Origin of the sequence: Halalkalicoccus sp. CG83, assembly GCF_037081715.1 — an archaeon.
GTDB classification, from domain to species: Archaea; Halobacteriota; Halobacteria; order Halobacteriales; family Halalkalicoccaceae; genus Halalkalicoccus; species Halalkalicoccus ordinarius.
In genome coordinates this window covers 1,214,741-1,662,450 of the sequence record NZ_JAZDDH010000001.1, presented here as the reverse complement: position 1 = coordinate 1,662,450, position 447,710 = coordinate 1,214,741, and the positions used below count along the sequence as shown (strand labels likewise).

Sequence of the window (447,710 nt, the reverse complement as noted above, 5' to 3'; positions counted from 1 at the left end):
ACGCTTTGCGATCACGTCGCTCATCGAGTCGTGGGTCCCTACGGGCCCGCAGTAGTGGACCGTCTTCTCGACGTCGGTCGCCCCGTGGGTTGCGTAGCTCGCACTGACGCCGTCCCCGGACTCCCAGTTCTCGACGTCCCACCCGTCGAGACGTAGCTCGCGGGGGATCACCTGCTCGGTGAAGTAGCCCTCGCTGACGAACAGCGGGACGACGTAGACGGTGTCGCTCTCGAGGGTACGAAGCACCTCCCTGAACGAGGGCTCCTCCTTCCAGAACGCCTCCCGTACCTCGTCGAACGCCCCCGCCTCGCGGACCGTGTCCGCGTGGGCGAACGTCGGGGTCGACGAACCGGGGTTGAGATGCGACCCGTGGCCGACGATGACGAGCGCCTGCATGGACGGAGCTAGCGATGGCGTGGACATAGAACTGTCGTCTTCGAGCCCCCGCGATCCTCCGTGCCGTTCGTCACCGGCGTTCGCGGAGGTCGCGAAAGATCGCCTGGACCAGTCGTCGCCCGTCGAGCTCGACCGGACCGGCGCTGATCTCGACGGGAATACGGTGGCCGTCGTCGTGGACGACGAACAGGTCGCGGTCGTCGTGGATCACGCCGCGCGATTCGGCGTGCTCGGCGAAGATCCGCTCGTAGCGGTCGCGATCCTCCGGCGGGTGGAGTTCGGTCTGGTGGAGGCCACGAAGCTCCTCGCGCGGTCGTCCCAGCAGCTCGCTGGCGGCCTCGTTGACCTCGAGCAGCGTCCCCTCCTCGGCGTCGACGACGAAGATCGCGTTCGGCGCCGTCTCGAGGAGGGTGTCGTCTCTGACCCGCGTCTCCGCGAGCACCCGCTCGGTTCGGCGCTGCTCGACCGCTCCCCGGATCCGGTTCGCCAGCAGCTCGAACTGCTCGATGCCGCCGTCCTTCGAGACGTAGTCGGTAACGCCGACGGAGATCGCTTCGCTCGCGACCGTCTCGTTACCCTGGCCGGTGAAGAGGATGAACGGTAGGCCGTCGTACTTCTCCCGGACGCGAGCCAGGAGATCGAGGCCGTCGATCTCCGGCATCTGATAGTCACTCACCACGCATTCTATCTTCCTCGACGCCAGCCGATCGAGCACCGCGGCCGGGTCGTTCTCGGAGCGGAGTTCGATGTCGTCGTCGAGTTCCTTGAGGGTGGCTCGGGTCAGTCGCGTGAACGTCCGGTCATCATCGACGTGTAACACCCGGACGGGTTCCTCCAACGATCGCACCGACGTCATCGATCGAGGATCCGCATCCCGACGGCATAGTTGTTTGTGTCGGTCCTCCATACGGGTACCGACGGGTTGAAAGGCTCGCCGGGGCGAGTTCAGGGGGATGAGCCTGCACGTGACGAACACGCTCTCGGGCGAGCGCGAACCGTTCGAGCCACACGACCCCGACTCGGTGCTCCTCTACTACTGTGGCCTGACGGTGTACGATCCAGCCCACCTGGGCCACGCTCGCGCCTGGGTGCACGTCGACGTCATGCACCGGTGGCTCGAACACCTCGGCTACGACGTGCGCCACGTCGAGAACTTCACCGACGTCAACGAGAAGATCGTCGCCGAGATCGGCGAGAAGGGCGACTCGGAGGCCGCGATCGCCCGCGAGATGATCGGCGCCACCCTGCGGGACATGCGCTCGCTGAACCTGAAGCGCGCGGAGGTCTACCCGCGGGTCTCGGAGCACGTCCCCGAGATCGTCGACCTGATCGAGCGGCTGATCGACCGGGGCTACGCCTACGAGTCGAACGGCTCGGTCTACTTCGACGTCGGCGAGTTCGAGGAGTACGGGAAGCTCTCGAACCAGCGACTCGACGAGATCGAGTCCCAGGGCGATCCCGACGAGCGAGGCGAGAAGCGAAACCCCGCGGACTTCGCGCTCTGGAAGGCCGGCGAGGCCCACCCCGAGGAGGTCTCCGAGCAGGGCTCGGAGGACAGCGAGACGGCCTCTCACGCTGGAGAGCCCGGCGGCCAGACCTGGGAGTCGCCCTGGAGCGAGGGCCGGCCGGGCTGGCACATCGAGTGTTCGGCGATGAGCATGACCCACCTCGACGAGTCGATCGATATCCACGTCGGCGGCCAGGACCTCGTCTTTCCCCACCACGAGAACGAGATCGCCCAGAGCGAGGCCGCGACGGGCGAGCAGTTCGCGAGGTACTGGCTCCACGTCCGACTGCTCGAGACCGGCGGCGAGAAGATGTCCTCGAGCCTGGGCAACTACTTCTACGTCGAGGACGTCGTGGACGCGGTCGGCGCCGACGTCGTCCGGATGTTCCTGCTCTCGAGCGCCTACAACAGCCGACAGGCCTACGGCGAGGACGCGATCGAGGAGGCCGAGGAGCGCTGGGAACGGCTCGAACGCACCTACGAGCGGGCGAGTGGGGCCGTCGATGGTCCCGACGCCCGGACGAAGGTCAAGGACGCCGACCTCCGTGAAACGATCGACGAGGCCCGCGAGGCGTTCGTCGAGGGGATGAACGACGACTTCAACACCCGCGAGGCGCTCGCGGCGCTGCTCTCGATCGCCACCGCCGTCAACCGCCACCTCGACGCTCGCGAGGAGTTCGACTACCGCGGGCTCCGTCGCGCTCTGGAGACGTTCGACGAACTCGGGAGCGACGTGCTCGGGTTCACGCTCGGCGACACGGGCGACGACGGTCGGGTCGAACTCGCCGGCGACCTGGTCGAACTGCTCCTCGAGATGCGCGAGGCGGAGCGCGAGGCGGGCAACTACGAGCGGGCGGACGCGCTGCGTGACGACCTCGAGGCGCTCGGCGTCACCGTCGAGGACGACGCCGACGGGAGCTCCTATCGCCTGTAACGCCCCGGCGTTCCGCAGTCTCCCACTACCCTACAAGCTTATTACATTTGAAATAATATGTTTTATGCATGAGAGTTACGCGCCGCGCGTTCGGCACCGGGCTGCTCGCCGGGGTAGTCGGCACGACCGGCTGTCTCGGGTTCGTCCGCAACGAGGAGCCGCTCACCTTCGAGGCGGTCGGCGCCCGTCCGACCGACGAGGCACTGGCCGAGACGGGCTATCGCCACCACGAGACCCGTTCGGAGACGATTCGGGAGGCGTTCGAGATCGCCGGCCAATCACGGGAGGTCGAACTGGTGAACGTCCTCGTCGAGTGTGACAGAGCGGTCGATCTGGGGACGGCCGGCCGCCTACGGGCGGCCGCGTTCATCGCGTTCGCCACCCCTCAGTTCGAGGCGTTCGGCCGTCGGTTCCACCCCGGCGATCGGATCAGCACGCGACGGCTCGCGACGGAGCTGAGTTCGAACTTCGACGAGCTCTCGATCGGCGAGGAGGTCGACGAGCGGACGCTCACCGTCTTCGGCGAGGCGGTCGACGTCTCGACGTTCGAGGGGCGGGCGGTGCTCGGCCCGACGACCCTCGAAGTCTACGTTCACCTGGGGGCGGCGACGAACGATGACGACTTCGTCGTCCTCGTCGGCGTCCATCCCCGATGGCTCGACGGGGAGTACGAGAACGTCGCGGCGCTCGCGGAGTCGCTATCGCCGACGACGGAGTGACCCGGACGCTTACTACCGGCCGACCCTAGTTCACCGTCACACATGCGTCTGGGACGCCGAGAACTGGGTGCGCTCGTCGCTTGCTCGTTCCTCGGCGCCGGCTGTCTCGAGGTGGTCCGTGGCGGGGAGTTCGCCGCCCGGCCGGCGACGGTCGACGAGCGGGTTCTCGCCGAGACCGACTACGAGCACTACCGAACCGTCGAGATCGAGGAGACCCGCACCGTCGGGACCGGCGCCGCCTCCCGCGAGATCGACGTCGTGAACGTCCGAACGGAGTACGACCGACCGATCGACCTCAGCCCGCTGGGAGAGACACGAGCGGCGGTGTTCGCGACGTTCGCCACGCCGAAGATCGAGGTGCTCGGACGGCCCTTCAACCCGGTCGAGGAGATGGGCAACCGGGAGATCGCGAGCGAGCTCCAGTCGCGCTACGAGGAGGTCTCGATCGATGCGGAGATCGACCGGCGGACGGTCACCATCCTCGACGAGGCGATCGAGGTCTCGAAGTTCGAGGGGCGGGCGACGCTCATGGGGGTGAGCTTCGGCGTCTTCGTCCACGTTGGCGTCGCCGAGACCGACGACGACCACGTCCTCGTGCTGGCGATCTACCCGCGCCCCCTGAGCGGCGAGGAGGAGACGGTCGTCACCCTCGCGGGGGGGATCACCGCCGCGGACCGATAGCACCGACGCTTTTGACGACGCGGCCGCTACTCGTAGCGATGACGACACGTCGGTCGGTACTGCTGGGCGCCGTGGCCGGACTGACGGCGACCGCCGGCTGTCTCGAGTTCGCGCTCGGCACGGCACCGCTCGAGACCGAGGCCACGACGGTCACGGTCGCCGACGGCGCGCTCGCCGAGACCGAATACGAGGTGAGCCGGTCCGACCGAACGGAGCGGAGCTACACGGTGACGGTCGCCGGCCAGCCGCGGGAGATCGAGGCGACGTGTCACGTCTCGGAGTACCGGAAACGCCTCTCGGTCGGCCCGCTCGAGGACGAGTACCTCGGGACGTTCGGCGTGATCAGCGCGCCGCGAACGGAGCTGTTCGGACGGACGTCCCATCCGCTGGAGGGGCTGGACGATCGGCGGCTGGTCGCGGATCTCCAGTCCGAGTACGATCGTTTCGAGACCTTCGAGCGGGTCGGGACCGACGCCGTCCGGGTTCTGGGCGATCGGCGAGAGGTCGCCGTCCACCGCGCGGAGGCCGTACACTCGGGCGAGTCGATCGACGTGAGCCTCCACGTGCTGTCGCTCGATCACGGCGAGGATCGCATCGACGGCGTCGGCGTCCATCCGACCAGCCTGAGCGGCGAGAGACAGCGGATACTCAGCCTGTTCGAACGAATCCAACACGGCTGAGACGCGCCGTCCTCGCGCGCCGACTGGTCGGCGACTCCGAGACGATGGTCGGGCCGATCACGATCGGGGCCGACCGACGGACTCTCGCTCGGCGTCGATCCGGAAAACGGAGGGACGGACGGACACTCGGTCGAACGCCACGAAAGCCACCCGGGGGAGGGAGCTTTTCCGTGCCAGAGCTGCTGACTATTAGTCAGCAATCAATGGTATGTTCGTTGATAAATATACCTAACGGCTTCGATCGCGCGCCAGTTATATAGGATCGTGGACAGGAACCGTGTCCGACGACCGACCGTTCACCGTCGAGATGGGCCCCCGTTCGAGAGGAGAAATGCCCATGGTCGTCGGGCACGGAGCTACCGAGGTCGAGGTACGAGGGAATGGACCCATCACAGAACGAACCCGCAGTCACGACCGAGGAAGCCGATGGACGCCGGCGACGTGAGGGCGGTTCGGCGGGAATCGACCTCCGGCGGAGACGCCTCCTGCTGGGCGGTGCGGCGGCCACCGTCTCGGCCGGCTGTCTGGGGTTCGGAACCGACGATCCCGCCGGCGAGAACGACGGCGGGAGCGAGAGCGAGAACGAAAACGCGAACGAGGGGACGAACCGGACGGCTTCGGATCCCTCGGTCACGGTGACGGACGCCACGGTCAGCGAGACGGAGATCACGGTCGAGGACTCGATCGAGGTGACGGGGACGCTCGAGAACCGGGGCGAACGGGAGGGGACGTTCCACGCGGAGCTTCGTATCGACGGGGCGATCGTCGATACCGAGGAGGTGACGGTCGAGGCGGGCGCGACCGAGTCGGTAACGTTCTCGGGCTCCTTCGCCGAGCCCGGCGAGTACGAGGTGAGCGTCAACGACGTGGAGGCGGGGACGGTGGTCGTCGAGCTGCCGCCGCCGGAGTTCGACCTCGTAGGTGCCTCGGTGAGTAGGACGACGGTCGCACCCGGCGAGACCATCGAGGTGGCGGCACGGATCACGAACGTGGGCGGCCAGGAGGGGACGTTCGGTGCGGAGCTCCGGATCGACGGGACGACCGTCGAGACGCGGGACGTGGTGATCGGCGCCGGGGAGACCTCCTCGGTGCGGTTCGAGTACGCCTTCGACGAACCCGGCACGTACGAGGTCGGCGTCGGCGAGGTGAACGTCGACACCGTGGTCGTCGCGCCGCCGCCGGAGTTCGAGATCACCGCCACCACGATCGACCGGACGTTCGTCACCGTCGGCGAGACCGTCGAGGTGGCGGCACGGATCGCGAACGTGGGCGGTCAGAAGGGAGGGTTCGTCGCCGAACTCGAGCGCGACGGCGACGTCATCGAGACGCGAGAGCTGTCGATCGCGGCAGGAGAGACGGCGACGGCGCGCTTCTCGGTGCGTTTCGACGAGCGGGGCGCCTACGCGCTGAGCGTCAGCGGCGCGGACGTCGACACCCTCTACGTCGCGGAGTGCTACGTCCCCGTCGAGGAGACGATCACCGTGGACGACCGCTCGTCGCACACCTACTCGTTCGATCTGAAGGAGAACGTCGAGGTGACGATCGGCTCCGAGACGCGCGAGGGCGTCGATCCGACGATCTCCGTCACCGGTCCGTCCGGCGGGTCGCTGGTCGAGGGGGTGAGCGACGACTCCGTGGACGGCTCGTTCACTACCGACGACGCGGGCACCCACCGGATCGTGTTCGAGAACGACGCCATCCTCCCGTGGCGCAACGGGACCTGGGACGTCAGGATCGAGATCTGCACCTGGTGAAGGCCGCCGCCCGATCTGCCAGTGTGGCGCGGGTCGCGTCGACGTTCGGCGGCCGAACGTACGCGCTCCTCTCTCGCTTCCCTCCTCGGAAGTCGTCTAGCCGGACCGCCGACTTCGTGACTGAACGCCGAGGAGGGAATCCGCGGAGGGGAAGGCCGGTACGCTTCGGTAAGGACGCGAGGAGCGCCACAGTGTCAGCCGACTAGTATTATGTGTGAAATGGTATATAGCGGAAAAATCAGCGAACGGGGTTTATCCGTATTTGTCGATAGCGTGTACTTGACCATGAGCGCAGATCCGATCAGCGGCTCGACGGGTACCGCCGGCCGGCCGGGATCGACGGCCCGCGGCGGACGAGACGGAGTGGAGACCTCCCCGGGGAAACCGAGGGGCTGCGAGCGAGGAGCGGAGAGGGGGAGATGATCCCAACGCTCGACCCGGGGACGCCGGCGCTCCGTGGCGTGCTGGTGGCGGCACTGATGCTCCTCGTGGGAGCGCCGCCGACCTTTCGGTTCGTCGTCTTCCCCGAACTGGAGCGCCAGGGTCTCGACACGGCGCGAGTGCATCACGCGGCTCTGACCCTCGTCGGGGCGGCGCTCGTCGCGGCGGTCCTGGCCGGCACCGCGCTGGCGGTCGGGAACGCACCGTCGGTCGACGTCGACTCGTTCGTCGCGTGGGCGGGCTCGACCGCGTCGGGTCGAATGTGGACGGCCTCGATCGTCGCCGCGGCCGTCGTAGGTCTGTCGACCGTGGCGCGCCACGCGATCCCCGATCGTACGTCCCGGAGTCTCTGGCTCGGAACGGTGTTCGTCGGCGCGCTCGCCATGCTCCTCGCGTTCTGCTGTACGCGCTACTCGGCGGCGGTCGAGAGCTCCAGCCTGGCCATACTCGCGAAGGTGGGGCACATGACGGGCGCCGCACTGTGGGCCGGCGGCCTCGCCGTCCTCGCAGTGCTCCCCGGACTGGTGTCGAGCGACTCCGAGACGGAGACGGCGGAGTTCCTCCTCTCGGCCACCCGCCGGTTCTCGATGATCGCCGTCGCGGGCGTCACCGTCGCCTTCGCCACCGGCACCGTCATCGCCGCGTGGCACGTGCCGACGCTCGCCGCGCTCGTCACGACCCCCTACGGCGTCCTCCTCTCGTTGAAGGTGGTGCTGGTCACGATCGCGGCCGGGATCGGCGGATTCAATCGATTCGTCCTCCACGAACGGATCGCCTACTCGGTGCGCGAGACGAACGACGCGGCGGTTCTGCCGGGAATGCTGACGATCGTCGGTCCGCGGATCGAACCGGCGGACGCCGTATCGACGTTCACCCGGTCGATCCGACTGGAACTGGCGGTGTTGGTCCTCGCGATCGGGCTCTCGGTGGCGATCACCACCGCCGTGGCGCCGTACGAAGTCCTCGAGCCCGCGGCGGCGGCCTCCGACGGGATCGTCGCGACCGTCACGTTCGTCGACTTCGGGCGGCTCCTCGAACTCGGTGCCGTCGCCATCGCCCTGTTCGGCTCGCTCACGCTCGGCTACGAACTGGGCGAGTTCGGCTCCGACGAGTAGGCGATGCTCACAGGGCTCGGACGAGCGACGGACTCGGCGGGATCGCGGGCGATCCGTGCTGGTCGGGACCTCGACCTCTCTCGGTGCTTGACAGGTGTCTGACGAACGTTCATAACGAACGAACACACAGAACGAACAGAACACCAGTGAGTCGTTGGCAGATACCGGATCGACCACCGCGGAGACGCGAACGATCGACGCGGAGACGGCTACCGGCAGTGCTGCTGGTCGTGGGGATCGCGCTGACCGTCCTCGGTCTGCTCGCGACGGTCGGGCCGCTCGCGCTCGATCTCGGGGGTACCGACGCATCTCCGTCCGACGGCTCGACGGACGATCGCACCGACACCGATGCCGGCGCCGACGAGAGCGATACGAGCGGCGACGGGACGATCGAAGACGGCGAGACCGACGGAGACGGAGGCGGGTCGTGGGAGACGATCGGCGGACCGATCTCGGAGGACGACCAACAGCGGCTCGGCGAGGACGCGAACCCGGTGAAGTGCCTCATCGAGTAGGTCGCCGTCGGTCGACCGTCCCGTTCGATCGGTGGAGGGAAATCGCAGTCGCGTCCGTTGGACGTATCGTGTAGTGGAGCCCCTCCGCGTGTCCCGTCCGCTCTCGCGGAATCCGGGTACAGCGTTTTACGCGCGCGATTCGTACCGACAGCCATCACATGCAGTACGGCGACCTCGTCGAGATCTATCGGCGGATCGAGTCCACCTCGTCGACCGACGAGAAGACGGCTATCCTCGCGTCGGCGCTGGAGGACGCGGCCACCGACGAGCTTCCGACGTTGCTCCCGCTGTTCCGCGGGAGGGTGGCGCCCGCGTACGAGCGGGTCGATCTCGGGATCTCCTCGAGCCTCACCACCCGGGCGATCGCCAAGGCGACCGGCGTCGACACGGAGGAGATCGAGGCCACCTGGCGCGAGACCGGCGACCTGGGTGCGGCCGCCGCCACAGCGGTCGAGAACCAGACCCAACAGACGCTGTTCACGACGGAGCTCACGGTAACGGACGTCTTCGAGACGCTCCGCGATCTCGTCTCGTACGAGGGCGAGGGAAGCCGCCAGCGGCGGATCGACGCCGTCGCGAAGCTCCTCTCGAGCGCCGACCCCGACGAGGCTCGCTACGTCGTCCGAACGGTGCTCGGACATCTACGGATCGGCGTCGGGGAGGGCACGGTTCGCGACGCGATCGCCCAGGCGTATCTCGACGGGAGCGAAGGGGCGACCGAGAGCGTCGAGTACGCCTACCAGGTGACCAACGACTACCCGCTCGTCGCGCGTACCGCCCGGGAGGCCGGCGAGCAGGGCCTCCGGGACCTGGAGATCGAGCTCTTCCGCCCGCTCCAGGTGATGCTCGCGAACGCCGCCGACTCCGTCGAGGACGGCATCGACTCGATCACCGACGACGACCGGACCGTGTTGGCGAGTACAAGTACGACGGCGTCAGGATCCAGATCCACAAGGACGGCGGGACGGTGCGCGCGTACACCCGGCGTCTCGATGAGGTCACCGAGCAGTTCCCGGACGTCGTCGAGAGCGTCCGTACGCACGTCACGGCCGACGCCTGCATCCTCGAGGGGGAGATCGTCGGCTACGATCCCGAAACGGGCGAGCTCACGCCGTTCCAGGACCTCTCGACGCGGATCAAGCGGAAACACGACGTCGAGGCGGCCGTCGAACGGACGCCCGTGATCGTCTACCTCTTCGATCTGCTCTACCTCGACGGCGAGTCGCTGCTCGAGCGCTCGCTCGACGAGCGTCTGGACCGACTGACGACGGTGCTCGATCCCGAACCGTGGGAGATCGAGCCGGCCCAGCATACACGCTTCGATCCAAACGATCCGGCCGCGGCCCGCGAGCTCTACGAGGACGCGCTCGCCGCGGGCCACGAGGGGCTGATGCTGAAGAACCTCGACGTTCCGTACCAGCCGGGTCGACGCGTCGGCTACATGCTGAAGGTCAAGCCGACGATGGAGCCGCTCGACGTCGTCGTCACCCGCGCGAAGTACAGCGAGGGACGGCGGCGGAACCAGCTCGGACGGCTGTATCTGGCGTGTCGTGACGCGGGGGCCGACGAGCTACGCGAGGTCGGCCGCCTGGCGACGGGCTACACCGACGAACAGCTCGCGGCGCTCACCGACCGACTCGAGCCGCTGATCACGGAGACCGACGGCCGGGACGTCGCCGTTCGTCCGGAGGTCGTCCTCGAGGTCGAGTACGAGGAGATCCAGTCCTCGCCGACGTACGACTCGGGGTACGCGCTTCGGTTCCCGCGGTTCGTCCGTCGCCGGGAGGACCTCTCGGTCGCCGACGCGGACACGCTCGATCGGATCACGACGCTCTACGAGAACCAATGACTCAGATGGAACCCCCTGCGAACGGTTCGGCGTCCCGCCGGATCGAAACGACGACGAGGGTCGACTGATGCGCCGGGTTCGTCTCGGCGACGGCGTCCGGTTCGACCTCACGAACGGCAAGACCGTCGTCTGTGACGGCGAACGTACCGGCGACGGGGTTCGCGTCCTGAGCCACGCACACGGCGATCACCTCTACCGGGACGACCCCGGCGCCGTGATCTGTTCCGACCTGACGGCGGCGCTCGCCCGCGCCCGGCGCGAGGAGACGCCGCTCGAGCGCCGGACGCACCCCGCAGTGGAGCTCTTCGACGCCGGACACGTCCCCGGGTCGAGCGCCACGCGGATCACGGACCCCGACGGGACCCGGTATCTCTACACCGGCGACCTCTCGATCCGCGATCGCTTCTACCTCGAGGGATTCGAGCCGGTCGACGCGGACGTGCTCGTGATCGAGGCGACCTACGGCGAGCCGGCGTACGTGCTTCCGCCCCAGGAGACGGTCGAACGGGAGATCGTCGAGTGGCTGGACGGGACGTACGACCGGCCGGTGCTCGCCTTCGGCTACACGCTGGGTCGAGCCCAGGAGCTCCAGTTGCTCGCGAACCGGTCCTCACGGGAACGGCTGTTCGTGACGCAGGCGACCGCCAGGATCAACGCGGTGATCGAGGAGCACTGCGACGTCGAGTTCGGAGCCCGGCGGTATCGCGAGGGGACGGAGCTCGGCGCCGGAGACGTCCTCGTCCTACCGACGCAGACGAACAAGCTCTCGTTCGTCGACGCGCTCGTCCGCGAACGGGAGGCGATCAAGGCGGGGTTCTCGGGGTGGGCGATCGACGACGCGTTCAAATACCGTGGGGACTACCACGCGACGTTCCCCCTCTCGGACCACTGCGATTTCGCCGAACTGCTGGAGGTGGTTCGCACCGTCGACCCCGAGGTCGTCTACACCCAGCACGGCTCCGCCGAGGCGCTCGCGACGCATCTCACGCGCGAGGAGGGCTACGAGGCCTACCCCCTGGTTCGCAACCAGCGCTCGCTCGGCGACTTCTGAGAGACCCGAAGCGGCAAATCAGACGACTAGCGTTCAGACGGAGCCTTCAGCGACCGCTACCGGTGACTCCCGACCCCTCTTCCACTCGCCGTCGGAGGTCGTCCACGTCGGGTGGCGATTCGGCCGAAAACCCCCTCAACTATAATAGTCATCAATACGCTCATACCATCATGCCAAGCGTTAGCAGAGGACACTTGACCCGGATGTACGAGGACATGGTGACCGCGCGGTACTACGAGGAGCGCCTCCAGGAGGAGTACCTCGAGGGCAAACAGCCCGCGTTCGACATCTCGGCGGGGCCGATTCCCGGAGAGCTCCACCTCGCCGCGGGGCAGGAGGCCGCCGCCGTCGGCGTCTGCCATCATCTCGAGGACGAGGACACCGTCACCGCACCGCATCGACCACACCACGTCGCCATCGCGAAAGGGATCGATCTGAAACGAACGACAGCGGAGATCTTCGGCCGCGAGACCGGTCTGAGCAAGGGGAAGGGAGGCCACATGCACCTGTTCGACCCGGAGATCAACTTCGCCGGGAGCGGCATCATCGCCCAGGGGTGTCCGCCCGCCGCCGGCGCCGGTCTCGCCGCCAAGAAACGCAACGAGGACAGCGTCGCCGTCGCGTTCCTCGGCGAGGGCGCCATCAGCCAGGGCGCGTTCCTGGAGTCGCTGAACTTCGCCGCCGTCCACGACCTGCCGGTCGTGTTCGTCATCGAGGACAACGACTGGGCGATCAGCATGCCCAAAGAGCGGGTGAGCGACGTTCGGGACGGTTCGAAGCGGGCCGGCGGGTTCGACATGCCCGGCGTCCGCGTCGACTACGACGACGCCGTGGCCATCTACGAGGCCGCCGGGGACGCGATCGGCCGCGCCCGCGATCAGAACGGCCCGACGCTCATGGAGGTGCAAGTCCACCGGCGGATGGGCCACTTCATGGGCGATCCGGAGGCGTATCGACCCACGGAGAACCAGGAGGCGGCGGCGGCGCGCGATTCGATCGAACGCCTCGTCGAGGACATGGAGGCGTACGGTATCGAAGGGGAGACGCTCGACGAACTCCGGACGAAGGCCCAGGAGCGCGTCGACGAGGCCATCGAGTGGGCCAAGGACCAGCCACGGCCCGATCCGGAGGACGCGTACGAGGACGTGTTCGTGAACCCGCCGTCGGGCGCGACGGACAGCGAACCGGAGTTCGAACTCGCGGGAGGTGACGACTGATGGCACAAGAGGAACGGGACCGACGGGTGGTCGAGCGTGAACTGACGATGAGCCGGGCGATGGTCGAGGCGATCGCCCACGAGATGCGCGAGGACGAGGAGGTGTTCTACATGGGCGAGGACGTCGCCGACTACGGCGGCATCTTCGACAGCACCGAGGGACTGCTCGACGAGTTCGGCTACGATCGGGTGATGGACGTCCCGATCAGCGAGACCGCGTACCTCGGCGCGGCCGTCGGCGCCGCACAGGCGGGGATGCGCCCCATCGCGGAGCTGATGTTCGTCGACTTCTTCGGCGTCGCGATGGACCAGATCTACAACAACATGGCGAAGAACACCTACATGAGCGGGGGATCGGTGAACGTCCCGATGGTGCTCACCGCCGCCGTCGGCGGCACGTACAACGACGCCGGCCAGCACTCACAGACCCTCTACGGAACCTTCGCCCACCTCCCCGGCATGAAGGTCGTCGTCCCGTCGACGGCCTACGACGCCAAGGGACTGATGCACAACGCCATCCGCGACGACGACCCCGTCGTCTATCTGTTCCACAAGCGCCTGATGGGCATCGGCTGGATGCCCGCACCCGGCGGACCGAAAACGCCGGTTCCCAAAACGGACTACACGATCCCGTTCGGGAGCGCCGACGTCAAGCGAGAGGGTTCCGACGTCACCGTCGTCACGCTCGGGCTTCACGTCCACCGGGCGCTCGAGGCCGCCGAGTCGTTGGCCGACGACGGCGTCGACGCCGAGGTGATCGATCTGCGTACGCTCGTACCGTTGGACACGGAGACGGTCGTCGACTCGGTCCGGAAGACCGGCAATCTGGTCGTCGTGGACGAGGACTACCGGTCGTTCGGCGTCACGGGCGAGATCGTCGCCAGCGTCGCCGACGAAGCGCTCGAGAATCTGGACGCCGTCGAGCGGGTCGCCCTTCCCGACGTCCCGATCCCGTACGCCCGGTCCATGGAGAACGAGGTCATCCCGGACGTTCAGGACATCGAGGACGCCATCCAGGCCACTCGATAGATGAGCGAGAACACCGACCGCGTCGCCATCGCCGCCGACGGGGACTGGACGGCCGACGTCGACGCCGAGGAGGGAGTCGTCGTGAACTGGTTCGTCGGCGAAGGTAGCGCCGTCGAAGAGGGTGACAGCCTCTGTGAGATACAGGTCGAGAAGGTCAGCGTCGACATGGAGGCACCTACCGACGGCACGCTGGACGAGATCGCTCACGACGAGGGTGACGAGTTCACGATCGGTGATACGCTCGCGTGGATCGAGCCGGGGTGATTTCCGTGCCGGAGAACAGCGACGACGATGGCCCTGCGCCACGGACGGTCGTCGACGAGCGATCCCTGAGTCCGATGCGCAGGACCATCGCGAACCGCCTCCAGGAGAGCTATCAGAACGCGGTCCACGTGACGGTGAGTCGCGAGGTGGACGCGGAAGCAGTGGTGACCGTGGCCGATACCACCGACGACGTCTCGGTCATGGACGTCCTGCTCGCTGCGCTCTCGGAGACGCTCGAGACCCACCCGTCGTTCAACGCGACGTTCGAGGACGGTACACACCGGTTGTACGAGGAACACAACGTCGGCGTCGCCGTCGACATCGATGCCGGCCTCGTCGCACCCGTGATCGCGGACATCGGCTCGAAATCACTGAACGAGATCGCGACCGAGCGCCGTCGTCTGACCGACCGCGTCCAGCGTGGCGAGTACGAGATGCGCGATCTCCGAGGCGGCACGATCACCGTCTCGAACCTGGGTCCCCTCGGCGTCGACTCGTTCACCCCGGTCATCAACCCGCCCGAGGTGGCGATCCTCGGGGTCGGCCGGATCGTCGAACGTGCCCGACCCGACGACGGCGACGTCGAGTTTCGTCGACGACTGACGCTCGACCTGAGCTTCGATCATCGGGTCGTCGACGGGGCCGACGCCGCCCGTTTCCTCGGGACCCTCGCCGACCACGTCGAGAGTGCCGACCAGTCCGTCGGCGATGACGCGTGAGTCCTGGGTTTGCCCGCGTGGACCGACGGCCTCGATGGCCGCTGTGGCGCTCTCGTCCGTCGTCTCACCGTCGCCGCTTCGCCTTGGTCAGCGGTAGTCACTGCGGAAGACGCCATCGAACTCACTGCCATGTGGGATTGAACGGCGTATCGACCGGCCGTTGTACGTGAAACGTATCCCGAGGGTAAGAAGCCAGAGGAGGGATTTGAACCCCCGAACTCCCGATTACAAGTCGGGTGCTTGAACCACCCAAGCTCCTCTGGCGAACGTTCACACGCTCTCGTTACGTCGTGTTATCCGTTTCGGCTCGTTTCTCGAACTCGATCCGGTGGGGTGTGTAGCCCTGCGCCTCGTAGAAGCGACGCGCCTCGTCGTTGCCGACCAGCGCCTCGAGGCTGATCCGTTCGGCGCCGCGCCCGGCGAGTTCGCTCTCGGCTGCCGAGAGCAGCTCGGAGCCGATCCCCTCGCCGCGGCGCTCGGGGACCACGTAGAGGTTGTGGACGATTCCTCGAGTCGTCGAGACGGCGTAGAGGCGCTGTTCGATCGAGAACATGACGAAGCCGACGATCTCCGACTCGCTCTCGCTCGCCCGCTCGTCTCCGTCGCGATCCCCGCCCTCATCGACGTCCGCCCACGCGACCAACAGCGTTCCCTCCGCGACGTGGTGGGCGATCGAGTCGAGGATCCGCTCGCGGTTCGCCGCCGCGGCCAGATGTGAGCCGTGGGTGCGCTGGTCGCTCGCGAGCGCCACCCAGCAGTCCGCGATCGTCGAGACCTCCTCGAGCGTCGCCGGTTCGATCGCCGTCTCGGGGTCCATTCCGTCTCGACCGACGGGATCCGGACGGATGGGTCGATCGGTCAGACCGCACGACAGTCGCTGCAGACGGCCTGTCCGTCGACCGTCTCGAGTTCGGGCATCAGCGACCCACACACCTCACAGACGCTCTGGGTCGTGTACTCGGGTCGTTCGGGTCGTTCGTCCATCGCCATCGGCGTCGTCTCGGGCTCGGGATCGGGCGAGGAGAACGAGGAGGCGGCGGCGGCGATGACGTCCTGTGCGGTCAGGATACCGACCAGCCCGTCGCCGTCCCCGTTCGTGACGAGCAGCTGTCGTTCGTTCTCCGTCGAGAGCGTGCTCGCGGCCTCCGCGAGCGGCGTCTCGACGTCGATGCTCGGACCCGGTCCCGACATCACGGAGGCGATCCCCGCCTCGAGCGGGAGCGCTCCCGTCGCGGCCGCCCGCAGCAGGTCGCGCTCGGTGACGGTGCCGACGGGGTTCTGTCCACGGAGAACGACCACCCCCGCGACCCCGTCGTCGAACATGACGTCGACCACGTCACCGATCGTATCCGATTCGCTCACTCCCACGTATGCCGTGGTCATCGCTTCCCTCACTGTGCGATCCTCGACCATGCTATCCATTTCCACGGCGGACGGCTAAAGCGTACCCCCAGTAGACTTATTCCCACGGACGATCTACTTTAGCGATCGCGGATCCGAACCCGGAATCGGGACGTTAAAGCGCTCGGCACCGCCACCCTCGACGATGACCATTCCCTCGTTCGTGATCGGGATCGCCGGGGGTACCGGCGCGGGGAAGACCACCGTCGCCCACGAGGTGACCGACGGCTTCGACGGGGCCGTTACCCACGTCCCGCTCGACAACTACTACGAGGACACGGACCTCTCGTTCGAGGAACGCGAGTCGATCAACTACGACCACCCCTCGGCGTTCGAGTGGGGACTGATCCGGACCCAGCTCGAAGGTCTGCTCGAGGGTCGGGCGGTCGAGATGCCCCAGTACGACTTCGCCGAGCACGCCCGGACCGACGAGCGGGTCCGCGTCGAGCCGACCGACGTGATCGTCGTCGAGGGGATCTTCGCGCTGTACGACGAGGTGATAAACGAGATGCTCGATCTCAAGCTCTACGTCGAGACCGACGCCGACGTACGGATCCTCCGGCGGATCCGCCGCGACGTGCTCGAACGCGGGCGCAGCCTCGAGGGAGTGATGGAGCAGTACCTCTCGACGGTCAAACCGATGCACGAGCAGTTCGTCGAGCCGACGAAGAAGCACGCCGACCTCGTGATCCCGGAGGGGGCGAACGCGGTCGCGATCGAACTGCTCGAGTCGGCCATCGACGACGCCCGCCGCGGACGTCGTGAACCCGGATCGTTCGACGCGGACGCCCGATCGCCGTCGCTTCTCGAGTACGACGGTGATTAAGCCGACTTCCGCTCGGGGCTCGCGCCGACCGGGTGGTAGTCCCAGAAGCCGCCCTCGCGCATCGCCTTGCCGACCGCCCGGTGGAACTCGACGATGTCCTCGACCTCCTCGACCGCGACCGATTCGAGGATCTCGCGAGCGGGGACGACCGTCCGGTAGTTGATCCGGATCGGGTCCTCGCCGTACTCGGCTGCGAACTCCTCGAACGAGAGGGGGAAGTCCTCCTCCTCGTCGAGCTTCTTCGCGAGAATCGCCATGCCGTACTTGCGCATTCCCTCGCTGCCCTCCTCGCCGTCCGGGTCGTGCGGCCAGTCCATACTCCCGCTGTGTTCGAGGGCCGCAAAAGGGTTACTGTGCGTAGCGGGCAAACGACAGGCCAAAGACGGCCCGATCCCAACGGCGGCCAATGGCCTCTCCAACCACGGGCGCCGGCCCGGTCGCACACGCCAAGACGCTCGCGGTCGTGCTGCTGATCGGGGTCGCCGGCTTCACCGTCGGTTCGCTGTTCACCGCCATCGGGATCGGCGTCCTCTCGGCGGTCGGCATCGCGGTCACCGAGCGTCCGACCGTGCTGATCGCCGTCAGCGTCGTCACGGTCCAGGGACTCGGCTTCGGCTCGGTCGCGCTGTTCTACCTCTCGACGCGCGAGGAGGGACTCGGACTGCTGATGGTCGACCTACCGGATCTGCGCGACCTGATCTGGATCGTTTCGGGGCTGATCGGGCTGTTCGTCGCGCTCATCGGAATCAGCCTCCTGCAGACGACGTTCGGCATCGAGTCCGCACAGCACACGCTGCTCGAGCGCGGCGTGCAGACTCCCGAGCTCCTGTTGGTGATGGTGCCGCTCTCGATCCTGCTGGTCGGTCCCGGCGAGGAGCTGCTCTTCCGGGGCATCATCCAGCAGCTCCTCCGACTCCGCTTCGGCGTACCGATCGGCATCACCATCGCCAGCGTCATTTTCGCCGTCGCCCACGTCGGCTCGCTCACCGGCGAGGGGCTGGTCGCGACGATCGCGACGTACGTCGTTCTCAGCCTCATCCTCGGGGTGAGCTACGAGTACAGCGAGAACCTCGTCGTCCCGGCGACCATCCACGGACTGTTCAACGCCATCCAGTTCCTCGCGCTCTACTGGTCGATCACGTCAGGAAACGTCCCGATCGTGCTCGTGTTCTAGAGCCAGCCCGCCTCGACGTCCGAGACGAGCTTCGAACCCGCTTTGCGCCAGTCCTCGCTCGCACGCCCGAAGAGGGCCCGGGCGCGCTCGTTCGCCTCCTCGAGGATCGCCCGGCCGTCGAGGGCGGTGAACTTCCCGTCGAGAAACACCGGCTGGCCGTCGACGAGGACGGTCTCGGCGCGCGCACCGCCGTAGACGAGGTTCGGGACGGCCGTGTGAAGCGGCTCGCCGACGGCGGATGCGACCGACGGCGTATCGAGCGGGAACACCGCGAGATTCGCGCGTTTTCCGACCTCGATCGTTCCCACTCGGTCGGCGAGCCCGAGCGCCCGCGCCCCGCCGACGGTGCCGAGATCGAGCGCCTTCCACGCCGGCAGGCTCGTCGGATCGCCGCGGTCGGTCTTCGAGAGCAGGCTCGCGGTCCGAAGCTCGCGGAGCATCTCGTGGCCGCCGGATCCCGGCGCCTGATCGGTGCCCAGTCCGACCGTCGTTCCCTCCTCGAGGAACTCCGTAATTGGGCCGACGATCCCGTCGATCGCCGCGATCGAGCTCGGACAGCCGATCACCCGTGCACCGCGGTCGGCGATCCGCGCTCGCTCCTCGGGGGTCGCGCCATGACAGTGGACGGCGATCAGCCGTTCGTCGAGCAGCCCGCGGTCGTCGAGGACCCCGACCGTCGAAGCCTCGGAACCGTAGCGGGCTCGGATTCGACGAGTCCCGGGAGGACCGCCGCGCCGGTGGCATCGATCACCCGATCGGCGCTCGTCCCGTCGAGTTCAGTGGTCGGACCGACGAACGCGATCTCGCCGCGAGTCACGCCGACCGCGCCGTCGTCGATGATGCCGAGCCCTCGTCGGCTCTCGTCGAGCGTCAACACGAGCGCGTTCGTGATCGCGAGGTCCACCTACGTCGCCTCCTCGCGGACCATCGCCTCGATCCCGTCGAAGCCCGCCTCGAGCCGGTCGAGCCCGTTCGCGAAGCTCACGCGGAGGTAGCCCGCGCCGGGATCGCCGAACCCGTTCCCGGGCGCGGTGACGACGCCGTGCTCGCGGAGCAGGCGTTTCGCGATCGAGAGGGTGTCGCCCGGCAGGGCCCGGACGTCGAGAAACGCGTAGAACGCCCCCTCCGGCGGGGCCGATGAGACGACCGGCATGGCGTCGATCCGCTCGACGACGTACTCGCGGCGTTCCGCGAACGCCTCGTACATCGCCCTCGTCCGCTCCTGTGGGCCGGTGATGGCGGCGATCGCGGCGTGCTGGGCGACGCTCGAGGCACAGGCGGTCGTGCTCTCGTGGATCTTGTTCACCTCGCTTATCAGGTCGGGGTGGCCGGCGAGCCAGCCGACCCGCCAGCCGGTCATCGCGTAGCGCTTCGAACAGGAGTCGACCGTGAGGACGGAGTCGGGGTCATCGACGTAGCTCGCGATCGCGCGATCCGCTCCCTCGTAGACCAGCCCGCGATAGACCTCGTCCGCGATCACGTAGGCGCCGTGCTCCGTTGCCGCCGCGGCCACCTCGCGGATCGCCTCGGGGTCGAACACTCTACCAGTGGGATTCGAGGGGTTCGTCAGGACGACCGCCGCGGTGTCCCCGCCCATCGCCTCGATCATCGGGTCGGGATCGAGCGCGAACCCTCGTTCCTCGGGCAGCGGGACCTCAACCGGCACGCCGTCCGCGAGCCGCGTCTGGGTCCGGTAGTTGGGCCAGGCGGGCGCGGGGATCACCACCTCCGAGCCGGGATCGACGACGGTCAGCATCGCGAGGTGGAGTGCCTCCATCCCGCCGGTCGTGACCGTCACTCCGTCGGGAACGACCGCCTCGTCCGCGTCGGCGATCGCCTCGCGAAGCGCCGGCAGCCCCGCGTTCGAGGTGTAGTGCGTCTCGCCCGCGCGGGCGGCCTCGAACGCCGCCCTGACGACGTGCTCGGGCGTGTCGAAGTCCGGTTCGCCTACCTCGAGCCTGACGAGGTCGCCGTCGTGGGCCTCCGCCATGTCGAACATCACGCGGATCGCCGATCGTTCCGAGGCGGCGACACGCTCGGTGATCCGCGGCCGTCCAGTGGTCATGCAGAGTCGGCGGGAGGCGCGAACTAATACGTTCGTGAGCACGGCGTCGTTGCCGGAAAAAGCGGTAGGAATGGAATTCGAACCCCCGAACGTCGCTCACGTCCGCTCGCCCGTTCCATGACCCCAATCGCTCGTCAGCGCTTTCCGCTCGCCGCAAACGGCTTGCAGCCAATTCCGGCACTAATAGAATCACTCAAGTATGATTTATTATATGATATATAATATAAACAAATATATGGTCTTCTGTACGAAACACACTGAGGGAGTGAATACCACTCATGGTAATCGATCCAACACCGAGTCGACGAACGGTACTCAAAGTACTGGGCGCCACCGGAGCGCTCGGAAGCATCGGGACGGTAAGCGCACGACCGCCACAGCAGGACCCCGACGAGCTCCGGCTGTTCAGCGAGCAGGCGGTGGATGGCGCGATGGAGGTCGTCGCACAGGAGACCCACGCCTACGTGGCGACCGGTGACGGGATGGGGATCGTCGACTGGCGTAATCCGAATCGACCGGAACTGGTCGCGGATATCGAGGCGTCGGAGCCTGATGAGATCGGCGGCGACGACGAGGGCGAGGTCGGCGGCGTTCTCGATGTGAAGGTCGAGGACGACCTCGCCGTGATGGCCCACAACGGCGGAACGGGGATCACGACCGTCGACGTAAGCGACCCCACGGATCCCGAAGAGCTGGCCTTCCACGACGCCCATCATGTCCACAACGCCTTCCTGAAGGACGGATATGCCTACCTCACGATCAACGAGTCGGATGAGAACACGTTCAGCGAGGCGCGCACGGATATCGTCGACGTGAGTGACCCGACGGACCCCGAGAAGATCGGCGAGTACCGACTCGCGGACGATTTCCCCGAATTTGCGGCCGGGGGGGTCAGCCCGAATCACGACGTCTACGTCCAAGACGACCTCCTCTATCAGGTGTACTGGGATGCAGGCGTCGTCGTCGCGGACGTGAGCGACCCGACTGATCCCGAGCTGGTCGCTCAGTTCGGCGACGCACCCGAGGCGGACACGCCGCAGCCGGATCCCTTCCCACTAGAACGGTACTATGCCGGCGATGGGAACGCCCACTACGTCCAGCCGTCGCCCGACGGCGGTCTCACGTTCGTCGGCGACGAGAAGTTCCCGAACCGCCTGGAGGCGGATCCCGACACCGAGCAGTACGGCGGCATCCGGATCTTCGACACGAGCGACTGGGACGACGTAGAGCAGGTCGGGTTCATCTCGCCACCGGACGTCAACGTCGGCCTTCGGACGTCACACAACTTCGACGTGACGCAGAACCGGATCCACACGTCGTGGTACAACGGTGGCGTCCGGGTGTACGACGTTACCGACGAGACGGACCCCGAGGAGTTGTACTTCTACAACCCCGACGGGTACTCGTTCTGGACCGCCGTCCGTGAACGCGGATTCACGCTCGGGGGTATCTACGGAGCCCGTTCGGACGATCATGCAGGCGGCATCTCGTTCCTCCATGCCGACCGCGGACGAAGTCGATCGCCGTCGTTCGAGGGAAGCGCACCGCCAGAGCGCCCCGGCCTGGGTCCCGAGCCCGACAAGTAGCCGGTATCCGGGGTCGGGAGGCTGGAATCCGATACGTCCCGGCTCCTGGAATGCCGTTCCGCTCGGAACGCCGACGAGACGAGCGGTTCCGTGATCCGCGGTTGGACAGCGATCACGCGGAGTCGGCGGGGCGCGCGGACTACTACGGTCGTGAGTACGTCGCCGTTGCCGAAAAGCGGCGGGCATGGGATCCGAATCACACGAAGACGGACCTGCTCGCTTCGCTTGGGAGCCTGTGCTCTCCCTGCTTCAAATCCAACCGTCACGAAATCGCGCGCCGCGTGAGTGCGGCGCGCTCTTACGGTGGGGATGGGATTTGAACCCATGAGGCCTCTCGGCCACCTGCTCTCAAGGCAGGCGCAATGGTCCGCTCTGCCACCCCACCTCGTCGGTCCTTCTCCCGCGCCGCTCTAAGGCCTGTCGGTTACCCCATCACTAGTTCGTCGTCCTCGACGCGCAGGTCCCGATCGTCGATCCAGGTCGCGGTATGTACGGGGATGATCCGCTCTGCAGCAGCACGTGCACGGATCAGCGGGACGAGCGTCGCCAGGTCGTCGGGCGTCTCGACGGTCGGCAGCATCGGCAGGAAGTCGACGTCGTGACCGGCGTCGCGGCCGCGCCAGGTGAGCGTCTCCACCGCGGGCGGCTCGTAGGCCCCCTCGAAGTCGATCGGTTCGGTGAACCCCGCGTAGTGGACCCGTCCGTCGCTCGCGGGCCCGAGCACCACCGGGCTGTGTCGGAGCTTCATCGCGGCGCTGTCGATGTGCGTCCGCGAGAGCAGCGCCGCGGTGGGCTCGACGATCGCGACCGAGTCGACCTCCTCCCGTTCGAGCAGGTGGGTCGTGGTGTTTCCCGCCCGCGCAGCGAACGTCGAGCCGACCTGGGGCTTCGTTCGCAGCGGCTCCTCGAGGATGCCCTCGAGCGTCGATCGGACCGCCGCCTCGCTCTCGACGTCCGCGTGCTCGTCCGGAAGCAGCTCCGCCGGCCGGTAGTTGACGAGCAGTTCGCCGCCGCTTCGCTCGATCGCGAGACAGACGTCGGCGAGCATCGCCGCGTAGAGGTCGGCCGCCTCGGACGGCGACAGCGGCCCTGACTCGCTCAGTTCGGGCAGGACCAGTCCCTCGCGCGGCGGGTCGGCGAGTACGCAAACGGTAGTCACGGCCGGGAGTCGGGTCGGCCCGGCCTTCAACCCGCCGGTTCGGCGGGTTCCTCACGTGGTCGTACAGAAGTTCTGGGTGGCGTCGATCCGGCCGTCCTCGATGTAGACGCCGATCCCCTCGGAGTCCCAGTCCTCGCGAAGCAGGTTCTCGCGGTGACCGTCGGAGTCCATCCAGCCCTGAACGATCCGGTCTGCGATCTCCTCCGCCGAACCGTAACCGCCGGCGCCGGTCTGGATGTACGCGAGGTTCTCACCTACCGCCCGACACTCCGCAGGGTAGAGATCGCCGAAGCGGTCTGCCGGCGTCTCGCCCTCCGGGTTGGTGTGGCTGAAGTAATCGCGCTCGTTCATGTCCTGGCTGTGGATCCGGGCGACCGACGCGATCTCGTCGTCGTGCTCGAGCTCTGAGAGGCCGCGTTCGGCACGGATCTCGTTGACCTGGTCGTGGATCTCGGCTTCGACCTCGTCGGAGGTCACGCCGCCGTCGGTGCTCGTCGTCCCGGGATCACCTTCGGGCGGCGAGGAGCCCTCCGGTGCCTCGGGCGTCTCCTGTGGGCCTCCGGTCTGCTCGCCCGCCGGGACCTCCCAAACCAGCGGCGAGTCGACGAACCACTGCGGTGGCTCGACGACGTCCTCGACTACGGGCGAGTCGACCTCGCCGGTGTCGACCAGCCCCATCAGGGAGGCGGTCCAGAGCAGGCTCAACAGCACGCCGACGAGCAGCGCCGCACCCAGGACCGTCGTGATCGCCCGCCAGAGCGTCCGGAGGATCACGTCGATCGGAGGACTGCGGTTCCTCGACGGTGCGATTCCTCCCCTCTCGTATCGCGGGGTACCATTACCACCGATACGGGCCCGAAGACTATAAGCGACCGGACACGTTTATGACGTCGGCACGCGATCACCCGGTATGCGCTCGGACTCGCTCGTCGTCGCGCTGGTGCTCGTCGCCGTCGCTCTCCTGACGCTCGGATCGTTCGTCACGCTCGCCACGGAGACGGTCGTCGGAGCCCGACCGCTCGTCGTCGTCGTCCTGCTCGTCGCCGCCCTCCTCGGATCCATCGCACTCGGAGTTCGCTCGCGCCGGCGACTTTCGAACCCCTACTGGTAGCGATTGCGAGAATCCGATGAACCCGACCGTTTTTTCTCCGGCCGTCGCCGACCGATAGGCATGACGGCGATCGCTGTTTCGCGCCCGACTCGCGCGGTCGACGACCACGGACGATCGTTCGAGAACGCGTGTCGACGTCCGCCGGCCCGGACGGGATCGTTCGAGGACCGCACGCCCCGCGAGGAGGACCATGTTCGGCAGGCTTAGCGAGGACGTTGCCGCCGTCAAGCGTCGCGATCCGGCCGCTCGAGGCACCTGGGACGTGCTGCTCTGCTACCCAGGGATGCACGCGCTGTGGCTCTACCGGCCGACTCACGCCCTCTGGAACCGCGGCTTCCGACTGACCGCGCGGGTGCTCTCGACGCTCGTTCGGCTGATCACCGGCGTCGAGATCCACCCGGGTGCCGAGATCGGCCGTCGGTGCGTCATCGACCACGGCGCCGGGGTCGTGATCGGCGAGACCGCTGAGATCGGCGACGACGTGCTGATGTATCACGGCTGTACGCTCGGCGGGGACGCGAACCACCCGGGAAAGCGCCACCCCACAGTCGGGGACGACGTCGTCCTCGGGGCGAACGCCACGCTGATCGGCGCGATCACCGTCGGGGACGGGGCGAGCGTCGGCGCCGGCTCGGTCGTCGTCTCCTCCGTTCCGGAGGGGACGACCGTCGCCGGAAACCCCGCGACGCCGATCGACTCCGGCGCCTGAGTCACCCGAGCGGTTCGCGAGCGATGACGTTCTTCCGGATCTGACTCCTACCGCTCGAAAGCCCTCGGCACGCCCCGGCGTGCCTCGACCGTTGTATTTCCGCCGGGGCCCCCTCAGTCCAAGAGCTCGCGGGCGATCACGTTCTTCTGGATCTGGCTGGTACCCTCGTAGATCGTCGTGATGCGTGCGTCGCGGTAGTACCGCTCGACGTCGAAGTCGGTTGTGTAGCCGTAGCCGCCGTGGATCTGAAGCGCCTCGTTGGTGATCTCCATCGCCGCCTCGCTCGCGAAGAGCTTCGCGATGCTCGCGTCGAGCCGCGGGTCCTCGCCCGCGTCCTCCCGGCGGGCGGCCTCGCGGGTGAGCAGTCGTGCCGCCCGGAGCCGCGTTTCCATCTCCGCAAGCTTGTGCTGGACCGTCTGAACGTCGGCGATCGGACCGCCGAACTGCTCGCGTTCCTTCGAGTAGGCGAGCGCGTCGTCCATCGCCGCCTGCGAGAGCCCGACCGCCTGGCTCGCGATCCCGATCCGGCCGCCGGTCAGAATCGAGAGCGCGGCGCTCAGTCCGCGGCCCTCCTCGGTGAGACGGTTCTCCGCGGAGATCCGGACCTCGTCGAACAGTAGCGCGGTCGTATCGCTCGCTCGCAGTCCGAGCTTCTCCTCCTTCTTCCCGATCTCGAGCCCCTCGGCGTTCGCAGGGACGAGGAACTGCGTGATCTCGTCCTCCCCGGTCTTCGCGAAGAGGACGATCACGCCCGCCCGCGCGCCGTTCGTGATCCACTGCTTCTTGCCGTCGATGACGTACTCGTCGCCGTCGCGCTCGGCGTGGGTGCTCATCTCGGCAGGGTTCGACCCCGCCTCGGGCTCAGAGAGCGCGAACGCGCCGACGGGCCTCCCCGAGACCATCTCGGGCAGCCATCGTTCCTTCAGATCCTCGGAGCCGAACTCCGCGATGCACGAGGTGGCGAGACAGTGGACCGAGAGGGCGGTCGCGACCGAGAGGTGGCCGTAGGCGAGTTCCTCGTTGACGACGCTGTAAGTGAGACGATCGGCGTCGTAGCCGCCGTACTCCTCGGGGGTCGTCAGCCCCGTCAGGTCGAGGTCGGCCAGCCCGTCCCAGACCTCCTCCGGAAACGACTGGGTGCGATCGGCCTCGGCGGCCCTCGGTTCGAGCTCCTCGACGGCGAACTCCCGGACTACGTCACGGATCGCCTGCTGTTCCGCGGTGAGCTCCATGCCACCCGTTCGATCACCGGCGAGAAAAAGCCGTTCCCCCGTGAGATCGACTCGCGACGGCCACGGCAACGGTGACGGCGCGGATCTCGTCCGCCTCACGTTCCATCGGCGGTAGGCGAGGATCGATACCGTCAGGCCTCGAGCGCCACGTCGAGGTAGAGCATCACGATCAGACCGGCCATTATCCCGAGCGTAGCGAGACGTTCGTTCCCGTTGGAGTGGGTCTCGGGGATGATCTCGTCGCTGATCACGAACAGCATCCCTCCGGCGGCGAAGCCCATCGCGTAGGGGAGAAGTGGCTGGGCGACGGTGACGGCCCAGGCGCCGAAGACTGCGAGCGGGATCTCGACGAGTCCGGCGCGAATCCCGGTGAGCACCGCGTAGAACGTCCGGTGAAACCCCGCGTTGATGGCCGCGACCGAGACGGCGAGCCCCTCCGGGACGTTCTGTATTCCGATCGCCACCATCAGCGAGATCGCATCGTCGAGGTTTCCCGACCCGAATCCGACGCCGACGGCCAACCCTTCGGGCATGTTGTGGAGCGTTATCGCCACGATGAACAGGAGGACGGCGGCGACTCGCGACTCGTCGACCCCCTCCGCGACGGCGGCCGTCGAATCGCGGTCCTCCCTGATCTGCCCCGTGATGAGGACGTGGATGTGTGGCACCCAGGCGTCCGCCTGATCGAGCACCACGACTCCGAGGACGAGACCGACGATCACGGGGAGGACCCCGCCGGCCTCGATACCGGGGAGGATGAGACTGGTGAAACTGGCGGCGAGCATGATGCCGGCCGCGGCCCCGAGCGTCACGTCCATGGAGCGTTGCGACGGATCGCGCCAGACGAACACCAGGACCGCGCCGATCAGGTTGAGCGTGGCGATCACGATCCCCCCGACGAGCCCTTGAACCACGGGATCCGTTCCAGCGATGGAGACGAAGAGGTCCTGTGCGGCGCTCATATCGATCGTTCCGCCGCGGGCAGCGGGGGAGAGGCGACGGTACTACGACGACTCGAGGAGGCTGTTTCCATTGAGATTATTCGACGGAGCTAAAGTAAGTATTTTGGCATTGAAACTACGGATTCGGTCTCCACTGAACGGGACGGACGTCTATCCGGACGATACGAGATCCACCGGCGAGCGTTCGGAACGGCGGGGTTCCGACCGAACGGCCGATCCTCGGTTCGCTTCGCTTTCTCCGATCGAACGGTCCCCTCGGTCGAACCGGGAGGCGGTTTCCTGATTCGTGGTCGGCCGGATCAGTTTCGGAGAAACTCGACGATCCGTTCGGGCTCCTCGCCGATCCCGCCTCCCTGAGCGAACTCGTGGCCGCCGCCACCGCCGCCGCCGAACTCGTCGGTGAGGTCGTCGACGATCGCGCCCGCGTCGGTCCCGCTTTCGGAGGCGACGGCGACCGTCGGCGGTCGCTCGTCGCTCACGAGCGCGACCACCTCGTACTCCTCGCCGGCCAATCTGCGCGCCCGATCCGAAAGCGTGTCGCCGTCGGCGTCCGGCACCGAGCCGACGAGCCAGCGCTCGCCGGCACGCTCGACGACCTCCTCGCGCAGTGCCTCGATCCGGGCGTCGACCACCCGATCGAGCAGCGCGTCGCGTTCGTCCTCGAGCTCCTCGATCCGGTCGTTACGCCGCTCGACCGCCGCGGGGAGGTCCGCGACCCCGATCCCGAGCTCACGGGCCGCCGACAGCGCCGCCGTCCGGGTCGCGGTGCGGTGTTCGATGGCGGCGGGACCGACCGCCAGCTCCACTCGGGTGAGTCCCTCGCCGGGGTTCGAACGCTCGAGCACGCTTACGGGACCGATCTCGCGGGTGTTCGAGACGTGCGTCCCGCCGCAGGCGGCGACGTCCCACGTCCCCTCGGAGGGGCCGATCGGGTCGCCGGCGTCGGCCTCGCCGACCGTGACGATCCGCACCCCCTCACCGTCGCCGAAGACCCCCTCCTCGGTCTTCGTGTTGAACGCGACTTCCTCGCGACTCGTCGCCTCCTCGGCGGGGACCGTCTCCCAGCTCACGGCTCGGCTCTCCCAGACCGTCCGGTTCGTGAGCCGTTCGAGCTCCACCAACACGTCGTCGTCGATCTCGGTGGAGGTCTCGAAGTCGATGCGGACCTTCTCCTCGCCGATGTCGAACCCGCCGTAGCCGAGGTCGTCGAGCAGCCGTCGTCCGGCCCCGTAGAGGACGTGGCTCGCGGTGTGTGCCCGCATGCAGTAGGTGCGGAACGCCGGATCGACCGCGCAGTCGACCCGATCGCCGGCCTCGAGGTCGGACTCCTCCTCGAGGACGTGGATCGTCTCCCCGTCGTGGGCCCGGACGTCCGAGATTCCGATCCCGCTGATCTCTCCCTTGTCGGCCGGCTGGCCGCCACTCTCGGGGTAGAAGTAGCTCCGATCGAGGACGAGCTCCCGGCCGTCGATTCGCTCGACGGTCGCCTCGAACTCCCTCACGTACGGCTCGGCGGGCGCGCGGGTGAGCGTCATCGACGGTCGTTCCCCGCGCAGGTAGTTATACTGTCGGTCGTCACTCCTCGACGCGGGCTCGCCGGCGGACGTCGCCGACCGGACGCCCGCCGACGAACGACGCCGGAACCGATCACTCGGCGAGTTCGACGTCGAGCTCGGACTCGATCTCCGCGATCAGCGAGCCGCCGACGCCCGCGCGGGCGGCCCGGCCCTGCTCGACCGCCATCAGCTGCTCCTCGGGGACGCCGAGCTCGTCGGCGAGCTCCGAGAGCTGGAGGCCGGCCTCCTGGCGCGCCTCGCTCATCCGGTCGCCGTAGCCCGAGAGGAGGTAGGGGAGCGGGTCGTCGTCGTAGTTCGTCCCCTCGCGCTCCCAGTGTGAGGAGTCGGCCTGCTGGCCGTCGCGCACCGCGGCCACGTTGCGCGCGGCACGCTGCTTCCGATCGCGCTCGTCGTTCCCGCCGCCTCCGCCGTCCTCGTTTCCGCCTCGCCTCCGCTTCGACTTCTTCTTGGCGTCGTCGTGTGGCGCACAGTCGGCACAGACCTGGAGGGTCGCGCCAGCGATCGAGGCGGTGCGAAGCGAGTCGGTGTCGGCTCCGCAGAGCTCGCACGCATCGCCGCCGTCGCCGCCGCCCGAACCGCCGGTGGAGTACTTCGCCATGCAGGCGGTAGGGCGGCTGCTCATTTGAATACCCGGTCTCGACGGGTGGCTCCCGTCTCGAACGGGCCCTTCGGAACGTGCCGAGGCCCACGGGAGGCGTCGAACGCGGAGTCTCGGCGGCGAACCGACCGAAAGGGAAGCCCTTTTATTCGACCCCGGGATACTACAGGACGCGAAAAGAGACAGCGAGCGTGGGTAGCCAAGCCAGGCCAACGGCGCAGCGTTGAGGGCGCTGTCCCGTAGGGGTCCGCCGGTTCAAATCCGGTCCCACGCATCGCACGGCGGCACACCCGCCGAAGATGCCAGGTGATTCCGTCGGAAACGCGGTCTCCGGCGGCCAGTCGGGCGACGCCCGACGTGGTCCCTCCGTGGACATCACCCACGCACAATCCTCGTGGCGCGAACCCCGACTTCCGGGGAACGGAGCCGTTCCGTATCGCGCCCGTTGCGCTCACGTTCTCCAGCTTCAGCACCGCCCACGGCGGTGGCGACACGAACGCCGAGCACGTTCCGACTGTTCGTCTTCGCCCCCGAGATCAGTGAGTTCGTATCCCGATCGGTGGCAGGGACGTTCCGTCCGCCGTCGTCGGTTCCGTCAGCGGGGACGTTCGACGCCTGGGCGATCGACCCCTCCACCCGGCGGGATCGACGGCGTCGATCGGTTCCTACTCGTCGACCAGCTTCACCGTACCGAATGTCCCGAGATCATCCGCTTCGGCCCGTCGTACGGCCTCGTATCCGTCGACGAACCCGGCACCGATGTTCGCGGGCGTATAGCCGTCGTGGACGTCCCGTGCCTCGGTCTCTACCGTGTTGAGCACGTCGATGGAGTCGGGCGTTCCGTGGCCGTTCTGGCGGTACGCGTCGATGACCAGCGTCGCCACGCCCGCGGTGATCGGACAGGACATGCTGGTGCCGCTGATACGACCGTACCACACCTCGGTGTCGTCGTCGTACGCCTGTAGCGGGTCCTCGGGTGCGAGCGTACTCATCACGAGGTTGCCGTTGGCACCGACGCCGTTACGGTAGATCCCCAGGGGATCGACGTTCCGGTTGAGACCCTCGTAGGCCGTGAACTCGACGTCGTACTCCGCGGCGACGTTGAGGAACGGTCTGATCTCGAAGTAGTACGTCTCGCCGCCCTCGATCGATCCGGAGAGCTCCTCTGGCTCGTCGAGCGTCGCGCTGCTGGCGACGATCTCGCCGTTCTCGCCGCCCTTGCGGAGGTAGAAGTCGACGTCCTCGGCGTCGGGGTCCCACGAGAGCGTCGCCTCGACGTACCCGGCCTTCGAGGGGGCGTCCCATTCGTGGAACTCGCTGCTGTCGGGTCCCACCGTCCCCGCATACGAGCCGGAATCGACCTCGGTCTCGGTTCTGTCGGCGGCGTGGTAGGCCTCGAGGTTGTCGAGTGCCTTTCGTCGATCGTAGTTCGTTTCACCGTCGTAGTCCGGCGAGCGACCGCGTGAGGAGAAGTCGGTTACGGTCTCGTCGTCGTTGGTCGCCGCCACGCCCAGAACGTGGGGTGCCTTGGCGTAGTCGTTGAGAGTGTTCGTCTCCGACCCGCTGTTGCCCGCCGAGAACAGCGGCAGGACGTTCGCGTCGAACGCCTCCCAGGAGGCGACGTTCAGCGCGTCGTCGGGGTTGAAATCGGCACCTCCCGAGGAGCCGTAGGAGTTCGAGACGAGTTGTACGTCGGTGTCACCGGCCCGTTTGCGGGCGATCATGTGATCGAACGCGGCGACCGCCTTGACCAGAAGCAGGGTCAGACCCGCGGAGTAGACGGTGAGGTCGGCGTCGGGGGCCATGCCACGAAACTCGCCGTCGCTTTGGGTCCCGTCGGCAGCGACGCTTCCGCTGGCATGGGTTCCGTGACCGTTGTCGTCGGTATCGAGGTCGCCGGCCTCCTTCCAGACCGTGTCGTCCGAGTCGCTGAGGGGATCGACGTAGCGCCAGTTGCCAACGAGGTTGCCGTCGAGGTCCGGGTGGTCACCGTCGATGCCCGTATCGATCACGACCGAGTGAACGCTTCCTCCGGTATAGCCGAGGTCGGTCTGGACCGATCCGACGCGAGTGCTGTCGCGGCCGTCGTCGTTGTAGTACTCCAGTTCGGCGTTTCGTTGTACGTATCTCACGTTCGGCCAACCCGCGACCGTCTCGATCTGGCTGCCGGTGAGCTCGGTATAGCCGATCGGAAGGACCTCGAACGCGTGGTAACCGGAATCGAGATCGAGATGTCTGAGACGGTCGACGTCCGCGTTCGTATCGAAGACCACGAGGACCTCCTGGGACGCATCGCTCGTGGTATCGAGTGCGTCGTCGATCGTGGAGGTATCGGCGGCGGCTCGGCTGGCCGGGAACAACGAGGCCACGCCGACCGCGCCTGCCGTTTTCAGTATCGTCCGTCGACGGTGTGATCTGACCATCCGCTACCGCCAACGGTCTCTTCGCCGGTAAAACTACCTATATTAATAATTTGACTTTAGATATCAAGTAACTGAATGATACGGTGACGCGTCACGGATCAGCTCCCGATTCCGGTCAGCCGGGCCTCGAACAGGTCCTCAGTTACCGGTGCTGACCGTCTCGTTGCCGACGGGGAAGTCGTCGTGGTGGACGGCGTGGACGCCCTGGTTGATGTCCGAGAGGAACGTGACCCCGTTCATCTCGACGGCCGCCCATACGTCCGGCGTTACGCCGCTGAGTCCCTCCAGACCGGACTCCGATTCGAGATCCTCCTCGACCGGTCGGGAGAAGCCCTCCTCGGTGATCGACCAGTCGGTGGCGTCGTGGTCCCTGGCGAGCCCGCCGGTCGTCCCGTCGTCCTCGCCGGCACGGATCCGGAGGAACTGAACCCCCGCGTGGTAGTGTCCTTGATGGATCCAGAACTGCTCGTCGATCTTGCCGCCGGGTTTGACGACGTGCTTCGAGACGTCACAGTTGTGCGGGCTGAGTTCGAAGTCGTCGAACTCGATGGCGGGATCGTCGTACCACGTCCAGTTCGCGAGTTCGCCCATCTCGGTGACGCCGTCGGTCTCGTGGACGCCGTCGGCGTCGATCAGGAAGACGGTACCGGTGCTATCGGGGTTGGTCTTCCCCTCGTCACCGTCGTCGTAGTCGCTCGAGGGCTCCTCGTGGCTGGCGACGACGACGCGTTTCTCCACGCTGTCGCCGTTCTCGTCCTCGACGACGTTGCCGTCCTCGTCGCGAAGCGGGACGAGCTCGGGCGCGGGCGTCACGAAGTGTCCCTGTTTCATGTCGAACTGTCCGATCTTCTCGATGTCGGACGGGTCCGAGACGTCGAGTGCGTGGATGCCTCGATCCCAGTAGGCGAGGTACAGCGTCGGTGTGCCGGTTCGCGGGTCGTCGATGACTTCGTTGTCGTGGCAGTAGTGGTCGCCGCCGGGGACGGGTACGGGCGCCGCGGCCTGCTCGCGGCCGTGGTCACCGTTGACGTTGTAGTAGTTGACCGGTTCGAGCGTCGGTTCGGCCAGCGACCGATCGAGCCTGTAGACGTACAGTCCGGCGATGCTGTCCTGGTCGATGTCCTTGTTCGCGAAGACGTAGTCCTCGCCGTCGATCCGATGCGAGAAGAGGTTGTGGATCCCCGTTGTGAAGACCTCGTTGGAGAGGGAGGCGACGGCCTCCGGGTTCTCGGGATCGGAGACGTCGACCGCGATGAGGCCACCAGTGTTTGCGCCGGTTCCGGGGTCGTCCTCGGGCTCCGACGTGCTCACGTCGCCGTAAAGCAACGTGATGGGCTGTGTACCGAGGAACACGAAATCACCGCTCTCGTTGGGTTTGACGTCCATTATCGCGGTGCCCGTGTTGTTGTTCGGGAGGAAGGAGACGACCTCCATCTCGGCGTCGTCGAGGTCTCCGGATCCGTCCGCTCGAGTGTAGTCCGTGACGTCGATGATCGCCATGCCCCGGTTCCCCGACTCGTCCTCCGAGGAGAAGACCCCGACGTAGGCGAAGTCGCGGTCGAGAGCCTCGTTCGTCCGAACCCGGATCTCGGTGATACCACCCCGATGGGGGTCCTCGGGCTGACCGCCCTCGGTCTCGGTGCCCACGTCGCCGAGGCTGTGATAGCCGACCCGGGTCGCGTTTTCGCTCGTACCCCTGGTCTCGGGTTCGGGATCATCGCCGCTCGCACGGTCGTCGTGGTCGCTCACGGCGAACTTGCTGTTGGCGCCACCGTCGCTCCGATCGTGAGCGCTCCCGACGCCGACGGCTGTGGTGACGCCGAGCGCGGCCGCCGCGCCGCGCAGAACCGTACGGCGGGTTCGCGCGCCGAGTCCGGTATCCTCTCCATCACCGCTGTCGTTCTGAACGTCGCTCGAAATGCGCATCGTGCCTGATCGTCAATGGGATAGCGACAAAAGTGATTTTCGTCGTTCGATTGAATGAACGTCCGTTTGTCATTCATCGAGCGGTACGTTCGCGTGAGCGATTCTCGGTGATCGAAGGGTGACGCCGCCAGCACCCGTTCGTGATCGCCCTCCGTCGCGTCGACGTTCAGGGTTCGGAACGACGGCCGGCGGCGTCGCGGTCCCGTCAGATCGTCGGACTCCGTTCGCAGGCCATCGGACGCTCCCTTCGATCGTCGTCTCGGCCGAGGACCTAGTGGACCGGCGCCGCTCACGCCCACGATCGGCCGATCGAGCAAGCAGTGGACGCCGTCAGGTCCTCCCGAGACATCGTAGCGCACCGCCGAGGATCGGTCGTGTCGTGCCGGTCCGCCGTCAGCGGAACGGACCCGATCGGCCAGGTCCTGCTGGCGTCGTGCTACGGTCCGTAGCCCGTCGTCGCCGTCGACCGCTACCGGGGCGCCCGCCGAGGACTGCGAGACGTTCGGAACCCGCCGTCGAGCGCACTTACGCGGCCGTCAGTCGAACGAGAACGTCGTCCTCGTCCCGTGGGTCCTCGTCGGCCAGTCCGTCGCGGTTCGAGGAGGACGCCAGTACGGTTCCGTCCGGGGCCTGGGCTACGTTACGCAGTCGGCCGAACTCGTCCTCGAGGACGTGGTGGGCCGTCGCCGTGTACGTCTCGTCGAGCCACTCCATGTCGTACCGGGTCGACTCGCCGTCCAACGGGGGCTGATCGGCGTCGGGCGGGCGAAGCGTGACGATCGCGAGATCCCTCCCCTGGAGGGTCGCTACGAGCAGACGGCTTCGCCACTCCGGAACGGCGTCGCCGGTGTAGAGGACGCAACCCGAGGGCGCCCAGGTTTCGTCCGGCCCGGTGTTGAGCAGCGGACGATCGTACTCCGGCCGGTCGACGTACCCGCTCTCGTCCTGTGCGCGTGGCCAACCGTAGTTGGCTCCCGGGGAGAGACGGTTGATCTCGTCCCGGCCGGTCGGCCCGTGGTCGGTGACCAGCGGAACGCCGTTCGGTAGCCAGTCGATGCCCTGTGGATTTCGATGGCCGTAGGTGAACGTCCGCGGATCGGCGTCCGCACCGAGCGACGGGTTCGCCGCCGCCGGAGTACCGTCCGGGGCGAGTCGCAGGACGTTTCCACCGAGTACGGCGGGGTCCTGAGCTACGTCCTCCGTCTTCGTTCCGATCGGAACCCAGAGGTCGCCCTCCGGGCCGAACTCGAGTCGGCCGCCGATCGTGTAATCACCCTCGAGACGGTCGACGAGGACCTCGATCGTCGCTTCGGGCTCCTCGGCACGAGGATCGTATCGCAGGACCCGGTTGTACGACTCCTCGCCGTGGGTGATCGTACCGTAGACGTACAGGAGGGACGGGTCCGGGAAGTCCGGATGCGGTGTGACGCCGAGGAGGTGGTCGCCGAGCCCGCGGTATCGGTCCGTTTCGGGAACGGACGTCGCATCGAGCGGGCCGACCTCGTCGTCGGCGACGGCCAGTACGTCCTCCGTCTCGAATCGCAGCAGCGTCCCGGTCCGCTCGGTGACGAAGAGTTCGCCCGTCGACGTGAACGCGAGGTCCCACGGAACGTCGAGGTTCACGACGAGTTCGGTCGACGCGATGTCCGCCTCGAGCGGTGATTTCGCCGTCGGCAGCCAGTCCTCCTGGATCGCCGACTCCGACGAGTTCGTAGCGTTCGTGGCGTTCGGGGAACTGCGGTTACTCGCCGAGTCGTTCGAGGACCCATCCGCCGGTTCCCGGGTGGTACAGCCACCACCGAGAAGCCCCCCCACTACAGCGAGCACCCGCCGTCGTGTCGACGACGTCCGATCCGGTTCCATTGCCCGAGAGAAACGACCGCACTCACGTAACCTCCTCGATGAGGTTTCCTCCTCGCGTCTCCCGTATCGTCCACGGCGTTCGTTCGTCGAAGGCGTCTCCAGGATTGCCGTGACTACGGGGACCGGAAGCCGTGACGAGATCCGACCGACGGATCGAACGACCCGAGTGCGATTCGTCGGGACGGCACCCAAACCACCCGAACCGGCCGTGCCGTCGCTTCCTCGCGGCTGACGGGTCCGGTTTCAGTAGTACTCGAGCAGCTCTGACGGCGTGATGGGGACCAGTCCGCTGCCGTAGCTGTTGTCCTCGATCCGATCGAGCTGGGCCTCGAAGTCCTCGACGGCCATCCCTTCCTCGCCGACCTCCTCGAAGTAGGGGACGACCACCTGGTTGTGGATGTCCGCCCGGAGGATCGCCGCACGGCTGCTGTCGTAGTCGCCGCCGTTGATCGCGGAGACGGTGTGGCGGCCCGTCGGGGGGATGCCGCTCGAGTTCCCGCCGAAGAGGAAACCCAGCTCGTGTGTATCGCGGAGGACGTTCAGCGTGTCCGTGTTCATCGTGTTGTACGGCGCGAAGAAGTGCCGCGAACCGTCCTCGAAGCCGCGGTTCGCGAGATAGTCGCGGTTGTTCTCGATGACGCGGCGCTGTTCCTCGGCGTCGAGCTGCGGGAGCCGGCCGGCGTGCTGGGGGAACGAACAGACCTCCCAGCCGGCGTCGCGCATCTCGCGGAGCTGATCGATCGAGAGCCGGCCGGAACGATTGAGCAGATCCTGTGAGACCGCCGCGACGCCGGTCCAGCCGCGCTCCTCGAGCAGCGGGAAGACGGTCTCGTAGTGGGACTCGAGTCCGCCGTAGAACGCCATGATGACGTTGCTCTCGTCGCGCGCGGGCGTCGCGCGGAAGTCGTCGACCCAGTACTGGATCGGACCGCCGTCGGGGGCGACCATCTCGAGGCGGACCTCCTGGACCCGTTCGAAGTTCGGGCTCCCGATCCCGCGGGTGTAGCCGAAGTCCACGCGGAACCAGTCGTCGACCCCGGGTGGGAGGTGACGGGTGCTCACGACCCGATCGCTGCTCCCGGGAGCCCGGACGTCGAGCTGTAGCCGTCCGCCGACCGGAGCGGCGACCTTCACCGCCATCGAGAGGTACTGATCCGAGAAGTCGAGCGGCGAGGCGGCCGCCCAGGCGATCGTCGCGACGTCGCTCTCGCTCTCGACGCGCAGCGAGTGTTCGCCTACCACGGCCTCGCTGTCGTCGGGGGTGATCTGGACGTCGCCGCCGGCGAACCAGCCGCCGCCGTCCTGGAAGTCGTCGATCAGCTCCCCGTAGTCGATCGCCGCCGCTGCTGCGCTGCTCTCGTTCTCCTCGCCGCCGTCGCTCTCGTTCCCGCTCTCGTTTCCGGTACCGTTGCTCTCGTTTCCGGTACCGTTCCCGTTTCCGGTGCCGTCGCTCTCGTCTCCGTTCCCGTCCGAGCCGTCATTCATACAGCCTGCCAGGGCTACGGAGGCCGCGCCGACGGTCCCCAGAAACGCCCGCCGGGAAAACGGTCCCCGTCCGTCATCGTTGCCTCGATGGCCCCTCGTATTTCTCGTCGGTTCCATGAATACTATCGACTCGATAGAGCGGTCTGATCGATGTAGTTCTGTCGGCCGAATCTCGTTACGTGTGAGAACGCCTATACTGGTGACTACCCTCTATGCGCGTATGCAACAGCAGGTCCGAGGCCACGTGCCGGCGCTCACCGGCGTCCTGACCGCCGTCTCGCTCGCGCTCGTCTTCGGAGCCGCCCTCGGGTACGTCCCCGCCACCGTCGTTCCCGAGGCGCCCGGCTGGCTCGTCGACGCGATCCCGACCGTCAACGCCGCCATCAGCGCGAGCGCCATCCTCACGATCAGCCTCGGCTGGCACTGGATCCGCACGGGGCGAGTCGAACGTCACCGCGTCGCGATGATCGTCTCGACCGTCCTGTTCGTCGGTTTCCTCGGGCTCTACCTCTACCGCCTAACGCTGCTGGGTGGCCCGGAGCCGTTTCCTGGTCCCGAGACGGTCTATCGGTTCGTCTACCTCCCGCTGCTGGGAGTCCACATCCTGCTCGCGGTGGTCTGCATCCCGCTGCTCTACTACGTGTTGCTGCTCGCGGCCACTCGATCGGTTCGGGAGCTACGCCGAACGTCGCACGCGCGGGTCGGTCGCGTCGCCGCCTCGCTGTGGCTGATCTCCTTCTCCCTCGGCATCGCGGTGTACGCCCTCCTCCACGGCGTCTACTGACGTCCGGAACGCCGCGGGAACGGGCGGATCACACGTCCACCGATCGAGGCCCCATCGAACGCCGTCGGGACGAATTCGGATCGGCGCCGAAGTCGTTCGATCCGCACCTCAGTACCCCTCGAGCGCCTCGATCAGCGTCGCGTGGTCGACGCGATCGGTTCGGCGCTCGTACTCGCATGCCACCGCGAGCACCGTCGTCTCCTCCCAGGCGCGGCCGACGAACTCGACCGCCGTCGGGAGGCCGCGTTCGCCGAACCCGTTCGGCGTCGTGACGCCCGGGAGGCCGGTCACGTTCGCGGCAGCGTTCACCGGCGGCGACGCGAACTGGCCGAAGTACTCGGTCAGCGACTCCTCGATCGGATTCGCCACGGATCCGCGCGCCGGCGCCACGAGCGCGTCGTACTCGGCGAGCAGGGCGTCGAGTTCGCGTTGGGCCCTCGTTCGGACGCGATTGGCGTTGACGTAGTCCCTCGCGAGGACGACCGTCGCGCGGTAGCTCCCGAGCTGGTGGGTCCCGTCATCGAGTTCGTGGACCGCGCCGCTCTCGATCAGGTCCTCGAACGCCGCGGCGGCCTCGGCGTCGATGATCGTCCCCGCCATGGCGGCGAACGGGAGGTCGGGAAGCGAGACGCGCTCGACCGTCGCGAACTCCTCGAGCGTCCCGAGCGTGCGCTCGAAGTTCTCCCGGACGGCCGCCTGTTCGTCCTCGCCCGCCCCCTCGGGGACCGCGACGCGAAAACCGCTCCGTCGGTCGGTCCCGCCGAGACCCCGTTTCGACGACGGCGCCGATCGTCCTCGTCCGGTCTCGCCGGGTTCGGCCATCGCCCGCAGCACGTGCTCACAGCCGCCCACGGCCCGGCACATCGGCCCGACCTTGTCCATCGTCCACGACAGCGCCATCACGCCGTCGCGGCTCACCCGATCGTAGGTCGGCCGAACCGCGTTGACCCCCGAGAACGCCGCGGGCGTGTTGAGCGACCCCCACGTCTCCGTACCGATCGCGAAGCCGACGAGACCGGCCGCCACCGCGGCGGCGGAGCCGCTCGAGGAGCCGCCGCTCCAGGCGTCGACGTTCCAGGGGTTCCGCCCGGGACCGGTGAACGAGGCGTTCGCGCTGTCGTAGCCGAACCCGCCGGCGAGTTCGACCATGGCGAGCTTTCCGACCAACACGGCGCCGGCCTCCTCGAGCCGCGTCACGACGGCTGCGTCCTCGTCGATCTCCTGATCGCGATACGGTTCGGCGCCCCACGTCGTCGGGTACCCCTCGGTCGCGACGAGGTCCTTCACCCCGTACGGGATCCCGTGGAGCGGGCCGCGGTCGTCGCCGGCCTCGAGTTCGTCGTCGAGTCGATCGGCCGTCTCGAGCGCCCGTTCACGCGTGACCGTCACGACGGCGTTCAGCTCGGGTCCGATCCGTTCGAGGCGATCCAGGTACGCCTCGGTGAGCTCCCTGACGGTGAACTCGCCCTCCCGAAGCCGCCGACCCAGATCGTCGACCGAGCCAACGAGGATCTCGTCGGCGATCACCGGTCGTCACCTCGGGCCCGATACGCGCTGAACCCGTAGGCCGGCTCGTCCGCGTTCTCGAGGCCGACCTCCCGGAAGGCGGCCGCCGAGTCGAGCGACCCCTCGATCCCCTCGCGGATCACGTCGAGGTCCTCGTCCTCGAACCGATCGCCGTAGTTCGCGACGACGTACGCGAGCAGCGCCTCCGCGGGGTCGAGCTCCGCCGTGGCCCCTGGTTCGGTCGGTCGTTCCTCGGACTCGTCCGCCGCGTCGGCGTTCGTCGCGCTCGCGACCGCCGTCGCGCCCAGCAGCGCGAGAAAGGTCCGCCGTCGGGTCATCGCGACTTCCTCGTCGATACGGTGGCTCGTGGTATCATGCGACGAGCCTCGGGTTCGTCGGTGACCCCGATAAACGTTGCCACGATAGGGGCCCGCTCGGTGAAACGGATGCGGGATTCGACCGTCGTGTCCGTCAGTCGTCGGCGGGCAGCGACGACTCCGAGATCGACGGTCGCTCGACCTCGCGGTCGGACGCCTCGCCCTCGATGTCGTAGGGGTACTCGCCGGTGACACAGCCCAGACAGAGGTCCTCCCGGACCTCGCCGAGCGCGTCGGCGACGGCGTCGACCGAGAGGTACGCTAGGCTGTCCGCGCCGATCTCCTCGCGGATCTCCTCGGTCGATCGGTCGGCGGCGATGAGCTCCTCGCGCGAGGCCATATCGATCCCCATGTAGCAGGGGGCGACGATCTGCGGGGCGCCGATCCGCATGTGGACCTCCTCGGCGCCGGCCTCCCGGAGCAACGCCACGAGCTGGTTCGACGTCGTCCCGCGAACGATGCTGTCGTCGATCAGCGTCACCGTCCGGCCCTCGACGGTGCTCTTGATCGGGTTGAGCTTCAACCGAACGGCGCGCTCGCGTTCGTCCTGGGTCGGCATGATGAACGTCCGGCCGACGTACCGGTTCTTCATCAGGCCCTCGGCGAACTCGACGCCCTCCGACGCCTCGGCGTAGCCGCTCGCGAACGCCCGTCCCGAGTCCGGAACCGGCATCACCACGTCGGTGTCGACGCTGCTCTCCTCCCAGAGCCGTCGACCGAGCTCGCGGCGGGCCTCGTAGACGAGGGTACCGTCGATCACGGAGTCCGGTCGGGCGAAGTAGACGTGCTCGAAGAAGCAGTGGGCGGTGTTCTCCCGGTCGACGAGCCGGTGGGAGTCGAACCCCTCGCCGTCCTCGTGGAGGACGACCAGTTCGCCGGGACGGACGTCACGCACCAGCTCGCCGTCGAGCGTGTCGATCGCGGCGGACTCGCTCGCCAGCACGTAGCCGTCCTCGAGCTTTCCGATGCAGAGCGGCCGGTTCCCCTCGGGGTCGCGCACGCCCAACACGGTCTCGTCGTGCATGATCGTCAGCGAGTACGAGCCGTGGACCCGCCCCATCGTCCGCTTCACCGCGCGGATGAGATCCTCCTCCAGTAGGTTCCGTGCCAGGTCGTGGGCGATCACCTCGGTGTCGCCGTCGCTCGTGAAGGCGTGACCGAGGTTCTCCAGTTCCTCGCGGAGCTCGTCGGCGTTGACGAGGTTGCCGTTGTGGCTGAGCCCCAGCGACCCGCTCTTGAACGAGACCGAAAACGGCTGGGCACAGGAGCGGTCGAGCCCGCCCGAGGTGGGGTAGCGGACGTGACCGATCCCCGCCGATCCGTTCAGCGCGTCGAGGTCCTCCTGGGAGAAGGCGTCACCGACCAGTCCCCGCTCGACGTGGCCGTGCTGCTGGAACCCGTCGTGAGTGACGATGCCTGCCGATTCCTGTCCGCGGTGCTGGAGCGCGTACAGCGAGTAGTACAGCGGCAGTGCTGCACCGCGCTCGGCGAAGGAGACGCCGACGACCCCGCATTTCTCCGTCGGACCGCCCGCGTCGAACGTTCGCCCGGTGTCCATATCAACGACTCGTCGTCCATCGGTAAAAATCTCGCGTAGCTGGATTCCCGTTCCGTGACCGTGGCGAATCTATACACGGTCGTGCATATTTCGTCGGCAAACGCGCGGCCGTCGCTACGCCGAAGAGAGCGGAGAGAGGAGAGGCGGTCAGTGCTCAGTTGTCGCCGGTCTTCGACTGCCAGGCGTAGCCGCGTTGCTTCTTCGACTTGCCGAACCCGCACGACGAACACTCCTTCTTCTTGGAGTGATACGACTTCTCGCCACAGCGTCGGCACTTGACGTGCGTCGTGATGTTCTTCTTCCCTTGGCTCGGGGTTCCTGCGCCAGTCATGGAGTTATCGAGACCACGTTATCGCCGCGTATAATGGTTGTGTTGTCCTCGTCCTCGATGACGACGTTCATGTGCTGGTCGTACCCGGTGAGCGTGCCGTCGAACTCCTCGCCGTCCTTCAGGCGGACCGTCACGGGATCGCCGATCGCGGCCTCGAGCACGTCAAGCGGTCGTCCACTCATACCCCTACGCGCACCCGATTCTCACTTAAACGTACCGAAAGGAGCGGTCCCGCTCGGCACGGGAACGACCCGGCTCCGGCGTCCAAAACGGCTAAGTGTTCGGTCGGTCCATTCGTGACCATGGGAGAGAAGAAGACTACGGTTTTCGAGATCAACGTCGAGAACCTCGAGTTCAGTCCTAGCGCCAGCGGCCTCGATCGGATGCTCGGTGCCACGGGTAACGAGAACGACGAGGAATCGACCGGTCCCTCGCTCGGCCTGTTCGGCTCCGAGGACGACGGAGTCGATGAGGACGTCGAGATCGACGACGAGGCAGCGACCGAGGTCGACGTCGAGGACGCCGAGGACGCCGAGGACGCCGAGGACGCCGACGTCGAGGACGGAGGCGGCGGGATCGGTATGGTCATCGGTCTGCTTTTCCTGCTGGTCGTCGCCGTGGTCGCGAAGAAGTTCGTCCTCGACTCCGAGACCGAGGAGTACGAGGAGGTCGAACTCTCCGACTACGAGAGCTAGTCTCCGAGAGTCCGAAGCATTTTCTCCGCGCGAATCGAACGTCGGGTCGTGAATCTCCTTCGAACTCTCCGGACGATCTCGGGGGCTTCTGGCGAGGGGCCGGTCGACTGGGACGCCGTCGCGGCGGCGGCGAAGAACGCGACGCCGCCCGGTTCGGTCGATCTCACCCCGACGGAGATCGAGGGGTATCGCGCCGACGTGCGGGCCGCCCGCTCGGCGATCCGTGAGGTCGCGGTCGTCTCGTTCGACCTGCCGCGGACGATCGAGATCCAGAACCGTCACCACTGGATCGACGCCAACGTCTCGACGTTTCGGCGGGTGATGGCCCCCCTCGAGAGCCGCACCGACGCGATCTTTCCGGGCGCCGCTCGCGTGCTCAACACCGCCTCGACGACGCTGATGCTCTCGTTTCTCGGCAAGAACGTCCTCGGCCAGTACGACCCTCTCCTGCTGGCCGACGGCGACCAGGAGCACGCGCTCTACTTCGTCCACCCGAACATCCGCCAGGTCGCTCGCGAACTCGACGTCGACGAGGCGCGCTTTCGCCGGTGGATCGCCTTCCACGAGGTGACCCACGCCGCGGAGTTCGGCGCCGCTCCGTGGCTCCCCTCGTACCTCGAGTCTCAGATGGAACGCGGCGTCGAGTCGCTCGCGGGGGGCGCGTTCGACCGGACGGCGTTTCGCGAGCTCGACGCCGCGATGACGGCCGTCGAGGGGTACGCCGAACTCCTCATGGACCGGGCGTTCGACGACGAGTACGAGGACCTCCGCGAGAAGGTCGAGGCCCGACGTCGGGGTCGGGGCCCGATCGCACGACTCGTCCGTCGGCTGCTCGGCCTCGGGTTGAAGCGTCGCCAGTACGAGCGCGGCAAGGCCTTCTTCGAGGCGGTCGCGGACGCCCGCGGCATCGAGGGCGCGAGCGTCGTCTGGGAGTCCCCAGACCACCTGCCGACGAACGACGAACTCGACCACCCGGAGAGATGGCTCGCGCGCGTCGATTAACGCCCCATCCGGAGCAGGTACCACATCAGACCGGCCCCGACGACGAGGCCCCCTAACACCACGACCGCGGTCTGGAGGAGGGTGGCCCCGCCCGAGATCGCCATCAGGCCGGCCGAGGCGCCGACGAGGGCGACGAACCCGGCGTACAGCCGCTGGGTGCCGGCGCGTCGCTCCTCGTCGCTCATCGGTCCGACCATCACAGTCCCCGAGCGACGCTGACGTGCATCGAGACGAACCGCCAGTCGGCGTCGCCTCCGTCCCCGCGACGCTCGAGACAGCCGCTCCAGCGGGTGTCGAAGTCGTGCCGATCGCCGTCGGCGGTCGTCCAGGCCATCCGGACGTCGTCGCCGAACCAGGCGGTCCGCTCGCGTTCGGTCACGACGAGGTCGCGGCTCTCGACCGTCCAGTCGTCGGTCGTCTCCGTCTGCTCGCGAAGGCCGTCCTCGATCTCCTCGTAGCCGTCGAGGCGCTCGGAGATGCCGAACTTCAGCGCACCCTCCTCCTCGGCGAAGTACGGGTGGAGGGGCTCGCCGGCGCGGAGCGCGTCGTAGTACTCGAGAAGCGTGCTCTCGGCGTCCATGTCGGATCGTCGGCCCGCGCGGACTTAACCTACTGGAACCCGCGGTCGACCTCGTCGCTCTCGATCAACTCGTCAAGTTCGGCGTCGAGCAGCGACTCGGCCTCCTCGAAGCTTTCCGCGAGACGGTCGAGGCTCTCGGGGCGGCCGTAGCCGTCGTACTCCATCGGGCCGAACGCGGGGCTCTCGACCGCATCCATCACGTCCTCGAACAGCGCGTCGGGCGTCGTCGGCGCGTCGGCGTGGGCCCTGATTGTCTCCTCGAGGCGTCTCGCACGTACCTTCGCCTCCTCCTCGTCGCCGGGTGCGGACCGGACGGCGAAGCGACCCTCGCCCTCGGTCGGTAGGAACGAACCGATCTCGTCGTCGAGGCGGCGTGCCACCCGCGTGCCGACGCCCTCGACCGAGAAGGGGTTTCTCGCGTACGTCTTGATCTGGTAGACGCCGGCTCGCGGGTGGCCGAGATAGAGGTCCGTGCCGAGCCCATCCGCGCGTTTCCCGCCGGCCGCCCGCCAGCCGTCGGGGTCCTCGCCCGACTCGACGACGTCCTGCACGATGCTAGGTCACTCGCGAATCCGCATGCCGGCCGTTCTCCGCCGACCGGCAAGCGGGTGTCGGCCAGGCTCCGCACTCGCTCGGGTCGACATCTGCAGCCGAAACGGTTTATTCGCTGTACGAATAACGTGAGGGGTATGTCAGGTCTGGGATCGGCCTACTCGCAGAAGGCCTACGCGTACGTCACGAGACGGACCGACGAGGAGGGAGACCAGCTACTGGTGTTCCGCGAGCGCGCCGATCCGGACGCCGGCGTCCAGGTTCCGAAGGGCGGCATCGACCGCCACGAGACCCCCGAGGTCGCCGTCCGGCGTGAGCTTCGTGAGGAGTCGGGGATCGCCCACGACTCGCCGGTGTTCCACCTCGCCTCCGACCGGTGGCGCCGCCCGGACGGGAAACGCGTCGCGCGGCACTTCTTTCACATGCACGTCGAGGAGTCGCGCGACGAGTGGGCCCACGAGGTGAGCAGCGGCGACGAGGACGACGGGCTGATCTACGACCTCTCCTGGCGACCGCTGCCGCTCTCGAACGGCCTGGCGAAGGGGATGCACGCCTACGTCCCGCTGTTAGGGCGGTAACCGACAGCGTTTTTCGCGGCGCCGGCCTGGTTCGACCGTGCAGATACGCGGAACCGTCATCGACCCCGGCGAGCGACGGAGCGTTTCGACGCAGTACGGTGAACGGGAACTCGCCGAGCCGCTCGTCCGGATCGATGACGTGAAGGGACGCGACACCACGCAGGGGGCCGAGGATCGACGGAAATCCTCCGGAAGTGAGCGGCGTGGAGCTTCGCGATCCTCGTCGGATCCGGAATCCGACGGCGGAGTGGAACGCCTCGAAGGCGAGCGATCGGAGGTCATCGGCAGGGAGTTCACGGTCACGCTCTGGGGAAAGTGGGTCGAGACGGCCGAGCTGCTGGAGCCGGGGATGGAGCTGCTGGTCACCGACGTCGAGGAGACGGAGTTCCGTGGCGAGCGCGGTTATGCCACGTCGAAAGGGTCGTACGTCGTCCTCGAGCCGGACTTCCTCGTCAACGTCACCGACGTCCGCTCGTGGGTGCAGTGTCCCCGGATGTACTACCTGAACAAGCTCTCGGGCGTGCCGCTCAACTACCCCGTCGTGAAGGGGACCATCGTCCACGAGGTGTTCGGCGACCTGCTCCGTGGCCGGGAGTTCGACGCCGCGGTCGAGGACCGGGTCGCCGAGGCGGGTCTCGAACTCGGGCTGCTGGAGAAGTCGGCCGCGGAGGTCGAGGCCGACGTCCGCGCGAACGCCCGCGCGATCGACGGCTGGCTCTCGCAGGGGACCTTGGGGGAGGAGGACGACTGGCGGAGCGAGTACACGCTGATCAGCGAGCGCTTCGGCATCAAGGGCCGGGCTGACGCGCTCCGGCGGGGGATGCCCGTCGAGCTGAAGACGGGGAAGAACACCAATCGCGATCCGCGCTTCCAGGACAAGATCCAGGCCGCCTGCTACGCGCTGTTGCTCGAGGAGCGCGGCGGCGTGGACAGCGAGACGTCTTCGACGTCTCGGGCAGCCGGAGCCAACGGCTCCGGCGATAGCGCGGGACGAGGTCCCGCTGGCAGCCGGACGGCGTCCGGCGACACGGAGCCGCCAGACACCGGTACGCTTCTGTATACGAAGAACTCCGCACTCGACCGGAACGAGGCGACGGGCGACCTCTCGCCGGCCAAGGAGTTCTCGATCGGACACGGGCTGCTCGAGTTCGTCGTTCGGACGCGAAACGAGATCGCCGCCATGGAGCACGGCTTCGGCGTGCCGACGGGCTACGAGGCCGACGCCAAATGCGAGTACTGCTTCGAGCAGGACACCTGCATGGTGGTCTCCGGACGCCTCGACCAGGAGTCGAAGGCCGGGAAGATCGCGAGTGCCCTCCCCGAGCACGAGCGCGAGTACTTCGATCGGACCTACCGCCTGATCGAGGAGGAACGCCGCGAGACCCACCGCGAGTACGCGAAGCTCTGGGAACAGACCCCCCAGGAGCGCGCCGACGACGACCGCGCGCTGATCGGCCTCGAGCCCGTCAGCGAGACGATGCGCGAGGACGGCCGCTGGGAGCTTCGCGCCCGCGGCTCCGGTGCCGTCTCGAAGCTCCGCGAGGGCGACGTGGCGCTCGCGAGCGACGGCGATCCCATCCGAGGCCACGCGGAGCTCGCGCGAATCGAGCGCCTGGGCGAGGAGGTCGTCGTCGCGACCGACGAGCCGGTTCCGCTGAGACGGCTCGACGTCTATCCCTCGGACATGAGTTCTGACGGGATGCTCACGGCGCTCCACGACGCGCTGTTGAAGGGCGACCCCCGCAGGAAGGCGGTGCTGTTCGGCGAGGAGGCGCCCGAGTTCGGCGAGAGCGAGGAGACGTTCATCGGGAACAACGCCTCCCAGGACGAGGCCGTCAGACAAGCCGTCGCCGCCGAGGACTTCGCGCTGATCCACGGCCCGCCGGGAACCGGGAAGACCTACACCATCGCCCGGACGATCCGCGCGCTGGTCGAGCGCGGCGACCGAGTGCTGCTGTCGGCCTTTACGAACCGCGCGGTCGACAACGCGCTGGAGGCGCTTCGCGACCAGGGCTTCACGGAGTTCGTCCGCTTCGGCACCGAACACGGGGTGCGCCCGGACATGCAGCCGTTCCTGCTCGAGCGTCGGGGCGATCCCGAGGAGCGAGCACGGGAGCTGCGCGAGGCGTCCGTCGTGGCCGCGACGACCGCGAGCTGTGGCTCGCGGATCATGCGCGAGCAGGAGTTCGACGTCGCGCTGGTCGACGAGGCCTCCCAGCTCACGGAGCCCGCGACGCTCGCGGCGATCAATCGAGCGAAACGGTTCGTCCTCGTCGGCGACCATCACCAGCTCCCGCCCGTGGTCCGCACGGAGAACGAGCTCTCGCGGTCGCTGTTCGAGCGGTTGATCGAAACCCACCCCGAGGCGGGTGTGATGCTCGATCGCCAGTACCGCATGGCCCAGCGGATCCAGTCCTTTTCCTCGCGTGAGTTCTACGACGGGAAGCTCCGGCCGGCGACGGGAGCAGTCGCCCGCCAGCGGATCGACGACCTCGAGAGCGTCTCGTTCGAGGCGCTCCCCGAAGCCCTCAGAGAGCGAGCGTCGTTCGTCGACGTCGAGGGCGACGACGGGAGACACACCGACGAACGGGAAGCGGGGCGGATCGCCGAACTCGTCGAGCGGTTCGCCGAAGCGGGCGTCGACCCGGCCGACATCGGCGTCATCGCACCCTTCCGCGCGCAGGTGACGACGATCGACGGACGGGTACCCGAGGCGGTGACGGTCGACACCGTCGATCGGTTTCAGGGATCGAGCAAGGAGGTCGTGATCGTCTCGCTGGTCGCGAGCGATTCCGCCGACATGGAGGGACCGATCTTCGACGACTACCGCCGGGTGAACGTCGCACTGACCCGGGCGAAGAAGTCGCTCGTCCTCGTCGGAACGGGCGACGCGCTCCGGTCTGACGACCTCTACGGGCGGATCGTCGACTGGGCAGAGCGATGATCGACCCACCAGTTCGGTCCACCCGACACGAGACACGGCTCCGTCTCTAGCTTATCACGACCGGTGACGTACGTACAGCCGTAGTGAACGGCAATGGAAAGTAGAGCAACTGGAGTGAACCCGGCGCGGATAGCGGAGCTCAGTGACGACGCGGACGCCTTTCTCCTCGACGTCCGGCGCGAGCGCGACTACGAGAAGTGGCACATCGACGGGGCGTACAACGTCCCGCTCTACGACCAGCTCCTCGCAAAGGACTACGACGGGCTCGAGGCAGCGATCGAGACGGGCGAGATCCCCGCGGACGTGCCGGTGTACGTCGTCTGCGTGGCGGGGGTGACCTCCGCCCGCGCGGCCGACTTCCTCCGCGAACGGGGCTACGACGCCGCCTCGATGACCGACGGGATGCGGGGCTGGGGACGGGTCCACCAGTCCTACGAGATCGGGAGTGTCGACGGCGTGGTACAGGTCGTCCGTCCGGGGACGGGCTGTCTCTCGTACGTCGTCCACGACGACGGCGAGGCGGTCGTAGTCGATCCCAGCCTCTACGTCCAGGAGTACGTCGACATCGCGCGCGAGCGTGACCTCGAGATCGTCGGCGTCGTCGATACTCACGCCCACGCGGATCACGTCAGCGGCGGCCGCAGACTCGCCGCCGAACTGACCGTTCCCTACCTCCTCCACGAGGCCGACGGCGGGCATCTCGACTGGTACGTCTCGATCGAGGGCGGCGACCGGATCGCCGTCGGCGAACGTGCTCTCGAGGTGGTCCACACGCCCGGCCACACGCCGGGCAGCGTCTCGCTGCGTTTCGGAAACGCGCTCCTCTCGGGTGATACGCTGTTCGTCCGGAGCGTCGGTCGGCCCGACCTCGAGGACGATGACGAGGCCGCGGTTCGGCGGGCCGCGGCGCGGCTGTTCGCCACTCTGCGAGAGATAGCCGCTATGCCCGAGGAAACCCTCGTCCTCCCGGGCCACTTCGGCAGCGAGACCGACCGTCCGTTGGCGACGACGCTCGGCGAGCTCCGCACGACGAACGATTTACTGGCTATCGATAGCGAGGCGGCGTTCGTCGAGCGCGTCGTCGAGGGTCTCGGAGAGACGCCGGCGAACTACCGACGCATCAAGCGGGTCAACTGGGGACTGGAACCGCTCGGCGAGGAGACCGCACGGCTCGAACTCGGGCCGAACAACTGCGCTGCGAACTAACGCTCGTCTCGAACCGGTCGTCGGAACCTCTCGGATTCGTCGACCGAACGACCGTCGATCGCTCGATCAGTTACCGAGGACGGCCGCGTCCTCGCCGATCGTCTCGAGCACCCGGTCGTGGAACTCCTTGAGCACGGCGCTCTCGTCCTCCGCGAGGACGACGTCGCTCGCCGACAGCGTTGCCAGGCCGAAGGAGAGCGGCGACGGCGAGTCGACGCGCTCGCGTTCGATCGTTAGTTCGCCGTCGCGAATCGACCGCAGAACGTCTCCGATCGCCGAGACGGAGAGTTTGTCCTCGAGGATCTCGCGGTAGGTCTCCTCAAGGACGGCGAACTCCTCGAGGTCGCCCGCGAACCCCAGCAGCATCTCGCTCGAGACCTGCTGTTGGCTCGCCGATTTCTCGTAGCCCTTGTAGCGTTTCAGGATCATCAGCGACCGGGTGGCGTTGATTCGGAAGTACCGCTGGAGGAGGTCGGTTCCCGCGAGGCTCTCGCGGAGCAGCCCCCGGACGTTCTCGGGATCGAGTCCCTCGATCAGTCCTACGAGATCGACCTTCCGGTTGAGCGGCATCGACAGCGCGAAGCCGTTGTCCGCGACGGCGACGTTGACGTTCGCGTTCGCCGACTGGGCACACCGATAGGCCAGCAGCCTGGAGAACCCCTCGTTGAACCGTCGGCCGTAGTTCGAGCGGACGTAGTAGCGGCGTTTGTACTCGTCGCGGTCGTGCTCCTCCTCGATCGCCAGCCGCTCGTCGGTGCTCACGCTCTCGAGGCCGGCGTAACGCACCTGCTCGTCGAACATCCGGGTGATCGCGCGGACGCTGTGGTCGTCGATCGGGAACTCCCGGAGCCAGTTTCGCACCGCCGGCGGCCCGCCGGCCCCGTAGTGCTCCGTCAGTTCGCGATTGAACCCGAGGATCTCGCAGGCGAGGTCGTACGAGAGCGGCAGGCGTTCGGAGAACCAGGAGGGGACCGTCGGCCGTGCGTTCGTCCGGTCGACGTACACTTTCGACCCCCTCCTGTACCGGAACTCGAAGTGCTGGCCGCCCAGAACGAACACGTCGCCGGGATCGAGCGTGTCGAGGTAGCTCTCGTCGAGATCGCCGACCCGCTCGTTCTCTCCGCGGGTGAGGACGGTGCACGTGAAGCTGTCGGGGATCGTCCCGATGTTCGTCATGTAGATCACGCGGGCGAGCCGGCCGCGCTTGCCGATCAGCGGCTCGCCGACGGGATGTTCGGGGTAATGGTGCTGGCCGTCGGGCGGGTCGTTCTCGTCGCGCCAGATCTTCGCGTAGACGTTCCTCTCCTCGAGTCCCTCGTACTCCGCCGTCAGATAGCGCATCAGCGACTCGTACTGTCGATCGGGGAAGTCGCGGTAGGGGTAGGCCCGCTTCAGCGTGGCCTTCACCTCGCGCTCGGGGCGTATTTGGGCGATCGCCATGCCGTAGACGTGCTGGGCGGCGACGTCCGTGGCGTTCTCGGGGACGAACACCCGGTCGACGAACCCCTCCTCGGCCTTCCGGAGCATCACCGCACACTCGATCAGCTCGTCGCGATCCAGCGCGATCACCCGCCCCGTGACGGTTCGGCCCAGCCGGTGTCCCGCCCGGCCCACACGCTGGAGCAGCGAGGCCACCGACTTGGGCGAGCCGACCTGTACGACGAGGTCGACGTGGGGCATGTCGATGCCGAGCTCGAGGCTCGTGGAGGTGGTCACCACGTCCAGTTCGCCCGCTTTCAGCCCCTCCTCGACGCGCTGGCGCGACTCCCGCGAGAGGCTACCGTGGTGACAGCCCGAGTTCGACTCGTCGTAGCCGGGACGCTCGCGGAGGTTCTGGAGGACGCGCTCGGCGCCCGAGCGTGTGTTCGTGAAGACGATGGTGTTGGTGTGCTCGCCGATCAGCCCGTCGAGTTCGTCGTAGAACCGCTCCTGGACGAGTTCCCTGGGCGTGTGAATCAGGTCGTCCGTCGGACAGGCGAGCTCGACGTCGTACTCGCGGACGAACCGGGTGTCGACGATCTCGTACTCGCGCGGCTCCATCTCCCCCGATTCTCCCTCCTCGCAGCCGACGAGGAACTCCGCCATCGTCTCCAACGGCTCGACCGTCGCCGAGCAGCCGATCCGTGTCGGCGAGCGTTCCGCGAGGTTCTCGAGGCGTTCGAGGCTCACCGAGAGGTGCGTACCGCGCTTGTTCTCCGCGAGGCTGTGGATCTCGTCGACGATCACGTACTCGACGGTTCGGAGCTTCTCGCGGAACTTCGGGGAGTTGAGCAGGATGGCGAGCGTTTCGGGGGTGGTGTTCAGGATGTGTGGCGTCTCCTCGAGCATCCGCTGGCGCTCGCTCGATGGGGTGTCGCCGTGGCGGATCGCGTGGCGGATCTCCGTCGACTCGCCGCGCTCCTCGAGGATCTCCGCGACGCCGCTGAGCGGCTCGTCGAGGTTGCGCCCGATGTCGTTCGCGAGCGACTTCAGCGGCGAGACGTACAGACAGTAGACCGAGTTCTCGAGCCCGCCGCCGTTCTCGTCGTTGTCGTCCTCGTCGCCATCGGTTCCGCTCTCGTCGTTACCTTCGTCCGGAGTGGCGTCCTCGTTCGCTCGCTCTCCGGATCGTTCGCGGACGAACAGCTCGTTGATGATCGCGGCGAAGCTCGCGAGCGTCTTGCCGCTGCCGGTCGGCGAACAGATGAGGACGTTCTCGCGTCCGTGGATCGCCGGGATCGCCTCCTTCTGTGGTGGCGTGAAGAACCCCCCGTTCTCCGGGACGAACGCGCCGAACTCGCGGAGCCACCACTCTCGAACCGCGGGTTCGAACAGTTCGAGGACCTCCCGGTCGTCGACCTCGACCGCGTCGGGGTCGAACGGGAGGCCGTCGACGCCCGCCGGCGTCTCGTCCCCGTCCATCGGCTCTCCCTCGGGGTCGGACGGGTAAGTGGGTTGGGTGAGCAGGGTGGAAGTGAACGGGCGATCGCGCTCGGGACGAACGGTACGTGGCGGCCCCGAAGGCGTTAACCGTCGGCTCGTCGCAGACGTTCGCATGCGCATCACCTTCCTCGGAACGGGCAGCGCGATGCCCACCGGCGAGCGTTCACAGACCGGGCTGCTGTTGAGCGACGGCGGTCGGCGACTGCTCGTCGACTGCGGCAGCGGCGTCCTCCACGGTCTCGCGCGAACGGACGTCGGCTACGAGGGCGTCTCCTCGCTGCTGTTGACCCACCACCACCTCGATCACGTCGCCGACCTCATGCCGCTGATGAAGGCCCGCTGGCTCGCCGGCGAGGAGCACCTCGAGATCGTCGGCCCGGAGGGGACGGAGTCGCTCATCGACGGCCTGCTGGACGTCCACGAGTACATGCAGGACCGCCTCGACCTCACGGTTCGGGAGGTCGGCCCGCACGACTTCGAGGTCGCCGGCTTCGAGGTCGAGGGCTACGAGACGCGCCACTCGATGTACTGTCTGGCCTATCGGTTCGACGACCTGTTCACGTTCAGCGGCGACAGCGAGGCGTTCGAGGGGCTCGCGAGCTTCGCCGAGGACTCCGCCGTCCTGGTCCACGACTGTTCGTTCCCCGACGACGTCGACGTCTCGGGCCACCCGACGCCCGCCGAGCTCGGCGAGACCCTCGCCGGCCACGAGATCGGTCGGGTCTACATCACGCACCTCTACCCGCACACGGAGGGACGACACGAGGAGATGCTGGAGTCGGTCGGAGAGCACTACGACGGCGACGTCCGGATCGCGGACGACGGACTGAGCGTGACGATCAGCTGAGCGTCTCGGGACGTGATCAGCCGAGCTTCGACTTCCCCGGCGGCTTGTCGTACTCGGCACGGTGTTCGAGCATCTCTCGGTGCTGGTGGGAGCGGATCCGTAGATCCGAACGAGGTTTGGCGGTACAGATGAGGGTCATGTCCTCGTCGTCGTCGACCTCGTAGTACCGTTTGGCGTCGGACTGGTCGACCTCGCCCTCCAGCAGCTCCGCGGCACAGGTGGTACACCAGCCCTGCTGGCAGTCCGCGGGCAGCCACAGCCCCTCGTTTCGTGCGGCCGCGAGCACGTACTCCTCCTCTCCGACCTCGATCTCGACGACCTCTCCGGCGCGTTCCGAGTCGGCGTCCTCGGGTACGACGATCTCCACGCTGTACGTCGTTTCTCCCATCGACGAGGGTTGGGATCGGCGTGCGAAAAAGGGTGGGAAAGCGGGCGCGGTGAGCCGCGTGAATTCGAACGCTTAGGCGCTCTCGTTGAAGGGGTTGTTCTTGGAGTAGGGCGCGTCGCCGGGCTCGCCGCGGACGAAGTGGCCCGCGGGGTTGACCTCGCCGTCGCGCTCCATGCTGAGCAGCTCGATGAACCACGCCTCGTGGTCCATCTCCTCCTGGAGGATGCGCTGGGCCATGTCGTAGGTGCGGGGGTCGCACTCGCGGGTCATGTCACAGACCTCGCTCCAGGTGCGGATCGCACATCGCTCGGCCTCCAGTAGCACCTCGAGGATGTTCTCGGGCGTCGGATCCTCGGGCAGGTTGGCGTCGGGACACGACGCGCGGTCCGCGAAGTCGCGGATGTCGTTGGGGATCATGCCGTCGAGCTCGTAGACCCGCGGCATCACGAGCTCGAAGTGCGCGCGGTCCTCGAGGCGCGCGTCCTCAGTGATCTCCTTGTAGTCCTCGTTTCCGGCGAGGTGGGTTCGGAGGTTGGTGTAGTAGTAGTAGGTGGTGAACTCCGCGCCGATGGCGTCGATCAGCTTCTCGCGGATCTCCTCGGGGTCGCCCCCGCGCTCGCGGATGACCTCCATCCCGACGCGCTGGCTCGTATCGCCCGGTTCGACGCTGCCGCTGCCGTGTTGTTTCTCTTCGGATGCCATAGCGTATTACCATGGGTACGAATCGGCTTAGTAATTTGCTAAGAAAAGGTATGTATCGGTCCACTAGATCTTCCGATGTCGGTATCAGTTGAGCCGGTAGCGAAGCAACGCGGCGACGCCGCCGAGGTTTCTGAGCTGCTCGGCGGGGGCGAACTCGCTCGAGAACACGGTTACCTCGCCGCCCTTCTGCTCGACGGTGGTGATCAGGTCGTTGACGTCGAGCTCCCAGTCGCCCGAACCGCCGCGCTCCTCGCGGAGTCGCTCGTCGAGGATCAACAGCCGTTCGACCGCGCCGAACTCGGCGGCCTCGGCGGTCTCCTCGACCCCGTAGGTCGCCTTCGCGCCCTCGCCGATCCGCCGGGTGAGCTCGTCGATGAGCTCGGCCTCGCGGGCGATGCGGGTCTCGGCCTGGACGTCCTCGACCGCACCTCGCTTCAACACCTCGTGAACCCCGCGATCGCCGACGCCCGAGGTGTCGACCAGCGTGATCCGCTCGACCAGGTCGGCGGCGTTCTCCTCGATGTAGTCGTAGGCGTCCTGCTTGGTGAACCCCGGCCCCGCGAGGATGATCGCGTCGACGTCCATCCGCGAGAGGGCGGCCGCGATCTCCTCGAACAGCTCCGAACGCGCGCGGGCGTACTCGCCCTTGCCGGTCGGCCCGGTGATCGAGGCGCGCTCCTCGGTGCCGTACTGGGCGACGGTGTGGACGTACGCCTCGCCCTCCTCGACGGTGACGATCGCCACGTCGGGGTTCTCCGCGGCCTCCTCGGCCTCCTCGAGGCGCTCTCGCTGGTCGGCCTTCAGCACCTTCTCGACCTCGAGTTCGTCGTGCTCCTCGACGTTGAGCGTGTGGTGGTGGCCCAGTTGGTCCTCACGGGAGGCCCAGGTGATCTCGCCGCCCACCCTGAGGCGGTTCGCGAACTTGTGGAACTCGACGTCCTCGACCGAGATCGTCACCCGCATGGGTTCGCGCTCGCCGCCGGTGTCGCGCATCTGGTCGTCGTTGCGCTGGATTCGCCGGGTCGTGTCCGCGGAGACCAGATCACCGGGCTCGAGCACGTAGGTGAGATGCCACAGATCGTCGAGATGCTCGGGGACGAGCGTGAGCCGCTCCGCGGCACCCTCGGCGGGCTGTCTGCTCTTGATCTGCATGCTCGTGACTTGGACGGCCGTGGAGTAAGTGGCTGCTGATTGTGCTCACCAGGTCGCCGCGTACGCGAGACCGATCCGACGCGCACAGACGAGCGGGACGTACCACCACCAGAGCGCCACGAGGACGGGTCCGAGAACCGGCAGCGAGACGATCGCCTCGCCGAGCAGCCAGCCGATTGCGAGGCCGACCAACGAGGCCGTCCAGCCGACGAAGTAGGCGCCGTGGCCGGCGATCCTCGTGAACCTCCAACCCGGAAGTGCTCCGCCGATCCCCTCGCGGGCGTAGCCACAGAGCGCGATCGGGATGACGTAGAGGAAACCCAGCAGCACGAACAGCGTCACGGTCGACCCGGCCAGGAAGAACAGCGAGTCGCCGGCCTCCGGATCGAGCGTCGCGCTCCCCGCGAGTTCGAGCGTGATCGCGCCGACGACGACCGGGACCAGGCCGTAGCCGGTCAGGAGGAGCGAGCCGACCGCACCTCGCCGAACGATCGCCCACGGCACGGCGGGCGGGGTCGCCTCGCCGTCGAGGGTCGAGCGCAGTATCAGGACCAGATAACCGATCGCGGGAACCAGCGGGAGCACCGGGAGGAACTGGGAGTGGGCGAACAGACAGATCCAGCCGACCAGCAGCGCCTCCTCGGCGTGCTCACCCCGGGTCGGATAGCGAAGGAGTTCGCGCATCGGCGTTCAGTCCCGTCGGTCGGTTTCCCAGTCGGTCCACCCTCGTTCGTGGTCGACCGAGCGGGTCCGGGCGGCGAACGTCTCCGGTTCCTCGAGCTCGGGAAGCACCGTACGGGAAACGGGCCGGCGAGCCGGTCCCGCCGGTTCGTCCTCCGCCGGCGTCGGATCGGCCCCGTCGAGCGCCGTCCGGAGTCCGCGCGCGTAGAGGTAGTACCTGACTACGTCGGCGTAGAAGCCGACGAAGAAGCCCACCAGTACGAACGAGAACGTCCCCTCGAGGGCGCCCCCGACGAACCAGACGGGCACTGCCAGCAGCCAGGCGAGCGCGTACGCCCTCGAGAGCCCGGCGGCTCGGAGCGTTTCGAGGTCGAACGCCGCCCTCAGCCGACCCTCGCGGGCGAAGTTCGCGAGCGCGAGCGGGCGGACGTACGCGAACGCGAGCAGGTAACAGACCGTGAGCCCGCCGACGACGACGGCGGCGAGCGAGACGGCGACCTCGGCGGCGTCGCTGCTCGCCGCTCCGCCCGCGGCGACGACTCCGAGGAACAGCCCGAGCAGGAGAACGAGGGGGACCGCGTAGACGACGGTGATCGCGAGATGCCGGAGGCCGTCGAGCAGCAGGCGTCGCCACCCGCGAAAGCGCGGCGGGTTGCCCTCGCCGTCGCCGACCGCGCGGAGGACGGCGACGTAGTAACCGAGCAGGACGATCCCGGGCACGGCCGCGAGCGGGAGCAGTACGAGTCCGACCAGCAGGACCGAGAGCAGCAGGCCGACGACCCCGATCAGGACCGCGAACAGCGGCAACAGCCCGCCGACGAGGACGGTCGTGGGTGCGTCCTCGCCACGGGTCGGATACTCGAGGGCGTCGCCTAGCATGGCTCTCGCCCGTCGTGCGGCCGCGGGGACGCGCCCGCGCTCATTCGTCGACCATGCGGCTGCCGCCGGGCGCCAGGAACTCCTGGATCAGGTCCGGGCTCGCCACCTTGCGGACGAACGTGGTGTCGTCGAAGCGCTCCCGAAAGACGCGGTAGATCCGTTTGGCCATGTCGTTCTGGGCGTAGCGACCGGGTTCGACCTCGACGGCGGTCTCCGCGCGCGGGAGGATCGCGGAGGGCGGTCCTCCGATCACCCGCGTGGTCGGCTCGCAGGTGATCCCCACCGCGATGCCCACCTCGACGTCGCGGTGGTAGGTTCGATCGCCGCGGATCACGAACCCGCCCTTCTCGATGAACTCGCCGCTCTCGGGCGTCTTCGAGACCTGATCCGGATCGACGGAGTAGGCGTCGTCGGCGAACCGCCCCTCCTTCCAGACCGACGAGTACGACACCGCGAACTGCGCGGCCTCCCGGATGCTCGATTCGGGAAAGTCGACCTCCTTTGCGGGCTCGCTCGGTCCCGTCGCCTTCAGCACCGTAACGGGACCGCCGTGGGCCTGTGTGTGGAAGAAGCGATCGCCACGATCGAGGTACTTCTTCACCAGCGCCTCGTTCTCGTCGGCGTTTCGCCCCCCGATGACGAGGAAGTCGTCGCTCGTGTGGAACCACCGGAACTGTTCGTACCACTGCTCGTTCTTTCGGACCGGGATCGACGAGCGCGAGAGCCAGTCGACCTCCTCGGGCTCCTCGTCGTCCTCGACGTCCTCCGCGCTCCACTGTGCCTTTCGCTCCCGTACCGCCTCGAGTTCCTCGCGGGTCTCCGCGATCGCCTCCTCGGCGCCCTCCTTCTTGCCCTCGATCCGCTTGGCCTCGGTGTAGAGGCGATCCGCGTTCTTCTCGACGCCGCTTCGGACCTCGAGGTCGACGCTCTTCTCGCCCAGATCGACCGTCACCATGCCGTTTTCCGGGTCGACGCCGGTGACGGCTTCCGCGGCGTCGATCCCCCGCTCGGCACCCTCCTCGAAGGTCGCCTCGATCTCGTCCCAGCTCCGCCCCTCCTTGAGGGCGTTCCTGACCGTCGTGAGGATCTCGTCGACCAACTCGTAGTTGGCGTAGACGAGTTCGGCGCGTTCTCGCTCCTCCTGAGCCTGCCGTTCGAACCCCTCGATCGCGCCCTCCTGTTGCTCGATGATTCGCTGTTTCTTCGCGATCTCCTCGTCGAACTCGGGGCTCTCGTCGGTCTCCTCGTCCTCGGCGGTCTCGAGACGGTAGAAGTAGTCGTCGAGCGCGTCGTTGAACCGGTCGTAGGCCTCGCTCTCGAGATCGGCGCGTTCCTCGAGGGGGAACGGCGTCACGTCGACCGGTTCGCCCTCGTCGTTCAGGTAGATCCGCGGATCGAAGCGCCGCTCGCGGACCTCGCGCGCGAGCCGATCGAGCGCGTCGTAGAGCCGGCTCAGCTGCTCGTCGGTCGCGTCCTCGACCGGAACGGTCTTCTCGACGCCCGCACGGGTGCAGAGCTCCTCGGCGTAGAGCCCGCCGAGGTTGAGCTGGGTGGCGAGCGTACGCACGAGGTCGGTGTCGGACTCGCGCATCCGCGCGGCGAACGGCTCGAACTCCACGGCGAGGGGGTTGATCCGGGAGTCGGGGAACTCGTAGCGCGAACCCGGCGCGACGGTCCGGGACTTCAGCCGGACGGTGTCGAGCGAGTCGACGACGTGGCGCGTCTCGTCACAGACGGCGATGTTACCCTGGCCGAACAGCTCCGCGACGATCGTGGTGTTCGCGTCCTCGCGCTCGAACTCGAAGCTGAGGATGCGGTCGAACTCGTACTGGGAGACGCCCGCGAAGTCGGCGCCCGAGAGCCGGTTTCGCATCATCTTCGCGAAGTCCGGCGGCCGCCCCGGCGCGTCGGGGACGTGTTCGGGGACGGCGACGTGGGCGCGTTTGGTCTCGCCGACCTCGATCAGGAGCTCGACTCGCCCGCGGTCGAAGTCCCGCAGCTTCAGGCGGAGGAGATCGTCGCCGTAGAGGTAGGCCTTGTCGACCTTCGCCCCCTCGTAATCGTTGAGCTCGCCGACCAGCGCCGCGAGATCGATGCTGGTCAGCTCCCGTTTCCGGTCCATGTGGGTACTCGCGGGCCGCGAGGAAAAGGCGTGTCGTTGTCGTCTCAGCGCGCACGTTCGCGTTCGAGCCGGCGGTCCTCGACGGCCTCGAGCGTCTCGGTCTCGAGCAGCTTCTCCAGCTTGCGTTCGAACTGTTCGTCGGTGAGCTCCCCTCGGGCGTACCGATCGCGGAGCGTCTCGAGCGCGTCGCGCTCGGCTCGCGGATCGGCGCGCTGGCGTTGGTGTTCGCGTTCGTTCGCGTCCGAACCGTTGCCAACCCAGTCGTCCCACCACTCGCGCCGGTCGTCCTCGTCGCCGTACAGCACCGCGACGACCGGGACGACGACCACGTAACCGAGGATCAGCGCTCCGAGCCACCAGCCCTGCCCGGTCAGCAGCGCCGCGAGCCAGACCCCCGTCACGACGGTCGAGGCGACGGCCGTCGCGTTCTCCCGGAGGCGTTCGCGGGGCCCGTCCTCGTCCATAGCGAGAATAGCTCGTTTCGGGAGAAAAAGCTACCTCCCGTCAGTCCAGCTCCTCGATCCCCGCGCCGGGGGCGTTGTGCTGGACGCCTCGCAACCCCCTGATCGCGTTGCGTTTCGATGCGTAGCCCTCGCCGCCGTCGGCGATGATGTTGCCGTTGCGGTGGACGAGCCGCCACCGCCACTGGCCCGCGCGGTCCTCGTAGACCTCGAAGTGGCCCTGGCTCGGCTCGGGACGGTCGTCGCTCTCGGCCGCGAACTCGATCCCGACTTCGGGTTCAGGGGGTTCCTCGAGACGCTCGGCGCTCGTCTCCTCTCCCTCCTCCCACTCGATCTCGAGTTCGATCTGGAGCTCGCTTCCGTCGTCCCCGTGCTCGCGTTCGACCTCGACGTCGAACGTCGCGGTCTCGGGCGGGGTGACCCTGGCGACGTACTCGCCGTCGCGGAAGGTCACGGGCCCGTCGCCGTCGAACTCCCCGGCCAGCGCTCGGAGGTAGGCGGCGATCTCGACGCGCGTTCGGGACGACTCGAACTCGAAGACGGTGTCCTCGCTCATGGCTGGATGCACGTCCCCGACTCACATCAATGGTCGTTCGGAGAACGAACGGCTCGAACGGTCGCCACGAGAGCAATCGGTCGAAAAATCACGGATTCGGGGCGATTACGCCCCGTTCAGATCTGGACCTGTCCTACGGGTTCGGGCTGTTCCCGAACGGGGGCGTGTTCGATCTGGCCCCAGGTGTGGCCGATGACGTAGTAGGCCGTCACCGCGACGTAGAAGCCCACGAACGCGCTGGCGATGAACCCGAGGATCGGGATCACGTTGAGCAGGCTCGAGACGACACCGCCGACGATGATGACGAGGAGCGCCGTCAGCCAGCCGGTCGCGTAGGTCTTATCGACCAGCACGCGTCGCATGGTCTCGACCTCGAAGCCGGCGGCGAGGGTCCGCTTCTCGGCGAAGTTCGCGAGCGCCGCGGGAGCGGCGTAGACTGCGGCCAGGCTCAGTCCGAGCCAGAGCAGCATGCCGACGAAGACGCCGATCCCGCCGATCGCGCCGAGAGCGTTGCTGCCGGTCGAGCCGAGCACCATACCGCTCAGGCCGGCGGCGAACAGCACGGCCATCGGGACGAGCGCGTAGACGAACGCGATTGCGGTCGCCTTCGCACCCTCCACGATCAACTCGCCCCAGTCCTCGAAGACCGGGGCCTCGTCGTCACCGCTCGCGGTCCGATCGAGGACGCGAACCAGATAGCCCGCGACCGCGAACAGCGGCACGATGAGGAACCCGAACAGCGTGAGGATCCCGCCGATGATCACCGTTCTCGAGGCGTCCTCGCTCTCCTTGAGATAGCCGACGGCCTCGCTGATCATCGCCAGCCTCCGTCGGTGTTCGTCCCGCTACACCGTACACTGTGGATTACGTTTGACATTGATTATCCTCGCTGACCGCTCACGAAGTGAGTGTTCAGTACCCCTCTAATAGGCCGCTGAGAGCTTAACCGTTTCTACGACCGACAGGTCATATCACGGACCAGTGAGCCGGTGGATCGATCCCTGTGTCGGCCGCCCACGGTCGCCGAACGTCGATCGACGGACGTTCTACAGCCGTTTCGAGACGTACGGGCCGTCCTGGTGGTAGCCGAGCTTGTTCCGATAGTACTCGCGCGCGCCGATCCCGCTGATGACGCTCACCTTCTCGAAGCCCGCCTCGCGAGCGAGCTCCTCCGCGGTCTCCATCAGCCGGCCGCCGTAGCCCTTGTGCTGCCAGTCGGCACGTTCGCCCTCGCCGCCGACGCCGACCTCGTTACCGTAGACGTGGAGCTCCCGGACGAGGGCGGCGTTCTCGAGTTCGTGCCGTACCGGCTCACCGTCGGACGAGTCCGACGAGTCTCCCCTCGCTTCGCTCGGGGAGATGCCCGGAAACCGGAGCCGACAGAAGCCGATCAGGAGGTCGTTCTCGGGGTCCTCGAAGCTGATGAACTTCTCGGTGCCGCCCGCGGCCTCGTACTCGAGGACGTCGAGCTCGACCGACTCGGGCTCGGCGTCGTTCATGCCGACCTCCCGACAGCGGATGCAGTCACACGTCCAGCCGTGTTCCTCCATCCGCTGGCGTGCGAGCTGTCGGAGGTTCGACTTCCAGACGCCCGCGTCGATGAAGTCCGCGGGGATGTCGCGCTGCACCCGCTGGAGGCGGACGTATTTGGGGATCATCGACTTGATCTCGGCGACCAGCTCCGCGGCCTGCTCGTTCGTGAGCGGCTCGAACTCGTTGCGGCGCCACATGTCGTAGGTCCGGGTTCCGCGGACGATCAGGTTCGGGTAGATCTTGAGGTAGTCGGGACGCCAGTTCGGGTCCGAGAACAGTTGACGGAAGTCCTCCCGGCACATGTCGAGGCTCATGCCCGGCTGACCGGGCATCATGTGAAAGCCCACCTTGAACGCGGCGTCGCGCAGCCGGCGGTTGGCGTCGATCGACGCGCCCGCGCCGTGGCCGCGGTGCATCTCCCGGTTGATCCGTTCGTAGGTGGTCTGGACGCCCACCTCGACCTTCGTCCCGCCGAGTCGGAGCATCCGGTCGATCTGCTCCGGATCGCACCAGTCGGGCTTGGTCTCGAAGGTGGTGCCGATGTTGCGGATCTCGCCCGTCTCGTTCTCGGCGATCACGTCCTCTAGGTACCGAAACTCGTAGTCCTCGGGGTCCTGAGCGAAGCTCTCGCCCTCCGCGGGCTCTGGAGGATCCTCGCGATCGAAGTCGTTCATCGCCTCGAGCGCCCGCTTGACGAAGTGCTCCTGATAGTCGTGAGAACGGGCGGTCATCGTCCCGCCCATCAGGATCAGTTCGACCTTGTCGACGGGATGGCCGATCTCGCGTAGCTGTGCGAGCCGCAGGGTGACCTGCCCGTAGGGGTCGTAGTCGTTCTGCTCGCCGCGCGCGGCGGCGGGCTCGTGGCCGGTGTAGCTCTGGGAGCTGTCGAACTCGCTCGCGGGCCCGCCGGGACAGTAGAGACACTTCCCGTGGGGACACATATGCGGCGAGGTCATGATCGCTACCGGCGAGACCCCCGATGCGGTGCGGACGGGCTTCCGTCTGAGCACCGCTTCGGCCTCCTCGCGTCGCTCCTGGGGCGCGTGCGAGAGGACGTCCGCGTTCGTCGGCACCTTCGGCGAGGAGAACTCCGAGCAGACCTCGAGCTTGGCGGACTCGACGTCCTCGCGCTCGACGTCGCCGGAGAGCACGCGGGAGACGAGCTCCTCGCAGGTCCGCTCGAACGCCTCCGTCTCGGTGGGGTCGTCCTCGGCGTCGGTGCTCATTGGGTCGTCGAACCTCCGTGACTGTACGGAATAAGGATGTCGGCCTCCGTCTACGCCGCCAGTTCGGCGGCGACCTCGATCGCCGCCTCGCCGACCGCGTCGCGCTCGCCGATCAGGAAGGCGAGCCGACCGCGGCGCACGCCCGCGGTGACGACGCCGGCCTCCGGAACGCGTTCGCCGACGCGCTCGCCCAGTTCGCGCACGTCGATCGCCTCGGTGCTCCGGATCTGGAGCTCCGCCTCGTCGACGCCGATCGTCACGAGCCGGTCGTGCTCGTCCCGAAGATCGCGGTGGAGCGCGTCGAGCAGCAGCGCCGTCGGCGGGAAGTCGAAGCGGTGGGTGAAGGCGTCGGTGTCGAGGACGGCGACGTCCACGCCGTCGTGCTCGCGGACGTCGATGTGGGTCCGGACCGTCTCGATCTCCTCGTCGAGCTTCGCGCGGAACTGCTCGCTGACGTGGGAGGCGAGGCTCCGGACGTCGTCGTCACCGGCGAACAGCAGGTCTGCGATCAGCTCGCGCTTGTCCTCGTAGGACTGGTAGTACGCCTCCAGCGCGACCGCCTCGCGCAGCTCGCGGACCGTCTCGGCGTCGTAGCCGGCCTCGGCTGCGAGCTCGAGGTACGCCTCCGGCGCCTCCTCCCAGTAGCTCACCGCCGGCAGGTGGGAGATCTCCTCGCGCGCCGGTTCGTGGACGCCGGCGGCGACGTTCGCGGCGAGCGTCGTGGTGGTCGCCGCCGAGGGCTCCTCGGGAACGACGCCGGTCTCGACGAGGTCGCGGGTCTCGAAGGCGGCCTCGTCGTCGATCACCAGCCGTTCGACGTCGTAGACGTCGAGCAGCTCGATGCCGTCGGCGGACTCCGCGGTGCTCCCCGCGTCGACGAGCACGACCAGCGGCAGCTTCTCGCCGTGGCGCGCCCGGTTGTCGAGCATCCGGGTGACGTCGCTGGTCGCGGCGGCCATGTCGTAGTCCTCGCCGTCGAGCGGCTGGCGGTCGAAGTAGTGGTACTCGGCGTCCGAGCGGTCGTGCTCCTCGCGGATCAACGGCAGCACGGCCCGTTCGATCGCCACGCCGGCGACGTAGCCGTCGGCGGTGGCCGTGTGTCGGAGCACGATCGGGCGCGACTCGATCACCGCTCGTCGGATCGCTCCCGCGGCGCCGGCGACTGCGTCTCGAAGCGGCGCGACGGCCGAGTCGTCGGTCAGAAGCTCGATCTCGCCGGGGTGTGCCTGTGCGGCCAGCGCGTCGTCGAGCCGCTCGGTAACCGTCTCGGCATCCGCCTCGGTCAGCACGTCGAGCGACTCGGTCTCGATCTGCAGGCCGTCGTACCGTTTCTCGACCTCGCCCGTCAGTCGGACTAGATCGCCGACGTCTACCTCGGGATACGCGCGGACGCCGGCCTCCTCGAACGCCGCGCACTCGGCGACGCCGGTCTCGTCGCGGACCTCGAAGATCGTCGGCCCGCCGGTCTGTCGGACGTCGACCACGCGCCCCTCGATGCGAACCCGCTCGCCGACCGAGTCGGCCATCCCTTCGACGGTGATCCGTTCGGGCGGACCCGACTCGATCGGATCGGCACTGACGACCCCGGTGGGTGAGCCGCCGTTCGTCGAGGCGGTCTCGGATTCGGGCTCGGGCTCGGTGGTGGTCTCCGACTCGGCCTCGGTCTCGGACTCCGGCTCCGGTTCAGGTTCGGGCTCGGGCTCGGACTCGCTCTCGGTGGCGACCGTCGAGGACTCGGGTTCGGGACCGTCGTCGGCCGATGACTCGGAGTCGTCCTGCGGGAGTTCCTCGTCCTCGGGGAGGCGATCTCCCTCGGGGTCGTCGATCGCCTCGCCGCGGAACTCCGCGACGGACTGGCGGATCGACCACGCCAGATCGACGTTGCCGTTGTCCTGGACGCCGGTCACCTGGACGAAGACGGTATCGCCCGCGTCCCAGTCGAGGCTCTCGAGGCGCGTGTCGAGTTCGCTTCGATGTAGCAGGCCGGTGACGGAGTCGCCGACGTCGACGAACACGCCGAAGTCGGCGAAGCCGTCGACGGTTCCCTCGTAGAATCGGCCGGTGGTGAGCTGTTCCGGACGGTCGCCGGCGAACTGAAACGCGACGTCCTCTTCGTGCGAACGACAGACCACTCCGTCGACCGGAGTGCCACAGATGATACACGTACCCATTTGCACGATGAGAGTGGTCCCGCACTAAAACGGTTGTCGAAACGCTCTCAGTCGAACGCTCGACCCTCGACCTCGAGCGCCTCGATCCCCTCGCGGAGCTCTCGGGCCTGTTCGGGGAACAACGCGATCTGGAGCTCGTTGCCCTCGCCGTCCTCGAAGACGCACTTGACTCGTTTGTCGCCGAACTCGCGGGCCTCGCACTCCTCGACGTCGAACAGCTTCGCGGTCGCGCTCTTGTTCGCGGGACCGACGTTCTTGATCGCGCCCTCCTTGAGTTCGAAGTCGAACGAGTCGAGTTGGAGCGTGAGCATGCCCGTCCTTCGGCCCCCGCGACTAAATCCCCCGGGTCCACAGGAGGGTCTCGAGCGCGTCGAACCCGCCGAAGCCGAGCCCGAAGACGATCGCCGCCGGGATCGCGCTCAACGCCGCCGCACGGACGAGCGAGAGCCGGTGGATCTCGGCGGTTCCGATCGCCAGCAGCGCCGTTCCGTATCCCGCGGCGAGGGCCACCACGAACGGCGAGGGCACGCCGACGAACACGCAGGGTGCGGTCGCGTAACCGATCACCTGCACGGTCTCGCTCACGCCCGCGCGATCGGGAGCGAACGCCAGTAGGAGAAGGGTCTGGACGGCCGCGACGAGGTGTAGAACCAGCGGGGCGACGAGCGAGGCCAGCAGCGCGAGCACGAGCACCACCGAGAGAACTCGCCGGCCGCCGAAGGTCGGATAGGGGGTCCCGAAGACCGTCTCGCCGGCGAGCGCGAGCCGCAGCAGCGAGGCGACCAGCACGACCCCGACCGCGAACACCAGTCCGGGCGCCTGATCGCCCGGCGCGACCCCGACCGGGAAGAAGCGTCGCGGTCGGACGACCGCCTCGAGCCACGCTCGAACGATCGCGCGCGGTCCACGGTCGCGTCCGCCGGTCGGGTTCTCGACCCACTGTGTCACGGTCGGAGTAGGCCCCACAGTAGGTATGACGGTTGCGACACGTCTCGGAGCGCTAGTCGTCCGTGTTCGCTCTCGCCTTCGCGCCGACGTTCTGGGTGCTCTCGAAGCACGCCGGATCGGGTTCGATGTTGGCGTACCGGACCGCGCGCTCGCCGAGGGTCCTGACGCGTTCGCGGGTGCCCTCGTCCTTCAAGCCCTCGTCGTCGAACGCGCCGTGTGCACGCGGGACGGCGGCCTGGTGGGGGAGCACCCATGCGTTGAGCGCCCGGCAGACCGACCGGAGGTGTTCGAGGGCGGTGATCGGGAACGCCCCACCCGAGACCGCGAGCAGTCCCACCGTCTTGCTCTCGAACTCGTCGAACCCGCAGTAGTCGAGCGCGTTCTTCAGCACGCCCGAGTACGAGCCGTGGTACATCGGCGTTCCCAGGAGGACGGCGTCGGCTGCGCGGATTCGGGTGGTGAACGCCTCCGCGTCCTCGCCGGGCTCCTCGTCGGGGTTCAACGCCGGCAGGTCGTACTCGCGCAGGTCGATCAGTTCGCCCGACCCGCCGGCCTCCTCGACGCCGGCGAGCGCCTCCTCGAGCGCCCGTCGGGTGTTGCTCCGCTCGCGGAGGCTGCCGGCGATCGCCACGACGTGTGGTCGCTGCATGCGTGAGACGTCGCCTCCCGGTGCTAAAACCCCTTCTGCCGTAACTGGATCGTCTTCCGGCTCAGTCGTCATCTCCGTCGCGTTCGGCCGGTCGCCGGAGCCGTCGAACTGAACGACGGCCACCACGGAACCCTCTCGAGCGACGGATCCGATCCCCCAACGCCGGTCAGATTCCCCGCACGGTCTCGATGGCGCCGATCGATTCGAGCGTCATCCAGAGGAGGAACAGCCCGTACAGCCCCAGAAAGCCGTACGCCTCGCGGTCGGTGAGTTCGAGGTGGGTCCGCGTAAAGACGATGAACACGAGCGTCGCGAACGCGAGAAAGCCCATCGTCGGGATCGCCGCGAGGAAGCTGATGGTCGCCGACCCTGCCAGGAGGACGCCGACGGGGATCGCGACCAGCAGGTTGAACGTGTTGCTCCCGAGGACGTTGGTGAGGCTGGTGACGCTGTCGTCGTTTTGGGCGGCACGAACGCTGACGAACGCGTCGGGCAGACTCGTTCCGGCCGCGATGACGGTCAGTCCCCACAGGAAACTCGGCGTGCCGAAGATCGTTCCGAGCGAGAGGGCGGCGCGGACGATGCCCTCGACGCCGGCAGCAATGACGAGCAGCGCCACCGCGAGTGTTCCCCACTCTCGAACCGGATTCACGTCGAGAGAGTCGTCAGCGACGTGTTCGCTGGCGTCCTGCTGATGGAGAAAGACGTAGATTCCGTACGTGGCAAGCGGAAGGAGCACCAGCGTCGGTGTCAGGATGGCGGCGCTGTTCGTTCCCCCCGGAACGTAGGTCGCACCGAGTGCGAACGTTATGAACAGAACGAGGACGCTGATGACGTAGAACTGCGCGTCTTTGTGGATGATATCGCGGGTCGCTTCGAGGTTCTCGCTGGACAGCGCCGAGAGAGCCGGGATAACGAGCAGGTTGAAGATCGCGCTCCCGACGATGGCTCCGACACCCAGGGAGAACTCGTCGTGGAGGACCGTACTGATGACGATGGAACTGATCTCTGGAAAGCTCGATCCGACGGCGACAACGATGGCACCGTGGACGGCGATCGGTAAGCCGTAATGCTTACTGAGGCGCTCGGCGGATCGCTCGAAGCGTTCGCTTCCCTTCCAGATGACGAGTACCGCGACGATCACGAGAACGAGAGAGACGAGCAGTCCTGGCATCGCTCATCGGTTGTCGACATGCAGTGAAAGGTGTGTTTCATTGGGAACCCCGGTGAGAAAACGGGGAGTGACGGACCTCGCCGTAGTTCCCGGACGAGTGGTGGACGAGAGCCATTCGGGGCCTTGATAACGTCTCACAACTATCCTTTTCCGATTCCGGAGGGCTAATAGGTAGACACGAGTACCACAGTGGAATGAAAATTTCCGCATTCTGGATCGGATATGACGAGACCCGTTCCATCCCGTCCTCAGTAGGACGACCGACTAGTGACGGAGACGCGTGATAGTGTCGTCTTCGTGTTCTTCGATTTCGATCAGCCCCTCGTCGGACAGGTCGGCGAGCAACCCCCTGAGCCACTCGCGTCCGTACTCGCCGGCGGGAGCGTAATCGACGCGGATCCGCGGGCCGAGCTCGTCGAGGGGGGTCGGCCCGTGTTCGCCCAGAGTGCGGACGATCCGTCCCCGGAACTGGCGGCGACTCCCCTCGAAGCTCGGCTGCGTGGGGACGTCGGGCGCGGTGAAGTCGCCGGTCTCGTAGGCATGACAGTGCTCGCGCCACGGACACGGCTCCTCGTCACAGCGGGGCGTCTTCCGGCAGACCACGCCGCCTAGTTCCATGATCGCGTTGTTCCAGATGCGCGACTCGCCCTCGGGCATGAGCTCGTTCGCCGCCTCCTCGAAGGCCGCATCGTCGTCGGGGACGTCGAACGCCCGATGGAGGACGCGTTTGACGTTGGTGTCGACCACGGCGTCGCCGGCGTTGAACGCGAAGCTCGCGACGGCGTTCGCGGTGTAGGGGCCGACGCCCTGGAGCTCCTGGAGTTCGTCGGGCGTCCGCGGGAACTCGCCGTCGAACTCCTCCTCTATCTGCCGGGCGGCCTCGTGGAGGTACTTCGCGCGGTTGTTGTAACCGAGCCGGTGGTCGCTCCAGAAGCCGACCACCTCCGAGCGGTCGGCCGCCGCGAGTTTCTCAGTGGTTGGCCAGCGCTCGAGAAACGCCCCCCAGGCCTCCTCGACGCGTTCGAGCTGGGTCTGCTGGCTCATCACCTCGCTGACGAGGATCTCGTAGGGATCGTCGGTCCGTCTCCAGGGAAACTCGCGATGGCCCTCCTCGTACCAGTCGGTCAGCGTCTCGCGGGCGGCGTCGAGGTCGGTGGACGGCGCTCGCTCCGGCTCGCTCATCGTCCGGGGTTGGGAGCCGAGCGGTTTAGCGACCACGGTGTTCGACGACCCGTCCGTAGGAGGCGATACGGGGCCGTTTCGGGCGTGTCTGCGTATTTATCGCTCAATAATAAGAAAAATTTAATAATGGAAGTGAACATCACCGACTCGAAGTGCCATGACAGACATCATCACGCGAAGGTGGCTGCTGAAACTGATGGGCGGTGGGACGGTCGGGGTGGTCGCCGGGCGGCCAGCTGGTGCACAGCCGCGGGGTCCGCTCGATCGGTACATCGTCGGGATCGAACCTGGGCGGGCAGACGTCGCTCGCGACGCCGCGGACGAGGTTTATCGCGTCCTGGACTTCGGCCCCGTCGGTCAGGCCGTCTCGGGGTGGTTCCCCGAGGAGGCGCTTGAGGGGCTGAGGAACAACCCGAACGTACGGTACGTCGAGGCCGAAGGGGAGGTCGAAGCGATCGGTCACGCGACCGACGAGGACGGCGGCGATCCCAGCGAGGAGCAGGTGCTCCCCTGGGGCATCGACCGGGTCGATGCCGACGTCGCACATCACGAGGACGAGACCGGCGGCGGCGCGAGCGTCTCGATCATCGACACCGGGATCGACCAGGAACACGAGACGCTCGACGAGAACGTGGTCGGCGGGCGAAACTTCGTCGACTGCCCCGACGGTGACGCCGACTGCGCGGACGAGTGGGGCGACGACAACGGACATGGCACTCACTGTGCGGGGACCGCAAACGCGCTCGACAACGGGGTCGGCGTCGTCGGCACCAGCGTCGAGGCCGATCTCTATGCGGTGAAGGTACTCGACGAGGACGGAAGCGGCACGTGGTCCGACGTCGCGGCCGGTATCGAGTGGACGGCGGACGAGGAGATCGACGTCGGAAGCCTCAGCCTCGGCGGCGGCGATTCGTCCGTCGTCCGGGACGCCTGCGAGTACGCCTACGGGAGCGGTACCCTCCTCGTCGCAGCGGCCGGTAACGACGGCCCGCGGCCGGGTAGTGTCGGATACCCGGCCGCCTACGAGGAGTGCATCGCCGTGAGCGCCACCGACGAGAACGACGACGTCGCGAGTTTCTCCTCGCGCGGCGAGGAGGTCGAACTCGCGGCACCCGGCGTGAACGTGCTCTCCTCACTCCCGGGCGACGGCTACGATCGCTACGACGGCACGTCGATGGCCTGTCCACACGTCTCGGGTGCCGGCGCACAGCTCATGGGGGAGGACTACACCCACGAGGGGGCGCGGGACCGACTGAACGCGACCGCCGAGGACGTCGGGCTCGACGACACCGAACAGGGCAACGGACTGGTCGACGTGGCGGCGGCGATCGGAATCGAGAACGACGGAGGCGAGGAGACGTCCGCGCCCGCGATCGATCGGTTCGAACTGACCGACGCCAGTAACCCGCGTTGGGCGCGCGTCGAGGTCGACTGGGCGGTCTCGGACGACGCACTCGAGACGGTCGAATCGGTGCTGGAACTCGACGGCGATGAGGTGGACTCGGAAACCTCGTCGGTAAGCGGAGACGGGGCCGAGGGCGAACACGAACTTCGCGAGCGCGACGGCCGCGGCGAGACCTACGACGTCACACTCACGGTCACCGACGCCGACGGCAACAGCACCTCCGAGACCGACCGGATCGAACTCTAGGCGTTCACGCGGATCGCCTTCCACTCTCGACCGATCGAGGAAACGACCGAACGAGCGCTCGTCAGCGCCCCACGTTCACACACCCGTAGGGGAGAGGGTTTCCCCGAGCCGGGGTCTTTTTCCCGTCACGACGATAGGGAGATCGATGGCATCCGTTACTGACGGTCGACTCGACGGTAGCGTCGCGCTCGTCACCGGTGCGTCCTCCGGTATCGGGGAGGCAACCGCAGAACTACTCGCGGAGGAGGGCGCGTCGGTCGCGCTCGCCGCGCGCCGGGAGAACCGCCTCGAGTCGCTCGCCGACCGCATCCAGACCGAGGGCGGGGAGGCAATCACGATCCCGACCGACGTCACCGACGAGTCGGCGGTGCGCGAGATGGTCGAGACGACCGTCGACGAGTTCGGCCGGCTCGACGTGCTCGTGAACAACGCCGGCGTGATGCTGCTCGAACCCGTCGCGGAGGCCGACCCCGACAACTGGCGCCAGATGCTCGAGGTGAACGTCCTCGGGCTGATGACCGCGAGCCAGTCCGCCGCCGACGTGATGGAGGAGCAGGGCTCGGGCGACATCGTGAACGTCTCGTCGGTGGCCGGTCGGAAGGCCTACGCCGGCTCGAGCGGCTACAACGCCTCGAAGTTCGGCGTCAACGGCTTCTCGGAGTCGCTCCGCGAGGAGCTCGTCGATACCGACGTCCGCGTGACGATGATCGAGCCGGGCGTCGTCGACACCGAGCTCCCCGAACACATCCCCGACGAGGACCAGAAGGAGATGGTCGAGCAGATGACCGAAGGGATGGAGCCGCTTCAGGCCGAGGACATCGCGCGTGCGATCCGCTATGCGGTGAGTCAGCCGACACACGTCGACGTCAACGAGCTGCTGATCCGGCCGACCCGACAGGAGCTGTAGCCGCGGTCCAGTCGAAAGCGGTATTCCCACGGCTGGCGATCCTTCGGGCATGAGCCTCGACGAGCTCTCTTCGGACGTGGAGTCGGCGTACGCCGAGCTGGGCGACGAACACCCCGTCTCGCTCGACGGCCAGACCAGAACCGAACTCGCGCTGTTGAGTGCGGCGCTCGACCCCGAAGAGACGGACGAGCTCGTCCGCCGGGCGATCCACCTGTTCTTCCAGTCGACCACCGACTCCGGAGCGCTCGACCTCCACCTCCGCCGGGGCTACGACGTCACCTACGACGAGTACCTCTCGGGGATGACCTACGAGGATATGTCCGGCGGGAGCGTCGCCCAGTCCTCGTCCGACGGCAACGAGCGGCGCTACCAGTTCTGATCGCCGAATCCGACGTCGCTCTCCGTCCTGAGTTGCACTGATGAACCGCCGACGAGTCGTAAATCCCGCCGATGAAAACGTTGAAACGGGTCGGTGCTGCAGTGGGCCATATGGAGCTAGACGACGTCAACACCATCACGGTTCTCGGTGCGGGGAACATGGGCCACGGGATCGCCGAGGTCGCCGCGATCGCGGGCTACGACGTCTACATGCGCGACATCAAGGAGGAGTTCGTGCAGAACGGCTACGACCAGATCGAGTGGAGCCTCGGGAAGCTCGCGGAACAGGACCAACTCTCCGAGGAGGAGGCCGACGCCGCCCTCGATCGCGTGACGCCCGTCGTCGACATGGAGGAGGCCTGCTCGGGAACGGACTTCCTCATCGAGGCGGTCCCCGAGCAGATGGACATCAAGAAGGACGTCTACGAGGAGGTCTCGGAGTACGCGCCCGAACACGCGATGTTCACGACCAACACCTCGAGCCTCTCGATCACCGAGCTCTCGGAGGTGACCGAGCGTCCCGAGCGCTTCTGTGGGATGCATTTCTTCAACCCGCCCGTACGCATGCCGCTCGTCGAGGTCATCTCCGGCGCCCACACCGCCGATGAGACCCTCGAGCTGACCGAGGAGCTCGCCGAGGACCTCGATAAGACCCCTGTTCGCGTTCACAAGGACAGCCCCGGGTTCATCGTCAACCGGATCCTCGTGCCCCTGATGAACGAGGCGACCTGGCTGGTCCACGACGACGTGGCCACCGTCGCCGAGGTCGATTCGACCGCGAAGTTCGACATCGGGCTGCCGATGGGTACCTTCGAGCTCGCCGATCAGGTGGGCGTCGACGTCAGCTACCACGTGCTCGACTACATGCACGAGACGCTAGGCGAGGCCTACGAGCCCTGCCCGCTGCTCGTCGAGAAGGTCGAGAACGAAGAGCTCGGGAAGAAGACCGGGAAGGGGTTCTACGACTACGAGGATGGCGGCGTCGACATCCCCACCGACGCCGGCAGCGAGGAGGTCGAACGACGGCTGCTCGCTGTGATGGCGAACGAAGCCGCCAAGCTCATCGGTAACGACGTCGCCGAGGCCAACGCCATCGACGAGGCGGTCATGCTCGGCGGCGGGTTCCCGGACGGGCCCGTGAAGATGGCCGACGACTTCGGCATCGAGGCGCTGTACGAGACCCTCGAGGAGCTCCACCAGGAGTCGGGCGAGGCACGCTACGAGCCCGTGGACTATCTGCGGGATCGCGCGGAGGAGGGCGGCTTCCACGAACAGGACACCGGTAGCGGAGTGGAAGAGGGATACGACTACGACGCCATCGAGGTCGAGATCGACGACCGGGTCGCCCGCATCGTCATCGATCGTCCCCATCGCATGAACACCATCACGACCGCCATGCTCGAGGAGCTCGAGGACGCCCTCGACCGGCTCACCGAGGGTGGCGAGGCGCGGGCGATCCTCCTCACGGGCGCCGGCGACCGTGCGTTCTCTACCGGCTTCGACGCGTCGTCGGCGTCGGCCGAGGACGGCATCGAGGCCGCGGAGGTATCGCGGTTCGGCCAGCACGTGTTCGGCCGGCTCGAGGAGGTCCCGATGCCCGTCCTCGCCGCGATCGACGGCTACTGTCTCGGCGGCGGAATGGAACTCGCAGCCTGTGCGGACCTGCGCATCGCCAGCGAGCGCGCCCGGTTCGGCCAACCGGAGCACAACCTCGGGCTGATGCCCGGATGGGGTGGCACCCAGCGTCTCCCACGAATCGTCGGCGAGGGTCGAGCGAAGGAGATCATCTTCACCGCACGCAACGACTACGACCCGGAGACGATGCGCGACTACGGCTTCGTGAACGAGGTCGTCGACGCCGACGGGTTCGAGGAGCGCGCCCGGGAGCTCGTCAAGGAACTCGCCTCGGGTCCGCCGATCGCCCAGCGGTACACGAAGCGTGCCGTGCTCGCCGGCCGCGACGACATCGACGCCGGCCTCGAGTTCGAGGCGAGCTCGTTCGGTCACCTGTTCACGACGGACGACTTCATGGAGGGGTTGTCGGCCTTCCAGGGCGACCGGGAGCCCGAGTTCGAGGGCGAGTAGGGCGAAACGGAACGTTTAAACGAATCTGACGGGAACCGTAGGATGCAGCGCTCGGTTGGTGTAGTCCGGCCAATCATATTGGCCTTTCGAGCCGATGACCGGGGTTCAAATCCCCGACCGAGCATGTTTTCAAGCGAACGAAGTGAGCGCGAAAACACGCACAGCGAGGGATTTGAGCAGACGGAGGTTCCGGCCGCAGGCCGGGTTCTCGGACGAGTTCAAATCCCCGACCGAGCATTTCCCTTCTGCAGTTTTCTGCCATGGATAACCAGAAGTAAATCCGCCATGGCACCATCCGATTCGACTCGACGGAACGACCTTCCGAACAGCATCCCCGTCCTGAGGCAGCGGTTGTTCCATGGGCCAGGATGGGCTACGGCCGATCGAGGAAGAGGGTGAGGTGGCTGACGATGGTCCGGCTCTCCAGTCCGCCTGCCAGTGCGCCAGAGAGGACGCCGATGGTACTGATGAACGCGCCCGTCCGGACGAGATCAACGAATCCCACCGCTGGATCTTCTAAGCTCGGCCAGTTGGACATTAGATTCGGCGGGAAGACGACCATCTCGATGACGAGAATGATCACCCACACGAGCATGAACAGGCCGAGCATCGCCAAAACGAGGACGAGAAAGACCGTAACATTGACCAGAGCCGTGTGCTCGGTGACGATCTGGTGTTGCTTTCGTGGGAAGGAAAGGTTCTGAGCGAACAGGAGGTAGACGGCAGCAATGAGGATACTCATAGCCGCGAACAGTCCCGCAGTCACGTTATCCATATGAAAGCCGACGTCCCAGGACTCGGCACTAAAGACGATGACGAGCGTCGGTGCCACCGCCGCCGTCGACAGTTTCGGTAAGGAGAGCGGCAGCAAGGGTGCCCGACTGTTGATGAGCGCCTGCAGAATTCGCCCAGGGTTCTGGACGGCACTTCTCGCGTGGAAGGCAAGCCGCGCTAGCGATCCTCGAGGGTGGGTCTCGACCGCAGGAATCTCTCTAGCGATTCGATGGAGGACTGTCTCGACGTCTGCGTCGATCGGTGGGACATCTCGCCGTTCCGAAACGAACTGGAACGGTTCCATGACGCCACTATCGGCGTCGCGGTGACGAGCGCCGAGCACGTGTCCGACGAGGTGGACTAGTAGTGTCGCTGCGTTCCAGCGGACAGCCTCGTGATCGAGCGAGCGTCGTGGCTCGCCGCGGGGCGCGCTCCGCAGGTTTCGCGTCGAGAGAACAGTGACACGCGAGAGCGGTGATGCTAGACCGGGGACGAATCGCTCCCTGCTCGATACGAGGGGGACATCCGTCACCACAACGACCAGATCGTACGGGCCCTCGACCATCCGGTGGGTGGCCCGATCGAGGAACTCCGATGGCCGGCGCCGGTCGTGGTCAGGGAGCCGCGCAGGATCTTCGAGATAGAACCGCCACGTAACGTCGGTGGCCGATGCCAGTTCATCGACTGCGTCCTCGGCCGCCCGCGCAGCAAATGACTGGAGTCGATCCGGGTCCGTCCCTGGAGCGTGCGCGATGAACACCCCAACATCGACCTGCAGGTCACTCGACCCCTCGCATTCGGCCGCCACCAGTGCGCGACCCTCGCGTTGGCCCGATCGGGAAGTGCTCATCACGGTCGCAGTCCATTGCGAACGACCTTAATGGCGGGGAAGACCACATCCCGTGCCGACGCCAGGTTCGATAGTCGGGATAGCGGCATGGACGACATCCGCTCCAGCGATGTCCGTAACCAGCTATCGTAGCTCTACATTCGGTTGCTACTTGCGGTATCGTCTTTCACCTGCTTCCGTTCATGGGCGGCACGGACCTCATCGATCGACTCGCTCGCGACGAGCCGATCGACTTTGCGTTCGAACTCTGCTTCAGTGATCTCCCCATCCACATACTGTTGCTTCAGATCAGCGAGTGCCTGCTCAGCCTGCTCGTCCGCCGACGGTTTCGGCGGTGAGAGGAAATCCGACAGTCCGAGAATTCGAAATGGAGGATACGTCTGTTCGACCCGCTCTACGAGCGTTGCGATCCGTTCGATTCGCAGGATTGACACATTCTGGACGATGATCCAGAGCAGGCTAATACCGGAGAGTGTCAGCAGGACGACTGAGAAAACGACGCTCACGAGAACGGGGACGGCGACATCGAATAGGATTGCTACGAGTGGCGTCCCATTCGTTAACCCCGAGTGTACGATCCCTCCGTGGTTACGGACTCGAGAGAACGAACGTCTAAGGCCGAGTCTGCGCTACGAAGAGCGTCCTAAGCGAACTCCCGTCTAACTGCTTCCGCTGCGATCTCGGGATCTCCACCCAGCTCGTTGATGGATAGCCAGCCTCACGCGTGTGACTCTCGTATAGCAGCGTACTGAATGGTCACGAGTGGCAGCCCGAGAACGTAGATGCGCTGGTTCGCGAGGACATCGGCCCCGTTTCGAGCATCGGTACGAGTCGAGACTGCGGAATCCCGGACCGGTGAAACGCGAAACTCCTGGCCAGCCGGGAGTTTGAACGCCCCCAGACTGGTATGAAGATACAGCCCACCGGTAGGAGAGTCGGTCGTGAGGGAGACGCCCTCGCCATAGTGATCCATTCGGAGGACGGTAGCGAGATTCGTGCTCGGCAACGGGACCGCGATATTGACGAATCGCTCGTCGTCTTCGACGTAACTGGCGTAGATCGCGACGAACACACCCTCTCCAGTCTCGGTGTCCGTGCGAATCCACACCCGTGGTTCATCTCGTGGATCGGTCGACGCTGCCGACTCGGCCAGTGTAAACAGATCGCTAGAAACACGCTTCGAGTCGCCACCGGGACCTGGGAGGTTCAGTTGCTCGATCCGACCGGTCCACCGACTAGCTAAGCCCGCGCCGAGCGAGTAGGGGAAGTGCCACGTTGCGGTGATCGTCATCTCGAAGGTAGCCGTCTGCTCGTAGAGGGCGCGTACATCAGGATGAACGGCATCTGGATCAAATCCGGGGCGGGCGTAGTCCTCCAGAGAACTCATTTCACCGGAGACTCGATCGCCACGAACACCGGTGCGTTCTGGCCACGTTGGATCGATATGACGATCGCCGTGAAGAGAGGAGAGAGGGATATCACGCGTGCTACGGCGGGCCCATCCGAGAGCGCTGCCAGCAGCTATACCGAGAGCGCTAAGGCCTACTGTCACCGCACGAACCGACGTCTTCCACACGAGTAGCGTAACGATCCCTCCGAAGTTAAACCTCCTCGGTATCGAACTCCGTTGGACGGAGGTACTGGTCGATCTCCAGGTACGACTGGGACGGCTGAAGCTACTGCTCCACGTTACGACGTCGTTCACCGCCCGGCCTCACTTCGGCTGCACTTCGTTGGTTATCTAGCAACTACCACGAGTTACCGACTACGGCCGTTCGTACGCTGCTCACTGATCTAATCGAGCGATAGAAACGGACGTCACTTCATCTCGAAGTCCAAACTCACCATGGCGGTCAGCTCGGGAGTACAAACGGTGTGAGCCATTCACGTCTCGAACTCACTTCAAGACCTCAAGAGCTACGGCGTCGTCCGATCAGTTACATCAACGTCGTGAAGCAACCCAGAGAGTAACTTCATCCGTTTCGTATACTGGGCTATGACGGCAGAAACAGACGAGGTTCGGGTATGGCTAGTTGAGCGTGGTTACAACGACCGTGATCTAATCATTCTCAAATACGCGACGCCCAGCGGAGAGAAAGTCTTCCAGAAAGAGGTCGCCTCACAAGCGCTCGATACGGTGACTGCCGCGAAGACCGTTGCTCCCGACAATCTCGCGTCCGTTGATGACCCGGACGTGCGGGAACGATACGCTACTGAAGTCGAGCGAATGAAAGAGAAACACGAACCAGACGATCCGGTATGATCACGGTTATCGAACGCCGAGGTCAGTAGCATTCTACCCGATCTCCCGGTGAGCGAACGGTTCTCGAGAACGCTTCCCGAACAAGCCGGAGTGAGCCGTTTCTAGAACACGAGACAGCCTGATCGGGATCGGTGGGTCCCATTCTGGCCAACGCCCGGCACGCCTCTCCGACATCTCGGGTTGAACGCGGAACGATACTTGTGGAGATTCCCCGTGGCAACGATCGTTTTGCACTGTCGATGGTCTGAATAGTGGGTGTCTTGAACAGCGAGGGGCCGACGGTCGATGTTCTCGGCAGTGTAGCCACTGCACCTAGGCCGATCCCGGTGCTCTAACGATTACGGTATCATCGACTGACCTCACGCTGCTGGTCAGGTGTTCTCATGCACCAACGCTTTTCCGTTAAACGTAGATTGCTGTGTTGGACGTTACCATGAGAATACAGATCCTTAACGACGATCGACTGTACGAACGAACCCTCGATCGACTGTTATCGATGAACAGTATCGAAAACGCTCAGAAAGATTTTTACGAAGGTGTTACCTAATTGAATGGAGTGATTGGATGATTCGCCACGGTTTTCCTCGCCCGCAACACCGGTCACAAGTCCGGTCCTTAGCCGTCATTGCTCGACCGGATGATCGTTCGTTTGCCGTCGCCAAACGTGTGCATCGACATGCCGTACTCTCGTCTACCAGCCGGAGTCGGTGACGAATGGCCGAGTACGAAGCTATCACAGACGTGGGTGGGACGCTCGTCACGATGCTCCGCGATCGGATGGGCGACTTGATATCGCGGGAGAAGGAGATCGCACTCGTTTCGCCGGGTGACGTCGGGTCGGGTGACGACATTCGACTCAGCCTTTTCCTATTCCGAGTTGCCGAGGACGGCCACCGCAAGAACGTCGAGCGACGTATGGTCAGTCCAGAGAGAGTCCGTAACTCGCCGCTTGAACTGGATCTCCACTACCTGCTCACCGCTCATCCCTCGAAGGGGAGCGGTGATCCGACCTCGACGACGAAGGAACAGCACAGCGTCCTGGGGCGGGCGATGCAGGTCCTCCACGATACCCCCGTCCTACGTGGATCGGATCTCACGGGCAGTCTCGCCGGCAGCCAGGAGTTCCGCGTACTGCAGGACCCAAAACCGACGGATGAGATCCTGAATATCTGGAATACGTTCGCCGAGAAACCGTACCAACCGTCGGTCTCGTATCTCGTCACGCCTATCACCATTGAATCCACCCGTGAGCGGACTACCGCCCGCGTCCGAGAACGAACTGTCGAGGAGTACACGCGTACCGGTCGGGGAAACCCGCATGAGTGATCGAGTCGATTTTCTAAAGGTCGGCAGTACCACTACACGGTTGACCGTTGCCGTGGAACTCATCGATACGTTCACCGGAGAGCAACCGGAAGAGAGACTCTCGGTCAGTGCAGCGGACGTCGACACGGTGCCGGCAAGGAATCCAAGCGGGTTTCATCTCTTCTTGGATCTCCCGAACGATCCGCTAACCGTCGTCGTCGACGGTGGGGACGGATATTTCGACCTGAAGGAGACGATCGATCCGACGGAACTCGACCCGCCCGCAGTCCAGCTCGACGTGACGCCGTCGCCGGGCTATCGCTTCCCCTCGGGGGCAACTCTCCTCCGTGGGTTCGTCGTTGACGACTCCGAGGACCAGGTCGAGAGTGCTACCGTCTCGATTCGCGACACCGACGAAGAGACCGTGACGGACGAGAACGGTGAGTTTGTTCTATTCATCAAAAACATAACTCCAGCAGATGTCCACCGGACTGACGATGGAACCAGATTGATCCGGATCGACGGCGACGATCCGGAAATTCACGTGGCTCACCCGAACCACGGGAGCACGACGGTACGCCAGCCTCTGGAAGAAGGATCGATTACTAGATATAATATTGTACTTGGGTGATTTTAATATAATATCTAGTTGACCGTTACAGGAATTGTTATATAGATAACCATTGTGAACTAGTACCATGACCGGACCGACCGGTTGGGAGAGGCACATATGCCGGAATATCATGCGCCGGGCGTATACGTAGAGGAAGTCGAACGGGGGCCAAAACCCATCGAGGGTGTCAGCACCAGTACGGCTGGATTCCTTGGAGAGACGGAGCGAGGTCGTACCGGCGCACGGCTCGTCACCAGTTTCCCGGAGTTCAGACGGAAGTACGGCGGCTTCGTAGAGAATCGGTATCTCGCGTACGCCGTCGAGGGGTTCTTCAGCAACGGCGGCGGGAGGTGTTACGTCGGTCGCGTCACCGCAGCGACCGATGTCGCCACAGCGACCCTCCTCGACGCCGAGGACGAGAACGTACTCGAGGTTACCGCAGTCGGCCCCGGGTCGTGGGGTGGCAACGTCGCCGTGATCGTCGAGGACGCGACGCTGTTCAAACAAGACGAAAACCAGCTCTTCAAGCTCACCGTCCAGTACTGGACCGAGATGGAGGATGCACCGGATGACGCTACTGATGCAGAGATCGTCGCCCTGCAAGACGATCCCGACCACGAGAAAGTGTACGACAACCTCTCGCCTGACGAGTCCTCCAGTGACTACTACGAAACACGGCTCAACGATATCTCCGATTACGTTACGGTCGGTAGAAAGGGGCTTGGTCGACCAGTCAACGAGACCTCACTGCTGACCGTCTCTGACGACGACGGCACCGTTACCGTCGATCACTACAAAGGTGTTGACACGCCGGGGGAACGAACGGGGCTCGCAGCCTTCGAGGCGATAGACGGAATCTCCATTGTCTGTGCTCCGGACCAAGCCATTCCCGCACTGTTTGATCTGACCGAGGAACTCATCACGCACTGTGAGAACCTGACCGACCGATTCGCAGTCATCCAAGCCAAGCAGAACGCCGGTCCGACCGGAAGTCTCGCCCCTCCTCACGACAGCTCGTATGCCGCGTTCTACTATCCCTGGATCAGGATCCGGGATCCCGTAACGAACAATCCGAAGCTCGTTCCTGCCGGGGGTCACATCACCGGTATCTACGCACGGAGCGACGTACGGAAAGGAGTTCACAAGGCGCCGGCGAACGAGGTCGTCCGCGGCGCCCAGGAGCTCCAACTGTCGATCACCAAGGAGGAACAGGCCGTCCTCAATCCGAAGGGCGTCAACTGTATCCGGAGCTTCCCCGGTCGAGGGATCCGTCTCTGGGGCGCTCGAACCATGTCCAGTGACCCTGAGTGGAAGTACGTGAACGTCCGCCGGCTCTTCATCTACCTTAGGGGCTCCATCGATAGGGGTACCCAGTGGGTGGTGTTCGAAAACAACGACGAGCGGCTCTGGGCTCGAGTGCGCCAGACGATCACTAACTTCCTGACTCGCGTCTGGGAGGACGGTGCGCTCATGGGAACCACGCCGGAGGAAGCGTTCTTCGTGAAGTGTGATCGGTCGACCATGACCCAAGACGACATCGACAACGGTCGTCTGATCTGTGAGATCGGGGTCGCCCCCGTCAAACCTGCGGAGTTCGTCATCTTCCGGATCTCACAGTCGACCGGTGGTGCGGAGGCCTAACAGAGGACACCAATGCCAGACAGACACGGCCCATATCGGAACGTCAGGTACCTGCTCGAGATCGACGGCATCGCCATAGCGGGGTTCAGTCAGTGTACGCTCCCCGAAAACTCGACAGAGGCCGTCGAATACAGGGAGGGAACCGACCCACCGACAGTTCGGAAGCTGTGGAGTCTCAACTCCTACGGTACCTTGACGCTTGAGCGCGGTACCAGCGAGGACTCTATAGCGCTGTTCGAGTGGCGCCGGCTCGTAGAACAGGGGAACGTCGACGCCGCTCGACGGAACATCGCTGTCGTGGTCCTCGACGAGGAGGGCGAACCCGGTCCGCGCTGGGAGTTCAGAGCGGCCTGGCCCACCCAGTACGACGGCCCGGACCTGGACGCCTCCGGTAACGAGATCGCCATCGAATCCCTGGAAATCGACCACGAAGGCATGGAGCGAACCGCGTGACGGGCGAGCAGCGACCCCCGAGCGACGGCATGCGATTGCCGGACGAACACTCCTCGACAGCGCAGACGGTACAGTCAACGCTGCAGACCGAGTTCGAGTTTATCCTGCCGCGGGGATACGTGGACGACGAGGGGACATGCCATACGGAGGGCCGGATGCGGCTCGCGTCCGCGGCCGACGAGATCAAGCCCCTCACCGATCCACGCGTTCAGTCCAACGAGTCGTACCTCACCGTCATCCTGCTGTCACGAGTCGTGACGAGCCTGGGGTCGCTGCCGGAGGTCACTCCGGCGATCGTCGAGGACTTGTTCGTTTCCGACCTAGCGTACCTTCAGGACCTCTACGAGCGGATCAACGCGCGGACCGCGAACGCGGTTGACGCGGTCTGCCCGGAGTGCGGCGAGAACTTCGCGGTTGCGGTGGGCCCGGAGACGGGTTCGCCCGCCGACTCAACGGCGACCCCGGAGCTGAAGACGGGAAACTCGACGGAATGACGGGTGGCTATCCAATCGGTCGGCTCTACCGGGAGGTCGCGTTCGTCGCCTATCACTTCAACTGGGGACACGACGACGTGCTCGCGATGCCACACTGGGAGCGGCAACGCTGGTGTGAGGAGATCAGCAGGATCAACGAACGGATGGACGAGGAGCATCGCTGATGGCAGCCGGCGAACGGACGGATCCGTACCTCGGGTTCAGGTTCCTCGTCGAACTCGACTCGCTCGTTGTCGCGGGGTTCGCGTCGGTGTCCGGTCTCGAGGTCGGCCTGTCGACCGAGGACTACGAGGAGGGCGGGGTGAACACTCACACGCACACGCTCCCGAAGCGTTTCGAGTACCCCGACATCGTCCTAGAACGTGGCCTGACGGACTCCTCGGAGCTGCTCGAATGGGTTCAGGAGGTGCGGGACGGGACGGTCCGGCGGCGGAGCGGCCGGATCGTACTGCTCGATGCCGCCGGTGCCGAGTCGTGGGGGTGGGAGTTCTTGGACGCCTACCCCGTGGCGTGGAGCGGACCGGAACTCGACGCTGACCAGTCCGACGTCGCGATCGAGCGTCTCGAACTCACCCACCGCGGCCTCTCGAAAATGGAGGGGCTGCCGTAGATGTCGCCCTCGACCGACGTGGACGGCCGGCCGACCGCGAGGCCATACGCCGACGCCCTCGAGCACCTCGAGGACGAACTCGGTCGGCTCGACGTCCTGTTGCGGATGCACCTCGAGTCGTTATGGGGTGATGACGGAGCCACCCCCGACGGGATGCGGAAAATGTTCGTCTCCGACGAGGAAGTGGCGAGCCTCCTCGCAGTGCTCATTCGAGACGATCAGCGTGACTCCGTGACCGCCGGACCCGGCGAACCCGATGGGGGTCTCGAGGGTCATCGCGGTCAACCCGTGACAAGCGAGCGCGGGCGTCTCGACCGTGGCCGCGATCCTCATCCCGGGCTCGTGCAGGCGCTCGACGAGCGTACCGATGCGATCAACGCCCGGCAGGCTACGACCGCGCGGGCCGGCTCGGAACTCCGACTGCGGACGCTCGTCGACCGGTTCGATCTCGAGGCGCGACACGTCGACGCACTGCTCGTTGCGCTCGCACCCGAGTTCGACCGGAAATACGAGCGGATCTACGGCTACCTCGAGGACGACGTTACCCAGACACGGCCGACCATCGGGCTGGCACTCGCCGTCCTCGAGTATACCGAGACGGACCGTCTGGCCGCCCGCGAGGTCTTCTCGCGGCACTCGCCGCTGCGTCGTCATCGGCTTGTCCGGCTCGCCGGCGACGAGCGTGCGCCCTACGCCGCCCGGACCGTCGCCGTCGAAGAGCGCGTCGTGGCGTTCCTGCTCGGTACCGACGTCGTGGCAACCGAACTCTCCAACACGGCCGACGTCCGGACCCCGTCGGCGTCGATCGACGACCTACTCGTCGACGAGTCGGCGGCCGCGAGGCTCGCCGAACTGGAACGCGCCCAGGCGGTAACCGCCACCGAGGACGGCTCGCCGCCCCACCAGCTATCGGACGCCGACGAATCTGAGTGCGGCCGACGGCTCCTGATCGCGTCCCTTCACGGACCGCCCGGCGTCGGAAAGTCGACGGCGGCCGGGGCGCTGGCGGCAGCCGCCGGGCGGTCGATCCTTCGGATCGACGCGAGCATGCTCGCCAAACCGGACTACTGGGAGACGGTTCGGCTGCTCGAGCGCGAAGCGATGTTGCAAGCGGCCGCATTGCAGGTCGAAGACGTCAACTCGCTTTGCGATCGCGACGACGTCGACCTCGGAGCGCTCGTTCGCACCCTCGACGGTTTCTCGGGCGACGTCTTCTTGCTCGGGGTGGGCCCGCTCTCGCTCGACCCATCGCTACGACTCGCCCGTCACGAGTTCGAGTCGATCCACCTCCCGATGCCGTCCTACGAACTCCGGCGCTCACGGTGGCGCGAGGTGACCGAGCTCTCCTCGGACGTGGACCCGGACGCACTCGCGGCTACGTTCCGGCTCACCAGCGGTCAGATCGACGACGCCGTCGCGGCGGCCAAGACGCTCTCGGATGGTTCGGCTCTCGACGCAGCGGCCATCCACGAGGGCTGCCGGCGCCAGACGACGAAGGAGCTGGGATCGCTGGCCCGGAAGATCGAGACCGGCTACGGCTGGGACGACATCGTCCTCCCTCCGGAGACGATGCGGCAGTTGCGCGACGTCGCGGCCCACGTCACCAGGCGGGGCCGGGTGTACGTCGACTGGGGATTCGCCGAGAAGTTCTCCCGCGGAAACGGGCTCAACGTCCTGTTCAGCGGTCCGTCCGGGACGGGAAAGACGATGGCCGCCGAGATCATCGCGGCGGAGACCGGACTCGACCTCTACAAAGTCGACCTCGCGAACGTGGTGAGCAAGTACATCGGCGAGACCGAGAAGAACCTCGGCCGGATCTTCGACGAGGCGACCGACAGCAATGCCATCTTACTGTTCGACGAGGCGGACGCTCTCTTCGGTGAGCGCTCGGAGGTCTCCGACGCTCACGACCGGTATGCGAACATCGAGGTGAACTACCTCCTTCAACGCGTGGAGGAACACGAGGGACTGGTCGTTCTCACGACGAACTTCGATCAGAACATCGACGACGCGTTCCGCAGGCGGATCCACGTCTGCATCGACTTCCCGCTCCCCGATAAGCGGTCGCGAGCGGCGATCTGGCGGAACGTGTTCCCGAACGCTACGCCGCTCGGCGACCTGGACTACGAGTTTCTCTCCACGCTCGAAATCGCCGGGGGTAGCATCAGGAACGTCGCACTGACCGCCGCATTCCTCGCGGCCAACGGCGACGACCGCGTCGAGATGGAACACATCGTTACGGCGGCGAAACGCGAGTTCGAGAAGACCGGGAAGCTCTCGCCTCCGGAACGGTTCGGCGAGTACAGTAGGTGTGTGGGTGAATCGCGATGAACGACGGCGCCGAACCGAGGGCATCCACCCTCGAACACGAAATCGACGCGGTGGTCCGCCGTATCGGCGTGCTCCGATCGATGTCGGGACCAGATGCGGTCTGGCGAACGATCGACCCGTCGTGGATCCACCGCGTGGTCCACGACGAGACCGTTCAGCCGGGTGTCCGTCGCTCGTTCTCCGGGGTGTTGCAGTCGCTGGTCGGCACCCGAGTCGCAGCGTTCCCGAGGCTGACGCTTCCAGCCGTTCGCGCGGCGCTCGGTGCGCCGGTAGCGTCCGACTCCAAAGCCAGCCTCCATGCGCGAGGGAGCGCTAGACCGAGTCCAGCATCGGAATCGGATACACGCGCCGGAGACCGGCGCTCCCCGCTCGAGACGCGAACGGTACTAACGGACGTCCCCGATCCACGGACGCAGGACGACTCAAGCGGTGACGACGGTCGTCTGGAGGTCACAGGGTCGCAGAGCGGCGATCCCGACTTGTCCGGTCGGCGATCCGGTGGTCCGGCCAGTTCGACGGAGGCGAGCGATCGGCCCTGGGACGGCAAGCCCTCGTTGTCGGTCTTGCGGCCGACCGGCGCCAACGCGGAACGCGCAGTCGATTCCGTCAGTCGGGTTTCCGAGCTGGCAGCTTCGACCTCGTTCGACGAACCCCTCGCCGACGAGGCGGTTCGGGACCGATCGAAGTCCGACACCGGTTCGACCGCACTGGCGCGAGGCGACAATCGAACCCGGGGTCGAGGGTCGGCGTCGCCCTTTACCGTCCTCGAGCCGCCGAAGACGACGGTAGCCGCCGTCTCTCGGTCGGCCCGGCCGATCGACTCGCGCCAGCGCGGTCGGCGTTCAACCGCCGACCCTCGCGGACGTAACGGGGCAACGGCGCCAGCCTCGAACGCTGTCCGCTCGGTGCCGGTACGGGTGCGGAGGCCACGATCGTCCACCGAACCAGGCACCGATCGCGACGGGCAGCGAGATCGCACCCCACTTCCGGGAGCATCGAAGCCCCCCCGTGAGTCCGAATCCAATGGCGCTCCCAGTGGTCGGCACGATTCGACTACCGGTTCGGACGCGGGGGAGGGGAGGTTGCCTGCGTTGACCGTCCGTCGGACCGGTTCCGGTGCTGGCGCGGACGGATCGGCGCGCAGCCGTCGGGGCGCCCAGGACACGGCCTCGAGAACGGCAGCGACGACTCGAGACGCCCCTCTAGGACGAGATGCTGGGCACGGACGCGCCGAGTTGGTGACCCGCCCCGACGCCGGTGCCCGCGCGGAGTCCTCTGCTCGACGACGAGGAGACGACGCCGCGATCCTACAGGGGTCACCGACCGAGCGCGCCAGGCTCGTTGACCGCCTCTACCGCGAGCTGGAGCGAAAGTTCCGGATCGAGGACGAACGGAGGGGACGCTGAGATGGTCGGTCGGGCGACGGAGTCGACCTTGAAGAAAGCCCTGATTCAGGTTCTCGACGAACGGGAGTCGACGACCGCCGAGATACCGGTGCTGTTCAATCCCACCGAGTACAGCATCGACAAACAGGTGACGTACAGCGACCAGAGCCTCCCTGGGCTGGGGTCGCCGATCACCCAATTCGTCAGCGGCGACGCCGAGACCCTCTCGATGGAGCTGTTCTTCGACACCTACGAGGCGGGCACGGACGTCAGAGACCATACCGATCGAATCGACGGGTTGCTCCGGGTCGACGAGGAGCGCCACGCGCCGCCCGTGTGCCGATTCGCGTGGGGGAGCCTGGTGTTCACGGCCGTCCTCGAGAGCGCCTCGACGACGTTCACGATGTTCCTCCCCGAGGGGACGCCGGTTCGCGCCCGGATCGACGTCACGTTCAAAGCGTACACGAGGCCGGGTGAGGAGACGACCGCTGCACCGCGCCAGTCCGCCGACCGGACGAAGGTCTGGGAGGTGACGGGCGACGACACGCTTTGGACGATCGCTGCCGCGGTGTACGGCGACCCGACGCGGTGGCGGTCGATCGCGACCGCCAACGACATCGAGAACCCCCGGTCGCTGCCCAGCGACCGTGAGCTGATCGTGCCGCCGCTGGAAGGGACGCGATGACTCCGGAGGTGGCTCCATGAGCCTCGCGGCGTTCCGGCAGAAGTACGACGATTTCTACGCGCCGCGGTTCCGCGTTCGGGTCGGCGACGACGAGATCAGGGAGTCGGACGGCGTGATCTCGGACCTGTCAGTAGACTCGATCCTCGACGGTGCCGACCGGTTCACGTTCGTCGAGACGGGTGGGTTCGACCGCGCGGCACGCCGGTTCACGAGCGTCGACTGGGATCGGTTGCGTCCGGAGACGCCGATCCGGATCCGACTCGGCTACGGGAACGTACAGGAGCCGGTCTTCGCGGGACGCATACAGTCTATCCGCCCGGAGTTCCCAGCTAACGGCGAGCCGACCGTCGAGGTGAGCGGCTACGGCATGCTCCACGATCTGACTCGGGGGACGAACTCCCGATCCTGGGACGAGTCGAGTGATGCCGACATCGCCCGCGAGATCGCCTCGGAGTACGCGTTCGACCGCGTCGTCGTCGACGAGACGGGCCGGCCGCGACCAAAGGTCATTCAGGACGACCAAAGCGACTACGAGTTCCTACGCGAGCTCGCCGATCGGAACGGGTTCGAACTCTTCGCCGACCGGGAGACGCTGTACTTCCGGGCACCGAAGCGAGAGCAATCCCCCGAGCTCACGCTGGAGTACGGCGACTCGCTGGTCTCGTTCTCGCCAGAGTTCAACGAGGCCGATCAGGTTGGTACCGTCGAGGTGCGCCACTGGGACCCGAGCGCGAAGCGGGAGATCGTCGGGTCGGCCGATCGCGACGGGGGGACCGGGACGAGGGTCGTCCGCGTTCCGGTGGCCTCACGCGACGAGGCGGAGGCGGCCGCGGCCGCGGCACTCGAGCGGCTGTCGGCCGAACTGATCGAGGGAAGCGGCGACACCGTGGGGCTGCCGGAGCTCCGCGCGGGAACGACGGTTCGACTCGAGGGACTCGGCGAGATGTTCACCAGGACCTACTACGTGATACGATCGACGCACAGGATCGGCACTTCCGGCTACGAGACGGGATTCGAAGTCACGGAGCGTGTGCTATGAGCTTCTCGAACGGTAGCCCCGGAGAAGCCGGTCAAACGATCCCCGGCGTCGTCGCCGGGATCGTCACCGACAATCGGGACCCCCAGGGAATGGGCCGGGTGAAGCTACGGTTCCCGTGGCGGACGGCTAACGACGAGAGCGACTGGGCGCGGATCGCGGTCCCGATGGCCGGCCCGGATAGGGGGACGTTCTTCCTGCCGGAGGTCGGCGACGAGGTCCTCGTCGCCTTCGAGGACGGCGATATCCACCACCCCTACGTCGTCGGCGCGCTGTGGAACGGCGAGGATACACCTCCGGCCGATAACGCCGACGGGAACAACGACGTCCGGACGATCCGCTCGCGACGCGGCCACGAGGTCGTCCTCGATGATGGCGAGAACGGGGGTCGGCTCGAACTCGCGACGGCGGGCGGCCGAACGATCGTCCTCGACGACTCGTCGGGGGGCGAGAAGATCACCGTCGACGACGGTAAGAGTACCATCGAACTGGACGGGACGTCGGGGACCGTGTCTGTGTCGGGCGGGACGAAGGTCGCCATTGAGGCGACGACGCTCGAACTGAGCGGCACGTCGATCTCGATCGACGCCGACGGTCCCCTTTCCCTTCAGGGATCGATAGTGAACATCAACTGACACAGACAATGCCACCAGCAGCCAGAGTCACAGACCAGACCGCGCACGGAACGCCACTCGGCCCGGGCCCCGGGAGTCCGAACGTCCTCATCGGCGGCCTTCCGGCCTGGCGAGCCAGCATCGACTTCCACGCCTGCCCACTGTCGTCGGGTCCGGCGCCGCACGCCGGCGGCCCGACTCAGCCGGGCAGCCCGACAGTCCTGATCAACGGCCTGCCGGCTGCACGGACGGGCGACACCATCGCGGAAGCCGGCCCGCCGAACTCCATCGTCGGGGGTACGCCGACGGTCATCATCGGGTGAGTATCGTGGAACGAGACTACCTCGGAACCGGCTGGCAGTTCCCGGTGCGGCCGAACCGACGGGGCGAGATCGAACAGTCGAGCGGCGTCGACGACATCGAGGGGGCAATACGGATCGTCCTCGGTACCGCAAAGGGCGAACGCATCATGCGCCCGGAGTTCGGCTGCGGTATCCACGAGTACGTGTTCACGTCGATGAACGCGACGGTGCGCACCCTCATCGAGACGGCCGTCGAGGACGCGCTCGTCAAGTGGGAGCCCCGAATCGAGGTGTCGAACGTCGAGGCCCCGCAAACGGTTCGGGACGACGGAGTGCTCCCGATACGCCTCGATTACCGAGTGCGACAGAGCAACACTGAGCACAACCTCGTGTATCCGTTCTACCTCACGGAGGGGCGGCGTGAGTGACTCGAATCCGGAGGGTGTCCGTGTCTGAGGATCCGGTCGTCGACGGCCGGCGCCGCGAGCAACTCCGGACGCACGCCGAGTCGCTGGCTCCGTACTACACCGAGTCGTGGGACCCGAACTCCGACGATTTCGGGGCGGCGATGATAGCCCTGTTCGCCGACCTCGCATCGGAGGTAACCGAGCGACTGAACCGGGTGCCCGAGAAACACCGTGTTGGGTTCTTCGACTCGCTGGGATTCACCCGGCGGCCCCCGCAGTCGGCGAGGCTTCCGCTCACCTTTGCGGTGGATAACGACCTCGGGGAGAACGTACCGATCCCAGCGAAGACCCGGGCCGTCGCGTCCGCGATGGACGCCAGGCCGGAGCAGACCTTCCAAATCCCGGCCGACGGCGGGTTCGAGGCGACGCCGGCGGCCGTCGATCTAGCGTACTCCGTCGACCCGCTCGGCGACCGGATCTTCGACGCCCGGTCGGCAGCCGTCGACCACGAGGACGCCGTGATCTTTGGCGGCGAAGACCACCAGCGACACGAACTGTACATCGGGGACTCCGACGGGCTACGGGTCGATCCGGGATCGACGATCGGCGTCGCGATCGAGACGGTGGCGGCCGTCGACGTCTTGAAGGACCGGCTGGTCTGGGAGTACTACGGCGAGAAGGCCCGCGACGGCGAGACGACCGAGGATTGGCACGCCTTCGAGGGGCGCTTTATCGGAGACGACCGAGGTAACGCCGTGCGGATTGACCTCCGGCTCCCGGCGAGCGGGACGCTCACGGAAACCGAGGTCGACGGCGTCGAGACCCACTGGATCCGGTGTCGACTTCCCGGCGGCGTCCCGCCGACCAGCCCGTTCGATCTCACGGTTGCCTCGATTGCGGTTGGGCCGATCCAGTCCCCGGCAGGGTCGCCGCCGAAGGCGATGCGGTACAACGACGTTCCGCTCCCGGTCGAGATCAACGGTGAGGGAGTGCTCCCGTTCGGCGAGTCCCCACAACGGCTCGACGCGTTCTACGTCGCATCCTCCGAGGCGTTCAGCAAGCGCGACGAGCGAGTCGAACTCCGTTTCGATGCCGTGGCCGACATCGATACGAGCGTGACTGATCCACGGCTCTCCTGGGAGTACTGGAACGGCGCCAGCTGGACGCGGATCGCCGGAGTCGGTGATACGACGAACCGGCTTCGGACCGACGGCGCAGTTGCCTTCCCCATCCCTTCCGACCTCTCGCCGACGACGGTCGCCGGCCAGGAGAGTCACTGGATCCGCGTTCGGCTCGTCGGCGGTCACTACGGAACGCCGAAGTTCGAACCCAACGACGACGGGACTTGGTCGCAAGTCGACGACGTAACGCCGCCGCGCTTCAACTCGGTGACCATCTCATTCGACCCGGCGGCGCCGCCGCTGGGCCGCCCGGAGCGGCTCATAGCGCACAACAATCTCGCATTCGGCGAGAACCTCACTAAGCGCGGTTCCGGATCGTTCCGACCGTTCACTGGGCTTCCCGACACGTCCCAGACGTTCTATCTCGGTTTCGACGGGCCGCTCCGCGACGGGCCGATCAACCTGCTGTTCGAGCTCGCCGACGTCGAATACCCGTCAGCGTTTTACCCGCGGATCAGATGGGAATACTGTCGTTCCCCCGACCGCGACGAGTGGGCCCGACTGGACGCCACCGATGAGACTGAGAGCCTGACCCGTCGAGGGATCGTCGGCATCGGCTTTCCCGAGGAGACCATCGCCTTCGAGCGGTTCGGTCGGACTCGGCACTGGATCCGCGCTCGGGTAACCGGCGACGAGTTCACCCCCGCCCCCGTGCGGGCGTCGACCGAGACGGAAGCCATCGTCGTCAGCGAGATCTACCCGGTCCGCGAGCTCGTCGAGGTCACGAACCGCAGCGACGCTGCGATCGACCTCACGGGATATCGAATCGACTTCGAGTACAACCAGCCGACGGTACAGATCAGAGCGTTCCCCGAGGGGACGACGCTCCAGGCCGGCGAGTCGCTCCTCGTCGCGACCGGAACGAAATCGATCGGTCCCGCCGACCTGCGCTTCGACTACCGGCGGCATGTCCTCAACCGCGGCGATCCCGACGTGGTCGCGATCCTGGCGCCGGACGACGGACCGATCGCCAGACAAACGTATCGCCCGCGAACGGAGACAGCGCCGATACGCCCCGGGTCGGTGCTGGCCGACCGACTTGAAGCCGGACGGGAGGCCGAGCGACGAGGGACGATCCCCTCCGTCTCGTCGATGACCCCCTTCGTCGACGAACTGGAGGCGACGCGCGGCCAAGCGCCGTGTCCGCCCGCCTGTCTAGAGACGCTCACTACCGTCCCCCCGACGGGTCGGCCGGAGCGCACCGCACCCCGCCTCTACGGGCTCTACCCGAATGCGGGCTGGTCGTACAACGTTCGTCCGATCGAAGACGAGATCGTCGGCTCCAGCGACGGTGCTCCCGGCCAGACGTTCACCGTGTCATCGCCACCGTTCATCGAGGGTGAAGTCTGGATCGACGAACGTACCGCGCTCTCTGAGGGGGCCCGTGAACGTCTCGAGGGGGACCCGACCGACGAGACCGAGCGAGTGAACGGTCGCGGTGACGAACTGGAGGCCTTCTGGGTCCGGTGGCGCCGGATCGATAACTTCCTCGAGACCGGGGACGATGACCGGGTGTACGCACTCGACCCGACCGTTGGCGAGCTCACGTTCGGGGACGGCGTCGGCGGCCGAATCCCACCGCGTGGTCGGGACAACGTCGCGGTGACCTACCGGACTGGCGGCGGCGAGGCGGGTAACGTCGAACGTGGGACGGTGACCGATCTGTCCAGTTCGATCCCGTTCGTCGACGAGGTGTCCAACCCGTTGCCGGGAGACGGCGGTACCGACGCGGAGTCGATGAACGACGTCCTCTCGCGTGCGCCCAGGGAACTCAGAGACCGTGGCCGCGCGGTGACAGTGGCCGACGTCGAGCGAGTCGCGTCGGCGTCGTCACGGAAGCTCGCGCGGACGAAGTGCATCTCCGGTATGGACGAGGACGGCGGGCGGGCTCCGGGGTGGGTCACGCTCGTGATCGTCCCCCGCGAACAGCAGCGACGCCCCGTTCCGTCGACGGAGACGAAACAGCAGGTGCGGGCAGCGATGCGGAAGCGGGCGCCAGCGACGCTGTTCGAACCTGATCGCCTGGTGGTCCGGGGACCAAGCTACGTCGAAGTGACGGTCAACACGACGCTCGCGGCCGGCGTCGTTGAGAGCATCGCAGTGCTCGAGGCCCGTGTGACCGCCGCGCTTGAGGGGTTCCTCCACCCCTTGACCGGTCGGACCAGCGGCGAGGGTTGGGCGTTCGGTACGGTGCCGTGTCTCTCGGACGTTTACGCACTGCTCGAAGGGATCGACGGCGTCGACCACGTCGAGGATCTCTCGGTGACGCTCGCCGGCAACGACACCGACGTCTCACTGACGGCGGGACAGCCGGCGCCGACCGTTTCGCCCGACACCCTCGTGTTCAGTGGAACCCACGAGGTTGCGGCGCGAGGAGGGCGCTAGATGGGCCTGGACGTCCCCAACCTCGACGACCGGAACTTCGACTCGCTCGTTGAGGACTCCACGAAACGGATCCCGGTGTACTCAGAGGAGTGGACCAACCACAACGCCCACGACCCCGGAATCACCATCCTAGAGCTGCTCGCGTGGATCACCGAGTCGGACATCTATCGGCTGAACCGCCTCGGTGATGCCCACGTCAGGAAGTACCTGCAGCTAATGGGGGCCGAGGCTACCCCGGTGCCGCCGACGCCGGCGTCAACGCGCCTGCTGCTCGACCCTCCGGATGTGCTTGACGGCACCCGGATCTCGGTCGGAGAGTCGCTCGTGGTCGACGACGGGTCGGCATCGCCCAAGCGCTTCGAGACGACGGCGCCGATCACACTGACGACCGCGCAGATCGCGACGATCATGACGGAACACAGCCGTGGGCGCGTCGACAACACGAACGCCAACCGAACCGAGGGGATCTACTTCCACCCGTTCGGTGAGGAAGCGCGGCGAGGAAGCACTACCTACCTCGGGTTCGACGGTGACCCGTTTGGCGCGGCCGACGTCCTACAGATCGCGGTCGAGTACCACGAGGACGACCTGCCGGCGCCGGCGTCCCACGGGGACGAGGCATCGACGTTCGAGCCGTCCGTCTCGGTCACCTGGGAGCACTGCACCAACTACGACGAGTGGTACCGCAACGACGTCTGGATCGAGGTCCACATTTCCGAGGACGGCACGAACGACACCGAGGACACCACTGACGACCTCTACCGCGGCGGATCGATCACCCTGGAACGGCCGTCGGAGTGGATCGAGGAGCCGGCGGCGATCCTTGATGAGGACCGAGCGCTGTTCTGGCTGCGCGCGACCGTGGAGGAGCCAGGGTACGAGGTACCTCCACAACTCGACACGATCGCTCTGAACGTCGTCGAAGCCGAACACAGGGCTCGGGTCGTCGAGTTGACTCCTCTCGAGCGGGCCGACGGCGCCACCGCGACATCAGCCCGACCCGGGCAGACGTTCGTCTTCGATGAGCAACCGATCCTCTCAGCTCGGCTCCTCGTCGGGGGCACGAAGTGGCAGCAAGTCGAACACTTCGACGCTTCGGGTCCCGACGACCGTCACTACGTCCTCGATCGCTCGCGCGGCGAGGTCCGGTTCGGCGACAACGTGCGGGGGTCGGTGCCGGCGGCGGGCCAGTCGGTCGTCGCCGAAGCGTACACTTGCGGCGGCGGGACGGCGGGGAACGTCCAGCCGTCGGCGTCCTGGCGGTTCGAACGTCCCGAACTCGGCGGTCCCAACGGCTCCGCTGGTCTCGGCGTCGAGCCACTCGTCCCGCCCGCCGGCGGCACCGACGCAGAGTCCGTCGAGGCTGCACTGATCCGATTGCAGCGCGACCGACGGACGCCGTATCGCGCGGTCGCTCCCGCGGATTACCGCGCAGTGGCGACGAGTACGCCCGGCCTCCGGTTCGGGCGTGCGGCGACGGTGGTCGACCGCGAGGACCCCCTCGAGGACTGCGAACCGCACAACACGGTCCGCGTGGTGGTTGTCCCGTTCAGCAAACTCGACCGACCGATCCCGAGTCGGGGGTTTCTGAGAGCGGTCGAACGCCACCTGGAGGAACACCGCCTCCTCACGGACCGAATAGCGGTCGAACCGCCGACGTACGTCGGGATCAGCGTCTCGGCGGAGATCGAGCTCCGGTCGGGATACTCCGAGCAGGGGCGATCGAGCGCCGTCACATCAGCTCTCAACGAGTTCTTACACCCCTTGCGCGGCTTCGACGGCGACGGGTGGCCCTTCGGTCGACCGGTGTACCCCTCGGAGCTGTACGAGACGATCGAGGGCGTTGAGGGCGTCGAGTGCGCTCGCGCGCTCTCCATCGCCGCCAGCGGTACGTTCGAGACCGACCCGGACGGCACCGTCCTGATCGGTGACGGATCCGAGGGACGGCCGCTCAGCCTCGTGTACCCGAAGTCCCACCAGATCGCCGTCGCGCCAGATCGGACGGACTGCGGAGGTACCTGAGATGGCGTTCGCGTTCCTCGGCGCGCAGTCGCCCGACGCCTGGTACGAGTGGACGGGATCCAACCACGAGGTGACCGCAGAGGGAGTCGCGGTCGCCAGGATGCCAGCGCCGACGTACGTCTCGCCCGAAACCGTGATCGATGGCCTCGCCGGTGAGACGACCGTCGTCGACGTCGCCCTCGATGAGTGCGGCGTCCTCTATCTCCTGGGGTCGGACGGGGCCGTGTATACGTACGATCGGCGAGCGGATCGAACGACGCACCTCGAGTGTCTCTGGCATGCAGCTCGGTGCGATGAGACCGTTGACGACGACGCAAGCGAGGGTCAGACTGTCGACCCGAACGCCATCGCCGTCACGCCAGAGATCATCTACCTAACGGACAGTGACGAGGGTCACGTCCGCGCGGTTTCGCAGCGACTGCTGCAGACACTTTGGATCATCGGCGAACCGTTTGAGACCCCCGTGGGGCTCGCCTCGCACCAGGGAACGGCCTACGTCCTCGACAGGGGCGACGTCTCCGGTGAGGGCTTCGTCGCTAGGCTCGCCGCCAACGGGACGGCCGAGCGGATCGTCACCGGGTTGGATGCGCCGGAAGCGCTCGTCGCCGACGCCGACGGAAACCTCTACGTCCTCGATCGGCGCGGCAACGGCGACGGGCCGCTGGTCGTCCGGAAGTTCGACGACGAGCGCGAGGAGATCGTCGACGACGTGTACCCGATCGAGACGTTCGCGGTGGCGCGGTCCTCAACGGGCTTCGAGCCGTCCTGCCTCGAGGTCGGCGACGAGGACGAACTCCTCGCCGGCATCGATCCGGAGGGACCGGCCGAGCGGACGCTGTTTCGCTTCTTGCCGGATGAGGGAACCTTCGAGCGACTCCCCACGTTCAAGCGCGGCTCGGTTGCACTCCAGCTGGACCGGACCGATGGCACCGTCCAGGACGGTGGATTGTACGTCGTCGACGATTCGAAACGGGTCGTCGACTTCCTCGCAGAGACCCGCCGCTACAGCCGAAACCCGGCGACCGACCGGTATGACGCGCAGGTGCGGACCCGTCTCGACAGCGGTGAACTCGAGACGGCCTGGCACCGCGTGACCGCGTCGTTCGACGTCCACGGCGCCGGCTCGCAGGTTCGGCTGCGGTATGCCGCCACGGACGACGACACGAAGACCGAAGACCTCGAGGAGATCACGGGAATCGGGCCGACGTACGCCGATCGCCTTCGATCAGCGAAAGTCAGATGGGTTTCGGAGCTGGTCGAGCTCACCGCCGAAGAGATCAGCGACGTCACCGGCACCGCGGTCTCGACGAGCGACGACTGGCTCGCCGAGGCCAGACGCCGGGCGGTCGACTGGACCTCGTTGCCGCTACCCGACCCCGGCGACGCGCTGCTGGACGACCCGGTTGGGCGGTACCTCTGGGTCGAGCTGACGCTGCTCGGCACCGAGTCGCGGACGCCGCGTGTGGCGTCGTTTCGCGCGTACTTCCCGCGGGAGTCGTACCTGCGATACCTGCCGGCGATATACCGGGAAGACCCCGCGAGCGCGGCGTTCCTGGAACGGTACCTGTCCATCTTTGAGAGCGTTTTCGTCGACGTCGAGGCGGAGATCGACGCCGTCACGAGATACCTCGACCCGCAGGGCGTCCCGTCGGAGTACCTCTCGTGGCTCCGCCGCTGGCTCGCGCTCGAGGCGGGCGAGACCTGGTCCGAGGAAGCCGAACGTCGCCTCCTCGAGCGGGGCCCGGAGCTGTTCAAACGGCGAGGAACCAGAGCGGGCCTCCTCGAGATGGTCCGGCTCTTCCTCGAGGAACCGGTCGAATCCGACGAATCAGCCGACGTCGAGGGAGCCGACGACTCGACGCGAGCGTGGGCGAACGCCCATCGCCACGAGCGGGCAGTTCTCCGGCGGCTGGCGGCGAAAAGCCAGCTGACGGACGCCGAAGTCGAGGCGGCGCTGCGAGTCCACGAGACCCTCCCGGCGGTGTACGACCGCGCCGAACGCCTCTTTCTCCTAGAGTACGCCGCCTTCAACTGTATCGACTCCGAGGAGACGCTCGCGGCTTACCGCGCGCTGCTGGGCTGTCCGCAGTGTTTCCTCCTCATGGTGACTCCACCCGTGAGCGACGAACAACTGCGGACGATCCGCCGGATCGTCGATGACCAGCGGCCGGCCCACGCCGCGGGGCGCGCGATCGAGCTTCGACCCTGGATCCGACTCGGAAGCAACGCCTACCTTGGGGTCAACAGCACGCTCCCGGAGCGTGACTTCGTGCTCGAAGAGACCGAACTCGGCGCGAACGCGGTGCTCTCCGAGCGCGAATCGGGTTTCCAACTCGGCCGCCGCTCACGACTGGACGAGGACGACGCTCCGCTATCGTGACCCGAACACAGATCAACAGACCATGAACCGAGATACCCACAACGGCACAACCGACGGCTGCAGACTGCACCGCTTCGAGAAGAACCGCTACTTCCACGGGAAACTGATGACCGCCCGCGATATGGAGGCCGAACAGCGGTACAACATCGGTCAGCAACGGTCGCTCTCGCGGCAGGTGAGCGGCGAGGGACTCCTCTGTGGGCTCTCGGTGACCAACGTCCAAGAGACGGGCGACAACCTCGAGGTTACGGTCGGCCCCGGGTTCGCGCTGGACTGCTGTGGAAACCCGATCGTCGTCACGAGCGCGTCGACGGGGGAACTCGATCCGCCGCAGGGCGACGACATCTACGTCTACCTCCGGTACGCTGAGTGCTCAAAGGAGACCGTCCCAATCCCCGGCTCGGAGAACGCCTGCGAGCAGGAGTGTGCGTACAACCGCATCCTCGAGATCTCAGAGATCACCTACGAGGAGACCGAACCGGACTACAAGCACGTCCCGGCCGCCGTCGTCGACTATCCGACGCCAGACGACGACCCGGCGGACGCGCTCGCGATGATGGCCCGGTCGTACTACGACGCGGAACGCGACGACTGCGAGACGTGCGAGGACCCCTCGGTGTTCGTCGGGGCGTTCACTCGATCGGAGGGGGAGGACGGCGACGTGTGGAGCGAATCGTCGGGCTCGGAGCGGCGGCCGTTCGTCTACACCAATGACATGCTGTACGCCGTCATTGCGGGCCACGCGACCGATTTCGGAAACCCCCACGACGTGATTACGACGCTCAACGACGTCCTCCACGACGGCGGGAACGTCGACCTGATCTCGACGGACGACTCGGTTAGTATCGATCCGGATCCGGATGCGAGCGAGGTCGATCTGGCCGCCTCGGCCGAGTCCGTTGGCGCGCTGGTCAGCGTCGACGGCGTCAGCAATCCCGGCGGCGACGTCGACCTAGAATCAGGGGATGGACTGATCGACATCACGCCGGACGACGGCGCGAACTCGATCGACCTCTCCGTCCCCGAACTGGGCACGCTCACGACCGAATTTGAGAACCACCGCTCGGATACTGACAACCCACACGAGGTGACCGCCACACAGGTCGGAGCGCTCGCGAGTCTCGAGGGGGTCTCGGGGGACGCCGACGGGAACGTCGACCTGACCTCGCCTGATGATACCGTCACCATCACCACGGATTCCGATGCCGTCGGCGAGAACGCCGTCGGACTCTCCGTGAGCGACCTCCCCGATCTCGGGGCGCTCACCGAGCGGATGGGTCGCCTTGAGGAGCGCCACGAGCGGGATATAGAGCGCCTAATGCAGCGAGTGACCCGCCTCGAACACCACGTGATGGAGCGCTCCGTGCTCTGCATCTGCCGCTCCTTCGGCGGCCTCGCCGAGCGACTCGACTTCCACTTTCCGGAGGAGATCGCGAAATTCGCGAACGAGTTCCTCAGTGGCTTCGATACCCAGGAGCGCATCGAGCCCGAGGCGTACTACGAGTTCATCGAGGAGTACCTCGATATGCTCGACGACCTCACTCACCGCCTCGAGGACTCGCGAGTCAGCGAGACGCCGCAGTTCGAGCGATTCCTGCGGTACGTCGAGGAACTGCGGATCGCGTTCGAGGACCGCGAGGAGGACGACGTCCTCCCGGTCGCGACGGCCCAGGAGCGGGTGTGTTCGACGGTCGACTGCCTGGGAATGCAGTAGCGTAACGTCTCCTGCCAATAGCTCCTCAGCCGCGAAGTTGCTGCAGCTAGATGCGATTCATCCGAACCGCCAGATGATCTGGACGTCGACCCCGGCCTTCCGTGCCTGACGCAGTTCGGCATCTAGCTGTTCTTTCGCCTCGGCTGTCGGCCGCATCGGCGCGCGGATCGTATAGATGATCGGAACGTCGGGATAGCGCTGAGCGATCGCGAAAACCGTGGACGCGACCTGAACCCGCTTGTGCGACGGCGAACCCTGCGTTCCCTCTGGGATGCTGAACCCGGCGTCGAGCGTCACCTCGAACACCTCGATCTGAGGGGCACCGGCTGGGGAAAGGAGGACGAAGTCGGGCCGCCTGAAAAGGTCATCTGCTCGCGCGACGCCCCCCAGATTAGTCTTCGGCTCCGCGAGGAGTGTCGGCTCTGAGGGGAGCCCTGTGGACGTTCTGGTTCTGCGAGGCCAGCGGCTCTTGGTACCGGGCGGAATCGGTGACAGCCCCTGTGACTCCGCGAGGCTGCGTCCGACGTCCCGTTCGAACACTGTCGAAGCGAGTTTATCACCCGGCACAGCCGCGAGAACGTCCGGAGATGTGGGGGCTAGCTCTCCTACGACGCTACGTCCAGGTGGTTTTGAACTGGCGACGGTGACTTCTAGAACTTCGTCCTCCTCTTCTTTTTCCGCACCTCGGTGTGTACCTTCGCTGGCAACGTAGCGATAGTCCCACCGTCGGTCGCTGTCGACGACGGTGATCGACTGGAACACCGGATGTCGCTGCTGGACGGTCTCCGCGACTTGCTCTGCTTCCTGTCGAGAGATTCTGTCCTGCTCCACGTACCGCTGCTCTTCCTGCTCGAGGTCCGCCAGTCCGGCCTCCACCTTCGCGTCGTGCTTGGGGTCGTCCGTCTCGGTGCGCCCCTCCGCGGACCCTTCTCTCCCGAATCCTAGCACACCGCCCAGCCGCTTCGCCGCGTCTCTGGCCTGCTCGATGACCCACTGGATTCCCCTGTCGATGGGCTGACGGACGGACTCGATGACGCTTCTGACCTTCGTCGGCAGCCCGCGCAGGCCGATCAGGTTCGCGAGGAACCCGATGAGTACCGAGATACTGCCCGCGAGGGCGTTCTCGACGTAACTCGCGACGGCACCGAGGTTCCCCTGCGCGATCGCCAGGATCGAATCGAGGACCGACTCGACCAGCGCTGCCACCTGTCGGGCGCGCTGGACGAAGAACGTGACCACGTCGTAGATGGCCATGCACGCCTTGACGAATGCACCGACGGGGCCCAGCAGTCCGACGATCCACTTGATGCCCGCCTGGACGACCTGTGTGACGACGAGCTCTCGGATTCTGTCAAGCACCATCGCCTGGAGATCACCGATCTTCGCCTGGACGTACGTCCAGAGACCGGCGACTCCCTCGGTGAGGAGGGTCCGGAAGATCTCGAACGTTCCCTCGAGGGCAGCGACGGTCCGTTCGCCGAGCACCGACACCGCCCGTGCGCGGACGTTCTCGTAGGTCAGTCCCAGGACCTGGGTCACGAGGCTGAAGGTCCCCGCGAGATCGAACCGCTCCGGGAGCTGTATCCCAGCCTCGGCGACCGTACCCATCAACCAGTCGATGAGACCCGTCTGCAGGTGCGTCCAGACGTTCGCGACGAAGTTCTCGAGTCCCCGCGTAACGCCGGCGACGAGGTTGCCAAGGACGCCGATCGGATCGCCGATGATCGTCCCGATGGCGGCCGTCGCTTTGCTGAGGACGCCCAGCAGGAGGCGTTTGAGCTGGAGGATGGTCTGGACGACGCTCCCCATCGCGTCGAGCGCTCTGTCAACGAGACCGCGGTTTTCCGCTCGGAGCGCCTCGATCCGAGCGTCCATTGCCTGGCGGTGCTCGGTGTACGTCTGTGCGAGCGAGTCGATCAGCTGGTCTTTCGTACCGTGGACGCGCTGTTCTAGCTCGTCGAACCGCGAACTGACGTCGCTGGCCGCCGCTTCGCCGACCTCTCGAAGTGACTCGGGGAGATCAGCGACGTACGTAGCGATCTCTCGTTTGCCCTCGGCGATCGTCTCCTGGGCCTCGAGGAGCCCCGTCGCCAGTGTGTCGACGACGCGGTTGATCGTCTCGTCCATTGCCGCGAGGTAGCGTCGCTGGCCCTCCGCGTAGAACTGCTCGACTTCGTCCGGCAGCCCGAGCAGCTTGTCCTTACCCCACCGGGCCCAGCCGGCGGCACCGCTGTAGCGTGCCTCCTTGTAGGCGCGCAACCGTTCCTCGACGTAAGCCTCGAAGGCGACCCTGGCCGCCTCGGCCCCGGCGTCGAACTCGGCGGTCACCTCCTCGTCGAGGGTGTCCAGGCGTTCGGTGACCCGTTGGGTGGTCTCCTCGTAGACACCCAGGATGTGTGTCGCTACCTCTGTGCGCTTCTGTTCGTCTTCTCCTTTCGTCCGCTCTTGGAGAGTGCCGACCTGATCCAGTAGCGTTCCTCGGGTGCCGTGCATCGACTGGAGCTGCGACTGCGCGGCGTCCACCGCCTCCGTCTCAGCCGTCGAGAGCGTACCTTCCTCGTGTTCTCGGTAGGCGTCCGGCGCCTCGGCTGCATGCGTTTCAGCCTCGTGTTTGGCCGACAGCGCCGCCGAGAACGCCGGCTCGTTAGCGTTCTCGAGCTGTTCTTCCGTGACTTCGACCGATTCGAGTTGGCGATCGAGCGTCCGCCGACGCTCCTCGAAGGGCGTCGAGACTTCGGTTTCGGGCTTCGGCTTCGGTGCGGCTCTCGCGGCACCGACGTCCGGTGGCGGCGATCCAACGTCCGGCGACTGCAGCGGCTCTGTCGGTTTCGGCTCCACTGACGACGTGTCGGGTGTCTCCCTGGCAGTCTCCTCGATCGGGGCCTGCACGCTCGATGCCTCGGTCTCGACCGTGTCGACGGCGTCGCGCTTTACCGACGCGAGCGCCTCGCTCTCTGCGAACTCGTCGGCGTCTTCTAACGTCCTCGGCGCCGTCGTCTCGAGGCGACGGAGCAGTGTCTCCTTCAGCGCCGCCCGGTCGAATGGCCGTGGTTCCTGTCGGTCCATCTCGTCGACCTGTTCGGCCGCTGCCTTGCCCGTCACCTCGCTGTCGGGGCTCTCCGACGCCCGCTGTGCTTGCACCGCCGGAACCTCGGACGGCGGATGCGACCGCTCCCGTGCCGCTACGCTCCCGATCTCTTGGATCACCTCCTGGAACTCCGGGTCCTTGTCCGGTACATCGGGCATTGAGCCGCCCTCATCTACCGTAGGTTGGGAATGCGCCGTCGACTCCTCTGTCGACTCCGGCCCGTCGTGTCCGGACTCAGATCCTACATCTGGTGCGGTTTCGGCGAGCGCGTCCGAACCGGCCCCGTCAGTTGCGCTGGAATCCTCTGTTCCTCCGTACTCCGATTCGTTCGAAACTGCTGTACCGTCCATCGGCGTATCGGGCTCGTCTCTGCCAGTACGATCCAGTTGGGGGTCGTCCGAGAGAGATCCGTCTAGTTCACCGCGTCTGTAGAGTTCCTGTACCGCTTGATTACCGAACGACTGCTGGAGCGTTCGAAGGGAGCGGTTCCGATCGTGGCCTGTTGCGGCCTGGTCCCGTCTCGACCGTCCGGTAATGGAGGCTTTCTGATCATCCGCTTCTACCTGAGATCTGAATCGCTTCATGGAGTTTGCTGTGCCGTAGCGACGACCGTCATCTCCCGGTCCTCACCGTTGTTCTCACGTTCCACCCGGTGACTTCCTCGTTACGTCGACGGCTGCTGCATATATCGAACCCAGGTTCTCCGTGCCGATCAACGAGCCGAGTCCGATCGTCGCTTTCACGACACGACCTCCCCCCAGAACTACGGTGATTAGCCTGCATCATCGTGGTTCACGATCGCACGACTCGTTCTGAGTTGTATGATAACACACCTCGCCCCCCTTTGAAGGGTGATCTATCTGGGCCGCTACTGCAAAAGCCTTCCTCCCACGCCAAGTGCAGTACTCCTTACTCCCGGTCCAGAGAGCAACGTGGCACAAAACCCGATCGACAGCTCCCTCGTACGACGACGGTAATGGAACGATCCGTCGTAGAAGGCTACGACCCGACCAAGAACTCGGTCGTCGTCGACCTCGAGCACCGCCAGCCGTACGTTCTCGTTCGCCTCTTGAGTCCCAGGCCACCCAGCCGTGTCTATCGATACACTTCTCGAAATAGAACGACCGGACTACGAAAACTCGTTTCCAGTGATTACCACGACCCGAAGACGTCCTCGAGCTCGCTCATACTGGTCGTCTCTTCGAGAGCTAGCAGGAGTTTGATCCGTGCTTTGTGCGCCGGTAGATCCTCACCACTCAGTGCACCATACCCTTGGAGCGTCTCGCCACCCCCGTTCCCATAGATCGCAGCGAGTGTCCCAGCGTGCGTTCGAGAGGTTACAACGACGGGAATTCCACCGTTGATCGCGTCTCGAACGGCAATACTCAGCGTTTCACTCGTGTTCCCGAGTCCAAACGCATCGAGAACGATCCCATCGTCATTCTGTTCGATGGCAAATCGAATCTGCCGATCGTCCATCCCCTGACCAGAGGAAACGATCGTGACAGTCTTATCAGTACGCAGAGACGAGAGCTCAACGGATTTACTACCCGGCTCCCGATGCAGCTGTACTTCATCTCGAGTGAAGATAGCAACCGGTCCTTTTCCACCAGGGGACTCGAACGTCTCTAGTTTACTGGAGTGACTTTTGGTCACGTCACGTGCTGCATGCAGTTCTTCGTTGAACGCGATATAGACGCCAGTACGGATGTCGTCGTGTGTGGCCGCACGGAACGCGGTGACGAGATTTGCGGGCCCGTCCGAACTCACTTCATCAGGACGTCGCTGTGCCCCCGTAAACACGATCGGAATATCGAGATCGAGCGCTAAATCGAGATGGTATGCCGATTCCTCCATCGTATCCGTACCATGGGTAACGACGATGCCGTCTGCGACGTCTTCTACTTCGCGAGCGGCATCACCGAGATCGGCCACGTCGTCATGATCGAGATTAAAACTGCCGAGTTGGGTGACCTGATCAACGAGGATTTCGTCGGCATGGTCTTCTAATTCAGGAACTGACTCGATCAGTGCCTCACCGCTTTGAGACGGCGATGCACCACCTTCTCCCGGTGTACTCGCGATCGTCCCACCCATACTCAATACCTGTACGACGGTCCCGGAACGTTGCGATGAGTCCTTCGTTTGATCTCCTTTGGTTGAAGCCGGAGTGCCAACAGCAGTGCTACTGGCGAGTCCTGTTCCACCAGCAACGCCCATTATCTGCATGAACGACCGTCTGGGGAAATCGTGAGGTGCCATCCACGTTTTGCGTGACCACACCACATGATAAGCCTATGGAAAGCTCACGATTATGAGAGCTAACGTCGGCTCACTGTCGTGACTCCGTGATGGGAGCGAGTTCTAGCAACCGAGAACCCGTTCCTATGTTCTCCCCGCTATCACAGGGATGAGCAAATGTGGTCCGGGTAATCTAGTAGATGTTCGAGCGGAACTCGTCCTCCGATTCGCTTCCCGCTAGGATTTATTACGGTTGGGGAATCCACCCATAGAGAGATCATGTCTGAATACGGCCTCCTCGCGCTTGCGCCGCCTCTCGTGGCCATTGTCTTGGCGATGGCCACCAGACAGACCCTCGTTTCCCTGTTCGCAGGGGTCTGGATCGGTGCAGTAATGGTCGCAGACTGGAACCCGATCGCCGCGACGGCCCTCGCAACCGACTGGATCGTCGAAGTCATCATGACGCCCTTCAACGCGAGATTTCTCGTGTTGATCATGTTCATGGGGGCCGGTGCAGCGTTCATCTACAAATCGGGGGGGATCCTCGCGCTCGAACGTTGGATCGGACACCGAATCGAGACTGCACGCGATTCACAGGTCCTCACGTGGTTGATCGGGATCTTCATCTTCTTCGACTCCTATACGAGTACGATCGTCACCGGCAATGCGACACGCGAACTGTCCGAGGAGAACGATAGCTCCCGGGAGATGCACTCCTATGTGCTCGACTCGACGACCTCACCCGTGACGACGTTCGGTCCCGTCTCCAACTGGATCGGATTTCAGGTCTCGATGATCATCGTCGGATTCGAGGCACTTGACGTTACGACCGATGAGCTCGGCGTCACTGCCTTCGGCATCTTCCTGCAGAGCATTCCGTGGAACATCTACTGTTTCATGGCGTTTTTCATGGTCGGACTGATCGCGATCACACAGCGGTTCTACGGTCCGATGCTCGATGCCGAATGGCGTGCCCGAACCACGGGCCAAACGATCCGTGAGGACGCAACCCCCTTATCGGATATCACGACCGATGTGGGTGAGCCGAGTCGGAAGAACCCGAAACTCATCAACTTCTTTCTCCCGATCATCGTCCTGCTCGTCGTCGGAATCGTCTCGATGTGGTGGCTCGGAGGCGGATATCAGCCCGGTGTCGATATCGCAACCGCGTTCCAGGAGACGGACGTCGCTCTCGGGTTGCTCTATGCGGCGTTTGCATTCATGGTCGTCGGAATGATTGGCGCCCTCGGTTATGGGACGTTGGACCTCGACGAAGCCAGTGACACGATCATCAACGGCTTCAAGACGATGATGATCGCTGCAGCGATCATCGTTCTGGCCTGGACGATCGGCTTCGCTGCCGAAGAAGTCGGAACCGCCGAATACATCGTCAACGCGATGGTGAGCGGTGGCGTTCCGGGCTCGTTCCTCCCCCTCATTATCTTCGTTGCCGCGATGTTCATCGCGTTCACCACTGGAACGTCATGGGGAACGATGGGTATTTTGACTCCGCTGGCCGTCCCGCTTGGATACGAACTGGTCGGTATCGGAATCCTGCCGGTACTTATGGGCGTTCTGTTCGGCGGCGCGATCTGGGGTGATCACTGCTCCCCGATCAGCGATACAACGGTCATGTCCTCGATATTCGCCGGTGCTGACCACATCGATCACGTCAACACTCAGATCCCGTTCGCGATGACTGCCGCGGGAGTAACCGTCCTTATTCTACTGCTGTACGCCGTTGGCCTCCAACAGGTGTTTATCGCTCTGCCGCTGGCGTTCGTCCTTACGACTATCGCCGTGTTTGCGCTCAACAAGTGGGATACACGACGAAAGAACCTCCCCGAGGTGATGCCGACGAGAGAGGAGATCGAGAGCCATGAACTGCATCGCGAGTCGAGCGATCAGCAGAAGCGGACGACCAACGGAGACTACGATCTACTCGATACGATACCGTTGGTCGCCCTCGGGGTCGTCTTCACCTATCTCGCACTCGTATTCGCATTCGCAACGCTGGGAGGATAACGGTTCGTCTCCCGATCAGTAGAGAGTATCGTACCGACGAGTACGCTAACCCCCATTGAATGGCACGTTCGATCCGTCAGTGACGCCGTTCTTCGAGGAGTCGACCTGCCGAATGGCATCCTGCCCCTCACCCACCCATCGAAGAGAACCCGAGCGATGGGCAACGACAGGACCCGGGCTTCGCGCTCTGATGGGGCGCAGGTCAGTACTTTTCTCCTTCGCGTATTTGTCGGTGTTCTAACGTCTGTCATGCTGGTTTAAGACGCGGGAGTCGGTGGTGTGCTATGGCATGTCTGACGGGCCAAGAGCAACCACGAACCGACGCACCGTTCTCAAAGCAGGCGGCACCCTCGCCCTCGCCGGCCTCATCACTCCGGCAGCGACGGTCGCCCAAACGGATCTCCCCATCGAGATCGAACAGAACGCCAAAGAGGAGTACGTCGTACTCCGGAACGTCGGTGACGACGACGTCGATCTCACCGGCTACTCGATCAATTTCGAGGCTGAAGACGAGGACTACGATCAAGTCCGCCAACTCTCCGGGGATGTCACGCTCGCATCCGGCGAAGAGGTCACTGTCGCCACGGGCGATGAAACCACGGACAGCACCGACGTCACGCTGGTCGATCCCTACGATGGCCACGTGCTGCGCAACGATGGGAGTGACGAGATCGCGCTGCTCGATCCCGATGGGAACACGGTCGTTTCGACCGCTGGCTCCGGTGAATCCGACCCGGGCGATGGCGGAGACGAGTCGGAGCGGACGCTGACCATCACCGTCGTCGACGAGAACGACGAGTCCGTTGAGGGCGCGAACGTGAGCGTCGTCACGTCCGACGGCGGCGAAGAAGTCGCGAGCGGCGAAACGGATAGCGACGGCACGGTCACGTTCGACGTCGAGAGCGGCGAGTATGACGTCATCGTCGAGCACGACGACGTCACCGGCCCAGCGGCCACTCCGGCAACTGTCGACGATACCGATCCGGAAGTCAGCGTGACGCTCGACATGAGCGACGACACGGCGACCGGGATCGTCCGCGTGGTCGATCAGAACGACGACCCGGTCGAGGGTGAGCCCGTAACGCTCTGGCCGCCCGGCACCGTCGACGAAGAGGCAACGGAGACCCGTGAGACGAACGCCGATGGTGAAGTCGTGATCGAACTCCTCGCTGGCGAGCCCGAGGACGTCGTCATGTTCGAGACCGTCGTGCGCAACCAGTCAAAGACGCTCGGAATCATGAGTGACGAGCACGCCGGCGTTCAGGAGGTCGTCTTCGAAGTCGACACGTCGGACGACTCTGACGATGAGGACGGCCAAACGCAAGAACTCGACAGGGATGATGGAGACGACGAGGACATGGACGAGAAGTCCGGTGACGACGACGAGGATGTGACGGACGCGGACGGGGACGGTGTCGCTGCGACGGACGACGCTGACGACGACTGCCCGAAAGAGAGCTAAGCGGTTCGTTCAAGGGGGAGACCTCTGTTTCCCCGTTCTCCGGCCGCGGGTGGGTTGTGATCGATTAGATCGTTCCTCGTCCCGGCGGTGAGCGTGACGAGGAGGAATCTCCTCCGCCAAGGAGCGAGGGGCGTCGTCTGAGCCGGGGAAGGAACCGTCGAGCCGACGTGAGTTACGGGGAGATCGAACCGAGTTGCTGTCAGGACGTCACTTATCGCGGCCGTTCGAAGCGATCGACGGTTCGCAAGCGGTGTCTTCGATTCTCCTCCCGGACGGCGACTCGTTTCGATGTCAGGTGGGGGCTTTTAGGAACTGCAGTGTGATGGGTTCGCATGAGCAACGTCCAACAGTACCAGTACCAGCTTCCGGAGACGCTGAACACGGCCGGCTCCAAACTCGTCTACCTCTATCTGAAGATCGAGAACGAAGCGACGATCAACGAACTCCACATGGCGCTCGGCATGAAGAAGATCACGCTGTACTCGTTGCTCCAGACGCTCACGGCGACTGAACTCGTCGATCAGGAAGGAGCCATGTACGTCTGCACCGAGTAGACGTCGCGGACGCCTAGCCGTAGCCGTCGATCATCCGTCCGAACACGATCGACGCCGTCCGCGGGTCTCCCGCGAGACGATCCGGAGCGAGGGGACGTTCGACAAGCGGGTTTGGGCTCGTCGACGCGGGCGATTCGACCTCAGCGATCCAGCAACGATCGCACGGTGGCGATACCGAAAGCGGATCGGTCGTTCGGTACCGTAATGCACTGGTCTGCGGTCTCGGTGCGGAACTCCGTGGCGAGGTACGGCTCGAACAGGGCGGTCAGCGCGGTCGGTCGAATGATCCCGCGCGACTGGTTGTACTCGATGACGCCGTAGTCGTCGAGTTTGGGGAGATGAGACTGGTAGAGCGCGATGTACACCCGCTGGCGCTGGTCGGAGTCCAATTGCTGGACCGGGATCCCGTTCTCCCACGCGGCGATCTCTTCCGCGAGCGTTCGCATGTCGAACTCCTCGCGCTCGGGTTGAGCGGCGAAATAGCGGAGCGCCGCGCGGCGGCGGCCGTTCTGAAGGAGGTGAAAGAGGTCATCCTTGGCGATGGAGAGCGAGCCGTCGCTGGTCTCCGTGGACGCGTCGTCGACCGTCGTTCTGGTACTCATGATGCCAATCGTACATTTCCGGGAAGTATAATAAATACAGAATATAGTTCATCGAATTTCGCACACCATAACTACCGTTATTCGACATGTAAGGTAGTTTAGGGTATGGGTAGAGGACGGATCGTACGCCACGGACCCGACCCGCATCCTCGACGTACGGATCGTATCGTGGTCGAAGAGCGACCTCCAACCGCGGGAACGGAGACGGCGACCGACGGAACGTTCGACCCTACTGGTCCCAGGCTTGATAGCTGGCCAGCAGTATGATCACGATGAACACCGGAAGCGTCGCGAGTCCACCGTCGATGCCCACGACCGTCGCTCCGACGGAGAGCAGTGCGCCGAGCGTCCCCAGGCCGACGTACAGTTCCGGCCACCGATCGTCCCCGTTCGGCGATCTCGTGTACTCCTCGATCTGAGACGCCCGGTCCCGGAGCGTGACGTCCTTGCTGTCGGTGTCGTACTCGACGATTCCGAGCGCCTCGAGTTTCGGTAGATGGGTCTGGTGCAACGAGACGTACACGCTCTGGCGAACGTTCTGTGGCGGCGGATCCTCCCCGCTTTCGAGTCGTGCGATGTGTTCCGAGAGCTCCTGGATCGTCGCGTAGCCGTCGTGTCGACCGAGAAAGGAGATCAGCTCCCGCCGTCGGGCGTTTCGCAGGACGTCGTGTATATCCCCTTCGTCGATCGCCGTCGACTCCTCACTCATGGCGGTGACCTCGGCGTTCACCGCCCCTCCAGTCCCTCTCCATCGCGTAACACGTCAGATCGAACTGTTATGATTGTAACGTATTCTTGCAGCGAACCGTTTGAGGACATTAACATCCCCGTGGGGACGGTAACGGTTCGTTACCGGTCGGTCGGATCGGTCGGACAGCGAACGGTTCAGGCGAGCCACTCATCGGGCTTCGTGTCGTAGTCGATATCGCTCGCCTCGATGGCTTCGACCTGCTCGGGCTCGAGATCGGTGGTCTCGAACTCGCTTCCGTCGTATCGGATCATCACCCCTCGCTCCTCGGGTTCGGGCTCGCGGTTACGCCGACGGGCGACCTCGACGGCCTTCTCCGAGACTTCCTTGCGGATCGTCATGAGGTTGACCGGCCGGCCCCACAGCTCGAAGACGCGAACCAGCGTCTGTTTCGCTTGGCCCACGTCGAGGGCGATCCCGTTGTATCGGTGGCCGAGCAGCAGTTCGTTACGGTTCGCGTAGTTGCCGTCGTGGACCTCGATCGTCGGCTTGCCGAAGTTGGTGAACTGCAACAGCAGCTTCTTCTTCACGTCCTCGGCGTCGGTGCTGGTCGCCCGGTAGTCGCCGGTAGCGTAGGCGTACTCGTAGGTGAAGTACTCGTGGCGGTCGACGAACTCCTGGGTGAGGAACTCGTCGATGAAGGTGACGTCGTTGTGGCTCTCGCGGATCTCGCGCATCCGATCCCAACCGGCGGTCCGATCGACGGCGGCGATCGCCTCCTCGACGCTCGCATAGAGGGCGTCGTCGAGGACGTACCGTCCGATCCGTTCGAGGTTGCTCTGCCCGATCCGCCGGAGATAGCCGCGGTTCTGCGGTTTGACCAGCGAGTAATGGCGCTCTGCGAGTCCCTCGAACGTCAGTACCTTCCACGGATAGCGATCGACGTCGATCTCGCCGTCTCGAGCGCGCTCGATGGCCTCCCGATCGACCAGCCGGTCGTCGAGGCCGGAAAGCGCGTTAAGCCGATCGCTGCCGATGTGTGCGAGCGGCGCACGCGCTTCGAGGAGTTCCTGAACGCGATCGAAGTCGACTACGTCGTGGAAGTTTCGCCACGTCACCCCCTCGGTCCGCAGGAGCTTGTCGATGACCTCTCGCCGGTTCGTCGTGTTCTCGACGTACTCCCAGAGCTCCTTTCCGAGCTTGTAGGGGTTGAGCCCCGGCGATCCCAGCACCCGGGCCTGGTGGTCGGCGTAGTCGATGAACTCGTCGGCCTCCGCGAACCCCTCCTCGCCCATCATCATCGACTCCCAGTAGGCGGCCCACCCCTCGTTCATCACCTTCGTCATCCGCTGAGGCGCGAAGTAGTACGACTCCGTTCGGAGCATCTCGAGGATCTCGCGCTGCCAGGGATCCATCTCCCGGGCACGGTCGGCCTCCCCGTCGTAGCGCTTCCCGTGTTCTCGCAGGAACGCGAGTAGGTCCGGCTCCGGCGTCTCGGGGAACGACCCCGAACGGCCCTCGCCCGCGTGGCGTTCGAGCCAGGCCTCGTCGAAGACCTCCCGCCTGACCTCCTCGCTCAGCCCGAGTCCCTCGAGCGCCGCCTCGATGTCCTCGTCCTCGTCGATCGACTCCTCGACGCGCTCCCGGGAGAACGCGCGGTGCTGATCGATCACGTCCTCGACACAGAGCACGTTGTCGATCCACCGTTCGACCTCGCTGCGGTCGATCTCGGGGTCCGCCATCGCCGACTCGACCGTTCTGGCGTGACGCGAGAGCAGGGCGGCGGCGGCGGGGCTTCGGGCCGCTTCGTCGCCGGTGAACAGCCCGAACCACCGGTTGTTCGCGAAGAAGTCGGCGTGGGCCTCGACGTGGGTGATGACCGCCTTCTGGTCGGCCAGCGAGTTCGACTCCTGGAGGAAGGCGTTCGAGGGATCGTCGTTGTTGACGAGTTCGAACGCCTTCCCGCCGACGTACTGGTTGGTCTTCCGCTGGCGGTCGTACTTCATCCCCCAGCGCCAGTGGGGATAGCGCTCCTGGAACCCGTCGTAGGCGATCAGCTCGTTCATCTCGTCGTTGTCGACGATCCAGTAGTTCACCGGGTACGGCTCGAGTCCGAGCTTTCGGGCGAGTTCGTTCGCCTCCCGGACCGGTTCCTCCAGTTCGTCCGCCACGCGTTGGGCGTGGTATCTGTTGAGACTCATGATTCGTCCTCCGTGCTCAGTATCTCGTAGATCGCGTCGGTCACGTCGTCGGGTCCGGAGACGTACGCGACGGCGACGTTGTCCCGGTCGCCCAGACGACGTTCGACCTCCTCGGCGTGGGTAGCGTTGATCGCGCTGCCGCTCGGCTGGGTCTCGACGTAGGCGTGGAGGTTCGCGTCGATCTCCTCCATCAGCGGGACCACCCGCTCCTCGGTGTCGTTCGAGGAGTTCTCCGAGTCGCCCGCGGCGAAGACGTACCGGTTCCACTCGCTCCAGGGATAGTGCTCCTCGAGCAGTTCCGCAGCGAGTTCGTAGGCGCTCGAGATCTTGGTGCCGCCGCCCGACCGAATGCCGAAGAACTCCTCGCGTTCGACCTCCCAGGCGGTAGCGTCGTGGGCGATGTAGACGAACTCGGCGGTGTCGTACTTCCCGGTCAGATACCAGTCGAGCGGCGTGAACGTCCGCTCGACGAGTTCGCGCTTGTCCTCGCGCATCGAGCCCGAGACGTCGCGGATGTTCACCACGACGACGTTGTGCTGGGGCTTCTTGACGACCTCCGGGTAGCGATAGCGCTCGTCCTCACGGCGGAACGGAACGTGACCGATCCCCTCGCGGCGGATGCGTTGGGAGAGCGGCTCGCGCTCGACCCGCTCCTGCATCTCCTCGATCGAGCGCCAGCGCCCGCGCTCCTCGTCGGGGATCGACTCGAACGCGTCGTCGATCCAGGCCCGCGAGACGGGGATGTGGTTCTCACGGGCCCACCGGAACGCCTCCTGAGCGGTCATCCCCTCGACGCGGAGCAGTTCCCGGACATACTTCTCGTCGAACTCCGTGGCGAGCTTTCGCTTCAACCCCTCCTTGAACAGGCGTTCAACGTCGAGCGTGCTATCCGGCCCCGTCCGGGTGCGATCGGTGTACTCGCCCTCCTCCTCGGTCTCGACCTTCTTACCTTTGGGCTCGAGGTCGAGCCCAAGACGCTCGTCGAGCTCCTGGGCGAACTCCTCGGGGTCCATCTCGTAGTACTCGTGATCGCCGCCCTCCTCACCGGCCTCGCCCTCGTCGCCCTCGCCGGGTTGTGGTTGGGGCTGGCCGACCTGGTCGCCGGGCTCGGGCGTGCCGCCGTCGCCCTGGCCCACGCCGCCCGTATCGAGCTGGTCGTAGGCGAACTCCGGCAGCGAGACGATCTTAATCGGGATCCGGATGTCGCCGCGTTCGCCCCCGAGGTCGCCGTACTGGATGAACTCCGCGAGGTCCTGGCGACGCTTCTCGCCCACCTCGCGGTACCGCTCGAGGTCGTCCCTCAGTCCCATTGGTAGCTCACCTGTCCCATGACGTGGCGGCTGGTCAGCTCGGCCGACGCCGACGAGTAGCCGAACTGTTCGACCATGGTTTCGACCGTGCGCTCCTTGATCGCCGCCGTCTCGGTGTTCGCCGGCGGGTCGTCCCACTGGCGCGGGTCGAGGTCGTCGTAGACCCGGGCGACGTCCTCCCAGTCGTGGCTCTCGAGGACGTCCCGGATCACGGGGATGTCGAGCAGGTTCACCTCGTCGATCGAGAAGTCCTCGTCGCGGTTGCGCCACGCGTGGCGGTTCAACGCAGTGATGATCCGGTCGCGGCGGAACTTCGTCACCAGCGGGTTCGAGGTCGTCCCCTCGTAGTCGTCCTCGCCGAACCGTCCGAGGTGTTCGATCTCGAACACCTTCATCTTCAACGGGTCGGGTTCGACCCGCTGGCCGCGCGCGTTCGTCACCGTCTCCTCGGTGGCCCAGGCGTAGACGTGCTCGACGTACTCCTCGACGGTCCGCTCGTCGACGCGTTTCTCGTGCATGATCGCGCCGACGACATCCGCCTCCTGGCGCTCGAAGACGTGGTTCTTCACGGGAACCAGCCGGTCCTCGAACTCGCGGCGTTCGGCCCGCGAGAACATCGGCGCGGCGTGGAGCTCGTCGGCCATCTCGTTGAGCACGTCCCGCGGCATGAGGACGTTCTCGACGGGGAGGTCTGGATGAGTGCGGTCGCGCTCGCCGTTGAGTAGATCCGCGATCACGTCGCGGGTGAACGTGACGGGTACCCCGTGGGTGCCGTCGTCGCCGGTCGCCTCGAGCCCGATGTCGTCGGCGTCGAGGCGCTCGTCCTCCTCCTGGAGATACCCCCGATCGAACAGCAGCGCCTTCTCGACGAGGCTGAGTCCCTCGGGAAGGTCCTCCGAATCGAGACGCGTGACGACGCTGTAGAGCGCCGCCGCCTCGACGGTGTGGGGGGCGAGCTCGCGCTCGACGACGTGACCCTCGCCCTCGCTGATCGGGACCACGAGCGACGCCTCGACGCGCTCGCGGAGCTCGTCGCCGTCGACGCCCTCCCAGATCGCGGTTTCGCCGGTGAGCTCGCGGTGGATCAGCTCCGACTCGAGTCGGAGGTTCGTCAGATACCGGAACTCGTGTTTATCGAGACGGCGTTTCAGCGCCTTCAGCGGGTCGGTGCCGTTGCGGTCCGCGTGCTGGTTGAGCTGTGCCTCCAGATCCGGGTTCGAGATGATCAGCAGCTGGGTGTCGACGTCCATGCCGATCCCCTTATCGAGCTTCACGTGGCGCTCGTCGGGGACGTTGAGCAGCTTCTGGAGCAGGTCCGCGTGCTGGGTGGCGTCCTCGACGATCGTGAGCAGGCCGTTGCCCTGCGAGAGCACGCCGTCGTAACTGAACGCCTGGGGGTTCTTTCGTCCCCTGGAGTCGAGCTTCTGGAGCATCCCCGCCATCCAGCTTCCGACGAGCCGTTCCTTGGGCCGGCCCTCGTCCTCCGAGTGGAGGACGCCGATCCCCTGGCCGACGCCGACGACGTAGTTGCTCACCCGGAGGTGACGCTCGTCCGTCACCGCCGAGAACAGGTCGGGGACGTCCTCGCGCCGGTAACGTTTCTCGAGGTAGTCGTAGGCCTCCCGGCAGAACGGATCCAGGTCCGTCTCCACGCGGATCGGCGACTGATCATCGGTCTCGGCGTTGAGGTCGTCGACCAGCTTCTCGCGGACGGGCTCCGGAAACACCGAGAGCGGATGCGACTGGACCGGACTCTGATACCAGCTGTCCTCGTCGACACGAGGGGCGTCGCCGTAGGTCAACCCCGGCGAGTCCTCGGCGCTCGCGACGTTCCACTCGAGGGTGTAGCGTCGTCCCTCGGGCGTCTTCGAGTACTCGCGTAGCCCGTTTATCAGACAGCGCTTGAGTTCGGACTTCCCCGTCGCCGTGGGGCCGTCGAACCAGATGATCTTCTCGTCCTTTCCCCGGCCCGCGGCGATCGATCGCAGGTCGTCGACGAACGCGTTGAGCACCTCGGTGTTGCCGAGGATGGCGTGCTCGCCGTCGTTGTACGGGTCGTCGAAGAAGCGGTAGCGTTCGCGCTCCTCGCCCTCCTCGACGACGATCCGGGTACCGGCGGCCTCGATCGCCGAGACGAGGTACTTCGAGGCGTGTGCGCCGATCGAGGGCCGTTCGAACAGCCGATCGACGTACTCGTCGAGACCCATCGGCTCCTCGTAGGCCTCGTCGAGCTCCCGGTCGGCCGCGTGGACGTAGTCGGTGCCGATCATGCGCCCTCGAGCTCGCTTTTGGCGACCTCGGCGCCGGCGAACTCGAGTACCTCCATTGCGCCCTCGCGCGAGTAGCCCTGGTCGATCAGCGCGTCGACCCAGGCGTTTCGGTCGTCGTCGTCGAGCTCGTTCGCGCTCACCAGCGCCGAGAAGTTGATGTTGTGTTTCTTGTCCTCCCAGAGCTTGCGCTCGAGCGCGCGGCGCAGCCGGTCGTTGTCCTCGGGGCTGAACGCCTCGCCCTCGCGGGCTCTCCTGGAGACCCAGTTCGAGACCTCCTGACGGAAGTCGTCCTTGCGGTCCTCGGGGATGTCGAGCTTCTGCTCGACGGCCCTGAGGAACGTCTCGTCGGGCTCCTGTTCGCGACCCGTGAGTTCGTCGGGGACGGTGTCGTCGTCGATGTAGGCCATCACGTGATCCATGTACTTCTCGCCCTGGCGGCGGATCTCGTCGAGGTCGTACGCGAGCGCGTGGCGGACGTCCTCGATCGCGCGCTCGCGGTACTCCTCGCGCACGAGTTCGAGGTAACGGTGGTAGCGCTCGAAGTTCTCCTCGGGGATCGAACCGTGGTTCTCGAGGTTCTCCTCGAAGTGGGTGAACACCGACAGCGGGCTCAGATACGTGCGCCCGCGGTGCATCGAGTTCATGATCGCTTCCGCGATCTCGTCGCCGATGAACCGTGGTGAGACCCCCACCATCGCCTCGGCGATCTCGGCCTTCTGTTCGCCCTCCTCGCGGAGCTTGGTCACGTCGACGTCGTCGCCGTCGCTCGACTCGCCGTTGTACGCCTTGGCCTTCTGTAGCAGGTCGACCGTCTCGGTGTCGGGCTCCTCGATCCGCGTGAGAACGCCGAACATCCCGGCCATCTCCAGTGCGTGGGGTTCGACGTGGATGTCGGGAACGTCGGCGTTCCGAAGCAGCTTGCGGTAGATCTCCGCCTCCGCCTCGTACTCGAGCACGTAGGGGAAGTCGATGCGCTTGGTGCGGTCGTTGAACGCCTCCATCGACTCGTCGCCCTTCTTCTCGCGGTACTCGGGCATGTTGGTGCGTCCGACGATCACCTGGTCGATGTCGATCCGGGGGTTGCTCTTCGGCTTGATCGTCTGTTCCTGGGTCGCGTGCAGGAAGTCGTAGAGGAACTCCTTCTGGAGCTTCAACAGCTCCTCGCCCGAGAAGATGCCGCGGTTCGCGTTGCAGAACGCTCCCGAGTAATCGAACGCCCTCGGATCGCTCTCGCCGTAGACGGCGATCTTCGAGTAGTTGACGTCGCCCGTGAGTTCGGTCTCGTCCTGGTTCTTCTTGTCCTTGGGCTCGAACGTCTCGATCGACTGGCGCTTGTTCTCGTCGGCGAGCAGGCGGATCACCTCGACGTGGTTCTCCACGACGGCCTGGAGGTCGTCGTCGTAGTAGGCGAGCAGCCGATCCATGTAGAAGCTCGAGGCGGGGTCGAGCGACTGCTCGTTTCGAATGGTGTAGGGCGCGTCGAGTCGGTCGTTTAGCGTCTCGATCACCCCCTCGCGCTGTTCGAGGGGAAGCAACACGAGCGGGTCCTGGTTCATCGGCGACTGGACCACGTCGTCCGCGGGGTCCTGATCGGGGATCACGTCACAGAGGTTGGTCCACCGGAAGGTGTACATCCGGCCCGCGTCGCTCGCGGTGTAGTCCTCGAAGTAGGCGCGGATCCGCGCGTCGAACGCCGATTTCCCGGAGCCGACCGGGCCCAACAGGAGCTTGATCCGGCGATCCGGGCCGAGCCCGCGGGCACCGCTTTTCACCTTGTTGACGAACTCGTGGATCGAGCGGTGGACCACCTCGCCGTAGAAGGTGTTCTCGCCGTCGCCCAGCGGGTCCTCGCTCGCGAGGAGGTACTCGACGGTGCCGCTCTCCTCGTCGTAGCGCGTACCGTAGTGGTCGAACATGTCCGCGACGCGCTGGTGGGCGTTACGGGCGATCCGCGGGTCCTCCTGGACCGCCTCCAGATACCAATCGAAGCTCTTGGCATCGCGGAGGTCGCTGGGAACCGTCTCTCTGTACTGCTGACTGATCGTCTCGAGGGTGTTGATGTCGCCGTTCATGGTTCGTGGGGGGCCGAGAGGCGCGTAGAGGGAGACCGACCGGACTGCATCACCGACGATCCGGTGTCGACGCCGAGACCCTCCCGCCACGACTGATTCGACGCGGGCCGACGCGGAGATCGTGGGCGGGTTTCGGTCATCATGTCTGGACTTCGTAACGCTGGAACGCCCCCGTGGGGACTCGCCGGAAGGGGAACGCGTACAGCGCGGGTCGTTCGGCGGGCGGACACCGATACTGTTTAGTGATGGTGTGCCACGTTAGCATAAGCCTTTCTCCGATATGGGGGTTCGCGCCGATCGAAGACCCGCCGCCCGGTCGGGCGAACCCGGGGGGAAGCCGTCGAAGGTCGAACCCGAGCGCCCTTGTCCGTGGCCGCCGTCGATCGGACATGGAGGAGCTGCCGGAGGGGTGGCGGCGGTGGAGCGACGAGCCCGACCGGACGGTGTTCGTCTACCGGCCGGACGTCTTCGACTCGCAGGCGTTTCCCGCCGCCTGTATCCCGACGCTCTACCTGAGCAACGGTCCACAGCGGAACCGCCGGCCCGAACAGCGGCGGCCTGACTACCGACCCCGACAGTGGCACGCCACCCTGTATCTCGAACCCGACGTCGTGCTCGCGGAGGAGCGCTACGACGACCGCGAGGGCGCCCTCGAGGGCAGTGCCGTACTGGCCCGGCGGTTCGCGGCGGGGGAACTCGACTATCGCTCGGCCTACCAGGTCCCCCGCGAGGCGTACCTCGATCGGCTCGACGAACTGACCGGGCGAGACGCTTAACCGCCGCGTACACCTACCGTCGACCATGACCACGATCTCGCTCATCGGCACGCGGCTGGCGGAGGTGGGCCGGGAGTTCGTCTACCACGGCGAGGCCGACGCCTGTGAGGGCTGTCCCTACCGTGCGCAGTGTCTCAACCTGGCCGAGGGCCGTAAGTATCGCGTGACGGACGTCCGTGAGAAGGCACAGACGCTCGAGTGCGGCGTCCACGACACCGGCGTCCAGGCGGTCGAGGTCGAACCCGCCTCGGTGAAGGCCAACGTCCCCGAACGCCGGGCCTACGCCGGCAGCAAGGGCGCGCTCGCGGGCGACTGTCCGTACACCGAGTGTCCGAGCCACGAGTTCTGCGTGCCCGACGGCGCGGAGTTCGACCAGGAGTACAAGATCCGGGAGGTGCTCGGCGATCCGCCACACGACTACTGTATGCTGGATCGCGATCTGACCCTCGTGGAGTTCGCCCCGCCCGACGAGTGAACGGCGATGTCGATCGAGGGACGGTTTCCGACGGTCGCGTACGTATCGGTACGGTTAGGACTAAGCGGTCGGCGCGGAATTCACGGACGTGTTTTCCTACAAGTCGTCGATGGCGACGCCGATCCGGCTCCTCCCCCGCGAGCAGCGCGAGGGACGCCTCCGCGAGGCGGGCTACAACGTCTTCGACCTCGGCGCGGATGACGTGTTCGTCGACCTGCTGACCGACAGCGGCACCGGTACGATGAGCGACGCCCAGTGGGCCGCCATGGTTCGGGGCGACGAGGCGTACGCGGGCAGCCGGAGCTTCGAGCGCCTTCGGGCCGCCGTCTCCGAGGTGATGGGGTTCGATCGAGTGGTACCGACCCACCAGGGACGGGGTGCCGAGAACGTCCTCTACGGTCTCCTGGTCGGGGAGGGCGACGTCGTTCCGAACAACACCCACTTCGACACCACGCGCGCACACGTCGCCGAGAACGGCGGCGATCCCGTCGACTGTCCGGTCGAGGGCGCCGATGATCCCGACGCTGAGGGCGCGTTCAAGGGGAACCTCGACGTCGAGACGGTCCGAACGCTCGCCGAGGACGTCGACGCCGAGCGAATCCCCGCAATCGTCCTCACGATGACGAACAACTCCATGGCCGGCCAGCCCGTGAGCGTGGCGAACGTCGAGGAGACCCGCGCGCTCGCAAACGAGCTCGACGCGACCTTCGTGATCGACGCCTGTCGGTTCGCCGAGAACGCGCACTTCGTTCGCCGGCGCGAGGACGGCTACGCCGATCGGCCGCTCGCGGAGATCGCCCATGAACAGCTCTCGCACGCCGACGCGCTCGTGATGAGCGGCAAGAAGGACGGGCTGGCGAACGTCGGCGGGTTCGTCGCGGTGCGCGATTCCGATCTGTTCGATCGCGCGAAACAGCGGGCGATCCTCTACGAGGGCTTTCCCACCTACGGCGGGATGGCCGGCCGGGACATGGCCGCGATGGCGGTCGGGCTCCGCGAGGCGGTCACCGAGGAGTATCTCGAGGCACGCGTCGGCCAGGTCGAGCGCCTCGGCGAGCGCCTCTACGAGGCGGGCGTGCCGATCTACACGCCCGTCGGCGGCCATGCGGTCTACCTCGACGCCGAACGGGCGCTGCCCGACGTACCTCCGAAAGCGTTTCCCGGCCAGACGCTCGTCTGCGAGCTCTACCGGGAGGGCGGCGTCCGGGGCGTCGAACTCGGGAGCTTCGCCTTCCCCGGCGCAGATCGGCCCGAACTGGTCCGCCTCGCGCTACCGCGTCGAACCTACCACGACGAGCATCTCGAGCACGTCGTCGAAACGGCCGCGGCCGTCCTCGAACGTCGGGAGGGGATCGACGGGCTGGAGATCGTCTCCGAGCCCGAGAACGAGTCGCTGCGTCACTTCAGTGCCGAGCTCCGGCCACGATAGGCCCGGACCGTCCGTCCCGCGCTACGGCCCCTCCTCGAGCGTCTCGGCGAAGGCGTAGTCCTCCTCGTCGGCCTCCGGATGGCGGCCGTCGAGTCGGATCCGCCATCCCTCGATCGCGGTCGGATCGTCGAGGGCGTCGCCGAGTCGCGTCCGGACGTCGATCACGTCCACGCCGTAGAAGTCGTGCGGGACGCCGTGGAGGTACTGGAGTGCGGTCTCGAACAGCGAGCGCATCCCGTCGTCGTCCTCGAAGTCGGCGTGCTTGTACGTTCCCGCGGCGACCTGTACCATCCCGTGGAGGAACTTGCTCTCGACGGAGCCGCTCGCGTAGTTGTACCACTCGTGCTCGAAGCAGTCGTGGGACTCGTGGTACTCCTCGGAGTTGAACAGCCGCACGCCGTGGACGGTCGCCCGACGAAGCGTGGCGTGCTCCCAGTAGCCGTTGGCGGGACCCTTGATCCGATCGTCGCCATCGATCACCCCGCCCTGGTGCCAGCCCGTCGGGTCGCCGTCGGGCGCCGGAACGGAAGGATCGCGGGTGTGCTCGTCCATACCGTCGCTTGGATGCGGATCCGCCTAACCGTTGGGTTCACGCTACCCCCTTCACTGCTCGGTCGCTCAGTAGACCGCCTCCCGGATCCCCTCGCGAAGCGTCTCGAACCCCGCTAAGTACTCCCGGCGTTCCTCGCGAAGCTCGGCAAGTTGGGTTTCGTAGTCCTCGCAGTGATCCGCAAGCCTAAACTCCTCGATCGGCATTCCGGGGACGCGTCTGGGGACGTCGAGCCCGAGCGTCGACTCGTGGGTCCAGTCGATCTCGCCACGTGCGGCGGCCATGAGGATCGAGATCGTGTGCTCGACCTCGATCGGTTTCTCCGCATCGCCGACGTAACCGGTGTTGAGCACGTAACACTCGGCGTCGGTCTGCTCGATCAGGTCGACAAAGCGGTTCCCTTCCTGGCCCTCCGGGCCCATGATGAACGGGTTCGTCCCGACGACCCGGATCGACTCACCTGCCCGCTCGGGGTCGCCCGCGCTCGTCTCGATCGACTCGCCGAGCATGAACGCGGCCGCTGCCTGGTCGGTAGACAGCCGCGAGATCGGTGGCATCAGCGGGTTGCGAGTGATGAAGAAGACCTGATCGGCGCGGTCACAGTCGATCCCGGCGGCGGCGCTTCGGAGGTCCTCCCGGCGGATCACCGCGCGGCCGTTGGTCGTGAGCGAACCGTCGTCGAAATCCACAGTGCCGTCATCGTCGACGGCGACGTTCTCCAGCACGGCCTCGGGACGGGTCGCGGCGTGATACAGCGCCGGCTGTTCGTCGCCATCGAGCTCCATCGTTTTGATGTAGAGTCCGCCGCCCTCGCTACCCGCAACGGTGCCGTCGGGAAAGAGCGCACAGACGTCGTCCTGAAGCATGACCGCCTCCTCGGGGTCCGAGAGCCAGCAACCGTGACCGGTGAGCGTCGACTTCCCGGTGCCGCTCAGCCCGAGGAACAGCTGGGTGACGTCCTCGAGTTCCCCGTCGGCCTCGATACGCACGCGTTTGGTACCGGCGTGCAACCCCAGCCCACCGCATCGTTTGGCGTAGTACATGAACAGCCGGAGGAACGACTTCTTGGCCTCGCCGGTGTAGTCGCTACCGACCACGACCGTCACGCCCGACTCGGGCAGCACCCGTATCGCCGTCTCCTCCCAGTCGGGCAGCTGGACCGTATAGAAATCGGGTTCGCGACCCTCGGACACCGGATCGAGGAGCTTCGCCCACGCGAGCGCGATCCGGCCGTACTTCTTCGGAACGAACAGCCGACAGCAGTAGGCGTGCTCGCGACCGACCATCCGATCGACACAGACGAGCTCCGTCTCGCTCATTCGATCGATCGCACCCTGGATGAGTCGCCAGTCCTCCTCCGTGAACGGATCGTCGACCGTGTTCTTCGTTCGGTCGGCGCTCCGGGACCGAAACTCGCTGACGTACGCGGGGCTGGCGTATTCGGTGGTCGTCTCGAGCGGCCTCGAGAACTCTCGAAGCCGTTCGAGGCTCGGGTCGTACGTGACGGTCTCGGCGTCCGGATCGGGGAAGTCCGTTTCGGGCGTGACCGATCGGCGTACGCTGATCGGCTCGCCCGGGGTGGCATCGCCTGACATCTGACCGAACGTACGACGTGCACGGTTGTTAACTATGCCGTGCTTACGGCCATGCGGCCGTACTCTGGCGGAAAACGACTCGAACCGTAGCTCTGTCTCGGTGGTTCGGATGGTTCTCGATCGGGACGTGGTCGTGCGATCCGGAATCTTTTAGCACGCGCGCGGCCGACCTCGGGATGCGTGCGAGGGTAGCCAAGCCCGGAAACGGCGGCGGACTCAAGATCCGCTCCTGTAGAGGTCCGTGGGTTCAAATCCCTCCCCTCGCACTCGCGAGAGTGCGGGAAGACGCTCGAGGAGCGCTCTTCCCTCGCAACAATTCTCCCGCTCCCGGTCGATCAGCGACGATCACGGACGTGTACGTCACCGGTCGACGGCACAAAAAGGGGGGACGGATCGGTCTAGGAACCCGTTTCGCCGAGTGCCGAGAGCCGGCGACAGTTGAGACACGGCCGAATGCGAAGCGGTTTCCCACACGTTTGACAGTTCCCTTCCGGATGGCGTCTGGTCATCGGACTACTCCATGTGATCGTTTATCACGATTAGGTATATCCCTTCCGATTCGATCGGCCACGACCGGGGACAGCCGAATGAGCCTCGGGACCCTAGGGGAGTCGAATGCCCACGCCAGCCGACGTCCGCCTCCTGCTCGATGTGATGCTCGGTAAGCTCGCGACCTACCTTCGGATGTGTGGGTACGACGCCGCCTACGCGCTCGATCGCGGCGTGGAGGACGACGCGGTCCTGTGCTCGGCCGCGGACCGGGAGGGACGCACGCTACTCACGCGCGACGTCGAACTCGCGACGAACGCGTCGGACGGACTCCTGCTCGAGTCGCATGACGTCCGAGGACAGCTCCTGGAGCTCTCACGTCGCGGGTATGCGCTCTCGCTCGACGCTCCGTCCCGGTGTTCGCGCTGCAACGGTCGACTGGACCGACTCGGCCCGGAGGAGGCCACCCCGCCGTTCGCTCCCGATCCCGACGGAACGCCGGTCTGGCGGTGTCGCGATTGTGGACAGCCGTTCTGGCAGGGCAGCCACTGGGAGGACGTCGCCGATACCCTCGAAGGGATCCGTCGAGCCGCCGAGGGCGGTCGGTCGACCGCCCTCGACGGATCGGAACCCTGAAACGGTCACCGATCACCCTCATGGACATGAACGACGCGTTCGACCGGATCGATCCCGTCCGAGCGTGGGCGGCGACGCTGGCGGGAGCGATCATCGCCCTCGTCGTCGGCTCGCTCGCCTTCCCTCGGCGGGTGTACGACGGGTTCGTCTGGAAGTACTTCTGGGGTCCGGTCGTCGCCGACGGCACCGGCTCGACCTGCGCACGGCGGGTCGACGGCGAGACCGTGCTGCTCGACGGTGCGAGCGAATGCCAGCGGGCTGCCGGCGTCGTCGCCGAGCCCGGCTACACGACGATCTCGACGGTCAGCTACGCGCTGATTCTCGTCTTCGCCCTGGTCGGCGTCGTGTTCCTGCTGCAGCGACTCGATATCGGGAGCGGACACGGTTTCTTCTTCGCGCTGTTCCCGTTCATGCTGTTCGGCGGCGCGCTCAGGACCGTCGAGGACGCGAGCATCGCGCTGCTGCGGGCGGGCGATCCCGCGATCCCGTTCCCGTGGAGCGGCCTGCTCATCAGTCCCCTGATCTACTTCACGGTCTTCTTCGTCACGCTCGCCGCGGTGCTTCTCAGCGTCGCCGCCGCCCGCCGAGGGCCCGTCGATCGGTACGAGTACCCCCTCGCCGGGATCGGAACGGCCGCGCTCGTCGTGACCGTCGGTTACCTCGGCTGGCTCGCGAACACGACCGGACTCCTCGGCTTCCATCCGATCGTCTCGATCGTCACCCTCGGCGGCGCGACGCTGATAGCCGCACTCGCCTGGGTCGGGACCGAACGTTACGCCCCCGAAGTCAACGCCGGTACGGGCTACATGGGCGTGCTCGTCGTCTGGGGCCACACCGTCGACGGGATCGCGAACGTGCTCAGCCTCGACTGGGCGTCGGCGCTCGGACTGCCGACGTACACGCCCAAACACGTGGTGAACAGCGCGATCGTCGACGTGACCGGGGCGCTCCAACCCGAGTCGGTATCGAGCGCGATCGGCACCGCGTGGCCGTTCCTGTTCGTGAAGGTCGGCGCCGCCCTGTTCGTCGTCTGGGTGTTCAACGAGGAGATCTTCGAGGAGAGTCCCCGCTACTCGATGCTGCTCCTGGTCGCCGTCACCGCCGTCGGTCTCGGTCCCGGCACGCGCGACTTCCTCCGGGCGACGTTCGGAATCTAACTGATATATCTAGTATTATTAGTGTATCTATATTCTTAACTATATTGAGAGAGTAGACTGATCAATGATAGGTCAACGCGGACCGGACGGGAAGCGTCACCTCCCCGAGCATCGACCTGGCTGTTACTACGGCCGCATGGAGGACTGCTGTGCGCTGTGTATGTGGCGGCTAGTCAAGGAAGCGCTGCCGCGGATCGGACCGGATCGGTCCCACCACGACGAACCCGTCGGTACGCAGGTGGTGGTACCGACGCTTCGTGGGAGAGAGGACCGCGATGCCGTCGACCTCGTCTCCGGAGAGGTAACGGAGATCCACGAGGCGGAGCGGTCCCGCGACTCGTTCGCCGTTCGACTGGACGACGGAGAGACGCTCGCAATCACGGTCGAACGGGTCGATTGAGGCCGGTCAGGGGTACGGATGGGGCTGTCGGTCCGGGCGGGGTTCGAACCCCAGGCTTCGTGGCACGGTTCTCGCGCGCTCGGCGAAGACCGGCTCTCGGGTGAACAGCGGTTGGGCCTCCGGAACCAGCACGCGCGCGACCTCGAACCCGAGGTCGCGAACGTCCCGCGGGGTGAGCCACGCGGCGTACGGCGTCAGACCGGCGTCCGTGATCCGCTCGAGCACCGTGTCGAGTTCGTTCGCCGAGGAGACGTCGACGCCGACCGCCGACGCGTCGACCCGGCCGTCGACGTCGATGAACTCCCGAGCGGGGGCGGGGAACGAGCCGTATCGCCCGATCCACCCCGATGACGATTCGGCTCCTTCGGGACCCATCGATCGCAGCTCCATCCAGTTCTGTAGCGCCTCACAGAGCGCCGATCGAGCGGCGGCGTTCGTATCGAGGTTCGCGTCCGAACCGACGGCGAACCGCGGCCAGCCGGCCTCGCCGTCCGGTTCGTTCCCCTCGCGGTGGACCGCCACCGCCACGACGGGAACGTCGACGTCCTGGGTCACCAGCAGTGGCGTCACTGACAGCCCCTCGCTCGCCGCCCGCCGCGAGAGCGTCTCGAAACCCCCGTCCTCGACGTCGAGTTCGAGCGGCTCGAACGTCGAGTACCACGCCAGCATCGTCGCGTCGCGCTCGACGGTCTCGTAGAGCCCCGAGAGCAGCGCCGCGTCGGGCGAGCTACCCAGTCCGAGACCCGTCGTGATCGCCGACCCGAAGCGCTTCTCCGGCGGCGGAAAGTGGACGAACTCGGCGGGCAGCGAGACGGACTCACCGCTATCGAGGCGCTCACCGTCGACCCACGGGATCTCCGCGTCGGTGTCCTCGACGCCGGCGAAGACCGCGGGCGGGACGGCGTCGGGTCGATCCGCGGGCCGATCGTGATCGAGATTCGCGTTCCGGTAGACGCCCGCCCCGTAGCGTTCGAGCGCCTCGCCGAGCGCGCGCATGTACGCCGTGTTCCAGTCGACGGCGACGCCCGCGGCCTTCGTCGCGGCGCTCACGTCGCTGAACCCGCTCGTCTCCGCCCCCGTCGCCAGGTAGTACGGTGCGGGGAACGACGCTACCTCGCCGACCTCGCGGACGATCCCGAGTCGTTCGTCGACGGCGACCTCCGCACGGGCGATCGCGTCCTCGAGCGGTCGATCTACGCGTTCGCCGCGCTCGGGTGCCTGCGTCCGTTCGCCACAGGAACAGGTCGGTACCGGAAGCAGCCGTCGCTGCGTGTACGGGAGTTCGATGACGCCGCCCAGAAGCGAGGTCTCATCGCCGCCGAGTGCGGCGACGAGTTCGTAGCCGGCGATCGCGCCCGCGAACCGGGCGGATCGAGGATCGGTCTCGACGCTGTCGACGGCGGGATCGCCGGCCGCGACCCGCGTTCGAAGACACGTATAACAGCCCGTCTCGGGCGTGAAGCCGGCGACCGAGGCCACGACGTCCTCGAGGGCGTATCCTCCCACGCCTCCCAGCTCGACCGCGATCCAGGGGCCCTCGATGGCATCGTTCGCACGCGCGAAGCGGTCGTCCCCGGTCCGCGCGATCACGACGCCGACTCGAGTGCTCGGAAGGTCGTCGACGTCGACCCGCGCCGCGTCGATCCCCGCGTCCGCGAGCGCTGCCTCGATCGCCTCAGTCGCGGGGCCCGACCCCGCGATACCGACGGTACTCATGGCGTCGGATCGGTCGCGGGGAGGAATAAAACCGACCGACTCAGGTCAGGAGGTTCTGTGCGACGCTCGCGAGCTGGTCGGTGTTGGCCTCGTAGAGGCGCTCGTCGCCGAACTTCAGTCGGAGCCGGGGTCGGCCGACGTCGATCGGGACCTTCTCGGTGTCGATGAGGCCCATGTCCTCGAGACGGGTCTTCGTCCGCGAGAACGTTGCCTTGCTCGCGATGCCGACGTCCTCGCCCCACTTGCTGATGTCGTAGAGCAGCACCTCGTTCTTCGCGGCGACGAGCAGGCTGATCGTCACCTCGTCGAGCCCGTTGCCATCGCCACGGGCGGTCTGGAGCGAGCTGAGGACGCCTGTGAAGTCGTTCTCGACGCCGTCGCCGATGTCGGCCGAGAGCGTCGAGCGGACCTGCGAGAGCGGCGGCGTCCGGAGGTTGAACTCCGAGGCCCCCTCCCACGTGGTCGTGTACTCGTCGTACGCGACGTCGACGAACTCCGCATCGTCAGTCGTCAGTCCGGCGACGGTGTCGCCGACGTTGATGAGCGCGACGACCTGATCGGGACTGATCAGCAGCGAGTTCTCGTTCTCGTCCTCGAGCACTCTGAGCCGCAGCGCGTCCTCGTGGACGAGGTCGGCGGCGTTGCTCGCGAGGATGAAGTCGCCCATTACGTCCTTCAGCGTCGACTCATCGCCGAGGAGTCGGATCTCCGGTAGGTCGGAGAGCCCACCGGCGACGTCGACCAGCTCCTCGATCGCGGTCGCGGACGGGTTGACGACGAGCAGGGTCTCGTCGGTGTCTTCGAGGACGGTTCGAAGGATATCTTCGATGTCGTCGTCCAGTAAATTTGAGGCCATAGTTGTGAGTGCACAATATATTCACAGGTATTTAATTATAACGGCTTGACGGACCCGACAGACCTCCCGAGAGCCGGTTCTCGGCGTTTTCGTCCCTCGATCGGGAGCCGGCGTACGCCCCCCCGCTCCGACGGCCTCGCTCACTCGACCCGGACGCGAAGCTGCGTGGCGAGTTCCTCCGGCCAGAAGAACTGACCGTCGTAGACGACCGGTGCGTCGATCGACTCCAGCATCTCGAGGAACGACGACCGATCCAGCGTCGACTCGGTCGTCGTTCCGAGGAGGTGGGGTCGGTCGGTGCCCATCCCCTCGGGGTAGTACCAACTGCCCGCCGTCCAGTTGGGGAGGACGTCGTAGGTGATCGCGAACCTGTCCTCGTCGGTCCTGTCGGCGACGACGGTGCCCGGATGACGATCGCGCCGACCGCCGAGCACGTGGGTTCCGTCCCCGACGACGGCGTAGTTCTTCCCCATCATGATCTGGCGCCGGGCTAGCTGCATCGCGCGGTCGATGCTGAACCCCGCGAGCAGCAGCCGCGCGAAGGTCGTTCCGACGGTCGCGGCCTGCTCGTTGAGCACCTTCGAGAACGTCACGCCGCCGGCGACGCTCCCGCGTTCGATCAGTGACCGTCCCTCGTAGTAACTCCCGCAGGCGTTCAGGAAGAACGTCTGGGCGTTGCTCTCCGGGATCGATTCGGTTGCGAGATTTCCGTCGGTACACCGCAGCCCGTCGACGTCACAGTGACCGATGTAGTGGACGAACGCGCTGCGTCGCTGGAACACCTGTGAGAGCTCCTCGCGGGTGAGCCCGTGATGGACGGTCACGTCGATGGGGAGGCGTGCCGTGCGTTCCTCGTAGATCCGGGCGACCTCGCGACACTCCTCGGCCATCTCCGGGTCGTTGCCGACGACGATGAAGGGGAGTCGACCGTCCGTATCGAGCCCGGCGAGCGCGTTCTCGAACGCCCGCGTGCTCGGACTGAAGACGTCGATCGGCGTCGTGTCGTCGATCCAGGCGTGTGAACGCCCCGGGGTAGACTGGGGTCTGACGACGTCGACCGACACCGCCGGACGTGCCTCGGGTCGGCGATAGAAGTCGGTCAACGACCGTTTGAGCAGTTCCTTTCCGTCGAGCGACCGCGTCCGCGGACGGTGGATCAGACTGAGTCGATCGAGCAGATAGGGCAGCGCCAGCGCGGTCTCCGGCTCCATCGAGAGCGACGTCGAGAGGTGCCAGTCGGGAACCTCGTCGTCGACGCCGTCGTCACAGCCCTCGAGATACGCATGCAGCCGCTCGGCGGGACTCGCGTGTTCGAGCGCGACGGGGTCGAGACCCAGATCGCTCGGATCGGGTAGACCCGCCAACAGCGGGCCCGCTCGCCGACAACAACAGTCGAGGTAGAACGTTCGTCGCAGCAGCGATTCGACCGCCGCCTCGACGTCCTCTAGTTCGCGTTCGAGACCGACGGCGGGCGCTCGAAGGGTCGGGGTCGCTCCCGGCTCGACCGTGACCGCCGCCTGGAGGTAGTACGCGAGCGGCGCGGTGACGAGGACGGACTCGTGATCGTCGGGGACGACGATCTCGATCCCGGTGTCCGCCGTCGCGTCGCGGACCCTCTCGGGGATCGAGGTCTCGCCGTACTCGATCCGGGGCGGATGCCCGCGGAGGGCGGGGATCGACCGTTCGGGACCCGTCGTCTCGAAGCCGGCGTGGAGGTGCGAGACCGCGCGGGCGAGACCGGCCGGATCGTCCGGAACCGTCACCGTGGCCTCCGGTCGGCGGAGCTGGCTTCGGAAGCCGAGCGTGACCGTCTGACGATCGTCGAGCGTCACCTCCAGCGACTGATCGGGGGCCGAGAGGGTCGCCGGCCCGTCGAACCGGACCGCCGTCTCGATCGGGGTGTCGATGCTGAGGAGGTACCGATCCGACGAGAGTTCGGTTCGGCCGCGCGCCAGCGACCCGTAGCTCTCGTCGTCGTTCAGGCTCGTCACCGTCGCGCGCGCGGTCCCGAATGCCAGTTTGGAGACCTGTCCGGAAACGGTCGTATCGACCGGGCGCGGGAGCGTTCCGCCGGCGTAGAACTCCCCCCAATCGGGGGCGGAAATCTCGACGGCGGCGCTACGATCGGACACGCGCAACCCCGCCGTCGTCACCTCCCAGTCGATCATATTACGATATGATGTGATGTCACCAGTAGATAATAGGTCTGTCGGCGTCGGCAGATATATTCCCGGGATGTCAGGTTCGACGACGGACGAGCGAAGCCATCGCGTCGGACGACATGAGGTAGACTTTAGACCGGCGCGGCGAACGTCCAGCCATGGACATGGAGTACGACACCGTCCGCGAGATCGATCCCGCGGTCGCCGACGCGCTGACGTCGGAGGTCGATCGCCAGCGCTCCGGCCTCCAGATGATCGCGAGCGAGAACCACGTCTCGTCCGCGGTGCTCGAGGCACAGAGCAGCGCACTGACCAACAAGTACGCCGAGGGCTACCCCGGAAAGCGATACTACGCCGGCTGCGAGCACGCCGACCGCGTCGAGGAACTCGCCGTTTCACGCGCGAAGGAGCTCTGGGGAGCCGACCACGTCAACGTCCAGCCCCACTCGGGAACGCAGGCGAACATGGGCGTCTACCTGGCGATGCTCGAGCCCGGCGATAAGATCCTCTCGCTCGATCTGACCCACGGCGGCCACCTCAGCCACGGCCATCCCGCGAACTTCGCGGGTCAGCTGTTCGAGGTCGAACAGTACGAGGTCGACCCCGAGACGGGCTACATCGACTACGAGGGACTCGCCGCGCAGGCGGCGGAGTTCGAACCCGACGTGATCGTCTCGGGCTACTCCGCCTACCCGCGCGAGGTCGAGTGGGAGCGGATCCAAACGGTCGCCGAGGACGTCGGTGCCTACCACCTCGCCGACATCGCCCACATCACGGGGCTCGTCGCGGCGGACGTCCACGCCTCGCCGGTCGGCATCGCGGACTTCGTCACCGGTTCGACGCACAAGACGATCCGCTCGGGTCGCGGCGGGATCATCATGTGCGAGGAGGAGTTCGCGGGCGATATCGACTCGGCCGTCTTCCCCGGCGCCCAGGGCGGGCCGCTGATGCACAACGTCGCCGGGAAGGCCGTCGGCTTCCAGGAGGCACTCCAGCCGGAGTTCGAGGCGTATGCGGAACAGGTCGTCGAGAACGCGCGCACGCTGGGCGAGACCCTCCAGGAGAACGGCCTCTCGCTGGTGTCGGGCGGGACCGACACCCACCTCGTGCTCGTCGATCTGCGCGACTCGCACCCCGAGACGACCGGGGGCGACGCCGAGGACGCCCTGGAGGAGGCGGGGATCGTCCTGAACGCCAACACCGTCCCCGGCGAGACCCGCAGCGCGTTCAACCCGAGCGGGATTCGGGCGGGGACGCCCGCGATCACCACCCGCGGGTTCGAGGAGGAGGAGATGCGGACCGTCGGTGACTGCATCGCACGCGTGGTCGACGCGGCCGCCACCGACGACGAGAGCGCGATCGAGGAGGTCGGCCGGGAGGTCGACGCGCTGTGTGAGGCCCACCCGCTCTACGAGGACTGAACGGTCCGGGACGGCCCGCGAGGCCGAACCGGGAGCGCTAGTTCTCTCTTCACGACGCCTCGTCTTCGTCATGGCAAACCATCAGCGAAGCGACCGGTATCGGTGACCGACTCGTCGAGACCGTCTCCGCGTGGCCCGGCGTCGAGGTCGGCCCCCACCGCTTCGGCGCCGTGGAGTTCACGATCGGTGAGCGAGAGATCGGCCACGTCCACGGCAGTCGGGTGCTCGACGTCGACTTCCCGAGGCGCGTGAAGGACGCCCTGATCGCCGAGGGAAACACGAACGACCACCGCTTCGCGGGCGGCTGGACGAGCTTCTCCCTCGACTCGGAGGCGGTCTCGAACGGGCGGTTCGACTGCTGTGGAGCTCCTCGCTCTACACCGCGCTGACGCTGCGACGCAAACCAGTAGGTCAGGAGACCCTCACGGAGGTGGATCTCGAGGACCAACTCGACTCGCTCGACCCCGACGAGGAACTCCGATCGGTCTTCGATCGGATGTGCCCCTGAGAACCGAACCGAACCGAACCGACGAGGGTTACTCGGTGTAGGAGCTCTCGCCCACGACCGCGACGAACTCGCCGCGACCGATCGAGTCGTCGGGCTCGAACTCCCTGACGGCGACGCGGATCCGCTTTTCCACGTGCTCCGGCTCGGCGTTCTTCACGTAGAGCCGGGTGTCGCCGATGAACGCGACCCCTCGATCCTCCCCGGGATCGTACTCCGCGAGGAAGACGTTGACCTCCGAACCGGGCTGCAGCGTCGGGTGGGTGGTGCGGAACTTCCAGCCGCGCAGGTACTTCGAGAGGAAGCTCATAGTCGGGCCACCTCCTCGCTCTCGCGGTCGGTGAGATACTCGCGGCCGAAGCCGGTGATCGCCGCGAGCACGAAGACGGTGACGAGCAGCCAGCCGTGGAAGACGAACGGTACGACCTGCACGGGGTTGACGACCATCCCGGCAGTGAACCAGTCGAACTGGCCCGGCAGCTCCGCCATCGCCGTGTAGCCGACGAGGACGCCGCCGGACCAGGGGAAGATGTACCCCAGCGCGGACGTCTGGGCGTCGAGGATGTTCGCCCGGCGGTAGCCGTTGATGTTGAACCGCTCGCCGACCTTCGAGATGAACGGACCGATCGCGACCTCGGCGGCGGTGTTGATCGTGATCACCGCGTTGATCAGCGCCGAGGAGCCGACCATCGTGAGCTCGGCGTTTCGCACGTTGGTCGCGAGGCGATCGAGCGACCAGTCGAGGATCGCCTGGAACGCCCCCCCGCGGATCATGATCTGGGCGGCGGCGATGATCAACAGGACGAGGATCGACAGCGCGAAGAATCCTACCGCGCCCTCGAGGATGCTGCCGCCGACGCCGACGGCCTCGGGGTCCTCGACGATCTCGAGGATCGGCAGGAACGCGAGTGGCTCCGCGAGCGGCGCGTCCGCCGGCGCGCGGAAGACGACGATCTCCGCGGCCGTCGAGAGCCCGAGCACGACGTTCAGGACGACCGCGGTGATGATCCCCCAGGAGATCGCCTCGACGATGTGACGGCCGGCGACGGCGGTGCCGATCACCATCGCCATCGAGAGCAGGTGGACGAGCCCGATCGGCCGGCTCTGATCGAGGAGGATCTGCTGGGCGTCGCCCGAAACGTCGACGCCCGGCATCACCGCGCCCGCCAGGATGTACGCCCCGAAGGCGATCGCCGCGGCGATGATCGCGTACTTGAACCGCGAGGCGACGACGCCACCGATGTCCGAGTCCTGGGTGACGGCGCTCACGATCGTCGTGTCGCTGACGGGCGCGAGGTTGTCGCCGAAGATCGCCCCCGAGAGGATCGCGCCGAACAGCAATACGGGGTTCGCCCCGAGCAACACGCCGGCCGGGAAGAACAGCGTGACGAACGCGATCGTCGTCCCGTAGCCGGTGCCGATGCCGGTCGCGAGCACCGCCGCGAGCACGAACGTCATCGCGGGAAAGAGCACCGCGCCGACGCCGGTGGCGTCCGCGAGCCAGACCAGTCCCTCGACGAATCCGCCGACCTGGAGCGTCTCGGCGAACATGCCCGCCCAGAGCCAGGCGACGATCGCCGTCACGGCGACCGGCTGGGTCATCCCCTCGAAGATGGTGTTCGCGTACGTCTTCCAGTTGCCCTTCGCGAACAGCATCCCGACGATCAGTCCGATCAGCATGCCCGCGACCAGGCCCTCGGTGTCGGAGATGCGCCAGAGCGCGGTCTGGGCGATCGCCCACACGATGAAGAAGACGATCGGGACCGCGCTCATGCCGCGTCCACCGTAGAACTCGATGTGCGGCCGCTCCTGTTCCTCTCGGCCGAACCCGCTCATGACGTCCGTGTCTGTCGAATCGCTCATATCATTCGTCTCATTCCTCCCAACCGGAGGTGATAAACGTGACGTCTATCGGCGTCGACGTTCTCCGGGGTGGCGTACGTGCCCAGCGGCGCGCTCGGAGTCCGATCCGTGGGGTCTTCCCATCCGCTACGCCAAGATACACCCGCGGCGAGACCGAACCGGAGAGCATGCAGGCACGCGTGATCGACGGTTTCGGCGATGGGGACGTCTTCGAGACGCGCGAGGTCGAGACGCCCGAACCCGGGCCCGGCGAGGTCCGGATCTCGGTCGCGGCCTCGAGCGTCAACCCGGTCGACTACAAGATCCGGCGGGGCGACCTGCCCGACTTCGCCCCGGCGTTCCCCGCGATCCTGGGCTGTGACGTCGCCGGCACGGTCGACGCCGTCGGCGAAGGTGTCTCCGAGTTCGAGCCAGGCGACGAGGTCTACGGCATGCCCGGCGGCGTTGCGGGCAGCCCCGGTGCACTGGCCGAGTACACGATCGCCGACGCCGACGTGATCGCGTCCGCACCCGAGTCGCTCTCGCTCCCGGAGGCCGCCGCGCTTCCCGTGGTCGCGCTCACCGCCTGGGAGATGCTGATCGACAAGGCGGACGTCGGTCCCGAGGACGTCGTGCTCGTCTACGGCGGCTCGGGCGGCGTCGGCCACGTCGGCGTCCAGATCGCGAACGCGGTCGGCGCCCGGGTGATCGCGACCGGTTCCACCGAGGAGAAACGCGCCATCAGCGAGGAACTCGGCGCGGACGCCACCGTCGACTACACCGAGCAGTCGGTCGAGGAGTACGTCGACGCCCACACCGACGGCACGGGCTTCGACGTCGTCTTCGACCCGATCGGCGACGCCCACCTCCAGACCGCGTTCGAGGCAGTTCGTCCCTACGGCCGGGTCGCCACCACCGAGTCGAGTTCGACCCAGGACCTGAGCGCGATGCACGCGAACGCCCTCTCGCTCGACGTCGTGCTCGCGATCCTACCGATCCTGCAGGACGAACGACAGGCCCGCCTCGGCGACGAACTGCGCGAGATCGCCGCTCTAGTCGACGACGGGGATCTCGAGCCGCTGCTCGACGAGCGACGGTACGGCTTCAGCGAGGTCGGCGAGGCCCACCAACGGCTCGAGGCCGGCGAGGGCGTCGGCAAGATCGTCCTCGAGAACGACCTCTGAGCTACGAGAACCCGCTGGTGAAGATGACGACCCACTGGCCGTAGTCGTAGCGTTCGTGGACCTCGACCGACTCCACCCACTTCACCCACTGGAAGCCGCGCCGGCCGGGCGTGACGACGCGGAGGGGAAAGCCGTGGCCGTGGCTGATCGGTTCGTCGCCGACGTGGGTGGCAAGCAGGGCGTCGCGGGCCTCCTCGATCGGCAGACTCCAGCGATAACCCGTCACCGATCGGAACCGCACGTAGCGCGCCCGTTCGTCGGGCTCGACCGCGTCGAGCAGGTCGCCGATCCGGACGCCGGTCCAGTCCTGTACCGAGTACCAGCCGCTCGTACAGTCGAGCGTCGTCCGCTTGCGCTCGGCGGGCGCGAGGTCGTCGTACGCGAGGTCCAGTTCCGTAGCGGTGGCGCCGCCGACCGTCAACGACCAGTCGTCGGGATCGACCGGGTCGGGATCGTCAGCGACCCAGCTGGTGGTGGGAAAGGCGTTGCCCGCGAGGCTCCCCCGTTCGCGCGATCCGGTGAACCGTCTGTCGGCCCCGGGCGTGTCGAGCAGCCGGCTGATCGCGCTCTGGGCGCGCCAGGCGAGCGTTCCCGTCGCGGCGAGGGCGAGATACGTCAGTGCGGTGCGCCGGCCCTCGAAGTCCGTCCGTTCGGGCGGGCGATACCGCCCGGCGAGATGGACCAGCGCGAGCGGCAACAGGAGCAGGCCGAGCGCCATGTGGAGCATGAGGAACTCCCAGTAGCCGACTCGCCAGTGGAAGCCGAACGCCCAGAGAACCCCGGTGGCGAGCGCGGCGACGGCGACCAGCGCGGCGAGGATCGAGACGGGCGTGGTCCGGTCCCAGCGCGAGCGGTCCGTGATCCGCCGGCGCACCCGTCGGAGCTTCCAGAACAGCAGGACGACGAGCGTCAGCCCGGCGATCCCGTGAACGTAGAACAGCCAGCGGTGTTCGGGCCGGCCGACGGTGAGGCTCGCCACTCCGGAGGCGACCTCGAAGCAGACCAGCGCGAACAGCGTCCAGTCGACGAGCCGCGCTGGCAGCGAGAACCGGCCCATGGTTCGGGTAGGGACTCGAAGGGATAGGCTCTGTCGCTACTGGCTGTGTTCGTACTCCTCGTAGTCGGGGTCGGGGTCGATCCGCGAACCGACCCAGGCGCCGAGCGCGATGCCGTAGACGGCGTGGGAGGCGTGGAAGATCGTCTCCGCGTCCGCCTCGAGATCCATATCGAGCATCCGCTGGAGCATCACGCGCTCGCCGAACGCCGAGAGCGCGAGCCCGAAGATCGCCCCCCAGACGACGCCCTCGGTCTCGGTCGCCGACCGCGGGAGGTTCATCCGCGGATAGAGCAGGCCGAACAGCGCGCCGAAGCTCACCCCGTAGAGGACGTGAAGGACGGCCCCCATCCCCGTGTACTCCTCGGGGTGGCCGCTTCCGACGTACTTCGCCCAGAAGTTCGCGGAGGGCGGCAGCGACCGGAGGATCGGCAGCCGGAACGCGGTCATCACGAACGTCGCGAACAGCCCGCCCTGGACGGCCCGGATCAACGACCGGGCGGTGAAGACCGGCGTCGATTCGGCTGCCTTCACCGCATCGCTCTCCGAGGACGGTACCTCTCCGCCTTCGTCCTCGTTCGAACCTAACAGTGCCATTGTCTACCGACTCATCGACCCTCGGGCCTATAACTCCGGTCCCTGACTCGGCCGGCACTTCGACGTGCCCGGCGAGTGTATACACGAATATGCATATTAGAAGGAGATAATGGCCCCAGATGAACACGGATCCGAGCGTTGAAGGCGGTGGATCGCCCACGGTCGGCCATGACGACGATCATCGACGGGGAGAGGGTCGCGAGCGAGATCCGCGACGCGCTCGGGGGATCGATCGAGACGCTCGCCGACGCGGGCGTCCGACCGGGGCTCGCGACGGTGCTCATGGGCGACGATCCCGCGAGCGAGACCTACGTGAACATGAAACAGCGCGACTGCGAGGAGGTCGGCATCGAGGGCGTCCACGTCGACGTCGACGGCGACGCACCCGCCGAGGAGCTCTACGAGACGATCGATGAGCTCAACGCCGATCCCGCGATCCACGGCTACCTCGTCCAGGCCCCGGTCCCCGACCACATCGACTACCGCGAGGTACTGCGGCGGATCGACCCGACGAAGGACCTCGACGGCTTCCACCCCGAGAACGTCGGTCGGCTGGTCGCCGGCGACGCGCGTTTCAAGCCGTGTACCCCCCACGGGATACAGAAGCTGTTCGAGGCGTACGACGTCGAGACCGAGGGTGCTGACGTGACGATCGTGGGCCGATCCGAGATCGTCGGCAAGCCGATGGCGAACCTGCTGATGCAGAAGGCTGACGGCGGAAACGCCACCGTCACCGTCTGTCACTCCCGGACGCGGAACCTCGAGGAGAAGACCCGCGATGCGGACGTCGTCATCGCCGCCTCCGGGGTGACGGAGCTGATCGACGGCTCGATGCTCTCGGAGGGCGCCGTGGTGATCGACGTCGGCATCAGCCGCGTCGAGGCGGACAACGAGAGGGGCTACGAGCTCGTCGGCGACGTCGAGTTCGAGAGCGCGCGCGAGAAGGCGAGCGCGATCACGCCCGTCCCGGGCGGGGTAGGTCCGATGACCCGCGCGATGTTGCTCTACAACGCCGTCATGGCCGCCTCGGAGCGCGAGGGCGTAGCGGTCGAGCTACCCTAACGAGTCGAGCCGGTCCTGTGCGCGCGCGAGCGCGAGTTCGCCCTCGCGGAGATACCGGCCGATCTCGCGTGCCACCTCCACCAGCCGTTCGGCCGTCGTCGGGTCGACGGCCCCGTCGAGCGCCTCGACGCGACGACGGTGGTCCTCGAGCCGCTCGAGCGCGGAGCGGACGGCGGGCTCGGTCGCATCGGTCGCGTCGAGCCACTCCAGGACGTCCGTCCGATACTCCTCGACCGCCCGCGCGTAGGCGAGCCCGCGGGCGGACTCGAACGTCCGCGGGACCCGATCGGCCGGCGGCCGGTCGATCTCGAGCAGCGAGAGGAGGTAGAGCTGCTCCTCGTCGTCGGTCGCGGCGTCGAGCGCCCCCGAGGAGAGCGTTCGATCGTACTCGCCGATCGCAACCTCGAGTTCGCTCGCCACCAGATACGTCTCGTCGAGGTCGAGCAGCTCGCCCTCCCGGACGAAACCGCGTCGGCGTCGGTAGCGCCGACACTGCTCGCGGACGTCGTCGGCCGTTTCGACGAGCGGGCGGTCGGCGAGCGCCTCCCTGGCGGACGAGAGATCGAACGTGGCGGGACCGTCGGTGTGCAGCCGGCGTTCGTCGTCGCGACCGACGCTGCGAAGCGAGCCACAGTCGGGACAGGTGACCTCACCCGTCTCGTAGTACGACCAGCGCGTCCCGCAGTCGGCGCACTCGCGATTGCCGCGGATCTCCATGCGTCGGCTACCCCCTCCGAGGGGAAAACCTCCACGACCGACCGATGCCCGAGGACGTAACTTGATGAGAGCGGGGCTCCCAGTAGCCGTATGCGCTCGGAAGAGGAGGTCCGCGAGCAGTACGAGTTTCTCAAAGAACAGCTCGAGAGCGAGGAACTGCGCCACGAGAGCATCCGGGAGATGTTCACGTACTACAAACGCTCGCTCGGCTGGGTGCTCGAGGAGGAACACATCTAAGTCATCCGACCGGTTGCGGTAGGTTTATACCATCGTAGCGTGATTGAACATGTGACGCTTCGCTTTGGAGGGCCGAAGCGTCAGCGGGGACCAATTCAGGGCGGCAAGCAGTCACGCGGGGTTTTCCCGCGTGAATTGCTTCCATTCTACGGACCACGACCGTCGCGAGTCACGACGCCGTCCACCGATCATCGTCCGACCGCCGGTTCCGAACGGCCGTTTGAGATATTAATACGAACACATGTTTGATAGTATATCGTAATAGTTCGAAATCTGCTGATCGAAGCCCGATTTCCCACACGTTTATGAAATCGTGGATCGAACTGTCACCGAGAGCGATACATGCATGATCTGACGGGATTTCAACGGGATCTGCTCTATACCATCGCCGGGGAGGAGGAGCCCCACGGACTGGCGATCAAGGAGGTACTCGAGGCGTACTACGGGAAGGAGATCCACCACGGACGGCTCTACCCGAACCTCGATACGCTGGTCGATAAGGGGCTGGTGGAGAAGGGCGAGCGCGACCGGCGGACGAACTACTACGCCCTGACCCGCAGGGGCCGCCAGGAGATCGAAGCCCGGCGAGAGTGGGAGGCGCAGTACGTCGAGCCGTAGAGCGGAGTCGTTAACTCTCGGGACGGCGAGAGGACCGTCGTGACAAGTGCCGAGTCGGTGTTCACCGTCGCGCTCGACGGTCCGCTCGTCCGGATCCTGCTGGCGGCGGCGCTCGGACTGTTCCTCGGGCTCGAACGCGAGTGGTCGCATAAGTCCGCCGGGATCCGCACGTTCTCGTTGATCGGCCTGCTCGGTGCGGTCTTCACCATCCTCGAGGAGCCGCTGTTGCTCGTGGTCGGCGGTCTGCTCGTCTCCGCGCAGGGGCTGTTGCTCGCGGTGCGGGGGTTGCTCGACGAGGACCGGGGGCTCTCGCTGACCACCGGCGTCTCGATGCTCGTCGCCTACGGCGTGGGGGTGCTCGTCGGCACGGGGCTGTTCATCGAAGGAGTGACGGTGGCGATCCTCTCCTCGATGCTCCTGGTGTTGAAACGCGAACTCCACAGCTTCGCGTGGGGGATGAGCCGCGCGGAGCTCCGTTCGAGCGCGGAGTTCGCCGTGCTCGCGTTCGTGATCTACCCGCTGTTGCCGCCCGGGTCGGTCGACGTCGGCGCCGGCGGGTTCTCGGTCGCGGTCGAACCGCGCGTGATCTGGCTGATGGTCGTCACCGTCGCGGGGATCGGCATCGTCAACTACGCGATCGTTCGCTCCTACGGCGGGCGCGGCATCGCGGTCACCGGCTTCTTCGGCGGGCTCGCCTCCTCGACCGCCGTCGTCGGAACGATGCTCGATCACGTCCGTCAGCACCCCGCGGCGGCCTCCTACGCGGCGGCAGCGATCCTGCTCGCCGACGCGGCGATGGCGTTTCGCAACCTGGCGATCGCGGTGGCGTTCACCATCGATGCGCCCCTCTATGGCGTGATCGTCCCGCTCGGAGCGGTGGTGGTCGGTAGCGTCGCCATCGCCGCCGCGATCGCCGACTGGGGCGAGGAGATCGAGATGAAACTCGAGAGCCCGTTCTCGCTTCGAAACGCCCTCGGGTTCGGGGCGATCTTCCTGCTGATCGTCGTCTCGGGGGCGTTCGCGGAGGCGTATCTCGGCACCGCCGGCTTCTACGCGACCGCGGCGCTCTCGGGGCTGGTCTCGAGCGCCGGCGCAGCGACCTCGGCGGTCGTGCTCTATCGGACCGGCGCGCTCGCATACGATGTGACGGTGGTCGCCATCCTGCTCGCGACGGCCTCGAGCATCATGGTGAAGGCGATGCTCGCCGCGACGAGCTCCGACCGAGCGTTCACGCGACAGGTCGCGATCTGGAGCGGCGCCCTGTTGGTCGTGACGGCCGTCTCGGCCGCGCTCGTGGCGCTGTAGTCCGGTCGAACCGTTTAACCTGTCACTCTTCGTAGCCGGCCCATGCCGATCGACAGGGACACCGCGGAGCCGGTCGTCGAGACGATGCCGGGCGAGCGCGCCCGGCGGTGGGCCGCCCACCACCGACGGACGGCCGCGAACAGCACCTACGTCTACGACTTCGTCTGGGACGTCACCGCCGACGCCGAGGGGCCGTTCTGTACCGACGTCGACGGCAACGTCCTGCTCGACTTCACGAGCCACGTCGCCGCCGCCCCGCTCGGCTACAACAACCCGTTGCTGATGGAGCGCTTCGAGGAGTTCGATCTCGTCGATCCGACGAAGATCGCCGGCCAGGACTTCTACGTCGGCTCGCCAGGGACGCCGGCGGACCCCGAGTTTCCGGGTCCGACCCAGCTGATGGACCGGCTGCGCGAGCTGACGAGTCACCTCGGGATGGATCGGGTCTTCCTCTCGAACTCGGGGGCCGAGGCGGTCGAGAACGCGATCAAGATCTGCTACGACGCGTCGGGCGGGAGCCGAGGCGTCGTCTTCGAGGGCGGCTTTCACGGGCGCACGCTCGGCGCGCTCAGCCTCAACCGCTCGAAGTCCGTCCAACGGAAGGGCTACCCCGAGCTATCAGGGATCGCGGACGTGCCGTTCTGTCGCGATCGGCACTGTAGTCCCGAGAGCTGTGACTGTGGCTTCTTCCGCGACGGGAGCTCCGCGCTCCGCGAGAAGCTCGATCCCGAGACCGGCCACCTGCCGCTCGAGGACCTCGCCTACGTGATCGTCGAACCCGTCCAGGGCGAGGGTGGCTACCGGATCCCCAGCGAGCCGTTCATGGAGGAGCTCGCGGCGGTCAGTTCGGAACACGGCGTGCTACTGATCGCCGACGAGATCCAGACGGGACTGGGCAGGACGGGCGAGATGTGGGGATCGGATCACTTCGCGATCGAACCCGACGTGATCACGTGCGCGAAGGGGCTCCGCGTCGGCGCGACGGTCTCGAACGACGCGGTGTTCCCCGAGGAGAACGCGCGGATCTCCTCGACGTGGGGAGCCGGCGACGTCGTCGCGTCGATGCAGGGCGCGCTGACGATCGACGCGATCCGCGAGGCGGACCTGCTCGAGAACGCCCGCGTCCGGGGCCGGGAACTGGTCGAGAGGCTCTCGGACGCCGGGGGCGAGGGCGTCGTCGACGTCCGCGGGCTCGGACTGATGATCGCCGTCGAGTTCGACTCGAAGGATCGACGCGAGGCGGTCATCGAGGCCGCCCTGAGGCGGGGGCTGTTGACGCTCGGCTGCGGGCACCGAAGCATCCGGTTGTTGCCGCCGCTCGACGTCACCGAGCGCGAGATCGAACTCGGTGCCGAACTGCTGTGCGCTGCGATCGACGACGTCGCATCGGAATCCACCGGGACGGGGCGCTGAAACCCGAGGAAGCGAATCGGGTTCGCTATCGTCCGCTCGTCCCGCTCGTCCCGCTCACGTCGGTGTCGGCTGCGGGGTCGTCGTCCGTATCGACGTCCCCGGTGTGCTCCAGAACGACGCTGTCGTCGGTCACCTCGTCGACCAGGTCGACGTCGATCGTCCTGTCGTCGTCGCGGTCGCCCCAGCCGAGGCTCGCCGAGATGCGGTCGGTGAGCCCGGGATCGGGCTCGACGTAGAGCGTCTCGCCCTCGACCTCGTCGACGAGGCCGACCGTGTTGCCCTCGTGGTCGACGACCGTCTTTCCCTCGGCGTCAGCCAGGGTCGGTCCCGTCGCGTCGGCCCCCGCGCCCGGACTGGTCCCGGCGCCCCGTTCGCCCCGGCGTCCCTCGCCGGTGACGTCGCTCGTGGTGTCCGCGTCGGCGGCGGATCGGTTCTCGGGGTCATCGCCTCGGTTCGGATCCTCTGTCATGGTCGATCGTTAGTGATCCGCCCACTTAACGCTGTGACAGGCAGGTGCAACCAGTCCCGAGGGGCGGTGGACGTGACCGCCACGGGCGACGAAGGGGACCGGCGGCGGGACGAGTACGTGGACGAGTCGAGATCGGAGACGAACGCCACACTCAGGGTCGTCGATGCCGTACTGCGGCCATGGACGACGACGCGAAAAGCGTCCTCCGGCGCGACCCCGTGATGGCGCGGATCATCGACGAACGGGAGCCGTACGTCGAACCCGAGTGGGACGACGGGTTCGAGCGACTGGTCGTCTCGATCATCAACCAACAGCTCTCCACGGCGAGCGCCGCCGCCGTCAAGGAACGCGTCTTCGCGCTGTTCGACGGGCCGGTGACGCCCGAGGCCGTGCTCGCCGCCGACGAGGAGGCGCTTCGCGAGGCCGGACTCAGCTACACGAAGGTCGAGTACGCGAGGAACGCGGCCGAGGCGTTCCTCGAGCGCGACCTCACGCCGGAGGGGCTCGCGGACCACACCGACGAGGAGGTGATCGCGGAACTGACCCGCATCAAGGGCGTCGGCGAGTGGACCGCCCGGATGTACCTGCTGTTCGTCCTCGAACGTGAAGACGTCCTCCCGCTCGGCGATCTCGCGGTGCGACGCGGTATCGAGCGCCTCTACGGCGACGGCGAGGAGCTCACGCGCGAGGAGATGCGCGAGATCGCAGAAGCGTGGCGTCCCCATCGGTCGGCCGCGACGAAGTACATCTGGGCCGACTACGAGGCCGACGACTGACGCCGCGTCGCTACTGCGCCGTCTCCTCTTCCTCCTCCTCTTCCTCCTCGCGATCGGGGTCGTAGTCCTCCGCCTCCGCACGGCGGCGGACGTTGACCTGGTAGTTCTCGAGGATGTCACGGCCGAGCAGGAGCGCGTAGTCCATGTGGCTGCGGTCCTCGATGCTCGCGGTGACGGTGTGCTGGTTGCCGCCGACCCCGACGACGAGGTCCACGACGGGCCGTGACCGACTGGACTTCGAGCTGCCCGAGCGAACCCGCGTGATCGACTTGATCGGCCCGGCGCCGATCTCCGCGGCGAGGCCGGTGTCGATGCTCGTCCGGGAGGCGCCGGTGTCGGACTTCGCGATCACGACCTCGCTCCCGCTGGTCCCGCTGACGATGACCTCCTCGGTGTAGCCGATGCTCGCGACCTCGCCGCGGCCGGTGTCGGCCGCCGGGGGCATGGCCGCGGGCCGCGAGTCGTCGAGCGTCGCCGAGAGGTCGCGCACGCGCTCCTCGTCGACGCTGCCGCCGCCGCGTTCGATCGCGAGCTGGGCGATGTAGGGGGCGGGGCTGACGTTCGACGCCTTGTAGAGCCCCCGGAAACCGGCGGTGGGGTTGACCTCGAGGACGAACCAGCCGTCCTCGCCCTCGATGAGGTCGACGCCCGCGTAGTCGAGTCCGACCACGTCGGCCGCGCGGGTCGCCATCTCGACGGCCTCGTCGGGGAGGCGGTCGCTCGCGTCCTCGACGTCGCCGCCGAGCGCGACGTTCGTCCGCCAGTCGTTCTCCGGCGCATAGCGGTTCATCGCGCCGATGATCCGGTCGCCGACGACGTAGACGCGGAGGTCGCGGTGTTGCTCGCCGTCGCGCTCGATGAGCTCCTGGAGGAACGCCTGTCGGTTGCCGACGCGGGGGTTGACCGTCTCCTCCGGTCCGATCTTCCAGGTGCCGCCGCCGTGGGTGCCGATGGCGGTCTTGTAGACGACCTCCTCGCCGAACTCGCCGCGACCCTCGTTGAGCCGGCGGTTGTCGAGCGCGAGCAGCGCGTCCGGCACCGAGACGCCGGCGTCGGCGAGCTTCACGCCGGTCGCGAACTTGTGCAGCGCGGTGAGCGTCGCCTGGGGCCGGTTGAGCATCGGGCGCAGCGAGTCGTAGGTCGTCGCGAGCCCCAGTTCCTCGCTCGGATGGCCGGTGTTCGAGAGCAGGAGGCGGTTCGCGATCACGTCGACGTCCGGCTCGAGGTGCACTCCCTCGGAGTCGATCTCGATCGCGGTGTTCTCCTGTCTCAGCCACTCGGTCTCGTGGCCCAAGTCCTCGACGGCGTTCAGGATGGCTTTCGTCTCCTTGCTGCTGTGCAGACTGAGGACACCCACGCGTACGCTCTCTGGCATGGTCCGAACCTCTCGGGGAACCTCCTAAAGCGTTATCGAACGCCGACGGCGATCGTGGTAGGCTTTTATACGTGGCGCCCGGAGGCCCCCTCATGGCAGCCGACCCCTCCCCGTTTACGTACGGCGGTGGCACCGTCGCGCCCGGGGAGACCGCGAACGTCCGCTACACCGTCAGCGAGACCTACCTCGGCGATCCGGTTCGGATCCCCGTGACGATCATCAACACCGAGCGGCCGGGCCCGACCGTCGGGCTGGTCGCTGCCGCCCACGGCGACGAGCTCAACGGAATCGAGGTGGTCAGGGCGGTCGCCCACGAGTGGAACCACACCGGCCTCCACGGCACCATCGTCTGTCTGCCCGTGCTCAACATCCCGGGCTTTCTCGCCCAGCAGCGCTACCTCCCGATCCTCGATCGCGACCTGAACCGCTCGTTTCCCGGCTCCGACTCCGGGACGAGCGCGAAACGGATGGCCGACCGAATCTACCGCAACTTCATCGCGCCCTGTGACTTCGTGCTCGACTTCCACACCTCGACGCGCGGTCGGAACAACATGCTCCACATCCGGGCGAACATGGAGAACTCGGACACGAGACGGCTCGCCAAGGCGTTCGCGTCGAACGTCATCATCGCGGGTCAGGGGCCGCCCGGATCGCTCCGACGCGAGGCGACCGACGACGGCGTCGCGACGGTCACGATCGAGATGGGCGAGGCCCACCGCTTCCAGCGCGCGCTGATCGACCAGGCGCTCGACGGCGTCGCGAGCGTCTTCGCGGAGTACGGCGTCAAACCCGCCGAGACCGTCCGGTGGCCCGGCTGGCGGACCGTCATCCACGACGACCTCGAGAAGACGTGGATCCGGGCGGACTCGGGCGGGATCGTCGACATGTACCACGACCGGGGGGCGCTGGTCCACGAGGGCGACACCATCTGCAAGATCACCAACCCGTTCATGACCGAGGACGACACCGTCGAGGCGCCCTTCACCGGCGTGCTCGTCGGAATCCTCGAGAACCCCGTCGTCTACCCGGGCAACCCGCTCTGTCACCTGGTCGAACTCGAACACGAGACCCGTCGGGTCGTCGAGTCGCTCCAGTCGACCGGCCAGCGAAACGGCGAGACCTGAGGTAGTAACCTCTTTACCACCTGAGGTCAAGGCCCAAACGAGAAATGAGTCAGTCGTACAACCGCGGCCTCGTCGAGGACTTCGGCCGGTGGCGCGAGTTCACCGCCGGCATGTGGGCGTGGATCTTCCACAAGTTCACCGGCTGGGTCCTCATCGGCTATCTGTTCACCCACATCGCCGTGCTCAGCACGGCCACCGTCGGCACGGGAGCGTACACCGAGACGATCCAGAGCCTCGAGAGCCTCGTGATCGTGCGCGTTCTGGAGGTCGGACTGCTCGCGGTCGCCGTCTTTCACATCCTCAACGGCGTTCGCCTGCTGATGGTCGACCTCGGTGTGGGGCTCGACGCCCAGGACAAGAGCTTCTACGCGTCGCTGATCCTCACCGGCGTGATCGCCGTCGCGAGCGTGCCGACGTTCCTCGAGGGGGCGTTCTGAGATGGCGGAACGCTACTCCTCGTTCAACTCGAACGGCAGCCTCTGGCTGCTCCAACGAATCACCGCGGCGTTCCTCGTCGTGATACTCGCCTTCCACTTCTTCCTGCTGCACTTCGTCAACCACGCCTCGGAGATCACGTTCGCGGGCAGCCAGTACCGGATGGGCGACATCAGCTACTACTCGCTGATGGTGCTGTTCCTGATCACCGCGACGTTCCACGGCGTCAACGGCGTCTACAACGGCCTGACCAACCAGGGACTGACGGGCACCCAGAAGACGGTCGTGAAGGCGGTGTTGATCGTCGCAAGCGTCGCACTCATCGTTCAGGGGATCCGAACCGCAAACGCATTCGCAGGCATTCCACTGTACTGAAATGAGCACACAACTCGAGGAGAGAGAGACGGAGGCGGAGGTCGACGCGGGTCACTCGGAGCCACGCTCGGCCTACCAGGAGCGTCGATTGGACGACAAGGAGAAGCGCCGCGAACAGCGCGAACGCGAGCGACAGGACGAGGAGCGCGCCGAGGAGGCGGAGAACACCGTCCACATCAAGGTGTTCCGCTACGACCCCGAGGTCGCGGAGAAACAGGAGCCGCGCTTCGACGACTTCCACGTTCCCTTCGAGAAGGGGATGACCGTCCTCGACGCGGTGATGTACGCGCGCGATCACCACGACTCGTCGCTCACGTTCCGCCACTCGTGTCGACAGGCGATCTGTGGTTCGGACGCCTTCTTCATCAACGGCCGCCAGCGGCTGGGCTGTCAGACCCAGATCGCGGACCTCGAAACGCCGGTTCGGGTCGAGCCGCTCCCCCACAAGGAGGTCGTGAAGGACCTGGTCGTCGACATGGACCACTTCTTCGACCAGATGGAGGCGGTCGAGCCCTACTTCCAGACGAACGAGGCTCCCGACAGCGATCTGGACGAACAGCGCCAGAGCCGGGAGAACCGCGAGAAGATCAAGATGGGAACGCGCTGTATCTGGTGTGCGTGCTGTCAGTCCTCGTGTAACATCGCGGCGGGCGACAACGAGTTCCTCGGCCCGGCGGCGATCAGCATGGCCTACCGGTTCGCGATGGACGAACGCGAGGGCGGGGACATGAAGGAACACCGCCTGCGGATCGTCGAGCAGGAACACGGCGTCTGGCGGTGTCAGACGCAGTTCTCCTGTACGAACGTCTGTCCGAAGGACATCCCGCTGACCGAGCACATCCAGGAACTGAAGCGCGAAGCGGTCAAGAAGAACCTCAAGTTCTGGTAACGGAACCCACAGCCTCAAACCACCCCACTCCTAACACACGATCATGCACGAACACGACGTACTCGTCGTCGGCGCGGGCGGTGCCGGACTCCGGGCGGCGATCGCCGCCCACGAGGAGGGCGCGGACGTGGCTCTCGTCACGAAGCTCCATCCCGTCAGGAGCCACACCGGCGCGGCCGAGGGCGGCATCAACGCCGTGCTGCGCGAGGGCGACTCCTGGGAGGACCACGCGTACGACACGATGAAGGGCTCCGACTACCTCGGAGACGCGCCCGCCGTCGAGACGCTCTGTCAGGACAGCCCGGAGGAGACCATCCAGCTCGAACACTGGGGGATGCCGTTCTCACGCGAGGAGGACGGTCGCGTCTCCCAGCGGCCGTTCGGCGGCCTCTCGTTCCCCCGAACCACCTACGCCGGCGCCGAGACCGGCCACCACCTGCTGCACACGCTCTACCAGCAGGTCGTCAAACGCGGCATCGAGGTCTACGACGAGTGGTACGTCACCCGGCTCGCGGTGACCGACCACGAGGAGCCCGAGGACCGAAAGTGCCACGGCGTCGTCGCCTTCGACGTGATGAGCGGCGAGGTCAGGGGCTTTCGTGCGCGAAACGGCGTCATTCTCGCGACGGGCGGCCCTGGACAGGTGTTCGACCACACCACGAACGCCGTCTCCAACACCGGCGACGGCCCCGCGATGGCCTACCGCGCCGGCGTGCCGATGGAGGACATGGAGTTCATCCAGTTCCACCCGACCACGCTGCCGTCGACGGGCGTCCTCATCAGCGAGGGCGTTCGTGGGGAGGGCGGCATCCTCTACAACGAGCTCGGCGAGCGCTTCATGTTCGAACACGGCTACGCGTCGAACGCCGGCGAACTCGCCAGCCGCGACGTCGTCTCGCGGGCCGAACTCACCGAGGTCAACGAGGGCCGCGGGATCGAGGACGAGTACGTCCACCTCGACATGCGCCACCTCGGCGAGGAGCGCATCATCGATCGACTGGAGAACATCCTGCATCTCGCCTCGGACTTCGAGGGCGTCGACGGCCTCGTCGAACCGATGCCGGTCAAGCCCGGCCAGCACTACGCGATGGGCGGGATCGAGACCGACGAGAACGGCGAGACCTGCATCGACGGGCTGTACGCGGCGGGCGAGTGTGCGTGCGTCTCGGTCCACGGCGCCAACAGGCTGGGCGGGAACGCGCTGCCCGAGCTCATCGTCTTCGGCGCACGCGCGGGTCGCCACGCCGCCGGCACCGACCTCGGCGAGACGCTCATCGAGACCGGCCGCACCGAGGACAGCGAGACCGGCGAGATCGATACCCCGGTCGTACCCGGCTCGATCCACGCCGACGAGGACGCCGTCGCCGACGGTGGTCCGGACGTCGGCGACTCCGAGTCCCGTCGGGCGGAGTCCGACGGCGGCTCGCGAGAGGGCGGCGCGAGCGTCGTCCCCGAAGCCACCGAGATCGTCGAGCGCGCGGTCGAGGCGGAGAACCGCCGCATCGACCACCTGATGGAGAAGGACGAGGGGGTCCAGCAGGCCGAACTCCGCGAGAAGCTCCAGAAGTCGATGACGCGGAACGTCAACGTCTTCCGCACCGAGGAGGGGCTCAAGCAGGCGCTGCGGGACATCCGCGAGGTGCGCGAGCAGTACGAGGACGTCTACGTCGACGACCCCTCGCGGACGTTCAACACCGACCTCCAGCAGACGATCGAGATGCGAAACCTGATCGACACCGCCGAGGCGATCACGCTCGGCGCGCTCGCGCGCGACGAGTTCCGCGGCGCACACTGGCGTGCCGAGTTCCAGGAACGGCGCGACGAGGAGTGGCTCAAACACACGCTGCTGTCGTGGAACGACGGCACCCCCGAGCTCTGGTTCAAGCCGGTGATCCTCGAGGGCGAGGAGAAGACCTACGAGCCGAAGATCCGCAGCTACTGACTACCGAACCACCGTTCTCGCGAGCTCGTTCGCTCGCTCCCTGACGTCGGGCGCGTCGACCGTCGACACCTCCCCGTCATCGTAGAGCACGCGTCCGTCGACCATCGTGAAGCGCACGTCGTCGCCGTGGGCCGCGAAGACGAGATGCGAGAGGACGTCGTGGATCGGCGTCGCACGCGTCAGGTCGGTCGTCAGCCCGACGACGTCGGCGCGCCAGCCCTCCCGGAGTTCGCCGACGCGCTCGAAGCCGGCAGCGCGCGCGCCGTTGACCGTCGCCATCTCGAGGATGGTCCGCGCGGGGAGGGCGGTCGGATCGAGGTCGTCGACCTTACCCAGGAGACTCGCCTGGCGCATCTCGGTGTAGGGATCGAGCGTGTTGTTACACGGCGGACCGTCGTTGCCGAGCGCGACGCTGATCCCGCGATCGAGGTACTCTCGGACCGGAGCGACCCCGCTCGCGAGCTTCATGTTCGAGGAGGGACAGTGAACGACGTGCGTTCCGGTCTCGGCGAGCAAGGCACGTTCGCGATCGCTCGTGTGGACGCAGTGGGCGAGCACGCAGTCCTCTCCCGTGAGTCCGACCTCGTCGAGCCACTCGATGTTTCCCATTCCCGTCTCCTCGCGCACGCGAGCGACCTCGTCGCGGTTCTCGCTGGCGTGGACGTGGATCCGGACGCCGTACTCGTCGGCGAGCGCACGCGCACCGCGCAGACAGTCCTCGGTGCAGGAGACGGCGAACCGCGGCGTGACGGCGTAGCGAAGCCTGCCGTCTCGCGTGTCGTGATGCTCCCGTATGAGGCGCTCGCTCTCGGCGAGCGCCTCGTCAGCCTCCTCGCGAAGTCCCTCGGGAGCGTCGCGGTCCATGAGCACCTTTCCGAGCAGGCCCCGGATCCCCACCTCGCCGGCGGCCTCGAACGCTCGGTCGGCGTGGGCGACCGAGAGGTGATCGATGCAGGCGGTAACGCCGCTCTCGATCAGTTCGAGGTAGCCCAGCGTTGCGGCGATCTCCATCGCCTCCGGCCCCATCGCGGCCTCCATCGGGAGGACGTGCTCGTAGAGCCACTCCAACAGCGCGGTGTCGTCGGCGATGCCGCGTCCGAGGCTCTGGATCGAGTGGACGTGTGCGCCGACCATCCCCGGCATCACCACGTCGTAGCGGCGACGCTGGTGATCGGGATACCGCTCGAGCAGGTCGGCGGCGTCGCCGACCGCGACGATTCGAGGCCCGTCGGTGACGACCGCGCCGTCGGGAACGACCGTCGTCGAGTCGACGACGACGGTTCCACGAACCAACATGCCCGTAGCTCCGGTGCCGTCGCGTAAATACGGTCCGACCCGGACGAGCGCTGGATTCTTGTGGACCGTTCGCCTACCAACGGCCGCGGAAGGGTGGCTCAGTGGTAGAGCGTCGGCGTACTTTCGGTACGATCGGCTTCGCGTGGTTCGAATCCCGCCCCTTCCGCTTTGCTGCGAGCAATTCCGCGAGCAACGAACGGTATCGCGGGATTCGAGCAGACCGGACGCCGTTCGTGAGCGCGAGCGAACGAAGCCGTCCGGACGAGTTCGAATCCCGCCCCTTCCGTTCGAACCCGTTCCGGACCGTTCTCGCCGAACCCCCGCTTCCGAGTCGCGTCGGGGACAAAGCCTATTATAGATTATATTTCTGATACTTATGGAGGTGAATGAATGGATCTCATGTTCGTGACGCTGGCAGTACCCCTCGCGGTCGGACTGTTTCTGACGGAGTGGCTCCTCTCAGGTCGGACACCCAGGCAGTCTCGACCCGGCCGAAGACGATAGACCGTTCGACCGAAACGGGCGAGGAGCGGGGGGACGTCGTCGCGTCCCCGGAGCGATCCGGGCGGAGCGGGCATCGAGTACCGACCCCCTCCCCGCCGCCGCTGGCGCGGTGCCAGCAACAGGTAGTTATCGATTCGTCGTCATAACTATACGGACGCTAACCGGCCGAGGGGGCCGATCGCCTGCACGGCCCGTGAACACGAGTCGATGCGGGATCGACGTCCGTCCTCCGTCACGCAGCAGGGTTACCGTCGCCGGGGCGGGTAGTCGTGGCCGTAAAATCGATCCGAACCGGGGTCGAACCCTCGTTCGATGTGACGATCGGTACCGAATAGCTAACTACTGGAGGGCCGAACGGCCCGCATGGAGGACGCCGTCGAGATGGCCCAACGGGTCCTAGATCCGTCGATGCAGGCGGAGTTCGATCGGCGCGTCGAGGAACAGGCGGAGCTACTGATCGAGGAGCTTCGACGAGGGGCCCTCGATAGCCGCGAGTTCGCGACCGGGCTCGAGGTCGAACTGTACGCCGTCGACGAGGACGGACGGCTTGCGCGCGTGCCTCATGAGGTGTTCGAGGAGGCCGACTGTAGCCGGGAGTTCGGCCGCCACAACGTCGAACTCAACACGCCGCCCTCGACGTTCGACGCGGACGGCATCGGAACGCAGGCGGCGACGGTCCGGCGGAAGCTCGAGGGAGCGGCGGCGGTGATGGACCGTCATGGTCTGCGACTCGTGCTCGACGGGATGTGGACGATCCCGCCCGCGGAGGGGAGCCTCGCGTACCTCTCGGCGGTGAGCGAGGTCGACGGGATCACGATCGCCGAGAACATGTCCTCGAACCCGCGCTACTACGCGATCGACAACCACGTGCTCGAACGCGGCGGCGGCGACGTGAGCATCGAGGTGCCGGGTGCCCACCACGCGTTCCCGTCGATACTCGCCGAGTCGCTGACCTCGTCGATACAGCCACACCTCCAGGTGCCGTCGACTGGGGAGTTTCCGACGTACTACAACGTCGCGCTCCGAACGCTCGGTCCCGTGCTCGCGTTGGCGACGAACTCCCCGTTCCTCCCTTCCGACGCGTACGATGCCGTCGACGACGAACGGCAGCTGGTCGAGGAGACGTTTCACGAGCTCCGGATCCCGGTGTTCGAGCGGACGGTGAACGCCGGACCCTGGGAGAAGGCGTGCGTCCCTCGGGACCTCGAGACGGCCGAGGACGTCGTCGACCGGCTGGTCGACGACTCGACGTGCGCGCCGTTCCTGCTCGAGTGGGAGCGGGAGGGCGACGACGACCTCGAGAACGAGTCCTGCTGGGAGCTGATCCACAAGTACGGGACGTACTGGCGGTGGGTCCGGAGCGTCATCGGGGGCGAGGCGGGCGGGGACGGCGAGGGACGCTCGCTCCGGATCGAGTACCGGCCGCTACCGACCCAGCCGAGCGTCGAGGACGTGATCTCGCTTCACTGTCTGACGATCGGACTGATCCGCGGGCTCGTCGCTGCGGAGCATCCGATCGTCGAACTCTCCTGGGCTGACGCCCGAGCGGGGTTCTACGGCGCCGTCCACGACGGACTGGAAGCCGAACTTCACTGGATCACCGCTGACGGCGAGCCGACGACGGACCCGGAGCGGATCTACCCGGAGGTGTTCTCGTTCGCCCGCCGCGGACTTCGGACACAGGGCATGTCGGACGCGAAGGCGGCGGCACGCCTCGAGCCCCTGGCGGCGCGCTGGGAGCGGCGGACGACCCCGAGTCGGTGGAAGAAGCGGCGGGTCGCGGCACGGATCGACGCGGGGGAGTCGCTCGCGGATGCCATCGAGGCGATGCAGCGGGAGTACCTCCGGCGAAGTCAGGCCGGCGAGCCGTTCGTCGAGTGGGAGTGATCGACCCGGGAACGAAGAACGAACCGCTCGGACGGCGTGTCGTGTCTCATGGAGAAATCCGAGAGGCGAGAACTATGACGAGAGGATCGCACCCGGAACCGAGAGGACCGACCGTCGGACCCCTCGTTAGCCGGAGAGGCCGTCGGGCTGCGGTCCCTTGTCGGGCCACTCGATCGCTCCGGCTTTGATCGCCCGACGAACGTACCCGTCGAACGTCTCGAGAGCGTCGGCCGCACAGACGAGTTGGCTCTCGACGTCGTACTCGACGACGTCGCCGTCGGCCAGTGCCGGGAGATCCGCGTATCGGAGCGTCGTGCGAATCTCGTCGGACGCCTCGCCCAGCTGAATGGCGATGTGCTCGCCGATCTCCTCGACCGTGGCGGGGTACCGACATCGGTAGAGGTAGTCGAGCATGTGCCATCGTCGCTCGCTCGTACGCCGGTCGGCCGCCGTCACGGCACCACCCTCGGCGTCGTCCCTGGAGCGCTCGTTAGGCATGCAAGCGGTTCTCAGGATCGCGGATGGTATATGGCCCTCACTTGCACTCGCCACGAAGTCATACCCCCTCGGACGTTGACGTCCGACGCCGCGATCCCGATTGTATGACGCTCCCTCGAACCGAGGCGCTATCCGTCCTCCTTCGCGCCGATCCTGACGAGGACGTCGACGATCGAGACGCCGGTCCCGTCGACCAGGACGGGATTGAGGTCGAGTTCCTCGAGACGGGGATGGGAAACGGCCAGATCGCCGATCCGGACGACGAGTTCCGCCAGCGCGTCGGCGTCGCCGCCGTGGCGGTCCCGGTGTCCCTCCAGAAGCGGCCCCAGGTGCGTCCGCTCGATCGCCGCCCTGGCCTCCTCCTTCGAAACCGGGGGGACGAGCACCTCGCCGTCGTCGAACAGTTCGACGAACTCGCCGCCGGACGCGACCGTGACGAGCGGGCCGAACGTCTCGTCGGTCGTGACGCCGACGAGCGCCTCGACGCCGTCGGCGGCCATCGACTGGATCAGGACTCCCTCGATCTCCGCCGCGGGATCGTACTCGGCGGCGTTCCGGACGATCCGGTCGTAAGCCTCCCGGGCCGCCTCCGTCGAGTCGACGTCGACCTCGACCGCGCCCGCGTCGGTCCGGTGGGGGAGGTCGGCCGAATCGACCTTCATCGCGACCGGGAGGCCGACCGCCTCCGCGAGCGTCGCGGCCTCCTCGGCGGAGGTCGCGAGCCGGGTCTCGACCGGTTCGATCCCGTGTGACTCGAGGAGCGAGGCGGCCTCCGTCCACGTCAACGTCCCCCCGGACGGATCCGGTCCGGACGAAGTTCGCGCGGCCGGTTCGGGGCCGTCTCCCGCCTCGCTTCCGGATCGTCGTTCGAGCGCTCGCCGCCGTCGGCCGGCGCCCACGAGCGAGGACAGCGCGTCCATCGCCCGCGAGGGATCGTAGTACAGCGGGACCTCCTCGCGAACGCGTTCGTACGGCAGGGGGCGTTCCTGACCCTCCATCGCCTCCTTGCGTCCGGTCCAGAGAAAGAGCGTCGGCGCGTCGGCGACCTCGGCGACACGGAGCACGTCGTCGGCGATCGATTCGGCGCGCTCGTCGACCGCCGGAAGCCCGATGGCGAACAGATAGGCGTCGAAGCGCTCGTCCGCGAACAGGGCTTCCGCGATTTCGGGGAGGACGTCGGCGCCGTAGCCGCGGACGTCGGCGGGGTTGTGCAGCTCCCCGAACGTGAGCAGGTCCTCCATCCCCAAGAGGGTCTCCTGCGTCTCGCCCGCGATGTCGGGCAGCTCCAGGTCCCGTTCGTCGGCCATGTCCGCGAGCAGACTCGCCAGTCCGCCGCTGGTCGAGGCGATGCAGACGTTCGGCGACGCCGCGGGTTCGTAGGCGGCGTGGGCGGCCGCCCGCCCGAGAAGATCCGGGACGTCCGGGACCCGTTCGACGCCGGCCCGTCGGAAGGCGGCGTCCCACGCGGCCGTGTTCCCGGTCAGTGAGCCCGTATGCGACATCGTCGCCTGCTCCGCGACGTCCGAACGGCCGATCTTGACCGTCAGGACCGGCGTCCCGCCCTCGACCGCCGCCCGTGAGACCTCCATGAACCGTCGAGGGTCCTCGACCCCCTCGAGGTAGGTACAGATCACGTCGACGCGCGGGTCCGCGGCCATGAACTCGACGTAGTCCGAGGCGGAGAGTCCCACCTCGTTTCCGGTGGCGACGACGTAGGCGAAGCCGACGTCCTCGTCGGCCGCCCGCTCGAAGAAGGTCGTAAAGGCGAGCGCGCCCGACTGGCTGACCAGCCCGATCGACCCTTTCTCGGGTTTCCGCGAGCACGTCGAGGTCACCACGGTCTCGTCGTGCGTGTTCGCGAAGCCGATGGTGTTCGGCCCGCAGACCGCGATCCCGTGCTCCTCGGCGACCGCCGCCAGTTCCCCTTCCAGGTTGCGTCCCTCCTCGTCGGCCTCGCCGAATCCGGCGGTGATCACGACTGCTGCGGGCGTCCCGCGTTCGGCGGCGTCGCGAACCGTCTCGACGACGGACTGGCGGGGGACGCTTACGACCACGAGATCGACGACCTCCGGAACGGCATCGATCGAGTCGTGACAGGTCTCGCCCCAGACCGTCTCTCGGCTCGGGTTCACGAAGTGGACGTCACCGTCGAACCCGTACTCCAGCAGGTTGTCGATCAGCTGTGAGGAGTACCACGAGTCCGGGCTGGCGCCGACGACGGCGATCGACTCCGGAGCGAACAGCGCGTCCATTCTCCCGCGTTGCATGGTCCGACATCCGTAGCGCTCCGAATAAGTGCGTTGATCACGACGGTACCCTCGGGCGGCGAAGGCTACGGCGAACGCGGACCACCGCTACGTTCATGGGGGACGCCGGAAGAACGAGTTCCCGATCGCTTCAGGAGTTCCGGGGTGGTCGTTCGATGATCTCCGCAACCGAGATGATGGCGTTGAACTCGGGTGGCGTCCCGGTGACTTCTACCTCCTCGCGCTCGGGATGGTACTCGACGTACTCCGCCTCGGACGCCTTCGGGAGGTGGTTGTGCTGTAGTTCGATCTCGACACGTTCGAACCGCTCCTCCGGAATGGAAACCGCCGCAGGATCCGTCTCCCACTCGACCACACGTTCCGCCAACTCCGCTATGGAGACCGGCCCGTCCTGTTGTTCGAGGTAGTAGAGCGCGTATCGTCGTCGTTCCTTTCTCAGGAGGTCGAAGATCCGATTCAGGGAGTCCATTGCTCTTCTTACCGTACCCACAACTATAACAATTATGTCACGGCCGTTGAACCGTCTATCCGTCCGAGAGTCGCCGCTCGTAGCGAGTGAGTCGCTGCCTTCCGCGACGAGGGTCCCGATCAGCGCCGCGAGCGACTCAGAGAAACACGATCAGCATCACCAACGAGAACAGTCCCATTACTGTGAGGAGTATCCATGCTAACAGTTCTATCACCAATCCGGTCCGTGGAGTTCGTCGCTGTGATACGGTTTTCATACGTTAGGTTACGACCGTGAGCATCCTTCATCGCGATCTCGACCGAGGGTTTACTGGCGATCCCAGTCGCGCGGTGGTAGATCCGCGAAGGACTGTTGTTTCTGTGCGTGTGCCATGACGCGGAACCGATAGAGTTCGAGCGCGAACTGGTCGATGTTCTGGATGCCCTCTACCTCGGAGGCCTCGACGACGTCGTAGGCGTCCTGGATCGAGCGTCGCATCAGCTCTCGATAGATGTCCTTCATGGGTGACTCCGACGTGACGTAGACCACGTGCGGTCACTCGCGGTCGTCCTCCGCTCCTCGTGCTGCGTCGCGCTCCCGGCCTGATAGGGGTGCTCGTCCTCGGTCACTACCCCTCGTTGGCCGGCGTTCGAAATAGTCCTTCTGCAACCGTTCGATCGGTCCTCTGGTCGTGGACGGTGGCTGCGCCCGAGCGTTCCGCGAACTGTTTCGATGCGTCTCGATAGACATCTGTCTCGAGATAGGGGTACTCCAGGTCCGGTACTACTTGGGAGATATTCGATGAGGTCTGAGAAGCCGGTGGAGGGATTTGAACCCTCGGCCTATTCCTTACGAAGGAATCGCTCTGCCAGCTGAGCTACACCGGCGGACTCGTTTCACTCGTCCGCCGAGGATCGCAGTTTCTTCGGAACTGCTCACCACCGGCACACGGTGTACCCGAAGATAGGCGGGATAAGCGGCATAAGGGTTGTGGATCGCTACCGCGAGAGACGTACGTCGAGACAGACGTTCAACTCGTGAGGGGCGTACGAGCGAACGACCGTCCGTTCCTCGACGCTCACCTCGTACTCCGGCTCCGCAGCCTCGCGGATCGCCCGCTCACCGGGGCCGAACGGGTCGTCCTCGTGCTGGATGTCGTAGTAGTGGAGCACACAGGTATCGCCCGCGAGCGCGACCGCCGTCTCGAGGAAGGCGTCCGCGCTGTGCGGGAGGTTCATCACGATCCGGTCCGCCCAGTCCTCGTACCCATCGTCGGGGCCGTTGGGCTCGGAGCCCGATGCGCTCGCGCTGAGGTCGCCGATGCCGTTGGACGGCTGGCGTCCGCCCGACGAACCGGCGACTACGTTGCGAACGTCGCCCCGGATCGCGGTCACGCGGTCGGCGACGCCGTTCCGACGGGCGTTCTCCTCCAGATACTCGATCGCGTGTTCGTTGAGGTCGACGCCGACGGCCTCCGCGCTGCGGGCGGCCGCCGGGATCACGAACGGACCGACCCCGGCGAACATGTCGAGGACCCGTTCGCCCTCGTGGACCTGCTCGACGACGCGGTGGCGCTCGGTCGCGAGCCGTGGCGAGAAGTAGACCGCCGCGAGGTCCAGCGCGTACTCGAAGCCGTACTCGCGGTGGACCGTCTCGGTGCCGTCACCCGCGAGCACGTCCCAATCGCGTACCCGTAGCTCCCCCCTGATCTTCGACGCCCGGTTGAGCACCGTCCTCGCGGGAAGCGCCGAGTCCATCACCGCCTGGGCGATCTCCGCGGCCCGCTCGGGGTCGTCCTCGTCGAGGATGACTATCTCGCCGAGGCGCTCGTAGCTCGGCTCGTAACCCAGGAGGTCGGCGGGCATCTCCGGACGCTCGCGGGCGGGTGGCGCCCGTTCGACGACCTCGTATTCCTCCGGCACCGCGTCTGGATCGTCCACGGGGATGTAGAGCCAGCCGTCCTCGACGGTGATCTCGAAGTCGTTCGCGAGGACGTCACGCTCGGCGAGCCTTCGACGGGCGGTCTCTCCCTCCTCGCGTTCGACCCGGACGCACGGCACCTCCATGTCCCTCTCGACGCCCGCGGAGGGGTTATCGCTGGCGTTTCCCTCCCGTCGAACGCGCCCCTTAACCCGCCGGCCCGAGGAGGGAGAGCATGCTCACGTTCATCGGACTCGGCCTCTACGACGAGCGCTCGATCACGATCGAGGGTCGTGACGCGCTCCGCGGGGCCGACCGGGCGTTCATGGAGCGCTACACCAGCCGGCTCTCGGGTGCCGACCGCGAGACGCTCGAGGCCGAACACGGGATCGAGATCGAGACCCGCGACCGCGCGGGCGTCGAGCGCGATCCCGAGGCGATCCTCGCCGCCGCCGAGCGCGAGGACGTCGCCTTCCTGACCGCGGGCGACCCGATGATCTCGACGACTCACGTCGATCTCCGGCTGCGGGCCGCCGATCGCGGGATCGAGACGCGGATCGTCCACGGCACGACCGCCGAGGCCGCAGCGAGTTCGCTGACGGGCCTGCAGAACTACCGGTTCGGGCCGGCGACGACGCTCCCGTTCCCCTACGCCCACCGGGCCGACGGCCTGCCCGCGAGCGTCTCGAACACCCTCGACGACAACCGCGACCGGGGACTGCACACGCTGGTCTACCTCGACATCAAGGTCGGCGAGGGACCGACCGGCGAGGAGCCTAATAACGAGGAGTACATGACCGCCGACGTCGCCGCCGAACTGCTCTCGGCGGAGTACGACCGTCTGGGAGTCGTCGTCGCCCGCGCCGGCAGCCCCGATCCCCGCGTGGAGGCGGACTCCCTCTCGGCGCTCGCGAATCGGGAGTTCGGCGACCCCCTCCATCTGTTGGTGGTTCCCGGCGAACTCCACCAGCTCGAGAGCGAGGCGCTTCGTGAGTTCGCGGACGCCCCCGCGGAGCTAACCGAACCGGTCTGATGCGATCCGCGTTCGACGATCGACCGGCCTCCGTCCGCACGCGCTGGCTCGCGGTCGCCCTCCTGGCGGGCGTGATACTCGTCGTCTCGGTGATCCCGATTCCAGGATCGGTGCCCGAGGAGGGCGGCGGGATCCCGACGAACGTCCTCTTTCACTTCCTCGGCTACGCCGCGCTCACGGCCGCACTGGCGATCGCGCTGGGATCCCGACGGCTCCGGTCGTCGATCGGCGGGTCCTTCGCCGGCGCGAGCGGCTACGGCGTTCTGATGGAGTTCATCCAGTCGGGCCTGCCGTACCGAACGTTCAGCACCCTCGACATGGCGGTCAACGCGTCGGGTGCGCTCCTCGCGACGACCGTAGCGCTGGTCGTCGCGTTGCTGCGCCGCTCAGAGTAACACGGTCGCGCCGCCGCCGACGACGGCGAGCCCGCCGAGAACGACGCAGACGATCCAGAACTCGATCTCGTGGACGACCCGCATGACGGCGTCGATCATGGCGTAGCCGACGATCGCGCTCACGACGAGTGCGATGAGCGCCTCGGGGCCGGTCGTCGGCAGCCCGTCGTCGAGGAGGATCAGGACGCCCGCGCCGATGCCTGCTGGGATGCTCAACAGAAACGAGAGCCGAAACGCCGAGGGACCGACGTGGCCGCGAAACAGCAGCATGCCCGCGGTGGTGCCGGAGCGCGAGACGCCGGGGAGGATCGAGAGCCCCTGGATCGCGCCGACGAGAACGGCATCGAGCAGGTCGGGCTGTTCCTTCCCCCCGAGTCCGATCGACTCGGTCGCCTTCTCTAGCACGCCCGTGAGAACCAGCAGCACGCCGATCAGCGCGACGAACCCGCCGCCCGCGAGCTCCTGTGCGAAGTCGATGATCACCAGGTAGACCGGGATCCCGACCAGCCCGGTCACCAGACAGGCGACGACGACGAACGTCGTCTCGGCGTTCGCCCCCTCGAACGCCGACTCCGGTCGCCAGCCCGGCATGGACCGGACGGCCTCCTGGATGGTATCGCGGTAGTAGACGGCCGCGGAGACCGTCGTCCCCATCTGTAGAAACAGCGCGAGCTGGAGCGCGACGTCGGGCGAGACGCCGACGAGCGTGAGAAACAACGAGAGGTTCCCGCTGCTCGAGATCGGCAGCCACTCGACGATCCCCTGAACGACGCCCGCGGCGATCGCCACGAGGATCTCTCGAAGGGACATTACACGAACACAGATTCAACGCGATGAAAAACGTGCCGTTCCCTCCGTGATCCCCGTCGGCGAAACGCGCCGTCGGCGACCGTATCGACTCCGCAGCCGTCGCGGGTTCTCGAAGACGACCTGCCGAATGGCGTCCACGTCGATCCCCATCCGATACACCTCGAGAATCGTCCGCTTGACCGCGAAGACGTCGCTACGGAGCACCCCCGCGCTGTCGGTCTCGAGCAGGATCCGATCGGGACCGTACTCGGCGGCGACCTCGAGCCGGCGCCGAGTCACCTCCTGTTGGTCCTCCAGGTCCCAACCGGCGACGTGCCGGATCTCCGTAATGGCCGATCTCGCCGACGACAGCCACCTCGTCGAGCGCACGATACTCCGGGAGAAGGTCGAGCAGCTCCTCGTCGTTCCCGATCCCGACTCCGCTCGTCGTCCCGTCCGCTGCGTGTCGTGCTGGTTTATACCGCCGGGAAATGCAGGCCTAACACGGTATACGCGACCTTGTTTACTGGATGATGGACGCTAAATCCCACGCTACCGAGCGTGAAAGCGTCCGTCAGTGGAGCGCGGAGTCCCCACTGACGACCCGCTGGGCCGAACGCTTCGGATGCGTCTCTGCGCTCATGGTCCGCGCAGACCGGCCCAGTCGTAGGGTTCTCCGATACCGCCGTACCTCGATCAGGGCTTCGTGAGAGTGAAAGCGGTCGAGTGACCGTCCGTTATCGTCCTCGGTCGAGGATCTCGATCCCGCACCGTTCCGCGCTCGCTCTCTCCGTTCGCTCGCGCGAAAACCTGACCGGAAACGGCAGCTATTCCGGAAACAGCGACTCCGCGTTCGGATCGCGCTCGAGGATCTCGATCTCGTGGCCGTCCATGTCCTTCGTGAAGGCGTACTCGTCCCCGCAGGACTCCGGATCGCGATAGTCGGGTGCGTCGCGCTCCATCAGCGTCTCCCAGAACTCCTCGAGGTCGTCGGCGCGGACACAGAGGTGGCCCCAGGCGTCGCCCAGGTCGTACGTGTTGTCGCCGTAGTTGTAGGTGATCTCGAGGGCCATCTCCTCGGCGGCGGCCCCGTCGGGCTTCATGAAGTAGTTCGCGAACGAGTCGGCCTCCCAGCGACCGGGGACCTCCGTATACTCGAACTTTCGGGTGTACCAGCCGAGCGTCTCGTCGGCGTCCTCGACGCGGATCATCGTGTGGTCGATCGACCAGAGCGCGCCCTGGTCGGGGTCGCGCTGGACGATCTCGACCTCGTGGCCGTCGGGGTCCTTGACGAACGCGTACCGCCCGCCACACGACTCGGGATCGCGGTAGTCCTCGACGCCCTCGTCCATCAACTGCTGGTAGTAGTCCTCGAGTTCGCCCTCGGGGACGCGCACGGCGATGTGGCCCCAGGCGTCGCCCATCTCCTCGGGCCCGCCGTCGTGGTTGTGCGTGAGTTCGAGCATCGCGCCGTCCTCGTGCATGTCCTCGGGACCGAGGTAGACGTTGGTGAACGAGTCGGCCTCCCAGCGGTCCTTCTCCTCGTAACCGAGGTGCTCGCCGTACCACTCCAGCGAGCGTTCGAGGTCCTCTACGCGCATCATCACGTGATCGAGCGTGCCCTCCATGGACGGGGCGACGCGAGCCTGGACGAAAACAGTACCGACGGCCCACGGTCTTGCCGTCTGTCGCGGACCTGGCGGCCGGATCAGGCGGTGGTCGACCACGGCCGGTCGAACGAAAGCGAGAGCCCGAAGAACGCGACCGAGACGACGAACAGCGCGAGGGCGTCGACGTGAGCCCCGCTCGCGACGACGCTCACGAACGCGAGTCCGACCGCGAGTCCCAGCGCCGCGGTCCGTTGCTCACCGGGGGTGCGATAGCGAGACAGGAATCGAAACGCGACCGCCAGGAACGCGACGCTCAGTCCGATCCCGGCGAGGACGTCGACGAGGTAGTGGACGCCGAGCGCGACCCGTGAGAGGCCAACGACGGCGATGATCGACGCCGCGACGGCGTAGCGCCGTCGTCGGGTGCTCGCCGGCAGCACCTCGGCCAGCGAGAGGTACGCCGCCGTCGTCACGACCGCGTGTCCGCTCGGAAAGCCGTAGCCGCTCGCGTGCGCCGTCAGTTCGTAGACGGGTCGGATCAGCGACGGGAGCGTCTCCAGCTCGACCAGCGGCCGGTCGGGTCGGGGGAGCGCGAAGGCGTACTTCAACGCGATCACCAGCGCGATCGCGCCCATCGTCAGTCCGACGACGGTGACGATCCGATCCCGGTCGAACCGGACGAACGCCGCCGCGAGCAGGAGCGCTACGAACCAGACGTCGCCCAGCTGCGTGAGAAGCGCGACGACCACCGCGAGTGAGTCGGGGATCGATCCCTGGACGAGCTCGAACTCGCCGACACCGCGTGACATGATCGGCGGTTCGTCCCGAGCGAGGATAGGCGTCCCGGTCGCGCTCCGGAGGACGGGTCGTTCGTCTCCGCCGTCGCGTGCGAGTGTGGCGACGCGACCGACGGGATGACCGAACCGGCGGTCCGACGGGTCTTTGCTCCGGGTTCGTAAGCGAGGGACGATTGACGAGTCCGCCGAGGCGAGAGGGTCGCGTCACTCGGGGGCGTCGGCGTCGCGTGGACCCGAGGAGGGGATCGGCCCGACGCCCTTGCGACGGGCGTCGAGTTCCGAGAACCCGTAGATCAGGGCGACGAGCAACACGAGCCCGATCGGGAGGAAGACGACCGGCGGGGCACCGAGATAGCCGTAGAGCAGGTAACAGACCGTCGCCACGAGCACGACCGTCCCGGCGTAGTACATCTGGGTCCGGACGTGATCGATCAGGTCCGCACCGGTGAAGGTCGCCGAGAGTACGGTCGTATCGGAGATGGGCGAGGTGTGGTCGCCGAAGATCGCCCCCGAGAAGACCGCACCGACGATCACGGGCATGATCCCGTAGCCGCCGGTGAGCTCCCACGCGACCGAGATGGCGATCGGCGTGAGAACGCCCATCGTCGCCCACGACGACCCCATCGAGAAGGCGATGAAGGCCGCGGTGAACAGCACGACCACCGGCAGCAGTGCGGGTGAGACGACGCCCTCGGCGACGCCGGCGACGTACTCGCCGGTGCCCAGTTCCTCCGCGACCGTGCTGATCGCCCACGCGAGCACGAGGATCGTCACCGCGGTGAGCATGATCGAGAAACCGTCGATGACGGCGCCGATTCCCGACTCGAGGTCGAACAGCCGGTAGTAGAACCCGACGGCGAGCGCCGACAGCACCATGGCGAACGCCCCCCACAGCAGCGCGGCGGCCCAGTCGGCCTCGCCGAGAACGTCGACGACCCCCGCGTCGGGGGCGTAGCCGGTGACGAACGCCCCGAGGAGCGAGACGACGACCAGCGAGACCACGGGAACGGCGAAGCTACGCAGCATCGGCCGGTCGGCGATCGGATCGCCGAGTTCGCTCTCGATCGCCTGCATCGGCGTCGCGTCCTCGCGGTTCACCTGCCCGGTCCGCCACGAGCGGTGCTCGGCGTCGAGCATCTCGCCGAAGTCGCGCCCGGTATAGACGATCAGCCCGACCATGACGATCGCGAAGATCGAGTAGACGTTGTAGGGGATCGACTGGACGTAGGTCGCGAACGCGCTCGGGGCGTCCTCGGCGATGCCGGCGATCTCGTACCCCTCGGAAACCATCGAGAGCTGAAAGGCGACCCAGTTCGACAGACCAAGGGTGGCGACCGGCGCAGCCGTCGAGTCGACGATGTACGAGAGCTTCTCGCGGGAGATCCGGAGCTGATCCGAGAGGTCCCGCATCACGCTGCCGACGATCGCGGTGTTCGCGTAGTCGTCGAAGAACATCGCGATGCCGAGTCCCCACGCGGTCAGCCCGACCTTCCGCTGGCTGTCGAGCCGTCCGGCGACGGCGTTGCGTACCGCTATCGAACCGCCGAGCTGCCAGATCAGCGCGACGCCCGAACCGAGCAGGATCGTAAACAGCAGGATCTGGGCGTGGAAGACGTCGTCGCCGATCGCCTCGGCGATCCACCCGACGGCCTGGGTGAACCCCCAGACGACGGAGACGAACGCGCCGAGAACGGCGTCGAAGCCCGGAACGCCGCCCGTCGTCGCCGCGACTCGATCGACGCTGTCGGCGAAGACGTAGATCACGCCGCCCGACCAGACGCCGAGGAACAACGAGGGGACGGGACGACGACTCACGATCGCGAGGACGATCGCCAGCAGCGGTGGAACGATCGACAAGAGACCGAACTCGACCATGTTCTACCGGTTTACGATCGTCCGATTTATTCGTTGCCCATCGGCGGAATCGCCCCCACGGCGCATCGAGTCGATCAGCCGGTCCCGGAGGCGATCCCGCGGAGGTCGCCGGCGTGAAACCACCAGACGAACGCGAACAGCAGCGCCGCACCGAGGGGAACGGTGGGCGAACCCGATGGAAGCCCCCACCACAGCCGGAGCCCCATCGCCCCGGCGAGCACGAGGAGGACGGCCGTGACGCGTCGGTCCTCGCGACCGACGACCGAGAGCGCGGCGCTCGCGAGCGCGAGCAGGTAGAGGAGGGTGGCGAGCGGCCAGGCCAAGAGATGTCCGGGAAGGCTCGCCGGACCGGGCGTGTGGACGAACAGGTAGTCGAGGACGGAGACGAACGTGCCGGTTCGACCGGCGAACAGGCCCCACGCGAAGACCAGGTCGAACGCTCCCGGATACGGGACGACCAGCCAGGGGACGACGCCGACGGCCAGCAGCGCCCCGAAGCGGCGGCTCATCGCCTGAGGATCATCTTCAGGACGTCCTCGTCCGCGAGTTCGTGGTCCTCGCCGACCTGCTGCTGGTCGTGTTTCGCGCTCGGACCCGTCACGCGCGCGAACCGAAACCGGTCCTCGAAGTCGCCGCCGAGCTTCTCCATCGCGTCCTCGATCGTGCTGCCCTTGGGGAGGATCAACGGCTCCTCGTAGTCGACCCCCCGGCCGGGCTTGTCCATGTAGATCCGCATCAGCCCGAGCGTCTGCCAGATGCGCTCCTTCAGGCCGTCGAGGCCCCTCTCTGCCTCGGCGGAGATGAACGTGACCTCCTCGGGATCGAGGCCGTGCTCGCGCAGGTCCGCGTAGACGGTATCGAGGTAGTCGCGATCGATCAGGTCGGCCTTGTTGACCGAGACGATCGAGGGGAGGTAGACGCGGTTGTCCATGATGCCGTCGATCAGTCGGTCGACGTCGACCGGCTCGCGGATCGTCACGTCGGCGTTGACGTAGCCGTGTTCGCGCAGCACCTCCTTGATCACCTCCTCGGGAAGCTCGAGGTCGGCATTCGAGGTGATGCGGATGCCGCCGCGGCCCTTCTTCGCGATCGAGATGCTCGGGGGATCCCGGTCGAGACGGATCTTGTTCTGATAGAGCTCCTCGCGGAGCTGTTCGTACTGCTCGATCTCGAACACCGAGAGGACGAACAGCACGAGATCGGCCGCTCGAACCACGGAAAGCACCTCCTGACCGCCGCCACGCCCGCTCGCGGCCCCCTGTATCATCCCCGGAACGTCGAGCATCTGGATGTTCGCGCCGCGGTACTGGAGCATCCCGGGGTTGACGTCGAGCGTGGTGAACTCGTAGGAGCCGACCTCGCTCTCCGCGTTGGTCAGCGCGTTCAGCAGGGTGGATTTGCCGACGCTCGGAAAGCCGACCAGCGCGACGGTCGCATCGCCGGTCTTCTCGACCGCGTAGCCGTGGCCGCCGCCCGAGGAGGACTGGTTCTCGAGCTTCTCCTTCTTCTGCGCCAGCTTGGACTTCAGTCGACCGATGTGTGCCTCGGTCGATTTGTTGTACGGCGTCTCGGAGATCTCCTCCTCGATCTCCTCGATCTCCGCTTCCAGTCCCATCGTACGGTACTGGCCGCTTCGCGCGAAAAACCCTTTCCGTTCGGCGGAACCGACTTCGACACTTTCATATCAGAATGAATTTATACTAAATATACGATGCCCGACCCGTCGCGGCTGCGAGAGAGCACCCAGATCGTGCTGCCGGAGACCACGCTCCAGGGACTCCGGATCGATCTCGAGACGGAGTTCGCCGTGACGGTGTTCGAGGACTGCGAGTCCGTCCGGATCATCGGCAGTCCCGTCGAGATCAAGGACGTCAGTTCGTATCTGACGCGCCAGGGCATCGCCCTGCCGTAGCTTCGAGACCGTGCCCTCGGACCCGGCGGGCGGCGACTCTCGATTCGAACGTCGTACGGTTACCGACGGGACCGCAGTGAACGATCGACGCGACGGAGTCGTCCCTGGAAGCTCAGTGATCGATCGGCGTCGACTCGGCGGACGGGGATCGCCCGCCTGCGTCGTACTCGGTCGGACTGTAGCGGCCCGTGACGACCCAGAAGACGGCCATGCCGCCACAGAGCAGGCCGACGCCGATGAGGGGTCCGTACCAGACCACCAGCGCAGCGTTGCTCGTCGTCACCGCGAGTATCGTGCCCACGAACACGGCGACGATGCTCCCGCCTTTGACCGCAGCGAGCGGTTGGTTCCCGCAGTGGGGACACGCCGGTACGTCGGTCTCGATCGTCTCGCCGCAGCGCCGGCAGGGTGCCCGTTCCCGCCGGAGCGACGCGGTAGTGTCCTCGACGGAGCGGGTCCCCGTCACCGCCGGGTCCTCCCTGTACGCCCGATAGCCACGAACTCCGTCCGTTCCCGTCCCGGCTCGCGTGGACCGCCATGACACGGTGGCATCGCGTGGGTCGTCGACCCGACGGGGGAAAGCGTCTTCTAGGACGTCTATATAGCACTCGGAACGGCGTCCGGCTGGTTAGACATCGCTCCGGCGAACCGACGGACGCGCTCTTAACACCGGTTCGCTCCGTCGGCCGCACCGCGAGCGCCGACGAACACCCGGACTTTTAGCGACGACTTACCCATCGGGCGTATGGACGTGATGAGCTCCGCGGATTCGGAGGGCGATTGGCGGCGACGGACCGCCTACTACGCCCTCGCGCTCGCCGGCATCATGATGACGTACGCGGTCGCCTACGACGTCGGCATGCTCGTCTGGGAGGGAGAGGAGGTGCCGTTCCTGCACTCGTTGCAGGTCGTCGTCGAGACGTTCACGACGACCGGGTTCGGCTCCGACGCTCCCTGGGAACACCCCTGGATGAACGTGCTGGTCATCGTGATGGACCTGACCGGCGTCGTGCTGATCTTCCTCGCGTTGCCGCTGCTGCTGTTTCCGCTCTTCGAGGAGGCCCTCTCGACGACCCCGCCGCTCGAAGCCCGCGAGGAACTCGCGGATCACGTCGTCGTCTGTTCGTTCTCCCCGCGTACCGAGGTCCTCATCGACGAACTCGAGGCCCGGGAGATCGAGTACGTGATCGTCGAGTCCGACCTCGACCGCGCGACGGAGCTCCACGAGACCGGACGGCCGGTGGTCCATCGGGACGCCGACGCCATCGAGGGGCTCGAGGCGGCACGCCTGTCCGACGCCCGCACGCTGGTCGCGGACGTCGACGATCGGACCAACACCAGCATCATTCTGACGGCCAGGGAAATCGTCAGGGACGTACAGGTGATCAGCATCGTCGAGGACCCCGAGCGCGAGCACTACCATCGGCTGGCCGGCGCCGACACCGTGCTCACGCCCCGAGTGCTCCTGGGGGAGAGCCTCGCGGCGAAGGTGACGACGAACATCTCGAGCGAGTTGGGTGACGTCGTCGAGATCACGGCGGACTTCGAACTCGCGGAGCTACCCGTCCATCGCGACAGCGATCTGGTCGGACGCACCATCGCCGAGAGCGAGATCCGGGAGCGAACCGGCGTGAACCTCCTCGGCGCGTGGCTCCAGGGTCGCTTCGAGAGCCCACCGTCGCCGACGACGACGATCGACGGGAGCACCGTCCTGCTGGCCGCGGGGCGAGAGGAGCAGCTACAGGAACTGCGGGAACGGACGCGTTCGGGGCTCCGGCGGGCGATCTCCGGGAAGACGATCGTCATCGGATACGGCGATACGGGCCGAACCGTCAGCGAGGTGCTCGAAGGTAGGGACGTCCCGTACACCGTCGTCGACCGTGCCGACAAACCCGGCGTCGACGTCGTCGGGGACGCGACCGAACCGGAGACGCTGACCGAGGCCGACGTCGAGGAGGCGAGGACCGTCATTCTCGCGCTGCCGGACGACGCGACGACGGAGGTCGCGACGCTCGTCGTTCGGGATCTGGGTCCGTCGGCGGAGATCGTCGCTCGGGCCGAGGAGACGGAGAACATCAAGAAGATCTACCGGGCGGGCGCGGACTACGTGCTGGCGCTGGCGACCGTTAGCGGCCGAATGCTGGCGACGACGATCCTCGAGGACGAGGAGGTCATCTCGCTGAACACGCAGATAGAGGTCGTCCGGACGCCGGCTCCGCAGTTGGCCGGCCAGCGTCTCGAGGAGACGCGGATCCGCTCGCGGACCGGCTGTACGGTCGTGGGCGTCGAGCGCGACGGGACCGTCGTCACGGACCTCGGTCCCGAGTTCCGGATCGAAGCGAACGACGTGCTGATCGTCGCCGGAACCGACGAGGGGACGAACCGTTTCACCGAACTGGCGGAGTGATCGAGGCGGCCTGGTCCGATCCGTGAAACGCCAGGAGGGTCCGAGGCGAACGGCCGGCTGGGACCGATCTTCGGGTTCTCCACGCCCGCTCCGTCGTTCGACGGCGGGCGTCGGCGGTGAGCCCGTAGCCGGTCCGAGCGCGTCGCGTACGGTCCGTCGGCGGTGCTTCGCTACCGGGCGTCACGATCGGTTCTCCGCGTCGTCGACCCGATCGTGATCAGCGCCTTCGCGATCGGAAGTGCGTTCTTCGGCGTGTTCCCCTCCGTCCGTTGCCGTTGGCGCGTCGCCGGTCGATCGGAGCTCTCCGTACCCGATCCGGAGCAAGACGGTCGCGAGCCCGACGAGCACCAGCGCGAGGAGGCTCTGGAGCGTGACCGAGACGACCTCCAGTGCGGTCGCCCCCGCGCGCCACTCCGCGCTCAGCAGATCGAGATAGACGTTCTGGTAGAACACCAGCCAGAGCAGCCCGATGACGGTGATCACCGCCATCACCGCCATGGGAACGCCCGTGCTGAGGAGCTGCTTCGATCCGCGCCAGTCGGCGAGCCACACCGTCGCGGTCAGCAGCGCGAGCGAGGCCAGCAGCTGGTTCGCGCCGCCGAACAGCGGCCAGAGGTCCTCCCAACTGCCGCTCGCGACGAGGAAGAACGCGACGACGATGATCACGCTCGAGTTGAGGTGTTTGTCGGCCATGTAGCGCTCGACCGTCGTCTCGGGGGTGCCGACGATCTCCTCGACCATGTACCGTCCCAGTCGAACGCCGGTGTCCATGCTCGTCAGCAGGAAGCTCACCAGCACGAGCGCCATGAACACCGTTCCGATCGTCTCGGGCACGCCCAGAGCAGTGAGGATGATGCCGCCGCCGTCCGCGAAGTTCGGCAGCGCGAGCGCGATGCCGCCCTCGGCGGGCGTCGCGGCGATCAGCGCGACCGTACACAGCGCGACGGCGGCGAGCAGCCCCTCCGCGAGCATCCCGCCGTAACCGATCAGTCGGGCGTCGCTCTCCCGGTTGAGCTGTTTGGCCGTCGTCCCGGAGGAGACCAGCGAGTGAAAGCCGCTGATCGTCCCGCAGGCGATGGTCAGGAAGAGAAGCGGGAACAGCGGCATCGCGAACGGAACGAGGTCGCTCCCCATGAAGCCGTACCAGGCGGGGATCTCGATCTCGAGGGGCTGGCTCGTCGTCGTGATGAACGTCCCGAGGACCACCGCGAGCAACGAACCGCCGACGCCCGTGTAGAGCAGGAACGACGAGAGGTAGTCCCGCGGCTGGAGCAACACCCACACCGGAAGGACGCTCGCCGCGCCGCCGTAGACCAGCGTGACGACCACCCACGCACCGATGTTTGCGCTCTCGAGGATCGAGGGGACGAACCCGGGCGTCGAGTCGAGCAGGACGAACGTCCCCGCCGGGTAGTCGCCGGGGACGAGCGCGAAGGGGTACTGGATGCCGACCCAGACGGTACCGAACACGCCAGCGACGAAGATCACGGTGCCGACCGAGAAGGGCAGTCCGAGCTGGTAGAGCCAGACGCCGAAGACGGCCGCCAGCGCGATGTAGAGGACGCTCGCGGTGGCCGACTGGGGGTACTCGGTGAAGACGACGCCGACGACCAGCGAGAAGACGGCGACGACGAGGATAATGAGGAGAAACGCGAACCACAGCAGCATGTCCTTGCCGCGCTCGCCGACGTACTCGCCGATGATGTAGCCGATCGATTTCCCCTCGTGACGCAGGCTTGCCGACAGCGACGTGAAGTCGTGGACCGCCCCCATCAGCGGGTTGCCGACGGCGATCCAGACCAGTGCGGGGACCCAGCCCCAGATCAGCGCCGCGGTGATCGGTCCGACGATGGGTGCCCCGCCCGCGATGCTCGAGAAGTGATGCCCGAAGAGGACGGATTTCCGTGCGGGAACGTACTCCTGGCCGTCCCGGTGTTCGTGCGCGGGCGTCTCGCGTTCGTCGTCCAGACCGACGAACTGCGAGAGATAGCGCCCGTAGCCGACGTACATGACCGAGAACGTGACGAGCACGATCGCGACGATCCAGATGACGGAGACCATACCCGCCGTCCACGGTCCAGGTCGTTAACTCCTGACACTCCTCGAAATCCTGAGTGATCGTCGTTGCGACGGCGGCGGACGATGGACGAGAGAGGAGCGGTCCGTCGCTCGAATCGGCGGCGTGAGGGGTCCACGTCGCGGTCCCCCTTGTACGGTCGTTCCTGCAGTTCTCGGAACGATGATTGGGTGACTTAGCAACCCTTAAACCTGCCGCGACGGTTCGTTCGGGTATGGCTGGAACGATAGAGGTGCTCGTTCCGGGCGGCGAGGCCACTCCCGGCCCGCCGCTCGGTCCCGAGCTCGGACCGACGCCCGTCGACGTACAGGCGGTCGTCCAGGAGATCAACGACCAGACGGCCGCCTTCGACGGGACCGAGGTCCCGGTGACGGTCACCTACGAGGACGACGGCTCCTTCGAGATCGACGTCGGCGTCCCGCCGACGTCGGCGCTGGTAAAGGACGAGGCCGGCTTCGACACCGGCAGCGGCGAGCCCCAGAAGGACTTCGTCGCGGATCTCTCGGTCGACCAGGTGAAACAGATCGCCGAACAGAAACTGCCCGACCTGCTCGCCTACGACCTGAAGGGCGCGGCGAAGGAGGTCGTCGGCACCTGCACCTCGCTGGGCGTCACCATCGAGGGCGAGAACCCCCGCGAGTTCAAGGAGCGGATCGACGCTGGCGAGTACGACGACGTCTTCGGCGAAGAAGCCGCAGCGTAGTTCGCGACGGCTCGAGGCCGTGAACACGGCGAGCGCCTCGGTGTCTTCGACGAGGAAGCGGCGGCGTAGTCCCGCGATTGCGGTACTTTTACCGGACCGGCTCTCGAAGCAGCGTTCGCCATGGCTGGAGAGATCGAACACGAGGAGGAACTGAGCCGTGAGGACGCCGCGACCTACTTCGAGGAGGTCGCCGAGGGGCTCCGATCGGGAGAGGAGTTCACCGTCGTCATCGGCGACGTCTCGGTCGACGTCGACCCGGCCGAGACCGTCGAGTTCGGCGTCGAACTCGAGGACGACGAGGAGGAGCGCGAACTCGAGTTCGAACTCGAGTGGGAGCGCGGCGAGGACTGATCACACCGCGAGCAACAGCGCAGCGTAGCCGGCGGCACCGGCGGCGAACGCCCAGAACCGGCTCTCCCGCTCGGCGGGGAGCTCCTCCTTGATCACGTTGAGGACGATCCCCCCGCCCAGGAACGCGAGCAGCACGCCGACGGTGAGCGTCGGGATCGCCGTGACCGCCCCGACCAGCCAGCCGACCACGACCGAGACGCTGAGCACCCATCGGCCGGCGTGGTCGTAGGCCTCGGCGTGGTGATCACGGAGTCCGAAGTCGTTCACCAGGAAGTGAAGCGCCATCGCGACGGCGAAGAACAGCAGGCTCTCGACTCCGCTCTCGCCTCGGACGAGAAGATAGCCGATGACGGCGTTGTAAAGCGCGAACGAGCCGACGTGCACCCAGAAGACCGGGTTGTCCACCCCGGGCAACGGCCGGATCGACCCGTCGCCCCGCTCGCTGTCGCGCGATCGGTGGGCGAGACGTTCGAGGCCGTAGAACGTCCCGAACCCGACGAGCGCGATGAGGTAGACGTGCCGATCGACGAAGGCGGCGACCGGACCGACGCCCTCGAACGCCTCCTGGTGTTCGCCGAGTTCGGGCAGCAGGTGGACGAACACGTACGCGACGGAGACGCCGCCGCCGAACGAGAGCCATCGGCTGCGGGGAACGTGACCGAGGAACGCGAGGCGGCCGGCGAACAGGTGGACGACGGCCAGTCCGAGTGCGAAGAGCGCGGAGAGGGCGATCACGCCGGGCGTAGGAACCGGGATCGTATCGGTGTTCCCATCCGAATCATCGCCGCTTCGACGGGTTTAAGTCGCCCATTCCACTCTTCTCGGTAGAGACAGGCGAACGCCTGTTTCACACCGTAGGAGACGCTCGTCGTACTACGGAGGTGAACGATGGCAGATCAGGACATAGAACAAGCAGTTTCTCGCGCACTCGAGGACGCACCGCCGCGGAACTTCCGCGAGACGGTCGACCTCGCGATCAATCTGCGCGATCTCGATCTCAACGATCCGTCGAACCGAGTGGACGAAAGCGTGGTCCTCCCGTCCGGGACGGGCCAGGACACCAAGATCGTCGTCTTCGCCGAAGGCGAGACGGCGATCAGGGCCGAGGAGGTCGCCGACGAGGTGCTCTCGGGTGACGACCTCGAGGAGCTAGGCGACGACGACGACGAGGCGAAGGACCTCGCCGGGGAGACCGACTTCTTCATCGCCGAGGCCTCGATGATGCCCGACATCGGGCGGTATCTGGGGACCGTACTCGGTCCCCGCGGGAAGATGCCGACCCCGCTCCAGCCCGACGAGGACGTCGTCGAGACCGTCAACCGCATGAAGAACACCGTTCAGGTCCGGAGCCGTGATCGGCGTACCTTCCACACGCTCGTCGGCACCCAGGAGATGTCCGCCGAGGAGATCGCGGACAACATCGACGTGATCCTCCGCCGGCTCCACGCGGACCTCGAGAAGGGGCCGCTCAACATCGACACGGTGTACGTCAAGACCACGATGGGACCCGCAGTGGAGGTGGCGTGAGATGTCCGCAACGACCGAAGGCGAACGCAAGACCGAGAACCTGCCCGAATGGAAGCGCGAGGAGGTCGCGGAGCTCGTCGACGTGCTCGAGTCGTACTCGAGCGTCGGCATCGTCAACATCGCCGGCATTCCGAGCCGGCAGCTCCAGAACATGCGCCGTGATCTCCACGGCAGCGCGGAGCTTCGCGTCAGCCGCAACACGCTGCTCGTTCGTGCCCTCGAGGACGTCAACGACGGGGCCGAGCAGCTGACCGAACACGTCGCGGGACAGGTCGGGATCATCGGAACCGACGACAACCCGTTCGGGCTCTACAAGCAGCTCGAGGAGTCGAAGACGCCCGCACCGATCGGTGCCGGCGAGGTCGCTCCCAACGACATCGTGATCCCCGAGGGCGACACCGGCGTCGACCCGGGACCGTTCGTCGGGGAGCTCCAGACGGTCGGCGCCGCGGCGCGGATCCAGGACGGCTCGATCAAGGTCACCGAGGACAGCAAGGTCCTCGAGGCGGGCGAGGAGGTCTCCCAGGACCTCGCGAACGTCCTCTCGGAACTGGGCATCGAGCCCAAGGAGGTCGGTCTCGATCTGCGCTCGGTCTACAGCGAGGGCATCCTCTTCGATCCCGAGGACCTCGCGATCGACGTCGACGAGTACCGCGCGGACTTCGAGGCCGCGGCGGCCGGCGCGCGGAACCTCTCGATCAACGCCGTCTACCCGACGGCCCAGACCGCGCCCGCGCTGCTCTCGAAGGCCACGGGCGAGGCCAAGAGCCTCGGCCTGTTCGCCGCGATCGAGGACGAGGCGCTCATGCCCGACCTCGTGAGCAAGGCCGACGCACAGATGCGCGCGCTCGCGGCCCAGATCGACGACGAGGAGGCGCTCCCCGAGGAGCTCCGCGGCGTCGAAGCGCCCGAGCCCGACGAAGAGGAGACCGAGGCCGACGCGGAGGAGGAACAGCCTGACGAAGAGGAGACCGAGGCCGACGCCGAAGACGACGAGGACGATGACGACGGCGACGACGGCGGCGAAGGGCTCGGAGCGATGTTCGGATAACGACACAACGAGACAACAACAATGGAATACGTTTACGCAGCACTCATCCTGAACGAGACCGGCGCAGAGATCAACGAAGAGAACCTGACGGACGTGCTCGAGTCGGCCGGCGCCGACGTCGAGGAGTCCCGAGTGAAGGCGCTCGTCGCCGCCCTCGAGGACGTCGACATCAACGAGGCCGTCGAGCAGGCCGCCGCGGTCCCCGCGGCGGGCGGTTCGGCCGGCGGCGCCGCCGCGGGCGGCGAGGCCGAGGAGGCCGACGAAGGCGGCGAGGAGGAGGCCGAAGAGGCCGAAGCAGAAGAGGAAGACGAGGACGAGGACGAGGGCGACGGCGGCGAGGGCCTCGGCCAGCTGTTCGGTTAGACGCCCCCGACACGCGGTTCTTCGCTTCATTTTCTGGAACGTAGTAGCTAACCGCAGCGAGGCGAGCATCCCATCGGGTAGCGAGATCGTTACTGATTCAGAGCTAGTAGCAGGCGTGAGCCGTCTTCACGGTTCAGGGGTTGCCTGCGACTGCCCCGACGATCGGTTTGCCCCTCCGTCGTCGGATGACTCCGTACGCTCCGCCGAACGCGGCGAAAGCGATCCCCCCAACGGTGAGTAAAACGCTAACGAAACCCCAATCGATAGCGTATGGAGTTACGGACACGGCAACCGAGTAATTGGTCACCAGATTCGCGTACTGACCCGTATAGACGTGAATGTAATAGGTGCCGTTCTCCGGCGTGGGGACGGTCACCGTTCCCTCAGTTCCCTGTGCCTGAATCCAGTGTTTCACCTGGTTCCTGTGGGGATCGTAGACTGCGAGTTGAACGTCCGCTCCCGTACCGACCCTCGTTTCGACGATCAGCGATTGTTGATCGGTGACTTCAATCGCGTAGAAGTCCTGGTCGTAGTCGGACATCTGTCCGCTTACGGTGTCACCCGAATAGATGACACCGGCGGATTCGAATCCGTCGTTCGGAACGTTCCATTCGTCCTCTACCCAGCCAGTCGCGCTTCCTGGTCCTACCATCGCTGTCAGAACCAAACAGAGTATCATCGCGAAGCTCGTTACCTTTCCTACTACTATCTTCATCTCGTCTACGTCCCCAATTTAACATAATAGATCGCTCAGATATTAGACGTTGCTGTCTCTTATTGGATCAGAGTAGGATACGAATAGAAGGGCTGACTGTTCGATCAGCCGACGACTCACAGACGATCGCGGTCCCAGCGAGGGCGATGGATCCCGCTGCCGTGAGCGTCACGTTCGATCCCTCGTTGACGTTTACGGTCGGTTTCCGGGGCGCTCTCGTAGATGTGATCAGCGGGCTGACGCCGGGACTGCGCGAACGACTTCGTGCTGCTGCTGGCGACCGCCGCTTTTGGCGGGGCCGCGATGCTTTCTGTCGATAAGTGCACTCGTTTCGATGATCGGTTCGTATGAGCGGAGTGGATCTCTCGAAGCCGCTACCTCTTGACTGCTAGCCAGCCGTTCGGCTAAACGATGTCAACACGCGTTTTCCCGTTTATTCTCCCGTCAGTAGCGCAAGCTAGGTTTCGGTCGATTCGACGTCAACAGTAATCACGTGGGAACCCGTTGGACCGATCGAGGCGACTACCATGCAAGGGAGATTCAATCGACGACGATTCGTCGCGATGGCGGGCGCAGCGACCATCACTGGGCTCGCGGGATGTGGCGACCAGGGCGAAGGCGAAGGAGAAGAAGAAGACGGCGAAGGAGGGGGAGGAGGAGAAGGCGGCGACGAAGAAGAGGAGGAAGAGGAGGAAGAGGACGAAGGCGGCTACTGAGATCACACTCGATCGTTTCGTCGATCCCGGCCGAGAACGGTCTCCGAACCGCTCTCGCGTCCGGACCGGACTCTGACGGTGCAGTCTACGTGGGTCGCTCCCATCGGTGCCGTACTCCCGGCGCTCGTGACTACCGTCAGCTACGAACCGAATACCGTCCAGGCGAGGACGTCCCGGACGAACGGTCTCAGGTACGAAACGAGCGTCGAGACACGCCGCATCAGGTGTAACGGTTCATATACGATCGGGGATCCAGAGAGGCCGATGGACCCCGCCGCCGTGAGCGTCACGTTCGATCCACCGTTCGCGCTCACCGCGCTCGCGTTCGTCCTCGGGGGCGCTCTCTTAGGTACGATCAGCGGGCTGACGCCGGGACTGCACGCGAACAACTTCGCGCTGCTGCTCGCCGCGGCCGCGCCGACCATACCGGGACCGCCGCTTCTGGTGGGGGCCGCGATGCTCTCGGCGGGCGTCGTCCACACCTTTCTCGACGTGGTGCCCGCGCTCGCGCTCGGGGTTCCCGATGCGGATATGGCGATGATGGCGCTGCCCGGCCACCGGCTCGTGATCGAGGGTCGGGGTCACGAGGCGCTTCGGCTCTCCGCGCTCGGAAGCGCGCTCGCGGTCGTGTTCGCGGTTCCGCTCGCGGTTCCGATCACCTACCTGATGGTGTGGCTCTGGCCGACGCTCGCGGCGAACATGGCGCTGGTTCTCCTCGGTGTGGTGACGATCATGCTGCTGACCGAGCGCTCCTGGCGGGCGCGAGTCGGCGGTCTGCTCGCCTTCTCGATCAGCGCGTTGCTCGGGTTCGCGACGCTGGATCTCTCGCCGACGGCACCGCTACAGGGCGACGTGCTCGCGCCGCTCTTCGCGGGGTTGTTCGGCGCGCCGATTCTGATCGACGCGATGGGCGGCGCGGGCGTCCCCCGCCAGAACGACTCGCGGGTCCTGATCCCCCGACGGCTGGTACTGCTGCCCGCTGCGGCCGGCACGCTCGCGGGCGCGGTCGTCGGCTACCTTCCCGGGGTCTCCAGTGCGATCGCCGCAGTGATCGCGCTGCTCGTGCTCCCCGGCGGCAGCGGCGATCGAGGGTTCGTGATCGCGACCAGCGGCGTCAACACGGCGAACACCGTCTTCGCGCTGTTCGCGCTGATCGCGCTCGGGACGCCGCGGACGGGCGTGTTGGTCGCGCTCGAACGCGCGAGCATCCCACTCCATCTCCCGGTGCTCCTCTGTAGCGTCGCCGTCGCGGCGGCGATCGGGTTCGTGCTCGTGCTCGTCGTCGGCGACCGGTACCTCCGGGCCATCGGCCGCGTCGACTACGCCCGGCTCTGTCTCGTGATCCTCGGCGCGCTGGTCGTCCTCTCGTACGTCTTCGCCGGAGCGACGGGCGTGGCGGTCTTCCTGGTCAGTACGCTAGTCGGTTTCGTGCCGGTTCGGCTGGGTGCGGCGCGTGTCCATCTGATGGGCGTGCTGATCGGGCCGATCGCGCTCTGGTACTACTGAGCCGGCTACGGAGAACCGCTGGGGTTCGAGGGTGAGACGAGCGGTGGACGGGGCGACACCCGGTGTGGCGACGTCCGGGTTCGGCATCGACCGGGAAGACAACGGTTAAAGGCGACCGGGAGCAAGGACGGAACATGAGCGAATCCCGATCGGAACGACAGGGGACGCGACGGTGTGTCTCGTGTGGAATCAACATCTCGGGCACGAACGCCGCGAAGTTCAAGTGCCCGGAGTGCGGCGAGCAGATCTACCGCTGTGCGAAGTGCCGCAAGCAGAGCAACCTCTACGAGTGTCCCGACTGCGGTTTCACGGGTCCGTAACGATGGGGAAGGTCGCCGCGAAACTCAAGGTCATGCCGCAGAGCCCCGAGATCGACCTCGACGACCTCCAGGAGCGTCTCGAACAGTCGCTCCCGGAGGGCGCGAAGATCAACGGCTTCGAACGTGACGACGTCGCGTTCGGGCTGGTCGCGCTGCTGCCGACCGTGATCGTCCCCGACGACGCCGGCGGCACCGAGGCCGTCGAGGAGAGCTTCTCGAGCGTCGATGACGTCGAGAGCGTCGAGGTCGAGAACGTCGGTCGCATCTAACCCACCTTTTACTGCGCTCGGCGGCTTCGCCGCCTCGCTGGCAAAAGCTGGACAAAAACACTCCTCGTTTACTTCGTCGCCGCGAGCGGCGACTCCGTCCGTTCGTCAACCCGCTCGTTTGGACGAAGCCCTCACCCGCAGTGGCTGCACCTACGCTTCCATCTCGCCACTCCGTCATTCGACGAGCGGCTCGTATATCGTTCGGCCGACATCTCGATGCCGCCGTCGTGAGGGACGTATGTCGCGATCACTCCACCGCCGCCTCGATCGCCTGTTCGAGGTCGGCGATCTGATCGTCGACGTGCTCGATGCCGACGCTCACCCGGATGAGGCTGTCCGTCAGACCGGCAGCGACCCGCTCCTCGCGGGGGATCGCCGCGTGGGTCATCGGCGCGGGCTGTTCGATCAGGCTCTCGACGCCGCCGAGGCTCTCCGCGAGCGTGAACACCTCGGTCTCGGAGACGAGCGTGCTCGCCTCCTCGAGAGTGCCGTCGAGTTCGAAGCTGAGCATCCCGCCGAAGTCGTCCATCTGTTCGGCCGCGATCTCGTGACCCGGATGCGCCTCCAGGCCCGGGTAGAACACCCGATCCACGCCGGCGTGATCGTCGAGCCACGTCGCGATCCGGCGGGCGTTCTCGCAGTGACGGTCCATCCGAACGGGGAGGGTCTTCGTCCCCCGAAGCGCGAGGAAACAGTCGAACGGGCCCGGCGTCGCGCCGACGGAGTTCTGATAGAAGCCGAAGCGCTCGTCGAGTTCATCGCTATCGGTGATCAACGCGCCCGCGACCAGGTCGGAGTGCCCGCCGATGTACTTCGTCAGCGAGTGACAGACCACGTCCGCGCCGAGTTCGAGCGGACGCTGGAGGTACGGAGAGGCGAAGGTGTTGTCGATCGCACAGAGCACGTCGTGTTCGTGGGCGATTCCCGCCGCACCCTCGACGTCGACGATGCTCATCAGCGGGTTGGTGGGCGTCTCGAGCCACAGCAGTTCGGTCTCCTCGCGCATGGCGGCCTCGATCTCATCGAGATCGGTCATGTCGACGAACGAGAACTCGAGATCGTACTCCTCGTAGACCTGCGTGAAGATGCGGTGGGTGCCGCCGTAAACGTCCTCGCCGGTGACGACGTGATCGCCGGCCGAGAGCAGGTTCAGCACGGTGTTGATCGCACCCATGCCCGAGGAGAACGCGCGGCCGTGTTCGCCGCCCTCGAGGTTCGCGAGATTCTCCTCGAGATCCGTCCGCGTGGGATTGCCGGTTCGGGAGTACTCGTAGCCCCGGTGCTCGCCGGGGCCGTCCTGGACGTACGTCGAGTTGGCGTGGATCGGCGTCATGAGCGCGCCGGTCTCCTCGTCGGGCTCCTGGCCCGCGTGGATCGCACGGGTCTCGATTCGGTGGTCGTCGGAGGTCATGCGTCACTCCGCGTGACGCGGCCGGATTACTCTTGTGTTGGCGGCGACCGCCATCTTCGAACGACGGGGAGGGTCGAGCCGATGGTCTCGAAGGACGGACGATCGAGCCGCCCCGCCGACGGCCGGAGGAGGACCGATGGGGCCGAAACGTGCCTTTTATCACCGTCACCGGGCAAGGGGTCCGTACGACTATGCCGAGCTCCAACGGACCCCTCAACAGCACCCGCAAGAAACTGTCGAACGACCCCCGCAACCGGGGTACCTCCCCGCCACAGCGCGCCGTCGAGCAGTTCGAGGAGGGCCAGCGCGTCCACCTCACCATCGACCCGAGCATCCCGAAGGGCCGGTTCCACCCCCGCTTCAACGGTCACACCGGCACCGTCGTCGGCGAGCAGGGCGCCGCCTACAAGATCGAGATCACCGACGGCGGCAAGCGAAAGACGATCATCGCGAAGCCCGCACACCTGCGCGCCCAGGAATGACGATCTTCAAGGAGGTCTTGGGCGAGGAGCACCTCACCGTCTCGGAGACCAAGGAACTGCTCGCCGACGTCGAGGCCGAACGAGCCGCCGACCCGGACCGGGAGATGCGCTACGAACTCGCCCGGGCGATCGAACACGCGAATCGGTTCGCGGTTCTCGCTCCCGAGGAATCCCGCGCGCTCGCCGAGGAGCTTCGTGACCTCGAGAAGGTCGACGAGGAGACCGCGTACAAGATCACGGATCTCCTGCCGCGCGACCGCGACGAACTCAGAGCGGTGTACGCCCAGCAACGCTACTCGCTCTCGGGCGACGAGCTCGACGACATCCTGAACGTCGTCGCGCAGTACGTCTGAGGCGGCCGACTCTTTAAGTGGACCCTTCGCGTACTGTCGCCATGAGCGACGCCGAGCCACAGGGATCCGCGATCGTCCTCGATTATCTCCCTCACGGTCGCGCTGATGACGATCGGCCGAGCTACCAGAAGCCGCCGATCGCCTTCGCGGTCGACGCCGAGGACTTTCGGCTCTACGAACTGACGCTCGGGGAGGACGCCGACGTCAGGATCGCCGACCGGATCGATCCCGAGAACGAGCCGGAGGGCGTCGACCGGATCGAACGTATCGAACACGACGACCTCTCGAGCGGGGCACGTTCGGAACTCGAGTACGTCGTCGCGGACCTCATCGACGAGGAGGAGGAGCGGTTCGTCTCGTTCTACAACGACGCCCAGCCGATCACGCTCCGACTGCACCAGCTGAACCTGCTCCCGGGAATCGGCAAGAAACTCCGAAACACCATTCTCGACGAGCGAAAGCGAAGGCCGTTCGAGGGCTTCGAGGACCTCGAGGAGCGGGTCTCCGGGCTGCACGACCCCAAGGGCGTACTGGTCGATCGAATCCTCGAGGAGATCCGCGAGGACGAACTGAAGTACCGCCTGTTCGCGACCGGCGAGGAGTGAGCGAGGATCGGTCAGGGAACGAGGGGTTTACGACCGACGGCGGTCTACGGCCGTGAAATGAGAGATCCCGACGGCCTGCTCGCGCGGGCGGGCGTGCGTGGCGATCCCGACGTCGATCAGCACTTCCTGATCGACGACCGCGTGCTCGACCGGCTTCCGGGCTACGCGACCGGGATCGACGCGAACCTCGACCACGTCCTCGAGGTCGGCGCCGGCACCGGTGCCCTCACTGACCGGCTCTGTGGGATCGCCGATCGGGTCACCGCGATCGAGCGCGATCCCGCGCTCGTCCGCTTCCTCCGCGAGGAGTTCGCCGACGAGATCGGCGACGATCGACTGACGGTGATCGAGGGCGACGCTCTCGACGTCGAGCTTCCCGAGTTCTCCGCGTGCGTCTCGAACCTCCCTTACGGCGTCTCCAGCGAGATCGCCTTCCAGCTCCTTCCCCGAAAGCGGCCGCTGGTGCTAATGTTCCAGCTCGAGTTCGCCGAACGGATGGTCGCCGACCCCGATACTCCCGAGTACGGCCGACTCTCCGTCTCGGCACAGCACTACGCCGACTGCGAGATCGTCGAGGAGGTCCCCCGGGAGGCGTTCTCGCCCCCGCCGGCCGTCGAGAGCGCGGTCGTCCGGGCCCGTCCGCGCGACCCGGAATACGAGGTGGGCGACGAGGCGTTCTTCCTGCGGTTCGTGAAGGCGCTGTTCACCCAGCGTCGAAAGACGCTTCGCAACGCGGTACGGAACACGGCCCACATCTCCGGGCTCGACGACCCCGAGTCCGTCGTCGAGGCAGCCGACGAGAAGCTGATGAGTCGGCGGGCGGGCACGCTCGCCCCTGCGGAGTTCGCCGCCCTCGCGGAGCTTGCCAGAGCGCGAGGCGAGCCCGATGAGTGAGCTGACCGCCGGGCTCGAAGCGCTCGCCGAGCAGTACCCGACCGTCCCCGCACGACTCCTGGTCAGTCTGGTGGCGTTCGCCGGGTTCGCGCTGCTCAGCTGGGTGGCCAACCGGTTCCGCAGGAGCTCGAACGGCGAGCTCCGGGGGGCGATCACGGATCTGGTCGCCTCGCTCGTCGTGGCGGGCGGACTGCTCGTCCTCACGGCGATCCTCATCGGCGTCTGGGGACAGACACGAACGGTCGCGGTCGCGCTCGAACAGGCGAACGTCGACGTCAGGACGCTCGGTCGGGTCCTCCTCACCGTCGGACTGATCGCGGGTACCTTCGTCTTCGTCCGGTTCGTTCGCCACCTGATCCGTGACCTCCTCTCAGGCCACGATGCCGTGAGCGAACACCAGCTCGAGGTCACCTACCGGATCACGCAGGTCGCGGTCTACCTGCTCGCGGGGCTGATCGTGCTGGGGTTCTGGCAGGTCGACCTGAGCGGGCTGCTCATCGGGGCCGGCGTGCTAGGGATCGTCCTCGGAATGGCCGCCCAGCAGACGCTCGCGTCGATCTTCGCGGGGTTCGTGTTGATGTTCTCGCGCCCGTTCGAGATCGGCGACTGGGTGCGGATCGGCGAGGACGAATCGACCGGCATCGAGGGGATCGTGAGCGACATCACGATCATCAGCACCCGCATCCAGACGGCCGACGGCGAGTACGCGATCCTCCCGAACGACGAGGTGAGCAGCCGGATGCTCATCAATTACTCCCGGAAGGGGCGGCTCCGACTGTCGGTGTCGGTCGGCGTCGACTACGGCACCGACCTCGATCGCGCCCAGGCGACGGTCAGAGAGACGATCCGCAGCCTCGAGGAGATCATGCGCGTTCCCACGCCCCAGGTCGTCGTCACCGAGTTCGCCGAATCGGCGATCGTCCTGGAGATCCGCTTCTGGATCAACAAGCCGAGTTCGCGGAGGCGCTGGCGCGCGAAACACGCCGTGATCAAGGCGATCAACGACGCCTTCGACCGCGAGGGAATCAAGATCCCCTTCCCTCAGCGCGAGCTCTCCGGCCGGACCGAGACCGGCGGGTTCAGGATCGCGGACGAGCACCGGGCGTCCGAGCCGGCCCCACAGGCTAACGGCAGCGGCCGGACCGACGTTCAGCGAGATCCGACGGACGACCGCTCCGACGCAGCCGACGGATCTCGGTCCACGGACCGATCCGAGAGGGGGGAACGGTGAGCCGCGACCTCGCGGAGCGCCGAGGGCTGGAGACCGACGTTTACGGGGCTGCCGAGGACTCCCGGTTACTGGCCGAGGCGGCGATCGAGCCGATCGAACCCGAGTGGGTCGTACTCGACTGCGGCACCGGCTCGGGCTACGTCGGCGAACACGTCGCGAGCGAGACGGGCGCGCGGGTCGTCGCCTCGGACCTCAACCCCCACGCCTGTCGGCGGGCCCGTGAACGCGGGCTCGAGACCGCCCGTGCGGACCTGATCGCCCCCTTCCGATCCGACGTCTTCGACGCCGTCTGCTTCAATCCGCCGTACCTGCCGACGGATCCCGAGAACGAGTGGGACGACTGGATGGAGGTCGCGCTCTCGGGCGGCGAGTCGGGACGCGCGGTGATCGATCCGTTCCTCGACGGCGTCGAGCGGGTGCTCGCGCCCGGCGGCGTCGTCCTTCTATTGGTGAGCAGCCTCGCCGGGTTCGAGAGCGTGGTCGAACGGGCGGAGAAGCGGGGGTTCGACCCGGCGGTCGTCGCCGAGGAGTCGTTCCCCTTCGAGACGCTGACGGTCCTGAAGCTGTGCCGTTGAGGCTCTCAGACCATCGGGAGGATCGTCGAGAGGTCGAGAGGACATGGACGAGGAAGTCCGTCACCGAGATGATCGTCGTCAACGCGGTCCGGATCTAGAGCGTCTCGGTCCGGGTGAGGCCGCCGATCTCCTCGACGATCCAGAAGCCGCTGTCGGTGGACCACGAGAGGACGTTCCCGCCGACGCCGCTGATCAGCACGAGGTAGACCGGGTGGACCGTGAGCCCGGGTACCAGCGCCACTACGATCCCGGCGGTGGTGAGCACCGCGACCGTCGCCGAGCCCTGCGCGATACGGATGGTCGCGGCGATGATCCATCCAGCCACCAGCAACGGGATGTCGACGTCCGCGAACGCTCGCGCGATGTAGTCGCCGATGTCGATGAACGTCTCGCCGAGGGCGGCCGTGAACTCCTCGGGCACCGCTCCGAACGGGACCTCGACCGTCGCGACGCCGACGGTCAGCCCGGCGATGACCAGCCCGATGAACGCAGGTACCCGCAATCAAACCAGTGGCACGACGATGACGACCAGGCCGATCACGAAGCCGGCCAGCGGATGCTCCAGTACCAGGACGACTACCATCGTCCGTAAGTTCTAACGAGAGATCCGTGACTCGAAGTCGTACCACCCACGTGTATTACTATGAAGAATAGATCGCAACAGGAAATATTAAAGCCCCGCATTTCATACGGTGTCGTACGCATGACGGAGCTAGTCGCGACCACGCCGGGGCTGTATCCGCTGCCCGACTGGGCCAAGGATACGCTCTCGGATCTCAAGGGGCATCAGAAACACGACCTCATCGGCGGCGACGAGGACGAGGAGACCACCGCGGCCTACACCGAGGTCCGCGAGGAACTGGTCGAGGACCAGACGGGCGCCGGTCTCGACCGGGTCGTCGAGGGACAGGCCCGCTGGGACGACATGCTCGCCCACCCGCTCGCGGTCCACGAGAACGTCGAGACCCGCGGGATCGTCCGCTACTACGACAACAACAACTTCTACCGCGATCCCGTCGTCACCGGCGATCTGACCGAGAGCGGCGACGTCGCCCGCGAACTCGAGGCCGTCGCCGACCTGCGTTCGCCGGACGACCCGAACGCCGAGGAGTCCGAGGACGCTGCTCCCCTACAGGCGGTGCTGCCGGGGCCGTACTCGCTTACGGACCTCGCGAGCGACGAACACTACGGCGACGAGGGCGAGTTCCTCGACGCGATCACCGAGTTTCTCGCCGGCGAGGTGGCGCTGTTTCCCGACCACGAGACGCTGTTCCTGCTCGAGCCCTCGCTGGTCGAGGAGCCGCCCGGCGACGGCGTCGACGAGCACGCGAGCGAGGCGATCGACCGTGTCGCGAGCGCGACCGACGCCGAGGTCGTCGTCCACACCTACTGGGGCGCCCTCGAGGAGAAGGTCCACGCCCACCTGCTCGACGCCGACGTCGACGCCATCGGCTACGACTTCGTGAACGAGGTCGACGACAACCTCTACAACATCACCGAGTACGGCACCAAGGACTCGATCGCGCTGGGACTGCTCGACGGCCAGAACACGCTGGTCGAGTCGCCCGAGACGGTCGCCGAACGGATCGAGTGGATCGACGAGCGCGTCCCCTCCCAGGAGTTCGAGACCACCTACCTGACGACGAACACGGAGCTGTTCTACCTGCCCGAGAACAAGTACAAGGAGAAGCTCGAGACCCTCGGTGCGGTCGTCGCGCCCCGGGAGGTGACGGCATGAGCCCGCAGTCGAACCGCGATCAGTTCCGCCGCCCGGACCACGCGAACGAGACGTTCATCATGACCACCGTCGTCGGGAGCTACCCCAAGCCCAAGTGGCTCCACCGGGTCCGGGAGCTCTGGGAGGACGAGGAGAACAGCTTCGACGACGAGGACTGGAAGGAGGCGACCGACGACGCCGCCCGCGTCATCACCGAGGAGCACGAGCGCGCGGGACTCGACGTGCTGGTCGACGGCGAGGTCCGGCGGAACGAGATGGTCGAGTTCTTCGCCCACCGGATCGACGGCTACGAGTTCAACGGCCCCGTGAAGGTCTGGGGACACAACTACTTCGACAAGCCCTCGGTCACCCGCCAGGTCGAGTACGGCGAGAACTGGCTGGTCGAGGAGTACGAGTTCGCCGCCGCCCTCACCGACCGACCGGTGAAGGTGCCGATCACGGGCCCCTATACGCTCGCGAACTGGTCGTTCAACGAGGCCTACGACACCGAGGAGGAGCTGACCTACGACCTCGCGGATCTGGTCAACGAGGAGATCGAGAAGCTGGTCGACGCCGGCGCCCGCTACATCCAGATCGACGAGCCCGCGCTCGCGACGACGCCCGACGACCACGCCATCGTCGGCGAGGCGCTCGAACGCATCGCCGAGGAGATCCACGAGGACGTCTATCTGGGACTGCACGTCTGTTACGGCGACTATTCCAGAATTTACCCCGAGATCCTCGATTATCCGGTCGACGAGTACGACCTCGAGCTCGCGAACGGCGACTACGAACAGCTCGACGTGTTCACCGAACACGAGTTCACCGGCAACCTCGCGCTCGGCGTCACCGACGTCCACGTCGCCGAGGTCGAGAGCGTCGCCGAGATCAAGGAGAACATCAAGAAGGGCCTCGAGGTCGTCCCGGCCGACCGACTGACGGTCTCGCCGGACTGCGGGCTGAAGCTGCTTCCCCGCGACGTCGCCTACGGGAAGATGGAGAACATGGTACAGGCCGCCCGCGAGGTCGAAGCCGAGATCGACCGCGGCGAGATCGAGATCGCGCGTACGCCCGCGAGCGCGGACTGAGACGGAACGCGGCCTCGCGGTTTTTGACCGTTCTGGGGGATGAACGGAAGTACCTCAGGCGTTCACGCGGAACGTCGAGCCTCGGGATACACTCGTTGGCAAGGTTCGCTTAGCGTCCATGTGACCGACTCGAGGTCACGAACGCCATGGCTTTTGTTTGGTTGAATGCATCGTTTCGATATGATGGAGCCAAAACTCGAAACGGAGTCCCTCACCAGGATCATCGACGGTGAAGCGATCGTCGACTCGGTATCTCTACGCGTTCAGCAGTCCGAGGTCGTCGCCGTCATCGGCTCCTCAGGCGCCGGAAAATCCTCGTTCCTCCGGCTGCTCAACCGGTTGGATGAGCCCACGGAGGGAACGGTCTACCTCGAGGGAACCGATTACCGGGAGCTCGATCCGGAGACGTTGCGTCGACGCATCGGTCTCATACCACAGGATCCGGCCCTCAGCCGAGGTCTCGTCGCCGAAAACGTCGCCCTCGCGGCCCGACTGCGCGGCGAGCCGATCGATGATGGGAGAGTTAGAGCGCTCCTCGACCGAATGGGGCTCGCAGGATACGGGGAACGAAACGTCGAGGATCTCTCCGGCGGCGAACGCCAACGGGTTTCCATCGCCCGCACGCTGTACGTCGACCCTGAGATACTGCTCCTCGATGAACCCACATCTCACCTCGATACGGCGAGCGAAGCGCAGATCGAGGAACTGCTCACCGAGCTGATCCGAGACGATGATCTGACCTGTGTGCTCGTCACACACGACATCACGCAGGCAAAACGGCTCGGCGACCGAATCGTCGAGTTCGAGGATGGACGTATCATCGCCGAGGGCACGCCACCGGAGGTGGTCAAATGACCGAGACCGCATTCGAGACGTTTCTCGATCACGCGACTGATCCCGTCGTCTTCACCGGGTTTATCCAGATCATCACGGCGGTCGTGCTCGCAGCGCTCGTGTTGGGTGTCGTCTACGTTCGCGATCTAGGTTTCGAGCGTGAAGTCCTCACGACGTCCGGGCGCGGGTTGGTTCAGGTAGTCGCGGCAGGGGCGGTGATCGGAGTTCTGCTGACAGCGCACCTCGCATGGGCAACGGTCGTCCTCGCGTCCATGATCGTCGTCGCAGGCTGGATCTCACACGAACGTGGTGACGTAATTCCAGGGGTATTCCGCGCGTCCGTGATATCGATCGGGTTCGGTGCGGGACTCGTGATCGTGATGATGACGGTCGCGGGAGCTATCGAGACGACGATGCGCGATCTCATCGTCATCGGGAGCATGATCATCGCGAATGCGATGAAAACGAACTCGCTGGTACTCGATCGGTTCACGGGCGAACTGGCGGCGAATCGGTCGGAGATCGAAGCAATGTTGAGCGTCGGCGGGACACCCGAACAGGCGATCCGTGAGTACGTCTCGACCAGCGTCTACGCTTCGATCATTCCGATCCTCGACAGCATTAAGAGCCTGGGTATCGTCCAGATCCCGGGGCTGATGGCCGGGATGATCATCGCGGGCGCGAATCCGATCTACGCTGCCCAATACCAGTTCGTGATCATGCTGATGATCTTCGCGGCTGGTGGGCTGACGGTCGTGGTGAACACGATGCTCATCAGTCGCCGCGTGTTCACCGAGGCGAAGCAGTTGGACGACACCATCATCGACACGATCGAGGCATGAGACTGCCATCACTACGTCTCCATATCCTCGGAAGAGATACCTCGCCTCTCCACTGGAAGACGCACGGAGGGCGGCGAACCACGATAGCGTGATCGGGAACGTGTTGGTTTACGGGCGAGAGCTGCTCGCTGACCGGACGGAACTCGTCCTCATCACGGACGATTTCGGTTCTGCGATCCACATCACAATGGTCTGACGTCTGATCTACATCGGATGACTCCCCGGAAAAGAGGGACTGTTCCTTCGCTTGGCTCGTTTCTCCCGGCATTGCCCGCCCTCTACGTCGAGATAAGCGATGGGCTTCGACTCGACGAGAGCTCCGATCACCCTACTGCTGGCTTTCCTACCATCGCCCGGCGTGGCGGCTCCTGTTACCTACCCGATGAGATCCTCGTCCGGAGACTCCGATTCCGAGCCCGAAGCCCGCTTTTTTGACTCCGTTCGCCGTCGTGACGAGCATGGCCTACGAGGACTTGGTCGAGCGCCTCGCCGACGAGCCCGAGGAGCGAACGGTCACCGCGCTCCCGGACGGCAGCGTCGACGTCTACCACGCGCTCTACGATGCGAACGGCGAACGCATCGAGGACCGCGAGACGTTCGCCGAACGGCTCACGGAGGGCAAGCCCTCGTTCCCCGTCGAACGCGAGTCGACCGAGCCCGGCGGCCAAGCGGTCAACATGGCTCGGCAGGCCGACGCGCTCGGAAACCGAGTCCGGCTGTACGGCCACCTCGACGATCCCGTCTTCGACGAACTCGACGTCGAACGCGTTTCGATGGGTGCTCCCTCTCGAATCGAGATCCATTCGCTCGACGAGGACGTACTGTTCACGGAGGTCTCGCCCGACATCGCCGACTGGACGCTCGAGCGGTTCCAGGCTGTCGCCGACGACCCCGCCGAGCGACTCGCCGCCGCCGCGATCTGCTGGGGCAACTGGGCGTCGGCCCCCGGCCTGACCGAGGCGTTTCGTGAACTCGCCGACGCGTCGATCGACGGCGGACTCTTCCTGCTGGACCCGGGCCCGATCACGACGCGCTCGGACGGATCGATCCAGGAGCTCCTCGAAGCGCTCTCGGCGCTCGAATCGGCGTACAACGTCGTCCTCAGTCTCGACCCCTCGGAGCTGGAGGCCATCACGAGAGCGATTGGGGTCGACGAGGCGGACGACCGTGAACGGCTGGCCGAACTGCGAGCCGAAGCCGGGCTCACAGCCCTGGTGCTCCACGCCGAATCGGAAGCGACCGCGGCGATCCGTGGCCGGAACGTGAGCGTTGAGAACCTCACCGTCGAGGAGCCCGTCCGGGAGACCGGCGCGGGCGATCGATTCGACGCCGGGCTCGTACACGCACTCGGCCGTGACTGGGGCTTGGAGACCGCACTCGCGCTCGGAAACGCCTGTGCGTCCTACGCCGTCGAGACCGCCGGAACCGCCGACCGAGAGGCGCTCCGATCCTGGCTGGAGTGAGGTCGCGCTTGCGGCTTCAGGCGAAACCGATTCGGGCGGCGAGGTCAGAAACGCGAACATGGCGACCCGGTACGAGGAAGGTGACGTGGTAGCGACTCCGGACGGTCGCGGCGTCGTCGCCGACGTCCTCACCGAAGGGTTCTACTTCCCTCTGGAGGGCGGTGAGGACGAGTACGAACAGGTATCGGCCACCTCCGACCAGCCCGCCTACGTGGTCGGCCTCGAGAGCGTAGGTTCGGCACCCTACCGCGCCTCGGCGCTCGAGACTACCAGCTTCGAGGACGAGGACGACACGGCCGACGTCGAGGGCAAGCGTCTCGCGAGCGTCGTGAACGAGGAGGTGGACGGCCTCGACTCACTGCCGGAGGGCTGGGACCGTGAGAGCGTCCTCGAGTACTGGGAGGGGATCGGCGGCTCCTGGGAGGACTGTGTCGAGGACATGACCGACGAGTTCGGCGAGGAGCGCGCGAAACAACACTGCTCGGCGATGAAGGACGAGGTTCTGCGAACCGAGCGCTGGCGAAACCGATTCTGATCGGTTGCAAAAGAAGGCGAAACCACTACTGAGGAGAAACCGGTATCACCGACCATGTCACGGACGGCGACACCGTACGAGACGGGAGACGTCGTCGCGACGGCCGACGGCCGTGGCGTCGTGCTCGCAACGAAGGTCGAGGAGTTCTCGTTTCCCCAAGAGGCCGAGGGGGGTGATCAGCACGCGGACGTCGAGGCGAGCCCGGAGCTACCTGCCTTCGTGATCGCGCTCGAGGAGGGCGGCTCCGCGGTCTACCGCGAGAAGGCGCTCGAGACCACCACGTTCGGCGAGACCCAGCTTCCGGAGGTGCCGGACGAACGTCTCACGGACGTCGTCGACGAGGAGATCGGTTCGGAGGGCGACCTCCCCGAGGGGATGGGTCGTCGCGAGGCGCTCGAGTACTGGGCGTCGGTCGGCTCCTGGAAGGCCTGCGTTGCCGACCGGGAGAACGAACTCGGCGAGCGGACCGCCGAGGCACAGTGTACGGCGATCAAGGACCTCCTCGCGGGCACCGAGCGCTGGCATGAACACTTCTAACGGACCTTTTTACGTGATAGAAGACAGCTCTGCTGTCTTCGCATCCCAGAAATCTTCGGATTTCCGTCGACCTCGGGTTCGCGCTTCGCGCGAACCCCTCGGCGCAAAAATCTCCTCCATTGCCGGACTGCGTCCGGCAGGCAGTCAGAGTAAGGCTCTGACCGCATCACCAGAACGCGGAGCGTTCTGGTTAGCAGCCGGAAATCTTCGATTTCCGGCGACAAAAAACCTGCCTCGCTTCGCTCGTTCGCGGTCAGCAACGAGCAGTAGCCGGAATCGCTCATAGACCCGAGTCTCGCCGATACGCCCGTTTCAGGCGGCTCAGTTGCGTCGGAGGATCTCCGGATTTCCCTCCGGATCGACGAGCCACACCGATCGCCACCCACGCGGGAGTTGAAATAGCTTCGTCCCGTTATGGTCGGTATGAGCGAACACGAGTCCACCACGGAACGACCACGAACGAACGAGGAGTGGCAGGAGATGCTCTCTAATGACGAGTACCTCATCCTCCGCGAGTGCGGGACCGAGCCGCGGAACTCCTCGGAGCTACTCGACATCGAGGGCGACGGCGTCTTCCGTTGTGCCGGCTGCGGCCAGGTGCTGTTCACGACCGACGAGAAGTTCGGCTCCGGAACCGGGTGGCCGAGCTTCTGGGACCCGGCCGACAACGACGCGGTGGAGACGCGACCGGACCACAGCCACGGCATGACGCGGACCGAGGTCGTCTGCAGCGACTGTGACGGCCACCTCGGCCACGTGTTCGACGACGGGCCCGAGCCGACCGGGAAACGCTACTGTATCAACGGCATCGCCCTGCAGTTCGAGGACGAGGAGTGAGGAACGAACCGCACCGCGACGCGGCGACCCTCTCCGACGGACACGCCTCATGTTGACACCGACCACGATACGCGAGTTCGATCGGGCGACACCGGATCGAGAGGAGACTGAGACCGCGACGTTCGCGCTCGGCTGTTTCTGGGGGCCGGACGCGCGCTTCGGCGCGATCGAGGGCGTCGTTCGAACGCGAGTCGGCTACGCCGGCGGGACGAAGCCCGATCCGACGTACCACGCCCTCGGCGACCACACCGAGGCGTTCCAGGTCGACTACGACCCCGGGAGGCTCTCCTACGCGGATCTCCTCGACGTCGTCTTCGAACGCCACGATCCGAACCGCCAGACACGGAAGAAGCAGTACCAGAACGCCGTGTTCCGGGAGACGGAGGGACAGCGCGAGGCGATCGAGACGTATCTCGAGGCCGACGGCCGCTCCCCCGACTCGATCGAAACGAGGATCGAGCACCTCGATCGGTTCCATCCCGCCGAGGACTACCACCAGAAGTACAGCCTCCGATCGAAGCCGTCGCTACTGGGGGCGTTCGAGGAAGCGGGCTACGACGACGAGGAGATCCGAGAGTCGCCGACGGCGGCGAAGCTGAACGCGCACGCGGCGGGACACGAGATCCCCGAGGAAGACGGACTGACCACGGCGCTCGGGCGTACCGCGGGCGGCCGATAGAGGGATCCGAGGGCGGAGACGCCTCTCGTCGTCGATCGTGATCGCCGAAGCGTCGGTTTCCCCTCCCCAGAAGACGATTACCCGTCACGATTCGCCGGGGGGTTCGACGCGTCGCTCGTCGGTGAGCGACCGAAGGAGAGACGAAGAGAACGGTCGGTTACTCGTAGAGCCAGGTCTCGTCGATGCGTTCGTACTCGAGCAGTTCGTCGTCGTCGAAGAACAGCTCGATCTCGCGTTCGGCTGAACCCTCCTCGGTGTCCGAGCCGTGGACGACGTTCCGACCCAGGTCGAGTCCGAAGTCTCCCCGGATCGTGCCGGGTGCGGAGTCCGCGGGGTCGGTTTCGCCCATCATTCTCCTCACTTGGCGGGTCGCGTCCTGGCCCTCCCAGACCATCGCGAACACGGGTCCCGACGTGATGAACCCTACGAGATCCTCGAAGAACGGCTTGTCCTCGTGCTCGCCGTAGTGTTCCTGGGCGAGCTCCTCGTCGATCTGCATGAACTTCCCGCCGACGAGCTTCAGCCCGCGCTGTTCGAACCGCGAGACGATCTCGCCGATCAACCCGCGCTGGACGCCGTCGGGCTTGACCATCACGAAGGTGCGCTCCGTCTCGCTCATTCTTCGTCGTCCTCGTCGACGTCCTCGGGTGCCTCGGTCATCGTTTCGGGCTCGTCCTCATCCTCCTCGACGGACTCCGCCTGCTCGGCGCCGGCGTCGCTGTCGACGTCGGCGTCGTCAGCGGTGACCTCCTCGGCCGTCTCCTCGTCGGTCTCGACGGTCGCCTCCTCGACGGTGGCGGCGGCCTCGGTACCGGGTTCGCCGGCGTCCGCTGCGGTGGACTCCGCCTTGGCGTCGCGCTTCTCCTGGGTGCGTGCGCGTCCCGCCTTCTCGTTGCGGCCGGCGGCGGTCCACTCGAGGTCGCGGGCCTCTCGGCCGAGCCGGTAGTTCTTCTCCGCCTTCGAGTCGACGAAGTGGAGCACCGTTCCGTCGGTGCGGACGTACATGATGCCCGTTCCGGGCTCGATCTCCTCGCCGCTGTAGTCACAGGTGCGTGTCTCGACCATCTATTGGCCTCCGATCGAATCGGCCTCCCGGGCGGTCTCGCGCAGCTGGAGCACGTCGCCCTCCCGGACGGGGCCGAGTACGTTTCGCGTGATGATGCGTCCCTGGTTCTCGCCCTCTCGGATGCGGCACTTGACCTGCATGGCCTCGCCGTGCATCCCGGTCTTGCCGACGATCTCGATGACCTCCGCGGCCGTCGAGTCGCCGCTTGAGTCCTCTGCGCTCATCTCAACTCACCTCAGCGAAGCTCCTCGAGCTTGTCCCCGATGTCCTCGACGTCGTCCTCGGCGTCGCCGGCGTCGACGATCGCCGCGGCGGCCGAACCGACCTCGAGGCCGGCGGCGTGGCCGACGTCGTCCTGCGTGTCGACGTAGACGAAGGGGATCCCCTTCTCGTCGGCGAGTTCGGGCAGGTGGAGGACGATCTCCTCGGGCTGGACGTCCTCGGCGATGTAGACGAGCTTCGCGTTGCCGCGCTCGATCGCCTTGGTCGTCTCGTTGGTTCCTTTCTTGACGGTACCCGTGTCGCGGGCGACCTCGAGCGCCTCGATGGCGTCGTCCTGGAGGTCGGCCGGTACATCGAAGTTGACGTATACTGGCATGGTGTTTCTCCTCCTGCACGCGGGCTCGCGCCCCCCTGCCGATGTAGATCCTAAGCGGCTAGGAGCCTCATGACCCCGTGCAGGCTGTACAACGGGATAGCGCAGCCCTCCATAAAAGCGTGTTCAAACGCCTGAGGGCGTGTGAATCGAACGCACGGGAGCGATCAGGTACGTTCGTCCTCGGGCGACCCATCGGAAGCGTCGTCCCCGTGCGTTCCGCTCTTCGGTGCGACGAACTCCGACCCGAGACGGCTCAGCCGTCCTGACGCTCACCGACCCCGACACCGCGACGGTGACGGATCCGCTCCCTTGCTGAACGGGTCGATCACCCGAAAAGGCTCTCCACGGAACGACGGCTGTCGGTCAGAGCTCCACGGTGGAGGCGTCGGCACCGTCGAACCGCGTCACCTCGGGTTCGCCGGCGAGGAGTTCCGGGAGTTCGCTCTCGAACTCCTGAAAGTGGTCCGTCTCCGAGTGCGCTCCGAACGCCTCCTCGTTCTCGTACTGCTCGAAGAACCGGAACAGGTTCGGATCGTCGATGTCGGCCGCGACCCGGTAGTCGATGACGCCGTCCTCCTGACGGGATCGGTCGGCCAGCGTCTCGATCAGTTCGAGCGCTCTCTCCCGGCTGTCGGAATCGATCGGAAACGTCGCGTGAACTACGAGCATTGCACTCGGTCCACGAAGAGGGGACATATAATCGCTCGGCCGTTGTGCGCTCTCGGTTCCAACCGCGGCGACCGGCGCCGAGCGCTCCCGTCCCGTCCCGTTTGCTGGTCTCGTTCCGACGGGATCGGCTGTAGCCGTGTCGACGCTACGGAAACCTCCCACGAAGACGGTCCGGCCGCGTGGCTATCGGGGTCCTCGACGCCGCTCGACAGCCCGGCGAGACTCATGGCCGCCCGTGCGGATGGACGACCGGAGCGCACGTCGGAGGACGACTTATTGCCGTTCCCGAGAACTGCCCATGGGATGACAACCTTCGTCGTCGTGGGCGGTGACGCCGCCGGGATGTCCGCCGCGAGCAAGGCCAAACGGGACGACCCGGAGCTCGAGGTCGTCGTCTTCGAGAAGGGCGAGTGGGTCTCCTACGGCGCGTGCGGGCTGCCGTACTACGTCAAGGGCGAGATCCAGTCGCTCGACGAACTGGTCTCCGTGACCCCCGAGGAGTTCCGCGAGGAGCGCGACATCGACCTCCGGACGGGCCACGAGGTCGTCTCGATCGACCCGGACGAGCGAACCGTGACCGCGGAGAACGAGGGGGGAGAGATCGTTCAGCCCTACGACCACCTCCTCATCGCGACCGGTGCGGCGGCGACCGTCCCGCCGATCGAGGGTACCGACCTCGAGGGCGTCTACACGCTCGGATCGATGACCGACGGACGCGATCTCCGGGAGTTCGTCGGCCGGTCGCGCTCGGAGGGCACGTTCGCCCAGCCCGACAGCGGTCCGGCGTGCCGATTCCTCGAGGACTGTACCGCGCCGGTGGGGATCGTCGGCGGCGGTTACGTCGGCATCGAGATGGCCGAGGCGCTCGCGGAGAACGACTTCGAGGTCCACCTCTTCCAGCGAGGGGAGCACGTGCTGGCGCCGTTCGGTGAGGCGACGAGCGAGACGATCGCCGGGCACCTGCGCGACCGAGACGTCGCCCTCTACCTCGAAAGCGAGGTGGAGACGGTCGCCGGCGACGACCGGGTCGAAACGGTCGTCACGGCCGACGAGGAGGTGCCGGTGGGGATGGTGCTCCTCGGAACCGGCGTTCGGCCGCGGACGGCTCTAGCGGAGGAGGCGGGGGTCGAACTCGGACCGACCGGCGCGATCGCGACCGACGAGTACCGCGAGACGAGCGTTCCCGACGTGTACGCAGCGGGCGACTGTGCCGAGGCCGAACACGTCGTCACCGGCGAGCCGGCGTACGTACCCCTCGCGCTCACGGCCAACCGCCACGGTCGGGCGATCGGACGGACGGTCGCGGGCGAGCCGACCGAGGGCGGTCCGATCGCGGGGACCGCCGCGGTCAAGGCGTTCGAGATGGAGGCCGCCCGGACCGGACTGGTCGGCGACGAGGAGGCGAGCGAGGCCGGCTTCGAGCCGGTCACGGAGACGATCGAGGCGCGTTCGCGGGCGGGCTACTACCCGGAGGGCGGTACCGTGATCGTTACGCTGACCGCCGATCGGCCGTCTGGTCGCCTTCTGGGGGCGAGCCTCGCGAGCGAGTACGGCGAGGGCGCGGTCCATCGAAGCCACGCCGTCGTCGCGGCGCTGTACGAGGGCGCGACGATCGCGGACCTCGAGGGGTACGATCTAGCGTACGCCCCGCCGTTCAACACGACGTGGGACCCGGTATTGACCGCCGCGAAGGTCATGGGCGGATCGCTGTAGCGGCCCGTTGGACGATGCCATCGATCGCCCACCCCGCTTTCCGGAGCGCGTCGAGCTAACGGCTTGCCGATTTCGATCGAACGTGGCGTCCTTCCGCGGACACAAGTCGTTTCCGGGGCTCACCACCGCGGACATCCATCACACGGGGCTCGGATCGGCTGGATCGACGCCGTTCTCGGGTGATCATTAGTTAGTGGGTAGGGAGAGGTAACTATATGCGATCGGCTCCAATGGACGATATGAGCGATTCCACGAGGTCCATCGAGGTCTGGTGTGCCGGCGAGGAGTGGTGTCCCATCACGTCGACGGCGTCGCTGATCGGCAAGAAATGGCACACCGTGATCATCCACCGACTGCTCGAAAACGGCCCGCTCGGGTTCAACGCCCTCAAGGAGGACGTCGACGGCATATCGAGCAAAGTCCTCTCGGACTCCCTCGACGACTTGGAGGAGAAACAGCTCGTCAACCGGGAGATCGTGAGCGAGAAGCCGGTTCGTGTCGAGTATTCGCTGACCGAGTTCGGGACGTCGCTCGAACCGGTGATCCTCCAGATGCGCGATTGGGGCCTCGAACACCTCGCTCCCGCCGAGAGCGAGGAGGCCTCCGACGTGTAGGTCTGTAGGTCCCGAACTCAGCACCGAACGCGTAGGACCGCCTGCGACCGGGTGCAGTGGACGGTTACCGGTCCGTAACCGGGTTACCCGTCGCTCAGCCTAGGCTTATTGGTTACCAGAGAGTACTGGGTAACAGAAGGTAACCAAGATGGCAACGGACACTACATCGAACGTCGGACTCGGAAACGTCGGATCGAACCAGTGGCTGGCGGGGGCGGCCGGCGGCTTCCTCGGTAGCGTGCTGTTCGGGCTGATCATGCAGTACGTGATGCCGCCGCCGCTGTTGGAGATCGTGATCCCTGCGATGTACGGGATCGAGGGGCCGGCACTGGCGGCCGGGTGGGCGATCCACCAGTTCCACGGCGTCGTGCTCGGGCTGGCGTACGTCGCGTTGGTGCAGTTCCAGCCGTTTCGCGGTCCTGCCCGCCGCCTAGGTGGAAGCGTGGCGCTCGGCGTCGCCTACGGCGTGCTGACGACGATCGGACTGGCCGTCATCGTGATGCCGCTGTGGCTCTCGGCGGTCGGCTTCCCCCAGGCTCCCCCGTTCCCCAACCTCGGCTTCCCCGGGACGCTGCTGAGCCTCGTCGGCCACGTCGTCTACGCGCTCCCCGTCGCGCTCGCCTACGCGTTCGTCGCCGGCGAGTAATCGAACCGTTCCCGTGACGCTCCGTCCTCCTCACGGTCACGGAACGCCTCGAACCCGACGCACTACTTCGATTTTCAAAGCGCGTCGAGTTCGACCAGCAGTCCGTCGATATCCGGTCGGTCGGACGTGGACCGTTCCTTGTGAACGGAACCGATCCTCGGAGAACGGCACGCCGATCCACGATCACGACCTCGGGCATCCGTCCGAAGAGGTCGCTGAGGTCGCCGACGACGCCGAAGCGGATCGGCTGGTCGTAGGCCTCCCCGACCGCGGCGTCGGGATCGGCGAACGACCGATGCGGGGGGTCGTATCGGGGCTATTACTTCTCGACCCGCTCGACCGGTTCGAACGCCCTCGGCGTCCCTGTCGAACCCGAACTCATTAGGCATCGCGAACGGGGCCTCGAGCAACGGGTCCTCGAGTACGCCGAGAGCGACGAGCCGATCGAGGCGTTCGAGGAACGTACGCCGACGCGACGGCACGAGGCGCTCGTCGCCGACGTCCTGGAGCGCAATCGGCGGGTGGTCCACGAGACGAAAGCCGAGATCGACGATCGGTTCGGGAGGGTCCGAGTCGACCGAGGCAGCGACGAAGCGAACTCGAACCGGGCTGACCCCGGCCGGCAAACGACTTTTGCGGGGCGACGTCGAAAACATGGACATGACGACCTGTGTGACCTGCGGGAACGAGATCGAGGGGAGCGAACCGACGCCCGACGAGGGCTACGGCGAGGAGTCGTACGCTCCCGCACAGACCGAACACGAGGGCGAACTGTACCGGTTCTGTTGCTCGGAGCACAAAGAGGAGTTCGAGGCGAACCCCGAACAGTACGTCTAACGGCGAGCCGGACTACCGTGGCGTGATCGTACAGAAGCCGCTCGATACCGGCTCTCCTTCTCGATCCAACCGCTCTTGCTAGGGCCTCCCGAGCGATCGAAACGGGAGCCGTCGCTCCTCTCGCGGAACGCGAATGAAAACGGCGCTACGGGATCGCTCCTCAGTCCCGCTGGAGCGTGAACGCGACGTTTACCGTCGTGTTGTACCTCGTGATCTGGCCGTCGTCATCGATGTCAGCCGTCTGCGAGACGACTTCGATCCCGGAGATCCCCTGGAGGGTATCGCTTGCGTCCTGCACTGCACTCTGTGCGGCGTCCTCCCACGATTCGTCCGACTCGCCCTGAAGTTCGATGACTTTGACGGTGGTCATTGTTCCGTTCCAGACGCCGACTGGAATCATGATAACTGTTATGCCGGCTCACGCAGACATGGCCGCACGGCTCCGGTCAAACGGCACGGGTGGCGACACGAACCGAGTGCTCGAGACGTCATCGGGTAGCGACGGAGCACTCTCGGAGGATTGTGGAGGACGTGAATCGAGAACGTCGGGGAGGTCTCACCGAGGATCGTAGCGTCACCCCGAGAGAGGGGAGAGTAAACCCCTTACGCGCCTGTGGAGAACGGCTTCCTGATGGAGCTTCCGGCAGTCGCCGCGTCCCTGCTCGAGGAGGCTCGAGCCACGAACGAGCGCCGCCTGCTCGTCCTCTCCGGCGGCCATGAGACCACGCAGGAGGCCGCACGGACGCTTCTCGAGGCGCTCCCGATCGGCGTGAGCGAGACGACGCTGATCGGCCCCGACGCGTTCCTGCGCTGCGAACACGTCGATCCGAAGCGAACGGTCGAGCTCCTGGGACGCACCCGGCAGGCGATCGTCTACGACGCCCACGACGCACTGCTCCCGAACGCCCTCGGGCGGCTCACCGGCGCGGTCGACGGCGGTGGCCTGTTCGTCCTGCTCGCACCGCCCCTGGACTCGTGGCCCGCTCGGCGGGACGGGTTCGACGAGGGACTCGCGGTCCCGCCGTTCGACCTCAAGGACGTGACGGGCCGGTTTCGCGAGCGACTCGTCGGTTTGCTTCGAGTTCACCCCGGGATCGCGATCGTCGACGTAGACGCCGGCGTGCTCGAGCGCGACGGCCTCGTCCACCCCGCCCCGCGGATCGAGTACGGATCGCCGGAGCTACCGTCGGGCTCCGGCTTCCCCCGCGAGGCCTACGAACGCTGCCTGACGGCCGACCAGATCGGCGCCCTCGAGGCGCTCGAGGCCCTGCGCGAGAACGGACGTGCGGTCGTGATCGAGTCCGACCGCGGTCGGGGCAAGTCCAGCGCCGCCGGTCTCGCGGCCGGAAGCCTCGCGGTCGGCGGCGATGACGTGCTCGTGACCGCCCCCGAGGCCCGCAGTACTGACGAACTGTTCTCGCGTGCACGGGAGCTGCTCACGGAACTCGACGCGCTCTCCGTCGACGAGTCACGACTGCTCGAGACGCCGGAGGGCGGCCGAGTCCGATTCGCGCTCCCGACGGCGCTCGGGACCGAGCGTCCCGACGTCCTCCTCGTCGACGAGGCGGCGGCGATCCCCGTCAGGCTGCTCGAACGCACCCTCTCGATCGGGAGGGTCGCCTACACCACGACCGTTCGGGGCTACGAGGGTACCGGGAGAGGGTTCTCGGTTCGGTTCCGGGATCGACTCGAGGAGAGCGATCTCCGCTCGGGGACCCGTCGTCTGAGCGAGCCGATCCGATACGCCCCCGGCGATCCCGTCGAGGTGTGGGCGTTTCGCGCCCTCCTGCTCGATGCCGCTCCGCCGGTCGCCGAACTGGTCGTCGACGCCGATCCGGACTCGGTCACGTACCGCCGGCTCACGCGTGACGAACTCGCGGACGACGAACGGCTGCTCCGTGAGGCGTTCGGCCTGCTGGTCGCGGCCCACTACCGAACGGAACCGGACGACCTGGCTCGCCTGCTCGACGCACCCAACGTCGCGGTACGCGCGTTGATCCACGGCGGACACGTCGCCAGCGTCGCGCTGCTCGCACGCGAGGGCGGCCTCCCCTCCGAGACCCGTCGTGATCTCTACGACGGCGGCCGGATCCGGGGGAACATGATCCCGGACCTGCTCACGAGCCAGCTTCGAGACGAGGAGGCGGGCGTGCCGGTAGGCCACAGAGTGCTTCGCATCGCTACTCACGACGCGATTCGATCGCGAGGACTCGGCTCCCGGCTGCTCGCCGAGATTCGAGACGAGTTCGCGGACGAGGTCGACTGGCTCGGCGTCGGCTACGGCGCGACGCCGTCGCTGCTCGCCTTCTGGGACGGAAACGGCTACTCGACGGTACACCTCTCGACGACCCGGAACGACGCCAGCGGCGAGTACTCGGCGATCATGCTCTCGCCGACGAGCGAAACGGGTCGCGAGCTCCACGACCGCCACGCGGAGTGGTTCGCGGAACGGATCGAGGGGATGCTCTCCGACCCGCTCGACGACGCCGACCCCGACGTGGTGCGGGCCGCGCTCGCGGCGACCGACGTCGAGGCGTCGCCCGACCTCTCGAATCGAGCGTGGCGACACGTCGCGAGCGCGGCCTACGGTCCCGGCACGTTCGATACGGCGCCGGGGAGCTTCCGTCCGGTCGCGGTCGCGGGCCTCGTCGACGGAGACGTGCTGGACGAACGCCGGGAGCGACTGCTGGTACGAAAGGTCCTGCAGGGCAGAGCGTGGGACGGCGTCGCCGACGAACTCGGGTTCGTCTCGACGCGCATGTGTATGCGCGGGCTCGGCGAGGCGTTCGAGCCGCTGGTCGACCGCTACGGAAACGAGACCGCGCTGGCCGAGAAGCGACGGTATGCGTGCGGGGACGAGAATGAAGGTCGTAACGAGGGAGACGAGAACGACGGTGGTGACGATGACTGACCGGATCTGCGATGAGGAGGGCTGTGAGCGGCCCGCGGCCGTCCGTCTGCACGTCCCGTGGGACGAGAACCGTGACGTCTGTACGGCCCACGCTCGCGTGCTCGCTCGGAAGGACGGGATCGTCGCCGAACCGTTAGAGGACGTCGAGGAGTGGCGCTAATTCGGCGATAGGGCTTCGTTGGAATTCCTCTCGTTCGATACGAACAGTCTGCTGAACACAGAGGAGGTGTCCATCAGGACGGCGAAAATGATTCAGATCCGGAAGATGTCGCTCATCTAAATTCGGCGGCCAGCTCGAACTCATTACCGTGCTTTCTCCAAGAACCGTAGGGGTTCGTCGGCAACCGCTTTCGACTTGAGGACTGGCCCGAGGTGGCTGGCACCGGTAATCTCGCGCATATGGGTATCGGCTACGTGCTCGTCGACGTGGCGCACGAACACGAGAGCCGGGAGGACCGCTCGCCTCGTCGACCACGGAAGTCGGCCGTACGCGACCAGGACGAAACCGCCGCCGAACGGACTGACGAGGACGATGCCAGCGACGACAAGCGGGAAGGAGAGACCCACCGCGGCGGCGGTTCTGCCGTGGGCGGACGCCGGCATCGACAGGAGGGCGACACCGAGTACGGCGGCGGCCGCGCGTCGGGCGATCGAACTCATTTCCACGGGTTCGGCACGAGGTCGGCCTGTATCTCCGCACCCACCTCGATCCGACAGTCGGAGCGCGGTTCGGCCACACAGAGCAGGAAGTAACCGTCCTGTCGGTGTCGGGGTTTCAACCCCCGCGGTCGTTTGACGTGGACGAGATCGCCCTCCAGCAGGCGTCCGGTGCAGGTGGCGCAGGCACCGTACAGACAGCCGTAGGGGACGCCGAGGCCTGCACGCTCGGTAGCGTCGATGACCGTCTCGGTCTCCCGGACGTCGACGGTCGTCTCCCGACCGTCGCGCCACTTCAGCGTAACCGCGTAGGGCATCGGCGGCTACTGCCAGACGTCGCTGGTACAGTCGCCACCGGGCCAACGAATCTCGTGAGCGCGGGCCGGACCGCCGGGGGCGTCTCCGAAGTCGACGACGAACTCCTCGTCGAGCTCCATCCGCCCCTCCTCGGGGTAGACGTCCGCTTTCAGCATCAACGAGCCCTGCTCGCCGATCTCGGGGTAGAACTGGTTGTCCCAGGTGGAGAACAGGGAGGTGGTCCAGTAGAGGCGGCGTCCGTCGCGGGAGAGTTGGAGCATCTGCGGGGCGCCCCGGATCTCGTGACCGCCGACTGCCCCTCGGTCGCCGAAGTTGCCGCCGGCCCACACCTGATCCACCAGTCGGGGGTTCCCCGTGTCGCTGACGTCGTACATCCGCACGTCGCCGTGAAGCCAGTTCGAGAAGAACAGGTACTGGTCGTCGAGCGAGAGGAGGAGGTCCGTCACGAGGCCGGGGACCGGCATGTCCCAGTCGGGGTGCTCACGGTCCTCGATGTCGATGACCTTCTCCCAGTCCCAGTTTCCGTCCCCGTCCTCCCAGAAGCGGAGGACGTTCGAGGAGAGTGCGGCGCCGACGTACCCCTCCGTCTCTTCGGGGTTGTGGGGCATCCGGACTTCGAGCGGGATCAATCCCTCCTCGCCGAAGGAGAGGGTCTGGTGGTGTTCTTTCGTCGCCCAGTCCCAGATGTGGATGCTGTCACCGTACCTGCCGGCCTCCACGTCCTCCAGGTCGAAGCCGGGGTAGTAGGTCTCGGGGGCGGCCCACTCGCTGGAGATCATCACCCCGTGGCGAGGCTGATACCAGTAGTCGTAGTTCATCTCCATATTGCCGCGGTCGGCCTCCCAGTGGCCGTCGATGGAGAAGTCGTCCTGATCGAGCTGGAGAAAGCCACCGGGCAGTTCGCCGTCGGCGTTGCCAAGCATGCTGATGACGATCTTTCCCTCGGGAACGCAGTGAACCGTATGTGGCGCCGAGAGGTCGTGTTCGAACACCTCCTCGGGTTCGATCACCTTCTCGATCGCCGGGTTCCGCGGGTCGGAGGCGTCGATGATGTGGATTCGAGAGGAGCGTTGCCCGGGGACGATCAGGTGATCTCGGGTCAGTCCCTCGGCGTGACACGAGGACGAACAGGTGTTCCAGCCGAAGTGGTGGAGTTCGTCGCCCTTGTTCGGCATCTCGACGGTATCGATCAACTCCGCGTAGGTGTCGGAGTCGGGGTCGACGTCCACGACGCCGACGAAGTCGGGGCCGTCCACGTCCATCCCGACTCGGAGTGACATGACGAAGGCGGTCTTCTCGCGTTCCGATCCGGTGCGCATCGCCGCCGGCGTTGGATACCCTGGTCCCTCTACCTCGTGATGTTCGTGGCCGTGTACGTCGGTCGACTCACTGGGTTCGTCAGTACTCATGCTAGACACCAACACGGTCCTATTGGTAATAGATAATGGTTCAGCTATCGAACGGCAACCCGCTCCGGCTGGGAATCCATTTGCGCTCGCCGGCGGGGTTCGATGGTTCGTCGTCAAGTCTCCGTGACGAACCGGAGGATGCGTGATGCGCGAATTCACGTTCAGCATCGACTACGAGGACGGCACCGATCCGATGATGGATGTTGTTCATCGACCACCCGTCGCTCGTCGTACGGGGATTACACGGCTGGGTGAACGACGAGGACGTCTGGCGCATCGACAGTGATGACGATTCACGTGGGAAGGGTACGCCGGGCGTGCTCGTCGACGAAGAACGGGTCCAGCCGTCGGAGAACCGGTCGTATGGAGAGTCCTCACCGAGGTCATCAAACGGGGACTGTCGCACACGGCGGGCCGCGTCGACGCCAACGTCAGTCGCATCGAGGCCCTCTGAACAGCGACCGACGATTCCCCACTACTACTACTCCACATGACTGATACGACAGCCTCGAACTCGGACCCGCCGTCAGCGCTCGGTCGCATCCTGTACAGCGGCATCCTCGCCGTCATGGCCATCGACGGTTTCCGGAACAACGACAAACGCGTCGAGATCGCACGCGAGAGCGGCGTCCCGATGCCGAAGGTCATGGTCCCGTTCGTGACGGGGGTGCTCCTCGTGGCCAACCTCGGCATCCTCCTCTGGAAGTACCCCCGTGTCTCCGCCGGCGCGCTCGTCGTGTTCTTCTTGGGCACGACGCCGGTCATCCACGACTTCTGGGCGATGGAGGGGGAGGAACGGCAGGCGAACAAGATCAACTTCCAGAAGAACGTCGCTCTGCTCGGCGGCGCGCTGCTGCTGCTCAACGAAGCCGCCGCGGACGACTAGTTTTGACCGACTAGTCGTTCCGCCACACTCTTCGGATCAGGGGTGGGCGAAGTAGGCAACCGACTCGACGTCGTCGTGGCGATCGACGCGCGCGAAACCGATCCGCTCGAACTGCACCACTTCATCGACGGCCGTCTCCGCGAACTCGGGTTCGGCATCCCCTTCGACGTCACCGTCCATGGTACGCAGCCGTACGCCGACGCTCTCCTCGTCGGGTACCCAGTGGATCACGCCGACGCCCTCCTCACGTACGGCGTCGATGTCGTCGCCCGTGAAGGCGAGCGCCTCGCCGTCGTAGCGAACGCAGCCCAGTCCCTTGAGCCAGACGCGCTCCCCCTCCGAGGGGAGATCGGCGGGTTCGACCAGAACGGCGTCGCTGGCGGGGATCTCCCGCGTACCGCGGTCCTCGTGTTCGGGGTGGCGCGGCGGGTGGGCGGCGTCGGGGCCCTCGCCCTCGAGTTCGATCCGCCGGCCGTCGCGTACGAGGAAGTAGCGATCGGCCTCGTCGTCGATTCGGTCGCGGTTCTTGGCGTAGACGCTCGACATCGCGAGGTCGACGTCGCTGGTCGAGGTGCCGAGCTCGATCATCGCCTCGGTGATCGCCTCACCCTCGATGCCCCGACGCCGGACGCTCGCGAGCGTCGGCGCACGCGGATCGTCCCAGCCGTCGAGGTCGCCCTCCTCGATCAGCTTGCGGATCGTCGAGGTGCTCATCTTCACGTCGTAGGCGTCGATCTGGACGTGTCCCCAGTGGATCACCTCGGGGTACTCCCAGCCGAAGTAGTCGTAGAGGAACCGCTGGCGCTTCGCCGAGTCCTGCAGGTCGATCCCGCGGACGATGTGGGTGATCCCCGTGAGCTGGTCGTCGACGCCCGACTGGAAGTCGAGCATCGGCCAGCAGCGATACTCGGCGGCCTCCTCGCGGGGGTGGGCGCGGTCGACCATCCGGAAGGCGACCCAGTCGCGAAGCGCGGGGTTCTTGTGGGTGATGTCGGTCCGCACGCGAAGCACCATCTCGCCGGCGTCGTACTCGCCGTCGACCATCGCCTCGAACTCCTCGCGGACCGTCTCCCCGTCCTTCTCGCGGTGGGGACAGGCCTCGCCTGCGTTCTTCAGCTCGGAGAACGTCTCGCCTGGACACGAGCAGGTGTACGCCCCTCCCTTCTCGATCAGCTCGCGAGCGTGCTCGTAGTAGGTCTCGACGCGGTCACTGGCCTTCATCACCCGGTCGGCCTCGAAGCCCAGGTACTCGATCGAGTCGACGATCGCGTCGTACGCCTCGAGGTCGGGACGCTTGGTCACGGGGTCGGTGTCGTCGAACCGACAGAGCATCCAGCCGTCGTAGCGCTCCTTGTAGGTGCCGATCACCGCGGGCATACGTGCGTGGCCGAGATGCCACGGCCCGTTGGGATTAGGCGCACACCGCATCCTGATCTCGTCGTAGGCATCGGCGTTCGGCAGATCGGGGAGGGTGCGTTCGTCCTCCTCGTCCTCGGCTTCGAGCTCCTCGAGGCGCTCGGGGGCGAGTTCGGCGAGGCGCTCGCGGCGTTCCTCGAACGAGCGGTCGTTCACCCGCGAGACGACGGGCGCGGCGATGTCCGGTACCTCGTCGCCGTGGTCGCGAAACTCGGGGTTCTCGCCCATCAACGAGCCCATGATCGCGCCTACGTCGGCCTCGCCCTCGTGTTTGAGCGCGTTGAACAGCGCGTGTCTCTCCGCCTCCCGTTCGATCCGTTCGCGCAACTCCTGATCCATTGGAGGGAGTTCGTGAGACCGGGTGAAAAGAAAACTGATCGGACGCTGGGACAGGATACGCTTCGCTATGTGTGACTCGGCCAGTCGCGGCTGACGCGAGTGATCGAAGGGAGCGAGCGAGTTTTTTAGTGCAGGTTTTTACGGCGAGCGGGAACCGCTCGCCGTAAAAAAGTGCGCGTTAGTAGCCCCGTTCGATCAGGTAGTCCGCGAGGAGTTCGAGCGTCTCGCGCGCCTCGTTCTCCGGCAGGCGCGCGAGTTCGTCCTTTCCCTCGCGGACGAGCGACTTCGCCTTCTCTCTTGCGAACCCGATGCTCCCCGCGGCTTCGAGTTCGGCGACGGCGTCGTCGATCTCGGCCTCGGTGACGCTCTCGACGCTGTCGGCCGCGACCAGCGAGTCGACGTCGACGCCCTGCTCGCGAGCGTGGAGCGTGATCAGCGTCCGCTTGTCCTCGACGAGGTCGCTGCCGCGCTGTTTGCCCAGCGTCTCGCTGGGGACGGTCAGATCGAGCACGTCGTCCTGGATCTGGAACGCCGTCCCGACGTTGATCCCGTAGCGATAAAGCGCGTCAACGGTCTCGCTGTCGGCGCCCAGCAGGACGGCCGGAACCCTCGCCGACGCCCCGTAGAGCACGGCGGTCTTGAGCTCGACCATCTCGAGGTACTCCTCGGGTGAGACGTCGGCTCGCGACTCGAAGTCGACGTCCAGCGACTGACCCTCGCAGATGCGCGTACAGGTACGGGCAAGCGTTCGAACCGCCTCGAGGCTGCGTTCGGGGGCGGCTCCGCTCTCGAGCATGATCTCGAACGCCTTCGAGTAGAGCGTGTCGCCCGCGAGGATCGCGGTCTCGAGATCGTACTTGCGGTGGACCGACGGCACCCCCCGTCGCAGGTCGTCGTCGTCCATGATGTCGTCGTGGATCAGCGTGAACGACTGGATGGTCTCGATCGAGACGGCGGCAGCCATGACGTCGACCGTTCCGTCCTCGAGCGTCGGGAACGTGCGGTAGTCGGTCGAGAGCGGCTCGACGTCACAGAGCGCCTCCGCAGCCAGCAACAGGACCGCCGGGCGTAGGCGCTTCCCGCCGGCGTCGAGCAGGTACCGTGACGCCTCGTAGAGCCGCTCGGGACGCTCGATCGGCAGCCGGTCGACGATCGCCTCATTGACCCGCTCGCGGCGCTCCTCGACCGCGTCGGTCACCGTCTGTGCCGTTGGGGATGTCATCTCACTCGACCAGTTGGATCACGTTGCCGTTGTGCGTCACGTGGAGGTCACGACCCAGCTTGTAGCCCTGGTTCTGCGCGAGACCGACGTAGCCCGAGTAGCCCTTCATGTTCTGGTGGGACGGGATGACGTTCTGGGGCTGGAGTGCGTCGAGCATCGTGTAGTGGCCCTCCTGACAGAGGTGGCCCGAGACGTGGATGTCGTCGTAGATCCGCGCGCCCTGCATCTGCAGCAGGTTCTCCGACTGGTAGCGCTGACCCTCGTTGGTCGGCTCGGGGATGACGCGAGCGGAGAACAGCACCTTGTCGCCGTCGTCGAGCTGGTAGGGCGTCTCGCCGCGGCCCATCCGGGTGAGCATCGCGCGTGGCTCGCCCTGGTGGCCCGTCACGATCGGCAGGAAGTTCTCCTTGCCCTCCTTCATGATGCGCTTGAACGTTCGGTCGACGGACTTGCGGTGGCCGAACATCCCCACCTCCTCGGGGAAGTCGACGAAGCCGAGGCGTTCCGCCGTCCCGGAGTACTTCTCCATCGATCTTCCGAGGAGAATGGGGGTGCGGTCGATGTCCTGGGCGAACTCGACCAACGACTTCACGCGGGCGATGTGGCTGGAGAAGGTGGTCGCGACGATCCCGCCGTCGTAGTCCTCGATGCTCGTCACGACGTCCTTGAGGTGTCTGCGGGCGACCGCCTCGCTGGGAGTGCGCCCCTTCTTGTTCGCGTTCGTACAGTCCTCGATGTAGCAGAGGACGCCCTCGCGACCGATCTCGCGGAAGCGCTCCATGTCGATCGGATCGCCGATGACGGGCGTGTGGTCCATGCGCTTGTCCAGCCCGTAGACGATCGCGCCCTCGGGGGTGTGGAGCACGGGGTTGATCGCGTCGATGATCGAGTGGGCGACGTTGACGAACTCGAGCTCGAGGCCGTTGCCGATCTCCATCGTTCCGCCCGCCTCCATCTTCTGGAGGTCGTTCTCGACCATGAACTTGTTCTCGTCCTGGATCTCCTGTTTGACGAGCTCGATCGTGAAGGGGGTCGCGACGATCGGCGCGTCGTATCGGTGGGCGAGCTTGCTGATCGCGCCGATGTGGTCGAGGTGGCCGTGCGTAGGCACGATCGCCTTCACGTCGCCCTCGATGTCGCTCATCACCCGGTCGTCGGGGATGGCGCCCATGTCGATCAGGTCGAGGCTGTGCATCTTCTCGGTCTGGACGTTGTCGTGAATGAGGACCTTCGAGAGGTTGAGCCCCATGTCGAAGACGACGACGTCGTCGCCCGCGCGAACGGCCGTCATCTGCCGACCGACTTCCTCGTATCCGCCAATGGTTGCGATTTCGATTTCCATGATTTGTTTCCGAGCATCCAAAGCCACGTACGTGGCGAGCGTGCTCACTGAAAGCCGCGGATGGCCCCGGCGTCTTACAGCCGTGAGTCGACAGGTCCCGAGAGGTTCGAGTCCCCGCATGCGGCGATGCCGCATTTACCCGCGGGTTTCGTTGGTGGCGCTATGCGTCCCGATGGTAAAAACTACGTGGGTTCGTCCTCGCGTGCGATCTCCGTCCCCGGCGAACCGCCGGCGAGGAAGTCGGCGAGGGTCCCGGGCCCGAAGACCGACGCCGGCGCCTCGAGATCGAGCAGCGCCCGCACCTTCGCGGCCATCCCGCCCGTGACGTCCGTCGAGGCGCTCTCGCCCAGGTATCGGGCGACCTCGTCGTACCCCCCGATCTCGGGGATCACCTCGCCGGCGTCGTCGAGCACGCCGGGCACCGTCGAACACAGCCCCACGCGGTCGGCACCCAGCCCGTCGGCGAGCGAGACCACCAGTTCGTCGCCGCTGACGATCGTCGCGCCCTCGCCGACGTGGGCGACGACGTCGCCGTGGAGGACGGGGACGAACCCCTCCGCGAGCATCGTTCCGACCCCCCGCGTCGGCAGGTCGAGCGCCCCGTCACCGTCGCGCCGAGCCGCCGAGAACGGGTGGACCGGAACGGCCGGGACGCCCCGTCCGGAGAGCGCGTCGAGCACCGCGTCGTTCAGTCGCTTCATCGCGTCGTGGATCTCACGGACGGCGACTACGTCGTGGGTCCCTCGCGTCCTCGAGACGCCGTGGGCGCTCGCGTGATGGTGGCCGAAGCTTCCGCCGCCGTGAACGAGGACGAGCCGCCCGGTTTCGGCTCCGGCGACCGACGCCGCGACGGCTCCGAGCCGCTCGTCGTCGATCGTCTCGGGCTCGTCCTTCTCGGTGATCACCGAGCCGCCGAGCTTCAGCACGACGGTCACTCGACGCGCACCCCCTGGTCGTCGAGCGCCGCGCGAAAGCCCTCCTCGCAGCCCGGCGTGAAGCGAAGCGCCGTCTCGGTCTCGTCGGTCGGATCGAGCGCGACGATGCAGCCGCCACCGCCCGCTCCGGTGAGCTTCGCGCCGTACGCGCCGGCGTCACGGGCCGCCCACACCATCCGATCGAGCGAGCGCGAGGAGACCCCGAGCGCCGAGAGCAATCCGTGGTTGAAGTCCATCAGGGTGCCCAGTTCCTCGACGTTTCCCTCGACGAGCGCGCGCTCGCCCTGGCGGACGAGGTCGCCGACGGTCCCGACCGTGTCGGCGGCGAACGGGTAGCGTTCTCGCAGTTCGCGCACCCCGCTGACGAGCCGTCCGGTGTTGCCCGCACCGCCGTCGAACCCGATGACGAACGGCAGATCGGGAGCGTCGATCGACCGGCAGTTCTCACCCTCGACGCGTACCGCGCCGCCGGTGGCCGAACAGAACGTATCGGCGCGCGAGGCCTGGCCCTCCTGGACCTCGTGCTCCGCGCGGTAGGCCCGTTCGGCGACCTCCGTCGTGGCGAGCTCGACGCCCAGCTCCCGGGTCGCGGCGGCGATCCCCGCTACCGTCACCGCCGCTGACGAGCCCAGCCCAGCCCCGAGCGGGATCTCGCTCTCGATCGTGATGTCGAGGCCCGCCTCCGGAGCGTCCGCCGCCTCGCGGGCCTGGGCGACCGCGGCGTCGACGTAACCCACCGCCGCCTCGACGAGGTCGGGCGAGACGTCGACGTCCGGCGATTCCCCCGCCGTCTCGCCGTACTCGACGGTGAACCCGTCGAGCGAGAGATCCTCCGCCTCGACGCGAAGCCGGCCGTCGGAGCGCTCCTCGACCGCGACCGTCGCCCGCCGCTCGATCGCACAGGGGACCGCAGGCTCGCCGTAGACGACCGCGTGCTCGCCGAAGAGATACACCTTCCCCGGCGCGCTTGCAGTGATCATGGCGCTATCTGGACCGCGGCGTGGTTTATACGTACAGGTTCCCTCGGCGGCGAGCACGTGTCAGTGGCCACGTTTTTAGTCCCTGATGACATTATCCTCGTATGAACGTTCTCGTAACCGGGGGGGGCGGGATTCATCGGCAGCCATCTGACGGACGCCCTCGTATCCGACCACGAAGTGACCGTTCTCGACGACTTCTCGAGCGGCAGCCGCGGGAACGTCCACCCGTCTGCGACCGTCGTCGAGGGTGACATCCGCGACGAGCGGCGGCTGGACCGTGCGGCCCGGGACGCCGACGTGATCTTCCACGAAGCCGCCAGCGTCAGCGTCGATCGTTCGATCGAGGACCCCGAGGGAAGCCACGGGATCAACGTCGAGGCGACGCTGGCGACGCTGGAAGCAGCCCGTCGTGAGGACGCACGTTGTGTCCTCGCCTCGAGCGCGGCGATCTACGGTCACCCCGAACGGATTCCGATCGACGAGTCCGCGCCGAAGTCGCCCGCCTCGCCCTACGGGATCGAGAAGTTGAGCGTCGACCACTACGCGCGAGTGTACGAGGACCTCTACGGCCTCCCGACGATCGCGCTGCGGTACTTCAACGCGTACGGTCCACGCCAGACCGCGAGCGACTACAGCGGCGTCATCAGCGTCTTTCTCGAACAGGCCCGCGCCGGCCGACCGATCACCGTCCACGGCGACGGCAGCCAGACGCGGGACTTCGTCCACGTCGACGACGTCGTGCGGGCGAACCTGCTCGCGATGGAGACCGATCGGGTTGGCGAGGCCTACAACGTCGGTACCGGACGGGCGATCTCGATCAAGGATCTCGCGAGGGCCATCCGCGAGGCGGCCGGCTCGGACTCCGAGATCGTCTACACCGAGCCACGAACGGGAGACATCGAGCGGAGCCGAGCCGACATCGAGAAGGCCCGCTCGATGCTGGGCTACGAACCCACGACCGCGCTCGAGGACGGACTGGCGACGCTCATCGACGGGTCCTCGACGGTGTCCCCGGTGTGAGTCGACGTGCGTGGTCGCTCGCGAGCCACATCCGCCACATCAGGACCGCAGCGGCGTCGGTCGGTCCCGCACGACGAATCGATCGATGAGTCCAGACGGATCTCGGCGACCCGCCCGGTATCGGGAGCGAGAACCGGTTCGTCACGTTCGACGTCCCGATCGGGGTATCTCACGACGCGCGGGAGGCACTCGACGGCTCGACCGGACCCACGTCAAGGCCGGCAAGCGCATCGAGCATCGACGAGCGTCCTCGAAGGTGAATCTGAGGCGGTGCTATCCCGGAGAAGGCGGAGCTCCGGCCCCTGGCGACGGGGGTACGACCGGGTCGAGACGGCGGGAACGGCTTGCGCTGGAACCGACGGAGCCGGCCGGTCCGTCGACCGCCGGAACCTCAGCCGTCGATCAGCGTTCGTCGAGGACCGACTCGTAGAGGTCGAGGTGTCGATCGGCGATCGAATCCCACGAGAGACGCTTCGCCTGCTTCTCGCTGTTCTCGGCCATCCGCGCGCGTTTCTCACGATCCTCGAGCAGGTCGACGATCGCGTCGGCGAGTGCCTCGGGGTCCTGCGGGGGTACGATCGCTCCGGCGCCGGACTCGCCGACCTGACTCGGAAAGTCACCCGCCGCCGAGGCGACGACCGGCTTGCCGAACGAGAAGGCGGTCGCGAGCGCGCCGCTGTGACCTTTGGTCCCGCCCTTCTGTTGACGGTAGGGGAGGGCGACGAGCGCGGCCCGGGAGAAGAACTCGCCCACCTGATCGTTCGGGATGAAGGAGTCGTGGACCTCGAAGTTGGCGGGATACCGTTCGATGATCCGCTTCGAGCCGGTACCGAGCCGGCCGTTTCCGGCGATCACGAGAGTAACGTCCGGTACCCGTTCGCGGACGATCGGGATCGCCTCGAGAAGCGTGTCTATCCCCTTGGCGGGGATGACATGGCCGAAGAAGAGCACGGTGTGGTCCTCTTCGGGGCGCTCGTCGTAATCGTAGTTCCGGAACATGTCGTTTACGCCGTGGGGGATGACCTCTACCGGCGTCGAGTCGCCGACCCGCTCTTGGAGGACCTTTCGCTGGTTCTCCGTGTGAACGATGAACCGCTCCGTCCGGAGATCGGGGATGAGCGCATCGATGGCCGACTCCAGTGCCTCGGGCGGTCGGGAGAGAGGAACCCGATCGATCGGCACTTCGTGGTGGGTTACCACGAACGGGTAGCGCTCGTCCAGACGATTGCGTTTCACGAAGAACTTCACCTGCGGGAACAGTCCGGTGGGGTCGCCGTGCGAGCTCGACGGCCTCGGGCTCGGTCTCGGAGTCGTAGGTCACGAACACCTCGTAGCCCCGCCGAGTCGCCTGGAGGACCGTTCGAACTAACTCGGCCTCGTTCTCCTCCGTCGCGACCAGCCCGATGGCCGGCCTCGTCTCGTCGATCCGACCGATCTGCTCTCCCATGCTATTTTGGGATACGTTATTCGTCGGCACGACTGCCCTCCTTTCCTCCCGTTTCCTCCTTCCGGACGGGTCGTCTCTCGGCCCGATCCCCTGATCCGCCTAGTTGCGGTGTATGCTCATGATCCATCGTTCCCTCCCCCCACGCTACACTATACGCGTCGGACGATGGCGACTGACGTGTCTCTCAGTATTAGTTAGATGGTAGATATTGGCGGTAAACCAATGATTATTTCAGAGTGACACTTTCGGCAACCGGTATGTCCGCGACAGTGGCCGGTCGGGTTCGGACCGGTTACGAGGTGTAGGGCGCGCAGACCCGTTCGATCCCCTCCCGGAAATCGATCCGCGGCTCCCAGCCGGTCGCCTCGTTGATCTTCGAGGGGTCAGCGCAGGTGTCGTGGACGTAGACCGAGTCGGGGATCGGGTTCTCGACGTACTCGGGCTCGACGTCCGCGTCGAGTTCGGCGTTCAGTAGCTCGACCACGGTGTCGAAGTCGTAGGGTTCGCCCGTGCCGAGGTTGTAGACGCCGGTCAGCTCGTGCTCCGCGGCGAGTTCGAGCCCGCGGACGACGTCGTCGACGTGGGTGAAGTCCCGCGTCTGGGTGCCGTCGCCGTAGATCTTCGGTGAGCGTCCGTTCGCGATGTCGTCGGCGAACTGCGCGATGATGTTCGCGTACTCGCCCTTGTGGCCCTCGGCGCCGCCGTAGCCCTGGTAGACCGAGAAGAAGCGCATCCCCGCCATCGACATTCCGTAGTGGTTCGCGAAGTACTCCGCGTAGCGCTCGCGCGCGAGCTTCGAGGCCTCGTAGCCCGTGTTGACCTCCACGTCCATGTCCTCCGGCGAGGGCTCGGTCCGGTTGCCGTAGATCGAGGAGGTCGAGGCGTAGACGACGGTGTCACAGCCGTCCTCGCGCGCCTGTTCGACGGTGTTGACGAACCCCTCGACGTTGACGCGTACGCCCGTCGTCGGATCGTCCTCGTGCATCGCATACGAGGAGAGCGCCGCGAGGTGGAACACGCAATCGACGTCGGTCGGCAGGTCCTCGTCGAGTACGCTTGCGTTCCGGAACTCGACGTCGTCATCGAGGTTCTCCGGCGTACCGAGGTAGCAGTCGTCCAGTGCGATCACGTCGTTCTCCCGTGCGAGGTGGTTCGCGAGGTTCGAGCCGATGAACCCCGCGCCGCCGGTCACGAGGATGCGCCGTCCGTTCATGCACTCGCCTTTCGTATCAACTGGTAAAAAGGTTCACGACATACCGGGAGCGTGAACGGCGAAACGAACCGTTAAATCCCGCTCTCGAAGTCCTCGAGCGCGTAGACGGTGTCCGCGCCGCGCCGGTCCAGCGTCTCGTTCGCGAGCAGCCAGTAGACCACCGACAGCGCCTTGCGGCCCTTGTTGTTCGTCGGAATCACGAGGTCGACGTTGCTCGTGGAGTTGTTCGAGTCGCACATCGCGATCACGGGGATTCCCACCGTGATCGCTTCGGTCACCGCCTGGGCGTCGCCGATCGGGTCGGTGACGACCACGACGTCCGGCTCGATGTAGCCGTCGTACTTCGGGTTCGTCAGCGTGCCGGGGATGAATCGGCCCGTCCGTGCGCGCGCGCCGATCACCTCGGCGAACTTCTCGGCAGGGAACCGACCGTACTGGCGCGAGGAGGTGACGAGCACCTGCTCGGGGTCGTAGTTCGAGAGGAAGTCCGCGGCCGTACGGATGCGCTGGTCGGTCATCGAGACGTCCAGCACGTAGAGACCGTCGGTCCGGACGCGGTGGATGAACCGCTCCATGTCCTTGGTCTTCTGCTGGGTCCCGATGTGTGCGCCCGCGCCGAGGTACTCCTCGACGGGGATGAGGAGATCGGCCTCGTCGTCGGGCATGACGTCCTCGTCGAACGCCGGCCCCGCGTCCTCCTCTTCGTCCTCGAGTTCGGGTTCGGTTTCGGCCTCGGCCTCGCTGTCGGCGTCGGCGGTCGGTGCGTCGGTCTCGGCTCTGACGTCCTCGTCGGGATCGACGTCTACGTCGGGCTCCGCGCCGGATCCGCCGGCGTCGGGCTCCTCGTCGATCTCCTCCTCGGCGGCGTCGAGCCCCTCCTGGTCTGGGTCGTTGCTCATAATGCGTCCTCCGCGATGCGGATGAGTTCGTTCAGCTTGGCGGTGCGCTCGCCGCTTGCCGCGCCCGTCTTGATGAACGGCGCGTCGGTCGCCACGGCGAGGTGTGCGATCGTCGTGTCCTCCGTCTCGCCCGATCGATGCGAGATCACCGGATCGAGCCCGTTTCGCGTCGCGAGCTCGACGGCGTCGAAGGCGTCGGTCAGCGTGCCGATCTGGTTGGGCTTGATCAGGATGCTGTTGGCGGAGCCCTCATCGATGCCCTGCGCGAGCCGTTCGGTGTTGGTGACGAACAGGTCGTCCCCACAGATCAGCGTCCGCTCGCCGACTCGATCGGTGAGCTCGGCGAACGCTTCGAAGTCGTTCTCGTCGAGGGGGTCCTCGACGTAGACCAGATCGTACTCACGGACGAGGTCGGCGACGTACTCGATCTGCTCGTCGGTCGAGCGGGTTCTGTCGCTGTAGACGTACTCCCCGTCCTCGAACATCTCGGCGGCCGCGACGTCGAGGCCGAATCCGATCTCGAAACCCACGCGCTCGCTCACGTTCTCCGTAGCCTCGGCCACGAGCTCGAAGGCCTCCTCGTCGTCGATCGAGGGGGCCCATGCGCCCTCGTCGCCCTTGCCAGCCGGAACGTCGCGATCCGCGAGGAGATCGTGTACCTCGGCGTGGACGGCGGCGTTCGCGAACACGGCGTCGGTGACGCTTGGTGCGCCGACGGGCGCCGAGAGGAACTCCTGGATGTCCGTCGCGTCGGCGGCGTGTTCGCCTCCGCCGATGACGTTTCCGAGGGGAACGGGGAAGTTCTCGCCCCGGAAGGCCCCGCCGAGATGCTGGTACAGCGGTGCGCCGAGCATGTCGGCGCCGGCTTTCGCGGCGGCCATGCTGATCGCGACCGCGCTGTTCGCGCCGATTCCCGAGAAGTCGTCGGTGCCGTCGGCGGCGTGCAGCGCCGCGTCGACGCTTCGCTGATCGCCGGCGTAGACCTCCCCGACGAGTCGAGGAACGGCGTGTTCGCGGGCGTTCGCGATCGCCTCCTCGGCGTCGAGTTCGATCGCCTCGTGCTCGCCCGTGCTCGCCCCGCTCGGGGCCGCGGCTCGGCCGAACCCGCCGCTCTCGGTCAGTACGTCGGCCTCGACCGTCGTGTTCGCCCGCGAGTCGAGGACCCGTCTGAGCCTGACGTCGGTTATGCGTGTCATGTCATCGGTTCCCCCGTCGAACCGTGAACGGCAGCGCGCCCGCGTCGTACTCCTCGGCGGCGATGAGGATCGGCTCGGTCTGATCCGTCTCGATCAGCACCGGTGCGCCGTAGGAGACCTGCAGCGCGCGCGCGCCGAGGATGCGGGCCTTCTCGTACCGGTTGAAGTGCTGTCCGGACATCACTGGTAGGGTGCCACCACGTCGACGAGGTCGGTGTGCGAGACGAGCATCCGGCGACAGCAGTGGCGTTCGACGCCGAGGTCGTCGAGCACCTCGGCGGGGTCCTCGCCGTCCTCGACGCGGCCCTTGTAGGCCTCCCAGTGTTCGCTCACCACGTTCCCGCACGTGAAGCACCGCACTGGTACCATCATGATCAGCGGTAGGACTTCTGGTACCGGGCGCGGGCGCCGGGCCCGCCCCACTTCTTCGGCTCGGACTGGCGGACGTCGTTCACCAGCAGCGAGCGGTCGAACTCCATGTAGGCGTCGCGCAGCTCGGCGTCGTTGTTGAACTCGACGAGCCCGCGGGCGATCGCCGTCCGGACCGCGTCGGCCTGACCGTTGTAGCCGCCGCCGGCGACGTCGACATCGATGTCGACGTCGTCGCGCACGCCCTCGATGATGCGGAACGGTTCGAGCATCTTGAGGCGGGCGATCTCCGGTTCGACCAGCTCGACTGGCTGGGAGTTGATACGTACGCGGCCCTCACCGTCGCTTACGGTCGCGCGGGCGACGGCCGTCTTCTTCTTTCCACTCGTGTTGGTTACCATGTGACGTTCGCTCCCAGGTTCTCGCTTACCTCGCCCAGATGGACGAACTTGATGTTCGATAGCCGATCCAGCGACGTGTCGTCGAGGACCTCCGCGTCGTCGTAGGGGTTGCCCACGTAGACGCGGACGTTCTCGAACGCCTCGCGTCCGCTCGTCGTCTTGTAGGGGATCATCCCGCGGATCGCCCGCTTGAGGATCCCGTCGGGACGCTTCGGGTAGTACGGACCGCTCTCGGCGCCGAGCTCGGCGCGTTTCCGGTAGACGCTCATGACGTCCTCCTCGCTGCCGGTGATCACGGCGGACTCGGCGTTCACCACGGCGACCCGCTCGCCCGAGAGGGCGGCGTCGGCCACCTGGCTTGCGACCCGTCCCATGATGCAATCGCGCGCGTCGACGACCAGATCCGCCTGGAACTCGGCGACGCTCATGCGATCACCCGCACGTTCTGTCCGTCGGGGTTCTGTTCGATGGCGTCCTCCAGTCGGATGACCGTGCCATCGGCCTGTTCGATCTTCGTCGCAGCCGTGTTCGAGAAGTCGACGGCCGCGACGGTGACGTTCTTCTGCAGCACACCGCTCCCGAGAACCTTCCCCGGAACGACGACGGTCTCCTCCTCGTCGGCGTATCGTTCGATCCGACCGAGGTTGACCTCCGCGTGCGTACGTCGGGGTTTCTCGAGGCGGTCTGCGATGTCGTGCCACACGTCGGCGCCCGAGTCGCGGGCGACCGACTTGCATTCGGCGATGAGACTGGTGAGCCTCGGATTCGTCTTGCTCATTACAGTTCCTCCTGATGATGCGGAAAAGTCGAGTGCAGGGAGCAGGATTTGAACCTGCGGACTCCTACGAGACAGCGCCCTGAACGCTGCGCCGTTGGCCAGACTTGGCTATCCCTGCGCGCATGTTTCGCTACTTTCTGCCCCTTCAAACCAGTTTCGATCGCGTCGGTCGCGTCGGTCGCGTTCACCCACCGCTGGCCTGAGCGGTCGCTCTCCGCGGGAGCGAGCGCCGTGAGGTGGGTGTGGGGGGACATGACTGTGCTACTCTACAGCGAGACGGCCTCTTCGAGCTCCGTCGCGCGATCGCCCAGCGAGGCGGCGGCTCGGTCGACCAGCTCGTCGGTCGACATCGAGCCGTCGGTCTCGACGTGGAAGACGAACGCGTCGGGGACGTCCTCGACCTCGAGCTCCTTGCCGGGGTATCGGTTCGTGAGGTCGTGGCCGAACTCGCTCGTCGGAACGAGCTCGCCGTCCTCGGTCTCGATCACGCCGCGCAGGATGTTCGGTTCCTCCTCCTCGAACTCGTCGCGGTCGCCGACGACCCGTACGCGCTGGAGGTGTCGGTAGCCGACCGAGACGCCGCCCTGGTGTTTGGCGTGTTCCTTGCCGCTGTCGAGCACGGCATCGGCCTCGAGTTCGAGGCGTTGGTTCTCCTTCAGCTCGATGATCGGGACGTTCTGGTCGGCCGGGCTGACCACCTCGTCGGAACTGACGAGGTCGCCCGAGTAGGCGGTGTCGGGACCCTCGACGTCGAGCGCGAGCGTCACCGAGTCGCCGGTCTCGAACTCGTCGGGCGGCGTCGTCAGCGGGACGAGCCCCAGTCGGAGCGCGAGTTGCTCGTTGAACATCACCGACGAGTTCTCGATGAACCGGACGGTGTCGATCGCGAGCGTCGGCACGTCCGCGATCATCGCCCTGCGGACCCCGTTGGCGAACGCGGGCGTCACGTTCCGGACGAGAAAGCGCAGCGAGCGCTCGTCGTCGTCCCGCTCGATGATCGTTACGTCGAACTCGGGCTCCATCGTTAGAACCCGCTGCTCTTGGGTGCGCGAGCGCCGTCGTGCGGGATCGGCGTGACGTCCTCGATGCGGCCGATCTCGAGGCCCGCGCGCGCGAGCGCCCGGATCGTCGCCTGTGCGCCGGGACCGGGGTTCTGCTGGCGGTTACCGCCCGGGCCGCGCACACGAACGTGGACGCCTTCGATGCCCGCGTCGAGCACTTCCTGTGCGACCGTCTCGGCCATCTGCATCGCCGCGTACGGCGACGCCTCGTCGCGGTTCTGTTTCACGACCGTGCCGCCCGACGATTTGGCGATCGTCTCGGCGCCGGTCTGATCGGTCACGGTGATGATCGTGTTGTTGAACGACGCGTGGACGTGTGCGACGCCCCACTTGCTGTCTTCCGATTCGCTCATGTTATTGTTCCTCCGCGCGCTCGGGGTGGAGTTCGTCGGCCAACGGGCTGTTCTCGTCGAAGGCGACGATCCCCTCCTCGTCGGCCGCGACCTTGTACGAGGGGACGGTCACTCGGCGATCGCCGACGGTGACGTGACCGTGGCTGATGAACTGCCGGGCCTGCTTGGGCGTGTTGCCCAGCCCCTTCCGGTAGGCGACCGTCTGGAGGCGACGCTCGAGCAGGTCGGTCACCTCGAGCGACAGCACGTCGTCGAGCCCCTCCTGATCGGCGAGGATGCCGATGCGCTTGAGGCGGGCGAGGAACTCCTCGCCGGCCTCGGCGGCCTCCGTCTCGGTGTCGCCCCGAGCCTGACCGAGCAGGTCCCGGGCCTCGCGGCGGAACGAGCGCAGTTCCGACTGCGCGCGCCAGAGCTCCTCCTTGTTCTTCAGCCCGTAGCGGCCCATCAGCGAGTGTTCGCTCGAGATGCGCTCGCCCTGATAGGGGTGGTTCGGCGTCTCGTAGAGTTTGGTGTTGCTTCCGAGTGCCATCTATTCGTCCTCCGCTTCGGCTTCTTCCTGGATCGCCTCGACGTTCACGCCGATGGTCCCCTCCGAGCGACCCGTCGAACGGGTGCGCTGGCCGCGGACCTTCTGGCCGCGCTTGTGGCGCACGCCGCGGTAGGCGTTGATCATCTGGAGGCGGTTGATGTCCTGGCGGCGACTCATCTCGAGGTCGTTGCCCGTCTCGTGGGTGGTCTCGCCGTTGTAGTAGCCGTTCTGGTGGTTGGTGAGCCACTCGGGGTTGTTCTCCGCGAACCCCTCGACCTGCTCGATGATCGCGTCGATCTCCTCGTCATCGAGGCGACCGAACGTCGCCGTGCGGTCGATTTCGGCTTTCTGGGCGATGATTCGGGCCGTTCGTCGGCCGATGCCGTTCATCTCGCTGAGTGATCGTTCGACGGTCTTCGTCCCATCGAGGTCGGTCTGTCCGATGCGAACGAAGTACCGGAGCTCCTCGTCGTCCTCCGGTCCGTCCTGTGGTTCTTCTGCACTCATGTGTGGTATCGTTGCTGTCTGTGATCGGCGTCGCACACGTCCGCGAGCGCTCGCGGTGTGATCAGCGTCGTGGCGGGGATTCGAACCCCGGAGGCTGTACGCCACAGAGTTAGCAACCCTGCGCCTTGGGCCAGGCTTGGCTACCACGACACGTCGGTCTCTATCGTCGCCCTTCCGGACTCGGGACGCCGCGCCCCTGCAGTGTAGGCGGGCGAAACTACCCCGCTCGACTACTTAAGCCCACCGGATCCCGCGGGCCGTCCTACCGACGGTTCTCGGGTTCCGCTACCGGTGGTACGGGAACGACACTCGAGGACGCCCGAGACCCCGTCGTCGCCGACGCGGCGCGGGAAGCTAAACGCCCGGGGTCCCAACGCGACCGCATGACGCTCGAGATCGGGATCGTCGGCGCGGGGGTGGCCGGGGTCGGCGCGGCGTACGAGCTACGGGAGGCCGACGCCGAGGTGACGCTCCTCGAGAAGAGCCGCGGCGTCGGCGGTCGCGCCGCGACCCGCCGGAGGAACGACTGCGTCTACGATCACGGGGCGAACTACGTCACGCCCGACGAGGCACTCGAAACGTTCATGCGCGAGATCGGGAGCGGGGAGCCGGTCGAGATCGAGGAGCCGGTCTGGACGTTCGACTCGACGGGAACGATCGAGCCGGGGGAGGACCGCGATCGACCCGCGCTCACCTACGAGGACGGGATCACGCGCTTCACGAAGGACGTCCTCTCGCGGGCCGACGCGACCCTCGAGACGGAGACCAGGGTCGAGTCGATCGGTCGCCGTGCCGGCGGCTGGCGAATCGGGAGCGAGGGCCGGGAGTACGCCTTCGACGCGCTCGTGATGACGCCGCCGGCCCCGCAGACCGCCGCGCTCCTCGCCGACGCCGGCTGGGACGATCCCCTCCGTGGGGAGCTGGTCGACGCCGTCGAGGCGGTCCCCTACCGGACGATCCTCACCGCCGTCCTGCACTACCCCTTCGAGATCGACCGGCCCTACTACGCGCTCGTCAACGTCGACAAGGACCACGAGATCGGCTGGCTCTCTCGTGAGGAGTGCAAGCCCGGGCACGTTCCCGCCGGCGAGAGCCTCCTGATCGCCCAGATGGCCCCCGCCTGGTCGCTCGAGCGCTACGGGGAGCCCGAGGAGACGATGGCGGGGACGGCCGCGGAGCTGGTCGCCGACCTGCTCGACGAGCCCCGCCTCGAGACTCCGGACTGGACGGACCGTCAGGGCTGGCGCCACGCCCTGCCCGACGCGGGGATCGACGACGGCGTGCTCGCCCGGGCGGAGGAACGCTCGCTGTATCTCGCGGGCGACTGGGTCGCTGGCGAAGGTCGGGTCGCCGCCGCCTTCGAGAACGGCCGCGAGGTCGGGCGACGGCTGTGCGATTAGCTTCTCAACCGGGCCGCCAGCCCGTCGAGGTGGTCGATGCCGACGACGGCGACGACGGGTCCCGCCTCGCGCGCGTTCGCGATCGACGTCGCCATGCAGTCCTCGCGGACCGCGTCCCGCCGAGCGAGTTCCGGCGACGGGAACGCCCGTAGCACCGAGCGTGCCCGCGAGACCTGCGTTCGCTCGTGGTCGGCCTGCTCCGCGAGGGAGCCAGCGGGCGTACAGTCGTACGTCCGTGGCGAACCGACCTCGACGCGGATCCCCGTCCGTCGGGCGAGCGAGCCCGCGAGCCGGCAGGAGAGGGCGTGTCGGACCGCCCGCGTCGTTGCGGAGAGCAGCCGCGAGAGCTCCCCTCTCCGGGGGCGATCATGGGCGACGTGGCGGACGAGCGCCCGGAGAAATCGCCGGCTCGGGCCGTCGATGCCGACGACGCGCGCGTCGCTCGCGGCGATCGCCGCGCTCATCTCGCCGCCGAAGGCCGGCGTCTCGCGGGGGTCGGCGGCGTACTCCTCGAAGAGTCCGATCGCGAGCGGCGGGAGTTCGAGCGCGAGCGTCGCGTGATCGGTGGTCTCGATCACGGATCGGACGCGGGCGACGCTCGCGGGGTGGTCGTGGACGACGCCGACGAGCGTCACGCCGGGAAGCGTTCGGACGTACTGGCGGTTCGGAAGGGACGCGGGCGGCGCGTGAGTGATCGACACGGGTTCTCGTCCGACTCCAGTCCGAGCCGGTACGAGTAGTTCAGCGAACCCTCGGGTGAGCGGGGCGGGTTACCCGACGGTTCGTTCAGCGATACCGAGGACTCCTGTGGGCTTGGCGCCGGTCGTGATGACCGGAGAGGCACGTTCAGGCGTTGACGTACTCGTCGTTCATCTCCCAGCCGCCGTCGCCGTCGCGGACCATGTACTCACCGTAGAAGGGGACGCGGTTCTCGACCGTCTCGCGGTAGGTCTCGCGGATCTCCTCCTTGGTCATCTCGCCCATCGAGCGGAGGTCGTCGTTGCGGTTGAGACAGCCCTTCAGATACCCCTCGTGGGTCACCCGTACCCGGTGGCAGTTCGCGCAGAACTCGGGGTTCTCGACGGGGTCGACGATCTCGACCATCCCCTCGCCCTCGCCGTCGTCGCTCTCGATCCAGTAGCGCGCGCGGTGGTGCATCTCGCGGCGCTCAACCCGGACGGCCTGCTCCTCGAGCCAGCCGTGGACCCGCTCGATGTCGATGTTCCACTCGGGCTTGCCGGTCAGTTCGGGCATGTACTGGATGAGCTGGAGCTGGAGCCCGTCGTTCTCGGCAACGTGGTCGACCATCTCGGGGACGTAGCCCGCGGTGTGCTCGAAGACGACCATGTTGAGCTTCACCGGATCGAGACCGGCGTCGAGCGCCGCGTGGACTCCTTCGATCACCTTGTCGTAGGCGCCGCTCTTCGTGATCTCGGCGAACGCCTCGGGATCGAGGGCGTCCTGCGAGACGTTGACGCGATCGAGGCCGGCCTCGACGAGCCCCTCGGCGCGTCCGGGGAGGAACGTGCCGTTAGTGGTCAGCGAAACCTCCATGTGGTCGGGCGTCCGCCGGATGATCTCCTCGAGGTCGTCCCGGAGCATCGGCTCGCCGCCCGTGAACTTCACCTTCCCGACGCCGAACTCGGCGGCGACCTCGAGGAAGCGAACCACCTCGTCGGCGCTCATCTCGTCGTCCTGGGGGTCCATCGGGCCTCTGGTGTCGCCCAGCCCCTCGTTGTGGCAGTAGACGCAGTCGAAGTTACATCGGTCGGTCAACGAGACGCGGACCCCGGTGACCTCTCGTCCGTGGTCATCGGCAAGCGAGTTCATACCACTTCATTCGGTTCGATCGTCTTAAACTGGCGGTCGAATCGCGCCGGAACGTAATGACTCGTGGTTACATCGGACGACCGACCGGGTCCGAGAGTCGCGAGCGAGCGCCGGATCGACGCGGCGGCGGCCCGCCGTGGTCGGTGGTCGAACGAGCCGCCCGGTTCGGTCGGTGCAGAACCCTTATCGGCCGGCGCCGACCTACCCACGGGCATGGACGAAGAAACCGTTCTCGACCGGCTGCGATCGGTCGAGGACCCGGATCTGGGCGACGACGTCGTCTCGCTCGGCCTCGTCAACGACGTCTCGATCACCGACGAGCGCGTCTCGATCTCGCTCGCGCTCGGCGCGCCCTACTCGCCGAACGAGACCGCGATCGCCTCGGCGGTACGCGAGGCGCTCTCGGACCTGGATCGCGAACTCGACCTCTCGGCGGAGGTCGCCTCCGACGTCTCGCCCGACGAGCAGGTGCTGCCCGGCGTCGAGAACGTCATCGCCGTCGCGTCGGGCAAGGGCGGGGTCGGAAAGTCGACCGTCGCGGTCAACCTCGCGGCGGGGCTGTCGCAGCTCGGCGCGCGCGTCGGGCTGTTCGACGCCGACATCTACGGGCCGAACGTCCCGCGGATGGTCGACGCCGACCAGCGCCCGCAGGCCACCGAGGAGGAACGGATCATCCCTCCCGAGAAGTACGGGATGAAGCTGATGAGCATGGACTTTTTAGTAGGAAAAGACGACCCCATCATCTGGCGAGGCCCGATGGTCCACAAGGTGCTCACGCAGCTCTGGGAGGACGTCGAGTGGGGCCAGCTCGACTACATGGTGGTCGATCTCCCGCCGGGCACGGGCGACGCACAGCTCACGCTGCTCCAGAGCGTCCCCGTCACCGGAGCGGTGATCGTCACCACGCCCCAGGAGGTCGCCATCGACGACGCCCGCAAGGGACTGCGGATGTTCGGACGCCACGACACCGTCGTGCTCGGCATCGCGGAGAACATGAGCGGCTTCACCTGTCCGGACTGCGGTTCGACACACGACGTCTTCGGGAAGGGCGGCGGCGAGGCGTTCGCCGACGAGAACGAACTACCCTACCTCGGCGGGATCCCGCTCGACCCCTCGGTCCGGACGGGCGGCGACGAGGGCAGGCCGATCGTCCTCGACGAGGAGAGTCCCACCGGCGAGGCGTTCCGAACCGTCACCGCCAACGTCGCGAACAACGTCGGGGTCACGAAGCGCCAGAAACAGAGCCAGCGCCGAGGATGAACGACCGGTTCGATCCCGACCCCGAACGGGTCCGGCTGCTCAGGGAGACCGCCGACGAGATTCGAGGAGCGGGCGACGAGAGCGAGCAGCTCGCGGCGATCCTCTATCGGGTGAGCGACCTCTACGACGAGGAGGAGGAGACCTCTCCCCAGGAGATCACCATCGCCGTCCGCAACATCCTGAACGTGAAGGAACGCGGCGGACTGGAGCGATGAGACGGGCAAGACGTTTTGCGCGCGGGTTCTAGACGCCGGCATGGACGCGAACCAGCGCTCCCGCCGGAACCCGTTCGGGATGGACGAGCAGTGTACGAACTGCCCCGAACTCTGCGAGACGCGCGAGGAGATCGTACACGGCTACGGCGACGTGGCCGCGGAGTTCCTCTTCGTCGGCGAGCACCCGACGGAGGGCGCCGACGAGACCGGAATCCCCTTCTCCGGCGACGAGCGCGGGGAGGCGCTCCAGGACGTGCTCCGTGCGCTGGGCTTCGCCACGCAGGAGCCCGGCGAGGAGCCCGAGATCGAGAACGCCTACCTCACGCTGCTGACGCGGTGTCGCCACCCCGAGCGGCCGCCGATCGACCGGGAGATCGAGAACTGCGAGGCGTACCTGAGCTCGGAGGTCCGGATGATCAACCCCGAGATCATCGTCCCCGTCGGAGAGCGCGCGCTCCGTGAGGTCGCCGCCGAGTACACCACCTCCTCCCCGGAGGAGTTCGATGTCGATACCCACCACGGCGAGGAGATCCGCGGTCGGGGCTTCGAGATCGTGCCGATGGTCGACCCCGCCGAGGCGAGCGAGGAGGAGCGCGAGACGTTCCTCGAGTCGTTCTCGGAGCTGCTGGGTCGGGACTACCGACAGACGAAGGGCCGTCGCGGCCGCTAACGCCGTCGGAGGTCGAACGCGGTGCTTTTCATCGACGGCTTCGAACGGGGGGGCATGACAGCCGAGGCGCGTCGCGTCGACGACGACTGGGCGGCGATCGTCTACGACCTCGACGGCACGCTCGTCGATCTCGCCGTGGACTGGAACGAGGTCACGGCCGCCGCCGTCGCGGCGTTCGCCGATCGAGGAATCGACGCCGACGGCGGCCTCTGGGACCTGCTCGAGCGGGCGAACCGGGTCGACCTCCGCGGGCGGATCGAGGAGGTGATCTGCGAGCACGAGCGGGAGGGGGCACGCGACTCCTCGCGGCTGGCGCTCGCCGACGGGCTCGCGGGTGAGTCGCGGCCGGTCGGCGTCTGTTCTCTCAACTGCGAGGAGGCCTGCCGGATCGCCCTCGAGAAACACGGGCTCGACCCGTACGTCGACGCCGTTGTCGGGCGGCGCTCGGTGGGAAGGCACAAACCGCACCCCGAACCGCTGTTGACCACCGTCGAACGGCTCGGCGCGACCCCCGAGACCACGATGTTCGTCGGCGACACCGACCGCGACGCGATCACCGCCGAGCGCGCGGGGACGGGCTTCGTCTACGTTCGCGACCTGATCGACTAGACGCGCCGACGCGCGTAGAGGTACGTCGAGAGCGCGACCAGCACCCAGACGACCGCGCCGACGCGGATCGCGAACTCGACCCGGGCGTTCCACGTCGGCAGTGTCGTGCCCGTCGAGAGCACGGCGACGAGGGGCGCGCCGACGACGATCGTGACGACGAAGGTAACCTGCATGATCCAGCCGTAGTCGATCCCCTCGGGATCGTGGCGCTCGACGGGGTTCGGCACGGGCGCGAGTGGGCGTGCACGGGTCGTAAGCCTGTCGTCCCTCCCCGCCGGGACCGACACCGTTTATCCCGCAGGCCGGCAATCACCGCCATGACCACGGTCGCCGACGTCCGCACCGCCGAGGAGCCGATCACGATGCTCACCGCCTACGACGCGCCCACCGCCGAACTCGTCGAGCGGGCGGGCATCGACGTGATCCTCGTCGGCGACAGTATGGGCAACGCCGTCCTCGGCCACGACTCGACGCTTCCGGTCACGCTCGAGGAGGTACAGAGCCGCACGGCCGCCGTCTCGCGCGCAACCGACGAGACGCTGGTCGTCGCGGACATGCCGTTTCTCTCCTTCGGTGTGAGCGATGCCGAGGGCATCGAGAACGCCGGACGTTTGGTGAAGGAGGCGGGCGCCGACGCCGTCAAGCTCGAGAGCGGACCCCACACCGTCGAGCTGACCGGGCGGCTCGTCGACCTCGGCATCCCCGTGATGGCACACCTCGGACTCACCCCCCAGCACGTCAACCAGCTGGGCGGCTACGGCCAGCAGGCCACCACCGAGGAGGCCGCCCGGGAGCTGCTCGAGCTTGCACATGCCCACGAGGAGGCCGGCGCGTTCTCGCTCGTGCTCGAACACATCCCCGCGAACCTCGCAGCCGGCGTGAGCGAGGCGCTCTCGATTCCCACGATCGGGATCGGCGCGGGCCCCGACTGTGACGGCCAGGTGCTCGTGATCACGGACGTGATCGGACTGGGCGAGTGGTCGCCCCCGTTCTCGAAGCAGTTCGCGGACGTCCGCTCTGAGATCGAACGCGCCGTCCGCGAGTACCGGAAGGCCGTCGAGAGCGGCGAGTTCCCCGCCGAGGAACACGCCGAGGTCGTCGAGGGACTCGACGACGTCTACTGAGCGGCGCCGAGCCCGTCGAGAAACGCCGAGACGGCCTCGTTGAACGCCCCGGGCCGTTCGAGCATCGCCAGATGCGCGGCGTCCTCGACGGTCGCAAGCCCGCAGTCGGGGAGCTCCTCGTGCAGGTACTCGTGGTAGCGAGGGGGCGTGAGTCGATCGTGTTCGCCGACGACCGCCAGAGCGGGGACGCTCACCCCGTCGAGCTCGTCGCGGACGTCGAACGCGTGGCAGGTCCGGAAGTCGCGCTCGACCACCGCGCGCCCGCAGTCGTACACCGCCTCCCGGGAGAGTTCGACGAGCCGGTCGTCGGCGTCGTAGAACAGGTGGCCGGGTTCGTGGAGGAACTCGACCGCGCGGTCGAAGTCCTCGGCGAGCCACGCGAGCAGGTCGTCGAGCACCGCGAGCCTCGCACCCGTGCCGGCGAGCACCAGTCCGTCGGGCTCGAACTCCCGGTAGAGCGCGATGTGGAGCGCGACGGCGCCGCCGAGCGAACTGCCCACGAGGACTCGCGCGCCGGTCTCCTCGGCGACCGCGATCACGTCGTCGGCGTACGCAGAGAGCGCACCGAAGCCCGCCTCGGCGTCGACGTCCTCGCTCACGCCGTGGCCGCTGAGGTCCACCGCGACGACGGGTCGTTCGTCGGCGAGCCGAGCCTGCGACTTCCAGACCGCGTGGCTCCCGCCGCTGCCGTGTACGCAGAGCAGCGGTTCGCCGTCGCCGCCGCGGTCGTGGCGCTCGTAGGCCGTCTCCCGACCCTGGTGTGAGACCGTTCGCATCGATACCGATTGGCGCGCACATGGTATAAACCTCTGTACCGGAACTGCAACACTACCGCTACTCCCGAACCGTTACCCTGGGCCCTCCTAACTAGAGAAAGACTTAAATACTAAAACGACTAACCTGGAGTTAGTGAAACCATGAACCCACAACACATCGCGGACGGACGCGACGTCTTCGCCCGTCGGTACGAGTACGACGACGAGACGGTGATCGCCGTCGATCTCGGTATCACGGGAGGCGAGGCGAGCGTCGACGTCGCCGACGGAACGGCGATCGTCGTCATCGAGACTCCGGAAGGCGAACGTCAGGAGGAGTTCGACCTCCCTACTGAGGAAGCACGAGCGTTTATCAGAAACGGCGTCCTCACCATCGAGGTGAGTCCATGAGCACGAAACTCACCGTCAAACCACTGAAGCAGAAGGACGCAGGCCGCGGGTTGGCCGCGGTCGATCGCGTCTCCATGGAGGAGCTAGAGCTCGAGAACGGTGATTACATCCTCATCGAGGGAAAGGACGGCGACCGCGCGGTCGCGCGAGTCTGGCCGGGCTACCCGGAGGACGACGGCCGCGGCGTGATCCGTATCGACGGTCGGCTGCGACAGGAGTCGAACGTCGGGATCGACGACCGCGTGAGCGTCGAGAAGGCCGAGGTCAAGCCCGCGACGAAGATCACGATCGCCACGCCCCAGAACCTCCGAATCCAGGGCAACATCGGTCCTCTGGTTCGCGATCGCCTCAGCGGACAGGCGATCACGCAGGGCCAGACCGTTCGCGTCGGCTTCGGGATCGGCCCGATGTCCGGCGGCGGCCGGGAGATTCCCCTGAAGATCGCCGACACCTCGCCCTCCGGCACGGTGGTCGTCACGGACGGGACGGAGATCTCCATCAGCGAGAAGCCCGCCGAACAGATCCGTGGGGAGACGGGCGACGCCCAGGGAACGCCGAGCGTCACCTACGAGGACATCGGCGGCCTGGACCGCGAGCTCGAGCAAGTTCGGGAGATGATCGAGCTGCCGATGCGCCACCCCGAGCTGTTCCAGCAGCTCGGCATCGAGCCGCCCAAAGGAGTTCTGCTCCACGGTCCGCCCGGAACGGGTAAGACGCTGATGGCCAAGGCCGTCGCCAGCGAGGTCGACGCGAGCTTCCATACGATCAGCGGACCGGAGATCATGTCGAAGTACTACGGCGAGAGCGAGGAGCAGCTCCGCGAGATCTTCGACGAGGCCGAGGAGAACGCGCCCGCGATCGTCTTCATCGACGAGATCGACTCGATCGCGCCCAAACGCGGCGAGACCAGCGGCGACGTCGAGCGTCGGGTGGTCGCCCAGCTGCTCAGCCTGATGGACGGCCTCGAGGAGCGCGGCCAGGTGATCGTCATCGGGGCGACCAACCGCGTCGATGCGATCGACCCCGCGCTCCGACGGGGCGGCCGGTTCGATCGGGAGATCGAGATCGGCGTCCCCGACAAGGAGGGACGTCGCGAGATCCTGCAGGTCCACACCCGCGGAATGCCGCTGGCCGAGGGGATCGACCTCGAACAGTACGCCGAGAGCACTCACGGCTTCGTCGGCGCCGACATCGCGACGCTCACGCGCGAGGCCGCGATGAACGCGCTGCGGCGGATCCGCCCCGAACTCGACCTCGAGGCCGAGGAGATCGACGCCGACGTGCTTGAGGCACTCCAGGTCACGGAGGACGACTTCAAGCAGGCACGAAAGGGGATCGAACCCTCCGCACTGCGCGAGGTGTTCGTCGAGGTGCCCGACGTCTCCTGGGACCGGGTCGGCGGCTTAGCCGATACCAAGGAGCGCCTGCGTGAGACGATCCAGTGGCCGCTCGACTACCCCGAGGTGTTCGAGGCGATGGACCTCGAGGCGGCGAAGGGCGTGTTGCTCTACGGCCCGCCGGGCACGGGTAAGACCCTGCTCGCGAAGGCCGTCGCCAACGAGGCCGAGTCGAACTTCATCTCGATCAAGGGCCCCGAACTGCTCAACAAGTTCGTTGGCGAGTCGGAGAAGGGAGTCCGCGAGGTGTTCAGCAAGGCTCGCGAGAACGCCCCGACGGTGATCTTCTTCGACGAGATCGACTCGATCGCCGGCGAGCGCGGCCAGCGCTCGGGCGACTCGGGCGTCGGTGAGCGCATGGTCTCCCAGCTGTTGACCGAGCTCGACGGGCTCGAGGAGCTCGAGGACGTCGTCGTGATCGCGACGACCAACCGGCCGGACCTGATCGACTCCGCGCTCCTGCGTCCGGGTCGCCTCGACCGGCACGTCCACGTGCCGGTCCCCGACGAGGACGCCCGCCGGGCGATCTTCGAGGTCCACACCCAGAACAAGCCGATCGCGGACGACGTGGACCTCGACTGGCTCGCAGCCGAAACGGAAGGCTACGTCGGCGCCGACATCGAGGCGGTCTGTCGCGAGGCCTCGATGTCCGCGACCCGCGAGTTCATCCACAGCGTCGGTCCCGAGGACGCGATCGACAGCGTCGGAAACGTTCGGGTCAGCCGCGAACACTTCGAACAGGCGCTCGACGAGGTGAAGCCGAGCGTCACCCCCGAGGTCAGAGAGCAGTACGACGAGATCGAGGAGCGCTTCGATCAGGCCGAGCCCGACGCCCGCGACCAGGAAGTCAGCCGGACCTTCCAGTAGAGCCACGGGCGGTCGCGCTACGGCTCCTCGATCGTTGACGCATCGGCCTTTCACGGACACCCCGGCCTCTCATCTCTTCTCGCGATCGACGACGCGTAGCTCTAGCTCCGTCATCGGGAACAGGGTGATCCCGACCGCGAGATCGAGCGAGTCGTCGCCGACCAACTGCAGTTCGTACTCCCGGGCGATCGTCGCCAGGATGAGCTGGGCTTCGATCATCGCGAACCCCGCACCAATACACCGGCGCGGGCCGCCGCCGAACGGGAAGTAGGCGAACTCCGGAAGCCGTTCCTCGAACCCCTCGCTCCACCGCTCGGGTCTGAAGGCGTACGGATCGTCGTAGAAGCGTTCATCGTGGTGAATCACCCACTGGGAGGCGATGACGAGCGCCCCTTCGGGAAGCGAGTAGCCGCCGAGGTCGATCTCGGAGGTCGTCTCGCGCGGAATGGCGGGAACCGGCGGGTAGAGGCGCATCGCCTCCTTGACGACCCGTTCGGTGTACTCGAGATCCGGCAGGTCGGCCATCGTCGGCACTCGGCCGTCGAGGACGTCGTCGAGCTCCGCTCGCAGCCGCTCGCCGACCGCGGGATGGCGAGCGAGCAGGTACCAGACGTAGGTGAGCGCGAGTGCCGTGGTCTCGTGACCGGCGAAGAGCAGCGTCATCATCTCGTCGCGGAGCTGTTTCTCGTCCATTCCCACCCCCAGCAGCATCGAGAGCAGGTCGTCGCGGTCCCTTTCGTCCTTCTGACGGCGTTCGATTAGCTCGTAGACGATCGAGTCGAACTCATCGATCGCCTCGTGATACCGCTGCCACATGGGGATCGGCACCGACTTGGGAACGACGTTGGCGATCGGCTGCATCGCCGGCCGGCCGGGCACTTGTAGCCGGCGGGCCATCTCGCGAATCCCCCGCTTTTCGTAGTCGATCTCGCCGCCAAACATCGACTCAACGAGGATCCGCAGGGTGAGGTCCTTCATCTCGCCCTCGATGTCGTACATCGCGCCGTGGTCCCACCGCTCGATCGTTCGCTCCGCGTGGGCGGTCATCGACTCCGCGTAGGTCGCGATCCGATCGCGATAGAAGGCGGGCTGGGTCGCGCCGCGCTGGCGCCGCCAAAGCTCACCCTCGCTTAGGACGAGCCCCTGTCCGAGCAGTTCACCCAACTGCGCTTTGGTGTGCGACGGCTTCGCGAACCGCTCGCGGTCGGAGACGAGCATCCGCTCGACGAGCGTCGGCTCGCTCACTAGGTAGTGCTCGCCGATTCCGAGGAGGTCGAGCGAGGCGACGTCCCCGTGGGTTGCGGCGTCCTCGTAGAACTTCTCCTGTCCGCGAACGAACTGCAGGGTGTTTCCGAGAAGGGGCAGACCGTTGGGTCCGGGCGGACGGCTCGCTACCATGTCGGCGGTTGGGCGGCTCGAAAGATAAACCTCAGTCCAGCCGTTCGGCGGCGTCGCGTTGGAGGAGCGCTCCGGCGTTCGCCTCCGGGAGCGTCACGACGTCCTCGCTCGCAAGGTCGTACTCGCGGTCGTCGACGCCGACGATCTCCCCGACGTCGCGGGTGATCCGGAGGGTGACCCGCTCGACCTCGTCCTGGACGGTCTCCTCGCTCGCCTCGGCCGACGGCGGACTCTCGGCGTCGACCTCTGGGTCCGGCTCGGCGTTCGGCTCCGAATCTGCGTCGTGGGCCCGTCGTTCGGGCTCCGCCGGAGGTTCCTCCGACGTGGGTTCGCTCGGACCCTCTCCCATGAGGTCGGCGGCGCTGATCCGCGACTCGTCCGTCCCCGCCTTCGACCCGTCGTTCGTCCCCGGTTCGGCCGGCGCCATCGCGGGTGACGATGGCTCGGCGGACTCCGTAGTCTCCTGGTGCCCGTCGATCTGATCGGGCTCGGCGTCCGTCTCCGTCGACTTCGGTACCTGCTCGCCGGCGAGCACGTCGAGGACGTGCGCGCGGTTCTCCTTGATCCGCGAGACGAGGTCAGTAAAGAGGTTACGTTCCTCGCGGGTGAGCCCGTCCTCGTCGGCGGGCATGTCGGCGGCGGCGAAGCTCGCGAGCTTCACGAGCTTCCCCACCCGCCGCTCGTAGATCGACTCGACGACCTGCTCGGTGGCGTCGATCTCGCCGGTCAGCTGCTGGACTTCGGGGTCGCCGAAGGGATCGTCGGCCTCCTCCGCGGCCTGCTTGCGCCGTTCCTTCAGATCGGCGATGTGATCCGCGACGTCCGCGTAGAACGACTCCTCGAGACCCTGAAGGCTGTCCTTGCTCCGTTCCGTGTCCCGGACCGCCTGGAGTTCGTCGAGATCCACCTACCGACGCACCTCCTCGACGAACTCTCGATGCATACCCTGTTCCGACATCGTCGATCCTCTTAACTGTTTCACTCCCGACCCTTCTCCGCCCAGCCGCGCGCCATCAGGAACACACCGACGTACTCGGGGACGGCGTGCGTCCCCGCCTCGAGCGTCCGCGAGAGCTCTCCGAGTTCGACGCGGCGCTCCTCGGGGAGGTCGACCGTGATCTCGTGGTTCCGAAACGTCGCGGGGATCGCGTCCTCGAGGGGGTCGAACGCCTCGAGGTCCGCGCGGTCGAGGCGCATCACCGCGAGACCGCTGCCGCCGTGGAGGCTACCCGGCAGTCGGATCAGTCGGTTCGTGTCCGTGGTAACCGGTTCGTCGATCGGGGCGTTGTCCCGGGCGACGCTCTCGGCGACGAGCGTGCGAGCGAGACCGAAAAAGGCCGAGTGGACGTCGACGTTGCCCGCCTCGATCCCCTCGCGGTTCTCCTCGATCGCCCGGAGGGCGGCGCGGGCCTTCCCCTCGCCGATCCCCTCGAACTCCCGGAGACGAGAGAGCGCCGCCTCCTCCTCCATGTTCTCGAGCTCCTCGACCAGATCGAGGACGTGGCGGTGGGCGCGGCGTGACCAGCCCCCGCGCGTGTCGAGGGTGCGCTTCTCGGCGGGCGTGCGCCGGCCGAGTCCGGCGACGGTCTCGCGGCGGATCAGCGCCTCGAAGTCGAGGCCGATCCCGCGGACGTAGTCGACGATCTCGCGCCGCCCCTCGCTCTCGAGCTTCTGGACGCCGAGATCGCGAACGTGGACGTGATAGCCCCGCCCCCCCGAGAAGACGATCGTCAGGTCGGAGAAACCGAAGTCGTCGTCGAGAAAGGAGAGCAGCCGGAACAGCGCGTCCTTACAGGCTTCGAGCATCTCCCGATAGGTGTCCTCGCCGGGCACCACGCCGGGGAGGTGGTCGGCGTCGAGGTCGAAGATCAAGTCCGAGCCGCGCCAGCCCTTCTCCTTCATCGAGTTCGCGCTCGGATCGTCGTACCGGCCGGCGGAGAAGTAAACGTGTCGGGGGCGCTCGCGCTCGAGGAAGTCGTCGATCTCGCCGAGATCCAGCAGGGAGCGATGTCTGACCATCGTCGTCCCCGGGCTCGCGGTCCAGGGGATGTAGCCCCACTCGCGCTCGTCGGCGGCCGGCGGCAGGGAGACGTCGCTCCGGCGGTAGTGATCGCGAAACCGCCCCCGCAGGTACGCGCGCGTTCGATCCTCCATTCGTCACCCCCCTTCGCGCACCGTCGATATAGGGGTGGCGATGCGGACGCTCAGCGGTGGAGGAACTCCGAGAGGCGTTCGCCGATCCCCTCCCGGTCGCCGCGTTTGAGATAGAAGGAATCGCCGGCGTCCTCGTAGTAGCTGTCGATGCGTCGATCGATATCGAAGCCGAGGTGTTCGTAGAACGCCAGGGCGTCCTCGTTGGTCGTACGGGCGTGACACGTCACGGTGTCGTGTTCGTCCGCGACGGCCTCGACGAGGCGCTCGCCGAACCCCTGACCGCGGTACTCGGAGCCGACGGCGAGAAAGAGGATGTAACCGTCGCGTCTGACGGCCGCGAAGCCGGCGAGGTCGTCCTCGACGAGCAGGACGTGGACGGTCGATCTCCGATAGGCGTCGGTGAAGAAGCCGCGGCGCTGCTTGAGGACGTCCTCGCGGATTCGAATGTCCTCCTTCAGCCGCCACGCCTCCTCGAGGTAGGCGTCGTCGCCGGGTCCGACGACCTGTAGATCGACGTTGACACTCACTGCCACTAGTAGGGGGCACGTCGTAATAATACCACCGCCCGTTCGTCGTTCGATGTACTCAGAGTTTCGACCCGTACACCGACGCCACCGTGTCCGCGACGGCCGCCCAGTGGTTCGTGCGGACGTCGCTGCTCCGTTCGATCTGCACGCCGTTCGATCCACCCACCGTCTAACCCCATATAAGCTCATCAAGCGGGAGCCCGATAGCTAAGGTGTGCGGCGAGCGAACCGCCGATCGACGGCCACGGAATCGGGGACGATCGAACCGACACGCCTATTCCCGTACCCGATGGACTGCGGGACGAGCGATGGGCGCCGATTTCGAGCTCCGCGATCACACGGCGGACGTGGCCGTCGAGGCCCGCGGCCCGACCCTCGAGGCCGTCTTCTCGGCCGCCGCCGACGGACTGGCGGCCGCCCAGTGTGACGCGATCCCCGACTCCGGCGAACGGTTCTCGATCGACGTCGACGCCGAGAGCCGCGAGGCGCTGTTGTTCGACTACCTCGACGAACTGATCTACGAGCGCGACGTCCGGAGCGTCCTCCCGGTCGAGAACCGCGTCGAGGCCATCGAGGGGGGTTCGGACGGGGCGGGGTGGACGCTCTCGGGGAGCGTTCGCGGGGTCCCCCTCGACCGGGTCGAGGCCCGCGAGGTGAAGGCGGTCACCTACTCCGAGATGCGCATCGAGGAGCGCGAGGACGAGTGGTACGCCTACGTCGTCCTCGACGTCTAATCCAGGATCCGCGAGATGACCGGCGTCGCAGTGATCCCGTGGACGACGATCGAGACGAGGACGACCGCTCCCGCGAGCGCCCAGATCAGGTCGGCGTCGGCGAACGCCGCCTCGTTCAGGCCGTAGGCGAGGTAGTAGAACGTGCCGATCCCGCGGATGCCGAAGAAGGAGATCACGCCCCGCTCGGTCCACGAGCGATCGAACCCGAGCAGGCCGATGATCCCGGCGAGCGGCCGGACGATGAAGACGATTCCGATCACGGCGCCGATCGCCTCAACGGTGAGCGGTTCGAGCAGCCCGCCGACGATCGCCCCGCCGAACAGCACCATGATCACGGCCATCACCGTCTGTTCCGCGAGTTCGGCCATCTGGTGGAGCGCCTCGTTGTAGTCGTGGGTGCGCTCGTAGTGGCGGATCGCCGTCGCGGCGACGAAGACCGCGATGAAGCCGTAGCCGCCCGCGAGCTCGGTCAATCCGTAGATGGCGAGCGTTCCCGCGATCGCCTCGATCCCCTGGACCGACTGTGCGATCGGCGTGTCGGGGATCGCGGCGAAGATCACCTTCGCGAGGAGCCAGCCGACGACGGCGCCGATGGCGACGCCCGCCACGATCCGATAGACGACGTCGATCAGCAGCCACTCCCCCAGCCAGTTCTCGGGTGCCAACCCGACCAGCGCCAGCGCGATCGCGAGGTAGGTGAAGGGAAACGCGAGCCCGTCGTTCAGTCCCGCCTCGGAGGAGAGCGCGAATCGGACCTCGTCCTCGCCGCCCTCCATCTCCTCGTGGGGCTCCGACTCGTTGCCGGCGCCGGGCTCCTCGACCTGGACCTCGCTCGCGAGCACGGGGTCGGTCGGCGCGATCACTGCGCCCAGCAGCACCGCAGCCGGGACGAGGAGTCCGACGAGCCCCCAGCCCAGCAGCGCGGCCCCCGCGATCGAGAGCGGCATGGTGATCGCGAGCAATCGCCACGTCGACGCCCAGGCACGAAGCCCGGGGAATCGATCCAACTTCAGCCCGACGGACATCAGTGCGATGATCACCCCGAGTTCGGCCAGCCGCTCGGTCGTCTCGCCCTGTTCGAGCGGATCCGGCGCGGGAAAGGTGAACGGCATCGAGAAGAGCAGGAACCCGAAACCGACGAAGAAGATCGGCATCGAGATCGGTTTGTCCCCGACCAGACGTGGGAGAATGGCGACACCTAGAAGAACGAGACCGATGGCGACCAGACCGACGTCGTAGAGTTCGAGAGCCACGGCGTCGATTGTTCTCCCTGGATCAAAAGGGCTCGACCGGCGTGTGCAAGACCAACCGACTTGACGTCCGAACCCGGAGCGGTCGATACGAATGGATGGGTCCGTGACGCGCAGGCGACTGCTACGGCGCGGCGGCGTCGGTCTCGCCGGAGCGGTGGCGCTGGCCGGCTGTACCGAGGAGATCGGTGAGGAGCTTCCCCCCTCCGACGAGGAGCCTCTCTCGGAGCGCGTCCCGGAGCTCCCCGTGACCGAGCGGACCGACGTCCTGGAGGAGGGAATCCTCGCGTTCGAGGGGGTCGACGTGCCCGACCCGGAGGCGTTCGAGGAGGAACTCGAGGAGCACGGCCTCGTGATCGAATCCGTCGAGGAGGAACTCGAGGTGCTGACCGTCGAGTACGTAGAGCAGGGCCGGCGCGACGCGGGCGTCCTCGACAACCTGGGTCCGATAGCGGGCGCGTACGCGTCGCTTCTCGAGGCGGGTTTCGAGGGCGAGGCCGCCGAGATCACGGTCCTCGATCCCGACTCGACGACGTTCGGCGCCGCCGAGATCGAGACCCCTATCGCCGAGGGATACAACCGCGACGACCTCACCGCGAGGGAATACGGCGAACTCGTCGCGGGGACGATCGAGACCCGGCGGCTCTCGCCGGACGTCGAGCCGCAACCGAACGAGTAGCCGGTGGACGCCTCGCTTTCGTAGCAGTCAGGGCTGTCCGGGGCGGACCGAAGTGACGATGAGCGATCGACACCGCCAGCCACGGCGACCGAAATCGCTCACCGTCGGGAAGCGACGTCGAACCGTCTCCGCAACGTCACGTCTCGGCTATAGAAACGACCACGGTTGAGCTCTACGACGCTGGTCTCGCGGTCCTCGGCCTCGTCGTGTTCGGCGCGGCCGTGCTACCGCGGCTACTCGCGGGCCGTGCGATCTCGTTTCCGATCCTCTACGTCGGCTTCGGGATGACCGTCTTCTCGGTTCCCAACGGCCTGCCGGTCGTCGACCCGCTCGAGTACGGAGTCCTCGTCGAACGGCTGACCGAACTCGGGGTGGTCGTCGCGTTGATGGGCGCCGGGTTGAAGCTCGACCGTCCGCCGAGCCTCTCGGGGTGGACGTCGACGTGGCGGCTGCTCGCGATCTCGATGCCGTTCACGATCGCCGCCGCGGCGCTGCTGGGCTGGTGGGCGATCGGGCTGGTGCCGGCCGCCGCCATGCTCCTCGGGGCGGTGGTCGCGCCGACCGACCCGGTGCTCGCCAGACCAGATCGAACGGCTGTTCATGACGGTACTGTTGGTACTGTTCGGCGGGGCGATCGTCGGCGGACTGCTCGCGCCGCTCACCGTTGAGGCGATCGTCGTCGCGCTCGTGCTCGTCTTCGTCGTCCGGCCGCTCGCCGGGATCGTCGGCCTGCTCGGCTTCGGGCTAGACTGGTACGAGCGAGGGACGGTCGCCTTCTTCGGCATTCGCGGGATCGGCTCGTTCTACTACCTCGCCTACGGGCTGAACCAGGCGACGTTTCCGGGCGCGGACGTCGTCTGGGCGACCGTCGGCTTCACCGTCGTCCTCTCGGTCGTCGTCCACGGCGTCACGGCGTCGCCAGTGATGAACACGCTCGAACGCTGGCGGACGTCGACGCCGACGGCCGCCGACTGAGCCGCCCGTCGAAACGTATTCCCTCCCGCGTCGACGACCATCGAACATGACCACCTACGACGCCGGCGAAGTCACCCTCGAGAAGGTCCGCGAGTTCGTCTGGGAAATCCCACAGGAGGGGGGAATGCAGGCGCCGGCTCGCGTGCTCGCGAGCGAGGCGCTGCTCGACGAGATCAGCGACGACAAGACCATCCAGCAGTTGAAGAACACCGCCCACCTGCCGGGCGTGACGGACCACGCCCTCTGTATGCCCGACGGCCACCAGGGCTACGGCTTTCCCGTCGGCGGCGTCGCCGCCCTCGACACCGAGGAGGGCTGTATCTCGCCCGGCGGCGTCGGCTACGACATCAACTGCGGCGTCAGGATGATGCGGACGAACCTCACGTACGACGATCTCAACGGTCGCGAGGAGGAGCTCGTTGACGCACTGTTCTCGAACATCCCCTCGGGACTGGGCGGCGGCGGCGTCGTCGAGGCCGGCATCGACACAATCGAGGCGATCCTCGACCGAGGGATGGAGTGGGCTCTCGAGGAGGGTTACGCCGTCCCCGAGGATCTGGCCCACTGCGAGGATGAGGGCGTCCGCCGCGACGGCGACCTCTCGGCGGTGAGTCAGAAGGCGAAGGATCGGGGAAAGAACCAGATCGGGTCGTTGGGATCGGGTAACCACTTCCTCGAGGTCCAGCGGGTCACCGACGTCTTCCGTGAGGACGTCGCCGACGCCTACGGACTGGAGGAGGACCGGATCGTCGTGCTCATCCACACGGGCTCGCGGGGGCTCGGCCACCAGGTCTGTACCGACTACCTCCGGCGGATCGAGCAGGAGCACGGCGACCTGCTGGCGGAGCTCCCCGATCGGGAGCTCGCGGCGGCGCCCGCCGGGTCCGAACTGGCCGAGGAGTACTACGGCGCGATGTGTGCGGCGATCAACTTCGCGTGGACCAACCGCCAGCTGGTGATGCATCGAACACGGGAGGTGTTCGAGCGGACGTTCGGACGCGACTGGGAGGAGATGGAGATGGAGCTGCTCTACGACGTCGCGCACAACATCGCGAAGAAGGAGGTTCACGACGTAGAAGGGGAGGAGCGCGAGCTCTACGTCCACCGGAAGGGTGCCACGAGGGCGTTCCCCGCGGGTCGCGAGGAGGTCCCCGAGACCTATCGCGACGTGGGTCAGCCGGTCATCATCCCCGGGAGCATGGGCGCGGGCAGCTACGTGCTCCGGGGCGGCGAGCGCTCGCTCGAGGAGACGTTCGGCTCGACCGCCCACGGCGCGGGCCGGGTGATGAGCCGGACGCAGGCGAAGAACGAGTTCTGGGGTGGTGACGTTCAGGACGACCTGCGCGACCAGCAGCACATCTACGTGAAGGCCCAGAGCGGTGCGACGGTCGCCGAGGAGGCACCGGGCGTCTACAAGGACGTCGACGAGGTAGTGCGGGTGAGCGACGCGCTCGGCATCGGCGATAAGGTCGCGCGCACGTTCCCCGTCTGTAACATCAAGGGGTAGTTCGGCTCGATTTCCCCGGCGCGAGGGTCACTTCACGCGGTACGGACTTCCGCCGTCCTCGTCCTCGGGGTAGCGCTTTCTCGCGCTGAGCGTGATCGAGGCCTCCGGCGAGTCGTCGTCCTCCCACGGACTCTCGTAGACGGTCAGCTCGGCGTCGGTGACGTCCCAGCCGGCGGATTCGAGCAGCGATACGAGTTCGCGTTGGTCGTCGAGCATCTCGTCGTCCATCGGCCGTCCGTTGACCGGCGAGCCGTTTGGTCGTTCCCCCTTCTCGGCTACCGTCCCGGGCCGCTCGGTCCCCTCGGTCCCCGCGGCCCCCGCGGGCCGATCCCTGTGCCGATCTCGACGTACTCCTGGGGGGCGTCGGGATCGACCTCCTCGCCGGCCTCGAACCGGACGAAGTTGAGGTAGAACGGTTCGCCGCAGCCGACGTCCGTTCGTGACGGTTCGTCCTCCTCTGAGGGCGGACGGCGGAACGAGACGGACGCCCCCTCCCCACAGACGAACCGAACGCCGTCGACGCTCTCGTAGTCCTCGTCGGGCGCCGCGTACTGCCAGCCCTCGAGGGGATAGGGCGTGACCGACTTATCGGCGAGGTAGGCGTCTCGCTCGAGCTCGGCGATCGTGCCACAGCGGGGACAGTGATAGGTGACGGCGACCATGCACCTCGGTAGGCGTCACCGAGCCTTACCGTTGACGACGACCCCGGAAGCTCTTTGCCGCGAGGATCCGACCGTCAGGTATGATCGACGAGACGGTCGCGGAGATCGAGGAAATGCAGACCCACAGCTCCTCGATCGTCGCCGTCAAGTCCGCCCGTGCGATGAGGGAACTGGTGAATCGCGAGTACGCGACGGTCGAGGAGTTCACCCGTGACGTCGAGCGAAACAGCTCCGTCCTCCGAAGGGCCAACGCCTCCCACGCCTCGCTGTTCAACGTCCAACGGGACATCGTCCGGTCGGTCACCGAGGCGGATCCAGAGGACGTCGAAACCGCGAAATCACTGCTGCTCGACGCGATCGACCGCGTCGTCGACCGCGTCGAGACGGGAAAACAGCAGGCCGCCGAACACGCCGCGGCCAACCTCGACGACGGGACGACGCTGCTGACTCACGACTACTCCTCGACGGTGCTCTCGGCGATCGAACACGCCGCCGGGTCGGGAGCCGAGATCTCGGTGTACGTCACCGAGGCCCGACCTCGACTTGCCGGACGGAAGACCGCGCGTGCGCTCGCGGAGATCGACGGCGTCGAGACGACGCTGATCGTCGACAGCGCTGCCGGCCACTACCTCTCGGAGTGCGATAGCGTCCTGATCGGCATGGACTGTCTCGTCGGCGAGACCCTCTACAACCGCGTCGGAACGTACCCGATCGCGGCGACCGCGGCCGACCTGGACGTTCCGATGCGCGTGACGGGATCGGGCGCGAAGATCATCGACGAGGGGTTCGTCTTCGAGAACGACTACCGCTCGCCGAGCGAGGTGATGCTCGAACCCGCCGATGGATTCGACCTGAAAAACCCGAGATACGACGCGACGCCAGTTCGGCTGCTCGACGCCATCATCACCGACGACGGCGGCCTGTCGTTCTGAGACCGGACGATCGGAGTCGGTACCGTCCGCGACCTCGCTCTCGCGTGCGTGATCGGCGTCATCCCGTGGTCGGTCCCCTCAGGGACGGCGGGCGTCTGCTCTCCATGGTGCCGTTCGCGCCGAGCTGGCGCTCTCCATGTGGGGTGAGCCGGGGCGGTGGATGCGTCTACGGCTAGAGGCTGCCAGGGGAAGGACTAACCGCTCGCCGTCCACAGGCTCGGTCATGGCCGATTGGTCCCACGAGGAGACGATCGTCAACGGGGTGCGGCTGCACTACGTCGAGGCCGGCGAGGGACCGCTCGTCGTCCTGCTGCACGGCTTTCCCGAACACTGGTACGCCTGGCGCAAGCAGATCCCCGCGCTCGTCGACGCCGGCTACCGCGTCGTCGTTCCCGACATGCGGGGATACAACACGTCGGAGAAACCCCACGGCGTCGAGGCCTACCGGATGAGAGAACTCGTCGGGGACGTCGTGGGGCTGATCGAGACCTGCGACGAGGAGCGCGCCTCGGTCGTCGGTCACGACTGGGGCGGGGCGATCGCGTGGGAGGTCGCCGCGCGCCACCCCGGCAGCGTCGATCGGCTCTGCGTTCTGAACGCCCCGCATCCGGCCGCTTACCGCCGGGAGCTCCTCTCGCGTCAGTCGGACCAGGCGAGACGATCGTGGTACGCCCTGTTCTTCCAGCTACCCTGGGTTCCGGAGGCGCTCTTCCGGGCGTTCGACGACCGCGCCGTCGAGGGGCTCCTGCGCGAGGACCCCGAGAACCCCGAGGCGTTCGACGAGGAGGCGATCGACCGGTACAAGCGTGCGTGTACACGCCCGGGGGCGATGACCTCGATGATCAACTACTACCGGGCGGCGTTTCGCGGCCAGCTTCGATCGCTGCTCCCCGGCCGGAGCCTCCCTGACTACGCCCGCGAGGGACGGATCGACCGGCCGACGTTGCTGATCTGGGGAATGCGGGATCGGGCGCTCTCGCCACGGCTCACCGAGGGTCTCGAACGGTGGGTACCCGACCTCCGGGTCGAACGCCTCCCCGAGGCGAGCCACTGGGTGCAGGCCGACGAGCCCGACCGGGTGAACGAGCTTCTGACCGGGTTCCTCGACGACGACTGACCCGGACTACTCGACGTCGATCCACTCGCCGCGCTCGTCGCTCGTCTGGATCGCGTCGATAACGTGCTGGGCCGACAGTCCGTCCTCGAAACTCGGTTCGAACTCGCCGCCCTCCTCGACCGCCGAGAGGAACTCGTAGTTCTCGTGGACGAACGTGTGTTCCCAGCCGAGGACGTGTCCCGGCGGCCACCAGTGATCGACGTAGGGATCGTCGGCGTCGGTGACGAGGATCGTCTCGAAGCCCCGCGAGCCCTCCTCCAGATACTCGAGTTCGTTCAGCCGCTCGAGCGAGAACTTCAGGCTCCCCTTCGATCCCTCGATCTCGATGGTGTGGTCGTTCTTGTGGCCGTTCGCGAACCGCGATGCCTCGAAGCTCCCGACGGCGCCGTTCTCGAACTCGGCCTGGGCGGTGTAGGCGTCGTCGACGGTCACCTCGCGCGTCTCCTCGCCGTCCTCGACGGGCCGTTCGTCGACGAACGTCTTCAGATGGCCCGACACCGCCGAGATCTCGCCGACGAGGTAGCGCGTGAGGTCGATCGTGTGTGCACCGAGGTCGCCGAGCGCGCCCGAGCCGGCCATCTCCTCGTCCAGACGCCAGGCCCACGGCGCCTCGGGGTCGACCAGCCAGTCCTGGAGGTACCGCCCGCGGACGTGGTGGATCTCGCCGAGCTCTCCGCTCTCGATCAGGTTCCTGGCGTACCGGATCGCGGGAACGAACCGGTAGTTGAACGCACAGCCCGCCGGGACGTCGGCCTCGCGGGAGGCCTCGGTCATCTCCTCGGCCTCCGAGAGCGTGGGCGCGAGCGGCTTCTCGCAGAAGACCGGGACGCCCGCCTCGAGCGCCGCGATCGAGGGTTCGGCGTGGACGAAGTTCGGCCCGAGGTTGTAGAAGACGTCGACCTCCTCGATCGCCTCCTCCCAATCGGTGGTCGTCCGGGCGAATCCCAGTCGATCGGCGGCCTCCGAGAGCGCCTCCTCGTCGCGTCCGACGAGGATGTCTCGGTGGACCTCGGGTGCGTCGGGGAAGAACATCGGGAGTCGCGCCATCGCGTTCGCGTGGGCCTTGCCCATGAACCGGTAGCCGAGTACGCCTACGTCGAGTGCCATGCGGGGCCGTTCACCACAGATGTAGTTAGGGGTTTCCGTCCAGGCGCTCGATCGTTGCGAGAACAAGCCGCGCCCTTATCCAGTCCGACGGCCGATCGTGCGACCGCAATGAAAGCGCTTCGCTGGCACGGCGAGGGGGACGTCCGTGTCGACGACGTTCCCAAGCCCGAGATCCAGGAACCGACCGACGCGATCATCGAGGTCACGGCCACCGCCATCTGTGGCTCGGATCTACACCTCTACAACGACTTCATGCCGGGCATGGAGGAGGGTGACATCCTGGGCCACGAGCCGATGGGCGAGGTCGTCGAGGTCGGCGAGGAGGTCGAGAACCTACGGGAGGGCGACCGCGTCGTCGTCCCGTTCACGATCAGCTGTGGCGAGTGCTGGTTCTGCGAGAACGACCTGTACTCGCTGTGCGACGAGACCAATCCGAACGCCGAGATGGCCGCGGAGGCGATGGGTCACTCGCCGGCCGGCCTGTTCGGCTTCTCGCACACCCTGGGCGGGTACGACGGCGGGCAGGCCGAATATCTACGGGTACCCCACGCCGACGTCGGACCGATCAAGATCGACTCCGACCTCTCGGACGAGGAGGTTCTCTTCCTCTCGGACATCTTCCCGACGGGCTACATGGCCGCCGAGAACGCGGAGATCGAGGAGAACGACACCGTCGCGGTCTGGGGCTGCGGTCCCGTCGGCCAGTTCGCCGTCCAGAGCGCCTGGATGATGGGCGCCGACCGCGTGATCGCCATCGACCGGATTCCCGAACGCCTCGAGATGGCCGAGGGCCACGCCGACACCGAGGTGATCGACTACTCGGAGGACGACGTCTACGACTGGCTGATGGACGCCACCGACGGGCGCGGACCGGACCGGTGTATCGACGCCGTCGGCTCGGAGGCCCACCACACGTGCGTCGATAGCGTCCCCGACGAGCCGGATCGCCCGTACGTGCTCCAGGAGGCGGTCAAGTCCTGTCGCAAGGGCGGGACGCTCTCGATCCCGGGAGTCTACATCGACGGGATGGACGACATGCCGATGGGCCCGCTGATGAACAAGGCCCTGAGCGTGAACACCGGCCAGACCCACGTCCAGGCCTACCTGGACCCGCTGCTCGAGACGATCGAGAACGGCGAGATCGATCCCGCCGAGATCATTACCCATCGGGGCTCGCTCGAGGACGGACCGGAGCTGTACGAGACGTTCAACGACAAGGAGGACGACTGCGTGAAGGTCGTCTTGGAGCCGTAGGCGGCCCTATTCCGCCCAGAACGCCTCGCCGGGCGTCGTCCGGAACACTGCACGGTCGAGCACGTCGACGGCCTTCTCGAGGCCCTCGGTCGCGCTCGTCAGCGAGTCCTCGTGTTCGATGCTGAGCGCGCCGTCATAGTCGACCATTCGGAGCGTGCTCACGACGTCCTTCCAGTGCTCCTCGCCGTGACCGTACCCGATCGAACGGAAGATCCACGAGCGGTTCGGCTCGTCGGTGTAGGCCGTGGTGTCGAGGACGCCCTTCTCGCGTGCCTGAGCGTCGTAGACCTTCGTGTCCTTCGCGTGGAAGTGGTGGATCGCGTCGCGCTCGCCGAGATAGCGGATCGCGTCGGGGATGGAGATGTCCTGCCAGTAGAGGTGCGAGGGGTCGAAGTTCGCGCCGATGCGTTCGTTGGTCGCCTCGCGCAGCCTGACCATCCCGTGGGGCTCGTAGACGAGCATGTTCGGGTGCATCTCGATGGCGACGTTCACGCCGTGATCCGCGGCGTGTCCCGCGAGCTCCTCCCAGTAGGGGATCGCGACCTCCTCCCACTGGTACTCGTGGGCGTCGGCGTGCTCGGTCGGCCACGGCGCGGTGATCCAGTTTGGCGTCTCGTCCTCGGGCCCGCCGGCGGGAAGTCCCGAGAAACAGGTGACCGCGTCGACGCCGAGCTGGTCGGCCAGCTCGATCGTCTCGCGGAGTTCGCGGTCGGCCTCGCTCGCGCGCTCATCGTCGGGGTGGATCGGGTTGTTGTGCGAGGCGAGCGCGCTGATCCGCAGGTCGTACTCCTCGAGCAGGTCGTATAGCTCCCGTTGGCGGTCCTCGTCGTCGAGATACGCCTCGCGGTCGAAGTGGTCCGTGTCCCTGCCGGGGTAGCCGCCGGCGCCGAGCTCGACGGCGTCGACGCCGATCCCGTCGAGATACGAGAACGCCTCCTCGATCGATCGGTCGCCCAGCGGAACGGTGAGTACGCCGATGTCCATGGCCGGAGCCACGATGGCGATGTGAATAAATGGCGGTGGTCGTCGTCACTCCGCCGGCATGGTCCGTTCGTCGAGGCGGATCGCCTGTCCGGTCTCGCTGGAGCGGTAGATGGCGTCCATCACCCGCTGGACGACCAGTCCCTGTTCGACGGTGTTTCGGTCGGGCCGCTCGCCCGACGCGACGGCCCGCAGGAACGTCTCCTGTTCGGCGGCATGGGCGTCGCGCTCGCGGGTTTCGACCTGCGTATCGCTGAAGTGAGCCGCCCCGTCGGGACTGCTCTCGTAGAACGTCATCTCGCCGTTCGAGCGATCGAGATGCGCGCCGGCGTCGGTCCCGCGGAGGACGAACTCGTTGTTGCTCGGTCGGTTCGCCGCCCACGCAACGTCGAGCGAGATCGTCTCTCCGTTCGCACACCGGATGAACGCGTTGACCGAGTCCTCGACGTCGAAGCGCTCGTGACCGGCGTCGTCGCCCCACATCTGGAGGTAGGTGTAGTCCTCACGAGTGCCGAACTCCGAACGGGCCGTTCCGGTGACCTCGTCGATCTCGGGGAAGTCGAGCAGGTAGAGTGCGAGGTCGAGCGCGTGGACGCCGATGTCGATGAGCGCGCCGCCGCCGGCGATCTCCTTCGAGGTGAACCACGAACCACGACCGGGGATGCCTCGCCGTCGCACGTAGTTCGCGTCGATGTGGGTGAGGTTACCGAACCGGCCCCGATCGCGCTGGTCGGTCAGTACCTCGATCGGTGCGAGATACCGGTTGTGGAAGCCGACCATACAGAACCCCTCGGACTCGCGGGCGACCTCGGCGATCCGCTCGGCGCTCTCGACGGTGTGGGCGAGCGGCTTCTCGAGGAGCACGTCGAGACCCGCCTTGAGGGCGGCGACGGCGTACTCCTCGTGGAACTTGTTCGGCGTCGTGACCACGACGGCGTCGACCACGTCGTAGAGATCGGTGTGGTCGTCGTAGGTGGCGACGCCGTAGTCGCGTTCGAACCGCTCGCGTGCCTCGGGTAGGACGTCCATGCCGCCGACGATCTCGGCGCCGTGGTTGCGGAGACGATCGGCGTGATACCGTCCGATGTTTCCAAGACCGATTATTCCCACAGCGACGTCCCGAGGATCGTTCATTGGACTCACTAAGCGAAACTCCGGGGATTACCTTTTCGTTTGATGCTCGTTCGAACGGTTGAGCCCCGCGTCTCACCCCTTGTTACCGCCGGCGGCGGTATAATTATTTACGGGATAACCCGTCAGTCGGTGTCGCCCACGCCGCGTTCGGCGGCTCCTGAGTCGGCAGCCGCGGGTTCGACGATCCCGTGGCGCAGTGCCTCGTCGGTATCGGGATCGAACAGATGAATACTTGAACGGTCGAGGATTACCTGAACGTCCTCGTCGGGGCCGATATCGGTGTCGGGGTCGACGCTCATCAACAACTGATCGTCCGTGGTGACCTCCCCCTCGACGTCTAGTTGGGTATCGGTCTCGGCTTCGTCGCCGGTGACGAGATAGACGAAGATCTCGTTGCCCATCGGCTCGAGCACGTCCGTCCTGGCGTCGATCGGGTCGCTCTGGTGGCTGACGCTACCGGCTGTCCGTTCGAGGTAGACGTCCTCCGGGCGGACTCCGACGATGACGGTATCCCCGGACGAGAGTCCGCTTCCCGCGGGATCGAACTCGATCGAGAAGTTCTCCGTCTCGAGACTGTCGTCGGAGACGGTTGCCTCGACGAAGTTCATCCCCGGCGAGCCGATGAACCCCGCGACGAAGAGGTTCGCGGGCTCGTTGTAACACTCGAGCGGCGGAGCGATCTGCTGGAGCCGGCCCGCGTTGATCACCGCGATCCGCGTGGACATCGTCATCGCCTCGGCCTGGTCGTGGGTGACGTAGATGATCGTGGTGTCGAGGCGGCGATGCAGCCGTTGGAGCTCGGTGCGCATGTGCACCCGGAGCTTCGCGTCGAGGTTCGCGAGCGGCTCGTCCATCAGGAACACCTCAGGCTCCCGAACGAGCGCGCGGGCGATCGCGACGCGCTGGCGCTGGCCGCCCGACATCTCGTCGGGCATCCGGTTCAACATCCCTTCGAGCTGGACGATATCCGAAGCCTCCTCGACCCGCCGGTCGATCTCCTCCTGGTCGTACTTCCGGAGCCGGAGGCCGAAGCTGATGTTCTCGTAGACGTCCATGTGGGGGAACAGCGCGATGTTCTGGAAGACCATCGCGATCCCCCTGTCTTTGGGCGGGAGGTTCGTCACCTCTCGCTCGCCGATGTAGATCTGACCCTCGGTGGGCTTGGTCAGCCCGGCGATGGTCTCCATCGTGGTCGACTTCCCGCAGCCGGAGGGACCGACGAAGGTGACGAACTCGCCGTCCTCGATCTCCATGTTCATGTCGTCGACTGCCGTTACGTCCTCGTACCGTTTCGTTACGTGTTCGAGTGTTACTCGTGCCATTGTAGGTTACTCCTTGAGTGCTCCCGCGGTGAGCCCGCTGACGATCTTCTCCTGTGCGATGACGACCAGAATCGCGACCGGCAACACCCCGAGGATCGAGGCGGCGGCCATCAGGTTGTACATCGTCTGGTACTGCGTCTGGTAGCCGAGAAGCCCCTCGAGGATCGGCGCCCAGTTCTGGGGCTGGCCGTCGGTCATCAGAAACGAGAAGAAGAACTCGTTGTAGACGCCGATGAACGTGAGGACGCCCGCGGTCGCGACGCCCGGCGCCGACAGCGGGATGATCACCCGGAACAGCGCGCCGAGACGGGTGGTCCCCTCGACCCGGGCGGCGTCCTCGAGCCCGTCGGGGATCTGCGAGTAGAACGTGGTGAGGATGAATATCGCGAGCGGCATGAACAACGCACTCAGCGGAATGATCAGCGCTGGCGGCGTGTTGTAGAGGGTTCCGTTGCTCAGGAGCGGTGCGATGATCGGAATCCTGCTGTTGAACAGGTCGTTGAGCGGGATGAAGAAGGCCGCCGGTGGGAAGAACGAGACGATCAACACCAGCAGCATGAGCGGGGCCTTCCCGGGGAACTGCAGGCGACCGAAGACGTAGCCCGCCAGGCTCGCGATGACCAGCACGAAGACCGTCGCGACCGTCGCGATCACGAAGCTGTTGAACATGAAGCGGTGGAACGGCAGCACCTGGAACACCTCGATGAACGCGCCGGGGTTGAAGCCGTTCGGCGTGAGAATGATGTCCTGGATCTGGCCTTCGGGCGTGAGCGCGACCATCAACAGCCAGTAGAACGGGAACAGCGTCGTAACGAGCATGACGATCATGGCGGTGTAGAACAGCGCCCGATAGGTGCGTTCGGGGTTGTCGATCGAGTCCGAAACCCACCGCTCGAGCGGGCCGCGGTCCAGCTCCGGTTCCTCCTGCCGTGTCTCCGTGGTCTGGGTTTGAGTTTCGGTTTCTGCTGCCATCAGTAGAGCCCTCCTTCGTTGTCGCGGAACTTGACGATGTACACCGAGATCAACAACCCGATGATCGCCGCCGTGATGAACGCGACGGCCGCGGCCGTTCCGTAGATCCGCGTTCCGCCGAACAGTCCCTCGATCACCAGACAGGTCATCGAGGGGACGGTCGTACAGCCCGCGGTCGATTCGATCAGTCCGTAGATGCGCATCGCCTCCATCGTCCGGAACAGCATCGCGACCAACAGCGCGGGCAACACCAGCGGTAACGTGATCATCTTGAAGCGCTGCCAGGGCGACGCTCCCGACACCCTCGCGACGTCGTAGAGGCTGCGATCGACGCTCTGGAGTCCCGCGAGGATGAGCAGCGCCATGAACGCCGACGTCTTCCAGATGTCGGCGATCAGGACGATGAAGAACGAGTCCTGGCTGCTCGCGAGCGGGTTGGCGCTGAACAGGCCGAGCGACTGCATCACGCCGCTGCCGAACCCGACGGTCGGCTGGAAGAACAGGAAGAAGATCATCCCCTGGATGACGATCGGCACCGCCCACGGGATGATGATCGCGACCCGGACCCAGCGTCGGCCGCGGAAGTCCTGATCGAGGATCAGCGCCTGTCCGAACCCGATCAACGTCGTAAAGAGCACGTTGAGCAGGGCGAACGCGAGCGTCACGAACAGCGCCTGCTGGAAGAACGGCGTCCCGAGTTGGATGAACGGGAACCCGCCGACGAGTTCCATGTCGAAGAACTGTCGTGCCAGCCTGATGTCGCCCGTGAGGACGTTGAGGTAGTTCTCGAGGCCGACGAAGCCGCCAAGCGCGGCCGCCCCTTTCGTCTGGTCCGCGAGCAACGACAGTCGGAACGTCGCGACCAGCGGCCAGAACGCCACGAGCGTGAGCAGCGCGAAAGCCGGCGTCAACAGCAGGTAGGCGTAGGCCGACTCGCTCAGGTTCTCGATCCAGTTGGTCGCGGGTGTGAGGATGCTACGCTGTCTCCCGGCTCCCGAGTCCGTCTGTGTTCCGGTGTCAGTTGACATTGTTCTCCTGTTCCTCTACGGCCTGTTCGCTGTCTCTCAGCCGTTCGTGTAGATCCGCCATCGCCTGCTCCGGCGATTTCGACTGGGTGTAGGCGTTGTGCACCTCGATGTAGATGTGGGCCGACTGCTCGGTCCAGACGTCGCTCACCGGCCGCGGTACCGCACGACTCCCGACGAACTTGAGCGTGTCTGTGTACCGGCCTAGCGGCTCGGTCTCCTGGACCACGTCGGAATCGAGGAGGTCGAGGTTCATCGGGAACCACGATCCCACATCGAACAGGGTGAGCTGGACGTTCTCCGCGGAGAACGCCTCGAGGAGCTGGACGCACTCATCGAGCCGATTGGTGCCCGGGTTGATCGCGAAATGCCACCCCCCGAGGGCATGCTTCGATCCGCCGAGCCCCTCGTACTCGGACTCCTCCGGGGGGACGCCGTACGGCATCGGCATGGTGCCGATGGCCTCGCCGAAGGCTTCTTCGGTGGCGGTCGCGGCGATGGCGAACGGCCAGTTGCGGTGGGCGACGGCGTTACCGTTCTGAAACGGACCGAGAGAGGTGTCCTCGACCCACTGGACGATCGTGGTCGGCGCGATCTGCTCGTAGCCCTCGAGGGCGTGTTCGTCCTCCTCACCGTACATGAACGCTCGCATCATCCGGATCGCGTCTAACACGTGCTCTCCCTCGACGGTGACCTCGCGACCGCCGGCGTCGAAGAGGTTGTCGAGGCCGTTGAAGTACGCGCCGCCCCAGCCGGACATCGTCTCGTTGAACGTACAACACGAGAGCCCCTCGTAGGACGCAGCCTGCGTCGTGAAGCCGTACTCGAGGCCGGCCTGCTCCTGGGCGTCCGCGACGACCTGGGAGAACTGCTCCCACGTCATCGGTTCGGTCGCCCAGCCGCTGGTGTCGTAGCCCGCCTCCTCGACGAGGTCCTTCCGGTAGAGCATCACCGGGAAGTCGGGAAACAGCGGCAGGGCATTCAGGTTCCCGGTATCGGGGTGACTCGCGGTCTCGACCGACATCTGCAGGTAGGTGTTCTGGATGCGGTCGAGCACGTCGTTCGAGAGGTGCTCCTGCAGGTTCACCGTCTGTTCTCGCAGGATGAACGGGATCGTCCACCCCGAGTCCATCATGAAGATGTCCGGCGGCGCCCGCTCGGCCTCGAGCGCCGACTGGATCTCCTGTCGGCGTTGTTCGGTGTTGTTGGGAGCCGGACGGACCTCGTACGAGATGCTCTCGTCGAGGCCGGCCTCGTAGAGCGCTTCCAAGAACTGATCTTTGAAGTCCTGGAACTCCGCGTCGGCGTGTATGATGACGCTGTCTTGATCAGCGCTTCCCAGACACCCGGCGAGCCCGACCGCCCCGGCCGTGACCCCGCCGGCCCCGGCCGCCTTTACGAACGTTCGCCGGGAGATCCCACCCTCCCTGCCATCATTGGTCATGTTTAGCTCTCCTGATGAATGTTGGATCTCACATACTTATTTGTTGGGTACAGTTCCCCTCCCGGGTCACCGCCCGACGGCGATTTGTAAACCCCTCTCCTCTCGTTCATGAGTCTGGTATCCTCATTCACACCGTAGGCGATGGAAGCGCGATATATAATAATTTTGGACGGTGGACTACTCCTGTTGTAAACCGCGCTTCGCACTCGCGACCCATCCGCGCTCGACGGGAGGGCGAACTACCATCGCTGATCCTCGTTCGTCCCGTTCCAGGTAGGGTGGAACCGTCAGTCCACACGAGCCGACGGCGTCGAGCAGGGCGAACCCAACAGGAAGCGTCGCACTGGACCGGATCGGTGGGGGCCGAACGCGACGTCGAACGGACGGGAGGGGTCTCGAATGAAGGAGTCGAAACGCCATCGATCGGCGACGAGTCCAGAGGCCCCGGTGCATCCCGAACGGCGATCGAGAGGGACCGTCGTGAAAGCGCCGTGGCCGCTACAGGTCGCCCGTCGCCCGTGACCACGTCGGCGACTTCGGCTCCTCGAGGCGCGCCATCTCGTCGTCGGAGAGCGAGACCTCGAGCGCGGCGACGTTCTCCTCGAGGTGGTCGAGCGAGCGCGGCCCGATGATCGGCGAGTCGACGACCCTTTTGTCGAGGAGCCACGCGAGGCTCACCTGCGCAGGGCTGGCGTCCTTCTCCTCGGCGAGCTCGCGAACGACGTCGAGCACCGCCCAGTTCTCCTCGGTGAATCGTTCCTGGGTGTGCTCGTCGTCGGCCGCCCGGCCGTCCTCCGGCTCCTCGTCGCGTTCGTACTTGCCCGTCAGGAAGCCCCCACCGAGCGGGCTCCACGGAACGACGCCGATCCCCTGATCGGCACACACGGGAAGAACGTTCTCCTCCTCGTGGCGATCGACGAGGTTGTACTCGGGCTGCATGGAGACGAACCGCTCGTAGCCGTTGAGGTCGCTCTCGTAGAGCGCCTTCGCGAACTGCCAGCCCATCATGGTCGAGGCGCCGATGTATCGCACGAGCCCCTCCTCGACGAGATACGAGAGCGCCGAGAGCGTCTCCTCGATCGGCGTCTCGTCGTCCCAGCGGTGGATCTGATAGAGGTCGATGTAGTCCGTTCCGAGTCGGTCGAGGCTCGCCCGGCACTGGTCGATGATGTGCTTTCGCGAGAGCCCGCCCTGGTTCGGCCCGTCGCCCATCGGGCCGTACACCTTCGTCGCGAGGACGAGCTCCGAGCGGTCGCGATCCTCGATCGCGCGGCCGACGATCTCCTCGCTCTCGCCGCGGGAGTAGACGTTCGCGGTGTCGAGGAAGTTGACCCCGAGATCGAGCGCACGGTCGATGACCTCCCGGCTCTTCTCCTCGTCGTGGATCATCCAGGGCTGCTCGGTGCCGAAGTTCATACAGCCCAGACAGAACCGGGAGACCTCGAGCCCCGTCTCGCCGAGGTTCGTGTACTCCATCTCCGTGTCAGTCATATCTGTTCTCCTTTCACCAGCACGAAAAGGGTAACGACATCCGCGGTTGGCTGACGCTTCGACACCGGAGCCGATGGATGACCGCCTCCTTCGACCAGCGACGGCCGGTCCCTCGTTCGCCAGCCGGTAGGCCGGCACACGTTCCGGAACTGACCGAGTTGCTACGCTTGAACGTCGTCACCATGCGGACGCCGACCAGCCCGGAGGAACGGGTCACCGTGCCGCGCAGGCGCTCTCGCTCGGGCGGATCGCCGAGGGAAGCTTCAAGCCGGTCGGTCCGATAGCTACAGTCAGAATGCTGAAGACGATCCGACGGCCGGAGTACACCGGCGAGAACCGCTGTTGGCCCTGCACCGTCGTGAACGTCGTGCTCGTCGGACTCGCGACCATCACGGTCGCGCTCTTCTCGCCCCTCGTGGCGTTCGGCCTCGCACTCGGTGGGTCAGGGGCGATCCTGCTGCGGGGGTACGCCGTCCCCTACACGCCACGCTTCGCCCCGAAACTGGTCGAACGGCTGCCGTCGTCGTGGAATCCCTTCCACGCGGAGCGAGTCGGTCCACGGGAGTCCGACTCGCTCGCGACCGACGACGTCGATCCCGAGGCGCTGCTCGGCGCGCTGATCGAGGCGGACGTCGTCGCGGCCAACGGGGAGCGACTGACCCTCGAGAAACGGTTCCGCGAGCGGTGGCGCGAGGAGATGCGAACGCTCCGCGAGCGCTCGGACGAAGAGCTCGCGGCAGCCGCGCGCGATGCCTCCGCAGCCGCGAGCGCCGCCGAGACCGTGGAGGGACGCGAACGAACGCACTTCGTACTCTCGGACGGAACCGGCGACCCGATGACGAAGTCGTGGCTCACTCGCCCCGTCGCGGTCGCGGAGACGGCGGCGGTGCGAGCGCTCTCGGAGACGACGCTCTCACGGCAGGAGGCAGCTCTCGCCGCCGGACTCCTCCGGATGTTCCTCGAGGAGTGTCCCGTCTGTGACGCCCCGGTGCACGAGACGAGCGAGGCGATGTGCTGTGGCGGCGGACGAGCGGGGAGCCGCCCACCACGCGACGTGCTCGCGTGCGAGGAGTGTGGTCGCCTCTACACGTTCCCCGAGTAATCGACGGCTCGCTTGCCGTCTCGAGTCTCACGGGCCTCGCTCCGTTCGAGCGCCGCGACCGTCTCCCCCGAACCGCGAATCCGAGACACGACGGGGACGTCCCGGTTAGCGCTGGGACTCCCTGAGCACGAGCGGGCCCATTGCGAGGGTGCGTTTCGCGATGGTCGCCACTCGCGCGATGTAGCTGATGAGTAGCAGGAACGGCACCAGCGTGATCGTGAACGCCATGCCGACGACCAGTATCGTGTTGCTGATCCCGAACGTCGAGTTCGGGAGGGAGAACCCGCTGAAGAAGCCGAGCATGATCCCGGCGACGAGCAACGCGGGCACCGACGCGTAGAGGATCATCTGCGAGAGGTCGATCAACGACCACTCGAAGTACAGCGTCTTTACGTGTTCGCGCGCCGGGCCGAACATCGACAGCGACGCCTTCAGCTCGTCGAGGATCGCCATGTCCTCGTCGGTGAGGTCCTCGGGGTAGTCGTTGGCGATCCGCTCGACGTGGAAGATCTTGATCGCGTAGTTGAAGTTGAGCCCGGCCGAGAGCACGCCGAAGGTGCCGAAGCTCTCCCCGTCGAGCTCCTCCCGCACTTCCTCTGCGTTGTTGATGATGCTCTCGGTGAACTCGTCGACCTCCGCTCTGAGCTGCTCGTTCTCTTTGTCCTCGATCGCATCACGGAGTCGTCTCGCCTGTCGCTCGCTCGTACCGACGATCTCGGAGAGGAACGTCGACGGATCGGGGGGACTCGGCGAGCCGATCATCTCCTCGGTGTACTCGCGAAAGTCCATCGTGTTGCTCATGCGCTCGCGCTGTTCGCCGAGCGGGCCGTTCTCCTGGGAGATCACGAGCTGGCTGATCGTGACGACCAGCGTCGTCCCGGTGATGATCGCGCTGATCATCGTCGAGAACATGTAGTTGAGCATGCTGTCGGATCGGATCGTCGACTCGAAGCTCGGAACGAACAGCTCGCCGACCACGACGAACCCGACGAAGAAGCCGAGCGCCAACAGGCCGGTGAGGAGGAGTCGATTCCCGTTGAGGGTCGCCCAGAGCTTGATCCGGCTCTCGTTCGAGCGCCCGCCCATCGTGTTGGCGGTGCCGATGTCGGCGTCGGCGTCGGCGTCGATCTCGGTCTCGCCGTCCGCCTCGGCATCGACGTCCGGGCCGGTGTCGAGGTCCGCGCTCACGTCGCCTCACCCTCGGCGTCGACCGGACGCTTGAACACCAGGTACTTCGTGCCGCCGCCGGTGTACTCGATCGTCTCCACGAGCTCCCAGCCCTCCTCGCCCAGCGCGTTCAGCTCCGTCTTCGGATCGCTCGCCTCCTTCTTCGTCGCCTCCCGCGGCGGCCTGAGCGTCTCGTACTCCCATTGCCGTACCTCCTCGTTCATCGTCGTTCGTTTCGGTGCTCCACGCTGAAGTAGCCACGGCCTGCGCGACGAACGGCGGTCAGCGAGCGGGCGGTTCGTCGCGGTCGATTTGGATCTCGTGGGCCTCGATCTGCTCGAGGGCCGCCACCCGTCCGCCAACGGTCACCTCGCCCTCGCCAGTGTCGAGAACCATCGCGGCGACCTCCTCGGTATCCTCGAGCTCCACGGTCGCGACCCGCCCGCTGAGGACGAGTGCCTCGCCGGTCTCGACGTCCCGACCCTCGACGGTGGCGAAGAACTCGCCGCCGAGCTCGTAGACGTCCTTTACACACCGGCGGATCGAGGCGTACCGTCGAGGGAAGGGCCGTCCCTCGCCGTTCGCCGCCAGGGGTTCGGCGGTCGTCCAGAGCACGGTACCGAAGAACCCCGACACCAGGAAGCCGAGCGCCGAGCGATGGAAGATCACGCCGTAGCGATCCCGGTCGTCCCGGATGGCGTCCTGGGTAGCGTAGACCGAGTACTCGCCGTCGCCGACGGCGACGATCGGCGTCGTGATCCCGCGGCGGGCCTTCGCGACCGTCGAGACCGCGCCGTAGTCGAACGTCTCGGGCGAGGGGGCCTCGGCGGCTGGCGTGACCAGCAGCTCGATGCTGATCCCGCGGTCGATCGCCCCGCGGAGCTCCTCGTCGAAACGCTTGAGCAGTTCGGGGGTGAGCGAGAGGATGAGCTCGTACTCGGCGGCCTCGATCACGTCCGAGAGGTGACGCAGGATCGTCGAGCGCGACTTCACGAGCGAGACGGCCTCCGTGTCCCGGGCCGGAGCGGTGTAGCGCGCCTCGAGCTCGTCGACCATCTCCGTGAGCGAGCTCCGGACCATCGAGAACGCCTCGTCGGGGTCGACCGCGATGATCCGCATCGGACGGGTCTCGCGGAGCTCGACCAGCCCACGATCCGAGAGGCTGCGCACCGTGTCGTAGACCCGCGGCTGAGGGATGTCGGTACGATCGGCGATCTCGCTCGCGGTGAGCTGGCCGTGTTCAAGCACCGTGAGGTAGGCGTCGATCTCGTACTCTCCGAGGTTGAACTGCTCGCCGACGCGCTCGAGCGTCGACCGCAGATCGTCGTCGACCATGCCGGATCGAACACGTGCGGGATGAATTAGTTATCGGATCGCGAGTAGCACTGAATTCCGAAACCCAGTTACATGAACATCCGATCATCGGGGCGTTCGTACTCCTCGGCGGCGGCGACGCGTTCCGAGAGCTGGGCGTAGTGCTGGCGTACCTCGCTCGCGAACTGTTCGAGGGGTTCGGTGTCGACGCCGAGCCCGTAGATCTCCTCGACGATCGCGAGCAGTCGGAGGGCGGCGTCGACGTCGGGGATCTGTGCGTGAACGGGCGTGACGAACACGCCGACGCCGAGGTCGGTGTCCATGCCCGACTCGACGAGGCTGGCGTTGACGCCGTCGAGAAACCCCATCCCCATCGGGGTGAACTCCGTGTCCGCCAGCCGGTCGTCGTAGTAGTCCTCGGTGGCGATGTAGAACGGCCTGTGGTCGTTCGGTCCGTGGGCGACCGGAATTCCCGAGAGAACGGTGACCTCGCCGACGGCGTTGTGCTCGGTCCACTCGAGGATCGCCCGGCTGAACGGGCCCGCGGCCTGGACCGGGACGAAGAGCTCGCCCACCAGCACCGTCACGTCGAGGTCGGGTCGCGAGTAGAGTCGAGTGTGGTGGCGCGGGCGGCCGTCCGAGAACGGGGTGATCGACGGCAGCGCCTCGGCGGTGATGTGTCCCGTCGGCTCGAGTTCAAGCTGGTCGGTGAGGTAATCGACGGCGGTGAGACCCGCCAGCCCGAACGCGGAGAGGCCGACCAGCAGGCTCTCTCCCGTCTCGGCCTCGTGGGTGATGTGAAACGCGGGGTCGTCGTGGCTGTCGGCGGACATGGCCCGAGCTACGTCGGGTGGGCCCTTAGCCGTTGGCGGACGACAACCCTTTTCCCGGGCCGCACGGAGGCATCTCACATGCAGGTGGAGGCGGAGGTGGTGTCGTTGCTCCAGGGCGTCGTGAACTGGCTCCTCAGGACGACCGCGGGACGATCGGTGATCGCGCTCGCCGTGCTCTTCGTCGGTTGGTACTGTTCGCGTGTGGCCGTCCGGATGCTCGGACGCCCCGTCGCCCAGCGCTTCGAGCGCCAGAGCCTCACCCGGACGATCCTCCGGATGATCCGACTCTCGATCATGCTCGTGGCGATCGCCGTCGCCGCGGGCGTGATGGGGATCGGAGCGGGCAACATCCTGCTCTCGGTGACGGTGCTCTCGGCGGCAGTGGGTATCATCCTCGCGCCGATCGTCGGCAACTACGTCAGCGGGCTGTTCGTGCTCGCCGATCAGCCCTACGAGATCGGCGATATGATCGAGATCGTCGACGCGACCGACACCGGACTCCGTGGATTCATCGAGGACATCACGCTCCGGTATACGAAGGTCCTCAGCGAGGACAACACCCTGCTCGTCGTCCCCAACGCCACCATCCGCGAGCGTGACGTGATCAACTACTCAGCCGAGGACGAGCGAACCCGGCGGTCGCTCGACATGACCGTCAGCTATGAGGGCGACCTCGCGGAGGCCCGCCGGATCATGGTCCGATCGGCCCGGGCGGTCGACGGCGTGATCAGCGGCGGGCCGACCATTCGCATCGGGAGCGCCCGCTATCCGGCCCGACCCACCTGCAACATCGTCAGATACGCCGATCACGGGATCCTGCTCCGGCTCCGATACTGGCTCAGAACCCCCTACTACGACGCGCCGATCCGCTCGGAGATCCAGCGACGAATCTGGGAGGAACTCGCGGACGCGGACGTGGAGATCCCCTATCCCCACATGCACCACGTCTTCGACGAGACCAGCGGAGAGGCCCACGTCACCAACGGACCTCGTGACGGCGCCGGACCGGATCTCAGCGATCGACGGTGATCACGGTGCAGTCGAGGCGGTGTCGAAGGAAGGACTCGACGTCGGGATCGCGGATCAGCCGGCTGATCAGGCGCCGCCACCGCGAGGACTGCTTCGTCCCGATCACGACGACGTCCGCGTCCTCGGCCGCGATCTCGTCGAGGATCGTCTCCTCGACGATGAACCCCGATCGGACCACGTACCGCACCCAGGGAAGCCGTCCGAACTCCGATTCGACCGCTTGCTTGAGATCTACCCGTGTGATCGGGTGGCCGTTCTGATAGAGGTTCACGTGGAGGATCGTCAGATCCGCGCCGTCTTCCTCGGCGACGTCGAGCGCTTTCGAGAGCGTCCGCTTCGAGTGGTTGGAGAGAGGGTAGCGGACCGGCACGACGACGCGACTCATCACGAGAGCGTGGATCGCGCAACGGGGTCAACCTTTTCATTCGACCAGCGGCTCCACGAGGCGGATCGCGTCCGGACGCGGAGAAACGGCACGCCGGACGGTCGCCTCGCGGCTGTAGTCCCGGATCGGAGACGTCGATCGTCTCACGACCGATGCCGGTCGCCGAAGCGCGCGATCGCCTCGCGAAGCGTCATCACCTCGATGTCCCGCTCGTCGATCCACTCGAGCGTCTCCCGGATGCGTTCCCTCGAGACCTCCTCTTTGAACGCGTGTGCGCCGAAGACGCCCAGCGCGCCGCGCTCGGCGATCTCGTCGAGGTCCCGTCGTACCGACTCGCGACTGGTGAACTCGATGAAGTAGTCCCGACAGGTGCGGTAGGGGTCGAACTCCCCCCGGTCGTTGATCCGCGATCCGTGTTTCGCGTTCGCGACGCCGTCGTAGTACTCTCCGACGAACTCCATCGAGTACTCGTCGAAGTTGTCGTAGGGGGCGAGTAGCGTATCGACCTCGAAACCCAGTCGCTCGAGTTCGCGTTTCGACTCTCCCAGCGACGCGTGCATCTGGTCTGCGGGGTACCGAACGACGGTCTCGCCCGCGGCGAACGACTCGCCGAGCGGCTCGTCCAACTCGATGTACCGGCCGACGCCGTCGCTTCCGTAGTCGACGACGGTTCGGCGGACCGTTCGATCGTCGTCGGTGATCTCGAGTTCCTTCCCCCGGTGGTAGCCGTGGCGGATCTCCTCCGGGTAGACGGAGCCGTCCTCCGGGGCGGCGCTCTCGACGAGCTCGAAACTGCCCACCGCGGTGTGTTCGACCGTGTGAGAGGCGATCTCCCAGCCGGCGTCGACCAGCGCTTCTAGATGTTCGACGTCCATGCAGCCGGCGTCCATGTAGTCCTCGCGGCCGATCCACTCGGAGACGATGCCCGTCGTCGCGGGCGCGTCGAACTCCTGGTGGACGGGAAACGCCTGCGTGTAGTCCTCCAGCGGCCCGTCGTCGTAGACGAAGACGACGGCACCGCCCTCCGGCGGCTCGACGACCTCGTCCTCGTCGTCCTCCGTCGTCCCGTCATCGGTCGTTTCGCCGTCCGCCGTCGCGTCTTCGGGCTCGTTCTTCTCCCGGTCGCCGAGCGTCTCCTCGGCACTGTTCCCGGCGGTACAGCCGGCGAGACCCGCGAGCGCCGCGGCGCCAATCCCGAGTACGGCCCGTCTCGACCGCTCCTCTCGTTTCATATGAAAAATGTATCTTGAACATACATTGTTACTAACCGGATAAGAACCGGTACGCGTTCGTCAGCGGACGGGAAATCCTCATGCCGACGGCGTCCCTCGTCGGACGTATGGAGACGATCTCGACCCCGGAGGGGACGCTGTACGTCGCTCGCGACGAGGCCGAGCGCGGATCCGAGGCTCCCTTTTACGTCGCCTATCGCAGCGAGAAGCGCCAGAACCGCTGGGGGTACGTCTGTGGCAACTGCGACGGACTCGACATCGCGATGGACCCGATGGGCCGCGTCGTCTGCAACGACTGTCCGAACCAGCGCAAGCCTACCGAGTGGGACGCGGCCCACGAGTGACCGCACGAAGCTTTATTGTCCGAGACGTCGTATGCTCACTCGGATGGGTACTGTTAGCACACCTCCCGTCGAGCAGGCCCGGTCGATCTTCAACGACCTCGGCTACACCGTCTCCGGCGACGGTCCCGAGTTCCGCGCCGAACGCGAGTGGAAGGTAGTCCACGTCAGTGCGGTGGGCGAACCGGAGGAGACGCCCGAGTCGGGGGCGCTTCGTTGTTTCGTGACATACGTCGAGACCGCGGAGACGCTCGAACGCCAGCTTACGCGACTGGAACCCGACTACGAGTGGGCGATCATCTCCGTCGACGACGACGAGTACGACGTCGTCCGTGCGCCGCCGACGCTCGCCTGACGACGGACGCTGACGGAAAGTTGATACGGCTCTGCTGAGTACGTATCGCTATTGTGACGGCAGTAGGGGGACCGATCGACCGCCGGACGTTTATCGCCGGTGCCGCCGGAGTAGCCGCCGGCAATGCCGGCTGTCTCGGTCAGTTCCAGGCGTCAGTCGACCGCGATACCCCCGAACAGGTGTCGCTGGCGTTGAAGACGGTCCCCACCGACGAGGACGGCATCCCCGTCCGGATCGCCCGACATCTCTCGGAGAACCTGGAGCGGGCGGGGATCGACGCCAGCGTTCAGCCGGTGACGACCGAACAGCTTCTCAGGGACGTCCTGATCAACCACGACTTCGATCTGTACGTCGGTCAACACCCTGGCTTCTTCGATCCCGACTACCTCTACGGCTTCCTCCACTCGCGGTTCATCGAGGAGGAGGGCTGGCAGAACCCGTTCGGCTACGCGAACGTCTCGGAGGTCGACGAACTGCTCACCGAACAGCGTTACGCGAGCGACCGTATCGCGCTTCTCGAGGAGCTCCGCCGGGTGTTGCTCGAGGAGCTTCCGCTCTCGGTCGTCGCCTACCCCGACGAGCCCCGGGCGATCCGCGAGGATCGCTACTCGGGGTGGGCATACCGATCGCTCGAACGACCGCTCGGCTACCTCTCGCTAGAGGCCCACGAGGAGGCGAGCCGCGACGGAGTTCGCGAGGCCAATACGCTGTACATGGGTATCACCGACCGCCGAGTCACCCGGAACCGGAACCCCTTCGCAGTCGAGTTTCGCCACCGCGGCATCATCACCGGTCTGCTGTACGATCCGCTCGGACAGCCGATCGAGGGTTCGATCGAGCCGTGGTTGGCCCGGGACTGGCAGTGGGACGACTCGGGACCGACGATCAGGCTGCACCTCCGGGACGGCCTGACGTGGCACGACGGCGAGGCGCTCACCGCGGCGGACGTCGCGTTCACCTATCGCTTCCTCGCGGACACGACGATGACCGACGACGATCCGGTCATCCCGGCCCCTCGGTTCCGAAGTCGGAGTTCGCTCGTAGAGAGCGTCGAGGTCACCGGCAATCGCGAGGTCGAGATCAGCCTCGTCGCCTCCCGGGAGGAGGTCGGCCTACGGGCGCTGACCGTCCCGATCGTCCCCATGCACGTCTGGGAGCAGCAGACGGAGCTCACCTCGATCACCGGCGTCGACCGGAACAACGTGACCGAGGCGCTGATCTGGGACAACCCCGAGCCGGTCGGCTCCGGAGCGCTCCGGTACGCCGACGCCGTCGTCGACGAGCGCCTCGAACTCGAACGGTTCGACGACCACTTCCTGATGCGCGAGGAGGTCGCCGACGTGCTGTCGCCGTTCGCCGGCGGCCCGTCCTACGAACGGATCCTGTTCCTCTACTCGCCCTCGCAGGCGAACCTGATCGAACTGGTGCAGACCGGCAACCTCGACGCGACCACCGCCGGCCTGACGGCGACCGAGATCCCGCGGGCCGACCAGGCGTCGAACGTCTCGCTGCGGGTCGAGAGCACGAGCGCGCACTACCACGTCGGGTTCAACGCCCGGAACGCGCCGCTCAGCAACCCCCGGTTCCGACTGGCGGTCGGACGCCTCATCGATCGAGAGTACCTCCGCACGGAGGTCTTCGACGGTTTCGCGACCCCGGCGCTCTCCCCGCTGGGTCCGCGCTCAGCGGTAGAGAACGGCTGGCGACCCAGCAGCGAACAGGGGTTCGCCGGTCAGAGCGGCACCGCCACGATCGACGAGGAGACCGCCTACGAGCTGTTTCGCGAGGCGGGCTACACGTACAACGAGGAGAACGAGCTCGTAGCACAGCAGTGAGAGCATGACATGAGTCTCCTCCTCGTACTCGCGACGGTGATCGTGGTCGTGAGCGTCCTGCTCGTCGCCGGTTCGGTCGTCTGTCTCGACCGCCGGGCGCTGCGCGAACTCAGAAACGAGCTCCGTCCCCGGTTGCGCCTCGCCGCCCCGGCGCTCGCGCTGCTCGCCGCGGTCCTCGTGCTCAACAGCCTCACCCGCCGGGCGGCCCAGCAGCTCTCGTGGCTCATCGGTTTCGAGATAACGGCCGCCATCTACCGCATCGAGGGCGACTTCGTCGCCACCTTCCAGGCGTTCGAGACCCCCGCACTAACGCTGTATTTCTCGTCCATCTACGTCTACGGCTACGTCTTCCTGCTGGTCTTCCCGCTGCTCGCGTATCTCGCGCTCAGCGATCAGCGTCGGCTCCACGAGCTCGCGATCGCCTACGCAGCGAACTACGGGCTCGGGCTGGTCTGTTACCTGCTCTTCATCGCCTACGGTCCGCGTAACCTCGACGTCGCCGAACAGCTGATGTACAACGTCTACCCCCAGTCCCGGCTGCTCACCAGCGCGGTCAACACGAACACGAACGTCTTCCCGTCGCTCCACACCTCGCTCTCGGTGACCGCGATGCTGTTCGCGTGGCACACCCGCGAAGCCTATCCTCGATGGCTCGTCATGGCGAGCGTCCTCGGCGTCAGCGTCGTGACGGCAACGATGTACCTCGGCATCCACTGGGCGACCGACGTCGTCGCGGGGACGGTGCTCGGAACCGTCAGCTACCTGATCGGGATCCGCACTGCCGACCGCTGGCGCGAACTCGTCACGGCGCCGCGGCTGAACGGCAGGCTCCGCCACCGCTTCGGACGCTCCCGTGAGGATCGGTGAGTCGCCTCCGAGCTACGACGTCGTGCTATCATCCACCCCGGAACGGTTAATACGGTTAAAATCCAGTATAGAAGCGATTCTAGCGGAGTCGGCGCCGTCGATCCAGCGAGAGTCGAGTAGTTACAATGGTTCGGTACCAACGAAATCGGATGGCGGGTGTGAGCGACGAACGGTGGATGCGGATCAGCACGGTCAGCGCGCTGCTCGGCGGCGGATTGCTGGCGCTCTCGGGAGTCGCGATGCACAGCGTCCTGAGCGTCGAGCAGTCGACGGTGGCTGCGCCGTTCCTCGCGGCGGCGATGCTCCTCCTCGTGGCGGGCCTCCCCGCGCTTCATCTGAGCGAACGCCACTGGTTCGACACCCTCGCAAAGGCAGGGTTCGGGCTCATGGCCGTCGGCTGGATCGTCGCGGCCCTCTCGTTCCCCATCGCTAACTACGCCTTCGAGATCGTATTCCTCGGGTTCCTGCTCGGACTGCTCGTCGCGATGATCGGGGCGCTCGTCCTCGGCGTCTCGATGCTGCGCAACGACGAACTAGCGGTCCCCCGGCCCGGTGCGTGGCTCCTGGTCGCCGCGCTACCCGTCGGCCTCCCGTTCACGATCGCCTTCACCGGCTACGTGATGGGAGGGGTTGACAGCCCGTGGGCCGGTCCGATGCTGCTCTACGGTCTCGCCTGGGTCGTCTTCGGCTACCACCTGCGGGCCCACCGTGCGGACGCCGCGAGCACCGAGGCGGTTCCCCAGTAGAGCAGTTCCGTCCTCGTTCGAGCGATCCGATTCCCGGAATGGTCGCCGTCGGTCCGCCGGCAGGCGAGAAGTCACCTGCCGGCACCGGTTGCCACAGAACTAAGGGGAGTGCAGTAGAACCCTCTACCTGCTTATGGTATTCAAGAAGGTCACGCTGATCGGGACGAGCACCGAGAGTTTCGACGACGCCGCCGACAACGCGATCGAGCGCGCCCAGAACACGCTCGAGAACGTCTACTGGGCGGAGGTCGACGAGTTCGGCGTCGAGCTGAAGAACGTCGACGAGCCCGAGTATCAGGCGACCCTCGAGGTCGCCTTCCAGGTCCAGGACTGAGAGCGAACTCGGGTGGCGGTCCGTTCTGCGTTTCGGAGTAGGTTGAAGTGTTGACCCCACGAGCCGCGGCCATGAGCGAGGAACGGGCTATCGAGCGGATCAACGAACCGAACACGGTACCATCGCTTGTCGATGATCTCCGGGACCTCGGTATCAAGGACGGCGAGATGGTGCTCGTTCACGCGTCGCTAAACGCGCTGGGATGGACCTGTGGCGGCCCGCAGGCGGTCTGTGACGCGCTCCGTGAGGTCGTAACCGACTCGGGGACGCTGGTGATGCCGACCCATACCGGTCAGTACACGGAGCCATCGAGCTGGTCCGACCCGCCGGTTCCCGACGAGTGGATCGGGACGATACGGGAAGGGATGCCAGTCTACTGGCCCGCGGTCACGCCGACGCGGGGCGTAGGAGCAGTCCCGGAGTGTTTCCGAAACTATCCCGACGTGATTCGGAGCCGCCACCCCGAGGTCTCCTTTGCGGCGTGGGGTAGTGAGGCCGAGGCGATCGTGGCCGATCACGACTTCGACTACGGGCTCGGCGAGGGATCGCCGCTCGCCCGGATCTACGAGCGGGGTGGAGAGATCCTCTTACTGGGCGTCGGCCACGACGCCAACACGTCGCTTCACCTGGCCGAACACCGGGCGGAGATACCGAAAGAGACGGTCACGAGCAGCGCTCCAGTGGTCCGGAGCGGCGAGCGTGTCCGCCTCGAATACGAGGACATCGAGACGAGCACGGAGGACTTCCCTAAGATCGGGACGGCCTTCGAGGAGCAGGTCGGCGTCGTCGAGGGACGAGTCGGTGCGGCGACGGCGAAGCTGATCGATCAGCGTGAACTGGTTGACTTCGCGACCGAGTGGTTCGAAGCGAACCGATAGCGACCGGTGGCCGACGGCGGTTCGGTGCGAGGCGGTGGCCTCGCTTCGCGGCCGACGGCCGCGAAGCGAACGGGGAAAGGCTGGCGTCCCCGGGAGCGGCGCGTGATCACGCGCCGCGACTGGGCGGTACCTGGCCGGAAATGAAAAGGGCGAGCGAGGCGTGCCAGCGCCGAGCGAGGGCTTTCGTTAGGTGCGGAACGACTCGCCGCAGCCACACTCGCTGACGACGTTTGGGTTCTCGACGTGGAAGCCCGCGCCCTGCAGGCCGGACTCGTAGTCGAGCTGGCTCCCCTCGATGTAGTTCATGCTCGCGGGGTCGACGAACACGCGCAGTCCGTGGTGTTCGTAGACGGTGTCGTCCTCCTCCGGTTCGTCGTCGAAGCGCATCCCGTACGAGAGGCCGGCACAGCCGCCCTGCTGAACGAACAGCCGCAGACCGGCGAGATCGGTGTCGAGGCCCTCGCCCTCCAGGAGGTCCAACGCCTGTTCCGCGGCCGTCGGGGAGACCTGGATCTCCGGGTTCGCGCCGGCGGCAGTCTCGGTGCTCATACGCTATCGTCTATCCCCGAGGCGGTTAACTGTGACGCTCACACACACTACCGCTCGTACGTCCGTTCGCGCTCGCGGTGCAGTTCATCGGGCTCGGTCGCGAGCAGTCGGTCGAGCCGGCGTTCGAACTCCTCCTCGTCGATCTGGCCCCGAGCGTAGCGCTCCCGGAGGGCGGCTACCGGGTCGTCGCCGGCATTCTCCCGTGACGCGCCGGGGGGAGTCGACTCCCGCTCGTTCCGAACGGCCTCGACGGTCGCCGTCACCGGGTTCTCTCCCGTCTGCCACCAGTAGCCCGCGAGCAGCACCATCGCGAGCGCGAGCAGCCAGGGGGCTTCGAGGATCAGGAGGGGAAGGACGATCGCCAACAGAAGGATCGTACTGAGGATGAGCAGTCCGTCCCTGTCGTCACCCATGATATCATTGTTCATTCGGTCGTACAAAACGTTTGCTCACACCGACTCTCGTGGCCCCGTCGAAGTGCCCGTCGTTCAGCCGGAACGGTCGTCTGACTCCTGCTGGCTCGTCGTGAACGGCGTGATCGCGATCGTCTGCTGGGAGATCGTCGCGACCCGGAGGACGAACGCGAACAGCACCGAGAGCGGCATCAATCCGATCACGGTCGCCCCCACGACGACGGCACGGAAGATCGGATCCGGCCCCCTGAGGTTGGGCTCGGTCGTGAACGCGGCAAGGACACAGACCGCGACGAACATCGCCGGCACGCCGACGTAGAGCAGCATCCGCGAGAAGCGCGCGAGCTCGTTCTGGATGTAGAGCGTCTTGAGGTACTGGCGCGCGACGTCGATGTGCTCTAAGGTGTGGATGAGCTCGTCCAGGCCCTCCTCCGCGTGGTCGGGAAGCGACCCCCGATAGTCGCGTTTGATCCTCCGTGCGTCGCGGATCTGTCCCGCGTAGTTCGTGTCCAGCGCCGCTATCAGGATCTCGAGAATGCCGGTGTCCGACTGCTCGTAGAGCTCGTGGGTCCGGTCGATCCGCGTGGTCACCGTCTCGACGAGTTCGTCGACGTCCCCGCGCAACCCGTTGGGAGCGTTACCGACGATCAGGCCGCCGAGATCCTGGACCCGACGTCGCGCGGTCTCGAGCAACAGCAGGAAGAACTCCGGCGGGAAGACGGGGGCGACGTCCCGCGGGGCAGAGGACTCGACCTCGTCACGGTACTCGTGGACGTCCTCGATCTGTGAGCGGACCTCGCCGGGGGCCTCGAGCTGGCGTGAGAGCACGAGCTGGTTGACCGAGAGGACGACCGTAATGAGGGTGAAGTTCCCGCCCACGAACGCGCTGAACAGGAACTGGAGCGGCCCGGTGTTGGTCACGACCAGGAATCTCGTCCCCGCCATCCACCCGAGGACGATCGCGACCGGGACGAGTGACGCGGCCGCGACGGCCCAGCGCGAGCCGTCGAACAGGACCCACCGTGCCGCTCGGTCGACGACTCCCTCCTCGCTTCTCTCGACGTCGCTCATCGGTCGAAGGACGTGCCGCCGTCGCTGAAAGGGTGTCGTCTCAGTCCTCGGGCAGGCGCTCGCGGTCGTCGCGTCCTTCGCTTTCGCCTTCGCTCTCGTGTTCCGGTCGCTCTCGAAGCCGGACGGTGACGCTCTCGGCGTGGGCCTCGAGTCCCTCCGCCCGCGAGAGCGTGTCGACGGTGTCCGCGAGGTCGTCGAGTCCCTCGGACGAGAGCCGCTGGACCGTCGTCGCGCGGAGGAACTGTTCGACCGAGAGTCCGCCGGTGACCTTCGCGAGACCGTTGGTCGGAAGCACGTGGTTCGTCCCGCTGGCGTAGTCGCCCGCGGCGACGGGGGTGTGGGGCCCGAGGAAGACGCTTCCTGCACTACTGATCCGCTCCAGGATCGTCTCGTCGTCGTCGGCCTGGATCGAGAGGTGTTCCGCGGCGTACTCCTCGGCGAAGAGGATCGCCTCGCTCATCGAGCGCGCGAGGAGTACGCCGCTCGCGTCGCTTGCGAGCGCCTCGCGGATCGTCTCGGCCCGTTCTCGCTCCCCGACGCGGCGCTCGAGTTCGCTCACGATCGCCTCGGCCGTCTCGCGGTCGTCACTGACGGCCACGGCCGATGCGTTCGGGTCGTGTTCGGCCTGCGCGAGCAGGTCGCTCGCGACGAATTCTGGACTAGCTGTCCCGTCGGCGAGCACGAGCACCTCGCTCGGTCCGGCGAGGAAGTCGATCTCGCAGTCGCCCCGGACCTCGGCCTTCGCGGCGGTCACCCACCGGTTGCCGGGGCCGACGACCTTCCGGACGGGCGGAATCGACTCGGTGCCGTAGGCGAGCGCGGCGATCGCCTGTGCGCCGCCGACGCTGTAGACCTCGTCGGCGCCCGCGGCGTGGATCGCCGCCAGCGTGGCGGGGTTGATCTCCTTCGCTGGCGGGGTCGCGACGCGGACGTCCTCGACGCCCGCTACCTTCGCCGGGATCACGCCCATCAGCGCGCTCGAGGGGTAGGCCGCAGCGCCGCCGGGGACGTAGACGCCGACGCGATCGAGCGGACGAAAGCGCCGTCCGAGTTCGCGGCCCTCGTCGAACGCCGCGCGCCAGTCCTCGGGACGCTGGCGTTCGTGGAACTCCCGGACGTTGGCGGCGGCGGTGTCGATCGCCTCGCGGAGGTCGCCGTCGATCGCCTCGTAGGCGCGTTCGGCCTCGTCCGTGATCTCGAGGTTTCCGACGTCGACGCCGTCGAACTCCTGGGAGAACTCCCGGACGGCGACGTCGCCCTCCTCGCGGACGCGTTCGACGATCCCGCGGACGTCGCTCCGAACCGTGTCGATGCCGGCGTCGCGCTCGAACAGCGCGCGGCGTCGTTCGGGAGTGAGATCGGCGACTGGCTGGACGTTCATGGGAGCGCTTCGGCCGTGGCTCGAAAAGTCGTTTCCATCGATCGCCGGCGCTACGCCAGCAGACCGGCGATGAGGACGACCATCACCACCGCGGTCATGACGGCACCGAAAACGAGCGCGAAGGCGACGATGGAGCCGAGCATGCCGTTGTCGCGGAAGAACTCCTGGACGACCTCGCGGACGTCGTCCGAGAGCCCTGAGAGTCGTTCGAGCATCTCTACGGCGCCAATAGGACCCTCTCACATATAGTCCGTTCGACGGCCCGAACCCGAATCGTTCGGCGTGTCGTCGCGGCGTCGAGAGCGGTCGCTCCCCATCTCACAGCGTCGAAGATGTCGCCCGGAACACTAACGACCGGCCTCATCCCGTGGCGGCGTGCCGCGTCGGCCGGGAAACCCTCGTGCCGGGCGGTTCCGTTCGCGGTCGTTCCGCGTGACGGTCACGGACGGACCGCATGTCGCACACCCGGGTTCTCCGCGCGGTCATCGCTCCCTGACGGGAATGCTCGGGCGGGGACTTGAGGTGCGCACCCGACGCTACGCTCGCGGACTGATTAAGCCCTGCGTCCCGACCCGGCCGTACGCTCGCGGCCGGCGCGGCGACCGCGGAGAACAGGTACTTCCTCGCGTGGCCCCTACTCGAATCCGATGACGCTCCCCGACCGCGACGCCCTCCCGCGGCGCGAGTATCTCAAGGCGCTGGTCGCCGCCGGCGGCACGAGCGCGCTCGCCTCCTGCCTCGACCTCGGCGAGGAGGAGCGCGCTGAGATCCCGTCGGGAACCGACGACCCGGACGCGCACCCCGAGCGCCAGCACGCCTGGAACGCGGTGCTCTCGGGCGACGAGAACGAGAACATCGTCCCCTCGAGACACCACGTCCTGCTTTCGCTGACCCTCGCGAACGATCCGACCGACGACGACCGGGAGCGCTTCGAGGCGGCGCTTCGAACGCTCGAACGCGCCTACGAGCGGAGCCACGACGGCCTGCTGTTCACCGTCGGCTACACCCCCGCCTATTTCGACCGGTTCGGCGAGGGACCCGCGGGTGTCGACCTGCCCGAACCGTCCGCCCTCACGGAGTTCGAGCAGCCGGAGTTCGAGGCCGGCGACCTCCTGATCCACCTCGCGAGCGACCACCCCGAGCCCGTCCTCGCGGCCGAGGAGGCGCTGTTCGGCGAGGTCGAGGAGGTCAACGGCGAGCCCGTCGGGACGACGATCGCCGATCTCGTTGCAGAGCGCGAGCGCCACACCGGCTTCGTCGGCGCGGGCCTCCCCGCCGAGCACCAGGACGTCGAGGGCGTCCCCGACTCCGAACCGATCCACGAGGAGGCACCCTTCTTCATGGGCTTTCGCTCGGGCTTCCAGGAGAGCCAGGCGACCGAGGACCGCGTGACGATCGACGAGGGCCCGTTCGCCGGCGGGACGACCCAGCACGTCTCGACGCTTGCGATCGACCTCCGCCAGTGGTATGAGCAGGACTCGCAGTTCCAGCGCGTCGCGAAGCTGTTCAGTCACGAACACGCGAACGAAGACCTGGTCGGCGAGTACGGCGAGAAGCTCGAGGAATCGAACGCGCTCACCGACGAGCGGATCGCGTCGACGATCGATGACGCCCGCAGTCGTGGCGTCGTCGGTCACGCCCAGAAGGCCGCCCGCGCCCGCGAGGACGGCGAACCGCTCCTCCTGCGACGGGACTTCAACACGACCGACGACGACCGCCCCGGACTCCAGTTCCTCACGCTCCAGCGCGAGATCGAGGAGTTCGTCCGCGTCCGCGAGGCGATGACCGGCGCGGACGTCGCCGAGGAGAGCGGCGTCGGCCGGATCGCCAACAACGGCATCCTCCAGTACCTCACCGTCCGTCGTCGGGGCAACTACCTCCTTCCACCGCGCGCCCATCGGGCGTTTCCGACGCCGCGGCCGGACGACGCGTAACCGGGGCGACGGCGATCGGAATTCGGCGGGTCGGGGGCGCCATACAGAAGCGAGCCGACGGACTACAGCACGTACTCCGATTCGCGGAACTGAACGTACCGGTCGCCGCGAAACGCGAAGCGCGCCTTTCGATAGGCGAACAGCAGCCGCGTGGCGTCGATCCCGGCGCTGAACCTGCGGTCCAGCATCTCGAGCCCCTGTGCTTCCGCGAGCATCCTGCGGGCGGTCCGGAAGGTGCGGTCCCAGTCGGCGGGGGTGTAGTCCTCGACCATCCTCGCCATGGCGACGTTTCGCGTTATCTCCTCGCCGATGACGCCCTTCCAGGTGTCGTTGTACGTCTCGAGGTCGCCGATCGCCGCGAGCCGGCCGGCGATCCTCCCCGAACGTACCGCGACGTGGTAGCCCCCCTCGTGGAACGCCGAGGTGGTGCCCATCGCGCCGCCCGCGACGGCGATCCCGGCTCTCGTCGGCGAGTCGATCGGCCGTGTCGAGGAGATGGGGTACGCCTCGGTACCGCCGCGCTTCCCGCGATCGGAGACGAGCGGGAAGTCCTCCTCGACGTCGTAGCGGTCGCCGTACTCGCGTTCGAGCAGGCGTCGGAGGTAGATCGCCCCCGAGGGGAGCTGCTCGTCGTCCGGGTCCAAAAGCGGGTAGTCCTCGGGGTTCTCGACGTCCGCGAGGTCCATCCCGATCGGCATCGTCAGCCCGACCCGGGCGACGTTTCCGTCGTTGGGGAAGACCCACGGGTAGGCCGTCTTCCCGGGGATGTACCCCCACCAGAACTTCAGCGCGCTCTCGTCGAAGACCTCCTCGGGGATCCGACGGTGCTCCTGGTAGGCGATGTGGTTCGCGTGGGTTCCGAGGACGTCACTCATCGATCGCCCGGCGGGGACGAACTGATCGAGCGTCGGGATCGTGACGTTTCGCTGCGGGCCGTCCGCGAGGATCAGGTGTTCGGCCTCGATCTCCGAGCCGTCGCCGAGCGTGAGGGTGTGGCGGTGGCCCGAGGAGAGATCGCTCTCGACGCGCTTGACCCCGCTTCCGACGCGGTACTCGGCGCCGGCGTCCTCGGCGCGCTCGCGCAGCCAGTCGTCCATTCGGGGCCGGTCGAAGGTGAAGCCGAAACCGGGGTAGGAGGAGTCGATCCCGGTCGAGTACATCGTACAGCGCTCGGTGGGGCCGACGAACTCCGTACGGTCGAGCTCCCGGAGGACGACCTCGTCGGGGATCTCCTCGAATGGGATGCCCATGAGATCGACCCAGTAATCGAGCATCCCGGCGGCGTCCGTCGAGTCCGGCCCCAGTTCCGTGCGATCCGCCCGTGGGACCCCCTTCTCGACGGCGACGACGCTCGCGTCCCGCCGAGCGGCCGCCTCGGCGGCCGCCATTCCGGCGGGGCCGCCACCGACGATCGCAACGTCAACGCGCTCCATACACCGAACCTCGCTCGTACGGTCTTAAAACCCCTGAAGCAACCCGGGTGGAGCGTCGGGATCACGGGGCCGAGAACGGGCCAGTCGGACGATCGGGGCTCGGATGAACCGCCGAACCCGCAGGGATCGCTCGGGGACGACCGACAGTATGACTTTCCGTCGGCGAGAGGGATCCGGCATGACCGACCCGTTCGACGTGCTGGTGCTTCGCCGCGGAACCCACGGCATGCCCGTCGCCGACCTCGCGGCCGAGATCCGCGATCGACTGCCCGACCACGAGGTCCGGGTGGCGACGACGCCGGAGGACGAACGGGAGCTGATCCGCGAGGCGCCCGTCGCCGTCGGGATGGACATCGACGAGGAACTGCTCTCCCAGGCCGAGACGCTCGAACTGTTCGCGTGTGCGTACGCGGGGACGGGCCACCTGCCGATGGACGCCCTCGAGGACGCCGGCGTAGCGGTGACGAACGCCGCGGGCGTCCACGGTCCGAACATCGCCGAACAGGTGCTCGGCTCGATCCTCGCCTTCTACCGGGACTTCTTCGAGGGGCGGGACCGCCAGCGCGACCGCGAGTGGCGCCACTATCAGACCGACGAGTTCATGGGCTCGACCGTCACCGTGGTCGGTCTGGGCGCGATCGGCGAGTCGATCGTCGATCGGTTGGAGGGGTTCGGCGTCGACACCGTCGGGGTTCGCTACACCCCCGAGAAGGGCGGGCCGACCGACGAGGTGATCGGCTTCGATTCCGAGGACCTCCACGAGGCGTTCTCGCGCACGGACGTCCTGGTGCTCGCCTGCCCGCTCACGGACACCACCGAGGGGCTGATCGGCGAGGAGGAGCTCGTGACGCTGCCCGAGGACGCTCTCTTGGTAAATATCGCGCGCGGCCCCGTCGTCGAGACGGAGGCGCTCGTGGACGCGATCCGGCGCAACAAACTTCGCGGGGCCGCGCTCGACGTCACCGACCCCGAGCCCCTCCCCGAGGACCACCCGCTGTGGGGCTTCGACAACGTCCAGATCACGCCGCACAACGCCGGCCACACGCCCCGATACTACGTCAGGCTCGCCGACATCGTCGCGGAGAACGTCGAGCGCCTCGACGCTGGCGAGACGGATCTAGAGAACCAGGTGCTGTAGCCGACAGCGGATTGTGTTCGCTCTGGGAAGGGGAGGGTGAACGTCTCGAGGAGATCGTTTCAGTCCACCGTACGGCAACGAACGAGGGGCTGGCGGTACGTCAGCGACGCGCGCTCAACGCCATGACCAACGAGACCGAAGAGTGAGACTTCTCGACACCACGTTTCTGATCGGCTACGAACGAGGTCGGGAGGCGGTCGCGAGCTACCTCGCCAACTCCGGGGACGAGGAGTTCGTCACCTCGACGGTCTGTATGAAGGAACTCGCGGTCGGGAATACCTCATTGGCACCCCGTCGCGAGCCGATCTGACGGCGAACTACGGCTGGCTCCGGATCGTCCCGGTTACCGTCGGGCACGCGTACCACGCCGGGGCGCTCGAGGCGACGCCATACGACGATCCCGACGTGAACCACGGCGGCATCGACTCGCTCGCGGGGGACGTACTGATCGCCGGCGTGGCACGGTCGCTCGGCGCGACGGTGGTGACGAGGCATACCGGGGACTTCGAGCGGTTCGACGGCGTCGCAGTCGAGTTCTACTAGATGTAGCCCTGCTCGGCGAGCAGCTCGCCGTTCAGCACGCTCGCGCCCGCCGCGCCCCGAAGCGTGTTGTGCGCGAGACAGTTGTACTGGAGCCCGGTCTCGCTCTCGCGGACGCCGCCGGCACAGATCTGCATGCCGTTCTCGCGCTCACGGTCCAGCCGGGGCTGGGGTCGTTCCGGCTCCTCGAAGACGTGGATGAGGGGGTCCGGCGAGGAGGGCAGATCGATCGAGTCGTAGGTCTCCATCGCCTCGATCGCGTCCTCCGCGCTCGCCTCCTCCTCGGTCTCGGCCCAGACGTTCTCGAGGTGGCCGTCGAGCGTGGGGATGCGGTTACAGGACGCCGAGACCGTCGCGTCGTGCAGCGAGAGTTCGGCGCCGTCGAAGGCCCCCAGCAGCTTTCGGGACTCGGACTCCATCTTCTCCTCCTCGCCGCCGATGTGCGGGACGGCGTTGTCGATGATCTCCATCGACGTGACGCCGGAGTAGCCCGCCCCCGAGACGGCCTGGAGGGTGGCGACGTGCACTCTCGAAAGTCCGAACGTATCGAGCGCCGCGAGCGTGGGGACCATCGTGATCGTCGAGCAGTTGGGGTTCTTCACGAGCGCGCCGTCCCAGCCGCGCTCGTCGCGCTGGACCTCGAGCATAGCGAGGTGGTCGGCGTTCACCTCGGGGATCACGAGCGGGACGTCGGGCGCCATGCGCTGGTTCGAGGAGTTCGAGGAGACGACGTAGCCCGCCTCCGCGAAGTCGGGCTCGACGCGCTCGCCGACCGAGGAGGGAAGCGAGGAGAAGAGCATGTCGACGTCGTCGGGCACCGCCTCGGGATCGGTCTCCGCGACCGTGATCTCCGCCACGTCCTCGGGGATCGGTGTGCTGATCCGCCACTTGGCCGCGTCGCGGTAGGGCCGGCCCGCGCTCTCGGGGCTCGCGGTGAGACACGCGATCTCGAACTCGGGGTGAGGATCGAGAAGCTGGATGAGTCGCTGTCCGACGGCGCCGGTCGCGCCGAGCACGCCAACGGTGTGAGTCATTAGCGCAGGGTAGGGTCGGCCCGGTTCAAAACCGTTTGGATCGGGAGAAAACCCGCAAAAGCTGCCGCGCTACGCCTGGGCGGCCTGTTCCTGTTTCCGGGTGACGTAGCCCGCGATCCGGTTTCGGACGCCCTTGGACTCGATGTTGGTCAGTTCGCGGACGCTTCGTTTGTTGTGATCGAAGTCGTCGTTGAACGCCTCGGGGTAACGCTCGATGAGGAGCGTCCCCGTCTTCTTGACGTAGGCCGGTTTGATCGCCATGGCGGGCTCTACTGGGGTGGCGGCCTAAAAGGATTCGTTTCGAGCGTTTCGGTCGTTTCGGTCGCCTCAGTCGGGCCGTTCGTCCCGCCCGTCCCAGTCCGACAGTTCGCGGAGGCGCGCCATCGCCTCGCGCTCGCGTGCGGCGCCACAGCGCTCGACCACGCCCTCGAAGTAGACGAGGCGTTCCTCGAGCTCGGCGGTATCGTAAGCTGCGACGCCGAGCCGCGAGGCCGCGACCGTCGCCTCGATGACGGCGTTGTAGCCGCGGTTGGTCGTCGGGACGACGCGCCGTTCGATCCCCGTCTCGACCGGCGTGTGCGCCCACTCCTCCCAGCGGGTGCCGCCGTCCTCGCCGGCGTCGACCCGCTCGACCTCGACGCGGACCCAGGCGTCCGCGGAAGGAAGGACGGGGTCGTCGCGCTCGTAGACTCCCAGCGCCGCCTCGACGAACTCCATCGGATCCCGGGTGAACTGGACGTACCCCCCACCTCGCCGGTGGAGATTCCGCCGCGTCCGGGTGTTTCCCCACGTCCGCGAGGTCACCGGCTCGCCGGCGAACAGCCCGAGCGCCGCGAGGTTCCACCGGTCGTTCGGCCCGAGCGTTGCGACGACCGACTCGGTGGCGCCGCGTAGCTCGACCGGCCAGCCGTCGCTCACGGCTCGACTCCCCGTTCGAGCGCGACGAACAGCCCCGCGGCGACGATGTCGGCGGTCGTTCCCGGATTGATCCCCTCCTCGACGAACGCCTCGGCGAGCGCCTCGATCGCGTCTGGATCGCCCGCGTCGCGTGTCCGTTTCGCCCGCTCCATCGCCCCCTCGGCGACCCTCTCCCCGTGTTTCTTCGCGACGAGCGTGTCGGGTCGCTCCGCGAGCAGGTCGAGAAACGCCCGTGCGCCGCGATCCGAGAGCGGCCCCTCGGACTCAGTGATCAGTTCCGCGGCCCGGAACGAGCGCTCGAAGCCGCCCGTCCACTCGCGGGCGACGTCGTCCTCGGCCTCGCTCAGGCGCATCACGTCGAGGAGCGTCAGCCCGCGGCGTTCGAGGGCGGGGACGGCTTCGCTCCCGCGCCGAACGTCGAGGTCGGCGGCGTCCTCGGGCGGGTCGTCGACGAACACCTCGCAGTACTCGAACGCCCGGTAGAACGCGGCGGCGTCCTCGACGGTAGTCGCCTCGACGACCCGTCGTACGCCCTCGGGCGAGAGCGTCCCCCCGTCTTCGATCGCGGCGCGGACGAGCGGCACGAGCAGGAGAAGCGCGCCGAACTGGGTGTTCTGACCGTGGCCGGCGGCCATCCCCCCGACCGCCCGTTCGAACGCCTCGCCGATGGGATCGCCGGCTTCCGCGTCCCGCAACCCCTCGCCCGCACCGACGGCGCCCGCGAGGAACTGCTCGAAGCGCAGGTCGGACAGATCGCGCCGTCGGTCGACGTTGCCCGGCTTGGGCGTCCCCGCGACCTCGAGCAGCAGCGCGAGTTCGGCGTTCTGTGCCGCCGTTCGTGTCCGCGCGCTCGTGTTCGCGTTCACGCGTGGGCCTCCCGGGAGAGCCGGTCGAGGACCTCCCGTATCCGTGCGAGCACCCGGGGGTCGTCGCTGGGTCGGCCGACGCTCACCGCGTCCGCGCCGTACGCGAGGTACTCCCGGACGCTCGCGGCGTCGCGAACCTCGTTGTTCGCGATCACGAACAGATCGGCGGCGTCCGTCACCGTTCGGATCACCTCCTCCGAATCCATCGCGTCGACGTGGATCGCGTCCGCACCCGCCCGCTCGACCAGTCGGGCGGTCTCGGCGAGATTCACCCCGTCGACCTCCGCACGGACCTTCACGCTCACCGTCGCGCCCTCGGCGTCGGCCGCGCAGACGTACTCGCGGAGCCGGTCGCTCTCCCGAAGGAGCGTCTCCCCGCAGCCGACCGCACACAGCTCTTCCTGGCGACAGTGGGCGTTGATCTCGCAGATCGCGCCGTGCGCGCGACAGACCGCCGCAGCCGTCGCGATCGGTTCGGGCGAACTCGACCGAAGGTTAAATCCCGCTCTGATCGGCGTCTCCGACAGCGCCGAGAGCTGGTCGTCGACGAACGCGATCGGGTCCGCCGGCAGGAACTCGTCGCGGTCGCGGGCGACGAGCGCGCGGGCGGCCTCCCGAGACGGCTCGTCGAGGGCGATTCCGCCGAGAAAGGCCGCGCCGGCGTGCTCGCTCGCCGCGCTCGCCCACGCGGCGTCCGATCGGCCGCTCAGGCTCGCGAGCGCGAGTCGTGGCTCGAACATCAGTCGATCCCCCCCAGCGCCTCCTCGACCGCACGGGCGACGCGTTCGGCGTCCTCTCGCGAGTCCATCGCGGTGTCGGTCCGGACGACGGGGCGATCGAGCGTCGTCCCGTCGCCGTCGTCGAGCACGAACGCGTCGGCGAACGGATAGCATTCGGCGACGCCGGCGGTCGAGGGCTCGTAGCCCGAAGCGGCCATCAGATCGCCCGCGGGGCCCGAGAAGACGCGGTCCTCGACGAACGGCGAGACGACGACCACCGGCACCCGGGCGAGTCGTTCCTCGACCCCCCTGACCGCACGGATCGGCCCGACGCTCGTGATCGGGTTCGAGGGGCCGATCACGACCGGGTCTTCGAGAGCGGTCAGTACGGCCTCCGTCGCCCGCGCTTCGCCGCGGAACTCGACGCGTTCGATCGCGGGCTCGCCGCGATGGGCGACCCAGAACTCCTGGAAGTGCATCTCCCCCCGATCGGTGTGGATCATCGTTGCGAGCGGGTCGTCGCTCATCGGCACGAGGTCGATGGCGAGCCCGAACGCATCGGCGAGCGTTCGGGTGACCTCGGTGAGCGAGCGCCCCTCGTCGAGCAACCCGGTCCGGGTGAGGTGGACCGCGCGGTCGCGGTCGCCGATCGTCATGAACTCCGCGATCCCCGAGAACCGCCGCCAGCGGGCGATCTCCCGTCCGTCGGTCTGACAGGCGTCGGGAAGGTAGCGCGGCCCCGTCTCGAGACCGGCAGCACTCGCCAGTTCGAGGAGGTACTCGTTGGTCTCGTGGGTGTCGCCGTCGATCCCCCACCACGTCTCCCGGTCGAGGACCCCGCCGCGTTCGAACAGCACGGTGTCGAGGTCCGGACAGACCAGCAGCCCGCCGAGTTCGACGTCGTCGCCGGTGTTGCCGACGACGGTCGTCTCCGCCGGCTCGAAGACGGCGTCGGCCCCCGAGAGGAGCTTCGGCGTTCCGGTCCCCCCGGAGAGAAACGTCACCATACGCGGGGTAGGCGGGGGATCGGCCTTAAGCGCTCGCCCTCGGATCCGCGTAGCGATCGTCCCGGTCGACGCTCGGGGGCGTGGACGACGACCGGCGGCAGTCCACGACCTGGCGTGAGCATGGCCGACGTACCCGACGTCGAGGCGGTGGAGACCGAGGACGGGTACGTCCACGGGCGGTTTCGCGATCCCGATCGCTACGACGAGATCCGAACCCCCGACTGAGCGAAGGAGCTCGCCGAGTCCGTCTCGGAGGGCAGCGAGGTCCGAACCGGGAAGAAGGAGGGAAGCGACGACTGGGAGGTCACGTCGGTGTTGGGCCGGAAGAACGTCGGCGAGGAGAAGGCGAAGGAGCAGGCCCGCGAGATCGTCGAGAAGATCGAGTCCTAGGCGGGAGCGAAGCGACTTAGACGACGCCGGCGAGCGTACGTTACATGCCGGAGGGTGACGGAAACGAGAGAGAGGATGGCGCGGACCGACCGAAAGGCGATCCCGGGATGGTCGGCGTGCTCGTGCGCCTCGCGATTGCGCTGCTGGCCGTGGCGCTCGGCCTCTTCTGGATCGTCCGACTAACGTTCGTCGGGTCGACGCTTCGTGGCGGACTACTGTTCGAACTACTCGCCCCACTGGTGTTGCTTTACTTCGGGATCGATTACCTGCAGACCCAACGTCGCGCCTTGAACCCTGACTCACGTCCAGAAAGGTGAACCGCGGACATTCGACCTGGATCACGACGGGCTTTGACGACCCGTCTCGTCTCAACGTATCTCTACCCTGTTAGCATGCGTCAGTACATCGTTATTGCATTATATATCATAAACAACATGAAGAACAGTATGGAAGTCGCCACTACGCAGCAACTCGAGGCGATCGTTCGGGAGGATATCGAGCGGATCCGGAACGAAGGTGATCGCTCCTCCGTCGATGAACGGTATGGCGACGACTCTGTGCTTCACGATGCCTCCCTCCGAGGAAGTTCACGGTCAGGAAGGTCACAAGTCGTACGGTCATGGGTTCCGGAAGACCTTCCCCGACCTAGAGGTGACCGCCGACCGGATCGTCACCGAGGACGATACGGTCGCGGTCAGATACCCGTGGCGTGGCACCCACCGAGGGGAACTCGTGGGTATCGAACCCACCGGAAAACGAGTTGAGGGGACTGGAATGGTGGTCGTCCGTTTCGAGGACGGAAGGTGCGGGAAGACTGGATCATCGATGACTCGCTTGGCCTGCTCCAGCAGCTCGGTGGTATCGAACCGCCCGGTGAGTAATTCGCCGTTCCTTTCTGCGGCAAGGGACCGCGTTGTTCATGAGGTTGGCAAAACGCCCGCGTTCCGGGAGCAGCGTAAACCCATTGCTAGCAGATTCATCCGTCAAACGTACTCTACTTTTTGGTTTCTGCCGTCGTATTTCGATATATGGCAAACGAGACCGCCATAGAATTCATCGAGGAGTGGCAGTTAGGGATTTTCTTCATAATCGGTTGTTTCATCGGCGCGATGGTCGGACTGTTTCTCTTCGCCCATCTGGGATGGGACACCGTTATCGGGTCCGTCCTGGGAACCGTTTTCACGTTTCTCATCGCTTCGTACGTTCTCTACAGCCGTTGAAGCGGATCGAATGGACCCGTTGATCGACACTGTACCGATCTCCGTGTTCGATCCTGTCTCTCCCAGTATCGGTCGTAGTGGGAGAGACGCCAGTGGATCGATTCACACGACGGCATGCGAACCGCGCCGGCGCCGATACCAGGTGGCTGCGGAGGTCGTGTCGGAATCACCGACAGCGTTTATGCCGCTACCCGCCGGTCATACCCACATGGATCTGGACGGACGGACGGCGCTCGTCACCGGCGCCAGCGGGGGAATCGGCCGCGAGATCGCGCTCGCGTTCGCCGAGTCGGGGGCGAACGTCGCGCTGGTCGCCAGAAGCGACGGGATCGAGGGGACCGCGGAGCTGATCGACGACCCCGAACGGGCGCTCCCGGTCAGGGGCGACGTCACCGACGAGTCGTCGGTCCGCGAGGCGATCGATCGCACCGTCGACGAGTTCGGCGGCCTCGACTGTCTGGTCAACAACGCCGGCATCGCGGGGCCGACGGCGCCGGTCGAGGAGGTCTCGCTCGAGGAGTGGGAGCGGACCATGCGAGTCAACGTCACCGGCATGTTCCTGACGGCGAAACACGCCGTATCGCACCTTCGCGAGAGCGACCGTGCGAGCGTGATCAACGTCTCCTCGATCAGCGGGAAGCGCCCTCTCGAGGGCCGCACTCCGTACACGGCGTCGAAGACGGCGGTGATCGGCCTGACCCGAACTCTGGCGTTCGAACTCGGCGAGGACGACGTCACGGTGAACGCGATCTGTCCGGGCGCGACCAGCGGACCGCGGATCGATCGGGTGATCGAGGCGCAGGCCGAGTCGCTCGGCGTGAGCTTCGAGGAGGCGAAACGGCGCGTGTTCACCGACGACGCCGCGCTCGGCGAGCTCGTCGAGCCCGAGGACGTCGCGGCGATGGCGACGTTTCTCGCGAGCGAGCACGCGCGACACGTCACCGCCCAGGATCTCAACGTCGACGGCGGAACGGCCTGGTACTAGTAGTAGTCCTCACTCGACGAGCTCGTACACGTCCGGGGTGATCGAATCGCCCGTAGGGAGACCGAACGTCAGTAAACGAACACGAACGCGGCTGCTGAGGTGGACGACCGGTGTCTCCGGGATATTACTGCTCATCTGATAGGTGTCGTTCGGCAGAGCTTTCGAACTGTATCGGCCGGTCCTCCGAGCGACGCCGAGCTAACGAGTAACGGAACAAATATGTAGGAGGGCGGATTCCCTTTCGGACATGTCTGCTAGTGGGTCACAAGGATCGTTACAGCGGATGGGGCAGGCGGTAGCCAACTGGTCGGAACGATGGGTGCCGAGCCCGTTCCTCTTCGCGATCATCCTCACCCTCATCGCGTACGTGGTGGCGATCGCACTCACACCCGACGGCCCCCTCGAGAACGTCATCAACTGGTACGACGGATTCTGGGTCCTGCTCGAGTTCGCGATGCAGATGGTGTTGATCCTCGTCACGGGCTACGTCGTCGCCGATTCGAGGCAGGTGAGCAGCCTGCTCAACCGGGTCGCGTCGATCCCCGACAGCGGACCGCAGGCGGCCGCGCTCGTCGCGGCGGTCGCGATGGTCGCCGGCTACTTCCACTGGGGGGTCGGGCTGATCATCGGCGCGATCTTCGCGGTCTTCGTCGCCCGGGCCGGCCTCCAGCGCGGCATGACGTTTCACTATCCGCTGCTCTGTGCCTGTGGCTACACCAGCCAGGTGATCTGGCACGTCGGGCCGTCGACGAGCGCGGGGCTGCTCTCGGCGACCGAGGGCCACGTCTTCGAGGACGTCATCGGCGTCGTCCCGCTCTCCGAGAGCGTCTTCACCGTCTACGCCTTCGGAATCGCGCTTCTGGTGTTCCTCACGGTGGTGCCGCTGATGTACCTCCTCGCGCCCGAGGAGGAGCACGCGGTCGGCATCGACGAGTACGCGCCCGGACTGGTCGAGGCGGGCGAAGGCGGGGTCGGAGCCGGAGCCGAGACCGGGGGCGACGAGCGGGCGGCCGACGGGGGGACCGCCCAGCGGATGCCCGCCGATCGACTCGACGACAGCCGGCTGGTCTCCTACCTCGTCGGCGCCGGCATGTTCGTCTACATCGTCCAGCACTTCGCGACCGCCGGCGTCGGCGAGGCGCTCGACATCAACGTCTTCAATTTCCTGTTCATCGCGATCGGACTGTTCCTCTACGGGACGCCGACGGCCTACGTTGAGGCGATTCGCGGCGCGACCGAGAGCGCCGCGGGCATCATCCTGCAGTTTCCCTTCTACGCGGGCATTCTCGGTATCATCGATAACTCGGGACTCTCGGAGCTGATGGCCGAGGCGTTGCTCGACATCGCGACGCCGACGACGTTCCCGGTGTTGGCGTGGATCCTCGGGGGGATCATGAACTTCTTCGTCCCCAGCGGCGGCGGCGAGTGGGGCATCATCGGCGGCATCGTCGGCGAGACCGCCGTCGAACTCGGGGTCGCACCCGGCCAGGCGATCATCGCCTACGGCACCGGCGACATGTGGACGAACATGTTCCAGCCGTTCTGGGCGATCCCCCTTCTCGGCATCACGCGGGTCAGGGCGCGAGACATCCTGGGCTATACGCTGATCGTCATGGTCGTGCTCACCCCGGTGTTCACGCTCGGGCTCTACTTCCTGCCGTACTGATCGCGATCCCCTCTTTCGGTCGAACCGTGCTAGCGATAGCCAACGGTTAAGGGGGATCGATCCGTCGTCCCCTCGATGCCTGCCGATACGGCTCTCGCCGACGTCGCCGCGTCGTTGCGGTCCGGCGAGACACGACCGACGCCGTACGTCGAATCGCTCCGTACCCGCTCCGAGGACATCGAGCCTGAGATCCACGCGCTGCTCGAGGAGCCCGATCGCTGGGGCCGCCTCCAGCGCGAGGCCGGCGCGCTCGAGGCCTGTTTCGACGACCCGGCGGCCAGGCCGCCGCTCTACGGCGTGCCGGTCGGCGTGAAGGACATCTTCCACGTCGATGGCTTTCCCACGCGTGCCGGCTCGGACCTCCCGTCGGAGGCGCTGACGGGTTCCGAGGCCGCCGCCGTCCGCGCGCTTCGGAATGCCGGCGCACTGGTGCTCGGAAAGACGGTCACGACGGAGTTCGCCTACTTCGAGCCCGGTCCGACCCGAAACCCCCACGACACCGATCACACGCCGGGCGGGTCGAGCAGCGGCTCGGCGGCGGCGGTCGCCGCGGGTCTCTGTCCGCTCGCGCTCGGCTCACAGACGATCGGCTCGGTGATCCGACCCGCCGCCTTCTGTGGCGTCGTCGGCCTGAAGCCGACCTACGGCCGGATCCCCATCGACGGCGTACTCCCCGTGGCGCCGTCGGTCGACCACGTCGGCTGCTTCACGCGGGACGTCGCCGGCGCGAGGCTCGCGGCGTCGGTGCTCTACGACCACTGGCGACCCGACTCCACGATCGAAGCTCCCGTTCTGGGCGTTCCCGAGGGCCCCTATCTCGAACAGGCCGACGACGAGGGACTCGAGGGGTTCGAGAACCACGTCGAGCGTCTGGAACGGGCCGGATACGACGTGCGGCGGGTCGACCTCCTCGGCGACGTCGAAGCGGTAAACGACCGCCACGACCGGTTGGTCGCCGTCGAGACCGCGCTCTCCCACAGCGAGCTCTTCGACGAGTACGGCGAGCACTACGCCGAGGCGACCGCGGCGCTGATCCGCGAGGGTCACGCGGTCGGCGTCGGAGAGCTCTGTGCGGCACGTACGGGCCGGGGCGCACTCCGTGAGGAGGTCGAGCGGACGATGGACGAGGAGGGACTCGACGTCTGGATCTGTCCGGGCGCTCCAGGCCCGGCCCCCGAGGGGATCGACGACACCGGCGATCCGGTGATGAACCTGCCGTGGACCCACTGCGGGCTGCCAGCCGTCGCGCTGCCGGCGAGCACGACGGAGGGCGGCCTTCCGCTCGGGCTGCAGTGCGTCTCGCGGTTCGGGAGCGACGAACGCCTCCTCTCGTGGGCCGAGGAGATCGCCGAGGCGCTCGCGGGCGTCGACGGCCCGTCGGTTTAACTCGCGGAGCGCCCAACCTCGCGTATGAAGACGATCAAGGACAGCGTCCACGACCACATCGTGGTCGACGGCGTCGCTCGGGCGCTGCTGGATACCCCCGAGGTCCAGCGGTTGCGCCACATCAAACAGCTGGGAACGGTCTCGCTGGTCTACCCCTCCGCGAACCACACTCGCTTCGAGCACTCCCTGGGAGTCTATCACCTCGCCTGCGAGGCGCTCTCCCAGTTAGGAATCGAGGGTCGGGCCGCAGAACGGGTCCACGCGGCGGCCATCCTTCACGACGTCGGCCACGGCCCCTACAGCCACAACGTCGAGAGCGTGATCGAACGCCACACGGGCAAGTACCACGAGGACGTCGACGACCTCGTCGAGCAGGGACCGGTCGGCGAGGTCCTCCGCGAGCACGACCTCGAGCCCGCCCGGGTCTCCGGCCTCATCGGCGGCGAGGGCCAGTACGGCGGGCTCGTCTCCGGCGAACTCGACGTCGACCGGATGGACTACCTGGTGCGCGACGCCCACCACACCGGCGTCCCCTACGGCACGATCGACTCCGGACGCCTGGTTCGCGAACTGCGCTTCGTCGACGGCGAACTCGTCCTCGGCGAGGGGAACGTCCAGACCGCGGAGAGCCTGCTCGTCGCCCGCGCGCTGATGAACCCGACCGTCTACAGCCACCACGTCGCGCGGATCGGCAAGTCGATGCTCCGGCGCGGGGCAGAACGGCTGATCGCGAACGGGGAGACGACGCCCGAGGGGCTCCGCCGGATGGACGACCACGACCTGCTCGTGGCGCTCCGAACTGCCGACTCGACCGAACGGATCGCGGGTCGGCTCGCCCGTCGCGAGCTGTTCAAACGCGCCGTCTGGTCGGAGTACCGGGACGTTCCAGACGACCTGCTCGAGCTCTCCCACGAGGAGACGGTGGAGTACGAGACCGCAATCGCCGACCGGGCGGGCGTCGATCCCGACGACGTGATCCTCGACGTGCCGGCGTACCCGAGCATGACCGAGTCGACGACCCGCGTGATCGTCGGCGGGGAGATCCGCCGCCTCGAGGAACAGTCGCCGCTCGTCCGAACGCTGCGGGGGGTCCAGCTCAACCAGTGGCGACTCGGGGTGTACGCCCCCGCCGAGGCGACCGACCGAGTGGGCCACGCCGCCGAGGCCGTACTGGGGCTCGACACCGACGGCAGGCTGATCAGCGACGCTGTCCGTGGGCTGCACACCACGCTCGATCGCTTCGGCACGGACGCGAAGCGAGAATGACCGGATTCAAATCCGAGGACCGCCTTCATCAGCTATGATCGTCGAGGGGACCGTCCTTCGGGGTCCCGAGTTCACCCCGATCGAGGGTCGCGTCGTCTGCGAGGACGGACGGATCGACGCGGTCGAGGAGACCGAGGCGGAGAGCGATCGGATCGTCCTGCCCGCGTTCGTCAACGCCCACACCCACGTCGGTGACTCGATCGCGAAGGAGGCAGGGAGGGGGCTCTCGCTCGAGGAGCTCGTCGCCCCGCCCGACGGGCTGAAACACCGCCTGCTCCGACGCGCCGACCGCGAGGAGTCGGTCGCCGCCATCCGCCGAACCCTCCGGTTCATGCGTTCGGGAGGAACGACCGCGTTCATGGACTTCCGCGAGGGCGGAGAGGAGGGCGTGAGCGCGCTCTACGAGGCCGCCGCCGATCTCCCGATCGACGCGTTCGCGCTCGGCCGCGACGAACTCGCGGCGCTCGAGGCGGGCGACGGCTACGGCGCGAGCGGCGCCGCCGACGCGGAGTTCTCGCGCGAACGCGCGGCCGCCCGCGAGGCGGGAAAGCCCTTCGGCATCCACGCCGGCGAGAACCGAACCGACGACATCGAGCCCGCACTGGAGCTCCAGCCGGACTTCCTGGTCCACATGGTCAACGCCGGTCCCGACCACCTCGACCGGGTCGAGCGCGAGGGGATCCCCGTCGTCGTCTGCCCGCGCGCGAACCTCACGACCGGCGTGGGACTGCCGCCGATCGAGGAACTCGCTTCACGCACGCGGGTCGCGCTCGGCACGGACAACGTGATGCTCAACGGCCCCTCGATGTTCCGCGAGATGGAGTTCGCGGCGAAGCTCACCGACCTGCCCGCCGATCGCGTTCTGGCGATGGCGACGCGCGCCGGCGCGGAACTCGCCGGGCTGAACTGTGGCGTCGTCGAGGAAGGACGCGAGGCACGGCTGCTCGTGCTCGACGGCGACTCGGACAACCTCGCGGGCGTTCGGGATCCGATCCGGGCGGTCGTCCGCCGGGCGGGCGTCGCGGACGTCCTCGACGTGATCCACCCGGCGCAAAACAGTTAAGCCGACGTGTGTGAACATCGTACACGAACGATGTACGAGCGCATTCTCGTCCCGACCGACGGATCGGCGGGCGTCGAGCGCGCGATCGAGCAGGCGGCGGAGCTCGCCGCCGTTCACGGCGCGGAGGTCCACTCGGTCTACGTTCTCAACACCGCGAACTTCGCCAGCCTGCCGATGGAGACCTCCTGGGAGGGGGTCAGCGACATGCTCCGACAGGACGGCGAGGAGGCGCTCGAGCGCGTTCGGGCGCTCCTCGAGAGCTACGAGGTACCCGTCCGGACACACCTGATCGAGGGAAGTCCGGCTCGCGAGATCGTCGATTTCGCGACCGAGGAGGGCTGTGACCTGATCGTGATGGGGACCCACGGCCGCGGCGGGATCGATCGCCTCCTCCTGGGGAGCGTCGCCGAACGGGTCGTTCGAGGGTCGCCCGTCCCGGTGCTCACCGTCCGCGTTCGCGAGGAGGACCTGGATTAGACCGGCCGGAGGTGCTCGCAGTCGCCGGCGTGGACCCGCACCTCGTCCTCGTCGGTCTCGACCACTAACCGTCCCGGCGCCTCGACGTCGAGCGCCCGTCCGATGACCTCTCCCGTCGGCGTCTCGACGCGCACCCGTTCTCCGAGCGTGATCGCGAGTTCGCGCCACGCGTCGAGGATCGCGTCCGGTTCGCCCCGGAGCGCGTCGAACTCCTCGAGGACCCGCTGGACGAACACGCGACGGTCGACGTCGCCCGCCTCGGCGCGGACGCTCGTCGCGCCCTCGGGCAGGTCGGCGGGATCGACGTTCGCGTTCACGCCGAAGCCGACGACGACCCACGAGACGCGATCCGCCTCGCCCTCCATCTCGGTGAGGATTCCGACGAGCTTTCCGCCCGTCTCACGCGAGAGCACGTCGTTCGGCCACTTGATCCCCGCGTCGACGCCCGCCTCGCGGAGCGCGCGGGTCGTCGCGACGGCGGCCGCGAGCGTCAGAAGCGGCGCCTCCCTCGGCGTGATCTCGGGCCGGAGGACGACGCTCAGGTAGATCCCGCCACTGGGCGAGTTCCACCCGCGATCGAGCCGGCCGCGCCCGCCGGTCTGTTCGTCCGCGAGGACGGCCACGCGATCCTCCCCCGCCTTCGCCAGCTCACGAGCGCGGGCGTTCGTGCTCGGGAGGGCGTCGTGGTACTCGACCCGGTAGGGCGCCTCGAGCCCGAACTCGACCGCCGCGGCGCCGTACGCCGGGACGCTCGTGACTCGATACCCGTCGTCGCCTCGGATCTCGAAACCCGCATCGCGTAGCGCCTCGATCCGCTTCCAGACCGCGGCCCGCGAGACGCCGAGTCGTTCGGCGAGTTCCGGTCCCGTCGCCGGGCCGGTCGCGAGCGCGTCGAGGACGGCCCGGCGGGTGTCCTCGTCGACGCCCTCGCGCTCGCTCATTCGATGACGACCAGCGTATCGCCCATGTCGACGCTCTCGCCCTCCTCGATGAGCACCTGGGCGACCGTGCCCGACGCGGAGGCGACGACGTCGTTCTCCATCTTCATCGCCTCGAGCACGCAGAGCACGTCGCCGCTCTCGACTTCGTCGCCCTCGCTCACCTCCACCGAGAGGATCGTCCCCTGCATGTCGGTGGTGACCTGTTCGCCCTCCGTGGAGACCGCTGACTCGCCCGAATCGGAGCCGCCGGCCGGCTGGGGTCTCTGTCCGCCACCACCGCCGCCACTGCCGCCGACCGCCTCAACGCCGTGTTCCTCGAGGTCGACCTCGAAGCGCTTGCCGTTGACCTCGACGGTGAACTCGCGGTGGACGACGCTTTCCTCCTCGCTTTCGGCGCCGGTCTCGCTTCCCCACTGCTTCTGCGCCTCCTCGATCCGACTCCGGTCCATCTCCTCGTCGAGGTACTTCGTGGTGTGTTTCCCCTCGACGAACCGCTCGTTCGTGAGCATCAGGCGGTGGAACGGGATCACCGTCACGACGCCCTCGATCCCGTACTCCCGGAGCGCGCGCAGGCTTCGTGCGATACACTCGTCGCGGTCGCCCCCGTGGACGATCAGCTTCGCGATCATCGAGTCGTAGTCGGTGACGATCTCGTCGCCCTGTCGGAGCGCATCGTCGAGTCGGACGCCGATCCCGCCCGGCGGGTCGTAGGTCTCCAGCCGGCCGCCCGGCGAGGGGGCGAACTCGTTGGCGGCGTTCTCGGCGTTGATCCGGAACTCCATGGCGTGGCCGTCGATCTCGACGTCGTCCTGTTCGAAGCCGATCTCCTCGCCGGCCGCGATCCGGATCTGCCACTTCACGATGTCGATGCCCGTGATCTCCTCGGTGACGGTGTGTTCGACCTGGATCCGGGTGTTCACCTCGAGGAAGTAGAAGTTCGTCTCGGGTCCGAGCAGTTCGCCCTCCTCGCGATCGGCGTCCTCCTCGACGAGGAACTCGACGGTACCGGCGTTGGTGTATCCGGCCTCGCTGACTCCCCGGCGGGCGGCCTCGCCGATCTTCTCGCGGAGCTCGTCGGTCAGCGCCGGGGAGGGGCCCTCCTCGATGACCTTCTGGTAGCGCCGCTGGAGCGAGCAGTCGCGCTCGCCGAGGTGGCGGACGTTGCCCGCGTGGTCGGCGAGGATCTGTACCTCGATGTGTCGTGGGTTCTCGAGGAACCGTTCCAGGTAGACGGAGTCGTTGTCGAAGTAGGCCTCGCCCTCGCGTTTGGCGCTCTGGAGCCGGTCCTCGGCTTCGTCGGGACCGTTGACGATCTTCATTCCGCGACCGCCACCCCCGCCCTCTGCCTTGATCGCGACCGGGTAGCCGTGTTCGTCGCCGAACGCGGTGACCTCCTCGGGCTCGGTGACGGGCTCGGTCGTCCCGGGGACGATCGGCGTGTCCGCGGACTGCATGACCGCGCGGGCCTTGGTCTTCTCGCCGAGTTGCTCCATGGCGTCGCCACTCGGACCGATCCAGGTGATCTCCGTCTCCTCGACCTTCCGGGCGAACTCCGCGTTCTCCGCGAGGAAGCCGTAACCGGGGTGGATCGCGTCGGCGTCCGCCTTCCGCGCGGCCTCGATGACCGCCTCGTGATCGAGATAGGAGTCGCTGGCCTTCGCGGGGCCGACGTTGTATGCTTCGTCGGCGTAGCGGACGTGACCGCCGTCCTTGTCAGCCTCGCTGTAGACGGCGACGGTGCCGACGTTCAGTTCCTCACACGCACGCATGACTCGAACCGCGATCTCCCCGCGGTTCGCGACTAGGACTTTCCTGAACATTGTTGACTATCTCCGGGTTGATTACCTCATTCTGTCGGTTCGCCCCGCCGCCGTCCAGGCGTCGGTGGGTGTCCCAACGGGGACGCGCACGCTGCGGCCCTGGGTCGCCTTGATCCGGCCGGCGAACGACCAGCGCTCGTCCTCCCAGGACGGCTCCTCGCCCGCGGCCGCCAGCGCCTCCTGTGCCCGAAGGTGTGAGCCGACGGCCGCGGCGATCGCGGCGGCCTCTTCGTCGCTCGCGCTCTCCGGGACGTCGAGATCAAAGCGGGATGTTTCCATGTTTCTTCTCCGGCTGGGACTCGCGCTTCGAGCGCAGCATCTCGAGGTCGTCGATCAGCCGCGGACGGGTGTCGGACGGTTCGATCACGTCGTCGACGAACCCGCGATCCGCGACCGTATACGGGTTCGCGAACTCCTCGCGGTACTCGTCGATGAGCTCCTGGCGGCGCGCATCGGTGTCCTCCGCGGCCTCGAGCTCCTTTCGGTAGAGGATGTTCACGGCGCCCTCCGGGCCCATGACGGCGATCTCGCTGGTGGGCCAGGCGTAGTTGACGTCGGCCCCCAGGTGTTTCGAGGCCATCACACAGTAGGCACCGCCGTAGGCCTTTCGCGTAATGACGGTCAACAAGGGCACCGTCGCCTCCGAGTAGGCGTAGAGCAGCTTCGCGCCGTGGCGGATGATGCCGCGGTGCTCCTGGTCCGTGCCGGGCATGTAGCCGGGCACGTCGACGAACGTCAGGATGGGAATGTTGAACGCGTCACAGAAGCGGACGAACCGCGATGCTTTCATGCTCGAGTCGACGGTGAGCGTCCCGGCGTTGGCGCGTGGCTGGTTCGCGACCACCCCGACGGAGTGGCCGTCGAGCCGCGAGAAGCCGACGACGATGTTCTTCGCGAACTCGGGGGCGACCTCGAAGAAGGCGCCCTCGTCGGTGATCCCGTCGATCACCTCGACCATGTCGTAGGGCTTCTGCGGGCTCTCGGGAACCACGTCGTTGAGCGACTCGTCGCGGCGCTCGGGGTCGTCCCACGGCTCGACCCGTGGGGGGTCCTCGACGTTGTTCTGGGGGAGATACGACAGCAGCCGCTTGATGTCGTCGAGCGCCGCCTTCTCCGACTCGGCGGCGAACTGTGCGACGCCGGTGTCCTGGGCGTGGGTACGCGCCCCGCCGAGTTCCTCCTGGGTGACCTTCTCGCCGGTGACCGTCTCGATCACCCCGGGGCCGGTGATGTACATGTGGCTCGTGTCCTTCACCATGAAGATGAAGTCGGTGATCGAGGGCGAGTAGACCGCCCCGCCGGCACACGGCCCCATGATCCCCGAGATCTGCGGGATGACGCCGCTGGCTTTTTGATTTCTATGGAAGATCTCGGTGAAGCCCGCGAGCGAGACGACCCCTTCCTGGATCCGCGCGCCTGCCGAGTCGTTGAGCCCGACGATCGGCGCCCCGACCTCTATCGCGGTGTCCATCACCTTGCAGATCTTCTCGGCGAACACCTCCCCGAGCGAGCCGCCGAAGACGGTGAAGTCGTGGGCGAAGACGAACGTCTTTCGCCCGTTGACCTCGCCGTAGCCCGTCACGACGCCGTCGCCGAGGATCTTTCGCTCCTCCATCCCGAAGTTGTGGTTTCGGTGAGTGCGAAGCTGGTCGAACTCGTGGAAGGTGTCGTCGTCGAGGAAGTAGTCGATCCGCTCGCGTGCGGTCATCTTCCCCTTCTCGTGCTGGGACTCGATTCGCTCCTCCCCACCGCCGAGCTCCGCCTCCGCCTTCAGTTCACGTAGCTCCTCTATGTCGTCGCCGGTCACGGTGACCACCGTCCCTCACGATTCAGCATATGCACTTCCATTACGGACGTCGTCAAAAGGGTTCCGCACCGCCAGAGCGACGGCACCGGCGGAGCGGATGTCAGACGAGTTCGACCTGGCCGGCCATCTCTACGAGCGTCCCGGGGAGCCCCTGGATGCTGACCACGAGGATGATCCCGATGAGGACCAGCAGAATCGTACGGACGTGCCAGAGCCAGAACGTCGGCAGCGTTCCGCCGGCGCCGCGTGCGGTCCCTCGGCTGATCTCGTCGAGTGCCTCATCGTAGAACCAGCCGGTGAACAGCACCAGGAAGAACATGCCGAGCGGCAGGAGCAGTTCGGCCGTGATCGTGTCGTAGATCTCCAGGACCGCGAGGTCGAGCGCCGTCGGCACGCCAAGCAGGAAGATCGCGGCGGCGACGATCCCGGTGGCGCTCGTCCGCTCCATCTCGAAGCCGTCGATCAGATACGAGACGATGACCTCCATGATGCTGATCGCGCTCGACAGCGCGGCGATGGCGACCGTTCCGAAGAACAGCGCGCCGACGACCTGGTTGAACGGCAGGTTCGCGATCGCGCCGCCGACGCCGATGAACAGCTCGCCGGCGCCGCCTTCGCCGGGTTCGGCGCCGATAGTGAACAGCACGGGGAAGATGATCAACCCGGCCATGATCGCGATCCCCGTATCGAGGGCGACGATCCATGCGCTATCCCCTCCCATGTTCCGGTCCTCGCCGAGATACGACGCGTAGGTGATCATCACGCCCATCCCGAGCGAGAGCGTAAACAGCGCCTGTCCGGCCGCAGCCGGCAGGATGGAGCGCCAGTTCTCCGCGATCGCCCCCGGTTCGGGCGAGAGGTAGTAGGCGTACCCCTGCGCCGCCCCCTCGAGGGTGAACGCGTAGGCGATGAGCAGCAGGAACAGCACGATGATCGCCGGTACCATCACCTTCACCGCCAGCTCGATCCCTCGCTGGACGCCGCCGATGATGATCGCTGCCGTGAGGAGCACGAACAGCAGGTGGAACGCGACCGTGTCGAGACCGGAGGCGATTCCGAGGAAGTACGCCTCCGGATCGGCGAAGTACGACCCGGTGAAGCTCGCGAAGAAGTACCGGGTCACCCAGCCGGCGACGACCGTGTAGAACGACAGGATGACGAAGCCGGTCATCACGCCGATCGCCCCGACGACCTTCCAGGGTCCGTAGCCGAGGCGTTCGAACGCGGTGATCGGGTTTCGCTCGGCCCGACGACCGATGACGAACTCGACCAGTATCGCGGGCAGTCCGATCACGAGAACGAACAGGAGATAGACGACGAGGAACGCCGCTCCACCCTCCTGTCCCACCTGGAAGGGAAAGCGCCAGATGTTCCCTAGCCCGACCGCGCTCCCCACCGCCGCCAGGATGAAGCCGATACGCGTGGCCCACTGTTCTCGCTGTGGCATGTCTACGAACTGCTGTAACCGCCCCAATAAACGCATCGATGCTTGGAACCGCATGGCGTGACACGCGGTGGGATCGCCGATCGTTCGCCGCTCTCGACGTTCCAATACGGATGTGATAATTGATTTATTTCAGGTAATATTTATATCGAGCGGAGAGTTATGACCGATATGGTCTCCCATACCAATCGACGAACCGTTCTCAAGAGCGTCGGCGTCGCGGGGGTCGCCGGACTGGCGGGCTGTCTCGGCGGCGACGGCGGCTCGAACGGCGGCTCGAGCGACAACGGCTCCGGTGACGGCTCCGGCGACGGTCGAGAGCTGATGATCGGGGTGTTGCAGCCGACAACGGGCGATCTGGGCGATCTCGGCGGCCCGATCCGGGACGCCGCCGTCCTGCCGGCCACGCAGCTCGAGGACAGCGACGTGTCGTTCACCATCGATCTCCAGGAGGAGGACTCGCAGACGGATCCCGAGGCCGGCCTCAGCGCCGCGCAGGCGCTCGCCGACGGCGGCTATCCCGCGATAACCGGCGCCGCCGCCTCGAGCGTCACGATTCCGGTCGCCCAGCAGGTCGCGGTGCCGAACGGCGTCGTGATGTGCTCCCCCGCGAGCACCGCGCCGGAGATCACCGAGATGGACGACGACGACTTCCTCTTCCGGACGGCCCCGAGCGACGCGCTCCAAGGCGAGGTAATGGCGCAGGTCGGCGCCGAGGACTTCGACTTCTCGAGCGCCGCGACGTTCCACCTGAACAACGACTACGGCCAGCAGCTCTCGGAGTCGTTCGTGAGCGCGTTCGAGGAGCTCGGCGGCTCGGTGACGGCCGAGGTCGCCTTCGAGGCCGAACAGCCCTCCTACACGTCGCTGCTACAGGACGCGCTCGGCGACGATCCGGACGGGATGATCGTGATCGGCTACCCGGCCAGCGGCGAGCAGATCTTCCGGGACTACTACGCCGACTTCGACGGCGAAGAGACGATCATGGTGACCGACGGCCTGCGCGAGCCGTCGCTGCCCGGCAACGTCGACAACCCGATGGAGAACGTCGTCGGCACGGCGCCGCTCGCGGCCGGACCCGATCAGGATCACTTCGCGAACCTCTTCGAGGAGGAGTACGGCAGCGCGCCGGGCGTGTTCACTGCACAGGCGTACGACGCCACCGCGGTGCTCCTGCTGGCGAACGTCGCCGCCGGCGAGAACGACGGGACGGCGATCCGCGACAACCTCCGTACGGTTGCGAACCCCGAGGGCGAGGAGGTCGGTCCGAGCAACCTCGGCGAGGCCATGGGAATGGTCGCCGACGGCGAGGAGGTCAACTACCAGGGGGCCTCGAGCGCCGTCGACTTCGACGACAACGGCGACATGCAGGCGGTCACCTACGAGATCTTCGAGTTCTCCGAGGAGGGCATCGAGACGACCGACACGGTCGAGTTCGAGGCCGAGGGCTGATCCCGGCCCGTCCTACCCGCCGAGGAAGTCCCGTCTGACCTGTTCGTTCGCGAGCAGCGCCTCGCCGTCGTCCTCGTACCGGTTCCGACCCTGGACGAGCACGTAGCCGCGATCACAGCGTCTCAGCGCCTCCTTCGCGTTCTGTTCGACGATCAGCACCGCGGTCCCGTCGGCGTTGATCTCGTCGACGCGGTCGAAGGTGTCGGCGACGAGATCCGGCGCGAGCCCCGCGCTCGGCTCGTCCAGCAGGAGCAGATCGGGATCGAGCATCAGCGCCCGGCCCATCGCGAGCATCTGCTGTTGGCCGCCGCTCATCGTCCCCGCCTTCTGTGTGCGTCGTTCCTTGAGGATCGGAAACCGATCGTAGACGGCGCGCAGACGCTCCTGCGGCACGTCCTCGAGGATGTAAGCACCCATCTCGAGGTTCTCCTTGACCGTCAGTGAGGGGAAGACGTTCTCGTTCTGAGGGACGTAGCCGACGCCCCGCGTGATGATCTCCTCGGGTCGGAGACCGCTGATCTCCTCGTCCGCGAAGCGGATCGACCCGCCCATGTACGTCGTCAGCCCGAAGACGGACTTCATGACCGTCGACTTGCCCGCGCCGTTGGGGCCGACGATGGCCACGTACTCGCCCTTCGCCACCTCGAGGTCGACGTCCTCCAGGATCTGGAGGTCGCCGTAGCCCGCGTCGAGGGACTCGACGTCGAGTAGCGCCATCAGATCGCCTCCCCGAGGTACGCGTCGATCACCCGCTCGTTCTCGCGGATCACCTCGGGGGCGCCCTCGGCGAGCACCTTGCCCTGGTGCATCACGATCACGCGGTCGCAGTTCTCCATGATGACGTCCATGTCGTGTTCGACGATGAGAAAGGTGTATCCCCGTTCGCGCAGGGCGTGGACGTGTTCGAGCAGGGTACGTTCGAGCGACGGATTCACCCCCGCCATCGGCTCGTCGAGCAGCAGCATCTCGGGGTCGGTGAGTAGCGCCCGCGCGAGTTCGAGGAGTTTTCGCTGGCCGCCCGAGAGGTTGCCCGCGTACTCCTCCGCCAGGTGATCGAGCTCGAACAGTTCGAGCGTCTCCCAGACGCGCTCTCTGAGCTCGGTCTCCTGGTCGACCACCCGCCTTCGGGTGCCGGGCATCACCGACCGCAGGATCGACTCGCCGATCTGGTCCTTCGGCGCGAGCATCATGTTCTCGAGGACGGTCATCTCGGGGAGCCCGCGGGCGATCTGGAACGTCCGGACCAGTCCCCGGTTCGCGATCCGTGCGGGACCGAGCCCGGAGATCTCCTCGCCGTCGAACGTCACCCGCCCGGAGTCGGGCGTGTGGACGCCCGTGATACAGTTGAACGTCGTCGACTTACCGGCGCCGTTCGGGCCGATCAGGCCCGTGATCGACCCGCGCTCGACGTCGAAGCTCGCCCCGTCGACCGCGACGATGCCGCCGAAACGCTTGCGGAGATCCTCGACGCGCAGGTGAACGCCGCCCTCGCTCGCGGCGGTCGTCGATCCGTCGGTGTCCCTCGTCTCGCTCTCACTCATCGGTCTCACCTCCGTCGGCCGGCGACGAGGGCCGGGAGAGGTCGATCGCCGCGGCGGTCTCGGTACGGTGGCCCAGCAGACCGTCGGGCTTCCAGAGCATCAACACGATCAACACGAGGCCGACGATCATGAACCGTAGCTGGTCGACGTTCCCGACGACGTAGCCCATCAACGGGAGGGGATCGAGCGCGGCGAGTTCGATCACCGCGTCGTAGATCGTCGCCGGCGCGCGGACGTCGGCGTTCGCCCGGATGATCCGCTGGACGAACGGCGGGCCCTCCCAGAGCGCGGCGGCGAAGACGAATCCGCCGATGACGCTCCCGGTGTTCGATCCCGAGCCGCCGATGATGAGCGCGACGAACACGTAGAAGGTGAGAATCGGCATGAACGACTCGGGGGTGACGAACCCGCGTCCGCCCTGCCAGAGGATGCCCGCGAGCCCCATCAGCGCACAGCCGAGCATGAACACCTTGATCTTGACGCGGTTGGTCGGTTTGCCGAGCGAGCGGGCGGCGAGTTCGTCCTCACGGATCGCCTTGAGCACGCGACCGAACGGCGAGTAGGCGATCCGCGAGAGCAACACGTAGAGTCCGACGACGCAGACGAGCAACACTACGGTGTAGAGCCCGCTTCGGACGACGGTCGACTGGATGCCCAGCAGGTCGCCCAGGCCGAACAGCAGCTCGCCCACGGGCGTCGGATCGGCGCGCCGACTCCCGCCGGTGTAGAGCAGCCAGTCGACGACCGACTGGGTGCCGGTGAAGTTGATGCCGCTGCCGCCGCCGGTGCCGAGGAGGCGCCCGCCGATCTCGAACTCCCGAAGCGACGCCGAGAGAAGGCTCAGCCGGACGATCTCCGAGAACCCCAGTGTGACGATGGCGAAGTAGTCCGCGCGCAGGCGAAGCGCCGGGAGCGCCGCGACCAGTCCGACGAGCGCCGCGGCGACCATGCCGCCGACGATCCCGACACCCAACGGGAGGCCGAGCCCCGCGGGCGAGCCGTCCGGCGCCGCGGTCAGGATCGCCATCGAGTAGACCCCGACGGCCATGAAGCCGGCGACGCCGATGTTGAACAGTCCCGTATACCCCCAGTGGAGGTTGAGCGCCAGCGTGACCAGCGCGTACACCGCGGCGAAGTAGGTCACCCGCCGAAGCGTGCTGACGACGCCGTTGACGCTCAGTCCCAGGACGAGTCCGAAGACGACGAAGACGGCGTAGATCACGAGGACGATCTTCGCGATGAGGAGGAGGTCCGCCTGCCATCGCGGGCGGTCGCCCGTCGCGAGGAGACGCTTCACGACCCCTCCGGCGGCGCTCATGCGGTACGCACCCCCCCGAGCAGCCCGTCGGGCCGGAAGATCAGAACGAGGATCATCAGCCCGAAGGCGGCGATCTGGTTCAGGTCGGAGGGGATCCAGACCAGCGAGACGTTGGTCGCGAGCCCGATGACGAGCGCGCCGACGATCGCGCCGTAGATCGAGCCGATCCCGCCGAGGATCACGGCGGCGAAGATCAGCAGCAGGAGGAACCAGCCGAGGTTGTAGGTGATGGTCCCGCGGTCGAGCACGACGAGGTAGCCGGCGACGCCCGCCAGCCCCGCCCCGATCACCCAGGTCGCCAGCACGACTCGCTCGGTGGGGATGCCGGTGACGAGCGCGAGGTCCTTGTTGTCGGCCATCGCGCGCATCGCCTTGCCGAGCCTGGTGTACTGGAGCATCAGGTGGACGCCGACCATGAGCACGAGCGCCGCGACGACCATGGTGATCTGGTGGAGGTTGATCGAACCGGTCCAGAAGATCGCCGGATGGTCGAACCGGGGGGCGCTGGCGGTCACCCCGCGGGTGCTCGAGGTGTAGACGAACGCGATGGCGTATCGGAGTACGAGCGCGACGCCGACGCTCGCGATCAACAGCGCGATCCCGCCGGCGTCACGCATGGGTCGGTAGACCAGCCGGTCGATCGCGAGCGCCACGAGCACGGTCGCGACCGCGGCGACGACCAGTCCGAGGACGATCGCGATCGGTTCGGCGAGGACGTTCATCCCGAGTTCGCCCGGCTGTGCGCGGCCGTCCGCGCGCAACAGCAGCCGGCTGCCGAGTTCGGCCACGCCCGCGCCGCCGATCAGGTACGCGACCGTCCAGCCCGTGAACGCGCCGGTGGTGACGAGGTCGCCGTGTGAGAAGTTCGCGAACCGGAGGATGCTGTAGGTCATCGAGAGGCCGATCGCCGCGAGGCCGATGATCAGCCCGTCGACGATCCCCCGCCAGAGGAACGTGGTGAGCGTTCCGACCGCGAGATCGCCGGAGAGGAGCCGACGGACGAGATCCAACAGGAGAACCACACAGCCGCCAAGGAGGAGCCCGCCGAAGAGCTGCTCGGGCGTGAGATCGGAGAGGATTCGTTTCACGGTAACGTCACTCATGACTGGTAGATACGAGCGGGGCGTCGGTAATATAGCTCACGCTTTTTTGATACGATGGCGGCGGCGACGCCCGACCTCCGGCGACGGCCGCGATCAGGCCTCGCCGTAGACCGGCACTGCGGCGCCGCTGGTGGGGCTCGCGGCGTCGCTACAGAGAAAGAGAAACACGTCGGCGATGTCGGCGGGGTCGACCCAGTCGTCGTTCCCGTCCATCATCTCCCGATTGGCCGGCGTGTCGATCACGCTCGGCATGACGCAGCTCGCCCGAACCGCCCCCCGGTTCTCCTCGGCGAGCGTCTCGGTCAGGAGCCGGATGCCGGCCTTCGACGCCCGGTAGGGTCCGTCGCCCTCGCCGCCCGAGAGCGACGAGCGTGCCGAGACGGAGACGATCGACCCCTCGGTCTCGCGCAGGTGTGGAAGGGCGTGTTTCGAGGCGAGGAAGGCGGTCTTGAGGTTCACGTCGAACAGCATGTCGAACTGTTCGAGGGAGGTCTCGTCGATCGGCTGGCCGCCCTTCCAGGTCCCGGCGACGTTGGCGAGCGCGTCGAGACGATCGTGGGCGTCGACGACCCTACCGACGACGCGCTCGACGTCGTCCTCGTCGGTGAAGTCTCCCTCGTAGAAGTCGACGATCCCCGGATCGAGCAGCGAGTCCTCGCTCTCAACGTCGATCAGGTCGGTGGCACAGACGGTCGCGCCGGCCGCGTCGAACGCCTCACAGACCGCGCTGCCGAGCGCGCCACAGGCGCCGGTCACCAGCACGACCCGTCCCTCGAAGTCGAAGCTCGCGGACATGGTCGCCGTTCGTCTCCCGAGCGCATAAACGTGGAGCCGAACTCGAAGTCCGAACCACTATTACCGTGGGTATCGATTGCACGTTCATGGTGGAGTACGCGGTTCAGTCCGCCGGCGGGACGGGTGCCGACGAGGACTCGGCACCGACGACCGTCCTGCTGTGCGGTTCGGGGGGGCCAACCGGGGAGATGTGGGGTCCGCTGTGGGCCCAGCGCGATCCTCGCGAGACGAACGTGTTGGCGATCACCGATCGGCGCAACCCCGTCGAGTGGCTCGACGACTGGGAGGAGCACGTCGGCGACCTCCCGAGGAAGACGGGCGTCATTCGCGTCGGTCGACCGCTCGACTCGAGCGTTGACCTCGACCGATCGAAACACGAGGGGATCTCCCTCCCGCTGACGTCGGTCGAACGACCGGGCGACCTGGGGGAGCTCTACACCGCGATCACCCTGTACGCCTCGGAGTGGTTGCACACCGACGAGAAGACGATCATCTGGCTCGAGTCGCTGACGCCGCTGCTCGAACACGTCGGCATCCAGCGCACGCTCGACTTGGTCGAGCGGCTGGGCGATCGACTGGAGACGCTCGGGGCGACGGCCTACTTCCGTCTCGATCCCGCGGCCCACGAGGACTACACGGCCGAGCTGCTGCGGTCGTCGTTCGACGTGGTCGTCGAGTCCGAGGAGTTCGAGACGCGACCGTCTGCGATCCCGGACGGAACGCTGTCGGAGCCCCGACGCAGGACGGTGCTCCGCGCGCTCCGGACCGCGAACGCACCGCTCCCGATCGAGGAGGGTGCCGCCCGGGTCGCCGCCCGGGAGAACGACCGCCACCCCGAGGGCGTCGAGCCGGTCGACGCGCGGCTGGTGGCGATCGACCTCCAGCACGCACACCTCCCGAAGCTGGCCGAGGCGGGACTGGTCGAGGTGGACACCGAACGACGCCTCGTGAGCCTCAACGTGCCGGTCGAACGCGTCGATGCGTATCTCGATCGGGCCGAAGCCGACGACGACGATAGGGATGTGGGGGACGTGTAGCCATGACCGCGAAACGACACGACATCACTGCCGCCGACGAGGACGAGGAGTCCGAGGAGTACGACCACGAGGTCGATCACCCCCCCGACGCCGACGTCTCGCCCACGGTAACGGTCGCCACCGCCCTCGCCGCGGTGCTCGAGGAGTCGCCGATGGAGCTGTCACCGCCGATCGAGTCGGTCGTGGATACGGATGCGCTGTGCGAACACGTCGAGGAGAGCGCGGACCTCGGCGACCGGCTGACGTTCGAGTACCGTGAGTGTACCGTGTACGTCCATGCCGACGGCCGGATCGGCATCGAGATCGAGGAGCTGCCAGATCCGAGTCGAAGCGTCCCCGATAAGATCCGCCGGCTGGTCGAGGACCGGTACATCCCCGGCACGGGTACGGAGCAGGACCAGCGCCGCCAGTCGATCCTCGCCTCGTATCGGTACCTCCGCGACCGCGGGAGCGCTCGACGGAGCGACTTCATCCAGGCGATCTACCCGCGCTATCCCGGCGCGTACGACATTCCCCACGGCGGCTGGTGGGAGACTGTCGTGAAGCCGGGGTTGGGTGCGTGTCCCGACGTCGCGAAGGGCAACTCGATGTGGTACTACGTCGGCAACTAGGGTTCGACGACGACCTTTCCGAGGAAGCTCTCTTCCATCACCGCCCGCTGGGCCTCGTCCGCGTCCTCGAGCCCGTAGCTCCGGTCGATGGCGATGGAGAGGTCGCCGCTCGCGAGCAGTCGAGCGATCCGTTCGAGCACCGTCGCGAGGTCGGGCGTGTTGAACATGCTCATCAGGTGTAGGTCGATCTCCTTCCCCCGGGCGGCCGGGACGTTCTCCCAGCCCGCCGCCGACTGCGTGTTGCCGATGCCGACGACGCGCGCGCCCTGGACGGCCACGCTCGCGTCGAAATCGAGGTACTCGTCGAGGCGATGGTCGAGGATCATCGTGGGTTCGTACTCGGCGACTCGTTCCTCGAGGTCGTCGGCGGCGTAGTCGAAGACCGCGTCCGCACCGAGATCGGCGAGGTCGTCGTGGTAGTCGGGCGAGGCCGTCGTGAGCACCTCCGCGCTCGTCGCCGCGGCCAGCCCGACGGCGGCGTGGCCCACCCCGCCGGAGCCGCCGTGGATCAGACAGGTCTCGGCCGGTTCGAGACCGGCGTGGTCGATCAGCGCACGCCAGGCCGTCACGGAGACGAGCGCAGCGGCGGCGCCCGTATCGAACGCGACGTTCTCGGGTAGGTGGGCGACCCGATCGGTCGGGACGGCCACGTACTCCGCGTAGGTGCCCTGGTGGTCTCGCCCGAGGCCGGTGGCGAAGACGCGATCGCCCTCCTCGAAGCCGGGCGTGCCCTCGCCGGCGGCCTCGACGACGCCCGCGACGTCCGAGCCGGACGTCATCGGGAGTTCGTAGGGCTCGTACGACCCCTCGCGGAAGTAGGTGTCGACGGGGTTGACGCTCGCGGCCTCGACTCGAACGAGTAGCTCGTGGCCGCCGGGATCGGGGCGGTCGATCTCCTCGACGCCGAGCACCTCGGGTCCACCGTAGTCGTGGTAGCGTACTGCGCGCATGTCGGGGGGTCACGCCGAGGAGACAAAGGGCTACCCTTCCCGGCATTCATCGGGGAGACCGGCGCTACCGAAAACCGGCGGCGAGGAGAGGCTTCTACGGACGTACCGGGTGCGGGATTCGTGTCTCGGAGAACGGCCCCCTGGTTCGGCTGTACCGTCTCCGTAGCCGTTTTCCGGCCATCCATTCCACTCGTGTATATGGTCGATCTTTCCCGGACGCTGCAACTGGGCAAGCAGATCGGCACTGAGTTCTCCGAGAAGAACGTCACCCTCATCGCGGCGGGGATCGCGTACAACGCGTTCATCTCGCTCGCGCCGATCTTGCTCGTCCTTCTGTTGGCCGTTTCGCTCGCTGGTGGAGGACTCGAACAGCGGATCGTCGAGGTCGCACGGACCGCACTACCCGGTCCCATCGCCGGAATCGTCGTCGAGATCTTTCAGGGAGAATCCGCCGTCTCCGGCGCATCGGTCGTCGGCCTCGTCGTCCTGGTTTGGGGCGCGCTGAAGATCTTTCGTAGCCTCGACACCGCCTTCTCGGAGATCTACGAGACCACGGCGGACAACTCCTTTCTCGATCAGGTGGTCGACGCGCTGGTCGTGCTCGTAGCGATCGTCATCGCGATCGTCGGGACGGTGGGGGTCACTGCCGTTTTCGCGATGCTCGAGGACACGATTCCGTTCATCGGTCTCCTCACGCCGGTCGTGCTCGTCGGCGGACTGGTTCTCGCCTTCTTCCCGATGTACTACCGCTTTCCGGACACGGACCTCCACTGGAGACACGTGCTTCCGGGCGTCGTGGTCGCGGCGGTCGGGTGGGCGGCGTTCCAATCGCTGTTTCAGGTCTACCTCGCAGCGACGGGTGGTGGCTCGGAGAACTTCTTCGGCGGCGTCATCGTCATCGTCACCTGGTTGTACTTCTCCGGGCTGATCCTCCTCCTCGGAGCGATAATCAACGCGGTGCTCGGCGGATACGCGTCGGGCGATCCGGGGGGTGTCGGACGAGGAGCGGCCGAGTCGGCGACGACCCGCGAGACCGGTGACGAAACGACGTACGAGGAGACGCTGACCCGCGAGGAGTCAGCCGAGTTCCTCGAAGCGCTTCGAGAGGACCTCGCCGGTCGCTACGAAGGCATGCGTCCAACGGGTAGCGAGAAGGGTGCCGACCGGCGTCCGCAGCCCGATGGCGACATCGAAGTGATCGAACGGACGACGTCCGACGGTGAGGGACGGGAATGGACGATCTCGCTGCGCTGGCGGACTCCCGTCGACGAGTCGGCCGGCCGACTCGACTCCGCGGACGATTGAGAGGTGAACGAAACCGTCGTGCTGCCGTACTTCGTCTCCTCGTCCGTATCGTCGACTGGCGAACGCAGTCGGTGACTGCCGTGCAGACGTTGCACGGACGGCGGGGACTGCCGAATCGTCGATAGGTGGTTATCTGATCCTCGCCATCGTATCTCGTTCGGGGTGGAGCCCATGGCAATCGAGACATCAGAAGACGAACCGAAGTACGAGACGCTTACACGAGGGATCCACGGCGAGGTACTCCTGCCCGGGGACGACGGCTACGACGAGGCTCGCTCGATCTGGAACGGGATGATCGACCGGAACCCGGCCGTCATCGTCCGTCCTACCGGGGCAGCAGACGTGATGAGCGCGGTCGGGTTCGCCCGTGGACACCACCTCCCGCTCGCGGTCAAGGGAGGCGGGCACAACGTCGCCGGGAACGCCGTCCGTGACGACGGTCTGCTGATCGACCTCGCTCTCATGAACTCGGTCCGGGTCGACCCGGCGGCTCGAACCGCCCGCGTCGGCCCCGGTGCGACGATGGCAGACCTCGACCACGAAACGCAGGCGTTCGGCCTCGCCACGCCCGGCGGCGTCGTCTCGACGACCGGGGTCGCCGGACTCACGCTGGGGGGTGGGATGGGCTGGCTCAGTCGCGAGTACGGTCTCGCGATCGACAACCTCCGGTCGGTCGACCTCGTCACCGCCGAGGGCGAGTCGGTGCACGCGAGCGAGGACGAGAACCCCGACCTGTTCTGGGCGATCCGCGGCGGAAGCGGTAACTTCGGCGTCGTCACGTTGTTCGAGTTCGCCCTCCACGAAGTCGGCCCCGAGGTGCTCTTCGGGCCGATAGTCCACCCGTACGAGGACGCGCCCGACGTGCTCGCGCGCTACCGGGAGTTCGCCGAAGACGCGCCGCGGGAGTGCTGCGTGTGGGTGAACAGCGTGCCGGCGCCGCCGCTTCCGTTCCTCCCCGAGGAGATCCACGGAACCACGGTGCTGGTGCTCGTCGCGTGCTACGCCGGCGATCTCGAGACGGGCGAGACGGTGCTCGAACCGCTGCGCGAGTACGGCGATCCGATCGCCGACGCCGTCGCGCCGACGCCCTACGTCGACGCCCAGCGCATGCTCGACGATCTCTACGGCGCGGGTGCTCGAAACTACTGGAAGGCGGCCAACTTCACGGCGCTCTCCGAGCGGACGATCGACACCATGGTCGAATACGCCGAACGCCTCCCGACGCCGTACTCCGAGATCCTCGTCCACCAGGTCGGAGGCGCCGTCAACGACGTCGCGTCGGACGCGACCGCGTACCCGCATCGGGACGCCGAGTTCGTCGTGACCGTCGCCGCGCGCTGGGAGGAGCCGACCGAGGACGACGAGTGCGTCGCGTGGGTGCGAGAGTGCCACGACGCGCTCGCCCGAGAGGGGACCGGCGGGACGTACGTGAACTTCGAGGGTGATCGCGAGGGTCGCGAGCGAAACGCCTACGGCGAGAACTACGATCGACTCGCCGAGGTGAAAGCCGAGTACGATCCGGAGAACGTCTTCCGAACGACCCAGAACGTGAAGCCGGCGGTCTAAGGGGAAACGCTCGGACGGGTACTGCGGTGCCGTGTGCATCCGTTCTCCGCGTTCGTCACGCGAGTTCCCGTGGCTCCGTACTCGCCGTCCGATCCGGCGAACGTCGACGAACGGGTAGACGTCTCAGTCGGTCAGCCCGTAACCCCGCGCGAACATGGCGACGTCGACGGCGACGACGAGGAGCGTGAGTCCCGTCAGCACGGCCAGCGCGGCGTTCGGGTCGACGTCGGAGTAGCCCAGAAAACCGTAACGGACGCCGTTGACCATGTAGACCATCGGGTTCAGCAGCGAGAGGGTACGCCAGAGCGGCGGCAGGATCTCGAGCGAGTAGAAGACGCCGCCGAAGAACACCAGCGGCCGGAGGATGAACTGGTTCATCACCGTGAGGTGATCGAAGTCGTCGGCCACGAGCCCGCCGACCACGCCCAGCGCGGCGAACAGCAGCGTGACCACGAGCATGAACGCGACGAGGTAGAACGGCTGTTCGACGCCGACCGGCGTGAAGAACGCGCCGATGACGGCGATGATGACCCCGACGATGACTCCTCTAGAGGCGCTCGAGAGGACGTACGCGAGCACCATCTCGGAGTAGGAGAGCGGCGAGGTGAGCGTCTCGTGGATGTACTCGTTCCAGCGACCGTGGAAGATCGAAAAGGAGGCGTTCTCGAAGGCGTTCGAGATCGCGCCCAGCACGACGAGCCCCGGGAGGAGAAAGAGGATGTAGGAGTAGCCCTGGATCTCGTCGATGCGCGTCCCGAGGATCACGCCGAACACCGAGAAGTAGAGCACGTTCGTGATCATCGGCGGGAGGAAGGTGTTCCACGGCCGGCGGACGTAGCGCTGGAACTCGCGTTTGAGCAGCGCGTAGAACGAGGTGGAGATCGGGTTCGCGAACACGCTACCGTGCCTCCCCGGCGAGGGGGGCGGCCTCCTCGCTCGCCCCGTCGTTTCCGTCTCTGTCCTCGGTGAGTTCGACGAACACCTCCTCGAGCGAGGTGCGCGAGATCTCGATGTCGAGGATCTCGTGACCCCGTGCCTCGAGCGCGTTCAGCAGTCGAGGAGCCGTCCGACCGCCGCGGTTCGCGCGAGCGATCAGCCGACTCCCCTCCATGGTCACCCCCTCGACGTCCTCGACGTCGAGCGGCGGGGCCGTCGCCGGCGGATCGCTGAGCTCGACGCTGATGGTGTCGCTTCCCCGATCCATCAGTTCGTCCGGCGTGGCGACCGTCACCTTTCGGCCGCCGTCCATGATCGCGACCCGGTCACAGAGGCGTTCGGCCTCCTCGATGTAGTGGGTGGTGAGCAGGATCGTCGTCCCCTCGTCGTTCAGCCGGTTGATGATCTCCCAGAGGTCGTGGCGCAGCTGGACGTCGACGCCGGCGGTCGGCTCGTCCAGGATGAGCAGGTCGGGCTCGGTCACGATCGCTCGCGCGAGCAGAAGCCGCCGTTTCATCCCGCCCGAGAGCCAGTCGAAGCGGGTGTGGCGCTTGTCGTAGATCCCCACGAGCGAGAGCGCCTCGTCCGCGCGTCGACCGGCCTCCTCCTCGCTCACGCCGTGGTAGCCCGCCTTGTGCATCAGCACCTCGCGGATGGGAAAGAACCGGTCGACGTTGAACTCCTGGGGTGCGAGGCCGATGCTGTCGCGCACCGCGCGGTAGTCGTCCTCGACGTCGTCCCCGAAGACCGTCACCTCGCCGCCGGTCTTCCGAACCAGCCCGACCAGCGTGTTGATGAACGTGGTCTTGCCCGCGCCGTTGGGCCCCAGAAGGCCGAAGAACTCGCCGGCCTCGACCGAGAGCGAGAGCCCGTCCAACGCCCGGACGTCGTCGTACTCCTTTACGAGATCGGTCGCGTCGATCGCCAGCGTCATTGCCGGATCGTAGCGGCTCTGGGGATAAAGCGAGCCGGAATCCGGTCGATAAGGACGAGGACTGAAACCGGTAGAATGGTCCGGAGTCCCTCATTTGGTGACGAGGAGGTCCTCGATGGCGAGGACGTCGAGTCCCATGCCGAAGAAGTCCTTCAGCGCCTCCGTGGGCGTGTTCACGATCGGCTCGCCGTGATCGTTGAACGAGGTGTTGAGCACGATCGGGACGCCGGTGAGTTCCTCGAACTCGCGCAGCAGTCGGTAGTACCGGGGGTTCTGGTCCTCCCGAACCGTCTGCGGACGGGTCGTGTCGTCCGCGGGGTGGAGCACTGCCGGGATCTCGTCGCGTTTCTCGGGGACGGCGTCGAACGTCCGGATCATGAACGGCGCCTCCTCGCCGTCGACGAGGTACTCGTCGGCCGCCTCCTCGATCACCGACGGGGCGAACGGCCGCCACCCCTCGCGGTGTTTCACGTACTCGTTGACGCGGTCGCGCGATTCGACCGAGCGGGGGTCCGCGAGAATGCTTCGGTTGCCGAGCGCGCGCGGTCCCATCTCGAGGCGACCCTGGAACCACCCGACGAGCGCCCCGTCCGCGAGACGTTCCGCGACCGTCCGTTCGAGGTTTTCGGGTTCGGTGTACTCGAGCTTGTTCGCCTCCAATCGTTCCTTGATCGATGCCGTGTCGTACTCCGGTCCCCAATAGACGGTGGACATCCGATCGACGGTACTCGGACGCTGATCGATCCAGCCGCCGCCGAGCGCCAGTCCGGCGTCGTGTGCTACGGGCTGGATGAACGTCTCCTCGACCGTGGAGAGGCCCGTTATCCGCTGGTTCAGCTTGGAGTTGAGTATGACCCCGCCGGCCAGACCGACGTGTCCCGTTTCGATCTCCCGACAGTAGGTCTCGACCAGTTCGCAGATCGATTCCTCGAGGAGCTTCTGTGCCGTATGTGCGAGGTTCTTCTCCCACTGATCGAACGTGTCGGGATCGTCCTTTCGCGGGCGGTCGAACAGCTCCTCGAGCCGTCGGACGCCGTAGTCCGTCCCCCACCGGTGGGTCAGATCGGTCACGTCGTAATCGACGCCGGTATCGATCACGCTCCGGAGGGCCGACTCGATCCGGGGGTCGTCCTCGCCGTACGGGGCCAGCCCCATGACCTTCCCCTCGCCGTTGAACATCCGGTAACCGAGATATTCGGTCACGATCGCGTAGAACAGCCCCCAGCTGTTGGGATGCTCGTAGGTTCGAACCCGTCTGAAGCCCTCTTCGGTCGCGTGCCAGACGACGGTCGAATCGTACTCCCCCTTGGCGTCGATCGTGAAGACGGCGGCCTCGTCGAACCCCGACGGGTGAAACGCGCTGGCCATGTGACAGGCGTGGTGTTCGCGGTGATCGATCGGCGGAAGCGGCGTCCCGATCTCCTCGAGTTGCGATTTCACCCGTCGAAGCGGGAAGTACCGCGCGACGAGCTGATCCTCGGCGACTCTCCGTAGATGATTCAGCTTCGCCGCGGCGCCGTCGATCGATAGCGCGTCACGGACGTAGTACGAAAGGAGCTTGGAGCGCAACTGCGGATCGTACGGCAGTACGATTCTGTCGATGTCGGGGAGTTCCAGGCCCCGAGAGTCGAGACACGCTTCGATCGCCTGACGCGGAAATGTATGGGGCGCGTGTTTATCCCGCGTAAGTCGTTCCTCTTCGATCCCGAAGACGAGCACACCGTCCTCGAAGAGGGCGGCCGCAGGGTCGTGTTGCCCGTAGAGTCCGACGGCCGGTTTAAACGAGAGAACGTGAGCGGGCATGGTCGTTCGTCGACCCAATCCGACGTAGAGGTTCCGATAGCTGAAAGATTCGACTACTAGTACGATGGAGCCGCCGTACGACCCGGTAATGGAGCCCGCTGGATCGGCCGATCGGATTCGAACGATCCCTTCCGACGCCCGTTCGAACCCTGCATCGACGTCCGATGACTCGCCGCGGAAGGTCCGGCCGTCACGACGAGAGCACGCGATTCTACTCGAGATAACCCAGATCGGCGAGTCGATCCTCGACGTCCTCGCCGGCGGCCGCCGCACCCTCGCCGACCTCGTGTTCGGGATAGGACATCTCCTCGGTCGGCGGGACGATATCGAGGGGCTCGCCGTCCATCCGATCGCTTCGCGGCACGCCGAGCGCCGAGAGGACCGTCGGCGCGACGTCCAGCAGGTGCGCGCCCGCGAGGTCGGCATCGGCGTCGACCCCGGGGCCGGTGGCCGTGACGATCCCGTAGAGCTTGTGGTTCCACGGCTCGGCGGGCGGGGCGAACAGCTCGTCGCGAACCTGCGCGGAGAGGAAGTAGTTCCAGTCGTTGGGGATCGTCATTACGTCGACCGCGCGATCGACCTTCGGCCCCTCGAAGTACTCCTCGACGCGCGCGACGTCCTCGAAGACGGGCTCGCCGCTCGGCGCCTCGACGCCCTCGAGTAGCTCGATCAGCTCGTCACGGACCGACTCGTACTCGCTCCGTGGAACCTTCCCCTCCGGGTCGCGACCCTCGAGGTTGATCCGGACGCCCGTCTCGACGCGAGAACGCATGTACGCCGCCGATTCGGCGAAGTCGACCTGCTCGTCGGAGGCCTTTACGATCCCCGCGGGGGCGTGCTCCTTCGCGAGTTCGTCGAGGCCGACGCTCTCGAGGACTCGTCCGATCCGCCGGGTCGTGATGCCGAACTGCGCCGCCGTGGCGACCACGCGTTCGAGCGTCGTCACCTCGCGCTCGGTCGTCTCCTCGCCCTTCCTGAGCGACTGCTCGCGGATCGTCTGCCAGGAGGGCATCCCGGCGCCGCCGCGCGTGGTCTCGACGTAGCCGTGCTCGCGGAGGAAGGTGTTGAGTCGGAACTCCTCGCCCTCGTACTTCCCGAGGCCGTGATCGCTGACCAACAGGGCGACGTCCGGATCCGTCGCCTCCAGGATCCGATCGACCTCCCGGTCGACGGCCTCGTAGATCTCGGCAACCAGTTCCTCCTCGTAGCCGTACTGGTGGAAGACGGTGTCGGTGACCTGGAACTGGACGAAGCCGAAGTCGGGCTCGAAGCGCTCGGCGAGGTAGAGGAAGGCGTCGCTTCGCATCCCCACCGAGTCGACGTACTCCTCGAAGGCCTCCTCGTCGCCGCCCGGCGTCGGGTAGACGGTGTACTCGCCGATCGCCTCGCGGATCTCCTCGAGGATCCCCTCGGGGTGACAGGGCGGGTTCTCGGGCGCCGTGAACCCGGGGACGACGGCACCGTTGACCTCGTCGGGCGGGTAGGTCATCGGGACGTTGACCACGACGCTCTCGAGCCCGTGGTGGTCGAGCAGCTCCCACATCGAGTGTTCGCCGACGGCGCTCGCGTTCGCGACCCCCCAGTCGTAGCCGTCGTACTGCAGGAAGTCGAAGACGCCGTGCTTGCCGGGGTTCGTCCCCGTATAGAGCGAGGGCCACGCGCTCGCGGTCCACGGCGGGACCTGGGACTCGAGTTCGTCGCTGGGGTTCCCCTCCCAGATCGACTGGAGGGTCGGCACCCGGTCCTCCTCGAAGAGGGGCTCGAGTATCGGCAGACAGCACGCGTCGATACCGATGAGCAACACGTCGACGTCTCCCCCGGGGTCCTCTGTCATCGTCACCACCTTCCGCTTGGAGGAGGATCAGCTTTATTATAAGCTCGGACGACGGCGGTCGATCCACGTTGGACGGGGATAGCGCCGGCGCAAGCGCCCAACGAGCGGACGCGACGCGTCGCGTGGACGTACACAGGACTTCTCGTGTCACGAGTTTGTTATCTCGCCGGCTGCGGGAGCCGCGCTCCGTTCGGGACTCGACACGTAGTCGGGGCGTCATCTCTAACTCCTCGGGCGACCTACTCAGGGCCATGGGAGACGACAGCGTCGCACTCGACGACGTCGATCGCGGCGTGCTCCACCTCCTCCAGGTGGACGCCCGCAATGCGACCGCCGAGGAGATGGCAGAACGGGTCGGCGTCTCGGCCAGCACGGTTCGCAACCGCATCTCGAAGCTCGAAGAGGGCGGCGTCATTCAGGGGTATCGACCGATCCTCGACTACGAGCGGGCGAACCTCCCGCTTCGCGTGCTGTTCATCTGTACGGTCAGGGCCCGGGAGCGCGCGGAGATGGCACAGAAGGTGATGAACGTGAAGGGCGTCATCACCGTCAAGGAGATGATCACCAGCGTCGAGAACCTCCACGTCGAGGCCGTCGGGACGGACACGACCGACCTCGTCCGGATCACCGACGCGCTCCAGGACATGGAGCTCGAGATCAGGAGCTCGGAGCTGCTGAAGGGGGAGCGCGTCCAGCCGTTCAACTTCCACCTCGGCCAGTCCCTGGACGAGGAATGATCTGTGGAATGCACAATTTATAGAGGAAATGTTGCTAATATCGGCGTTCTCATCTGTGGATACGGGACTCATATCGGCAATCAGCTGTTGAATACACAACGTTCCGGACGACGGATGGAAAAGTTATAAGGATGACATTCCTGTACTCGAAGGTGGGCAAAGAAAGCAAGGGGAGGTGGATGAGCTCGCTCATGGTCGCTTTGCCCGGCGGTGGGGTGTAGCCCGACCGTCCTCGACGTCCGAGCGCCGGTCACGCGGTCGTGCTGTCAGAGGCACCCGGTCGCGCTCGGACGTCGTTTTCTTCGAGGCGGACGTTCCTTTGTAGCGGGCCGGTTTCGCGGCCGGCGGCACAACGCACACGACGCGCCGGCCGCGAGACACGAACCGTCATCCACTCCATCGGGTCCCACCCGGCCGGTTCCGGTACTACTAACTCCGCGCCGGCAGGAGTTCCGTTCGAGCCAACCATGAAGCTTCACGAGTACCAGGCGAAGTCGGTGTTCGCCGACGCCGGAATGCCGACTCCGGCGTCGGAGCTCGCCGAGAGCGCGGACGAAGTGGTGTCGGCGGCGGAGTCGATCGGCTATCCGGTCGCCGTCAAGGCGCAGGTCCAGGTGGGCGGGCGCGGCAAGGCCGGCGGCATCCTGCTGGCCGACGACGAGGAGGAAGCCCGCGAGGCGGCCGACTCGATTCTGGGGATGGACCTCAAGGGCTACACCGTCGAGCGCGTGCTCGTCGAGGAGGCCGTCGACTTCACCGACGAGCTCTACGTCGGCGTGACGATGGATCGCGGCGCCGGCCGGCCGGTGGCGATGGTCTCGCGCAAGGGCGGCGTGAACATCGAGGAGGTCGCCGAGGAGGACCCCGACGCGATCGCCCGCGAGCACGTCGACCCCGCCTTCGGCCTGCATCCCTACCAGGCGCGTCGCGCGATCTACGACGCCGGGATCGACCGCGAGATCGCGAGCGACGTCTCGAGCGTGCTGACCACGCTGTACGACCTCTGGGACGAGAAGGACGCCTCAGACGCCGAGATCAACCCGCTGATGGTCACGGACGACGGCGAGGTCATCGCCGCCGACGCGGTGATGAACATCGACGAGGACGCGCTGTTCCGCCAGCCCGATCTCGCGGAGATGGAGGAGGAGTCCTACACCGACGACCTCGAGCGAAAGGCCGGCGAGTACGGCTTCGACTACGTCCGCCTCGAGGGCAACGTCGGCATCATCGGCAACGGCGCCGGCCTGGTGATGACGACGCTCGATCTGGTCGATCACTACGGCGGCGAGCCCGCGAACTTCCTCGACGTCGGCGGCGGCGCAAAGGCCGAACGCATCACGAACGCGCTCGACATGGTGTTCTCCGACGAGAACGTCGAGAGCGTCGTGTTCAACATCTTCGGCGGCATCACTCGGGGGGACGAGGTCGCGAAGGGGATCAACGACGCGCTCTCGGAGCTCGACGAGATCCCGAAGCCGGTCGTCGTCCGCCTCGCGGGGACGAACGCCGAGGAGGGGATGGAGATCCTGAACGCCGATCTGGTACAGGTCGAGGAGACCCTCGAGGAAGCGGTCCAGCGTGCGGTCGAGAACGCACAGGAGGTCCAACAATGAGCGTACTAGTCGACGAGGACACGCGCGTGGTCGTACAGGGCATCACCGGCGGCGAGGGGAAGTTCCACGCCGAACAGATGATGGAGTACGGAACCAACGTCGTCGCGGGCGCGGTGCCCAACCGCGGCGGCCAGGAGGTCGCGGGCGTCCCCGTCTACGACACCGTGAGCCGAGCCGTCGAGGAGGAGGACGCCGATGCCTCGGTGATCTTCGTCCCGCCGGCGTTCGCCGCCGACGCCATCTTCGAGGCGCTCGACTCCGAACTCGACCTGGCGGTGGCGATCACGGAGGGCGTCCCGACCCAGGACATGAGCAAGGTGTACAAGCGCCTCTCGGAGGTCGACACCCACCTGGTCGGCCCGAACTGCCCCGGCGTCATCACGCCGGGCGAAGCCAAGTTGGGAATCCTGCCGGGCAACATCTTCTCGGCCGGCAACGTGGGGCTGGTCTCCCGATCCGGCACGCTGACCTACCAGGTCGTCGACAACCTCACCAACCGCGGGCTGGGTCAGTCGACCGCCATCGGCATCGGCGGCGACCCGATCATCGGTACCTCCTTCATCGACGCCCTGGAGCTGTTCGAGGACGACCCCGAGACCGACGCGGTCGTGATGTGCGGCGAGATCGGCGGCGAGGACGAGGAGCAGGCCGCCGAGTACATCGCCCAGCACATGGACACGCCGGTCGCGGGCTTCATCGCGGGGCGGACCGCCCCGCCCGGAAAGCGCATGGGCCACGCCGGTGCGATCGTCTCGGGCTCCGGCACCGGCACCGCCGAGAGCAAGATCCAGGCGCTCAACGACGCGGGCGTCCGGGTCGGCGACACTCCCGAGGAGGTCGCAAACGACGTCGAAGAGCTGCTGTAAGCCGGCTCAGACGCGCTTCCTTCCGTTCTCGTTTCGTTCGAGCAGCCGCTCGACGTCGCGTTCGAGCTCCCGGGCGTACTCGAGACGCAGGTCGCACGCCTCGTCCCGGTCGATCGACGATCGGCCGTCGATTCGGGCTGAGATCGGTCGGTACGACCCCACGTCGAAGCCCATCCGACCGAGATACGAACGGAGCTCCTTCGATTCGAGGCCGTCGTGGATCGCCCGATCGACGTACTCCCAGACCTGATCGAACTCCGGGAGCGTGATCCGGTCGTCGCTCACCCCGCCGTGCTCGCCCTCGATGCGGACGTTTCGGTGGGGGAGCGTCTCTATCAGCGCGTTCATCTCGCCCGCGAGTCGAAGGATCTCGCTCGGCAGCGCCGCGTCGGGGGATCGCCACTCGACGGTGGGAAACTCCTTTCGAAGCCGGACGGGCGTCCAGACGACGTCGTCTGGCGAGAAGTTCGCCTCGACGTCTCGCCGGTCGACGCCGCTCTCGATCGCCGCCTCCACGAAGTCCTCGAATCGGTGTTCGAGCCGTTCGTTCCACTCCGAGACGCTCTCGACGTAGTCCCAGAGCTGGCCGTGCTTCGGGAACTGCTCGTAGCACTTCTTCCGGTAGGCGTACGCACGCGCGCCGGCGGCGACGCGCTTGCCCCGGAAGTACGGCGAGGAGTTGAGCAGGGCCAGCGCCGGATCGAGCGCGATCAGCGCGTTCAGCTGTTCGGTGGCGTCCCGCTGTTCGAAGTGGACGTGCGTGCCCGCACAGTGTTTCGCGTACTCGAAGTCCTCGCCGAGGACGCGCCGTTGAATCCGGCTTCGCTCGTCACGGAGACGGCGGATCGAGCCGCCGTCGATCGGGGTTCCGAGCGGCACTAGTCCCTTTCCCAGATCGCCCGCCACCGATAGTGCGTCGTCCAGCCGCTCCACGAACTCCGTCCGGAGCTCCGACGTCGTCTCACAGGGCGTGGTCTTCAGTTCGAAGAGCGGTTCGACGAACTCCTCAACCCGCTGCTCGGAGCCCTCCACCAGTTTCCCGGGTTCGACGAGCTCGCCCTCCCGGTCGATCACCCAGTACTCCACCTCGATGCTCTTCTTCATTGGTGCGTCCACGGACCCGTGATCCATCCGTTTTCGTCGAACGTCATCGACGATCATAGCGGCTGTTCGGTTAAAACGTTCCGCACCGGATCGGATTCCGGGCAAGAGAACGAGAGCGCCAGATCCACGCTCGCCCGGCAGCGACCGAGGTGGACGGCCGTCGTTCGTCGACCGGTCCGACTCAGGCGAGCGCGTCGGCGAGCCCCTTTGGATCGTCCACCTCGACGTCGGGCCGGTGGGGCCAGCCGCCGTAGGGGTTGTCGTGACGGTTCACGAACGCACCGCGCATCCCGACTGCCTTCGCGCCGACGATGTCGAACGTGTGCGCCGAGACGAACGCCACCTCGTGGGGTGCGACGTCGAACCGCTCGCAGACCAGCCGATAGGGCGCGGGGTGGGGTTTGTACGCGCCGGCCTCGGCGACCGAGACGGTGCCGTCGAGTTCGGTCTCGAACGACGACGAAACGGCCGCGAGCATGTCCGGATCGCCGTTCGAGAGCCCGACCAGGGCGTACTCCTCGCCCAGCCGCGAGAGCGCGGGTTCGACGTCCGGATACGGCTCGAGGGTCCGCCAGGCCTCGAGGACGCCCCGAACCCGATCGTCGTCGACCGGTGCGCCGGCCTGTTCGAGCCGGTAGACGAACGCCCGGCGGCTGATCTCCTTGAACGGGGTGTGGGGGCCGTCGATCAACGAATCGATCATCGAGTCGCGAAAGTGCATCGCGAGGTATCGGCGAAGGAAGACGACCGGGTCGCCGTCGTGGCCGACGGCGTCGAAGTAGCCATCGATCGCGGGAACCAACTTCGACTCGCGGTCGAGCAGCGTGTCGTAGAGGTCGAACGCGAGCACCCGCAGCTCGCTCCGGAGCGTCTCGGTAGTGGTGATCGGTTGCACGGTCCGAGGGGAGCGGGGGAGGGCAATAACGCTGGCGGCGAGTGTGGCGTCCGATCGGGACCGGATCGCGAACGAGCGCCCGTCGGCGAGGATCCCAGCCGTGACCGCGACGTGAAGCGAAGGTCGCGCAGACGGTCCGATACAGTTAGCGTCCCGCACGGTGGAGGGAGACCATGAACTGGGACCTGATCGAGACCGTGACCGTCGACTCCTACTCGACGCTGGTGGACGTCGATTCGCAGGCGGCCGCCCTCGAGGAGTTCGTCGACGACCTCGAGGATCCGGCCGCCGTCTCACGGCTCTGGCGCAACCAGTACATCCTCTACTCGGTGGTGGCGAACGACATCGAGGCGTATCGGCCGTTCGACGAACTGATCGACCTCGGGCTCCGGTACGCGCTCGAGTCCCACGGTCACGACGTCGAAAGCGAGGTCCGCGAGCGGATCCGACGGACGGTCTACGAGGAACGGCTCGCCGTCTTCGAGGACGTCCCTCCCGGCATCCGGCGGATCGTCGAGGCGGGCTACGACGTCTACGTCGTCTCGAACGGAAGCCCGGCGATGCTCGAGCACCTCGTCGAGGCTGCGGAACTCGAGGGGGTCGTCTCGGGGGTCGTCAGCGCCGACGAGGTCCGGACGTACAAGCCCGACCGCGAGATCTATCGCCACGCCGCCGCGCGGGCCGGCACGCCGATCGATCGGATCCTCCACGTCTCGGGCGGGACGATGCGCGACGTCTGGGGCGCGAAACACGCGGGTATGCACAGCTGTTGGCTCGCGCGCCCCGAGAAGTCCCCGCCCCGCGAGCACCTCGGTGTCGACCCCGACCTGGAGGTCGAGAGCTTCCTCGATCTGGCCGATCGAATCGACTGACCGACTGAGTCGACCCGGTGATCCGGCCGCGGTCGAGGGTACCGTAGCGGGGCGACTCTACGCGGATTGGCGTCGGATGACGACGGAAACGGATGGGCGTCACTCGATCGACGCCAGTTCCTCGAGCGCGATCGTCCGGCTCTCGACGGCCTCCTCGGTTCGTTCCTTGAACCCGCTGCCGGTCGCGATCAGCACGACCCGCTCGTTCGACTCGATCTCGTCGCGTTCGACGAGACGTTCGAGACCGGCGTAGGCGACCGCCGAGGAGCTCTCGATGGCGAAGCCGCCCTCGCGGGCCAGCCGTCGCCGGGCGGCTCGGGTCTCCTCGTCGGGAACCGAGACCGCCCCGCCACCGGTCTCGCGGAGCGCGGCGAGCGCCCGGGTCCCGCTCGGTGGGTCCGCGTTGGCGATCGAGTAGGCGATCGTCTCGCCGGCGTCGATCGGCGAGACCCGCTCGTCGCCGGCCTCGAACGCCCGTACGATCGGATCGCAGGCGGCCGCCTGGACGGCATACAGCCGCGGCGGTCGGTCGATCAGTCCAGCGGTACGAAGCTCGTGAAGCGCCTTCCGGATCGCGCTCAGCTGTCCGCCGCTCGAGACGGGCAGGACGATCGCCTCGGGCGTCCCGGGGGCGAACGCCTCGCAGATCTCGAGGGCGACCGTCTTCTGGCCAGCCACCCTGAGCGGCGTATCCGAGTTGACGAACTCGATTCCTTCGAGCGCGAGCGACTCCTCGTAGAGCCGGCCGTAATCGCCCTCGATCCGGACGATCTCGGGGCCGTAGCGGGCGACGTTCTTGAGGCGCTCCTCGGGGATGTCCGCGGGAACGCAGACCGTACACCGGAGTCCGGAGCCGGCGGCGGTCGCGGCGGTGCTCATCGCCATGTTCCCGTGCGAGACCGTCCCGATCCGCTCGCGGCCCGCGGCGACGGCGTACGCGACGCCGACCGCGCTGCCCCGGTCCTTGAAGCTCCCCGTCGGGTTCTCTCCCTCGTCCTTGACGAAGAGACGAGCACCGCCGACGTCGAGCCGGGGCGACCGGACCAGCGGCGTCCCGCCGGCGGCCGCGCCGACGCCCGAGGGGGGATCGACGGGCAGCAGGTCGGCGTAGCGCCACATCCCCGGATCGCGTCGGTCGGGCCACTCGAACTCCTCCGAATGCGTCTCGAACCAGAGGGGCTCGCCACACACACAGCGCTTTCGCTCCTCGAGGCTGGCGGTCGCGTCGCAGGCGTGACAGCGGAGACGGGTCGGAAGCATGAGTGTGGAGGAATCGACGGCTCGGCGGCTCAGAGGTAGGCGGCGTCCCACCGGGTCGGCTTGCGGGTGTTACCACACTCGTTACAGACGACCCGTCCCGAGGCGTCCATCGCGTTGTCGAAGCTCTCGCAGACCGAACAGAACCAGCCGTAGCGTCGCTCTAGGTCCTCGTCGAGGTAGGAGACGTGAAACGCTCCTTTCGACCCGACCGACGCCTCCTTGTAGGCGACGTAGAGCGTCTGGCCGTCCTCGTCCTCGTGGGGTTCGACCGCGCGACGGTACTGCTCGCCCTCGGGGACGTCGACCCAGACGTTCTCGACGAACTCGTCGCCGGCGATCTCCTGGGTGTGCGTGTAGGCCGACTCGAACCCACGGCGCTCGTAGAACTCGTTTCCGGTCTCGTTCTTCGCGAACACGAACCCCTTGAACCGGTCGAGCCCCTCCTCGTCCTCGAAGTGCTCGCGGACGTGGTCGTAGAGCCGCGAGCCGTAGCCCTCACCGCGGTGGTCCGGGTCGACGTGCAGCCAGTGGATCTCGCCGACGCGCTCAGGGAACTCGACGAGGTGACACTGGGCGAACGCGACGACCTCGTCGTCGACCTCGAGCACCGGGATGAAGACGTCGTCGGCCTCGTCCGAGATGAGCTCCTCGAGACGTCCCTCGCCGTACCACTGCTCGACCGCGTCGTCGATCGTTTCGTCCTCCAGAAAGTGCGCGTAGGACGTCTGGAGCGAGCGGTGGGCAATCCCTTTCAGTACGTCGGCATCCGCCGTCGTCGCCTCACGAATCTCCATGCCCGACAGTGTGACGCATCACCACTAAACTATTGCCACATCCATATCGGCGTTCGTTCGGATCCCCGACACTCGTCCGGATCGACGAGCGCCGGGGTCGAACGGCGGTTCGAAGAACGCTTATGCGGACCCGGCGTCTGTGCCCGGCATGATCGAAGACCGCCTCGGGTTCGAGGTCGAACGGATGTCGCCGGTCGTCCCCGTCGCCACCGCGCTCCTGATCGCGCTGTTCGTCGTTGGACTCCTCTATCGACTCGTCGGCCTGGTACTCTGATCGACCGCCCTTCGCGAGCGGGGATGATGACGGTACGGAATCAGTGCCGCGTACCGTCGAAGGAGCCGCGAACTTCGGGTGGGCGAGCGTACCACCGTCGTCGAGCGGAACGGCGACCACGACCGACGCGTACCCGGCATCGTCGGACGGGCGCCGAGCGACGTAGCAAGCGCCTAACAAAGACGCGGCGATTCGTACTCGCGATCATGTCACAGACCAGACGTGACGACCCGCTCGGTCGCGCTGCCCCCCAACTCGACGACCTCCCCGCCGTCAAGTCGGTGGAGATCCACCGGGACGTCGAGGTCGTGCCGTATCTGGAGGTGGTCATCGAGGCGGCACGTCTCCCGCCGTCGGCCTGCGGCGTGCTCGCCCGGGAAGGACTGGGAGTCAGCGGGATCCGACGGCAGGACGCTCAGCACGTCGTCGCGGTCGTACACTAAACGGTTGCAGAGCCCTGCAAAGCTTAAAGCGATTCCATCCTGTTTGATCAGGGAACAACGCTTTTTTCAAGTATCTGAATGGTGGTCGAATTGATCGGGACAGTCGAATCATATAGATCACCAGCTTAGCGTTCAGACTTGAGCTACTGGAGTCGTACTTCTACTTTCGCCCCTTGCCGCTGCAGAAGGTAGAAAAGACTTGGAATACACTTATTTGTCTTTAAGTGATCCTATTCTCTTGAAATTACGACGGGTCAAACCGTCAAATAAGCCGTTGGACCGCTATCGTATTCATAGTTTGATATAGATAACACCACATCTTCAAAGCCTTTCATAATTATCAGGACCTATGGTGAGTCTGAGCCCAGAATCAGGGATCCAATTGGCAAATCTAATTGTGAGCTCAATTCTAACAGTAGCGTTAGTCTATTTATATAAAAAACAATCAGAGAGTATCGCTAACCAGACGGTCATAGCAGAAAAACAAACGAATATTATGGAGAAACAGAATAATCTAGTAGAATTACAACAAAATCCGCACGATGAGGTTTTATATTGGAATATCCATGAAAATGAGATTGAGTTATCGATTAGTAATATAGGGAAAGGGACTGCCTCAGAGTTGAGTATTAATCTTGTTTTTATCTTCTCCGATTCTAAGGATCCAGATGACGAGGTACTGCCTCCGTTTAGTGGAAATATCTGGACTGATTCTAAGTATGAAACTAAGGGAACGGACATGGAACGCCTTGATTGGGAAACCAGCGGAGTAAAGAGATCTATTAAACCCTCTGAAACTGACGTGAATATGACTGCTGATCCCTTCAAAATCTCAGGACTGGGGGAGACAGATTGGCCAACAGAATCGAAACAAGAATTCTCAAAGACTACTAATAAAAGAAGTATTGGTTATGAACTACGACTAGTGTATGAAACTCCCACCCGTCGAGTTCAAGAAATAACTCTCTTCAGAGCTGCGGTCCCAATTGAAAACCAGACGACCCTCGAGGACCTATTGCTTATAATTGAAGGAGGGATTTGGCAGATGCCAGATAGGGGGATACCTTCTCCTGATAATCAAATTCTACCTTGATAGGTTTTCTGTTACTATTGACACCCCGAATTTTCAACCAGTCCTAACGCCAAATCGCTAACAAATGTTCTCGCAGTTGGCCCCGCTTTTTGAGCCGTATGCTCTATAAAACATAGCGAGATCTGTGGTTTCCCAGCGTACGTAGAAGGGATAAAACGAGGTGAATTTAAACTACGAGTAGTTCTCTTGTCCTTTCCTAACAGATTTACGCCTCGCGGAAGTGTTCGGCGCAAAAATCAGTGGATCGGGGCGGATTTGAACCGTAGTCACTCCGCTTCGCTTCGCTTCGTTCCTTGGTTCAGACCGCCGTTTGTTCACCGCGAACGAACGAAGTGAGTGAGCGGTAGAACGGCTCGACCGACGGGAGAGCCGTTCGTTTTTGGTCCAGCTTTTGCTAGCGACTGAGCGAAGCGAAGGAGCGCAGCAAAAGGTGGGTTGGGGCGGATTTGAACCGCCGGCTTCCTCCGTGTGAAGGAGGTATCATAACCGGACTAGATCACCAACCCGCGGCCTGAATTTCCCCCGTCGCGGACTTAAACGTTACCTCTCGAACGCGAACGCCGACGTGCGACCCCCGCCGATCACACGAGTAGTTTGATAACACGTCTCTCACATTCGGAGATATGGATCGGCGGCTACACGGAGCGACGCTCTGGACGAACCGAACCGCATCGAACGGGGAGGACGCGTGAACGAACTCCAGTCGGTCGCGCTCGAGGAGGAGCCGGCGGACCTCGTGGTGAGGGGCGGGCGGGTGCTGTCCCCCGAGACCGGGCAGTTTCGCTCGCGCGACGTCGCGGTCGTGAACAACCGGGTCGCGGCGCTCCCCGAGAGCGCGGAGGCGGTAACGGGCCCGGAGACGGAGGTGATCAACGCCGACGACCACGCCGTCGTTCCGGGGTTCGTCGACGCCCACACCCACCTCGACCTCCTCCAGAGCTACGAGACCGTCTATCACCGCTCGCTGGAGGGCGGGACGACCGCCGTCGTCACGGAGTGTTCCGCGTTCGGCGCCTTCGGCGCGGCCGGCGTCGAGGAGCTGCTCGCCGCGACTGCCTACCTACCGGTCACCGTCCGCGTGACGATCCCGCCGACGCCCCTGTTCGATACGTTCGAGCCGCCGCGTGCGGCGGGCGAGGAGGCGGATCGACTCGTCGAGCTCCTGGATGACGATCGGGTGGTCGGCGTCGGCGAGTCGGGCTGGATCCACGCCGTGGGGCACGACACCCCCGCGGAGGCGCTCTACGACCGTGCTCGCGATCTCGGGAAGCCGGTGACGGGCCACGGTGCCGGCTGTCGCGGCGCGAAGCTCGCGGCGTTCGCCTCGATCGTCGACAACGATCACGAGGCCATCAGCGCCGACGGGGTCGTCGACCGTGCGGAGAACGGGATCCACGTCGTCGGACGCTACGGCTCGGTCCGTGACGACGTCGACGCGCTCGCGGAGGCGTACGACCGGATCGGCGACCTCGACTGCTCGCTCTCGACCGACGGGATGTGGCCCCGCGACATCGTTCGCGAGGGTCACATGGATGCCGTCGTCCGGCGGGCGATCGAGGCGGGGATCGAACCCGCCGACGCCATCCGAATGGTGACGTTCGAGCCGGCACGCCAGTTCGGACTCGCCGACCGCGGGTCGCTCGCTCCCGGAAACGTCGCCGACGTCGTGCTCCTCTCCGACGTCGAGGACGTTACGGTACGAACCGTGATCAGCGGCGGCGAGGTCGTCGTCCGGAACGGTTCGGCGACCGTCGGACCGCGACACCGCGAGTACCCCGACCGGTTCTACGACGCCGCCGAGGTCCGGACGGATCCCGAGCGCTTCGTCGTTCCCGATTCCGAAGGACCGGTGCGCGCGATCCGTTACGAGGGCGGCCTGCTCTCGAGCGAGACGACGGTCGAGCCCCCTCGCGACGACGGCGGGCTTCGAGCCGATCCGGAGCGCGACGTCCTCAAGGCGGCGCTGCTCGATCGCCACCCCGACGCGTCCGCCGGCGCGAACGAGGACGGCTTCACCGGCTTTCTCGTCGGCTTCGGGCTCGGGGGCGGCGCCGCGGCCACCTCCCTTACCTGGGAGCGGGCGGGCGTGCTCGTCGTCGGCACCGAGGAGGGGGCGATGGCCCGCGCCGCCGAACGCGTGCGCGAACTCGGTGGCGGCTGGGTCGTGGTCGACGGGGGAGGCGAGGTCACGGCCGAGCTTCCGCTTCGGATCGGGGCGACCTGCTCGGATCTCGACGTCGAGGAGACCGCGACGCTTCTCGGCGCCGTCGAACGCGCGCTACGGGCACGGGGTGCCGACGTCGATCGGCCGCTGCTCGCGCTCCAGACGCTGAGCTTCACCGGCGTGCCGACGCTCAAGCTCTCCTTCTCGGGCTACGCGGACGTGCTGAACCGGAAGCTTGTGGGTCTCGATCCCGGGTAAGGGCCGGCGATCAGTACGTCGGATTCTCCTCGCGCACGCCGTCGCGCTTGTTGACCGCGCGGGCGATGACGAACAGGGCGTCCGAGAGCCGGTTGAGGTAGGCGATCGCCGCCTCGTTCGCCGACTGGTCGTTCGCGAGCGCGACCGCCCGGCGCTCGGCGCGTCGCGTCACCGCCCGGGCGTGGTGGAGCTTCGCGCCCGTCTCGCCGCCCCCCGGTAGAACGAACTGCTGGAGCGGATCCAGTTCGTCGTCGTACGAGTCGATCCACGCCTCCAACCGTTCGACGTGCTCCTCGCGAACCCGCGGGTCATCCTCGTCGGGCTCGGGGTTGGCGAAGTCGGCCTGGACGACGTGGAGGTGATTCTGGATCCCCTCGAGCTGTTCGTCGACGTCGTCGTGGCCCGTGGGATGGACCGTCCCGATCAGGGCGTTGGCCTCGTCGACGGTGCCGTAAGCCTCGATCCGGACGTCGGTCTTCGTGACCCGATCCATCGTTCGCAGGTCCGTCATCCCCTCGTCACCGCGGCCGGTGTAGATCTTCACGTCCGGACGGACGAGACACCGCCACTTAGCTCCCCCGTCGGCGCGCAGCGAACCGGCAGCCAGTGCCGGTGCGCCAACCGCTAAACGTCGCTGTACGGTAGTCCCGACGATGAGACCTGGAGTCCGAGCCCTCGAGCGGAGGCCGTCGTCGGCGTGAGACACGAGCGAGCGGTCGTCCTCGCAGTCATCCTGAGCACGTTCTTCGTCGGCTTCGGCGGCGGCGTCGTCTTTCCCATCCTGCCGAACCTGGGGGCCGTACTCGGTATCTCGCCGTTTCTCGTCGGCGTCATCTTGAGCACAAATCGGTTCGTGCGTGTCGTCGCCAACGCTCCCGCCGGATCGCTGGTCGACCGAATCGGCACGCGAACGCCGTTCGTCGCCGGGCTCTTCGTCGAGGGCGTTGCCACCCTCGGTTACATCCTCGCGATGCAATCCGCGCTACCCGAGGCGTGGTTCCTGCTCGCGCGAGTCCTCTGGGGCGTCGGAAGCGCACTCGTGTTCGCGACAGCCTACACCATCGCCGCCGACGTGAGCACCGGCGATTCGCGGGGGGCGAACATGGGCGTGGTCCGCGGCGGGATGACGCTCGGCTTCCCCGCGGGGCTCGTCCTCGGCGGGGTCGTCAGCGAGCTGTTCTCGATCCCCGCGGCGTTCGCGCTCGCGGCGGCGTTCGCGCTGTTCGCGAGCGTACTCGCGTACGCGACGATCCCCGAGACCCACGTGAGCGACTCGAACGCGTCGGTCAAACCCTGGGAGATCGAGACCAGCGTCCCCGCGCTGACCGTCGGGGCGGTCAACTTCGGGCTCTACTTCGCCTACCTGGGCGCGCTCTTCTCGACGCTCGTGCTCTTTCTCGCGACCAACGAACTGGCCGTACTCGGCTACGGACCCCAGGCGTCCTCGGGCGTACTGATGGCGATCACCGTGATCGCCGCCGCGGGATTCATGTTCGGCGGGGGCGTGCTCAGCGATCGACTCGGCATGCGGGTGCCCATCCTGATCGCGTTTCTCACCGTCTCGTTCGCCGGCTTCGTTCTGTTGGCGACGGCCGACTCGGTCGTCGTTCTCGTCGCCGCGTGCGTCCTCATCGGCACCGGACAGGGTGGCACCAGCGGCCCGCTGATCGCACTGCTCGCGGACCTCACCCCCGACGAGCGGATGGGCCGGGCGATGGGGACGAACAACGTCCTCGGCGACGTCGGCGGCGGACTGGGCCCGATGATCTCGCTCCCGCTGGTCGAGACGCTCGGCTTCGCGTCCATCTACGCTGCCTGCGCTATCGTCCCGCTTCTGGCGGGATTCGTCCTCCTCTACGGCGTCTACGTCCAGACCGGCAGCGTCAGCCCCCGAACCTCGATCGGCGGGTAGCCGAGTCGAGCGAGGGGGCCCGAATCCGACCGGAGCTCGTTCCTTCCCAGCGTGCCACAAAGTATCAGGATACGTTTATTAGTTCGGTTAACCATGATCGTTCATGGACGAGAGGGAAGCGGTCGTCGAGATATCGAAACGGGAGGAAACCGGAGGATATCGGGCGACGGTCAGGGATCTCCGAACGAACGATCACGTCGACGTGACCGCCATCGGCAACGACGACGACCACGAGACCCGGACCCCCTACAAACACGTCTGTAAACTGCGACTGCCGGCGGACGAGACGCCGTCCGTCGGATACGAGCCGGAGGGCCAACGGATCGTCGTGCGGGCGGGCGATCGAACGTACTACCGCCACGAACTCCCCGCCGAACCGCGATAGTCCCGGTCCGGCACGGACTCGATCGAGCACCGATCGAGAGGGAGTGACGCTATCGGCGGTTCGACGTCGAACGAGTACCGTGGCGGTCGATTCAGTCGTCGCTTCGACCCTGCAAGGCGGACGACGTCGCGTTCGTCGCGTCGGAACCGGACCGTTGAAACGCGTCCGAGGACTCGATCGAGTGACCGGTCGCGGTGTAGTGCCCGATGGCCGCTCGGTCCGCGCTCTCCCGGCTCTCGCCGTCAGTTCTCTTCGTCGTCCAGTTACAGTCCCGACAGACGAGACGCTTCGTCGGTTCGGCGGATGGACCAGTGGGCTGCATACACCCCGTATATCCAGTAGGAGTCCAAAGGGGTTCCGTCTCGATGTATAGCCGGTCGAGCGGCCCACGCTACGTATTGAAGGTCGAGCGACCGCCGGGTTCGCTCGCCGCGCACGAACGTTCGAGGCCTCGTCGCTGCGAGCTAGGTTCGAGGATGGCTCGTCGGTCGCCCCCACATCGACTTGGGTCGGCGTCCCGGTACGGCGACGGTCGAGTCGCCGGCAGAGGGAAGTACGAACCCCCGACGGGAGCGGCGTGTCTCGTAGGGGGAACCGACCGGAAAGGGACGTGTGACGAGGCGAGTGGGATCGCGAGACGATCGTCGTCAGTCGTCCTCCGCACGATCGCTTCCGAGTTCGCGGAGGTCTATCTGATTCGTCTCGTGGACTGTCACTCCGTACCCAGCGTACTCAAACGTCGCGCGGCACGAACCGGGTCCCAGAACCAGTCGATCCAACGCCTCCGGATCGACGTACTGGTACAGCGGCGGGAGATCGAACGGATCCATGCCGGTTCGACTCGCGACCTCCAGTACGATCGCTTCACTGGGAGTCGAGGGATTTTTTAAGAGATTACCTACCTCTATTTTGATCATTGTTGGCCTATATATCGTCCGATGTAAATAACTCTACCTTGGTCTACCATACTTACTGGAAAAAGCAGGTAGGGATGAATCGAGAGGTCCCGCTTGCGCTCGATCTCCGCGAACTCGGTAACTCCCGATATGGGTCCCAGCGACAACGCTGGACCCCGGATTAGACGACAGACGTGGGGTAGGCCCATCCCGGGCCGCTCCGACGACCGGTTACCTTCCCATCCCCACACCGCCTTCAAGTGAGACGCGAGTCCACGCGTCCGAACTCGATATCGTCGCATGTGATTTACGAGGATCGATCGGATCACTACCGTTAAACAGGCGCGTCGACGAGAGGAAGCCATGGCCCAAGAGCTCGACCACGACTGCCCGGACTGTGGAACCGAACGAACGTTCTACCGGGCAGCGAGCACGAACATCCACCTCGGTGAGAAGGTCAAGTGGCGCTGTCCGGAGTGTAGCTACGGGTTCGTGCAGATCGACGGGATCGACTCCAGCCAAGCTTGATCACTCCCGTCCCTGAACGGGAGGAACCAACGGCTCCCTGGGATGGAACGGCCGTCACCCGACCGCTTCGGATCACGCCGGGTACGTCCGGTCCCGAAAACGCGTAACTGGTTCGTAGAGGCCGTGGCCGTGTGAGCCGCGTTCGTGGCGTGGTTTAGCCGTCCGAAGGTTCCGAATTCCCTACACCGGAAGGCATCTCCAGGTGAAGAACGGATCCGTGCCGTACGGAAACTCACTGCACACCGGACGGGCAAGCCGTCTCAGAAGCGTTCGGCTACCGTCGCGAGTATCAGCGACTTACACGGGCACGGGGAGGAACCAGCGCCGTAGAAGCGTCTTCGACCCGAAGCTGCGTCCGGCTGATCGTACTAAGGCTGACGAGCAGCAGTGTCCTGGTCGGGACGATAAACCTCCCTCAACGATACCAAATCGAATCGAAGCGTGGTACGGCGGCTCCACAGCTGCTCTCTGACGGGCCACACCCGTCGGGAAGAATAAATCCCGCCGACCGTGAAGGACAGTACATGCAATACGGCCATCCAGAGGGATCGGAATGAGCCTACAGCTCCCGAGCGAGATCGTCGTCGACCGGTTCCTCCCGACGGCTCGATCGATGTTGGCACGCGAGCTCCACGAACGGGAGTTCGCCCAACGGGAGATCGCGACCCGACTCGGCGTTTCCCAGGCAGCGGTGAGCAAGTACCTCGCCGAGAAACGAACGGGCGAGGATCGGTTTACGGAGCATCCCCGGATGCAGGAGACGATCGCGACGATCGCGGACGGCTTCGCCACCAACACGATGGACGAGTACGAGGCGCTCGCCGAGCTCCTGGATCTGATCCGAACGTTCGAGGACCGTGGACCGATCTGTGCGGTTCACGAGGAGGAGATGCCGGCGCTCGAGGGGTTGGGTTGTGACCTGTGCGTTCGGGGGAGAAACCCGTCGGTCGAGGCGGAGCGCGACGTTCTCACGAACGTCAGACAGGCGGTACGCCGGTTCGAGAACGCACCATCCGTCGAACACGTTCCGAACGTCGGAACCAACATCGGGATGGCGCTGCCGAACGCAAAGAACCCGACGGACGTCGCCGCGATTCCCGGCCGGATCCATGCCATGCGTGGACAGATCTACGTGCCCTCCGATCCGGAGTTCGGCGCCTCGGAGCACGTAGCGGAGACGTTGCTGGCGGCACGGACGGCCGAGCCCGCGATACGAGGGGCGATCAACCTCGTGACTTCCGAAGCGCTGATCGAGAGCGCCCGAGAGTGGGGGATCGACACCGCCGCGTTCGACGCCGACTACGGGGACCGCGACCGCCGTCTCCGGATGCTGTTCGAGGAGGGCGAGGGCGTCCCGCGGGTCGTCTACCACGAGGGGGCGTTCGGGATCGAACCGATCACGTACGTTCTCGATCGAAGCGCCGGCGAGGCAGTCGAGACCGCGATCCGGATCATTACCGGGGAAGCTGATTGACATCCATCGACAGCGCGTCTCCCTCCGAAAAGCGTGGTATCGCGTCCGCTCCACAAAGAGGCGGAAGCGTCAGTCGTCCGCCGAGGACTCCGGCGTGAAGGTGATCCCGTTTATCTCGATCTCGTCAGGGAGATCGTCCATATCGTGGGTTCCGACCGGCGGGAGGTTCACGCTCGCCGCGTCGGACGCCTCGAGATCCGTCTCGTGGTCGATCGCCTCCATCTCGCCGTCGGCGTCACGTGCGTCCTGATCGATCCGCATCGAGCAGAACTCGACGCCACACATCGAGCAGAACCGGGCCTCCTTGTAGTTGTCTCCCGGCAGCGTCTGATCGTGAAACTCGCGGGCGCGTTCAGGGTCGAGCGCGAGATCGAACTGCCGGCGCCAGTCGAACTCGTAGCGCGCCTCCGAGAGCGCGTCGTCCCAATCGCGGGCGCCGGGAAGGCCGTTGGCGACATCGGCCGCATGAGCCGCGATTCGGTAGGCCGCGAGGCCGTCCCGGACGTCCTCCCGGTCGGGGAGGCCGAGATGTTCCTTCGGCGTGACGTAACAGAGCATGGCCGCGCCGGCCCGCCCGGCTTCGGCGGCACCGATCGCGCTGGTGATGTGATCATAGCCGGGGGCGACGTCGGTGACGAGCGGTCCGAGGACGTAGAAGGGAGCGCCGTCACAGACCTGTTGCTGTCGTTCGACGTTGGCGGCCACCTCGTCCATGGGGACGTGGCCGGGTCCCTCGACCATTACCTGGACGCCCCGGTCCCATGCGGCTCGGGTGAGCTCGCCGAGCGTCTCGAGTTCGGCGAACTGTGCTTCATCACCCGCGTCGGCCAGACAGCCCGGACGAAGGCCGTCGCCCAGCGAGAACGTCACGTCGTACTCGGCGAAGATCTCACAGATCTCCTCGAACCCGGTGTATAGTGGGTTCTGCATGCCGTTCTCCTCGATCCACTGTGCGAGGATCGAGCCGCCTCGAGAGACGATTCCGGTTTTCCGACCATCCGTCAGCGGCAGGTGTTCCATCAGAACTCCTGCATGAATGGTCATGTAATCGACGCCCTGTCGGGCCTGCTTTTCGATGATTTCGAGCAGGAGTTCACGGGTGATCTCCTCGGGGTTCTCGACCCGTGTGACCGCCTCGTAGATCGGTACGGTCCCGATCGGGACCGGGGAGTGGGTGACGTTCGCCTCCCGGATCGTATCGAGCTTCCGTCCCGTCGAGAGATCCATGACCGTATCGGCGCCGTAGTGGACGGCCGCGTGGAGCTTCTCGAGTTCCTCCTGGACGTCACTGGCAGCGTCGCTGTTGCCGATGTTGGCGTTCACCTTCGTCGCGAACTCCCGGCCGATCACCATCGGATCGAGCGCGTCGTGGTGGTGGTTGTTCGGGACGACCGCTTGGCCCTCGGCGATCTGTCGGCGGACGAACGCCGGCACTCGGTTTTCGCGGTCGGCGATCCGCTCCATCGCAGGCGTCACTTCGCCCGCTCGCGCCCGCTGCAGCTGGGTTCGTGCCATCGATAACACGGTTATATCACTGGGTTATAAAACCGGCGGAGACGGCGGATCGAGGGCAAGCTCGGCCGAACCTGGATCGTGGTCAGAAACCGGTGACGCGAGACGAGCGGTCGACAGGAGTGATCGATCGGGTCAGTCCGTGGGAAAGGAGGATGGGCGATCTACGATCGGGACAGCGCCGCCATGAAGTCGTCGACGGGGATCACGGAGTAGTCGACGGTGAGGATGTCGCTGGTCGCACGGACCTTGCCCACGAACGAGGAGATCTCCTCGAGCGATCCCTCGAGGATGAACAGCTCCATGCAGTAGGTGTCGCCGACGTGGCTGTGGAAGTTCGAGGTGACGAGCGACTCGTGTTCGTGGCGAAGCCGCATCATCCGTTCCTCGACGCTCGTGGTCTCGTAGTTGAACAGTACCGTGATCACGCCCATCAGGTCGTGACCCTCGAGTTCGCGGTCCTGGAACTCCCCGAGCAGGTTGCGCGAGGCCTCCCGGATCACCTCGCTGCGGCCGGTGTAGCCGTGGTCCTCCGAGAACTCATCGATCCGCTCGAGCAGTTCCTCCGGCATCGAGACGCTGACGACTGTCATGTAATAATCGATGGGCGAAGACCTGGTAAGGGTTACTAAGATCCGTGGAAGAGCGCCGTCCGAGTTATCAACCGTCGAGCGCGTGCCACGAGAGCCGCAGGTCCCTCGCCGCCTCGGTCTGATCGATCCGACGGGCGCTCGTCCGCTCGGGGGCCGAGGACAGCGCCTCGCTCTCCTCGTCGGCGACCGCGTTGAACGCCGCGGCGAGCTGGTCGAGCGACCGACGGTTCTCGACCTCGGTCGGCTCGGTCATCAGCGCCTCACTCACGAGCTCCGGCCACTTCGTCGTCGGCGGGTGGACGCCGTGATCGAGCATCCGTTTCGCGACGTCCGCGGCGTCCTGATCGTCCGCGCTAGCGACGAACTCGTGGTGGAACGGTCCATAGGGCACCTCGTAGTCGATCTGGCTCGCGAGGTAGTTCGCGTTGAGGACGGCCTTCGCGCTCGCGTCGGCGAGCCCCTCGTCGCCCAGCCGGGCGATGTAGGCGTAGGCCTTGATCAACACGAGCCAGTTGCCGTAGAAGCCGTGGACCTTCCCCACCGACCGCTCGGGCTCGAACAGCTCGTATCCGGATTCCGCCTCGCGTACGCGCGGGCTCGGCAGGAACTCGACGAGTCGCTCGGCCACGCCGACGGGGCCGGCGCCGGGGCCGCCGCCGCCGTGGGGCGTCGCGAACGTCTTGTGGACGTTGTAGTGCATGAGGTCGAAGCCCATGTCGCCGGGGCGCGCTCTCCCCAGAAGGGCGTTGAGGTTCGCGCCGTCGTAGTAGAGCAGTCCGCCGACGTCGTGGACCATCCCCGCGATCTCCTCGATGTCGCGCTCGAATAATCCCAGAGTATTGGGGTTGGTGAGCATCAGCGCGGCGGTCTCCTCGGAGAGGGCGGCCTCGAGCGCGTCGAGGTCGACCCGGCCGTCGTCGGCCGAGGGCAGTTCGACTACGTCGTAGCCGCCCATCGCGGCGCTCGCGAAGTTCGTCCCGTGGGCGGCATCGGGGATCACGACCTCGCTTCGGTCGTCGCCGTTCGCCTCGTGGTACGCCTTCGCGACGAGGATGCCAACGAACTCGCCTGCCGCGCCGGCGGGCGGCTGGAGCGTCACGGCGTCCATCCCGCCGATCCGCGCGAGCTGTTCCTCGAGCCGGTGGTAGAGCTCGAGGGTGCCCTGGACGCTTCCCGCCGAGCGGTCGGGGTGGACCGTCGCGGCGGGGTGGGCGGCGACGTCCTCGGTGAACTTGGGGTTGTACTTCATCGTACAGCTACCGAGCGGATAGGGTCCCGACTCGACGCCGTAGTTCATCTGCGAGAGCCGCGTGTAGTGGCGCGCGAGTTCGGGTTCGCTGAGTTCTGGTAGCGAGAGCGAGTCGCGCTTCAGGTCGTCGGGCAACGGAACGTCGTCCGTTCCGACGGTCGTTTCGTCCTTCTCCGAGAGCAGCGGCTCGTAGCCCTCGCTCTCGTCGTCGGTCCAGCGCGCCTGGTCGTAGTGGAACGTCATCGCGCTGCCTCCCTGAACGCGGTGACGAGCGCATCGACCCGATCGGCGTTGGTCTCGGTCACGCAGAGCTGGACGAGATGGTCGTCGACCGCGTGGACCGCAAAGCCCTTCGACTCGAGGTCCCCGACGACGGCGGGTGCGGGCTGGTCGGTACGGGCGACGAACTCCCGGAAGTGGTGACGGTCGTGGACCGGCGCCCGCACGCCGTCGATCGCGTCGAGACGGTCGGCGAGGTCGGCGGGCCACTCGAGGCAGTCGCGCGCGAGGTCCACGAGTCCGGACGGGCCGAGCGTGGCGGCGTGGATCGCCGTCCGCAGCGCGACCCACGCCTGGTTCGTACAGATGTTCGAGGTCGCGCGTTCGCGACGGATGTGCTGTTCGCGCGTCTGGAGCGTCAGCGTGTAGGCGCGTTTCCCGTGAGCGTCGGTGCTCGCGCCGACCAGCCGGCCGGGGACCTGACGGACGAACTCCTCGCGGGTGGCGAAGAGGCCGAGCCCCATCCCGTAGCTCGCTCCCAGCCCCAGCGTGGCCGCATCGCCGATCACGACGTCGGCACCGATCTCCCCGGGAGCCTCGAGCACCGACAACGCCACCGGATCGGAGCCGAGGACGAACAGCGCGTCGTTCTCGTCCGCGGACTCGCCGATCTCGCCGAGTCGCTCCTCGATCGTCCCTCGAACCGTGGGGCTCTCGGCGTAGACCATCACGCAGTCCTCGTCGATCGTCTCGTCGAGCGCGTCGAGGTCGGCGTTCGCGTCGTCGGAGGGGTAGCTCTCGACGGTGAGGCCGGCGCCCGCGACGTAGTTCTCGAGGACGGAACGCCGTTCCTCGCGCAGCAGGTCGGGGACGAGCACGCGGTGGCCGTCGGTCTCGCGCACCCGGGCGGCGAGCGTCGCTGCCTCGCCGAGCGCGGTCGCGGCGTCGTACATCGAGCAGTTCGCGATCTCCAACCCCGTGAGCTCGACGAGCATCGACTGGTACTCGAAGAGCACCTGGAGGAAGCCCTGGGTGATCTCGGGCTGGTACTGCGTGTAGCTGGTGAGGAACTCGGAGCGATCGGCGAGGTGGTCGACCAGCGACGGCACGTAGTGATCGTAGTGACCGCGCCCGAGGAACTCGACCAGGTCGTCGTTCCGGCCGAGCAGGTGGCGAAGCTCCGTTCGAATCTCGCGTTCGCCTCGGGGATCGATGTCGAACTCGCCGTCGAATCGCACCGGATCGGGAATATCGAACAGCGCCTCGACGGTCTCGGCACCGATCGCCTCAAGCATCGCGGCCGTCTCGTCGGTCGTGTGCGGCGCGAACGGGCTACCGCGGTCTTCGTTTCGTGAACTCATGGAGTCGGAAGGAGGGGGATGTTGATCCGCCGATGCATGGCCGAAGGTTGCGACCGGGGGTATATGAGCGCCGTGGTCGTCACCCGATCTGCTCGCGGTACGCCTCGGCGTCGAGCAGGTCGTCGAGGTCGTCCTCGTCGAACTCGAGTTCGAGCATCCAGCCCTCGCCGAACGGGTCGTCGTTGACCAGTTCGGGCCGGTCGAACAGCGTCTCGTTCACGCCGGTGACGGTGCCACCGACCGGTGAGTAGAGGTCGGAGACCGCCTTGATCGACTCGATGACGCCGAGCTCCCCCTCCCGTTCGAGCTCGTCGCCCTCGGCGGGGAGCTCGACGAACACCACGTCGCCGAGCTCGTCCTGGGCGAAGTCGGTGATCCCCACCCGCCCGCTCTCGGGGTCGATCCACTCGTGCGATTCCAGGTAGTACAGACCGTCGGGTACGTCGAAGCTCACGTTAGTCCTCCAGGAATCCGGGGGTCTCAATTCTTGCCCTTTTCGCGTCGCCGCGGATCCGCACCGCGACCTCCGTGCCCGCCTCCGCGTACTCGGCGGGGACGTAACCCAGCCCGATCGGCTCGCCGAGCGTCGGGCTCATCGTCCCGCTGGTGACCTCGCCGATCGGCTGGTCGTCGACGTGCCCGCCGGCACGATCGGAGGCGGCGGTAGCCGCCGGAGCGAGAATCTCGTAGCCGTGACGGGGGACGCCCCGTTCGAGGAGACGAAGGCCCACGAACAGCTCCTCGGGACCCTCGTCGTTCACCCGCGCGAGCGCGTCGCGCCCGACGAACTCGGTGTCGAGGTCGACCGCGAAGCCGACGCGCGCCTCGTAGGGGTTGCGGGGGTTCTCTTCGGGGTGGAAGTCCTGTCCCGAGAGCAGGAACCCGGCCTCGATGCGGAGCGTATCGCGCGCACCGAGCCCGCAGGGCTGGCAGTCGAACTCCCTCCAGACCGCCACGGCGTCGTCCGACGGCGCGAGCACCTCGAAGCCGTCCTCGCCGGTGTAGCCCGTCCGCGCGAGCAGACAGTCCGCGCCGGCGACCGCCATTCGGGAGAGCGCGAACCGACCGACCTCGCGCGCCTCCTCGCCGGCCGCCTCCGCCACGAGGTCCTCCGCATCGGGTCCCTGGACGGCGAACATCGCCCATCCCTCCGTCCGGTTCTCGACGTCACAGTCGAGGTCCCACTCCCCGCGGTGGTCCTCCCACCGGTCGTACATCTCCTGGTCGTGGCCCGCGTTCGGGATGAAGAGGAACTCCTCGTCGTCGAGCCGGTAGATCACGGTGTCGTCGAGGATCGTCCCCTCCTCGTCGGTGATCATCGAGTACTGTGCGCGGCCGACCGAAAGCGACTCGACGTCGTTGGTGGTGAGCCCCTGGAGCAGCGCCGCGGCGTCCGGGCCGGAGACCTCGATCTCGCCCATGTGCGAGACGTCGAAGATCCCTACCTCCTCGCGGACGGCCTCGTGCTCCTCGCGGATGGAGTCGAACTCGACGGGCATCTCCCACCCGCCGAACTCGGTTGTCTTCGCGCCGCGGTCCTCGTGAACGTCGGAGAGCGGCGGTGTCCGAAGCGACATACTCGCACGTCGATCGCGGGGGTCTAAGGGTTTCCCCTCGCCCGTTTCACCCCGGCCGACGTCCGTCGGAGTCCGATACGGCTTTTACCCGGCCCCTCGGTGGCGTAGACATGATCGAGCGTGTACGGGCCGCTCTGCGCCGGCTCGACCCGCGATCCGGTCGGAGCCGGGTCGAGCGGGTCGGGCTGCTCGTGGACGGGCCGAACGTGCTTCGCGAGGAGTTCGACGTCGACCTCGACGACGTACGGGCGGCGGGCCTCGAGGAGGGGACGCTCGTAACGACGCGGCTCTACCTCGACGAGCACGCCACGCCCGGGCTGATCCAGGCCGCCGAGGCGCGCGGGTTCGAGGTCGTCGTCACCAGCGGCGACGTCGACGTGAAGCTCGCGATCGACGCCACGGAACTCGTCTACACCGACGCGATCGACGTGCTCGCGGTCGTCTCGCGCGACACCGACTTCAAGCCCGTCCTCGAGAAGGCCGCCAGACGGGGGGTCCGGACGCTCGCGGTCGCGCCCGGCAGCTACGGCCGATCGGACGCGCTCCGGAACGCCGCCCAGGACGCGATCACCCTCGGCGAGTGAACCGGCGAGGGAACGCGGAGGCTTTGGGTCGCGGGCGAGAAGCGGGGGTATGGAGCCGATCCTCGACAACCACATGCATCTCGACCCCGATCACGGCCGGGGCGTCGAGGCCGTAGAGGAGTTCGCCCGTCTCGGCGGTACCCACCTGCTCGTGGTGAACAAACCCTCCTGGCACCTCGGCCCGCTCCCCGAATCGGGGACCGACTTCGAGCACGTCTTCGAGACCACGCTCGGGGCGGTCGCGGCGGCGAACGACGTCCTCGACGGCAGGGCGTGGCCCGTCCTCGGCGTCCATCCGGGACTCGTTTCGCCGCTCGTCGCGGACGGCCGGGCGCCCGAGGAGGCGGGCGGGATCATGCGTGCAGGGCTGGATCTCGCTGGCGAGTACGTCGCCGACGGGCGCGCGCTCGCGTTGAAGTCGGGTCGACCTCATTACGAGGTGAGCGACGAGGTATGGGACGCCTCGAACGCGGTGCTCGATCACGCCCTGGCGCTTGGCGCCGAGCACGACTGCGTCGTCCAGCTCCACACGGAGGCGAGCGAGGACCTGAGCGGGATCGCCGAGCGGGCGGAGGACCGCGGTCTGCCCGCCCACCGCGTGGTGAAACACTACGCCGGCGGCAGGCTCCGTGGACCGACCCCGAGCGTGATCGGCCGGAAGGAGGAACTCGAACGGGCGGCCGAGTCGGGCGAGCCGTTCCTGATGGAGACGGACTTCATCGACGACCCCGATCGGCCGGGGGCGGTGCTCGGCCCGAAGACGGTACCCCGACGGGTCCGGTGGCTCCGCGAGGAGGGCCACGAGGCGGCGATCCGGACGGCACACGTCGAGACGCCCGAGCGCGTCTACGGGATCGATACGATCGAAACCCTTGACGGCTAGAGAAAGGGCTTTGGCGGCGGGTACACACCGTCCGGTATGAGCACCCCGCCCGAAGCGTACTACTCCGAGGAACGCTGGCAGAACTGGATCGACCGGCTGAAGGACGAGGAGATCGACCCCGAGGACGAGGACTCGGCGCGACTGCTGTTGAACCTGCAGGACGACACCGCGATCGCGATCGCGAAGATCGTCAACGCCGCCGAGGACGGCCACCTCGAACAGGAGGAGGCACTCAAGGAGATCGCGGACGTCCGCGACATCGTCCTGGCGGACGTCGAGGTCGAGGACGAGGAGACCGCCTTCCTCATCGACGGCGTCCAGACCAGCCTGGTCTGCGTCTTCGCCGCCGCCGAGGAGTACCTCGTGCGCGGCGCGCCCGACGAGGCCGACCTGCCCGAGTACGTCCGCGCCGCGGCCGACGCCGAGGCCGAGGAGGACTTCGACGCCGCCCTCTCCTACTGCGCGCAGGCGGGCGCCCGGATCATCGACGGCGACGACCTCGACGTGAGCGTCGCCGAGGAGATCGAGTACGGCCTCGTCGCGGAGTGGGTCAACGGCCTCGACAGCCTCCAGAGCGCGGTGCGCGATCCGGAGGTCGTCGAGGAGGACGAGTAGCGAAACGACCGGGCTCGCGACGCTTCGCGTGGCGATCCGACGCCTGTTTTCGACGTCCGACGGACTGCCGTGGGTTCGCGCGGACGGATTCGAGCGAACCGTGCCGAAAGCGATCGCCGCCGCCGTCCCGGGTTCGACGATCGTCGTATCGCCGGTCGACACACCCATATAGCGCCCCGTACAGGTGTAGAGCATGACCGAGGTCGGCATCGACGCCATTGAGATCAGGACCGGAAAGCTCCGGCTCGACCTGCCGGGAACGTTCGCGCCGGCACAGGGCGAGGATCCCGGGAAGTACACGAAGGGGCTCGGACTCAACGCGAGCTCCTTCCCCGACAGCTACGAGGACATCGTCACGATGGGCGCGAACGCCGCCCATCGGCTGATGGAGCGCGAGGGGCTCGAACCCGAGGACGTCGGTCGGATCGACGTCGCCACCGAGAGCTCCTTCGACAACTCGAAGCCCGTCTCCACGTACATCGCGGGCTGTCTCGAACAGGTCTACGAGGGGAAGTTCAGCCACGCGAACAAGGGCGAGCGGAAGTTCGCCTGCGTCGCGGGCACCCAGTCGATCGACGACGCCTACAACTGGATCAGGGCCGGACGTAACCGAGGGCGGTCGGCGCTCGTGATCGCGACCGACACCGCGCTCTACGCCCGGGACGATCCCGGCGAGGCGACCCAGGGCGCGGGCGCCGTCGCGATGCTCATCTCCGAGGACCCCGACCTGGTCTCGCTCTCGACCGAGCAGGGCTACGGGAGCGCCGACGAGACCGACTTCCTGAAGCCCAACCAGCAGTTCCCCGCGGTCGACGGCAAGCGATCGGTACAGGTCTATCTCGCGCGCATGCGCGAGGCGCTCCAGGACTTCGAGAGCGTCGCGGACCGGACCCATTCCGACGATTTCGCGTACATCCCCTTCCACACGCCGTTCCCGGGGATGGTGCGGAAGGCCGCGCTGTTCGGCTATCGCCACATGATCCGCGATACGTCGATCGAGGACGACCTCGCGGAGGAGATCGGTCGCCAGCCCCGCGAGGAGGCGTTCGAGGACGAGGAGGAGTACGAGGACGCCCTGCGGGAGTACATGGACGGTCTGAAGGAGACCGATGCCTATCGGGAGTGGTACGACCGGATCGTCGAGCCCACGCTCACCATCTCCCGGGAGGTCGGCAACTGGTACACCGGCTCGGTCCACCTCGCGCGCGCGAGCGCGCTCAGAACCGCCGTCGAGGAGGGACGCGACCTGACCGGCGAGCGCCTGCTGGTCGGCTCGTACGGCAGCGGCGCGCAGGCCGAGATCCACGCCGAGACGGTTCAGGACGACTGGCGTGAGAAGATCGAGGGGATGGCGGCGAGCCTCGACGAGCAACTCGCGGGACGGTACGACCTCTCGTACGAGGAGTACGAGCGCGTCCACGACGTCCACAACCACGCGATCGAGCTCGACGGCGATATCGAGGAGCTCACCGTTCCCGACGAGGAGTTCGTCTTCGAGGGCTGGGGTCGGATGGGCGAGCGGAAGTACCGGTTCGTCGAATAGCCAACCCTACGGCGCGACCTGTTGGTTAACCATAAGAACTGCTTGAAGCAGCCGGCAGTACGTTGACTTGATCGTCAGTTAACACTGTGACAGGGTATCAAATGGGGCATTACGTACTGGATCCGGGGAGGGATTCGGCGGTCGAGACGGTAGCCCGGACCGCACGGAAGGGGTACCAGCGGGGCCGGACGCTCCGCAACCGCGCCGTCATGGTCGCGCGGCGAAAACGCCTCGACGGGACGATCGGTCGCGTCTCCGAGCACGAGTTCGACCGGGTGTTGGATCGGTACGCCGACGAGGACGTCGCGTTCGTCCACGTCGGGCTGAGCGACGTCAAACGGGCGTTCGGGCGTGATCCGTACGAGTTCCTTCTGGATCGGCTGGACCGCCGGTTCGAGTCGATCCTCGTGCCGGGCTTTACGCCGATGTTCCGGTCGGTGGACGGAGGCGTCTATCACAAGCAGTACTCCCAGCCGAAGTTCGGCACCTTCGCGCGGCTGTTCCTCGAGGACTGTGACTACCGCACCGACGACCCGACGAACTCGATCCTCGTCCGTGGCCCCTACCGGTTCGACGACTGCGACCAGTTCGACACCTGGTCCGAGGAGGGCTGTTTCGCCAGACTCGACCGCGAGAACGTCCTCTATCTGAACGTCGGCACCGACTGGCTCCGCTCCTCACAGATCCACTACATCGAGAACCGTCTCGACGTCCCCTACGTAGAGACCGCGGAGTACGAGGGCGTGATCTACCGCGACGAGGACGACCACGAGACCGTCCACCATCGCTCGCACGAGTACACCATGCCGGTCACGTGGAACCGGGAGAAGATCCGGAACGACCTCGAGGAGTGGGGCGTCCTCGACAGCTACGACCTCGACGGGCTGACGGTGTTCGCCTTCCGCGCCCGCGAACTGCGCGATGCGCTGGCTCGGGAGATCCTCGCGGACCCGTACTACCTGGTGACCTGATCACGCGATCACGGGAACTCACGCAGGCGTTCGAGGACGTCGTCGATGTCGGTCCCGCAGATCGCGAGCGAGAAGCCGTCGATCCGCGCGAGATCCGTCGCGTGCTCCCAGAGCTCCTCCTCGTCCAGTCCGTGGAGAACCACCGCGTTCGGCGTGGGATTGACCACGCGCATGGCTACCAACGGTGACTCCCCGCGCGTGACGCCGGTGAAGACGAGCGCGCGGTTCGTGCTCCGGCCGTAGAGCCGGTAGAACTCCTCGCTCGAGAGGCGGGTGATCGCCTCGATGCTGTCAATGACGGTGTGGCCGCTGATCCGATCGACCTCGCCGGGGACGAGTTCGGTCGCGTCGATGGCGTCGTAGAACCGATTCAGGGGGACCGTGGTGGGGTACTCGCGGAGGTCGTGGACGATGTCGCTCTCGAAGCCCGCCGAGAGCACGCGGGCGTACTGGCGGATCCGGTCGCCGCCGCGCTGCTCGTCGATGTCGAGCAGCGCGGTGACGATCCGCCGGACGACGGCGATTCCGGGACTCTCGCGGCGACCGCTCTCGTAGTCGCTGATCACCGACGAGGAGACCGAGAGCTCCTCCGCGAGTTCGGTCTGGGAGACGGTGAAGTCGGTGCGCCACTTGCGCAGCGTCGCGCCAGGATCCTCGCTGAGCGTGATCTCGCCGGCGATCTTCTCCGCGAGGTCGGCCCGCGGCGGTCGGTCGCTCAGAGTATCGACCCCGGCCAGCTCATACCCTCCATCGATCCGTTCGGGCCAAAAGCGTATCGAACGCCGGGTTCGACGGACGTCGATGACGGAGGCGGCCGTCCGTGTTCGCCCGAACGGGGGACGAAACCCTAACGACCGGGCGATCGTACACCCCGCATGGAGTACAGGCCGTACGATCCTGACGGAGACGAGGCGGAGCTCTGGCGACTCAAATGCGCGTTCGAACGCGGTCTCGGCTCGAAGAGCGAGGAGAAGCGCGCGGCGTACGACGTGAAGCTCACCGAGTCGTACGCCGAGCGGTACCTCGACTGGGTGCGGTGGTGTCTCGCGCGCGAGCCCCGGAGCGTGATCGTCGCCGCCAGCGAGGGACTCGCCGGCTACGTCTTCGTCCTGCCCGAGCGATTGGCGATGATCTGGGACGCGGCGGTGTTGAACGAGCTCTACGTCGAGCCGGACCACCGTGGAAGCGGCGTCGCGGACGAACTGATCGAGGCCGCACTCGCGCTCGCGCGCGAGCAGGAGCCGCCCTTAGAGCGGATCGTCCTCGACGTCGACCCCGAGAACGCCCGCGCGGCGGCGTTCTACGAGCGACACGGCTTCGAGCCCTGGGGCGAGATGGTCGCCCGCGAACTGTGAATAAACGTGTTGTGACGATATAGAACTGTCACCCCGAGCGAGTCCCTTCGGCCATCGAGTCGCTCTGGATCGATAGGACGGCTGACGCTCTTTGGACGCTCGCTCTGCGAAAAGCCGACGCCCGAGAAACGGTGATGGATCGCCTTCGGCCCGGTCTCAGTTCACGACGTGCGAAGGCGTCTCCCCGCGGAGATGCTCCTCGAGCTGTGAAGCGATGATGCGGGGGCCGCCGAGTACCGCATCGCGCGTCGAGCCGGCGACGTGCGGCGTCAGAATGACGCCCTCGAGATCGAGGATCGGGTGACCCTCGGGGATCGGCTCCTCTTCGAACACGTCGAGGGCCGCACCGGCGATCGAGTCGCTCGAGACGGCATCGACGAGCGCGTCGGTGTCCACGAGCCCGCCGCGGGCGGTGTTGACCAGATACCCCTCGGGGTTCATCCGCTCGAACTCTTCGCTGCCGATCATCCCGCGGGTATCGTCCGAGAGCCGGACGTGAAGTGTCACGGCGTCTGATTCGGCAAGCAGCGTGTCGAGGTCGGCTGGCTCGGATCCGAGCTCGCGGATCTCCTCGTCGTCGACGAACGGGTCGTAGACGAGCAGCTGGGGGTCGAAGCCGGCGAGCCGCCGTGCGACACCACGGCCGATGTGTCCGAATCCAACGATCCCGATCGTCGTCGTCCCGACGTCCGGCGGGAGCCGGTCGGGGTCGAACACCTGGTTCCACTCGCCGGTCGAGAGCTCGGCGTGGTTGAACGGGATCTCACGCAGCCGTGAGAGCAGTATCGAGACCGCGTAGTCGGCGACGGCATCGCGGTTGCGCCCCGGCGCATGCAGGACGGTCACGTCGTTGTCGGTGGCCGCCTCGACGTCGACGTTCTCGGTGCCCCCGCGAGCCGCGGCGACGATCGAAAGGTCGCCGCTCTCGATGAGTTCGCGCGAGACCGGGGCCTTGTGGACGACGAGCACGTCGGCTCCATCGAGATTGGCCGCGATGGCGTCCGTATCGTAGCTCCCCGGTCCGAGCGACTCCATGTCCATCGTCACGTTGCGGAACTCCGCGGGCGAGGAGTCGTCCATCCAATCCATCCGGTCGAACGCCACGCCGTGCTCCTCAAGGTCACCGAGGGCCTCGTACATGTACTCGCTCGGCTGCTGTGGATCCCCGCAGAGTAGCGCTTTCATCCGGTTCGGCGTTCCTCAGCGACCGTCTTGAGCGTTTCCCACGGCCGCTTCATGCCCTCGACCGCCTGGAAGAACGCCGTCCGGACCGTGCGATATCGCTCCTCGGTTCCGGGAGTGCGCTCGTGGCGCCGGGCGGTCCCGACGGCACGATCGACCGCCGTCTCGACGTCCGGGTAGACGCCGGCGGCCGTCCCGCCACACAGCGCCGCGCCGAGCGCGCCGGTCTCCCGTTCGTCCGGGATCGCGACCGGCAGGGCGGCGATGTCGGCGAACATCTGTGCCCACGTCTCGCTCCGTGCGCCCCCGCCGGTCAGCCGGATCGTCTCGAGATCCGATGCGATCGAATCCAGCGCGCTCGTCTGCGTGATCGCGACGCCCTCGTAGATCGCTCGAAGCATGTGCGCGCCGGTGTGCTCGAGGCGAAGCCCGTAGAATCCGCCAGCGCTGTTCGGGTCGTCGGTCGACCCCTTGAGAAACGGGTGGAAGACCAGTCCGTTCGCGCCGGGCTCGACGCCCGCGACGGCCTCCTCGTAGATCTCGTACGGCGAGACGTCGCGTTCGTCGGCTTGCCGGCGCCAGTCGCCGCCGCAGGTCTCGGTGAACCACTCGACGCAGGCCGCCCCCGAGCGGATCCCCTTATATCGCAGCCACCCGTCGAGATACCGCCGAGGGAGACCCTCGTTCCCGTCTCCTGGGGCGTCGAGAACGGCGACGCTCTGGCCCCAGGTCCCGAGGATGATCAGGCCATCGCCCGGCCGGACGATGCCGGCACCGAGCGTGCAGGCGGCGACGTCGTGGAACCCCGTAGCGACGGGTACCCCCTCCGGCAGGCCGGTTCGTTCCGCGGCCGTCGCCGTCACCGATCCGCACGCTTCGGTGCTCGAACTGACCGGCGGGAGCGCCGAGAACGCCCGCTCGATGCCGAGGACGTCGAACAGCTCCCGGTCGTACTCGGGCTCGGGCCCGTAGAACACGCTCGCTTCCGTGGGATCCGTCGACAGCTCGCCGGTGAGCCGGTGGGTGAGCACGTCCTTTGAGAACAGCACCGTCTCGATGCGCTCGTAGGTGGCAGGTTCGTGCTCGCGAAGCCAGACCAGAAGGCTCAGCGGGTCGGCGCCGAACGGCTCCCAGCCGAGGCGTTCGACGACCTCCTCGTGGGCGTCGGGCCGGAGCTCGGCGATCGCGTCGATAGCGCGGCTGTCCGTCGATTTGATGCCGCAAGCCGGCTCCCCTGCACTATCGAGCCCGTAGAGCCCGTGACCGTGGCCGGCGACGCCGACGCCCGCGATGGCCTCGGCGGAGACGGACCCGTCCTCGACGACGTCGGCGACGGTCCCGCAGACCGTCTCCCACAGCCGATCGTGGTCCTGCTCCTCGCGGTCGGGGGCCGTCTCGACCGTCGGCGTCTGGCGCGAGGCGCTCGCGAGCTCGGTGCCGACGTCGTCGAACGCGGTGACCGTGACGTTGGTGAGTCCGGCGTCGATCCCGACGAGGACCGGGGCCGGCTCACTCATACTCGTCCGATATCGTCTCGCCGGCGCTTCGAGTCAGCTCACAGAGCTCCCCCATCACGGTCGCGATGCGGTCCCGAACGGTCTCCGAGACGACGTGTGGATGGAAGTACGTCTTATCGGGCTCCCAGTCGCTGTCGGCGAAGAAGCCGGCCCGGTCGTCAGCGGTCCCCTCGGGCGGCCGGATCGCGTCCGCGTGCTCGTGGTAGAAGTCCGCGGCCGTTCGCGCGAACTCGTACTGGTAGCGGGTGTTCTTGTTGAACTTGCAGACGCCGGCGTCGATCAGCGCCTCGATCCGTTCGTCGGGAACCCCGGAGGCGCCGTGGACGACGAGTGGGGTGTCGTGTCCCGCATCGAGTAGCGCCCCGTTGATCTCGGCGGCGAGATCGGGACGCACGTCGAGATCACGGCCGGACGCGACGCCGTGCTGGGTCCCGATCGACACCGCAAGCAGGTCACAGCCCGTCCGCTCGACGAACTCGACTGCGTCCTCGGGGTCGGTGTAGAACGCCTCGTCGTCCGGCGTTTCCGTATCGCCTTCGACGCCGGCGATTCGTCCGAGCTCCGCCTCGACGAGGACGTCGTCACCGACGCGATCGACGGCCTCGGCCGTCAGATCGACGTTTCGCTCGAACGGCTCGTCCGAGGCGTCGACCATCACCGAATCGGGCACGCCGGAGTCGACTGCCGCCTCCAGATACTCGAAGTCGTCGGGGATGTGGGTGTGATCGATGTTGCAGAACACCTCGATCCCGTAGCGTTCGGCGAGCGTATCGAGACACGCGCCGAAGACCCGGACGCCCACTACAGGGTCGCCACCGCCGAAGAACGCCGCCTCCTCCTTGCCGAGCTGGACGACGAGGTCCGAATCGGCGTCCGCGCTCCCCTGCAGGAGGCCGACGAGGACGTCGAAATGGGTGACGTTGCTCGCGAAGAAGCCGTAGCGCCCGTCCCTCGCGCGCTCGTAGCACGTCCGAAGGTCGACGTCCGGATCGCGTGTCATAGGTGAGCAGATAGGTGCGACGCAAATCAGACTTGCTACTTCCGCAACCGCGGGGCTACGACGACCTCGACCGCCTCTAACCCGGTCTCTCTACGGCGATTTCGTCCACGGTTCTCCATACGGCCCGATACGTCACTCCAGAACACGGACGTCCCATTCCGGAGGCGACCCAGCGCTTCCGGTGACGGGGCTCGATCACGTCTACCCCCGACGGTGGCGTCGTGTGGTCGGCCGACTGCTGATCGTCGCGGCCGCGGCGGTGGTGCTCGCCTCGGGGTCGAGAGCCCGTCCGTGCTCGTCTGGTCGAGCCCGCTCGACACGTAGATGGTCGCGTACCGGCGGAACCTCATCGGCGAGACCGGTAGAACGGCGCCGTTCCCGGTGCTATCGAGACCCGGGTGAGTATCGGGTTCCGTGCACGGCGTGGGGACGAGGCGGCCGGCTCGGGCCCCGAGAGGGGTGGACGTGACCCGACCGAGTTCGTGCCATTCAAGCACCCCGACGGATAAACCCCAGTAATGATTCTGCGGGACGCGCGCCTGTTCGACGGGCGCGAGGAGCTAGCGACGAAGGGAGCGATCCGCTTCGACCCCGAGTCTGGGCGGATCGAGGCGGTCGGAGACGTCGAACCACAGGGCGAGGAGCCGTCGATGTCGCTCCCGGGTCATACGGTCCTCCCCGGTCTGGTCGACGCCCACGTCCACTTCTCGCTGTCGGGACAAGCGACCATCGAGGACGTGGTCGGGACGAGCGACGCCGATCTGGCGTTCACCGAGGCGGCCAACGCGCGAACGACGCTCGAGGCCGGCGTCACGAGCGTGCGGGCGATGGGGGCTCGCGACCTCGACGTCCGGCTAAAACGTGCGATCGAGCGCGGCGACGTCCCCGGTCCACGGATGGTCGCGAACTGCCGGTCGATCACCATCACCGGCGGTCACGGCCACCACCTCGGACGCGAGGTCGACGGCCCCGTCGAGTGCAGGCGTGCGGTCCGCGAGCAGATCAAGAAGGGCGCGGAGTTCATCAAGTTCATGGCGACCGGCGGGGTCACGACCCCCGGGACGGACCCCCGAACGCTCGCGTTCACCTACGAGGAGATGGAAGCGTTGATCGACGAGGCCCACCGCCGCGGGGTGCACGTCGCGACCCACGCCCACGGCGCCCCGGGGGTGAAGGCCGCCGTCGAGGCCGGCGTCGACACCGTCGAACACGGCACGTTCATGGACGAGGAGGCGATCGACATGCTGATCGCCCACGACGTGACGCTCGTTCCGACGCTCTCGGCGCCGTACCGGATCGCGCGCAACACCGATCGGGCGACCGAGGAGAGCATCAGGAAGACCGACAGCGTCCACGACCGCCACATCGAGGCGTTCAAGCGCGCGGTCGACGCCGGCGTGCGGATCGCCGGCGGCACCGACGCGGGTACCCCCTTCAACTACCACGGCACCAACAGCACCGAGATCTCGTTCATGGTCGAACACGCGATGGACCCGGTCGACGCGGTCGTCGCGATGACGGGCACGGCCGCCGAGACGATCGGACTCGAGGACGCGGGCACGCTCGAAGCCGGCAACTACGCCGACCTGCTCGTGATCGAGGGGAACCCGCTCGAGGACGTCTCGCTGTTGCGCGAGCCGACGGCCGTCCTCAAGGGTGGCGAGATCGTCTCGGGGACGCTGCCGGACCCACAGGACTGACCGGCCGCCGCCCAGCCCCCGGCTCGTGGGAGTGCTCGGGTTCGAACGCGTTCCGAACGCGGGAAGCGAGTTCGGTACGATCGGACGTCAGATCTCCCGGACGAACGTATCCACCGACGGCGTGGTCGAGCCACGCGTCGTCGGCTCAGTAATCGATCGAGACGAACACGACGAGGACGACCACGCCGGCGAGTACGGCGACCCCGAGGAACGCCTCGTCGAAGTAGCCCCGGTCGGCGATCGCTCCGAAGAGGACCGGACTCAACGCGCCGAGTCCGATGTAGACCGTCCGGAGAGCACCCAGGTTCGTTCCCTCCGTGTCGTCCGGAAGTCGTCGAGTGAGATCGGAGATCACGATCGTCTCGAACCCCAGGAGGCTGCTCGCGAGCACGGTCAGGGGGACGAACGGCCACAGTCCGCCGACGAACGGGAGTGCGACGAGCGCCAGGCTGGCCGTGGCCATGATCGTCAACAGCGGGACCCGGACGCCGACGCCGTCGTAGGCCCGGCCCGCGATCGGCTTCATCAGGATGCCGAGCGCGAAGAAGAGGCCGAACAGCACGGTCGCGACCCGTACCGAGAGCTCCTTTACGTCGATCAGATACGTCGGGTAGAACCCGATGAACGCCTGCATGATCACGCTCCACAGCACGAGCAGCACGGTTCCGCGCAGCACGACCGGTCGAGACAGCGTCGGGACGACGTCGCCGAGCGCGAGGGTCTCGCGCAACGGCGTCATCGCCGTCTCCCGCCTCGGCAGCGTCGTCCAGAGGCCGACCGCTGCGAGCACGAAGAGCGGAACGGCGAACCCGAAGCCGTACTGCCAGGCTACCGCGGCCGCGACGAACCCGGCGACGGGCGGCATCACCGCGTTCCCGAGGTCGCCGGCCGCCATCGTCACGCCCGTCGCCGTGCCGAGCTGGTCGGGATAGATCTCGTCCAGGATCGTGAACCGCGAGACGCCGTACAGCGCGGTTCCCACGCCGAACAGGGCCGTCGCCGAGAACAGGACGATCACCGACTCCGCGAGGACGACGAGCGCGAGCATCGTCGCCGCGAGGAGGGAACTCGCGATCAACAGCGGACGCTCCCCGGCCCAGTCCGCGAGGATACCGCCGGGGAGCTGCCCGCACGCGTACGCGATCCAGAGGACCGTCAACAGGAGGCCGGCGGTCGTGAGCGTGAGGTCGTACCCGCCGCGGAGATGCGGTAACAACGCCGGATAGATCATCCGGACGCTGATCGACAGAAACCAGCCGAAGGCGATGGCTAGGAGCATCCTCCCGCGTCCGCCGCTGCGGAGGTCAGCGATCGCCCGTCTCGAGGTCGAGATGTAGCGCACGAACGGTGAACGTCACCCTATCCGTGCGTTCTCGGTCGCCCTGTTCAGTCTTGTCGTTTCGATGGGCGACAGGTCGGGACTACGCTCGGGCTCCGTCACGAGGCGAGGAGCGAACGAGAGCGAATGGAGACGGTGTAGCGGCCCTACAGGACGGCTACACCGTCGGCCGGGCGTGTTCATCACGAACCCGAAGGAGACCGATGACCGAAGACGTGTTCGACGAGATCGGGGGGGTCGGGATGGACGACGCCGAGATCTAGACGTTCCTTCCAGCGCGGGACATCGGCGTGCTGTCGCTCGCGAGCGACGCGGAGGCCTACGGCGTTCCGATATCGTTCGGCTACGACGGGGACGGCCGGTGCTACTTCGTCCTCCTGCGGGTCGGCGAGCGGAGCCGAACGGAGGAGTTCGTCGGGACCGCCGAACGGACGAGCCTCACCGCCTACCAGGTGCGTCGAAGCACGTCCGGCGGGGCGTGATCGCCGCGGTCGGATACGGCAGGTGACCGACGAGACGTGGGAGGCGGTCGAGGAGTCGATCGGAGACGAGGCCTGGTATCCGAGCCTGTTCCCGGAGTCGGAACCCACGAACGATCTCCAGGGAGGGGTGTTCGAGATCGAGGAGCCGACGGACCAGAAGAGAGAGGTGACCGCGGTCGGCGATCGGGAGTTCATTCCCGGCCTCAGGCGTCCTCCCGGTCGAAGACCTCCTCCATCAGCACCTCCGCGACCTGCTCGTTCGTCTCGGGGCTGTAGTGGCCGCCCTCGCCGCGCTCGACGTACAGCGACTTGACGTCGCCGTCGTCGGCCTCGAGGTGCTTCGCCATGTCGATCGTGATCAGATCGGCGTACTCCTCGTCAAGCCGATCCATCAGGTCGCCGTAGATGGGGCCGTGTTCCTCCTCGTAGGTCGCGTAGCGGAGCTGCTGGACCATCGCGAAGACGGGCGTGAACTCGTGTTCCTCGGCGAAATCGACGAACTCCTCGATGATCGCGGTGAACAGCTCCTCCTGTTCGTCGAACAGGCGTTCGTGGTATCTGACCCGCGGTCGCTCCAGCCGGAGGGCGGTCTGCGTCTGCAGCGCGTCGAGGTCGTAGCCCGGGATCGAGATCTCGTACTCCTCCTCGACCTCCTTGAGCGCCGCGTAGAGCGAGTAGCGCACCTGATCGGGCTCGCCGAGGAACGTCGGCGCGTAGGGGAACGTCGCGAGGTGGGGCTCGAACCAGTGTTCGTAGTGGTAGTCGTGCTCGCGGAGGAACGAGGCGTGCTGCTCGAGGTCGAGGAACTCCTCCTTCTCGTCGAGCGGACACTCGATCAGCTCCAGTTCGCCGTCTCGCAGCTCGTATCGCGGCTTCACCGCCAGAACGTTCCCGAACTCCTGGTAGTGTTTCCAGACGCTGAGGATGCGCGCGATCGAGGACGCCGTGACGTACATCACGACGTAGTCCGAGGAGTCCTCGGGATACTGACGCTTCATCCGGAGGAGCGCCTGATCCATGCCGTAGTTCCCGCCGCCGTAGTTCGCGACGTGCGTGTCGAGCTTCTGGGCGAGGTAGTTCTGGTAGGTCTGGTGGTCGCTGACCTCCCGGCAGAAGCAGTAGGAGTCGCCGTAGGTCGAGACCAGCGAGTCCTCACCGGGATCGCGCTCGCGGGCGGGACAGACCCGGCTTCCGTGCTCGTCGGTCGAGTACGTCACCGTCGTGTCGCCCATGTCCTCGCCGGGGAGGTGATCGCCCGTGTCCTTCTGTTTCTGCATGTTCGGCTGGGGAACCCACCCGAGTTCGGCGTCGAAGCTGCTGAACTTCTCCAGGAGGGTCCGATCGATCTCCGGAAACTCCTCCAGAACGACCGTCGGGATGCCCCCGAGTCCCCTCGCGTATCGGTCGAGCGCGAGATACGAGAGCTTCTCCACCGCGACCAGTACGACGACGACGGCGACCGCCACCGGCAGGAACGTAACCATTGGTTCCCGGTAGTGTGAACGGATGTAAAGACGTTTTGCAAGCGTTCCGACCGGCTCGCGCTTTCGGAGAGAACGCGCTCCGAGCCGGCTCAGTACGACTCGCGGTGGAGGACCTCGTCGACGGATCGTCGCGGAAGTCGATCGGGCTCCTCGCCGCCGCTCGGCCCGACGGCGATCAGCATCACGGGAATCTCGTCGTCGGGCAGCCCGAGGAACTCGGCGATCCCCTCCTGGTCGAAGCCGATCATGGGCGTCGCCTTCAGCCCGCGGGCGTGGGCCGACAGCAGGAGGTTCTCGACCGCGAGGCTGGCGTTCCGAATCGCGTAGTCGCGCCCGAACCGCTCGTCCTCGTACATCTCGACCGACTGGGCCTTGGTCTGTTCGGCGGACGCCTCGTCCATCCGGCCCGCCTCGACCCACTCGTCGAACACGCGATCCGCGGTCTTGGCCTCGGTGTGACCGACGACGAGGATCGCGGTTCCGGCCTCGCGCAGGTGCTCCTGGCCGTAGGCAAGCTCGACGACCCGATCGAGTCGCTCGTCGTCCTGGACGGCGACGAACTCCCAGGGCTGGAGGTTGTACGACGATGGCGCCAGCGTGGCGTCGTGGATCAGCGCCTCGAGCGTCTTCTCGTCGAGTTTCGCGTCGGGGTCGAAGTCGTGGCCTGATCGACGGGTTCGGATGGCGTCGATGGCTTCGATGGCTTCGAAGGTCTTCTCGTTCGATACGTCACGCTCCTCGGCGGCGGATTGTTCGGAGGACATCAACGATGACTAGTCGATTGCCACTTAAGCGTCTGCTGGTAGCACTGGCAGGGGTCGGGTCGACGCGGCGCGGAATCGCGCCGAAAATCGCCTGATAGCGGGGCCAGAACCGACATCCACGAACCGGTTCGGGGTCCTCTAGGGATGGATCCCGTCTACCTCGCTCTCGGCGTGCTCCTTCTCGTGATCGCCGTCGTGGACCTCACATGGACGACGCTCTGGGTCGAGGGCGGTGCCGGCCCGCTCACGTCCCGGCTCATGTCGTGGACGTGGCGCGCGCTACGGGGCGTAGCGGGGCGGAACTCGCGGATACTCAGCCTCGCGGGGCCGCTGATCTTCGCGATCAGCCTCTCGGTGTGGATCGCTCTCCTCTGGGGCGGGTGGACGCTCGTCTTCGCCGGCGCCGAGGGGGCTCTCGTCGATACCCTCGACAGGGGTTCGGTCTCCTGGATCGATCGCGTCTACTTCACGGGGTACGCGATATTCACGCTCGGCAACGGCGATTTCGTCCCGCACGGCGACGTCTGGCAGCTCGCCACCGGGTTGACGACCGCCTCCGGGATGCTCTTCGTCACGCTGATCGTCACGTACGTCCTCTCCGTTCTCGACGCCGTCACACAGAAGCGCTCGTTCGCGATCGGCGTCAGCGGCCTCGGTACCCATGGTGAGGGGATCGTGCGAGCGGGCTGGACCGGCGAGGAGTTCCGGGGGCTCGATCTCCCCCTCAACACGTCCACCACCCAGCTGAACTCCCTCACGTCGAACCACAAGGCGTACCCGATCCTCCACTACTTCCACACCACGCGGGCCGACCACGCGCCGGTCGGTCGGATCGCCGCTCTCGACGAGGCGTTGACGCTCCTTCGGTTCGGAGTTCCGGGATCCGAGCGACCCAACGACCTCCTCGTTCAGAACGCGCGCTCGAGCGTCCGGAACTACCTCGACATCCTCGACAGCGCGTTGATCGAAGCGGCGGATCGCTCTCCGCCCTCGCCGGAGCTCGACTCCCTCCGCGACGCGGGCGTCCCGACCGTCCCCGACGAGGAGTTCGACGCCGCCCTCGAGGAACTGGACGAACGGCGCCGAACGTTGCTCGGACTCGTCGAACCCGACGCGCGCGAATGGTCCTCCTCCAGGCCGAATCGAGAGGGGAACTGATCACGGCGTCGTTCGACGTTCGGATCGGTGATAACCCGAGCACCTCGGTTCGATCCGAACGACGGGGTGATGAGTGACGCTCCGCAACCCCTAAACGCGTCTCTTGCCTCCTTCCGGTAATGAGCGACTGGACGGAGAAGTATCGCCCCTCGACGCTCGACGAGGTGCGGGGCAACGACAAGGCCCGCGACGCGCTTCGGGAGTGGGCCGAGAGCTGGGAGGACCACCGGAAGGCGGTCATCCTCCACGGCAGCCCCGGCGTGGGAAAGACCTCGGCGGCCCATGCGCTCGCGAACGACATGGGTTGTCCGACGATCGAGCTCAACGCCTCGGACCAGCGCAAGGCCGACGTCGTGAAACGGATCGCGGGCGAGGCCGCAAAGAGCGGAACGCTCTCGGAGGGGAGTGCGGGCCGGCGGCTCGTCGTGCTCGACGAGGCGGATAACTTCCACGGCAACGTCGACTACGGCGGCTCGCGCGCGGTCAGCGACGTGATCAAGTCGGCCAACCAGCCGATCGTCCTGATCGCCAACGAGTTCTACGACATGTCGAAGGGGCTTCGAAACGCGTGTGAGACGATCGAGTTCCGCGACGTCTCCGCACGCTCGATCGTGCCCGTCCTCCGCGATATCTGTCGCCAGGAGGGGATCGAGTTCGAACAGAGCGCCCTCGAGGCGATCGCCGAGAGCACGAGCGGCGATCTGCGTTCCGCGATCAACGACCTCCAGGCGATCGCCGAGAAGGCCGACCGGCTCACCGAGGAGGCGGTCGTCACCGGCGAGCGAGACCGGAGCAAGGGGATCTTCGACTTCCTCGACGAGGTGATCAAGACCGCGGGAGCCCAGGAGGCGCTCTACGCCTCCTACGACGTCGACGAGACGCCCGACGATCTGATAAACTGGATCGAGGACAACGTCCCCAAGGACTTCGAGGGAGCGGAACTCGCTGACGCCTACGACTCGCTCGCGCGCGCGGATCGATGGCTCGGTCGGGTACGTGCTACCCAGGAGTACTCCTACTGGCGCTACGCGAGCGACAACATGACCGCCGGCGTCGCCGCCGCTCGCCGCGAACCCAAGGGCGGCTGGACGCGCTACGGCCCGCCGAGCTACTGGCGCAAGCTCGGCAGCTCGCGAAGCGCACGCGACCGGCGCGACTACGTCGCCCGGAAGATCGCGGAGACCGGCGGCGTGAGCATGGGGACCGCCCGCCGGGAGCTGCTACCCCACCTATCGGTGATGACCCACCACTGCAAGAACCGCGAGCTGACGGTTGAGATGGCGGCGCGCTACGACCTCGACGCCGAACACGTCGCGTTCGTCACCGGCAGCGGAAAGGACACCAACAAGGTCCAGGGGATCGTCGAGGAGGCCCGCGAGCGCCGCGAGGAGGCCGCGGTCGAGGCCTCCGGCGGCGCCTTCGAGCGGGCGGAGCGAGCCGCCGAGCCCGAGGCCGCCGACGAGGACGACGCCCCGTCCGAGTCCGGAGGATCAGACGAGCCGGATGCGACGGTAACGGTCGACGCGGCCGGAACGAGCGCCGGTACCGAGGAAACCGACGAGGACCTGGACGCCGATCCGGAGACGAACGAGGACGACTCACAGTCGGGCCTGAGCGACTTCATGTGAGATCGTGACTTGTACGCCAGGCAGTGTACGGCCGACATAGTTATGTCTATATGCCGTCAATAGAGGCCTCCATGTCCTCCATCGAGAACGTGAGTTGTCCACACTGCGGCTCGACGATATCGACCTCGGAGGCCGCGAAGGCCGGCCACGCGGTCGACGACCGACGGCTCAAGGGGACGACCGCCGACTGCCGGAACTGTGAGTCGAGCGTCGAGCTCTACTACTACTGAGAGGTACGCCGCGTCGTCGACTGCGGCTCGACCCGGTGGGTGAGCCACGCCGCGACGAGCGTGAGGAGCACCACCGCCACCATCGCCGTGCCCTCGAGCAGTCGCGTGAGGTCCGTGTAGACGTACCGACCCAACAGTAGCTGGACGCCGACGAGGACGGCGCCGCTCGCGGCGAGCGTCCGCACGCGGGCGAGGCGTCCCTCCGCCGACCGGAGCAGCCCCGACCAGGTACCCGCCGCGAGCAGCGCGGCGAGGATCGTCAGGCCGGTCGCGTGGTAGATCGCCTGTACCGCCGCGGTGTGAGCGACGAGCGCCCCGGGCGAGAGCGCGAGCAACGGGGGATAGAGCGCGACGACCGAGAGCAGCGCGTAGCGCACCCGTCCGAGGGTGGCGAGCCCGTCGAGGTGCCACAGCGTCGCCAGGACGAGCGAGGTGAAGATGACGAGCGCGGTGACGAAGTGGGCCGTGAGATAGAGGAAGGTGTAGTCGAGCACCGTCCCCGCACCCAACAGCGCCTGCACCGGATAGAGGACGAACGCGGCCGTCACCGCGAGGCGGACCCGGCGATCGTCCTGCCAGCGCCACGCGCCGTAGACCGTCCCGATCACCAGGAAGCCGGCGACCATGGCGACGAGCCGGTGGAACCACTCGATGAAGCTGGGCCAGTTCGCGGGGAAGAGTCCGAACACCGCGCCGTCACAGAGCGGCCAGCGCGCCTCACAGGTCAGGCCGGCGCCCGACGCGGCGGTGTAGATCCCGATCAGCAACAGGAGGTAGGTGAGAACCGTCGTCGCCGGCAGCAGCGTCCGCAGCCGTCCACGACTCATCGATCCCACCCAGTGGTGACTCGCGTCATGGCTTTCGTTCCCCTCTCGGGTGTGGGCGCATATAGCTCTGTCCGACCGCCGTTCGGGGAGTCCGGTCGGCGGGGTCGTACGGACCGACCCGCCCGATCAGATGACGAGCGACGCCAGTCCGAGGAAGACGAAGAAGCCGAGCACGTCGGTCGCGGTGGTGATGAAGATCGTCGCCGACGTGGCTGGGTCGATCTCCATTCGGTCGAGGATCAGCGGAATGAGGGCGCCGAAGAAGCCGGCGATGACCAGGTTCAGCACCATCGAGACGCCGATCACCAGCCCGAGCAGCGGACTCTGGTTGAACACCGTGGCGATGATCGCCACCAGCACGCCGGTGATCATTCCGTTGGCGGCGCCGGCGAGGACCTCGTTGAGGATGACGCGCCCGCCAGTCGCGATCGAGACCTGTTCGAGCGCGATCCCGCGGACGGTGACGGCCATCGACTGGGTGCCGGCGTTGCCGCCCATCCCGGCGACGATCGGCATGTAGACCGCGAGCAGCGTGAACGCGGCGATCGTCGCCTCGAACAGGCCGACGACGGCCGCGGCCAGGAACGCCGTCCCCAGATTGAGGATGAGCCACTTATAGCGGCGCTGTACCTTCACCAGCGGGCCGTCGAGGACGCTCTCCTCCTCGGCGACGCCGGTGAACTCGTAGAGGGTCTCGCCCGCCTCCTCCTCGATGACTCTGAGGATGTCGTCGGCGTGGATCACCCCGAGGATGTGCTCGTCCTCGTCGAGCACGGCGACCTTGCTCTCGGGGTTCGCACGGAACACCTCGAGGACGTCCGTGTCGGGACGGTCGTAGCGAACGGTGGGGGTCTCGTGGAGGTAGTCGGTCAGGTGAGCCGACTCCCGGTCGGTCATCGCGAGCGTTTGGCCGGGTAGCTCGCCCAGCAGTTCGCCGTCCTCGACGACGAAGACGATCGGGAACCGTCCGGTTCGCTCCTCGAACCGACGGACGCGCTCCGCGACGTCGTCGAAGCCGGCGTCCCGCGCGACGGTGACGTAGTCGAGATGCATCAGACCGGCGGCGCTCTCGGGGCTGAACTCGAGGAGGAACTCGATCCGCTCGCGACGGTCCTCGTCGAGTCGACGAAGCACCGCCGTTCGCGTCTCCTCGTCCGCCAACCCCAGCACGTCGGTCGCCTCGTCGGGATCGAGTCGTCGGACGAACCGACCCAGCGCCTCGCGGCTCATGTCGTCGACCACCGCGCGCTGGATCGTCTCGGGAAGCTGGAAGAACAGCTGGCGCTGGCGCGCCTCCGGGAGCTCCCGGAACTCCTCCGCGGGCGTCGCCGACGTGGCGATCGCCTGTTGGACGTCCGTAGAGGTAGCCATCGGGCTATCGAATATCGCCCCCAGCTAAAAAACCGCCGAAGCGAGTACGGTCCGGGCGGAGGCGAGACGGCTCTCGACCGACCGCGCGCGATCCGCCGTCCGCCAGGTTTGTGTACTCGCCACGAGAGGGTCATCCATGAAACGGACGCGACTCGACGTCTATCGAAGCAAGTACGGGGTCGAGACGGTGTGGTTCGCCCGTCCCGAGAACTTCGCGTGGCTCACCGGCGGCGACAACGTCGTCGACCGCGACAGCGAGGTCGGCGTCGCGGCCGCGGGCTACGACGGCGAGAAGGTCGTCGTGATCACCGACAACATCGAGGCCGAACGCCTCGCCGAGGAGGAGCTGGCCGACGAACGCGTCGTTCAGTACCGCTGGCACGCGGGCTCGCTCGCCGACGCCGTCGCATCCTACACGTCGCGGCCGGCGGCGGCGGACTTCGACGTCCCCGGTTGCCGGCGACTGGACGCCTCGAAGCTCCGCCAGCCACTGGTCGACGACGAGATCGAGCGCTATCGCGCGCTCGGCCGGGAGGTCGCGGAGGAACTCGAGGCGGCCTGTCGTGACGCGGAGCCGACCGACTCCGAACGCGAGGTCGCCGCCGGGCTCCGTGGTGGGCTCGCCGACCGAGGGATCGACTCGCCGGTTGCGCTGGTCGGCGGCGAGAAGCGCGCCGGGCGCTATCGCCACTTCACGCCGACGGAAACGAAGCTCGGGCGATACGCCATCGCCTCCGTCACGGCGCGCCGTGACGGGCTGCACGCGAGCTGTACCCGGACGGTGGCGTTCGACGCCCCCGAGTGGCTCGAGTCGCGCCACGAGGCGGCGGCGGGCGTCGAGACGGCCGCGCTCGCGGCCACCCGCCGAGTGGGACAGCGCGGCGGCACCGCGGGCGACGTCTTCCGGGCGATCCGGCGTGCCTACCGGGAGCGGAGCTATCCGCGCGAGTGGAAGCAACACCACCAGGGCGGTGCGACGGGCTACGCCGGCCGCGAGTGGTTCGCGACGCCCTTCGGCGAGGAGCGGGTGCGCCTGCCGATGGCCTACGCGTGGAACCCCACGGTGCAGGGCGCGAAGAGCGAGGACACCGCACTGGTCACCGACGAGGGGGTCGAGGTGCTCACCGAGACCGACGAGTGGCCGACCCGCACGGTCGAGGCGGGCGGGATCGAGCTCGAGCGTCCGGCGGTCCTCGGACTCGACTAGTCGCCGGTGTGGCGGTCGGCCCGCGACGGCGGGGGTACCTCGGAGCGGGGGCTCGTGGCGGCGTCGAGTTCAGGCCGGACACAGCGGGCGGGTTCGTGGTTGACGTGGGCGTACTCCTTCGGCGAGTTGGCGAGCGGGTGGGCGGGGTTCTCGCCGCCGTCGATCACCGCCGCGCGGAGCTCGTCGAAGCCGGCGATACGTGCGCGGATGCCCCGCCAGTGGTTCCGGCTCGCCGGCGGAACGCGGATCCCGTCGGCGTGCCAGCCGTCGCGAGCGGCGAGGGCGGCGGCGTTGACGTTCCTCGCCAGCACGTCGTGGTCGGTGAGGACGCCGACGCGGGCGGTCGGCGGGGCGCGCGTCGCGAGCACGTCGAGGCCGAAGTGCAGCGCCTGGTACTCGGCGACGTTGTTGTCGGTCGCGGTCGTCGGCAGGGCGTAGCGGGCGACCCGCGTTCCGTCGCGTGTCTCGATGACCACGCCCATGCCGGCCTGCCCCGCGTTCAGGTGGTAGGAGCCATCGGTGGCGACGTAGAAGTCCCGATGGTGGGTGCGAGGGGGGTGGGCGATTCGGGGGGTGGGGGCGGTGTCGAAGCGATCGCGGAGGGTCTGCCGGCCGTAAGCGGCCATGCTACACCGTATGACGGCGATTCCATATAAATCGTCTCCCCGGTTCGAACCGTTGAAGGGTGCACGCGCCACACTCCCTCCGTGAGTCGCCATCGACCCCTCGATTCGTCCCTCCCGCTCGCGGTGATCCGAGGCAACGATCCGTACGGTGGTCCGTCCCGAGCCGGATCGGGTCGGATCGACCCGGCCGAACCGTACGTTCGAGGGGGCGTACTGCGACGATGAGATATAGAAACGCGATCCTCTTCGTCGCGTTGGCGCTCGCCTGGGGGAGCGCCTTTACGGCCATCAAGGCTGGCCTGGAGTTCTTCCCGCCGGTGCTGTTCGCCGCGTTACGCTACGACCTGGCTGGCGTCCTGATGCTCGGGTACGCGGCCTACGTGACCGATCGCTGGCGACCTCGAGGCCGAGACGAATGGACGTTGGTCGGGATCGGCGGGACGTTCATGATCGCCGCCTATCACGCCTTCCTCTTCGTCGGGGAACAGGGGACCTCGAGCGCCACCGCCGCCATCATCGTGAGCCTCTCGCCCATCCTCACGACGGGGTTCGCACGGACGTTCCTGCCCGACGAACGGCTCACGGCCGTCGGGATCCTCGGGCTCCTCATCGGGTTCGTCGGGGTCGGCGTGCTGAGCGATCCCGATCCGAACGACGTCCTGAACGCCCGAACCGTCTCGATGTTTCTGGTGTTCCTGGCCACCGTCTCGTTCGCCCTCGGGAGCGTCCTGACCCGCCGTGTCGACGCACGGCTCCCCATCGAGACGATGGAGGCGTGGTCCATGCTCATCGGAGCAGTGGTGATGCACGCAGCGAGCCTCGCCCTCGCCGAACCCGCAAGCGGGATCCGATGGACGACCGGCGCCGTCCTGTCGCTGCTCTACCTCGTCGTCGTCTCGAGCGCCCTCGGGTTCCTGATCTACTTCGACCTCCTGGATCGGCTCGGTCCGATAGAGATCAACCTGGTGTCGTACGCCACGCCCGTCGTAGCGGCCGTAACCGGGTTGTTGTTCCTCGACGAAACGCCGACCGCCCTCACCGTGATCGGGTTCGCGTTCATTCTGGTGGGGTTCGTCCTGCTGAAACGGAACGCGCTCAGAGACGAGTTCACTCGACTCCGGCCGTACGGGGAGAGCAGCGAATAGAGCGTGTCCCCGCCGGGTTCCCTTTCTGCCCTATCGTAGCATATATAGTCTGGATCTACTATGTGGGGATATGCCATACGATAAGGAGATGGACAGGCGCGGATTTCTGAAGTTCGCCGGCGTCTCCGCAGCGGCCGCGACGACCTCGCTGGCCGGCTGTACCGGCGGCGAGGACGACGGCGAGGACCCGCTCGGCGAGGAGGATCAGGACCTCGAGATCACGGTCACCCAGGGACAGTTCGCGAGCACGCTCGACCCCCAGGACCACAACGACACGCCCACCTACAACGTCCTGGACCAGGCGTACGAGCCGTTGCTGTATCGCGACGCCGAGGGCGAGATCGTCGAGTACCTCGCGACCGACTACGAGCGCCTCGGCGAGCAGGAGGTCGAGTTCACCCTCCGTGAGGGCGTCCAGTTCCACAGCGGCGACGAGATGACCGCCGAGGACGTCGCCTACAGCATCAACCGGACCGTCGACGACGAGGTCGGGATCGTCAGCCCCCAACAGGACGGCCTCTCGGGGATCGAGGGCGCCGAGGCGAGCGGCGACGGCACCGTCGCGGTGACGCTCTCCGGCCCGAACCCCGTCGTCTTCGAGAACTTCGCCTCGTTCGGCCGGATCCTCCAGCAGCAGTGGGCCGAGGAGCACGAGGACGAGACGATCCGCGACGCCAACGGCACCGGCCCCTACCAGCTCGAGGAGTTCGAGGAGGACGTCCGGGCGACGTTCACGGCGTTCGACGAGTACTGGGACGCCGACAACGTCGGCGACGTCACCCAGGTCACCTTCGAGGGCGCACCCGAGTCGAGCACGCGGGTCAACAGCCTGCTCGCCGGCGAGACCGACATCGTCACGAACGTCCCGCCGAGCGAGACCCCGCGAATCGAGGACGAGGACGGGATGACCTTCGAGTCGGTGCCCAGCACGCGGGTGATCTTCCTCGTGATGACCAACGACCGCGAGCCCTTCGACAGCCAGGAGTTCCGCCAGGCGATGAACTACGCGGTCGACGTCGAGGGGATCATCGACGAGCTGCTCGAGGGATTCGGTTCCCCGGCGAGCCAACCGACGCTCGAGGGCCACAACGGCCACAACCCGGACGTCGATCCCTATCCGTACGATCCCGAGCAGGCCCAGCAGCTCGTCGAGGAGAGCGGCTACGCCGGTACGGAGATCGTCCTCGAGACGCCGACGGGCCGGTATCTCGGCGACGAGGAGATCGCACGCGCCGCGGCGAGCCAGATCGACGAGCTCCCGAACGTCTCGTGTGACCTCGAGATCCGCGACTTCGGCGACCTCGCCGGCGAGGCGCTCGACGGAGACATGTCGACCTCGCCGGGCTTCTTCCTGATCGGCTGGGGCAACCCCACCTTCGACGCCAACTACACGCTCGTGCCGTGGTTCATGCCCGGCCAGGCGAGCCAGCACTTCGAGAACGACGAGGTGGTCGACCTCCTCGAGCAGAGCGAGTCCGAACTCGACGAGGACACGCGCGAAGGGCACCTCCAGGAGGCCAACGCCCTGCTCAACGAACAGGCGCCGTGGGTGTTCCTCCACCAGCAGTACAGCATCTACGGCGTCAACGAGGAGCTCGACTGGGAGGCCCGAAGCGACGAGGACATCCTGGCGAAGGACGTCTCCGCCTCGTAAGCCGACGCGGAACGGAGACCACGGTACCAACTGATGGCAATCGGAAAATTCATCGCGAAACGAGCCCTCCAGGGCGTGTTCGTCGTCTGGGGAGTCATCACCGTCGTCTTCCTGCTGCGATTCATGACCCCCGGCAGCGCGGTCACGTTCGTCGCCCCGCCCGGCGCCGATCCCGACCTGCGCGAACGGATCGCCGAGGACCTGGGGCTGAACGACCCCATCCACGTACAGTACATCGACTACGTCACCGGATTGTTGCAGGGCGACATGGGCTACTCGTACATCTCCGGGACCGAGGCCAGCGTCCGCGTGTTCGCCCGGCTTCCCGCGACGATCGAGCTGGCGGTCGCGGCGACGGTCGTCGCGGTCGTCATCGCCATCCCCCTGGGCGTGATCAGCGCGACCCGGCGCCACCAGCCCGCCGACTACGGCGCGACGCTGTTCTCGCTCATGGGTATCAGCACGCCGAACTTCTGGCTGGGGATCATGCTGATCCTCGTCGTCTCGGTCCAGTTCGGCCTGCTGCCCACGAGCGACCGGCCGCTCGGACTCGTGACGGCGTTCGAGCTGTTGGTCTTCGAGCTACGACCGGAGGGACTCTGGGTGTGGGCCCAGCACATGGTCCTGCCGGCGATCGCCCTCGGTACCTACTTCACCGCGCTGATCACCCGGCTCACGCGAAGCGGCATGATCGACGAGCTCGGGAGGGACTACGTCGACGCGACCCGCGCGAAGGGACTGCCCGAGACGATCGTCCGGTACAAACACGTGCTCAGGAACACCCTCATCCCGATCATCACGGTGCTCGGCCTCCAGCTCGGGACGCTGATCGGCGGCGCGGTGATCACCGAGGCGGTCTTCTCCTGGCCCGGACTCGGTACCCTGCTGATCGACGCGATCCGGGTGCGCGACTGGCCCATCATCCAGGGCTCGCTCATCGTCATCGGGATCGGCTTCGTGTTGATCAACGCGATCGTCGACTCGATGTACGCCTACGTGAACCCGCGTGTGGTGAACGAATGATCTCGCCGCGCGTCAAGCGAAGCCTCAAATCCGAGCTGCGGACCAGCCTGCTCGCGAAGCTCGGGCTCGTCCTCCTGGTGGCGATCTTCCTGATGGCGACGTTCGCGCCCGTGCTCGCGCCGCACAACCCCACGGCACAGGGGCTCGAGTCCGGCCAGACGCCGCCGATCGGCTTCACCCAGACCGAGACCACCACCCAGCTGGTCGACGGCGAGACCGAACGCGTCGAGACGACGATCGAGCCGACGTGGGAGCATCCGCTTGGCACCGACCAGTTCGGCCAGGACATGCTCTCGCGGCTGATCTACGGGGCGCGCACCTCGCTGATGGTGGGGCTGATCGGCACGGGGATCGCCGCCGGCATCGGCGTCCCCTACGGGCTCGCCGCGGGCTACTTCGGCGGCCGAACCGACGACGCGCTGATGCGGGGGGCGGACGTCATGCTCGCGTTCCCGTCGCTCGTGCTGGCGATCGCGCTGATCGGGCTGTTCGGCGCGAGCGTCGTCTGGATCCCCGATCCGCTGGTCCAGGCGGGCCTCGTCGACGGGATGCCCGAGTCGTTCGCGCTGCCGGGCACCGTCACCCTCGTCGTCGCGCTCGTCAACTGGGTGTGGTTCGCTCGCGTCGCCCGCGGGGAGGCGCTCTCGATCCGCAACGAGGAGTACGTCAAGGCCGCCCGGAGTTTGGGCGCGAGCGACCTGACGATCCTTCGCAAACACGTGCTTCCCAACAGCCTGACGCCGATCATCGTGCTCGCGACCATCCAGGTCGCGGCGATCATCCTGCTCGAGAGCGCGCTCTCCTTCCTCGGTTTCTCGGGGACGACGCTGTCGTGGGGCTACGACATCGCGCAGGGTCGGGGCTACCTCGCGACCGCGTGGTGGATCTCGACGATCCCCGGGATCGCAATCGTGCTGGCCGTGGTCTCGGTGAACCTGCTCGGCGACTGGCTGCGCGACGCGCTCGACCCCAGCATCGAGGGGGAGGGGGGCGTCTGATGGCGCCGATCCTTCGCGTCGAGGGGCTTCACACGCGCTTCTTCACCGAGGAGGGGCAGGTCAACGCCGTCGAGGACGTCGACTTCACCGTCGAGGACGGCGAGGTGTTCGGCATCGTCGGCGAGTCGGGCTCCGGAAAGAGCGTCACGGCACGCTCGCTGATCGACCTGATCGACTCGCCGGGGCGCATTACGGAGGGGAGGATCTGGTTTCGCGACGCCGACCTCGCGGCGGCCGCCTCGGCGGACGCTACTGACGGCGACTACGTCGACCTGCGCGCGATCCCGGAGGCCGAGCGCCACGCGCTCCGGGGCAGCGGCTTCAGCATGATCTTCCAGGACGCGATGAGCAGCTTCAACCCCTCGATCACGGTCGGCGAGCAGATCGCCGAGGCCGTCGAGGTCCAACGCCGCGCCGCCGCGAACCCCCGCTCGACGCGGGCGAGGACCCGTGAGTTCGGGCTCGGCCAGTTCGTCGTGAGCACGGTCGTCCCCTCGCAGAGGTACGTGAGCGAGGAGAGCCACGAACGGGCGGTCGAGCTGCTCGAACTCGTGGGAATCCCCGACCCCGTCGAGCGAGCCGACGAGTACCCCCACCAGTTCTCGGGGGGGATGCTCCAGCGCGCGATGATCGCCCAGGCGCTCGCGGGCGAGCCCGACGTGCTGATCGCCGACGAGCCGACGACCGCGCTCGACGTCACCATCCAGGCCCAGATCCTCTCGCTGCTCGACGACCTCCAGGAGGAGACCGACATGAGCATCGTTCTGATCACACACAACCTCGGCGTCGTCGCGCGGATGTGCGACCGCGTCGGCGTGATGTACGCCGGCGAGATCGTCGAGCGAGGGACTCTGGAGGACGTCTTCGAGAACGCGGTCCACCCCTACACGCGAGGGCTGCTCGGGAGCATCCCGGACATCGAGGGCGAGAAGACCAGACTCGAGCCCATTCCGGGCAACGTCCCCAGCCTGCTCGCGAACGAGATGGGCGATCGGTGTTACTTCGCGGATCGGTGTCCGAAGGCGATGGAGCACTGTCTCGAACACCCACCCGAGTTCGACGCCGGGGAGAGCGAGGACCACTCCGTGCGCTGTGTCCTCGCGGAGATGGAGTACGACGAGGGGAGCGCGCTCCCGGAGGGCTACTTCGAATGAGCGAGTCGAAACCCGAACGCGATCGCAGTACGGAACCGCTGGTCCGGGTCGACGGGCTTCGGAAGTACTTCTACGAACGGGACACGCTGCTCGATCGACTGTTCGGCAACGAGCCGGTCGCGGTGCAGGCGGTCGACGGCGTGAGCTTCGACATCCGGCGCGGCGAGACCCTCGGACTGGTCGGCGAGTCGGGCTGTGGGAAGTCCACCGCCGGCGAGACGCTACTCCAGCTTCAAGAACCCACGGAGGGAACCGTCGAGTTCGACGGCCGGACGGTGAGCGACGACGCGGACGAGTCGTTCCGACGGCAGGCCCAGATCGTCTTTCAGGACCCCTACTCGAGCCTCGACCCCCGGATGACGGTCGGCGAGATCGTCCGCCAGCCGCTCGCGATCCACGGGATCGGCGATAAGGAGGAACGACGCCGACGTGCGCGCGAACTGCTCGAGCGCGTGGGCCTCTCGGCCGATCAGCTGGATCGCTATCCACACGAGTTCTCGGGCGGCCAGCGCCAGCGCATCGGTATCGCCCGCGCGCTCGCGCTCGAACCCGAGTTCGTCGTGCTCGACGAGCCGACCAGCGCGCTCGACGTCTCGGTGCAGGCGCAGGTGCTCAACCTGCTCGACGACCTCCAGACGGAGTTCTCGCTCACCTACCTGCTCATCAGCCACGACCTCTCGGTGATTCGGCACAACTGCGACCGGGTCGCGGTGATGTACCTCGGCGAGATCGTCGAGATCGGCCCGGTCGACGAGATCTTCGAGTCGCCACAGCACCCCTACACCGAGGCGTTGCTCGATAGCGTCCCCCGGGCGAGCGTCGACGAGCACGAGCGCGAGGTGACGACGCTCTCGGGCGACGTTCCCTCGCCGCGGAACCCTCCGAGCGGCTGTCGGTTCCGCACCCGCTGTCCGAAGGTGATCCAACCCGAGAACTACGAGTTCGACCAGGAAACCTGGCGCTCGGTGATGGACCTGCGCGAGCGGATCGAGCGCCGGGACGTGAGCGTCGAGGGGATCCGCGAACGCCTCGACGACGAGACGGTCGCCGGCGCGATCCGCGAGGAGCACGGCATCGGGACGCTGTCGGACCCCGACGCCGAACGCGTCCTCGAGGAGGCGCTCTCGGCGGTCGCGAACGGGGAGTTCGAGGCCGCCGAGGCGACGCTGAGAGGGGCGTTCGAGACGGTCTGTGAGAGCGAACGGCCGTCGCTGGTCGGCGAGAACCGTGACCACCCGGCGGCGTGTCACCTCCACGACGAGCGCTTCTCCTGAACGCGCTCAGGCCGAGCCGTCGACTGCTCGCCCCGTCCGACTCGCCGACGGAACCTCGATGACTCGGAGCCGTCGCTCGAATCGGCCCCGGAGATCAGGTATCGGCTCTCGTCTCGGATCGAGGTGCGAGAGCGTGCGGCGAGCGAGTGCTTCGGTTGCGCGCCGAGAAAACACCGTCCCTAACATCGCCATCAGCCGCTCAGATCGCAGTATGTGAGTCGCAGCCTCCCGTGTATCCGTGTATTACTCGCTCAGGAGCACCTGATTCGAGGTCGTCATCCCCGGGAAGCTGCCGAGTCACGTCGTCATCTCCGACTCGATATTCCGTTCAGGCCTACTCCCATAACTAGTGGCCCGTGATAGCTCGTATCTCACGACCGTTATGCTCCGTGAGCGTCTATGTACTACCGACCTATCTCAATAATAGATAGTGAAGAATGAGCAGTGGAATTTCAACGGTAGTATCGGCAGATTCGACGCCAGAACCGTTCGTGATCGGTCCTGAGGAGGGCGAAGCGTACTGGATGCTTGGCACCCTCACGATCATCAAGGCGACTGGCGAGGAGACCGACGGTTCGTTCTCCCTGTCGGAACAGCTCGCCCCGGCAGGATTCTCGCCTCCGAAGCACGTTCACCCCGAGGACGACGAGCTGTTCTACGTCCTCAGTGGGCGGGTCACCTTCGAGATCGGCGACGAGCGCATCACCGTGACGCCCGGGTCTACAGTGTACGCTCCGCACGGTATCCCCCACAGTTACGTGACTGAGGAGGAGACCCGCTCTCTTATCCAGGTGTTCAAACCTGGGTTCGAGCAGTTCTTCGCTGCGGTCGGCCGTCCCGCCGAATCGTGGACGATCCCAACCGAAGGACCAACCGAGGAGGAGATGGCGAAGGTCGGTGAGGTCGCCGGGCAGTATGGTTTCGAGATCATCGGTCCGCCGCTGAACACCGAACACCGAGTCGAGATCACCTCGATCGAACAGTAGCTTAATCGAGGTGTCTGCTATCCCCGTTATCGCGACATTAAAGCCTCCTGCGCACCATATATACGGTAATCCTCAAATCGTCGATATTTCAGATCTAGGGAGGACGCGAGAGGAATCATCATGGTTCAATACGACCAGCAAACAGGTGAACAGCCGACGAAAACATGGCCTATCTATCGCACTCGACAGGCTGGATTAGCGGGGCTTCTCGGCGGGGCCTCGTTCATCCTCTATGCGATACCGGACGTGATCGATCAGGCGACCTTCAGCGGAATGAGCCAACTCGCCCGTGTTTATAGCTTCCTCCTCGTCGTCCCTCTCGTCCTCATGCTCTTGGGCGTTCTCGGCGTGCATGCGTATCATAAGGGAGCGTACGGCCGTATGGGAACGATCGGCTATGGGATGAGCACGATCGGACTGGTAGTCATGATCTTGACAGAGCTCTATGGGGTTTCTTCGGCTGCCGCGTACGCTGAGGAAGGCTGGTTCATGATCTTCGTAGTGAGCCTGTTCGTCCTCGTCCTCGGTGGCGGTTTCCCCTTCGGTCTCGCCATGCGGCGGGCAAAGAAGCTCCCTGCGCTCGGGCCGACGATCCTCGCTGTGGCGCTGCCAGTGTGTGTCGCAGGATTCGCTGGACTCCTTGCCATCGGGTTCGGGGGGACACCCTTTGTCGTGATTACGACGGTCTATGGTGCTGCTTGGGCGATCCTCGGCTACCATCTCTGGACCCAACCAACCGCCGCTTCTATAGCTGAGACCGCTCCCCAGTAGGACCACCGACATTACTGTTGCCGACACCGAGTGAGGACTTCGTGACGAATCGGCTGCGCGCCTACCCATGCGGTTGCACAGCCAGAAATCCCGACCTTCGACACTGCACATCGAAATCGTCGGTTCGGCAAACGTGATGTGCAGAATCGTTCCGTTGTGTGACCGATCCGTTCTTCGAGTATCGACCGCCGGCGAGACATCGGCAAGCATCCTCCTCGATCTCGGTGGTTAGTTCCTCGATTTGAGCCGCTCTATCGATCCGATCTGCAAAATGGTCCGTCCGAATCGATATCGGCGGCAAGTACGCATGACGGACCGGTCTCCACGACCGTGTTGGCGGGCAGTTTAACGAGACGACGAAAGTGGGGACGACCGACGATATCTGTGCTCCGCGTGATCGAGACCTCGAGGAGCAGTTGGGGATCAGGGTCCGCGGCGACGTTCGCGGGGGCGCCGTTCAGTCGCGGTTGTAGCGGTAGCCACCGATGATGGCGAGCGCGTGGAGCGCTAACAGCGTGAGGAAGGCGCTCAGCTGCGCGCTCGTACCGAGACCGTTCACCAGCAGCGGCACGTAGAGGAAGGGGAGCGCGATCGCGCTCCAGAAGGCGACGGCCTCGAGCGAGCGTGCGATGGCGGCAAGCAGCGGGACGGCGTGTTCGGGAAGGCGGTCACCGATCGTCGCGAGGTTGTCGTTGGGTGTGGAGGGCATGGGTGTTCTCGACGACTCGTGTCTGAATACCGATACGAATTATCTGTACATATAACGACACGAGCTTCAGTTCTATTTCGTGTCATTTCATCGTAAGTATCAGGGATTTAATGTCATTTCAATAAGCCTGTAAAATACGTCAGACGTTTTATAACTCCCGCAGAACGCTTCGTTCGGTTACGTCCTCTCGACGCCGACGGAAACCGTCTCGTCGGTCGCGCTCACCACGGTGCCGACCGCGAGCATGACCAGCCCGACGAACCGCACCCGGCGTACCGCGGCCGCATCGGGGACGAACTCGACGTTCAGCACCCGCTCGTAGCCGGTACGGGCGGCGGCGAGCAACGGTCCCGGTGCGAGGAGGTGGGCGAGTCCGAGCAAAATGAGACCGGCACCGGTCGTCGTAGCGTGGATGCGAAGCTGCACGACCGATCGAACGGGTGCGGGAGGGAAAAACGGCGTGCCGGCGTGAACGCGTCACGCGGGCGTGGATCCGTCAACGAGTCTGGCGACGGTCTCGGCGACGTCATCAGAAGAGCAAAGCTCTTCTAAACGTCGTCGGAGCGCGTAGCGTTTCGATCGGCTCGAAGACCCGGACGGATCCTCGAACGCTGCCGAGGAGATCCGCGAGATGCCGTCCCGGCCGTGACTTCCCGTGACGATTCCGTCGACGTCGCGTTCCTCCGCGAACTCGACGATCGAGCAGGCGGGTCGTCCGACGACGGTCTCGGTCTCGAGAGCCACGCGGTGTCCTCGGCGAGCGCGCCGACCCGCTCGAATCGTTACTCCACGTCCCGTTTTCGATCTCCGTCCACTCCTCGGTGTCGGGTGCCCTTCCCGTCTCGGTTCCACCGGCGGCCACGTCGGCGGGGTTGGAGACGATCGGCGCGATGAGTGTCGCGTCGGGGAACTCCCGGACGGCGTACTCGAACGCCTCGCATGCGACGAGCCGTCGATCCGGACGAGGATCTCCCGTGGTATGTGCGTCCATCACCGCCCCGCCAACGATCGCCTCCGGGCCGGATCACCCGTGGTTCGTCAGGCAGTTCGAGAGGCCGATGAGCTCGACCGGTTCGGAGTTGTCGGGCGAGTAGACCACCATCTGTCCCTTCTCCATGTACGGGACCTTCCCCTGGAGGTTCGAGGGGATGTTCACCGCGCTGATGGCGTCCTCGTCGCCGAGGTTGAGCACGACCTTGGTGTTGATCTGCTTGAACACGGCGTCCGCGACGTCCTGGGGGTCCTGCGTGATGAGAAAGAGCCCCAGTCGTTCCTTGCGGCCCTGTTTCGCCGCGTCCTGGAACTTGCCGATCACCCGTTTCGCCTGCGCGCTCTCGGCGTCGGTGAGGAAGTTGTGCGCCTCGTCCATCCCCAGGATCAGCGGCGTCTCCTTGATCCGGTCGAACCGGGGATCGTTCGAGAGCTTCTGGTCGACCAGCAGGCTCGCGAGCGCGAGCACGACCACCTCGGTAGCGCGCGAGTCGTTGATGTGGTAGGTCGGGACGACCGTGAGCCCGCCGGGGCGGACGAACTCGTGGACGAGGTCGGTGATCGGCGGGGCGTCCTGATCGAAGACGTCGTCGAAGCCGTACGCGCGGCGTTTCACCGCGTCGAACGTCGCCTCGTGGACCCGGCCGGCCTCGTCGAGTTCCTCGCGCAGCGCGGGGTCGTCGAGGAACGCCTTGAACTCCGCGTAGGTGCCGGCGTTTCCGTGCTGGTCGAAGAACCGCCGGAGGAGGTAGCTCAGCGCGTTGTACTGGTTGTCGTTCAGCTCGCCGCTCGCGACCAGCCACTTGTTCCCCCGCACCATGGAGAAGGGGATCGTGAACTCGACGTGTTCGGCGCGGTGGTCGGCGGCGGCGTAGCTGGCGTCCCCTACACACGGAACGAACGCCTTCGTGTCGGCGTGGCCGCCGTGGGCGATCCCCTCGCGGTCGTAGAGCCGCTCGTCCTCGGGGGTGATCTCGGGGTTGTCGTCGTGCATCTGTGCGTACTCGTCCTGCGGGTCGAACTGCACGACCGCGGGCGAGGCGGTGCGCCCGTCGTCCATCTCGTACGCCCGGTCGTCGTCGAGGTACTGTCGGAGGACGTTCTTCGCGGCGTGGGTCTTCCCGGAGCCGGTGCCGCCGGCGATCAGCGTGTGGCGAAAGACCAGCGGGTCGCCCGCGCGGTAGTCGTCCTTCAGGCGGTAGTCGATCGTCGGGGGCTCGGCGGCGGTGCGCACCCTCTCGCCGCCGACCGCGAGGTGGCCGAGGAAGACGCCGTCCTCGGGCATCTTCAGCCCCGTCTTGATCTCCTCGACGTCGGTCGCCTCCCTGACGGTGGTCTCGGGTTTGGGGACGCGGTCGGCCATCCGACGTCTGAGTTCGTCTCCCTCCGAGTAGAGGACGGCGATCGGCTCGAGCGTCGCGAGCAGTTTGTAGTCGCGTTCCTCGATCCCCCCGTTTCGCATCGCGCGGCGGGCGTGGATCTCGGTGGCGTCGTCGGCGTGGAACTCCTGGGCGTACTCGAGGCCCGTGATCCGACAGAACAGCGTCTCGTCGTCGGGGTACGGTGCGAGCAGATAGCTCCCCAACCGGATCGACGAGCGGTTCTGGGCGGTGATGTACGCCCGCAGTCGGGTGTCGTCCTCCTCCTCGCCGATGCGGAGCCCCGAGGCCGCGGAGATCGTCCCGATGCCGGAGTCGGCGCCGATGGCGGTGATGTCGCTCTCCTCGAAGCGATCGGCCGCGTCGGTTCCCGAACCCGAATCGGCGTTGGAGGGGCGTTCGAAGTCGCCGAGGTCGGTCATGGCTCCGCAATCGAACGGGGGAACCAAAACCCTTGTCGCCCAACGTCCTTTTGCCCCTCGGAGGGGTAGGGTGCTCATGCTTCTAGTTCAGGGGAGCGCGGGGGGGACGACGCTGACCGGGACGCTCTACGAGCGCGGCGAGCGCGCGCCCACCTTTCGGGGCGCTCCCGACGAGGACGCGCCCTACGTCTGGGTCTGCGACGAGTTCTACGAGGTCGAGAGCGGCGGTTCCGAGATGGAGATCGACGGCCGGACGGTGCACGTCGCCTTCGAGTCGCCGATGCCGCGGGGTTTCGACACCCGCGAACAGGCGCTGGCCGCCGCCGAGGAGTACGTCCGAACGCAGTTCGCCCGGGTCGGCCTCGCCCCCGCGGACGTCGAGGTCGAGGTGGAGAAGGTCGAACCCGGCGCTGAGGTGTAGAAGCCTACCAGTACCGAAACGAACCGAGTCGAGCGGGGCCGAGCCGACCGTACCGGTCTCCGTCGGTCGATCAGAAGAACTCCTCGCCCCACCGCAGGTCGTCGTACTGGCGCGTGCGGTCGGTGCCCCATTCCCGTTCGACCATCCGGCGGAGCGCCTCCTTCTCCTCGGCGCCGATGCGCGCGAGTTCGTCGGCCTTCGAGACCGCCTCGGGCGGGCCGCGTTGGCTCGCGACCTCCGCGAGCATCTGGGTCCGGAGCGCCTCGCGGACCTCGGGATCCCTCGTCAGTCCGTAGGGCGCCTCCACCGTGTAGAGCACGTCGTCGCGCGGATCGTAGATGGGGAAGAACGTCACCTCGTAGTCCTCGGGCGGGCGACGCCGGTCGAGTCCCAGCGCGTCGCCGTCGGCGGCGAACGTGCGGTCGGCGCCACCCCTGGAGACGAACCAGTTGGTGTAGGTCAGCTCGTTGCGCACCCGCTCGCCGTCCTCGTGGCGCTCGAGCAGCCGGACGAACAGCGCTGCGTCGTCGGTCCAGGGCGCGCGCGTCTCGTTCGAGACGGCGTTCGTGATCCGCCTCGAGGCGGGGTTCTTCACGAAGCCGACGATCGGTACGCCCCGATCCAGAAAGCCCTCGACGAGACGGGCGTAGTTCTCGACGACCCGTCTCGGGGTCTGCTCGTCGAGCTGTCCGGCGAGGTCGGCACGGTCGCGCCAGCTCAGCAGCTCCTTCGGGTAGAGGGGACCGTCGAGCACGAGCAGGTCGTCGATCCCCTCGGCGTGCGCGAGCGCGTGTTCGCTCTCCGCGAGATAGAGCGAGAGCGCGTGGACGGCCCCCTCGGTGTAGTGCTTCCGATCGATGTCGCCGAGGTGGAGGACGCGCCGGCGGCTGTAGCCCTCGTCGTACATCACCCAATCGGTGGAGAACCGGAGGGCGTCGTCGTCGACGTGGACGCCGATGATCACCGTCCGGGCGCGGTGACAGTCGAGATCGGTCGGCACCCGACCCATCGCGGCGTGGGCGACGTCCATCACGACGCCGTTCTTGTAGCTCGTGGGGTTGATCGTCCCCGAGTCGAGGCCGTGGCTCCCGGGGTAAGGCCGCTCGCAGAGCGCGGCGTCCTCGACCGAAACGCGCCCGCGGAACCGCCGACCGACGGGTTCGAGCACGGGTCGGCCGTTCACGACCAGCGGGTCGAGGAACTCCTCCCAGACGGTCTCGGCGAACCCCTGGTGGTCGCCGTCGTCGACCTCGTCTCCAACCTGGCGGGCGAGCGTGGCGATCCCCTCGAAGTGGACCGGATCCAGGGTCATACCGTTCCACTGGTCGTGACGTGAGAAAAACCGTGCGGGTGCGTCGTCGATCGCAACGGGCGGACGGCCTGTTTGCGGCGCGTGCCGGCGGCGTAAGCGAAGGGTAGTTACGATCCGCCCGAGTGAGTTCGGCCATGGACGGTGCACTCATCGTGCTCGACGGCTGGGGGCTGCGCTCGTCCGACGACGACGGCGGGCGCGACGCCGTCGCCGCCGCCGACACCCCTACGTTCGATCGGCTTCGGGGGGCCGGCGCGTTCGGCACCCTCGATGTGACCGGCCGGCGCGTCGGTCTCCCCGACGGCCAGATGGGAAACAGCGAGGTCGGCCACCTCAACATCGGGGCGGGACGGGTCGTCAAGCAGGCGTACACCCGGATCGACGACGCGATCGCGGACGGCTCGTTTCGGGAGAACGCGGCGCTCTCGGGTGCGTTCGACCGTGTAGATCGAACGGGAGGGCGCGTCCACTTCATGGGGCTGGTCAGCGACGGAGGCGTCCACTCCGAGCAGGAGCACCTCCACGCGTTGATCGAGTGGGCCGCCGACCGCGGCGTCGAGGCGGTCACCCACGCGTTCACCGACGGCCGCGACACCGCCCCGACGGCCGGAGCGGGGTTCCTCCGCGAACTCGAGGAGGTCGTCGACGCACACGGCACGGGCCACGTCGCGACCGTCTCGGGGCGCTACTACGCGATGGACCGCGACCAGAACTGGGAGCGGACCAAGCTGGCCTACGACGCGATCGTCGAACGCGAGGCCGAACACACCGCGCTCACCGGCCCGGAGGCGGTCGAGGCCGCCTACGAGCGCGACGAGACCGACGAGTTCGTCGTCCCGACGCTCGTCGACGGGGGCGTCCCCCTCGAGGACGGCGACGCGGTCGTCTTCTTCAACTTCCGCGGAGATCGCGCCCGCCAACTCACCCGAATGCTGGGCGACGTCCGCCCCGAGTGGGACGTCGAGACCCACCCCCCCGAGGTCGAACTCGTGACGATGACCCAGTACGACGAGACGTTCGACGTCGAGGTGGCGTTCCCGCCGGTCGAGCCGGTCGACACGCTCGGGGAGGTGCTCGCCGATCGCGGACTGACACAGCTTCGGATCGCCGAGTCCGAGAAGTACGCCCACGTCACCTACTTCCTCAACGGCGGCCGCGAGGTGGAGTTCGACGGCGAGATCCGCGAGATCGTCCCCAGCCCGGACGTGCCGACCTACGATCGCAAGCCCGAGATGAGCGCACCCGAGGTGACGGGCACGGCGATCTCGATCATCGAGCGCGAGGAGCCGAACGTGCTCGTGCTCAACTACGCCAACCCCGACATGGTCGGCCACACCGGCGACTTCGACGCCGCCGTCCGCGCCGTCGAGGCCGTCGACACCGAACTGGGACGGCTCGTCGAGATCCTTGAGGAACACGGCGCGCACGTCCTCGTGACCGCCGACCACGGCAACGCCGACGACATGGGTACCGAGGAGAACCCCCACACCGCCCACACGTACAACCTCGTGCCGCTGATCTACCTCTCGCCCGACGGGAGCGACGGCGGCTATCGGGTTCGCGAGGGGGGCTCGCTCTGTGATCTGGCGCCGACGCTGCTCTCGCTGATCGGGATCGAGCAGCCGCCGTCGATGACCGGCGAAGTGCTGCTCGAGCGCTGATACGTTCGGACCCGCCGGCGCGTTACTCGACCTCGTAGCCCATCTCCCGGACGGTGATCTTGACCCGCTCCTCCGAGAGGATATCGTGGTCGAACTTGACCGCCGCCTCGCCGTCGGCGTCGATGTCGGTGCCCATGACCCCCTTTAGCTCCGCGAGTTCGTCCTCGATCTCTCGTACGTCTTCCTCGGATTCGACTCCCTGGACGGTGAACTCCGCGTTGCTCTCGGCCATGGTTCGAGTATCACCGCCGGGAAGTTGACTCTACTGCCTACGGCAGCAGGCTTTCGGCGAAGCGCTCGAGAGTCGACCGTCTCGCGCCGGCGCCGATCCGGGATCCAAGACCGTCTTCGGTACCTCCCGGACTTCCGTGGAAACGCAGCGCGTCGGTCCGCCGACCCCGTGATGCCGGCTCGCGCAGTACCTGGACCCGTCGAGACGCGCACAACACATTAGCGACTGCGGGAGGTAGTATCACGCATGGACCTCGACGGCTACTTCGACGCGTTCACGCGCCGGGACTGGCAGACGATCGAGGAGGGCCGGATCCGGGTCGCCGTGATCGGTCTGGGGGGGTTCGCCCGCAACCGGGCGCTACCGGCGATTCGTGACGGTCGGTTCTGCGAGACGACGGTGCTCGTGAGCGGCTCGCCCGAGAAGGCGGAGGGGGTAGCGAACGAGTTCGACGTCGAACGGGTGATCGGCTACGAGGAGTTCCACGCCGGCGACGCGAGCGAGGCGTACGACGCCGTCTACGTCGCCACCCCGCCTGCGTTCCACGAGGAGTACGCGGAAACCGCCGCCCGGTTGGGGAAGCACGTCCTCTGTGAGAAGCCGCTCGCGACCGACGTTTCGGGGGCCGAACGGATGGTCGAAGCCTGCGCCGAGGCGGGCGTCGTACTGATGACCGCCTACCGGCTCCGGACGGAGCCCTCGATTCGGCGGATGCGCGAGATGATCGCCGACGGCGTGATCGGCGAGCCCGTCCAGGTCCACGGCGGCTTCTCCTCTCGGCTGCTCGAACACGCCGGCCCCGACACCTGGCGGCTCGATCCCGAGATCGCGGGCGGGGGCGCGCTGATGGATCTCGGGGTCTATCCGCTCAACACCGCCCGATTCCTGCTCGGGATCGATCCCCTGGCGGTCCAGGCGACGACGAGTTCGGGAGCCGTGCCGTTCGACCGCGTCGAGAAAGACGTCGCCTTCCAGCTGACCTTCCCCGGCGGCGCGACCGCCTCCTGTACCGCGAGCTTCGACGCTCACCCCGACAGCCGCCTACAGGTACTCGGCACCGAGGGACAGCTGTTGATCCGTGCACCGTTCGGCGGCGACGTCTCCCAGGAGCTCGTCGTCGAGCGCGGGGAGACCCACACCGAGTACACCGGCGCACCCGTCGACGAGGTCCGCGAGGAGTTCGACTACTTCGCTCACTGTATCCTCGCCGGCGGCGACTGCGAGACCGACGGTGAGGACGGACTGGCCGACCTGCGGACGGTCGAGGCGGCCTACGAGTCGGCCGAGACCGGCGAACGGATCGACCTGTAGTCAGCTCGTGGCGTCGTACACCGTCTCGCCGTCGACGATCGTCGTCGTGACGTCGATCCCGTCGATGCTCCCCGGGCGCTCCCACGGCGACTCCTCCAGCACCACGAGATCCGCACGCTTTCCGGGCTCGACCGTCCCTAGCCTGCGTTCGTCGAAGCCGGCGTACGCCGCTCCCGACGTGTAGGCGCGAAGCGCTTGCGTTACCGAGAGCCGCTGGCTCGCCTCGGGCGCGTTGACCGCGTGGTGGATCCCGAGGAGGGGATCGAGCGGCATGCAGTCGCTGCCGAAGGCGAGGTGCGCGCCCGCCTCGAGCAGGTCGGCGTAGCGGTTGGTGCGGCGGCGGCGCTCGTCTCCCAACCGGTCGCCATAGAGCCCGTCCTCGCCGGCCCACTTGAGGAAGTTCGGCTGGACGCTCGCGACGATCCCCGCCTCCGCGATCCGCTCGATCAGCTCCTCGGAGAGGAGTTCGGCGTGCTCGACCCGGTGGCGCGCCTCGGCCGCGTGCCCCGTCCGCTCGAACGCCTCCACGACCGCCTCGATCGCCCGGTCGCCGATGGCGTGCGCGGAGACCTGGAACCCCTCGCCGTCGGCGCGCTCGACCAGTTCGCGGAGCTCCTCGGGCGGGACGACCCACTGGCCGCTCCCGCCGTCCTCGCCCTCGTAGGGTTCGGAGAGTTTGGCCGTCCTGCCGCCGAAGCTGCCGTCGGTGTAGCTCTTGATCGCGCCCGTCCGGACGAACCCGCTGCCGTGATCGGTTCGAAGGCCGAGCTCCTCCATCGACTCGAGGTGGTCGCTCCAGTAGTTCAGCCGCACCCTGATCGAGAGCTCCCCTCGCGAGTCGAGTTCGCGGTAGACGCGCGGCGCCTGTGAGTTTCGCACCATGTCGTGGACCCCCGTCACGCCGCGGGCGACGGCGCGCTCCTGGGCGGCCTCGATCAGTTCGCGCATCTCCTCGGCGTCGGGCTCGATCGCCCCGTAGATGGCGTCGACGGCCTCCTCGACGAGCACGCCCGTCGGCTCGCCGTTCTCCCGTTCGACGTCCTCGCCGGGCATCGCCTCGCGGTGACGCGAGAGGGCGACGCCGTTGACGCTCGCGACGTGCATGTCCTCGCGAAACGCCGCCACCGGTCGGTCGTCGCTCACCCCATCGAGGTCGGCGCGGGTGAGATAGCGCGAGTCCTCCCAGGCGCTCTCGTCGTAGCCGAAGCCGAGGATCCACCCGTCCTCGGCCCCGTCGGCGACCCCGCGGAGCCGTTCGACGCACTCGGCGGGACCCTCCGCGCCGGAGAGATCGGCGTGAACGAGGTACCTGCCGAGCATCGGCAGGTGGGTGTGGGCGTCGACGAACCCCGGCAGCACGACCCGCCCTCCGCAGTCGATTCTCTCGGTATCGACGCCGTTCAGGAAGTCGACCTCGTAGGCGCTCTCGACCCGGACGATCCGCCCGTCACGGACGGCGACAGCCTCGTGGGTCTCGTCGGGCTCCGCGAGGGTGTGGACCTCGCAGTTCGTGAGGATCAGATCCGCGGCCTGGGTCATACCCGCGAGGATCCGGTCGAACGCGGTAAACGTTTGGGATCGCCGACCGGGTCGGGCGGAAGCCGTGTGGCCGTCGTTCGTCCCGCGGCTACCGTCCCACGGAGTCGTCCTCGAGGAACGCATCGAGGATCGTCCGCTCGGCGACGCGTAGGTGGTTCGCGAACGTCGGCGCGGCGATCCCGAGCATGTCGGCGACCTCCTCTCCCGTCGCCGTCCGCGGCCAGTCGAAGTAGCCCGCGAAGTACGCCGTCTCGAGGGCGGCGCGCTGCTTCTTCGTGAGTCGATCCAGCAGCGCGCCGTAGACCTCCCCTACCGTTCTCGGCTCGCGTTCGAGGGTCCGCTGGCCGACGAGCGCCGTTCCCGGATAGATCTCGTTTACGTCCTCGAGCACCTCCCGCACGTGGGCGCTCGGTGGGAGCTCCACGACCATGCGCGACCCGTCGGCGGTCGCCCGAAAGCGTCGCAATCGGCCGCCGTACGACGCGAGCGTCTCGATCATCGAGCGGTCCGATATCGTCAGCCTGAACAGTCGCTCGCCGTCGTCGCCATCGTCGAGCAGCGTGACCTCCTCGACCACCGAGAACCCCGCCATCCTGTCGACGAACTCCTCGGTCGACAGTCCCGTCACCGTTACGAAATGGAAGGCCCTGCCGTCCCCGCTGGGAACCGTCCGTTCGACGATGAGGGAGACGTCGGCGGTCTCGCCGACCAGCCGCCGACCCAGCGCTTCGTTTCGCAGTTCGAGCTCCATCACGGAGTTGCTCACGATCGCCTTGCGCTGCTCGATGGCGTGGATCGCGTGGCCGATCACCGACCCGAGCAGACCGATCGCCTCGCGGACCGGCTTCGTGAAGGCGTTCGACCGCGTCGAGTAGAGGTTCAGGACGCCGTAGAGACGGTCGTCGCACGCGAGGGGAATCGCCGCCGACGACCGGAACCCCCGTTTCGTCGCCTCGTCGCGCCAGGGTTCGTAGTCGACGTCCGTCCGCAGGTCCTGGACGAACTGTGGTTGGTGCGTTCGAATCGCCGTGCCCGTCGGCCCCTGACCACGTGGGTCCCCGTCGTCGATCGAGGTCCGGATCTGCGCGAGATACGACGCCTCGTCTCCGGCCGACCGGCTCGGCGTCACCTCGTCGTCGTCGCGCTCGACGCGTCCCATCCAGGCGAACGCGTACGAGTCCGAGCCCACCAGTCGCTCGCAGACCTCCCGTTCCACCCGCTCTCGCGAAGAGGACTCGACGATCGAACGGACGATCCCCTGAACGACCCGGTTGAGGTGGTTGACGGCCGCCAGCTCGTCGCGCTGTCGTTCGAGCTGTCGCTCGCGGCGCTTTCGCTCGGTGACGTCGCGGAAGTACGCGGTCAGGCCGGTCTCCGAGGGGTACGCCCGCACGGCAAACCACGTGTCGAGCGGCGGGTAGTACGTCTCGTGGTCGATCGGCTCTCCGGTCCGAACCGCCCGCCGGTATTCCTTCTCGAACGCCGTGCCGAGCGCGTCGGGGAACGCCTTCCAGATCACCGACCCGATCAGCTCCTCGGCGGACCGTTCGAGCAGTTTCTCGGCCCGTTCGTTGACGTAGGTAACGCGCGCGGCGGTATCGAGCGCGATGAACGCGTCCGTGATCCGACTGTAGACCTGCTCGGGCGTCTCTGACCCGCGAGCGTACGATCGGTCGACCGGGTCGCCGGTGCGGTCGTCGAACCGGACGCGGACGCGTATCTCATCGAACCGTACGACGGGGCGTTTCGCGCGCCCCTCGTCGACGAACGAGACCACGTTCAGCTCCTCGAATTGTCGGAGCTCCGTGTGGACGTTCTTGACGTCGCGATCGACGACGCGAGCGGCCTCGGCGATGCTCTCGGGACGTTCACGGCGGACGGCGTCGAGCAGTTCGAGGCGCTTGTGGGTGAGCGTTCGAGTGAGTGACTCGACGTCGGAAAACGCGAGCAGCTCCATCCCGCCGGCGAGTCGCTCGTGGGTCGGCCCGCCCTCGGTCGGTTCGTCCGTCGCTACGGTGGCGAGGAGCACTGATTCGTCGTGGGTATCCGAGCGGTCGGTTCGAGACATACGGGTTTGCGGGCCAGGGTCGCCGTCGGGACGCCCCGGCAGTCGATCGTCCTCCGTACGTCGGCCCCGCTGATGAGGCTTTTCCAAGCGATCTGACCGCTCGGTCGGATGTGGCCACGGCCTCGGGGAGGATTGGTCTCGAGACCATTCCACGATCCGACGTGATGTCGTTCCGATAGTTCGGTCGCAAGGGTTCGAACGGGGCAGCGTCAGCGAGTGTCAACCACACTAGTAGATGATACGTCCATGGATCTTATCTCATGATTTTATGATTCTAGCTCGAGACTGAAATTCCGTCAGAGACCCCCTTTTCGGAACGGACCTCGCCGGTCGGCTAAGCGTGTAGAGGCATCGCTTTTGTCGATGAGCCGTCTGCGTTCGAATGGGCGCCTCGATCCGTGAAAGCTTGGATGAGCTCCTGACCACGGCGAATGGGCGTCGGACGGGTAGCCTCTGACATCACACCCGTCTTCTCACAGTGACGGACCGACGACTCGTAGCGACGCCTGCACGAAGTCACCGGAAACCCGATGTGGCGCTTCTACGCCGAGTACGGCAGAGCCACCGTCCTCCGGGGTGCGGTCGGCGTGATCGGTACGATCGCCGCGCGGCTGTTCGGGCCGCGACCTTCTGACGGGTGCAGGCCGGCGAGATCGACGAACGCCCACGGGAGTTCATCGAACGGGCGATCGAGCGCGGGTCGGCTCGAAGTGGACCAGCGGGTCCCTCGAAGAGCAACCCTTAGGCCCCGCGGTTACGAGAGGCCGGTATGACCGACCCCATGGAGCTCGCCGAACGCGTCCGCGAGGGCGAACTGCGACTGCACGAGCTCGAGGAGCACGCCGATCCCGACACGGCGACCGCCGCGCGGCGCCGGCTGCTCGAGGACGAGACCGACGCCGGACTCGAGTCGATCGGTGAGTACGGCTTTCCCGCGGAACGGGCGGACCCGAACGTCGAGAACATGATCGGCGCGGCGCAGATTCCCATGGGGATCGCCGGGCCCGTCGAGATCAATCCTACTGGAGGGGGCGCCGCCGCCGGCGAGTTCCACCTCCCGATCGCGACCACCGAGGGGGCGCTCATCGCCTCGATCAACCGCGGCTGCTCGACCCTCAACAGCGCAGGCGGCGCGACCGCCAGGGTCACCAAATCGGGGATGACCCGCGCACCCGTCTTCAGGGTCGAGGACGTCGCCGAGGCCGCGGCGCTGGTCGAGTGGGTCCGCGAGAACGAGGGCCGCCTGGCCGAGCGTGCCGAGACGACGACGAGCCACGGCGAACTGCTCGAGGTGACGCCGTACGTCGTCGGCGACTCCGTCTTCCTCCGCTTTCGCTACGACACGAAGGACGCGATGGGGATGAACATGGCCACCATCGCGACCGGCGAGGCCTGCGACCTGGTCGAGGAGGAGACCTCGGCCTCGCTGGTGGCGCTCTCGGGCAACCTCTGTACGGACAAGAAGCCCGCCGCGGTCAACGCCGTCGAGGGCCGCGGGCGGTCGGTCACGGCGGACGTGACCCTCCCGCGCGAGCTCGTCGAGGAACGACTCCACACCACGCCGGAGGCGATGGCGGAGATCAACACTCGCAAGAACCACGTCGGCAGCGCGAAGGCCGGCAGCCTGGGCTTCAACGCCCACGTCGCCAACGCCGTGGCGGGGATGTTCCTCGCAACCGGCCAGGACGCCGCGCAGGTCGTCGAGGGATCGAACGCGATCACGACTGCCGAGGTCAGGGAAGAAGGGCTCTACGTCTCGGTCTCGATCGCGAGCCTCGAGGTCGGCACCGTCGGCGGCGGCACCAAACTCCCCACCCAGTCCGAGGCGCTCGACGTCCTCGGACTCCGCGGCGGGGGCGATCCTCCGGGAGCGAACGCCGACGCGCTCGCGGAGTGCATCGCCGTCTGTGCGCTTGCCGGTGAACTCTCCCTTCTGGCGGCGCTCGGCTCGCGTCACCTCTCGAGCGCCCACGCGGATCTCGGACGCTAACGGCGGAGGAATTTCGTCGCCGTAACGGGGCTCGAAACGGACCTACTTCGCCGAGATGGAGACGTCGATCGGGGTCGCGTTCTCGACGTTGTCGGTGACCGGACAGCGTTCCTCGACCTGTTCGATCCACCGTTCGAGGGGCTCTCGGTCGGCATCGGTGTCGGCCTCGATCGTCACGCGAAGCCCCTGGTAGCCCGCGCGCTCGTCCATGTCCTCGCCCTGGAACTTCGCGGGATCGAACTCGCCCTCGATCGTGATTGCGAGGTCGTCCAGCTCGATCCCCATCTCCTCGGCCACCTGGTGACCGGTGACGTTGAGACAACCGGCCTGCCCGGCGATGAGGTACTCGAGCGGGTTGGGCCCGTCGTCGCTTCCACCCATCGACTCGGGCTCATCGACGGTCAGTTGGAAGTCCCGCGCGGTAACGCTGGTCTTGGTCGCGCTCTCGCTCTCGGCCTCGACGCGCATGCTCGGAAGCTCGCTCGTATCGCTCATACGCGAGGACGTTAACGATCGAGTGACAAGGATCTGGCGGGTCTTGTAGGGGACGCGTCAAGAGCTCGTCCGGAGACGTCTCCGGTGCCGTCCGCCTTCGTTCGAGCGGACCGTCGATCCCCGCACACAACCGGTACCGGTCCTCGTAAGAGGACCGCGCACGTGTTGAACGCGACAAGTTTCACTTCCGCCGCGCGCGGATCGGAATTATCCCTCGGCCGCCGAAACCGGGAGAACGTACCCGTCGGGCGAGCACCCGCGGGTACTCCACCCCATGAGAGAACGATCGAACGACGCGAAGCGGCGGTACCGTCCGGAGCTCACCGTCCTGCAGTTGCGAATCGTCAAACTGGTCCTGTCGATCCTCGCGACGCTGCTCGCGATCTGGCAGGCTCTCTAGAGCCGACGATACCGACCGCCGGATTCGGTGAGTTCGCCACCGCGTACCAGTTTTTCGAGCGCCCCATCGACGTACTCGGTGGGTACGCCGCGATCGGTCGCGTAGGCTACGATCGACTCGTGGGTCGGCTCGTCACAGCGCTCGACGGCCTCGAGGACGATCTCACGCCTGTTCTTCGAACGCTCCTCGGATCCGCCCGCGGCGGCGATCTCCTCGCTGTCGAGGCCCGACCCCTCGAGGTACTGCTCGTCGTCGACGACCGGCGCCTCCACCTGCGACTCGAGGTCGGCGAAGGAGTCGACCGCCGCGAACGCGTCGGCGTGGCCACCGCGGCTCGCGAGCATCGAGGCGCGAACCTCGCGGGCGTGATCCGCGTCGTCGGTCTCGACGAACGTCTTCAGCTTCGCGTACCGATGTGTCTTCCCGCATTGGGGGCATCGAGCGGTCTCCTGGCGGCCCTCGAGGATCCAGAGCGCGCTACAGGACGAACAGCCGACGACGACGTACATGTCCGGGGTTGGACCCGAACGGTGTTGAACTCCTCGGTAGGGTATAAGCCGTAGGCCGTCCGAGAGGGGGTATGGAGCGCGTTTCGCTGACCGAGACGACGGAGGCGGTCGAGGACGTCCACCTCGCCCAGCTCGCCGCGGGCGAGGAGATGAGCGTCCAGCACTTCGAGTTCGAACCGGACGCGAGCGTCCCGATCCACGATCACCACCACGAGCAGTCGGGGTTCATCTACGAGGGGGAACTGACCTTCCTGCTCGAGGACGGCGAGGAGTTCGTCGTGGAGGCCGGCGACTCGTACGTCCTCGCGGGCGGCGAGGTCCACGGCGCGGAGAACCGCGGCGAGACGCCCGTCCGGGGCGTCGACGTCTTCAGCCCGCCGCGACCGAACCCCGACTGGAGCGAGTAACCCGACGAGCAGTCGCAAGCACGCCCCTTTTGTCTGGAGGTGGACAACGGCCTCAAGGATCCGCGCCTTCATCAGTGGGGAAACCGACTCAACAGCCATGGAAAAGGAAGAACGCCAACTCGAACGGTTCATGCAGAAGCAGGGGGAGGGAGAAGTCGAGACCACGCCGACGACGGTCGAGGAGGCGATCGGGGGGGCCTTCATCGAGACCGACGAGATCAACGCACTCCAGGACCGGGTCGAGCGCTGGCTCGACGTACCACACCCAGTTCACCTCGTGGGTCCGACCGGCTGCGGGAAGACCGCGCTCGCGCTGTCGATCGCCGCCGCCCGCGACCGGCCCGTCGTCTGGATCAACGGCAACGAGATGCTCGACACCGCGTCGCTGGTGGGCGAGCGCTCCGGGAAGGCCCAGTACAAGGAGCGGGATACGTTCGTCTCGGGGGTGACGAAGAAGAAGTCCATCATCCGGGACCGCTGGGTGGACAATCCGCTCTCGGTCGCGGTCCGGAACGGCGCGACGCTGGTCTACAACGAGTTCTCCCGGACGAAACCGGCGGCACACAACGTCCTGCTGTCGGTCTTCGAGGAGGGGGTCCTCGATCGACCCGGCCAGCGCGGCGAGGACCGAACGATCGACGTCGATCCCGAGTTCCGCGCGATCCTCACGTCGAACTCGACGGAGTACGCCGGCGTCCACCGCCCACAGGACGCGCTGCTCGATCGGCTGATCGGCGTCCACATGGGCTACTACGAGCGCGAGACCGAGGTCGAGATCGTCGCCGCGCGCGTCGAGTCGCTCCGCGGGGACCGGATCGAACAGGTCGTCGACCTCGTCCGAGAGCTGCGCGATCGACTCGACGTCCACGTCGGCACGCGGGCGGCCGTGATGATCGGCCAGGGACTGCTCGCGTTCGAGGACGAGGAGGACGAGGACGGAGCCGACGAGGTGCTCGTCGACGTCTGTACCGACGTGTTGGGGTCGAAGGCCGAGTCGAAGGAACAGCTCGACTCGATGCGCTCGGAGATCCAGGACGCGGTGTGACGGCGACTCGGGACGAACGCACGCCGTAGTCGGTTTCTCGACGCTCTCGCTGACGATGACGACTGCTCGGAAAGCCGCTCTACGCCGTCCGTCCCGACGTCATCGCGGCTGCGAAGGAATCCGAATCGTCGTCTACGACGGCCGTTCACTAACACCGGATCCCGACGGAATCCGACCACTTGACGAACTGGTCTAAGCCAGCTCTTCGATGTGATCAGACGCCTCCGGCGTCTGATTGCTCGAAAATCGCCTTAGGCGAGTTCTTCGATGTTCTCGCGGCATCGCCGCGAGAGTCCGAACGGTTGGCCGTTAGGCCAACTGTTCGATATTCTCGACGATCGCTTCCGCGAACTCGCTGGTGGCGACCTTCTCGCCGCCCTCGATCTGGCGGTGGATGTCGTAGGTCACCTGCTTCGAGGAGATCGTCTCCTCGACGGCGTCGCGTACCAGGTCCGCCGCCTCGTCCCAGCCGAGGTACTCGAGCATCAGCCGGCCCGAGAGGATCATCGCGCTGGGGTTGACCTTGTCCTGGCCCGCGTACTTCGGCGCGCTCCCGTGGACGGGCTCGGCGAGACAGCGCCCCTCGCCGAAGTTCGCGCCCGGCGCGATGCCCAGGCCGCCGATCTGGGCGCCACACGCGTCCGAGAGGTAGTCGCCGTTGAGGTTCGGGAGCGCGAGGATGTCGTACTCGTCGGTGCGTGTGAGGATCTGCTGGAGCATGTTGTCCGCGATGCGGTCGTTGACGACGACTGCGTCCTCGGGGGCCTCGCCGTCACGCTCCTCCCAGAGGGTGTCCTCGGTGATGACGTTCTCGCCGTACTCCTCGCGGGCGACCTCGTAGCCCCAGTCGCGGAACGCGCCCTCGGTGAACTTCATGATGTTGCCCTTGTGGACGAGCGTGACCGAGTCACGGTCGTGTTCGATCGCGTAGTCGATCGCGCGTCGGACCAGTCGCTTGGTACCGAACTCCGTGATCGGTTTGATGCCGATGCCGACGGGACCGTCGTGGATGGTCTCGTCGAAGCCCATCTCCTGTTCGACGAACTCGCGTACCTCCTGGACCTCGTCGGTGCCGGCCTCCCACTCGATGCCGGCGTAGACGTCCTCGGTGTTCTCCCGGAACGAGACCATGTCCATCTGTTCGGGGTTCTTCACCGGCGAGGGAACGCCGTCGAGGTGGTAGGTCGGTCGAACGTTGGCGTAGAGGTCGAGCTCCTTACGGAGCGCGACGTTCAGGCTCCGGAAGCCGGCGCCGACGGGGGTCGTCAGGGGACCCTTGATGCCGACGTGGAACTCCTCGAAGGCCGAAACAGTGTCGTCGGGGAGGTGGGTACCCTCGCCGTACTCCTCCTGGGCGCGCTCGCCGGCGTAAACCCGCATCCAGGAGATGTCGTGGCCGGTGGCGTTGGCCGCGGCTTCGAGTACGTTCTGAGCGGCGGGGGCGACGTCGACGCCGATCCCGTCGCCGTAGATGATCGGGATGATCGGGTTGTCGGGGACGGAGAGGCTCTCGCCGTCGAACTCGATCGCCTCTCCCTCCTCGGGCACCTCGACCTTGTCGTAGCTCATAACACATAGACCCTCGGCGATGTATGGTAAAAGACCTACTATCTCCGTCCGATCGGCGTGCGAACCCCCGTCGAGCGGGCCGATCAGCGGGCGTCGCTGAACGGGATCGTCGCGCCGTACTCCATCGAGATCCACCGCTCGGCGACGACCGGCTCCTCGGGGTCGTAGATCACCAGGTCCTCCGGCTCGAACGGACCGGCGAGCGCCTCGTCGCGACCGAGCGTCGAGGCCAGGTCGTACTCGAGGGGCTCCTCCGTCTCCTCGCCGCCGTCCGTTCGTTTGGGCGGGTTCTCGAGGCTGGCCTCGAGCCGCGAAAGGAACTCCAGTGCCTCCTGGTAGTTCGCCTTCGCCTGCGGTTCGAGCGCTTCGTACTCGGCATCGTCGTGTCCCTCGAGGAGTTCGACGGCCTCGATGATCTTCTCGGCGAGGCGGCGATCGCTCGCGCTCATCGGTCCGCCCCCTGGCCAGCGAGGATCTCGGCGTAGTACGCACACATCACGCCGGCTGCCTCCTTCCAGTGGTGCTCGCTATGCATGTCGTGCAGTTCGAGGCCGACGAGATACCGCGTGGCGAGGTGGCCGAAGCCCGACTGGCCGTACTTGGGCTTCTCGGGGCGGTCGCCCATCGCGGCGCCGATCTCGTGGTGCTGGGCGGTCATCGTCGGCGTCCAGTAGTCGCCGCCGACCTTGTGGTTGCGCCAGGCGACGACGGTCTGTTCGGCGTACTCCGTGCTCATGCCGACGATCTCGGCGCGCCGCCGCAGGGCGTCCTCGACGGGACTCCAGTCGGCCTCCGCGAGGGCGGGATCGACCGTCGTGCCGTCGATGTACGGCTCCTCGACGTCGTCCTTCGCCCAGAACGCGTCCGTCAATGCCTTGGCGGCCTCGCGGGCCTCCGCGTCCGAGAGGTGGGCGAACTGGTGGCGGTCGACGTTGTAGAACGCTTCGACGGCGGCCGCGCGTTCGCGTCGGTCGTGGTGGATGAAGCCGAGACAGGTCTGCTCGGCCATGAACGCGGCCAGAGCGTCCTCGTCGGCCTCGCCGAACGCGTCGGCGTCGATGTCGTAGCCTTCGGCGTCGGTGGGCGTGCCGAACGCCGTCTTGACTGGGGCGAATTCGAAGGGTTTGGAGGTGGTCATGGGAGGGGGCGGGATCTATTCACACCTGAGATACGAGAATATATATGCTTGATCTTACGTGGAGGTCACCGGCCCGCGTTACGAGCGGGTAACCGGCGCCGGCCTCTGTGATCGGACGTCGCCGGGTAGACGACTCCAGAGGGCACGAGTCACCCCTCTCGCGGTGATTCACGGTCGGTAGCGTTAAGCCGCTCCTCCCGGACGGCGCGATATGAACGTGATCGTTCACGGTGGGGCCGGAAGTGCTCACGAGGAGCCCGAGCTCCGCCAGGAGACGCTCGACGAGGCCGCGGAGAACGGAGCGAGTACGGCGACGCCGACGGAGGCGGTCCGTGCGGCCGTCCGCGTCCTCGAGAGCTCCCCCCGGTTCAACGCCGGGGTCGGCGGGGCGATCCAGAGCGACGGGATCGTTCGCACCGACGCCGGGATCATGACGTCTGACCGCTCGGCGGGCGCGGCCTGCTCGATGCCCGGCGTGTCTCACGCCGTCGACGTCGCCCACGCGGTGATGGAGGAGACGCCACACGTCATGCTCTCGGGAGTCCACGCCGTCGACTTCGCCGCCGACTGCGGAATCGACGTCGAGGAGGACCTCCGGTCCCCGAGCACTCGCGAGCGCTGGGAGGAGGCGGATCCACCCCGGGGCGGCCCGCTCGACCAGCTCGCGTGGGTGCGCGAGCGCTTCGGCGAGACGGCGGACGATCCCGAGGGACGCGACCTGGATCACGACCGCGTCGAACGAGGGTCGACTGGCCGTGAGCAGAGGGATCACGACATCGCCGAGCAGAGCTCGGCGGGCAATGATCCTCCGGATCACGACACGGTGGGAGCCGTCGCGAGCGACGGCGAGCGGGTCGCGGCGGCGACCTCGACGGGCGGGCGGTGGCTTGCGCTCGCCGGCCGGGTGGGCGACGTCCCCCAGATCGGGAGCGGCTTCTACTGCGCTCCCGCGGGCGGCGCGAGCGCCACCGGCGCGGGCGAGGACATCGCCCGGACCACCCTCTCGCGGTGCGCGGTCGACCACCTCGAGGAGGGCGCGAGCGCACAGGAGGCGGCCGACCGGGCGATCGAGGAGTTCGCGGAGCTCACCGACTCAACCGCGGGGATCATCGTCTGTGATCGCGAGGGCGAGACGGGAAGCGCCTACAACAGCGAACTCATGCAAACGAAAGCCCTCGGCTGACCCTGGCGGGTCAGCCTCGCCCTTTTCATGCCCACCAGGGCCGCATCGCAGCCGTCCGATCGGACGGCTGCTCTCGAGGCCAGCCTTGCCCCACTCCACTCGCGTGGCTGCCGAGAGTGGCAGCCACGCTCGCGCCGGCCACCACACCGCAGTCAGCCGCTACCGCTGATGGCAAGGGCGCAACGCAAGGCCTTTGCTCGGGTCGGCCGAACCGCCTCGCATGAGCAGCGTGGACCTCCAGAGCGAACAGTACGAGAAACACCGGGAGGCGGGGAAGATCCTCGCGCAGGTCCGCGAGGAAGCCGCCGACCGGGTCGAGGTCGGTACGAGCCACCTCGAGGTGGCCGAATACGCCGAGGACCGCATCCGCGAACTCGGCGGCGAGCCCGCCTTCCCGGTGAACATCTCGATCGACGAGGAGGCCGCCCACGCTACGCCGAGCCGCGACGACGAGTCGACGTTCGGCGAGGAGATGATCAACCTCGACATCGGGGTCCACGTCGATGGCTGGCTCGCCGACACCGCGATCACGGTCGACCACTCGGGTAACGCGGACCTCGTCGACGCCAGCGCCGAGGCGCTCGAGGCGGCACTCGAGACCGTCGAGCCGGGCGTCCACACCGGCGAGGTCGGCGCCGCGATCGAGGAGGCGATCGAGGGCTACGGCTACAATCCGGTAGTAAATCTCTCGGGCCACGGGCTGGGCCACTGGGACCAGCACACCGACCCGAGCATCCCTAACCGCGGGGTCTCGCAGGGCGTCGAGTTCGAGGTCGGCGACGTCGTCGCCATCGAGCCGTTCGCCACCGACGGCAGCGGACGGGTCGGCGAGGGGAGTTCGGAACAGATCTTCGCGCTCGAGCGCGAGGGCTCGGTGCGCAACCGCCAGGCCAAGCAGGTGCTCGAGCAGATCACCGAGGAGTTTCGCACCCTGCCGTTCGCGGCCCGGTGGCTCGACTCCTCGCGCTCGGAGATGGCACTACGACGGCTGAAGACCCAGGGGCTGGTCCACGGCTACCCCGTCCTGAAGGAGGACGCGGGTCGACTCGTCAGTCAGAAGGAACACACGGTGATCGTCACCGAGGACGGCTGTGAAGTGACGACGCGCGGCTGAACGGGCCGTTCGCGTCGGACCCGATCGACCGGCGGTCGCGGGGACTCCGTGCGTCCGGCGGCGAGGGTTCTCAGTTCGGGCGCGGCGCGGACTACGCGTTGTTCATTCGCTGGCTCCGGCGTTCGCCACAGCCGAGACAGCGCGTGATGCGGTAGGGTTCTCGGGAGTAGCGGGCGGTCTCGGGGTTCGTTCCTTCGGTTCTGATCTCGAGTGAGACGACGTGATCGGTGTTCCTGTCGCAGGTCGGACAGGGCTCGTTCATCGTCTGGGAGGAGGGCTCTTTGGCGGCCATCAGTTCTGGCCTTGTGTCTAATTGGATAAATATTTGTCTATTTTACATAGTTTATAATATGTGTACGTCGGATCACACGTCGCGGGAACGGCAGAGCCGTGAATGGAACGGACGAGTCGGCTCGGCCACCGTCATCGAACCGACGCCGGTCGACGGTATCGCGCCCTCCCGAACCGATCGAGTGCGGACCCCACAACGACCAACTGGGTTGGTGGAGAAGCGCGAACGACGCCTATGAGACCACCCAGCCTCAGAGATCCGCGGTCGATCTGGGACGTCCTCGCCGTTCTGTTCTCGTACGTCCTCCTCGAGTACCTCGTACTGCAGGTGACGGGATCGTCGATCATCCGACAGGAGCTCGTCGTCATCGCGATCGTCGTCGTCCTCTGGACGACGTGGGCGTTTCTACGCATCCTCTCACGCGCCGGTTGAGCGGTTTCCGGCGCCCGCCCGCGCGTCTCAGTCACTCCTCGATCGAACTGACGACCAGCGCGAGCACGGGGACGATCTCCAGGCGTCCGACCCACATCAGGAAGATCATGAGGAGCTTCGAGGCGTCCGAGAAGAACAGATAGCTCCCGAACGGGCCGAGCCTCCCGAACCCCGGGCCGATGTTTCCGATGGTGGCCAGCGAGGCGCTGACGGCCTCGAGCGCGCTCAGTTCGACCCCGACGCGGGCTGCGTCGAGCGCGATGAACACGGACGCGAGGGCGAACAGGAGCAGATACAGGAACGTAAAGGCGAAGATTCCCCGTATCACGTCCTCGTCGACGACGCGATCGGCCACCCTCACCGGGCGGACCGCACTCGGGTGAACGGAGACGAACAGCTCGCGTCGGAGCGTCTTGAGGATCACGATCCACCGGATGACCTTCACCCCGCCGCCGGTCGAGCCGGCGGATCCCCCGACGAACATCGCGAACAGGACGACCATCTGGCCGTGGGTGTCCCACTCGGCGAAGTCGCTCGTCGCGAACCCGGTCGAGTTCAGCAGCGACCCGATCTGGAAGGCGGCCTGGCGTAGCGCGTTCTCGCTTGCGCCCTCGGTCGACCCGCCGATCTCGAGGACGGGAGCCGCTCCCTGGTAGAGCAACACGGCGAGCACGGCGACGAACACCGCGATCGCGCCCGCGTACGCCCGGAACTCGACGTCCTCGAGGAGCGCTCTGACCTCCCCTCTGAGCACGCGCCAGAACAGCGCGAAGTTCACCCCGGCGATCACCATGAAGGGAATGATGATCCACTGGACGGCGGCCGAGAACGCGGCGATGCTGTCGGCCTGTGGCGAGAACCCGCCCGTCGGCAGGGTCGAGAATCCGTGGGCGATGGCGTTGTAGAGGTTCATGTTCGGCGCCATTCCGACCAGGTGGAGGCCGTAGAGGAGACAGATCAGCAGGACGGTGAACCCGAAGTAGACCATCCAGAGCGCCCGCGCCGTGTTCGCGATCTTCGGCGTCAGCTTCTGAAGCGTGGGACCGGGCGCCTCCGACTGCATCAGCTGCGCGCCGTTGACCGCGAGTTCGGGAAGGATGGCGATCATCAGCACGATGATCCCCATACCGCCGAGCCACTGGGTGAGCTGGCGCCACATCAGCAGCGCGTGGGAGTGCTGCTCGACGCTGATCTCGCCCATCACGGTCGCGCCGGTCGTCGTGAACCCGCTCGTCGACTCGAACAGCGCGTTCACCGGGTGGGCGAGCGTCGAATCGGTGCCGTAGCCGGCGAGCAGGTACGGAATCGTACCGATGAGAGCGGCCGCGAACCACGCCATCGAGACCAGCAACAGCGCCTCCTCCGGCCCGAGGTCCGGATCCGGGTCCAGCCGCTCGAGCGCCAGTCCGATCACGGCCGTGATCGCGATCGAGACGACGAACGCCCAGACGTCCTCCCGGTAGAGGACGGCGACGGACAGCGGGACCAGCATCGTCAGAGCGAGGTATTTCACGACCGTTCCGACCAGACTGAAGCTAGCCCGCCAGTCGACTCGCCATCTCACGGGTATCGACTCCAAACGGTCTGCATGGTCGTTTTCAGAGAGCCGCGGACCAAGAAATCACCGAAGGTCGACGGATCGATCCGTCCGGCGTTCGTTCGACGGTGACGGGAACGGGACGGAGGAGAACCGGACCGGGGATGCGCGAGCTTAAAGGTGGACGGAGGGATTACCAACGGACGATGGATCAGGTGTTCGCGCCCTGGCGGATCGAGTGGGTCGAGCGGGAGTCCGAGCCCTCGGAGGAATGCGTGTTCTGTTCGTTCGTCGCGGACGACGCCGACCGGGAGAACCGACTCGTGGCGCGGAGCGAACGCGCGTTCGTCCTGCTGAACAACTACCCCTACAGCCCGGGCCACGTGATGGTGATCCCCCATCGGCACACCGGCGAGTACGGCGACCTCGCGGACGAGGAACTGTTGGATCACGCCCGGCTGAAACGGCGGACGTTCGACGCGCTCGAGGCGGCGTTCTCGCCCGACGGGTTCAACGCGGGGCTCAACCTCGGCGACGGCGCGGGCGGGTCGATCGACGACCACCTCCACACCCACGTCGTCCCCCGCTGGGAGGGCGACACCAACTTCATGCCGGTGATCGGCGACACCCAGGTGATCGTCCAGGCGCTCGACGAGAGCTACGACCGGCTCCACGAGGCGTTCGCCGACCAGGACGGCGTCGAGGACCGTGGACCGGAGCGGGCCGTCGTCGTCGAGGAGGCGTAGCGTCCCCGTGCCCGACGACGAGGACGCATCGTCGAGCCCAGGAGGTGGGAGATGACGGTCTCGGCGGCCGTCGAGCGACGGATCGTCCGGTACGCCGCGCTGATCGAGGGGCTCCTCGAGTTCGTCGTCGCGTTCGCCCTCCTGTACGCAGTCGGCCGGTTCCTGCTCGAACCGGCGATCCGCTACGCGCTCGACGCGCGGGGGTTGGAGCCGACGCTCGATCAGGCGCTCAGGCGGGTGCTCCGTGCCGCGGTGGTCGTCGGTGCGGTCGTGGCGGCCGCGGGCGCGGCCGGGTTCGGTCACGTCGTCGGCGGGTCGGCGGTGATCGTCGCCGCGGCGACCGTCGCGCTCGGCTTCGCGGCCCAGGACGTCGTCGGCAACCTCGTCAGCGGCGTCTTCATCGTCACCGATCCCTCGTTCAACATCGGCGACTGGATCGAGTGGGACGGAAAACAGGGAATCATCGTCGCGATCACGTTCCGCTCGACCCGGGTTCGGACGTTCAACGACGAGCTCATCACGGTCCCGAACTCGGAGCTGGTGACGGCCGCCGTGACCAACCACGTCGTCTCGAACCGGCTGCGGATCGTCTCCTCGTTCGAGGTCGATCCCCACGAGATCGACGCCGCGACGGACGCGCTGCTCGCGGCCGCGCGCGATCACCCCGAGGTGCTCGACGCTCCGGAGCCGACCGTCCGCCTCGACCGGCGCGACGGGGCGCTCGTACTCGACGCGCGCTACTGGATCGCCAGTCCCCGGCGAACCGACTTCGTGCGCATCCGATCGGAGTACCTGCGCGAGGCGACCGACCGGCTCCGGGAGGCCGGCGTCGAGGTCGGGGGCGCTCCGCGGCGCGAGCTCTCGGGAGAGTTGTCGATCGACGAACGGGGCGGCTCGTCCGAGTAGTTACAGTCGCTCGAGCTCGCGCGAGACCGTCGCGAACAGCACCGCCTCGCACGCCGCACAGCGAAACACGTCCGGTTCGATGTCGTCGGTCCGCTCCTCGCGGTGGATCGGTACGGTAGCGGTCTCGACGACGAGCTCGAGCGACTCGTCACAGTGTGGACAGTCGACCATGCGTGACGTCGGCGCTCCGTGGACAAGTCGGTCGCGGTCGCGTCCGCCCTTGGCACTCGATCGTAACCGCGTCGAACCCCTGGACCGGGATCTCCTCTCGAACTCGATCCGAACGGCTCACGCGCACTACTCGAGAACCGCCGGAGGATCGTCTATCCGCCGATCAGTTCGTCGAGTTCCGCGAGCAACGCTTCGCGGTCGCCGGTATGAATCGTCAGAACGGGGATCGGCGAGACGCGCACGACCTTTTCGGCGACGCTTCCCAGTAGGTAGCGCTCGAATCCGGTTTTACCGCGCGTCCCCATCACGATCAGATCGATCTCGTTCTCGATCGAGTAGGCGATGATCGCGACCGCGGGATCCCCCCACCGGAGTTCACGCCTCACCGCGATATCCCGCTCGTAGGCCCGCTCGGCGATCGTTTTCGTGGCGCTATGCCCGTCTCCCTCGAACGCCTCTCGAACCCGCTCGCGCGTGTCGTCGGGGATCGTCGCGTAGGCCGTTTCGTCGACGACGTACAGTACGTGGACCGTGGCCTCGCATAGCCCTGCGATGGCAACCGCGTGGTCAGCGACGCGTTTTATGCCGGCGCTACCGTCCGTGGGGACGAGGATCTCGTCGTACATGGACGGAGAACGCGCGGAGACCGCTAAAGGGATCCGGAGAACGCGGAGCGAACGATGAACGCTCACACTATTCGGCGGGCGGGTCCGATCGAACGCCGTGAGTCTCACCGGAGCCGCGATCGTCGATCGGCGTCCCGAACGCGTACATCGTCTGGTGGCCCGTGATCTCGACGTCGAGGAAGTCGCCGGGCTCGATCCCGTGTTCGGAGGCGTTCTGCACGATCACCTGGCGGTACGCTGAGTCGCGACACTTCACCGAGTCGCCGGTGCCCGGTTCGACGCAGAGTACCTCGCGTTCGTCGCCGACCATCGCCTCGTAGGCCTCGCCGACGATCTCCCTCTTCAGTTCGCTCATCGCCTTCGAGCGGTCCTTCTTGGTCTGCCCGCCCAGTCCCTTCATCGCCGCCGCGTCGGTCTTCGGGCGCTTCGAGAAGCGGGTGACGTTGACCTTCTCGGGGCGGACCTCACGGAGGAGGTCCATGCTTCGCTCGTGGTCGGCCTCGGTCTCGGTGGGGAAGCCGACGATGAAGTCGGTGCTGAGCGTCCAGTACTCCAGGGCCTCGTCGAAGGCGTCGACGACCTCGCGGAACTTTCCCACTCGATGCTGGCGGCGCATCTCCTCGAGGACGCTATCGCTTCCCGACTGGACCGGCGCGTGGATGAAGTCGTAGAGCTTCTCGTTCTCGACGAACACGCGGGCGAGTTCGTCGTGAATGCCGTGGATCCCGCCGGGGTTGGCCATGCCGAGCCGGACGCGGAAGTCGCCCTCGATCGCACAGATCCGCTCGAGGAGTTCGGGGAGCTTCCGCTCGTCCGTGTCCCAGCCGTAGACGCCGGTGTCCTGGCCGGTGATCCGGAGCTCCTTCGCGCCGGCGTGGACCAACGCGCGGGCCTTCTCGACGTTCTCCTCGACCGGCGGGGAGTCCACCCGACCGGTCGCGTGCTTGGTGATGCAGTACGAGCAGTTCGACATGCAGCCGCGTGCGATCGGCAGGATCCCGACGACGCCGTCGAGGACGGGTTCGGTCCCGGGTCCGGGCGTGGGACACTCGCCGTTGAGAGCCGCCTGGGGGACGTCGTCCCAGTGCAGAACGCGGGCGTCGACGTCGGCGAACTCCTCGCCCTGGGCCAGCGCCATACAGCCCGTGACGATCAGGTCGGCGGTCTCCTCCTCGAGCTCGCGAGCCCGCCGGAGCATGTTCGTCTCGGTCTTCTCGACGACGGTACAGGTGTTCAGGATGGCGACGTCCGCCTCGTCGGGGCCCTCCGCCCGGTAGTGGCCCGCATCGCGCAGCGCGCTCTCGATCGCGCGGCTCTCGCCGCGGTTCGAGGTGCAGCCGTAGGTCTCGATGTGGTACCGGGCCATACTCGAGGGAGCGGTTCCTGGGAGAAAAGCGCGACGGATCGTTCGGCGCTACCCGAACAGCCGCTTGAGGAAGCTCCGAACGCCGGGACGTTCCGCGAGCAGCACCGAACAGTCGACCTCGTAGAGCACGTCGAGGTGCAGCGAGCCGGTCACGAGTCGCGAGATCAGGCCGCGCTCGGTCGCCCCGATGAGGATCATCGTGTGATCCTCCGCGGCGCGCCCGATCGCCCGCTCGACGTTCCCGGTCTCGACGACCAACTCGGCGTCCTGGAGGTCGTGCTCGACGGCCCAGTCGGTGAGGAACTGCTCGCCCTCCTCGCGCCCCTCCTCGTCGTCGACCACGTGCAGCAGCGTGACCTCCGAACCGACGGTCCGCTGGAGCGTGGACGCGACCTCGGCGCTCAGGTCCGAGTCGGGGCCGCCCGCGGTCGGCAGGAGGATCCGCGAGGCGTCCCGGCCGCGGTCCTTGAGCACGAGGAAGTCACAGGGGAGACCGCGGGTCAGTTCGCTCATCGGGCGCTCGGCGCGGGCGGCGTTCCAGAGCTGGTTGTCCTCGCCCTCCATCAGGACGAGGTCGGCGTTCTCGCGTCTGGCGATGGTGAAGATCTCCTCGAACGACCGCTTGGAGACGACCGTCGAGGTCTCGCACGCGACGTCGTGACTCTCGACGGTCTCGTGGACGTTCTCCATCAGGTTCTCGGAACGATTGACGACCCGCCGTCGCTGGGTACCGCCGTACTCCTGTGATCCGTGCTCGGGCGTCTGGATGATGTGGACGGTGTGGACGGTCGCGTTCTCCTTGTGACTCGCGAGCGCACAGGCGAGTTCGACGATCGCCGTCTCGGTCCGGGGGTTCGCGATCGGCACCACGATCCGGTAGGAGTCGTCGTCGACGACCCCCTCCGTGGTGTCGACCGGCGGGATGTACGATCGACCTACGAGGCCGCCGAACGCCCACTCTCGGAGGGTGAGTTGGCGGTCCGTCCCCTCGAACCGGACGGCTTCGATGCGCCGGTCGGTCGTCTGGAAGTAGTTGACGACCGTCACCAGCGCGATTCCGCCGATGGTGTTCCCGAGCAACACCGGTAGAACGAACTCGGTGAGGCCGACGACGAGCGCGAGTTCGCCGCGAAAGACCATGAAGACCATCTCGGTGAAGGAGACGACGACGTGGAACAGGTCCCCCAGTGGGATCGCGAGGAAGGCCATGTAGACGACCACGAGCCGGGAGATCGTATCGCGCGAGGCGTAGACGATCCAGACCACGCCGGCGACGATCAGGCCGGCGAAGGCGGCCTTGAAGAAGAGCGACCCGAAGCTCGTCTCGAGGCCGTGCTCCGCGTGATGGACCGCCGCAGTGGTGGCCTCCGGACCGAACACGCCGCCCCACGTCAGGACGGCCGCGCCGATCGCGCCGCCAGTGAAGTTGCCGGTGAGCACGATCAGCCAGTGGCGAAACAGCTCCGGGATGCTGGTCAGCCGTTCGAGGGTGAGCGCGACCGGCGGGAGCGTGTTCTCGGTGTAGAGCTGGTAGCCGCCGATGATGATGTAGATGAACCCGAGCGGGTACAGCAGGGCGCTCAGTACCGGGTGTTCGTTCGTCGCGGCCGTCATCGTGGAGTACAACAGGAACGTTATCGTGATCGCGAACCCCGCGGCGAGCGCGCTGAAGAACAGCTCGCGGTTGCCCGAGGTGATCTCCTCGTCGGCGGCGGCGACGACCCGCTGGAACACCTCGTCCGCGGAGAATCGATCGCGGACGACGGCTCCGGCCGCCGGAGCACCGCTTCTCGACCGTTCGACCGCGTCCCGGACCTCGTCCGCTGGATCGGGACGATCGGAGTCAGCCATTGGTCGATGCAACTCACAGAGGGACTAAGCAGTTGGCTTTTCGCTCCGAGACGGTCATCGACCGTTATGATCCCTCCGGAATAGGCCGTCGTTCGGACGACGGAGGCGGCGGAAGCGTCAGTCCTCGGCGTCCGATCCGGAGCCGAAGAGCCGGTCGCGCAACGAGCGCGTCGAGGGCCGTTCCGCGAGCAGCACCGAGCACTCGACCTCGTCGACCACGTCGAACACGAGCGAGGAGCCGAGCAGCCGCGAGAGCAGACCGCGCTCGGTCGCCCCGATGATCACGAGGTCTCGGTCGGCGGCCGCCCGCTCGATCGCTCCCTCGACGTCGCCCGACTCGTCGATCAGCGCCTCCGCGTCCTCGAGGTCGTGGCTCGTGGCCCAGTCGGCGAGGAACCGTTCGCCCTCCGCACGCTCGTCCTCGCCATCGACGACGTACAGCAGCGAGACCTCCGACCCCACCTGATCGCGAAGCGTGCGCGCGACCTCGGCGCTGAGATCCGAGTCGGGGCCGCCCGCGGTCGGCACGAGTACGCGACCGACGTCCAGCCCGCGGTCCTTCAGCACGAGGAAGTCACACGGCAGGTCGTGAGTGAGCTCGTCGAGCGCGCCCTCGGCGCGGCCGGCCGCCCACGGTCGGTTCTCACTCCAGCCCATCACCACGGCGTCGGCCTCGGTCCGCCGGGCGGAGTTGAAGACCTCCTCGAACGACTCGTGGGAGACGACCGTCGTCGTCTCGACGGGCGCGCCGAACGTCTCGGCGTCCTCTCGGGCGGCCTCGAGCAGCGTCCCGGACTCGGCGTCGATCCGTTCGACGTGCTCCGAACCCTGCTGGAGCGGCGTCTGATCGGGCACCTGGACGATGTGAACGGCGTGAACGACGCCGTCGTTGGCCTTCGCGAGCGTGCTCGCCAGCGAGATGAGGTTGGTCTCGGTTCTGGGGTTCGAGAGCGGTACCATCACCCGGTAGTCGGCCGACTCGGGCCGGACCGTCTCGGCCACGCTCACCGCGGCGTCGGGCATCTCGTCCGATCGCGAGAGGATGTACTGACCGAGCAGCCCCTGGTGTTCGGTCTCTCCGCGGGCGTAGATGAAGTACCACGCGATCGCGACCACGACGAACAGCGCCGAGAGCGCGATCTCGACGGGGGCCATGAAGCCGATCAGCGCGGTCGAGAGCACCGCCCCGGCGATCGGCGTGATCGGGTACAGCGGGACGGTGAAGTCGGGGTCGTACTCGGGGAGGTCCGAGCGCCGAAAGACGATCAGCGCGACGTTCATCAGCGCGTAGACGATGAGGTGGAGCACGCTCGCGGCCTTCGCGAGGATCTCGAGGTCGTTTCCGAGCCCGATGATGAGGACGATGATGATCGCACCGGTGACGAGGATCGATCGGTAGGGCGTCGCGAACTTCGTGTGGATCTCGTTGAGCGCGTCGCTGATCAGCTTGTCTCGCCCCATCGCGAAGTTGATCCGGGCCGACGCGAGGATCGAGGCGTTCGCCGAGGAGGCCGTCGCGAGCAATGCGCCGAGGGTCATCATCGAGGCGATCCCAGCGATGGCGATCGTCGGAAGGCCGACGTCGGCGAACGCGACCTCAGAGGCCTGGGCGACCGGCGTCTCGAGGCTGAGGTCGGGCCACGGCACCACGCCGACCATCACCGTCACGAGTACCGCGTAGATCACTGTGACGAGCGAGACGCTGCCGATGACCGCGATCGGGAGGTTTCGCCCGGGGTTCTTCATCTCCTCGGCGACGGTTGCGATCTTCGCGTACCCCAGGAAGGAGACGAACACCAGCGCGGTCGCGGGGAGGATCGCGTCCGTGCCGAACGGCGCCAGCCCGCCGTCGCCGACGAGCGTGGCGTAGTCGAAGGTGAGAAAGCCGCCGATCGAGAAGACGCCGAGGATCCCCAGCAGGATCAGGACGATGACGCTCTGGACGCCGCCGGTCTCCTTCGCGCCGATGTAGTTGACGGCGACGAACGTCGCCCCCGCGAGCAGCGCGCCGAGCTGGACGTCGCTCAGGAAGAGCACGCTCGGCAGCGGGACGAACGTTGTGAGGTAGCCGCCGAAGCCGATGCAGTAGAACGCCGAGGCGAACGCGAGGCCCATCCAGTCGCCCATGCCGGCGATGCTCCCGAACGCGGGGCCGAGCGCGCGGTTGATCCAGTAGTAGGCGCCGCCGGCTTTGGGCATCGCGGTGCCGAGTTCGGCGACCGAGAAGGCGTTGACCAGCGCGACCAGTCCGCCGACGACGAACGAGACGACGACGATCGGGCCGGCCTCCTGGGCGGCGACGCCCGGTAGGACGAAGATGCCCGCGCCGATCATCGTCCCGATGCCGATGGTCAGCGCCGAGAGCAAGCCGAGGTCCTTCGCGAGCTCCTGGTCGTCCGCCATCTCAGTCGGCCTCCTCGGGATCGGGCACGACGATCAGCGGTCGATCCGTGTTCATCATCAGTGAGAGCGCCGTGTCGCCGCTGAGAAGCTTCACCCACCGGCTCGCGTTCCGGGGCGTCATCACGATCGAGCTCGCGTCCGCCTCCCGGGCGGCGTCGAGGATCGCCTCGATCACGTTCCCCCCGTAGAGGACGCGCGTCTCGATCGGGACGCCGGCCTCATCGAACCGTTCGGCGACGATCTCGAGTGTCTCCTCGGCGCGTTCGGTCATCTGTTCGAGCGGCGCCTTGTCTATACCACCCGGCGTCTTCTCGACGACGGTGACGGCGAGCACGTGATCCGGCGGCGGATCGAGATACGGGACGACGGCCGCGGCCGTCCGCTTCGCGTCCTTCGGGCTCGCCAGCGGGATGACGACCGTCTCGGTGAACGTTCGCGTCATAGGGGCACCCGCGGCGGTTCGAGCGGCGTCTGTCCCCGAGTTCGGTTCCGTTCGCGTGAACGGACGGCTCGACGGAGGATGTCGGACGGGTTCATGTTCGGTCCCATCGCCCCGATAGAGATAAAGGGCCCGGTGTCATTCAGCATTAAGAGAGAATACTCGGTTGAAATCCCTTGGAAAGTGAATCATCTCGGACGTGCGACGCCGATCCGGAGGGGCGTGGTTTTTAAGCGAGCGGGTCGTACGGAGGGAAGACCAGCCGTGCGCAGGCAAGACGCGGAGTCGGGGTACCGGCTCGACGAGATCGACCGACGGATCATCTACGAACTCATGGCCGACGCCCGCGCCAGTTCCGCGCCGAAGATCGCCGAAGCCGTAAGCGTCTCGCCGGGGACGATCCGCAATCGGATCGAACGGCTCGAGGAGGAGGAGATCCTGACGGGGTATCACGCACACGTCGATTTCGAACGAACCAGCGGACGGCTCACTGCCCTGTTCATGTGTAGCGTTCCGTTCGCCGAGCGAGAATCGGTCGCTCGCGCCGCGTACGCGATTCCGGGCGTCGTCAACATCCGGCTGCTGATGGGCGGCCGACGGAACTTCCACGTCCTCGCCGTCGGGGAGGACACCACCGATCTCCGACGGATCGGCACCGCCCTCTCCGAGATCGGCGTCGAGATCGAGGACGAGATGCTCGTCGAACACGAGGCGGTCCAGCCGTACGCTCCCTTCGGTCCCGACGAGGACGAACGCCGGAAACCGCCGACCGACTTCGTCAGCCTCTCGGGCGATTCGGAGGTCATGGAACTGACGGTGCGGACCGACGCTCCGATCGCGGACGTGACGATCTCGGAGGCGGTCGAGCGGGGCGTCATCAGCGACGACCCGTTGATCATCGCCATCGAACGGGAGGGAGACGTCCTTACGCCTCACGGTGATACGCACGTTCGACCGGACGACGTCGTGACGGTGTTCTCCCGGGGCGGTGCCGACGACCGAACCGTGAACGCGTTCATCGGCTCGTCCGAGTAGACGGATGGCTTCGAAACGAGGGGTTTCGGCGTTCGTACCAGCACCGATCGAACGAAGCGGCGCTACGGGGGTGACCGCGGCCCGACCGCGACGGTCCCGCTCGTCGCGTCTCAGTCGACGGCTTCCTGGAACTCGTCCGGATCCTCGTCTCGGCGTCCACTACCGAACAGCCGCTCGCGGATCGAGCGCTCGGAGGGCCGCTCGGCGAGCAGCACGGAACACTCGACCTCGTCGACCACGTCGTAGGCGAGCGATCCGCGCACCAGCCGCGAGAACAGGCCCCGCTCGGTCGCCCCGATGATCACCAGCGTGTGATCCTCGGCGCCCCGCTCGATCGCCCCCTCGACGTCGCCCGACTCGTCGATCAGTACCTCAGCGTCCTCGAGGTCGTGGCTCGCGGCCCACTCGGCGAGGAACGCCTCGCCTTCCTCGCGTTCGTCCTCGCTATCGACGACGTACAGCAGCGAGACCTCCGCTCCCTCCCCGTCGCGCAGGTTCCGGGCGACCTCAGCGCTGAGATCGGAGTCGGGGCCGCCCGCGGTGGGAACGAGCACCCGGTCGGCGTCGAGTCCGCGGTCCTTGAGCACGAGGAAGTCACACGGCAGGTCGTGGGCGAGTTCGTCGAACGTGCTCTCGACGCGGCCGGTCACCCAGTCGTCGCCGCCGCCCCAACCCACGATCGCGACGTCCGCCTCGAGGGTCCGGGCGGCGTCGAACACCTCCTCGAACGAACGATGCGAGGCGATGGTGTGGGTCTCGACGGGGACGCCGAACGTCTCGGCGTCGCGCTCGGCGCGTTCGAGCAGCGTCTCGGACTCGCTGTCGAGCCGGTCGACGTGTTCGGAGGCGGCGCGCAGCGGCGTCTGATCGGGCACCTGGACGATGTGCGTCGCGTGCACGGTACCGCCGTGCTGTTTGGCGATCGTGCTCGCCAGCGTGATGAGGTGCTGTTCGGTGCGGGGGTTCGCGAGCGAGACCATCACCCGATAGTCGGAGCTCTCGGGTTGGACCGATTCGGCCGCGTTCACCGCGGCGTCGGGCATCTCATCCGATCGCGAGAGGACGTACTCGCTCAGCACGCCCTCGCGATCGGTCTTCGACCGCGCGTAGAGCAGGTACCAGAGCGCCGCGAGGACGACGAACAGCCCCGAGAGCGCGATCACGAACGGCTCGATGAAGCCGATTCAGCGCGAACGACAGGATCGCGCCGAGGATCGGCGTGATCGGATACAGCGGAACGGTGAAATCGGGGTTATAGCCGCTGGGTTCGGCCTCGCGCATGACGATCAGCGCGACGTTCAACAGCCCGTAGACGACGAGGTGGAGCACGCTGCTCGCGGTCGCGAGCAGTTCGAGGTCGCCGAAGACGATGAACACCACGATCAGCGCGCCGGTCACGGCGATCGAGCGGTACGGCGTCCCGAACTGCTCGTGGATCTCGTTCAGCGCCGGGCTGATCAGCTTATCGCGACCCATCGCGAAGTTGATCCGCGACGAGGAGAGGATCGAGGCGTTCGCCGAGGAGGCCGTCGCGAGCAGGCCGCCGATCAGCAGCGCGATTGCCCCGATGGGGCCGATGAGCAGTTCGGCCACCTGAACGACCGCGGTGTCGTTGCCGGCGACGACCTCGTTCGGTACGGCGGCGAGGACGGCGAGCAGGACGAGCGCGTAGATCGTCGTCACGATGACGACGCTCCCGACGATCGCGATCGGGAGGTTCCGGCCGGGGTTCTTGATCTCCTCTGCGACCGACGTGATCTGGACGAAGCCGAGATACGAGACGAACACCAGCCCCGTGACGGGCAACAGCGCCGAGAACCCGTCGGGCGCGATCGGGCGAAGCGTCTCGAGGTCGGCGTTCATCACGCCGAACAGCGTGAACACCGTTAGGATCCCCACGAGCGTGATGACGATGACGTTCTGGAGTCGACCGGTCTCCTTCGCGCCGACGTAGTTGACGACGGTGAAGAACACGGCGCCACACAGCGCGATGATCTCCGGGCCAGTGAACGCCAGCGGACCCAGGGCGATGCCGGGCACCGAGACGAACTCGGCGATGTACTGGCCGAAGCCGAACATGTAGAACGCCGAGGCGAAGGTGAGGCCGATCCAGTTGCCCCAGCCGGCGATCGAGCCGAACAACGGTCCGAGCGCGCGGTTGATGTAGTAGTAGGCACCGCCGGATTTGGGCATCGCGGTGCCGAGTTCGCTCGCCGACAGCGCGGTGAACAGCGCGATCACCCCGCCGAGGACGAACGACGCCGCCGCGAGCGGACCGGCCATCTCGACCGCCGCGCCTGGCAGAACGAAGATCCCCGCGCCGATCATCGTCCCGATGCCGATAGTTAGCGCCGAGAGCAACCCGAGGTCCTTCGCGAGTTCCTCGTCGCCCGACATGGTTACCGTCGAGCTGCCGAAGATTCGACCCGTTCCCCATACCCGAGACAGGATTCGTCGGCATCGAGAACCGTCATGCCACCTGGTTCCGTCCCAGGTTCCTTAACTGATCCGAAGCGTCGCGGACCCGAAACGAACTCCCGCTTGGAAAGTGCGGATCGCTCCGTCCATTACAACTCCGACCCCGGGGTTAACAACCGCCGACGGCGTACGCTTGATCACATGTCCGAGAACATTCTCGAGCGGGTCCTGCTGCCGATCGTGGGCCCCAAGGACGCCCGGACGACCTGCGAACTGGCGCTCCCACGGATCGCCGGCGCGAACGGATCGGTGATCTGCGTCAACGTCGTCGAGAAGGGCGGCGGCTCGCTCGATCCGACCTCGCCGACCCAGCAGGAGGAGCGCGCAGAGGAGGTCTTCGAGATCGTCGCCGAGGAGTGCGAGGCGAAGGGGATCCCGCTCGAGACGCGGATCCTCTACGGGACGGACGTCGCCGAGACGATCTTCGAGGCCGCCGAGGAGGAGGACGTCACCGCGATCGCCTTCACTCCCCGCGAGTCGAACCGACTGGTCGATATCCTCTCGGGCTCGCCCGGCTACTCGATCATGAAGCGCGCCAACCGACCCGTCGTCGTCTTCCCGTCAAGGTCGAACGACTGAGGGTCGAACGGGACCTCGACGAGGCTCACGAACGAGACGGTCCCGTCTCGACCCCTCGAAGGGCTCCCCCACGGGATAGAGGACACCGGATCACGAATCGAACCGATTGCACCCACTAGACACGCGTTCTTCTGCTGAAATCCCCAGGGGAACCACCCGCTCGTAGGGTGCTGCTGAGAAGCAGATAGCCGAAGAACGGAGAGAGGGTCTGGAACCTCTCGACTCACCAACGCATTATTGATCGACAACGTCCAAAACATGCGTATACCGATGTCGACGGGAGAGACGCAGCAATCTGCACCGACGATACTGGTCCCACTCGCGAACCCAGCACACGAGAAGGATCTGATAACGTTGGCCAGCGCTATCGCTCATCAGAAGCAGGGTTCCGTTCTCGCGATCCACATCGTTCGAGTCCCGGATCAGACGCCGCTCGAGGCGGGAGCCGCGTATCTCGATAGGATCGACGCGGAGTCCGAAGAGTTGCTCGCTGCTGCACGAGCTGACGCCGAGACGTACGGCGTCCCGGTTACGACCCGCAACGTGCTCTCCCGTCACTCGTTCAGATCCGTTTTCAACACGGCCCGAACACACGACGTGGATCTCGTCGTCATGGGCTGGAGCGAGGAGACACATCTCTCGCCGGGACGAGCGGAAAGAGGGATCGACGACCTGACACGCGATCTCCCCTGTGATTTCCTCGTTCTGAAGGACGGCGAGTTCGACGCTTCACGGATCCTGGTTCCGACCGCGGGCGGTCCGGACTCCGACACTCAGCGCCGAGATCGCACGGTTGCTGAGAGCGGAGTACGGCTCCGAGATAACGCCACTGCACGTCACTACTGGCGACGGGGAGAAAGAGCAGGCCCGCCAGTTCCTCGCTAGCTGGGCCGCAGAGCAACGGCTCAACTCCGCCGAAACCAGAATCGAGACGTCCGGCGACATTGAAGACGCCGTCAGGACCGCTGCTTCGGAGCACACGATGGTCATCATCGGTGCGACGGAACGGGGACTGTTGAGCAGGTTACTTCACGGATCACTGGCGTTCGATATCGTCGAATCGCTCGATCTGCCCGTTCTTCTCGCCGAACGATCGCGGGAACGGACGCTGAAAGAGCGCGTTTTCGGGCCGGGGCCGTGACACGGCGCTAGAAGGGTCGTGGAGGAATCCCGCGAGGCGGAACGAACTCCTTATGCGAGAATGCTCGGCTAGCACTACCGTGTACGGAACTGGTGACCGTCTCAACCGACGAAGACCATGAGGACGAACGTCGATTGGCGGGTGAGTCTCGGCCTCATCGGAATCGTTCTCCGGTGGCTCGCCGTCCCGCTCAGCTTCCCGATTCTGGTCGCGATCTACTACGCCGAGCCGGTTCTACCGTTTCTCGTCCCCATACTCGTCTCACTCGGCGCCGGCGAGGCGTTAGCGCGGCTCGGGAACGGGGGCCGTCTCGGCCCCCGGGAGGCGTTTCTCATGGTCGCGGTGACGTGGTTCGTCGTGCCGCTCGTCGGCGCGATACCGTTCGTCCTCGCGGGGACCGGCTCGGTCGCCCACCCCGTCAACGCGCTGTTCGAGTCGATGAGTGGGGTCACGACGACGGGTGCGACCGTCCTGGTGGAGTTCGAGATCCACGACCGCTCGATCATGATGTGGCGCCAGATCAGCCAGTGGCTCGGCGGGCTCGGCATCCTCGTGCTCGCGACGGCCATCCTCTCGCAGCTCGGGGTCGGGGGCGCCCAGCTGATGGAGACCGAAACCCAGACCCGCGACGTCAACAAACTCACCCCGCGGATCGCCAAGACCGCCCGATTGCTCGGCGAGCTCTACGTCGGGCTGACCCTCCTTCTCGTCGCCGTCCTCTACGGGTTGCATCTCGTGGGAATGGCCCCGAACATGGGGCTGTACAACGCGATCGCCCACCCGCTGACGGCGGTCTCGACGTCGGGGTTCTCGCCGGAACCCGACAGCATCGCGGCGTTCTCACCGGCGGTGCAGTGGGTCATCACGCTGTTCATGATCCTCGGGGCGACGAACTTCGTGCTCATCTACTTCGCGCTACAGGGCGACCGACGCAGACTGATCGACAGCGAGGAGTTCCGCTTCTACATCGGGTTGCTCGCGGCGCTCAGTGCGATGACGGCGATCCTGCTCGTTCTGGATGACTCGTACGGCGGCTCCATGGAGCAGACCGTGCGCTACGCGGTGTTCAACACCGTCTCGATGATGACGACCACGGGCTACGCCAACGCCGACTTCGATCTGTGGGAGGCCGGCGCGAAACACGTCCTGCTGACCTGTATGTTCATCGGCGGGATGGCCGGCAGCACGACCTGTTCGATCAAGACGCTTCGCTGGCTGGTCGTCATCAAGGGGTTTCGCCGCGACCTCTTCACGGCGATACACCCCGAGGCGATCCGGCCGGTTCGTCTGAGCGGCACGGTGGTCGACGAGGAGACGATCAGCGACATCTACGCGTTCACGCTCGTAAACCTGCTGCTGTTCGCGGCGGCGACGGTCTTCGTCGTCGTCGACGGCGCGCGCGTCGGCCTCGAGATCAGCGAGTTCGACGCGATGGGGGCGGCCGGTGCGACTTTCTTCAACATCGGCCCCGGCTTCGGCATCGCCGGCCCGTTCGGCACCTACGAGGGCTTTCCCACGACGACGAAGCTCCTCATGATCGTCCTCATGTGGGTCGGTCGGATCGAGATCGTCCCTGTGCTCGTCCTGTTCACGAGAGGGTTCTGGAGGTCGTAGAACGGACCGGCGTCAGCCGTCGGTGCGGGACGACTGCGTCGACCGTAGCCCGAGGACCGGTTCTCCGCTCGATGCGGATCCGATCCCGCGGGCCGTCGGTCATTCCAACGTGATCCGAGCGACCGGAGCGGTTCTCGAACGGTTGCTTGGCACGTACCAAAACTCTCTAACCGAACGCTTCACCCTTTCTAGTACACCGCTGACGACCACCGAACCTAGCGGTGGGAGTAACTTCACAATGGTTCTCGACGACTTCATCGACGTCCGCTCGCTCGACGATCTCTCGCGCCACGAGCGACTACTCGTCCTCTACGCCCTGGGATTGGTCGGCATCATCCTCTTCTACACTGTCGTCTACAACACGGGAATGCGGACGCTCGAGGGCGATTCGCACTCGATCTTCCGGTCGTTCCAGACCGTCGTCGAAACGATGACGACGACCGGCTACGGTGCCGACTCCCCGTGGTCGACCCCCTGGATGAACCTGCTCGTCGTCACGATGCAGCTCTCAGGCATCGCGATCGGCTTCTTTACGCTCCGGCTGCTCATCATCCCGCTGTTCGAGCGGACGACCTTCGACCTGGGGGATCGCCTGACCTCGAAGGACGACCACGTCGTGATCTGCGAGTACCGCCAGGACAGCGACATTTTGCTCGACGAACTCGAACGGCTGGGGATCGACTACGTCCTGATCGACTCCGGCGAGGAGGAGGCCACGCGGCTCTCCAACGACGGCTACCAGGCGATCAGCGGCGATCCCGAGGAGTCGGCGACCCTCGAACGGGCGATGATCGACGACGCGAGCCTGGTGATCACCGACGCGGGCGACCGCAACGCCAGCATCGTCCTAACGACGCTGGATCTGAACGAGGACCTCCGCGTGGTGAGCCTCACGGAGTCGACGAAACGGCGCCGGGCGCTCATGGAGATCGGCGTCGACACCATCATCTCCCCCCACACCCTCATCGGGCGCCGGCTCGCTCACAAGGCCACGGCGGCGGTCTCGGTGCCCGAGGGCACGTCCGTCGGCGAGGACGTCGAGATCAGGGAGCTGCTCATCCGCCACGGAAGCCCGTTTCACGGCGTTGAGGTGCGTGAGACGCCGTTCTTCGAGCGTCCGAACCTCACGCTGGTGGCCGGCTGGTTCGAGGGTGACCTCCGGCTCCCGCCGGCGCCGACCGACCGTCTCACGCGGAACACGGTGCTGGTCGTCGCCGGGCCCGAGGACGCGATCGACGACGTCCGCGAGGAGGTCTCGGGGGTTCGTTCCGCCCGCGAGCACACGAACGTCATCGTCGCCGGCGCGGGCGAGGGCGGTCAGGCTGCCGTCGATGCACTACCTGACGACGTCACGATCACGACGATCGACCTCGAGGAGGGCGAGGCCGTCGACGTCGTGGGCGACACCAGCGATCCGGAGACGCTGACCGCCGCGGGGATCGAGGACGCGACGGCCCTGATCGTCACCGTCGACGACGACGCGACCGCGCTGTTGACGATCGCTCTCGCGCGAGAGCGATCGCGCGAGATCGAGATCCTCGCCCGCGTGACCGACGACGAGAAGGTGCGGACCGCGTTCAAGGCCGACGCCGATTACGTGCTCTCGGTCCAGCGAGCCACCGCGCGGCTGCTCGCACGCGAGATCTACGGGGAGGACGTCGTCTCGCCGCTCAGCCAGATCCGACTCGTCCGGACGGATGCGGCGCCGTTCGCGGGCCAGTCGATCGAGGAGGCCAACGAAGGGGCCGAGACCGGTTGGGTCGTGGTCGGCGTCGAGCGCGAGGGAACGTTGCAGACGGACGAGACGACGCGGATCGACGAGGAAGACGACGTCCTGATCGCGGGAACGGACGCGATGATCCGGGAGTTCGAAGGGGAGACGACGGGATCGTAGCGATCGGATCGTCGCCGACCTGTCGAAGACGAACGGTCGACTGGATTCGGACTCCACTCGCCACTCGAACCGGAGGAACCGGGCGTCGTACTCGGGCTCGTCGTGGGGCGGGTGGATCGTCACGAACGAGTGGGGCCGAAGTTCGATCAGTCGTCCCTGTGACCTCCTCCGAACCTCGCCTCGCTCTTCCTATCAACGATTCGACCGGTTCTGGCTTCGCCGTGGGGTAGTTTACCGGAGCGAGCCGGTCCTCCGGCGTCCGGACGAGGCCAGAGACGTCGTCGAGCGACGGCACGAGTGACCGTTTCGAGGAACTCTCCGTGCGTAAGGCTAAAACCGAGTCCGTCCCGCCCCCACCCCTAGCTTAGCCTAGACAAATAGTAGGATTAGACGAGTCAAATTTATGGCGGTGAGGGTATAACCGTACGGTAATGACCCGATTTCGGTTGGGCAAGCGGAGAGCCGTATGGCCTCGATAGACTACAGTACCGCAGCAGAGACGACGCGAACGCTCGAACGGCGGTTGATCGACCGGCTTCAGTCCGATCTAACGGTCACGCGACGTTCCGTACTCGGAGGTATCGGTGTCGCCGGCAGTGCCGCACTCGGCATCGGTCGGGGCGGAGCGAGCAGTGGCGGGCACGACGATCACGATGGACACGGCGTCATCGGCGAATTCGAGGACGCCGACTTCGACCCACACGAGTACCTCACGGCGTTCAATACCGGACGAGACGGCCAGGAGAACGTTCGACAAAACAGGTACGAGGAGGACGGACGGACCGTCCGGGAGTTCGAACTCTCGGCGGTCGACGTTCCGATCACCATTGCGCCGGGAGTCGAGTTCGACGCGTGGGCGTTCAATGGACAGGTCCCGGGACCGACGCTTCGAGTAGTCGAGGGTGATCTCGTTCGAATCAGGTTCACCAACGGGAGTCGCCACGCCCACACGATCCACCCCCACCTTCGAAACCTCGATCCGGTGATGGACGGCGTCCCTCAGAACGGTCCCGGCGTACTCAGACCGGGTGAGTCGTTCACGTACGAGTGGATCGCCCAACCCGCAGGAACGCACTTCTACCACTGTCACTCGATGCCGCTCAAGGAGCACGTTCATCGCGGCCTCTACGGGACGCTCATCGTCGATCCCGACCCCGACCGAGTCCGCGAGAATCCACGCGACTACGTCAACCATCAGGGGCCTCTCACCGACGAGTACAGGGACGAACTCATCGACATCGCGCGTTCTCGCAATCACGAGTACGCCGAGAACGACGACGTCAACGAGATGGTGATGATGATGAACGGCTTCGACACGAACTTCGACGGCGAGAACGAGGTCTACGCGGCCAATACGCGAGCGTTCGCCTACGGCGTCGGGGAAACTGACGGGAACGGCAACTGGAAGGCCGGAGAGACCAAGCGCCCGATTCAGATCGATCGAAACCAGCGCCAACGCGTGTACCTCTCGAACGTCGTCGAGTTCGATCCCATCAACTCGTTCCACACGCACTCGCAGTTCTTCGACTACTACGACCACGGTACGACGCTTCAACCGACGCTCAAGAACGTGGATACGATCATGCAGTGCCAGGCTCAGCGCGGGATCCTGGAACTCGATTACTCCGATCACGGGCCGGGGCTGTACATGTTCCACGCCCACCAGTCCGAGTTCGCCGAACTCGGCTGGATGAGTTTCTTCGAGGTGGTGTAGATGAACGACGAGACTCCGCCCCGATCACCCGATGGTGGGACGACCACCGACGAGAAGTCGGTTCGACCGTTCGGACTCCCCGTCAGGGTCGCCGCCGTACTACCGCTCGTCTTGCTGGCTCTCCTCATCGGTGCGTTCGCGCTCACCTCCCCGCTCGCGGGGGTTCAGAGCGGGGAGCCGCTGCCCGACGTGACGATCACATACGCGACGCTTCCGAGCGACGACACGCTCGTCCTGCACGTAACCAACAACGGCCCGAAGGAGGTGACGATCTCGCAGGTCCTCGTCAACGACGCGTACTGGAACTTCGAAGTCGAAGGCGCGGGCGGTGACCGGACGCTCGACCCGATGGAAAGCGCTCGAATCGTCGTGCCGTATCACTGGCAGCCTGGCTGGGACGTTCACACCGCGCTGGTCATCTCCGACGGGACGACGTTCGAACACACCATCGAGGCACCCAGTCAAACGCCGGGGCTCACCGCTGACGTCCTCTGGTCGCTCGCGCTCATCGGCGTGTTCGTCGGCGTGATCCCGGTCGCGCTCGGCATGCTCTGGTTCCCGTACATTCGCTCGATGAGTGACCGGTGGTTGCACGCCGCCCTCACGTTCGCTGCGGGGGTTCTCGCATACCTCGCGGTCGACGCGGGCTTCGAAGCGTTCGAACTCGCCGACGAGATCCCAGGGGCGTACGAAGGCACCGCCCTCGTAGTCCTCGGAATCGTGGGTGCACTCCTGCTCGTCCAGTCGGTGAGCGCGTGGCGTGAGGGACGTGCGACCGCGGGCGACTCGCGCGCGAGCAGCGGGCTGTGGGTCGCCTACCTCGTCGCGCTCGGCATCGGACTGCACAACCTCGCCGAGGGGCTCGCCATCGGGAGTTCGTTCGCGCTCGGACGCGTCTCACTCGGGGCGTTTCTCGTGATCGGATTCATGTTGCACAACGTGACCGAAGGGCCGGCCGTGGTGGCACCCATCGCTCGGGAGGAGCGACCTAGCTGGCACCACTTCGTCGCACTCGGACTCCTCGCAGGCGCTCCGGTCATCCTCGGCGGCTGGATCGGCGGCCTGGCCTACTCGCCCACGATCGGCGCGTTCTTCCTCGCCATCGGGGTCGGCGCGATCTTACAGGTCGATCTGGAGATCGCACGCATGATCCGCGCGCAGGGCGGCCGCGTCGGGAGTGCAACGAACTTGCTCGCGTTCCTCGTCGGCCTCGGGGTGATGTACGTCACCGACCTGTTCGTCGCGCTCTAGCGAGGAAAACGGATCTACGAGGAGAGAGCGGCCCGTCCGGATATAACGAGAACGCGACATGGGCGAAAGCGGCGTTCGGCGGTCGTACGGCGGTAGATCGGGACTCGAACCGTCGACGAGTGCGACGGAGAGGTTCGTCGATCCCCGATGAGGAGAACCAGCACCGATCACGTCGTGTTCTTTACCGATCGTCGTACCGTCTCGCCCGAGAAGAGGTCCGTCATCGTCTACTGGGTCGGGGTCGCGTCCCGTAGCGGATCCCGGAGTCGAGCTCGCAGTCCCATGAGGTGTTACGGTGCGGAGCGAGCGTCCCGTCGGAGTACGTCCGCACCGGTCGATTCGGCTGGTCGACCGCCTCACGAGCGTACCGATGGCTCGATCGTAAAGCGCGTCGATCGACCCGTCGTCTCCCCGCCGAAGGGGCCAGTCGAGACCGAGACGGCCGTCCTCGACGCTCGCTACTCGAACCGGAGGAATCGGGCGTCGTACTCGGGCTCGCCGTGGCGCGGGTGGATCGTCACGAACGAGTGGGGCGGCAGTTCGACCAGTCGGCTCGGCAGTTCGGCCAGTTCCGAGTGCCAGCCGACCTCGCCCTCGCGCGGCGAGAGCGCCACCACGAGGTCGTCGGGCTCGGCACGTTCGGAGAGCGTCTCGAGGAGGTCTCCCCACAGAGCCTCCTCGAACGTCGCGTCGACGTCGAGTTCCACCATGCCGAACAGCCGTTCGTACTGGTGGGTCGTGCCCTCCATCACGAGGACGACCATCGGCGCGCCGAGCTTCGCTGCGAGGCGCTTCACGACGTGGACCGCTTCGTAGAACCCCTCGTGGTGATCGATCCCGTCCGGGAGGACGACGAAGAGGCGCTCGGTCGTGTTGATCGGGTGGCCGAGCCGCGAGACGATCACCGGTAGCGTCGTCCGCCGGAGCACCCGATCGATGACGTCGCCGAAGACGCGGCGGCCGAACGAGCCGTGGGCGTCCCAGCCCATGAGGATCGCGTCGGCGCGCGTCTCGACGCTGCCGCGGACGATCCCCGAGGCGACGTTGTGGTTCACGCGAGTCTCCACGTCGACGGGCACCTCCGCGGCCCCGCCGAACGATGCCGCGCGTTCGAGGTCGCGTTCGACGAGCGCGACGCGCTCCTCGGTTCGATCCGACCCGGGCTGGACGACCGTCAGCAGGTGGACCGGCTCGACCGCGTCCTCGTCCTTGAGGACGAACGCGAACTCGAGGAGCCGACGCTGTCGCTCTGCATCGGTCGACAGCGGCAGCAGGATGCGCGGATCGAGTTCCTCCTCCTCGCCGGGTTCGATCTCGTCGGACTGGGCGAGGCGCCTACCCGCGCGCTCGGTCCACCAGGGGCTGACGACCGTCGCGACGAGCATCATCAACACGACCGCGTTGAGCACGTCGGCGCCGAGCAGCCCCGCCTCGAACCCGATCAGCGTGATCGCGAGCGCGGCGGCGGCCTGTCCCACCGACAGCCCGTAGATCACGCCGCGCTCGTTCGCGTCGTAACCCTGGACTCGGCTGACGATCCGGGCGGCGGCCCACTTCGTGGCGAACATCGTCCCGAGGATGACGGCCGCGACCTCGAGGGTGCGCCATCCGTCGAGGATCACGCCCACATCGACGAGCATCCCGACGTAGAGCAGGAAGAAGGGGATGAAGAAGGCGTTCCCGAGGAACTCGATGCGGTTCATCAGCGTCCCGCCGCGCGGAATCAGCCGGTTCAGCGCGATCCCGGCGACGAACGCGCCGAGGATCGCCGACAGGCCGAGCAGCTCGGCGAGGCTCGCCGCCGCGAACAGGGCGACCGCGACGAAGAGGAACTCGAAGTAGCTCTCCTCGCTCAGGTTCCGGAAGAACCACCGTGCGGTCGGCGGGACGGCGAACCAGACTCCGGCGAAGAGGACGACCAGCGAGCCGAACACCTGAACGAACAGCAGCGCGGTCAGCCCGCCGTCGAGCGCTCCCATCACGACCGCGAGCACGACGAGCGCGAGCGTGTCGGTGAAGAGGATCCCGCCGAACACCGCGGTCACGGCACGGTTCTTCGTGACGTCGAGCTGATTGACCACCGGGTAGGCGAGCAGCGTGTGCGAGGCGAACACCGCCGCGAGCAGCGCCGCCGCCGGCACGGAGAGGCCCAACAGCGCCACGCCCACGGCCGTCCCGACGACGAAGGGCAGCCCGAAGCTGGTCAACCCGAAGAGCGCCGCGTTCTCGGGCGCTCTCGCGAACCCGCGCAGGTCGAGTTCGAGCCCGACGGTGAACAGTAGATAGACGAGCCCGACGCTACCGAGCAGCTCGATCGCGTCGGTCAGCGCCAGCAGTCCGAGGGCGTTCGGGCCGATGAGCATGCCGACCAGGACGATGCCGACGATGCCGGGGAGCCCGAACCGTCTGACGGTGAGCGGCGCGACCAGGAAGACCGCGAGCGCGAGGGCGAAGACGAGCACGGGCTCCTCGACCGGCAAGCGGGACGAGATCAGGGGAACGGCGGGATACATACGGGACACTAATTACGGTGGTAGGGGTCGCCTCAGGGGCTCTCCACGCGTTCGATGCTCGTATCGCGCCCGGAGCGCGGACGGCCGTCGTTCGGGTCCCAGCCGATGGATGCACGCCCCGTCCGGTCGTCGACCCCGCCGGAGGAGAGTTCGCCGACACGACGTCGATCCGCTCGAGATCGACGTGGGCGTAGTCTTCCGTGACGACCTCCTCCCGTTCGAGCCGGTGGATGCGATCGCGGATCGTTCCCGACGAGATACCCACGACCTCGGCGACCTCCGGCGCGCAGCGCGTGCATCGTCACGAACTCGTAGGTGATCCGTCGATCGATCTCGTCGAGTCGGTACTCGGACGCCGCTCTTCGTCCACTCGCTGTCGTTCACTCTCTCAGCATATGCTGGTCTAGTACAAAACTATTTCATTTTCACTGAATTATACCCTATTATTTTCTTTGATTGCTGAACACCACCGGTCGATTTATCGAGGTTCCCGATCTCTACTCCCTCATGAGTTCACCCGACCTGCTGTGCCGTGTCGTTCATCCGATCGCCAGTAGGGACGACGCGCGGGACACCTGCTAGGCGGCCCTGCCGTACGTCGCGAACGCCAACGGTGAGGTCATCGCAGTGTACGTCGTCGAGACGAATCCCGGGGGCGTGAACAGGCCTCGCCGGTCGCACTGAAGGAGTACGGCGAACGAGCGCTCGGGATCGTCGAAGAATGTAGCGAGGAGTACGCCGTTCCCGTTCGAACTGAGATTCGATACGGGCCCGTCGTTCGGGAGGCGGTCTTCGACGTCGCTCGCTCAGAGGAAGCCACCTCGATCGGGTTCCTTCCTCGAGCGGGTTCCCGAATACGAAAGCTCCTCGGCGTGCGGGAGGGAGCGACGTGAGAACCGTACCCGATGGACGTAAAGAGCCCCTGACGAACGAGTCCGGTCGCTACATCTGCGGTCGGGCGTGCAAGGACGGGAATCGGTGTCGGCGAGACGTCTTCATCCCGTTTTCGTCGTGTTACCTGCATCGAATCGAATCGCGGTAACTCCTCCGGGACCTCCCTGTATCACGAGCATCGTCCCGATTCCGGCCTCGGAAACCGATGGCGAGAGAACCACCGCCTCGCGCGTCGGCTCTGCCCGCGTGTTCGCCGCTGGATGGAACGCGGTTCCGGCAGTAGAACCGGCCAGGGTGGACGTCGACTGAGCATCACGACCGTAGGATACCGTCGATCCCGGCCAGCGTCCGTCCTCGCTCGGTAGTCGAACGAACGATCGATGGAGCGGAGCCGGCGTCGAACGCCCACGCTGGCGCGCGGAGCTGAGCGAGGACTATCGTACGCCGGCGCTGAAGATCCCTACTAGGAGGCGCTCGGACGACGGCTTCGACGTGTCTATCTCCCGCTACTGGTCATCATGCTGATCAGCTGGGTGTTTCGGATCGTGGCGTACTACCCCGATCAGACGTGGCCACAGGCGGCGTCGCCGCCCGGGTCCCGGGATCGGTCGTGCTGGGAAGCGTCATCCTGTGCTACGGGTTCGCGATCGGACTTGCACTCCGGCCGCGCGAGTGGCAGAGCAACGGCGAGGTCCACGAGATCAAGTACGGCGAGTGGAAGCGGTCGTGGTCGTGCGAGCGTGAAAAGCGGCGATAACGACCTGCGTTGATACCTCGATTTCAGCGTTATTCGACGTAGCGGCCGGCCGCGTTCCGACGGTCACCGATACCGAGCCCCGACCTTGGACGTCCGCGACCTCCTGCTGATCTCCGTCACGCCTCGGACTCGAACCCCTCGACGAGCGCGACGCCGCTCGAGGCACCGATTCGTTCCGCGCCGGCGTCGAGCATCGCTCTCGCCGTCGCGTAGTCGCCGATCCCGCCGCTTGCCTTCACGGGCAGGTACTCCGCGAGCAGCTCGACGTCCTCGACGGTCGCCCCGCCCGAGGCGAACCCCGTCGAGGTCTTGAGCATGGCGGCATCGGCCTCGACGGCGAGTTCGGCGGCCCGGCGGATCTCCTCCGCCCCGAGCTCGCTCGTCTCGACGATTACCTTCACCGGGATCGGCACCGAGGCGACGAGTTCGGCGAGCTCCTCGTGGAACCGTTCGGGCTCGTCGCCGAGCAGCCGTCCGCGGTTACAGACCACGTCGAGCTCGTTCGCGCCCGCCCGCCAGGCACGCACCCCCTCTCTGCGCTTGATCTCGGGGTCGTTCTGGCCGTGTGGGAAGCCGACGACCGTCGCGAGCGTCACGTCCGGCCGGTGCTCGTTCGCCTCCTCGACGTAGCACGGCGGAACGCAGGCGTTCATTCCGTACTCCGCCGCTTCATCCATGGTCCGTTCGACGTCCTCGGCCGTCGTCCCGGGACCGAGGACCGTGTGATCGATCCGCGCCGCGAACGCCGCTCTGTCCATGGCCGACGAACGCACCCATCCGATGAAGTCCTGTCGGACGAGCGCTCCGCCCCCGGTCGGCCGGGAGACGACCGATCGGAAGGCTTTCTATCGACGCGCGTTCGGGCAGGGGTATGGTCCTGCCCGACGGGTTCGCCCTGCCGCCGCTTCCCTACCTCCTCGTCCTGCTCTCGGCGGCGCTCGCGGTGGGCGTGCTGGCGACGCGAGTCCGGCCGACGATCCACGAACGGACGGTGCTCGCGTTCGCGCTCTGGATGGTCGCCGGCGCGGCGCTGCACGTCCTCTCGGTGGTCGACGCCGCTCCGGCCGTGCTCTCGCCGCTTCTGGGAACCCCGAGCGTCTACGTCAGCACGTTCGTCCTCGCCGGGGCGGTCTGGCTCGGCGGCCACTCCGCCGGCGCCCCCGATCGCCTCCTCGGGGGCGTCGGCGCGCTCGCGGCGCTCCTCTCGGTCGGCGCCGTCCTCGCGGTCGGCGCCGACCGGGGGACGATCTCCTTTTTCTGGTCGGGTCTCTCGCTCGTCCTCTCGGTCGTCGTCGCGGCGGGCACGTGGGCCGGCTTCCGACGGGCGTTCCCGGCGGCCGCGGGGACGACCGGCGCGGCGGGAGCGCTCGTCGTCCTCGGACACGTCCTCGACGGGATCTCGACCGCGGTGGGGATCGACGCCCTCGAGGTGACCGAACGCTCGCCGCTGCCGCGGGCGATCATGGCGTTCGCGGAGACGCTGCCGACGGCGGAGGCGATCGGGGTCGGCTGGCTGTTCGTGCTCGTGAAGGTCACACTCGCCTGCGGGATCGTCTGGCTCATGGCCGAGTACGTCGAGGACGCGCCCGGGGAGGGCTACCTCCTCCTCGCGGCGATCGCCGCCGTCGGTCTCGGCCCGGGCGTCCACAACCTGCTGCTGTTCGCGGTCGGAGGCTGATCCCGACGAAGCGTTCGGCCGTCGAGAGGCCGACGCAGCCGCCGCCGATGAGGACGTCGTCGCTCACGCTCTCCGCCTCACGCAGCGGCGTCTTGACGGGTCGGTCGCTACCCGAGGTCTGAGCGTAACCAGTAGCGTTAACTCGCCGAAGCCGATAGGTGCGTGGCGGTATGGATGCCCTCAGAACCGGACTCTCGTACGGCGACGTGCTGTTGGTGCCGCAGCGATCGCCGGTCGAGAGCCGGAGTCACGTCGACCTCTCGACGCGGCTCACGGACTCGATCGAGCTCGAAACGCCGCTGTTGAGCGCGCCGATGGACACCGTCACCGAGTCGGAGACGGCGATCTCCCTCGCGCGGGCGGGCGGGTTCGGGACGATTCACCGGTTCATGAGCGTCGACGAACAGGCGGCAGAGGTACGGGCGGTCTCGCGGGCCGACGAGCCCGTCGGCGCCGCGATCGGCATCAACGAGGACTACCTCGATAGAACCGAGGCGGTCCGTAAGGCGGGTGCGGACTGCGTGATGATGGACGTCGCCCACGGCCACCTCGAGTCGTGTCTAACCGCCGTCGAGCGGGTCCGCGACGAGTTCGGCGCGGATCCGGACCTCATCGTCGGCAACGTTGCCACGCCCGAGGGCGTCGAGGACCTCTACGGCGCGGGCGCCGACGGCGTCAAGGTCGGCATCGGCCCCGGCTCGCACTGCACCACCAGGAAGGTCGCCGGCGCGGGGGTCCCACAGCTGACCGCGGTTGACGACTGCGCGGAGCGGGCCCACGAACTCGGCGTGCCGATCGTCGCCGACGGCGGCATCCGCTGCTCGGGTGACGCGGTGAAGGCGCTGATGGCCGGCGCGGACACGGTGATGATGGGAAGCCTGTTCGCCGGCACCGCAGAGGCGCCCGGCGAACTGATCGAACGCGACGGCCGTCAGTACAAGCGATCGCGGGGGATGGCGACTACGGCGGCGAACGAGCGACGTACCGACAAGGACGAAGGCGCCCCGGCGGCCGACGAGGGCGTCGAGGGGCTCATCGAGTACAAAGGTCCCGTCGCGGAGATCACCGCGGAGTTCGCGGCGGGTATCCGATCGGGGCTGAGCTACTGCGGCGGTCACACCATCCCCGAGGCCCGAAGTAACGCCGAGTTCGTTCGAGTCGCACCGAGCGCGCGCGAACGCGAGGGCGCCCACTCCGACGACGACTGGGAGAGCGTGACCGTCGAGAACGGCGTCGCCCGACCGGCACGGGGCGACTGAGTCCCCCCGCCGCCCGGGTCGGGATACGGCCGGCGAGTCGAACCGGGCCGGATCGGTCGGTTTTTGCCCGGGCCGCGAGAGGCCCGCGTATGGCCAAACAGCCACATCTGCTCGTCGAGGAGGGCGACGTCAACGAGATCGCGCTGATCCCGGGCGATCCCGGGCGCGTCGACCGGATCGCCGGGCTGTGTGACTCCTCGACGGTGGTCGCGGAGAACCGCGAGTACAAGCTCGTCAACGCCACCTACGAGGGGACGGAGCTTTCGATCTGCTCGACGGGGATCGGCTGTCCCTCCGCGGCGATCGCGATCGAGGAGCTCCACAACGTGGGATGCGAGACCGTCATTCGCGTCGGCACGACGGGGGCCCTTCAGCAAGGAATCGAGATCGGCGACATGATCGTCGCGACCGGCGCGGCGAAGGACGAGGGCACCACGAAGCGCTACGAATCCGTCACCTACCCCGCGGTGCCGGAGTACGGCGTGCTCTCGGCGCTGGTCGACGGCGCCGAGGAGCGCGGCGAGGAGGTCCACGTCGGGCCGATCGCGAGCGACGACGCCTACTACGCCGAGACCGACGAGTACGTCGACGAGTGGGAGACTGCGGGCATCCTCTCGGTGGAGATGGAGGCCGCGGCGGTGTTCTCGCTCGCGCGACGAAAGGGGATGGCCGCGGGCGCGATCTGTACCGTCGACGGCAACCTCGTCGAGGGGACCCAGAAGGGCGAGACCGACGACGACGAACTGCCCGAGAAGGCGAGGAACAACGTCGAACGCGCGATCGGCATCTCGCTCGACGCCGTCGTCGCACTGTCGTAGTCGTCGCGGGCGGACGGCGAACCGGGACGGCCGGTTTATCCGCCGCGGGATCGACGATGCGGTATGGACGTGAGCAAGGGGTTCCTGCTCGCGGTGATCGGCGCGCTCGCCGTGCTGTCGCTCGCGATCGTCTGGCCCTTCCTCCAGTACGTGCTGCTCGCGGTGCTGATCGCGTATCTGTTGACCCCGATCTACCGCCAGCTCGAGCCCCGCCTCGGGGGGACGAACGCCGCGCTCGTGCTGATGATCGGGTCGACGGGTGCGGTGATCCTGCCGTTCGCAGGGCTGATCGCGTTCGTCGCGAGCGATGCGCTTCGACTCGCCCAGCGCCTCGGTGAGAGCGAGATCGATCTCGGGTTTCTCGAGCGGGTGGTCGCCGCCTACACGGGCCAGGAGGTGGACCTGCCGGCCGCGTTCGCGACGGCCGCCGAGAACCTCTCGGGCGTGCTCGTCGGCAGCGCGCCGGATCTCGTCGGCGCGCTCACCCACGCGCTGATCGGCATCGGGCTGGCGGCGTTCCTCCTCTTCTTCTTCCTGCGCGACGGCCGACGGCTCAGCGCGTGGCTGTTCGAGGTCACCCCGCTGCCCCCGGTCGTCCAGCGCGATCTCGCCGCCAGCGTCGACGACCTCATGTGGGCGGTGCTCGCGGGCCACGTGCTCGTCTCGGCCGTTCAGGGGACCCTCGCGGGGATCGGGCTGCTCGTCGCCGGGGTGCCGAACGCCGCCTTCTGGACGGTGGTGATGATCCTGCTCGCGCTGTTGCCGGTGATCGGCGCCTTCCTGGTCTGGGGGCCCGCCGCGGCGTATCTCGTCCTCACGGGCGATTCGTTCGCGGGCGCCGCGCTGTTCGTCTACGGCGCCGTCGTCGTGAGCTTCTCCGACAACTACCTGCGACCGATCCTCGTCGATCGGCACGTCCGGCTCAGCCCCGCGACGATCATGGTCGGCGTCGTCGGCGGGCTCTACCTGCTGGGCGTGATGGGGCTGTTCTTCGGGCCGGTCATCGTCGGCGGGCTGAAGGTCACGATCGAGGTCTTCGACGAGTATTACGTCGATCGCTGACGCAAGCCCGCGGTTTATCGGTCCGGCGGCTCAGGTGACCGTATGAACGTTCGACGGGGGTTTCTGCTCTCGCTCATCGCGCTGTTGCTCCTGGTATCGTTCGCGCTGATCCAGCCGTTCCTCCAGTACGTGTTTCTCGCGCTGTTGCTCGCGTTCGTCCTCTACCCGCTGCAGCGGCGTCTCGAGTCCCGGACGAGACAGGGGTTCGCCGCTTTAATCCTGGTCGTCGGCGCGGTGATCGCGTTCTTCATCCCCTTCATCGTGATCGGCGCGACCGTCGCGGGCGACGCGATGCAGCTGGCACAGCAGCTCCAGAGCGGCGGAGGCGGCGGCTTCGGGCTCTCGCAGGTCGAGTCGATGATCCAGCAGTACACGGGACAGCAGGTCGATCTGGCCTCCCGGCTGAGCTCCTATGCGAGCGGGGCCGCCGAGACCGTCGCCTCGAGCGCGCCCGGCGTGTTCTCGACGATCACCCACCTGCTCGTGGGGCTCGGTCTCATGGTCTTTCTCGTCTTCTTCCTGCTGAAGGACGGCGAGAAGCTCTACGCGTGGATTCGGAACGTCACGCCGCTGCCGGCGACGGTCCAGGACGACCTCTATACGAGCCTCAACGACATCACGTGGGCGGTGCTACTCGGCCACGTGCTTGTCGCGATCGTACAGGGGGGCATCGCGGGGCTCGGCCTGATCGTCACCGGCATTCCCAACGCCGTTTTTTGGACGTTCATCATGATCGTCCTGTCGCTGATTCCGGTCGTCGGCTCCATCCTGATCTGGGGGCCCGCAGCGATCTACCTCGTCACGAACGGCCAGATGGTCGCGGGGGTCGCGCTGGCCATCTGGGGGCTGGTCGTGGTGAGCGCCACCGACGACTTCCTCCGACCGATTCTCGTCGATCGTCACGCTGAGCTCAACCCGAGCATCATCATCGTCGGCGTGATCGGCGGCGTCTACCTGCTCGGGTTCATGGGGCTGTTCATCGGCCCGATACTCGTCGGTGCGCTGAAGGTCGTCCTCGAGATCTTCGACGAGTACTACGCCGAGCTCTAATCCCGGCTCCGATCACGATCACCGAGCAGCCGGTCGGCGACGTCCTCGGTGTCCTCGCGTCCGAGCGCGGACTGGACCATGAGACGGCCGCCGATCGTCGCCGGACTGATCACCGCGTCCGCCCCCGCCCGCCTGAGCTTGACGACGTTCTCGCGGTCGGTCGCCGCGGAGACGATGCGGATATCGGGGCGGAGCTGGCGGACGGTGAGCACCGTCAGCGCGTCCTCGGCGTCGGTGTTGGTCGCGACGACGACCGCGCGCGCCCGATCGAGGCCGGCGCGCTCGATCGACTCCTCGTCGCTCGGGTCCGCCCGGAGGACGAGCACGTCGCGGTCCGCGAGCCGGTCGGCGCGCTTCTCGGAGTCGGTCACCACGACGAACGGCGCGCGCCCGTCGAGTTCCCCGAGTATCGGTTCGGTGAGTTCGCCGTAGCCGAGCACCAGCACGTGGTCCTCGAGCGATTCGAGTTCTCGTTCGGTCATCTTCCCGAGGGCCGCAGCGAACCGGGCTTCGATGAGGGGGCTCAAAAGCGCACCGAGTGCGACCGCGAAGCTCGCGGTGCCGACCAGCAGCACGGAGATGCCGAACAGCCGGGCCTCCTGGGTCAGCGGCGTCGCGTCGCCGTAGCCGACGGTGCTCGCGGTGACGATCGTGAAGTAGAAGGCGTCGAGGATCGTCTCGACCTCGCCGAACTCCTCGCGCAGCGCGTAGGTCCCGAGCGTGCCGTAGGCCTGTGCGCCCACGAGCGCGAGTCCCGCGGCGATCTGCGTGTTCGTGAGTTCGACCTCGCGGTCGAAGCGACTCCGGTTCGCGAGCAGGTTCGGCATCGCCAGCAGCGAGACGACCACCAGCGGAATCGACAGCGGGCTCGACTGGACCAGCCCCTGAACGGCCGTCAGCGGCAGCAACACGAGCGTCGACCACCACGCCGTCTCCAGCCCCCGCCGCAGCCCGTACGCCGAGAGCAGCATCAGGAAGCCGGTCATCGCGCCGGTGAAGCCGGCAGTGCGCTGGACCGCGGGCGGGATGAACTCCGCGAGCGGCCCGATGAACCCCGTCGCGGTGATGTTGGCGATGCCGGTGACGATCGAGAGCACGGCGACGATCCCCGTCAGCGCGACCGTCAGGCGCGTGCCGACCCATCCCCAGCGTTCGCCCCACTCCATACCCACTCTCGCTCGCTCGACGTTATAGACCCTCGTGTTCGAGCGGGAGAACCCGTGGCTCACGCCCCGGACTCGTCCACCAGCCGGGTGACGACGCGCTTCTCGAACACGCCGGAGTAGCGCATCAGGGTCGTCCCGAGGATGCTCATCACGAGGACGTAGCCCACCGCGAACGCCTGGATGGTGCTCGCGGTCGCCTCGGGGATCGTCACGCCCGCACCGCCGGCGGCGACGGTCGCGATGATCAGCGAGAACTCCCCGCGGGTGACCATCCCCAGTCCGACGCGGATCGAACGGCGTTCGTCGAGGTCGTAGACCCGCCCGCCGAGGAAGCCGCTCGCGAGCTTCGTGGGCGTGGTGACGATCACCGCGAGCACGACCAGGCCGGCGACCGCCGGAAACAGCAGCGGATCGGTGACCAGCCCGATCCAGAAGAAGAAGACGGCGGCGAAGGTGTCGCGGATCGCCTCGAGGTTGTGTTCGAGCTCGTCGACGTACTCCGTGGAGCTGAACGCCATCCCGATGAAGAAGGCGGCGACGGCCTCGCTGACGCCGGCGGCCAGCGCCGCTCCGGCGACGAGGACGGTGATCCCGATCGTCCGGAGGACGAAGAACTCGTTTGACTGGGTGTGGAGCGCGCGTTCGAACCAGGCGGTGCCGAAGGAGACCAGCAGGAGGAGCACGAGGATGAACCCGAGCGCGAGCCCCACCGACCGGACCGCCTCGATCACGTCGCCCCCGCCGAGGACGAGCGCGGAGACGACCGCGAGGTAGACGGCGATGAAGAGGTCCTCATAGACGAGCGTCCCCAGCATGGGATCGCTCTCGCGGTTGGCGATCCAGCCCAGATCGATCAGCGACTTGGTGATGATCGCCGATGAGGAGATGTAGACGATCCCGGCGATCAACAGCGCCGGCAGGAGCGCGCCGAAGACGACGTAGCCGAGGATGAGCCCCGCGCCGAAGTTGATCCCGAGGTCGATCGTGCCCGCGTGGGTGATGCGTTCGCGGTTCTCGATCAGCCGATCGAGGTTGAACTCCAGACCGAGGAAGAAGAGGAGGAAGACGATCCCGAGCTCCGCGCCCACTTCGACGAACGTGGTCTCCTCGACGAACGGGAGGCCGGCCGCCCCGAGAACGTGCGGACCGAGCAGCATGCCGATGACGATGTAGAAGGGGATGACCGACTGGTCGAGCCGGTCGGCCAGCACGCCCGCGGCGGCGACCGCGGCGAACATGATCCCCACGTCGAGGAGGTGGTTCTCTACGGCCACGGCCGGCGGCTCCTCGGGCGAGGCTCGGTGGGCCTGCGATGCATATCTGACCGATGTGAGAGGCGGGGGAATAGCCTTTCCATCCTCGAGCCATCACGAGGGCTCAACGTTTAAGCGTGGGACGGCGAAACGGGGGGTATGGACGTCTCGGAAACGGACCTTCCCGGCGTCGGCAAACGGTTCGAGGTGACCCTTCAGGAGGGCGGCGTGGCGGTGGTCGTCATCCACAACAGCGGTCGGCGCGAACTGTTCTACCGGGAGAGCCCCGACGCCGACAGCGAGGAACTGCTCGACCTCACAGACCAGGAGTCACGCGTCGTCGGCTCGATCCTCGAGGGAGCGTACTTCCAGCCCGTCAGGACCGAGAACCCGGAGACGCTACTGGGCGACGACGTCATCATCGAGTGGTACACCCTCGGAACGGACGACCCGTTCGTCGACGCGACGCTCGAGGAGGCGAACATCCGTGAGCGAACCGGCGTCACCGTCATGGCCGTCGAGCGTGGCGAGGAGTGCATCGCGAGCCCGGAGGCGGACTTCCGAATGCAGGAGGAGGACACCCTCGTCACCGTCGGCACCCGCGAGAACCAGGCCGAATTCGAGGAGCTGCTCGGCTGAGCAACACTTCCGCCGCCCCGAAGGACCGTTCGGTGAGAGGGACGTCCGACCGGTCTAGCTACTGACTAACACGTCCCTCATCGACCGATCCGTACGCCGTCCTCGGTGATCACTAATCGCCGGACTGAACGCCGTTTTTCGCCACGAATCCGTTCTAATGGATCCATAAGGGGTTCTTAGTACCCTGCGTCTGCAAGGCAAAGGGGGATGGCTCGATCGGGGCAAACGATGGGTACGTCAGTCATCCGAGGCTGACCCGGTGGACCGTGTGGGAACCAACGTGCGTTCGAAACACTGACCACAATGAAAACCAGCATCGAGGTCGAGTACTGGGTCGTCGACGGGGAGGGGAAACTCACGCCCGCCGGCGATCTCGTCGACCTCTCAGAACACGTAGAAGGGGAGTTCGTCAAACCCCTCTTCGAGATCAAGACCACGCCCTGTCGGACGGTAGAGGAGCTCCGAAACGAGTTCGTCGAGCGGCTACGATCGACCATCGGAGCAACGCGGGCGCGAGGTAAGCATCTCGTCCCGCTCGGGACGCCGCTCTCGGACGAGGCGATCGAGTACCGGTCCGACGAGCGAACGCAGATCCAGCGACGGGTGCTGGGCGAGTCGTTCGACCACGCGAAACACTGTGCGGGGACACACGTCCACTTCGAACGGGAGAACGCCGTCGGACAGGTGAACGCGCTCACGGCGCTCGATCCGGCGTTCGCGCTGCTCAACAGCTCGCCGTACTATCGGGGCGAGCGGGTCGGCGCGTGCGCCCGTCCGTACGTCTACAGGAAGACCTGCTACGCGGACCACCCGGAGCACGGCCAGCTCAGCGGGTACGCCGAGAGCGTCGAGGAGCGCGAACGATGGCTCGACGGGCGGTTCGAGGCCTTCAAACGGTTGGCGGCCGAGGGCGGCGTCTCCGAGGAGCGGGTCGAGACGCTGTTCGAGCCCGACGATACGGTGTGGACGCCCGTCCGACTGCGACAGTCGTTCCCGACGGTGGAGTGGCGCTCGCCCGACGCCGCGCTCCCCAGCGAGATCCTCCGGCTCGTCTCGGAGATGACGCCGATCGTCCGAGCGACGGGAGAGGCGCCGGTCTCGATCGACGACGGGGAGATCGGCGTCGGCGCCGACGGCATCACGCTGCCGGAGTTCGAGACGCTCGAGCGATACGTCGATCGGGCGATGGCCCAGGGACTGGAGTCGCCCGAGGTGACCGGCTACCTCGAGCGGATGGGGCTCACCCCGTCGCGGTATCGGCCGATCGGCCCGGAGATCGACGGCCGCTCGGAGGTCTCGCCGCGGACCGCCCGTCGGCTCCGGCTCCGATACGCGAGGCGGCTCGAACGCGACGTCGAACGCCTCTCGATCGCCGGTCGTCGCACGACGAGAACCGCGAAGCCGAACGCGACGATCTGACGCGTCGCTCGCGCTACGCGGCCGTTCTACGGCGTCCGGGGTCGAATCGGAGCCGGTACGGCTATAGGTGAGGATCGAAACCCGTTCCCATGGCCGAATCGCTGCCGGTACAACTGCTTCTGGGCGTCTACCTCGGCGTGCTGACCGGCGTGCTCCCGGCGCTCGTCTCGTGGGCGCTCGGCTTCTCCTTTCGATACGTCACCGGCGTCACCGTGCCGGGGCTGGCGGTGGTCGTCCTCGGGACCGCGCTCGCGGGCATCTCCGGCGGGCTGATGGGACTGCTCGATCCCGCCGTCGCCGAGACGTGGGTCAGCGTCGTCGCGCTGCTGGTCGTGATGATGGGCTGTCTCTGGGCGCACGATCAGGGCGATGAGATGGGCGCGGAGTTTCCCCGACGGCTGACGCTCGGAACGCTCCGCGATCACACCCTCCCGCGCGACGTCGTCGAGCGCGTCGGCCGGTTCGGGCAGGTCCGGGTACGGATCCGCGCACCCATCGGCGACGTCGAGGGCTACCCGTCGCTCCCCGACGACGTCCGGCGACGACTGCGGGCCGACGCGTGGACGTTTCCGGCCGACCTCCCGATTCCGGCGCTCGAGAGCCGGCTCGCGACGCGCCTGCGCCGCGAGTACGACCTCGCGGACGTCACCGTCTCGATCGACGACGAGGGGATGGCGACGGTCGCGGCCGCCCCCGCCCCCGGCGGGCTCTCGCGGCGCGTCCCCGAGGGGAAACGGGGCGTCTCGATCGAGACGCTCGTCCCGACGGGGCTCGCCCGCGGCGATCGAGTGCGGATCTCGCTGCCCGAACGAACGGTCGAGGCGACGGTGCTCAGCGTGACCGAGGGGACGGAAGGACACGCGGAGGCGAGCGAGTCGGACGCGACGGACGACACGGCCGAAAAGGAGGAGCCTGAGCGGCGTGCGGCGGTCGCGGCCGGCGGCGAGGGCCGCGTGACGGTCACCGTTCCGTCGGGCGCGGTCGCGGACGTGCTCGAGTCGACCCAGCCGCGGCTGACGGCGTACCCCCGAGGGACGCGCCGGGAGTTCGACCTCGTGGCGCTGCTCGGGCGGGCGGGCGTCCGGTTCGCGTCGCTCCAGGTCGGCTCCGCGGGGCTCGCCGGCACGGCCCTCGAGGATCGGGAGACACGCGAGCGCCACGGCGTCGCCCTGCTCGGGGTACGCCATGCGGACGGGTGGCGGATCGCCCCTCGGGGCGACGTGGCGCTCGCGGCGGGCGACGAACTGCTGGTCGCGGGACCCGTGAAGGCGCTTCGAACGTTCGAGGAGGTGGTTGCGTGACCGACGTCGCGCTCGCCGAACTCGTCGTGGACGCGGCCCGGATTCTCGGTCCTGCGGCGCTCTCGGGGGCGGTCGCAGCGGGGGCGGCCGTCGGCTACCGGTGGTACGCCCGCGATCGGATCCCGAGGCGGCTCGCGGTCCTGATCGGGCTGTCGGCGGTCGCGGCGTGGCTGAACACGCTCGTCGCGCTGCGCCAGTACCTGGACCCCGCGACCGACCCGTTCGACGCGAGCGCGGCGCTGGTGACCGTCACGACGTTCGTCGTCGCCGGCGTGGCCGCCGGGGGTGGCCGGTACCTCGGCGATCGGCTCGCGCGCGAATCGAGCGTGCTCGCGGGTTCGCGTTCGGTCGAGGGAGATGTAAGCCCGCTCGTCCGCGCCGTCGGACGCGTGATCGCCCTCGAACTCCCCGTGACCATCAACGACGTCGAGGGCTACGACCCCGTCCGCGAGGAGCTCCGCGAGTCGCTCGCCGGCACGACCATGCTCTTCCCGCGCGGGCTGACGGTCGCCGAACTCGAGGAGCGTCTGGCCGCGCGGCTGCGGGAGGACTACGACGTCGGCCGCGTTGACGTCGACCTCTCCGCCGACGGGCGCGTCGAGTACCTGGCGCTCGGGCGTCGGGCGGCGGGCGTGGGGCCGACGCTCCCGCCGGGACACGTGGCGGTCGCGCTGCGGGCCGATCCGGCGCCGGAGGCGAGCCCGGGCGACGCCGTGGAGCTCTGGATCGACGACCCCCCCGAACGCGTCGCGAGGGGCGAGCTCCGCGGCGTGACGGAGGGCGTGGCGACCGTTGCAGTCAGGGAGGACGACGCCGGACTCGATCGAGAGCGCCCGTACCGGATCGTGACGCGCTCGGCCGCCCGACGCCCCGACCGGACGTTCGCGACGCTGCTTCGCACAGCCGACGAGACGGTCGGGATCAGTACCGTGCAGGCCGGAAGCGTGCTCGTCGGACGCGACGTCGGATCGATCGGAGCAACGGTCGCCGCGATCCGCACGGCCGATGGCGATCTGGAGGCGCTCCCCGCGCCGACGCGGTCGCTCGCGGCGGGGGAGACGATCCACGTGATCGGACGACCGGAAGCACTTCGACGGCTCGAGTCGAGGGCCAGTACCGAAGCCGTGTAGAAGAGGACGGAACCGTTCAGGCGCAGCAGACGTACCGCTCGCCGTCGCGCTCGACGAGGCCCTCGTTCGTCAGCGTCTCGAGGTAGGGGAACAGCGCGAGCTGCCTCATGCGGAGCGAGCTCTGAAGCTCGTCGATCGTCGCCTCGTCGGTGGTGTGGAGGTAGAGGTAGACCAGCTTCGATCCGGTCGAGTCGATCTCGTCGGGCAGGGTGCGTTCGGCAGCGGACGTTTGCTCGAATGTGAGTTCTGATGTGCTCATGTCTCAACCGACTCCAGCGACCTGTATAAGCCTAATGGGTATATAGAGAATATAATAGGTATGGTATATAATCGCATAATGTAGCGTGGTACCGCGCCACGGACCCTCGAGGCGGAACGCTCATTCGGTCCGGGCGTCCAGGGCGGGTATGGAGTGGAAGCTGTTCGCCGACCTGGCGGAGCTGGCCGACGGGAAACGTATCGCCGTCGACGCCGGGCCGGGAGACACCGTCGGCGACGCGCTCGAGGCGCTCCTCGCGACACGGCCGGCGCTGGAGGAGCGCGTCCTCGACGAGCAGGGCGACCTCGAGGAGCACGTCAACCTGCTCAGAAACGGGAGAAACGTCTTCACGCAGGAGGAAGGTCTCGGGACCGAACTCGAGGAGGGCGACGAGCTCGCGCTGTTCCCTCCGGTCAGCGGCGGGTCCGATCGGCGGTGAGGTCCGCGGCGAAGACGAAATCGGGCTCCTCCGAGACACCCGTCCGGGCGACGGCCGCGTCCGTGACGAACCGGGGAGTCTCGGGGATCAACACCCGCGTCCGATCCGCGCCGATCGCCGCGGCGTCCCGCCGGATCGCGTCGAACAGCGCGCGGCCAGCCGGGAGGTCGTCCCAGGCGCCGACGCCGTAGACCGCCCAGCGCTCGGTTCCGTTCTCCCCGTCGCGCTCGTAGTCGCGTGCCCGATAGCTCATCGCCCGGAGCCCGTCGCCGCGGACGGCGAAGACGCTCGTCTCGTCGGCCGCCCGTCGGAGATCCCCTAGAGAGAGCTCCGAGAGCGCCCACGACTCGTCGAGATCGAGCGCGAGTCCCTCCAGATGGCCGCGGGCGTCGCTCGCGGTCCACGCCTGCCAGGTGGTGTCCGGGTCGTCGGTGACCGCGAGGTCGGGTTCGGCATCGGGGTCGGGCTCGGGACGTGCCCACCGAAACTCGGCCGCCGGATCGAACCCGACCGTCCGCGAGAGACTCAAACTGGGCGTGTTCCACGAGAACACCATGTTGCGCGCGACGAGCGCGCCACGCTCGCGCGCCCACTCGAACAGCGCGCGCGTGAGCCGGCGGGCGACCCCCTCGCCGCGGTAGTCGGGAGCGACGCGCATCCCCTGACACCACGCCTCGCGCTCGGAGAGGGACACACACTGGGCGATCCCCGCGAGGTCGCCGTCTATCTCGACGAGGGGCGTGTACTTCCCCTCGCCCTCGATCCACTCGGGGTAGACGTCCGGCAGGTAGTCACCCATCTCCCGATCGGGCCAGGTCTCGCGGGTGAACGCCGTGACGGCCTCGTGATCCTCGGGGCGGGCCTCGCGGAGCGTCAGATCCATGGCACCGAGCGATCGGTGAGCTCGCCCGCGATCGACTCGTGCATCGCCCCCTCGGGGTCGTCGGCGTTCGCGAGTACCCACATCAGCTTCACCTTCGCCGTTCCAGGCAGGGTATTACCCGCCTCGACGACGCCCGCCTCGAGCAGGTCGCGACCGGTGTCGTAGACCCGATCGCAGACCCGCCCCTCGAGACACTGGCTGGTCATCACCACCGGCGTCCCCGACTCGACCAGTTCGGCGATCCGCGGGATCCAGTCGGTGTGGACGTGGCCCAGTCCCGTGCCCTCGATCACGAGGCCCGCACTTCCCTCGTAGACCGCGAGCGCCTCCGGCCCCATCCCGGGGGTGTACTTCAGGAGTCCGACGTCGGGCTCGAGATCGGGCGAGAGCGAGAGCTGTCGCTCGTCCCGCTCGGCGTGCTCGCGCCGGACCGTGACCTCGCGAGTGGCGTAGTCGACCTCGCCGAGCGGGCGCGCGCCGACCGTCTCGAAGGCGCTCCGACGCGAGGTGTGGTTTTTTCGAACCCGTGTCCCGCGATGGAGCGCACACCGGTCGTCGCTTTCCGTGGCGTGCATGCAGACGAGCACCTCCGCGACGTCGCCCTTCGCGGCCTCGACCGCACAGACGGCGTTCATCACGTTGTCCGAGGAGGGCCGGTCCGCGGAGCGCTGGCTGCCCGTGAAGACCACCGGGACGGGCGTCTCGAGCATGAACGCCAGCGCCGAGGCGCTGAACTGCATCGTGTCGGTGCCGTGCATCACGACGACGCCGTCGGCGCCGGACTCGATCTCCTCGTACACCGCCCGAGCGAGGTCGCGCCAGACGTCGGGGGTCATGTTCTCCGAGAGGATGTTCGCCACCACGCGCCCGCGGTAGTTCGCGAGCCCTGCGAGGTCCGGCACCGCTCTGAGGACGTCCTCGGCGTCGAACCGAGCCGTGACCGCGCCCGTACGGTAGTCGACGGTGGAGGCGATCGTTCCTCCCGTACTGATCAGCGCGATCGTGGGGAGGTCGTCGTCGAACTCGACCTCGCTCTCCTCGCTCTCGCTCTCCTCGCCGATCTCGTGGACGTCGGCCTCGAGCCGTTCGACCGTCGCCGCCTCGCGGTCGATGCCCACGTTGTAGCCGCCGTCGAGCTTCAACACGAGGTGCTCGGGCGTCGAGGAGGGCAGCACCACGCCCTCGTAGCGTCGATCCGCGCGCTCGGCGCGGACGCGGTCGCCAGCGTTCGCGTTCATGCACCCGGGTATCCGGCGGGCCGACTTCAACCCGACGGTAGCTCGATCCGCCGGGTTCCGAGGCCGAACCTCGCGGGTCGTATCGGCGGCCGGACGGCGGAACGGGCGACCGGGGACTCCGCCGGAATCCGATTCTACGACGAACGCTCGACCTCGGCGTCCGCGAGGATCGCGTTGACGATGATGCCCGTCATGAGCACGAAGGCGGCGATATAGAGGGTCGTGAGGATGACGAGAATTCCGCTGAGGACGCCGTAAATCGCGTACCGGCCCGCGTTCCTGGCGAAGAACAGAACGACGCCGTGCAGGACCGTCCATCCGAACGCGGCGGTGAGCGCGCCGGGTAGCGCCGCCGAGGGTGAGGTCAACAGCCGTGAGGGGGCGTAGTAGAGCGGGAGGAACGCCGCCGCGAGCGCGCCGAACAGGACGATCGAGGCGGTGATCGCGACGAGCGGGCCGAACGATGGCAGGCTGAAGAGGATGCTGATCAGGACGATCGAGAGGATCGCCAAGCAGAGCGATCCGAGGGCGATACCGCCGTTACGAAGCCGGTCGGCGGGGCGATCCTCGTCCGTACCCTCGATCCGCTCGAACACCGTCTGGAAGTCGAGGGCGACGTTCACGCCGCTCCAGACGAGCACTACGGTCGCGAGCACCGCTACGCCGATCCGCCCCGAAGCGTTCGTCGTCGCCTCGTAGACCAATCGTTGGGCGTCGGGCGTGAGAAATCGAGGTGCTGCAGTGTAGACCCGACCGGCGAACCGCTCACCGACGATCACGAGGACGAGCAGGAGCAGCGGAACGAACGAAACGAACGCGTAGTACGCGAACGTGGCCGCGGGGTATTTGATGTCGTGCTCGTCCGCTGCCCGGGCGACGGTCATGACGAATTCGAGGGCGTCGGACAAGCGAGCCATATCGATCGTATGATTGCAACGAACAGAACGCATATATCGACTTCGTCGCTCCCCGGTAGTACCGGACGTCCCGTCCGCGATACGGAGAGACCGATCGACGCCCACCGGGATTCGACCCGGACGCACGGGCGCGGGGGGAAAGGACCTTGGCGCTCGGAGACCCAGATCGACCATGGCCGAGCGCGACGATCAGCTCACGCGAACCCGCTCCCGGACGAGCGGAATCGAACACGATATCGGCCTCGAGGAGCCCGGATCGGACGCGGATTCGAGGCTTCACGAGCGTGCCGGGGCGCTCTTCTCGCCGGCGCGGTTCCTGCTCGCGCTCGCGCTCTCGACGGTCGGCCTGCTCGCCGGGGGAGCGACCGTACCGATCGCGGGCGGCCTCGTCGGCGTGCTCGTCGGGACGTTCCTCGTAGGCCTCGCCAGCGAACGGCGGCCGATCGCGGAGACCGGCATCGCGGGCGCGGCGGTGCTGGGCGCGAGCACGCTGTTCGACTACCTCGTCTGGACGCTCGTCGGCGTCGGCCTGCCGATCGTCGCGGTGGGCACGGCGATCGGTCTCGCGGTCGGCGTCCTTGGAGGATATCTCGGTTCGGACCTGCGCGACGGGCTCACCCGCGAGCTCTAGGCGGGATCGAGCGCCCAGCCGTCGTCGGCCCGGCGGACGACGCCGTGGTCGGCGAGGATCGAGAGCGCGTCCTCGGCGACGGGTTCGGGGACCCGCGCCTCCTCGGCGATCGTCTCGAGGTCCGCCGCCCCGCTGTCGATCGCCGAGAGCACCGCGGCGTACAGCCGGCTGTTCTCGGGGTCGCCGATCGTGTCGCTGATCCGCTCGTGGATCTCGCCGATGCGGCCCTGAACGCGCCGCTGGGCGAGCGAGAGCTCGTTCTCGAGCTCCTCGAGCTTCCGTAGCTCGCCAGCCAGCTCACAGACGTCGGCGTCGTCCTGGCAGGTGACGTTGATCGAGAGATGCCGACAGGAACTGGACATGTCGAGGCCCGAGCTGGTGGGGTAGGCGCTCTTCGAGGCGAAGCCATAGGGAGAGACGTTGACCTCGAGGCGGAGGTGCCGGGCGATGTGGAAGTACTTGCGGCGCTTCTCGTCGGTCCGGCTCTCGACGAGCCCCGCCTTCTCGAGCTTTCGGAGGTGGTCGATCACCGCCTTGGGGCTGACGCCGAGGTAGTCGGAGATCTCCGTGACGTAACAGGGCTTCTGCGAGAGCAGCCGCAGGATCCGTCTGCGGTTCTCGTTGCCCAGGAGATCGAGCAGCGCCGCTGAGTCCATCTAGTCGCCCGTTGGCGATGGGTACTGAAAAGGGTGTCTCCGATCGACGCTCAGTCGCTTGCGCCCGCCGGCCCGAGCCGATCGAACGCCCGGGCGGCGAGCGCCACCGACGCGACCGAGAGCGCGACGGTCGCGAGCGCCAGCGTCAGTCCGGGATCGTACTCCAGCGGCGGGTGGTAGCCGAAGCCGTAGTCGTAGAGGTCGTTCGCGAGCAGGAGGACGAGCGCGAGCACGAGCGCGCCGGGGGTCGTCCGGCCGTAGTGCGGAATGAGGTAGGCCTCCAGTACGAACGCGAGATGCGTGAGGACGATGAACCAGTAGTCGTTGAGCGAGGGGAAGTACTGCCAGAAGCCGAGATGCAGCGCGACGACCGTCCAGAGTCCGTACTTGACGAGCCAGACGAACGCCAGGGTGTGGAGGTAGGCGAGCACGCGGTTGTGTGCGACCTCCTCGAGCGGGCGGCCGAGGTTCGCGAACAGCGTCGCCAGCGAGAGCGTCACCAGGAACAGTGCCGTCGGCGAGTCGGCGTAGAGGGGCCAGAGGAAGGTGAACACCCCGGGCATCGTCTCGACGTAGAAGCGAACCCCGACGAGCATGGCGGCGGCGTTGAGGGCTACGAGCCAGACGAGGCTGGGCGCGTTCTCGAGATAGTAGCGCGCGTGCCGTCGGCCGATCATCGTGCGTGGTGGCGGTCCCCACTCGTATAGGCGTACCGCTCGGGTTGCGGTCCCACATAAACATGTTGCGAAATAGTTATATCTGGCCACGACAAACGTGGTAACGAATAGCATGTTCGAACCGTTCTCCCGGAGCTACTACGTGGGGCGTCTCCTCGTCGAACCGCACGACGGCGAGCACGCAGCCATGCGCCGCGACCAACACGAACTGGTGAACGAACAGCTCTACGCCACGGGCGACGGTGTAGAGCGGCTCGATCACCCCCTCGTGATGAAGGTCGACCAGCAGCACTTCGCCGTCCACGGCGAGGACGGCCTGCCGGAGAACACGCTCGTGCTTCCCCGTTCGCGGATCACGAAGCGAGACGTCGACTCGCTGCCAGCCCCGCGGGAGGTGCTGCTCGCGAAGGCGGAGAAGGCCGGACAGCTGCTCGGCATCTTTTCGACGCAGGCTGCCGGAAGATAAAAGCACCAGCCCGACGCCGGTTCGGGCATGTTCGACGACCTGCTCGGCCGGAGCGGGCTGAGGGCGCGGATCGACGAACTCGAGGAGGAGCGCGAGCGACTCGAGGGCCGTCTCGAGGGCGAGCGCGAGCGTCGTCGTGAGGCGGTGCGCGACCGACAGGCGGCCGACGAGCGGGTCAACCGCCTCGAGGACCGGATCGCCGACCTCGAGGGGCGACTCGAACGCACGGACGAGGAGGCCGAACCGGCGTTCCGCGGCGTAGAGAGCCTACGGGGCGAGCGGACCCGCGAAGTGCTCCGCCGCCTCGGGAGCCTCCGAACCGCGGAGGAGGGAACCCTCACGGCGATGGTCGAGGAGGAACTCCCGGACGCGGTGGCCGAGGCGTTCGGCGAGCACGCCGCGCTCCTCGCGCGGGCCGCCCCCTGTCTCGTCGCCCGCGACGACGCCGGCCTGCTGAGTAGCGCGCTCGTCCCGCCGATCCGTCCGGAGCCGTTCGTGATCTGGAGCGACGCCGTCGAACTCGAGCGAGGGTGGTTCGTCCCCGAGGGCGAGTTCGCGTTCGCGCTGGTACGCTCGGACCTGTTCGCGCTGGGCGAGTACGAGGGCCGCGAGCGGCGCTCGCTGACGACCTTCGAGAGCGACGTCAAGGGCGATCACTCGAAGGGCGGGTTCTCGCAGGGGCGTTTCGAGCGCAGGCGCGACGCCCAGATCGACGAACACCTCGAGCGCTGCGAGGAGGCGATCACCGATCGAGGAGCCGACCGGCTGATCGTGGTCGGTCAGCGCACGCTGTTGAAGGGGTTCGCGGAGGAGGCGATCGAAACCCGTCCGATCGACGCGACCGGTAAGCCCGCGGCGGCGCTCGATCGGGCGTTCCACGAGTTCTGGACCACTCGACTGTATCAGGTCTGATCGCGGGTGCGGTCCGGCCCCTCGCCGTTTCGCCGTCTCGGGGGGACGTCGACCTCGCGGCGAGCGCGGCGACGTCGCGCTCGAGCGCGTCGGCGGCCGCGAGGCGGAGCCGTCGTACTTCCGGTTCGGGGAGGGGGTCGTCGGTCGGAAACCGCTCGGTAAGCGGCGAGTACGCGGAGACGTCGAACCCGAACGCCGCCAGGTACTCCCCCACACGCGGCGTGAGTCCCTCGTCGATGGCCTCGTCCGAGAGCGACGAGAGCAGTTCGAACGGCGGGACGACGATCCTGTCGAGGTGGACGCCGACGTCGCTGCCGACGACGACGGGCTTCGTGAGACACTCCTCGAGGACCCCGGCGACGTCGAACGCGAGGCGGACCACCTCGCTCGGTAGCGCGGTGTCGGGGGCGCGCCACTCGACGGTTCCGAGGTCGTCCCGGATTCGGATCGGGCCGTGACAGACGTTCTCGGGTCGGAACTGCGCTGCGACGAGCACGGGATCGATTCCCGTCTCGACCGCGAGCCCCACGAACGCCTCGAGTCGCTCGCGGTAGCGCGTCTCTCGTTTCTCGTGGCTTCGGACGTAGGGTCGCAGTTCACGGAACCGGCGGAAACGCTCGCTCATGCCGCGGCGGTAGGCCGCAGCACGCGCGGACGTCATGGTTCGTCGCCCGTCGTAGTAGGGGGCCGTCGCGACGAGCGCGAGCGCCGGATCGAGCGCGGTCAGGAGGTTCGCCTAGGCGATCGGATCCGTCCGATCGAAGTGGACGTGCGTCCCCGCACAGTTCTTCGCGAACCGCAGCCGGTCGCCGTGAAGCCGTTCGAGGATCCGTCCGCGCTCCGAACGGATCGGCGCCGACTCCTCGAGCAGCGGCGTTCCAAGCGGGACGAGACGTACTCCGGCCGCGCTCGCGGCGTCGAGTGCGGCCGTCAGAACCTCCTCGAACGTGCGTTCGAGCGCCGCAGGCGTTGTCACGGGTGGAAGGACGATCTCGACGAGCGAGTCGACGAACTCCGGAACGACGCACTCGTGAGTGTCGACGACCTCGTCGTCCGGCGCGAGGCGGCCCTCGCGGTCGACGACCCAGTACTCGACTTCCGTTCCGATTCTCACGACGGCCCTACGCACGCCGCGTTTCTCGCGCTCTCGAGAGGTGAAGCAGGCGTACGTGAGGATGGCGTGATAGATAGCAAAAACCCTTTTGTATGATATCTGTGGGTTTTCAATTGATTATCGGCGGGTCGTCGTGGTCGCGAAGCCCGGTCTCGGAAGAGGGGATTCGGGGGGTTTCGAGGGCCGTGGTCGAAACATCGGGTCGCGCGAAGGGCCCGAAGGGGAGCTCGTCGATGCGGCGCGACCGATGACCCGCCGCGAGGCGAACCGGGCGATCGTCAGGCGCTGATCTAAAGCGTTAACACCCGTCTTCTCCATTCCTCCGGACATGCAGGTCGCCATCCTCGCCCACGAGAAGTTCCCGGACCGCGCGAAGACCGCCGTCGGCGTGCTGCGCTACGGCGACTACGACGTGACGGCCGTGCTCGATCGCGATCGGGCCGGCGATCGCGTCGCCGAACACGTCCCCGACGTCCCCGACGCCCCCATCGTCGAGGGGATGGCGGACGTCGAGGAAGCCGACGCGCTGTTGATCGGGATCGCTCCCATCGGCGGCGGCCTCGACGAGAGCTGGCGCGCGGACGTCGAGAACGCCCTCTCGCGAGGCTGTGACGTCATCTCGGGGCTACACTACTTCCTCGAGGACGATCCCGAGTTCGTCGAACTCGCCGAGGAGAACGACTGCGAGCTGTGGGACGTCCGCAAGCCCGATGAGGACCTGGCGGTGAGCCGGGGCGTGGCGAGGGAGGTCGACGCCGAGGTCGTTCTGACGGTGGGGACCGACTGTTCGGTCGGGAAGATGACCGTCTCGTTCGAACTCCAGCGAGCCGCCGAGGAGCGCGGGATCGACTCGGCCGTGATCCCGACAGGCCAGACGGGAATCATGATCGAGGGCTGGGGCAACCCGATCGATCGCGTGATCAGCGACTTCACGGCTGGCGCGGTCGAGGAGATGATCGTCGAGAAGGGCGACGAACACGACTACCTGTTCGTCGAGGGTCAGGGGTCGATCGTCCACCCCGCCTACTCCGCCGTGACCTGCGGCATCCTCCACGGCGCGATGCCCGACTCGCTGGTGCTCTGTCACGCCGCGGGCCGCGAGGAGATCCACGGTTACGAGGAGTTCTCGATCCCGCCGATCGAGAGCTACGTCGACCTCTACGAGGGCCTGGCCGCACCGGTCAACGAGGCCGGCGTCGCGGCGGGCGCGCTGAACACGAGGGAGATCTACGAGGAGCCCGCTGCCCGCGACGCCGTCTCGCAGTACGCCGACGACCTGGGCGTGCCGGCGACCGACCCCGTCCGGTTCGACGCCGACGAGATCCTCGAGGGCGTGTTGTGACGCTCGAGACGGACTTCGAGCGCGTCTCGCTTCCGCTCGAGTTCCCGTTCACCATCGCGCGCGGAACGACCGAGACCGCCGAGAACGTGATCGTCCGGGTCGACGACGGCGAGCACGTCGGGATCGGCGGGGCGGCACCCTCCGCACACTACGGCGAGACCGTCGAGACGGTCGAGGCGGTGCTCCCGTCGCTGCTCGCGGTGGTCGAGGAGGTCGGCGATCCCCATTCCTTAGAGCGGATCGAACGCCGGATGCGCGGGACGGTCGAGCGAAACCCCGCCGCGCGGTGTGCGGTCTCGATCGCGCTGCACGACCTCGTCACGAAACGCCTGGAGCTTCCGCTGTATCGCTACTGGGGGTTCGACCCCGAGCGGACGCTCGAGACGTCCTACACCATCGGGATCGCCGACACCGAGGAGATGCGCGAGAAGACCGCCACCGCGCGAGAGCGCGGCTACGGGACGCTGAAGGTGAAGCTGGGGACGGAGCGCGACGAGGAGATCATCGAGGCCGTCAGGGCGGAGACACCGGAGGCCACCATTAGGGTCGACGCGAACGAGGCCTGGAGCCCCCGCGAGGCGGTCGGGAAGATCGAAGCACTCGCGGAGTACGGAATCGAGTTCGTCGAACAGCCCGTTCCCGCGGAGAACCCCGAGGGGATGCGCTTCGTCCGCGAACGCTCGGCGCTGCCGATCGCCGCCGACGAGTCCTGCGTGACGCTCGCCGACGTCCCCCGAGTGGCCGAGATCGCCGACATCGCGAACGTGAAGCTGATGAAGTGTGGCTCGCTCCGCGAGGCTCGGCGGATGCTCGAGACCGCCCGCGCACACGGCCTCGAGACGATGCTCGGCTGCATGACCGAGTCGAACGCCTCGATCGCGGCGGCGTGCCATCTCGCGCCGCTGCTTGACTACGCGGACCTCGACGGCTCGTTGCTGCTCGCCGACGATCCCTACGAGGGAATCGCGATGCCCGGCGGCCGGATCGACCTCGCGGAGCGCTCACGATCAGGGACGGGCGCGCACGCGGATGGATAAGCCGTTCATCCCCACTCCTCGAACGGCCGTCCAGCGCGCTCCATGTACTCGCGTTGCATCCCCCGGATCGCTTCGGGGAGGGTCGCGCCGTCGTCGATCCGCTCGCGAACTCGTGCCTTCTTCCAGCGACTCGGGGTCGTTCGCTCCTCGAAGCGTCGCTCGACGGGATCGAGATGGCGTTCGACACGTTCCTCGGGGACGCCGGACTCGCGCAGGCCGGCACGGGCGAGTTCGAAGAGCTCCTCGTAGACCGTCTCCGGATCCCTGGTTCGCTCGCCGTCGGCGGTCAGCCAGACCAACTCTGCGTCGAGCCCCTCCCGGACGACGTCGTAGAACCCCGCCTTCGTCGCCTCCCAGCCGAGCTCCGCGAGCGGGTGGTCGGTCGCGACCAGCCCTCGGATCAGGCCGGCCGTCAGCGCCTGCAGGCGGACGGTGTCCTCGACGCTCGGTTGGGTCGGGAGCGGGCGGTACTCGATCCGCAGCGAGCGCTCGTCGTTGTCGGCGTCGATCGGACGGCCGCCGACGACCCCCCTGAGCCATCGCCAGTAGGTGCTGCGCTTGTGCTCGAACTCGGCGAACCGATCCATGTACGCGTCGTCGCTCTCCTCGGCCCACTCCCGGAGGAACGGTGCCTGCGTTCGATCGGCGGCGATCCGGTCGACGACGTCGGCCGCCGACGCGACGTCGCCCGGGAATCGGACCTTCCCCTCGTCGGCGACGTTGATCGACCCCTCGAAGACCGGGATCCGGAGCTCGTGGTACGTTCGCTCGACCAGCGCACGCGCCTCCTCGCCGTCACAGTCCGGATAGCGATCGGCCGGGGCGAACGGCGAGTTGGTCGCGAGCGCGAGAACCGGTCCCATCGTCCGGATCGCGGCGTTGTAGTGGGCGGGAAACCGTTCGGCGCTCGGGATCTGGACGTGTGGCTGCATCGAGCTGGTGAGCGACTCGACGAGGATCGAGGGGAACGAGCCGCTCGCGCCGGGAAGATCGACGTCGACGGTTCCTCCGCGCTCTCCGAGGATGGCGTTGTCGAGCGCGTAGTACCGGACCGCCGGTTTCATGTTCGCCGCGATGCGCACTCCGTCGTGCTCCTCGGTGGCCGAGAGGTACGCCGTCGTCCCCTCCTCCGGCGGAATCGTCCACATCGCGTCGAGGACGAGCGTCCGCTCCTCGGCCCGCGTCGTCTCGTGTGCCGCGTCGACCCGGTCCCGAAGCGCTCGCAGTTGCGAGTCGAGCCCCATGCCGTCGAGGACGTTCGGCGGGGTGTTGACCTCGACGTTGTGGCGCCCGAGCTCCCCCGCACAGCCATCGATCTCGAAGAGACGTTCCGGGGCGTTCGCCAGCCTCCCCTGGCGGTCGGTGACGTACGCCTCGAGTTCGAGCCCGACCGCGAAGTCGCGGTTGTCGAACGCGCCCGATTCGATTCGTTCGCGGAGGCGCGCCGCCTGCGTCTCGACGCGTTCGTCGAACTCGCGTCTGGTCGTCTCGGCGAGCGTTCGGCGAACCAGTTCGACCAGTTCGGAGTCGTCGTCCATCGTCTCAGCGCTCCGGGCCCGGAAACCCGGGCCCGCCCGTCGTCCGCTCGTGGTGCGTCGGACGGTCGGCGGGATCTCGGTCGTCGATCGGTCGGACGTTCATGCGTGTCCTGTCTCCCTCGGCGTTCTTATCCTACCGGTGTCGGCAAGCGTTCCGGTCGACGACGGCCGGCGATCCGATCGACGGTCGGGCGGCGCGCTCCCGAGCCACGACGATCAGGCGGGAAGGCCCAGCACCGCGACGTCGTAGCTCGCGATGTCGGCGGGTGACTCGAGGAGGATCACCTGGAAGCTCCACGACGAGCCACCGCCGAGGTCGCCGGTGCTGGCGACGTAGCGGCCGAGTTGCTGGTCGTCGCTGTTGTAGACGCGCACGCGGACCTCGACGGTGTCCATCCGATCGTTTCCGGTGTTCTCGATCACGCCTTGCACGGTCGAACCGGTGTAGCCGTCCTCGTAGGCGAAGGCGTGGTCAGCGATCTCGAGGTCGTCCATCGCCGAGACGTTCTGGTTCGCCTGGGTCCCCGCGGCGGCCTGGGCGGCCGCCGTCTCCTCGGCGTTGCGTGGGGTCGCGTCGCTCGGGACGTCGACCTCGCCGTTCCGGTACCCCGGGCTGCTCCCGCTGCCGCTGCTGCCGGTACAGCCCACGAGCGCGGTCGTGGCCCCCGCTCCGGTCAGCGCGAGAAACCGGCGGCGGGTCGGGTGGACGTTCTCGGTCATCGCGGCAGGCCTCCGTGGTTGGCGACTGCGCTGGTCATCACGTCGATCATTCGACGCCCTATCGCTTTCAGTGTGACGCCGGCGACGCCCGGTCGCCGAGGATCAGACGTCGCTGTCCGCGTCCCGGCTCGACTCCCGGAGGATGAACGGCCCCATCGCGAGCGTGCGCTGGGCGACCGTCGCGATCCGCAGGACGTAACTGATCAGCAACACGAACGGGGCGAGGGCGAGCACGAACGCCCCGCTCACCAGCCACACGAGGTTCTGGACGCCGAGGATCGAGCCGACGATCGCGGTGGGATCGAGGTAGATGAGCATTCCGACGACGACCACGAGCGCCGGCGGGCCGGCGTACAACAGCGAACGCGAGAGGTTGATCAGCTCCCACTGGAAGTAGAGCGTCTTGAAGTGCTCGCGCGCCGGTCCGAAGAACTTCAGCATCACTATCATGTCGTCGAGCGCCTGGTCGGCCTCCTCGGACAGCGAGTCGGCGTGATCGTCGCGGATCTGTCGCGCCTGGAAGATCTTCCAGGAGTAGTTGAAGTCGAGTGCGGTCCAGATCACGTCGAACGTCCCGAACTGGGTGTTCTCGATCTCCTCTCGGACGGTCTCCGCGTGGTCGTCGAGGGCGTCGACGTACTCGTTGACCCGCTCTTTGAGCTCCTCGTCGCGTTCGTCCTCCATCTCGTCACGAAGCCGTTCGGCGTAGTCCTCGACCCCCGCGACGAGCTCGCGCAAGAACGCCGCCGGCTCGGGAGGGCTGACCCCCATGTCGGTTCGGGACTCGAGGTCATGGCGGAAATCCATGGCATCGTCCATCCGTTCGCGCTGTTCGCCGACCGCGCCCAGCTCCTGGGAGAGCACCAGCTGGCCGATCGTCGCGACCAGCGTCACGCCCGTGATGATCGGCCCGACCATCGAACTGAAGAGCGTCTGGATGGCGTCGGGGTCCTGGAGGACGAGCACCTGAAACGGGCTCATCCCGACGAAGCTGAGCAACACGATCGCGACGAACATCCACAGCATGATCAGCCCCGCGAGGGCGTACCGGTTCATCCGCATCAACACCCACAGCCGAAGGCCGCTCCCCTCCGCTCGCTTGCTCATCGTATCGTCGGGGCTGCTACTCATGACTGAGGGAGGGAGGAGGCCCGGAAAAGGGTGCGGATACGCGATCCCGCCCGATGCGAGGGATCGAGCGCGCCTCCCGTCGCTCGCCGGCGCGCTCACCGGCTACGATCCGGTCAACTGATCCGGTCGATCAGGTCTCGGACCACTCGATGTCGTCCTCGCGCTCGTTCTCCCGGAGGATGAACGGCCCCATCGCGAGCGTCCGTTTGGCGACCGTGCCGATCCGCAGGATGTAGGCGAGCAGGACGACGAACGGGGCGACGCCGACCGTGTAGGCCGCCGCGGCCACCCAGACGAGGTGATCGATCCCGAGGAACGTCCCGGGCATCGCGTTCGGCCCGAGGTACATCAGCACCAGCCCCACGATGATCAGCGCGGGCACCGAGATGTACAGCAGCGCGCGAGAGAGGTTGACGAGCTCCCACTGGAAGTAGAGCGTCTTGAAGTGCTCGCGCGCCGGGCCGAACAGCTTCAGGACGTCGATCATGTCCTCGAACTTCTGGTCGGCCTCCTCGGAGAAGGAGTCCCTGTGCTGGTTTCTTATCTGGCGGGCGCTGAAGATCTTCCAGGAGTAGTTGAACCGGAAGATCGCCCAGATCACGTCGAACGTCCCGAACTGCGCGCCGTCGAGCTTCTCGCTGACGGTGTCGGCGTTGTCGGTGAGGTCGTCGACGTAGTCGTCGACCTTCTCCTTGAGCTCCTCGTCGCGCTCGTCCTCCATGACGTTCCGCAGCTCCTCGGCTTGCGCGCGGGACCGTTCGACGAGCATCTTCATGAACGAGGCAGGCTCGGGCGGGCTGACGTCGAGGTCGATGGTGTCCTCGACGGTCTGTCGGAAGTCCATCGACGCGCTCATCCGGCTTCGTTGTTCGCCGACCGCACCCAGCTCCTGGGAGAGCACGAGCTGGTTGAGCGTCACGACCAACGTGACGCCCGTGATGATGGCGCCGATGAAGTTCGAGAAGATCCACCACATCGTGTCGTGGCTCGCGACCAGCGCCCGGAACGGATCGAGGCCGAGCCGGGCTCCGCCGACGAGGCCCGCGAAGACGACGACGAGGATCACACCCGTGAGTACCCAGCGGTTGAGCCGCATGAGCGTCCACTGCCCGAGATCGAACGCCCGGAGGCGTTGGAGCGTCGAGCCGGTCGGATCCGGTTCGATCACCGTCCCACCGGCGTCGAGATGAGGCGGTGGGGACGAGCGTGATGCGGACGACCCGCCGGCGAAGCGATCCCTCTACCGTGGCGTCGACCCGCCGCGAAGCCGCGAGCCGGCACGCGGTTCCACGGTCGGAGCTGAACGCTATCCATGTAGACGGCAGCCGCTGGATCGAGGTAGGGGTTGCGCTTCCGAACGCCGTGTCGGACGAACGCGCAACGCCGTCTTTTTTCCGCCTGCCCGCTGTAGCGCCTTTTATGTCCGATGACGAGGAGCTGGAGTCGTACGGCGCCGACATGGGTCAGAAGTCGTCGACCGGTGTCTTCGAATGGGTGATCGTCGACGGCAACCGGCTGCTCGTCGCGGCCCTGCTCACGGCGGCCGTGTCCGTTCTCCTGCTCGGGCTGAACGCGTTCGACGTCATCGCGTTCCAGAACGCCAACTCGGTCACGCGCGTCGCCAGCGGGATGATCGCCGGGACGTTCTCGCTCGTCACGCTGGTGGTCTCGATCAACCAGATGATCCTCTCGCAGGAGTTCAGCTCGGCGGGCGAGGCCCGCGACCAGCTGGACGGCGTGATGGACTTTCGTGAGGACGTAGAGTCGCTCGCGAAGGTGCCGGCCAGCCCCGCCTCGCCGTCGAGACTGATCGATCTGATCGTCGTGACGATCCACGAACGCGCGGACGACCTCGAGGAGAGCGTCTCCGATAACCGCGACGCGGACTGTCGGGACGCCGTCTCGCAGTACGTCGCCGGCATCGACGACAGTACCCAACGGATCCACGAGACCCTCAAGGAGACGGAGTTCGGCACGTTCAACGCGGTTTCGGCCGCGATCAACTACAACGACGCCTGGCAGATCTACGCCGGCAGGCATCTCTACGGCCGATACGAGGACTCGTTCTCCGAGGAGACGAGCGAGGCCTTCGAGCGCCTCCTCGACGCGCTCCGGCTGTTCGACGTCGCCCGGGAACAGTTCAAGACGACGTATCTCCAGCGCGAACTCACCCAGTTCTCCCGACAGACGCTCTACTGCGGGGTGCCCTCGGTGCTCTCGGCGATAGTGCTCGGCTTGGTGTACGCCGACATCAGTGGCTCCTCGCTCGCTCCCGACCTGTTGCCGTTCGTCGCCGTCGCGCTCATCACGGTCGTCGTTTCACCGCTGGCGCTGCTCGCCGCCTACATCCTCCGGACGGCGACGGTGGCCCACAGGACGGCCTCGATCGGCCCGATGCTCCCCCAGAAGGATCCCGAGGAGGGGCCGTTCGACGTCTCCTACGGCGAAAGCGAGGAGTGAGCGGCTCGCCGGAGCGCGGGACTACCGCTCCGATCGGCGGGCGGACCTCCGAACCACGGCAGCCTCATTTTTCCCGCCGCGTTCGATAGACGGTGTATGGACGAAGCCATCGACGAGGAGGTCCCCCAGAGCGACCTCGTCCACGAACGCCTGCGTGAATCACCGATCAAGCGTTGGATTCTGCTGGACGGGAACCGGTTCGCGCTCGCGACGTTGCTCTCGGTCGTCGTCTTCTCCGTCTGTACGGGGATCGGATTCGCCGGCTACATCCCCGTTACCGATCCCGCGACCGCGACGACGCTCGTGGGGGCGATCGTCGGCGGGACCCTGCCGTTCATCACGATCGTACTCGCGATCAACCAGCTCGTGCTCTCCCAGGAGATGGGGTGGCCGAACGACCTCCAGGATCGATTCGAGGGGATGGTCTCGTTCCGACGGCAGGTGGAGACGGTGACCGGCTCCGGTATCAGTCCGGCCTCGCCGGCCGACTTCCTTCAGGTCATCGTGGACGCCGTCGTCGACCGCGCCCGGGCGTTCCGATCCACGGTCGATCCGAACGAGGACACGCGGCTCGTTTCCCTGACCGAGAACCTCGTCGATGCGGTCGAGAGCGAGGGGGAGCTGGTGAACGATGCGCTCGAAGGCGCTGATTTCGGAACGTTCAACGCGCTGTCGTCGGTTCTCGGACACTTCAACGGCGCACATCTCTACGCCGCCCGCACGATCCGTGCGGATCACGGCGACGAACTCTCCGAGGAGGCACACGACGCACTCGACGACCTCATCGAGCTGCTCGGCCACCTGGCCGTCGCCCGCCAGACGTTCAAGACGTTGTACATGCAACACGAGCTCGCGTACCTCTCGAAGCTCCTGCTGTACGTCGGGTTTCCGACGCTGCTCGGCGGCGGCGTCTTCATGATGACCTACGACCGGATCATCGAGGCGATCGCAGAGCCTGCGCTCGTGGTCGTCGTCGGTGCCGCGGTGACGTTCGTGTTCCTCCCGTTCGTCGTCCTCCTCGTCTACACGCTTCGCATCGCGACGATCACGAGCCGCACGGCCGACTTCGGCCCGTTCGTCCCGCGCGTGGATCTCGACGAGTGAGCCGACGCACGCGACCTCGGAGTCCGGCGAGTCACGTACTAACCCGTCCGTCGACGTTCCGAGACGGGCGACGCCCGCGCTCCGGCCGGTAGAGACGCGACGGGATCGGTACGGTTCGATCGCGCTGAAGGCCATCGGCCCCGACGCCTCGGGGGCCGCGGACGAGTCGGCGATGTACCGACACCGACGAACCGGCGACACGAACGCGCGTTCGTGTCGGTTCTCGCGGACGGCCGGCGATCGACGGCGACGGTCTATCGGGCGATCGTCACCGTGATCGGCGCGTTCCGGACGACCGTCTCCGCGACGCTGCCGACGACGATGCGGGAGAGCCCCGAGCGGCCGTGGCTGCCCATGATGATGTGATCGATGTCGTGTTCCTCCGCGTACTCGACGATCACTTCGCCCGGCGGGCCGACCTCGAGCGCGGTCCGCACGCTCGCGTCGTAGGCGGCGGCCCGCTTCTCCGCCTGCTCGAACAGCTCCTCGGCCTCCTCGCGCTGGGCGTCGGTCAGGCTCTCGGCCGCGCTACCCTGGACGCTGCCGTAGGCCAGTTCCGTCGACTCAAGGGCGTTGAGCACCGTGGTCTCGGCGTCGGGGTTCTCCTCTAGGGCGCGGTCGAGCGCGGCCTTCGACGAGTCCGATCCGTCGAACGGCACGAGGATCCGCTGGTCCATGCCCGCTGGTTCGTCCCGAGGTCGGAATAGGTTTGGGCCGCTCGTCCCGACGGACCGGATTGAACAGGGCTTTACGGGCGGACGAGCCGAGAGCGTGTATGGTACGACGGAGGGTGGGAACCAGCCTGTATGCGGGGTTTCTCTTCACCGTTCTCGGACTCGTCTCCTGGGCGAGCGGGCAGCCGTTCGTCTTCCCGAGCCTCGGTCCCTCCGCGTTCATCCTCGCGTTCGACCGCCGGGGCGAGCGCACGCGGATCTATCGGATCGTCGGCGGCCATCTCATCGGTGGGGTCGTCGGACTCGCGGCCTACCTCCTCCTCGCGAACGGTGTGACGATCACGACGACCCCGGGTGCGTTCTCGCCCGACGGACTCCGGCTGGCCGCGAGCGGCGTCATCTCCATCGTCCTGACGAGCTGGGGAATGATCGCGACGGACACGAACCACGCGCCGGCGTGTGCGACGACGCTCATCGTCTCGCTCGGACTGCTCTCGACGCCGGTACAGGTCGCGATCATCGTCGTCAGCGTCGTCGTTCTCGTCGAAGTCCACCAGCTCGTGCTCGTCCTCTTCGATCGGCTCGTGAGCTGATCTGACCGTTCCTCGCGACGGCTCGTCCGCTCTCCCGCCGCTCGGCGGCAGGATCGATCGCGTGGTGAACGGACCGATGGAGGGATACACTGGGACGGGGCGACCCCGACCCGGATGCCGAGACGACCGGAGGTACTCGCGAGCGTTTAGTCGAACCCGCTCTCGCGCTGGGTCTCCCGGAGGATGAACGGTCCGATCGCGAGCGTCCGTTTCGTGACGGTGACGATCCTGAGGATGTACGCCAGCACGACGGTAAACGGTAGGAGCGCAACGGTGTATACGAGACCGACGAAGAGATATCGGTCGTGCAGCGTGAGCGTGTACCCCGTGACTTGATTCGGATCGAACGCGAGGATCATGTAGGCGGCGATCGCGAGCGAGGGGATCGAGGCGTACAGCACGCCCCGCGCGATGTTGTTGATCTCCCACTGGAAGTACAACATCTTGAAGTACTCACGCGCCGGGGCGAAAAAGCGCAGCGAGCCGATCAGTCCCTCGAGCGCGTCCGCGGCCTCCTCGGTGATCGACTCGGCGTACTCCGCCTGGAGCCGTCGACCGGCGACGATCTTCCACGAGTAGTTGTAGTTCAGGACGGGCATGATCACCTCGAAGGAGCCGAAGGTCGTGTTCTCCAGCTCTTCGCCGACCGTCTCTCCATGATCGATGAGGGAGTCCGCATAGTCGACGAGCGCGGGGGCGTCGGTGCCGTTGTCCTCGACGACCGCCCTGAGCGTCCGTGCCTGCGAACTTACCGCTCCGATGAGCGTTCGAAGGAACGCCGAGGGAGCGGCCGGACTCACGTCGTCGTCGATCCGCTTCTCGACGTTGTCACGGAACTCGATCTGGTTGCGCATCTCGTCGCGCTTCTCGCCGAGCGGCCCCATCTGTTCGGAGAGCACCAGCT

Annotated in this window: 445 protein-coding genes, 10 tRNA genes and 6 pseudogenes (2 of these 461 running past the window's edge); 228 read left to right on the top strand and 233 right to left on the bottom strand. The window is 66.7% G+C overall.

Going from position 1 to position 447,710, the window contains the following annotated elements:
* Together V0Z78_RS08595 and V0Z78_RS08590 are read right to left on the bottom strand one after the other, a co-directional pair.
* Positions 1-396 carry the 5' portion of a CbiX/SirB N-terminal domain-containing protein gene (locus V0Z78_RS08595; protein ID WP_336344215.1) on the bottom strand. Its footprint begins 480 nt before the window's first position, so 396 of the gene's 876 nt are visible here — the first part of the coding sequence; it begins with the start codon at positions 394-396; the stop codon falls past the left edge of the window.
* A 70-nt stretch (positions 397-466) separates the two neighbouring features.
* On the bottom strand, positions 467-1,252 hold the full coding sequence (locus V0Z78_RS08590; protein ID WP_336344214.1) for a response regulator: 786 nt from the start codon (positions 1,250-1,252) through the stop codon (positions 467-469).
* Between the two features lie 97 nt (positions 1,253-1,349).
* On the opposite strand from V0Z78_RS08590, the gene cysS reads away from it, so the two are divergent.
* The 14 genes and pseudogenes from cysS (at position 1,350) to V0Z78_RS08520 (ending at position 14,870) form a co-directional block, all read left to right on the top strand.
* The gene (cysS, locus tag V0Z78_RS08585; RefSeq protein ID WP_336344213.1) at positions 1,350-2,837 is read left to right on the top strand and encodes a cysteine--tRNA ligase; all 1,488 of its coding nucleotides are present in this window, start codon (positions 1,350-1,352) and stop codon (positions 2,835-2,837) included.
* A gap of 68 nt (positions 2,838-2,905) precedes the next feature.
* Positions 2,906-3,556, top strand: a complete 651-nt coding sequence (locus tag V0Z78_RS08580) for a DUF6517 family protein (RefSeq protein ID WP_336344212.1) — start codon at positions 2,906-2,908, stop codon at positions 3,554-3,556.
* 42 nt (positions 3,557-3,598) lie between these two features.
* Complete coding sequence (locus V0Z78_RS08575) at positions 3,599-4,237, top strand: DUF6517 family protein (protein ID WP_336344211.1); 639 nt, start codon at positions 3,599-3,601, stop codon at positions 4,235-4,237.
* Between the two features lie 38 nt (positions 4,238-4,275).
* Positions 4,276-4,917 carry a DUF6517 family protein gene (locus tag V0Z78_RS08570; RefSeq protein ID WP_336344210.1) on the top strand — a complete coding sequence of 214 codons (642 nt, stop codon included), beginning with the start codon at positions 4,276-4,278 and terminating at the stop codon, positions 4,915-4,917.
* A gap of 380 nt (positions 4,918-5,297) precedes the next feature.
* A complete protein-coding gene (locus tag V0Z78_RS08565) occupies positions 5,298-6,671 on the top strand; it encodes a CARDB domain-containing protein (protein WP_336344209.1) in 1,374 nt (457 codons plus the stop codon).
* 419 nt (positions 6,672-7,090) lie between these two features.
* A complete protein-coding gene (locus tag V0Z78_RS08560) occupies positions 7,091-8,227 on the top strand; it encodes a copper resistance D family protein (protein WP_336344208.1) in 1,137 nt (378 codons plus the stop codon).
* A 218-nt stretch (positions 8,228-8,445) separates the two neighbouring features.
* Complete coding sequence (locus V0Z78_RS08555; protein WP_336344207.1) at positions 8,446-8,742, top strand: hypothetical protein; 297 nt, start codon at positions 8,446-8,448, stop codon at positions 8,740-8,742.
* A gap of 158 nt (positions 8,743-8,900) precedes the next feature.
* A pseudogene (locus V0Z78_RS08550) lies at positions 8,901-9,368 on the top strand (ATP-dependent DNA ligase); the annotation flags it as partial.
* A gap of 314 nt (positions 9,369-9,682) precedes the next feature.
* Complete coding sequence (locus V0Z78_RS08545; RefSeq protein WP_409338730.1) at positions 9,683-10,591, top strand: ATP-dependent DNA ligase; 909 nt, start codon at positions 9,683-9,685, stop codon at positions 10,589-10,591.
* Between the two features lie 67 nt (positions 10,592-10,658).
* Positions 10,659-11,642 (top strand): MBL fold metallo-hydrolase RNA specificity domain-containing protein, encoded by a 984-nt coding sequence (locus tag V0Z78_RS08540; RefSeq protein WP_336344205.1) that lies wholly within the window; start codon positions 10,659-10,661, stop codon positions 11,640-11,642.
* Positions 11,643-11,845: 203 nt separating this feature from the next.
* A complete protein-coding gene (locus V0Z78_RS08535; protein ID WP_409338729.1) occupies positions 11,846-12,859 on the top strand; it encodes a thiamine pyrophosphate-dependent dehydrogenase E1 component subunit alpha in 1,014 nt (337 codons plus the stop codon).
* On the top strand, positions 12,859-13,887 hold the full coding sequence (locus V0Z78_RS08530; RefSeq protein ID WP_336344203.1) for an alpha-ketoacid dehydrogenase subunit beta: 1,029 nt from the start codon (positions 12,859-12,861) through the stop codon (positions 13,885-13,887). The genes V0Z78_RS08535 and V0Z78_RS08530 overlap by 1 nt, the downstream gene beginning before the upstream one ends.
* Positions 13,888-14,151, top strand: coding sequence for a lipoyl domain-containing protein (locus V0Z78_RS08525; RefSeq protein ID WP_336344202.1), 264 nt, complete (start codon positions 13,888-13,890; stop codon positions 14,149-14,151).
* A complete protein-coding gene (locus V0Z78_RS08520) occupies positions 14,133-14,870 on the top strand; it encodes a 2-oxo acid dehydrogenase subunit E2 (protein WP_336344201.1) in 738 nt (245 codons plus the stop codon). The genes V0Z78_RS08525 and V0Z78_RS08520 overlap by 19 nt, the downstream gene beginning before the upstream one ends.
* Before the next feature lie 190 nt (positions 14,871-15,060).
* Here the strand turns inward: V0Z78_RS08520 and V0Z78_RS08515 are convergent.
* The 3 genes from V0Z78_RS08515 to V0Z78_RS08505 form a co-directional block, all read right to left on the bottom strand.
* Positions 15,061-15,134, bottom strand: a tRNA-Thr gene (locus tag V0Z78_RS08515).
* A gap of 19 nt (positions 15,135-15,153) precedes the next feature.
* The gene (locus V0Z78_RS08510) at positions 15,154-15,687 is read right to left on the bottom strand and encodes a GNAT family N-acetyltransferase (protein ID WP_336344200.1); all 534 of its coding nucleotides are present in this window, start codon (positions 15,685-15,687) and stop codon (positions 15,154-15,156) included.
* A 41-nt stretch (positions 15,688-15,728) separates the two neighbouring features.
* The gene (locus V0Z78_RS08505) at positions 15,729-16,283 is read right to left on the bottom strand and encodes a CBS domain-containing protein (protein ID WP_336344199.1); all 555 of its coding nucleotides are present in this window, start codon (positions 16,281-16,283) and stop codon (positions 15,729-15,731) included.
* A gap of 133 nt (positions 16,284-16,416) precedes the next feature.
* Here V0Z78_RS08505 and udk point away from each other — a divergent pair, with 133 nt between their 5' ends.
* A complete protein-coding gene (udk, locus tag V0Z78_RS08500) occupies positions 16,417-17,097 on the top strand; it encodes a uridine kinase (RefSeq protein WP_336344198.1) in 681 nt (226 codons plus the stop codon).
* Here udk and V0Z78_RS08495 read toward each other — a convergent pair.
* Entirely contained in the window at positions 17,094-17,414 is a 321-nt protein-coding gene (locus tag V0Z78_RS08495) for a DUF5785 family protein (protein WP_336344197.1), read from the bottom strand. The two genes, udk and V0Z78_RS08495, sit on opposite strands and share 4 nt — an antisense overlap.
* Before the next feature lie 89 nt (positions 17,415-17,503).
* Between V0Z78_RS08495 and V0Z78_RS08490 the strand changes: the two genes are divergently transcribed.
* Positions 17,504-18,271, top strand: coding sequence for a CPBP family intramembrane glutamic endopeptidase (locus tag V0Z78_RS08490; RefSeq protein WP_336344196.1), 768 nt, complete (start codon positions 17,504-17,506; stop codon positions 18,269-18,271).
* Here V0Z78_RS08490 and V0Z78_RS08485 read toward each other — a convergent pair.
* The 3 genes from V0Z78_RS08485 to V0Z78_RS08475 are packed head-to-tail and all read right to left on the bottom strand — an operon-like array spanning position 18,268 to position 20,336.
* On the bottom strand, positions 18,268-18,921 hold the full coding sequence (locus tag V0Z78_RS08485) for an amidohydrolase family protein (RefSeq protein WP_336345173.1): 654 nt from the start codon (positions 18,919-18,921) through the stop codon (positions 18,268-18,270). The genes V0Z78_RS08490 and V0Z78_RS08485 overlap by 4 nt on opposite strands.
* Entirely contained in the window at positions 18,903-19,175 is a 273-nt protein-coding gene (locus tag V0Z78_RS08480; protein WP_336344195.1) for an amidohydrolase family protein, read from the bottom strand. Before V0Z78_RS08480 ends, V0Z78_RS08485 begins: the two co-directional genes overlap by 19 nt.
* Entirely contained in the window at positions 19,176-20,336 is a 1,161-nt protein-coding gene (locus V0Z78_RS08475; protein ID WP_336344194.1) for a pyridoxal phosphate-dependent aminotransferase, read from the bottom strand.
* A gap of 278 nt (positions 20,337-20,614) precedes the next feature.
* Between V0Z78_RS08475 and V0Z78_RS08470 the strand changes: the two genes are divergently transcribed.
* The gene (locus V0Z78_RS08470; protein WP_336344193.1) at positions 20,615-21,922 is read left to right on the top strand and encodes an LVIVD repeat-containing protein; all 1,308 of its coding nucleotides are present in this window, start codon (positions 20,615-20,617) and stop codon (positions 21,920-21,922) included.
* A 301-nt stretch (positions 21,923-22,223) separates the two neighbouring features.
* On the opposite strand, the gene V0Z78_RS08465 is transcribed toward V0Z78_RS08470, so the two are convergent.
* From V0Z78_RS08465 to V0Z78_RS08455, 3 genes are all read right to left on the bottom strand, one after another.
* Positions 22,224-22,307 (bottom strand) — tRNA-Ser (locus tag V0Z78_RS08465).
* 39 nt (positions 22,308-22,346) lie between these two features.
* Positions 22,347-23,081 carry a TIGR04282 family arsenosugar biosynthesis glycosyltransferase gene (locus tag V0Z78_RS08460; RefSeq protein ID WP_336344192.1) on the bottom strand — a complete coding sequence of 245 codons (735 nt, stop codon included), beginning with the start codon at positions 23,079-23,081 and terminating at the stop codon, positions 22,347-22,349.
* 51 nt (positions 23,082-23,132) lie between these two features.
* Positions 23,133-23,855 (bottom strand): CAP domain-containing protein, encoded by a 723-nt coding sequence (locus V0Z78_RS08455; RefSeq protein WP_336344191.1) that lies wholly within the window; start codon positions 23,853-23,855, stop codon positions 23,133-23,135.
* 136 nt (positions 23,856-23,991) lie between these two features.
* Here V0Z78_RS08455 and V0Z78_RS08450 point away from each other — a divergent pair, with 136 nt between their 5' ends.
* Both V0Z78_RS08450 and cysE read left to right on the top strand, forming a co-directional pair.
* Entirely contained in the window at positions 23,992-24,192 is a 201-nt protein-coding gene (locus tag V0Z78_RS08450) for a hypothetical protein (protein ID WP_336344190.1), read from the top strand.
* A gap of 190 nt (positions 24,193-24,382) precedes the next feature.
* Positions 24,383-24,901 (top strand): serine O-acetyltransferase, encoded by a 519-nt coding sequence (cysE, locus tag V0Z78_RS08445; RefSeq protein ID WP_336344189.1) that lies wholly within the window; start codon positions 24,383-24,385, stop codon positions 24,899-24,901.
* A 113-nt stretch (positions 24,902-25,014) separates the two neighbouring features.
* Here cysE and V0Z78_RS08440 read toward each other — a convergent pair whose 3' ends face one another.
* The 4 genes from V0Z78_RS08440 to V0Z78_RS08425 form a co-directional block, all read right to left on the bottom strand.
* Positions 25,015-26,133, bottom strand: coding sequence for an acyl-CoA dehydrogenase family protein (locus V0Z78_RS08440; RefSeq protein ID WP_336344188.1), 1,119 nt, complete (start codon positions 26,131-26,133; stop codon positions 25,015-25,017).
* Positions 26,134-26,264: 131 nt separating this feature from the next.
* On the bottom strand, positions 26,265-27,095 hold the full coding sequence (locus V0Z78_RS08435; RefSeq protein ID WP_336344187.1) for a ZIP family metal transporter: 831 nt from the start codon (positions 27,093-27,095) through the stop codon (positions 26,265-26,267).
* A 299-nt stretch (positions 27,096-27,394) separates the two neighbouring features.
* Positions 27,395-28,630: an alanyl-tRNA editing protein gene (locus tag V0Z78_RS08430; protein ID WP_336344186.1), complete on the bottom strand. Its 1,236-nt coding sequence runs from the start codon at positions 28,628-28,630 to the stop codon at positions 27,395-27,397.
* Positions 28,631-28,742: 112 nt separating this feature from the next.
* The gene (locus V0Z78_RS08425; RefSeq protein WP_336344185.1) at positions 28,743-29,270 is read right to left on the bottom strand and encodes a helix-turn-helix domain-containing protein; all 528 of its coding nucleotides are present in this window, start codon (positions 29,268-29,270) and stop codon (positions 28,743-28,745) included.
* A 189-nt stretch (positions 29,271-29,459) separates the two neighbouring features.
* On the opposite strand from V0Z78_RS08425, the gene V0Z78_RS08420 reads away from it, so the two are divergent.
* A tRNA-Leu gene (locus tag V0Z78_RS08420) sits at positions 29,460-29,544 on the top strand.
* A gap of 391 nt (positions 29,545-29,935) precedes the next feature.
* Here V0Z78_RS08420 and V0Z78_RS08415 read toward each other — a convergent pair.
* The 4 genes from V0Z78_RS08415 to V0Z78_RS08400 form a co-directional block, all read right to left on the bottom strand.
* Entirely contained in the window at positions 29,936-31,693 is a 1,758-nt protein-coding gene (locus V0Z78_RS08415; protein WP_336344184.1) for a S8 family peptidase, read from the bottom strand.
* Positions 31,694-31,831: 138 nt separating this feature from the next.
* Complete coding sequence (locus V0Z78_RS08410) at positions 31,832-33,619, bottom strand: LVIVD repeat-containing protein (RefSeq protein ID WP_336344183.1); 1,788 nt, start codon at positions 33,617-33,619, stop codon at positions 31,832-31,834.
* A gap of 525 nt (positions 33,620-34,144) precedes the next feature.
* The gene (locus V0Z78_RS08405; RefSeq protein ID WP_336344182.1) at positions 34,145-35,434 is read right to left on the bottom strand and encodes a PQQ-dependent sugar dehydrogenase; all 1,290 of its coding nucleotides are present in this window, start codon (positions 35,432-35,434) and stop codon (positions 34,145-34,147) included.
* 291 nt (positions 35,435-35,725) lie between these two features.
* The gene (locus V0Z78_RS08400) at positions 35,726-36,967 is read right to left on the bottom strand and encodes a polysaccharide deacetylase family protein (protein ID WP_336344181.1); all 1,242 of its coding nucleotides are present in this window, start codon (positions 36,965-36,967) and stop codon (positions 35,726-35,728) included.
* 220 nt (positions 36,968-37,187) lie between these two features.
* Between V0Z78_RS08400 and V0Z78_RS08395 the strand changes: the two genes are divergently transcribed.
* Complete coding sequence (locus V0Z78_RS08395; RefSeq protein WP_336344180.1) at positions 37,188-37,751, top strand: DUF420 domain-containing protein; 564 nt, start codon at positions 37,188-37,190, stop codon at positions 37,749-37,751.
* Positions 37,752-37,859: 108 nt separating this feature from the next.
* Here the strand turns inward: V0Z78_RS08395 and V0Z78_RS08390 are convergent, their stop codons facing one another.
* From V0Z78_RS08390 to V0Z78_RS08370, 5 genes are all read right to left on the bottom strand, one after another.
* On the bottom strand, positions 37,860-39,278 hold the full coding sequence (locus V0Z78_RS08390; protein ID WP_336344179.1) for an amidase: 1,419 nt from the start codon (positions 39,276-39,278) through the stop codon (positions 37,860-37,862).
* Positions 39,275-39,595 (bottom strand): hypothetical protein, encoded by a 321-nt coding sequence (locus V0Z78_RS08385; protein WP_336344178.1) that lies wholly within the window; start codon positions 39,593-39,595, stop codon positions 39,275-39,277. The genes V0Z78_RS08390 and V0Z78_RS08385 overlap by 4 nt, the downstream gene beginning before the upstream one ends.
* Before the next feature lie 133 nt (positions 39,596-39,728).
* Positions 39,729-41,192, bottom strand: a complete 1,464-nt coding sequence (gene purF, locus V0Z78_RS08380) for an amidophosphoribosyltransferase (protein ID WP_336344177.1) — start codon at positions 41,190-41,192, stop codon at positions 39,729-39,731.
* Positions 41,193-41,346: 154 nt separating this feature from the next.
* Entirely contained in the window at positions 41,347-41,523 is a 177-nt protein-coding gene (locus V0Z78_RS08375; protein ID WP_336344176.1) for a 50S ribosomal protein L37e, read from the bottom strand.
* Positions 41,520-41,705 carry an LSM domain-containing protein gene (locus tag V0Z78_RS08370; RefSeq protein WP_336344175.1) on the bottom strand — a complete coding sequence of 62 codons (186 nt, stop codon included), beginning with the start codon at positions 41,703-41,705 and terminating at the stop codon, positions 41,520-41,522. Before V0Z78_RS08370 ends, V0Z78_RS08375 begins: the two co-directional genes overlap by 4 nt.
* Positions 41,706-41,825: 120 nt before the next feature.
* Here V0Z78_RS08370 and V0Z78_RS08365 point away from each other — a divergent pair, with 120 nt between their 5' ends.
* Positions 41,826-42,218, top strand: a complete 393-nt coding sequence (locus tag V0Z78_RS08365) for a hypothetical protein (protein WP_336344174.1) — start codon at positions 41,826-41,828, stop codon at positions 42,216-42,218.
* Positions 42,219-42,266: 48 nt separating this feature from the next.
* Positions 42,267-43,220 (top strand): zinc-dependent metalloprotease, encoded by a 954-nt coding sequence (locus tag V0Z78_RS08360; RefSeq protein WP_336344173.1) that lies wholly within the window; start codon positions 42,267-42,269, stop codon positions 43,218-43,220.
* Here the strand turns inward: V0Z78_RS08360 and V0Z78_RS08355 are convergent.
* Genes V0Z78_RS08355 through V0Z78_RS08345 form a run of 3 tightly spaced genes read right to left on the bottom strand, consistent with a single transcriptional unit; the run spans position 43,217 to position 44,354 of the window.
* The gene (locus V0Z78_RS08355) at positions 43,217-43,405 is read right to left on the bottom strand and encodes a hypothetical protein (protein WP_336344172.1); all 189 of its coding nucleotides are present in this window, start codon (positions 43,403-43,405) and stop codon (positions 43,217-43,219) included. The two genes, V0Z78_RS08360 and V0Z78_RS08355, sit on opposite strands and share 4 nt — an antisense overlap.
* 11 nt (positions 43,406-43,416) lie before the next feature.
* Positions 43,417-43,800: a nuclear transport factor 2 family protein gene (locus V0Z78_RS08350; protein WP_336344171.1), complete on the bottom strand. Its 384-nt coding sequence runs from the start codon at positions 43,798-43,800 to the stop codon at positions 43,417-43,419.
* Between the two features lie 29 nt (positions 43,801-43,829).
* Complete coding sequence (locus V0Z78_RS08345; RefSeq protein WP_336345172.1) at positions 43,830-44,354, bottom strand: hypothetical protein; 525 nt, start codon at positions 44,352-44,354, stop codon at positions 43,830-43,832.
* Between the two features lie 135 nt (positions 44,355-44,489).
* Here V0Z78_RS08345 and V0Z78_RS08340 point away from each other — a divergent pair, with 135 nt between their 5' ends.
* From V0Z78_RS08340 to V0Z78_RS08330, 3 genes are all read left to right on the top strand, one after another.
* Positions 44,490-44,930, top strand: coding sequence for an NUDIX hydrolase (locus tag V0Z78_RS08340; protein ID WP_336344170.1), 441 nt, complete (start codon positions 44,490-44,492; stop codon positions 44,928-44,930).
* Positions 44,931-44,967: 37 nt separating this feature from the next.
* Positions 44,968-47,874: an AAA domain-containing protein gene (locus tag V0Z78_RS08335; RefSeq protein WP_409338682.1), complete on the top strand. Its 2,907-nt coding sequence runs from the start codon at positions 44,968-44,970 to the stop codon at positions 47,872-47,874.
* A gap of 93 nt (positions 47,875-47,967) precedes the next feature.
* On the top strand, positions 47,968-49,080 hold the full coding sequence (locus tag V0Z78_RS08330) for an MBL fold metallo-hydrolase (protein ID WP_336344169.1): 1,113 nt from the start codon (positions 47,968-47,970) through the stop codon (positions 49,078-49,080).
* 66 nt (positions 49,081-49,146) lie between these two features.
* Here V0Z78_RS08330 and V0Z78_RS08325 read toward each other — a convergent pair whose 3' ends face one another.
* Positions 49,147-51,981, bottom strand: a complete 2,835-nt coding sequence (locus tag V0Z78_RS08325) for an ATP-dependent helicase (protein WP_336344168.1) — start codon at positions 51,979-51,981, stop codon at positions 49,147-49,149.
* A 133-nt stretch (positions 51,982-52,114) separates the two neighbouring features.
* Between V0Z78_RS08325 and V0Z78_RS08320 the strand changes: the two genes are divergently transcribed.
* Positions 52,115-52,849, top strand: a complete 735-nt coding sequence (locus V0Z78_RS08320) for an MBL fold metallo-hydrolase (protein ID WP_336344167.1) — start codon at positions 52,115-52,117, stop codon at positions 52,847-52,849.
* A 16-nt stretch (positions 52,850-52,865) separates the two neighbouring features.
* Here the strand turns inward: V0Z78_RS08320 and V0Z78_RS08315 are convergent, their stop codons facing one another.
* From V0Z78_RS08315 to V0Z78_RS08240, 16 genes are all read right to left on the bottom strand, one after another.
* A complete protein-coding gene (locus V0Z78_RS08315) occupies positions 52,866-53,237 on the bottom strand; it encodes a 2Fe-2S iron-sulfur cluster-binding protein (RefSeq protein ID WP_336344166.1) in 372 nt (123 codons plus the stop codon).
* A gap of 72 nt (positions 53,238-53,309) precedes the next feature.
* Positions 53,310-53,939 carry a DNA protection during starvation protein gene (dps, locus tag V0Z78_RS08310; RefSeq protein WP_336344165.1) on the bottom strand — a complete coding sequence of 210 codons (630 nt, stop codon included), beginning with the start codon at positions 53,937-53,939 and terminating at the stop codon, positions 53,310-53,312.
* Positions 53,940-54,023: 84 nt separating this feature from the next.
* Positions 54,024-55,091: an mRNA surveillance protein pelota gene (locus V0Z78_RS08305; protein WP_336344164.1), complete on the bottom strand. Its 1,068-nt coding sequence runs from the start codon at positions 55,089-55,091 to the stop codon at positions 54,024-54,026.
* 45 nt (positions 55,092-55,136) lie between these two features.
* A complete protein-coding gene (locus V0Z78_RS08300; RefSeq protein ID WP_336344163.1) occupies positions 55,137-55,775 on the bottom strand; it encodes a DUF4013 domain-containing protein in 639 nt (212 codons plus the stop codon).
* Between the two features lie 6 nt (positions 55,776-55,781).
* Complete coding sequence (locus V0Z78_RS08295) at positions 55,782-56,651, bottom strand: DUF4013 domain-containing protein (protein WP_336344162.1); 870 nt, start codon at positions 56,649-56,651, stop codon at positions 55,782-55,784.
* Between the two features lie 40 nt (positions 56,652-56,691).
* Positions 56,692-58,773 (bottom strand): ribosome rescue protein RqcH, encoded by a 2,082-nt coding sequence (gene rqcH / locus V0Z78_RS08290; protein WP_336344161.1) that lies wholly within the window; start codon positions 58,771-58,773, stop codon positions 56,692-56,694.
* A 44-nt stretch (positions 58,774-58,817) separates the two neighbouring features.
* Complete coding sequence (locus V0Z78_RS08285; protein ID WP_336344160.1) at positions 58,818-59,237, bottom strand: SHOCT domain-containing protein; 420 nt, start codon at positions 59,235-59,237, stop codon at positions 58,818-58,820.
* Between the two features lie 40 nt (positions 59,238-59,277).
* Positions 59,278-59,790: an HVO_2922 family protein gene (locus V0Z78_RS08280; RefSeq protein WP_336344159.1), complete on the bottom strand. Its 513-nt coding sequence runs from the start codon at positions 59,788-59,790 to the stop codon at positions 59,278-59,280.
* Positions 59,791-59,906: 116 nt separating this feature from the next.
* Positions 59,907-60,608 (bottom strand): DUF4013 domain-containing protein, encoded by a 702-nt coding sequence (locus V0Z78_RS08275; RefSeq protein ID WP_336344158.1) that lies wholly within the window; start codon positions 60,606-60,608, stop codon positions 59,907-59,909.
* Between the two features lie 228 nt (positions 60,609-60,836).
* On the bottom strand, positions 60,837-62,549 hold the full coding sequence (locus V0Z78_RS08270; RefSeq protein ID WP_336344157.1) for a tRNA uridine(34) 5-carboxymethylaminomethyl modification radical SAM/GNAT enzyme Elp3: 1,713 nt from the start codon (positions 62,547-62,549) through the stop codon (positions 60,837-60,839).
* Between the two features lie 50 nt (positions 62,550-62,599).
* The gene (locus tag V0Z78_RS08265) at positions 62,600-64,720 is read right to left on the bottom strand and encodes a DHH family phosphoesterase (RefSeq protein ID WP_336344156.1); all 2,121 of its coding nucleotides are present in this window, start codon (positions 64,718-64,720) and stop codon (positions 62,600-62,602) included.
* Between the two features lie 47 nt (positions 64,721-64,767).
* A complete protein-coding gene (locus V0Z78_RS08260; RefSeq protein ID WP_336344155.1) occupies positions 64,768-65,031 on the bottom strand; it encodes a hypothetical protein in 264 nt (87 codons plus the stop codon).
* 22 nt (positions 65,032-65,053) lie between these two features.
* Entirely contained in the window at positions 65,054-65,668 is a 615-nt protein-coding gene (locus V0Z78_RS08255) for a YIP1 family protein (protein ID WP_336344154.1), read from the bottom strand.
* A 52-nt stretch (positions 65,669-65,720) separates the two neighbouring features.
* Entirely contained in the window at positions 65,721-66,317 is a 597-nt protein-coding gene (locus V0Z78_RS08250; RefSeq protein ID WP_336344153.1) for an NADPH-dependent FMN reductase, read from the bottom strand.
* A 166-nt stretch (positions 66,318-66,483) separates the two neighbouring features.
* Positions 66,484-67,491, bottom strand: coding sequence for a sodium:calcium antiporter (locus tag V0Z78_RS08245; protein ID WP_336344152.1), 1,008 nt, complete (start codon positions 67,489-67,491; stop codon positions 66,484-66,486).
* A 264-nt stretch (positions 67,492-67,755) separates the two neighbouring features.
* Positions 67,756-68,673, bottom strand: coding sequence for an HhH-GPD family protein (locus tag V0Z78_RS08240; RefSeq protein ID WP_336344151.1), 918 nt, complete (start codon positions 68,671-68,673; stop codon positions 67,756-67,758).
* Between the two features lie 157 nt (positions 68,674-68,830).
* Between V0Z78_RS08240 and V0Z78_RS08235 the strand changes: the two genes are divergently transcribed.
* The 5 genes from V0Z78_RS08235 (at position 68,831) to V0Z78_RS08215 (ending at position 73,818) form a co-directional block, all read left to right on the top strand.
* Entirely contained in the window at positions 68,831-70,324 is a 1,494-nt protein-coding gene (locus V0Z78_RS08235) for a S8 family peptidase (protein ID WP_336344150.1), read from the top strand.
* 145 nt (positions 70,325-70,469) lie between these two features.
* Complete coding sequence (locus tag V0Z78_RS08230; RefSeq protein ID WP_336344149.1) at positions 70,470-71,231, top strand: SDR family oxidoreductase; 762 nt, start codon at positions 70,470-70,472, stop codon at positions 71,229-71,231.
* 49 nt (positions 71,232-71,280) lie between these two features.
* A complete protein-coding gene (locus V0Z78_RS08225) occupies positions 71,281-71,610 on the top strand; it encodes a hypothetical protein (protein ID WP_336344148.1) in 330 nt (109 codons plus the stop codon).
* A gap of 110 nt (positions 71,611-71,720) precedes the next feature.
* Entirely contained in the window at positions 71,721-73,694 is a 1,974-nt protein-coding gene (locus V0Z78_RS08220) for a 3-hydroxyacyl-CoA dehydrogenase/enoyl-CoA hydratase family protein (RefSeq protein ID WP_336344147.1), read from the top strand.
* A gap of 49 nt (positions 73,695-73,743) precedes the next feature.
* Positions 73,744-73,818: transfer RNA gene (locus tag V0Z78_RS08215), tRNA-Glu, on the top strand.
* A 249-nt stretch (positions 73,819-74,067) separates the two neighbouring features.
* On the opposite strand, the gene V0Z78_RS08210 is transcribed toward V0Z78_RS08215, so the two are convergent.
* The 3 genes from V0Z78_RS08210 to V0Z78_RS08200 all read right to left on the bottom strand — a co-directional run bounded on the left by V0Z78_RS08210 (position 74,068) and on the right by V0Z78_RS08200 (position 76,705).
* On the bottom strand, positions 74,068-75,276 hold the full coding sequence (locus tag V0Z78_RS08210; protein ID WP_336344146.1) for a hypothetical protein: 1,209 nt from the start codon (positions 75,274-75,276) through the stop codon (positions 74,068-74,070).
* 176 nt (positions 75,277-75,452) lie between these two features.
* Positions 75,453-75,824 (bottom strand): SHOCT domain-containing protein, encoded by a 372-nt coding sequence (locus V0Z78_RS08205; protein ID WP_336344145.1) that lies wholly within the window; start codon positions 75,822-75,824, stop codon positions 75,453-75,455.
* A gap of 212 nt (positions 75,825-76,036) precedes the next feature.
* Positions 76,037-76,705, bottom strand: coding sequence for a hypothetical protein (locus V0Z78_RS08200; protein WP_336344144.1), 669 nt, complete (start codon positions 76,703-76,705; stop codon positions 76,037-76,039).
* Positions 76,706-77,314: 609 nt separating this feature from the next.
* Here V0Z78_RS08200 and V0Z78_RS08195 point away from each other — a divergent pair.
* The 19 genes and pseudogenes from V0Z78_RS08195 (at position 77,315) to V0Z78_RS08105 (ending at position 99,139) form a co-directional block, all read left to right on the top strand.
* A complete protein-coding gene (locus V0Z78_RS08195; RefSeq protein WP_336344143.1) occupies positions 77,315-77,581 on the top strand; it encodes a hypothetical protein in 267 nt (88 codons plus the stop codon).
* Between the two features lie 714 nt (positions 77,582-78,295).
* Positions 78,296-78,907 (top strand): DUF4255 domain-containing protein, encoded by a 612-nt coding sequence (locus V0Z78_RS08190; RefSeq protein ID WP_336344142.1) that lies wholly within the window; start codon positions 78,296-78,298, stop codon positions 78,905-78,907.
* Positions 78,900-79,517 (top strand): hypothetical protein, encoded by a 618-nt coding sequence (locus V0Z78_RS08185; protein WP_336344141.1) that lies wholly within the window; start codon positions 78,900-78,902, stop codon positions 79,515-79,517. The genes V0Z78_RS08190 and V0Z78_RS08185 overlap by 8 nt, the downstream gene beginning before the upstream one ends.
* A gap of 99 nt (positions 79,518-79,616) precedes the next feature.
* Positions 79,617-81,140, top strand: coding sequence for a phage tail sheath family protein (locus V0Z78_RS08180; protein WP_336344140.1), 1,524 nt, complete (start codon positions 79,617-79,619; stop codon positions 81,138-81,140).
* 12 nt (positions 81,141-81,152) lie between these two features.
* Positions 81,153-81,593 (top strand): phage tail protein, encoded by a 441-nt coding sequence (locus V0Z78_RS08175; protein WP_336344139.1) that lies wholly within the window; start codon positions 81,153-81,155, stop codon positions 81,591-81,593.
* Positions 81,594-81,622: 29 nt separating this feature from the next.
* Positions 81,623-82,087, top strand: coding sequence for a hypothetical protein (locus V0Z78_RS08170; protein ID WP_409338728.1), 465 nt, complete (start codon positions 81,623-81,625; stop codon positions 82,085-82,087).
* Positions 82,084-82,239: pseudogene (locus V0Z78_RS08165) on the top strand (DUF6760 family protein); the annotation flags it as partial. The gene V0Z78_RS08170 and the pseudogene V0Z78_RS08165, both read left to right, overlap by 4 nt.
* A gap of 11 nt (positions 82,240-82,250) precedes the next feature.
* Positions 82,251-82,697 (top strand): phage tail protein, encoded by a 447-nt coding sequence (locus V0Z78_RS08160; RefSeq protein ID WP_336344136.1) that lies wholly within the window; start codon positions 82,251-82,253, stop codon positions 82,695-82,697.
* Positions 82,698-85,028 carry an AAA family ATPase gene (locus V0Z78_RS08155; RefSeq protein ID WP_336344135.1) on the top strand — a complete coding sequence of 777 codons (2,331 nt, stop codon included), beginning with the start codon at positions 82,698-82,700 and terminating at the stop codon, positions 85,026-85,028.
* 1,238 nt (positions 85,029-86,266) lie between these two features.
* On the top strand, positions 86,267-86,434 hold the full coding sequence (locus V0Z78_RS08150) for a hypothetical protein (protein ID WP_336344134.1): 168 nt from the start codon (positions 86,267-86,269) through the stop codon (positions 86,432-86,434).
* 1 nt (position 86,435) lies between these two features.
* Positions 86,436-87,098 (top strand): CIS tube protein, encoded by a 663-nt coding sequence (locus V0Z78_RS08145; RefSeq protein WP_336344133.1) that lies wholly within the window; start codon positions 86,436-86,438, stop codon positions 87,096-87,098.
* A gap of 16 nt (positions 87,099-87,114) precedes the next feature.
* Complete coding sequence (locus tag V0Z78_RS08140; protein WP_336344132.1) at positions 87,115-88,137, top strand: phage late control D family protein; 1,023 nt, start codon at positions 87,115-87,117, stop codon at positions 88,135-88,137.
* The gene (locus V0Z78_RS08135) at positions 88,134-88,769 is read left to right on the top strand and encodes a phage baseplate assembly protein V (protein ID WP_336344131.1); all 636 of its coding nucleotides are present in this window, start codon (positions 88,134-88,136) and stop codon (positions 88,767-88,769) included. The genes V0Z78_RS08140 and V0Z78_RS08135 overlap by 4 nt, the downstream gene beginning before the upstream one ends.
* Before the next feature lie 8 nt (positions 88,770-88,777).
* Positions 88,778-89,071: a PAAR domain-containing protein gene (locus tag V0Z78_RS08130; protein WP_336344130.1), complete on the top strand. Its 294-nt coding sequence runs from the start codon at positions 88,778-88,780 to the stop codon at positions 89,069-89,071.
* Between the two features lie 5 nt (positions 89,072-89,076).
* Positions 89,077-89,478 (top strand): GPW/gp25 family protein, encoded by a 402-nt coding sequence (locus V0Z78_RS08125; RefSeq protein WP_336344129.1) that lies wholly within the window; start codon positions 89,077-89,079, stop codon positions 89,476-89,478.
* 20 nt (positions 89,479-89,498) lie between these two features.
* Positions 89,499-93,023 (top strand): putative baseplate assembly protein, encoded by a 3,525-nt coding sequence (locus tag V0Z78_RS08120; protein ID WP_336344128.1) that lies wholly within the window; start codon positions 89,499-89,501, stop codon positions 93,021-93,023.
* Positions 93,024-95,045: a putative baseplate assembly protein gene (locus V0Z78_RS08115; protein ID WP_336344127.1), complete on the top strand. Its 2,022-nt coding sequence runs from the start codon at positions 93,024-93,026 to the stop codon at positions 95,043-95,045.
* Between the two features lies 1 nt (position 95,046).
* Positions 95,047-97,425 (top strand): phage tail protein, encoded by a 2,379-nt coding sequence (locus V0Z78_RS08110; RefSeq protein ID WP_336344126.1) that lies wholly within the window; start codon positions 95,047-95,049, stop codon positions 97,423-97,425.
* Positions 97,426-97,447: 22 nt separating this feature from the next.
* The gene (locus V0Z78_RS08105; protein WP_336344125.1) at positions 97,448-99,139 is read left to right on the top strand and encodes a hypothetical protein; all 1,692 of its coding nucleotides are present in this window, start codon (positions 97,448-97,450) and stop codon (positions 99,137-99,139) included.
* Positions 99,140-99,196: 57 nt separating this feature from the next.
* On the opposite strand, the gene V0Z78_RS08100 is transcribed toward V0Z78_RS08105, so the two are convergent.
* Together V0Z78_RS08100 and V0Z78_RS08095 are read right to left on the bottom strand one after the other, a co-directional pair.
* The gene (locus V0Z78_RS08100) at positions 99,197-102,385 is read right to left on the bottom strand and encodes a hypothetical protein (RefSeq protein ID WP_336344124.1); all 3,189 of its coding nucleotides are present in this window, start codon (positions 102,383-102,385) and stop codon (positions 99,197-99,199) included.
* Between the two features lie 994 nt (positions 102,386-103,379).
* A complete protein-coding gene (locus V0Z78_RS08095; RefSeq protein ID WP_336344123.1) occupies positions 103,380-104,447 on the bottom strand; it encodes an asparaginase in 1,068 nt (355 codons plus the stop codon).
* Between the two features lie 300 nt (positions 104,448-104,747).
* On the opposite strand from V0Z78_RS08095, the gene V0Z78_RS08090 reads away from it, so the two are divergent.
* From V0Z78_RS08090 to V0Z78_RS08080, 3 genes are all read left to right on the top strand, one after another.
* Complete coding sequence (locus tag V0Z78_RS08090) at positions 104,748-106,493, top strand: Na+/H+ antiporter NhaC family protein (protein WP_336344122.1); 1,746 nt, start codon at positions 104,748-104,750, stop codon at positions 106,491-106,493.
* A 289-nt stretch (positions 106,494-106,782) separates the two neighbouring features.
* Positions 106,783-107,955: a lamin tail domain-containing protein gene (locus tag V0Z78_RS08085; RefSeq protein ID WP_336344121.1), complete on the top strand. Its 1,173-nt coding sequence runs from the start codon at positions 106,783-106,785 to the stop codon at positions 107,953-107,955.
* A 332-nt stretch (positions 107,956-108,287) separates the two neighbouring features.
* Entirely contained in the window at positions 108,288-108,509 is a 222-nt protein-coding gene (locus V0Z78_RS08080) for a hypothetical protein (RefSeq protein ID WP_336344120.1), read from the top strand.
* A gap of 140 nt (positions 108,510-108,649) precedes the next feature.
* Here V0Z78_RS08080 and V0Z78_RS08075 read toward each other — a convergent pair whose 3' ends face one another.
* From V0Z78_RS08075 to V0Z78_RS08050, 6 genes are all read right to left on the bottom strand, one after another.
* Positions 108,650-109,111, bottom strand: coding sequence for a DUF7344 domain-containing protein (locus tag V0Z78_RS08075; protein WP_336344119.1), 462 nt, complete (start codon positions 109,109-109,111; stop codon positions 108,650-108,652).
* Positions 109,112-109,340: 229 nt separating this feature from the next.
* On the bottom strand, positions 109,341-109,820 hold the full coding sequence (locus tag V0Z78_RS08070; RefSeq protein WP_336344118.1) for a DUF7344 domain-containing protein: 480 nt from the start codon (positions 109,818-109,820) through the stop codon (positions 109,341-109,343).
* 176 nt (positions 109,821-109,996) lie between these two features.
* A complete protein-coding gene (locus tag V0Z78_RS08065; RefSeq protein ID WP_336344117.1) occupies positions 109,997-112,000 on the bottom strand; it encodes a SpoVR family protein in 2,004 nt (667 codons plus the stop codon).
* Positions 111,997-113,310, bottom strand: coding sequence for a YeaH/YhbH family protein (locus V0Z78_RS08060; protein ID WP_336344116.1), 1,314 nt, complete (start codon positions 113,308-113,310; stop codon positions 111,997-111,999). The genes V0Z78_RS08065 and V0Z78_RS08060 overlap by 4 nt, the downstream gene beginning before the upstream one ends.
* Entirely contained in the window at positions 113,301-115,580 is a 2,280-nt protein-coding gene (locus V0Z78_RS08055; RefSeq protein ID WP_336344115.1) for a PrkA family serine protein kinase, read from the bottom strand. The genes V0Z78_RS08060 and V0Z78_RS08055 overlap by 10 nt, the downstream gene beginning before the upstream one ends.
* A complete protein-coding gene (locus V0Z78_RS08050; RefSeq protein WP_336344114.1) occupies positions 115,577-117,652 on the bottom strand; it encodes a PrkA family serine protein kinase in 2,076 nt (691 codons plus the stop codon). The genes V0Z78_RS08055 and V0Z78_RS08050 overlap by 4 nt, the downstream gene beginning before the upstream one ends.
* A gap of 389 nt (positions 117,653-118,041) precedes the next feature.
* Between V0Z78_RS08050 and V0Z78_RS08045 the strand changes: the two genes are divergently transcribed.
* The 3 genes from V0Z78_RS08045 (at position 118,042) to V0Z78_RS08035 (ending at position 120,332) form a co-directional block, all read left to right on the top strand.
* Complete coding sequence (locus tag V0Z78_RS08045; RefSeq protein ID WP_336344113.1) at positions 118,042-118,428, top strand: DUF5820 family protein; 387 nt, start codon at positions 118,042-118,044, stop codon at positions 118,426-118,428.
* Positions 118,429-118,453: 25 nt separating this feature from the next.
* On the top strand, positions 118,454-118,903 hold the full coding sequence (locus tag V0Z78_RS08040; RefSeq protein WP_336344112.1) for a UPF0179 family protein: 450 nt from the start codon (positions 118,454-118,456) through the stop codon (positions 118,901-118,903).
* 88 nt (positions 118,904-118,991) lie between these two features.
* Positions 118,992-120,332: a tryptophanase gene (locus tag V0Z78_RS08035; RefSeq protein WP_336344111.1), complete on the top strand. Its 1,341-nt coding sequence runs from the start codon at positions 118,992-118,994 to the stop codon at positions 120,330-120,332.
* Between the two features lie 21 nt (positions 120,333-120,353).
* Here V0Z78_RS08035 and V0Z78_RS08030 read toward each other — a convergent pair whose 3' ends face one another.
* Both V0Z78_RS08030 and V0Z78_RS08025 read right to left on the bottom strand, forming a co-directional pair.
* A complete protein-coding gene (locus tag V0Z78_RS08030) occupies positions 120,354-120,884 on the bottom strand; it encodes a DUF309 domain-containing protein (RefSeq protein ID WP_336344110.1) in 531 nt (176 codons plus the stop codon).
* Between the two features lie 66 nt (positions 120,885-120,950).
* Positions 120,951-122,477, bottom strand: coding sequence for a phosphoenolpyruvate carboxykinase (ATP) (locus V0Z78_RS08025; protein WP_336344109.1), 1,527 nt, complete (start codon positions 122,475-122,477; stop codon positions 120,951-120,953).
* Positions 122,478-122,659: 182 nt separating this feature from the next.
* Here V0Z78_RS08025 and V0Z78_RS08020 point away from each other — a divergent pair.
* From V0Z78_RS08020 to V0Z78_RS08005, 4 genes are all read left to right on the top strand, one after another.
* Positions 122,660-122,743 (top strand) — tRNA-Leu (locus V0Z78_RS08020).
* Between the two features lie 349 nt (positions 122,744-123,092).
* Entirely contained in the window at positions 123,093-123,602 is a 510-nt protein-coding gene (locus V0Z78_RS08015; RefSeq protein ID WP_336344108.1) for a Mut7-C RNAse domain-containing protein, read from the top strand.
* A 26-nt stretch (positions 123,603-123,628) separates the two neighbouring features.
* Complete coding sequence (locus V0Z78_RS08010; protein WP_336344107.1) at positions 123,629-124,759, top strand: DUF63 family protein; 1,131 nt, start codon at positions 123,629-123,631, stop codon at positions 124,757-124,759.
* A gap of 64 nt (positions 124,760-124,823) precedes the next feature.
* Positions 124,824-125,159 carry a hypothetical protein gene (locus V0Z78_RS08005; protein ID WP_336344106.1) on the top strand — a complete coding sequence of 112 codons (336 nt, stop codon included), beginning with the start codon at positions 124,824-124,826 and terminating at the stop codon, positions 125,157-125,159.
* Positions 125,160-125,165: 6 nt separating this feature from the next.
* Here the strand turns inward: V0Z78_RS08005 and V0Z78_RS08000 are convergent, their stop codons facing one another.
* The 3 genes from V0Z78_RS08000 to V0Z78_RS07990 form a co-directional block, all read right to left on the bottom strand.
* Positions 125,166-126,875, bottom strand: coding sequence for a YcaO-like family protein (locus V0Z78_RS08000; RefSeq protein WP_336344105.1), 1,710 nt, complete (start codon positions 126,873-126,875; stop codon positions 125,166-125,168).
* A 40-nt stretch (positions 126,876-126,915) separates the two neighbouring features.
* Positions 126,916-127,731 carry a transcriptional regulator TbsP gene (gene tbsP, locus V0Z78_RS07995; RefSeq protein WP_336344104.1) on the bottom strand — a complete coding sequence of 272 codons (816 nt, stop codon included), beginning with the start codon at positions 127,729-127,731 and terminating at the stop codon, positions 126,916-126,918.
* A 140-nt stretch (positions 127,732-127,871) separates the two neighbouring features.
* On the bottom strand, positions 127,872-129,899 hold the full coding sequence (locus V0Z78_RS07990; protein WP_336344103.1) for a CHAT domain-containing protein: 2,028 nt from the start codon (positions 129,897-129,899) through the stop codon (positions 127,872-127,874).
* Positions 129,900-130,057: 158 nt separating this feature from the next.
* On the opposite strand from V0Z78_RS07990, the gene glyA reads away from it, so the two are divergent.
* Together glyA and V0Z78_RS07980 are read left to right on the top strand one after the other, a co-directional pair.
* Positions 130,058-131,314 carry a serine hydroxymethyltransferase gene (glyA, locus tag V0Z78_RS07985; protein ID WP_336345170.1) on the top strand — a complete coding sequence of 419 codons (1,257 nt, stop codon included), beginning with the start codon at positions 130,058-130,060 and terminating at the stop codon, positions 131,312-131,314.
* A 170-nt stretch (positions 131,315-131,484) separates the two neighbouring features.
* A complete protein-coding gene (locus V0Z78_RS07980; protein WP_457852002.1) occupies positions 131,485-131,703 on the top strand; it encodes a luciferase domain-containing protein in 219 nt (72 codons plus the stop codon).
* Between the two features lie 147 nt (positions 131,704-131,850).
* Here V0Z78_RS07980 and V0Z78_RS07975 read toward each other — a convergent pair whose 3' ends face one another.
* Together V0Z78_RS07975 and V0Z78_RS07970 are read right to left on the bottom strand one after the other, a co-directional pair.
* A complete protein-coding gene (locus V0Z78_RS07975; RefSeq protein WP_336344102.1) occupies positions 131,851-132,129 on the bottom strand; it encodes a DUF7513 family protein in 279 nt (92 codons plus the stop codon).
* Entirely contained in the window at positions 132,126-133,682 is a 1,557-nt protein-coding gene (locus V0Z78_RS07970; RefSeq protein WP_409338681.1) for a Na+/H+ antiporter NhaC family protein, read from the bottom strand. The genes V0Z78_RS07975 and V0Z78_RS07970 overlap by 4 nt, the downstream gene beginning before the upstream one ends.
* A 167-nt stretch (positions 133,683-133,849) precedes the next feature.
* Between V0Z78_RS07970 and V0Z78_RS07965 the strand changes: the two genes are divergently transcribed.
* Complete coding sequence (locus V0Z78_RS07965) at positions 133,850-134,845, top strand: zinc-binding dehydrogenase (RefSeq protein ID WP_336344101.1); 996 nt, start codon at positions 133,850-133,852, stop codon at positions 134,843-134,845.
* A gap of 1 nt (position 134,846) precedes the next feature.
* Here V0Z78_RS07965 and V0Z78_RS07960 read toward each other — a convergent pair whose 3' ends face one another.
* Both V0Z78_RS07960 and V0Z78_RS07955 read right to left on the bottom strand, forming a co-directional pair.
* On the bottom strand, positions 134,847-135,902 hold the full coding sequence (locus tag V0Z78_RS07960; protein WP_336344100.1) for a molybdopterin-dependent oxidoreductase: 1,056 nt from the start codon (positions 135,900-135,902) through the stop codon (positions 134,847-134,849).
* 36 nt (positions 135,903-135,938) lie between these two features.
* A complete protein-coding gene (locus tag V0Z78_RS07955) occupies positions 135,939-136,496 on the bottom strand; it encodes a DUF6789 family protein (protein WP_336344099.1) in 558 nt (185 codons plus the stop codon).
* A gap of 168 nt (positions 136,497-136,664) precedes the next feature.
* Between V0Z78_RS07955 and V0Z78_RS07950 the strand changes: the two genes are divergently transcribed.
* Positions 136,665-137,558 carry a bifunctional methylenetetrahydrofolate dehydrogenase/methenyltetrahydrofolate cyclohydrolase gene (locus tag V0Z78_RS07950; RefSeq protein WP_336344098.1) on the top strand — a complete coding sequence of 298 codons (894 nt, stop codon included), beginning with the start codon at positions 136,665-136,667 and terminating at the stop codon, positions 137,556-137,558.
* On the opposite strand, the gene V0Z78_RS07945 is transcribed toward V0Z78_RS07950, so the two are convergent.
* Positions 137,550-138,275, bottom strand: coding sequence for a DUF7117 family protein (locus V0Z78_RS07945; protein ID WP_336344097.1), 726 nt, complete (start codon positions 138,273-138,275; stop codon positions 137,550-137,552). The genes V0Z78_RS07950 and V0Z78_RS07945 overlap by 9 nt on opposite strands.
* A 90-nt stretch (positions 138,276-138,365) precedes the next feature.
* On the opposite strand from V0Z78_RS07945, the gene V0Z78_RS07940 reads away from it, so the two are divergent.
* From V0Z78_RS07940 to V0Z78_RS07925, 4 genes are all read left to right on the top strand, one after another.
* Complete coding sequence (locus V0Z78_RS07940; RefSeq protein ID WP_336344096.1) at positions 138,366-138,512, top strand: hypothetical protein; 147 nt, start codon at positions 138,366-138,368, stop codon at positions 138,510-138,512.
* A gap of 342 nt (positions 138,513-138,854) precedes the next feature.
* Entirely contained in the window at positions 138,855-139,130 is a 276-nt protein-coding gene (locus tag V0Z78_RS07935) for a PadR family transcriptional regulator (protein WP_336344095.1), read from the top strand.
* Between the two features lie 39 nt (positions 139,131-139,169).
* The gene (locus V0Z78_RS07930) at positions 139,170-140,435 is read left to right on the top strand and encodes an MgtC/SapB family protein (RefSeq protein ID WP_336344094.1); all 1,266 of its coding nucleotides are present in this window, start codon (positions 139,170-139,172) and stop codon (positions 140,433-140,435) included.
* 48 nt (positions 140,436-140,483) lie between these two features.
* A complete protein-coding gene (locus tag V0Z78_RS07925) occupies positions 140,484-141,848 on the top strand; it encodes a class-III pyridoxal-phosphate-dependent aminotransferase (protein ID WP_336345167.1) in 1,365 nt (454 codons plus the stop codon).
* A 25-nt stretch (positions 141,849-141,873) separates the two neighbouring features.
* On the opposite strand, the gene V0Z78_RS07920 is transcribed toward V0Z78_RS07925, so the two are convergent.
* Positions 141,874-142,317: a hypothetical protein gene (locus V0Z78_RS07920; protein ID WP_336344093.1), complete on the bottom strand. Its 444-nt coding sequence runs from the start codon at positions 142,315-142,317 to the stop codon at positions 141,874-141,876.
* Between the two features lie 179 nt (positions 142,318-142,496).
* Here V0Z78_RS07920 and V0Z78_RS07915 point away from each other — a divergent pair, with 179 nt between their 5' ends.
* Positions 142,497-143,093: a DNA-3-methyladenine glycosylase family protein gene (locus tag V0Z78_RS07915; RefSeq protein ID WP_336344092.1), complete on the top strand. Its 597-nt coding sequence runs from the start codon at positions 142,497-142,499 to the stop codon at positions 143,091-143,093.
* Between the two features lie 10 nt (positions 143,094-143,103).
* Here V0Z78_RS07915 and V0Z78_RS07910 read toward each other — a convergent pair whose 3' ends face one another.
* Entirely contained in the window at positions 143,104-144,468 is a 1,365-nt protein-coding gene (locus V0Z78_RS07910; protein WP_336344091.1) for an ATP-grasp domain-containing protein, read from the bottom strand.
* A gap of 92 nt (positions 144,469-144,560) precedes the next feature.
* Between V0Z78_RS07910 and V0Z78_RS07905 the strand changes: the two genes are divergently transcribed.
* From V0Z78_RS07905 to V0Z78_RS07885, 5 genes are read left to right on the top strand one after another with little or no spacing between them, the layout of a single operon-like run.
* On the top strand, positions 144,561-145,592 hold the full coding sequence (locus V0Z78_RS07905) for a succinylglutamate desuccinylase/aspartoacylase family protein (RefSeq protein ID WP_336344090.1): 1,032 nt from the start codon (positions 144,561-144,563) through the stop codon (positions 145,590-145,592).
* Positions 145,593-145,636: 44 nt separating this feature from the next.
* Positions 145,637-146,029, top strand: a complete 393-nt coding sequence (gene sdhC / locus V0Z78_RS07900) for a succinate dehydrogenase, cytochrome b556 subunit (protein WP_336344089.1) — start codon at positions 145,637-145,639, stop codon at positions 146,027-146,029.
* Position 146,030: 1 nt separating this feature from the next.
* A complete protein-coding gene (locus V0Z78_RS07895) occupies positions 146,031-146,402 on the top strand; it encodes a succinate dehydrogenase (RefSeq protein WP_336344088.1) in 372 nt (123 codons plus the stop codon).
* 1 nt (position 146,403) lies between these two features.
* Positions 146,404-147,291, top strand: a complete 888-nt coding sequence (locus V0Z78_RS07890; RefSeq protein ID WP_336344087.1) for a succinate dehydrogenase/fumarate reductase iron-sulfur subunit — start codon at positions 146,404-146,406, stop codon at positions 147,289-147,291.
* Positions 147,292-147,334: 43 nt separating this feature from the next.
* On the top strand, positions 147,335-149,233 hold the full coding sequence (locus V0Z78_RS07885) for an FAD-binding protein (RefSeq protein WP_336344086.1): 1,899 nt from the start codon (positions 147,335-147,337) through the stop codon (positions 149,231-149,233).
* Here V0Z78_RS07885 and V0Z78_RS07880 read toward each other — a convergent pair whose 3' ends face one another.
* A complete protein-coding gene (locus V0Z78_RS07880; protein WP_336344085.1) occupies positions 149,234-150,529 on the bottom strand; it encodes a 5'-deoxyadenosine deaminase in 1,296 nt (431 codons plus the stop codon). It lies immediately after the preceding gene.
* An 87-nt stretch (positions 150,530-150,616) separates the two neighbouring features.
* Between V0Z78_RS07880 and V0Z78_RS07875 the strand changes: the two genes are divergently transcribed.
* A tRNA-OTHER gene (locus tag V0Z78_RS07875) sits at positions 150,617-150,695 on the top strand.
* A 701-nt stretch (positions 150,696-151,396) separates the two neighbouring features.
* A complete protein-coding gene (locus V0Z78_RS07870; RefSeq protein WP_336344084.1) occupies positions 151,397-152,920 on the top strand; it encodes a hypothetical protein in 1,524 nt (507 codons plus the stop codon).
* A gap of 126 nt (positions 152,921-153,046) precedes the next feature.
* Here V0Z78_RS07870 and V0Z78_RS07865 read toward each other — a convergent pair whose 3' ends face one another.
* The 6 genes from V0Z78_RS07865 to V0Z78_RS07840 all read right to left on the bottom strand — a co-directional run bounded on the left by V0Z78_RS07865 (position 153,047) and on the right by V0Z78_RS07840 (position 158,199).
* Complete coding sequence (locus V0Z78_RS07865; protein ID WP_336344083.1) at positions 153,047-153,418, bottom strand: DUF7344 domain-containing protein; 372 nt, start codon at positions 153,416-153,418, stop codon at positions 153,047-153,049.
* Positions 153,419-153,546: 128 nt separating this feature from the next.
* A complete protein-coding gene (locus tag V0Z78_RS07860; protein WP_336344082.1) occupies positions 153,547-155,685 on the bottom strand; it encodes an acetate--CoA ligase family protein in 2,139 nt (712 codons plus the stop codon).
* 130 nt (positions 155,686-155,815) lie between these two features.
* Entirely contained in the window at positions 155,816-156,154 is a 339-nt protein-coding gene (locus tag V0Z78_RS07855) for a DUF7344 domain-containing protein (protein ID WP_336344081.1), read from the bottom strand.
* Between the two features lie 306 nt (positions 156,155-156,460).
* Positions 156,461-156,655: a hypothetical protein gene (locus tag V0Z78_RS07850; RefSeq protein WP_336344080.1), complete on the bottom strand. Its 195-nt coding sequence runs from the start codon at positions 156,653-156,655 to the stop codon at positions 156,461-156,463.
* 292 nt (positions 156,656-156,947) lie between these two features.
* Positions 156,948-157,020: transfer RNA gene (locus V0Z78_RS07845), tRNA-Thr, on the bottom strand.
* 111 nt (positions 157,021-157,131) lie between these two features.
* Positions 157,132-158,199, bottom strand: a complete 1,068-nt coding sequence (locus V0Z78_RS07840) for a class I SAM-dependent methyltransferase (protein WP_336344079.1) — start codon at positions 158,197-158,199, stop codon at positions 157,132-157,134.
* 89 nt (positions 158,200-158,288) lie between these two features.
* On the opposite strand from V0Z78_RS07840, the gene dph5 reads away from it, so the two are divergent.
* Together dph5 and V0Z78_RS07830 are read left to right on the top strand one after the other, a co-directional pair.
* Entirely contained in the window at positions 158,289-159,086 is a 798-nt protein-coding gene (dph5, locus tag V0Z78_RS07835) for a diphthine synthase (protein ID WP_336344078.1), read from the top strand.
* A complete protein-coding gene (locus V0Z78_RS07830) occupies positions 159,086-159,481 on the top strand; it encodes a VanZ family protein (protein WP_336344077.1) in 396 nt (131 codons plus the stop codon). Before dph5 ends, V0Z78_RS07830 begins: the two co-directional genes overlap by 1 nt.
* Here V0Z78_RS07830 and V0Z78_RS07825 read toward each other — a convergent pair.
* The 7 genes from V0Z78_RS07825 to V0Z78_RS07795 form a co-directional block, all read right to left on the bottom strand.
* The gene (locus V0Z78_RS07825) at positions 159,473-160,291 is read right to left on the bottom strand and encodes an undecaprenyl-diphosphate phosphatase (protein ID WP_336344076.1); all 819 of its coding nucleotides are present in this window, start codon (positions 160,289-160,291) and stop codon (positions 159,473-159,475) included. The two genes, V0Z78_RS07830 and V0Z78_RS07825, sit on opposite strands and share 9 nt — an antisense overlap.
* A 15-nt stretch (positions 160,292-160,306) precedes the next feature.
* A complete protein-coding gene (locus V0Z78_RS07820) occupies positions 160,307-160,660 on the bottom strand; it encodes a hypothetical protein (protein WP_336344075.1) in 354 nt (117 codons plus the stop codon).
* Between the two features lie 437 nt (positions 160,661-161,097).
* Positions 161,098-161,898, bottom strand: coding sequence for a VOC family protein (locus V0Z78_RS07815; protein WP_336344074.1), 801 nt, complete (start codon positions 161,896-161,898; stop codon positions 161,098-161,100).
* An 80-nt stretch (positions 161,899-161,978) separates the two neighbouring features.
* The gene (locus V0Z78_RS07810; RefSeq protein ID WP_336344073.1) at positions 161,979-162,689 is read right to left on the bottom strand and encodes a phosphatase PAP2 family protein; all 711 of its coding nucleotides are present in this window, start codon (positions 162,687-162,689) and stop codon (positions 161,979-161,981) included.
* Positions 162,690-162,881: 192 nt separating this feature from the next.
* Positions 162,882-164,552 carry a Na+/H+ antiporter NhaC family protein gene (locus V0Z78_RS07805; protein ID WP_336344072.1) on the bottom strand — a complete coding sequence of 557 codons (1,671 nt, stop codon included), beginning with the start codon at positions 164,550-164,552 and terminating at the stop codon, positions 162,882-162,884.
* A 74-nt stretch (positions 164,553-164,626) separates the two neighbouring features.
* A complete protein-coding gene (locus tag V0Z78_RS07800) occupies positions 164,627-165,061 on the bottom strand; it encodes a TIGR04206 family protein (RefSeq protein WP_336344071.1) in 435 nt (144 codons plus the stop codon).
* Positions 165,058-166,167 (bottom strand): OBG GTPase family GTP-binding protein, encoded by a 1,110-nt coding sequence (locus tag V0Z78_RS07795; RefSeq protein ID WP_336344070.1) that lies wholly within the window; start codon positions 166,165-166,167, stop codon positions 165,058-165,060. Before V0Z78_RS07795 ends, V0Z78_RS07800 begins: the two co-directional genes overlap by 4 nt.
* Positions 166,168-166,263: 96 nt before the next feature.
* Between V0Z78_RS07795 and V0Z78_RS07790 the strand changes: the two genes are divergently transcribed.
* Positions 166,264-166,464, top strand: a complete 201-nt coding sequence (locus tag V0Z78_RS07790; RefSeq protein ID WP_336344069.1) for a VNG_1110C family protein — start codon at positions 166,264-166,266, stop codon at positions 166,462-166,464.
* 112 nt (positions 166,465-166,576) lie between these two features.
* On the opposite strand, the gene V0Z78_RS07785 is transcribed toward V0Z78_RS07790, so the two are convergent.
* Positions 166,577-166,930: a hypothetical protein gene (locus V0Z78_RS07785; protein ID WP_336344068.1), complete on the bottom strand. Its 354-nt coding sequence runs from the start codon at positions 166,928-166,930 to the stop codon at positions 166,577-166,579.
* A gap of 288 nt (positions 166,931-167,218) precedes the next feature.
* Here V0Z78_RS07785 and V0Z78_RS07780 point away from each other — a divergent pair, with 288 nt between their 5' ends.
* Complete coding sequence (locus V0Z78_RS07780; protein ID WP_409338680.1) at positions 167,219-168,871, top strand: potassium channel family protein; 1,653 nt, start codon at positions 167,219-167,221, stop codon at positions 168,869-168,871.
* 180 nt (positions 168,872-169,051) lie between these two features.
* Here the strand turns inward: V0Z78_RS07780 and V0Z78_RS07775 are convergent, their stop codons facing one another.
* Positions 169,052-170,932, bottom strand: coding sequence for a carbon starvation CstA family protein (locus V0Z78_RS07775; protein WP_336344066.1), 1,881 nt, complete (start codon positions 170,930-170,932; stop codon positions 169,052-169,054).
* Between the two features lie 230 nt (positions 170,933-171,162).
* Here V0Z78_RS07775 and V0Z78_RS07770 point away from each other — a divergent pair, with 230 nt between their 5' ends.
* Together V0Z78_RS07770 and V0Z78_RS07765 are read left to right on the top strand one after the other, a co-directional pair.
* Complete coding sequence (locus V0Z78_RS07770) at positions 171,163-171,651, top strand: 50S ribosomal protein L11 (RefSeq protein ID WP_336344065.1); 489 nt, start codon at positions 171,163-171,165, stop codon at positions 171,649-171,651.
* 120 nt (positions 171,652-171,771) lie between these two features.
* Positions 171,772-172,002 carry an amphi-Trp domain-containing protein gene (locus V0Z78_RS07765; protein WP_336344064.1) on the top strand — a complete coding sequence of 77 codons (231 nt, stop codon included), beginning with the start codon at positions 171,772-171,774 and terminating at the stop codon, positions 172,000-172,002.
* Here V0Z78_RS07765 and V0Z78_RS07760 read toward each other — a convergent pair whose 3' ends face one another.
* A complete protein-coding gene (locus V0Z78_RS07760) occupies positions 172,003-172,737 on the bottom strand; it encodes a hypothetical protein (protein WP_336344063.1) in 735 nt (244 codons plus the stop codon).
* A 153-nt stretch (positions 172,738-172,890) separates the two neighbouring features.
* Between V0Z78_RS07760 and V0Z78_RS07755 the strand changes: the two genes are divergently transcribed.
* Genes V0Z78_RS07755 through rpl12p form a run of 3 tightly spaced genes read left to right on the top strand, consistent with a single transcriptional unit; the run spans position 172,891 to position 174,943 of the window.
* Positions 172,891-173,529, top strand: coding sequence for a 50S ribosomal protein L1 (locus V0Z78_RS07755; protein WP_336344062.1), 639 nt, complete (start codon positions 172,891-172,893; stop codon positions 173,527-173,529).
* Position 173,530: 1 nt separating this feature from the next.
* Positions 173,531-174,580, top strand: a complete 1,050-nt coding sequence (locus V0Z78_RS07750) for a 50S ribosomal protein L10 (protein ID WP_336344061.1) — start codon at positions 173,531-173,533, stop codon at positions 174,578-174,580.
* Between the two features lie 21 nt (positions 174,581-174,601).
* Positions 174,602-174,943, top strand: a complete 342-nt coding sequence (gene rpl12p, locus V0Z78_RS07745) for a 50S ribosomal protein P1 (protein WP_336344060.1) — start codon at positions 174,602-174,604, stop codon at positions 174,941-174,943.
* 133 nt (positions 174,944-175,076) lie between these two features.
* Here rpl12p and V0Z78_RS07740 read toward each other — a convergent pair whose 3' ends face one another.
* Positions 175,077-175,658, bottom strand: a complete 582-nt coding sequence (locus V0Z78_RS07740; protein WP_336344059.1) for a PPC domain-containing protein — start codon at positions 175,656-175,658, stop codon at positions 175,077-175,079.
* A gap of 527 nt (positions 175,659-176,185) precedes the next feature.
* Between V0Z78_RS07740 and V0Z78_RS07735 the strand changes: the two genes are divergently transcribed.
* The 4 genes from V0Z78_RS07735 to V0Z78_RS07720 all read left to right on the top strand — a co-directional run bounded on the left by V0Z78_RS07735 (position 176,186) and on the right by V0Z78_RS07720 (position 178,469).
* Positions 176,186-176,374, top strand: coding sequence for a hypothetical protein (locus V0Z78_RS07735; RefSeq protein ID WP_336344058.1), 189 nt, complete (start codon positions 176,186-176,188; stop codon positions 176,372-176,374).
* A 264-nt stretch (positions 176,375-176,638) separates the two neighbouring features.
* Positions 176,639-177,880, top strand: a complete 1,242-nt coding sequence (locus V0Z78_RS07730) for a tripartite tricarboxylate transporter permease (protein WP_336344057.1) — start codon at positions 176,639-176,641, stop codon at positions 177,878-177,880.
* Positions 177,881-178,014: 134 nt separating this feature from the next.
* Positions 178,015-178,200 carry an HVO_2753 family zinc finger protein gene (locus V0Z78_RS07725; protein ID WP_336344056.1) on the top strand — a complete coding sequence of 62 codons (186 nt, stop codon included), beginning with the start codon at positions 178,015-178,017 and terminating at the stop codon, positions 178,198-178,200.
* 2 nt (positions 178,201-178,202) lie between these two features.
* Positions 178,203-178,469 carry an elongation factor 1-beta gene (locus V0Z78_RS07720; RefSeq protein ID WP_336344055.1) on the top strand — a complete coding sequence of 89 codons (267 nt, stop codon included), beginning with the start codon at positions 178,203-178,205 and terminating at the stop codon, positions 178,467-178,469.
* 247 nt (positions 178,470-178,716) lie between these two features.
* Here the strand turns inward: V0Z78_RS07720 and V0Z78_RS07715 are convergent, their stop codons facing one another.
* A complete protein-coding gene (locus V0Z78_RS07715; protein WP_336344054.1) occupies positions 178,717-179,880 on the bottom strand; it encodes a cystathionine gamma-synthase in 1,164 nt (387 codons plus the stop codon).
* A 191-nt stretch (positions 179,881-180,071) separates the two neighbouring features.
* On the opposite strand from V0Z78_RS07715, the gene V0Z78_RS07710 reads away from it, so the two are divergent.
* Genes V0Z78_RS07710 through V0Z78_RS07685 form a run of 6 tightly spaced genes read left to right on the top strand, consistent with a single transcriptional unit; the run spans position 180,072 to position 184,020 of the window.
* On the top strand, positions 180,072-180,362 hold the full coding sequence (locus V0Z78_RS07710) for a 50S ribosomal protein L21e (RefSeq protein ID WP_336344053.1): 291 nt from the start codon (positions 180,072-180,074) through the stop codon (positions 180,360-180,362).
* Entirely contained in the window at positions 180,359-180,715 is a 357-nt protein-coding gene (locus tag V0Z78_RS07705) for an RNA polymerase Rpb4 family protein (RefSeq protein ID WP_336344052.1), read from the top strand. Before V0Z78_RS07710 ends, V0Z78_RS07705 begins: the two co-directional genes overlap by 4 nt.
* Before the next feature lie 41 nt (positions 180,716-180,756).
* On the top strand, positions 180,757-181,320 hold the full coding sequence (locus V0Z78_RS07700) for a DUF655 domain-containing protein (RefSeq protein WP_336344051.1): 564 nt from the start codon (positions 180,757-180,759) through the stop codon (positions 181,318-181,320).
* Between the two features lie 57 nt (positions 181,321-181,377).
* Positions 181,378-182,214 (top strand): 16S ribosomal RNA methyltransferase A, encoded by an 837-nt coding sequence (locus V0Z78_RS07695; RefSeq protein WP_336344050.1) that lies wholly within the window; start codon positions 181,378-181,380, stop codon positions 182,212-182,214.
* On the top strand, positions 182,207-183,445 hold the full coding sequence (locus V0Z78_RS07690; protein ID WP_336344049.1) for a mechanosensitive ion channel family protein: 1,239 nt from the start codon (positions 182,207-182,209) through the stop codon (positions 183,443-183,445). Before V0Z78_RS07695 ends, V0Z78_RS07690 begins: the two co-directional genes overlap by 8 nt.
* Positions 183,442-184,020, top strand: coding sequence for a HemK2/MTQ2 family protein methyltransferase (locus tag V0Z78_RS07685; RefSeq protein ID WP_336344048.1), 579 nt, complete (start codon positions 183,442-183,444; stop codon positions 184,018-184,020). Before V0Z78_RS07690 ends, V0Z78_RS07685 begins: the two co-directional genes overlap by 4 nt.
* A gap of 94 nt (positions 184,021-184,114) precedes the next feature.
* Here V0Z78_RS07685 and V0Z78_RS07680 read toward each other — a convergent pair whose 3' ends face one another.
* On the bottom strand, positions 184,115-184,522 hold the full coding sequence (locus V0Z78_RS07680) for a GntT/GntP/DsdX family permease (protein WP_336344047.1): 408 nt from the start codon (positions 184,520-184,522) through the stop codon (positions 184,115-184,117).
* A 201-nt stretch (positions 184,523-184,723) separates the two neighbouring features.
* Between V0Z78_RS07680 and V0Z78_RS07675 the strand changes: the two genes are divergently transcribed.
* From V0Z78_RS07675 to msrA, 9 genes are all read left to right on the top strand, one after another.
* Positions 184,724-185,758, top strand: a complete 1,035-nt coding sequence (locus V0Z78_RS07675; protein ID WP_336344046.1) for a 5-methyltetrahydropteroyltriglutamate--homocysteine methyltransferase — start codon at positions 184,724-184,726, stop codon at positions 185,756-185,758.
* Positions 185,755-186,825: a methionine synthase gene (locus tag V0Z78_RS07670; RefSeq protein ID WP_336344045.1), complete on the top strand. Its 1,071-nt coding sequence runs from the start codon at positions 185,755-185,757 to the stop codon at positions 186,823-186,825. The genes V0Z78_RS07675 and V0Z78_RS07670 overlap by 4 nt, the downstream gene beginning before the upstream one ends.
* A 180-nt stretch (positions 186,826-187,005) precedes the next feature.
* Positions 187,006-187,680: an ABC transporter ATP-binding protein gene (locus V0Z78_RS07665; protein ID WP_336344044.1), complete on the top strand. Its 675-nt coding sequence runs from the start codon at positions 187,006-187,008 to the stop codon at positions 187,678-187,680.
* Complete coding sequence (locus V0Z78_RS07660; RefSeq protein ID WP_336344043.1) at positions 187,677-188,501, top strand: ABC transporter permease; 825 nt, start codon at positions 187,677-187,679, stop codon at positions 188,499-188,501. Before V0Z78_RS07665 ends, V0Z78_RS07660 begins: the two co-directional genes overlap by 4 nt.
* Positions 188,502-188,959: 458 nt before the next feature.
* The gene (locus V0Z78_RS07655) at positions 188,960-189,964 is read left to right on the top strand and encodes a PfkB family carbohydrate kinase (protein WP_336344042.1); all 1,005 of its coding nucleotides are present in this window, start codon (positions 188,960-188,962) and stop codon (positions 189,962-189,964) included.
* Between the two features lie 58 nt (positions 189,965-190,022).
* Positions 190,023-190,499 (top strand): hypothetical protein, encoded by a 477-nt coding sequence (locus V0Z78_RS07650; RefSeq protein WP_336344041.1) that lies wholly within the window; start codon positions 190,023-190,025, stop codon positions 190,497-190,499.
* A 54-nt stretch (positions 190,500-190,553) separates the two neighbouring features.
* Positions 190,554-191,036, top strand: a complete 483-nt coding sequence (locus V0Z78_RS07645) for a hypothetical protein (RefSeq protein ID WP_336344040.1) — start codon at positions 190,554-190,556, stop codon at positions 191,034-191,036.
* A 423-nt stretch (positions 191,037-191,459) separates the two neighbouring features.
* Positions 191,460-191,873, top strand: a complete 414-nt coding sequence (gene msrB / locus V0Z78_RS07640) for a peptide-methionine (R)-S-oxide reductase MsrB (RefSeq protein WP_336344039.1) — start codon at positions 191,460-191,462, stop codon at positions 191,871-191,873.
* A gap of 49 nt (positions 191,874-191,922) precedes the next feature.
* Positions 191,923-192,552, top strand: a complete 630-nt coding sequence (gene msrA / locus V0Z78_RS07635; RefSeq protein ID WP_336344038.1) for a peptide-methionine (S)-S-oxide reductase MsrA — start codon at positions 191,923-191,925, stop codon at positions 192,550-192,552.
* Between the two features lie 157 nt (positions 192,553-192,709).
* Here msrA and ndk read toward each other — a convergent pair whose 3' ends face one another.
* From ndk to V0Z78_RS07610, 5 genes are all read right to left on the bottom strand, one after another.
* Positions 192,710-193,171, bottom strand: coding sequence for a nucleoside-diphosphate kinase (gene ndk / locus V0Z78_RS07630; protein ID WP_336344037.1), 462 nt, complete (start codon positions 193,169-193,171; stop codon positions 192,710-192,712).
* Positions 193,168-193,617 (bottom strand): 50S ribosomal protein L24e, encoded by a 450-nt coding sequence (locus V0Z78_RS07625; protein WP_336344036.1) that lies wholly within the window; start codon positions 193,615-193,617, stop codon positions 193,168-193,170. Before V0Z78_RS07625 ends, ndk begins: the two co-directional genes overlap by 4 nt.
* A complete protein-coding gene (locus V0Z78_RS07620; RefSeq protein WP_332100643.1) occupies positions 193,618-193,842 on the bottom strand; it encodes a 30S ribosomal protein S28e in 225 nt (74 codons plus the stop codon).
* Between the two features lie 11 nt (positions 193,843-193,853).
* Positions 193,854-194,216 carry a 50S ribosomal protein L7Ae gene (gene rpl7ae, locus V0Z78_RS07615; protein WP_336344035.1) on the bottom strand — a complete coding sequence of 121 codons (363 nt, stop codon included), beginning with the start codon at positions 194,214-194,216 and terminating at the stop codon, positions 193,854-193,856.
* Positions 194,217-194,579: 363 nt separating this feature from the next.
* Entirely contained in the window at positions 194,580-194,885 is a 306-nt protein-coding gene (locus V0Z78_RS07610; protein WP_336344034.1) for a putative quinol monooxygenase, read from the bottom strand.
* Positions 194,886-195,188: 303 nt separating this feature from the next.
* Here V0Z78_RS07610 and V0Z78_RS07605 point away from each other — a divergent pair, with 303 nt between their 5' ends.
* The 4 genes from V0Z78_RS07605 (at position 195,189) to V0Z78_RS07590 (ending at position 198,695) form a co-directional block, all read left to right on the top strand.
* A complete protein-coding gene (locus V0Z78_RS07605; protein ID WP_336344033.1) occupies positions 195,189-196,598 on the top strand; it encodes an FAD-dependent oxidoreductase in 1,410 nt (469 codons plus the stop codon).
* Between the two features lie 239 nt (positions 196,599-196,837).
* Positions 196,838-197,212 carry a winged helix-turn-helix transcriptional regulator gene (locus V0Z78_RS07600; protein WP_336344032.1) on the top strand — a complete coding sequence of 125 codons (375 nt, stop codon included), beginning with the start codon at positions 196,838-196,840 and terminating at the stop codon, positions 197,210-197,212.
* Between the two features lie 148 nt (positions 197,213-197,360).
* Positions 197,361-197,858, top strand: coding sequence for a histidine kinase (locus V0Z78_RS07595; protein ID WP_336344031.1), 498 nt, complete (start codon positions 197,361-197,363; stop codon positions 197,856-197,858).
* A 660-nt stretch (positions 197,859-198,518) separates the two neighbouring features.
* A complete protein-coding gene (locus V0Z78_RS07590; protein WP_336344030.1) occupies positions 198,519-198,695 on the top strand; it encodes a YHS domain-containing protein in 177 nt (58 codons plus the stop codon).
* Positions 198,696-198,855: 160 nt separating this feature from the next.
* Here the strand turns inward: V0Z78_RS07590 and V0Z78_RS07585 are convergent, their stop codons facing one another.
* Positions 198,856-199,065, bottom strand: coding sequence for a dodecin family protein (locus V0Z78_RS07585; protein ID WP_336344029.1), 210 nt, complete (start codon positions 199,063-199,065; stop codon positions 198,856-198,858).
* 261 nt (positions 199,066-199,326) lie between these two features.
* Between V0Z78_RS07585 and tmcA the strand changes: the two genes are divergently transcribed.
* A complete protein-coding gene (gene tmcA, locus V0Z78_RS07580; RefSeq protein ID WP_336344028.1) occupies positions 199,327-201,606 on the top strand; it encodes a tRNA(Met) cytidine acetyltransferase TmcA in 2,280 nt (759 codons plus the stop codon).
* A complete protein-coding gene (locus V0Z78_RS07575) occupies positions 201,599-201,766 on the top strand; it encodes a hypothetical protein (RefSeq protein WP_336344027.1) in 168 nt (55 codons plus the stop codon). Before tmcA ends, V0Z78_RS07575 begins: the two co-directional genes overlap by 8 nt.
* Positions 201,767-201,909: 143 nt before the next feature.
* Here the strand turns inward: V0Z78_RS07575 and V0Z78_RS07570 are convergent, their stop codons facing one another.
* From V0Z78_RS07570 to V0Z78_RS07560, 3 genes are read right to left on the bottom strand one after another with little or no spacing between them, the layout of a single operon-like run.
* The gene (locus V0Z78_RS07570; protein ID WP_336344026.1) at positions 201,910-202,266 is read right to left on the bottom strand and encodes a hypothetical protein; all 357 of its coding nucleotides are present in this window, start codon (positions 202,264-202,266) and stop codon (positions 201,910-201,912) included.
* Positions 202,263-202,580 carry a 2Fe-2S iron-sulfur cluster-binding protein gene (locus V0Z78_RS07565; protein ID WP_336344025.1) on the bottom strand — a complete coding sequence of 106 codons (318 nt, stop codon included), beginning with the start codon at positions 202,578-202,580 and terminating at the stop codon, positions 202,263-202,265. The genes V0Z78_RS07570 and V0Z78_RS07565 overlap by 4 nt, the downstream gene beginning before the upstream one ends.
* Before the next feature lie 6 nt (positions 202,581-202,586).
* Positions 202,587-203,990: a selenium-binding protein SBP56-related protein gene (locus V0Z78_RS07560; protein ID WP_336344024.1), complete on the bottom strand. Its 1,404-nt coding sequence runs from the start codon at positions 203,988-203,990 to the stop codon at positions 202,587-202,589.
* 200 nt (positions 203,991-204,190) lie between these two features.
* Between V0Z78_RS07560 and V0Z78_RS07555 the strand changes: the two genes are divergently transcribed.
* The gene (locus V0Z78_RS07555) at positions 204,191-204,484 is read left to right on the top strand and encodes a hypothetical protein (protein ID WP_336344023.1); all 294 of its coding nucleotides are present in this window, start codon (positions 204,191-204,193) and stop codon (positions 204,482-204,484) included.
* Entirely contained in the window at positions 204,481-204,876 is a 396-nt protein-coding gene (locus tag V0Z78_RS07550; protein WP_336344022.1) for a DoxX family protein, read from the top strand. Before V0Z78_RS07555 ends, V0Z78_RS07550 begins: the two co-directional genes overlap by 4 nt.
* Before the next feature lie 36 nt (positions 204,877-204,912).
* On the opposite strand, the gene V0Z78_RS07545 is transcribed toward V0Z78_RS07550, so the two are convergent.
* The 5 genes from V0Z78_RS07545 to mvk all read right to left on the bottom strand — a co-directional run bounded on the left by V0Z78_RS07545 (position 204,913) and on the right by mvk (position 211,110).
* Complete coding sequence (locus V0Z78_RS07545) at positions 204,913-206,631, bottom strand: glutamate--tRNA ligase (protein ID WP_336344021.1); 1,719 nt, start codon at positions 206,629-206,631, stop codon at positions 204,913-204,915.
* 178 nt (positions 206,632-206,809) lie between these two features.
* Positions 206,810-207,853, bottom strand: coding sequence for a geranylfarnesyl diphosphate synthase (gene idsA3, locus V0Z78_RS07540; protein ID WP_336344020.1), 1,044 nt, complete (start codon positions 207,851-207,853; stop codon positions 206,810-206,812).
* 1 nt (position 207,854) lies between these two features.
* Positions 207,855-209,195, bottom strand: a complete 1,341-nt coding sequence (locus tag V0Z78_RS07535; protein ID WP_336344019.1) for a ribonuclease J — start codon at positions 209,193-209,195, stop codon at positions 207,855-207,857.
* Positions 209,196-209,377: 182 nt separating this feature from the next.
* Positions 209,378-210,130 carry an isopentenyl phosphate kinase gene (locus tag V0Z78_RS07530; RefSeq protein ID WP_336344018.1) on the bottom strand — a complete coding sequence of 251 codons (753 nt, stop codon included), beginning with the start codon at positions 210,128-210,130 and terminating at the stop codon, positions 209,378-209,380.
* Entirely contained in the window at positions 210,127-211,110 is a 984-nt protein-coding gene (gene mvk, locus V0Z78_RS07525; protein WP_336344017.1) for a mevalonate kinase, read from the bottom strand. The genes V0Z78_RS07530 and mvk overlap by 4 nt, the downstream gene beginning before the upstream one ends.
* 177 nt (positions 211,111-211,287) lie before the next feature.
* Here mvk and V0Z78_RS07520 point away from each other — a divergent pair, with 177 nt between their 5' ends.
* Positions 211,288-212,130, top strand: coding sequence for an NAD-dependent epimerase/dehydratase family protein (locus tag V0Z78_RS07520; protein WP_336344016.1), 843 nt, complete (start codon positions 211,288-211,290; stop codon positions 212,128-212,130).
* A 402-nt stretch (positions 212,131-212,532) separates the two neighbouring features.
* On the opposite strand, the gene V0Z78_RS07515 is transcribed toward V0Z78_RS07520, so the two are convergent.
* The 15 genes from V0Z78_RS07515 to V0Z78_RS07445 all read right to left on the bottom strand — a co-directional run bounded on the left by V0Z78_RS07515 (position 212,533) and on the right by V0Z78_RS07445 (position 221,033).
* Positions 212,533-213,366 (bottom strand): glycosyltransferase, encoded by an 834-nt coding sequence (locus tag V0Z78_RS07515; RefSeq protein WP_336344015.1) that lies wholly within the window; start codon positions 213,364-213,366, stop codon positions 212,533-212,535.
* 503 nt (positions 213,367-213,869) lie between these two features.
* Positions 213,870-214,790 carry an NAD-dependent epimerase/dehydratase family protein gene (locus tag V0Z78_RS07510; RefSeq protein ID WP_336344014.1) on the bottom strand — a complete coding sequence of 307 codons (921 nt, stop codon included), beginning with the start codon at positions 214,788-214,790 and terminating at the stop codon, positions 213,870-213,872.
* 71 nt (positions 214,791-214,861) lie between these two features.
* Positions 214,862-215,689 (bottom strand): 30S ribosomal protein S2, encoded by an 828-nt coding sequence (gene rpsB / locus V0Z78_RS07505; protein WP_336344013.1) that lies wholly within the window; start codon positions 215,687-215,689, stop codon positions 214,862-214,864.
* Positions 215,686-216,885, bottom strand: a complete 1,200-nt coding sequence (gene eno, locus V0Z78_RS07500; RefSeq protein ID WP_336344012.1) for a phosphopyruvate hydratase — start codon at positions 216,883-216,885, stop codon at positions 215,686-215,688. Before eno ends, rpsB begins: the two co-directional genes overlap by 4 nt.
* A gap of 1 nt (position 216,886) precedes the next feature.
* A complete protein-coding gene (locus tag V0Z78_RS07495) occupies positions 216,887-217,066 on the bottom strand; it encodes a DNA-directed RNA polymerase subunit K (protein WP_409338679.1) in 180 nt (59 codons plus the stop codon).
* The gene (locus tag V0Z78_RS07490) at positions 217,066-217,257 is read right to left on the bottom strand and encodes a DNA-directed RNA polymerase subunit N (protein WP_336344010.1); all 192 of its coding nucleotides are present in this window, start codon (positions 217,255-217,257) and stop codon (positions 217,066-217,068) included. Before V0Z78_RS07490 ends, V0Z78_RS07495 begins: the two co-directional genes overlap by 1 nt.
* Before the next feature lie 2 nt (positions 217,258-217,259).
* Positions 217,260-217,655: a 30S ribosomal protein S9 gene (locus V0Z78_RS07485; RefSeq protein WP_336344009.1), complete on the bottom strand. Its 396-nt coding sequence runs from the start codon at positions 217,653-217,655 to the stop codon at positions 217,260-217,262.
* Positions 217,649-218,083 carry a 50S ribosomal protein L13 gene (locus V0Z78_RS07480; RefSeq protein ID WP_336344008.1) on the bottom strand — a complete coding sequence of 145 codons (435 nt, stop codon included), beginning with the start codon at positions 218,081-218,083 and terminating at the stop codon, positions 217,649-217,651. Before V0Z78_RS07480 ends, V0Z78_RS07485 begins: the two co-directional genes overlap by 7 nt.
* Entirely contained in the window at positions 218,080-218,433 is a 354-nt protein-coding gene (locus V0Z78_RS07475; RefSeq protein WP_336344007.1) for a 50S ribosomal protein L18e, read from the bottom strand. Before V0Z78_RS07475 ends, V0Z78_RS07480 begins: the two co-directional genes overlap by 4 nt.
* Positions 218,434-218,466: 33 nt before the next feature.
* Positions 218,467-218,551, bottom strand: a tRNA-Leu gene (locus V0Z78_RS07470).
* Between the two features lie 148 nt (positions 218,552-218,699).
* Positions 218,700-219,455, bottom strand: a complete 756-nt coding sequence (locus tag V0Z78_RS07465) for a DNA-directed RNA polymerase subunit D (RefSeq protein ID WP_336344006.1) — start codon at positions 219,453-219,455, stop codon at positions 218,700-218,702.
* A gap of 2 nt (positions 219,456-219,457) precedes the next feature.
* A complete protein-coding gene (locus V0Z78_RS07460; protein WP_336344005.1) occupies positions 219,458-219,847 on the bottom strand; it encodes a 30S ribosomal protein S11 in 390 nt (129 codons plus the stop codon).
* A 1-nt stretch (position 219,848) separates the two neighbouring features.
* On the bottom strand, positions 219,849-220,376 hold the full coding sequence (locus tag V0Z78_RS07455; RefSeq protein WP_336344004.1) for a 30S ribosomal protein S4: 528 nt from the start codon (positions 220,374-220,376) through the stop codon (positions 219,849-219,851).
* Positions 220,377-220,883 carry a 30S ribosomal protein S13 gene (locus V0Z78_RS07450; RefSeq protein WP_336344003.1) on the bottom strand — a complete coding sequence of 169 codons (507 nt, stop codon included), beginning with the start codon at positions 220,881-220,883 and terminating at the stop codon, positions 220,377-220,379.
* A 65-nt stretch (positions 220,884-220,948) separates the two neighbouring features.
* Positions 220,949-221,033 (bottom strand) — tRNA-Ser (locus V0Z78_RS07445).
* A 233-nt stretch (positions 221,034-221,266) separates the two neighbouring features.
* Here V0Z78_RS07445 and V0Z78_RS07440 point away from each other — a divergent pair.
* Positions 221,267-222,283, top strand: a complete 1,017-nt coding sequence (locus V0Z78_RS07440; RefSeq protein ID WP_336344002.1) for an NAD(P)/FAD-dependent oxidoreductase — start codon at positions 221,267-221,269, stop codon at positions 222,281-222,283.
* Here V0Z78_RS07440 and V0Z78_RS07435 read toward each other — a convergent pair.
* Positions 222,280-222,984, bottom strand: a complete 705-nt coding sequence (locus V0Z78_RS07435; RefSeq protein WP_336344001.1) for a TraB/GumN family protein — start codon at positions 222,982-222,984, stop codon at positions 222,280-222,282. The genes V0Z78_RS07440 and V0Z78_RS07435 overlap by 4 nt on opposite strands.
* 145 nt (positions 222,985-223,129) lie before the next feature.
* The gene (gene moaA / locus V0Z78_RS07430; RefSeq protein WP_336344000.1) at positions 223,130-224,113 is read right to left on the bottom strand and encodes a GTP 3',8-cyclase MoaA; all 984 of its coding nucleotides are present in this window, start codon (positions 224,111-224,113) and stop codon (positions 223,130-223,132) included.
* Between the two features lie 213 nt (positions 224,114-224,326).
* On the opposite strand from moaA, the gene V0Z78_RS07425 reads away from it, so the two are divergent.
* The 4 genes from V0Z78_RS07425 to V0Z78_RS07410 are packed head-to-tail and all read left to right on the top strand — an operon-like array spanning position 224,327 to position 226,867.
* Positions 224,327-225,373, top strand: coding sequence for an Mrp/NBP35 family ATP-binding protein (locus V0Z78_RS07425; RefSeq protein WP_336343999.1), 1,047 nt, complete (start codon positions 224,327-224,329; stop codon positions 225,371-225,373).
* Entirely contained in the window at positions 225,370-225,588 is a 219-nt protein-coding gene (locus V0Z78_RS07420; RefSeq protein WP_336343998.1) for a hypothetical protein, read from the top strand. The genes V0Z78_RS07425 and V0Z78_RS07420 overlap by 4 nt, the downstream gene beginning before the upstream one ends.
* A 40-nt stretch (positions 225,589-225,628) precedes the next feature.
* Entirely contained in the window at positions 225,629-226,258 is a 630-nt protein-coding gene (locus V0Z78_RS07415) for a uracil-DNA glycosylase (RefSeq protein WP_336343997.1), read from the top strand.
* Between the two features lie 54 nt (positions 226,259-226,312).
* Positions 226,313-226,867 carry an HAD family hydrolase gene (locus V0Z78_RS07410; protein WP_336343996.1) on the top strand — a complete coding sequence of 185 codons (555 nt, stop codon included), beginning with the start codon at positions 226,313-226,315 and terminating at the stop codon, positions 226,865-226,867.
* Here the strand turns inward: V0Z78_RS07410 and V0Z78_RS07405 are convergent.
* Positions 226,864-227,094: a DUF5822 domain-containing protein gene (locus V0Z78_RS07405; protein WP_336343995.1), complete on the bottom strand. Its 231-nt coding sequence runs from the start codon at positions 227,092-227,094 to the stop codon at positions 226,864-226,866. The genes V0Z78_RS07410 and V0Z78_RS07405 overlap by 4 nt on opposite strands.
* 90 nt (positions 227,095-227,184) lie before the next feature.
* Between V0Z78_RS07405 and panB the strand changes: the two genes are divergently transcribed.
* A complete protein-coding gene (gene panB / locus V0Z78_RS07400; RefSeq protein ID WP_336343994.1) occupies positions 227,185-227,991 on the top strand; it encodes a 3-methyl-2-oxobutanoate hydroxymethyltransferase in 807 nt (268 codons plus the stop codon).
* On the opposite strand, the gene V0Z78_RS07395 is transcribed toward panB, so the two are convergent.
* Positions 227,985-228,767: an alpha/beta fold hydrolase gene (locus V0Z78_RS07395; RefSeq protein WP_336343993.1), complete on the bottom strand. Its 783-nt coding sequence runs from the start codon at positions 228,765-228,767 to the stop codon at positions 227,985-227,987. The genes panB and V0Z78_RS07395 overlap by 7 nt on opposite strands.
* Positions 228,768-228,908: 141 nt before the next feature.
* Here V0Z78_RS07395 and V0Z78_RS07390 point away from each other — a divergent pair, with 141 nt between their 5' ends.
* Positions 228,909-229,157, top strand: a complete 249-nt coding sequence (locus tag V0Z78_RS07390) for an Hsp20/alpha crystallin family protein (RefSeq protein ID WP_336343992.1) — start codon at positions 228,909-228,911, stop codon at positions 229,155-229,157.
* Complete coding sequence (locus V0Z78_RS07385; RefSeq protein ID WP_336343991.1) at positions 229,154-231,421, top strand: CDC48 family AAA ATPase; 2,268 nt, start codon at positions 229,154-229,156, stop codon at positions 231,419-231,421. Before V0Z78_RS07390 ends, V0Z78_RS07385 begins: the two co-directional genes overlap by 4 nt.
* Before the next feature lie 69 nt (positions 231,422-231,490).
* Here V0Z78_RS07385 and V0Z78_RS07380 read toward each other — a convergent pair whose 3' ends face one another.
* From V0Z78_RS07380 to V0Z78_RS07365, 4 genes are all read right to left on the bottom strand, one after another.
* Positions 231,491-232,819, bottom strand: coding sequence for a cytochrome P450 (locus V0Z78_RS07380; RefSeq protein WP_336343990.1), 1,329 nt, complete (start codon positions 232,817-232,819; stop codon positions 231,491-231,493).
* Positions 232,820-232,850: 31 nt separating this feature from the next.
* Positions 232,851-233,726, bottom strand: a complete 876-nt coding sequence (locus tag V0Z78_RS07375; RefSeq protein WP_336343989.1) for a DNA replication complex subunit Gins51 — start codon at positions 233,724-233,726, stop codon at positions 232,851-232,853.
* A gap of 71 nt (positions 233,727-233,797) precedes the next feature.
* On the bottom strand, positions 233,798-234,973 hold the full coding sequence (gene priS, locus V0Z78_RS07370; RefSeq protein ID WP_336343988.1) for a DNA primase small subunit PriS: 1,176 nt from the start codon (positions 234,971-234,973) through the stop codon (positions 233,798-233,800).
* 50 nt (positions 234,974-235,023) lie between these two features.
* On the bottom strand, positions 235,024-235,500 hold the full coding sequence (locus V0Z78_RS07365; protein WP_336343987.1) for a GNAT family N-acetyltransferase: 477 nt from the start codon (positions 235,498-235,500) through the stop codon (positions 235,024-235,026).
* Between the two features lie 308 nt (positions 235,501-235,808).
* Here V0Z78_RS07365 and V0Z78_RS07360 point away from each other — a divergent pair, with 308 nt between their 5' ends.
* A complete protein-coding gene (locus V0Z78_RS07360; protein WP_336343986.1) occupies positions 235,809-236,234 on the top strand; it encodes an archease in 426 nt (141 codons plus the stop codon).
* Here the strand turns inward: V0Z78_RS07360 and V0Z78_RS07355 are convergent.
* A complete protein-coding gene (locus tag V0Z78_RS07355; RefSeq protein ID WP_336343985.1) occupies positions 236,231-237,487 on the bottom strand; it encodes a cation:proton antiporter in 1,257 nt (418 codons plus the stop codon). The genes V0Z78_RS07360 and V0Z78_RS07355 overlap by 4 nt on opposite strands.
* 91 nt (positions 237,488-237,578) lie before the next feature.
* On the opposite strand from V0Z78_RS07355, the gene V0Z78_RS07350 reads away from it, so the two are divergent.
* The 3 genes and pseudogenes from V0Z78_RS07350 (at position 237,579) to V0Z78_RS07335 (ending at position 240,645) form a co-directional block, all read left to right on the top strand.
* On the top strand, positions 237,579-238,163 hold the full coding sequence (locus V0Z78_RS07350) for a hypothetical protein (RefSeq protein WP_336343984.1): 585 nt from the start codon (positions 237,579-237,581) through the stop codon (positions 238,161-238,163).
* A 149-nt stretch (positions 238,164-238,312) separates the two neighbouring features.
* A pseudogene (locus V0Z78_RS19030) lies at positions 238,313-239,138 on the top strand (cation:proton antiporter domain-containing protein).
* A 46-nt stretch (positions 239,139-239,184) separates the two neighbouring features.
* Positions 239,185-240,645, top strand: a complete 1,461-nt coding sequence (locus V0Z78_RS07335) for an RtcB family protein (protein ID WP_336343981.1) — start codon at positions 239,185-239,187, stop codon at positions 240,643-240,645.
* Between the two features lie 27 nt (positions 240,646-240,672).
* Here V0Z78_RS07335 and V0Z78_RS07330 read toward each other — a convergent pair whose 3' ends face one another.
* Positions 240,673-240,873 (bottom strand): hypothetical protein, encoded by a 201-nt coding sequence (locus tag V0Z78_RS07330; protein ID WP_336343980.1) that lies wholly within the window; start codon positions 240,871-240,873, stop codon positions 240,673-240,675.
* A 47-nt stretch (positions 240,874-240,920) separates the two neighbouring features.
* Entirely contained in the window at positions 240,921-241,307 is a 387-nt protein-coding gene (locus tag V0Z78_RS07325; RefSeq protein WP_336343979.1) for a hypothetical protein, read from the bottom strand.
* Between the two features lie 80 nt (positions 241,308-241,387).
* On the opposite strand from V0Z78_RS07325, the gene V0Z78_RS07320 reads away from it, so the two are divergent.
* Positions 241,388-242,239: a translation initiation factor eIF-2B gene (locus tag V0Z78_RS07320; RefSeq protein WP_336343978.1), complete on the top strand. Its 852-nt coding sequence runs from the start codon at positions 241,388-241,390 to the stop codon at positions 242,237-242,239.
* A gap of 223 nt (positions 242,240-242,462) precedes the next feature.
* Positions 242,463-243,356, top strand: a complete 894-nt coding sequence (locus tag V0Z78_RS07315; RefSeq protein WP_336343977.1) for an alpha/beta fold hydrolase — start codon at positions 242,463-242,465, stop codon at positions 243,354-243,356.
* A 6-nt stretch (positions 243,357-243,362) separates the two neighbouring features.
* Here the strand turns inward: V0Z78_RS07315 and V0Z78_RS07310 are convergent, their stop codons facing one another.
* Positions 243,363-244,463, bottom strand: a complete 1,101-nt coding sequence (locus tag V0Z78_RS07310) for a Gfo/Idh/MocA family protein (protein WP_336343976.1) — start codon at positions 244,461-244,463, stop codon at positions 243,363-243,365.
* Between the two features lie 108 nt (positions 244,464-244,571).
* Here V0Z78_RS07310 and V0Z78_RS07305 point away from each other — a divergent pair, with 108 nt between their 5' ends.
* The gene (locus tag V0Z78_RS07305) at positions 244,572-245,717 is read left to right on the top strand and encodes a zinc-dependent alcohol dehydrogenase (RefSeq protein WP_336343975.1); all 1,146 of its coding nucleotides are present in this window, start codon (positions 244,572-244,574) and stop codon (positions 245,715-245,717) included.
* A 6-nt stretch (positions 245,718-245,723) separates the two neighbouring features.
* On the opposite strand, the gene V0Z78_RS07300 is transcribed toward V0Z78_RS07305, so the two are convergent.
* The 7 genes from V0Z78_RS07300 to V0Z78_RS07270 form a co-directional block, all read right to left on the bottom strand.
* Positions 245,724-246,701 carry a sugar phosphate isomerase/epimerase family protein gene (locus V0Z78_RS07300; RefSeq protein ID WP_336343974.1) on the bottom strand — a complete coding sequence of 326 codons (978 nt, stop codon included), beginning with the start codon at positions 246,699-246,701 and terminating at the stop codon, positions 245,724-245,726.
* Between the two features lie 45 nt (positions 246,702-246,746).
* Positions 246,747-247,832: a Gfo/Idh/MocA family protein gene (locus V0Z78_RS07295; protein WP_336343973.1), complete on the bottom strand. Its 1,086-nt coding sequence runs from the start codon at positions 247,830-247,832 to the stop codon at positions 246,747-246,749.
* A gap of 122 nt (positions 247,833-247,954) precedes the next feature.
* On the bottom strand, positions 247,955-249,154 hold the full coding sequence (locus V0Z78_RS07290) for an ABC transporter ATP-binding protein (RefSeq protein ID WP_336343972.1): 1,200 nt from the start codon (positions 249,152-249,154) through the stop codon (positions 247,955-247,957).
* Positions 249,155-249,160: 6 nt separating this feature from the next.
* Complete coding sequence (locus V0Z78_RS07285; RefSeq protein WP_336343971.1) at positions 249,161-250,126, bottom strand: carbohydrate ABC transporter permease; 966 nt, start codon at positions 250,124-250,126, stop codon at positions 249,161-249,163.
* Positions 250,126-251,154, bottom strand: a complete 1,029-nt coding sequence (locus tag V0Z78_RS07280; RefSeq protein ID WP_336343970.1) for a carbohydrate ABC transporter permease — start codon at positions 251,152-251,154, stop codon at positions 250,126-250,128. The genes V0Z78_RS07285 and V0Z78_RS07280 overlap by 1 nt, the downstream gene beginning before the upstream one ends.
* Positions 251,144-252,595 (bottom strand): extracellular solute-binding protein, encoded by a 1,452-nt coding sequence (locus V0Z78_RS07275; RefSeq protein WP_336343969.1) that lies wholly within the window; start codon positions 252,593-252,595, stop codon positions 251,144-251,146. The genes V0Z78_RS07280 and V0Z78_RS07275 overlap by 11 nt, the downstream gene beginning before the upstream one ends.
* 498 nt (positions 252,596-253,093) lie before the next feature.
* Complete coding sequence (locus tag V0Z78_RS07270) at positions 253,094-254,071, bottom strand: aldo/keto reductase (RefSeq protein WP_409338727.1); 978 nt, start codon at positions 254,069-254,071, stop codon at positions 253,094-253,096.
* A gap of 310 nt (positions 254,072-254,381) precedes the next feature.
* Here V0Z78_RS07270 and V0Z78_RS07265 point away from each other — a divergent pair, with 310 nt between their 5' ends.
* Positions 254,382-255,188 carry a hypothetical protein gene (locus V0Z78_RS07265; protein WP_336343967.1) on the top strand — a complete coding sequence of 269 codons (807 nt, stop codon included), beginning with the start codon at positions 254,382-254,384 and terminating at the stop codon, positions 255,186-255,188.
* A gap of 105 nt (positions 255,189-255,293) precedes the next feature.
* Here the strand turns inward: V0Z78_RS07265 and V0Z78_RS07260 are convergent, their stop codons facing one another.
* The 4 genes from V0Z78_RS07260 to V0Z78_RS07245 all read right to left on the bottom strand — a co-directional run bounded on the left by V0Z78_RS07260 (position 255,294) and on the right by V0Z78_RS07245 (position 258,502).
* Entirely contained in the window at positions 255,294-256,376 is a 1,083-nt protein-coding gene (locus V0Z78_RS07260) for a hypothetical protein (protein WP_336343966.1), read from the bottom strand.
* A complete protein-coding gene (locus tag V0Z78_RS07255; RefSeq protein ID WP_336343965.1) occupies positions 256,373-256,579 on the bottom strand; it encodes a DUF4177 domain-containing protein in 207 nt (68 codons plus the stop codon). Before V0Z78_RS07255 ends, V0Z78_RS07260 begins: the two co-directional genes overlap by 4 nt.
* 58 nt (positions 256,580-256,637) lie before the next feature.
* Positions 256,638-257,690 carry an HTH-type sugar sensing transcriptional regulator TrmB gene (gene trmB, locus V0Z78_RS07250; RefSeq protein WP_336343964.1) on the bottom strand — a complete coding sequence of 351 codons (1,053 nt, stop codon included), beginning with the start codon at positions 257,688-257,690 and terminating at the stop codon, positions 256,638-256,640.
* Positions 257,691-257,758: 68 nt separating this feature from the next.
* Positions 257,759-258,502: a proteasome assembly chaperone family protein gene (locus tag V0Z78_RS07245; protein WP_336343963.1), complete on the bottom strand. Its 744-nt coding sequence runs from the start codon at positions 258,500-258,502 to the stop codon at positions 257,759-257,761.
* A gap of 78 nt (positions 258,503-258,580) precedes the next feature.
* On the opposite strand from V0Z78_RS07245, the gene V0Z78_RS07240 reads away from it, so the two are divergent.
* Positions 258,581-259,531, top strand: a complete 951-nt coding sequence (locus tag V0Z78_RS07240; RefSeq protein WP_336343962.1) for a mechanosensitive ion channel family protein — start codon at positions 258,581-258,583, stop codon at positions 259,529-259,531.
* Here the strand turns inward: V0Z78_RS07240 and V0Z78_RS07235 are convergent.
* Together V0Z78_RS07235 and V0Z78_RS07230 are read right to left on the bottom strand one after the other, a co-directional pair.
* Positions 259,515-259,916, bottom strand: a complete 402-nt coding sequence (locus V0Z78_RS07235) for a universal stress protein (RefSeq protein WP_336343961.1) — start codon at positions 259,914-259,916, stop codon at positions 259,515-259,517. The genes V0Z78_RS07240 and V0Z78_RS07235 overlap by 17 nt on opposite strands.
* A 143-nt stretch (positions 259,917-260,059) precedes the next feature.
* Complete coding sequence (locus V0Z78_RS07230; RefSeq protein WP_336343960.1) at positions 260,060-261,148, bottom strand: polysaccharide deacetylase family protein; 1,089 nt, start codon at positions 261,146-261,148, stop codon at positions 260,060-260,062.
* 107 nt (positions 261,149-261,255) lie between these two features.
* Between V0Z78_RS07230 and V0Z78_RS07225 the strand changes: the two genes are divergently transcribed.
* From V0Z78_RS07225 to V0Z78_RS07195, 7 genes are all read left to right on the top strand, one after another.
* A complete protein-coding gene (locus V0Z78_RS07225) occupies positions 261,256-261,492 on the top strand; it encodes a DUF5816 domain-containing protein (RefSeq protein ID WP_336343959.1) in 237 nt (78 codons plus the stop codon).
* Positions 261,493-261,535: 43 nt separating this feature from the next.
* Positions 261,536-261,844 carry a DUF7116 family protein gene (locus V0Z78_RS07220; RefSeq protein ID WP_336343958.1) on the top strand — a complete coding sequence of 103 codons (309 nt, stop codon included), beginning with the start codon at positions 261,536-261,538 and terminating at the stop codon, positions 261,842-261,844.
* A gap of 53 nt (positions 261,845-261,897) precedes the next feature.
* A complete protein-coding gene (locus V0Z78_RS07215; RefSeq protein ID WP_336343957.1) occupies positions 261,898-263,679 on the top strand; it encodes an ABC transporter substrate-binding protein in 1,782 nt (593 codons plus the stop codon).
* Positions 263,680-263,688: 9 nt separating this feature from the next.
* Positions 263,689-264,546, top strand: a complete 858-nt coding sequence (locus V0Z78_RS07210) for a phosphatase PAP2 family protein (RefSeq protein WP_336343956.1) — start codon at positions 263,689-263,691, stop codon at positions 264,544-264,546.
* Positions 264,547-264,671: 125 nt separating this feature from the next.
* A complete protein-coding gene (locus tag V0Z78_RS07205; RefSeq protein ID WP_336343955.1) occupies positions 264,672-265,292 on the top strand; it encodes a hypothetical protein in 621 nt (206 codons plus the stop codon).
* Between the two features lie 133 nt (positions 265,293-265,425).
* Positions 265,426-265,626, top strand: a complete 201-nt coding sequence (locus V0Z78_RS07200; RefSeq protein WP_336343954.1) for a dodecin — start codon at positions 265,426-265,428, stop codon at positions 265,624-265,626.
* A gap of 71 nt (positions 265,627-265,697) precedes the next feature.
* Positions 265,698-266,504: an aminoglycoside N(3)-acetyltransferase gene (locus V0Z78_RS07195; protein ID WP_336343953.1), complete on the top strand. Its 807-nt coding sequence runs from the start codon at positions 265,698-265,700 to the stop codon at positions 266,502-266,504.
* Between the two features lie 186 nt (positions 266,505-266,690).
* On the opposite strand, the gene V0Z78_RS07190 is transcribed toward V0Z78_RS07195, so the two are convergent.
* The 5 genes from V0Z78_RS07190 to V0Z78_RS07170 form a co-directional block, all read right to left on the bottom strand.
* Positions 266,691-267,053 carry a HesB/IscA family protein gene (locus V0Z78_RS07190; RefSeq protein ID WP_336343952.1) on the bottom strand — a complete coding sequence of 121 codons (363 nt, stop codon included), beginning with the start codon at positions 267,051-267,053 and terminating at the stop codon, positions 266,691-266,693.
* Positions 267,054-267,100: 47 nt separating this feature from the next.
* Entirely contained in the window at positions 267,101-267,466 is a 366-nt protein-coding gene (locus V0Z78_RS07185; RefSeq protein ID WP_409338678.1) for an SHOCT domain-containing protein, read from the bottom strand.
* Positions 267,467-267,541: 75 nt separating this feature from the next.
* The gene (locus V0Z78_RS07180) at positions 267,542-268,537 is read right to left on the bottom strand and encodes a hypothetical protein (RefSeq protein WP_336343951.1); all 996 of its coding nucleotides are present in this window, start codon (positions 268,535-268,537) and stop codon (positions 267,542-267,544) included.
* 40 nt (positions 268,538-268,577) lie between these two features.
* The gene (gene hisD / locus V0Z78_RS07175; RefSeq protein WP_336343950.1) at positions 268,578-269,918 is read right to left on the bottom strand and encodes a histidinol dehydrogenase; all 1,341 of its coding nucleotides are present in this window, start codon (positions 269,916-269,918) and stop codon (positions 268,578-268,580) included.
* Between the two features lie 50 nt (positions 269,919-269,968).
* Positions 269,969-270,133, bottom strand: coding sequence for a hypothetical protein (locus V0Z78_RS07170; RefSeq protein WP_336343949.1), 165 nt, complete (start codon positions 270,131-270,133; stop codon positions 269,969-269,971).
* Between the two features lie 432 nt (positions 270,134-270,565).
* Between V0Z78_RS07170 and V0Z78_RS07165 the strand changes: the two genes are divergently transcribed.
* Entirely contained in the window at positions 270,566-271,852 is a 1,287-nt protein-coding gene (locus V0Z78_RS07165) for a DUF7405 family protein (protein ID WP_336343948.1), read from the top strand.
* Positions 271,853-271,914: 62 nt separating this feature from the next.
* On the opposite strand, the gene V0Z78_RS07160 is transcribed toward V0Z78_RS07165, so the two are convergent.
* Complete coding sequence (locus tag V0Z78_RS07160) at positions 271,915-273,285, bottom strand: NAD(P)/FAD-dependent oxidoreductase (RefSeq protein WP_336343947.1); 1,371 nt, start codon at positions 273,283-273,285, stop codon at positions 271,915-271,917.
* A 178-nt stretch (positions 273,286-273,463) separates the two neighbouring features.
* On the opposite strand from V0Z78_RS07160, the gene V0Z78_RS07155 reads away from it, so the two are divergent.
* The 3 genes from V0Z78_RS07155 (at position 273,464) to V0Z78_RS07145 (ending at position 274,966) form a co-directional block, all read left to right on the top strand.
* Entirely contained in the window at positions 273,464-274,423 is a 960-nt protein-coding gene (locus tag V0Z78_RS07155) for a D-2-hydroxyacid dehydrogenase (RefSeq protein ID WP_336343946.1), read from the top strand.
* 142 nt (positions 274,424-274,565) lie between these two features.
* Positions 274,566-274,733, top strand: coding sequence for a PIN domain-containing protein (locus tag V0Z78_RS07150; RefSeq protein ID WP_336343945.1), 168 nt, complete (start codon positions 274,566-274,568; stop codon positions 274,731-274,733).
* Positions 274,734-274,828: 95 nt separating this feature from the next.
* The gene (locus V0Z78_RS07145) at positions 274,829-274,966 is read left to right on the top strand and encodes a type II toxin-antitoxin system VapC family toxin (RefSeq protein ID WP_336343944.1); all 138 of its coding nucleotides are present in this window, start codon (positions 274,829-274,831) and stop codon (positions 274,964-274,966) included.
* Here V0Z78_RS07145 and asd read toward each other — a convergent pair.
* From asd to cofD, 6 genes are all read right to left on the bottom strand, one after another.
* Positions 274,963-275,997 (bottom strand): aspartate-semialdehyde dehydrogenase, encoded by a 1,035-nt coding sequence (gene asd / locus V0Z78_RS07140; protein WP_336343943.1) that lies wholly within the window; start codon positions 275,995-275,997, stop codon positions 274,963-274,965. The two genes, V0Z78_RS07145 and asd, sit on opposite strands and share 4 nt — an antisense overlap.
* Before the next feature lie 69 nt (positions 275,998-276,066).
* On the bottom strand, positions 276,067-276,258 hold the full coding sequence (locus tag V0Z78_RS07135; protein ID WP_336343942.1) for a 30S ribosomal protein S17e: 192 nt from the start codon (positions 276,256-276,258) through the stop codon (positions 276,067-276,069).
* A 66-nt stretch (positions 276,259-276,324) separates the two neighbouring features.
* Complete coding sequence (locus tag V0Z78_RS07130; RefSeq protein WP_336343941.1) at positions 276,325-276,915, bottom strand: DUF447 domain-containing protein; 591 nt, start codon at positions 276,913-276,915, stop codon at positions 276,325-276,327.
* On the bottom strand, positions 276,912-277,781 hold the full coding sequence (locus V0Z78_RS07125) for a triphosphoribosyl-dephospho-CoA synthase (protein ID WP_336343940.1): 870 nt from the start codon (positions 277,779-277,781) through the stop codon (positions 276,912-276,914). Before V0Z78_RS07125 ends, V0Z78_RS07130 begins: the two co-directional genes overlap by 4 nt.
* Positions 277,778-278,521: a tRNA-dihydrouridine synthase gene (locus tag V0Z78_RS07120; protein ID WP_336343939.1), complete on the bottom strand. Its 744-nt coding sequence runs from the start codon at positions 278,519-278,521 to the stop codon at positions 277,778-277,780. The genes V0Z78_RS07125 and V0Z78_RS07120 overlap by 4 nt, the downstream gene beginning before the upstream one ends.
* Positions 278,521-279,507 carry a 2-phospho-L-lactate transferase gene (cofD, locus tag V0Z78_RS07115; RefSeq protein ID WP_336343938.1) on the bottom strand — a complete coding sequence of 329 codons (987 nt, stop codon included), beginning with the start codon at positions 279,505-279,507 and terminating at the stop codon, positions 278,521-278,523. The genes V0Z78_RS07120 and cofD overlap by 1 nt, the downstream gene beginning before the upstream one ends.
* Positions 279,508-279,627: 120 nt before the next feature.
* Between cofD and V0Z78_RS19025 the strand changes: the two are divergent.
* From V0Z78_RS19025 to V0Z78_RS07075, 10 genes and pseudogenes are all read left to right on the top strand, one after another.
* A pseudogene (locus V0Z78_RS19025) lies at positions 279,628-279,897 on the top strand (hypothetical protein).
* 44 nt (positions 279,898-279,941) lie between these two features.
* Entirely contained in the window at positions 279,942-280,214 is a 273-nt protein-coding gene (locus tag V0Z78_RS07110) for a hypothetical protein (protein WP_336343937.1), read from the top strand.
* A 217-nt stretch (positions 280,215-280,431) separates the two neighbouring features.
* Positions 280,432-280,947, top strand: coding sequence for an ester cyclase (locus V0Z78_RS19020; protein ID WP_409338677.1), 516 nt, complete (start codon positions 280,432-280,434; stop codon positions 280,945-280,947).
* Positions 280,926-281,117: a hypothetical protein gene (locus V0Z78_RS07105; protein WP_336343936.1), complete on the top strand. Its 192-nt coding sequence runs from the start codon at positions 280,926-280,928 to the stop codon at positions 281,115-281,117. The genes V0Z78_RS19020 and V0Z78_RS07105 overlap by 22 nt, the downstream gene beginning before the upstream one ends.
* 208 nt (positions 281,118-281,325) lie before the next feature.
* On the top strand, positions 281,326-282,102 hold the full coding sequence (locus V0Z78_RS07100) for an SDR family NAD(P)-dependent oxidoreductase (RefSeq protein ID WP_336343935.1): 777 nt from the start codon (positions 281,326-281,328) through the stop codon (positions 282,100-282,102).
* A 283-nt stretch (positions 282,103-282,385) separates the two neighbouring features.
* Complete coding sequence (locus V0Z78_RS07095; protein WP_336343934.1) at positions 282,386-283,768, top strand: short-chain fatty acid transporter; 1,383 nt, start codon at positions 282,386-282,388, stop codon at positions 283,766-283,768.
* Positions 283,769-283,843: 75 nt separating this feature from the next.
* Positions 283,844-285,154 (top strand): amidase, encoded by a 1,311-nt coding sequence (locus V0Z78_RS07090; RefSeq protein WP_336343933.1) that lies wholly within the window; start codon positions 283,844-283,846, stop codon positions 285,152-285,154.
* A 24-nt stretch (positions 285,155-285,178) separates the two neighbouring features.
* Positions 285,179-286,420, top strand: coding sequence for an HD domain-containing protein (locus V0Z78_RS07085; protein ID WP_336343932.1), 1,242 nt, complete (start codon positions 285,179-285,181; stop codon positions 286,418-286,420).
* A gap of 34 nt (positions 286,421-286,454) precedes the next feature.
* Positions 286,455-287,483, top strand: coding sequence for an amidohydrolase family protein (locus V0Z78_RS07080; protein WP_336343931.1), 1,029 nt, complete (start codon positions 286,455-286,457; stop codon positions 287,481-287,483).
* Between the two features lie 30 nt (positions 287,484-287,513).
* The gene (locus V0Z78_RS07075) at positions 287,514-287,960 is read left to right on the top strand and encodes a universal stress protein (RefSeq protein WP_336343930.1); all 447 of its coding nucleotides are present in this window, start codon (positions 287,514-287,516) and stop codon (positions 287,958-287,960) included.
* Here the strand turns inward: V0Z78_RS07075 and V0Z78_RS07070 are convergent.
* The 5 genes from V0Z78_RS07070 to V0Z78_RS07050 all read right to left on the bottom strand — a co-directional run bounded on the left by V0Z78_RS07070 (position 287,957) and on the right by V0Z78_RS07050 (position 293,975).
* Complete coding sequence (locus tag V0Z78_RS07070) at positions 287,957-288,901, bottom strand: biotin--[acetyl-CoA-carboxylase] ligase (protein WP_336343929.1); 945 nt, start codon at positions 288,899-288,901, stop codon at positions 287,957-287,959. The two genes, V0Z78_RS07075 and V0Z78_RS07070, sit on opposite strands and share 4 nt — an antisense overlap.
* Positions 288,898-290,721, bottom strand: coding sequence for an acetyl-CoA carboxylase biotin carboxylase subunit (locus V0Z78_RS07065; protein ID WP_336343928.1), 1,824 nt, complete (start codon positions 290,719-290,721; stop codon positions 288,898-288,900). Before V0Z78_RS07065 ends, V0Z78_RS07070 begins: the two co-directional genes overlap by 4 nt.
* Before the next feature lie 21 nt (positions 290,722-290,742).
* A complete protein-coding gene (locus V0Z78_RS07060) occupies positions 290,743-291,000 on the bottom strand; it encodes an acc operon protein (protein WP_336343927.1) in 258 nt (85 codons plus the stop codon).
* The gene (locus V0Z78_RS07055) at positions 290,981-292,528 is read right to left on the bottom strand and encodes an acyl-CoA carboxylase subunit beta (protein WP_336343926.1); all 1,548 of its coding nucleotides are present in this window, start codon (positions 292,526-292,528) and stop codon (positions 290,981-290,983) included. The genes V0Z78_RS07060 and V0Z78_RS07055 overlap by 20 nt, the downstream gene beginning before the upstream one ends.
* A gap of 100 nt (positions 292,529-292,628) precedes the next feature.
* The gene (locus tag V0Z78_RS07050; RefSeq protein WP_336343925.1) at positions 292,629-293,975 is read right to left on the bottom strand and encodes a sodium-dependent transporter; all 1,347 of its coding nucleotides are present in this window, start codon (positions 293,973-293,975) and stop codon (positions 292,629-292,631) included.
* A gap of 168 nt (positions 293,976-294,143) precedes the next feature.
* Between V0Z78_RS07050 and V0Z78_RS07045 the strand changes: the two genes are divergently transcribed.
* The gene (locus V0Z78_RS07045) at positions 294,144-295,424 is read left to right on the top strand and encodes an ABC transporter substrate-binding protein (RefSeq protein WP_336343924.1); all 1,281 of its coding nucleotides are present in this window, start codon (positions 294,144-294,146) and stop codon (positions 295,422-295,424) included.
* 12 nt (positions 295,425-295,436) lie between these two features.
* Here the strand turns inward: V0Z78_RS07045 and V0Z78_RS07040 are convergent, their stop codons facing one another.
* The 5 genes from V0Z78_RS07040 to V0Z78_RS07020 form a co-directional block, all read right to left on the bottom strand.
* Positions 295,437-296,141, bottom strand: coding sequence for an ABC transporter ATP-binding protein (locus V0Z78_RS07040; protein WP_336343923.1), 705 nt, complete (start codon positions 296,139-296,141; stop codon positions 295,437-295,439).
* Positions 296,141-296,965, bottom strand: a complete 825-nt coding sequence (locus V0Z78_RS07035; RefSeq protein ID WP_336343922.1) for an ABC transporter ATP-binding protein — start codon at positions 296,963-296,965, stop codon at positions 296,141-296,143. Before V0Z78_RS07035 ends, V0Z78_RS07040 begins: the two co-directional genes overlap by 1 nt.
* The gene (locus V0Z78_RS07030) at positions 296,958-298,283 is read right to left on the bottom strand and encodes a branched-chain amino acid ABC transporter permease (protein WP_336343921.1); all 1,326 of its coding nucleotides are present in this window, start codon (positions 298,281-298,283) and stop codon (positions 296,958-296,960) included. Before V0Z78_RS07030 ends, V0Z78_RS07035 begins: the two co-directional genes overlap by 8 nt.
* On the bottom strand, positions 298,280-299,386 hold the full coding sequence (locus V0Z78_RS07025; RefSeq protein ID WP_336343920.1) for a branched-chain amino acid ABC transporter permease: 1,107 nt from the start codon (positions 299,384-299,386) through the stop codon (positions 298,280-298,282). Before V0Z78_RS07025 ends, V0Z78_RS07030 begins: the two co-directional genes overlap by 4 nt.
* 93 nt (positions 299,387-299,479) lie before the next feature.
* Complete coding sequence (locus tag V0Z78_RS07020; RefSeq protein WP_336343919.1) at positions 299,480-300,181, bottom strand: SDR family oxidoreductase; 702 nt, start codon at positions 300,179-300,181, stop codon at positions 299,480-299,482.
* 86 nt (positions 300,182-300,267) lie between these two features.
* Between V0Z78_RS07020 and V0Z78_RS07015 the strand changes: the two genes are divergently transcribed.
* Positions 300,268-301,218: a DUF7504 family protein gene (locus V0Z78_RS07015; RefSeq protein ID WP_336343918.1), complete on the top strand. Its 951-nt coding sequence runs from the start codon at positions 300,268-300,270 to the stop codon at positions 301,216-301,218.
* A 2-nt stretch (positions 301,219-301,220) separates the two neighbouring features.
* Positions 301,221-301,829, top strand: a complete 609-nt coding sequence (locus tag V0Z78_RS07010; protein WP_336343917.1) for a HalOD1 output domain-containing protein — start codon at positions 301,221-301,223, stop codon at positions 301,827-301,829.
* On the opposite strand, the gene V0Z78_RS07005 is transcribed toward V0Z78_RS07010, so the two are convergent.
* Entirely contained in the window at positions 301,826-302,779 is a 954-nt protein-coding gene (locus V0Z78_RS07005; RefSeq protein ID WP_336343916.1) for an NADPH:quinone reductase, read from the bottom strand. The two genes, V0Z78_RS07010 and V0Z78_RS07005, sit on opposite strands and share 4 nt — an antisense overlap.
* Before the next feature lie 198 nt (positions 302,780-302,977).
* On the opposite strand from V0Z78_RS07005, the gene V0Z78_RS07000 reads away from it, so the two are divergent.
* Both V0Z78_RS07000 and V0Z78_RS06995 read left to right on the top strand, forming a co-directional pair.
* The gene (locus V0Z78_RS07000) at positions 302,978-304,084 is read left to right on the top strand and encodes a YihY/virulence factor BrkB family protein (protein WP_336343915.1); all 1,107 of its coding nucleotides are present in this window, start codon (positions 302,978-302,980) and stop codon (positions 304,082-304,084) included.
* 171 nt (positions 304,085-304,255) lie between these two features.
* The gene (locus V0Z78_RS06995) at positions 304,256-305,650 is read left to right on the top strand and encodes an FAD-binding oxidoreductase (protein WP_336343914.1); all 1,395 of its coding nucleotides are present in this window, start codon (positions 304,256-304,258) and stop codon (positions 305,648-305,650) included.
* Between the two features lie 123 nt (positions 305,651-305,773).
* Here the strand turns inward: V0Z78_RS06995 and V0Z78_RS06990 are convergent, their stop codons facing one another.
* From V0Z78_RS06990 to V0Z78_RS06975, 4 genes are all read right to left on the bottom strand, one after another.
* Positions 305,774-306,547 (bottom strand): ABC transporter permease, encoded by a 774-nt coding sequence (locus V0Z78_RS06990; RefSeq protein WP_336343913.1) that lies wholly within the window; start codon positions 306,545-306,547, stop codon positions 305,774-305,776.
* Position 306,548: 1 nt separating this feature from the next.
* Positions 306,549-307,520 carry an ABC transporter ATP-binding protein gene (locus V0Z78_RS06985; protein WP_336343912.1) on the bottom strand — a complete coding sequence of 324 codons (972 nt, stop codon included), beginning with the start codon at positions 307,518-307,520 and terminating at the stop codon, positions 306,549-306,551.
* A gap of 90 nt (positions 307,521-307,610) precedes the next feature.
* Positions 307,611-309,323: a carbamoyltransferase family protein gene (locus V0Z78_RS06980; protein WP_336343911.1), complete on the bottom strand. Its 1,713-nt coding sequence runs from the start codon at positions 309,321-309,323 to the stop codon at positions 307,611-307,613.
* Between the two features lie 211 nt (positions 309,324-309,534).
* Positions 309,535-311,157 carry an alkaline phosphatase family protein gene (locus V0Z78_RS06975; RefSeq protein ID WP_336343910.1) on the bottom strand — a complete coding sequence of 541 codons (1,623 nt, stop codon included), beginning with the start codon at positions 311,155-311,157 and terminating at the stop codon, positions 309,535-309,537.
* 251 nt (positions 311,158-311,408) lie between these two features.
* On the opposite strand from V0Z78_RS06975, the gene V0Z78_RS06970 reads away from it, so the two are divergent.
* From V0Z78_RS06970 to sucD, 3 genes are all read left to right on the top strand, one after another.
* Positions 311,409-311,894, top strand: coding sequence for an Lrp/AsnC family transcriptional regulator (locus tag V0Z78_RS06970; RefSeq protein WP_336343909.1), 486 nt, complete (start codon positions 311,409-311,411; stop codon positions 311,892-311,894).
* Between the two features lie 467 nt (positions 311,895-312,361).
* Entirely contained in the window at positions 312,362-313,507 is a 1,146-nt protein-coding gene (gene sucC / locus V0Z78_RS06965; RefSeq protein ID WP_336343908.1) for an ADP-forming succinate--CoA ligase subunit beta, read from the top strand.
* The gene (sucD, locus tag V0Z78_RS06960) at positions 313,504-314,373 is read left to right on the top strand and encodes a succinate--CoA ligase subunit alpha (protein ID WP_336343907.1); all 870 of its coding nucleotides are present in this window, start codon (positions 313,504-313,506) and stop codon (positions 314,371-314,373) included. Before sucC ends, sucD begins: the two co-directional genes overlap by 4 nt.
* A gap of 6 nt (positions 314,374-314,379) precedes the next feature.
* On the opposite strand, the gene V0Z78_RS06955 is transcribed toward sucD, so the two are convergent.
* Together V0Z78_RS06955 and V0Z78_RS06950 are read right to left on the bottom strand one after the other, a co-directional pair.
* Positions 314,380-315,477 (bottom strand): glutamate-cysteine ligase family protein, encoded by a 1,098-nt coding sequence (locus V0Z78_RS06955; RefSeq protein ID WP_336343906.1) that lies wholly within the window; start codon positions 315,475-315,477, stop codon positions 314,380-314,382.
* 181 nt (positions 315,478-315,658) lie between these two features.
* Positions 315,659-316,372: a haloacid dehalogenase type II gene (locus tag V0Z78_RS06950; RefSeq protein ID WP_336343905.1), complete on the bottom strand. Its 714-nt coding sequence runs from the start codon at positions 316,370-316,372 to the stop codon at positions 315,659-315,661.
* Between the two features lie 173 nt (positions 316,373-316,545).
* Between V0Z78_RS06950 and V0Z78_RS06945 the strand changes: the two genes are divergently transcribed.
* Positions 316,546-317,244, top strand: a complete 699-nt coding sequence (locus V0Z78_RS06945) for a haloacid dehalogenase type II (protein WP_336343904.1) — start codon at positions 316,546-316,548, stop codon at positions 317,242-317,244.
* Positions 317,245-317,343: 99 nt separating this feature from the next.
* On the opposite strand, the gene thrC is transcribed toward V0Z78_RS06945, so the two are convergent.
* Both thrC and V0Z78_RS06935 read right to left on the bottom strand, forming a co-directional pair.
* On the bottom strand, positions 317,344-318,504 hold the full coding sequence (gene thrC, locus V0Z78_RS06940; protein ID WP_336343903.1) for a threonine synthase: 1,161 nt from the start codon (positions 318,502-318,504) through the stop codon (positions 317,344-317,346).
* Between the two features lie 29 nt (positions 318,505-318,533).
* A complete protein-coding gene (locus V0Z78_RS06935; RefSeq protein WP_336343902.1) occupies positions 318,534-319,298 on the bottom strand; it encodes a GNAT family N-acetyltransferase in 765 nt (254 codons plus the stop codon).
* 148 nt (positions 319,299-319,446) lie between these two features.
* Here V0Z78_RS06935 and V0Z78_RS06930 point away from each other — a divergent pair, with 148 nt between their 5' ends.
* The 3 genes from V0Z78_RS06930 to V0Z78_RS06920 all read left to right on the top strand — a co-directional run bounded on the left by V0Z78_RS06930 (position 319,447) and on the right by V0Z78_RS06920 (position 321,108).
* Complete coding sequence (locus V0Z78_RS06930; RefSeq protein ID WP_336343901.1) at positions 319,447-319,572, top strand: hypothetical protein; 126 nt, start codon at positions 319,447-319,449, stop codon at positions 319,570-319,572.
* A gap of 206 nt (positions 319,573-319,778) precedes the next feature.
* A complete protein-coding gene (locus V0Z78_RS06925; RefSeq protein ID WP_336343900.1) occupies positions 319,779-320,015 on the top strand; it encodes a hypothetical protein in 237 nt (78 codons plus the stop codon).
* A 349-nt stretch (positions 320,016-320,364) separates the two neighbouring features.
* Positions 320,365-321,108 carry a hypothetical protein gene (locus V0Z78_RS06920; RefSeq protein ID WP_336343899.1) on the top strand — a complete coding sequence of 248 codons (744 nt, stop codon included), beginning with the start codon at positions 320,365-320,367 and terminating at the stop codon, positions 321,106-321,108.
* Positions 321,109-321,539: 431 nt separating this feature from the next.
* Here V0Z78_RS06920 and V0Z78_RS06915 read toward each other — a convergent pair.
* Positions 321,540-321,614: transfer RNA gene (locus V0Z78_RS06915), tRNA-Val, on the bottom strand.
* A 182-nt stretch (positions 321,615-321,796) separates the two neighbouring features.
* Between V0Z78_RS06915 and V0Z78_RS06910 the strand changes: the two genes are divergently transcribed.
* The gene (locus V0Z78_RS06910) at positions 321,797-323,530 is read left to right on the top strand and encodes an adenine deaminase C-terminal domain-containing protein (protein ID WP_336343898.1); all 1,734 of its coding nucleotides are present in this window, start codon (positions 321,797-321,799) and stop codon (positions 323,528-323,530) included.
* Positions 323,531-323,540: 10 nt separating this feature from the next.
* Here the strand turns inward: V0Z78_RS06910 and V0Z78_RS06905 are convergent, their stop codons facing one another.
* Positions 323,541-324,074, bottom strand: coding sequence for a cob(I)yrinic acid a,c-diamide adenosyltransferase (locus V0Z78_RS06905; RefSeq protein ID WP_336343897.1), 534 nt, complete (start codon positions 324,072-324,074; stop codon positions 323,541-323,543).
* A 153-nt stretch (positions 324,075-324,227) separates the two neighbouring features.
* On the opposite strand from V0Z78_RS06905, the gene V0Z78_RS06900 reads away from it, so the two are divergent.
* Positions 324,228-325,442 carry an MFS transporter gene (locus tag V0Z78_RS06900; protein WP_336343896.1) on the top strand — a complete coding sequence of 405 codons (1,215 nt, stop codon included), beginning with the start codon at positions 324,228-324,230 and terminating at the stop codon, positions 325,440-325,442.
* Between the two features lie 103 nt (positions 325,443-325,545).
* Positions 325,546-325,827, top strand: a complete 282-nt coding sequence (locus V0Z78_RS06895; RefSeq protein ID WP_336343895.1) for a hypothetical protein — start codon at positions 325,546-325,548, stop codon at positions 325,825-325,827.
* 91 nt (positions 325,828-325,918) lie between these two features.
* Here the strand turns inward: V0Z78_RS06895 and V0Z78_RS06890 are convergent, their stop codons facing one another.
* Together V0Z78_RS06890 and V0Z78_RS06885 are read right to left on the bottom strand one after the other, a co-directional pair.
* A complete protein-coding gene (locus V0Z78_RS06890) occupies positions 325,919-326,149 on the bottom strand; it encodes a hypothetical protein (RefSeq protein WP_336343894.1) in 231 nt (76 codons plus the stop codon).
* A 325-nt stretch (positions 326,150-326,474) separates the two neighbouring features.
* Positions 326,475-326,744, bottom strand: coding sequence for a HalOD1 output domain-containing protein (locus tag V0Z78_RS06885; protein ID WP_336343893.1), 270 nt, complete (start codon positions 326,742-326,744; stop codon positions 326,475-326,477).
* A gap of 342 nt (positions 326,745-327,086) precedes the next feature.
* On the opposite strand from V0Z78_RS06885, the gene V0Z78_RS06880 reads away from it, so the two are divergent.
* Both V0Z78_RS06880 and V0Z78_RS06875 read left to right on the top strand, forming a co-directional pair.
* Positions 327,087-327,251, top strand: coding sequence for a DUF7838 family putative zinc beta-ribbon protein (locus V0Z78_RS06880; protein WP_336343892.1), 165 nt, complete (start codon positions 327,087-327,089; stop codon positions 327,249-327,251).
* A gap of 553 nt (positions 327,252-327,804) precedes the next feature.
* Complete coding sequence (locus tag V0Z78_RS06875; protein WP_336343891.1) at positions 327,805-328,725, top strand: thiamine-phosphate synthase family protein; 921 nt, start codon at positions 327,805-327,807, stop codon at positions 328,723-328,725.
* A gap of 69 nt (positions 328,726-328,794) precedes the next feature.
* On the opposite strand, the gene thiC is transcribed toward V0Z78_RS06875, so the two are convergent.
* The 6 genes from thiC to gcvT all read right to left on the bottom strand — a co-directional run bounded on the left by thiC (position 328,795) and on the right by gcvT (position 335,236).
* Positions 328,795-330,240: a phosphomethylpyrimidine synthase ThiC gene (thiC, locus tag V0Z78_RS06870; protein ID WP_336343890.1), complete on the bottom strand. Its 1,446-nt coding sequence runs from the start codon at positions 330,238-330,240 to the stop codon at positions 328,795-328,797.
* Between the two features lie 161 nt (positions 330,241-330,401).
* A complete protein-coding gene (nikR, locus tag V0Z78_RS06865; protein WP_336343889.1) occupies positions 330,402-330,830 on the bottom strand; it encodes a nickel-responsive transcriptional regulator NikR in 429 nt (142 codons plus the stop codon).
* Positions 330,831-330,897: 67 nt separating this feature from the next.
* Positions 330,898-332,322, bottom strand: coding sequence for an aminomethyl-transferring glycine dehydrogenase subunit GcvPB (gene gcvPB / locus V0Z78_RS06860; RefSeq protein ID WP_336343888.1), 1,425 nt, complete (start codon positions 332,320-332,322; stop codon positions 330,898-330,900).
* Positions 332,319-333,659, bottom strand: coding sequence for an aminomethyl-transferring glycine dehydrogenase subunit GcvPA (gcvPA, locus tag V0Z78_RS06855; RefSeq protein WP_336343887.1), 1,341 nt, complete (start codon positions 333,657-333,659; stop codon positions 332,319-332,321). The genes gcvPB and gcvPA overlap by 4 nt, the downstream gene beginning before the upstream one ends.
* A 79-nt stretch (positions 333,660-333,738) precedes the next feature.
* On the bottom strand, positions 333,739-334,113 hold the full coding sequence (gene gcvH, locus V0Z78_RS06850; RefSeq protein WP_336343886.1) for a glycine cleavage system protein GcvH: 375 nt from the start codon (positions 334,111-334,113) through the stop codon (positions 333,739-333,741).
* Position 334,114: 1 nt separating this feature from the next.
* Positions 334,115-335,236 carry a glycine cleavage system aminomethyltransferase GcvT gene (gene gcvT / locus V0Z78_RS06845; RefSeq protein WP_336343885.1) on the bottom strand — a complete coding sequence of 374 codons (1,122 nt, stop codon included), beginning with the start codon at positions 335,234-335,236 and terminating at the stop codon, positions 334,115-334,117.
* A 110-nt stretch (positions 335,237-335,346) separates the two neighbouring features.
* Here gcvT and V0Z78_RS06840 point away from each other — a divergent pair, with 110 nt between their 5' ends.
* The 5 genes from V0Z78_RS06840 to V0Z78_RS06820 all read left to right on the top strand — a co-directional run bounded on the left by V0Z78_RS06840 (position 335,347) and on the right by V0Z78_RS06820 (position 339,832).
* On the top strand, positions 335,347-335,820 hold the full coding sequence (locus V0Z78_RS06840; protein ID WP_336343884.1) for an NYN domain-containing protein: 474 nt from the start codon (positions 335,347-335,349) through the stop codon (positions 335,818-335,820).
* A 49-nt stretch (positions 335,821-335,869) separates the two neighbouring features.
* Complete coding sequence (locus V0Z78_RS06835; protein ID WP_336343883.1) at positions 335,870-336,703, top strand: TatD family hydrolase; 834 nt, start codon at positions 335,870-335,872, stop codon at positions 336,701-336,703.
* A 36-nt stretch (positions 336,704-336,739) separates the two neighbouring features.
* Positions 336,740-337,318, top strand: coding sequence for a DUF2150 family protein (locus V0Z78_RS06830; protein ID WP_336343882.1), 579 nt, complete (start codon positions 336,740-336,742; stop codon positions 337,316-337,318).
* Between the two features lie 193 nt (positions 337,319-337,511).
* Positions 337,512-338,861, top strand: a complete 1,350-nt coding sequence (hmgB, locus tag V0Z78_RS06825) for a hydroxymethylglutaryl-CoA synthase (RefSeq protein ID WP_336343881.1) — start codon at positions 337,512-337,514, stop codon at positions 338,859-338,861.
* Positions 338,862-338,962: 101 nt separating this feature from the next.
* The gene (locus V0Z78_RS06820; RefSeq protein WP_336343880.1) at positions 338,963-339,832 is read left to right on the top strand and encodes an AAC(3) family N-acetyltransferase; all 870 of its coding nucleotides are present in this window, start codon (positions 338,963-338,965) and stop codon (positions 339,830-339,832) included.
* A gap of 8 nt (positions 339,833-339,840) precedes the next feature.
* Here V0Z78_RS06820 and V0Z78_RS06815 read toward each other — a convergent pair whose 3' ends face one another.
* Positions 339,841-340,551, bottom strand: coding sequence for a helix-turn-helix domain-containing protein (locus tag V0Z78_RS06815; protein WP_336345165.1), 711 nt, complete (start codon positions 340,549-340,551; stop codon positions 339,841-339,843).
* A gap of 156 nt (positions 340,552-340,707) precedes the next feature.
* On the opposite strand from V0Z78_RS06815, the gene V0Z78_RS06810 reads away from it, so the two are divergent.
* Positions 340,708-341,187 (top strand): GNAT family N-acetyltransferase, encoded by a 480-nt coding sequence (locus V0Z78_RS06810; protein WP_336343879.1) that lies wholly within the window; start codon positions 340,708-340,710, stop codon positions 341,185-341,187.
* A 156-nt stretch (positions 341,188-341,343) separates the two neighbouring features.
* Here V0Z78_RS06810 and V0Z78_RS06805 read toward each other — a convergent pair whose 3' ends face one another.
* From V0Z78_RS06805 to fba, 3 genes are read right to left on the bottom strand one after another with little or no spacing between them, the layout of a single operon-like run.
* Positions 341,344-342,372, bottom strand: coding sequence for a 2-hydroxyacid dehydrogenase (locus V0Z78_RS06805; RefSeq protein WP_336343878.1), 1,029 nt, complete (start codon positions 342,370-342,372; stop codon positions 341,344-341,346).
* Positions 342,369-343,886: an FGGY-family carbohydrate kinase gene (locus tag V0Z78_RS06800; RefSeq protein ID WP_336343877.1), complete on the bottom strand. Its 1,518-nt coding sequence runs from the start codon at positions 343,884-343,886 to the stop codon at positions 342,369-342,371. The genes V0Z78_RS06805 and V0Z78_RS06800 overlap by 4 nt, the downstream gene beginning before the upstream one ends.
* Positions 343,879-344,886: a class II fructose-bisphosphate aldolase gene (gene fba / locus V0Z78_RS06795; protein WP_336343876.1), complete on the bottom strand. Its 1,008-nt coding sequence runs from the start codon at positions 344,884-344,886 to the stop codon at positions 343,879-343,881. Before fba ends, V0Z78_RS06800 begins: the two co-directional genes overlap by 8 nt.
* Before the next feature lie 518 nt (positions 344,887-345,404).
* Here fba and V0Z78_RS06790 point away from each other — a divergent pair.
* Positions 345,405-346,586 carry a metal-dependent hydrolase family protein gene (locus V0Z78_RS06790; protein WP_336343875.1) on the top strand — a complete coding sequence of 394 codons (1,182 nt, stop codon included), beginning with the start codon at positions 345,405-345,407 and terminating at the stop codon, positions 346,584-346,586.
* Between the two features lie 145 nt (positions 346,587-346,731).
* On the opposite strand, the gene V0Z78_RS06785 is transcribed toward V0Z78_RS06790, so the two are convergent.
* Positions 346,732-347,865 (bottom strand): MFS transporter, encoded by a 1,134-nt coding sequence (locus tag V0Z78_RS06785; RefSeq protein ID WP_336343874.1) that lies wholly within the window; start codon positions 347,863-347,865, stop codon positions 346,732-346,734.
* A 350-nt stretch (positions 347,866-348,215) separates the two neighbouring features.
* Between V0Z78_RS06785 and V0Z78_RS06780 the strand changes: the two genes are divergently transcribed.
* Positions 348,216-348,407, top strand: coding sequence for a hypothetical protein (locus V0Z78_RS06780; RefSeq protein ID WP_336343873.1), 192 nt, complete (start codon positions 348,216-348,218; stop codon positions 348,405-348,407).
* A 203-nt stretch (positions 348,408-348,610) separates the two neighbouring features.
* On the opposite strand, the gene V0Z78_RS06775 is transcribed toward V0Z78_RS06780, so the two are convergent.
* Both V0Z78_RS06775 and V0Z78_RS06770 read right to left on the bottom strand, forming a co-directional pair.
* Entirely contained in the window at positions 348,611-349,891 is a 1,281-nt protein-coding gene (locus V0Z78_RS06775) for a hypothetical protein (RefSeq protein ID WP_336343872.1), read from the bottom strand.
* Positions 349,892-349,980: 89 nt separating this feature from the next.
* The gene (locus V0Z78_RS06770) at positions 349,981-350,655 is read right to left on the bottom strand and encodes a nitroreductase family protein (RefSeq protein ID WP_336343871.1); all 675 of its coding nucleotides are present in this window, start codon (positions 350,653-350,655) and stop codon (positions 349,981-349,983) included.
* 144 nt (positions 350,656-350,799) lie between these two features.
* On the opposite strand from V0Z78_RS06770, the gene V0Z78_RS06765 reads away from it, so the two are divergent.
* The 3 genes from V0Z78_RS06765 (at position 350,800) to V0Z78_RS06755 (ending at position 353,671) form a co-directional block, all read left to right on the top strand.
* The gene (locus V0Z78_RS06765) at positions 350,800-351,813 is read left to right on the top strand and encodes a potassium channel family protein (RefSeq protein WP_336343870.1); all 1,014 of its coding nucleotides are present in this window, start codon (positions 350,800-350,802) and stop codon (positions 351,811-351,813) included.
* 119 nt (positions 351,814-351,932) lie between these two features.
* The gene (locus V0Z78_RS06760; RefSeq protein WP_336343869.1) at positions 351,933-353,441 is read left to right on the top strand and encodes a replication factor C large subunit; all 1,509 of its coding nucleotides are present in this window, start codon (positions 351,933-351,935) and stop codon (positions 353,439-353,441) included.
* Positions 353,442-353,512: 71 nt separating this feature from the next.
* On the top strand, positions 353,513-353,671 hold the full coding sequence (locus V0Z78_RS06755) for a hypothetical protein (RefSeq protein ID WP_336343868.1): 159 nt from the start codon (positions 353,513-353,515) through the stop codon (positions 353,669-353,671).
* Here V0Z78_RS06755 and V0Z78_RS06750 read toward each other — a convergent pair.
* The gene (locus V0Z78_RS06750) at positions 353,665-354,498 is read right to left on the bottom strand and encodes a COX15/CtaA family protein (RefSeq protein ID WP_336343867.1); all 834 of its coding nucleotides are present in this window, start codon (positions 354,496-354,498) and stop codon (positions 353,665-353,667) included. The two genes, V0Z78_RS06755 and V0Z78_RS06750, sit on opposite strands and share 7 nt — an antisense overlap.
* A 126-nt stretch (positions 354,499-354,624) precedes the next feature.
* Positions 354,625-355,869 carry a magnesium transporter gene (locus V0Z78_RS06745; protein WP_336343866.1) on the bottom strand — a complete coding sequence of 415 codons (1,245 nt, stop codon included), beginning with the start codon at positions 355,867-355,869 and terminating at the stop codon, positions 354,625-354,627.
* A gap of 136 nt (positions 355,870-356,005) precedes the next feature.
* Between V0Z78_RS06745 and V0Z78_RS06740 the strand changes: the two genes are divergently transcribed.
* Positions 356,006-357,076: a M24 family metallopeptidase gene (locus V0Z78_RS06740; RefSeq protein WP_336343865.1), complete on the top strand. Its 1,071-nt coding sequence runs from the start codon at positions 356,006-356,008 to the stop codon at positions 357,074-357,076.
* On the opposite strand, the gene V0Z78_RS06735 is transcribed toward V0Z78_RS06740, so the two are convergent.
* A complete protein-coding gene (locus V0Z78_RS06735; protein ID WP_336343864.1) occupies positions 357,073-357,702 on the bottom strand; it encodes a reverse transcriptase-like protein in 630 nt (209 codons plus the stop codon). The two genes, V0Z78_RS06740 and V0Z78_RS06735, sit on opposite strands and share 4 nt — an antisense overlap.
* Positions 357,703-357,923: 221 nt before the next feature.
* Between V0Z78_RS06735 and V0Z78_RS06730 the strand changes: the two genes are divergently transcribed.
* The 8 genes from V0Z78_RS06730 (at position 357,924) to V0Z78_RS06695 (ending at position 366,707) form a co-directional block, all read left to right on the top strand.
* Positions 357,924-358,847 (top strand): DMT family transporter, encoded by a 924-nt coding sequence (locus V0Z78_RS06730; RefSeq protein WP_336343863.1) that lies wholly within the window; start codon positions 357,924-357,926, stop codon positions 358,845-358,847.
* A 70-nt stretch (positions 358,848-358,917) separates the two neighbouring features.
* Positions 358,918-360,501: an ABC transporter substrate-binding protein gene (locus V0Z78_RS06725; RefSeq protein WP_336343862.1), complete on the top strand. Its 1,584-nt coding sequence runs from the start codon at positions 358,918-358,920 to the stop codon at positions 360,499-360,501.
* A 33-nt stretch (positions 360,502-360,534) separates the two neighbouring features.
* The gene (locus V0Z78_RS06720; protein ID WP_336343861.1) at positions 360,535-361,524 is read left to right on the top strand and encodes an ABC transporter permease; all 990 of its coding nucleotides are present in this window, start codon (positions 360,535-360,537) and stop codon (positions 361,522-361,524) included.
* On the top strand, positions 361,521-362,522 hold the full coding sequence (locus tag V0Z78_RS06715; RefSeq protein ID WP_336343860.1) for an ABC transporter permease: 1,002 nt from the start codon (positions 361,521-361,523) through the stop codon (positions 362,520-362,522). Before V0Z78_RS06720 ends, V0Z78_RS06715 begins: the two co-directional genes overlap by 4 nt.
* Positions 362,522-363,676 (top strand): ABC transporter ATP-binding protein, encoded by a 1,155-nt coding sequence (locus V0Z78_RS06710; protein WP_336343859.1) that lies wholly within the window; start codon positions 362,522-362,524, stop codon positions 363,674-363,676. Before V0Z78_RS06715 ends, V0Z78_RS06710 begins: the two co-directional genes overlap by 1 nt.
* The gene (locus V0Z78_RS06705) at positions 363,673-364,950 is read left to right on the top strand and encodes an ABC transporter ATP-binding protein (protein WP_336343858.1); all 1,278 of its coding nucleotides are present in this window, start codon (positions 363,673-363,675) and stop codon (positions 364,948-364,950) included. The genes V0Z78_RS06710 and V0Z78_RS06705 overlap by 4 nt, the downstream gene beginning before the upstream one ends.
* A gap of 491 nt (positions 364,951-365,441) precedes the next feature.
* Complete coding sequence (locus V0Z78_RS06700; protein ID WP_336343857.1) at positions 365,442-365,936, top strand: quercetin 2,3-dioxygenase; 495 nt, start codon at positions 365,442-365,444, stop codon at positions 365,934-365,936.
* Between the two features lie 120 nt (positions 365,937-366,056).
* Entirely contained in the window at positions 366,057-366,707 is a 651-nt protein-coding gene (locus tag V0Z78_RS06695; protein ID WP_336343856.1) for a hypothetical protein, read from the top strand.
* A gap of 457 nt (positions 366,708-367,164) precedes the next feature.
* On the opposite strand, the gene V0Z78_RS06690 is transcribed toward V0Z78_RS06695, so the two are convergent.
* The 4 genes from V0Z78_RS06690 to V0Z78_RS06675 form a co-directional block, all read right to left on the bottom strand.
* Positions 367,165-367,416, bottom strand: a complete 252-nt coding sequence (locus V0Z78_RS06690) for a hypothetical protein (protein ID WP_336343855.1) — start codon at positions 367,414-367,416, stop codon at positions 367,165-367,167.
* Positions 367,417-367,593: 177 nt separating this feature from the next.
* The gene (locus tag V0Z78_RS06685) at positions 367,594-367,842 is read right to left on the bottom strand and encodes a hypothetical protein (RefSeq protein ID WP_336343854.1); all 249 of its coding nucleotides are present in this window, start codon (positions 367,840-367,842) and stop codon (positions 367,594-367,596) included.
* A gap of 51 nt (positions 367,843-367,893) precedes the next feature.
* Entirely contained in the window at positions 367,894-368,160 is a 267-nt protein-coding gene (locus tag V0Z78_RS06680) for a universal stress protein (protein WP_336343853.1), read from the bottom strand.
* A gap of 280 nt (positions 368,161-368,440) precedes the next feature.
* Positions 368,441-370,207 (bottom strand): ATP-binding protein, encoded by a 1,767-nt coding sequence (locus tag V0Z78_RS06675; protein ID WP_336343852.1) that lies wholly within the window; start codon positions 370,205-370,207, stop codon positions 368,441-368,443.
* 76 nt (positions 370,208-370,283) lie between these two features.
* Here V0Z78_RS06675 and V0Z78_RS06670 point away from each other — a divergent pair, with 76 nt between their 5' ends.
* Positions 370,284-370,628 carry a DUF7113 family protein gene (locus V0Z78_RS06670; RefSeq protein WP_336343851.1) on the top strand — a complete coding sequence of 115 codons (345 nt, stop codon included), beginning with the start codon at positions 370,284-370,286 and terminating at the stop codon, positions 370,626-370,628.
* Between the two features lie 70 nt (positions 370,629-370,698).
* Here the strand turns inward: V0Z78_RS06670 and V0Z78_RS06665 are convergent, their stop codons facing one another.
* Complete coding sequence (locus V0Z78_RS06665) at positions 370,699-371,940, bottom strand: DNA double-strand break repair nuclease NurA (RefSeq protein WP_336343850.1); 1,242 nt, start codon at positions 371,938-371,940, stop codon at positions 370,699-370,701.
* Between the two features lie 134 nt (positions 371,941-372,074).
* Between V0Z78_RS06665 and gpmI the strand changes: the two genes are divergently transcribed.
* Positions 372,075-373,601, top strand: coding sequence for a 2,3-bisphosphoglycerate-independent phosphoglycerate mutase (gpmI, locus tag V0Z78_RS06660; RefSeq protein WP_336343849.1), 1,527 nt, complete (start codon positions 372,075-372,077; stop codon positions 373,599-373,601).
* A gap of 22 nt (positions 373,602-373,623) precedes the next feature.
* Here gpmI and V0Z78_RS06655 read toward each other — a convergent pair whose 3' ends face one another.
* The gene (locus V0Z78_RS06655) at positions 373,624-373,833 is read right to left on the bottom strand and encodes a heavy-metal-associated domain-containing protein (protein WP_336343848.1); all 210 of its coding nucleotides are present in this window, start codon (positions 373,831-373,833) and stop codon (positions 373,624-373,626) included.
* A 246-nt stretch (positions 373,834-374,079) separates the two neighbouring features.
* Here V0Z78_RS06655 and gfo6 point away from each other — a divergent pair, with 246 nt between their 5' ends.
* Positions 374,080-375,144: a D-xylose 1-dehydrogenase Gfo6 gene (gfo6, locus tag V0Z78_RS06650; protein ID WP_336343847.1), complete on the top strand. Its 1,065-nt coding sequence runs from the start codon at positions 374,080-374,082 to the stop codon at positions 375,142-375,144.
* On the opposite strand, the gene V0Z78_RS06645 is transcribed toward gfo6, so the two are convergent.
* Together V0Z78_RS06645 and V0Z78_RS06640 are read right to left on the bottom strand one after the other, a co-directional pair.
* Positions 375,145-376,683, bottom strand: coding sequence for an amidohydrolase (locus V0Z78_RS06645; RefSeq protein ID WP_336343846.1), 1,539 nt, complete (start codon positions 376,681-376,683; stop codon positions 375,145-375,147).
* Positions 376,684-376,771: 88 nt separating this feature from the next.
* The gene (locus tag V0Z78_RS06640; RefSeq protein WP_336343845.1) at positions 376,772-378,751 is read right to left on the bottom strand and encodes a bacterio-opsin activator domain-containing protein; all 1,980 of its coding nucleotides are present in this window, start codon (positions 378,749-378,751) and stop codon (positions 376,772-376,774) included.
* 769 nt (positions 378,752-379,520) lie between these two features.
* Between V0Z78_RS06640 and hmgA the strand changes: the two genes are divergently transcribed.
* Complete coding sequence (gene hmgA, locus V0Z78_RS06635) at positions 379,521-380,741, top strand: hydroxymethylglutaryl-CoA reductase (NADPH) (protein WP_336343844.1); 1,221 nt, start codon at positions 379,521-379,523, stop codon at positions 380,739-380,741.
* 42 nt (positions 380,742-380,783) lie between these two features.
* Here the strand turns inward: hmgA and V0Z78_RS06630 are convergent, their stop codons facing one another.
* Positions 380,784-381,236, bottom strand: coding sequence for an OsmC family protein (locus V0Z78_RS06630; protein WP_336343843.1), 453 nt, complete (start codon positions 381,234-381,236; stop codon positions 380,784-380,786).
* A gap of 274 nt (positions 381,237-381,510) precedes the next feature.
* Between V0Z78_RS06630 and V0Z78_RS06625 the strand changes: the two genes are divergently transcribed.
* Positions 381,511-381,636, top strand: coding sequence for a hypothetical protein (locus tag V0Z78_RS06625; RefSeq protein WP_336343842.1), 126 nt, complete (start codon positions 381,511-381,513; stop codon positions 381,634-381,636).
* Here the strand turns inward: V0Z78_RS06625 and V0Z78_RS06620 are convergent.
* On the bottom strand, positions 381,633-382,145 hold the full coding sequence (locus V0Z78_RS06620; RefSeq protein ID WP_336343841.1) for a DUF5817 domain-containing protein: 513 nt from the start codon (positions 382,143-382,145) through the stop codon (positions 381,633-381,635). The genes V0Z78_RS06625 and V0Z78_RS06620 overlap by 4 nt on opposite strands.
* Positions 382,146-382,216: 71 nt before the next feature.
* Here V0Z78_RS06620 and V0Z78_RS06615 point away from each other — a divergent pair, with 71 nt between their 5' ends.
* Both V0Z78_RS06615 and gvpN read left to right on the top strand, forming a co-directional pair.
* Positions 382,217-382,552, top strand: a complete 336-nt coding sequence (locus V0Z78_RS06615; RefSeq protein ID WP_336343840.1) for a cupin domain-containing protein — start codon at positions 382,217-382,219, stop codon at positions 382,550-382,552.
* A 97-nt stretch (positions 382,553-382,649) separates the two neighbouring features.
* Positions 382,650-383,597, top strand: a complete 948-nt coding sequence (gvpN, locus tag V0Z78_RS06610; RefSeq protein WP_336343839.1) for a gas vesicle protein GvpN — start codon at positions 382,650-382,652, stop codon at positions 383,595-383,597.
* Between the two features lie 309 nt (positions 383,598-383,906).
* On the opposite strand, the gene icd is transcribed toward gvpN, so the two are convergent.
* The 3 genes from icd to V0Z78_RS06595 form a co-directional block, all read right to left on the bottom strand.
* Entirely contained in the window at positions 383,907-385,166 is a 1,260-nt protein-coding gene (icd, locus tag V0Z78_RS06605) for an isocitrate dehydrogenase (NADP(+)) (RefSeq protein ID WP_336343838.1), read from the bottom strand.
* An 83-nt stretch (positions 385,167-385,249) separates the two neighbouring features.
* Positions 385,250-385,615 carry a hypothetical protein gene (locus tag V0Z78_RS06600; protein WP_336343837.1) on the bottom strand — a complete coding sequence of 122 codons (366 nt, stop codon included), beginning with the start codon at positions 385,613-385,615 and terminating at the stop codon, positions 385,250-385,252.
* Positions 385,612-386,304 carry a hypothetical protein gene (locus V0Z78_RS06595; RefSeq protein WP_336343836.1) on the bottom strand — a complete coding sequence of 231 codons (693 nt, stop codon included), beginning with the start codon at positions 386,302-386,304 and terminating at the stop codon, positions 385,612-385,614. Before V0Z78_RS06595 ends, V0Z78_RS06600 begins: the two co-directional genes overlap by 4 nt.
* Positions 386,305-386,515: 211 nt before the next feature.
* Here V0Z78_RS06595 and V0Z78_RS06590 point away from each other — a divergent pair, with 211 nt between their 5' ends.
* Both V0Z78_RS06590 and map read left to right on the top strand, forming a co-directional pair.
* Complete coding sequence (locus V0Z78_RS06590; RefSeq protein ID WP_336343835.1) at positions 386,516-387,487, top strand: isoaspartyl peptidase/L-asparaginase; 972 nt, start codon at positions 386,516-386,518, stop codon at positions 387,485-387,487.
* A 220-nt stretch (positions 387,488-387,707) separates the two neighbouring features.
* A complete protein-coding gene (gene map / locus V0Z78_RS06585) occupies positions 387,708-388,601 on the top strand; it encodes a type II methionyl aminopeptidase (RefSeq protein WP_336343834.1) in 894 nt (297 codons plus the stop codon).
* A gap of 91 nt (positions 388,602-388,692) precedes the next feature.
* Here map and V0Z78_RS06580 read toward each other — a convergent pair whose 3' ends face one another.
* Positions 388,693-388,893, bottom strand: coding sequence for a DUF7835 family putative zinc beta-ribbon protein (locus tag V0Z78_RS06580; protein WP_336343833.1), 201 nt, complete (start codon positions 388,891-388,893; stop codon positions 388,693-388,695).
* 234 nt (positions 388,894-389,127) lie between these two features.
* Between V0Z78_RS06580 and V0Z78_RS06575 the strand changes: the two genes are divergently transcribed.
* Positions 389,128-389,325, top strand: a complete 198-nt coding sequence (locus V0Z78_RS06575) for a hypothetical protein (protein WP_336343832.1) — start codon at positions 389,128-389,130, stop codon at positions 389,323-389,325.
* A 31-nt stretch (positions 389,326-389,356) separates the two neighbouring features.
* On the opposite strand, the gene V0Z78_RS06570 is transcribed toward V0Z78_RS06575, so the two are convergent.
* Positions 389,357-390,889, bottom strand: a complete 1,533-nt coding sequence (locus V0Z78_RS06570) for a TrkH family potassium uptake protein (RefSeq protein ID WP_336343831.1) — start codon at positions 390,887-390,889, stop codon at positions 389,357-389,359.
* A gap of 179 nt (positions 390,890-391,068) precedes the next feature.
* On the opposite strand from V0Z78_RS06570, the gene V0Z78_RS06565 reads away from it, so the two are divergent.
* Positions 391,069-391,608 carry an HIT family protein gene (locus V0Z78_RS06565; protein WP_336343830.1) on the top strand — a complete coding sequence of 180 codons (540 nt, stop codon included), beginning with the start codon at positions 391,069-391,071 and terminating at the stop codon, positions 391,606-391,608.
* Between the two features lie 51 nt (positions 391,609-391,659).
* The gene (locus V0Z78_RS06560; RefSeq protein ID WP_336343829.1) at positions 391,660-392,514 is read left to right on the top strand and encodes a mechanosensitive ion channel family protein; all 855 of its coding nucleotides are present in this window, start codon (positions 391,660-391,662) and stop codon (positions 392,512-392,514) included.
* Here V0Z78_RS06560 and V0Z78_RS06555 read toward each other — a convergent pair whose 3' ends face one another.
* The 6 genes from V0Z78_RS06555 to V0Z78_RS06530 all read right to left on the bottom strand — a co-directional run bounded on the left by V0Z78_RS06555 (position 392,515) and on the right by V0Z78_RS06530 (position 399,373).
* Positions 392,515-392,685 (bottom strand): hypothetical protein, encoded by a 171-nt coding sequence (locus V0Z78_RS06555; protein WP_336343828.1) that lies wholly within the window; start codon positions 392,683-392,685, stop codon positions 392,515-392,517.
* Between the two features lie 152 nt (positions 392,686-392,837).
* Positions 392,838-393,311, bottom strand: coding sequence for a universal stress protein (locus tag V0Z78_RS06550; RefSeq protein WP_336343827.1), 474 nt, complete (start codon positions 393,309-393,311; stop codon positions 392,838-392,840).
* 67 nt (positions 393,312-393,378) lie between these two features.
* The gene (locus V0Z78_RS06545) at positions 393,379-394,677 is read right to left on the bottom strand and encodes a tRNA (N(6)-L-threonylcarbamoyladenosine(37)-C(2))-methylthiotransferase (protein WP_336343826.1); all 1,299 of its coding nucleotides are present in this window, start codon (positions 394,675-394,677) and stop codon (positions 393,379-393,381) included.
* Positions 394,678-394,725: 48 nt separating this feature from the next.
* Entirely contained in the window at positions 394,726-396,528 is a 1,803-nt protein-coding gene (locus V0Z78_RS06540; protein ID WP_336343825.1) for a formate/nitrite transporter family protein, read from the bottom strand.
* Positions 396,529-396,645: 117 nt separating this feature from the next.
* On the bottom strand, positions 396,646-398,931 hold the full coding sequence (locus V0Z78_RS06535; protein ID WP_336343824.1) for an amino acid permease: 2,286 nt from the start codon (positions 398,929-398,931) through the stop codon (positions 396,646-396,648).
* A 1-nt stretch (position 398,932) separates the two neighbouring features.
* Positions 398,933-399,373: a universal stress protein gene (locus tag V0Z78_RS06530; RefSeq protein WP_336343823.1), complete on the bottom strand. Its 441-nt coding sequence runs from the start codon at positions 399,371-399,373 to the stop codon at positions 398,933-398,935.
* 261 nt (positions 399,374-399,634) lie between these two features.
* On the opposite strand from V0Z78_RS06530, the gene V0Z78_RS06525 reads away from it, so the two are divergent.
* Complete coding sequence (locus V0Z78_RS06525; protein WP_336343822.1) at positions 399,635-400,405, top strand: Lrp/AsnC family transcriptional regulator; 771 nt, start codon at positions 399,635-399,637, stop codon at positions 400,403-400,405.
* Between the two features lie 110 nt (positions 400,406-400,515).
* Here the strand turns inward: V0Z78_RS06525 and V0Z78_RS06520 are convergent.
* Positions 400,516-402,802 (bottom strand): annotated as a pseudogene (locus V0Z78_RS06520) (amino acid permease).
* Positions 402,803-403,024: 222 nt separating this feature from the next.
* Between V0Z78_RS06520 and V0Z78_RS06515 the strand changes: the two are divergent.
* From V0Z78_RS06515 to V0Z78_RS06490, 7 genes are all read left to right on the top strand, one after another.
* On the top strand, positions 403,025-403,462 hold the full coding sequence (locus V0Z78_RS06515) for a universal stress protein (RefSeq protein ID WP_336343821.1): 438 nt from the start codon (positions 403,025-403,027) through the stop codon (positions 403,460-403,462).
* 258 nt (positions 403,463-403,720) lie between these two features.
* Complete coding sequence (locus V0Z78_RS19015; RefSeq protein ID WP_409338726.1) at positions 403,721-404,347, top strand: universal stress protein; 627 nt, start codon at positions 403,721-403,723, stop codon at positions 404,345-404,347.
* Positions 404,256-404,603, top strand: coding sequence for a universal stress protein (locus V0Z78_RS06510; protein WP_336343820.1), 348 nt, complete (start codon positions 404,256-404,258; stop codon positions 404,601-404,603). The genes V0Z78_RS19015 and V0Z78_RS06510 overlap by 92 nt, the downstream gene beginning before the upstream one ends.
* Before the next feature lie 117 nt (positions 404,604-404,720).
* Positions 404,721-406,217, top strand: a complete 1,497-nt coding sequence (locus tag V0Z78_RS06505) for a TrkH family potassium uptake protein (protein ID WP_336343819.1) — start codon at positions 404,721-404,723, stop codon at positions 406,215-406,217.
* 238 nt (positions 406,218-406,455) lie between these two features.
* Positions 406,456-408,111 (top strand): potassium channel family protein, encoded by a 1,656-nt coding sequence (locus tag V0Z78_RS06500; protein WP_336343818.1) that lies wholly within the window; start codon positions 406,456-406,458, stop codon positions 408,109-408,111.
* 466 nt (positions 408,112-408,577) lie between these two features.
* On the top strand, positions 408,578-409,825 hold the full coding sequence (locus tag V0Z78_RS06495; RefSeq protein ID WP_336343817.1) for a multicopper oxidase domain-containing protein: 1,248 nt from the start codon (positions 408,578-408,580) through the stop codon (positions 409,823-409,825).
* On the top strand, positions 409,826-411,076 hold the full coding sequence (locus V0Z78_RS06490) for a ZIP family metal transporter (protein WP_336343816.1): 1,251 nt from the start codon (positions 409,826-409,828) through the stop codon (positions 411,074-411,076).
* Between the two features lie 458 nt (positions 411,077-411,534).
* Here the strand turns inward: V0Z78_RS06490 and V0Z78_RS06485 are convergent, their stop codons facing one another.
* Both V0Z78_RS06485 and V0Z78_RS19010 read right to left on the bottom strand, forming a co-directional pair.
* Positions 411,535-413,589 carry a cation:proton antiporter domain-containing protein gene (locus tag V0Z78_RS06485; protein WP_409338675.1) on the bottom strand — a complete coding sequence of 685 codons (2,055 nt, stop codon included), beginning with the start codon at positions 413,587-413,589 and terminating at the stop codon, positions 411,535-411,537.
* 211 nt (positions 413,590-413,800) lie between these two features.
* Positions 413,801-413,857 (bottom strand): annotated as a pseudogene (locus V0Z78_RS19010) (hypothetical protein); the annotation flags it as partial.
* A 1,194-nt stretch (positions 413,858-415,051) separates the two neighbouring features.
* Here V0Z78_RS19010 and V0Z78_RS06480 point away from each other — a divergent pair.
* A complete protein-coding gene (locus V0Z78_RS06480) occupies positions 415,052-415,240 on the top strand; it encodes a hypothetical protein (RefSeq protein ID WP_336343814.1) in 189 nt (62 codons plus the stop codon).
* A gap of 116 nt (positions 415,241-415,356) precedes the next feature.
* Here the strand turns inward: V0Z78_RS06480 and deoC are convergent, their stop codons facing one another.
* Entirely contained in the window at positions 415,357-415,998 is a 642-nt protein-coding gene (gene deoC / locus V0Z78_RS06475; RefSeq protein WP_336343813.1) for a deoxyribose-phosphate aldolase, read from the bottom strand.
* A gap of 113 nt (positions 415,999-416,111) precedes the next feature.
* Between deoC and V0Z78_RS06470 the strand changes: the two genes are divergently transcribed.
* The 5 genes from V0Z78_RS06470 (at position 416,112) to V0Z78_RS06450 (ending at position 421,107) form a co-directional block, all read left to right on the top strand.
* Positions 416,112-416,918: a DUF63 family protein gene (locus tag V0Z78_RS06470; RefSeq protein WP_336343812.1), complete on the top strand. Its 807-nt coding sequence runs from the start codon at positions 416,112-416,114 to the stop codon at positions 416,916-416,918.
* A gap of 170 nt (positions 416,919-417,088) precedes the next feature.
* Positions 417,089-418,177 (top strand): guanosine monophosphate reductase, encoded by a 1,089-nt coding sequence (locus V0Z78_RS06465; RefSeq protein ID WP_336343811.1) that lies wholly within the window; start codon positions 417,089-417,091, stop codon positions 418,175-418,177.
* Between the two features lie 89 nt (positions 418,178-418,266).
* Entirely contained in the window at positions 418,267-418,995 is a 729-nt protein-coding gene (locus tag V0Z78_RS06460; RefSeq protein WP_336343810.1) for a nucleoside phosphorylase, read from the top strand.
* Between the two features lie 63 nt (positions 418,996-419,058).
* A complete protein-coding gene (locus tag V0Z78_RS06455; RefSeq protein ID WP_336343809.1) occupies positions 419,059-420,057 on the top strand; it encodes an AI-2E family transporter in 999 nt (332 codons plus the stop codon).
* Between the two features lie 42 nt (positions 420,058-420,099).
* Positions 420,100-421,107 carry an AI-2E family transporter gene (locus V0Z78_RS06450; protein WP_336343808.1) on the top strand — a complete coding sequence of 336 codons (1,008 nt, stop codon included), beginning with the start codon at positions 420,100-420,102 and terminating at the stop codon, positions 421,105-421,107.
* Here V0Z78_RS06450 and V0Z78_RS06445 read toward each other — a convergent pair.
* Complete coding sequence (locus V0Z78_RS06445; protein ID WP_336343807.1) at positions 421,104-422,273, bottom strand: NAD-binding protein; 1,170 nt, start codon at positions 422,271-422,273, stop codon at positions 421,104-421,106. The two genes, V0Z78_RS06450 and V0Z78_RS06445, sit on opposite strands and share 4 nt — an antisense overlap.
* A gap of 59 nt (positions 422,274-422,332) precedes the next feature.
* The gene (locus tag V0Z78_RS06440) at positions 422,333-423,511 is read right to left on the bottom strand and encodes a cation:proton antiporter (protein ID WP_409338725.1); all 1,179 of its coding nucleotides are present in this window, start codon (positions 423,509-423,511) and stop codon (positions 422,333-422,335) included.
* Between the two features lie 174 nt (positions 423,512-423,685).
* Between V0Z78_RS06440 and V0Z78_RS06435 the strand changes: the two genes are divergently transcribed.
* The 4 genes from V0Z78_RS06435 (at position 423,686) to V0Z78_RS06420 (ending at position 428,015) form a co-directional block, all read left to right on the top strand.
* Complete coding sequence (locus tag V0Z78_RS06435; protein WP_336343805.1) at positions 423,686-424,165, top strand: cation:proton antiporter regulatory subunit; 480 nt, start codon at positions 423,686-423,688, stop codon at positions 424,163-424,165.
* Between the two features lie 303 nt (positions 424,166-424,468).
* A complete protein-coding gene (locus V0Z78_RS06430) occupies positions 424,469-425,584 on the top strand; it encodes a glutamate-cysteine ligase family protein (protein ID WP_336343804.1) in 1,116 nt (371 codons plus the stop codon).
* A gap of 89 nt (positions 425,585-425,673) precedes the next feature.
* Positions 425,674-426,885, top strand: coding sequence for a TrkA C-terminal domain-containing protein (locus V0Z78_RS06425; protein ID WP_336343803.1), 1,212 nt, complete (start codon positions 425,674-425,676; stop codon positions 426,883-426,885).
* Positions 426,882-428,015, top strand: a complete 1,134-nt coding sequence (locus tag V0Z78_RS06420; protein ID WP_336343802.1) for a potassium transporter TrkA — start codon at positions 426,882-426,884, stop codon at positions 428,013-428,015. Before V0Z78_RS06425 ends, V0Z78_RS06420 begins: the two co-directional genes overlap by 4 nt.
* A gap of 16 nt (positions 428,016-428,031) precedes the next feature.
* Here V0Z78_RS06420 and V0Z78_RS06415 read toward each other — a convergent pair whose 3' ends face one another.
* Positions 428,032-428,274 (bottom strand): TrmB family transcriptional regulator, encoded by a 243-nt coding sequence (locus V0Z78_RS06415; RefSeq protein WP_336343801.1) that lies wholly within the window; start codon positions 428,272-428,274, stop codon positions 428,032-428,034.
* 148 nt (positions 428,275-428,422) lie between these two features.
* On the opposite strand from V0Z78_RS06415, the gene V0Z78_RS06410 reads away from it, so the two are divergent.
* A complete protein-coding gene (locus tag V0Z78_RS06410) occupies positions 428,423-428,713 on the top strand; it encodes a ubiquitin-like small modifier protein 1 (RefSeq protein ID WP_336343800.1) in 291 nt (96 codons plus the stop codon).
* On the opposite strand, the gene V0Z78_RS06405 is transcribed toward V0Z78_RS06410, so the two are convergent.
* The 3 genes from V0Z78_RS06405 to V0Z78_RS06395 form a co-directional block, all read right to left on the bottom strand.
* A complete protein-coding gene (locus tag V0Z78_RS06405) occupies positions 428,688-429,596 on the bottom strand; it encodes a GNAT family N-acetyltransferase (protein WP_336343799.1) in 909 nt (302 codons plus the stop codon). The two genes, V0Z78_RS06410 and V0Z78_RS06405, sit on opposite strands and share 26 nt — an antisense overlap.
* Positions 429,587-430,834, bottom strand: a complete 1,248-nt coding sequence (gene gatD, locus V0Z78_RS06400; RefSeq protein ID WP_336343798.1) for a Glu-tRNA(Gln) amidotransferase subunit GatD — start codon at positions 430,832-430,834, stop codon at positions 429,587-429,589. The genes V0Z78_RS06405 and gatD overlap by 10 nt, the downstream gene beginning before the upstream one ends.
* Positions 430,835-430,968: 134 nt before the next feature.
* Positions 430,969-431,751 carry a YihY/virulence factor BrkB family protein gene (locus V0Z78_RS06395; RefSeq protein WP_336343797.1) on the bottom strand — a complete coding sequence of 261 codons (783 nt, stop codon included), beginning with the start codon at positions 431,749-431,751 and terminating at the stop codon, positions 430,969-430,971.
* A 172-nt stretch (positions 431,752-431,923) separates the two neighbouring features.
* On the opposite strand from V0Z78_RS06395, the gene V0Z78_RS06390 reads away from it, so the two are divergent.
* Complete coding sequence (locus V0Z78_RS06390; protein ID WP_336343796.1) at positions 431,924-432,382, top strand: hypothetical protein; 459 nt, start codon at positions 431,924-431,926, stop codon at positions 432,380-432,382.
* On the opposite strand, the gene V0Z78_RS06385 is transcribed toward V0Z78_RS06390, so the two are convergent.
* Complete coding sequence (locus tag V0Z78_RS06385; RefSeq protein ID WP_336343795.1) at positions 432,379-433,038, bottom strand: ArsR/SmtB family transcription factor; 660 nt, start codon at positions 433,036-433,038, stop codon at positions 432,379-432,381. The genes V0Z78_RS06390 and V0Z78_RS06385 overlap by 4 nt on opposite strands.
* A 50-nt stretch (positions 433,039-433,088) precedes the next feature.
* Positions 433,089-433,715, bottom strand: a complete 627-nt coding sequence (locus tag V0Z78_RS06380) for a DUF1405 domain-containing protein (protein ID WP_336343794.1) — start codon at positions 433,713-433,715, stop codon at positions 433,089-433,091.
* Positions 433,716-433,827: 112 nt separating this feature from the next.
* Between V0Z78_RS06380 and V0Z78_RS06375 the strand changes: the two genes are divergently transcribed.
* Positions 433,828-434,181, top strand: coding sequence for a DUF5802 family protein (locus V0Z78_RS06375; protein WP_336343793.1), 354 nt, complete (start codon positions 433,828-433,830; stop codon positions 434,179-434,181).
* Positions 434,182-434,208: 27 nt separating this feature from the next.
* Complete coding sequence (locus V0Z78_RS06370) at positions 434,209-435,093, top strand: Vms1/Ankzf1 family peptidyl-tRNA hydrolase (RefSeq protein WP_336343792.1); 885 nt, start codon at positions 434,209-434,211, stop codon at positions 435,091-435,093.
* 736 nt (positions 435,094-435,829) lie between these two features.
* Here the strand turns inward: V0Z78_RS06370 and V0Z78_RS06365 are convergent.
* The gene (locus V0Z78_RS06365) at positions 435,830-436,207 is read right to left on the bottom strand and encodes a hypothetical protein (protein WP_336343791.1); all 378 of its coding nucleotides are present in this window, start codon (positions 436,205-436,207) and stop codon (positions 435,830-435,832) included.
* Positions 436,208-436,535: 328 nt separating this feature from the next.
* Between V0Z78_RS06365 and V0Z78_RS06360 the strand changes: the two genes are divergently transcribed.
* Both V0Z78_RS06360 and V0Z78_RS06355 read left to right on the top strand, forming a co-directional pair.
* On the top strand, positions 436,536-437,549 hold the full coding sequence (locus V0Z78_RS06360) for a DUF1611 domain-containing protein (RefSeq protein ID WP_336343790.1): 1,014 nt from the start codon (positions 436,536-436,538) through the stop codon (positions 437,547-437,549).
* Positions 437,546-438,586 carry a dipeptide epimerase gene (locus V0Z78_RS06355; RefSeq protein ID WP_336343789.1) on the top strand — a complete coding sequence of 347 codons (1,041 nt, stop codon included), beginning with the start codon at positions 437,546-437,548 and terminating at the stop codon, positions 438,584-438,586. Before V0Z78_RS06360 ends, V0Z78_RS06355 begins: the two co-directional genes overlap by 4 nt.
* A gap of 5 nt (positions 438,587-438,591) precedes the next feature.
* Here V0Z78_RS06355 and V0Z78_RS06350 read toward each other — a convergent pair whose 3' ends face one another.
* From V0Z78_RS06350 to V0Z78_RS06335, 4 genes are all read right to left on the bottom strand, one after another.
* Positions 438,592-440,124: a hypothetical protein gene (locus V0Z78_RS06350; protein ID WP_336343788.1), complete on the bottom strand. Its 1,533-nt coding sequence runs from the start codon at positions 440,122-440,124 to the stop codon at positions 438,592-438,594.
* 216 nt (positions 440,125-440,340) lie between these two features.
* Positions 440,341-440,844: an FxLYD domain-containing protein gene (locus V0Z78_RS06345; RefSeq protein WP_336343787.1), complete on the bottom strand. Its 504-nt coding sequence runs from the start codon at positions 440,842-440,844 to the stop codon at positions 440,341-440,343.
* Between the two features lie 102 nt (positions 440,845-440,946).
* A complete protein-coding gene (locus V0Z78_RS06340) occupies positions 440,947-441,975 on the bottom strand; it encodes a hypothetical protein (protein WP_336343786.1) in 1,029 nt (342 codons plus the stop codon).
* 130 nt (positions 441,976-442,105) lie between these two features.
* The gene (locus V0Z78_RS06335) at positions 442,106-443,140 is read right to left on the bottom strand and encodes a hypothetical protein (RefSeq protein ID WP_409338724.1); all 1,035 of its coding nucleotides are present in this window, start codon (positions 443,138-443,140) and stop codon (positions 442,106-442,108) included.
* 254 nt (positions 443,141-443,394) lie between these two features.
* Between V0Z78_RS06335 and V0Z78_RS06330 the strand changes: the two genes are divergently transcribed.
* Both V0Z78_RS06330 and V0Z78_RS06325 read left to right on the top strand, forming a co-directional pair.
* Positions 443,395-444,435 (top strand): hypothetical protein, encoded by a 1,041-nt coding sequence (locus V0Z78_RS06330; protein WP_336343784.1) that lies wholly within the window; start codon positions 443,395-443,397, stop codon positions 444,433-444,435.
* Positions 444,436-444,531: 96 nt separating this feature from the next.
* Positions 444,532-445,539 (top strand): hypothetical protein, encoded by a 1,008-nt coding sequence (locus V0Z78_RS06325; protein WP_336343783.1) that lies wholly within the window; start codon positions 444,532-444,534, stop codon positions 445,537-445,539.
* Between the two features lie 254 nt (positions 445,540-445,793).
* Here the strand turns inward: V0Z78_RS06325 and V0Z78_RS06320 are convergent, their stop codons facing one another.
* A complete protein-coding gene (locus V0Z78_RS06320) occupies positions 445,794-446,216 on the bottom strand; it encodes a universal stress protein (RefSeq protein ID WP_336343782.1) in 423 nt (140 codons plus the stop codon).
* 98 nt (positions 446,217-446,314) lie between these two features.
* Between V0Z78_RS06320 and V0Z78_RS06315 the strand changes: the two genes are divergently transcribed.
* A complete protein-coding gene (locus V0Z78_RS06315) occupies positions 446,315-446,806 on the top strand; it encodes an HPP family protein (protein ID WP_336343781.1) in 492 nt (163 codons plus the stop codon).
* Between the two features lie 146 nt (positions 446,807-446,952).
* On the opposite strand, the gene V0Z78_RS06310 is transcribed toward V0Z78_RS06315, so the two are convergent.
* On the bottom strand, positions 446,953-447,710 hold the 3' portion of the coding sequence (locus tag V0Z78_RS06310) for a hypothetical protein (RefSeq protein WP_336343780.1). 271 nt of this gene lie beyond the right edge of the window; only the last 758 of its 1,029 coding nucleotides appear in the window; its start codon lies beyond the right edge, outside the window — the gene reads right to left on this strand; it ends in the stop codon at positions 446,953-446,955.

Coding starts and splice junctions, on each gene's coding strand:
- V0Z78_RS07065 (WP_336343928.1), bottom strand. CDS start 290,721: ATGTTCAGGAAAGTCCTAGTCGCGAACCGCGGGGAGATCGCGGTTCGA.
- V0Z78_RS07775 (WP_336344066.1), bottom strand. CDS start 170,932: ATGGTCTCCGTCATCTGGATCGTCGCGATCGTGCTCGTCACGTTCTCG.
- V0Z78_RS06785 (WP_336343874.1), bottom strand. CDS start 347,865: ATGCTCCTAGCCATCGCCTTCGGCTGGTTTCTGTCGATCAGCGTCCGG.
- hisD (WP_336343950.1), bottom strand. CDS start 269,918: ATGAACGTCCAGCCAGTCGCCGATCTCACTCCCGAACGACGCCGCGCG.
- V0Z78_RS07920 (WP_336344093.1), bottom strand. CDS start 142,317: ATGACAGAGGATCCGAACCGAGGCGATGACCCCGAGAACCGATCCGCC.
- V0Z78_RS07200 (WP_336343954.1), top strand. CDS start 265,426: ATGGTATTCAAGAAGGTCACGCTGATCGGGACGAGCACCGAGAGTTTC.
- V0Z78_RS07690 (WP_336344049.1), top strand. CDS start 182,207: ATGAGTGAGCTGACCGCCGGGCTCGAAGCGCTCGCCGAGCAGTACCCG.
- gpmI (WP_336343849.1), top strand. CDS start 372,075: ATGGACGGTGCACTCATCGTGCTCGACGGCTGGGGGCTGCGCTCGTCC.
- V0Z78_RS06550 (WP_336343827.1), bottom strand. CDS start 393,311: ATGTACGACGAGATCCTCGTCCCCACGGACGGTAGCGCCGGCATAAAA.
- V0Z78_RS08040 (WP_336344112.1), top strand. CDS start 118,454: ATGACCACGATCTCGCTCATCGGCACGCGGCTGGCGGAGGTGGGCCGG.
- V0Z78_RS06320 (WP_336343782.1), bottom strand. CDS start 446,216: ATGGACCAGCGGATCCTCGTGCCGTTCGACGGATCGGACTCGTCGAAG.
- V0Z78_RS07080 (WP_336343931.1), top strand. CDS start 286,455: ATGATCGTCGAGGGGACCGTCCTTCGGGGTCCCGAGTTCACCCCGATC.
- V0Z78_RS08355 (WP_336344172.1), bottom strand. CDS start 43,405: ATGAGCGACGAGGAGCGACGCGCCGGCACCCAGCGGCTGTACGCCGGG.
- mvk (WP_336344017.1), bottom strand. CDS start 211,110: ATGATCACTGCAAGCGCGCCGGGGAAGGTGTATCTCTTCGGCGAGCAC.
- V0Z78_RS08010 (WP_336344107.1), top strand. CDS start 123,629: ATGAACGACGCGTTCGACCGGATCGATCCCGTCCGAGCGTGGGCGGCG.
- map (WP_336343834.1), top strand. CDS start 387,708: ATGAGCAGCGTGGACCTCCAGAGCGAACAGTACGAGAAACACCGGGAG.
- V0Z78_RS06540 (WP_336343825.1), bottom strand. CDS start 396,528: ATGGCTGACTCCGATCGTCCCGATCCAGCGGACGAGGTCCGGGACGCG.
- V0Z78_RS07090 (WP_336343933.1), top strand. CDS start 283,844: ATGCCTGCCGATACGGCTCTCGCCGACGTCGCCGCGTCGTTGCGGTCC.
- V0Z78_RS07895 (WP_336344088.1), top strand. CDS start 146,031: ATGGCGGAACGCTACTCCTCGTTCAACTCGAACGGCAGCCTCTGGCTG.
- V0Z78_RS08245 (WP_336344152.1), bottom strand. CDS start 67,491: ATGCCAGGACTGCTCGTCTCTCTCGTTCTCGTGATCGTCGCGGTACTC.
- V0Z78_RS08095 (WP_336344123.1), bottom strand. CDS start 104,447: ATGGGCGTTGCTGGTGGAACAGGACTCGCCAGTAGCACTGCTGTTGGC.
- thiC (WP_336343890.1), bottom strand. CDS start 330,240: ATGGCACGAACCCAGCTGCAGCGGGCGCGAGCGGGCGAAGTGACGCCT.
- V0Z78_RS07975 (WP_336344102.1), bottom strand. CDS start 132,129: ATGAGCTTCCTCTCGAAGTACCTGCGCGGCTGGAAGTTCCGCACCACC.
- V0Z78_RS08185 (WP_336344141.1), top strand. CDS start 78,900: ATGAGTGATCGAGTCGATTTTCTAAAGGTCGGCAGTACCACTACACGG.
- V0Z78_RS07740 (WP_336344059.1), bottom strand. CDS start 175,658: ATGAAGATAGTAGTAGGAAAGGTAACGAGCTTCGCGATGATACTCTGT.
- V0Z78_RS06800 (WP_336343877.1), bottom strand. CDS start 343,886: ATGAGTGAGCCGGCCCCGGTCCTCGTCGGGATCGACGCCGGACTCACC.
- V0Z78_RS06505 (WP_336343819.1), top strand. CDS start 404,721: ATGAGGACGAACGTCGATTGGCGGGTGAGTCTCGGCCTCATCGGAATC.
- V0Z78_RS06430 (WP_336343804.1), top strand. CDS start 424,469: ATGAAAACCAGCATCGAGGTCGAGTACTGGGTCGTCGACGGGGAGGGG.
- V0Z78_RS08350 (WP_336344171.1), bottom strand. CDS start 43,800: ATGGACGCCGAGAGCACGCTTCTCGAGTACTACGACGCGCTCCGCGCC.
- V0Z78_RS07485 (WP_336344009.1), bottom strand. CDS start 217,655: ATGGTAACCAACACGAGTGGAAAGAAGAAGACGGCCGTCGCCCGCGCG.
- V0Z78_RS06885 (WP_336343893.1), bottom strand. CDS start 326,744: ATGATCAAAATAGAGGTAGGTAATCTCTTAAAAAATCCCTCGACTCCC.
- V0Z78_RS07655 (WP_336344042.1), top strand. CDS start 188,960: ATGGCCTACGAGGACTTGGTCGAGCGCCTCGCCGACGAGCCCGAGGAG.
- V0Z78_RS07480 (WP_336344008.1), bottom strand. CDS start 218,083: ATGAGCGTCGCCGAGTTCCAGGCGGATCTGGTCGTCGACGCGCGCGAT.
- V0Z78_RS08190 (WP_336344142.1), top strand. CDS start 78,296: ATGGCCGAGTACGAAGCTATCACAGACGTGGGTGGGACGCTCGTCACG.
- V0Z78_RS06630 (WP_336343843.1), bottom strand. CDS start 381,236: ATGAGCGATACGAGCGAGCTTCCGAGCATGCGCGTCGAGGCCGAGAGC.
- V0Z78_RS06370 (WP_336343792.1), top strand. CDS start 434,209: ATGTTCGACGACCTGCTCGGCCGGAGCGGGCTGAGGGCGCGGATCGAC.
- V0Z78_RS06805 (WP_336343878.1), bottom strand. CDS start 342,372: ATGAAAGCGCTACTCTGCGGGGATCCACAGCAGCCGAGCGAGTACATG.
- V0Z78_RS07030 (WP_336343921.1), bottom strand. CDS start 298,283: ATGAGCGCCGCCGGAGGGGTCGTGAAGCGTCTCCTCGCGACGGGCGAC.
- V0Z78_RS07960 (WP_336344100.1), bottom strand. CDS start 135,902: ATGGGCCGGTTCTCGCTGCCAGCGCGGCTCGTCGACTGGACGCTGTTC.
- V0Z78_RS07800 (WP_336344071.1), bottom strand. CDS start 165,061: ATGAGCCGCCGCTTCGGGGCGCTGCTGGCCGTCGGCGTCGTCCCCTGG.
- V0Z78_RS07110 (WP_336343937.1), top strand. CDS start 279,942: ATGCCGGAGGGTGACGGAAACGAGAGAGAGGATGGCGCGGACCGACCG.
- V0Z78_RS06875 (WP_336343891.1), top strand. CDS start 327,805: ATGAGCCTACAGCTCCCGAGCGAGATCGTCGTCGACCGGTTCCTCCCG.
- V0Z78_RS08450 (WP_336344190.1), top strand. CDS start 23,992: ATGCGCTCGGACTCGCTCGTCGTCGCGCTGGTGCTCGTCGCCGTCGCT.
- V0Z78_RS07970 (WP_409338681.1), bottom strand. CDS start 133,682: ATGAGCGATTCGACAGACACGGACGTCATGAGCGGGTTCGGCCGAGAG.
- V0Z78_RS08005 (WP_336344106.1), top strand. CDS start 124,824: ATGATAGGTCAACGCGGACCGGACGGGAAGCGTCACCTCCCCGAGCAT.
- V0Z78_RS07280 (WP_336343970.1), bottom strand. CDS start 251,154: ATGTCAACTGACACCGGAACACAGACGGACTCGGGAGCCGGGAGACAG.
- V0Z78_RS06775 (WP_336343872.1), bottom strand. CDS start 349,891: ATGGTTACGTTCCTGCCGGTGGCGGTCGCCGTCGTCGTCGTACTGGTC.
- V0Z78_RS08565 (WP_336344209.1), top strand. CDS start 5,298: ATGGACCCATCACAGAACGAACCCGCAGTCACGACCGAGGAAGCCGAT.
- V0Z78_RS07955 (WP_336344099.1), bottom strand. CDS start 136,496: ATGGCACTGTTAGGTTCGAACGAGGACGAAGGCGGAGAGGTACCGTCC.
- V0Z78_RS07605 (WP_336344033.1), top strand. CDS start 195,189: ATGACAACCTTCGTCGTCGTGGGCGGTGACGCCGCCGGGATGTCCGCC.
- V0Z78_RS07610 (WP_336344034.1), bottom strand. CDS start 194,885: ATGCTCGTAGTTCACGCGACGTTTCCGATCGATTCCGACAGCCGGGAG.
- V0Z78_RS07275 (WP_336343969.1), bottom strand. CDS start 252,595: ATGACCAATGATGGCAGGGAGGGTGGGATCTCCCGGCGAACGTTCGTA.
- V0Z78_RS06615 (WP_336343840.1), top strand. CDS start 382,217: ATGGAGCGCGTTTCGCTGACCGAGACGACGGAGGCGGTCGAGGACGTC.
- V0Z78_RS06490 (WP_336343816.1), top strand. CDS start 409,826: ATGAACGACGAGACTCCGCCCCGATCACCCGATGGTGGGACGACCACC.
- gcvPB (WP_336343888.1), bottom strand. CDS start 332,322: ATGACGTTCCACTACGACCAGGCGCGCTGGACCGACGACGAGAGCGAG.
- priS (WP_336343988.1), bottom strand. CDS start 234,973: ATGGAGGATCGAACGCGCGCGTACCTGCGGGGGCGGTTTCGCGATCAC.
- gfo6 (WP_336343847.1), top strand. CDS start 374,080: ATGGACCTCGACGGCTACTTCGACGCGTTCACGCGCCGGGACTGGCAG.
- V0Z78_RS07490 (WP_336344010.1), bottom strand. CDS start 217,257: ATGATGGTACCAGTGCGGTGCTTCACGTGCGGGAACGTGGTGAGCGAA.
- V0Z78_RS06790 (WP_336343875.1), top strand. CDS start 345,405: ATGATTCTGCGGGACGCGCGCCTGTTCGACGGGCGCGAGGAGCTAGCG.
- V0Z78_RS08400 (WP_336344181.1), bottom strand. CDS start 36,967: ATGAATGACGGCTCGGACGGGAACGGAGACGAGAGCGACGGCACCGGA.
- V0Z78_RS08285 (WP_336344160.1), bottom strand. CDS start 59,237: ATGGACGAGGACGGGCCCCGCGAACGCCTCCGGGAGAACGCGACGGCC.
- V0Z78_RS08090 (WP_336344122.1), top strand. CDS start 104,748: ATGTCTGAATACGGCCTCCTCGCGCTTGCGCCGCCTCTCGTGGCCATT.
- rpl12p (WP_336344060.1), top strand. CDS start 174,602: ATGGAATACGTTTACGCAGCACTCATCCTGAACGAGACCGGCGCAGAG.
- V0Z78_RS08100 (WP_336344124.1), bottom strand. CDS start 102,385: ATGCCCGATGTACCGGACAAGGACCCGGAGTTCCAGGAGGTGATCCAA.
- V0Z78_RS07070 (WP_336343929.1), bottom strand. CDS start 288,901: ATGAGCGAGCGCGAGGGCGTCGACGAGGACACCCGCCGGGCCGTCCTC.
- V0Z78_RS07265 (WP_336343967.1), top strand. CDS start 254,382: ATGCTGAAGACGATCCGACGGCCGGAGTACACCGGCGAGAACCGCTGT.
- V0Z78_RS07410 (WP_336343996.1), top strand. CDS start 226,313: ATGACAGCCGAGGCGCGTCGCGTCGACGACGACTGGGCGGCGATCGTC.
- fba (WP_336343876.1), bottom strand. CDS start 344,886: ATGACACGCGATCCGGACGTCGACCTTCGGACGTGCTACGAGCGCGCG.
- V0Z78_RS08375 (WP_336344176.1), bottom strand. CDS start 41,523: ATGACTGGCGCAGGAACCCCGAGCCAAGGGAAGAAGAACATCACGACG.
- V0Z78_RS07385 (WP_336343991.1), top strand. CDS start 229,154: ATGAGCACGAAACTCACCGTCAAACCACTGAAGCAGAAGGACGCAGGC.
- V0Z78_RS07600 (WP_336344032.1), top strand. CDS start 196,838: ATGAGCGATTCCACGAGGTCCATCGAGGTCTGGTGTGCCGGCGAGGAG.
- V0Z78_RS06720 (WP_336343861.1), top strand. CDS start 360,535: ATGGCAATCGGAAAATTCATCGCGAAACGAGCCCTCCAGGGCGTGTTC.
- V0Z78_RS07855 (WP_336344081.1), bottom strand. CDS start 156,154: ATGGACTCCCTGAATCGGATCTTCGACCTCCTGAGAAAGGAACGACGA.
- V0Z78_RS06595 (WP_336343836.1), bottom strand. CDS start 386,304: ATGACCACCTCCAAACCCTTCGAATTCGCCCCAGTCAAGACGGCGTTC.
- V0Z78_RS08365 (WP_336344174.1), top strand. CDS start 41,826: ATGGGAGAGAAGAAGACTACGGTTTTCGAGATCAACGTCGAGAACCTC.
- V0Z78_RS08325 (WP_336344168.1), bottom strand. CDS start 51,981: ATGGACGGGGACGAGACGCCGGCGGGCGTCGACGGCCTCCCGTTCGAC.
- V0Z78_RS08180 (WP_336344140.1), top strand. CDS start 79,617: ATGCCGGAATATCATGCGCCGGGCGTATACGTAGAGGAAGTCGAACGG.
- V0Z78_RS06410 (WP_336343800.1), top strand. CDS start 428,423: ATGGAGTGGAAGCTGTTCGCCGACCTGGCGGAGCTGGCCGACGGGAAA.
- V0Z78_RS06345 (WP_336343787.1), bottom strand. CDS start 440,844: ATGACCGAGAACGTCCACCCGACCCGCCGCCGGTTTCTCGCGCTGACC.
- V0Z78_RS07915 (WP_336344092.1), top strand. CDS start 142,497: ATGGACGACGACGCGAAAAGCGTCCTCCGGCGCGACCCCGTGATGGCG.
- V0Z78_RS06560 (WP_336343829.1), top strand. CDS start 391,660: ATGACGGTCTCGGCGGCCGTCGAGCGACGGATCGTCCGGTACGCCGCG.
- gvpN (WP_336343839.1), top strand. CDS start 382,650: ATGGAAAAGGAAGAACGCCAACTCGAACGGTTCATGCAGAAGCAGGGG.
- V0Z78_RS07765 (WP_336344064.1), top strand. CDS start 171,772: ATGGCTGGAGAGATCGAACACGAGGAGGAACTGAGCCGTGAGGACGCC.
- V0Z78_RS08155 (WP_336344135.1), top strand. CDS start 82,698: ATGTCGCCCTCGACCGACGTGGACGGCCGGCCGACCGCGAGGCCATAC.
- V0Z78_RS07440 (WP_336344002.1), top strand. CDS start 221,267: ATGACGCTCGAGATCGGGATCGTCGGCGCGGGGGTGGCCGGGGTCGGC.
- V0Z78_RS06970 (WP_336343909.1), top strand. CDS start 311,409: ATGGGAGACGACAGCGTCGCACTCGACGACGTCGATCGCGGCGTGCTC.
- V0Z78_RS07075 (WP_336343930.1), top strand. CDS start 287,514: ATGTACGAGCGCATTCTCGTCCCGACCGACGGATCGGCGGGCGTCGAG.
- V0Z78_RS08135 (WP_336344131.1), top strand. CDS start 88,134: ATGAGCTTCTCGAACGGTAGCCCCGGAGAAGCCGGTCAAACGATCCCC.
- cysE (WP_336344189.1), top strand. CDS start 24,383: ATGTTCGGCAGGCTTAGCGAGGACGTTGCCGCCGTCAAGCGTCGCGAT.
- V0Z78_RS07160 (WP_336343947.1), bottom strand. CDS start 273,285: ATGGAGCGCGTTGACGTTGCGATCGTCGGTGGCGGCCCCGCCGGAATG.
- V0Z78_RS08015 (WP_336344108.1), top strand. CDS start 123,093: ATGCCCACGCCAGCCGACGTCCGCCTCCTGCTCGATGTGATGCTCGGT.
- V0Z78_RS07560 (WP_336344024.1), bottom strand. CDS start 203,990: ATGAGTACTGACGAACCCAGTGAGTCGACCGACGTACACGGCCACGAA.
- V0Z78_RS07730 (WP_336344057.1), top strand. CDS start 176,639: ATGGACCCCGCCGCCGTGAGCGTCACGTTCGATCCACCGTTCGCGCTC.
- V0Z78_RS08320 (WP_336344167.1), top strand. CDS start 52,115: ATGCGCATCACCTTCCTCGGAACGGGCAGCGCGATGCCCACCGGCGAG.
- V0Z78_RS08340 (WP_336344170.1), top strand. CDS start 44,490: ATGTCAGGTCTGGGATCGGCCTACTCGCAGAAGGCCTACGCGTACGTC.
- V0Z78_RS06450 (WP_336343808.1), top strand. CDS start 420,100: ATGAACGTTCGACGGGGGTTTCTGCTCTCGCTCATCGCGCTGTTGCTC.
- V0Z78_RS08525 (WP_336344202.1), top strand. CDS start 13,888: ATGAGCGAGAACACCGACCGCGTCGCCATCGCCGCCGACGGGGACTGG.
- V0Z78_RS06670 (WP_336343851.1), top strand. CDS start 370,284: ATGCTTCTAGTTCAGGGGAGCGCGGGGGGGACGACGCTGACCGGGACG.
- V0Z78_RS06395 (WP_336343797.1), bottom strand. CDS start 431,751: ATGGCTCGCTTGTCCGACGCCCTCGAATTCGTCATGACCGTCGCCCGG.
- gcvPA (WP_336343887.1), bottom strand. CDS start 333,659: ATGAGTTCACGAAACGAAGACCGCGGTAGCCCGTTCGCGCCGCACACG.
- V0Z78_RS07025 (WP_336343920.1), bottom strand. CDS start 299,386: ATGAGTGACGTTACCGTGAAACGAATCCTCTCCGATCTCACGCCCGAG.
- V0Z78_RS07665 (WP_336344044.1), top strand. CDS start 187,006: ATGATGGAGCCAAAACTCGAAACGGAGTCCCTCACCAGGATCATCGAC.
- V0Z78_RS06415 (WP_336343801.1), bottom strand. CDS start 428,274: ATGAGCACATCAGAACTCACATTCGAGCAAACGTCCGCTGCCGAACGC.
- V0Z78_RS06810 (WP_336343879.1), top strand. CDS start 340,708: ATGGAGTACAGGCCGTACGATCCTGACGGAGACGAGGCGGAGCTCTGG.
- V0Z78_RS07790 (WP_336344069.1), top strand. CDS start 166,264: ATGCCCGACCCGTCGCGGCTGCGAGAGAGCACCCAGATCGTGCTGCCG.
- V0Z78_RS07650 (WP_336344041.1), top strand. CDS start 190,023: ATGGCGACCCGGTACGAGGAAGGTGACGTGGTAGCGACTCCGGACGGT.
- V0Z78_RS06360 (WP_336343790.1), top strand. CDS start 436,536: ATGCAGGTCGCCATCCTCGCCCACGAGAAGTTCCCGGACCGCGCGAAG.
- V0Z78_RS07830 (WP_336344077.1), top strand. CDS start 159,086: ATGCGATCCGCGTTCGACGATCGACCGGCCTCCGTCCGCACGCGCTGG.
- V0Z78_RS08170 (WP_409338728.1), top strand. CDS start 81,623: ATGCGATTGCCGGACGAACACTCCTCGACAGCGCAGACGGTACAGTCA.
- V0Z78_RS06375 (WP_336343793.1), top strand. CDS start 433,828: ATGTTCGAACCGTTCTCCCGGAGCTACTACGTGGGGCGTCTCCTCGTC.
- V0Z78_RS08435 (WP_336344187.1), bottom strand. CDS start 27,095: ATGAGCGCCGCACAGGACCTCTTCGTCTCCATCGCTGGAACGGATCCC.
- V0Z78_RS07000 (WP_336343915.1), top strand. CDS start 302,978: ATGGTCGATCTTTCCCGGACGCTGCAACTGGGCAAGCAGATCGGCACT.
- msrA (WP_336344038.1), top strand. CDS start 191,923: ATGTTGACACCGACCACGATACGCGAGTTCGATCGGGCGACACCGGAT.
- hmgA (WP_336343844.1), top strand. CDS start 379,521: ATGACCGACCCCATGGAGCTCGCCGAACGCGTCCGCGAGGGCGAACTG.
- V0Z78_RS07195 (WP_336343953.1), top strand. CDS start 265,698: ATGAGCGAGGAACGGGCTATCGAGCGGATCAACGAACCGAACACGGTA.
- V0Z78_RS07890 (WP_336344087.1), top strand. CDS start 146,404: ATGAGCACACAACTCGAGGAGAGAGAGACGGAGGCGGAGGTCGACGCG.
- V0Z78_RS07045 (WP_336343924.1), top strand. CDS start 294,144: ATGGTCTCCCATACCAATCGACGAACCGTTCTCAAGAGCGTCGGCGTC.
- V0Z78_RS07425 (WP_336343999.1), top strand. CDS start 224,327: ATGGACGAAGAAACCGTTCTCGACCGGCTGCGATCGGTCGAGGACCCG.
- V0Z78_RS19015 (WP_409338726.1), top strand. CDS start 403,721: ATGCGTATACCGATGTCGACGGGAGAGACGCAGCAATCTGCACCGACG.
- V0Z78_RS07475 (WP_336344007.1), bottom strand. CDS start 218,433: ATGAGCAAGACGAATCCGAGGCTCACCAGTCTCATCGCCGAATGCAAG.
- V0Z78_RS07590 (WP_336344030.1), top strand. CDS start 198,519: ATGACGACCTGTGTGACCTGCGGGAACGAGATCGAGGGGAGCGAACCG.
- V0Z78_RS06665 (WP_336343850.1), bottom strand. CDS start 371,940: ATGACCCTGGATCCGGTCCACTTCGAGGGGATCGCCACGCTCGCCCGC.
- V0Z78_RS07750 (WP_336344061.1), top strand. CDS start 173,531: ATGTCCGCAACGACCGAAGGCGAACGCAAGACCGAGAACCTGCCCGAA.
- V0Z78_RS08080 (WP_336344120.1), top strand. CDS start 108,288: ATGAGCAACGTCCAACAGTACCAGTACCAGCTTCCGGAGACGCTGAAC.
- V0Z78_RS08195 (WP_336344143.1), top strand. CDS start 77,315: ATGACGGCAGAAACAGACGAGGTTCGGGTATGGCTAGTTGAGCGTGGT.
- V0Z78_RS06535 (WP_336343824.1), bottom strand. CDS start 398,931: ATGGCGGACGACCAGGAGCTCGCGAAGGACCTCGGCTTGCTCTCGGCG.
- V0Z78_RS06760 (WP_336343869.1), top strand. CDS start 351,933: ATGAGCGACTGGACGGAGAAGTATCGCCCCTCGACGCTCGACGAGGTG.
- V0Z78_RS08535 (WP_409338729.1), top strand. CDS start 11,846: ATGTACGAGGACATGGTGACCGCGCGGTACTACGAGGAGCGCCTCCAG.
- V0Z78_RS07585 (WP_336344029.1), bottom strand. CDS start 199,065: ATGACCACCGTCAAAGTCATCGAACTTCAGGGCGAGTCGGACGAATCG.
- V0Z78_RS06730 (WP_336343863.1), top strand. CDS start 357,924: ATGAGATATAGAAACGCGATCCTCTTCGTCGCGTTGGCGCTCGCCTGG.
- sdhC (WP_336344089.1), top strand. CDS start 145,637: ATGAGTCAGTCGTACAACCGCGGCCTCGTCGAGGACTTCGGCCGGTGG.
- V0Z78_RS06735 (WP_336343864.1), bottom strand. CDS start 357,702: ATGGCCGCTTACGGCCGGCAGACCCTCCGCGATCGCTTCGACACCGCC.
- V0Z78_RS07460 (WP_336344005.1), bottom strand. CDS start 219,847: ATGAGCGAATCGGAAGACAGCAAGTGGGGCGTCGCACACGTCCACGCG.
- V0Z78_RS07465 (WP_336344006.1), bottom strand. CDS start 219,455: ATGGAGCCCGAGTTCGACGTAACGATCATCGAGCGGGACGACGACGAG.
- V0Z78_RS07165 (WP_336343948.1), top strand. CDS start 270,566: ATGACGCTCCCCGACCGCGACGCCCTCCCGCGGCGCGAGTATCTCAAG.
- V0Z78_RS07950 (WP_336344098.1), top strand. CDS start 136,665: ATGACGACGATCATCGACGGGGAGAGGGTCGCGAGCGAGATCCGCGAC.
- V0Z78_RS06460 (WP_336343810.1), top strand. CDS start 418,267: ATGGCCAAACAGCCACATCTGCTCGTCGAGGAGGGCGACGTCAACGAG.
- V0Z78_RS06765 (WP_336343870.1), top strand. CDS start 350,800: ATGGATCCCGTCTACCTCGCTCTCGGCGTGCTCCTTCTCGTGATCGCC.
- V0Z78_RS08130 (WP_336344130.1), top strand. CDS start 88,778: ATGCCACCAGCAGCCAGAGTCACAGACCAGACCGCGCACGGAACGCCA.
- V0Z78_RS07725 (WP_336344056.1), top strand. CDS start 178,015: ATGAGCGAATCCCGATCGGAACGACAGGGGACGCGACGGTGTGTCTCG.
- V0Z78_RS06945 (WP_336343904.1), top strand. CDS start 316,546: ATGAACTGGGACCTGATCGAGACCGTGACCGTCGACTCCTACTCGACG.
- V0Z78_RS07170 (WP_336343949.1), bottom strand. CDS start 270,133: ATGCTCGAACGACTCTCAGGGCTCTCGGACGACGTCCGCGAGGTCGTC.
- V0Z78_RS08280 (WP_336344159.1), bottom strand. CDS start 59,790: ATGAGCGAGGACACCGTCTTCGAGTTCGAGTCGTCCCGAACGCGCGTC.
- V0Z78_RS07245 (WP_336343963.1), bottom strand. CDS start 258,502: ATGTCCGCCGACAGCCACGACGACCCCGCGTTTCACATCACCCACGAG.
- V0Z78_RS07395 (WP_336343993.1), bottom strand. CDS start 228,767: ATGCGAACGGTCTCACACCAGGGTCGGGAGACGGCCTACGAGCGCCAC.
- V0Z78_RS07380 (WP_336343990.1), bottom strand. CDS start 232,819: ATGGTAGCGAGCCGTCCGCCCGGACCCAACGGTCTGCCCCTTCTCGGA.
- V0Z78_RS07885 (WP_336344086.1), top strand. CDS start 147,335: ATGCACGAACACGACGTACTCGTCGTCGGCGCGGGCGGTGCCGGACTC.
- V0Z78_RS06935 (WP_336343902.1), bottom strand. CDS start 319,298: ATGGAGATTCGTGAGGCGACGACGGCGGATGCCGACGTACTGAAAGGG.
- V0Z78_RS07550 (WP_336344022.1), top strand. CDS start 204,481: ATGACTGATACGACAGCCTCGAACTCGGACCCGCCGTCAGCGCTCGGT.
- V0Z78_RS06485 (WP_409338675.1), bottom strand. CDS start 413,589: ATGTATCCCGCCGTTCCCCTGATCTCGTCCCGCTTGCCGGTCGAGGAG.
- V0Z78_RS06580 (WP_336343833.1), bottom strand. CDS start 388,893: ATGGCCGCCAAAGAGCCCTCCTCCCAGACGATGAACGAGCCCTGTCCG.
- V0Z78_RS06385 (WP_336343795.1), bottom strand. CDS start 433,038: ATGGACTCAGCGGCGCTGCTCGATCTCCTGGGCAACGAGAACCGCAGA.
- V0Z78_RS08110 (WP_336344126.1), top strand. CDS start 95,047: ATGGCGTTCGCGTTCCTCGGCGCGCAGTCGCCCGACGCCTGGTACGAG.
- V0Z78_RS06380 (WP_336343794.1), bottom strand. CDS start 433,715: ATGATCGGCCGACGGCACGCGCGCTACTATCTCGAGAACGCGCCCAGC.
- V0Z78_RS07755 (WP_336344062.1), top strand. CDS start 172,891: ATGGCAGATCAGGACATAGAACAAGCAGTTTCTCGCGCACTCGAGGAC.
- V0Z78_RS07805 (WP_336344072.1), bottom strand. CDS start 164,552: ATGGTCGAGTTCGGTCTCTTGTCGATCGTTCCACCGCTGCTGGCGATC.
- V0Z78_RS08085 (WP_336344121.1), top strand. CDS start 106,783: ATGTCTGACGGGCCAAGAGCAACCACGAACCGACGCACCGTTCTCAAA.
- V0Z78_RS08225 (WP_336344148.1), top strand. CDS start 71,281: ATGAGCCTCGACGAGCTCTCTTCGGACGTGGAGTCGGCGTACGCCGAG.
- V0Z78_RS08495 (WP_336344197.1), bottom strand. CDS start 17,414: ATGGACTGGCCGCACGACCCGGACGGCGAGGAGGGCAGCGAGGGAATG.
- purF (WP_336344177.1), bottom strand. CDS start 41,192: ATGGACACCGGGCGAACGTTCGACGCGGGCGGTCCGACGGAGAAATGC.
- V0Z78_RS07035 (WP_336343922.1), bottom strand. CDS start 296,965: ATGAGTGAGAGCGAGACGAGGGACACCGACGGATCGACGACCGCCGCG.
- V0Z78_RS08250 (WP_336344153.1), bottom strand. CDS start 66,317: ATGCAGCGACCACACGTCGTGGCGATCGCCGGCAGCCTCCGCGAGCGG.
- V0Z78_RS07695 (WP_336344050.1), top strand. CDS start 181,378: ATGAGAGATCCCGACGGCCTGCTCGCGCGGGCGGGCGTGCGTGGCGAT.
- V0Z78_RS07390 (WP_336343992.1), top strand. CDS start 228,909: ATGAACCCACAACACATCGCGGACGGACGCGACGTCTTCGCCCGTCGG.
- V0Z78_RS06425 (WP_336343803.1), top strand. CDS start 425,674: ATGGCCGAATCGCTGCCGGTACAACTGCTTCTGGGCGTCTACCTCGGC.
- V0Z78_RS07700 (WP_336344051.1), top strand. CDS start 180,757: ATGAGCGACGCCGAGCCACAGGGATCCGCGATCGTCCTCGATTATCTC.
- V0Z78_RS06880 (WP_336343892.1), top strand. CDS start 327,087: ATGGCCCAAGAGCTCGACCACGACTGCCCGGACTGTGGAACCGAACGA.
- V0Z78_RS06590 (WP_336343835.1), top strand. CDS start 386,516: ATGAACGTGATCGTTCACGGTGGGGCCGGAAGTGCTCACGAGGAGCCC.
- udk (WP_336344198.1), top strand. CDS start 16,417: ATGACCATTCCCTCGTTCGTGATCGGGATCGCCGGGGGTACCGGCGCG.
- V0Z78_RS08425 (WP_336344185.1), bottom strand. CDS start 29,270: ATGGCGAAGTACTCCACCGGCGGTTCGGGCGGCGGCGACGGCGGCGAT.
- V0Z78_RS07300 (WP_336343974.1), bottom strand. CDS start 246,701: ATGGACATCGGCGTACTCACCGTTCCGCTGGGCGACCGATCGATCGAG.
- glyA (WP_336345170.1), top strand. CDS start 130,058: ATGGAGTACGACACCGTCCGCGAGATCGATCCCGCGGTCGCCGACGCG.
- V0Z78_RS08330 (WP_336344169.1), top strand. CDS start 47,968: ATGGAAAGTAGAGCAACTGGAGTGAACCCGGCGCGGATAGCGGAGCTC.
- tmcA (WP_336344028.1), top strand. CDS start 199,327: ATGGAGCTTCCGGCAGTCGCCGCGTCCCTGCTCGAGGAGGCTCGAGCC.
- V0Z78_RS07565 (WP_336344025.1), bottom strand. CDS start 202,580: ATGCCCTACGCGGTTACGCTGAAGTGGCGCGACGGTCGGGAGACGACC.
- V0Z78_RS08430 (WP_336344186.1), bottom strand. CDS start 28,630: ATGACGCTCACCCGCGCGCCCGCCGAGCCGTACGTGAGGGAGTTCGAG.
- V0Z78_RS06455 (WP_336343809.1), top strand. CDS start 419,059: ATGGACGTGAGCAAGGGGTTCCTGCTCGCGGTGATCGGCGCGCTCGCC.
- nikR (WP_336343889.1), bottom strand. CDS start 330,830: ATGACAGTCGTCAGCGTCTCGATGCCGGAGGAACTGCTCGAGCGGATC.
- V0Z78_RS06715 (WP_336343860.1), top strand. CDS start 361,521: ATGATCTCGCCGCGCGTCAAGCGAAGCCTCAAATCCGAGCTGCGGACC.
- V0Z78_RS06745 (WP_336343866.1), bottom strand. CDS start 355,869: ATGGCTACCTCTACGGACGTCCAACAGGCGATCGCCACGTCGGCGACG.
- V0Z78_RS07450 (WP_336344003.1), bottom strand. CDS start 220,883: ATGAGTGCAGAAGAACCACAGGACGGACCGGAGGACGACGAGGAGCTC.
- V0Z78_RS07815 (WP_336344074.1), bottom strand. CDS start 161,898: ATGGAGGGCACGCTCGATCACGTGATGATGCGCGTAGAGGACCTCGAA.
- V0Z78_RS07825 (WP_336344076.1), bottom strand. CDS start 160,291: ATGTCCCTTCGAGAGATCCTCGTGGCGATCGCCGCGGGCGTCGTTCAG.
- V0Z78_RS06600 (WP_336343837.1), bottom strand. CDS start 385,615: ATGAGCGCGAGCGATCGCCGCCTCGCCGAGAAGATCATCGAGGCCGTC.
- V0Z78_RS07780 (WP_409338680.1), top strand. CDS start 167,219: ATGAGCTCCGCGGATTCGGAGGGCGATTGGCGGCGACGGACCGCCTAC.
- V0Z78_RS08475 (WP_336344194.1), bottom strand. CDS start 20,336: ATGACCACTGGACGGCCGCGGATCACCGAGCGTGTCGCCGCCTCGGAA.
- V0Z78_RS07625 (WP_336344036.1), bottom strand. CDS start 193,617: ATGGTCGAGACACGCACCTGTGACTACAGCGGCGAGGAGATCGAGCCC.
- V0Z78_RS08560 (WP_336344208.1), top strand. CDS start 7,091: ATGATCCCAACGCTCGACCCGGGGACGCCGGCGCTCCGTGGCGTGCTG.
- V0Z78_RS08235 (WP_336344150.1), top strand. CDS start 68,831: ATGACAGACATCATCACGCGAAGGTGGCTGCTGAAACTGATGGGCGGT.
- idsA3 (WP_336344020.1), bottom strand. CDS start 207,853: ATGACATCCCCAACGGCACAGACGGTGACCGACGCGGTCGAGGAGCGC.
- V0Z78_RS08030 (WP_336344110.1), bottom strand. CDS start 120,884: ATGGACGAGCACACCCGCGATCCTTCCGTTCCGGCGCCCGACGGCGAC.
- V0Z78_RS06350 (WP_336343788.1), bottom strand. CDS start 440,124: ATGGACGACGACTCCGAACTGGTCGAACTGGTTCGCCGAACGCTCGCC.
- V0Z78_RS08305 (WP_336344164.1), bottom strand. CDS start 55,091: ATGCAGATCAAGAGCAGACAGCCCGCCGAGGGTGCCGCGGAGCGGCTC.
- V0Z78_RS07220 (WP_336343958.1), top strand. CDS start 261,536: ATGGGTACTGTTAGCACACCTCCCGTCGAGCAGGCCCGGTCGATCTTC.
- V0Z78_RS07315 (WP_336343977.1), top strand. CDS start 242,463: ATGGCCGATTGGTCCCACGAGGAGACGATCGTCAACGGGGTGCGGCTG.
- V0Z78_RS06575 (WP_336343832.1), top strand. CDS start 389,128: ATGAGACCACCCAGCCTCAGAGATCCGCGGTCGATCTGGGACGTCCTC.
- V0Z78_RS06985 (WP_336343912.1), bottom strand. CDS start 307,520: ATGACGCTGGCGATCGACGCGACCGATCTCGTAAAGGAGTACGACGAC.
- V0Z78_RS07050 (WP_336343925.1), bottom strand. CDS start 293,975: ATGCCACAGCGAGAACAGTGGGCCACGCGTATCGGCTTCATCCTGGCG.
- V0Z78_RS07455 (WP_336344004.1), bottom strand. CDS start 220,376: ATGGCACTCGGAAGCAACACCAAACTCTACGAGACGCCGAACCACCCC.
- sucD (WP_336343907.1), top strand. CDS start 313,504: ATGAGCGTACTAGTCGACGAGGACACGCGCGTGGTCGTACAGGGCATC.
- V0Z78_RS07555 (WP_336344023.1), top strand. CDS start 204,191: ATGTTGTTCATCGACCACCCGTCGCTCGTCGTACGGGGATTACACGGC.
- tbsP (WP_336344104.1), bottom strand. CDS start 127,731: ATGGCCTCAAATTTACTGGACGACGACATCGAAGATATCCTTCGAACC.
- V0Z78_RS07905 (WP_336344090.1), top strand. CDS start 144,561: ATGGCAGCCGACCCCTCCCCGTTTACGTACGGCGGTGGCACCGTCGCG.
- V0Z78_RS06675 (WP_336343852.1), bottom strand. CDS start 370,207: ATGACCGACCTCGGCGACTTCGAACGCCCCTCCAACGCCGATTCGGGT.
- V0Z78_RS06465 (WP_336343811.1), top strand. CDS start 417,089: ATGGATGCCCTCAGAACCGGACTCTCGTACGGCGACGTGCTGTTGGTG.
- hmgB (WP_336343881.1), top strand. CDS start 337,512: ATGACCGAGGTCGGCATCGACGCCATTGAGATCAGGACCGGAAAGCTC.
- V0Z78_RS07230 (WP_336343960.1), bottom strand. CDS start 261,148: ATGAAACGAGAGGAGCGGTCGAGACGGGCCGTACTCGGGATTGGCGCC.
- V0Z78_RS08370 (WP_336344175.1), bottom strand. CDS start 41,705: ATGAGTGGACGACCGCTTGACGTGCTCGAGGCCGCGATCGGCGATCCC.
- V0Z78_RS06640 (WP_336343845.1), bottom strand. CDS start 378,751: ATGTCTCGAACCGACCGCTCGGATACCCACGACGAATCAGTGCTCCTC.
- V0Z78_RS06435 (WP_336343805.1), top strand. CDS start 423,686: ATGGACGTCTCGGAAACGGACCTTCCCGGCGTCGGCAAACGGTTCGAG.
- V0Z78_RS06500 (WP_336343818.1), top strand. CDS start 406,456: ATGGTTCTCGACGACTTCATCGACGTCCGCTCGCTCGACGATCTCTCG.
- V0Z78_RS06830 (WP_336343882.1), top strand. CDS start 336,740: ATGAGCACCCCGCCCGAAGCGTACTACTCCGAGGAACGCTGGCAGAAC.
- V0Z78_RS07350 (WP_336343984.1), top strand. CDS start 237,579: ATGGATGGGTCCGTGACGCGCAGGCGACTGCTACGGCGCGGCGGCGTC.
- V0Z78_RS07120 (WP_336343939.1), bottom strand. CDS start 278,521: ATGTTCGAGCCACGACTCGCGCTCGCGAGCCTGAGCGGCCGATCGGAC.
- V0Z78_RS08000 (WP_336344105.1), bottom strand. CDS start 126,875: ATGAGTACCGTCGGTATCGCGGGGTCGGGCCCCGCGACTGAGGCGATC.
- V0Z78_RS08295 (WP_336344162.1), bottom strand. CDS start 56,651: ATGCTAGGCGACGCCCTCGAGTATCCGACCCGTGGCGAGGACGCACCC.
- V0Z78_RS06840 (WP_336343884.1), top strand. CDS start 335,347: ATGATCGAGCGTGTACGGGCCGCTCTGCGCCGGCTCGACCCGCGATCC.
- V0Z78_RS06655 (WP_336343848.1), bottom strand. CDS start 373,833: ATGGCCGAGAGCAACGCGGAGTTCACCGTCCAGGGAGTCGAATCCGAG.
- V0Z78_RS07965 (WP_336344101.1), top strand. CDS start 133,850: ATGCAGGCACGCGTGATCGACGGTTTCGGCGATGGGGACGTCTTCGAG.
- V0Z78_RS07155 (WP_336343946.1), top strand. CDS start 273,464: ATGACCGACCCGTTCGACGTGCTGGTGCTTCGCCGCGGAACCCACGGC.
- V0Z78_RS07420 (WP_336343998.1), top strand. CDS start 225,370: ATGAACGACCGGTTCGATCCCGACCCCGAACGGGTCCGGCTGCTCAGG.
- V0Z78_RS07040 (WP_336343923.1), bottom strand. CDS start 296,141: ATGGCGCTACTCGACGTCGAGTCCCTCGACGCGGGCTACGGCGACCTC.
- V0Z78_RS06890 (WP_336343894.1), bottom strand. CDS start 326,149: ATGCAGCCCACTGGTCCATCCGCCGAACCGACGAAGCGTCTCGTCTGT.
- msrB (WP_336344039.1), top strand. CDS start 191,460: ATGAGCGAACACGAGTCCACCACGGAACGACCACGAACGAACGAGGAG.
- V0Z78_RS06710 (WP_336343859.1), top strand. CDS start 362,522: ATGGCGCCGATCCTTCGCGTCGAGGGGCTTCACACGCGCTTCTTCACC.
- rpl7ae (WP_336344035.1), bottom strand. CDS start 194,216: ATGCCAGTATACGTCAACTTCGATGTACCGGCCGACCTCCAGGACGAC.
- V0Z78_RS06390 (WP_336343796.1), top strand. CDS start 431,924: ATGGCCGAGCGCGACGATCAGCTCACGCGAACCCGCTCCCGGACGAGC.
- V0Z78_RS07100 (WP_336343935.1), top strand. CDS start 281,326: ATGGATCTGGACGGACGGACGGCGCTCGTCACCGGCGCCAGCGGGGGA.
- V0Z78_RS08470 (WP_336344193.1), top strand. CDS start 20,615: ATGGTAATCGATCCAACACCGAGTCGACGAACGGTACTCAAAGTACTG.
- V0Z78_RS08440 (WP_336344188.1), bottom strand. CDS start 26,133: ATGGAGCTCACCGCGGAACAGCAGGCGATCCGTGACGTAGTCCGGGAG.
- V0Z78_RS07310 (WP_336343976.1), bottom strand. CDS start 244,463: ATGGCACTCGACGTAGGCGTACTCGGCTACCGGTTCATGGGCAAGGCC.
- V0Z78_RS07335 (WP_336343981.1), top strand. CDS start 239,185: ATGACCACCTACGACGCCGGCGAAGTCACCCTCGAGAAGGTCCGCGAG.
- V0Z78_RS07645 (WP_336344040.1), top strand. CDS start 190,554: ATGTCACGGACGGCGACACCGTACGAGACGGGAGACGTCGTCGCGACG.
- V0Z78_RS07575 (WP_336344027.1), top strand. CDS start 201,599: ATGACTGACCGGATCTGCGATGAGGAGGGCTGTGAGCGGCCCGCGGCC.
- V0Z78_RS07020 (WP_336343919.1), bottom strand. CDS start 300,181: ATGTCCGCGAGCTTCGACTTCGAGGGACGGGTCGTGCTGGTGACCGGC.
- V0Z78_RS07295 (WP_336343973.1), bottom strand. CDS start 247,832: ATGAACGATCCTCGGGACGTCGCTGTGGGAATAATCGGTCTTGGAAAC.
- V0Z78_RS07320 (WP_336343978.1), top strand. CDS start 241,388: ATGATCGACGAGACGGTCGCGGAGATCGAGGAAATGCAGACCCACAGC.
- V0Z78_RS08315 (WP_336344166.1), bottom strand. CDS start 53,237: ATGGGAGAAACGACGTACAGCGTGGAGATCGTCGTACCCGAGGACGCC.
- V0Z78_RS06645 (WP_336343846.1), bottom strand. CDS start 376,683: ATGACCCAGGCCGCGGATCTGATCCTCACGAACTGCGAGGTCCACACC.
- V0Z78_RS07010 (WP_336343917.1), top strand. CDS start 301,221: ATGACCGCGAAACGACACGACATCACTGCCGCCGACGAGGACGAGGAG.
- V0Z78_RS06470 (WP_336343812.1), top strand. CDS start 416,112: ATGGTCCTGCCCGACGGGTTCGCCCTGCCGCCGCTTCCCTACCTCCTC.
- V0Z78_RS07795 (WP_336344070.1), bottom strand. CDS start 166,167: ATGGGACTGGAAGCGGAGATCGAGGAGATCGAGGAGGAGATCTCCGAG.
- V0Z78_RS06705 (WP_336343858.1), top strand. CDS start 363,673: ATGAGCGAGTCGAAACCCGAACGCGATCGCAGTACGGAACCGCTGGTC.
- V0Z78_RS06725 (WP_336343862.1), top strand. CDS start 358,918: ATGCCATACGATAAGGAGATGGACAGGCGCGGATTTCTGAAGTTCGCC.
- V0Z78_RS07085 (WP_336343932.1), top strand. CDS start 285,179: ATGAAGACGATCAAGGACAGCGTCCACGACCACATCGTGGTCGACGGC.
- V0Z78_RS07005 (WP_336343916.1), bottom strand. CDS start 302,779: ATGCGCGCAGTACGCTACCACGACTACGGTGGACCCGAGGTGCTCGGC.
- V0Z78_RS08145 (WP_336344133.1), top strand. CDS start 86,436: ATGGTCGGTCGGGCGACGGAGTCGACCTTGAAGAAAGCCCTGATTCAG.
- V0Z78_RS07360 (WP_336343986.1), top strand. CDS start 235,809: ATGGGCGCCGATTTCGAGCTCCGCGATCACACGGCGGACGTGGCCGTC.
- V0Z78_RS07910 (WP_336344091.1), bottom strand. CDS start 144,468: ATGCCAGAGAGCGTACGCGTGGGTGTCCTCAGTCTGCACAGCAGCAAG.
- V0Z78_RS08045 (WP_336344113.1), top strand. CDS start 118,042: ATGGAGGAGCTGCCGGAGGGGTGGCGGCGGTGGAGCGACGAGCCCGAC.
- V0Z78_RS06530 (WP_336343823.1), bottom strand. CDS start 399,373: ATGACGCGAACGTTCACCGAGACGGTCGTCATCCCGCTGGCGAGCCCG.
- V0Z78_RS07495 (WP_409338679.1), bottom strand. CDS start 217,066: ATGTCCGGACAGCACTTCAACCGGTACGAGAAGGCCCGCATCCTCGGC.
- V0Z78_RS08490 (WP_336344196.1), top strand. CDS start 17,504: ATGGCCTCTCCAACCACGGGCGCCGGCCCGGTCGCACACGCCAAGACG.
- V0Z78_RS08260 (WP_336344155.1), bottom strand. CDS start 65,031: ATGCTCACGCTCCAACTCGACTCGTTCGACTTCGAACTCAAGGAGGGC.
- V0Z78_RS07205 (WP_336343955.1), top strand. CDS start 264,672: ATGGTTCGGTACCAACGAAATCGGATGGCGGGTGTGAGCGACGAACGG.
- rqcH (WP_336344161.1), bottom strand. CDS start 58,773: ATGGACCGGAAACGGGAGCTGACCAGCATCGATCTCGCGGCGCTGGTC.
- V0Z78_RS07240 (WP_336343962.1), top strand. CDS start 258,581: ATGCAGGTGGAGGCGGAGGTGGTGTCGTTGCTCCAGGGCGTCGTGAAC.
- deoC (WP_336343813.1), bottom strand. CDS start 415,998: ATGGACAGAGCGGCGTTCGCGGCGCGGATCGATCACACGGTCCTCGGT.
- eno (WP_336344012.1), bottom strand. CDS start 216,885: ATGACACGCATAACCGACGTCAGGCTCAGACGGGTCCTCGACTCGCGG.
- V0Z78_RS06555 (WP_336343828.1), bottom strand. CDS start 392,685: ATGGTCGACTGTCCACACTGTGACGAGTCGCTCGAGCTCGTCGTCGAG.
- V0Z78_RS07735 (WP_336344058.1), top strand. CDS start 176,186: ATGCAAGGGAGATTCAATCGACGACGATTCGTCGCGATGGCGGGCGCA.
- V0Z78_RS06835 (WP_336343883.1), top strand. CDS start 335,870: ATGGAGCCGATCCTCGACAACCACATGCATCTCGACCCCGATCACGGC.
- V0Z78_RS07990 (WP_336344103.1), bottom strand. CDS start 129,899: ATGATCGACTGGGAGGTGACGACGGCGGGGTTGCGCGTGTCCGATCGT.
- V0Z78_RS06620 (WP_336343841.1), bottom strand. CDS start 382,145: ATGTACGTCGTCGTCGGCTGTTCGTCCTGTAGCGCGCTCTGGATCCTC.
- V0Z78_RS06975 (WP_336343910.1), bottom strand. CDS start 311,157: ATGACAGAGGACCCCGGGGGAGACGTCGACGTGTTGCTCATCGGTATC.
- V0Z78_RS07720 (WP_336344055.1), top strand. CDS start 178,203: ATGGGGAAGGTCGCCGCGAAACTCAAGGTCATGCCGCAGAGCCCCGAG.
- V0Z78_RS08540 (WP_336344205.1), top strand. CDS start 10,659: ATGCGCCGGGTTCGTCTCGGCGACGGCGTCCGGTTCGACCTCACGAAC.
- V0Z78_RS08580 (WP_336344212.1), top strand. CDS start 2,906: ATGAGAGTTACGCGCCGCGCGTTCGGCACCGGGCTGCTCGCCGGGGTA.
- V0Z78_RS08115 (WP_336344127.1), top strand. CDS start 93,024: ATGGGCCTGGACGTCCCCAACCTCGACGACCGGAACTTCGACTCGCTC.
- dps (WP_336344165.1), bottom strand. CDS start 53,939: ATGGCATCCGAAGAGAAACAACACGGCAGCGGCAGCGTCGAACCGGGC.
- V0Z78_RS07060 (WP_336343927.1), bottom strand. CDS start 291,000: ATGGAAACATCCCGCTTTGATCTCGACGTCCCGGAGAGCGCGAGCGAC.
- V0Z78_RS08265 (WP_336344156.1), bottom strand. CDS start 64,720: ATGGGTACGTGTATCATCTGTGGCACTCCGGTCGACGGAGTGGTCTGT.
- V0Z78_RS07945 (WP_336344097.1), bottom strand. CDS start 138,275: ATGGAGATCCGCGGCAATCGCGAGTGCGCCGACTGCGGGACGCGCTGG.
- V0Z78_RS06920 (WP_336343899.1), top strand. CDS start 320,365: ATGGTGAGTCTGAGCCCAGAATCAGGGATCCAATTGGCAAATCTAATT.
- V0Z78_RS07210 (WP_336343956.1), top strand. CDS start 263,689: ATGAGTCTCCTCCTCGTACTCGCGACGGTGATCGTGGTCGTGAGCGTC.
- dph5 (WP_336344078.1), top strand. CDS start 158,289: ATGCTCACGTTCATCGGACTCGGCCTCTACGACGAGCGCTCGATCACG.
- V0Z78_RS08105 (WP_336344125.1), top strand. CDS start 97,448: ATGAACCGAGATACCCACAACGGCACAACCGACGGCTGCAGACTGCAC.
- ndk (WP_336344037.1), bottom strand. CDS start 193,171: ATGAGCGAGACGGAGCGCACCTTCGTGATGGTCAAGCCCGACGGCGTC.
- V0Z78_RS07285 (WP_336343971.1), bottom strand. CDS start 250,126: ATGGCAGCAGAAACCGAAACTCAAACCCAGACCACGGAGACACGGCAG.
- V0Z78_RS07095 (WP_336343934.1), top strand. CDS start 282,386: ATGGGGCAGGCGGTAGCCAACTGGTCGGAACGATGGGTGCCGAGCCCG.
- V0Z78_RS06895 (WP_336343895.1), top strand. CDS start 325,546: ATGGACGAGAGGGAAGCGGTCGTCGAGATATCGAAACGGGAGGAAACC.
- V0Z78_RS08175 (WP_336344139.1), top strand. CDS start 81,153: ATGCCAGACAGACACGGCCCATATCGGAACGTCAGGTACCTGCTCGAG.
- V0Z78_RS06625 (WP_336343842.1), top strand. CDS start 381,511: ATGAGAGAACGATCGAACGACGCGAAGCGGCGGTACCGTCCGGAGCTC.
- V0Z78_RS07865 (WP_336344083.1), bottom strand. CDS start 153,418: ATGCCTAACGAGCGCTCCAGGGACGACGCCGAGGGTGGTGCCGTGACG.
- V0Z78_RS07595 (WP_336344031.1), top strand. CDS start 197,361: ATGGCAACGGACACTACATCGAACGTCGGACTCGGAAACGTCGGATCG.
- V0Z78_RS07535 (WP_336344019.1), bottom strand. CDS start 209,195: ATGGAAATCGAAATCGCAACCATTGGCGGATACGAGGAAGTCGGTCGG.
- V0Z78_RS08065 (WP_336344117.1), bottom strand. CDS start 112,000: ATGAGTCTCAACAGATACCACGCCCAACGCGTGGCGGACGAACTGGAG.
- V0Z78_RS07850 (WP_336344080.1), bottom strand. CDS start 156,655: ATGAAGGACATCTATCGAGAGCTGATGCGACGCTCGATCCAGGACGCC.
- V0Z78_RS07105 (WP_336343936.1), top strand. CDS start 280,926: ATGGCAAACGAGACCGCCATAGAATTCATCGAGGAGTGGCAGTTAGGG.
- V0Z78_RS06340 (WP_336343786.1), bottom strand. CDS start 441,975: ATGAGTAGCAGCCCCGACGATACGATGAGCAAGCGAGCGGAGGGGAGC.
- V0Z78_RS07770 (WP_336344065.1), top strand. CDS start 171,163: ATGGCTGGAACGATAGAGGTGCTCGTTCCGGGCGGCGAGGCCACTCCC.
- V0Z78_RS07705 (WP_336344052.1), top strand. CDS start 180,359: ATGACGATCTTCAAGGAGGTCTTGGGCGAGGAGCACCTCACCGTCTCG.
- thrC (WP_336343903.1), bottom strand. CDS start 318,504: ATGCTTCCGACCCGTCTCCGCTGTCACGCCTGCGACGCGACCGCCAGC.
- V0Z78_RS06740 (WP_336343865.1), top strand. CDS start 356,006: ATGAAACGGACGCGACTCGACGTCTATCGAAGCAAGTACGGGGTCGAG.
- V0Z78_RS07255 (WP_336343965.1), bottom strand. CDS start 256,579: ATGAACGAGGAGGTACGGCAATGGGAGTACGAGACGCTCAGGCCGCCG.
- V0Z78_RS08410 (WP_336344183.1), bottom strand. CDS start 33,619: ATGCGCATTTCGAGCGACGTTCAGAACGACAGCGGTGATGGAGAGGAT.
- V0Z78_RS07305 (WP_336343975.1), top strand. CDS start 244,572: ATGAAAGCGCTTCGCTGGCACGGCGAGGGGGACGTCCGTGTCGACGAC.
- V0Z78_RS06515 (WP_336343821.1), top strand. CDS start 403,025: ATGTCCGAGAACATTCTCGAGCGGGTCCTGCTGCCGATCGTGGGCCCC.
- V0Z78_RS07675 (WP_336344046.1), top strand. CDS start 184,724: ATGACGGAGCTAGTCGCGACCACGCCGGGGCTGTATCCGCTGCCCGAC.
- V0Z78_RS07860 (WP_336344082.1), bottom strand. CDS start 155,685: ATGCAACGCGGGAGAATGGACGCGCTGTTCGCTCCGGAGTCGATCGCC.
- V0Z78_RS08060 (WP_336344116.1), bottom strand. CDS start 113,310: ATGGGACTGAGGGACGACCTCGAGCGGTACCGCGAGGTGGGCGAGAAG.
- V0Z78_RS07510 (WP_336344014.1), bottom strand. CDS start 214,790: ATGAACGGACGGCGCATCCTCGTGACCGGCGGCGCGGGGTTCATCGGC.
- V0Z78_RS06445 (WP_336343807.1), bottom strand. CDS start 422,273: ATGGAGTGGGGCGAACGCTGGGGATGGGTCGGCACGCGCCTGACGGTC.
- V0Z78_RS06325 (WP_336343783.1), top strand. CDS start 444,532: ATGGACGAAGCCATCGACGAGGAGGTCCCCCAGAGCGACCTCGTCCAC.
- V0Z78_RS07325 (WP_336343979.1), bottom strand. CDS start 241,307: ATGGTCGCCGTCACCTATCACTGTCCCCGCTGTGGCACGATCGCCGAG.
- V0Z78_RS08075 (WP_336344119.1), bottom strand. CDS start 109,111: ATGAGTACCAGAACGACGGTCGACGACGCGTCCACGGAGACCAGCGAC.
- V0Z78_RS07330 (WP_336343980.1), bottom strand. CDS start 240,873: ATGGACGACGAGATGCTCGACGACCAACGCGAACTCGTATCGCTGCTC.
- V0Z78_RS07015 (WP_336343918.1), top strand. CDS start 300,268: ATGGTGGAGTACGCGGTTCAGTCCGCCGGCGGGACGGGTGCCGACGAG.
- V0Z78_RS06440 (WP_409338725.1), bottom strand. CDS start 423,511: ATGTTCGCCGCGGTCGCCGCCGCGGGCGTGCTGGCCGACCGGCTCGAC.
- V0Z78_RS08385 (WP_336344178.1), bottom strand. CDS start 39,595: ATGACCCGACGGCGGACCTTTCTCGCGCTGCTGGGCGCGACGGCGGTC.
- V0Z78_RS08230 (WP_336344149.1), top strand. CDS start 70,470: ATGGCATCCGTTACTGACGGTCGACTCGACGGTAGCGTCGCGCTCGTC.
- V0Z78_RS06770 (WP_336343871.1), bottom strand. CDS start 350,655: ATGTCCTCCGAACAATCCGCCGCCGAGGAGCGTGACGTATCGAACGAG.
- V0Z78_RS08220 (WP_336344147.1), top strand. CDS start 71,721: ATGGAGCTAGACGACGTCAACACCATCACGGTTCTCGGTGCGGGGAAC.
- V0Z78_RS07715 (WP_336344054.1), bottom strand. CDS start 179,880: ATGACCTCCGACGACCACCGAATCGAGACCCGTGCGATCCACGCGGGC.
- V0Z78_RS08270 (WP_336344157.1), bottom strand. CDS start 62,549: ATGAGCACCGACGCCGAGGACGACCCCACCGAGACGGAGGCGTTCGAG.
- V0Z78_RS07135 (WP_336343942.1), bottom strand. CDS start 276,258: ATGGCGATCAAACCGGCCTACGTCAAGAAGACGGGGACGCTCCTCATC.
- V0Z78_RS08070 (WP_336344118.1), bottom strand. CDS start 109,820: ATGAGTGAGGAGTCGACGGCGATCGACGAAGGGGATATACACGACGTC.
- V0Z78_RS06495 (WP_336343817.1), top strand. CDS start 408,578: ATGGCCTCGATAGACTACAGTACCGCAGCAGAGACGACGCGAACGCTC.
- V0Z78_RS07270 (WP_409338727.1), bottom strand. CDS start 254,071: ATGGAGTACACGAACCTCGGCGAGACGGGGCTCGAGGTCTCCCGGTTC.
- V0Z78_RS06690 (WP_336343855.1), bottom strand. CDS start 367,416: ATGCCCTCCACACCCAACGACAACCTCGCGACGATCGGTGACCGCCTT.
- cofD (WP_336343938.1), bottom strand. CDS start 279,507: ATGGTGACGTTTCTCTCCGGGGGGACCGGAACGCCGAAGCTCCTCTCG.
- gcvT (WP_336343885.1), bottom strand. CDS start 335,236: ATGTCGCTTCGGACACCGCCGCTCTCCGACGTTCACGAGGACCGCGGC.
- V0Z78_RS08050 (WP_336344114.1), bottom strand. CDS start 117,652: ATGAACGGCGACATCAACACCCTCGAGACGATCAGTCAGCAGTACAGA.
- V0Z78_RS06545 (WP_336343826.1), bottom strand. CDS start 394,677: ATGGCCCGGTACCACATCGAGACCTACGGCTGCACCTCGAACCGCGGC.
- V0Z78_RS06820 (WP_336343880.1), top strand. CDS start 338,963: ATGGGGCATTACGTACTGGATCCGGGGAGGGATTCGGCGGTCGAGACG.
- V0Z78_RS06930 (WP_336343901.1), top strand. CDS start 319,447: ATGATCGAAGACCGCCTCGGGTTCGAGGTCGAACGGATGTCGCCGGTC.
- V0Z78_RS06755 (WP_336343868.1), top strand. CDS start 353,513: ATGTCCTCCATCGAGAACGTGAGTTGTCCACACTGCGGCTCGACGATA.
- V0Z78_RS08570 (WP_336344210.1), top strand. CDS start 4,276: ATGACGACACGTCGGTCGGTACTGCTGGGCGCCGTGGCCGGACTGACG.
- asd (WP_336343943.1), bottom strand. CDS start 275,997: ATGACTCACACCGTTGGCGTGCTCGGCGCGACCGGCGCCGTCGGACAG.
- gatD (WP_336343798.1), bottom strand. CDS start 430,834: ATGAACGCGAACGCTGGCGACCGCGTCCGCGCCGAGCGCGCGGATCGA.
- V0Z78_RS07940 (WP_336344096.1), top strand. CDS start 138,366: ATGCGCTCGGAAGAGGAGGTCCGCGAGCAGTACGAGTTTCTCAAAGAA.
- V0Z78_RS06695 (WP_336343856.1), top strand. CDS start 366,057: ATGGTTCAATACGACCAGCAAACAGGTGAACAGCCGACGAAAACATGG.
- V0Z78_RS07235 (WP_336343961.1), bottom strand. CDS start 259,916: ATGAGTCGCGTCGTCGTGCCGGTCCGCTACCCTCTCTCCAACCACTCG.
- panB (WP_336343994.1), top strand. CDS start 227,185: ATGACCACGGTCGCCGACGTCCGCACCGCCGAGGAGCCGATCACGATG.
- V0Z78_RS08510 (WP_336344200.1), bottom strand. CDS start 15,687: ATGGACCCCGAGACGGCGATCGAACCGGCGACGCTCGAGGAGGTCTCG.
- V0Z78_RS07670 (WP_336344045.1), top strand. CDS start 185,755: ATGAGCCCGCAGTCGAACCGCGATCAGTTCCGCCGCCCGGACCACGCG.
- V0Z78_RS08575 (WP_336344211.1), top strand. CDS start 3,599: ATGCGTCTGGGACGCCGAGAACTGGGTGCGCTCGTCGCTTGCTCGTTC.
- V0Z78_RS06955 (WP_336343906.1), bottom strand. CDS start 315,477: ATGAAGAAGAGCATCGAGGTGGAGTACTGGGTGATCGACCGGGAGGGC.
- V0Z78_RS06980 (WP_336343911.1), bottom strand. CDS start 309,323: ATGCCCGCTCACGTTCTCTCGTTTAAACCGGCCGTCGGACTCTACGGG.
- V0Z78_RS07880 (WP_336344085.1), bottom strand. CDS start 150,529: ATGTTGGTTCGTGGAACCGTCGTCGTCGACTCGACGACGGTCGTTCCC.
- moaA (WP_336344000.1), bottom strand. CDS start 224,113: ATGAACTCGCTTGCCGATGACCACGGACGAGAGGTCACCGGGGTCCGC.
- V0Z78_RS07710 (WP_336344053.1), top strand. CDS start 180,072: ATGCCGAGCTCCAACGGACCCCTCAACAGCACCCGCAAGAAACTGTCG.
- V0Z78_RS08025 (WP_336344109.1), bottom strand. CDS start 122,477: ATGTCAGGCGATGCCACCCCGGGCGAGCCGATCAGCGTACGCCGATCG.
- V0Z78_RS07180 (WP_336343951.1), bottom strand. CDS start 268,537: ATGAGCGACGTCGAGAGAAGCGAGGAGGGAGTCGTCGACCGAGCGGCA.
- V0Z78_RS07840 (WP_336344079.1), bottom strand. CDS start 158,199: ATGGAGGTGCCGTGCGTCCGGGTCGAACGCGAGGAGGGAGAGACCGCC.
- V0Z78_RS06925 (WP_336343900.1), top strand. CDS start 319,779: ATGTCACAGACCAGACGTGACGACCCGCTCGGTCGCGCTGCCCCCCAA.
- V0Z78_RS07290 (WP_336343972.1), bottom strand. CDS start 249,154: ATGGCACGAGTAACACTCGAACACGTAACGAAACGGTACGAGGACGTA.
- V0Z78_RS19020 (WP_409338677.1), top strand. CDS start 280,432: ATGAACGGTATGGCGACGACTCTGTGCTTCACGATGCCTCCCTCCGAG.
- V0Z78_RS08590 (WP_336344214.1), bottom strand. CDS start 1,252: ATGACGTCGGTGCGATCGTTGGAGGAACCCGTCCGGGTGTTACACGTC.
- V0Z78_RS08300 (WP_336344163.1), bottom strand. CDS start 55,775: ATGCGCGAACTCCTTCGCTATCCGACCCGGGGTGAGCACGCCGAGGAG.
- V0Z78_RS08160 (WP_336344136.1), top strand. CDS start 82,251: ATGGCAGCCGGCGAACGGACGGATCCGTACCTCGGGTTCAGGTTCCTC.
- V0Z78_RS07660 (WP_336344043.1), top strand. CDS start 187,677: ATGACCGAGACCGCATTCGAGACGTTTCTCGATCACGCGACTGATCCC.
- V0Z78_RS07935 (WP_336344095.1), top strand. CDS start 138,855: ATGCATGATCTGACGGGATTTCAACGGGATCTGCTCTATACCATCGCC.
- V0Z78_RS07620 (WP_332100643.1), bottom strand. CDS start 193,842: ATGAGCGCAGAGGACTCAAGCGGCGACTCGACGGCCGCGGAGGTCATC.
- V0Z78_RS07570 (WP_336344026.1), bottom strand. CDS start 202,266: ATGAGTTCGATCGCCCGACGCGCGGCCGCCGCCGTACTCGGTGTCGCC.
- V0Z78_RS07190 (WP_336343952.1), bottom strand. CDS start 267,053: ATGAGCACCGAGACTGCCGCCGGCGCGAACCCGGAGATCCAGGTCTCC.
- V0Z78_RS07545 (WP_336344021.1), bottom strand. CDS start 206,631: ATGGATCAGGAGTTGCGCGAACGGATCGAACGGGAGGCGGAGAGACAC.
- V0Z78_RS07870 (WP_336344084.1), top strand. CDS start 151,397: ATGGAGGACGCCGTCGAGATGGCCCAACGGGTCCTAGATCCGTCGATG.
- V0Z78_RS08200 (WP_336344144.1), bottom strand. CDS start 76,705: ATGAGTTCTCTGGAGGACTACGCCCGCCCCGGATTTGATCCAGATGCC.
- V0Z78_RS08505 (WP_336344199.1), bottom strand. CDS start 16,283: ATGGTCGAGGATCGCACAGTGAGGGAAGCGATGACCACGGCATACGTG.
- trmB (WP_336343964.1), bottom strand. CDS start 257,690: ATGGTCGACGACGATCTGCGGTCGACGCTCGAGCGCGTCGGCGAGCAG.
- cysS (WP_336344213.1), top strand. CDS start 1,350: ATGAGCCTGCACGTGACGAACACGCTCTCGGGCGAGCGCGAACCGTTC.
- V0Z78_RS07225 (WP_336343959.1), top strand. CDS start 261,256: ATGGAGACGATCTCGACCCCGGAGGGGACGCTGTACGTCGCTCGCGAC.
- V0Z78_RS08395 (WP_336344180.1), top strand. CDS start 37,188: ATGCAACAGCAGGTCCGAGGCCACGTGCCGGCGCTCACCGGCGTCCTG.
- V0Z78_RS06995 (WP_336343914.1), top strand. CDS start 304,256: ATGGCAATCGAGACATCAGAAGACGAACCGAAGTACGAGACGCTTACA.
- V0Z78_RS07810 (WP_336344073.1), bottom strand. CDS start 162,689: ATGTCACGCGGTGTCGGCGAGTTCGAGCTCGTCCAGGGATCGATCCCC.
- sucC (WP_336343908.1), top strand. CDS start 312,362: ATGAAGCTTCACGAGTACCAGGCGAAGTCGGTGTTCGCCGACGCCGGA.
- V0Z78_RS08240 (WP_336344151.1), bottom strand. CDS start 68,673: ATGAGCGAGCCGGAGCGAGCGCCGTCCACCGACCTCGACGCCGCCCGC.
- V0Z78_RS07185 (WP_409338678.1), bottom strand. CDS start 267,466: ATGGGTGACGACAGGGACGGACTGCTCATCCTCAGTACGATCCTTCTG.
- V0Z78_RS08055 (WP_336344115.1), bottom strand. CDS start 115,580: ATGATCGGCACCGACTACGTCCACGCGGCCGACCGGGAGCTCGACGAG.
- V0Z78_RS06565 (WP_336343830.1), top strand. CDS start 391,069: ATGGATCAGGTGTTCGCGCCCTGGCGGATCGAGTGGGTCGAGCGGGAG.
- V0Z78_RS06405 (WP_336343799.1), bottom strand. CDS start 429,596: ATGGATCTGACGCTCCGCGAGGCCCGCCCCGAGGATCACGAGGCCGTC.
- V0Z78_RS06750 (WP_336343867.1), bottom strand. CDS start 354,498: ATGAGTCGTGGACGGCTGCGGACGCTGCTGCCGGCGACGACGGTTCTC.
- V0Z78_RS06315 (WP_336343781.1), top strand. CDS start 446,315: ATGGTACGACGGAGGGTGGGAACCAGCCTGTATGCGGGGTTTCTCTTC.
- V0Z78_RS06330 (WP_336343784.1), top strand. CDS start 443,395: ATGTCCGATGACGAGGAGCTGGAGTCGTACGGCGCCGACATGGGTCAG.
- V0Z78_RS08275 (WP_336344158.1), bottom strand. CDS start 60,608: ATGATCAGCGAGGCCGTCGGCTATCTCAAGGAGAGCGAGGACGCCTCG.
- V0Z78_RS08415 (WP_336344184.1), bottom strand. CDS start 31,693: ATGGTCAGATCACACCGTCGACGGACGATACTGAAAACGGCAGGCGCG.
- V0Z78_RS08140 (WP_336344132.1), top strand. CDS start 87,115: ATGAGCCTCGCGGCGTTCCGGCAGAAGTACGACGATTTCTACGCGCCG.
- icd (WP_336343838.1), bottom strand. CDS start 385,166: ATGAGCTACGACAAGGTCGAGGTGCCCGAGGAGGGAGAGGCGATCGAG.
- V0Z78_RS08530 (WP_336344203.1), top strand. CDS start 12,859: ATGGCACAAGAGGAACGGGACCGACGGGTGGTCGAGCGTGAACTGACG.
- rpsB (WP_336344013.1), bottom strand. CDS start 215,689: ATGAGCAACGACCCAGACCAGGAGGGGCTCGACGCCGCCGAGGAGGAG.
- V0Z78_RS07415 (WP_336343997.1), top strand. CDS start 225,629: ATGGACGCGAACCAGCGCTCCCGCCGGAACCCGTTCGGGATGGACGAG.